We start from the raw sequence: 461,373 nt of genomic DNA on the forward strand, positions 1-461,373 counted from the left end.
CAAAGGGTTCGTCGCGGCCAACCCGGCGGTGAAAACCTTCGTGGAGCAGATGAAGTTCCCGCTCGAAGACTGGTCGAACTGGGAAGCCAGCATCAACAAGAATGGCGGAAGCACCGCCCTCGTGACCAAGATGGCCGATGAGTGGATCGGCTTGCACAAAGGTCAGTTCGAAGGCTGGGTCGAGGCCGCCCGTTCGGCAAAATGAAGTCCGGTCCTTCTCAATCCGGGCGCGCGACCGTTTCGTCGAAGCCTTTGGACCCGAGCTCATAGCCCGCTTGCAAACGCAGCCGCCCGATGTGCGGCTGCGTTTGTGCCAAAGCCGGGCAAGGACAGCAAACCGCGGCGCGAAGGCAGCGTTGACCTTGAAACCGGCGTGATCGGCCCAGGGCTTCTGTCCCGAAATCCGGATAAGGGCGCCGTTCTCCAATCGCCTGATCGGCGTCGCATGGCAGGCGCATCACGAACGATAACGACGGCTGGCTCGTTCTGAACCGGCTCGCATATTGCGGTGTGGATGCCGTTTTTGGATCAATCGAGGATGCATCCACGGGGGCAAGGATTAGATGTCAGGCCGAGAGTTTGATGACCGCCCTCGCCTTCTCGCGGCTTCGCTGGCCGCGCAGCCTCCATAGCTGAAAATCCCTCACCTGAAGGCTGATGAAGCTTCACTTCACCGCCTGCGCCCGGCAGGTCTAATCTCGCTCCACGGACAGCAAGGAGCGCAGCTTGAAACATCTCGATCTTCTCCCACCCGGCCTGATCGTCAACACCATGAAAGGCGATGTGGCGGAGCATCGTGCCGGCGCCTGGCTGAGCTGGGACGGTACGCTCGATCTCGACTGCGCCATCGTCGGCGTGCCCTATGACGGCGCTTCCGTGGTCAGGACGGGCTCGCGGCACGGCCCCGATGCGGTGCGCCAGGGCCTGATGTATTTCACCACCTATTCGAGCCGCGACCGCCGCACCATGACGGATTTCCGCGCCGCCGATATCGGCGACGTTCAGGTGGTGCTCACCGATATGGAAGGCACCTTCAAGCGCATCACGCAGACGGTCAGCACGCTGGTCTCGCGTGGGATCGTGCCGGTGATGATCGGCGGCGATCACTCGATCGCTTATCCCAATATGCGCGGCGTGATCGAGGCGATGGGCCCGGGCAAGAAGCTCGGCGTGATCCATTTCGATGCCCATCACGATCTGCGCAAGGCGCATCTGGGCGCTGAATCGAGCGGCGTGCCCTTCCGCAAGACGCTGGAGATGCCCGGCACGCTGCTGAGCGGCCCCAATCTGGTGCAGATCGGCATGGCCGAGTTCACCAACTCGCCGCAACTCGACGACTACGCCAAGGAGATGGGGGTCACCGTCGTCTCCGGCCTCGAGGTTCGCGAGCGCGGCATGGCCTCTGTGGTCGAGCAGGCGCTCGAGGTCGCCGGAAACGGCACGGACGCGATCTACGTCTCCGTCGACATCGACGTGCTGGACCTGTCGCAGGCACCTGGAACCGCAGCCCCCAACCCGTTCGGCCTTCCCGCTCACGATATCCAGTATGCGCTGCGCCGGATCGGCGCGAGCGGCAAGGTGATCGGTGCCGATCTCGTCGAGATCTCACCGCCCTTCGATCCGCGCAACATCACCGGCTCGACCGGCGCCTCGCTGATCCTGAGCCTGCTCTACGGGTTGTCGTCGAAGCCTGCTGCCGCCGCCTGAGCTGATGGCTGACGGCGCTGTCGGTCGCCGAAGCGACGAGAGCGTTTTCGAGCGATGTGGATATCGGCTCGCGTGAATAAAGCGCGTTAAAACAATGGCCTAGAGCAATTGAGTGATCCAACTTGATCGGAAACTGCTCTAGGACAAACCTAGCGCGACCGTCTCCAACTGCGCGTCCGGCAGGTGACACGCCATCATGACGCCATTGCTCAGCCGGCGCTGCGCCGGCGCTTGCGTCCGGCACAGGCTGCCGAGCTGCTGCGGGCAGCGCGAGGCGAAGGAACAGCCCTTTTCGCCGGGAGCGGCCATGGCGTTCTCGGCCAACCTGATGCGGTTGCCTGCCTGGGACCTTGCCGAACCCACGACCGGAACGGCCGACAACAGCGACGCCGTATAGGGATGATGCGGGCCGCGCAGGAGCTGGGCTGCCTCGCCCTGCTGCACGATGGCGCCACGATACATCACCGCGATCCGGTCGGAGATATGCGCGATCACACCGATATCGTGGGAGATGAACAGATAGGACAGGCCGAACTGCGCCCGCAGGTCGGAAAGCAGATTCAGCACGGCGGCCTGAACGGACACGTCGAGCGCCGAGACCGCCTCGTCGCAGACGATAAATCGCGGCCGCCCCGCAAGGGCGCGCGCAATGCCGATGCGCTGCTTCTCCCCACCCGACATCTGGTGCGGATAGCGCGTACGGTAGCTGCGCGGCAGCCGGACCAAATCCAGCAGCCGGTCGATCTCCGCGCCCGCCGCCGCCCCCTTGGCAATCCCGAACAGTTCGAGCGGACGCTTCAGGATTTCTAAGACCGTATGATGCGGGTTGAGCGCGGAATCCGGGTTCTGGAAGATGATCTGCGCCTGCTGGCAGAAATCGCTGGAGGGGTGCAGCGGAACCTCAGTGCCGCCGAATGCGAGTTGCCCCGCATCGGCCGGGACCAGACGTAAGAGCAGCCGCCCAAGCGTCGACTTGCCGCTGCCCGATTCCCCGACAAGGCCCAGAACCTCGCCGCTGCGGACTTCGATCGTCACATCGTCGACCGCGACGACACTCTTGCGCGGCGCCAGCTTCGGCCAACCGCTCCGCCAGTCGAGACTGCGCCAGAGGCCGCCATGGCCGGCGAAACGCCGGCTCATGCCGCGCGCCTCGAGCAAGGGCCGGCGCTCCGGCACGGCCACCATCGATGAGGCCTCGTTCGTCTGTTCCGGCCAGGGCAGAGCGGCTGTCTCGGCCGCCCGGTGGCAGCGCGCGCGATGATCGCCCTCGCCTGCCAAAACCTGGGGCTCGGCGCATGACGCCACCGAGAAGGGACAGCGCGGCGCGAAATTGCAGCCGGGATCGGCCACCGTCAGATCCGGCAGATTTCCCTCGATCGAGGTCAAGCGCTGCTTGGCATGGCTGATGACCGGCATGGCCGCCATCAGCCCGCGCGCATAGGGATGGCGCGGCCCCGCGAGAACCCGGGCACAGGGCCCCTGCTCCACCACGCGGCCGGCATAGAGCACCGTCAGGTCGTCGCAGATCCGGTCGACGATGCCGAGATTATGGCTGACCAACAGCAACGAGATCCCGCGCCGCGCCCGCAGCGCGTCGAGCAGATCGAGGATCTGCGCCTCGACCGTGACATCGAGTGCAGTCGTCGGCTCGTCGAGCAGCAGCAGGTCCGGCTCGCAGCCGAGCGCCTGGGCAATCACGGCGCGCTGCTTCATGCCGCCCGACAATTGATGCGGATAGGCCTTCAGCACCGAGGCGGGATCGTGGATACCGGTCTCCGCGAGAAGCCCCTCGGCTCGCTCCATTGCCTCGCGCCAGTTCATGCCGCGATGCAGGGTCAACGGCTCAGCCACCTGCATACCGATGGTCAGGGCTGGATTGAGCGCCGCCGAAGGATCCTGGAAAACGGTTCCGATCCGCCGCCCGCGCAGGGACGCGGCAACCTTCAGCAGATCCTGCCCGTCGAAGCGGGCAGCATCGGCCGTGACCGCGGCACCCTTGCCCAGCAGGCCGAGCATGGCCAGCAGCATGGACGATTTGCCGGAGCCGCTTTCGCCGACGAGGCCCATCGCGCCGCCGCGCGGGATCGCCAGCGAAACATCGTCCAGCGCCGTGACCGGGCCGTTGGCCGTGGCATAGCGCAGCGACAGGCCTTGAATATTGAGCAGGAGGTCAGCCATGACCGCGCCCCTGCATGCGAGGATCGAGCAGGTCGCGCAGGCCCTCGCCGACGAAATTGACCGCGACCAGCAGGACGCAGAGGCACAGCCCGGGCGCAAGACCGATCCAGGGTGCGCGATCGAGGAAGGGCCGGCTTTCAGCGATCATCAAGCCCCATTCGCTGGCGGGCGGCTGCGGGCCGAGACCAAGAAAGGAGAGCGCGGAACCCAGCAGGATCGCGAAGGTGATGCGCAGCGAGGTCTCGACGATGATGGTCGGCCAGACATTCGGCAGAACCTCGCGCCAGAGAATGTAGAAGGTCTTTTCCCTGCGGGCGGCAGCGGCCTCGATGAAATCCTGCGCCAGCACGCTGAGCGCCACCGAGCGCGTCAGGCGCGTCATGATCGGTACATAGACCAGCCCTACCGCGACGATGGTCTTGCCCAGCCCCGGCGAGGTCACGGCCAAAATCAGCAGCCCGACCAGGATCGGCGGCAGCGAGATCATCAGATCGATGATCCGCATGATCACATCGTCGATCCAGCCGCGATAGAAGGCCGCGATCAGCCCGAGCGGAACGCCGACGACGAGGCTGATCGCAGTCGCCCCGAAGCCCATCGCCAGCGAATAATAGCCGCCGGCCAGGATGCGCGAGAGCACATCGCGGCCGAACTCGTCGGTGCCGAACCAGTGCAGCCCGGAAGGTGGCTGCATGCGGCTGCGGACGGCGAACATGGTGGGATCGTAAGGCGCGATCCAGGGTCCGATCAGCCCGAGCAGGACGATGACGACAACGATGGCGGCTCCCACTACCAGAATGAGCGGCACATGCCGGCGGCGGCGTTTCTGCGCGACGGCCGTCATCAGTGCGCGGCCCCCAACCGGATGCGCGGGTTCAGCATGGCCGATGCGAGATCGGCGACCAACGTCGCCAGCGAATAGACCGCCGTGACGACCAGCATCCCGGCCTGCAGCAGCGGGATGTCATGGTTCTGGATGGCGTACATCAACAGGCTTCCCAGCCCCGGAAAGGAGAACACGGTTTCTGCCACGACGATGCCGCCGATCAGGATGCCGGCGTCGATGGCGAGCACGGTGATCGCCGGCAGCATGGCGTTGGGCAGCGCGTGCCGCAGCAGCACCAGCCGCTCGGGCACGCCCTTGGCGCGCGCGGCCAAGACGTAGCGGCTCTCAATCGCCTCCAGCATCGATGAGCGCACCATGCGCGAGACATGCGCCGTCAGGCCCAGCGACAGGCAGATCACCGGCAGGATCAGATGCCGCAGCCATTGCAGCAGGCCGGCATCAGCGAGCGGCGTATAGCCGGTCGCCGGAAGCCAGCCCAGCCAGACCGCGAAGACGATGATGGCGACGGTGCACCAGAAGAATTCGGGGATGGCGATCAGCGTGTACTGCATCATGGTCAGAACACGGTCGCTGAGCGAGCCACGATGGACGGCGGAATGAATGCCCAGCGCGATGCCCATGATCGCCACCAGCAGCAGGCTCATGCCGCCGAGCGCAGCCGAACGTTCGAGCGCCCCGCCGATCAGCCTGGCGACCGGCTGATCGATCGAGAGCGCCTGGCCGAACTCGCCATGCAGCACGCCCGAGAGCCAGCGCCAGTATTGCACCAGGATCGGGTCGCGCAGGCCGAGCTTCAGCTCCAGCGCCGCCACAGCGTCGGCCGTGGCGTATTCGCCCAGCACCATATGCGCGACCGAGCCGGGCAGCAGATGGATCGCCGCGAAGACCACCGCCGACATGGCGAACAGGACGACGACCATGCCCAGGATGCGGCGCGCGGCATAGACCAGCATGTCAGGCGAAGCTTGCGTTGCGCAGATCGAACCAGCGCATCGGATGGGCGGTGACGCCCTTCAGGGCGCTGCGATAGGCGCAGCCGAAATTCACCGCATAGGCGAAGAAGCCCGGCGGATTGTCGTAGAGCAGGCGCTGCAGCTGGACATAGTGCTCGCGCTGCTGGACGGGGTCGATGGCCCTTCGCGCCGCCTCCAGCGTCTTGTCGACCTCCGGATTGTTGTAGTGCCAGAGCAGATTGTTGAAGACGCCGGTCGAGTGGAGGAAGGAATAAGTCGCCGTATCGAGCGTCGGGCGCGCCAGATAGCCATCGACATAGAGCGGCGCCTTGCCGGACACCTCCGCCAGATAGCGCGCCGCCGGCACGCGCTGGATCTCGATGTCGAAGCCGCCGGGACGGGCAAGCTGCTGCAGCGTGACGCCAAGCCGTTCGCGCGTGGCGCGGCCGACCGGAATGACCAGCGGAACCTTGACGCCGTTGGGATAACCGGCCTCGCGCAACAGCTTCCGCGCCGCCGCCGGATCGGACTTGGCGATCGGCAGATCCGTTGCAAAAGCCGCGCTCGATGGTGCTATCGGGCTGTGAACCGGCGCCCCTTCGCCGAAGAGCGTCAGATCGATCACATCGCGCTTGTCCACGGCCAGATGGAAAGCCTTGCGGACACGCACATCGTTGAACGGCGCGATGGTGTTGTTCATCACGGCCGTATCCCAGGATGCAGAGGTGACGCTTTCGACCCGCAGGCTCGGGTTCTCGCGCAGCACCTTGATATCCTCAGGGTTCAGCTCCCAGACGATATCGATGTCTCCCGCCTTGAGCGCATTCAGCCGCGAGCTCATCTCGGGCATCATGCGAAGCTCGACGCCGGCGAGCTTGGGCAGGCCCTTCTCGAAATAGTCGTCGTGACGCACGAGCACGATCCGGTCGCCGGGCGTATGGCTGCGGAAGCGGAACGGGCCGGTCCCGATGGGCTGGGTCGCCATGGTCTCGATGGCGTCAGCCGGGACGATCTTGGCCTGGCGGTCGCCGAGAATGTCGACGAAGCCGGCATAGGGATATTTCAGCGTGAAGGTGACGGTCAGAGGGTCGCTCGCCTCGATCGCCTCGATCATCTCGAAGGTATTGCGGGCGATCGCGCCAGTGGCCGGGTCGACGATGCGGCGGAAGGTGGCGACCACGTCGGCGGAGGTCATTTCGCGCCCGTTGTGGAATTTGACGCCCGGCTTCAGCTTGAAGGTGCAGGACTTCAAACTGCTGTCCCAGCTCCAGCTTTCCGCCAGATCGGGGGCGATCGTCATGTCTTCCTTGATCCGGACCAGGCCGTTGAAGACGAGCACGTCATAGATGTACTCATCGGCGCTGCTGGTCATGGTGGGATCGAGCGTCCGGATCGAGCCAGCCATGGCGATACGGGCAATATTGGCCCCTTGAGCGCGGGTTGGCATGGGACCGAGCAAGGCGGCTGCGCCAGCACCCGCGACAAGGTCGCGGCGGGAGAGGGTCGTCACGGCTGTTCTCCTTCACAAATGCGGCGTGGGATGATCGTTGCAGAGCAGCTTCCGATCCCATTGGATCATCAAATTGCCCTATGTCTTTGTTTAAACGCGTTTTCTTCACGCGATCCAGTGTCCGCCTCGTTCGAAAACGCTTTACCCGGAGCAAGGCGCAGCAGCCTCACTTGACCCAGTATTTCGAGGCTTCGGGATCGAGCGCGCGTTCGACATAGGAGGCCATGACAGGCGTGTAATTCTCCCAGAGGAAGCGCAGCTGGGAGATCGCGGCCCGGTCGTAGTCGACCCGCAGATCGACCAGCGGGAAGGCCTCCTTGTGGACCACGAGCAAGGCGGCGGACTTCTCCTGCTTGAGCTCCCCACCCGCCTCATATCCGGCCTCCAGCGCCGCCATCAGCCTTTCCCCGAGATGGGCGTCGGGAAGGTTCGCGAAGGTCTCGGTCATCGCGTCGACGACGGTCGGCGTGCGGATGATGTTCCCGATCGCGACACAACCGTCGGCCTGCGAGGCGTGATGGGTCGACAGGATGCGCTTGCCATGGAACCAGGCCGTGCCACCGTGCCTGTCGATGATCGCGAGCTGCCGGTGCTCGATCTCGGGCCCGGCATCCGCGAGGGTGGCGATGACCTCCGCCGCCGTCTTGCCCTCCTCAAGCAGAGCTATGCCTCGCGGCCCCAGCCGGGGATCGGTGCAATGCTGGGTCAGAACGGCCCCGACGCCAGCTTTCGCGAAGGGGCAGCGGCTTCCCACGGCAATCGACGATGTCGTGACCGCAACACCGAACATGCCTGTTCGTCGGCACATGCCAGCAATCGAATACGTCATCGCAGCCGGCTCATCGCTCGGCGAACAGGGCTGTGTCCAGCCATTGGGGCGATCCACACAAAGCGCCGTTGATAGCTCGCTGTAGCGCCATTCTGCATTGCTTCTTCATCGAACCTTGACGACCCTCTCCGCAGCCCATTCTGCCGCCAGCAAGAACCGAGCCTCGGCCAGCGGCTTTCCGCTGAAGCAGAGTGTGACGAATGGGCAGGCGCAGCAATCGGTGCAGCTATGCTTTATGCGATGGTGCCATTTGGCCGGCGAATACCGATCTCGAACGCCCCGGCTCGCAAGCCGCTTCAAATTTTTCCAAAAGCGCGAGCTATGGCTCATTCAAGAAGTGCTGAAGCCGCGGGCTGACGAAATCGAGGAAGACTCGGACGCGCTGCGGCAACCGGGGACCGCCAAGATAGAGCGCATGGATCTCCTCCTCGTCGCCCTTGACCGCGTCTGACAGGACTTCGACCAACTGTCCGGCGGTGATATCGGCGCGGGCGTGATAGTCGCCGAGGCGTGCAAGGCCGACACCTGCGAGGGCCATGCGCCGCACCGTCTCGCCATTATTGGCGAGCAGCGTGCCATTCACCGTGCGATCGACGGTGCGGCCGCTTTCCCTAAGCGGCCAGACGGGAGCAGCGCGGCGGAAGTTGAAGCCAAGGCAGTTGTGCCGCGCGAGATCGTCGATCGTCCGGGGTGTCCCATGGCGGGCGAGATAATCCGGCGCCGCGACGATCTTGCGATGGGCGACGCCGATCCGCCGCGCCATCATGGTCGAATCCTGCAACGCCCCGACGCGGAAGGCGACATCGGTGCGGTCCAGATAAAGATCCACGATCTCATCAGACAGCGACAGATCGACGATGATGTTGGGATGCGCCTGCCAGAATGCCGGAAGCAAGGGCTCCAGGCCGAGCACGCCGAAGGCGACGGAGGCATTGACGCGAACGGTGCCGCCCGCATTCGCCCCACCCAGCGCCAAGTCACGCTCCATGTCCTCAAGCTCGGCCAGCAGCGCGAGGCTTCGTTCGTAGTAGATCTGGCCTTCTGTGGTCAGCGAGAGACGGCGTGTCGAACGCTCCAGCAGGCGCACGCCCAGGCGCGCCTCGATCCGGCCGATCAGTTTGCTGACCGTCGAGGGTGTCATGCGCAGCAGCCGCGCCGCCTCGGAAAAGCTCCCGGCTTCGACGACCCTGAGGAAGACCTGCATCTCGCCGGCGCGATTATCCATCACGGCCCTCCCATCTGTGAACCTGCTTCACAGATAATGTGGAGGGTGAGCGGATTATCAAGCGCGTCCGCGAGGCCCATCTTCCCAACATGTCAAAAATCTCCGCACTCGACCTGATCAGGACGACCGATCGGCTGACGCTCGGAATCGAGCTCCCGCTCGACAATGACTGGTCTCCAGACGGCGAGGCACGTCGCCTCGCGGACGGACGCCCGCGCGGCGTACCTGACCTCTCCGAGCAAAGCGACCTCGTCCGCAAGATCGACAGCCTGGGCTTCGCGGCGCTTTGGGTGCGCGACGTCCCCGTCTTCGATGCAGTGAACATGGGCGATGCGGGCTCCGTCTACGATGTTTTCGCCTTTCTGGGCTTTCTCGCGGGCATTACCCGCAACCTCGCGCTCGGCACCGCCGCCGTGGTCCTGCCCATCCGCCATCCGCTGATGACGGCAAAGGCCGCAGCCTCGATCGACGCCCTTTCCGGCGGGCGGTTGATCCTCGGCGTGGCGAGTGGCGACCGGCCGATCGAATATCCCTTGCTGGGAATCGACTTCGACAACCGCGGACAGGCTTTCCGCGATGCGGTCGGCTATCTCCGTGCCGCCTGGCAGGAAGGCGGCCTGCCGGTTGACGGGCAGCGCGTGGCGTCGCTCGATCTCCTGCCCCGACCGGTACAGGCGAGCATCCCGCTCATCGTCGCCGGCCGCGCCCAGCAGGACGAGGATTGGCTGCAGGCACATATGGATGGTCGCTTTGTCTATCCCGGCGATTTCGACCGGTTGACCGCGCAGGCGACCGACTGGGCGAGCAGAACGGGCGGGACGCGCCCCTTCATCAGCGCCTTCCATCTCGACCTCATCGACGATCCCAACGCCCCGATGCAGCCGATCCGCTTTGGCGCGCGAACCGGGCGCAAGGCGCTGATCGCGCATTTCCGCGCGCTTGGGCGCGCAGGTCTTGGGCGCGCAGGGGTCGACCATATCGCGATCAATCTGCGGCAGTCGGCGCGACCGCTTGGCGAGGTGATCGAGGAACTGGCGTCGGAGGTCATTCCGGCGCTCGCCGACAACAAGGCGGCACTGGCCGCGTGACAACCACAGGAGAACGACCCATGCAGATCGTAAAGGCGCACGGCGCCGAAATCCCCGCCCTCGGCTTCGGCGTGTTCCGGATGTCGGATGCTGAGGTGGAGCGCGTCGTTCCAGCTGCTCTGGAAGCCGGCTTCACCCATTTCGATACCGCCCAGATCTATGGCAACGAAGCGGCGCTCGGCCGGGCCTTGCAGACCGCCGGCGCGCGGCGGCGGGATCTCTTCCTGACCACCAAGGTCTGGGTCGACAAGTACAGCAGCGACAAATTCGTGGCGTCGGTCGACGAAAGCCTCGACAAGCTCAGGGTCGATCAGGTCGACTTGCTCCTGCTGCATTGGCCAGCCGACAAGGTCGCGATCGCCGATCAGATCGAGATGCTCAATGCCGTGCAGGCGGCCGGCAAGACCCGCTTCATCGGCGTCAGCAACCAGAATGTCGCGCAGCTCAAGGAGTCGATCTCGTCGAGCAAGGCAGCGATCGTCACCAACCAGATCGAACTGCACCCGTATCTCCAGCAAAGCGCGATGATTGATGCTGCCCGGGCGGCTGGCGTCGCGATCACCGCCTATTACGGCATGGCGGATGGTGCGGTGCCGCGCGATCCAGTGCTCCAGCGCATCGGCAAGGCCTATGGCAAGAGCGCCGCCCAGGTCGGGCTGCGCTGGTTGATCCAGCAGGGATTCATTGCGCTGTCCAAAACGGCCAAGCCCGAGCGTGTCGCCGAGAATTTCGCCGTCTTCGATTTTTCTCTCAGCGACGAGGACATGGCGGCGATCGGCAAGCTTGCTCGCCCCGATGGCCGGCTCGTCAGCCCTCCCGGCCTGGCACCAGCCTGGGACGCATGAGGAACAGGACATGACCACTGCAACGTCAAGCATCCAGCCCGAACAGGGGGATGCAGCCGGTATCAACTGGCCGCTTCTCGCCCTGGCTGTGGGCGCCTTCGGCATCGGTACGACCGAATTCGCGCCGATGGGGCTCCTCCCCGTCATCGCGGAGGGGGTGAATGTCTCGATCCCGACCGCCGGCCTGCTCGTCAGCGCTTACGCGATCGGGGTCATGATCGGCGCCCCGGTGATGACGCTGACCTTCAGTCGGTTCGGCAAACGCACCGCGCTGATGCTGCTCATGGGCATCTTCACCATCGGCAATCTCCTCTCGGCGCTGTCACCCGACTACTGGACGCTGCTGGCCGCACGCCTCGTCACCAGCCTCAATCACGGCGCCTTCTTCGGGCTCGGCTCGATCGTCGCCGCGAGCGTGGTGCCGAAGGAGAAGCAGGCCAGCGCCGTCGCAACCATGTTCATGGGATTGACCATCGCCAATATCGGCGGGGTGCCGGCGGCGACCTGGATCGGCCAGCAAATCGGCTGGCGCATGGCCTTCGCGGGCACGGCGGGATTGGGCCTCGTCGCCATCGCGGCGCTGTGGCTGGCCTTGCCGAGGGGCGAAGCCGGCACGATGCCGGATGTCAGGCGCGAACTGCGCGTCCTCACGCGCCCGGCCGTGCTGCTCGCCATGGCGACGACGGTGATGGGAGCTGGCGCCATGTTCACGCTCTACACCTATGTCGCTCCGACCTTGACCGAACTGACCGGCGCCTCAGAGGGCTTCGTCACGCTCGCCCTCGTGCTGATCGGCGTCGGCTTCACCATCGGCAACGGCGTCGGCGGACGGCTCGCCGACTGGTCGCTGGACGGCGCGACCAGGATCTTCCTGGGTGCGCTCGCGCTCATCATGCTGGCGCTGCCCTTCGTGCTGTCCAGCCATGTCGGCGCCGCGATCGGGCTGGTCGTCTGGGGCGCAGCGGCCTTCGCCATCGTGCCGCCGGTCCAGATGCGAGTGATGCAGGCGGCATCGGAAGCGCCGGGCCTGGCCTCTTCGATCAATGTCGGCGCGTTCAACCTTGGCAATGCTCTCGGCGCGGCCGTCGGTGGTGCCGTGATCAGCCTTGGCCTCGGCTATGCGGCCGTGCCGGTCGCGGGCGGGCTGCTCGCGGCGGCAGGGCTGGGCCTGGTCTGGCTCGGACGCGCTCGCCCGAAGCTAAAGGCGTGCGAAGCGTGACAGGCCGCGTTTCGAGATCGAACAGGCGAGATCGAACAGGGATGAATGAGATGTCTTTTCCGCTGGCCGGACAACGCTTCGAAGTCGATTATGGCGATCTCGTCGCCACCAACGCCTATGCCCAAGCGGGCCTCTCGCTGACCTACGAAATCACGGGCGGAGCGCTCACCGGCAACAGCGCGACCGTCGCGTTTGAATGGCGCCATCTTTTCGGCGGTACCTATGCGATCTCCTGGCAGGAGGCCGACGGTTCGACCGTCGTTCACATCGACGATTTCGAAGCAGGCCGCTCATTGGCCTTCTTCACCACTCCCGACGCTCGGTTCTTCCGCCTGGAAGGCAGCCTGAAGCCGCTGGAACCCGTCCACCAGAATTGAGGAGACGACCCCATGGATCTGCAACTCACAGGCAAGACCGCCCTCGTCACCGGCGCGACCGCCGGCATCGGACTGGCGATCGCCCGCTCACTTGCCGCGGAAGGCGCGAAGGTCGTCATTTGCGGCCGCTCACAGGTCAATCTCGATACTGCCGCCACCGCGATCGGCGGCAGCGTTCGCACCGTGCTCGCCGACCCGGCCAGCGCTGAAGGGGCAGCAGCGCTGACCGCCGCCGTGCCGGACATCGATATCCTCATCAACAATCTCGGCATCTACGAATCCAAGGCGTTCGGCGAGATCACCGACGAGGACTGGCGCCGCTTCTTCGAGATCAACGTCCTGAGTGGCGCCCGCCTCTCGCGGCATTATCTGCCGGGCATGCTTGCGCGTGATTGGGGGCGGATCATCTTCATCTCCAGCGAAAGCGCGGTCCTGGTTCCACCCAACATGATCCATTACGGCATGACCAAGACGGCGCAGCTCGCGATCTCGCGCGGGCTGGCGGCGACGACCAAGGGCACGCGTGTCACTGTCAATTCCGTGCTGCCCGGCACGACGCGCTCTGCGGGCATCGAGGATTTCCTGCGCAGTGTCGCCAGCGACCCGAACCTTCCCGCCGGCGAGATGGAGCAGGAGTACTTCGCCAAGGAGCGCCCGAGCTCGCTGATCCAGCGCATGATCGAGCCTGAGGAGGTCGCCAGCCTTGTCGCCTATCTGGCAAGCCCACTCTCGGCGGCGACGAACGGCGCCGCGCTGCGGGTCGATGGCGGCATCACGCCGACGATCATATGAGCCCCGCCATGCCCGAGCCCAGACGCCATATCGCGACACCGACCGGTTTCCTGATGGTCCTGCGTCAGAGCGACGATGTCTTCGCCCGGCTTGAAGCGTTGATGCGGGAGGAGGCAATTCCATCCGCCTTCATCAGCGGCCTGGGCTTTGCCGGCCAAGTGACCTTCGGCTTCTTCGATTACGAGAAGAAGGAATACAAGCCGAAGACGATGCATGACCTGGAGCTGACGAACCTGTCCGGGACGCTCGCCTGGAAGGACGGCAAGCCATCCATCCATGCTCATGGCACAGCCGGAGACGACAGCTTTCGCACCTTCGGCGGCCATCTGCTGGCGCTCGAAGTGGGGCGCGGTTCGCTGGAGATCAGCGTGACCGTGATCGCGACCCGCCTGGAGCGCGCGGTCGATCCCGGCATCGGTGCAAATGTGCTGCAGCTCTGAGCGATCGACCCAAGCGCTTCATGCAGGCGCGATCGGAAGATGCGCCACCTGCGCACCGACCTCGTAATAGGCCTCCTTCATGGCCCGGAAGGCTGGCATGGCGACCTCGGACACCGGCAGCGGCATGCCTTCGATATCGATCTCGCCGAGTATGAGGCGGGCGAGCTCGCGCCCGAAGACCGTACCCGGCGCGATGCCACGCCCGTTGTAGCCGTTGAAGCCGATCGCGTTCGGGCCAAAGCTGTGCAGCCTCGGCAGGTGATCCGGCGTCATGCCGATCTTGCCGTACCATTCCGTCTCGAGCTCGAATTCGCCGAGCTGCGGGAACAGCTTGCGGATATGCCGCTTGATCCAGGCGCGATGAATGCTGAGCCCGGTCCCGCGCAGTGCGCCGACGCTGCCGACGATCAGCCGCCCCTCCGCATCGAGCCTGAAGCCACTCAGGATGGTCTTGGTGTCCCAGCCCGCGCCGCCATTCGGCAGGATGGTCTTGCGCAGATTGTGGCTCAGCGGCGCGGTCGAGACATGGAAATAGGGCAGATGGACCTGCTCCTCGCGGATGGCGGAGGTTGATCCGGTCGAATACGCGTCCGTGGCCAGGATGAGCCAATCGGCGTTGACGCTGCCGCCGGCGGTCTTGACCTGCCAGGCGTCGCCAATACGGCCGAACGAGATCACCGCGCTGCCGGTGTGGATGGTGGCGCCCTCGCTCATCGCGGCGCTCGCCAGGCCGCGTGCATAGGCGAGCGGCTGGATCGTGCCGGCGCGGGGGTCGAACAGCGAGCCGGTATAGCCGGTGGCCCCGGTCCTGGACTGCGTGTCGCTGGCGCTCAGCAGTTCGACCTTGGCACCGAGCCGGCTCCACTGCGCCTGGCGCGCCTGAAGCTGCTTCAGGCCGCTGGCGCCGACTGCGCAGTGATAAGTCCCGCGATGGTCGGCCTGGCATTGCATGCCATAGCGTTCCGTCAGGGCGAAGACCTCTCGCGGTGCCTCGCCGAGCAGCCCGATCAAGCGGTTGCCATAGACCGGGCCGAGCGTCGCGATCAGGTCGTCGGGCATGACCCAGAGGCCGGCATTGACGAAACCGGAATTGCGGCCGGACGCGCCGAAGCCGATCTCGACGGCTTCGAGCACGACGACCGACCTGCCGGCCCTGGCGAGATGCAGGGCAGCCGACAGCCCGGTATAGCCCGCGCCGACGACGACCACATCGGCCGAGACGGCGCCGGTCAGAGCGGCGGTCGGCGGCGGAGGTGGCGCGGACAGCTCCCACAGCCCATGCGACCGCTTGTCATCCAGCATGTGTCTGCTCCGTTCTCATCTGACCTGACTGGGATCGCGGATTGTCGCCGTCGCATCGACCGCGATTATGCGTCTGCGAGGATCTTGGCCTCTGCGAAGATCTTGGCGCCTGCGAGGATCATGCCGTCGCTTCGTCGTCGGGATGGCCCATCTCGCAGAATTTGCCGCCGAGATATCGACCGGCCGGAGATTTCGGATCGAGAGCCGGCGCGTTGGCCTCGACCTTGGCGCGGAACGGCTCCGAACTGTCCTGCGGGTGGTAGCCGAGATGGCCGGCACCGCTGTTGTCGACGGCCTTGACCTTGTTGTCCGAGGTGCCGAACGAGATCGTGTGCCCGACGAAGGGCGCCGTCAGCGCGGCTTCGACGAGGCGCACGCAATCGGCGAAGGACAGATAGGACCAGAGCATCCGGCGGTCGACGGGTTCGGGAAAGGACGAGAAGATGCGCAGGCACGCCGTCTCGATGCCGAACTTGTCCCAATAGAGCCGGCTCAGGCTTTCGACGAAGGTCTTGCCGACGCCGTACAGGCAGTCGGGGCGAACCGGCGCATCGACCGAAATCTGGGCCCCGACCTCGTGATAGCCGATCGCATGGACCGACGACGCGTAGACGACCCGTTTGACGCCGTGTTTCCGGGCGCCTTCATAGATGTGGTAGGAGCCGCGAATGCCGGCATCGAGAATGGTCTGCCACTCCCGCTCGGTCGGCGCGCCGCCGAAATGGACGATGGCATCGCAGCCTTCGGTCGCCGCCATCGTCGCCTCCATATCCGCAAGGTCGAAGATCGCCTGCTCCTCATTGGCGGCAAGCGGGCCGAGCGGCTCGCGATCGGCGACGCGGATCGTCCTGGCCAGCGGCGCAAGGCCGGTGCGAAGCTGCGAGCCGAGACGGCCGGCCGCGCCGGTGATCAGAATTCGGTCGTAATGTGGCATTCGGTCCTCGTGTCGTCACAGGCTGACCGCCACACCATGCCAGTGCGGCAGCGATAGAGATAATCGGCATCCTTCGATCACGTCGCATTCGGACGGTTCCGTCAGAATGCAGGAAACGTGATCGATTCTAAAGTTTAGAGCATTGCTCTCATGTCGTGGCGCATCGTTATCCAGCCGAGGGCAGTTCGCCGCGCTTCAGTCCGGCTTCAACCGCCGCGATCTCGGCGTCGCCAAGCCCGTAATCGATTTTGGCGGTCTTGGCCGAGATATAGCCGAGCGCGAGGTCGCGCAGCACCTCGGCGCGGCCGCGCTCAGTGGCCGGACCGTAGCCGGCGCCGCCAGGCAGCGACAGCATGACCTTGCGGCCCTCGGGAACGACTTGGCGCCCCTTGCCGGCCATGGCCGTGCCGTCGTCGAGCCGGATCTCGGTCGCGGCGCCGTCAGCGCCGCCCAGGCGTCCGCGCGGCGGATGCTTCACGCGATCGAACATCGCCGACATGTCGAAGACATGCCCTTCGACGGCCCCAACCTCCATGAATTGACCGAGGCCGCCGCGAAAGCGGCCGGCGCCGCCGGAATCAGGCCGCAGCTCCTTGCGCCAGATGATGATCGGGCCGGCATGCTCCGTCGCTTCGATCGGCATGGTCATGACGCCGGATGGGAAGGCGGTCGTGTTCATGCCGTCGAGCGTCGGACGCGCGCCCGATCCCCCGCAGTTGAACATCAAGACCTCGGCACGCCTCGCCCCGGCCAGGCGTGCCGCCTCTGAAGCCGGCCGCAGCGAAACCTGGAAGTTGCAGAGCGGCCCTGCCCCCTCGGCCGGAACCGTCTTCGGCAGAAGCTTGTCGAGCGCGTTGTAGACCGTATCCGGGATCAGATGGCCGATGACATGGCGCAACGCGACCGGCGCCGGATGCAGGGCGTTGACGATCGTGTTGTCCGGCGCGGTGATGCGGAATGGTTCCAGCGAGGCCGCATTGTTGGGGATCTCGGGCGCGATCGCACATTTCAGCGCATAGCAGGCATAGGCCTTGGAATAGACCATCGGGCAGTTGATGCCCTTGGGGTCGACGCCGGAAGAGCCGGCGAAATCGACACAAACCTCGTCTGTGCCGATCGTGACCTTGACCCTGAGTTCGATCGGCGTGGCAAAGCCGTCGCTGAGCATGGCGCCCTCCGCCTCGCCGCGGGGCAGCGCCGCGATCCTCTCCAGCGTCGCCCGGCGCGAATTCTCGAGGATGAAATCCCCGACCTGCTCCAGCCCGTCGAGCGCGAATTCGTCGAGCATGCCGATCAGCCGGCGATGACCGACATCATTGCAGGTCGCGAGCGCGAAGATGTCGCCGACGACCTGATCGGGCTCGCGGATATTGCCGCGCACCAGCCTGACGAAGGGCTGGTCGAGCTTGCCCTGGTCGGCGAACTTCATGATCGGGATGTAGAGGCCTTCCTCATAGACGGAGTTGGCGTCCGCCCCGAAGCCGCGCCCGCCGATGTCGACGACATGAGCCGTGCAGGCGAAGAAGCCGACATGCCGACCCTGGTAGAAGGACGGCGTCACGACCGTGATGTCGTGAAGGTGCCCGGTTCCCATCCAAGGGTCGTTGGTGATGTAGATGTCGCCTTCGAGAATATTCGCAGGCCCGATCTCGCGGATGAAATGCGCGACGGCATCGGCCATGGCGTTGACATGGCCGGGCGTGCCGGTCACGGCCTGCGCCAGCATCAGCCCGGCCTGGTTGTAGACACCGGCCGAGAGATCGCCGGCTTCGCGCACCGAGGTCGAGAAGGCCGTGCGGATCAGGGCCTGGGCCTGTTCCTCGACGATCGAGATCAGGCGGTTCCACATCACCTGCAGCGAAACGGTGGATAGCTGTGTCATGGGTAGCTGTGTCTTGGATAGCTGCGTCATGGCTCAGGCCTCGACCATCTCGGCCAAGCGCGCTTTCGCAGGCTCGGATCCGTGTTTGAAGATCTCGATGCAGCCATCGCTGCGGCACGTCGCCGAACAGCCCGTCGGCACGATGATGGTGGTTTCGTCCTCGACGATGACGCAGGGCCCCGCCGCGACCCGGCCGACCGCGATCTGCGATCGCTCGAACACGCCCGCCACCATCCGAGCCCCATGGGCGGGATCGAAGACCTCGCGTTGCGAGGTCGCCGTCAGCGGCACCAGATCTCCCAGAGCCTCGGCCCTTGCCGGCACCGCTTTCGCCGTGCTCGCATTGACCGCCCAGACGGTGATCTCGATATCCAGCCCCTGGACGGTCCGGGAGAACAGCTTGGCGTATTCGGCCTCGAACAGATCGCGATAGGCGTCGATCGTCGGCGCGGCGTGGCTGACATCGATCGGGATTTCCCAGCCCTGGCCGACATAGCGCATATAGACCTTGGTCTCGACGCTGAGCGGCGCCTGCGCGTCGCAGGAGCGCACGAAGGTCGTGGCTTCGTTTTCGAGCTCCGACAGGAGACTGCGCACCGTCGACGCGTCGAATGCAGCCAGACGCATATAGACGCTGCGTGTCGCCTCGAAGCTGAAGGGCGCTCGCAGGAAGCCGATCGCCGAGCCCACGCCGGCGCCTGGCGGCACGAGCAGACGCTGGATGCCAAGCTTTTCGCAGAGCCGCCCGGCATGCAGCGGCGCTGCACCGCCAAAGGCGATCATCGTGTAGCCGGAAAGATCCTCGCCATTCTCGACCGCATGGACCCGGGCGGCATTGGCCATGTTTTCATCGACCACCTCGACGATGCCGAAGGCGGCGGTCTCGTCGCTCATCCCCAGCGGGTCGGCAATATGCGCCAGTACGGCCCGGCGCGATGCGGCGATGTCCAGCACCATGCTGCCGCCGGCAAAGGTGGCGGGGTCGATCTTGCCGAGCATCACATCGGCATCCGTCACCGCAGGCCTTGCTCCGCCGCGGCCATAGCAGGCCGGCCCCGGCTCCGACCCAGCGCTCTCCGGACCGACCCGGATCTGGCGCATCGAGTCGACCTGGGCGAGCGAGCCACCGCCGGCGCCGATCTCGACCATGTCGATGACCGGGATCGAGATCGGCATGCCGGAGCCCTTCTTGAAGCGATAGCTCCGCGCGACCTCGAAGACCCGGCTCGTTTTCGGCGTCTGGTTCTTGATCAGGCAGATCTTGGCCGTCGTCCCGCCCATGTCGAAGGACAAAACGCGGTCGAAGCCGAAGCGCGCCGCGACATCGGCGGCATAAATCGCCCCGCCCGCCGGCCCGGATTCGACGAGGCGAACAGGAAACTCAGCCGCCCCTTCCAACGACATGATCCCGCCGCCCGAATGCATCAGGAAGATCGGGCAGTCGCAGCCCTCATCGGCCAGCTTCGCCGCGAGGCTGGCGAGATAGCGCTTCATCATCGGCTTGACGTAAGAGTTCGCCACCACGGTGTTGAAGCGCTCATATTCGCGCATCTGAGGCGAAACCTCGGAGGAGATTGAGACCGCAAGTCCCGGAATGCGCTCCAGCAGAACATCGCGGACCAGCCGTTCATGCGCCGGGTCGAGATAGGAATGGATCAGCCCGACGGCGACGCTCTCATAGCCCGCTTGCGCGATCTCGTCGGCGAGGCGCACGACATCTTCGCGCAGCAGCGGGATGAGTGTCGCGCCATTGGCACCGACGCGCTCGCGCAGCGTATAGCGCCGGTTACGCGGCAGCAGGGGCTGGGGCAGCGTCAGGTTGAGGTCGTATTGCTCGAACCGGCTCTCCGTGCGCATCTCGATCACGTCGCGGAAGCCCTCCGTCGTGATCAGCGCCGTTTTCGCGCCACGGCGTTCGATCAGTGCGTTGGTGGCGAGCGTCGTGCCGTGGATGATCCGGCCAATCGCGGCGGGTGTCACGCCTGCTTTCGCGCAGACGCGGTGCATGCCCTCAATGATGGCGCGCTCGGGCGCATCATAGGTGGTCAGCACCTTGGCCGAGAAGGTCTCGCCACCGATCTCCAGCACGACGTCGGTGAAGGTGCCGCCGATATCGGCGCCGAGATTGCCAAGAGACGGTGTATCTCGGGACGATGTACTTTGGGTCGATGCAACACCGCTCACGGAAAGCCACCTTTCAATGCCTATCAGGGAGCCGAGCGATGCTGCCGAGCCATCCCAATCGGCGAAAAGATGGCTGTGATCGACAATCACGTCTAATTATTTGATTGTCTTAGGACGATAGAAAATATCTATCCTGCGACGCATCGCAGAGGCGACGCTGGCCGGGTGGGACCATGCAGATCACGCTCAAACAGATCGAAACCTTCGTCCGGCTGGCCTCGCTCAGGAATTTCCGCCGTGTCGCCGAACAGATGAACACGACCCAGCCCAATATTTCGGCGCGCATTTCGGCGCTTGAAAGGGTCCTGAACCAACGCCTGTTCGAACGCGACGCGGGTTCTGTCGTGCTCACCGATCAGGGTCAGGCCTTGCTTCCCTTGGCAGCGAAGGCGCTCGAGGCGACCGAGGCGCTGCTCCAGGCCGGCGACACGACCAGCCGGCAATCTGTCATGCGGCTTGGGGTCGCTGAAACCGTGGCCCAGACCTGGCTGCATCGCTTCCTGCGCGAGATGGCCGTGCGCTTCCCCGACGTCGTCGTCGAACTGAGCGTGGACCTCACCTTCAACCTCCAGCGCAATCTCATCGACGGCTCGCTCGACATAGCCTTCCTCAACGGGCCGGTCTCGGACCTCTCGGTCGCCAATCTGCCGCTGGGAACGGTTGCGCTGCCATGGGTCGCCGCACCCCGCTTCGCGGCAGCCCTGCCCGATCTCGCGGGAGCCGATGATCTCGCTCGGTTTCCCATCCTCACGCATGCCAGGAATACGCGGCCCTATGCGGAGGTCGTCGACTATTTCAAGCGCAACAGCAGCCGGCTCAGCCGCCCGGTCTCATCCAGCAATCTGGCGGCCTGTCTGAACATGACATTGGACGGCCTGGGCATCGCGACCTTGCCATCGCCGCTGGTGGAGCGCTTCCTCGAATCCGGCGAACTCGTCGCCCTCAACTGCGATTGGGTTCCCACGCCGATGAATTTCACCGCGTCCTATGTCACGATGCCGGCGCGGCCGATCATTGAGGCAGCGGCCAATCTCGCGACCGAGGTCGTCGACTGGAAGCCGAACGCAGCCTGACGAGCCCGATCGAGATCGCTCGCAAGATCGCTCGGCAGACAAGCTGATCAACCCGAAAGGACGAGCCCATGCCTGACGCCGCCGCCCTCGCCGAACTCGATGAACGCATCGCCATCGCCCGCGCCAACCTTGCAGAACTGATGGAGCAAGCGTCCGCCTTTTCAGGCGCTGCCGACGAAGACCGCAACGCGGACCGCATCAACGAGCGGCAGGACATACTCGACGCCCTCCTCAAGCAACGCGCGGCATTCGGGCAGTAGGCGTTTGGACAGCATGCGGGCCGATGGCGCTGAAGCCGCGATCGATGGATGGACATCGGCCGACCGCTCGCGCGCCGGCCTCTCGGATCGAGCCGTTCTGATCGAAACCGACATGCTGGCGCCGGGGCATTTTGGTCATTCCGGAGAAGCCATACGGCAGGGTCCATCGCCCTGCCGCCCGAGCAATCAAGCTCGTGCCGCCTCCCCGCGGGACGCGCATGCTCGTCACCTTCATCGTCACGTCATTTGCGCCGACGAGATTGCCGCCATGGGAGATTGGAGGACATCAGTCCGCAGCGCGAGACGCAGCTTCCGAGCCTGCGTCTCGTCGCGGTCTTTGCGATCACGGCGCAGCAGCGTGCTTAGCCATCTCCGAAATCGCCGATCACCTTCTCGAAGTCGATTCAAAGGTCAGCATTCATGACGAACGATCTGGAGCGCATTAAAGCCGAAATCGCAGACAGCTTCGACGAAGAGCTCGAGATGCAGCTCGAGGAGGACCGGCTCGACGAACTCGTCTCCGAGGGTTTGGCTCCGACGGGCGCAATGCTGGACCGCAAGGTTTATTTCCGCGAGCTGTTCCGGCTGCAGCATGAGCTCGTGCGGCTTCAGGACTGGATCCAGTATAAGAAGCTCAAGGTCGTCGTACTCTTCGAGGGACGTGACTCGGCTGGCAAGGGCGGCGTGATCAAGCGCGTCACCCAGCGGCTCAATCCGCGGATCTGCCGCGTTGTCGCCCTCCCGGCGCCCAGCGAGCGCGAGCGCCATCAATGGTACTTTCAGCGCTATGTGCAGCATTTGCCCACGGCCGGCGAAATGGTGCTGTTCGACCGCAGCTGGTACAACCGAGCCGGCGTCGAGCGCGTCATGGGCTTCTGCACCCCCGATGAACTCGACGAGTTCTTCCGCTCGGTTCCAGATTTCGAGCATATGCTCGTGCGATCCGGCATCATCCTGATCAAATACTGGTTCTCGATCACCGATGAAGAGCAGGAATTCCGCTTCCGCATGCGGATCGAGGATCCCCTGAAGCAATGGAAGCTCTCGCCCATGGATATGGAGAGCCGCGTCCACTGGGAAGACTACACCCGCGCCAAGGAGGACATGCTCGCCCGCACCCATACGGAGACGGCCCCGTGGTGGGTCGTTCAGGCCGTCGACAAGAAGCGGGCGCGGCTTAACTGCATCACCCATCTGCTCGGCCAGATCCCGTATGAGAGCGTGCCGAAATCGGACATCATCCTGCCCGAGCGCGTGCGCAATTCGGATTATTCCCGGCACCCCGTTCCGCCCGAACTTTACGTCCCGGAGCTGTACTGAAACCGCGCGGCAGGAAGGCCCCTCCTCCGGTCTCGTAAGCACCAACCCCGGTGTTCACGAGGCCGGCGGAAGCCCATTCGTCGTAACCGGCACGGTGGCGCCGGCGCCAAGCGATCTCTGCACCATGACGCTGTCGGACCATTTGCCGTAGCGATAGGCAACGCCAGGCAGAAGGCCGACCCTGGCGAAGCCGAACCTCTCGTGAAGCGCCAGCGATGCGGTGTTCTCGGCATCGATATAGCCGATCATCTGACGAAACCCCGCAGCCGCGCGAGGAATCGATCAGCGCCTGAAGCAGCGATCGCCCGATCCCCCGTCCGAGATGGTCGTGGTGGACATAGATCGAGTGCTTGACCGTGTAGCGATAGGCCGGGCGCTTGCGGAACAGCACGACATAGGCATAGCCGACGACCTCGCCACCGCGCGTCGCGACCAGATGCGGCAGCCGGCGGTTGCGCAGGTTCTTGCGCCGGTCGCGCAGGTCGTCGGGCTGGGGCGTGCCGGTATCCTCGACGCCCGCCTCGACGCCGCGCCTGATATGGCGGCGATAGATCGCCAGCATGGGCTCGACATCGCTATCGCGCGACGGCCGGATGATGACGGGGGGTTCGTTTTCCATCAGTTGCCGCAGCCTTTACCCATGGGCCTGTTCGCTGACGACATAGGTATGGAGCCGCACCCGTCCGGCTGCGTCGACCTCGCGATAGACGCCCTGGATCTCGACGTCGAAGCCGGGGAAGGCATTGAAGCTCGCCTCGAACATCTTGAGATAGTCGATCATGGGCTGGGCGCGTTCGGTCAGGCGCTCGCCGGGGACGATCGTCGCGATCCCGGGCGGGTAGACCACGAAGGGCGTCGTGGCGATGCGCCCGGCGATGGCATCGATGGGCAGGTAGTCGACATCGTTGCGTACGAGGCAGCGCGCAGCATCATGGGGCGACATGGCGATCTCCGGCAGATGTTCGGCCGCGAATTGCCTGGCCTGCAAAGCGCTGACATCGGCCTCCCGGAAGAAGCGGTGCATCTGGCCGCAGAGATCGCGCAGGCGCACGCCGGCATAGCGTGAAGGCCGGCGCCGGTAGAATTCCGGAATAGCTTCTTCCAGCAACGCATTGTCGTCATGCAGCTTCTTGAAGGCGACGAGCCCGCTGATCAGCGTGCCGGCCTTGCTGGCTTCGACGCCGGGCGTCAGCAGGAAGAGCAGCGAGTTGAGGTCGTTCTTCTCTGCGACGATCCGGTTCTCGCGCAGGAACTGGGCGACGACCGGCGCCGGGATGCCATGTTCGGCATAGCCGCCCGTGGCGCGGTCGAAGCCCGGCGTCAGCAGCGTCAGCTTGTTGGGATCGGTCATGGCGAAGCCCGGCTCCAGGCCGGAGAAACCGTGCCAGGCGGCGCCCGGAGCGAGCTGCCAATAGGAGGGTTCGCTGGCAAGCTGGTCGGTGCCGACCGTCTCCCAGGCGACGTCATGGACCGCCCCCTCGCGCGCCGCATCGGGGATCGTCACGCGGTCGGGCACGAAGGGCTCGAAGAACCAGCGCCGTTCCGGCAGGATCTCCTTCTCCTCGAATTCGCGCCGCACGGCGCGGATCTTCTTGCGCAACTCGATGCCAAGCCGGATCGTGTCGTCCCAGAGCACTTCACCGGAACGCCCCTTCATCATCTGCGCGCCGACGTCGAGCGAGGCGAAGAGCGGGTAGAAGGGCGAGGTCGAGGCATATTGCATGAAGCTCTCATTGAAGCGCCGATGCTCGACGCGGCGCTTCTGGCCGCGGATATGCCGGTCCTTCATGTGGATCTGCGAGGCCTGGGAGAAGCTCGCCAGCTGCTTATGCGTCGACTGCGTCGCGATGATGCCGGGTGAGTCCGGCCCCAGATCGGCAAGCCCCATGGCGAAGCGCCCGGCATAGAGCGGGTGGAACTTCATGAAGCCGGCCCAGGCTTCGTCGAACAGGATGTAGTCGCAGAGATGGCCAATGCGCTTCAGGATCATCTGGGCGTTGTGGATCGTGCCGTCATAGGTGCATTGCTCGACCACGGCGACGCGGAAGGGGCGCGGCTTTTGCCAGGCGTCGGGATCCTTGACCAGCGGATGCGACCGGATGCGTTCGCGCAGCGCCTCCTCATCGAAGGCGTCCCAGCGCATCGGGCCGATGAGCCCCCAGGCATTGCGGATCGTCGGCAGATAAACCGGGATGCCGCCGCCGATCATCAGCGCGCCATGATGGGCCGCTTTGTGGTTGTTGCGGTCGAACAGGACAAGATCGCCATCGGTCACCAGCGCCGCCAGCGCCACCTTGTTCGAGGTCGAGGTGCCGTTGAGGACAAAATAGGTCTTCTCCGCCCCGAAGATCTGGGCTGCCTCCTTCTGAGCCTTCAGAGCCGGGCCCTCATGGGTCAGGAGGTCGCCGAGATCGAGCACCGAATTGTCGAGGTCGTCGCGGAAGACCGCCTCGCCGAGATGCTCCATGAAGACCCGGCCGATAGGGCTGCGGCTGTAGAACACGCCGCCATTATGCCCAGGGCAGGTCCAGAGATGATTGCCTTCCTCGGCATAATCGACCAGCGCGCCGAAGAAGGGCGTCTTCAGCGTCTCGGCATATTGCTTCAGACGGCTGATCAGACTCTTGGCGATGAAGGGCGGCGTCTCCTCGGACAGGAAGATATAGCCGTCGATGAAGTCGAGCACCTCGACGGGCAAATCCTCGAAGCGCTTGCGGCGGATCAGCAGGATGATCGGGAAGTCGAGCCCGCGGCGGCGCATCAGGTTGATTAGGGCCGCCGTCTTGCCTTCGAGGCCCTTCTTGCCCCAGTCGACGACCATGCAGCCGATGGCGGCATCGGTCTGTACCGCGATCTCGGCATCTTCGAGCTTGCGGGCTTTCACGACCTCGAAGCCGGACCGCTCGATCTCATCGACGATCTGGTTGAACCTTATGCCTTCCAGATCCTCTGCGTCGAAACTCGGAGTCGCGAACAGGAAGGTGAAGCGCCTGAAATAGTCCATGTCTGCTCCGCTGGCTCAATCCGGAAGATGTCGGCGAGTTCCATGACAGTCCGGCGACTATCGTCTTCTCTTTGTGACGACGTTGATCGAGCAGATCGGGACTGCCTTGACGATCGGCGACATCGAAGGCCAGCTCCCCAAGCGAGCGCTCGAACTGAATTGTCGCGCGGCGAAATGCACGGTCTTCCTCAACCGCAGCGCGCCGGATTCGAGATGGAGCGTTCGGCGTGATGTGGCTCTTTCCGGCGCAGTCGCGCGGCATCCCTGGAGGGTGGCAGGCCGAACTGACGTGCATACTCGCGACTGAACTGATTGGGGCTTTCGTAACCGACCTCGAAAGCGATGGAGGTGACACGGCCCTCTCCGGCGATAAGAAGCGACCGCGCACGCAGCAGGCGCACATGTTTCTGATACTGTAAGGGGCTGAGCGCCGTGACCGCTTTGAAGTGACGGTGGAAGGCCGAGACGCTCAGAGCCGTCATTGCCGCCAAAGCCTCGACGCGAAGCGGCTTCGCGAAGTTTTCCCTGATCCACTGGATGGCGATACGGATCCGCGAAAGAGCGGTGTGGGGTGTCGCGATATCACGAAGCATCCAGCCGAGCGGCCCCTGCAGCACACGGAACAGAATCTCGCGCTCATAGGCTGGTGCAAGGGCCGCGATCTCGTTCGGGCGCTCCATCAACCGCAGCATGCGAACCCAGGCGTCGAGCAATTCGGGCGAGACCGGTGCCACGGAAAAGCCCGGGCTGAAGAGTTCGCCTCCGGCAGGTTTGGGCAGGTCGGCCAGCAGGTTTGCGACGATCGCCGGCTCCAGCGTCAGGCTAATCGCCAGATAGGGCTCTCCGTCGTTAGAGGGGTGCACTGAGCCGACTGCCGGCAGATCGACCGACATCACGAAATAAGTCGCCGGATCATACCGAAACGTCCGGTCACCCACTGTCATGGTCTTCGACCCCGTCAGGATCAGGTTGATCATGGGATCATAGACGGCGGCAAGCTGATGCTCAGGAATCGCGCCCTGCACCATGGCGACGCGCGCAACGCCCGTCTCGGTACGGCGGTTTTCTGCACGGGATGCCAGTTTCCTGAGTTCCTGAAGTGACGCTTCCATGGACGGCATTCTTCCACAGCGATGTGCCGCAATCAATCATGAAGCAGGAATAGGCAATATTTGAACAGAATCGTGAGAGCGGCACCAAGGCGCTGCAGCTATCCCTTGGTGATACCATCCAAGGAAAACGACATGAGCATCATGATCATCACCGGCGGCAGCCGCGGTCTCGGCGCGAGCGCAGCGGTCCAGTGCGCCAAGCGGGGCATGGGCATCATCCTGACTTACAATAGCAATCAGGATGCGGCCGCCAAGGTCGTCAGCACGATCGAAGCCGAAGGCGGCAAGGCCGTTGCGATGCAACTTGACGTCGGCAACAGTGCAACGTTCCCCTTGTTTCGAGAGGCGGTCCGCGAGACCCTCGACAAGACTTGGAACCGCGCGGACTTCGATTTCCTGGTCAACAATGCAGGCTATGGTCTCTACAATCCGATCGCGACCGTGACCGAGGATGAATTCGACGGCCTGTTCAGGGTGCATCTCAAGGGGCCGTTCTTCCTGACCCAAATACTGCTGCCGCTGATGGCGGATGGGGGACAGATTATCAACGTGGCCAGTGCTACGAGCCGAGTCGCGACCGTCGGCATCGCGCCTTATGCATCTTTCAAAGGCGGGCTCGAAGTGCTGACGCGCTACATGGCCAAGGAGTTCGGCGACCGCCGAATCCGCGCCAATTCCATCGCGCCCGGAGCCATCCGTACCGAGCTTGGTGGCGGGCTGAACGACGAATTCGAAACCATGCTCGCCGGCCAGACTGCACTCGGGCGCGTCGGTGAGCCCGACGATATCGGCTGCATGGTTGCCAGCCTGTTGTCCGACGACAATCGCTGGATCAACGCCCAGAACATTGAGGTAGCCGGGGGCTACGTCATTTGAAACGGGAGAGCCCCATGCTCGATCACATCTTTCTGACGGTGAATGACACCGATCGTTCGATCACCTTTTACGAGAAGGTGCTTCCGATCCTCGGGATCATCAGCCGGCTCGACTATGACGGCAAGGATGGCCCGGCGGGTCATCCAGACCTCAAGGGCTTTGGCGTCAATGGGCGAATGTTCTTCTGGCTGAAGCAAGGGACAGCCGCGCCCGGCGCCGCGCATATCGGCTTCGTGGCCGATTCCGAAGAGATGGTAAACACCGCCCATGCCGCCGCATTGGCTGCCGGTGCGACCGAGATCCATCCACCCGGACCGCAGCTTCACTACGATCCGCGCTACTACGCTGCCCAGGTCAGGGATCGCGACGGTTACAGCCTCGAGTTCGTCTACAAGAGCTGGCAGCATGAGAGTTGATGACATGAACGCTCATGACACCGTGCGTGCGGCCGCAGACAGGTTGATCAAGGCGACCAACGCCTTCGACATCGAATGCGCGCTGGCCCTGTTCACGTCGGATGCGATCATCGAGGACCCGTCAGTAGGCGAGAGCTTCATCGGACATGCAGGCATCCGTGATTACCTGGAGCGGTTTTTCGTCGGCTATCACACCGTGACCCGTCTGCTGTCGGTCGAGGTCCTCGGTGAAGATCATGTGCGCATGCGCGTCGATTTCACCGGCGACTTCGGGCACGAGATCGGGTTGCTGGAGATGTCCGTCAATGCCGATGGGCTGATCGTCCGCATCAACGCTGATCTCGAATGAGCCAGCCATGGGCGGGCTTGCGCCAATGTGTGATGTTGGAGAGCCCGGCCGTGCCGGATCTGCCACTCGCCGCGGATCGCCCGGCCCATCCCTAATGCCTCGATGGCTTCGGCCTTCCGGAGGGACGCGGCGAAGCGCTCGCCCTGTGAGGGCGCCGCACCGATGGCGCAGATCGCTTCCCTAACCGGCCGCCCCTGCGACAACAGAACGCCGACCTGCCTGAACGACGATCTCTCCGGGTTTGTGCTTCTTCTGCGGCATCCCTGAGGTCCTCCAAAGGCCCAAAAGGCCGACTGCGGGGAGGACCATTGTTCAGAGGGCCGGCCAGATCAGTTATCGCGGTCGTTTCGGCCCGTATGAGGCCTTCAGTTGAATTGAATGATCTTGTTCAGCGCGGGATTTGGATTCACCGCGGCACGGATTCGCGCGGCCACATTCGGCGCGACTGTTTTTAAGTAATTTGGATCTCGCATATACGTCCTAATGGCTTCCGCCATCAGTTCCGCGCGTGAATCGGCACCGAAACATCCTCTCTGTTCAGGATCGAAGCCATGATATTCAGGATACTGATATGGATCGAGAACGGCTGGATCAAGATCTGCGCCGGATTGTCTGTCTTCGTTCAACCGAGGATTATTACAATCATTGTAAACGAACCGCAGTTCATGCTGGATATTATCCTGACTTATCGCTGATATCATTTCACCCGATTCGTTGCGGCACGGCTGGCCTGCCCTGTGGTCTATGATGTGACCGAGCATATGGCCCAGAATCATGTCGCCCGACGCGGCATCACACTCATGCAAATGAGAGAGCTCTCGCCGAAAAGGGCAGTTGGGGAAGAGGTTCTCGTTCCCGGGAGCTTCAAAGAACGCCCGGATGGCTTCCCCCCGCGCATCATCGTTCGCCATGCTTTTGCTCCGCGTTGAGCACCCCTGGCGCCTGATGACTTCGTCGTTCGATCTGACGACCACATCGCTGGCCGCTCAGGAATATCGCCGGCCCTGGTGTTGACCGCAAGCGCCCGCTGGTGGGCTCCATCAACTCGTGGCTCGGTTTGGTCCATCCAGATCGGCAGCCGCCACCGCTATCATCGCCGTGTTCTTAACAGAGTACGCCCATGCCCGACATCGTTGACGCTCGTGTCGAACGGAGGCTCCGCCCAGCACGAGCCATGCCCTTGCCTCGCGAATGCGGATTAGGACGCGTCCTGGCCGCATTTTGCGGCATACGCCAAAATGATATTGCCCGACTCCGCTTTTAAACGTGAGCATGGAGAGAATTAACTTTTGTCGCCTCGGCGCGCATTCTAGAAGAATCGCATGACGCATCGCGCCTGGCGCTCGTTGCCTGTTCTGGCTTGGGAGGGTGGATTTTGCCGGGTGGTGTGTTTGGCTTTGCCGGGCCCGGCAGCAGGACGGCAACTCTTCGCCTTTCGCTCGTTGCATCGACGGTGCTGGCCCTTAGTGCCTGTTTGCCGGCCGACAAGCGGCCAGATCTGGCGATTGCGATCACGCCGCGCTATGCGGCTGCCAACGGCGGAGCCGCTTCACCCGTCAGGGCTGATTGGCCGCGCCTGTTCCGCTCGGCCGAGCTGAACCGGCTGGTTGATCGCGCGGCAGGCGATAATTTCGACATTGCCGTCGCGCTTGCCCGAATCACTCAGGCCGAAGCGCAGGCACGCATCGCGGCGGCCGCGCTCTATCCGACGCTGGATGGTTCTATAGATGGCTCGCGCAGTCTGCGGCCCGGTACATTGAGCAGCAAGCGAAGCTCGCTCAGCGAGTCGGTCGGCAACACGTTCGGCCTCGGCCTTTCAGCCAGCTACGAGATCGACTTCTGGGGCAAGAACCGCGCGACGGCCGACGCCGGCCGACTCGCCTTCGAGGCCAGCCGCTTCGATCGCGATGTCGTCGCGCTGACCACAATGTCCAGCGTCGCCGGCTCTTATTTCCAGGTTCTCGCCGCGCAGGATCGTTTGCGCATCGCCCGCGAAAATATCGCGCTCGCCGAGCGGACGCTGAACGTCATCCGTGCGCGGCTTTCCGTCGGCACGGCGACGCAACTCGACATCGCCCAGCAGGAAAGTGTTGTCGCGCAGCAGAAGGCCTCGATTCCCCCGCTCGACCGGCAATTGCGCCAGGCGCGCGTCACGCTGGCGGTGCTGGTCGGGGCATCGCCAGCCAGCGTGTCTATCAATGGAGGCAGCCTGAACGCGATCGCTGCTCCAAACGTCCGACCGGGCCTGCCAGCACAATTGCTGCTGCGCCGGCCCGATATCGCCGAGGCGGAAGCCCGTCTTGCCTCGGAAGAAGCCAAGGTCTTTGCGGCACGAGCGGCGCTGTTTCCAAATATTAGCCTGACTGGACAGGGTGGCCTGGAGAGCGCGGTGCTGAAGAACCTGCTGCGACCCGAAGCGGTTTTTGCTTCCGCCGCGGCGAGCCTTGCGCAGCCGATCCTCGACGGCGGCACTCTCAGGGCGCAGGTCGACCTACAAAAGGGCGCGGCGGACGAGTTGATCGCGTCATATCGCAAGGCGATCGTCAGCGCGTTTTCCGATGTAGAGAACGCTCTGATCGGCGTACAGGAGAATACGCGCCACGAGCGCCTCCAGGCGGAAATGGTGGTCGCCGCCAGGCGAGCCTACAGCATCATTGAACAGCGGCTGCGCGAGGGAACCATCGACATCGTGACGCTTTTGACCACCCAACAGACGCTGTTCCAGGCGCAGGATCAGCTCTCGCAGGTCAGGCTTCAGCGCATGCTCTCCTATGTCGACTTGTTCAAGGCGCTAGGCGGCGGCTGGGGCGAAGCCACCCGATCGACCATTCCGGCAATGACGGGCGACAGCCCATGAAGCGCCTCGTCGTCCTGTTATTGCTTATCGCTGCAGCTGGCGGCGGTTGGTATTATTATAATGCTGGCTGGATGCCAGGCGCCGGCGAAGGCGTGTCGACCTCGCAGCCGGGCGGAGGCGGACGCGGCAATCGTGGCGGTCGCGGCGGGCGGGCGGGCGGCAATGACGGCCCGACGCCGGTGATCGCGACGCCAGCCCGCTACGACGACGTGCCCGTCACGACAGACGCCGTCGGCACCATCCAGGCGCTGAACACCGTGACCGTACGCACACAGGTCGATGGTCGGCTGATGGAAATCCTATTCAAGGACGGGCAGGACGTCAGGAAGGGCGATGTTCTCGCCAAGATCGACGCATCCACCTATCAGGCGCAATATGATCAGGTCGTCGCCAAGAAAGCTCAAGACGAGGCCCAGCTCGCCAATGCACGGGCCGATCTCGAGCGCTACGCCAAGCTCGCCTTGACCGATTACGGCTCACGCCAGCAGGCCGATACCCAGCGCGCCCAGGTGGCGCAGTTAGAAGCACAGGTCAGAGCTGACCAAGGCGCGATCGACAACGCCAAGGCCTACCTCGATTATACCACCATCAGGGCCCCGATGGACGGCCGGCTCGGCATCCGGCAGGTCGATCAGGGCAACATCGTCCGCGCCTCGGACAGCAACGGGCTCGTCGTCATCACGCAGCTCAAGCCGATCGCCATGGTCTTCAACCTGCCCCAGCAGCAGCTGCGCGCTGTCAGCGCCGCCTTGGCACGCGGCACGGTAGAGGTAGAGGCGCTCGATGCCGACGGCACGACGATGATCGACAAGGGCGTGATCGAGGTCATCGACAATGTCGTCGACCAGACAACCGGCACGATCCGGGTCAAGGCCCGTTTCCCTAACGACAAGCTCCAGCTCTGGCCGGGCCAGTTCGTCAACGTCAAAGTGTTTGTCGACGTGCTCAAGCATGTCGTCGTCGCTCCGACCGCCGCCATCCAGCGTGGCCCCAACGGCGCCTATGTCTTCGTCGTGAACGAAGACGAGACGGTCAGCCTCACCAATGTCACGGTCGGCCAGCAGGACGAGACGACGGCCGTGATCACTAAGGGCGTCGAACCGCCGGCCAGGCTGGTGACGACAGGGTTCGCGCGCTTGACCGACAAGGCGCGCGTGCGCGTGACCACGCCGGAGGCGGCCGCCCAGCCGGTTACCATGACGGCGCCGGGGCGTCGCGGCACGCGCGAGCCTGGTCAGCGCCGCCGGAGCGATCAGCCGGGCGGCGAGACGCAGGAGACATCGGGAGCACGACCGCCAAGGCAAGAGACGCCTGGGCAAGAGACGCCTGGGAGAGAACGACCGAGACGACAGACGCCTGATGCGCCAAGGCCCGCGCAGCCGCAATGATGAGACAGCTCGAATGAGCGTTTCCGCTCCCTTCATCAGCCGGCCGATCGCGACCTCGCTGCTGGGCGTCGCGGTACTACTTTGCGGTATCCTGGGCTATCTGCGCCTGCCGGTCTCGGCGCTGCCACAGGTCGATTTCCCGACGATCCAGATCACGACGCAACTGCCGGGCGCCAATCCGGAAACCATCGCCTCCATCGTTACCGCGCCGCTGGAGCGACAGTTCGGACAGATCCCCTCGCTCTCATCGATGTCGTCGCAGAGTTCCTTCGGCCTCAGCCAGATCACGCTGCAGTTCGAACTCGACCGCGACATCGATTCCGCCGCGCAGGACGTACAATCCGCCATCAATGCGGCCGGGTCGACGCTGCCCAGGACGCTGCCCTATCCGCCGACCTATTCGAAGATCAACCCGGCGGATGCGCCAATCCTGGTGCTGGCGCTGACCTCCGACACCGTCACCTTGCGCCAGCTCAGCGATCTTGCCGATACGCTGCTCTCGCCACGCCTCAGCGAGGTGGCCGGCGTGGGGCATGTCTCGATCGAGGGCGGCGTTCGCCCCGCCATCCGCATTCAGGCCGATCTCGCACGGCTCGCCGCCTACAGCCTGGGTATGGAGGACCTGCGCACGGCGATCGTCAGCGCCAATGTCGCTGGCGCGAAAGGCGCGCTCGACGGCAACCATCAGGCCTACACGATCAGCGCCAACGACCAGATTGGCAGCGCCTCGGCCTATCGCGACATCGTCATCGCCTATCGCGGCAGCGCCCCGGTCTTCCTGCGCGATGTTGCGACGGTGCTGGAGGATCTGGAGAATACCCGTGTCGGCGGCTGGTTCCGCGGCAAGACGGCGGTGGTGCTCGACGTCATGCGCCAGCCCGGCGCCAATATCGTCACGACGGTCGACCGGGTGAAGCAGGAGATTCCGCGCTTGAAATCATCGATGCCGGCAGGCGTCGACCTCCAGGTCGTCAACGACCGCACCGAAACCATCCGCGCCTCCATCGCCGATGTGCAGTTCACGCTAGCGCTGGCGACAGCACTCGTAGTGCTCGTGGTGCTGCTCTTCCTGCGCACCGTCCGCGCCACGATCATCGCCGGAGTAGCGCTGCCGCTCTCGCTGATCGCGACCTTCGCGGTGATGTGGCTCTGCGGTTTCAGCCTCGACAATCTCTCGCTGATGGCACTGACCATCGGCACCGGCTTCGTCGTCGACGACGCCATCGTCATGATCGAGAACATCGTCCGCAACATGGAGCAGGGCAAGAAGCCGCTCCAGGCGGCCTATGACGGTGCGCGCGAGATCGGCTTCACCGTGATCTCGCTGACGGTCTCCCTGGTCGCGGTCTTCATCCCGCTGCTGTTCATGACCGGGCTGGTCGGCCGCATGTTCCGCGAATTCGCGCTGACGCTCACCATCGCGGTGGTGGTCTCGGCCGTGATCTCGCTGACGCTGACTCCGATGATGTGCGCCAAGCTGCTGCGCCACACTTCGCATGATCGCGAGAACTGGCTGATGCGGATGGCGGAGTGGCCGGTCAGCGCCATGGCGAGGGCCTATCAGGTGACGCTGGGCTGGGCGCTGAAGGTTCAGGGGCTGGTGCTGCTGATCACCTTCAGCACCTTCCTGTTGACGATCTGGATGTATGTCGAGATCCCGAAGGGCTTCCTGCCGAGCCAGGATACCGGCCTGCTCAACGTCGTGCTCGAAGCTTCACCCGACGTCTCTTTCGCCGAGATGAAGCGGTTGCAGGAGAAGACGACCAAGGCCTTCGAGCAGGATAGCGACGTGACCGGCGTCGTCTCCGTGCTCGGCATCGGCCAGGCCAACGCCACCGCCAACACCGCCCGGCTGACGGTAACGCTGCGGCCCAAGGATGATCGGCGCGACGACGCCAAGGTCATAGCCGAACGGCTGCGCGCGCTGGCGGCGGCCATTCCCGGCGTCACAGCCTATGTCCAGCCGGTGCAGGACATCCAGATCACGACCCGGCCCAGCCGCTCGCAATACCAGTACACGCTCACCGGCGCCGACCAGGACGAGGTGGCGCTGTGGGCTCGCAAGCTCGCCGACGGCTTGCGCACTGTGGGGGTCATGCGCAACGTCGCCAACGAAACGCAGGATGGCGGCTTGCGCGCCCATGTCGAGATCGACCGGGCCAAGGCCGGCCGGCTCGGCATCTCGATCCAGACGGTGGACGATACGCTGAACGACGCCTTCGGCCAGCGCCAGATCGCCACCCTCTATGAGCAGTCCAATCAGTATCGCATCATCCTGGAGGCCGCACCGCAATATCTGCGCGATCCCTCCTCGCTGTCGAAGCTCTACGTCACCGGCAACACCAACACGACCGGCCAGACCAATGCGGCGGGAAACTCCACCACCACGAACAACAGCGTCCAGGTACCGCTCAGCGCCTTCACGCGGCTGATCCGCGAGACGGCGCCGCTGTCGATCGCGCATCAGGAGCAGTTCCCGGCAGCGACCATCAGCTTCGATCTCGCGCCCTATGCCGCGCTCGGCGATGCCGTCGCGACGATCGCCGAGGTCGAGAAAACGATCGGCATGCCGAGTTCTGTATCGGGCAATTTCAGCGCCGATGCGGCCGAATTCAACAAGTCACTGGCGAGCCAGCCCTGGCTGATCCTGGCCGCAATTGTCGTGATCTATCTGGTGCTGGGCGTGCTCTATGAGAGTTATGTCCATCCCTTCACCATTCTGACGACGCTGCCTTCCGCAGGCGTGGGAGCGCTCCTGGCGCTAATCATGACGCGACAAGAGCTCTCGATCGTGGCGCTGATCGGCATCGTGCTCCTGATGGGCATCGTCAAGAAGAACGCGATCATGATGATCGACTTCGCGCTGGACGCCGAACGCAACGAGGGGCTCTCGCCCGAGGAATCGATCGTCAAAGCCTGCCATCTGCGCTTTCGGCCGATCATGATGACGACGCTTGCGGCCCTGCTCGGCGCGCTGCCGCTGGCGTTGGCGACCGGCGCCGGCAGCGAATTGCGCCAGCCGCTCGGCATCACGATCATCGGCGGCCTGATCCTCAGCCAGTTGCTCACGCTCTACACGACGCCGGTGATCTATCTGACGCTGGAGCGGCTGCGCCGGCGGTTGGGCGGCGGGCGTGACGGGGTGGTGCCCTATCCCAAGCCGGGAGCGGCGGAATGAAGGGGCTTTCGGACACGTTCATCCTGCGGCCTGTCGGCACCATGCTGATGGCGATCGGCCTGTTTCTGATCGGCGCCGTCGCCTACGTGTTCCTGCCCGTGGCGAGCCTGCCGAGCGTCGATTTCCCGACGATCCGGGTGTTCGCGAACAGGCCCGGCGCCGATCCGGCCACCATGGCCGGCAGCGTCGCAGCGCCGCTGGAGCGAAGGCTCGGCTCGATTGCCGGCGTGACCGAGATCACCTCCACCAGTTCGCTCGGCTCGAGCGTGATCGTGCTGCAGTTCGACCTGACCCGGAACACCGACAGCGCTGCCCGGGACGTGCAGGCTGCTCTGAATGCCGCAGCCACCGATCTTCCCGGCGATCTGCCGACGCTGCCGCAATTCCGCAAGGCCAACCCGAATGCAGCGCCGATCCTGATTCTCGCGCTGACATCGGACATCATGTCGCCGAGCGATATGTATGACGCTGCCGACACGGTCATCGCCCAGCGCATTTCGCAGGTCGAGGGCATCGGCGAGGTCACAGTCAACGGCGCGGAGCAACCGGCGATCCGGGTGCGGCTCGATCCGGCGCAACTTGCCGCCATGGGCCTAAGCCTCGATACGATCCGCACAGCCATCGTCAACGCCAATACGGTTTCGGCGGTCGGCTCCTTCGATGGTGAACGCCAGAGCGAGACGCTCTCGGCCAACAACCAGATCAAAGCTCCGGAGGACTACGGCAACATCGTCGTGCGCTCGGCCAAGGGCACGGTGGTGCGGCTTGCCGATGTCGCAATCGTCGAACGCGGGGTGCGCAACAGCCGGGCCGCCGGCTGGTACAATGGCAAGCCGGCGATCCTGCTGACCATGACCAAGCAGCCCGATGCCAATGTGATCGACACGGTAGACCGGGTGAAGGCGCTGCTGCCGGAGATCAAGCGCTGGGTGCCGGCAGGCATCGATTTCTCGATCATGTCCGATCGCACGGTGACGATCCGCGCCTCGATCGCCGATATCCAGCGCACGCTGCTGATCTCGATCGCGCTGGTGATGCTGGTGGTGTTCCTGTTCCTGCGCCGCACCACCTTGACGATGGCGGCGGGCATCACCGTGCCATTGTCGATCGCGGGCACCTTTGCTGCGATGTGGCTCGCCGGCTTCACGCTCGACAATTTGTCGCTGATGGCGGTTACGATCTCGGTCGGCTTCGTGGTCGACGACGCCATCGTCATGATCGAGAACATCGAACGCAATGTCGCCAAGGGGATGACGCCCCTGCGCGCGGCCCTGCTCGGCGCGGGGCAGATCGGCTTCACCGTGGTCTCGATCAGCCTGTCCCTGATCGCGGCCTTCATCCCCCTCTTCTTCATGGATGGCGTCGCCGGCCGCTTCTTCCGCGAATTCACGCTGACCCTGACCTTCGCCATCCTGGTCTCGACGGCGGTGTCGCTGAGCGTGACGCCGATGATCTGCGCGCATTTTCTCAAAGCCGAGCCTGAGGGGAGCGGCAGCCGATTCGATCGGCTCGTCGAAGGCGTATTGGCGTCGATGACGCGTTTCTATGGCCGGACATTGCAGGTGGTGCTGCGCCACAGCTGGCTGATGCTGATTGTCATGGTCGCGACGGTGGCCCTGACCGTGCAGATGTTCAGGAGTACTCCAAAAGGCTATTTCCCACAGGACGATACCGGCCTGATCGCAGGCTTCACCCAAGCTTCGACCGATGTCTCTTTTCCGGCCATGACGCAACTGCAGCAGCAGGGCGCCGCGATCGTCTCAGCCGATCCTGCCGTACTCGGCGTCGCCTCCTTCATCGGCAGTGGTGGAGCGGTCAATCAGGGGCGCTTCTTCATCAGCCTGAAGCCCGAGGGCGAGCGCAAGCTCAGCTCGGCGCAGGTGATCAACCGGATGCGCGGCCAGTTCGCCTCGCTTCCCGGTATCCGCATCTTCCTCACACCAGTGCAGGATGTCCGTGCCGGCGGCCGGCAGGGGCGTTCGCAATACCAGTTCACGCTCTGGGATCCGAACCTACCCGAGCTGGAGGAATGGGTACCCAAGGTGTTGGAGCGCCTGCGCACCCTGCCGGAGCTGGTCGATGTCGCGACGGACCGCGAGCAGGGTGGCCTGCAGGCTAATGTGGTGATCGACCGCAACAAGGCCTCGCAGCTCGGCGTCTCGATCCAAGCTATCGACAATGTTCTGTCGAACGCCTTCAGCCAGCGCCAGATCTCGACCATCTATGGCGCCCGCAACCAGTATCGCGTCGTGCTGGAGGTCTCGCCGGCGCGCAGCCGCGACCCCGGCGACATGATGGGGCTCTACGTGCCCGGCCGTAATGGCGTCCAGGTGCCGCTCGGCAGCGTGGTCCGGGTCGAGCGCGGCACCGCGCCGCTCGTTATCAACCATCAGGGGCAGTTCCCCGCGGTCACGATCACCTATGATGTGGCACTCGGCGTCGGCCTGCAGGAGGCCACGGACGCCTTGACCAATGCGGTCGCGGGACTCCACCTGCCGGCTTCGCTGCACGCCGAGTTCGCTGGCGACGCCAAGGCCTTCGCGCAGGGTGCCGGCAGCCAGGGCGTGATGATCATCATCGCGATCCTGGCGGTCTACATCATCCTGGGCGTGCTCTATGAGAGCTTGATCCACCCGATCACGATCATCTCGACGCTGCCGTCGGCGGGGCTGGGCGCGCTGATCGCGCTCAGGATCGCCGGTGCGGATCTGACGATCATCGCCTTCATCGGCATCATCCTGCTGATCGGCATCGTCAAGAAGAACGGCATCATGCTGGTCGACTTCGCGATCACCGCCGAGCGCATGCGTGGCCTGCCACCGCAGGTGTCGATCTTCGAGGCCTGCCTGGAGCGTTTCCGGCCGATCCTGATGACGACGCTGTCAGCCCTCCTCGGCGCTGTGCCGCTGGCGATCGCGACAGGGCCAGGCGCCGAGTTGCGCCGCCCGCTCGGCATCACCATCGTCGGCGGGCTGATCCTTAGCCAGGTGCTGACGCTCTACACCACGCCGATCATCTATCTCTGGATGAGCAAGCTGAAACGCAAACCGCGTGAACCGGCGGCGGTGGCAACGCCCGCAGAATGACACCCCAGAGCATTTCCGCGTTTCTCCGAATCGCGGAAATTTTATTTATTATTTTAACTCTCTACTCCCACTCGATCGTGCCGGGCGGCTTGCTGGTCACGTCGTAGACGACGCGGTTGATGCCCTTGACCTCGTTGATGATGCGGGTCGCGGTGCGGCCGAGGAAGGCCATGTCGTAGGGGTAGAAATCGGCCGTCATGCCGTCGACCGAGGTCACGGCGCGCAGTGCCAGCACGTGGTCATAGGTGCGGTAGTCGCCCATCACGCCGACGGTGCGCACTGGCAGCAGCACGGCGAAAGCCTGCCAGATCACGTCGTAGAGCCCGGCCTTGCGGATCTCGTCGAGATAGATCGCATCGGCCTTGCGCAGGATGTCGAGCTTCTCCCTGGTGATCTCGCCGGGGCAGCGGATGGCCAGGCCCGGTCCCGGGAAGGGATGGCGGCCGACGAAGGCCTCGGGCAGGCCAAGCTCGCGGCCGAGCACGCGGACCTCGTCCTTGAAGAGCTCGCGCAAGGGCTCGACGAGCTTCATCTTCATGCGCTCGGGCAGGCCGCCGACATTATGGTGCGACTTGATCGTCACCGACGGGCCGCCTGAGAACGAGACGCTCTCGATCACGTCGGGATAAAGCGTGCCTTGGGCCAGGAAATCGGCACCACCCAGCTTCTTCGCCTCCTCATCGAAGACCTCGATGAAGAGCCGGCCGATGGTCTTGCGCTTGGCTTCCGGATCGGCGCCGCATTTGGCGAGCTCGGAGAGGAAAAGCGCTTCGGCTTCGACATGAACGAGCGGGATGTTGTAGCTGTCGCGGAACAAGCGCACGACCTCTTCGGCCTCGTTCATCCGCATCAAGCCGTGGTCGACGAAGACGCAGGTGAGCTGATCGCCGATCGCCTCATGGATCAGCACCGCAGCAACCGCCGAGTCGACGCCGCCGGAGAGGCCGCAGATGACGCGGCCCTTGCCAACCTGCGCCTTGATCTTGGCGATGGTCTCGGCGCGATAGGCCGCCATGCTCCAATCCGGCACGCAGCCGCAGATGGTCACGACGAAATTGCGCAGCAACTTGCCGCCGTCGGGCGTATGCACCACCTCGGGATGGAACATGGTCGAATAGAAGCGCCGCTCCTCGTCGCTCGCCACCGCATAGGGCGCGTTCTCCGAGGTCGCCTTGACCGAGAAGCCCACTGGGAGCTGCGTGACGCGGTCGCCATGGCTCATCCAGACAGGGTAGCGACCGCCCTCCTCCCAGATACCTTCGAACAGCGCCGAGGGTGTAACGACCTTGACGTCGGCACGGCCGAATTCGGCGGCGTGGCCGCTCTCGACCTTGCCGCCGAGCTGATGCGCCATGGTCTGCTGGCCGTAGCAGATGCCGAGCACCGGCAGTCCGGTCGAGAACACCTCCTGCGGCGCGCGAGGCGAGCCCTCATCCGGCACGGAGGCCGGGCCGCCCGAGAAGATCACGCCCTTGGGCTTGAGGCGCTGGAAGGCCTCGGATGCCGACTGGAACGGCGCAATCTCGCAGTAGACGCCGATCTCGCGTACGCGACGCGCGATCAGCTGCGTCACCTGGCTGCCGAAGTCGATGATGAGAATGGAGTCGTGGATTTTTTCGCTCGTCATCGCGTTCGGTTAATGGATCGCGCGCGCGCGTGCAACGTCCTGTTGGCCTTCAAGCGATGCGTTGCGTGCAAGCCAGGTAAAATCCGTCCGTCCCGGTACGGCGCGGCGAGAGCTGCAGACCGAATTCCGTGGCGAAACGGGCGAGCAAACCAAAGTCACCCTCGGTCGAGGCCAGCACGTCGGCAAGCGGCACCGCCGCGAAACCGGCATGACGCGCAAGGAAAGCCCGGATAGCCCAGTCATTCTCGTCCGGCAGCATCGAACAGGTGATATAGGCGATGCGCCCGCCCGGCTTCACCAGCCGCGCCGCGCGCGCCAGAACCTCGGCCTGATCCTTGACGCGCTCGGCCAAAGCGCCCGGCCGCACGCGCCATTTCGCATCGGGATTGCGCCGCCAGGTGCCCGAGCCCGTGCAGGGCGCATCGACCAAGGCGAGATCGACCTCGCCCGCAAGATCGATCAGCGGCTCGTGACCGCGGCTGCGCGGAATGCGGATCTCGACATTGGTCGCGCCCGAGCGCGCCAGTCGCTCATGCAGCGGCGCAAGCCTGCGGCTGTCGAGGTCGGTTGCGAACAGACGCCCCTGGTTCGCCATAAGCGCGGCCAGCGCCAGCGTCTTGCCGCCAGCCCCGGCGCAGAGATCGATCACTGTCTGGCCCGGCTGCGCGCCAGCCAGCAAGGTGACGAGCTGCGAGCCCTCATCCTGGATCTCAAAGCCGCCGGCGAAGAAGGACGGCTCCGCCTGCAGTGACGGCCCACGCCCGTCATGGCCGGGCTGGAAGCGCAGCGCATCGGGCGACCAGGCGCCGGGTTCGGGCGAGGCATGCGCCAAATCCGCCATCAGCGCGTCGCGCGTCGACTTCAGGCGGTTGCTGCGGATGTCGATCGGCGCGCGCCCCGCCAGCGCCTGGCCTTCGCCCACCGCATCAGTACCGAAGCCCGCAACGAAAGCCGGCCACAGCCATTCCGGAACGTCGGCGCGGATCCAGTCGGGGGCGCCATCGAGCGAGAAGGTGGCGAGCCTTGCCTGCTCCTCGACATCGAGCGGCACAGGTGCATGATTCTCGCCCGAGCAGAGCAGCGCGATCTCCTCGGCGCTGAGACCGCGCAGGCCGGTAAGCATGCCGAGCACCAGCGCGCGCGGCGTCTCCGCCGCCATGGCGAAGGCCGAGGACGCCCTGCGGCGCAGCGCGTCATAAACGAGCGAGGCGATCGCGGCACGGTCCTTGGAGCCAGCGAAACGCCGCGAAAGGCCCCAATCCTTCAGCGCATCGGAGGCTGGGCGGCGGCGCTGGATGAGGTCGTCCAGCACCTCGATGGCGGCGCTGATGCGGGCGGCGGGCGTCATATTTCGGATCCGTGTCGTGCCGGCATGCGCGACACAAAATTGACGCGGTGATGGCACAATTAGTCGGCGGGGGCGAGACCGGCAATGCCGGTATTTCGTGAGGTAAGATCATGGTCCGCATAATCCCTATCACAATCCTGACTGCTTTGGCCCTGTCCCTGGCAGGCTGTATCGAGAACGACATTGCCCACACCAGCATGGGCTCGAATCCATCATTCACGAGCACGTCGAAAACCCAAGGCCAGGCGCTGGCGACACCGCTGAAGCCTTCGGCGAGCTCGCCGGATTCGACTACCCGGATGGAGAACCGGACCTTCTAGCCATCCCGGCGCGCGCAACCGGACGGAGCGCCTGCCGCCGATATGGAAACGACGGCAGGCGCTCTCCCCAAGTGCGTTTATGTTTGGTCCAAGCGTAAAACAGCTTGCTTGACGAGGCGTCAGCATCGGCGGAAAGAAGAAGCGATCCGCTCACACCGAATGGAACCGCCGATGATCCGCCTCAGCCGCCTCACCCTTGCCGCGCTCATGACGCTGGCGCTCGCCGCCTGCGCCACCACGCCGCCGCCGGATTTGACGCCGCCGGCCAAGAAGCGCCTCGACGCCAAGACGACGCTCGAGAACCGCTACTGACAAATACCGACCGAAGTGCCGCTCAGGCGTAGCCGAGCGGCACTTCGGTCGTGTCCTTGATTTCCTCCATGACGAAGCTTGCCGCGACATCGACCATGTCGATGCGGGCGATGAGGCGCTGATAGAGCCTGTCATAGGCCGCGACGTCCGGCACGCGCGCCCGCAGAATGTAGTCGACCTCGCCCGAGGTGCGATAGGCGCCGACGATCTCCGGTAGGGCCCTGACCGTATCCCGGAACGCTTCCGCCCATTTGGCGCTGTGTTGGCTCGTCCTGATCCGGATCAACACCGTCAGCCCGGCATTGACCTTCGACGCCTCGACCAGCGCGACCCGGGCGCGGATGACGCCGGCCTCCTCCAGCAGCTTGATCCTGCGCCAGCAGGCATTGCGCGAGAGATTCACCAGCGCGGCGAGATCCTCGATGCTGCGGGTCGAATCGCGCTGCAACTCACGCAGGATGGCGAGATCGAACGGATCGAGGTTCTGGCTTTGGGACGCCATCCTGAGTTTTCTCTCATAGTGGGGAGATGATCCCGATATCCTGGATTTCTTTCTGATAATTGGGAAGCACTCTTCCTGCCGTATGGGCACTCTTTGCGCAGATAGAGCAGGATGCGAAAAAGGGGGAACCGGTTTTTCGCACTGATCCTGCTCTCACTCTGAGATGAGAGCCGGAGAACGCGATGCCACAACCCAGCCTGGTCAAACTCTTCACGCAGCATCCCGAGACGGTCGGCGAGACCTATGGCGAGCATTTCGGCGTCGCCATGCGCTATTCCGGACGCATGTTCGCCGCTTCGTTCTGTGCCTTCGCCCATGCCTTCCTGCCCTTCTGCTTCGAGAAGACCGCCAGCACCATGGCGCGCCGGATGGTCGCCGACATGGATCGTCGTAGCGCCCATCCTGCAGTTCCAGTGCAGGCTGCCCCGGCCGAATAGGCCCGGCACTGCGACTTCACCGGCCTGTCACATCGCCTGATCATGGTCGCGCCAACGATAGCGCGACCAGGGACCGGACCGATGCTGAAAACGACCTTGCTCCGTGCCACGATGCTGGCCGGCCTCGCCTGCGGCGCGTTGAGCGCGCCTGACACCATGGCCCAGACAGCCACTCCGACCTTGTCGGGCCAGAAGCCGCTGATCGTCGGCCACCGTGGCGCCAGCGGCCACCGGCCCGAGCATACGCTCGAATCCTACAAGCTCGCGATCGAGATGGGCGCCGACTTCATCGAGCCCGATCTCGTGGCGACGAAGGACGGCGTACTGGTCGCCCGGCACGAGCCGATCATGAGCGGCACGACTGACGTCTCGACCAGGCCGGAATTCGCGGATCGCAAGACCACGCGCAAGATCGACGGCGTCGACACCACCGACTGGTTCGCCAGCGACTTCACGCTCGCCGAGATCAAGACCCTGCGGGCCAAGCAGGCCTTTGCCGATCGTGACCAGTCCCATAACGGCAAATACGAGATTCCGACGCTGCAGGAGATCATCGACCTCGCCAAGACCGAGAGCACACGGCTTGGGCGCGTCATCGGTATCTATCCTGAGACAAAGCATTCGATCTTCCACGCCGCGATCGGCCTGCCGCTCGAGGACCGCCTGCTCGACGCGCTCAAGGCCGCCGGCTGGACCGAGAAATCCTCACCCGTGATCATCCAGAGCTTCGAGACCGCGAATTTGAAATATCTCCGCGGCAAGACGCAGCTGCGCCTCATCCAGCTCGTCGATGCCGACGATGTCGACAAGGATGGCGGCATCGTTCTGGCCGCCCCCTCCGACAAGCCCTATGATTTCGTCGTCACCGGCGACAAGCGCAGCTTCAAGGATCTCGTGACAGCTGAAGGGCTGAAGGAGATCAAGACCTATGCCGACGGTGTCGCCCCCTGGAAGCCCTACATCCTGCCAACCAGGCAGGTCCTGGGCGATGACGGCAAGCCTCAGGATCTGAACAAGGACGGCGTGATCGACGAGCGCGACCGCGTGCTGCTGCCAGCGACCGATGTCGTCAGGAATGCCCACGCTGCCGGGCTCTTCGTCCATAGCTGGACCTTCCGCAGCGAGCCCAAGCGCCTGGCCTCGAACTACAAGGGCGATCCGGCCGCCGAGTACAAGGCATTCTTCGACCTCGGCATCGATGGGTTGTTCTCGGATTTCCCGGACGCGGCCGTGAAAGCGCGCGACGGGAAATAGGCTGCCAAACCGCGCATAAAAAAGGCCGCCCCGCATAAGCGGGACGGCCTTTCGATTCGGGTTGCGCCGAAGCTGAACTGTCGATCAGCTGCAGACGCGCTGCCTCGTCTTGATCACGCCGCGCCGCGTCTCCTCGCGCGTGACGACCGTGCGGCAGCGCTCGCGGTCGCGGAATTCGACGCGACGACGATCGTCGCGTCGATAACCGCGGTCCGAGCGGCGATCGTAACCGTCGCGGTCATCACGGCGGACTTCGCGCTCGATGACGCGCTCGCGTGGGCCGCGCGTATCGACACCGACGCCGCCGGGACCGATATTGATCGACTGGGCATAGGCGCTGCCTGTCATCACGAGAGCGGCGACAAGAGCGGGAATAAAACGGTTCATGGTGTTTCCTCCGATTGGCTGAAGAACCAACCGGGCTCTGTTTTGTTCCCAATAGCCGCCATTTGCGCACCACCCTGCCCCAAGGGCGACAATAAAATCACCAATCGAAGATCGTTCAATCGCAACAAAAAATGGCGCGCCGAAAGAATCGGCGCGCCAGCTAAGAGGTCTTGATCTGACGATGTGAAACTCAGTGCAGAATCTGGCTCAAGAAGAGCTTCGTGCGCTCATGCTGCGGGTTCTTGAAGAAGGCGTTGGGTTCGTTCATTTCGACGATCTGCCCGGCATCCATGAAAATGACCCGGTCGGCGACCTGGCGGGCGAAGCCCATTTCGTGGGTGACGCAGAGCATGGTCATGCCCTCATCGGCGAGCGAGACCATGGTGTCGAGCACCTCCTTGACCATCTCGGGATCGAGCGCCGAGGTCGGCTCGTCGAACAGCATGATCTTGGGGCTCATGCAGAGCGAGCGCGCGATGGCGACGCGCTGCTGCTGGCCGCCCGAAAGCTGGCCGGGATATTTCGCGGCCTGCTCGGGAATCTTGACGCGCTTGAGATAGTGCATCCCGATCTCCTCCGCGTCCTTCTTGGGCATCTTGCGGACCCAGATCGGCGCCAGCGTCAGATTCTCGAGGATCGTCAGATGCGGGAACAGGTTGAAGTGCTGGAACACCATGCCGACGTCGCGGCGGATCTCGTCGATCTTCTTCAGATCGTTGGTGAGCTCGGTGCCGTCGACGATGATCGAGCCCTTCTGGTGCTCTTCCAGGCGGTTGATGCAGCGGATCATCGTCGACTTGCCGGAACCCGACGGTCCGCAGATCACCAGCTTCTCGCCGCGCTCGACCTTCAGGTTGATGTCGCGCAGCACGTGGAACTCGCCGTACCACTTGTTGACGCCGACCATCTCGACCGCGGTCGGTGTGTTCAGCGAGGTCTGCTTCAGCGCCGCGGGGCGGCTCGCGGTATTCGTGTCTGCCATGGTCATGTTGGTTTGTCCCTTCAGCGCTTCTGACCGGCGGCCATCCGCTTCTCGACCGAGATCGAGTAGCGCGACATGCCCCAGCAACACAGGAAATAGAACATCGCGGCGAAGGCATAGCCTGTCGCGCGTGTGGTCGGCGTCGCCCAGGTCGGATCGACCAGGGTGGCTTCGATGGTGCGCAGGAAGTCGAAGATGCCGACGATGGTGACCAGCGTCGTATCCTTGAACAGCCCGATGAACGTATTGACGATGCCCGGAATGACGATGCGCAGCGCCTGGGGCAGAATGATCAGCCGCATCATCTGCCAATAACCCAGACCGAGCGACATCGCTCCTTCATACTGGCCCTTCGGCATCGCCTGCAGGCCGCCTCGGATGACCTCCGCCATATAGGCGGCGGCGAAGAGTGCAACGCCAACCAGCGGCCGCAGCAGTCGGTCCGGCGAATATTCCTGCGGCACGAACAGCGGCAGCATGGTGTTAGCCATGAACAGCACCGTGATCAGCGGCACGCCACGGACAAACTCGATGAAGATCACCGAGAGCAGCTGGATGATCGGCAGCTTCGAGCGGCGTCCCAGAGCCAGGATGACACCGAGCGGCAGCGAGAAGACGATGCCAACCGCCGCGATCAGGAAGGTCACCGTCATACCGCCCCAGAGCCCGGTATCGACACGCGGCAAGCCGATCGTATCGGCCAAGATCGCGATCAGGCCGAAGACGACCAGCGACAACAGGACCAGGCGCTTGGGCCGGTAGAAGCGCTTCCAGGGTGGCAGCGCCTCCTCGACGGCCAGGAAGGCGGGACCGATCCAGAAACGCGCCAGGGCCGGCACGAAGGACAGCACCAGGTAGACCACCATCAGCACAAGCGTCAGGCCGATGAGCCAGCGCAGGAAGCCTTCGGCATTGGGGCCGCCGAGCAGCAGCACATAGGCGCCGATCGGCAGCATGACGAAGAAGAAGAAGAAGCCGACCTTCTTCAGTGGCGCCCTTTCCCAGAGCAGCCAGACCACGCCGAGCGCGAACATGGCGAAGACGATGTTGACGCGCCAGCGCTGCGGCACCGGATAGGAGCCGTAGATGAAGTACTGGAAGCGGTCGCCGATATAGGCCCAGCACGCTCCGACCGGCCGGCCGATCTTGTCGGCGAGGCAAGCGTCGCGATTGGTGCCGCTCCAGACGGCATCGATGAAGTAGAACCGCACCATCTCCGGCACGCTGGTCACGACGATGTAGGCGCATAGCAGCGTCAGGATCGAATTGACCGGACCGGAGAACAGGTTGGCGCGGACCCAGGCGACAGGCCCCGCCACCGAAAGCGGCGCGGTTTCCTGAGGCAGCGTCTCCTTGCGGACGAAGGCGTAGGGTGAGTTTTCGAGCGTTGCGTCGGTCATCGTGGCGCCCTCACCGTTCCACCAGCGCCATGCGCTTGTTGTAGATATTCATGAAAAACGAGGTGACGAGCGAGATCGTGAGATAGACCGCCATGGTGATAGCGACCACCTCGACCGCCTGCCCGGTCTGGTTCAGCACCGTGCCGGTGAAGACCTGGACAAGATCGGGATAGCCGATCGCGACCGCCAGCGAGGAGTTCTTGGTCAGGTTGAGGTAGTTCGAGGTCAGGGGCGGGATGATCACCCGCATGGCCTGCGGGATGACGACGAGCTTCAAGGTCGGCCCGGCGCGCAGACCCAGCGCATTGGCAGCCTCGGTCTGCCCCTTCGAGACGGCGAGAATGCCGGCGCGCACGACCTCGGCGATGAAGCCCGCGGTGTAGGTCGTAAGACCCAGCAACAGCGCAACGAATTCCGGGAAGATCTGGATGCCGCCGCGCAGGTTGAAGCCGGCGATCTCAGGATAGACGAACGAGACCGGGCGGCCCGTGACGAGATAGACGAAGAACGGTAGCACCACGATCAAGCCGAGCGCGATCCAGCCGACGGGATACTGCTTGCCCGTTGCCTCCTGCTGCTTGCGGGCCCAGGCGCGGAAGATGATCGTGGCGACGATGCCGATCAGGAACGTCCAGACGATGAGAGAGCCGCCGGGACCGAGCTGAGGGTCAGGAAGATAGAGGCCGCGATTGTTGAGCAACGCTCCCGCCGGCAATTCGATCGACTGGCGCGGATTGGGCAGCGGCTTCAGCACCGCATTGTACCAGAAGAACAATTGCAGCAGCAGCGGCAGGTTGCGGATGACCTCGACATAGATCATCGCGAGCTTCGACAGCACCCAGTTGCTGGAGAGCCGCGCCACGCCGACGAAGAAACCGAGGAAGGTCGAGAGTACGATGCCGATCGAAGCGACCAGCAGCGTATTCAGAAGGCCGACATAGAAAGCCTGGCCATAGGTCGAGCCCGAGGCGCTGAATGGGATCAGCTTCTGGTTGACGTCGAAACCTGCGGCATTGTGCCAAAAGCCGAAGCCGGACGCGATCTTCTGCGCGCGCAGGTTGGTGATGGCGTTCGACGCAGCCGAATAGAGCAGGAAGCCGACAACGGCGAGCAGAGCCAGCTGGTAGACATAGCCCCTTATCTTGGGATCGTAGAGCAGCGAGGCCTTGCCCGGCTGAACCGTCTCGGTCGGAATGGTCGACACGTGTTACGCCCTTTTTTGTTTTGATTGCGGCAGGTGAACCGGCAGCGGACAGTACCGCCGCCGGATGTTTCCTTCTGATCTCAGACCGTTGCGCTAGAGCGATTTCCGATCCAATTGGATCGTTCAGTGGCTCTAGCCCTTTGTCTTGTCGCGTTTTCTTCACGCGAACCGGTGTCCACTTCGCTTGAAAACGCTCTAGAGCGCCTCAACGGATCGGCGGCGCGTATTGCAACCCCCCTTTGGTCCAGAGCGCGTTCTGACCACGTGCGATCTTCAGCGGCGAGCCCGCTCCGACATTCTTCTCGAAAACCTCGCCATAGTTCCCGACAAGCTTGACGATGCGATAAGCCCAATCATTGCTCAAGCCCATCGGCTCGCCGAATTTGCCCTCGGTGCCGACGAAGCGCTTGATCTCAGGGTTCTCCGATTTCAGCATCTCGTCGATATTGGCCTTGGTGATGCCGAGCTCCTCGGCGTTCAACATCGCGTTATGCGTCCATTTGACGATGTCGAGCCAGTTGTCGTCACCATGGCGAACGACGGGCCCAAGCGGCTCCTTCGAGATGATCTCGGGCAGCACGATATGGTCCGCCGGAACCTGAAGCTTCAGGCGCTCGGCGTAAAGACCCGAGGAGTCCGTGGTGAAGGCGTCACAACGGCCGGATTCATAGGCCTTGATCGTCTCGTCGCCGCCGCTGAAGGCCACGACCTCGTACTTCATCTTGTTGGCGCGGAAGAAGTCGGCGAGGTTCAGCTCGGTGGTCGTGCCTTGCGCGACGCAGACCGAGGCGCCGGCGAGCTTGAGCGCGGAATCGATGCCGAGCTTCTTGTGGACCATGAAGCCCTGGCCGTCGAAATAATTGATCCCAGCGAAATTGAGGCCAAGCGAGGTGTCGCGCGACAAGGTCCAGGTCGTGGTGCGCGAGAGCAGATCGACCTCGCCGGCCTGCAGCGCCGTGAAGCGATCCTTCGACGAGAGCGGCACGAACTTGACCTTCTGCGGGTCGTTGAAGATCGCGGCCGCCAAGGCGCGGCAAAGGTCGACGTCGATACCGGTATAATTGCCCTGCGCATCGGGCATCGCGAAACCGGCGAGCCCTGGGCTCGTGCCGCATGTGACGACGCCCCTCGCCTTGATCTGCGGAAGCAACCCTGTCTGGGCCTGGGCAAAACCCGCACCGAGAGCGAGCGATGCGAGCACCAGTGTGGTTGTGACGGTTTTTTTCATTGCGTTCCCCTGTTTTAGGTGCGGGCTTACGCCCGCACCTAAAACGCTTAGCAAGTCCCGGACCATGCGCTTTCGATGCGTAACGGACGGCGCGGGGCCGGGATCGATACGGCGCCGGCACGGAGCCGACGCCGATCGCTCGCGATGCTTCAGCGGATCGGCGGAGCGTATTGCAGCCCACCCTTGGTCCAGAGCGCGTTCTGGCCGCGCGCGATCTTCAGGAGCGAGCCGCCGCCGACGTTCCGCTCGAAGGATTCGCCGTAATTGCCGACCAGCTTGATGATCCGGTAGGCCCAGTCATTCGTCAGGCCCATCGGCTCACCGAACTTGCCCTCGGTGCCGACGAAGCGCTTGATCTCCGGATTGTCGGATTTCAGCATCTCATCGACATTGGCCTGGGTGATGCCGAGTTCCTCGGCGTTCAGCATGGCGTTATGCGTCCATTTGACGATATCGAGCCAGTTGTCGTCGCCATGGCGCACCGCCGGTCCAAGCGGCTCCTTCGAGATGATCTCGGGCAGCACGATATGGTCGGCCGGAACCGAGAGCTTCAGACGCTCGGCATAGAGGCCCGAGGCATCGGTGGTGAAGGCATCGCAGCGGCCGGATTCATAAGCCTTGATCGTCTCATCCGCGGACGCGAAGGCGACGACCTCGTACTTCATCTTGTTGGCGCGGAAGAAGTCGGCGAGGTTCAGCTCCGTCGTGGTGCCCTGTTGCGTGCAGACCGAGGCGCCAGCCAGCTTCAGCGCGGAATCGACGCCGAGCTTCTTGCGGACCATGAAGCCCTGGCCGTCATAATAGTTGATGCCCGCGAAGTTGAGGCCCAGCGAGGTGTCGCGCGACAGCGTCCAGGTGGTGTTGCGCGAGAGCAGATCGACCTCGCCCGACTGCAGCGCCGTGAAACGATCCTTCGACGAGAGCGGAATGTATTTGACTTTGCTGGTGTCGTTGAAAATGGCCGCAGCGAGGCCTTTGCAGAGATCGACGTCGAGGCCGCTCCAGACGCCCTGCGCGTCGGGGATGCCGAAGCCGGCAAGGCCGGGACCGACGCCGCAGGTGACGACACCTTTGCTCTTGATCTGACCGAGTGTGCCGGTCTGCGCTTGCGCTCCGCCGATGCAAGCCGTGGTTGCTGCCGCGACGATCGCGGCGGCGAAAAATTTATTCATGGTTGTTTCCCCTGTTGGCGGAACGGGTTCTTCCCGTTCTCGAAATGCTAGCAAGTCCCGGACCAAGCGATCCTCGCCCGGTATCCTCCCCTCCTTCCCCCACAAAATAAAGCCGTCGCGACCAAACCGCGAACGGAGCGCCGGCAGAACCGACGCTCCGCTTAGAGCATTGCGCGAAAAAGTGGGCACCGGTTTTTCGCAAGAGCAATGCTCTAAACTTTTAGAATCGATCACGTTTTTCGCATTCGGACGGAATCGTCCGAATGCGACGTGATCTAGACGATCAACGGACCGGAGGAGCGTATTGCAATCCCCCGTTGGTCCACAGCGCATTCTTTCCACGGGCAATTTTGAGCACGGAACCGGCGCCGACATTGCGCTCGAACGCCTCGCCGTAATTGCCGACCAGCTTGATGGCCCGGTAGGCCCAGTCATTGCTCAGGCCGACGCCTTCGCCGAACTTGCCCTCGACACCGAGCAGGCGCCGGATCTCGGGGTTGGTCGATTTGAGCATCTCGTCGACATTGCCCTTGGTGACGCCGAACTCCTCCGCGTTCAGCATCGCGAAATGCGTCCATTTCACCAGATTGATCCACTGCATGTCGCTGCTGCGGACGACCGGACCGAGCGGCTCCTTGGAGATGATTTCGGGGAGGACGACGGCATCCTCAGGCGCGGTCAGCTTCAAGCGCAGAGCGTAGAGCGCGGAGGAATCGTCGGTCAGCGCATCACAGCGCCCGGATTCGAAGGCCTTGATCGCCTCGTCACCCTTGTCGAAGGCAACGACCTCGTACTTGATCTTGTTGGCACGGAAGAAGTCCGCGACGTTCAACTCGGTCGTTGTGCCCTGCTGCAGGCAGATCGACGCGCCATCGAGCTTCAGGGCGGATTGGACGGCGAGCTTCTTCTGAACCAGGAAGGCCTGGCCGTCATAATAGTTCACGGTCGAGAAGCTCAAGCCGAGCGCCGTGTCGCGCCCCATCGTCCAGGTGCTCGTCCGCGACAGCAGATCGACCTCGCCTGACTGAAGCGCGGTGAAGCGGTCCTTCGACGACAGCGGAACGAACTTGACCTTGCTGGCATCGTTGAAGATCTCGGCCGCGACGGCACGGCACAGATCGACATCGAGGCCAACCCAGTTTCCTTGCGCATCCGGGATGCCGAAGCCGGCCAGGCCCGGGCTGACGCCGCAAATGAGTTCGCCGCGGTTCTTGACCGTTGCGAGCGTGGAGGTCTGGGCCTGGGCGTGTTCCACGCCAGGAAGGAATGCGGCAAGCGCGAGCGCCGCGACGAGCAATCGTTTCATGGTAGTCCCCTATCCGGAGCGGTTCATCCGCTCTCGCGTATTCTGAGCGCCCAGAGCCGCATATTCTGCGGTTTATGAGGACCTATTCGGCATGGGCGTAAGCAGCCCGGGCGCCGAACAATGTCGGCGCCCGGATTTGGTTTGATCTTAGCGAACCGGCGGGGCGTATTGCAGGCCGCCCTTGGTCCAGAGTCCATTCTGGCCGCGCGCGATCTTCAGCAGCGAGCCCTGGCCGACGTTTTTCTCGAAGGATTCGCCGTAATTGCCGACCAGCTTGACGATGCGGTAGGCCCAATCGGCGGTGAGGCCGATGCCTTCGCCGAACTTGCCCTCGACGCCGAGCAGACGCTTGATCTCGGGATTGGGCGACTTCAGCATCTCGTCGACATTGGCCTTGGTCACGCCGAGTTCCTCGGCGTTCAGCATGGCGTAGTGCACCCACTTCACCAGGTTGAACCACTGCGCGTCGGTGTTGCGGACGGACGGGCCGAGCGGCTCCTTGGAGATGATCTCGGGCAGGACCATGTGATCGTCCGGCGCCGTCAGCTTCAGGCGCTCGGCATAGAGGCCCGAGGCGTCGGTGGTGAAGGCATCGCAGCGGCCGGCGTCATAGGCCTTGACCGTCTCGTCGGAGGAGGCGAAGGCGACGACTTCGTATTTCAGGTTGTTGGCGCGGAAGAAGTCGGCCAGATTCAGCTCGGTCGTGGTGCCCTGCTGAGTGCAGACCGAGGCGCCCGAAAGCTGCAGCGCCGAGGTGACGCCGAGCTTCTTGCGGACCATGAAGCCCTGGCCGTCATAGTAGTTCACGCCGGTGAAGAGCAGGCCGAGCGCGCTGTCACGCGACATCGTCCAGGTCGAGTTGCGGACGAGCAGATCGACCTCGCCCGACTGCAGCGCGGTGAAGCGATCCTTCGCCGAAAGCGGGATGAACTTCACCTTGGCCGGGTCATTGAAGATCGCCGCGGCGACGGCACGGCAGTAATCGACATCGAGGCCGACCCAGTTGCCCTGGGCATCCGGCACACCGAAGCCGGCGAGACCGGTGTTGGAGCCGCAGTTGAGGATGTTACGCGACTTGACCTGGGCCAAGGTCGCAGGCGCCTGCGCCGAAACCGCTGTCGCGGTGACCGCGAGCCCAAGCCCTGCGATCGCGGCTGCCAAAAATTTCTTCATTACACTCTCTCCCATTGAGGTCTCCTGTCCGGCCGGGCCGGCAGGCCGTCATCGGCTTCGCCGCTTGCAGGCGTTTTGCCCGCTCTGATTGCACAGGAATTAAGCGGCGTCCCCAAAGTCGATTGCCAGAGACGCTCATGAGCGTCAAGCAACGGCCCATATCCGGCACGCCTCTTTCCCGCCCTCGCATCACATGCAAGTTTCCGGGGGTGGTCAAGCCTGACCCGGAACCAGAGAACGGCCTTGCGATTCCATCCATGAAAAAGCTGTCCCCGCCTGACTTCGCGCGCCTGCGCGAGAAGACCCGCCTCGTCCTTGCAGGCCGCGATCCGGCCGATAGCTATGGTTTCGTCAATCCCGCGATCGTGCGCGGCTCGACGGTAATCTATCCCAATATGGAGGATTTCCTCGCCCGGAAGTCGCGCTACACCTACGGCACGCAGGGCAATCCGACGATCGATGCGCTGATCGCGGCGCTGAACACCATGGAAGGCGGCGCGGGCGTCGTCGTCTGCCCCTCAGGCCTGCTCGCCTGCACCTTACCGATGCTGGCGGTGCTCTCGGCCGGCGATCACCTTCTGGTGACGGACAGCGTCTACCGGCCGACGCGCAACTTCTGCGACAAGATGCTGCCGCGCCTGGGCATCGAGGTCAGCTATTACGATCCGGCCGTCGGCGGCGATATCGCAAAGCTGTTCAAGCCGAACACCAAGGCTGTCTGGACCGAGGCGCCGGGCTCGCAGACCTTCGAGATGCAGGACATTCCGGCCATCGTGGAAGCCGCGCATGCCCGCGACGTGCTGGTGCTGATGGACAACACCTGGGCGACGCCGCTGTTCTTCGACAGCCACAAATTCGGCGTCGACATCTCGGTACAGGCCGGCACGAAATATTATGCCGGACACTCCGACGTGCTGATCGGCACCGTCTCGGCGCGCACGCCCGAGCTCTACAAGCTGGTCCGGGACTGCTGGGAGACGCTCGGCGTCATCATCGCGCCCGAGGACGCCTTCCTGACGTTGCGCGGCATCCGCACCATGCATATTCGCTTGAAGGAGCAGATGCCGGCCGGCCTCGACATGGCGCAGTGGCTGAGCGAGCGCCCGGAAGTGGCGCGGGTGCTGCACCCAGCGCTGCCGAGCGATCCCGGCCACGCGCTCTGGAAGCGCGACTTCACCGGCGCCTCCTCGCTGTTCGCGATCGAGCTGAAGCCCGTGGCGATGAAGGCTGTCGGCGCCATGCTGGACGGCCTGACCCTGTTCGGCATGGGCGCGTCCTGGGGCGGCTATGAGAGCCTCGCCCTGCCCTTCGACTGCAAGCCCTATCGCACGGCGACGACGCCAAACTTCGCGGGGCCGACGATCCGCCTGCATATCGGGCTCGAAGACATCGAGGATCTGAAGGCCGATCTCGACGCCGGCTTTGCCCGGCTGCGCGCGGCGAGCTGAGGGCCTGGCTCCGAGACCGTCGCTCTAGAGCATTTCCGCGTTTCTCCGAATCGCGGAAATGCTCTATCTCCTTGTATTATTGCATTTTCTTCACGAGAACCGGCGTCCGCTTCGCTCGAAAATGCTCTGGGTATCTGTCTCGTCAGCCCTTGGCGGCAGCCTTGCGCGCGGCGCGGTTGCGGAAGATCAGCATGAGATTGCGCACATAGATCACCACCGCCAGCGCCTGGCCCATGATGATGATGGGTTCGCGTTTGACGATGCCGTAAACCAGCGTCATCGCGCCGCCGGCCATCGAAAAATACCAGAAGGAGAGCGGCATCACGGAGTTGCCCTCGCGCTCGCTGGCGAGCCATTGCACCAGGAAACGCGCCGTGAAGAGCAATTGCGCGATGATGCCGAAAGCGAGCCAGAAGTCGAACTTCAGCACGAAGACGTCGTAGATATAGTCGGATACGGCATGGCCGATCGAGATGATCATGATTGCGTGTCCGGCACGATCTGAGGAATGCGCTTGCGCCGGCGGATCAACCACCAGACGCCGGTGAGGTCGAGGATGCCGACCCAAAGCCGGTCGAAGAAACCGTAATTCGAGACGCCGGTGAGCCGGGGCCGGTCGCGGACCTCGACATGCACGATGCCATAGCCCTCACGCGCCATCAGAGCCGGCATGAAGCGGTGCAGCGCGTCGAAATAGGGCAAGGCGAGATAGGCCTCGCGGCGGAAGCATTTCAGGCCGCAGCCGGTGTCGCGCGTGCCGTCCTTGAGGATGCGCCCGCGCACGCCGTTGGCGATGCGTGATTGCAGCTTCTTGAAACCAGTGTCCTTGCGCCCGACGCGCTGCCCCTGCACGAGCCCGGCCTGTAGACCTGCCTGCTGCAGCGCCTCCAGCATGCGCGGCAGGAAAGCCGGGTCGTTCTGGCCATCGCCATCGAGCGTCGCCACAATGGCCGAGCGGGCATGGCGTACGCCGCTGCGCACGGCCGCGCTCTGACCGCAGGACTGGGCGTGAGTGACGACGCGCAGCCAGGGCCGGCTCACTATCAGCTCCGCCAGCGCCTGCGCGGTGCCATCGCTCGAGCCGTCATTGACGAAGATCACCTCGAAACCACCGATCGTGGCGCAGGCTGTCTCGATGTCGGCCAGCAAGGGGCCGACATTGCCGACCTCGTTGCGAACGGGGACGACGACGCTGAGAATCGGCGGTGGAACTGCGGGGCTGTCGGTCAACGGAACATCATCCGGGAAAACGGCGCGCAACCTGCGTCAAGCGAGGCTGCGGGGCAAGGAACATTCATCTGGCTCACGGGCGCACGAACACCGCGATCTCGAGCCTGCGGCCGCCATTGAGATTGAAACCGTTCAGCGTGGTCAGCAGCCGCGGCGCTAGGCCGGCCTGGGAGATCGCCGTCTGGAACTCAGGCGCGAAGCGCTTCTCGACGAAGGCGATGCGGCAGCCGGGCTGGCTCAGGAAGGAGGCCGCCGCCGCGCCATCGGGCGCCATGGCGAGATCGGTTCCGGTCAGGAAGACCAGGCTCGGCTCGCGGTAGCCCGCCGTGATGACTTTGGGATCGGTGCAGCCGGCCGTGGCGACGGCCTCGGCCAGGCGCGGCGACAATTTCAGCGAACGCAGGCTCTCGACCGCGAAACCATAGACGCCGGCGCCGAGCAGCAGGCTCGCCAGCACGCAGCGCCAAAGTGCGCCTTCGAGATCACCGCGCCGGAAAGCCGCGACCACGCGCCAGGCGACGAGCAGCATCAAGGCAAGCAGCGGCAGCGCCAGATAGGGCAAGGTCTGGTCGAGCGTCCAGTTGCCGTAGAGGATCACCCCGACCAGCGCGAGCGGGACCAGGAAGACCAGCGCGGCGGTCGCCACAGCACCGCGCCGGAAGCGGTCGATGCCGCCATTGACGAGCGCCAGCAGCAGCAGAGCTGTGATGGCCGGATAGAGCGGCAGGACATAATGCGGCAGCTTGGTCGGCACCGCCTCGAAGACGATCCAGGACGGGATGATCCAGGCCAGCAGGAACAAGATCTGCGGTTCGCGCCGGCGCACCCAGGCGAAGGGGATCGCCATCGCCGCGAATGCCGCCGCCGGCCAATAGGTGCCGAAGAAGATCAGCAGGTAGAGCCCAGGCGGCCCCCAATGCTTCTCCTGGCCCTCGGAGACCTTGCCGAGCATGTCCTGGCCGACGCTCTCAGCGAAGAAGGAGCCGCCCGTCTTCATCATAATGGCAATGAACCAGGGCAGCACGACAATGAGGCAGAGCAGCAGGCCCGGCCCGAAGCGCAGCGGCTTCAGCCAGCGAACGCCGCGTTCGCTCACACAAAGCACGATCATGGCGAGGCCCCAGACCATCGGCACGATCGGCCCCTTGATCAGCAAGGCGATCGCGGTGGCGCCCCAGAAGATGAGCCAGTTCCAGCGACTTGGCACGAAGGCGAGCGAGCGTGTCCAGTCGAGCCAGGTTCGCGCCAGCGCCCCCATGGTCGCGACCGCGCAGGCGGCCAGCACGGCATCGGTCTTGGCGATGCGCGCCTCGACGCCCAGCAGCACGCAAGCAGCCATCAAAGCGCCGCCGAGCAGCGCCAATGGCGGGCTGACGAAGGCGAGCAGTGCCCAATAGGTCAGGAGCACCGCCGCCACGGCGCCGACCAGCGAGGGCACGCGATAAAGCCAGATCTGGGTCCGAGCCTGGGGCACGCCCAGCGCCTCTCCGGCCGAGACCGCTGCGCTCTGCAGCCAGTAGATGCCGACGGGCTTCTTGTGGCGCGCCTCGGCCTGGAAGCGGATGTCGACGAAATCGCCGCTCTCCAGCATCTGCTTGGAGGCTTGTGCGAAGCGCGGTTCGTCGCGGTCGAGCGGCTGGAGCGTGCTGAAGCCCGGCAGGAAGGCGGCGAGTGCCAGCAGGAACAGCAGGGCACAGGCGCGCAGATGGCTCGCTGAAGCAAAGCTCGTGATGCGATCGATCGCAGGGGTCAGCGAAACCATGGTGATCCTTGCGACCGAGGTCGCGCTCGTGACGTGCCGGTGTGCCAGCCCCTCATTCCGAGCGAAAGCCCGTAGCGGAGCCGTGCCGGGATGGCGAGCCTTTCGGGCGCGATCAAGGCGGAGCCATGCCCCGAAAGCCATGACCGGCGCGGTTTACGCCGCCTGTCGCGGCGCTGCAAGCGTTGGCCACGGACACAAGGCCCGGCTCAGGCGCGCTTCAGGAACTCGGTCTTGAGCACGAGGCCCTTCACCTTCTCGGCATTGCACTCGATCTCGCCCGGATCATCCGTCAGGCGGATGTTCTTGACCAGCGTGCCGCGCTTCAGCGTGACGGAGGTTCCCTTGACCTTGAGATCCTTGATCAAGGTGACGGAATCGCCATCCTTCAGCACCGTGCCGTTGCTGTCCTTGACGTCGCTCATGGAATGTCCCGAAACCTGACACCTTGGCGCACTGAAGGCGCAGCGCTCTCGCGCAAGACGGATGAAGTGGCGAGCCCGGCTGGATTCGAACCAGCGACCAGCAGCTTAGAAGGCTGCTGCTCTATCCATCTGAGCTACGGGCCCGTGGGCTTAGGCGCAAGCGCCCTCGCCTATCTGGAAAGCTCGCGCGCCACGTTAAAGACGCGGCGCGTGTTGATTAGTGCGTCCACTGCCCGACGCGGCTGAACTTGAAATTATCGGCATAGGCCATCGAGCGGCGCTTGGCCTCATGGGGCTGCTCGACCCGGTAGGCGATGCCGTTGCGCGTGGCGTAGGCGACGGCTTCCGCCTCGGTATCGAACCAGAGCTTGAGCTGGCTCTTCATGTCGCCCGACGAGGTCCAGCCCATCAGCGGCTCGATTTCGCGCGGACGCTCCGGCTCATATTCCAGCAGCCAGCGATCGGTCTTGGCGGTGCCGGACTGCATCGCAGTGCGGGCGGGGCGGTAAATGCGTGCGGTCATGGTCTCGCTCGGCCGTCACCAGAATTGCCCAGGCCCGCCTGTGGCGAACCGTTTCGAAACGAGGAGGCTGGTCGGGGCACCAGGATTCGAACCTGGGACCCTCTGCTCCCAAAGCAGATGCGCTACCGGGCTGCGCTATACCCCGACTGAGCCATTCCTCGCGTCGCGGTTGGCTATCACGGCGCGGGCTTGCGCCGCAAGCGAAAGCCAAGAGTCAAAAACCAAGAATCGAAGGCCAAGAATCGAAAACCCAGAATCGAAAGCCTCGAATCAAGCGATGATCACATCAGCGCGCAAACCGCTCAGCGCTTGAACAAGACGTGCTCGACTTTGTCGCCGGGCTTGATGCCGAGCTTCTCGGCGACGCCGCCATTGATCTCCAGCACCGAGAGCACCGGCTCGCCCGAGGGAATCGTGCGGGTCGAGAGCGGCTCGGTGCGCTCCGCGATGCGCGAGATCGTGCCGTTGGCGCGGATGAAGAGCATGTCGAGCGGGATATAGGTGTTCTGCATCCACATCGCGACCGGCTCGGTGCGGGCGAAATCGAACAGCATGCCGCGATCCTCGGGCATATAGTTGCGATACATCAACCCCTTGGCGCGCTGGTCGGGCGTGCGCATGACCTCGACCTGGAAGACATGGCGGGTGCCGCCGCTGACGATGACGAGCTGCTCGAGCCCGGCGGCTGGGGCCGCGGCCTGCGCCAGAGCGGGAGACGGCCCGAACGCCAGGGCGCCCCAGGCAAGGCAAACGGTAATGAAAGACAAGGCGGCCCGCATGGCTTAGTGCTCCCCGGCTGCGGCAAACGACGCCCTCTCTCGACCCAGGAGATGGCGAATTTCCGACAGATACCGGCGATCGCCCGGAATTGGTCAAGTATTTCGTCACGCACAGCCTGTCGCCCCGCTTCCCTTCGTCGCGGCGTTGCGGCAGGGTCGCGCACCCAAACGGGAGAGTTCCATGATCGCTTTGCCCCTCCAACGGCTGACGAGCTACCGCCGTGCGGCTCTCGCCGCCGTCCTCATCGCGCTCGCGCAGCAGCCGGCCTGGGCCGCCGATTTCCAGATCGACGGGCTGAAGCTCGATTTCGGCGCCGTGGTGATCGCGGTGCCCAAGATCGACGTGAAGGGCTCGGCGCTGGAGCGCGAGGCCTTCGTCTCCCTGTTCAATGGCAGTACCGGCGAAAGCGCCGTCTCCCGGATGAGCAAGCTCAACGCCGCCGAAATCAGCGCGCCGGAGCTGACCATCGAGCAGTCCATCGGCCCGCAAAAGCAGGTCACGCGCTATCGCGATGTCCGCTTTTCCGATGTGAAGGACGGCAAGATCGCTCGCGGCACCGCAGCGAGCGGCACGATTACGGCGACGCTTCCCACCAGCGGACGCCCCGCGACGCCGCCGTCCGCTGGCGGCGCGCTCGGCGACGCGGCCAAGGCCATAGCCGGCGGCGCAAGCGCCGGCCCGACGTCCATCAGCGGCCAGTTGCTTCGCACCAGCTTCGAGGCGCTCGACCTGAAGCACATGGCGCGCGTGCTGACCGAGAAGGCGCAACCGGGCGTCACTGAAGCGATGCTGCCGGTATTCGGCCGCTTCGAGCAGGACGGCTACACGCTCGACATGGGCGCTGCCGGCAAGATGTCGCTCGGCAAGACGACGGGGCGCGGTTTTGCCGCCAGGGTCGGTGACGAGCCGCTCGGCGAGGTAATCACGCGGCTCATGGCCATGTCGGAGGCTCAGGCAAAAGCCGCCAAGGAACCCGGAGCCAAGCCGCCCTCGCTGAAGAGCGAGGAAGACCGGCGCATGGGCTTGTCGCTGCTCTCGCTCTACGACAATTTCTCCTATGGCAGCGGCGAGGCGCGCGACATGGCGATGACCATCGTCACGCCGGCGACGCCCAGCGCCAAATCCGAAACCGTCGATATGAAAATCGCGCGGATCGCCTTCGGCGAGGACGCGCCGGCCAAATCGGGTTTTGCCGTCGAGGGCCTGCAATTCGCCGCCGGCGGCGCCAAGGGCCAGATCGATTCGCTGAGCCATTCCGGCTTCGCGATCGGCTCCGTCCTCAGCGAATTGAAGGCGCTGCTCGCCAAGCCCGATGCCGAGTTCGACACGATCGATTTCCGCAAGTTCATCCCGACGATCGGGACGCTGCGCCTGGACGGGCTTTCGGTCGATGTGCCGCAACCGGGCAAGCCCGGGCAGCCCGCCTCGGCGCCCTTGAAGGTCGGGTTGAAGACCTTCGAGCTGAAGGCCGGCGAACAGCTCAACGGCGTTCCCACCAGCCTGGGCCTGACGATCGACAACCTGCTGGCCCCGGTCACGGAAGCCAGCGGCAATCCGGCCGCGCGCGACCTGATCGCCATGGGCTACCGCATGCTCGACGTCTCGGCCAAGATCGACCTCGCTTGGGAGGCGGCGCGCAACGAGCTCGCCATCCGCGCGATCTCGCTCGGCGGCGCCGGCATGGGCAAGCTCGAGGCCAAGGGCACGTTGGGCAATGTCACCAAGGATCTGTTCTCGAGCGATCTCGCCTTGGCTCAGGTCGCGGCGCTGGGCGCGACCGCGCGCCTGGTCGAGGCGAAGCTGCAGAATCAAGGCCTGTTCGAGAAGCTGCTCGACAATGAGGCGCGCAAGGCCAAGCGCAAGCCCGAGGATCTGCGCCGCGAATACGCCATGATGGCGAGCCTCGGCCTTGCCGCCATCCTGGGCCCGTCCGACGCCGCCAAGACGCTGACGGCGGCGGTCTCGCGCTTCGTCGCCAAGCCCGGGACGCTTACCGTCCAGGCCAGCGCGAAGTCCGGCAGCGGGCTCGGCCTCGCCGATGTGATCACGCTCACGGATCCGACCGAGATCTTCGACAAGATCGATCTCAAAGCCAATGCCGAGTGAACAAGAGCGTTTTCAAGCGAAGCGGACACCGATTCGCGTGAAGACAACGCGTTCAAACAAGGACCTGGAGCAATTGAACGATCCAATTGGATCGAAAACCGCTCCAGGCGGCATTCTGCCGCCGGAAGACGAGGATTGGCGGCCAGGCCCGCTCGCGGCCTGGTGGGCGGGGCTGGCCCCGGCGCTGCGCGGCGCCCTACGACGCTACGTCAACCCCGACAACCAGACGCGGCAGCATCTGGCGCGGCTGATCGCCCGGCGGCCCAGCCAGATCGCCGTCGGAGCCTATACCTATGGCCGGCCGAAGCTGCGCTTTCCCGAGAGCGGCGTTCGCCTGCGCATCGGCCGCTACGGCTCGATTGCCGATGGCGTCGAAATCATGCTCGGCGGCAATCACCGGCTCGATTGGGCGACGACCTACCCTTTCCCGGCCCTGCCACGGCTCTGGCCGGAAGCAGCCGGAATCACCGGCAGCGACACCTCGCGCGGCGACGTTATCATCGGGCACGATGTCTGGCTCGGCTCGCAATGCATGGTGATGTCGGGCGTCACGATCGGCCATGGCGCGGTGGTGGCGGCGCGCGCCGTGGTGACGCGCGACGTGCCGGCCTATGCCATCGTCGCCGGCAATCCGGCGCGGGTGGTCAGGATGCGCTTCGAGGCTGAGCAGATCGCGGCGCTCTTGGCGACGCGCTGGTGGGAGCTGCCCCGCGACCAGGTCGCCGACCTGCTACCGCTCCTGATGTCAGGGCAGGTCGAAGACCTCGTGGCCGAGATCAACCGCAGAGCAGGCGGCGCTTGAGCCCGAGCGCCGGGCTCTCGACGAAGTACCAGCTCGCCGCAGCCAGGAGCAGGGTCAGCAACAAAGAAGGCGCGAGCAAAGTCAGCGCGCCGGCCGCGGGAAACAGCGCATAGAAGACCTGCTGCACGGGCCAGCCATAGAGATAGACACCATAGGAGAAATCGGCCTCGGGAGTGCTGCGCCAAGCTGTCAGGGCCGGTGCCAGAGCCAGCACAATCACGCCCCAGGCCGTGACCGAGAACAGTGCGGCCTTGTAGAGCGGCGTCCTCGCCAGCAGCGCGACGAGGATGGCAAGACCGCAAAGCCCCCACACGGATAGCGGCACGCGCTCGCGCCAGAGATAGATCACGCCCCCGGTCACGAAGATCAGCGGCAAGCGCAGCCCGGTCTCCACACCCTTGGCGCCATTGGGGGCGATGATCTCGCGCAGGATGACGGCCGCCAGCAGCAGGGCCCAGAGGCAAAGCACCCATCTGCGCCGACACAACAATCCCACCAAGCCCGCGACAAGGACGCCGAGATAGCAGAGGCATTCATATTTCAGGGTCCAGACCGTCCCCATCGGAAAGGACAGCGGGTTCTGGTCGAAGACGCCTGGTAGCGCTGCCACGCTCTTGAAGGTGGTCAGCGTGCCCCAGATGAAACGCCAGAGCCGTCCATCCGCGAAATAGGACGCCCAATCGAGGCGGGTCATCATGCTTCCGATGACGAGTGAAACGAACAGGGTGGTCGCGACCAGGCCCGGCACGATCCTGAGCAGGCGAGCCAGCCCATAATCGCGCCAGCCGCGCTGCTCATAGCTCATCGTCACCAGGAAGCCCGAAATGGCGAAGAAGCCGTTGACCGCATGCTCGCCGAGCGTGAAGCCGGTGGCGTGCATGAGCGGCTCGTTATTGAGATCGCCCGTCACCACGCTGAAAGCGTGCGAGACCACCACTGCGAGCGCCAGGACGAGGCGCAGAATCCCGAAATTATTCGAGCCGCATGCCATCCCGTCGCCAACGCAACGAAAACGCGCGGACATCATGGCCTTGCCTCCAACCCTTGCCGCACGAGCGCGCTCGCTCCGCGTAGCCAGGCCAGCGCGCCAGCGACGGAACCGGCATGGGCGAACATCTTGTCTCGATTCAAGATCACCCCGTAGCCAATTGTTTTAAAGCCGTTTTCGATGATCTTGAGCAACCCTGGAACCTGCAGGCCGTATTTGCTGGCGACATAGCGTTCCGACCAGGCGAGGTGCCAGCGGGCCGTGAGGCGGCGCTGCGGCGAGGGTGCGCTGGAGCGGCCCCGACCATGCCGGGCTTCCGCCGCATCGACATGGACAAGGCTATGGCCAGCATCGCGCATCCGCCTGCAGAGGTCGTCATCCTCATAGAACAGGAAGATCGCCGGATCGAAGCCACCCAACGCCAGGAAGGCGTCACGGCGAATCAGGAGACAGGCGCCCGAAAGGAAGGGCAGACAGGCATCCCCCTCCGGGATCACGGCCTCACCTGGATGGTTGAAGTGCGGCGGCGACAGCAGCGAGCGGGGCTGTAGGAAGACCCGGCCGGAGGGTTCGACGATGCGCGGCGCGAGCATGCCGGCATCGGGATAGCGCTCCGCTGCCGCCAGTAGCGCCGCCACCGCGCCGCGCTGCAGTTCGAGATCGGGATTGACGATCAGCACATAAGGCGTCTCGGCCGCGTTCACACCGCGATTATTGGCGCGGCCATAGCCTTCGTTCAAGGCGTTGGCGAGCACCCGGGCGCCTTGCGCTTCCGCGATGGCGCGTGTCTCGTCCTGGCTGGCATTGTCGACCACGATCGCCGGCACGCCCTCGCTCGCCAGCGCCGTCAGGCAGGCAGGCAAAACATGGGCGCTGTCATAGGCGACCACGATGGCTGTGACGGCGTCTGCGAAAGCCTGCAACATGATGGCTGTTTGGCCGCAAGGCACGGCCGCAGGCAAGCGAAAATCAGCGCCGGGCCAGGAGCGCCAGCTCGCGCTGCACAGCAAGACGCTCCATCGCCTCGCAGCGGCGCGGTGCCTTGTAGGATTTCACCGCAAGGCTCGCCGAGGTCGAGAGGAAGCGCTGACGGTCTTCGCGCGCGACGCGCGCCAGCACGCCCTGGCGGTCCACCTTGAGCCCGCAATCATAGCCGCGCGAGACCTGGGCCGCCGCGTATTCGGGCGTTCCGGGCAAGGCAGCGATGGTGCTGGTGCAGGCGGTCAGAGCGAGCAGGGACAGCCCAGCAAGGCAGGGCTTGGCGCGGCATAACTTGGCGAAAGACATCGGGCAGCCGTCGATCAGAGCGCGTCGAAGCGCCCGGCCCGGATCCGCGCCATCCGCTCCTTGAGCGCGGCGCGTTCCTCGGGCGTGCAGGCCTGCGGACGGATGTCCTGGTTGATCGTCTCCGCCTCGGAGACGGTGACATAGGCCGAGCGCGCACTGGCAATCTGGTCTGGCGTCGCGCCGCGCTCACGCTCGGAGGCGATGAAACGCTCCAGCGTGCTGGCGCGCGGGCTTCCCGCCCGGCAGGCGATCGAGCGCGAGACGAGGCTGGCCAATTCCGCACCCCTCCCCGCGCCCGGATTGGCCGAACCCTGGACGCAAGCCCCCAGCGGCAGCGCAAGCAGACAGGCGAGCGCCAGCGGGCGCGCGACGACAGAGGCGGGCATCGTGGATCAACCGTTCTTTTCGGTGAGGTTCACGCGCAGATGCGCCTCGCGCAGCTGCTTGGGCGAGGCCTCGGACGGTGCACCCATCAGCAGATCGACAGCCTGCTGGTTCATCGGGAACAGCGCGACCTCGCGCAGATTCGTCGCGCCGGCCAAAAGCATGATGATGCGGTCGATGCCCGCCGCCATGCCGCCATGGGGCGGCGCGCCGTATTGGAAGGCGCGGTACATGCCGCCAAAACGCTCGATCACCGTCTCCTCGCCATAACCCGCGATCTCGAAGGCCTTCACCATCGCCTCGGGGCGATGGTTGCGGATGCCGCCCGAGGCCAGCTCATAGCCGTTGCAGGCGATGTCGTACTGGAAGGCCTTGATCGCCAGTGGATCGTCGTTCTCTAGGGATTCCAGCCCCCCTGGGGCATCGAGAACGGGTTGTGCGAGAAATCGACCTTCTTGTCGTCCTCGTTGTACTCGTACATCGGGAAATCGACGATCCAGGCGAAGGCAAACGCGTTCTCGTCGATCAGGCCGAGTTCGGATCCGACCTTGTTGCGGGCATTGCCTGCGAATTTGTAGAACTTGTCGGGGTTGCCGGCGGCGAAGAAGGCCGCGTCGCCATCCTTCAGGCCGAGCGCGACGCGGATCGCCTCGACCCGCTCGGGGCCGATGTTGTTGGCGATCGGGCCCGCGCCCGCGCCTTCACGCCACATGATATAGCCGAGGCCCGGCTGCCCTTCCCCTTGCGCCCAGGAGTTCATCCGGTCGCAGAAGGCCCTGGAGCCACCCGCGGGAGCGGGAATCGCCCAGACCTGGTTCTTCTCATCCTCGAGGATGCGCGCGAAGACCTTGAAGGCCGAGCCGCGGAAATGCGCGGAGACATCCTGCATCACGAGCGGGTTGCGCAAATCCGGCTTGTCGGAGCCATATTTGCTGATCGCTTCGGCGTAAGGAATGCGCGGCCAGTTCTTCGTCACCGACTTGCCGCCGCCGAACTCCTCGAAGACGCCGGCGATCACCGGCTCCATCGTGGCGAAGACGTCGTCCTGCTCGACGAAGCTCATCTCGACATCGAGCTGGTAGAACTCGCCCGGCAGACGGTCGGCGCGCGGGTCCTCGTCGCGGAAGCAGGGCGCGATCTGGAAATAACGGTCGAAGCCCGCCATCATCAGGAGCTGCTTGTACTGCTGCGGCGCCTGCGGCAGCGCGTAGAATTTACCGGGGTGCAGCCGGCTCGGCACCAGGAAGTCGCGCGCGCCCTCGGGCGAGGACGCCGTCAGGATCGGCGTCTGGAACTCGGAGAAGCCGGAGGTCTTCATCCGGTTGCGCAGCGAGTCGATCACCTTCGTCCGCAACATGATGTTGTTGTGGAGCTTTTCGCGGCGCAGATCGAGGAAGCGGTACTTCAGCCGGGTATCCTCGGGATATTCGAGATCGCCGAAGACCGGCAACGGCAATTCGCCGGAAGCGCCGAGAACCTCGATGCCTGTCGCGAAGACCTCGACGGCGCCGGTTGCAAGATTGGCGTTCTCGGTGCCCGTGAAGCGCGCCTTGACCTTGCCGTCGATGCGGACGACCCATTCCGAGCGCACCGCAGCAGCGTCGGCGAAGGCCGGCGAATCCGGATCGATGACCACCTGGGTCATGCCGTAATGGTCACGCAGATCGATGAACAGCACGCCGCCATGGTCGCGGATGCGGTGGCACCAGCCGGAGAGGCGGACCTGAGCTCCGATGTCGCTCTCGCGAAGGGCGCCGCAGGTGTGGGAACGGTAACGATGCAAGGTCACGGTACTGGTCTCTTCGGAGGTCAAGGCCGTCCGCCACAGGCGCGCGCACGGTTTCGGGGGTAAGCACACGCCGCGACGCGGATTGTCAAGAACGCCCGCGACATGGCGATACTCTGTCTGCTATGAGCCGACCTCATGAGCCTCATCACAACCACCCAGGATCTGGCCGACGCCTGCGCGCGCCTGGCTACGCATCCCTTCGTCACGGTCGACACCGAGTTCCTGCGGGAGACGACCTATTACCCCAAGCTCTGCCTGGTCCAGCTCGCCTCGCCAGACGAGGCCGTGCTGGTCGACCCACTCGCGCCCGGCATCGATCTCGCGCCCTTCCTGGCGCTGATGACTGACGAGGCCGTGGTCAAGGTCTTCCATGCGGCGCGGCAGGATCTCGAGATCGTCTGGATCATCGGCAAGCTGATCCCCAAGCCGCTCTTCGACACGCAGGTCGCCGCCATGGTCTGCGGCTATGGCGACTCGGTCGGCTACGAGCAGCTCGCCAATGACCTCGCCAAGGCGCGGATCGACAAATCCTCGCGCTTCACCGACTGGTCGCGCCGCCCGCTCAGCGACGCGCAACTGGTCTATGCGGAATCCGACGTCACCCATCTGCGCGACATCTATCTCGCGCTCGACGCCGACATCAAAGCCAGCGGCCGCGAGAGTTGGGTCGCCGAGGAAATGGCGGTGCTGAATTCGCCCGGCACTTACGAGGTCAAGCCGGAGAACGCCTGGCAGCGCCTGAAGGGCCGAATCCGCAAACCCAAGGAGCTGGCGCTGCTGATGGAGCTCGCCGCCTGGCGCGAGCGCGAGGCGCAGAGCCGCGACGTGCCGCGCCAGCGCGTGCTCAAGGACGATGCGCTGATGGACATCGTGCAGCGCGCGCCCGTCTCGGTCGAGGCGCTGGCGGAGCTGCGCTCGGTGCCCAACGGCTTCGAGCGCTCGCGCGCCGGTGGCGAGGTGCTGGCGGCGGTCGCGCGCGGACTTGCGCTCGATCCCAAGACCTTGCCCCGGCTGGAGCGGGAGCGTGGCCGCGCCACGAACGGCGCCGTGCTCGATCTGCTCAAGGTACTGCTCAAGGCGGTCGCGGATGCCGAGCGCGTGGCGCCGAAGATCATCGCCTCCTCCGACGATCTGGAAGCCATCTCCTTCGACGATGAGGCCGACGTGCCGGCGCTGAAGGGCTGGCGGCGCGAGGTCTTCGGCGAGAAGGCAATCGCGCTCAAGAACGGCAATCTGGGCCTCAGGATCGTGCGCGGCCGGGTTTCCGTCGCTTAGTGACCCATTTACTCCAGCCCTCATCCTGAGGAGCCGCGAAGCGGCGTCTCGAAGGATGCTCCAGATGGTTCGGGAGCCTCCTGGAGCATCCTTCGAAACGCGGGCTACGCCCGCTCCTCAGGATGAGGGCTCGGAAGGGTGTCCAAACAGCCTCTTGGATCCCTGTGATCCGAACCTGGAACACCGCGTCAGCCGAGGCTGATCTCGTATTCGCGGCCGAGCAGCTTGGCGAGTTGCTTCAATCGGCCCGTCACGCGCTCGCTCGACAAGGCATGGAGTTCGCCGGAGAGGCGCAGGACGAGCCGGCTGTCGATACAGGCCAGCGTCGCGCGCGGCAGGATGCCAGGCATCCCGGCCGAGAGCAGATAGGCGACGCGGAAGGCGCTGGCGAGAAGCTGCGAGCGCTCCAGCAGGCGCGGCGTCAGCAACTGCCTCAAGCCGGCGGCAGCGGGAGAATCGCTCTTTGCGCCGGCATAGCGATGGAAAACCGTCAGGGCCAGGAAAGCACGGCCCGGGTGATCGACGCCGCTGAAAGCAGCATGCGCGATCACGTTGAGGCTCTGCTCGCCGCGATAATCGGGATGGGCGCGCCAGCCGATATCGGAGAGCAGGCAGGCCGCGTCCTGCAGGCGGCCGCCGGCAGGGTCGTTCGGCAAGCCCGCGCTGGCAACGAGGCGCCGCACCCACTCGATCAGATCGGCGGCATGGCGCGGTTCGCGGGCGCGCAGCTGGTTGTAGTCCTGGGCGCCGCGCAGCAGCGGATCGACCCGGCGCTCATCCTCCGGGAGCATGTCGTATAGCAGGCCCTCGCGCACACCGCTCGCCGAGATCACCACCGCGCGCGGACGGCCGCGCTTGATCAGCAGGTCGAGCACCAGCGCGCCATAGGCCAGGAGCGGCCGGCGCGCGGAGGAGACAGCGTCGATCGCTTCCAGGACAGAAGCGTCGGCGCGCTCGACCAGCCGGGCGAAATCGGCAACGTCCCGGGCCGGCACGGTGTAGCCATGCATGACACTGAGCGGGTAGCCGGACTGGCGCTGATGCAGGGTCGCGAGCGCCCGCCAGGTACCACCGACGGCGAAAAAGTCCTTGCCGCGCATCGCTGCCAATTGCGGGTGATGGTCGAGCTGTTCGCGAACGATCTTCTCGGCCAGCTTGATCTGGCCCTTCGCCTGGTCCATCAGCGCGAGGCCACCAATCGGCAGGCTGATGCCCGGTCCGACGCGATCGCCGTCGACCCCGACAAGCTCCAGCGAGCCGCCACCGAGATCGCCGGCGACGCCATGCGGCTCGGAAAAGCCGGAAATCACGCCAAGCCCCGAGAGATAGGCCTCGCGACTGCCGGAGATCAGTTCGATCGGCTGGCCGATCGCCTGCTCCGCCCTGGCGAGGAAGGCCGGACCATTGGCGGCTTCGCGCGCGGCGGCGGTCGCGATGACGCGGATCTCGCCGACCTGCATCGCCTCACAGAGAACGCGGAAGCGCAGCAGCGCCTCGAGCGCGCGATCCATCGCGTCCGTGGCGAGCCGGCCGGTGGTGGCGACCTGCCGGCCGAGCCCCGCCATCTCCTTCTCGTTGAAGACCTGGGCGGGCGAGCGCGCCAGCATCTCATAGACGACGAGGCGGACCGAATTCGAACCGATGTCGATGATGGCGATCGTCTCGCCAAGGCTCAACCGCCCCGCAACGAAGCCCATGCCGGTCATCTCAGCTTTTCTTGGCCGCCCGCTTGGGGAGGCTTCTGGGGCTGGAGTTGGAGAGGGATTTTCCACGTCCGGACAGGCTCGGATTCGTCATGAAATATTTATGGGCGTTGAACGACTCGTCGCCCGGGGCCGGGACAATGCGTTGCGAACCGCCATCGGGCAAGATCGTCCAGCTCTGTTCATTGTCGAGGAAATTGGCCTGCATGATCTGCTCGAGCAGTTGCTGGTGGACCGTCGCGTTCAGAATCGGGGTCAGCGCCTCGACGCGACGGTCGAGATTGCGCGGCATCAGATCGGCCGAGGAGATGTAGAGCTTGGCCTTGGCCGAAGGCAGGCCGTGGCCTGCCCCGAAAGCGTAGATCCGGGTGTGCTCCAGGAAGCGGCCGACGATCGACTTGACGCGGATGTTCTCGGAGAGGCCGGGAATGCCGGGCCTCAGGCAGCAGATGCCGCGTACGACGAAGTCGATCTCGACCCCCGCCTGGCTGGCATCGTAGAGCGCGTCGATGATCTCGGGATCGACCAGCGAATTGCACTTACCCCAGATCGCGCCCTTGCGGCCGGCCTTCACATGCGCGACCTCCTCGGCGATGTCGGAGAGCAGGCGCTGCTTCAGCCCCACCGGCGACACCGACATCTTCTCCAGCTCGGCCGGCTCGGCATAGCCGGTGATGAAGTTGAAGATGCGCGCGACATCCTGCGACATCACCGGGTCGGCGGTGAAGAAGGATACGTCGGTGTAGATGCGCGCCGTGATCGGGTGGTAGTTGCCGGTCGCGATATGGCAATAGGTCACGAGCTGGCCGGCCTCGCGGCGCACCACCATCGACAGCTTGGCGTGGGTCTTGAGCTCGATGAAGCCGTAAACGACCTGGACGCCGGCGCGCTCCAGATCCTTGGCCCAACGGATATTGGCCTCCTCATCGAAGCGCGCCTTGAGCTCGACCAGGGCGGTCACCGACTTGCCGGCCTCCGCCGCTTCGGCCAGAGCATGCACGATCGGCGAGTTCGACGAGGTGCGATAGAGCGTCTGCTTGATCGCGACGACGCTGGGATCGCGTGCCGCCTGCTGCAGGAACTGAACGACGACGTCGAAGCTCTCATAGGGGTGGTGGACGATCAGGTCCTTCTGGCGGATCGCGGCGAAGCAGTCGCCGGCATGCTCGCGGATGCGCTCGGGGAAGCGGGCATTGTAGGGCTTGAACTTGAGGTCGGGGCGGTCGACGCCGACGAGCTGCGAGAGCTCGTTGAGGCCGATCATGCCGGCGACATCGACGATCTCGTCGGCGTCGACCTTGAGCTCGCGCACGATCAGCTTGCGCAGATGCGCCGGCATGCCGGTCGAGACCTCGAGCCGGATGACGACGCCGCGCCGACGCAGCTTCAGCATCGTCTCGAAGACGCGCACCAGATCCTCGGCCTCTTCCTCGATGTCGAGATCGGTGTCGCGGATGACGCGGAACGAGCCGGTGCCCTTGACGTCATAGCCCGGGAAGAGCTTGCCGATGAAGAGCGAGACCGCGTCCTCCAGCGTGATGAAGCGATGCAGGCCTTCGCGCCCCAGATCCGGCAATTCGATGAAGCGGTCCATCTTGATCGGCACGCGGATCAGCGCGTCGAGCTGGCGCCCGTCGCTGATCCTCTCCAGCGCCAGCGCCAGCGTGAAGCCGAGATTGGGGATGAAGGGGAACGGATGCGCCGGGTCGATCGCCAGCGGCGTCAGCACCGGGAAGATGTAGTGGAGGAAGTAATCCTCCAGCCAGACCCGCTCCTGCTTGCCGACTTCGCTTGGGCCAAGCAGGTGAATCTTGTTCTCGTGCAGGTCGCGCTTCAACTCGATCCAGCGCGCCTGCTGGTCGTCCGTCAGAGCCGAGACCGCCTTGCCCAGTTCGGCAAGCTGCTCGGCCGGCGTCAGTCCGTCCTGGCTCTTCGTGACCACGCCGGCCTTGAGCTGTTCGCGCAGGCCCGAGACGCGGACCATGAAAAATTCATCGAGATTGGCGGCTGAGATCGAGAGGAAGCGCAGCTGCTCCAGCAGGGGGTGATTGCGGTTCGAGGCCTCTTCCATGACGCGGCGGTTGAACTGCAGCCAGGACAGCTCGCGGTTTATGAAGCGGGCGGGCAATTGCCGCAGCGGGGTATCGGCGCCGTAGGCGTCAATGGCGGGGATGTCGAGATCCATGATTTCTGCCGTTTGCGCGTTCATCTGCTTCGCTTTTGCCCCTGCCGCCGCGTGTCGCATCAATTTCGCCGCGTCAGTTCCGCCGCTTCGATCCCGTCCGCTCTTGAAGCCATCCTAGCGTGACGCTTCGATGACATTCGATCCCGGCCTTCATGTCCATCGCACCTGCCGGATCACAGTTCAGGACGCGGCCCGCTCCTTGACCAGCCCGTCCACGAACAGATCCAGCACTTTGGCCATGGTTCCGTCGATGTCCGCATCGGCGACCTGCCAACTCGGGAAATGGCCATCGACCAGCATGCGCGCGAGACCATACACCAACGCACGCGCCGCGATCTGGATCAGGTGCCGGTCGTTGCAACGCAGAAGCCCGCGTTGCGCCGCCTCCAGCAACAGGGCTTCGATCTGAGCCTGGATTTCGGCGTTCTCGCGGCCCAGCGACGGCGATCCGTCGAAATCGATCGAGCGCCGTGACGAGATGATTTCGAAATGGGTCGGATTGCGTCTGGCCCAATCGAGATAAGCCCGCCCGATAGCGCGTATGCGCAGCATCGGATCATCATCCACCTCCTGCGCCAGTGCCAGCGCGATTTCGGCCCTGAAGCGCCGCATCGCCTCCTCGGCCACCGCCGTCATCAGTGTCATCTTGTCCGGGAAGTGGCGGAACGGAGCTGCTGGTGAGACCCCGGCCAATCGCGCCGCCGCCCGGACACTCACCGCCGAGAGCCCCCCCTCCTCAGCCAGCTTGAGCGCCTGCTCGACGAGCTCCTCGCGCAAATTGCCGTGATGATAGGCCGAACCGCCCTCACCCGCCTCGCGGTCTCCGGTTCGAGTCGGTTTCACGGTGCTCATGGGTGGAAGCTAGTGCACGTTCCGGCACAGGAGGAAACCCGCCAGCGAAGGAGGAAACCCGTTCCGAAACTAGGAGAAGCGCCTTCGCATCACGATCATGTAATCATCGATTACATTTGTTGCCTAGAGCGAGCGCTGATGCAATCGTCGCTCGATAGCGGCGCACGCCCCTCACGAAACGGCATCGACATGACAACCGCGCGGAACGAGCCGAAGCCATCATATCCGGCAGGCCTGCTGGAAGGCTGGTCACTGCTTGGGCTGCTCGCATCAGGGCTCGTTTTGGGCGTGCTTGCCGCGTTTGCAACCTCGTCCAGCGGAAGCGACGGCATCCGGCTGGTCATCCGCATCACGGCGCGGACATCTCTGGTATTGTTCTGCCTCGCTTTCACGGCCTCGGCTCTGTTCCAGGCCTGTCCCGGCATCTGGACGCGCTGGCAAAGGCGGAACCGGCGCTATCTCGGACTGTCCTTCGCCCTGTCCCATGGCCTGCACGGACTTGCCATCATCGCCTTGGCCAGCACGGCCCCGGCCCTGTTCAAGCAGCTCAGCAACACCGGTACACTCATCTCAGGCGGCCTCGCCTATCTTTTCATCCTCGCCATGGCCGCAACATCGTTCGACAAAACCGCGGCCATGGTCGGCCCGCAAGCCTGGCGCTGGCTCCATCTGTGCGGGGCTTATTACATCTGGCTCAGCTTCATGGTAACCTTCGGCAAGCGCGCGGTCATGGACCCGTTCTACTGGCCTTTCATCACGGTTCTGATCGCGGCCCTGGCTCTCCGGCTTTGCTTGCGCAGGAAGCCGCTGAACGCCGCGACGGCGACGGCTGGATCATAATACCGCACTTGCGCGAGATGCCGCACTTGCGCGAGCCTTGCCGGTCCTGTTCTTGTCGCGCAGCGCCACCCATATAGCTTGCCATTCAGATCAGAGAAACGACTTGTCCCAGATCGAGACCCCTCACGACGATGGCGACATCGTCTATCCCGCCGCCATCCCCTTCGTGCTGGCGCATCTCGCCTGCCTGGGCGCGATCTGGAGCGGCGTGACCTGGACTTCGGTCTGGCTGGCGATCGGCCTGTACTGGCTGCGGATGTTTGCGGTCACGGGCGGCTATCACCGCTATTTCTCGCACCGAACCTACAAGACCAGCCGTTTCGGGCAGTTCCTGCTGGCGCTGCTGGCGCAGTCGACGGCGCAGAAGAGCGTGCTCTGGTGGGCCTCCAAGCACAGGCATCACCACCGCTACGCCGACACCGAGCATGACGTGCACTCGCCGGTGCTGACCTCCTTCGTCTATTCGCATCTCGGCTGGATCTTCGCCCGCGGCCATGACCGCTTCGATCCCTCGACGATCACGGATCTGACGAAGTTCCCGGAATTGCGCCTGCTGCATCGTTTCGAGATCGCGCCCGCCGTCGTGCTCGCCTTGATCTGCTTTGCGATCGATGGCTGGGCCGGGCTGTTCGTCGGCTTCTTCTGGTCGACGGTCTGCGTCTTCCACGCCACCTTCTGCATCAACTCCCTGGCGCATGTGCATGGCGACAAGGACTATGTCACCGGCGACGAGAGCCGCAACAATTGGTGGCTGGCGGTCATCACCATGGGCGAAGGCTGGCACAACAACCATCACGCCTATCAATACAGCGTGCGCCAGGGCTTTCGCTGGTGGCAGTGGGATCCGACCTATTACATTATCCTCGGACTCTCGAAGCTCAAGCTGGTCTGGGAACTGAGGGAGCCGCCGCAAGCGGTCGTCGAGCGCTCCCAGGCGCTACCGCCGCGTGTGATCGAGCGCTCGGCCGAGCGGCTCGCCGCCTCCGTGCCGTTGGAACGCGCCATCGCAGCCTTCTGGGAGGCCTATGCCGCGACGCCGAGCCTGTCAGATCTGCATCTGCCGACCATGACGCTGGCCGATCTGCGCTCGGCGCTGGCCGATCTGCAGCATCGCGCCGGAGATCGCCTGGTCGAAATGCAGCAGCAGGCGCATGAGGCGCTGGCGCAACTGCATCTGCCGGTCCTGCCGACGCGCGAGGAGCTGGCGGAGAAAGCGGCCGCCATGTTCGTCAAGACGCCCTCGCTCGATGCCATCGCGGCGCGCGCCCATGATCTGCTGACCGAGGCGATGCATGCCCGGCTGGTCTCGCAGCCATCGGCGGCCCCGCCGCGCGCCTGATCACTCGGCCGGGAACAGCGCAGCCAGCGCCTCGGCCGCGAGCGCGCGGGTGACGCGCCGGCCGCGTTCGAGCGAAAGCCGGTCGAGTGCATCGACCAGCGCGCGCGCTGCCGCGAAGGAGCGCTCCATCCTGAGCGCCAGCATCTCGATGATGCCGGCGTCGATGATGAGCTGCCGGTCGATGAAGAGCTTGACCAGCACCGCCCGCAACAGCGCGTCGTCGGGCGGTGCGATCGTCGCCTGTGGCGCCAGCCTCAGGCGCGACAGCAGATCGGGCACGCGCAGGCCCCAGAGGTCGGGCGCGCTGCGCGCGGTCAGCAGCAGGAAGCCGCCCTTCGCCTTCATCGCATTCATCAGGTGGAACAGCGCCGGCTCGTCGTCGACGCCCTGGTCGCAATCCTCGACCACGAGCGCGCCGCCGGAGATTAGATGCGGGACGCCGTCCTGCGTGACCTCGGCGACCGAAACCGTCCAGGCATGGGCCATCTTCGCCCAGATCGCGGCGAGATGGGTCTTGCCGGCGCCCTCGGGCCCGACGAGCCGCAGCCAGGATTCAGGCCAGTTCGGCCAGGCCTCGACCAGGCCATAGGCGGCCTCGTTGGAAGGACCGATCAGGAAATCCTCGATCCCGTGGCGGCTGTCGACCGGCAAGTCGAGCGCAAGCTGGCGGGGGCGGCTCGGCAGATCGGACATGGAGATCAGATATCCGCCCCGGTGCGCGCGCGGACCTTCGCGGCCTTGGTCGCGTCGCCGCCATGATAGATGTTGCTGGCGAGGTATTGCCTGAGCGCGAAGCGACAGAGCACGCCCATGACGGCCGCCAGCGGCACCGCCAGCAGCAGGCCGACGAAGCCGAACAGCGTGCCGAAGGCGAGAAGCGCGAACATCAGCCAGACCGGATGCACGCCGATCGAGCCACCGACGAATTTCGGCTGGAAGATGTTGCCTTCGAGGAACTGGCCCGCGGCGAAAACGGCGAGCGTCGCCAGCGGCCAGGTCCAGTCCGGCCAGAACTGGACGATGGCGACGCCGACCGCGAGCACGAGCCCCGTCAGCGAGCCGACATAAGGAATGAAGGAGAGGAAGCCGCTGATGATGCCGATCAACGCGCCGAAATTGACGCCGAGCAGGCTCAGACCCACCGCATAGAAGATACCGAGCAGCAGGCAGACCAGCGCCTGGCCGCGCAGGAAGCCGGCGATGGCGACGTCCATCTCGTTAAGCAGGCCGCGAATGGTATCGCGATGGTCGAGCGGCAGCCAGCCATCGACGGTCGCGATCATGCGGTCCCAATCGACGAGCAGGTAGAAGGCGATCACCGGCGTCAGCACCAGGAGCGAAAACACCCCGATGATGGCGGTGCCGCCGGTCCAGAGCGACTGAAGCACGCTGCCGACCCATTTGGTGCCCTCGCCGACGAGATTGCCGAGCGAACTCTGGGCCTCGGTGGCGAGCTTCGCGCCGCCAAGCCGCTCCAGCCAGGGTGCGCCGCGCTCCAGCACGAGCGCTTGAAGCTTCGCCGCGTCGGCGGGCAGACGCTGGACCAGCCCGGCCAGCTGCTGGCCGAGCAGCGGCGCGAGCAGCACCAGCGCCAGCACGAAGACCAGCAGGAAGACAAACAGGATGACGATCGTCGCCGCGAGCCGGCCCATCCCCATCCTTTCCAGCCGGTCGGCCAAGGGATCGAGCAGATAGGCCAGCGCCAGCGCCGCGACGAAGGGCAGCAGCACGTCGCGCAGCAGCACGAGCAGCAGCACGAACACGACGAGCGAGGCCAGCCAGAAGCCGATTTGACGTTGCAGGGTCATCGATCCAGGCCCCTAATGCGGGATGCGAAGAAGTGGAAACCGACCTTTCGCATGAATCCGGCTCTCACTTGTCGATCAGAAGCGGACACAAAGCTTTGTGGGTCGGTAATCATGCGCTGCACAAATGGGCGAAGCGGACGAAAGTTCCAAGAGCGCCCGAGATCACCGCCGCCCTTCCCGGCTGCCAGCAGCCTCACGCCGCCATGTGCCGCAGCCAGAAGGTGAGATAGGCGGTCATCGAGCCGAGCGTCAACAGCGCCACCAGAAGCTGGCCAAGCTGCATGGCTTGCCCCGGATCGACACCGAAGGCGCGCGAGCCCAGCACCAGCGCGGCGAAGGCGATCTGCGCGGCGGTATTGAGCTTGCTGACGATGAAGGGCGCGATCTCGACCGGCCGCTCCATCACCCAGGACAGGATCACGGCCGAGACGATCATGACGTCGCGCGACACCACCAGGATGACGAGCCAGGAGGGTATGGCCCCGACTATGGCCAGGGTGATGTAGATCGAGACGATCAGCGCCTTGTCGGCCACGGGGTCGAGATAGGCGCCGAGTTCGCTGGCCATGTCGAAGCGCTTGGCGATGAAGCCATCGACGGCGTCCGATACGCCCGCCGCCACGAAGATGATGAAGGCAAGCTGCCAGCGCGCATCGATGATCATGACGATCACGAGCGGCACCAGGATGAGGCGGCCGATGGTGATCAGGTTGGGAAGCGTCATGCGATGGGGTTCGCGCAGGCGGGGCCGTGACGCTAGAACCCGAATCGGTGGATCGGCAAGGGCGAAAGCGCTGTCCCGGCTTGCAAGCGGCGCCGCGCTTGCCTATCGCTCGCCTCAAAGCAGGATGAGGCCGCAGATCATGACAAAGCCCGGCGCGAACGGACTGACCTATGCGCAGGCAGGCGTCGACATCGACGCCGGCAACGCCATGGTCGACGCCATCAAGCCACTCGTACGCTCGACGCGCCGTCCCGGCGCCGACGCCGAGATCGGCGGCTTCGGCGGTTTGTTCGATCTCAAAGCCGCCGGCTTCAACGATCCGATCCTGGTCGCCGCCAATGACGGCGTCGGCACCAAGGTCAAGATCGCGATCGAAAGCGGGCTGCATGCGACGATCGGCATCGACCTCGTCGCGATGTGCGTCAACGACCTTGTCGTGCAAGGCGCCGAGCCGTTGCTCTTCCTCGACTACTACGCCACCGGCAAGCTCGACCCCAAGGTTGGCGTGGAGATCGTGCGCGGCATCGCCGATGGCTGCCGGCAGGCGGGTTGCGCGCTGATCGGCGGGGAGACCGCCGAGATGCCCGGCATGTATGCCGACAAGGATTACGATCTCGCGGGCTTCGCGGTCGGCGCAGCCGAGCGCGGGACGCTGCTGCCGCGTGCCGATCTCGCGGCGGGCGACATCGTCTTCGGCCTGCCCTCCTCCGGCGTGCATTCCAACGGCTACTCGCTGGTCCGCCGCATCGTTACGCTGGCCGGATTGGGTTGGGACGCGCCCGCTCCCTTCGCGCCTGGCCAGAGCCTGGCCGAGGCGCTGCTGACCCCGACGCGGATCTATGTGAAGACCCTGCTCGCGGCGTTGAAGGCGACGGACGGCATCAAGGCCCTCGCCCATATCACCGGCGGCGGTTTTCCCGACAATATCCCTCGCGTCCTGCCCGAAGGGCTCGGCGTCTCGCTCGATCTCTCGGCCATCTCAGTCCCGCCCGTCTTCGCCTGGCTTGCGACGACCGGCGGCGTCGTCGAGCGCGAGATGCTGCGCACCTTCAATTGCGGTATCGGCATGATTGTCGCCGCCGACGCCGCCAAGGCCGATGAGGTCGAGGCCGCCCTGAAGGCCGCCGGCGAACTCGCCATCCGGTTGGGCGAGGTCGTCTCGCTCGCCGCCGGCGACGAGCCCGTCAGCTATCGCGGCAAGCTCGCCCTGTGAGCACGCCGATCCTCCGCAAGCGCACCGCGGTCCTGATCTCCGGGCGCGGTTCCAACATGCAGTCGTTGGCGCAGGCCGCGCAGGCGGATGATTTTCCCGCCGAGATCGCGCTCGTGCTGTCGAACATCCCCGGCGCCGGCGGGCTCGAGCGCGCCAGCGCCTTGGGTATCGCGACCGCGACGGTGGATCACCGCGCCTTCAACAGGGATCGCGAGGCCTTCGAGCGCGCCATGGACGAGGTCCTGCGCATCAACCAGATCGAGCTGATCGCGCTCGCCGGCTTCATGCGGATCATGACGCCCTGGTTCGTCCGGCGCTGGGAAGGGCGGTTGATCAACATCCACCCTTCGCTGCTGCCGCTGTTCAAGGGCACGCATACGCACCGCCAGGCGCTTGAGGCCGGCGTCACGGAGCATGGCTGCAGCGTGCATTTCGTCGTGCCCGAGCTCGATGCCGGACCTGTGATCGCCCAGGCCAAGGTCCCCGTGCTGCCGGGAGACGACGAGGACAGCCTGAGCCAGCGCGTGCTGGCGCAGGAGCTCACGCTTTATCCGCGCGGGCTGGCCGAGGTCGCCTCGGGCCGTGTCGCGCTGGTCGAGGGCACGGTCGCGCGGCTCTGAGCCGCCTCCCGCTGCTCGCAAGCGACCCTGTCGCGCTCATCCTCCTGCTGCTGCCAGCGTCGCAACAGATCGGCGCGCCGCGCCGGGTAGCGCTCCTCGCGCAAGGTGAGGTCGGTGATGCGGTCGGTGCGGAAATGGCGGAACGCCTCGCGCAACTCGCACCAGGCGATAACGATGCGCACCCGCTCGTAGAAGGTCATGCCGATCGGCCAGATCATACGCTGCGATTCCCGCCCCGCTTCGTCGCGATAGCGGATCGAGAGCTTGCGGCCTTGCCGGATCGCGGCGCGGACGCCGGCGACATCGACCTGGTCGACCGGCTTCTCCGAGCCATAGGCGGGGGCGAACAAGGCACCATCGAGCAGGATCGGCTTGAGATGCGTCGGCAGCACGGCCGCGACCTTGCTGACCACATCCTCGGCTGCGCGCGCCAGAACAGGATCGGCCCGCTCGCTGAGCCAGCGCATGCCGACGAGAACCGCCTCGATCTCGTCGGGCGACAGCATCAGCGGCGGCAGGTCGAAGCCGGCGTCGAGGACATAGCCGATACCGGCCTCGCCCCTGACCGGCACGCCCTGGCGCATCAGCGCGGCGATGTCACGATAAACGGTGCGAACCGAGACATCGAGCTCGGCGGCGAGCGTATCGGCCGTCACGGGCCGGCGCCGCCGGCGCAGGCTCTGGATCAGATCGAGCAATCGTTCGGCGCGCTGCATGTTCTTTGTTTCCACCCGAGCTTCGTCAGGTTCAGGATGGCTCAGCCTGCTGACGAATCCTGTCAGGAGCGTGGCAGTAGCGTCCAGGCCAGCGAGAATGCCAAGAGGAAATCGCGCGATGGTCATCCGGCACGGTTTCGGGCCGGGCTTGCGCCTGTCCGATCCGAGCCCGTTCTGCATCAAGGCCGCGATCCTGCTGCGGATGTCGGGGCTACCGTTCCAGCGCGTGACCGGGAACATGCGCAGCGCGCCCAAGAGCAGGGCGCGAAAAAGTGGGCACCGGTTTTTCGCAGGAAAAATACTATAAAATATTGTAATCTATCATATTTTTCGCATTTTGGCGATTTCGTCCGCATGAGACGTGATCTAGCGATACGCCTTGCGGCGGCGACGCGGTGCTGAGCGCTTTCACGATGTCGGCGCTCAGCCCGATCTTCGACTCCGCCATCCGCGGCGTCGTCGAAACCCACCCCAGTCTCGTCGCTTATGAAGCGCGGATCAGGGCGCGTTTCTTTCTGGAAGCCGCAGCCGTCAGAGCGGCCGCTTGAGCTTGCAGGTGTCGATGAACTGCAAACCCTTCTCGCGCGCCGTGTCGTTGAAATAGCCGGTGTCGCGAAAAGCCTGGATCTCGTCCTTGGACATGGCGTTGACCGTGCCCTTGGCGTAGCAGCTGCACGGCGTATGCACCGCCTCGCGGGTCGTCTGCAGCAGCTGCGACTGGGTGTGCAGGCAGGCGTCGAAGGCGCGCAGCTGGATCATGTAGGGGGTGAGGTTCTTCGCCGTCGGATCCGGCGGCGGGAGCGGCGCGGAGCTGCTCGCGGCCAGCACGACCGAGCCCATCAGCACAGACAATCCACCGGCCAAAACGACCGCACCCATCCGCCGCATCATCATGATTTCACAAGCCCTAAGAAAACGGGCCCCTGATCGCATGATTCATGCCTCGCCCGCGCGTCGGCGATGGTTCACAGCGCCCCGCAAAGGTCAAGAGCGCGGAAGGTCACGCCCGCTTGATCCACACCTTCACGTCATGAAAAGCAGCGCCGCCGAAGGGGGCTACGGCGTCCGCTCCCGTGATCGTGTTGATGCCGCGCCCATGCCTGTGCGCCGCATTGGGCCAGATCGACTCGGCAATGACGACGCCGCGCACCAACCCCTCGAACAGTACGGCATGGAGATACACGCTGCCGCGGCTGTTGCCGACCACGACTTCGTCATCGGCGGCGATGCCAAGCTTTTCCGCGTCACCGGGATGCAGCATCAGCGTCGGCCGCCCCTCCTTCTTCTGGGAGCCCGGGGTCTCGGTGAAGGTCGAGTTCAGGAAGCTGCGCGCCGGGCTCGTCGCCAGGCGGAAGGGGTGCTCCGCATCAGCACTCTCGATGACGGCCCAGTAGTCGGGCAGCACCGGCATCTGCTCGTAAGGACCGACCGTGCCGGCATTGGCGTTGGGCACCTTCGGCCAATCCGGCTTGAAGCGGAATTTCTTGTCGCGGTAGCCGAAACCATCGAGATAATGCGCCGTGCGATAATCCGGCTGCACGTCATGGAAATCATTGGCGATCAATTCGTCGAGCGTGCCGCGCCCGCTCTCGCGCAACGTCCAGTCGACGATCTCGCGCGGCGACATCTGGAAGCCGCGATGCTGCGCACCGAGCCGCTCGGCGAGCGCACTGACGACCTCATGGTTCGAGCGGCATTCGCCCGGCGGATCGACCAGCTTGCCGCCCCACATGATGTGCTGGTGGCCGCCGCCCTGATAGATGTCGTCATGCTCCATGAACTGGGTCGCCGGCAGCACGATATCAGCCATCTGAGCCGTCTCGGTCATGAACTGCTCATGGACCACGGTGAACAGGTCGTCGCGGGCAAAGCCCTGCTTGACCAGTTCCTGCTCGGGCGCGACCGAGATCGGATTGGTGTTCTGGATGAACAGCGCCTTGACCGGCCCGCCTTGCCGCAGTGCCTCGGCATCGCCGGTCAGAACGCGGCCGATCTGCGACTGATCGAGCTGGCGAATTTTCGGATCGATGAGGTCGAGCCCCTCGATCAGGCTCTTGCGCCATTTGTAGATGCCGCTGTTGCTGTGGAAGGCGCCGCCGCCCTCATATTGCCAGGCTCCTGTAACGGTTGGCACAGACAGCGCCGCATGCATCGAGACCGCACCATTACGCTGGCGGGCAAAACCATAGCCCAGCCGGAAGAAGCTCTTCTTGCGCGTGCCGACGAGAGCCGCGAACTCTTCGATCTGCGCGACCTCGAGCCCGGTGATCGCAGCCGCCCATTCCGGCGTGCGGCCGGCGAGATGCGCCTCCAGCTCGTCTGGAGCATCGGTGTGCCGCGCCAGATAGTCGCGGTCGGCATGGCCATCACGGAAGAGGACATGCATCACCGCGCAGGCCAGCGCCGCATCCGTGCCCGGCCGCAGCACCAAGGCGAGGTCGGCCTGGGCGAGCGTGGCATTGTGATAGATGTCGATGGCGACGATCTTGGCGCCGCGCGTCTTCCGCGCCTTGACGGCGTGGTGCATCACATTGACCTGGGTGTGCACGGCATTGGTGCCCCAGATCACCACGCAATCCGACTTGGCCATCTCGCGCGGATCCGGGCCTGCGAGGCGGCCCGTGCCGGCGATGAAGCCGGTCCAGGCCATGGTGGTGCAGATCGTCGAATATTGACCGGAATAGCCCTTGGCGTGGCGCAGGCGGTTGATGCCGTCGCGCATGACGAGGCCCATTGTGCCCGCATAGTAATAGGGCCAGACGGCCTGCGCGCCGTGCTCGTGCTCGATCGCCAGGAAACGCCGCGCGATCTCGTCGAGTGCCTCGTCCCAGGATATCCGCTCGAACTGGCCCGAGCCCTTCGGGCCGGTCCTGCGCAGCGGGTGGAGCAGCCGGTCGGGATGGTGGATGCGCTCGGAATAACGCGCGACCTTGGCGCAGATCACCCCGTCCGTATAGCTCTGGCGCTTGCTGCCGCGCACACGCCCTATGCTGCGCCCATCGATGACCTCGACCTCCAGAGAACAGGCGGAGGGGCAGTCATGCGGGCAAACCGATGGCAGATGGGCGATGCGGGGGAGCTCAGTCATAACTGCTTATTAGACGAGTTTCAGAGCAGGAGAAATGGCGTGCCCACGCCGTCACCCTTTCCCAACGCGCCTCGGGTGCGGCAGATACGCGGGTGTCAACCGGCGGTTAACACTAACGAGTCAAGTTGAATGAGGTTGTGTTCGAAAAGGCGCCGCTTGCGCCGGAGTTCTCATCGATGCGTTGCGTTGTGTTCCTGGCGGGCCTGCTGGCCTGTCTCGTCCTTTCGTCCGGCCAGCGCGCTTCTGCGCAGTCGAGCGACTACACCACCCTCACCTCGCCCGAATCTGCGCAGCACTGGAATCTGACGCTGGGAGCCGGCCTGCGCTACCAGCCCGATTATTCAGGCTCCAACAACTATGTCTTCCGGCCGCGCCCGATCATCTCGCTCGGCAAGGGCGTGAAGAGCACCTGGTGGGTGGCCGAGGATGATGCTCTCTCGATCGGCTTCTTCTCCGGCAAGGGCTGGCGCATCGGCTTCTCCGGCAATCTGCTCTGGGAGCGCAAGGCCAGCACCAACCCCGCTCTGGTCGCGGTTCCCGACACGAAGTTCGGATTCGAGGCCGGCGGCTTCGCCGAGTTCTACCCGGCCTCTTGGCTGCGTGCCCGCGTCGATCTGCGGCGCGGCTTCATTGCCCATGACGCGCTGGTCGCCGAACTCAAGCTCGACGCCATCGCCAGGGTCGGCCAGTGGTCGTTCGGCGCCGGTCCGCGCATGAGCATCGTCGGCGCCGATTATCTGCGGACCTATTTCGGGTCCTATCCCGGCGTCGCCGGCACCGGCGGGCTGCTGCAGCGCTTCAATGCCGGGGTCCATTCCTATGGCGCGATCGCGCAGGCGACCTATAACTGGTCCGAGCGCCTCTCGACCACGACCTATATCGAGTACAAGCGCCTGGTCGGCGACGCAGCCAAGGCGCCGATCGTGAAAACCTATGGCTCGCGCGACTCGATCACGCTCGGCATCTCGGCAAGCTACGCCTTCGATCTCGGCTTCTGAGCGCGAACTCCGGACCCCGTGGGCCAGGACCAGGCCACGGGGTTTCATCGGCAAGGCCTACGCACTATATCCTCTAGAGACTAGAGCATCGACCCGAGAAGTGGGAACCGGTTTTCGGGGCAAGCCGATGCAGAGGATTAGGAGGTCATCGTGATGGAGCAAATGCCGATCGGCGCGCTGTCGGAGGCGACGGGCGTCAAGGTTCCGACGATCCGCTTCTACGAGGAGATCGGGCTCCTGCCCGCCCCCATTCGCACGCAGAGCAACCGCCGCAGCTATGGCGACGCTCATCTGCAGCGCCTGCGCTTCATCCGGCATGCGCGCGATCTCGGCTTCGCCGTCGACGATATCCGCGAATTGCTGGCGATGGCGGCCGAGCCGCAGGCCTCATGCGACCGCGCCGACAGCATCGCGCAACGCCATCTCGCCGATGTCGAGCGGCGCATCGCCCAGCTCCAGTCGCTGCGCGGCGAGCTCCAGCGCATGGTCGGCGAATGCCAGCACGGTCGGGTCGCCGAATGCCGGGTGATCGAATCCCTCGCCGATCACGGCCACTGCCTGCACGATCACCGCGTGGCCTGAACAAAAAAGGCGGGCTCGAGAGCCCGCCTGCACATCGTGCAATCCAGCATCATCCTGAAACTGCGCCGCTGGGCGGCTTGCCCAAGACGACCGCGTGACAAGACGACGGCGTGGATTTTGAGAGATCAGCCGACGATCTCGTTGCCGGCGAAGAACTGCGCGATCTCGATCGCGGCCGTCTCAGGCGCGTCGGAGCCGTGCACAGTGTTCTCGCCGACCGACTGAGCGAAGAGCTTGCGGATCGTGCCCTCGGCAGCATTGGCCGGGTTGGTGGCGCCCATCACGTCGCGATAGGTCGCAATCGCGTTCTCGCCTTCGAGAACCTGCACCACGACCGGGGCGGAGATCATGAACTCGACCAGCTCGCCGAAGAAGGGACGTGCCGAGTGAACCGCATAGAACGTCTCGGCCTGGGCCTTGGTCATCTGGATGCGCTTCTGCGCGACGATGCGCAGGCCGGCCTTCTCGATGACCGCGTTGACCGCGCCGGTGAGATTGCGCCGCGTCGCATCGGGCTTGAGAATGGAGAAGGTACGCTGGACAGCCATCGTTGGTTCCTTAGGGACAATCTGGGAGTGCGCGGCTTATAGCGACCGCTTTCCCGCCCCACAAGGCTCGCCGGGGCTTCGGCGGATCGCTGCGGCAATCAATGGCGCGTCAGGAAGCTGCGGGCCTCGCGCAGCGCCTCGGCGATCTCATCGCGCGTCATTTCGAGCGCCAGTTCCTGGCGATGGGCGGCGGCCCGGCCACAACCGCGCGCCTGGGCGACGTTGAACCATTTCTGCGCCGCGACGAGGTCGACCGGCTGATTGCGGCCCGCTGCGTACATCAGCCCAAGCTCGTAATAAGCCTCGGCAGATGCTTCCGTCGGGATCACCAGCGAAGCGGGGATCGCGCTCATTTCCATGCGTGCCATGACAGCCACCCTCTTGTCCTGTTGCGCCGAGCACCCGTCCAGGGCCGCGGCTGGTGACGACGAGATTTGGCCACAGCCCTTAAAGAGGCCGCTAAAAATCGCGATGAATCGAAGCTCAACGAGATGTAATCGCCGGGTTAAATCAACGAAGGATTCATGCTGGAAGCACGAAAAGCCATGTGATTTCAAAGACCTCTCGTTTGGTCAGCGTTCGCCGCGTTGACGCGATGTTCACCTTGGCGCGCGGTTGCCCGCTTCATTCTCCCGTTAAAGCAGGCTTGCTCCCGTTAAAGCAGGCTTGGAGACGGATCGTGCCTCCGATATGGTTCATATCTGAACCATGCAGCATAGCTGGTCGGATAAGGGAGGATCGACATGAACAAGCACGCAATCGCAGGCCGCCCCAAGCTTCTGGGTCTCGGGATCCTGATCGGAATGGCTGCGACGCCTGCAATGGCCCAGGATGTCACCGGCACATGGCTGCGCGATACCGGCGCCTCGCGCGTCCGCTTCGCCAAATGCGGTGAAGCGGTCTGCGGCACCATCGCCTGGCTCAAGGATCCCAACGGTCCTGCCAAGATCGGCCAGCGCATCTTCTACGACATGAAGCCGGCCGGCACCGGCAAATGGAGCGGCAGCGCCTTCAACCCCGAGGACGGCAAGACCTATTCGGGCACGATGACGCTGGCCGGCGACGCACTGACGACATCGGGCTGTGTGCTCGGCGGGCTGATCTGTCGCTCGGTAAAGTGGTCACGGGCGAACTGACGCGCGAAGCGCAGGCGGAGCTGCGGCCTCATCGTCATGGTCGGGCTTGTCCCGACCATCCACGTCTTCGCCGGTCGAGACCTGTGTTCAAGGCGTGGATGCTCGCCACAAGGGCGAGCATGACGGCTTCAAGCCTCAGCGTGCCTTCTGGCCGAACAACATCGCGTGCTCCTCGGGCGCGCGCTGCTCCGGCGGCTTGCGCAGCTCCGAAGCGACGGCAAGGCCACGCTCGACGGCCGGTCGTGCTAGCATCGTCGCGATCCAGCGCTCGACATGGGGGAACTGCTTGATGTCCTGGCCCTGGCGCTCCCAACCGCGCGCCCAACCGATGCAAGCCATATCGGCGATCGAATAGTCGCCGGTGATGTAGTCGCGACCGGCGAGGCGCTTGTTCAGGACGCCATAGAGGCGGTTCGCCTCGTTGGTATAGCGCTCGATGGCATAGGGCACCTGCTCGGGTGCATAGAGCCGGAAATGATGGGTCTGGCCGAGCATCGGACCAAAGCCGCCCATCTGCCAGAACAGCCATTCATCGACCGCGACGCGGCCGCGCTCCTCGGTGGGATAGAACTTGCCGGTCTTGCGACCGAGATATTGCAGGATCGCGCCGGATTCGAAGACCGAGATCGGCTTCCCGTCCGGCCCCTCGGGATCGACGATCGCGGGCATGCGGTTATTGGGCGAGATCGCCAGGAACTCCGGCTTGAACTGGTCGCCCTTGCCGATGTTCACGGGAATGACGGTGTAGGGCAGCCCGCACTCCTCGAGCATGATCGAGATTTTCCAGCCATTCGGGGTTGGCCAGTAATGGAGGTCGATCGGCTTGGTCTGGCTGGCGGACATGCTGAAGCTTCCTGTCGCGAGTGGCGGAGCCGCAAGATGTAGGCCTCCCGAGCGCTGCCCGGAAGTGCATCCGGCCCGCTTGGCGCGCGGCCTTGCCATGTCGTGAAAACGCGCCGCCTGGGGCAGCGCGCTCGGCCGCTACGGCTCGATCACGAATTTGAAGCCCTCATGGCTCTGGGCGAAACCGAGATTGACGTAAAAGCGATGCGCGTCGACGCGCGCCTTGTCGGAGGTCAGCTCGACGATGCCTGCCCCCTTCTCCCCAGCGAAGGCGAGCGCGTGGCGCATCATCACTGCGCCGATGCCTAGGCTGCGGCTCTCGGGCGCGACATGGACGCTTTCGATCTTGGCACGCTTGCGACCGCGCGCGACGAGCCCGGGGATCAGCGTGACCTGGAAGGTGCCGACGACCCGCCCCAACCGCTCCGCCACGAACAATGTGTTGTGAGGGCTGGCCGCGATCTCGTCGAAGGCATCGAGATAAGCTGGATGTGCGACCTCGACGGCGATCTCCTCGAGGCTCCTGGGCTGCCGCGCCGCGCCCAGCATGATCAGGGTGGCGATGCGGGGCGCGTCGGTCCGCACGGCCTTGCGGATCGTGATCTCCGCGGGATCGATGGCGCTGCGGCTCATGCTCTGGTCCTTGATCTCATCATCACTCGAAACTCGCCAGCGCCCGCATCGTTGGAACGATCACTCGGCAAAGAGCCGCTTCGCCATCAGCAGCGTGTTCGGCGTGTCCTCGCGCCCGTCGAAGCGGGCCTGGCGCTGCAGGAAAAAACCCATGCGCTCGTAGAAGGCGATGGCCGGCTCGTTCTGGCTCTCGACCTCCAAGCGCGCGACCGGGGCTTGCGGAAAGCAGGCCAGCGTCACCTGCAGCAGCGTGCGGCCGACACCGATGCCCTGATAGCTCGGGAGCACGTAGAGCCTGGTCAAAAGAGCGGCGCGGTCGCGCTCCAGCCGCGCCGAGGAGGTCGCGATGATCTCCTCGCCGACCAGGGCGACGAGAAAAGCCCCGCTGTCGCGCCCGAGCTGGGCCGAGAGGTTCTCCAGCGAATGCCAGGCATTGGTGATCTCGGCGACGCGCTGCCAGCCATAGATGCCGTCATAGGTCGCATGCCAGGTCTCGACCAACAGGCCGCGCACCGCCGGGAGGTCGGCGGGCAGCGCGTCGCGGATGATGAGACCGTCTGGCGTCACTCGATGCCCAGCTTGGCTTTCAGGATCTCGTTCAGGGCCTGCGGGTTGGCCTTGCCGCCGGACGCCTTCATCGCCTGGCCGACGAACCAGCCCAGCATGGTCGGCTTCGCCTTGACCTGCTCGACCTTGTCGGGATTGGCGGCGATCAGCTCGTCCACCGCCTTCTCGATCGCGCCGGTATCGGTGACCTGCTTCATGCCGCGGGCCTCGACGATCTCACGCGGGTCGCCACCTTCCGACCAGAGGATCTCGAACAGGTCCTTGGCGATCCGGCCCGAGATGACACCCTGGCCGATCAGCTCGACCAGCCCGCCGAGCTGGGAAGCCGAGACCGGCGAGGAGCCGACATCCTGGCCCTCCTTGTTCAGCCGGCCGAAGAGCTCGTTGATCACCCAGTTGGCAGCGGCCTTGCCGTCGCGGCCTTTCGCCACGGCCTCGAAATAGTCGGCCTGCTCGCGCTCGGCGACGAGCACCGAGGCGTCATAGGGCGAGAGGCCGTATTCCGCGATGAAGCGCGCCTTCTTCGCGTCCGGCAATTCCGGCAGAACGCTCTTCAGCTCCGCGACGAAGGCATCGTCGAATTCGAGCGGCAGCAGGTCCGGGTCCGGGAAATAGCGGTAGTCATGCGCCTCTTCCTTGGAGCGCATCGAGCGCGTCTCGCCTTTGCCGGGGTCGTAGAGCCGCGTCTCCTGGTCGATCGTGCCGCCATCCTCGATGACGCCGATCTGGCGGCGCGCCTCGACCTCGACCGCCTGGCCGATGAAGCGGATCGAGTTGACGTTCTTGATCTCGCAGCGCGTACCCAGCTCCGCTCCGGGCTTGCGGACCGAAACGTTCACGTCGGCGCGCAGATTGCCCTTCTCCATATCGCCATCGCAGGTGCCGAGATAACGCAGGATGGTGCGCAGCTTGGTGACATAGGCGCGCGCCTCTTCGGCCGAGCGCAGATCCGGCTTCGAGACGATCTCCATCAGTGCCACGCCCGAGCGGTTGAGATCGACGAAGCTCATCGTCGGATGCTGGTCATGGATCGACTTGCCGGCGTCCTGCTCCAAATGGAGGCGCTCGATGCCGACCGTGATCTGCTCGGTCGGCGACAGGTCGATGGCGATCTCGCCCTCACCGACAATCGGGCTTTTGTACTGGCTGATCTGGTAACCCTGCGGCAGATCGGGATAGAAGTAGTTCTTGCGGTCGAAGACCGAACGGTTGTTGATCTGGGCGTTGAGGCCCAAGCCGGTGCGCACGGCCTGGCGGATGCACTCGGCATTGATGACCGGCAACATGCCCGGCATGGCGGCATCGACGAGGCTGACATGCTCGTTCGGCTCGGCGCCGAACGCCGAGGAGGCGCCGGAGAAGAGTTTCGCATTGGAGGTCACCTGTGCATGGATTTCCATGCCGATCACCACTTCCCAATCGCCGGTCGCTCCCTTGATCAGCTTCTTGGGGTCGGCGGGGCGAACATGCGCGTTCATCTTGGCTCTTTCGACTTGAAAATCTCGGCTACGGGTTACGATTTCGGCGCGCGGCCGGCAAGCGGCTGTTGCCCTCCTGTCACCACTTGGCCGTATTGTGGCGTATTTGCCCTCTGTTTGCCTTAGTGTCGAGTGAACGATCTTGACAATCGTCAGTCCGATCCCCTTCTTGCAGCAAAATCCGGAAACCTTCGCTGGTTGCGCCGGTCCTGCTATCCGGAGTCCGTCCATGACATATCGCCGCGCCACGGGTTTCGGACTCGTCGTCACGTCCGCCGCGCTGACTTTCGTCGCCGCCGCGGCCCTCGCCCAGGGTGCGCCGCCGGCGCCGCCCGTGCAGGTTTCGGCTCCGCTCGCCAAGCGCGTCACCAACTGGGACGAGTATACCGGCCGCTTCGAAGCAAGCGAGCAGGTTGAAATTCGCGCCCGGGTCTCGGGCTTCCTGGATTCCCTGCATTTCCGTGACGGCGATCTCGTCAGCAAGGGCGACCTGCTCTTCACCATCGATCCGCGCCCCTACCGGCTCTCGGTCGATGTCTCGCGCGCCGATGTGGCGCGCGCCAAGGCGCAGGTCGAGCTGGCGCAGAACGAGGTCGAGCGCGCCGAGGGCCTGACCCAGAACCGCACCATCACGGCCCGCGACATCGACCAGCGCCGCGCCAACCTCAACAGCGCGATCGGCACCCTGCAGGGAGCCGAAGCCAACCTCAAGACGGCCGAGCTCAATCTCGAATGGACCCAGGTGCGCGCGCCCCTCTCGGGCCGCATCTCCAACCGGCGCGTCGACCCGGGCAATCTCGTCGCCGGCGGGCAATCGGGGGCGACGCTGCTGACCACGATCGTCGCCGTCGACCCGATCAACTTCGTCTTCGATACCTCCGAGGCCGATTATCTGCGCTATTCGCGGCTGGCTGGAAACCTGCGCAAGGTCACCAGCCGCAACGAGGGCAGCCCAGCCGAGGTGCGCCTGGCGGATGAGCGCGAGTGGAAGCGCAGGGGCAAGATCGACTTTGTCGACAACGCTCTTAACGCCCGCTCCGGCACCATCCGGGGCCGCGCCGTATTCGAGAACAAGGACCAGTTCCTGACGCCTGGCACCTTCGGGCGACTGCGCCTCTTCGCCGGCGAGGCCGATGCCTTGCTCGTGCCCGACACCGTCATCGTCTCCGACCAGGCCAGCAAGATCGTCCTGACCGTCGGCCCCGAGAACAAGGTCGTGCCCAAGCCCGTCGTGCTTGGTCAGATCAGCGATGGCCTGCGCGTCATTCGCGAGGGCCTCGCCCCCACGGACAAGGTCATCATCGGCGGCCTCGCCAACCCGATGGTGCGCCCTGGCGGGACGGTGACGCCACAGCCCGGCGAGATCAAGCCGACCGTTACGAACTGACCGTTCGCCCCCGATCTGAGCCACGGACGGCGCCTCGCCGTCCGCCCTGCCTTCCGGCCAGGAAACGCCCATGTTCCGTTTCGCGCATTTCTTCATCGACCGGCCGATCTTCGCGACCGTGCTGTCGATCCTTCTGACCATCGCGGGCGCGATCGCCCAGCGCGGTCTGCCGATCGCCGAATATCCCGAGATCGCCCCGCCGACAGTTACGATCACGGCAAGCTATCCCGGCGCCTCGGCCGAGGTCGTCGCCTCGACGGTCGCGGCCCCGATCGAGCAGGAGGTCAACGGCGTCGACGACATGCTCTATATTTCGTCGCAATCGACCGGCGACGGGCGCGTCACGATCTCAGTCGTGTTCAAGGCCGGCACCGATGTCGACCAGGCTCAGGTGCTGGTGCAGAACCGCGTCTCCGCGGCCGAGCCGCGCCTGCCGCAGGATGTGCGCACGCTCGGCCTGCAGGTCCGCAAGGCCTCGCCCGACTTCCTGATGGTCATCCACATGCTGTCGCCCGACGGCTCGCGCGACCAGCAATATGTCTCGAACTACACCACGCTCAACGTCAAGGACGTGCTGACCCGCGTCGACGGCGTCGGCGACGTCCAGGTCTTCGGTGCGCGCGACTACGCGATGCGGGTCTGGCTCGATCCTGCCAAGGTCGCGGCGCGCAACCTGACCGCCAGCGATGTCGTCTCCGCGATCCGCGCCGCCAACATCCAGGTCGCGGCGGGCGCGATCAACCAGCCACCGGCCAAGTCGGACGGCGCCTTCCAGCTGTCAGTCAACACGCTCGGACGCCTCACCAGCATCGAAGAATTCTACGACATCGTCGTGCGCTCCGACGCCGATGGCGGCACGATCCGCGTGCGAGACATCGCTCGCGTCGAACTGGGTGCGCAGGACTATCTGTCGAACTCCTATCTCGACAACAAGGAAGCGGTCGCGATCGGTGTCTTCCAGCGTCCGGGCTCGAACGCGCTGGCGGCCTCCGAATCCCTCATCAAGACGATGCAGACGCTGTCGAAGGACTTCCCCGGCGGGCTCGAATACAGGATCGTCTACAATCCGACGGAGTTCATCGCGGAATCCGTCTCCGCCGTCGTGCAGACGCTGCTCGAGGCGATCGTGCTCGTCGTCATCGTCGTGATTCTGTTCCTGCAGACCTGGCGTGCCGCGATCATCCCGATCATCGCGATCCCGGTTTCGCTGGTCGGCACCTTCCTGGTCATGAGCGCGGTCGGAATCTCGTTCAACACGATCTCGCTGCTGGCGCTCGTGCTGGCGATCGGCATCGTCGTCGACGACGCGATCGTCGTCGTCGAGAATGTCGAGCGCTATCTCGCGCAAGGGATGAGCGCCAAGGACGCTGCGCACAAGACCATGGACGAGGTCGGCGGCGCCCTGCTTGCGATCGCCCTCGTGCTTTGCGCCGTGTTCATCCCGACCGCCTTCATCACCGGCCTGCAAGGCACGTTCTACCAGCAGTTCGCGGTGACCATCGCGGCCTCGACGATGATCTCGTGCTTCGTATCGCTGACGCTGTCGCCGGCCTTGTCGGCGATCCTGCTGAAGCCGCATAGCCATGAGGAGCCGAAGGGCTTCATCGCGGCCCTCGGCGCGCCGATCCGCTGGTTCTTCAAATATTTCAACAAGGGTTTCGACTGGCTCTCGCGCGGGTATGGCGCGGTGACTTCGCGTCTCATTCGCGTCAGCGTCCTGATGCTGCTGGTCTATGCCGCCTTGATAGCGGTCGCCGGCCAGCGCCTCGTTGCAATCCCGACAGGCCTGGTGCCGCAACTCGACCGCGGCTACTTCATCGCCGTCTTCCAGCTTCCCGCAGGCTCCTCCTTGCCGCGAACGGACGCGGTCATCCGCAAGGCGACCGACATGCTGCTGTCGCGGCCCGGCGTCGCCCATGCCGTTGCATTTGCCGGCCTCGACGGCGCGACCTTCACCCTGGCGCCCAATGCCGGCGTCGCCTTCGTCACTCTCTCGGACTTCAGGGAACGAGCCAAGGCTGGCCTGACGACCCAAGGCATCCTCAACGACCTACGCACCCAGCTATTCCAGATCAACGAGGCCTTCTCCCTGGTGATCGAGCCCCCGGCCGTTCCTGGCATCGGCAATGGCGGCGGACTTAAGGGCTACGTCCAGGATCGCAGCGGGCGCGGCCTCGCCGCGCTGGAAGGCGCGACCTGGGCCGTGGCGGGAACCGCAGGGCAGTCTCCGGGCATCCAGCAGCCCTTCACCCTGTTCTCGACCAAGACGCCGCAGATCTTTGCCGATATCGACCGGACCAAGGCGGAAATGCTCGGCGTACCCGTGACCCGCGTGTTCGAGACCCTCTCGGTCTATATGGGCTCGGCTTACGTCAACGATTTCAACATCCTCGGCCGCACCTTCCGGGTGACGGCGCAAGCCGACAACCCCTACCGGCTCGACGTCCGCGACGTCGCCGCCTTGAAGACGCGCAACGCCGATGGCGAGATGGTGCCGATCGGCTCGGTCGCGACCTTCTCCAACACGACCGGCGCCTATCGCGTGCCGCGCTACAACCTCTACCCGGCGGCCGAAGTGCAGCTTTCGATGGCGCGCGGCTACTCGACAGGCCAGGGCATCGCGGCCGTGGAGGAGATCGCGCACAAGGTGCTGCCGTCCGGCTTCGGCTTCGAATGGACCGAGATCGCGCTGCAGGAGAAACTCGCCGGCAACACTGCGATCATCGCGTTTGGCCTCGCCGTCGTCTTCGTCTTCCTGCTGCTGGCGGCGCTGTACGAGAGCTGGACCTTGCCGCTCGCGGTCATCCTGATCGTGCCGATGTGTATTCTCGCGGCGATGGTCGGCGTCGGCTACAAGGGCTTCGACCGCAACGTGCTGGTCGATATCGGTCTCGTCGTGCTCGTCGGCCTCGCCGCGAAGAACGCGATCCTTATCGTCGAGTTCGCCAAGCAGGCGGAAGACGAGGGCATGAACCGGCGTGAGGCCGCGATCGCCGCGGCCAGGACCCGGCTGCGGCCGATCCTGATGACCTCGCTCGCCTTCATCCTCGGCGTGTTGCCCTTGACGATCTCGATCGGCGCCGGCGCGGAGATGCGCCAGGTGCTCGGCGTGGCGGTGTTCTCGGGCATGATCGGCGTGACCTTCTTCGGGCTGATCTTCACTCCTGCCTTCTACGTCATCGTGCGGTGGCTGGCGGAGCTCCGCGGCAAGAAGAAGAAGGCCGTTGACGCGCCTCACGCCCCACAGCCCACGCACTGACAAAAAAAGAGCCTTCCGCGCCGCGCGGAAGGCCCTTTCATTTTATGGCGTCGGTCGCGCCGAACTCTTAGGTCAGGTCGGCGTCAGGCGACCTTCCTCATAGGCAATGGTCCAGCCGATCAGCGGCCGCCACAGAGTCTCGGCCAGTTCCGGCGGAAGGCCCGCCTCCTGGGCCCTTTCCCTGACGGTCTCGACCACCTGCTCGACTCGTGCCGGAATGTTCGCCGGCAAGCCGTCGCCGCGCTTGACCACCAGCACGCGCTCAACGACATCGAGCCGCCGGCGCAGCAGCGCGACGAGCTCGACATCGATGGCGTCGATCTCCTGCCTCAGCCCCGCGAGAGCGGGCACGTCGAGAAGATCGCGGTCTCCCATCAGCCCCACCAGCGCTCGCTCACAGGGAAACGCCCGGCCGCGTCCTCGATCACCTGCCCGAGCGAGAACAGCGTCTCCTCGTCGAAAGGCCGGCCGATGAGCTGAAGGCCGAGCGGCAGCCCCTGGCTGTCCAGCCCTGCCGGCACGGCGATGCCGGGCAGGCCGGCCATGTTCACCGTCACCGTGAAGATGTCGTTGAGATACATCTCGACCGGGTCGGCCGAACCCTTCTCGCCGATGCCGAAAGCCGCCGACGGCGTCGCCGGCGTCAGCACGGCGTCGATGCCGGCCGCATAGGCCTGGTCGAAATCGCGCTTGATCAGGGTGCGGACCTTCTGGGCGCGCAGGTAATAGGCATCGTAATAGCCGGCCGAGAGCACATAGGTGCCGATCATGATGCGGCGCTTGACCTCGGCGCCGAAGCCTTCGGCGCGGGTCTTCTCATACATCTCGGCGATGTCGCGGCCCTGCTGGCGCAGGCCGTAGCGCACGCCGTCATAGCGCGCGAGATTGGACGAGGCCTCGGCCGGGGCAACGATGTAATAGGCTGGCAGGGCGTATTTCGTATGCGGCAGCGAGATCTCGACGATCTCGGCGCCAGCCGCCCTCAGCCAGTCGATGCCCTTCTGCCAGAGCGCGTCGATCTCGGAATTGAGCCCTTCGAGCCGATATTCCTTGGGAATGCCGATCTTCATGCCCTTCACGGAGCGGCCAACGGCCTTCTCATAATCCGGCACGGCCATATCGACCGAGGTCGTGTCCTTGGGATCGTGGCCCGCCATGGAGCGCAGCATCACGGCGCAGTCGCGCACCGTCTTGCCGATCGGCCCGGCCTGGTCGAGCGAGGAGGCGAAGGCGACGATGCCCCAGCGCGAGCAGCGGCCATAGGTCGGCTTGATGCCGACCGTGCCGGTGAAGGCGGCGGGCTGGCGGATCGAGCCGCCGGTATCGGTCGCGGTCGCAGCCAGGCAAAGGTCGGCCGCAACGGCCGAGGCAGAGCCGCCGGACGATCCGCCGGGAACGAGATGGGCGCCCTCGATCACACCCGTCGCCCCTGCCCCGACATCCGAGCTCAGTCCGATGTTAGAACCTTTGCGCCGCCACGGATTGACCACGGGGCCGAAGGCCGAGGTCTCGTTCGACGAGCCCATGGCGAATTCGTCGTTGTTGAGCTTGCCGAGCATGACCGCGCCGTCGCGCCAGAGCTGGCTCGACACGGTCGATTCATAGGCCGGCACGAAATTGCCGAGGATCTTCGAGCACGCCGTGGTGCGTACGCCATTGGTGGCGAACAGATCCTTGATGCCGAGCGGCAGGCCCTCAAGCGGGCCGCCCTCGCCTTTCGCAAGCTTCGCATCCGAGGCGGCTGCCTGCTTCAGGGCATGCTCGGGCGTCTCCAGCACATAGGCGTTGAGCGCGCGCGCCTTCTCGACCGAGGCGATATGGGCCTTGGTGATCTCGGTTGCGGAAAAGGTCTTCGCCTTCAGCCCATCACGGGCCTCGGTCAGGGTCAGGCGGGTGAGATCGGTCACGTGGGATATCCGTTCAGCAAACGTCAGGAGATCCCCGGGTTGCGCTTCGCGCCCCCGAGGATGATCGAATGAGCGGTCTCAGCCGCTCATTCGATCACCTTCGGCACCATGAAATAATTGTCTTCGGAGGCGGGCGCGTTGGCGACGATCGTATCGGCGATCTCGCCGTCATTCACGATGTCGGCCCGCAGCTTCATCGCCATCGGCGTCACCGAGGTCAGCGGCTCGACGCCCGCGACATCGACCTCGTTCAACTGCTCGACGAAGCCGAGGATCGCGTTGAGCTCGCCTTGCAGCTTGGGCAGATCGGCTTCCGGAACGGCAATGCGCGCGAGATGCGCGACGCGCTTGACGGTGGCGAGGTCGACCGACATGGCGGGCTCCTGAAAAATGATTTGCCCGCGCTATAGCGCGCGGGCGTCGAACACGTAAGTCAGTAATGACTGACTGATCAAAGCGAAACCGCTTCGCCCTTCTTCGGCACCAGCGCCTCGACCGCGCTGCCCTTCAATCCCGCCAGGAACGCATCGGCATTGGCGTCGATGATCGGGAAGGTGCCGTAATGGCAGGGAATCGCGAGTTTCGGCTTGACGAAGCGGGTCATGGCGAGCGCCGCGACCTTGCCGCCCATGGTGAAGCGGTCTCCGATCGGGCAGATACAGGCTTCGACGCCGTGGATCTCGGCAAGCAGCGCCATGTCGGAGAAGATGTCGGTGTCGCCCATGTGCCAGAGCGTCTTCTCACCCCTGGCCTTGATGATCGCGCCATTGGCATTGCCGACGGGCACGTTGACGCCGCCTTCGCCCATGCCGGCCGAATGATCGGCCCGCACCAGCGTCACGCTGAACGGGCCGAGATCGACGCTGCCGCCGGTGTTCATCGGCTGGAAGTTCTTCAACCCGTTCGAAGCCAGATGCATGGCGAGATCGTAGTTGGTGATGACCGTCGCGCCGGTCTTCTCGGCGATGGCGAGCGTGTCGCCAACATGGTCGCCATGGCCGTGGGTGACGACGATGTGACTCACGCCCTGCGAGATCGCCGCGATGTCGCCCTCGAAAGCCGGATTCCCGGTGAAGAAGGGATCGATCAGGATGACGGCGCCGTCGATCTCGGCGCGAAAGGCGGAATGGCCGTACCAGGTGAGTTTCATCGCGGTCTCCAGAATGCTCGCTCAATCGAGATGCGTCGTGGGGTATAGATCATTCCAATCGGGATTGGCGCGCTCTATCAGTTCGATCTTCCAGCTTCGGCGCCAATGCTTGATGCGCTTTTCCTGCGCAATGGCTTCCTCGGGTATTTCGTAATGCTCGGCGTAGACGAGGCGCAACGCTCGGTAGTGGCTGGCGAATTCTGAGCCTCGCCCTTCTCGGTGCTCCAGAATGCGACGCGACAACGAATTGGTCACGCCCACGTAAAGCGTGCCGCCTTTCTTGCTCGCGAGAAGATAGACCCACATGGTTGCATCATAATGCACTGTCGTCCCGGGCGAAGCGAAGCGTAGACCCGGGACCCATTCCGGAACGGTGCATTGCAAGAGTCGGACAGCGGCAGCCGAGTCAAAATCTGCTGATGTTCCGGAATGGGTCCCGGGTCGGCGCGGCTACGCCGCTTGCCCGGGACGACCTCGCGGTTTTTCACGTGCGGCCTCCAAGTCGACAATCCGCCGGGCTGCGTGCAGGCTTCCGCATCCCTGCCATACGGAATCAGCGCCATGACCGACGCCGCAACCCTCGCCCGCCGGATTGCCCAGGGACGCGGCGACGAGCCGGCCGACCTCGTCATCCGCGGTGCGCGGCTCCTCGACCTCGTCACGGGCGGCCTGATCGAGACCGATATCGCGCTCTGCGGCGACACCATCGTCGGCACCTGCGGCTCCTATCAGGGCAAGGCCGAGTTCGACGCGACCGGCCTCATCGCCGTGCCGGGCTTCATCGACACGCATCTGCATGTCGAATCCTCGCTGGTGACGCCGCTCGAATTCGAGCGCTGCGTGCTGCCCCATGGCGTGACGACCGCGATTTGCGATCCACATGAGATTGCCAATGTGTTGGGCGTCGAGGGCATCCGTTATTTCCTGGCCTGCGCCGAGGCGATGCGCATGGATCTGCGCGTCCAGCTCTCGAGCTGTGTGCCGGCGACCCATCTGGAGACGGCCGGCGCGCGGCTGGAAGCGCCCGATCTGGTCGCCTTGATGGACCACCCCAAGGTCATCGGGCTGGCCGAGTTCATGAATTTTCCGGGCCTGCTGCATCGCGATCCCGGCTGCCTCGCCAAGCTGGAGGCCTTTTCGCACCGCCATATCGACGGCCACGCGCCGCTTGTGCGCGGGATGGATCTCAACGGCTATCTCTCGGCCGGCATCCGCACCGACCACGAAACCACGACGGCCGACGAGGCCCGCGAAAAGCTCGCCAAGGGCATGGCCATCCTGATCCGCGAAGGCTCGGTCTCGAAGGACCTGCATGCGCTGATCCCGCTGATCAGCCGCGACGCCTCGCCCTTCCTCGCCTTCTGCACCGATGACCGCAACCCGCTCGACATCGCCGAGGAAGGCCATCTCGACTACATGATCCGCACCGCCATCGCCCATGGCGCGGATGTGCTGGCAACCTACCGCGTCGCGACGCTCTCGGCCGCGCGGAATTTCGGTCTGTTCGATCGCGGCTTCATCGGGCCGGGCAAACGCGCCGACATCGTGCTACTCGACGACCTCGCGGCCTGCCGCCCGAAGATCGTCTTCGCCGGCGGCTGGCTGGTCGAGGATGCGCTGTTTGCGGATCGCATCCCGGTTGCGCCTGTCGGGCTCGGCAGTGTCAAAAATCGGCCGCTCACGCCGGCGGATTTCAAGGCGACGGCGCGCCAAGGCGAAACACCGGTGATCGGCGTCGTGCCCGGCCGCATCATCACCGAGCGACTGAGCATGGCGCTGCCCTCACGCGACGGCGAAGCGCTACCCGATCTGGCGCAGGACGCGGTCAAGGTCACGGTGATCGAGCGCCACGGCAAATCCGGCGGCATCGCCACCGGCTTCGTCCATGGCTTCGGCATGAAGCATGGCGCCATCGCCTCGTCGGTCGGCCATGACAGCCACAATCTCTGCGTCGTCGGCGTGGACGAGGCCTCCATGGCCGCCGCTGCCAACCGATTGATCGAAATCGGCGGAGGATTCGCCGTCGCCGATGGGGGCGTCGTGACGGCCGAGCTGGCGCTGCCGGTCGCCGGGCTGATGAGCGACCGGCCTTTCGAGGTTGTCAGGCATGGCCTCGAAGATTTGCGCGCCGCCGCCAAGGCGCTCGGCGTCGTGCTGGCGGAGCCCTTCCTGCAAGTGGCCTTCCTGACGCTGCCGGTGATCCCGCATCTCAAGATCACCGATAAGGGGCTGGTCGATGTCGACAAGTTCGACTTTGTGTAACCCCGCTTGCTGCGAGCATGACTGTGTCATACATTTCTCGGGCAAGGAGTAATCGATGGCCAGAACCAGTCGCCCCATGACAGTGACACTGGGCGAGATGCAGGCAAAGGTGGAGGCGCGGGTCGAATCCGGCGCCTATGCTTCGGCGAGCGAGGTGCTACGCGCCGGCTTGCGAGCCTTGGAGCGCGAGGAACGTGAGTTCGAGGCGATCCTGAAAGCCAAGGTCGAAGAAGCGCTCGCCGATCCGCGGCCCTCAATCCCAGCCGCGCAGGTGTTTGAGGAACTTGAGGAATATCACCGCCAGCGCGTAGCGCAGCCTCGTGGGCAAGTTTGACATCGTCGTCCGGCCGGCCGCCAGGCAGGACCTCAAAGCGATCTACAATTGGATATCGGAGCGCGCGAGCCCGGCGATTGCGATTACCTATGTCCGGCGCATTCAATCGAGCTATGACGCGTTATCCGATTTCCCAGAGCGCGGAACACGTCGCGACCACCTAATGACAGGTCTGCGGACATTTGGAATCGACCGCAGAGTTACGATCGCCTTTCGGATCGATGGTTCGTCGGTCGTCATCCTTCGGATTCTTTACGGTGGTCGCGATCTTGAAGGCGCTATCGCCGGGGAAAAGGACTGAAGCGGCCACGACTAACGAAGCAATTCCTCAGCGACCTCAATCCCTTCCACCCTCGCCTTCGCACGCAGATTCAAGCGCCTGACGCCCGGCAGCCTTGTGCCGTCCTGGTCCTCGATCGCATGCGCCAGCATCCGCATGCGCTCATCGAACCAATGGCCGCCCATGGCGGAGGGGTCGATGGCGAGGATGAGCTGGCCGGTGTCGGGCGGGCCGCCCTTGTCGTCGAGGAAGGAGGAGGCCTCGAAGGCGAAATGCGCGCCGACCAGCGAGGCGGCGAGGATCTCGACCATCAGCGCCAGCGTCGCGCCCTTGGCGTCGCCCAGCGGAACCATGGTGCCGGCAAGCGCGGCGGCAGGGTCGGTCGTAGGCTTCCCGGCCGGGTCGAGCGCCCAGCCTTCGGGAATGGCCTCACCCTTTTGCTTCGCCGCCACGATCGGTCCGCGCGCGACCTTCGACAAGGCCATGTCGATGACCAGCGGGTCGCGGCCTGCGAGCGGCGCGGCAAAGGCGATCGGGTTGGTGCCGAAGACGGGTTTAGCCCCGCCCCAGGGCGCGATCGCCGCCGGCGTGTTCGCGAAAAGCAGGGCAACGAGCCCTTGCTCTGCCAATCGCTCGACATGGAGGCCTGCTGCGCCGCAATGGTTCGAACGCCGGATCGGGGCGATCGCCACACCCTGCTCGCGGGCGAGCGCCGGCAATTCGATGACGGCGAGATCGATCGCCGGATAAGCGAAGCCGTGGCAGGCATCGATCGACAGCACGCCGGGCTTGGGCTTGCGCGCGATCGGCACCGCCTGCCCATCGATCTTGCCGGATCTGAGCATGGCGAGATAGGTCGGCACGCGCGACAGCCCATGGCCTTTGAGCCCATCGGCCTCGGCCATGACGAGCGCCCAGGCGACGGAGGCCGCATTGGCGGGAGATGCGCCGGCCGTAGCGAACAGGTCCGCGAGCCTGGTTTCGGCCGCCTCGAACGACAGCTTCGTCATATCCGCCCCTCCAGTGCGGCCATGACGCGCTCGGCGACGAGACCGGAGACGCGGCCATTCGACTCGACCGTGTTGCCCGCGATATGCGGCGTCAGGATCAGATTGGGCGTGCCGGCGAAGCGCTTCCCGCCCTCGCGCAAAGGCTCCTCCTCGAAGACATCGAGCGCCGCACCGCCGAGCTTGCCACCCTTCAGCGCCGCAATCAGCGCCTCCTCGTCCATGACGCCGCCGCGCGCCGCATTGACCAGCACGGCGTCCGGCTTCATCCGGGCGAAGGCCTCCTTGCCGATCAATCCTCGCGTTTCCGGCGTCAGCGGCAAATGGATGCTGATGACGTCCGCACTGGAGAGAACCGCGTCGAGGTCGAGACGCTGGGTCCCCTGCCAGGCCGGATCGTTCTCCGGCACGTAGGGATCGTAGGCGACGACGTTCATGCCGAGCAATCGGGCGTGGTTGGCGGTGTCGCGCGCGATCGCGCCGAAGCCGACCAGGCCGAGCCGCTTGCCGGCGATCTCGCGGCCGATCAGCTTGGTCTTGGGAAATTCTCCGGCGACCATCGCGGCATTGGCGAAATAGGCACCGCGCAGCAGCACCATGGCGCTGCAGATGACGTATTCGACCACGGACAGGCTGTTGGCCCCGGTCGCCGGGAAAACCTTGATGCCGCGCGCCGTGCAGGCCTCCATGTCGATATTGTCGAGCCCGACACCGAGCCGCCCGACGACCTTGAGCGCCTTGGCCGCAGTGAGTACGGCCCCCCTTACCTGCGTCTGGTTGCGCACGATCAAGGCGGGCGATGTCGCGACCAGCGCAGCCAGTTCGCCCGGCTTGGCGAAGAGCTCGGGATCGTGATGGACCTCGTAGCGCGCGCGCAGCGTCGCGACAGCGGCTTCATCCATGAATTCGGTGATGATGATGTCTGCCATGGGATCCCGGCCGGCTCTTATTCAAAAGTTGAAAGGTAAGGTCGCCTTAAAGCCACCTTCCGCTTTTCGAAATCCCCGATCAGCCCAGCGCCAGCAGGCCGCCGGTGACGATAACCAGGATGACGAGGCTCGTACCTGTGACAAGCACGAGGTGTCGCCAGCCGAGGCGAGCCATCGCCGCCATGGAGGTGCCGAGCCCAAGTGCCGCGATGGCGATCAGCAGACCCCAGCGCGAGACCTCGAGCAAGGCGTCGCGAATAGGCAGATAGATGCTCGCCAGTGCCGGCAGCGTCGTCAGCAGGCTGTTGAGCAGGCACAGGCCGAGGAAGACGATGGCGAAGACCGGGACCGGCACCTTCGCATGCTCGGTAGGCCCGCCCTCGCGCAGCATCCACCAGCCCACGGCCAGCACCGCCGGCAGGAGCATGAACACCCGGAACAGCTTGACGATGATCGCCGCATTGGCAGCCTCGTCGGAGACCGCCTGGCCCGCGCCGACGACCTGGGCGACGTCATGGATCGTCGCGCCCAGCATGATGCCGGTCTGCATCGGCGAGAGATTGAGCCAGGCGCAGATCAAGGGATAGGCCAGCATCGCCAGGGTCGCGAAGGCGTTCATGGCGATGACGGTGAAGGCGACATCGGCCGCCTTGCCGCGGTAATCGGGCACCACGGTCGCGGTCGCGAGCGCAGCCGACGCCCCGCAGACAGCTGTCGCAACGCCGGCAAGCGCGCCGACCCCGGCTTCACGGCCGAGCCAGCGCGCCAGCAGGAAGCCGCAGATCACGGTCACGATCATCGAGGCGATGATGAGCAGCGCGGTCGAAAGCCCCAGCGCAATGATGTCGCCAAGCGCGACGCGCAGGCCCAGCAGCCCGATCGCCCAGCGCAGCAGCTTCTTGACGCAGAAGGTCATGCCCGGCTCAAAGCGGACGGTGCTGGCGAAGGGATGCAGCAGCATGCCGATCACCAGGGCGATCACGACGGCGGGGATGCCGACACGGCCACCGGCCGCAGCCTTGAGCAGCGGCTCGACCAGCACGGAGGCGACGGCGACGACGACCGAGAGCGCGATGCCGTCGAGAAGCGGGCGCCAGGCGCTCAGCGGTGAGGTTGTCGCAACGGGCAAGAACGCGGCTCCGACTCGTCTGGTCGAGATGGCTTCGGCGAAATGGCTTCGGTAAATGATTTTAGCAAAAACAGGGCCGAAGCGACGGCTCGCGTCGCCGCTGCGGCTGATAGCAGTAGCTCAGGCCGAGCGGTAGAGCTTGGTCATCGAGAATTCGCGATGCCCCAATGCCTCAGAGGCGGTCAGGCGGCCATTGGCGGTGCGCACGATGTTCTGGATCAGCGCATCGCCGGCCTGGGGAATGGTGAGGTCGCGGCGCAGGATGCCGGAGACGTCGACGTCGATATGCTCGGGCATGGTGCGCATCGTCTTCGGGTTACCGGTGATCTTGATGACCGGGACGATCGGATTACCGATGACGTTGCCCTGCCCGGTCGGGAAGGTGTGCACGACATAGCCGCCCGCTGCCATCAACGTCACGCATTCAGCCGCGGCCGATGAGGTGTCCATGTAGTAGAGGCCCGGCCCCTTCGACGGCGCCTCGGCCGGCTGCAGGATGTCGATGTATCTGCACTCGCGGCCGATCTTCTCGAGATTGCCGAGCGCCTTCTCCTCGATCGTGGTCAGGCCGCCGGCAATATTGCCCTTGGTCGGCTGTGAATCCGAAAGGTCGTCGGTCTTGTGCGCCTCGATGACGTCGTCCTGATAGGCCTTCCACATCTTGTACCAGCGCTCGCCGACCTCGGGCGTCGCCGCGCGAGCCTTGCAGAGATGCTCGGCGCCGGTGATCTCTGAGGTTTCGCCGAAGACACCATGGATGCCGCGCGGGATCCATTTGTCGTACATGTTGCCGACCGTCGGGCAGGAGGAGAGCCCTGTCGTCGTGTCGGACTCGCCGCATTTGGTCGAGACCCAGAGCTCCTCGATACCGCATTTCTCGCGCTGCAATTCGCTCGCCCATTGCACGAACTCCTTGGCGACATAGGAGGCCTTGGCGATGGTGGCGATGTCGCCATGGCCCTCGATGCCGAAGCCGACGACGGGCTTGCCGGTCTTGGCGATGCCGTCGACAACGCGCTTGGTCCAACCATCCTCGATGCCGATCACAACCACGGCAGCGACATTGGGGTTCGCGCCGGTGCCGATCAGGGTGCGGAAATGGATGTCGAGGTCCTCGCCGAACTGGAGCCGGCCATAGGCGTGCGGGATCGCCAGCGTGCCCTTGATGTTGTTGGCGACGGCCTCGCAGGCGGCGTTCGAGAGATCGTCGAGCGGCAGCAGCAGCACATGGTTGCGCACGCCGACGCGGCCATTCTCGCGACGCCAGCCCTGGAAGGCATCGAGGTTGCGACCGGTCGGACGCCGGAGCTGAGGGACCTTGAATTCGGGCGCCTCGATCTTGCGGCCCTTGATCCGGCCGAGCTTGCCCTTCACGAGATCGAAATTGGCGACGATCGACATGACGTTTCCTCTATTCGTTGTGGGCTCGACCTTGCCGGGAGCCCTTTTTCAGATTCTTTTCAGGCGCCTGCGCCGGTTTCCTCAGCGAAGAATCTCACCAGCGTTTGGCCTCACCAGCGCTTGGTCTTGGCGTTGTGGACGTGCAGATGCTCGCCCCGCTTCACATCGGCGACGGCCTTGCCGATGTCCTGGCCGTATTTCCAGATCGTATCGCCCGCCTTGATGTCCTTGAGCGCGACCTTGTGGCCGATCGGGATGTCCATCTTGGCGGTCAGGCGAAAATCGGAATTGTCATGAGTGACGACGCCGAGCATGTCCGTGCCGGCCTTGAGGCCTTCGACGACGACGACGCCGACAGTGTCCTTCTTTTCATGGACCAGGAGATGGGGCTTGCTCATTCGGGGCTCCTCCGGGAGTGACGCCAGATCGGCCCGGAAAATCGGCGCTCGACCTGAATGATGCCGAGTCTTATATAAGACATATGAGTGTGCACAAGATGGAAAATCCCCGGCGCAGCGTCGCCGACACAGCCGAGCCGCTCGGCTTCCGGCCGCTCTACCGGCAGGTCAAGGCGATCTTCGTCAGGCGGCTCGTGGATGGCGTCTGGGCGCCGGGCGAAAGTCTGCCCAGCGAAGGCCAGCTCGCCACCGAGATCGGCGTCAGCCAGGGCACGGTACGCAAGGCGCTCGACGAGCTCGCTGCCGAGAACCTGCTGGTGCGCCGCCAGGGCCGCGGCACCTTCGTCGCCGAGCATGACGAGCGGCGCATCCTGTTCCAGTTCTTCAAGCTGGTTCACGACGATGGCGAGCGCCGCTTTCCCGACAGCACCGTGCTGGGGGTGGAGGCCGGCAAGGCCGATGAAGCCGAATGCGCAGCGCTCGATCTCGACAGTGAAGCCGAAATCATCCGTATCCGCCGGCTGCGGTCACTCGATGCCGTCCCGATCATTCTGGAGACGCTAACCTTGCCGCAGCGCGTCTTTCCGGGACTGGAAGCGGGGCCGATCCCCAATAATCTCTACAGCCTGTTCGCCGCACGCTACGGCGTGACGATCGCCCATGCGCGGGAGCGCTTGAAGGCCGTGGCGCTCGACGCCGACGAGGCCAGCCTGCTCGCAGCCCCCGCCGGCACACCTGCCCTGCGGATCGACCGCATCGCCTTTTCGCTCGATGGCTCGCCGGTCGAGCGACGCCTGAGCATCTGCCTGACCAAGGAGGCCCACTACCTGTCCGACCTGCGCTGACGCGCCAGGTCCGATCGCTCGCTTTCCCACCAAGCCGCCGCAGAGCGGTTTCAAAACCGGAGGAAATGGATGCCAGCGAACACGATGAGACACCTAGATCACGTCGCATTCGGACGGAATCGTCCGAATGCGAAAAACGTGACCGATTCTAATGGCTTAGAGCATTGCTCTTGCGAAAAATCGGTACCCACTTTTTCGCGCAATGCTCTGGAGCGTTTTCGAGCGAAGTGGATACCGGTTCGCGTGAAGAAAACGCGTCAAGACAAAGGGCTAGGGCCATTGAACGATCCAATTGGATCGAAAATTGCTCTAGCGCTCGGAGGCCTGCTGGCCCTCGGGCTTGCCATGCCGGCATGGGCGCAAAGCTTTCCCAGCAAGCCGATCGCCCTGATCGTACCCTTCGCCGCCGGGGGCCCCAGCGACGTCATCGCCCGCCTGGTCGGCGACCATATGGGGCGCACGCTCGGTCAGCCGATCCTCGTCGAGAACGTCGCCGGCGCCGGCGGCACGGCTGGCGCGCGGCGCCTCGCCTCGGCGGAGCCCGATGGGCATACGCTGCTGATCCACCATCTCGCGCTTGCCGCGGCACCCGCGCTCTACGGCAATCTGAGCTATGATACACGCACGGCCTTCGCACCGGTCGGCCTGATCAATGCCGGGCCGATGGTGCTCGCAGGCAAGCTCGCCTTGCCGCCGGTCGATGCCAAGGCGTTCTTTCCCTATGCCAGGCTTCAGGCCGAGAAGCTGACGATCGCCCATGCCGGCATCGGCTCGAACGCGCATCTCTGCGCCGTGTTGCTGGGCCAGGCGCTTGGTGTGAAGTTCACCCAGGTCGCCTATCGCGGCACTGGTCCTGCGATGAATGACCTCGTTTCCGGACAGGTCGATCTGCTCTGCGACCAGTCGACCACGGCCGTGCCGCAGATCCAGGGCGACAAGATCCGCGCCTATGCCGTGACCTCGCCCCAGCGCCTCGATGTCCTGCCCAATACGCCGACGGCGCGCGAGAGCGGCACCGACCTCGAGATGACGATCTGGCACGGACTCTACGCCCCGAAAGGCACGCCCGCACCTGTGCTCGACAAGCTCAATGGCGCGCTCAGGGCAGCACTCAAGGATCCTACCCTGCTCGAGCGCTTCAAATCGGCCGGCACCCAGGTTTTCCCGGAGAGCGACTGGACCCGCGAGGCGCATGCGAAGCGCTTCAACGCGGAGATCACGAAATGGGCGGCCTCACTGCAAGCGGCCGGCATCTCGCCGCAGAATGTGAACTGAGCGGATAGAACGCGCCGCTCGCCTCGATAGGCGGCGCGTGCTACCGGCCATGGCATGTCAAGCAATGTCGTGCCGCTCGAAACCTTCCTGGACCTGCCCGACCATGCCCGATTGCTCGGGCTCGATCTCGGCACTAAGACGATCGGGCTCGCCTTGTCCGACGTCGAGCGGCAGATCGCGACGCCTCTGGAGACGATCCGCCGGGTCAAGTTCGGGCTCGATGCAGCGGCCCTGCTCAAGATCGCGCAGAGCCACGCCATCGCAGGGCTGATCATCGGCCTGCCGCTCAACATGGACGGCTCGGAAGGGCCGCGCGTTCAGTCGACGCGCGCCTTTGTGCGCAATCTGGCACCGCTCACGCCGCTGCCGGTCGCCTATTGGGACGAGCGCATGTCGACCATGGCCGTCACCCGCACCTTGCTGTTCGCCGACGCCTCACGCGCCAAGCGGGCCGAGGTCGTCGACAAGATGGCTGCCGCTTACATCCTGCAAGGCGCGCTCGACCGGTTGATGCGCATGGAACCGGACGATGCCGGACATGACGACGCCGCGACGGATGGAGCCGACGCGGCGCGTTAGAGCATTTTCGAGCGAAGTGGACACCGGTTCCCTCGCGACAAACGCGAAGCGTTTGCGCGGAGAAAATGCGATAAAACAAGGCTTTAGACGGGCTAAAAAGCCTGATTCACTGCCCGAGGAGCCCGCGCTTGATCAGCTTCTTCTCGGCTTCGCGCTGGTTCTTGATCGCGCGCTTCTGGTCCTCAAGGCTCATGCCGGCGAGAGGATTGCTGTTGCCCCGGCCTGGACCGGGGCGGGCGCCGGGACCCTGATCAGAGCCGCGCCGGCCCTGATCGTAGCCACCGCGATCATCGCGACGGTAACCATCGCGCCGGTCATAGCGGTCCCTACGCTCGTAGCCGTCCCTGCGCTCATAGCCGTTGCGCCGGTCATAATCGGGATCGCGGTCATAGCCGCGATTATACTGGGCCGAGGCCGACCCGGCTCCGCCAATGGCGGACGCCACGAGGCCAAGGCAAAGCCATATCGCCTTGCGATCGTAAGACATCGAATTCCCCCAGTCATGTCGTCAGGCCCGGCCTTTCCAGCCGGGCCCGCATTTTGTGTGTCAACGACCGCCGCGAGCCGGATCGACCGTTCCGTTACGGGAGCGATAGCGTGAGTCGTAGCCACCTTGATAGTACTGGTAGCGCGGGGCGTAGACCGGCGCCTCATAGACAGGTTCCGGCTCGTAATAGACCGGGCGGCGCGGGGCATAATAGCTGTAGCCCTCATCATAGCCGTCATAGGGATCGGCATAGGCCGGGCGGCTCGAGGCGATTGCCGCCGCGCCGAGGATGCCGAGGCCAACCGCACCAGCGACGGCCGCACCGCGCCCGCCATGCCAACCGCGACGATAGCCGCGATAATAGCTGTACTCGGCAGGAGCCGCGTCGAGCCTCTGCGCATCGACCCGCAGTCGGGCCTCGCTTGCGAAGGCAGGTGTCACGAGGGATGGCGTCACGAGCCCCGCGCCTGCGATAGCCGCAGCCGTCACGCCCGCCATGAAAGTCTTGCCCGCAATGAAAACAGTCCTCTTGGAAGCCATGATGGTATCTCCTGAGGTGGTCAGCAGCAGCATCCACAAGATGCCTGCGCCGGCTTGAACACGGCCTGAACCAATCGCGGCAGTATTGCGGCGACAGCAGGCCGCCCATTCCTCTGCGCCCTTGTCCGGGCCTCATCGCCATGACAGGAGAATGGCCCGCCTCGACGATGCTCTCGGTCTCAACAACGAGCGTCTCGGCCGCTTGTTCCGATTCCGGGCGCCGCCAGCCCGCCGCGACCGGCAGCCATCACCTGGATGCGCCCGCGACATGAGCCCGATGATCAACAGCCTCGTCGCCGTCTTCCTGGTGATCGCAACGGGCTGGGGCCTCAAGACTGCGGGCTTCGTCACGGCGGCGCATTGGAGCGGCGTCGAGCGCCTGACCTATCAGGTGCTGTTTCCCGCGGTCGTGATCCATACCCTGGCTGTCGCCGATCTGAGCCGCCTGCCTGTGCTGGCAATGGGCCTGAGCCTGATCCTGACCATACTCTGCGTCGCCGCGGCCCTTCTGTTGAGCCGCCCCCTGCTGCGGCGCCTCGGGATCGAGGGTCCGGCCTTTACCTCGATCTTCCAGGGCTCGGTGCGTTGGAACACCTTTGTGGGCCTGGCGCTTGCCTCGGGGCTCCTGGGCCGCGACGGCGCGACGATGATGGCCATCGCGGTGGCGGCTATGATCCCGCTGCTGAACGTGATGTGCGTGATCGTGCTGGCGCGCTACGCCAACGGGCAACCGATGAGCGCGGCTGCGACAGTGCGCTCGGTCGCGCTCAACCCCTTTATCTGGTCGTCGGCTCTCGGGCTGATCCTCAACCAGCTGCAGTGGCTGCTCCCGGTCGCGGTCGCGACCTATGTCGACATTCTGGGCCGCGCCGCGCTCGGCATCGGGCTGCTGGTGGTAGGGGCCGGGCTCGATCTGGGCCGCCTCGCCAGGCCCCGGCTCGCTCATGGCCTGGCCATCGCGCTCAAGCTCGTCGTCATGCCGGTGCTGGCCTGGACGCTCGCCCGGCAGCTTGGCGTCTCCGGGCCTGCCCTGACGATGACGGTGGTCGCCGCCGCCGTCCCTACCGCCACGGCCGCCTATTTCCTGGCGCGCGACCTCGGTGGCGACGCGCCGCTGATGGCCGAGATCACGACGATGCAGACCTTGCTCGCGCTCGGCACCTTGCCGCTGGCGGTGCTCGTCCTCACCTGAGCGGTCTCTACCATGTTCAGGACAGGCAGATCCAATTTTACACGCATTGATTGTGCTTTCATAAGACCACGCGGATATGGATGAGATCCAGATGTCGCGCGACATCGCGCGCATGATCACGGGAGTTCGGCCCCATGATACCGCGAGGACGAATTACCTTTCCACGCTCCGGCAGCGCCGTGCACGGCGGCGCTCGCTCCGCCTCGCCCGTCGCGATGCTCGCCGACGGGCCACAGCTCTCCGAATTGCAGCAGGCGACCGTGCTCTACATCGAGCGCATGAGCGCGGAGCTGCTCCGGATGGCTAAATCCACCGAGATGGAGACCCTCGCCTATTTCCTGGACATGGCGAGGCTCGAGGCCTCCATCCAGCTCAAGCGCGAGACCGGCGCGACCCTGATGTGAACCGGCAAGGAACAGGGCCAACCCAGGTCAATCTTTGTTAAACTATAGGTTGCAATCTTATATAATTGCACCCAATGGAGGCATAGACGTGACTGCTGCAGCCGACCCCAGCCAAGCCCTCCCTGGAAGCCAACCGCGCAAGAGCCGCGAAGCTTCGTCCGCCATGGCCGCCGCGCCAGCCGGTGCGATCGATGGCTGCGCCGCCCAGCAACGCCAGCTCCAGTTCGAGGTCTCGCGCTACATCGAATTGCTGCTCATCGAGCTCGGCACAATGGCGCGTGCCGCCGATCTGCGGCATCTGGTCTATTTCCTCGAACTGACGCGCCAGGAAGCGAGCGACCAGACCGAGCGTTGCCGCCCCGATCACTGACGGCCTCTCGTACGGCCCACACCTCAGGGCATCAGGCGCGTCAGCAAGCCGCCTGGCTGCCGCAAAACCGTGCCTGAAAGCTCCAGCTCCAGAAGCTCGCGGCTGACGTCGCGGGCGGAACGGCCGCTGGCACGAACGAGATCGTCGATCGAGATCGGCGCAGCGCCAAGCAGATCGAGCAGGTTGATGCCCTGATCGCCAGTCTGCGACGGCAAGACCTTGTCCTGCCAAGCCGTTTCCGCCGGAAATTCCGTCGTCGGCGCGGGCGTAATCCCAGGCAGATCGAGCTCGTCCCATAGCGGGTGCGGTGGAGCCTCACCCGCGCCATCCCGCATCACGGCTCCGCTGCCGCCAGGCCTCTGCTCGAACTCGACCAGCGGCAGCAGCGCCTCGATGACGTGAGCGGCTTCCGCACAAAGCGTCGCGCCCTCACGAATCAGATGGTTGCCCCCCTCGGCGCGCGGATCGAGCGGCGAACCGGGAACCGCGAAAACCTGCCGGCCTTGCTCATTGGCGAAGCGCGCCGTGATCAGCGAGCCCGATTTGCGGGCCGCTTCGACCACCACGGTTCCCAAGGACAGCCCGGAGACGAGCCGGTTGCGCCGCGGAAAATCGCGCCCGCGCGGCGCCCAGCCCATCGGCATCTCGCTGATCCCGGCCCCGGTCTCCAGAAGCCGCCGGAACAAGGGCTCATTCTGAGGCGGATAGACCTCGTCGAGACCGCCGGCCAGCACGGCGATCGTTCCGGTCTTGAGGCTCGCCTCATGGGCTGCGGTGTCGATGCCGCGCGCCAGCCCCGAGACCACGACGAAACCCGCCTCGCCCAGATCGCGCGCCAGCCTGGCTGTGAATTTCTGCCCGGCGGCGGAGGCATTGCGCGAGCCGACGAGCGCAACGCAAGGCCGCAGCAGGGCATCAGTTGCCCCGATCACTGCCAGCAAGGGCGGCGCCGAATCGATCGCCTGCAAGGGCCTCGGATAGGCCGCCTCGCCCAGGGCGATCAAACGGCCGCCCTGATGCCGCAGAGCCGCGAACTCACGCTCGGCCTCGGCCGGCGTGCAGAGCCGCAGCGTGCGGCCGGACTGCCGTGCGAGATCCGGCAGGGCTTCAAGCGCCGCGGCCGCACCGCCGAAGCGGTTCATCAAGGCGCGGAAGGTGCGCGGGCCGACGCTTTCGCTGCGGATCAGTCTCAGCCAATCCAGGCGCTGGCGATCGGTGAGGGCGACGCCAGCCATGCCCGTTCAGTCCTTCTGGCCGATCTTGCCTTCGCGGCCGCCGAGCAGCCGCGCGATGTTCTCCCGGTGCATGTACCAGAGCAGCACGGTGAGCAGCGCCATTACTGACGCCATCTGGTATTCATGCGCCCAGAACCAGAGCAGGAGCGGTGCCAGCACGCTCGCCAGCAGCGCCGAGACCGAGGAATACCGGCTGAGATAGGCGACGCTGAGCCAGATCGCGGCAAAAGTAACGGCAATCGGCCATTTCAGCCCGATCAGGATACCGAGATAGGTGGCGACGCCCTTGCCGCCGCAAAAGCGCAGCCAGACCGGGAAGAGATGGCCGAGAAAGGCTCCGAACCCTGCCAGCAGGGCGGCGCTCTTGCCGCCGACCAGATAGGCGCCGAGCAGCACCGCCGCCGTGCCCTTGAGCATATCGCCGGCCAGCGTCAGCGCCGCGAGCTTCTTGTTGCCGGTGCGCAGCACATTGGTCGCGCCGATATTGCCCGAGCCGATGCTTCGCAGATCCGGTCCGCCCGACAGGCGCGTCAGGATGATCCCGAAGGGAATCGAGCCGAGCAGATAGCCGATGGCGAGGGCCGCACAGAGAGAGGGCCATGACAAGCCCAAATTCATCCAGTCCGGCATGCCGCCCCTCTCGTCTCAGCCCGCACGCGGGAGCTTAGAGCATTGCGCGAAAAAGTGGGTACCGGTTTTTCGCAAGAGCAATGCTCTCAACTCCTGGAATCGATCAGGTTTCCCGCATTCTGATGATGCCGTCCGAATGCGGGAAACCTGATCTAGACCGCGTCGTCGTGATAGACCACCCTGCCCGCGACCAGCGTCGTGCGCACCAGCCCTTCGAGCTTGGCCTCGTCGAAAGGCGAGTTCTTGGCGCGCGATTTGAGCTTGCGCTTGTCGACGACATGGGGGGCGTCGGGATCGAACAAGGCGAGGTCAGCGGGCGCGCCCACCGCAAGCCGGCCGCCGGCCAGGCCCAGCAGACCGGCCGGCCGCGCCGAGAGCGAAGCCAGCAGCGTGGCGAGGCCGATCTGCCCGGCATGGACCATGCGCAGGGCGGCCGGCAGTAAGGTCTCGATGCCGAGCGCGCCATCGGCGGCTTCCGCAAAGGGCTGGCGCTTGGTCTCGACGTCCTGGGGATCATGATCGGACACCACGACGTCGATGACGCCCTCAGCCAGCGCCGCGACCATGGCGAGGCGCTCCTGCTCATGGCGCAAGGGCGGGGAGACCTTGCAGAAGGTGCGATAGTCCCCGACATCGTTCTCGTTCAGCGTCAGGTTGTTGATCGAGACGCCGCAGGTGACGCGCAGTCCCGATGCCTTGGCCCGGCGCACCAGCTCGACCGATTCCGCGCAGGAAATCATCGCCGCGTGGTAGCGCGAGCCGGTCGCCCGTGCGAGCCGGATGTCGCGCTCCAGCATCACGGTCTCGGCCTCGTGGGGGATGCCCGGCAGCCCCTTTCGGCTGGCGAATTCGCCCTCGTTCATGACGCCCGAACCGCGCAGATCGGGATCCTCGACATGGTTCATCAACAGCGCGTCGAAATCGCGGGCGTAGATCATCGCCCGACGCAGCAATTGCGGATTGCGGACCGCCTTGGCACCATCGCCGAACGCCACCGCGCCGGCTTCCAGCAACAGGCCGAACTCGGTGATCTCCTTGCCCAGCATGCCCTTGGTCAGGGCGGCCGACGGCAGGACGTTGACAATCGCCTTGTCGCGGGCGCGGCGCTTGATGAAGTCGATGATCGCGGGGTCGTCGATCGGCGGATCGGTATCGGGCCGGCAGACGACCGTGGTGACGCCGCCTGCGGCGGCGGCTTGCGAGCCGGTGCCAAGCGTTTCGCGGAATTCGGCCCCTGGCTCGCCGAGAAAGGCGCGCAGATCGACCAGCCCCGGCGCCAGAACCAGGCCGCCCGCATCGATCAGCTGCGTGCCTTCCGCGACGGCCGGGCGCGCGCCGCCCCAGACGACGTCCGCGATCAGGCCAGACCGGATGAGGAGCGAACCGCGCTCGTCGCGCCCCGTCGCCGGATCGACGAGCCGGGCGTTGACGATCGCGATGTCCTGAAGTTCAGCCATGGTCGGTTCCATTCCTGCCGTCACGGCTCTGCCTGCGCGCGACGGCATAAGTCCAGAAGCCCACCAGCCCCCAGAACGCCAGACATAAAACGGCACCCGCGGCGACGATGAACCAGGTCCAGCCCGAGCGAGGCTCGGCGTAGAGGAACCCGGCGGAGACGACGAGATAGAGCGCCACGAAGACGTATCGGACCCGGCGCATCAGCTTCAGCAGCAGGGCAAGGGCGAGGTCCACTGCGCTCAGCCATTCGGCAGGTGCTGGGCGAGCGCATCAAGTACGGCCATGCGGACGGCAACGCCCATCTCGACCTGTTCACGGATCAATGACTGTGCGCCGTCGGCGACCTCGGAGGAGATCTCGACGCCGCGGTTCATCGGGCCTGGATGCATCACGAGCGCGTCCGGCTGGGCTGAGTCGAGCTTGTCGCGATCGAGCCCGAAATAGCGGAAATACTCCTTTGGGGACGGCACGAACGCACCATGCATGCGTTCGAGCTGCAGGCGCAGCATCATCACGATGTCAGCGCCTTCCAACCCCTTCTTCATGTCGGTGAAGACAGCGACGCCCATGCGCTCGATGCCGGCCGGCAGCAGGGTCGAGGGGGCGATCAGGCGGACTTTCGCGCCGAGCGCGTTCAAAAGGATGATGTTGGAGCGGGCGACGCGCGAATGCAGGATGTCGCCGCAGATCGCCACCGTCAGCCCGGCGATGCGGCCCTTGTTGCGGCGGATGGTGAGCGCGTCGAGAAGCGCCTGCGTCGGGTGCTCATGGGCGCCGTCGCCGGCATTGACCACGGAGCAATCGACCTTGCGGGCCAAGAGATTGACCGCACCGGCCGCATGATGGCGCACCACCAGGATGTCGGGCCGCATCGCGTTCAGCGTCGCTGCGGTGTCGATCAGCGTCTCGCCCTTCTTCACCGAAGAGGAGGCGACCGACATGTTCATGACGTCGGCGCCGAGCCGCTTGCCGGCGAGCTCGAAGGAGGCCTGCGTCCGGGTCGAGGGCTCGAAGAACAGGTTGATCTGGGTGCGGCCGCGCAGGGTCGCCGTCTTCTTTTCGACCTGCCGGGAGAGCGCGACATAAGTGTCGGCCCTGTCCAACAGCGCCTCGATGTCCAGATGGGACAACCCCTCGATGCCGAGGAGGTGGCGGTGCGGGTAGAGCGGTGCTGGCGATGTCATTTGAAGCAGGGTGTTTAGGCGCGAGTCGTGGCCTGCGCAAGGCACGGTTGCGGCCGCGCCCGCCTTTTTCCCAAGCTGCGTCTCACGCGGCCTCTCACTCGGCCTTCAACGCATAGACATGCTCCTGCCCCGGGAACCGGCGCGCCTTGACCTCCGCGGCATAGGTTGAGACTGCCTGCCTCACCTCAGCAGCGAGATTGCCATAGGTTTTCACGAATTTCGGCACGCGCTCGGTCAAACCGAGCATGTCGTCGAGGACGAGGATCTGGCCGTCGCATGCCACGGACGCGCCGATGCCGATGGTCGGGATACCGACCTTTTCGGTGATCTCCACCGCCAGCGGTTCGGCGACAGCCTCGATCACCATCGCAAAGGCGCCCGCCTGCGCGACCGCCTCGGCATCGGCGAGAATCGCCGGCCACTCGACCTTGCTGCGGCCCTGGGCCTTGAAGCCGCCGAGCGTATTGACCGCCTGCGGCGTCAGGCCGACATGGCCCATCACCGGCACGCCGCGCTCGACCAGGAAGCGGATGGTCTGCGCCATGCGCGCGCCGCCTTCGAGCTTGACCGCGCCGCAACCGGTCTCCTTGAGGATGCGCGCGGCGTTGCGCAGGGCCTGCTCGCGGCTTTCCTCATAGCTGCCGAAAGGCATGTCGACCACAATGAGAGCCTGGCGCGTCGCGCGCATCACGGCCTGGCCATGCAGGATCATCATCTCCAGCGTCACCGGAACGGTGCTGTCGAGCCCATAGACCACCATGCCGAGCGAATCGCCGACCAGGATGAAATCAGCGACCTCGTCGACGATGCCCGCCATCGCGGCGGTATAGGCCGTCAGGGAGACGATCGGCTCGCCGGATTTGCGCGCCTGGATGTCCTGCGCGGTCCGGCGCTTGATCAAGCTGTGTACAGACACAATATCCTCCACTCATCGTCGTCGAACGCCAGCGCCCCCGGTAAGGCCTCCACCGGTCCGGTCAAAGCATAATCGGCGTTTGACAGAGAGAACGGCGTGAACCACTTTCGCGCGCCATTCCGAACCGCTATCAACGCGCCCTGCGCCAAGCTTCGCCAGGCAGGCACATAAAGTGCTTTCCCTGTGCTTTGCCCGGCCCCGTCCTTCGCCCATTGAGACTGAAACGCACCATGAAGCTCCTCGTCGTCGAGTCGCCGGCCAAGGCCAAGACGATCAACAAATATCTCGGCTCGGATTACGAGGTCATCGCCTCGTTCGGGCATATCCGCGACCTGCCCGCCAAGGACGGCTCCGTCGAGCCTGAGCAGGACTTCGCGATGAAGTGGGAGATTGAGGGGCGCGGCGCCAAGCAGGTCGCCGAGATCGTCAAGGCGCTGAAAGGCGCCGACAAGCTGATCCTCGCAACCGACCCGGACCGCGAGGGCGAGGCCATCTCCTGGCACGTGCTGGAAGCGCTGAACGCCAAGCGGGCGCTCAAGGGCATTCCCGTCGAGCGCGTCACCTTTAACGCCGTGACCAAGGACGCCGTGGAGAAGGCGCTGGCCAATCCGCGCCAGGTCGACCAGGCGCTGGTCGACGCCTATCTGGCGCGCCGGGCGCTCGACTATCTCGTCGGCTTCACCCTCTCCCCAGTGCTCTGGCGCAAATTGCCCGGCGCGCGCTCGGCCGGCCGCGTCCAGTCGGTGGCGCTGCGCATCGTCTGCGACCGCGAGCGCGAGATCGAGGCCTTCCGGGCCCGCGAATACTGGTCGCTGGTGGCCACGCTCGCCACCAGCGCAGGCGGCGTCTTCGACGCGCGGCTCGTCGGAGCCGACGGCAAGAAGATCACCCGGCTCGACATCGGCACCGGCGACGAGGCGCGCGCCTTCAAGGCGGCGCTGGAGACCGCCGCCTTCAACGTGGCGAATGTCGAGGCCAAGCCCGTCAAGCGCCACCCCTATCCGCCCTTCCAGACCTCGACCTTGCAGCAGGAGGCCTCGCGCAAGCTGGGCCTCGCCCCGGCGCGGACGATGCAACTGGCGCAGCGGCTCTATGAGGGCGTCGACATCGGCGGCGAGACGGTCGGCCTCATCACCTATATGCGAACCGACGGCGTCGACATGGACGGCTCGGCCATCACCGCCGCCCGACGCGTCATCGGCAAGGAGTTCGGCGACGCCTATGTTCCCGGCGTTCCGCGCAAATACACGGTCAAGGCCAAGAACGCGCAGGAGGCCCATGAGGCGATCCGGCCGACCGATCTCGGCCGCCTGCCCGCAATGGTGGCGCGCCATCTCGAACCCGAGCAGGCGCGGCTCTACGAGCTGATCTGGAAGCGCACCATCGCCAGCCAGATGGAATCGGCCTCACTCGAACGCACCACGGTCGACATTGCCGCCAAGGTCAGCGCGCGCAATCTGGAACTGCGCGCCACCGGCCAGGTCGTGCTCTTCGACGGCTTCCTGACGCTCTATCAGGAGAGCCGTGACGACGAGGAGGACGAGGACTCAAAGAAGCTGCCTGCGATGAAGGATGGCGAGCCGCTCGAGAAGCGCGCCATCGCGGCCGACCAGCACTTCACGGAGCCGCCGCCGCGCTATTCGGAGGCCAGCCTCGTCAAACGCATGGAAGAGCTCGGCATCGGCCGGCCTTCGACCTATGCCGCGACGCTGTCGACCCTGCGCGACCGCGAATATGTCCGCATCGATAAGAAGCGCCTCGTCCCCGAGGACAAGGGCATGCTGGTGACGGCGTTCCTGGAGAGCTTCTTCAAGCGCTATGTCGAGTTCGACTTCACGGCGAATCTCGAGGAACAGCTCGACCGGGTCTCCAACGCCGAGATCGACTGGAAGGTGCTGCTGCGCGAATTCTGGGAAGAATTCACCAAATCGATCGGCGAAACCAAGGATCTGCGCGTCACCGAGGTGCTGGAGGCACTGAACGGCGTGCTCGGCGCCCATGTTTTCCCGGCGCGCGAGGATGGCGGCGATCCGCGCTCCTGCCAGGTTTGCGGCACCGGTACGCTCTCGCTCAAGCTCGGCAAGTTCGGCGCCTTCGTCGGCTGTTCGAACTATCCGGAATGCCGCTACACCCGGCCGCTGACCGTCTCCGCGGCCGATGGCGAAGCCACGACTGAGGGCGGCCAGGGCGCGCCGGGCGTGCGCATCCTCGGCAAGGATCCGGTCACGGAGGTCGATGTCACGCTGCGGGACGGCCGCTTCGGGCCCTATATCCAGCTCGGCGAGGGTGAGAAGCCCAAGCGCTCCAGCCTGCCCAAAGGCATGAGCGCTGCCAGCGTGACGCTGGAGAAGGCCCTGGCGCTGCTGGCGCTGCCAAGGGAGGTCGCGAAGCATCCCGAGAGCGGCGAGCCAATCCTCGTCGGCATCGGCCGCTACGGGCCTTACGTCCAGCATGGCAAGACCTACGCCAATATCGACAAGGATGACGACATCCTCGAGCTCGGCGGCAACCGCGCCATCGACCTGATCGTCGCCAAGGAGAGCGGCGGCGGTGGCAGCCGTTTCGGGCGTGGCGCAGCCGTGCCGGGGCGCGACCTCGGTGAGCATCCGGGCGGCGGCAAGCTCGTCGTCCGCGCCGGCAAATACGGCCCTTACGTCAACTGGGGCAAGGTCAACGCGACCCTACCCAAGACAATGACGCAGGAGGCGATCACGCTCGAACAGGCGGTCGAACTCGTCAACGCCAAGGCCGAGGCCAGCGGCGTCAAGGGTGGCGGGAAGCCCAAAGCTGCGGCGAAGGCGAAGGCTCCGGCCAAGGCTGCCGTGAAATCCGCAGCCAAGCCGAAAGCCACTGCAAAGGCAAAGGCGCCAGCCAAGGCAGCGGCTAAACCGAAAGCCGCCGCGAAGGCCTGACCAGCCCGAGCCGTCATTCCGGGGCTTCGCGCAGCGAAGAGCCCGGAACCCAGAACCGATGCCGTTACAGTTGAAGCGCGGTCCTTCCGGCGCCTTTCTGATCATCGTCATCGGTTCTGGGTTCCGGGCTCAGGCCTGCGGCCTGCCCCGGAATGACGGCTTGGCTCCCTTGCAGAACGCTCTAGCTACCGGCTCGCCACGACGACCAGTCGCTTAACCTCGCCGCGCAGATAGGCGTGCAGGAACTTGTCGTAGTCCTTGAACGACACGCAGCCATTCGAATCGCCGTTGGGGCCGAGCAGATAGGTGTGGGTCAGGAGGCCGGCGCGGCCATGGATCGCACCGCTGCCGCCAACGGGATTGAGGCGCAGCGCCCGCACGCCATGGAACAGCGCCTCGCGCTCGGTCAGATCATAGGTATGCGGCGGCGTGACGCCCTGCATCCGGACATGGGCGAAACGGGGGTCGTCCAGCTTGTCGCCGAGGCCTGAATGCGCCTCCAAACGATCGCCATTGGGCATGTAGACCGTGCGCGCGCTGATGTCGTAGATCGCCGTCGCCTGCACTGAGCCGATCATCGGCGCCGTGCCGGGGCTGAGCCGGCGTCCGCGTGAACGGTCGACGACATCATCCTCGGGCGCTGCGTAGGCGAGAGCGGGCCCGGCCGGCTGCGGCGGCACGCCGAAGAATTTTTCGAAGAACGAACGATTGTCCGGTGCCTGCGCAGGCGCGGCCGCGACCTTGGGCCGGCGCGCCGGCTGACGCAGCACGATGGCCGGCGGCTCGCGGGTCTCCGGGGGCTTGAGCTCCGAGGGCCGTGCGATCGGCAGCGGTGCGCCGGACACGAGCCTGGGCGCTGCAGGGGTCTTGAGAATTTCCGACACGGACCCGCTCGAAGGAAGGGCGCCAGGAGCAATGCTTCCGGTCGTGTCCACGTCACGCGGGACGATGGGAGCGGAGGCCGGAACAGTTGGTTGCGACAGGATGGCCGGGGCGAGCGAAGCCGTCTGCAACGGCGTGTTGACGCGGAAACCCGCATCCAGCGGCGCACTGCGCCCCAATGTGGTGGGCGCAGGGCCGAGCTTGAATTCGGAGTTCAGGAGATCGCTGTAAACCCTTGCTGCCTCTGTTTTTTGCAGCGACGCAGCCGCCGTCCGCACAGGCCTCGCTTCATGGGTCGCCGGCCTGTCCTGCGATCCATCCATCGCCAGGAAACCAAGTGCGGTGGTGGCCGCGACGAAGGCAAGCTGGAGCAACACCTTGCGGCGCAGCCGGGCGCGGGAGCGCAACCTGACTGCACGCGGCCTGTAGCCTTGGTCCGACATCGGGGCGGCGCTCTCAACTCAACAACGCAACACGCCGCCTGCCCCAGCGAACGAAACCCAAAGCGGCCGGCTCTCCGCCGCGCTCGAACAGGAGCACGGGCCAAGACAGGCGCTGATCGTCCATGCGGGGAAGCCAGCAACTCAACTGATCTCAGTAAAATCCCGCGTGGTTAATTGCCGGTGAATCCAACGCGGCAATTTGCGACAAAAAAACGCGGCGGACCAATCCGGTCCGCCGCGCCCCATAGATTGCCGCGTTGAAACGCTTCCAGCTGCCCCCAGCCGCTCAGAGCGGCTTCAGCCCGGCCTCGATCTGCGCCCGCTTCGGCTCCAGGAAGGGCGGCAGGGCGAGCGTCTCGCCCATTGTCTTGGCCGGCTCGTCGGCTGAGAAGCCGGGCTCGTCAGTGGCGATCTCGATCAGGATGCCGTTCGGCTCGCGCAAATAAAGCGAGCGGAAATAGAAGCGGTCGACCTTGCCGCTATTGGGATAGCCGGCCGCCTTGAGCCGGTCCGCCCAGGCGTCGTAATCGGCAAAGGTCGGTGTGCGCAGCGCGAGGTGATGCACGCCGCCTGCCCCTTCGCGCGCCTGCGGCGCATCGGGTTCAACAGAGACATGCAGCTCGGCAGCCGGACCACCCTCCCCGATCTTGAAGACATGGATCTCGCCGCTGGCGTGGGCAGCATCGCGATAGGATGCGATGCGTTCCAGTCCGAGAAGCTGGGTCAGCACGACCTCGGTGCGCTCGAGCTTCGGCACCGAGATGGTAACGGGCCCGAGCCCGCGAATCTGATGCTCGGCAGGAACCGGGCTCTTCTCCCAGACGACGAAGGGGATCTCGCCGCCATCTGCGAGCAATGTCAGGCGCTGGCCTTCCGGATCCTCGAAATCGACGGCTGGGCGGCCATTGATCGCGCGAATCGCTGAAACCTCGACTCCGGCCTTGGTCAGACGCTCGCGCCACCATTCCAGCGACGCCTCATTGGCGACACGCAGGGAAGTGCGATTGATCGAATGCGTGCCGCGCCGGGCCGGTGAGGCAGGCCAGTCGAAAAAGGTCAGGTCCGATCCGGGCGAGCCCGCGCCATCGGCATAGAACAGGTGATAGGCCGAGGTGTCGTCCTGGTTCACCGTCTTCTTGACCAACCGCATGCCCAGCGTCTCGGCATAGAAGCGGCGATTGCCCGGCGCATCGGCCGAGATGGCGGTAACGTGGTGAATGCCGGTGAGCTTCATCGGGAACCTCATGATTGGGGCGCGAGGGCCGGATGGCCCGCTATCTGCGCTGGAGATAGCGCGCTCCGCCGCCAGCGGAAGCCCCCATCGCCCAATCCTAACCTTGCATACACGCAATCAACTGAGAGCAACGACTATACTAGCGCGCGTCTGCGCAAGCGGATTCTACTGCGCTACGGAGTCGTCGTAGCCGGTGGAGCGGAGATTTGCGGAGCCGTAGCCTTGTCGGCAGGCGTCGCGGGTGTCGTGCAGTCCTGCGGCTTGGCCTTGCAATCATAGACCATGGTCGGTGCGGCCGACTGTCCGGAACTCCCCGCCGACGGCAGGATCATGTTCTGGCCCTTGTCGACCTGCGAGGGATGCGTCGTCACCGGGCCGAGCCCGCTGTTGGATTGCGGTGCGACGGCCGGGGGCGATTGCGGCGGCGTGACCGTCCCCTGGGCGAACGCGGCGAGAGAGCCAGTCGCGACGGCAAGCGCGGCGACGAGCGAACGGGTGGTGGCGAGCATGTCGGTCCTTCTGGCTGGGACTGTGATGCTCAATAAACAGGCGGACGCAGGGGATGTTCCCCCGGCGCCTGGCTTCAAGCCGAGACCGCGTGGCGGCTCGGTTTGGCCTTGAGCTTCAGCGCCTCGCTGTCCTCGCGCTCGCGCGGGGTGTTGCGCATGAGCTGGTCCTTGCCGGGCTGATATTGCATGGGCTGCGCGATATCGACGCCATACCAGGCGGCGGCGCGCAGCACGAAAGAGGGATCAGCCAGATGCGGCCGGCCGAGCGCGACGAGATCGGCGCGGCCTGAAGCGATGATGGTGTTGACCTGGTCGGCCGAGGTGATGTTGCCGACGCACATGGTCGCGACGCGAGCCTCGTTGCGGATCTGATCGGAAAACGGCGTCTGGAACATGCGGCCATAGATCGGGCGGCTGTCATTGACGGTCTGCCCGGTCGAGACGTCGACGAGATCGCAGCCCTCCTCCGCGAAGGCCGTGGAGATCGCGATCATGTCCTGCGGGGTCACGCCGCCCGCCTTCCAGTCGGTCGCGGAGATGCGCACCGACATCGGCTTCTCCAGCGGCCAGGTCTCGCGCAGGGCCCGGAAGACCTCGAGCGGATAGCGCAGGCGGTTCTCGACCGAGCCGCCATACTCATCCGTCCGGTGATTGGTCAGCGGCGAGAGGAAGCTCGCCAAGAGATAGCCATGGGCGCAGTGCAGCTCCAGCATGTCGAATCCGGCGCGCTCGCCACGCTGCGCTGCCGCGACGAACTCGGCCTTCACCCGGTCCATGTCGGAACGGCTCATCTCGCCCGGAATCTGGCTCTCCGGGTAATAGGGCAAGGGCGAGGCCGAGATGATCGGCCAGGCGCCCTCCTCCAGCGGCTTGTCCATGCCGTCCCACATCAATTTGGTCGCGCCCTTGCGCCCGGCATGGCCGAGCTGGAGGCAGATTTTTGCCGCCGAATTGGCATGGACGAAGCCGACGATCCGGGCCCAGGCGGCTTCCTGCGCGTCGGTATAGAGCCCGGCGCAGCCCGGCGTGATGCGCGCATCGGCCGCCACGCAGGTCATTTCGGTGAAGATCAGCCCGGGGCCGCCAATGGCGCGCGAGCCGTAATGCATCAGGTGCCAGTCATTGGGCAGGCCATCCTGCGCCGAATACTGGCACATCGGCGAGAGCACCATACGGTTCTCGACCTGCATCTCACGCAGCTTGAGCGGCTGGAAGGCCGGCGGCACAGGCGCGCCGTCCTTGCGGGTCCGGGCGAGCGGACCAAGCTCCTGCGCGACCAGCCTGTCGATCGCCGCGACGAAGCCCGGCGCACGCAGGGCCAGATTGTCATAGGTGATCGCCTTGGAGCGCGTCATCAGGCCGAAGGCGAAGCGCAGCGGGTCGAAATCCCAGAAGCGGCGCAGCTGCTCGAACCAGACCAGCGAGACATCGGCTGCGTGCTGGGTCTTCTCGACCTCCTCGCGGCGCGTGCGCTCGAACAATGCGAGCGCTTCGGTGACGTTCAATTGCGCCTTGCCGAAGGCCTTGTGCAGCGCGATCGCGTCTTCCATGGCGAGCTTGGTGCCCGAGCCGATCGAGAAATGCGCCGTCGCCTTGGCGTCGCCGATCAGGACGACGTTCTCCGAGACCCAGTTGCGGCAGCGGATCATCGGGAAATTCCGCCAGAGCGAGCGATTGGTGACCAGCTTATGGCCCTGCAGCTCCTCGGCGAAGACGCCTTCGAGAAAGGCTGCCGATTCGGCTTCGCCCAGCTTATCGAGCCCGGCCCTGGCGAAGGTCTCGGGGTCGGTCTCCAGCACCCAGGTCGAGCGGCCGACCTCATATTGGTAGCAATGAGCGATGAAGAGCCCGAATTCGGTTTCCTTGAAGAAGAAATTGAAGGCGTCGAAGGGGCGGGTCGATCCCATCCAGGTGAAGATGTTGGGACGCAGATCGGTCTCGGGCTGGAAGCGCTCGCGCCAACCCTCGCGGATCCGGCTGTTGATGCCGTCAGCGGCGACGACGAGATCGTAATCGCGCTTCAGCGCCTCGATATCGGCGGCCTCCTCGCCAAACCGAAGCTCGACGCCGAGCTCGCGGGCGCGAGCCTGCACCAGCATGAGCAGCGAACGGCGCGAACAGCCGCAGAAACCGTTGCCGGAGACGCGGTGCACGCTCTCCTTGAAATGGATCTCGACATCGTCCCAGTATGCGAAATTGTCGCGGATCGCGGCATAGCTCGTCGCATCGGCCGCCTTGAAGGTGTCGAGCGTCTGGTCGGAGAAGACGACGCCAAAGCCGAAAGTGTCGTCGGGCTGGTTGCGCTCGAAGACCGTGACCTCGAGCTGCGGCCAGTCGCGCTTCATCAGGAGCGCGAAATAGAGCCCGGCGGGTCCGCCGCCAACGACCGCGATGCGCATCATGACCTCCGAAACATGGGCTGTAAAATTATTTTAGGTCTAAAATAATTTTATCTCAAGAGGATCATTTCATTCGCCGACTCATTCAAGCTCCAAGCATAAAATCGGACATATAAGAGCCAGGCAGCTCGGTTTTTATCGAATCCGCCAGCCTGCTTCGAATCCGATCACGGCGCTTGCAAATTCCTTTAGACCTAAAATATATTGCCCCATCAGGAGGTCGCTCGGGATGGCTCTGGCAGGACGGCATGCACTGGTGACAGGCGGCGGACGCGGCATCGGCCGTGCCATCGCAGCCGCGCTGAAACACGAGGGCGCGCGCGTCAGCATCATCGGGCGCGATGCGAAGGTTCTGCAAGAGGCGGTCGAGGCCGGCGACGCCGACGCGTTCATGTCCTGCGATATCCGCGACGAGGCAGCGACAGCCACCGCTACTGCCGCCTTGGCGCAAACCCAGCCCTTCGACATCGTCATCGCCAATGCCGGCGCGGTCGAGACCGGTCCGTTCGCGCGCAGCGATGCCGAGCGCTTCCGGCGCATGAACGAAATCAACCTGATCGGAACGGTCAACGCCTTCCACGCGGTGCTGCCCGGCATGCTGGAGCGCCGCGATGGCCGCTTGATCGCGATAGCCTCGACCGCCGGGCATCGTGGCTACGCTTATGTGTCCGCCTATGCCGCCGCCAAGCATGCCGTGATCGGCCTGGTGCGCTCGCTCGCGCTGGAAACGGCGCGCGCCGGCGTCACGGTCAACGCGATCTGCCCCGGCTACACCGATACCGACATGGTCGCAGGCGGCATCAGCGCGATCACCGCCAAGACCGGCCTCACGGATGAGCAGGCGCTGGCGCAATTGGTGAAGGATAATCCGCAGGGGCGTTTGATCGCGCCGCAGGAGATTGCCGCCGCCGTGCTCTATCTCTGCGGGCCGGCCAGCCAATCCATCACCGGACAATCGATCCTGATCAATGGCGGGGAGTTCTAGGCCATGGAAACGCCCTCCCCCAGCCTCGTGCTCGACCGCGAGACCAAGGCCAGTGAACGCCCCGGCGATCACAAGGACGAGTTGCGGCTCTGGCTCAGAATGCTGACCTGCTCGACCCTGATCGAGACCGAGATCCGCAACCGCCTGCGTGAGGAGTTCAAGACGACGCTGCCGCGCTTCGACCTGATGGCGCAGCTCGAGAAATCGACCACCGGCATGACCGTCGGCGAGGTCTCGCAGCGATTGATGGTCTCGAACGGCAATGTCACCGCCGTCGTCGCCGGGCTCCTGGCCGACGGGCTCGTCGACAAGCGCGCCGCCGCGCAGGACCGGCGCGTGCAGGTGCTGACGCTGACAGCGCAGGGGCGCAAGGCCTTCAAGGCGATGGCCGAGCGGCATGAGGGCTGGATCGCGGAGCTTTTCGCGGGGCTCGACCATGCCGAGACCACACAACTGTTCCGGCTGCTCGGCCGCACCAAAACCTCCCTGCATGCGGCCATCGCGCAGCGCGCCAACGGAGACAAGGCATGAGTCTCGCCAACGCCACGACCTTGCCGCTGGCAGGTTTCACACCGGCACATTTCGAGCTGAACGTCGCCGGCAAGGTCGCGACGGTGACGCTGAACCGGCCTGAGAAGAAGAATCCGCTGACCTTCGCAAGCTACCGCGAACTCACCGATTTCTTCCTGGCCGCGCAGAAGGAAGAGGATGTCAAGGCGATCGTCGTCACCGGCACAGGCGGCAACTTCTCCTCAGGCGGCGACGTCTTCGAGATCATCGGGCCGCTGGTCGCGATGGAGACCAAGGAGCTTTTGAAGTTCACCCGCATGACCGGGGAACTGGTCAAGGCGATGCGCGCCTGCCCGCAGCCGGTCATCGCCGCGATCGACGGCATCTGCGCCGGCGCGGGCGCGATCATGGCGATGGCGTCGGATCTGCGGCTGGGCACGGCCGAGGCCAAGATCGCCTTCCTGTTCAACCGTGTCGGCCTGGCCGGCTGCGACATGGGCGCCTGCGCGATGCTGCCGCGCATCGTCGGCCAGGGACGCGCCGCCGAATTGCTCTACACCGGCCGCGCGCTGAAGGGCGAGGAGGCCGAACGCTGGGGCTTCCTCAACCGGCTCGTGACCAAGGAGAGCCTGCTCGCTGAGGCCCAGGCCCTGGCAGCCGAGCTCGCCGACGGGCCGACCTTCGCCAACGCCATGACCAAGCGCATGCTCGAAATGGAATGGGCAATGTCGGTCGAGAGCGCGATCGAGGCAGAAGCCGTAGCGCAGGCCTTGTGCATGCAGACAGAAGATTTCGCCCGCGCCTACCACGCCTTCGCCAACAAGCAGAAGCCTGTCTTCGAGGGGAATTGAGATGGCAGGCAGCGGCATTCTCGGCCAGGCGGCCTCGGGTAATGCGAGTTTGGGCATGGCGATCCTGGGCGACACGCTCGACTGGCCCTTCTTCGAGGATCGCCATCGCCGCTTCGCCGAAACGCTTTCGGCCTGGGCCGACGCCACCCTGCCCGGCTTGCCGCATGACGATGTCGACGCCGCCTGCCGAGCCCGCGTCAAGGCGCTTGGCGAGGCGGGCTTCCTCAAGGCTGTCGTGCCGGCGGCTTTCGGCGGCCTGAGCGAGGCGCTCGACGTCCGCACGCTTTGCCTCGCCCGCGAGATCTTGGCGGCGCGCGACGGGCTCGCCGATTTCGCCTTCGCCATGCAGGGGCTCGGCACGGGGTCGATCACGCTCGCGGGCTCCCAGGCGATGAAGCAGCGCATCCTGCCCGGCATCCGCGACGGCAATCGCATCGCGGCCTTCGCATTATCGGAGAAGGAGGCCGGCTCCGACGTCGCCGCCATGGCGACGACCGCGACGCCGGACGGCAACGCGCATATCCGGATCGACGGCGAAAAGACCTGGATCTCGAATGGCGGCATCGCCGACCATTATGTCGTCTTCGCCCGCTCCGGCGAAGCGCCGGGCGCACGCGGCCTCTCGGCCTATCTGGTCGAGGCGGACACGCCGGGCCTGAGCATTGCCGAGCGCATCGACGTGATCGCGCCACACCCGCTCGCCACCTTGCGCTTCGATGCCTGCCGCATCCCGGTCGAAAACCGCATCGGCGGCCCCGGCGACGGCTTCAAGGTCGCGATGGCGACGCTCGACATCTTCCGCTCGACAGTCGGCGCGGCCGCACTCGGTTTCGCACGGCGGGCGCTGCACGAGACGGTCTCGCACGCCAATGGCCGCAAGCTGTTCGGCGGCACGCTCGGCGACCTGCAATTGTCGCAAGCCGCCATCGCCGACAGCGCGGCCGAGGTCGATGCGGCCGCACTGCTGGTCTATCGCGCCGCCTGGACCAAGGATCGCGGCGCGCCTCGCGTCACCCGCGAGGCGGCGCTCGCCAAACTCGTCGCAACAGAGAATGCCCAGCGCGTCATCGACCGTGCCGTCCAGATTCATGGCGGGCTCGGCGTGACCAAGGGCGTCAAGGTGGAGGAATTGTACCGGGAAATCAGGGCTTTGCGCATCTATGAGGGCGCTAGCGAGGTCCAGAAGGTCGTGATCGCACGCGACCTTCTCAAGATACATGCCGCTAGAGCCGGATCCGATCAGGTTACGACGCAACCTGATTAGGCAGGGGGACGAGATGACAGCAACCGGATTCGCGAAATCGGGACATGAGGACGGTTTCGCGCGGGACAACCTGCCGCCGCGCGACAGCTGGCCCGATCTCAGGCTGACAGAAGCGGGGCTGAGCTATCCGGAACGGCTCAATGTCGTCACGGAACTGCTCGACCGCCATGTCTCGGACGGGCGCGGCGGACGGACCGCGATCATCGCGGGCGATCTGCACTGGAGCTATGCCGATCTCGCCGAACAGGTGAACCGCATCGCCAATGTGCTGATACGCGACCTCGGCATGGTCGCGGGTAACCGCGTGCTGCTGCGCGCCGCCAACACGCCGATGATGGTGGCGAGCTATCTCGCCGTGCTGAAGGCCGGCGGCGTTGTGGTCGCGACCATGCCGATGCTGCGCGTGGGTGAGCTCACCTATCCGATCCGCAAGGCGAAGATTTCGCTGGCGCTGTGCGACCATCGCTTGCTCTCCGACCTGGAGGCTGCCCAGGCACAGGCCCCGGAGCTGACACGGATCGTGAGCTGGGGCGATGATACGACTGGTAGCCTCGACACGCTGATGCGCCAGCCCGGTTATGAGAGCTTCACCGCCGCCGACACGGCGAGCGACGATGTCTGCCTGATCGGCTTCACCTCCGGCACGACCGGCGAGCCCAAGGGCACGATGCATTTCCAGCGCGACATCCTGGCAATCTGCGACTGCTATGGCGCCCGCGTGCTCAAGGCTTCTCCAGATGACCGCTTCATCGGCTCGCCGCCGCTCGCCTTCACCTTCGGGCTCGGCGGGCTCGTGCTCTTCCCGATGCGGATCGGCGCGGCGATGATCCTGCCGGAGAAGGCCGGCCCGCCCGATCTGATCGACGCGATCGAGCGTCACAAGGCCTCCGTCATCTTCACCGCGCCGACGGCCTATCGCGCCATGCTCGACCGGCTCGACGGGCGCGACATCTCCAGCTTGCGCATCTGCGTCTCGGCCGGCGAGGCCCTGCCTAAGCCGACTTTCGAGGCTTGGGCTGCCAAGACCGGCCTGCCGCTGATGGACGGCATCGGCGCGACCGAGATGCTGCACATCTTCATCGCCGCACCGCGCGAGACGATCAGGCCGGGCGCGACCGGTCTCCCCGTTCCCGGCTATGAAGCCAAGATCGTCGACGAGGCCGGTCTCGACTGCCCCGACGGCACGCCCGGCCGGCTGGCGGTGCGCGGCCCGACGGGCTGCCGCTATCTCGCCGATGCGCGCCAGGCCAGATATGTGCTGGATGGCTGGAACATCACCGGCGACACTTATCTGCGCGATGCGGACGGCTATTTCTGGTACCAGGCCCGCTCCGACGACATGATCATCTCGGCCGGCTACAACATCGCCGGTCCCGAGGTCGAAATCTGCCTGCTGACGCACCCTGCCGTCGCCGAATGCGGCGTCGTCGGCGCGCCCTGCCCGGATCGGGGGCAGATCGTCAAAGCCTATGTCGTGCTGCGCGAGGGCTTCCAGGACGATGCGAACCTCGTCAAGGAGTTGCAGGAGCACGTGAAAGCGCATATCGCGCCCTATAAATACCCGCGTGCCGTCGCGTTCGTGACGGCGCTGCCCAAAACTCCGACCGGCAAGCTGCAGCGCTTCGCATTGCGCGAGATCGCGCGCGGCGAGGCCTGACCCTTCTTCGCAACACGAGCCGGAACGGCCAAACCGAGGCGACACCATGTCGAGTGCTGCAACACAACGTGCCATCCTGCCGGAGGGCTGGCCCACGCCACGCGGCTATGCGAACGGCATGGTCGCGGAGGGGCGCGTCCTGGTCACCGGCGGGCTCGTCGGCTGGGACGAGGCCGGCGTCTTCGCGCAGGGCTTCCTGCCGCAGCTTCGGCAGACGCTGGTCAACATCAAGGCCGTGGTCGAGGCCGGCGGCGGGCGGATCGAGGATATCGTCCGGCTGACCTGGTACGTCACCGACATCGCGACCTATCGCGCCAGCCTGAAGGAGATGGGCCCGGTCTATCGCGAGGTGCTCGGCCGGCATTTCCCCGCCATGGCCGTGGTGCAGGTGGTGGCGCTGGTTGAGCCGCAGGCCCTGATCGAGATCGAGGCGACCGCGGTCGTCGGCCGCTGAAGGCCTGCTCCCGTGAAGGCCTGCCCCCGTGAAGGCTTGGCCCGTGGAGGCTTGGCCCAGCGCGGCGATTATGTTTCCATTTGTTTCGATATCTGCATTGCGAAAACAATCGAAACCAAGATCTTTTCCGCAATGGCACAGGCTTAGCGATCCGGCATGAGTCGCTCCTTGACTCTGTTTGCACCGTCGACCGGCGGCAATCAGTGATGGAGACATTCTATGTCCAGCATCGGCAGCGTTGGCGGCTTTCGTCCGCCTCCGCCGAAACCACCCAGCTTCGACACGCTAGACAGCGACAGCAGCGGCTCGCTCAGCCTCGACGAATTCCAGAGCGGAGCTCCCAAGGGCACTGACAGCGCCAAGAGCGAAGCGCTTTTCAAGGCGATCGATAGCGACGGCGACGGCTCGGTTACAAAGGCGGAGTCGGATGCGTTCAAGGCCAAGGCCGAAAAAGCCGGCCAGCAGCTGCAGTCCTTCCTGTTCGGGCTTCAATCCGGCCAGACCAGCAGCGCCAGCGACAGCGCGACGAGCGACGAGACCGATACCTTCTCGCAGATCGATGCGAATTCAGACGGCAACGTCACCAAGGACGAATTCACCAAAGCCTTCTCCATGGGCACGAGTGACTCGACCAGCGCCTTGGGCGACCTCTTCGACGCGATCGACTCCAACTCCGACGGTTCGATCTCGAAGGACGAGACCAAGGCCTTCCAGGACACGCTCAAGGCTGCGGGTCCGCCGCCGCCGCCACCTCCTCCGCAGGACGCCTCCAGCGAGGATTCCGACGATCAGGACATCTTCTCGCAGCTCGATGCGAACTCCGATGGCAGCGTCGCCAAGGACGAATTCCTGAGCGCCCTGTCCTCCGACAAGACGGCTTCGAGCGATCTTCTGAGCAAGCTGTTCGATGCGATCGATTCCGACAAGAACGGATCGATCTCCAAGGACGAGCAGACCGCCTTCCAGCAGGCGCTGGACAAGCGCGGCCCTCCGCCCCAGCCCTCGGCCGCGTTCCTCAACGCCTCGCAGAGCTATGGCAACGTCTACCAGTTGGGAGCCTCGAGCTCCGCAACCAGCAGCTATTCGCAGGCGGCGTGACGCCCATCGCCTGATCAACTCCGGCCGGCAGAATGCCGGTCGGCGTCCCCTGGATATCTTCGTCTCTCAGATAGCTGCGTCTCTCAGATACCTGCGCCGTCCTGCAACGCCGAGCCTGCGCGCTCGCGCCACAGCAGCGCATGCAGCCGCCGCAACAAGGGCCGCAAAGCGAGATCCCCAAGCGCCAGCGCAGCTGATATGCCGACCCGCTCGGTTACCGCCCAGGCCGCCAGGAACAGCCCGGCGGTGCTCAATAGCCGCCAGCTCACAGCAGCCAGCCAAAAACGACGATCGGGCGTGCCGGAGCGGCCGACAGTCCTGATAATCGCCTGCCGCAGGCGCGCCAGCGGGCCGGTCGCCGCGCCGCCAGTCGAGCCTTCGCCCGCAGCCGCCTCGACGAAACCGAAAGCAACCGTCTCATTGCTGATCCGGTCGATCAGGATGAAACCGCCAAGCTCGCGATTCTCCTGGTAAGGCAGGGCTATGACGGGCTTGTCGAGCTTCAAGGTGACGAAGCCGATGCCGTTCATGCGCAGGCTCTGGGCCGGCACCGGACGGAAGCCCTCGATATCGATGCTGTGATGCAGCACTTCCAGCGTCGCATTGGCGCTTTGCGTCGCAAGCTTGAGCAGGAACTGGCCGCCCTCCAGCAAAGCCCGCTCGCCGGTCCAGAGCAGGCGCGCCTTCACTTCGCGGCTGACCGGCACAGACGAGGACGCGGCGACGATGACATCACCGCGCGAGATGTCGACATCGTCTTCCAGCGTCACGGTCACGGCCTGGCCGACGGCGGCGTTGCTGGCCTCGCCTGCCGCGCCGATCAAACGAGCGATGCGGCTCGCGCGCCCCGAGGGCAGGACGGTCACGGCGTCGCCGATGCGCGCGCGACCGCGCACGGCCAGGCCGGCATAGCCGCGGAAATCGAGATCGGGTCGATTGACCCATTGCACTGGCAGCACGAAGCCCTCTTCGCTTTGCCGCTCCGGCGCGACCGCGATGGTTTCGAGCAAGGGCAGCAGCGCCGGGCCATCATGCCAGGGCATGGCGGGCGAGCGACGCATCACATTCTCGCCGTCGCGCGCCGAGACCGGGATGAAGCGGACCGAGGCGAAGCCCAGCGACTTCGTCGCCTCGCGATAATCCTCGACGATGCGGCGGAAGACGGTCTCGTCATAGCCGACGAGGTCCATCTTGTTGACCGCGACCACGACATGGCGGACCCCGACCAGCGAGACGATGAAGGAGTGCCGCCGCGTCTGCGGCAGCAGGCCTTTGCGCGCATCGATCAGGATGATGGCGAGATCGGCGGTCGAGGCGCCTGTCGCCATGTTGCGGGTATATTGCTCGTGGCCGGGCGTGTCGGCGACGATGAAGCTGCGCTTCTCCGTGGCGAAATAGCGATAGGCGACGTCGATGGTGATGCCCTGCTCGCGTTCGGCCGACAGACCGTCGACGAGCAAGGCGAAATCGGGCTGGGTCCCTTGCGTGCCGAATTTGCGGGAATCGGCGTCGAGCGTGTCGAGCTGATCGTCCAGTACGGCACCGGCCTCGTAGAGCATCCGGCCGATCAGCGTCGACTTGCCGTCATCGACCGAACCGCAGGTGATGAAGCGCAGCAAGGAATGCTGGCCTGAGGCCTCGAGCCCGGTCGAGTCATTGGCAGGAACCTGCCGGGAAGCCGGGCCCGAGGACCGCTTCTCCTTGGCCAGCGCGGTCATCAGAAATAGCCTTCCTGCTTCTTCTGCTCCATCGAGCCCGCGCCGTCATGGTCGATGACGCGGCCTTGCCGCTCCGACGAGCGCGAGGAGCGCATCTCGGCGATGATCTCGGTCAGGCTCGCCGCTTCGCTCTCGACCGCTCCCGTCAGCGGGTAGCAGCCGAGCGTGCGGAAGCGGACCATGCGGCTCTCGACGACCTCGCCGGGCAGGAGTTCCATGCGCTCGTCATCGCGCATGATCCAGGCGCCGTCGCGCTTCACCACCGGGCGCGGAGCGGCAAAGTAAAGCGGCACGACCGGGATATTCTCGAGCGCGATATAGTCCCAGACGTCGCGCTCGGTCCAATTGGAGAGCGGAAACACGCGAAAACTCTCGCCCTTGTGCTTGCGGGTGTTGAACAATTGCCAGGGCTCGGGGCGCTGGTTCTTCGGGTCCCAGCGATGCTCGGGCGAGCGCAGGGAGAAGACGCGCTCCTTGGCGCGGCTCTTCTCCTCGTCGCGCCGGGCGCCGCCGAAGGCCGCGTCGAATTTGTGCAGGTCGAGCGCCTGTTTCAGGCCTTGCGTCTTCATCACATCGGTATGGATGCGCGAGCCCGAGGCGAAGGGGCCGATGCCGGCCTTCACGCCCTCCTGGTTGATATGCACGATGAGATCGAGCCCGAGCCGGGCAGCGGTCTCGTCGCGGAAGGCGATCATCTCGCGGAACTTCCAGGTCGTATCGACATGGAGCAGCGGGAAAGGCGGCTTGGCCGGATAGAACGCCTTCATGGCGAGATGCAGCAGGACAGCTGAATCCTTGCCGATCGAATAGAGCAGCACCGGCTTGTCGCAGGTCGCCACGACCTCGCGAATGATGAAGATCGCCTCGGCTTCGAGCTTCTGGAGATGGCTGAGCTGGATCATGCGCCGGCTCCCAGCGAAGTGGGCTTCGCCCGCGTCAATTTCCCGTCCGGACCGACATGGAGCCCGCATTCCTTGGCCGCATCGTCCTCCCACCACCAGCGCCCGGCCCGCTCGGGCTCGCCAGGGCGGATGGCGCGCGTGCAGGGTTGGCAACCGATCGAGACAAAACCCTTCTCGTGCAGCGGGTTCAGCGGAACGCCATTCGCCTTGGCGAAGGCGAGCGTTCTGTCGCGCGACCAGTCGAGCAACGGGCTGAGCTTGATCAGCCCCCGCGCCGCATCGGCCTCGGCGAATTGAACGCTGCCGCGCGCGGCCGACTGATCGGCGCGCAATCCGGTGATCCAGATATCGGCGCCGGCCAGCGCCCGTCCGAGCGGCTCCACCTTGCGAATGTCGCAGCAAGCCTTGCGCGCCTCGCGCGAGGTGTAGAAGCCGTCGAGGCGATATTCTCTGACAAACCCTTCGACCGCGTCATGGCGCGGATAGAACGGCAGGATCCGGACGCCGAAATGCGCCTCGGTCTCTTTCCAGAGCGCGTGGACCTCCGGAAACAGCCGATCGGTGTCGAGCGTCACGATCTCGACGGGCAGTGCGGCATCGATGATGAAATGGGTGAGAACCTGGTCCTCCAGGCCGAAACTGGTCGTGAAGACGAGGCGACCATGCGCGGCTGCCGCGGCGCCGACGAGTCGGGCAGCGACATCCGCCGCACCGAACGCCTCGTTCAAGGCCTGGGCCCGCTGCTCCGGCGTCGTGCCAGCAGTTTGGGCGTCCGAAGCGGTGATCTGACCGGGTAGGCCCAGCGCATTCAAGAGATCGGCGGACATCGGTTTTCGCTAGGTGAAGCGTTCGGTAAATCGAACGCTTCACCTAGTCCCGAAGTCCTGAATGATCAATTCACAGGCAGTAGCGTGGTTTTTCTTATTTCACTTCAAAAGGAGAAAAACCTTCCGCAGCAAGGCAAACGGCCCGTTTCCGCTGCGGAATAACGGGCGCTCACGCCCGTGAGCGGGCTCAGATGCTGCGCGTGGCCCCGCCATCGATGCGGATCTTGGCGCCGGTGACATAGCTCGCCCGCGTGCTGGCCAGAAAGGCAACGACATCGGCGAATTCCTGCGCCGTGCCGTAACGCCCGACGGGAATTGTCGCGCGCGAGGCCTTTGCCGCCTCGTCGGGCGTGATGCCGGTGCGGTCGGCGGCGGCCTTGTCGAGCTGGTCGACGCGCTCGGTATGGATGCGCCCGGGCAGGACGACATTCACCGTGACGCCTTGCGCGGCGACTTCCGCCGAGAGTGTCTTCGACCAGCCGATCACCGCCGAACGGATGCCGTTCGACAGCGCCAGGCGCGGGATCGGCTGTTCCACGCCGGACGAGGCGATGGTGATGATGCGGCCGAAGCCGCGACCGGTCATGCCAGGCAGCAGGCCCTGCGCGAGGTGGAAGAGGTTGGCCGCCATCCCCTCGAAATGCTTCAGCCAGTCATCGCGCTTGGCCTCGCGCGCCTCGGCCGGCGGAGGGCCGCCCGAATTGCCGATCAGGATGTCGACGCCCCCAGTGCCATTGAGCTCACCAAGAAACGCGTCGACGGCGGTGATATCCGACAGATCGAGGCTCGCGGCGGAGATGCGCCCGCGCACCTCTTCGGGACATTCGGCGATCCAGGCGTTGGTCGCCGCGACGTTGCGCGCGGCGGCGATCACCGTTGCACCCTCCGTCGCGAGCGCCCGGGCGATGGCTGCGCCGAGGCCGCGGCTCGCGCCCAGCACCAGCGCGCGCTTGTCGTGAAGGCCGAGATCCATGATGTGCTCCGTCCGGTTTCCTGGGCGTGCGAGTCCGCACGCGGTCGGCTCGCTGATAGCCGCTCGGCCTCGCCAAGGGAATGGCCGCCTTCGCCGGGGCAGACAGGACGAGGACGCGTTGCGCGGGCGCGTGCTAGGTTGGAGACGGCATCGCCTTTCGACCAGATTGACAGATGGCATCGGCCAGCGGAAAATTGTGCGAATTCAAAATAATAGTGCGGTAATCGCACGTTTTGGGAGGGGTATCATGCCGAAATCGACAACCGCATTATCGCGCCGCGCCTTGCTGGCCCTGGGCGGCACGGCCCTCGTGCTGGCCTCGGCGCCGGCACAGGCGCAGGCACAACAGACCGTCAAGATCGGCCTGATCCTGCCGATGACCGGCCCCTTCGCCGGCGCGATCGGCCGGCAGATCGAGGCCGCGGCGAAGCTCTACATCGCCCAGAATGGCGCGAGCGTCGCGGGCAAGACGATCGAACTGATCGTCAAGGACGATACCGGCACGCCCGACGTCACCCGCCGCATCGCGCAGGAGCTGCTGGTCAACGACAAGGTCTCCTTCCTGGCCGGTTTCGGGCTGACCCCGCTCGCCTTTGCGGTCGCGCCGCTGGCGACGCAGTCGAAGACGCCGCAGATCGTCATGGCAGCCGGCACCTCCTCGATCACCGAACAATCCCCCTTCATCGTGCGAACCTCCTTCACCTTGCCGCAGGTGACGATCGGCATCGCCGACTGGGCCTCCAAGAACGGCATCAAGAAGGCGATGACGCTGGTCGCCGATTACGGCCCGGGCCTTGACGCCGAGAAGGCCTTCAAGGAGCGGCTGACGGCAGCCGGCGGCGAGATCACCGGCGAGATTCGAATCCCGCTGCGCAATCCTGATTTCTCCCCCTTCCTGCAGCGCGTCACGGACGCCAAACCCGATGCGCTCTTCGTCTTCGTGCCGTCGGGCCTCGGCGTGCAGTTCATGAAGCAATTCGTCGAGCGCGGCCTGGACAAGTCCGGCATTCGGCTGATCGCCACCGGCGACGTCACCGATGACGAGTCGCTCGACAGCATGGGCGACGTCACGCTCGGTCTCGTCACCACGCATCACTATTCGGCGGCCCATCCCTCGCCCGAGAACAAGGCCTTCGTCGAGGCCTTCCGCAAGGCCGCTAATGTGCGGCCCAATTTCATGGCGGTGGGCGGCTGGGACGGCATGCACCTGATCTATCAGGCGCTGAAGAAGACCAATGGCGACACCGACGGCACCAAGCTGGTCGAGGCGATGAAGGGCATGAGCTGGGTCAGCCCGCGCGGGCCGATCTCGATCGACCCCAAGACGCGCGACATCATCCAGAACGTCTATGTCCGCAAGGTCGAGAAGGTGAATGGCGAGCTCTACAATGTTGAATTCTCGACCTTCGAGGCCGTGCCGGACCCGGTGAAGGCAGCCAAGTGAGGCACTGATCATCAAGACCGCAACCGTCATTGCGGGCGAAGCGAAGCAATCCAGAGCGGCCGTGCTCGGCCTCCCCCTGGATGGCTTCGTCGCTGCGCTCCTCGCAATGACGATCTAGAACTGCCCACGCCAACCCGAGAGCGGAGCCCACCTTGCTGACCATCCTGTTCGACGGGATCGCCTATGGCATGCTGCTCTTCGTGCTGGCGGCGGGGCTGGCCGTGACGCTGGGCTTGATGAACTTCGTCAACCTGGCGCATGGCGCCTTCGCCATGGCCGGCGGCTACGCCACCGTCATCCTGATGAACCGCTTCGGTGTGCCGTTCCTGCTTAGCCTGCCGCTCGCCTTCCTGTTCAGCGCACTCTTGGGCTTCATCTTCGAGCGCCTGCTCTATCGGCACATGTATGAGCGCAGCCATCTCGACCAGGTGCTGTTTTCGATCGGTCTGGTTTTCATGTCGATCGCCGCGACCGACTATCTGATGGGCTCGCAGCAGCAGAACATCCATCTGCCGGCCTATCTGCAGGGCCGCATCTTCATCGGCGGGGTCGGCATCGGCATCTACCGGCTCTTCATCGTGATACTCTGCGGCCTGATGGCGCTTGGCCTGCAATGGATGCTGGCGAAGACGCGCTTCGGCAGCCAATTGCGCGCCGCCGTCGACGACCGGCGCGCGGCGCGCGGGCTCGGCATCCCGGTGGTCAAGGTCTTCGCCATCACCTTCGCCTTCGGGTCTGGGCTGGCGGGGCTGGGCGGCGCGCTCGGCGCCGAGATCGTCGGGCTCGATCCGACCTTCCCGCTCAAATTCATGCTCTACTTTCTGATCGTGGTTACGGTTGGCGGCACCTCGAGCCTGACCGGGCCGCTGCTGGCGGCGCTCCTGCTCGGTGTCGCCGATGTGATGGGCAAATATCTCGTGCCGCAGCTTGGAGCCTTCATCATCTATGCGATCATGCTCGCGGTCCTGATGCTCAGGCCGCAGGGCCTGTTCGCGCGTGGGCGCTGAGATGCTCAGCAAACTTCCAAGCACCCCACCACTGGGGGCGCAAGCGCCCTCGCCCGCCGCCTTCCTGCAAGCGAAGGCAGCCTGGCGCTGGCCGGAAATCCTGTTCTGGATCAGCGCTTTCGGATTGATTCTTCTGTTTCCGAATCGTCATCTCCTGCTCAACGAAATCGCGATCCTGGGGCTGTTCGCGCTCTCGCTCGACCTGATCTTGGGCTATGCCGGCATCGTCTCGCTCGGACATGCCGCCTTCTTCGGCGTCGGGGCCTATGCGGCGGGGTTGCTGGCCAAGCACGGCGTGTCCGAGCCGGTGACCGGGCTCCTGCTGTCCGGAGCGGCGGCCGGCCTCGTCGGCTTCCTCGCCAGCTTCATGATCCTGCGCGGCACGGATCTGACCCGGCTGATGGTGACGCTCGGCGTCGCCCTGATCTTCCACGAACTCGCCAACCGGCTCGACTGGATCACCGGCGGCGCGGACGGCTTGCTCGGCATCTCGGTCGGCCCGATCCTGGGCCGCTTCGATTTCGATTTCGCCGGCACCACAGCCTATACCTACAGCCTGACCGCGACATTCCTGCTCTTCCTGCTGGCAAGGCGGATCGTGCATTCACCTTTCGGCCTGTCTCTGAAGGCACTCAAGGACAACCGCCTGCGCGCGGCGACGATCGGCATCGCGCCGAACCGGCGCATCGTCGCGATCTACACATTGGCCGCCGTCTATGCCGGCATGGCTGGCGCCCTGCTCACCCAGACGACGCAGTTCGTCTCGCTGGAGGTGCTCGATTTCGCGCGCTCGGCCGATGCGCTGCTGGTGCTCGTCATCGGCGGCTCCGGCTATCTCTATGGCGGGCTGATCGGCGCGATCGCCTTCAAGCTGATGAAGGACACGCTCTCGGCGATGACGCCGGCCTATTGGATCTTCTGGATGGGCTTCATCCTGGTGATCCTCGTGCTGATCGGTCGCGACCGCATGATGGCCACGCTGGCCAGGCCTTTCGCCCCGCTGCTCAGGCTGCTGGGAGCGCGCCGGCCATGACGCTCGCGCTCCAGACCCTTGGCCTGAGCAAGTCCTTCGGCGGCTTCAAAGCCAATTCGGAGATTTCGCTCAGCGTCGCCAAGGGCGCGCGCCATGCGCTGATCGGCCCCAACGGCGCCGGCAAGACCACCTTCATCAACCTGCTCACGGGCGTGTTGCCGGCGACATCGGGCGCAGTCCGGCTGCTGGACGAGGATGTGACGCGCGTCAGCCAGCAAGGCCGCGTCAAGCGCGGCATGGCGCGGACCTACCAGATCAACCAGCTTTTCGCCGATCTCACGCCGATCGAGACTGTCGGCCTCGCCATCGCCGAGCGCGAGGGCGCTGGTGCGCGCTGGTGGAGCCGCGTCGGCCAGAACAGCGCGGTCGTCGACGAGGCTGAGGCGCTGCTCACGCGCATGAAGCTCGGTGAGGTGATGATGTGGCGCACCGCGACACTGCCCTATGGCAAGCAGCGGCTGCTCGAGATCGCACTCGCCATGGCCTGCAAGCCGAAACTGCTCCTGCTCGACGAGCCGGCGGCCGGCGTGCCTGAGGATGAACGCCACGACGTGCTCGACAGTGTCGAGGCGCTGCCGCAGGACGTCACCGTCCTGCTGATCGAACACGACATGGAGCTGGTCTTCTCCTTCGCCGACCGGATCTCGGTCCTGGTCCAGGGCCAGCTCTTCGCGGAAGGCGGCGTCGATGAGATTTCGACCGACCCGCGCGTCAAGGCCGTCTATCTCGGGGAAGACGCGCATGTCTGAGCCGCTAGGCCTCTCCCACTCCCAAGCAAGCCTCCCCCAAGCCATCCCCGGCCTGCTCGAAATCGACGACCTCGTCGCCGGCTATCGCGAGGCGATCGTCATCAACGGGCTGTCACTGCGGCTCGCGGACGGCAAGGCGCTGGCGCTGCTGGGGCGCAACGGCACCGGCAAGACCACGCTGATCGACACGATCATGGGGTTGACCCGCCATGTCTCGGGCCGCATCCGCTTCAAGGGCGAGGACATCACCCATTTGCCTCCCGAGAAGCGCGCGGCGATCGGCATCGGCTGGGTTCCGCAGGAGCGCAACATCTTCCGCTCGCTCACGGTCGAGGAGAACCTGACCGTCGTTCAACGCGGCACGGCCTGGACGGTCGCCCGCGCCTATGAATTGTTCCCGCGCCTCGGCGAGCGCCGCCGCAATCTCGGCAACCAGCTCTCGGGCGGCGAACAGCAGATGCTGGCGGTCGCGCGCGCCTTGATGCTCGATCCCGCCTTGCTGCTGCTCGACGAGCCGCTGGAGGGGCTCGCCCCGATCATCGTCGATGAATTGCTGGCTGCGATCGCCCGGCTCAACCGCGAGGACGGGCTGACCACGATCCTGGTCGAGCAGAAGGCGCGCAAGATCCTTCCCTTCACCGACGAGGCGATCATCCTTGACCGCGGCGCCATCGTCCACGCCGCGCGCTCCGAAGCGCTCCTGGCTGACGAGACCGCCATGTCCGCCCATCTCGCCGTCGCCGAACGCCCGGCCCGCTTGCGGCGCTCATCTCCATCCCACAACTAGACCTGCCCACAACTAGACCTGCCCACAACTAGACCTGCCCGCAACCAAGCCTGATCCGAGGACCAAGACCATGACGACCAGGACCAAGCCGCCCTTCCGCGCCGACATGGTCGGCAGCCTGCTGCGCACCGCCCCTCTCAAGCAGGCGCGCGAGAAGCACGCCACTGGTGCGCTTGACGACGCCGCCTTCAAGGCGATCGAGGACACTGAGATCCGCAAGCTGATCGCCAGGCAGGAGGCGACCGGCCTGAAAGGCGTCACCGATGGCGAGTTCCGCCGGGCCTATTGGCATTTCGACTTCATGGAGGAGCTCGACGGCATCGAGGCGATCACCGCCGATTCAGGCATGAACTTCAAGGGCGGCGTCGGCATCGCCAAATCGCTGCGCATCGTCGGCAAGGTCGGCTTCAGCGGCCACCCGATGATCGAGCATTTCAAGTTCCTGCGGGACAATGTCTCTCCGGGCTCGACGCCGAAGATGACCATCCCCGGCCCCAGCATGCTGCACTACCGGGGCGGCCGGAAGATGATCAATATGGGCGTCTACCCGCAGATGGAGGCGTTCTACGGCGATGTCGGCACGGCCTATAACAAGGCCGTCCACGCCTTCTACGATGCCGGCTGCCGCTATCTGCAGCTCGACGACATCTCGTTTGCCTATCTCTGCGACCCCGACCAGCGCGAGATGCTGCGGGCCCGCGGCGACGACCCCGAGCACCAGCCCGAGATCTATGCCGGCATGGTGCGGGCGGCGCTCAAGGACAAGCCGGCTGACCTCGCCGTCACCATGCATCTCTGCCGCGGCAATTTCCGTTCGACCTTCATCGCGTCCGGCGGCTACGAGCCGATCGCGGAGCTCCTGTTCAACACCATGCCGGTGGATGGCTATTTCATGGAGTGGGACAATGACCGCTCCGGCGGCTTCGAACCCTTGCGCTTCCTGCCCAAGGGCAAGCATGTCGTGCTCGGCCTGGTGACCTCGAAGACCGGCGTGCTGGAAAGCAAGGACGATCTCAAGCGCCGCATCGACGAGGCCTCGAAATTCGTCGCGCTCGACCAGCTCTGTCTGTCCCCGCAATGCGGCTTCGCCTCGACCGAGGAAGGCAATACGCTGGCCGAAGACGAGCAGTGGAGGAAGCTCGAGCTGATCGTGGAGACGGCCGGCGAGATTTGGGGCTGAGCCCCATTCGACCGGCCTCGCGCTAACCATTATGGCGGTTTCCCGGCATAATCCGCTGGTTGACCGCATCATGTGAACTGCGGTTCGCAATACGTTCACCCCCCACTGACGCAAGGACAAGCCGCCTCTGGTAGTGAGTTGTTAAGCCTGATCCAGGGAGGAGACGGGCATTCGGAGACTGGCGTGATCCGCGCCGGCATTCGGACGCGCGTATCTCGCCTCGGAATCCGGCGAAACAACACCGTCTTGCCGGACGGGCCGAGGCTTCCGCGTTGCGCTCACTACGCCCAAAGACCACACGCCGTCGCACCGCTTCGCCGCGGCTGCCGCACGTCATGTTGCCGACACCGCCGCACGCGGTCCGGCCCAGGTCCGTGCCGACTAAGTCCGTGCTGGCGAATTTGCGCCAGCGTTGCCTGGTCGGCCAGGCCATGGCGCTGGTGCTGTGGAACGCTCCGGCCTTCGCGCAGAACATGATCACGCCCGATGGGCGGACGCAGACCAATGTCTCCGTCAGCGGCGCGACCACGACGATCACCACCCAGACGGTGTCCGGCAATGCCGGCTACAACTCGTTCTCGCGCTTCGAGCAAGCGGGCGGCACGACCGTCAACATGCACCTGCCGCAGAATACCGGCGCGCTGGTCAACATCGTCCGCAACGGCCCCGTCGTCGTCAACGGCATCCTGAATTCCTACAAGAACGGCCAGATCGGCGGGCATGTCTACTTCTCGGACTCCGCCGGCTTCACGGTCGGGCCGTCCGGGGTGATCAACACCGGACAATTGACGGTCAACACGCCGACACGCGACTTCCTCGATCAGGTGATCAGCCCCAACGGCGTCGTCAATGAAACGATGGCGGCACGGCTGAGAGCCAACGACATCCCGATCTCGCCCGACGGCGCGATCTCGATCGAGGGCCGCATCAACGCCAGACGCGGCGTGACACTGTACGGCAGCTCCGTCAGCGTCGCCGGACAGATCACAGCCAATGCCGCCCCCGTCGATATCGGCGAACGCAGGCGGCGTCACCAGAACGCCTTCGCGGCCAGCGTCAACACCTCCGGCATCCGCCACGGCGGCGCGATGGTGGCGCGGCGCGGCGGCGGCATCGAGATCGTCGCGGCGGGCACGGCGAGCATTTCGGGCTCCCTGAGCGCCAATGCGACGGCGCGGCGCTCCGCCGGTTCGATCGTCGTGCGCTCCGGCCGAGGCACCACGATCACCCAGACGGCGCGGTTGAGCGCACAGGGAGCAGCGCCCTCGGCAAAGCTTGCGCAGGGCAGCGCCGCAGCAGGCCAGGCCGCCGTCAACACCGGCGATGGCGGCAAGATCTCAATCACCTCCGACGCCGCGATCTCGATTGCCGGCGGAGCACGCTTCGACGCCAGCGCGGCGCAAGGCGTCGCCGGCAAGGGCGGCGAGATCAAGGTCTTCGCCGGGACCAATCTCGATGTCGAGAATGGCGCGATCTTCAGGGGCAAGGGCGGCCTGACCGGCGATGGCGGCTTCACCGAACTCAGCGCGACGAAGACGGTCACGCTGGGCGCGGTCGATGTCGATCTCTCCTCCCGCTCAGGCAAGGCCGGCCTGCTCTATATCGACCCGACAGACCTGATCATCGGGACCGGCGGCAGCGCCAGCATGATCACCAACGGCACGGATGTGTCGTTGCAGGCCACCAACAGCATCATGATCGCCGCCGACGGCAGCATCGACACGCGCCAGTTCAACCGTTCCGCCAATGGCGGCGTGCTCTCGGCCTCCAATCCCTCGACCGGCAATTCCGGCGCAATCCTGCTGACCTCCCCCAACATCAGCGTGTTCGGCTCGCTGCTCGCCGGCGTCAGCACGGGCAGTGCCTATACTGCCGGTGACGTCACGCTCGACGCGACGACATCGGACATCCGGATCGCCGGCATGGCCAGCGCGACCTCGACCATCGACATTCACGGCACGATCACGGGACGAGACATTTTGCTGAAGGCGGATGCGACCGCCGTCGCCTCCTATGCCGATCCCTCCGCCGGGCCGCTGCTGGCGCTTGCGGCGCAGAGCGTGGGCGGCATCCTCTTTGGCCTGAACGGCGGCTATGTCGGCAGCCAGGTGCTGAGCCGCATCCGTGTCGTCGATGGCGCGACGATCGAGGCGACGCGCGACGTCACCATCACCGCCAAGGCCCGGCAGGAGGCCTCGCTGCCCGCGATCACGCTCACCGGCGGAAACCCGTTCGCGGCTGCGGTGTCGATCGGCGAGATCATGGGAACGGTCACGGCCGACGTCGCGTCGGGCGCGACGATCAAGGTCGGCCGCGACCTCACCGTCTCGGCCGAGAACGACGTCAAGCTCGCCGTCTCCGCCGTCTCAATCTCGGTCGGCACGGGCCTGGTCGCAGCAACCGTCGCCTATGGCTTCGTCGATGTCACCACCGCGGCGAAGGTCCACTCCGGCGCGACGGTCACTGCCGGCGCGGGTGCTGGGACCGGCGCGGTCAGCATCACGGCCAAGAACACCAATTCCCTTTCGACCTCGTCGACGGCCGTGGCGGCCTCAGGTGGCGTCGCCGGCATCGCCGTCGCCTATTCCGATTATAAGGCGGAGGCCGACGCGTTGCTTGGCGCCTCGCTTGGAACGAGCGCCAACAAGGTCCAGAGCGTCACGGTCGAGGCGCTTTCCGATACGACGAAGAACGCCACGAGTTCATCGGCGACGACCGGCGACAACATAATCTTCAATGCCGGGCCGGCCGGCTCGACCGTTTCGACCCTGCTGAGCAAGCTGCTGGGCAAGATGTCCGAGGGATCCTCGAGCGTTCCCATCAAGGTCGGCAGCGCCGTCACCATCGCCAGCAGCGACCTGAGCGCCAGCGCTGCGATTGCAGCGGACACGGGCGGAACCGGGCCGACGATCCAGGCCTCGGGCGACGTCGTGCTGGCGAGCCGCCAGCGCGATTTCGGCGTGCGCCTGATCGCCGACAGCTCGACCAATTCCAACTCGACGGACCCGACGGCGAGCAATCCCGAGGCGATGGTCTCGCTCTCCTTCGGCATAGCCGTCGGCAATTACAGCCACAACTCGACCGCCTCGGTGGGTTCGGGCGTGACGATCAACGCCAATCACATCGGCGTCGCCGCGCTCAGCGAGAACCCCATTTCCAACACCTGGACGAACTGGTCCGGGCTCGGCGAGGTCTTCTCGCACATCAACGGCAATCTCGGCATCGTCAACAATATCCTGACGAGCTACGCGAACGCCGCCTCCTCTTCGAACGATCTCGGGCTTGCCGGCGCGGTCGACTATTTCCGCGTCAGCAACGACACCTCGGCCTATATCGCCAGCGGCGCGACGCTGAACCAGACCACGGCGACGGGCGCCTGGTCGACGACGCTGGCCGGCAATTACCTGCAGAACTGGGCGAGCGCCGTCACCATCACCGCCGACACGGACCAGCACTCGGTCGATGTCGGCGGCAATTTCGGCTTTAAAGGCGGCGTCAATGGCGGCTCCGGCTCGGCGGTCGGCGGTTCGCTGATCGACATCGGGCGCAGCAGCAAGACCGTCGCCGCCGTCGCCGCCGGCGCGACGATCACGGCGACCGACCTCGCGGTGACCGCCAACACCTCCGACATCCTGTTCGCGATCGCGACGACGTCCGGGCGCTCGGCCGGCACGATCGCGCTCAACGGCATCGTCTCGGTCTCGGGCATCCAGAACCAGACGCTGGCCTCGATCAGCAACAAGGCGATCGTCACCGCCAATTCGATCGCGATCAAAGCCGAGCAGTCCGTCTCCGTCTTCGCGCTCAGCGGCGGCATCGTGCTCGGTGGCGGCAACGGCATCGGCGTCTCGGTGGCGGTGCTGGATGCAGGCTCGGTCACGCGCGCCTATGTCGGCGACAATTCGGACGATCTCACGGATGGCCGGCTCGCCGGCACCGCGCCGCAGGGGCTGATCACGACGAACTCGATCGCTGTCGAGGCGGCGACAACCGGCCGCATCACGGCAGCCTCCGTCGCCGCGGCGGCGGCCGACGGCGCGGTCGCCACCACCCTGCCGCCCGGCACGAGCGAGGCGATCCGGAAGATTTCCGACGCCACCAACAAGCAAACCGGCAGCGGCCCCAGCCTCTCGGCCGCCGGCGCGGCCGCCGTCGCGCTGACGACGATGGGCACCTCGGCCTGGATTGACGGCGCCAGGCTGCAGCAGAAGGACAATGCCGGACTGACCACCTCGGTCAGGGCGTTGAATTCGACGATCATCGAAGTCGGCGCCGGCGCGGCCGCCGCCAATCTCGCCAACACCTCGGGCGCAAGCGCCGCCATCGCCGGCGCCGTCGCCATCGGCATCCTCGACAACAGCACCGATGCACGCGTCAGCGGCTCGAGTCTGACCGGCGTCTACGACACCTCGGTGCAGGCGATCGCCGGAGGCCGCGCGACGATCGTCGGCGTCAGTCTCGCGGTCTCAGCCGGCGGCAACGGAGCAGCTGCGATCTCAGCCGCGGTCGGGCTCGTGACCAACCGCGTTTCGGCCTCGATCACCGATTCCGCCCTCAGTGCGATCTCCGGCCTGACGGTCTCGCGGCTCGCCAGCGTCAACGCCTACCAGACCACCGATATCGGCATCGGTGGCGGTTCGGCCTATCTCGGCGCCCAGTCCGGAATCGGGCTGTCGCTGAGCTATGCCGAAATCGGCGACCCGAGCGGGCAAGACGCTGTCAGCGCGATCATCCGCAACTCCAGTTTCGTCAATCTCAGCGGCCTGAATGTCGTCGCCTCGAATTCGAGCCGGATCGTCTCCGGCGCCGCCACCGTCGGCCTCGGCGGCAACGGCCTGTCGGGCGCCTTCGTCTTCAACAAGGTCACGCCGACGACGCGGGCCGAGATCACGGGCACGGCCGGAGCGCCGCCGACGATCACGGTCGGCGGCGACGTCGTCGTCACCGCCGACAGCAGCCGTGACGCGACCTTCGACGCCATCATCTCCGGCCGCCAGACCTTCTCACAGGCCGATGCGGCGCAGGTCGAATTCGACGGCTCCGTCGCCAATGGCGGCGATCCGAACCCGAACGGGGCCGCGATCGTCGCCATCACCGGCTCCGTGCAGGTCGGGCGCAACAATGTCGGCATCTCCTTCCTCAGCAACGAGGTGGCGCAGTCGCATATCGCCACGATCGACAACGTCATCCTGACCGCGACCGGCGATGTCTCGGTGCGGGCACAGGACGGCGCCAGCATCACCGGCGTCGCGGTCGGGCTCGGCGGGGCCACCGGCCAGTTCGCCGGCGTCGCCTCGGTCGCATTGCAGTCGGTCGACAACGTCGTGAGCGCCGGCATCACCGGCACGGGCACGATCATCACGGCCCGAGACGTGAAGCTGAACGGCAGCACGACAGCAACCATCCGCGGCACGGCAGGCTCGCTCGGCCTCGGCTTCGGCTCGGCCGCGCTCGGCCTCTCCGTCGTCGAGAACAGCATTGAAAACAGCGTCAGCTCGACGATCGAGGATGCGCGGCTGCGCGCCTCACGCGACCTGCTGGTCCAGAGCCAGTCGAGCGGCACGATCTCGACCTTGTCGATCGGCATCGCGATCTCGCGCCAGGTCGGGCTCGCAGGCTCGGTCGCCACCAGCAGCGTCGCGACCGACGTCGCCGCGACCGTGAAGCGCGCCGACATCATCGCCGAGAACAATGTCGGCGTGATCGCGACCAATCATGACGGCATCGCGGTCTCGGCGGGAGCACTCGGCGCGGCCGGCGGCTCGCCCAGCGTCGCCGGCGGCCTCTCGATCGTGAGCAACTCGATCGGCGGCAGCACCGTCGCCTCGATCAGTGAGAGCAGCTCCGTCGATGCGCGCGTCAACGGCACCGGGTCGCTGAGCTTCGCCAGCGGCGCGGTCGTCAGCCCGCCGAGCCTGTCCAGCCCGTCCGGCCCCTCGACCAACCTGCCCGACCTGGCGATGGCCCAGCGCAGCCTGCGCGGCCTGGCCGTGATCGCAACCTCGCAGCAGGCTGTAATGGCCAATGCCGTGACGGCAGGCATCGCGGTCTACCCGATCAGCGGCGCGGTCGGCTACGTCACCATCCGCAACTCGCTCGGCGGAACCACCTCGGCCACGATCGACGGCAGCACGATCGACACGCGATTGAACGGCGGCCAGAACCCGACTGCGATCGTGGTCGACGCCGCCAGCCATTCCTATGCCGGCAGCTATATCGTCGTCGGCGCGATCGGCGGTGCGGCCGGCGCCGGCGCCGACGCGCAGACCACGCTGAAGCGCCAGACGAGCGCCGCGCTGACGAACTCGACCACGGGCACGATCGCGACCAGCCAGGCCGGTCTCGGCGGCGTCGGCGCGGTCGAGGTCGCGGCGGTGTCCTCGCAAGCCTCGACCGGCAAGACGATCGGCTTTTCGGCCGGCGTCGCCGGCGCGGCGGCGACCGGCCTCGTCAACAGCTTCGAGGCGGTCACGACCGCGAATGTCGACCAGGGCATCCTCAACGCGGCCTCGCTGCGCGTCACCGCCGACAGCACGAACGGCTTCTACGGTGTCGCCGGCGTCGGTGCCGGCGGCGGCGTCGCGCTCGGCAGCGCCTTCGTCGTGGCGCGCAGCATGAGCACGACGCTGGCGACGATCGGCGGCGGCGCCAATGTCACGACGCTCAACCTGAACGGCCGGCTCGACGTGCTGGCGACCAGCACCAACAGCTTCACGGCGCTGGCGGCCGGTGGCTCGGCGGCGGGCCTGGTCGGCATCGCCGGCATGGTCAACCTGATCGACGTCGCCAACACCACCCGCGCCGGGCTCTATGGCGTCGCCTCGACGCAGCGGCCGACGCCGATCCAGAACCTAGCCGGCCAGAGCATCGACGGCTCGCTCAACGTGATCGCACGCGAGACCACGACGATCACGCCGGAGACGGGCGTGGCGGCCATCGGCGGTGCCGGCATCGGCCTCGGTTCCGCGACCAATGTCGCCAGCCTCGACTCAAGCGTGCTCGCAGACCTCTCCGGCAGCACAATCTCGACGACCGGCGCGGTCGTGGTCCAGGCGGTGAGCGACCGCAGCGTCGATGCCAACGCCTTCACCATCGGCCAGGGCGGCTCGATCGGGCTCGGCGCGGCCGTCAACGTCATCTCGGTCGGCACGGGCGCTCCCGCCGGCGCAGATCTCAATATCAACGGCGACGGCACGCTCTCGCGCATCAACCAGCTCACCGCCGTCGATCCCGGCTTCCTACTGAGCACCAGCGGGCTTGCGACCTATCGCACCCTGCGCGGCGCCTACGCCTCGGGCGCGACCGACGACCAGCTGCGCACCACGGCCAATGCCGAATATCTGGCGCTCATCCAGAACGGCACGGTCGTCAACGGTGTGCTGACCCTGACCGCCAGCGGCGTCCAGGCGCTGCGCTCCAACGCCGCCATCGCGCTCTTCCTGCCGACCGCGACCGACAGCCAAGTCCGCGACTATGCGGCGGCGCGCTACACCGCGCTGAAGGCCGCCAATCTGCAATATGTCATCGGCGACGCCGGGCTGAACTCGTATCGGCAGGTTCTCGAGGTCACGACGCCCAACCTCACCGACGCGCAAGTCAAGATCGCCGCCAACGACGCCTTCGCCACACTGCTGGCCAACGGCGTCCCGGTGAACGGGCTTTATTCGCTGCGTGGGTCGGGCCAGGCCGTCTACCAGGCCGCCGCCGACGCCGCGCTCGGCCGGACGGCGACCTTCAGCGAAGTGAGCAGCTACGCCGCCTCGCAATATGCCTGGTTCACCAGCAACCGCGCCCGCACGGCGACGCCGAGCGCCATCAGCGCCACGGCCCTGCTCGATTCGACCGGCGCCCAGACCGGCGCGACCGCGCTCGGCGGGTCGATCACGGCCAGCTCGGTCTCTGTCACCTCGACCTCGAAAACCTCGACCGAGAACACCGCGCTCGGCATCGGCGTCGGCGGCGTCGGCGTCGGCGCGGCACTCGGCTACACCACGGTCGCCGACAATGTCAGCGCCAAGCTCGACCAGGCGACGGTGACGACGGGCTCGATCACGGTCAATGCCTCGGCCATCGATGGCGCCGGAGGCGTGGCGTCCAAGGTCGACGTCACGGCCGGCGCGGGCTCGGGCACGGCTTCCGCCGGCGCGGCGGTGGCGCAGGGCGCAGTCTCGAACACGCTCACCGCAAGGCTCGGCGGTACGCTCACGGTCACCGGCGCGACGACGGTCAGCGCGACGACGACGCAAGGCTCGCGCGCCGACGCGCTCGGCGCGGCGGCGGCGGGCGGCGGCGCGCTCGGCATCTCGATCGCCAATAGCAGCCTCGACGGCACGGCGACCTCGAACGTCGCGGCCAACACCACGCTCTCAGGCGGAACATCGCTCACTGTCGATGCCAGCAGCGCCGGCATCTCCTATGCCTCAGCGACCGCCGGCGCGGGCGGCTTGCTGGTCGCCGGCACGGGCGCCGATGCGCGCGCCAGCGATTCCTCGCGCGTCGAGGCCCATCTCGGCGACAACGCCAGCGTCAGTGTCGGAACCGGGGCGATCCGCGTGACCGCAACCGCGACGCCCGACGCCAAGGCCGCCGCCTATGGCGTCTCGGTGACGGGCGGGCTCGCCGTAGGCGCGGCGATCTCGCGCGCCACCACCAACCAGACCGTGATCGCGGCGATGGATGGCGGAGCCGCCGCCCAGCGCGCGCTCACCGCCGGCAGCCTCTCGATCCTGGCGACCAGCACGATCTTCGGCACGCCCGTGACCTCGATCGGCGGCTCGCCCGGCGCGACCAGCGATTTCAGCCGTGGCGGCACGGGTGCGGCGGCCTGGTCCTTCGCCGGCTCAGGAGCCTACTTCGCCAGCGCCGTCGGTTCCGATGCGCGCGCAGTCAACACCTCGACGGTTACCGCTTCGGCCGGCAACAATGTCCGGCTGCCAGCCGGCATCGTCGCGATCAACGCGACCAACACGACGCGCCAGATCGCCTCGGCGACCGGCTTCTCGATCGCCGGCAAATACTCGATCGGCGCCGTGCTGGCCAATGCGAGCTCGACGGCTACGACGAGCGCGACGCTGGGCAACGACGCCCGCCTGCTGGGCAACAGCGCGACGAGCTTCAGCCTGATTGCAACCGGCAGCGACACGCAGATCGCCAACGCCATGTCGGGCAGCGGCGGACTGGTCTCCGGCGCCGGCGCCTCAGCCGATACCGCCAATACCGCCACGGTCACGACCAGCATCGGCGCGCGCACGCAGATCGGCGCCAACACCATCCTGATCAACGCAGCTCACACTGATTCCTACGCCAATCTGGTCGACGCAACGCAAGCCGCAGCGCTCGGCGCGAGCGCCTCGCTCGCCAGCCACGACGCGACCTCGAACGTGCTGGTCGATATCGGCAACAGCGTCATCTTCAGCGCGCTCGGCAACGGTACGAAGGGCTGCTACGTCACCACCTGCCTCCAGGGTATCGAGCTGGAAAGCCGCAACATCTTCACGCAGCTTGCGCTCGGCGACACGATCAGCGCCGGCGCGGGCGGCGGCATCAACGGCGTCGGCGCGAAATCGACGATCGATATCGACGGCACCTCGAAGGTCTTGGTCGGCAACGACGCCAACTTCGCCAGCGGCGTCAACGCGGTCAATTCACCCGGCCCGATCTCGATCCAAGCGATCACCGAGTTGACCGCCAACGACACGGTGACGCTGACCACCGGCGGCCTGCTCCAGGGCGCCGGCGTCACCTCGCAGTACCGGGCCCGCAATGTCGACAACGAGGTCACGCTGGGCACGGGCGTCACGCTGACCTCGGCAGGCACGATCAATATCGGCACCTACACCACCGCGACGGTCAAGACGAACGCGCTCGTCACCACCTATGGTCTCGCCGCCGTCGGCGTCGCCGAGGCCGATACCGACATTATCACCAACCAGACCATCACGATCGGCGCCAACAGCACGCTGACGGGCCTCGACAACGTCAACGTCACGGCCGGACGCGACGCTTCGGGCCTGTTCATGACCTCGATCCTCGGCGACGCCACGGCGATCGGCTATGTGCGCGGGCTGATCGCGGTGCCCGACGCCGATGCCTCGACCGACCTGCAGAACCGCGCCCGGCTCAACGTCAACACCGGCGCGGCCCTGCTCAGCGCCCAGAACGTCACGCTCGGAGCCTATAACGGCACGGTGACGCCCAACGCCGACGGCGCCGGCCACGGCTTCCAGCTTTATTTCATTCCGGTGACGCAACGCGACGAGAGCCCGGGCGCTTCGGCCACCTCGACCGTCGTCATAAACGGTCGCGCCGTCGGCGGCGTGTTCCACGAGCAGGAGATCATCATCGGCTGCGGCACGGGCGGCCTCTCGATCTGCGACCTCAACGCGACGCCGACGGTTTATGTGAAGGCCGGCGGCGCGCCGGTCACCGTCACTCGCGACGACGCGTTCGATGCGGTGGCCTATGTCCGCGCCAACTACACCACGACCAACGGCACGATCGACGACACGGCCGTTGCCGACACGCTGGTCGGCGGCATCGCCCCAGGGCTGGTCAGGGCCTACCGGATCAGCCAGCTCTACGCCGCGGGCGGCAACGTCTTCGTCAATGGCGACACCATACAGGGCAATGGCACGCTCACCGCCAATGGCGGGCCGACGATCAAGGTCGTCAACAACAGCGCGGCCTACCTCATCCTTGATGGCGGCGCCTATATCCCAGACCTCACGACCGGCCAGATCCTGTTCACCGGCGCGGCGCAGGGCCAGAACGGGCTCGCCCAGACCGCGGTCAACGCCAACGCCCAGGCCAGCATCACCATCGACAACGCCTATACACGCAGCGACATCGGCAATTTCGGCCCGGCGCTGCTGATCGCCGACGACGTCACCAATCTCGGCGGGCTGGTCTCGATCAACAACACCAAGGGGTCCTTCGGCTTCTCGGGCCAGCGCATCGACTCGCTGCAGTTCAACGTCACGGTGCCCGAGGGCGCGGTCGCGATCTCGTCGAACGGCCCCAACGGCATGTATAATGCCGGCGGCTCGCCGCAGGCGGAATGGGACTACGCGATCTCCTACCCCGGCGGCAGGCCGGGCACGCCGCAGGGCCAGTACACCATCAACGACACGGTCAATGCCGCGGCCAACGCCTCGACGGGCGGCAGCAGCGACCCGAGCGCTTATCTCTACGGCGTGCAGACCGACGGACCCGACCGCCGCACCAGCATCGTCTATTACGGCAACTGCATCGGCCGCGTCGGCGATGTCGGCTACAACTGCGTCGGCGGCTACCGCTTCAGCTCCAACGACATCTTCTTCGCCCAGATCCCGACCGTGCCGCTCTACCGCGAGAGCTACGGCACCGCCCTGGCTGGCGGCAGCTCGCAGATCTACGGCGCGCAGGTCGCGATCAAGGCGTCGGTGATCAACATCAACGCCTCGATCGAGGCCGGCCGGGCGACGAACCAGTCGGTCGTGCTCGACAGCGGACTGGGGGCCGCGATCCAGGGCTTCCGCGGAAACTACGAGACGTTCAGCCAATATTCCGTTCAGAACCCCGTCATCGACGTCAGCCAGTATTTCATAACGAGCAGTCACGTCTCGACGCTGAACAGCGGCGACCGGCCGATCAAGGTCTTCTACGACTACCGGACGAACCAGCTCTCCGTCTCGGACGTCAACGCCTCCTCGGGCGGCGGCTCGGTGCTGCTCGACGGCCAGATCATCAGCACCAACACGCTCGGCAGCATCAAGATCAATGGCGGCTTCGGCCATGTCGACATCGTCAACAATTCGGGGCTCGAGCTCGTCACCAACCGGATCAACACCGGCACGGCCGCCGGCGCCAACGCCAGCACGAGCAAAATCACGATCGTCGACCGGCTCAAGGCGGCGAGCGCGAACACCACGGTCTATGTCTACACGCCGGGCTCCGGCATCGCCAAATACGTCACCTCCAACGGGACGCAGCCGATCCTGACCGGTGCCAACGCCACGGCGCCTGTGCAGCTCATCGCCGGCGATTCCACACGCTACAATCCAGTCGCCGGCACGCGCTACGAGTGGACGCAACAGGCACTCCTGGTGAAGGACGGGCTGGTCGTCAACAACCGCGACGCCCAGGGCGTCTGGCGCTACGCGTCGGGCTCGGCGAACAACCCGTGGGAATTCGTCAGCTCGCCGACGCCGGGTCAGGCCGGCCTGAGCGAGTGGGTGCGCAGCGCCCAGACGGGCGGCTCGACGACGCCGCAGGGGCGCATCGTCAGCGACACGAGTGCGGTCGACATTCCGTTCCAGGAGCGGATCTATGGCGGCCACACCAGCGTGATCAACGCCCAGCAGACCTATGGCGACTGCAATGGCGGCACTCCGAGCATCTGCTCGGAGAATTTCCGCGGCACGCCGGGCAGCACGGCCAACAGCTTCTGGAACTACAACTACGTGACCGCCGCCTATGTGCAGGTCACCGCCTCGGTGAAGGCCGATTACGACTTCGGAATCAGCTTCCAGGGCAATGCCAGCGGCCAGCTCAACATCACCTCGAACCAGTCGATCCGCCTGCAGGGCAACATCAACAACCCGACCGGTGCCGCCTTCATCACCGCGACCGCCGGCAGCATCACGCAGGCGCCACAGACCAATATTCTGAGCCAGAACCTGACCATCAGCGCGCGCGACGCGCTCGGCTCCACCGCCGCGCCGATCAATGTCGCGCTGACCGAGGGCGGCATCATCGCGGCCTATTCCGGCGCCGGCGGCATCAACCTGAACATCGATTCCAACGCCAAGGTCTGGCGCTTCAACGCCGATCTCGATGCGGCTTCCGGCCGCTATGGCGACATCAACATCCGCGCCACCGGCGGCCTCGAGGTCTCGCAGTACGCTCCTGCGAACTTCACTCATGTGCTGGGCAACAACATCAGCATCACCAGCGTCAACGGCGCGGTCGGCGGCATCAATACCCCGCTGCGCATGCAGGCCATGGCGACGACACTGGCCAATGGCAGCCAGAGCGGCGGCGTGGTCAACATCTCGGCGCAGGGCGACATCGGCGTCCAGCAGCTCTCGGGCGATCTGCGCGCCGGGCTGATCTCCAGCACCGGTGGGAATGTCCGCGTCGATGTGGTCAGCGGCACGCTCAAATCCGCCAGCGCCCAGACGGCAGCGCAGTCGCTCTCGACCGAGCAGCTCTCGACGATCAAGAGCAAGCTCAAGCTGACCCAGGCCGATGGGGCCGACGCCGCCGCGCTTGCCAGCGTCGCGAGCTTCGAGCGCAACGTCACCCAGACCTACACGCTCTATTCCAGCCTGATCCGCAACGGCAGCGTCAGCAACGGCGTCTTCACGCTCGACGCCGCTGCGACCGCGCTCTACCAGCCGCTCGCCGACGCCGCCGGAATGACCGTCACGGCCTATGTCGCCGACCGCTATGCGAACTACGCGAGCGTGTTCGAGAAGGCCTATGGCGCGAACTGGAACACGCAGGCGCGCTTCCAGGAGAGCACGCTCGAAAGCAATTTCAGCTTCACCACCGCCTCGCCTGGCGCCGTCAGCGGGCTCGCCTCCTCCATCACCGCCAACGCCGTCTGGCAAACCGGCCAGCTTGTCGCCGCGATCGACCAGGCGGCGCTCCAGCCGGCATCGGGCGTCGTCGGCAACGGCACGGCGATCATCGTCGGCCGCGACGTGACCCTGAACATCGGCGGCAGCATCGGCTCGCTGGCACCCGACGTCACCATCGGGCTCGACGCCATCCGCAACGGCACATTGAGCACCAGCCAGCTCCAGACGCTCGCGGTGGCGACCACGCCGGGCTCGGTCAAGCTGTTCGGCACGAACGCCGGCGGCCAGCGCGTCGCCGTTTCCGACATCAACACCGTGCCCAACGGCGTGACGCTGACCTCGGTCGACATCAGCCAGACCGCGCCGCTCTTCATCAGCGCGACCGGCACATTCTCCGGCTCGGCCCAGGGCGACATCTATGTCCAGGCGACGACCGGCGCGCAGTCGGGCGGCGGCTCACTCAACCTCGGACGCGTCACCGCCACCGGCGCGATCAACCTGCAGGCGCCGCAGGGGATCACCGTCGCGACCGCGCCGAACAGCACGACACCGCTCAACGCGGTCCAGATTCAGGCCGGAACCGACCTGGTCCTGACCGGAGCCGGCGGCGGCATCGGCTCGGCGGCGAGGCCGCTGACCTACCAGATCGGCGGGCGGCTGGTCTCGGCCTCGGCCGGCGCGGGCGACGCCTATCTCGTCGCCGCAGCCGGCAACGCCCAGATCGGCCGCATCTTCGCCTCCGGTACGGCCTCGCTCACCGCAGCCAGCGGCTCAATCCAGAGCTATCTGCCGGGCGTCGCGATCTCGGCTTCCAACATCGTGCTCAACGCGACCGGCAATGTCGGCAGCGGCGTCACGCCATTTGCGATCCAGGCCGCCGGCGATGGCGAGGTCTCCGGCCAGATCGGCGGCTCGGCCACGCTCTCGACACCGACGCTCGCCAGCCAATCCGCCGTCGCGCTGCGGATCGGCGCGCTGTCGGCCGCTGGTGGACTCTCGCTCGCAGCCGATGCCGAGGTGCGGATCCTGCGCAGCCTGTCGGCGACCACCGGGCCGCTCTCCATCACCGCCGGCTCGATCAGCATGGCAGCAGGCGCGACCGCGCAATCCGGAGGGCGGATCACCCTCGCCTCGCTCAGCGATGTGATGCTCGGGCGGGTCACGAGCACGCTCATCGCCCCCGCCGGCACGGCCTCCATCGCCGTTTCGGCCGCGGGGACCATCTCCGGCAATGGCGACAGCGTCGTCAATCTCGGCGCGGGCCAGGCCGGCGGCGTGATCGCGCTCAATGCCGGCAGCGGCATCGGCAGCAGCCTGGTGCCAGTGAGCTTCGACACGCCGAGCCTGTCGGCGCGCAGCCTGCAAGGCGGCGTCTATCTCAAGACCGCCACGACGACGCGTGTCACGGCGCTGACCGCCGATACCGGCCCCGCCAGCCTGCTCGCGACAGGCAACCTCACTGTCGATGCCCTGACGAGCGGTGGCGCTGCAAGCGTGATCTCGACCGCCGGGATGCTGACGATCGGCACCCTCACCGCGGGCGGAGCCACAACCCTGAGCGCTGCGAATGCGCTCGGCGCGACATCGGCAACGACGACGACAGGCGATCTCACGCTGGTATCGACGTCCGGCGGCATCAACGCCACCACCTTGCATGCGGCTGGCGCGGCCACGCTCACCGCTCCCGGCGCGATCAGCGTCGCGACGCTGACCAGTGGCAGCGGCACGAATGCGACATCGTCGGCCGGGACACTCGGCATCACCACGCTGACCGCGGGAGGAGCAACCACGCTCGCCGCCTCCGGCACTGTTACGCTTGGGTCGGCGCGGACCACCGCCGGGGATCTCTCCGTCTTCTCGACAATCGCCGGTATCACGGCCGCCACGCTCGATGCGGCGCGAAACGCGACGCTGACCGCAGCCGGCCTGATTTCGGTCACGACCTCGCTCTCCAGCGGAGGCACGGCCTCCGTCACCTCGTCCGGCGGGGCGCTGAACCTCGCGGCTGCGACATCGGGAGCAGCAGCGACACTCAGCGGCGCAACGGCTGTCACGCTGGGAACGGTGCGGACCATCGCGGGCGACCTCTCGGTAGCCTCCACGACAGCCGGCATCACCGCGACCACGCTCAATGCTGCCGGCGCGGCCACACTCACCGCCTCAGGCGCGATCGGCGTCACGACATTGACCAGCGGCAGCGGCACGAGTGCGACCTCTTCGAGCAGCACGCTTGACGTCACGACGCTCACGGCCGGCGGAACCACGACACTCGCAGCCTCCGGCGCGGTCACGCTCGGCTCTGCGCGGACGACGACGGGCGACCTCTCGGTCTCCTCCACCACCGCCGGCATCACCGCCACCACGCTCGATGCCGATGGGGCTGTCACCCTCACCGCTCCCGGCGCCATCACCGTTGCGACACTGACCAGCGGCAGCGGCACGACCGCGACCTCATCGGGCGGGGCGCTCGATACCACCACGCTTACGGCTGGCGGGACGGCGACGCTTGCGGCCTTCAGCGCCGTCACGCTCGGCTCGGCGCAGACGACGACCGGAGATATCCTGGCCTCCTCGACGAATGCCGGGATCACGGCCGCTACGCTCAATGCGGCAGGAAAAGCGGCCCTGACCGCCGCCGGGGCGATCTCGGTCACGACCTCGCTGACCACTGGCGGCACGGCGTCCGTCACCTCGTCGGGCGGATCGCTCGACCTCGTAGCCGTGACATCCGGCGGATCCGCCACGCTCAGCGGCGCGACCGCCGTCACACTCGGATCGGCACGGACCACCGCTGGTGATCTGTCCGTCTCCTCGACCACTGCCGGCATCGCCGCGACCACGCTGGATGCAGCCGGAGCAGCCAGCCTCACTGCTCCCGGCGCGATCAGCGTCACGACGCTGACCAGCGGCGGCGGCACGAGCGCGACCTCGTCGGGCGGAACGCTCGACATCACGACCTTGACGGCAGATGCGACGACCGCCCTGTCGGCCTCGGGCGCCGTAACCCTCGGCTCCATTCAGATCACGACCGGCGATCTTTCCGTCTCCTCCACGACCGCGGGAATCACGGCCGCAACGCTCGGTGTGGCTCGCAACGCGACGCTGACCGCCGCTGGGGCGATCTCGATCACGACGTCGCTGACCACCGGCGGCACAGCGTCCGTCACCTCGTCGGGCGGATCGCTCAACCTCGCGGCGCTGACATCCGGCGGATCCGCCTCGCTCGGCGGCGCGACGGCCGTCACGCTGGGAACCATCCGGACGACGGCGGGTGACCTCTCCGTCTCCTCGGCAACAGCCGGGATCGCCGCAACCACGCTGAACGCTGCCGGCGCAGCCGCCCTGGCCGCCCCAGGAGCCATCACTGTCGCCACGTTGACCAGCGGCAGCGGCATGAGCGCAACCTCGTCGGGCGGAGCGCTTGGAATTACAACGCTTACAGCCGGCGGAACCGCGACGCTCGCGAGCTTGGGCGCTGTCACGCTCGGCTCGGCTCAGACGACCGTCGGGGATCTCTTCATCTCTTCGACGAACGCCGGAATTGCCGCCGCCACGCTCAATGCTGCCCGCAATGCAACGCTGACCGCCACTGGGGCGATCACGGTCTCGACATCGTTCACCACCGGAGGCACGGCGTCCATCACCTCGACCGGCGGGGCGCTCGACCTCGCGGCGCTGACATCGGGCGGCACAGCGGCGCTCAGCGGCGCGACGACCGTCACCTTGGGAACCGCCCGGACGACAGCCGGCAATCTGTCCATCGCCTCGACCAACGGCACCATCGCCGCGACCATGCTGGATGCGGCTGGTGCGGCGACCCTTACCGCCCCAGGCGCGATCAGCGTCACGACGCTGACCAGCGGCGGTGGCACGAGTGCAGCTTCGTCGGGCGCGACACTCAGCGTCACCACGCTTACGGCCGGGGGCGCGACGACGCTCGCCGCCTCCAACACTGTCACGCTTGGATCGGCGCGGACAACGACCGGCGATCTGTCTGTCTCCTCGACCAATGCCGGCATTGCCGCGACCACACTGGACGCTGCCGGCGCTGCCACCCTCACCGCCCCAGGCGCGATCAGCGTCACGACACTGACCAGCGGCAATGGCACGAGCGCAACCTCTTCGGGCGGGACACTCGGGATCACCACGCTCACGGCTGGCGGAACGACCACGCTCGCGGCCTCCCGCGCTGTCACCCTCGGCTCGGCTCAGACCACCAGCGGCGATCTTTCCGTCTCCTCGACCACGGCGGGGATCACGGCAGTGACGCTCAACGCGGCGCGAAACGCTGCGCTGACCGCCGCCGGGGCGATCTCGATCACGACATCGCTGACCACTGGCGGCACGGCGTCTGTCACCTCGTCGACCGGCTCGCTCGACCTCGCAGCCGTGACATCGGGAGGCGCAGCCACGCTCAGCGCCGCGACTGCCGTCACGCTGGGAACGGTGCAGACGACCGCCGGCGATCTTGCCGTGTCCTCGTCCAATGCCGGCATCTCGGCTGCGACACTGGTTTCGGCCGCCGGGCTGGATCTGGCCGCCTTCGGCGACATTGCTGGCACGACGCTGACAAGCGGCGACCAGGCCAGCATCCATTCGGCAACGGGCAAGCTGACGATCGCGACACTGAACGCAGGCGCGACCGCGACCTTGCAGGCCGCCGGCGCCATTGCGCTGGGAACGGCAACCACGACGGCGGGAGACCTCCTCGCGACATCGACGGGCGGCCGCCTGACCGCCACGACCATCCAAGCCTTCGGCTCGACAGTCCTGAGCGCCGCCACGCTGCAGATCGACACGGTCACGAGCGGCGGCGACGCCACGGCCACCACTCACATCGGCTCCATGGAAATCGGCTCGCTGACCAGCGGCGGCGTCGCGCATTTGGATGCAGCGGGTGCGCTCACGCTCTCGAACCTGAACAGCGGCAGCGCGGCCACGCTCTCGTCGCAAAGCGCGACGATCGACCTGGCGACCGCGACGACAGGCGATACCGCCAGGCTCTCCGCCGCTGGAGCGATCAGCCTGGGCACGCTCACAACGCGGGCCGGCGATATCGTCGCGACCTCGCTCGCTGCCGGCATCACGGCGACCTCGCTGGAGGCGGCAGGCGCGATCGCGCTCGATGCGTCCGGCGCGATCATCGTCGGGACGGCGAGCAGCGGAAGCGGGACGAGCGCTTCGACGCGCGCCGGATTGACGATCGGCACGCTCGCGACCGGCGGCGACGCCACGCTCACCGCTACGAACATGCTAACCCTCACCAGCGTGACGAGTGCGGGCAACCTATCGCTGCGCTCGACGGCAGACGGCATCACCGCGCAGACCCTCCGCGCCAACGGCCGCGCCGATCTCGTGGCGGCCAGGACCGTGACGATCAACGACCTGCGCAGCGGCGGCGGGACCGCCATCTCCGGCGATGTCATCGCCCTCGCCTCGCTCACTGCGGGCGAAAGCACGAGCCTGAACGGCCGCGGCGCGGTCACGCTCGGCAGCGTCCTGACGCAATCGGGCGATCTCTCCGTCGCATCCGAATTCGGCGCGATCCACGCCGGGACGCTCGATGCCTCCGGCGCGCTCCTGCTGCAGGCGCCCGGCGCCATCGCCGTCGGCATCGCACGCAGCGGCGGCTCCGTCACCGCAACGTCCTCGGGCGCGGGCATCGATATCCAGACGCTTGTCGCTCACGACGACGTAACGCTCACGGCAGCGGAGGCCTTGCGTTTTGAAAGCCTGACGGCCGGCGGGTCGCTCGTGCTGAATTCGACCCGCGCCGGCGTCACCATCACGACCGCGCAAGCGGGTGAGAGCATCGCCATCGCTGGGCAGGCGATCCGGTTCGGCGCACTCGACGCCGGCCGCTCCGCCAGCCTCGCCAGCGCCGGCGATATCGACGGCGACAGCATCGTCGCCACCGATGCGCTCGTCGCGCGGGCCGGCCTCGGCGGCAGCGGTTCGATCCGGCTCGGTGTCGGCGCGGCGCGCAACGCGCAATTCTCCGCGCCCGACGATGTCCGCCTCAGCCGCTTCGGCGCGGGCGACAGCATCACCATCCTGGGAACGGACATCGTCTCCAGCATCGTGCAATTGCCCGGCGGCTCGGGCACGCCGCTCGTGCTCGATATCGCAGGTCTGCGGGAACGGACGGCGAGGTCCGCCGCTCTTACGATCGACGCATTGCGCTTCCGCGCCAACCGGATAGAAGTTACAGATGCGGTCATAACGACGAGCGCCAGCCGCTTCGACCTCGTCTCCAATTTCATTCCGGGAGCTCTGCGCTTGACCACACCCGGAATGACCGTCCTGGCCAATAATCGCAGCATCGCTCCGGTTCGCGGTTTCGATGTGCAGCTCTACCAGAAGGACCGGACCTTCTTCATCTCCGTCAACGGCAATCAATTGTCGTCGAACGCCTATGTCGTGCGCTTCGACAGCAATATCGCGAATGTCGATACTGCGGATGGCGTCTCGCTGGTGCGCGACATGGCCCGGCTCAGCGTCGTCGCGCCGACGGGACCGAGCTTCGGCGAGATCGCGCGCGGTTTCGTACTGGGCGCTGACGGCCGCTGGCGCAGCACCGATCCCGAGACGACCGCCAGCCTCGGAGACGGCAGTGGTCCACGGGTGAATCTCGGCCAGTTCGGAAACGGCGGGGCCCAGCCTTGACGCGATATCCTTGCGGGCCGCGCCGGCGCGAAGCCGGCCGCGCTTTCGCTCCCCTCCTGGCCGCCTTGCTTGGGCTGGGGCTTCCCAGCCTTGCATTGGCGCAGATCGTGCCCCGCACGATCGAGACAGAAGCCGAGCGCCAGCGCCTTGAGATCGAACGCCAGACGGCCCCGCCGCGCCAAAGCGGCCCCGGTGTCGTGGCGCCGCCGCCCCTGCCGAAGCTGAGTTTCCCCGCGGGCGGGACGACGATCGTTCTGAAGCGCATCGACTTCGACAAATCCACCTTCCTGAGCGCGGCAGAGCTCGATGCTTTGCGCGCCCGCTATCTCGGCCGCAAGGTCGATCTGGCGGAGATCGGGAAGCTCGTCCAGGAGGTCAACGATCTCTACGCCGAGAAGGGGCAGGTCACGGCCAGCGCCATCCTGCCGCCGCAGAAGCTCGATGGCGGCGTGCTCAAGGTCGGGCTCATCGAGGGCCGCGTCAGCAAGGTCAGCGTCACCGGCGCGGTTCAAACCTGGCCGTGGTATCTCGAGTCGCAGGTGCCTGTCGCGCCGCAGAGCGTGGTCGATACGCCGACGCTGAACCGCCAGGTCTCGATCTTCAACCGCCTCAACGAGGTGCAGTTGCGGGCTCAGCTGCGGGCCGGCGGCGAGTTCGGCCTGACCGATATCGAATTGGCCGCGACCGAGCCACCGCGCAACCTCGCCCAGATCTCCTATGACAACCAGGCGGTGAAATCGACCGGCCGCTATCAGGGCGTGCTGTTCCTGAAGCATCACGGCCTGCTCGGCCTCGACGACAGGCTGATCTTCTACGGCTCTCGTTCGCGCGGCAGCATCCTCGGCAGCGGCAGCTACAGCATTCCGATCTCTCCCTTCGGCACGCGGCTGGGCATCAGCTATACGCGCTCGGCCTTCCATATCGTCACCGGGGCGATCAAGGAGTTGCGGCCCGAGGGCATCTCGGAAAGCCGCGCGCTCAACCTCTCGCAGCCTATTTTCGCAACCGATGCGGTACTGTTGCAGGCCGTCGCGAGCATCGGCAGCGGGATCAGCAGCAGCAAGCAGATCGACATCACGACGGCGCATAGCAGCAACACCAAGGCATCCGGCGGCCTTTCGCTCACCGTGACGCTGCCGGGCTTCATGCATACGACCTCTCCGACGCTCTCCCGGATCGATTTCGAAGACAAGATCGGCCAGGCCAAGCGCAATCTGACGCTCTGGACCGGAAACACCTCGACGATCCTGCGCCTGAACGACGATATCTACGCGTCGCTGGTGGGCGCGTGGCAATATACGAATGACAAGCAGCTTCCCGGCGACCAGATCTTCCAGATCGGCGGCCCGACCACGGTGCGCGGCTATCCGATCGGCGCCGCCTTCGGCGATTCAGGCTTTTACGGCCAGGCCGAGCTGCATTACGCGCTGCCCGAGCCGCTAAAGACCCTCGACGCCTTCGTCTTCCTCGATCACGGCATCACCTACGGGACAGTGCCTGCAAGCATGCGCGCGACCTCCGTCGGCGCCGGCCTCGCCTGGCGGCCGACCGATTGGGCAACGCTGGAGGGCGGCATCGCGCGCCCGCTGGAGCGGGTCTCGGTGGCGCAGCGCGATCACGAGCTCTACTTCCGACTAACCTTGCGAAAAAACATCTAAATCAGTAACTTAGATCGTGACAACGGAAACGCCGCCGGCGTCACGCTCCAAGGCCGTCACGAGAACCCGTCCCGTCTCTCCAGGATTAAGAGCCGCACCATGGCGCCATTGCCCCTCTTCTATACGAGCATCGTCGTACTCGATCGCAACATCCACCGCGACGCGCGGATCGCTCCGGCGGAGCGGGGTTACGCCTTCGCAGCCGGCAGCCATGTCGTGCCGGCGCTGATGGCGGAGTTCGTGCTCGGCTGCCGCGACATGCCGATCCTGTTCCTGGAAGAGGCCGGCAGCGTCTCGCCCTTGTTCATGGTCGGGATGCGCAGCGGCGAGAACGATTTCGTCGAGGCCAGCGGGCGCTGGAACGGCGTGCATGCGCCGGCCTATCTGCGCCGCTATCCGTTCATCGGCGGCGAGGTTTCGCAGGAGCAGCAGGTGATCTGCCTCGATGGCGGCTATGCCGGCCTGCAGGGCGAGGCTGGCGAGCGCCTTTTCAACGAGGCCGGCGAGCCGGGCGAGATGCTGCAGCGCGCCGTCACCTTCGTCGGCGAATATGCCGATGCGGCCAAGGCGACAGGCGTCTTCACCGCCGAGCTGAAAGCGCTCGACCTGTTCCAGACGGTCAACGTCGATATCCGCTCGCCCACAGGCGTGAGTTCGAGCTTCAGCGGCTTCCTCGCCGTCAGCGAGGAGCGCTTCAACGCCTTGCCCGACGACGTTCTGGCCGATCTACGCCGCAAGGGTTATCTCGCGCCGATCTACGCCCATCTGATCAGCCTGGGGAATTTCGGCGCGCTCGGCGATCGCGCGGGTGCTCGCGCCACGGCTGCGGCCGCAGCCTGACGGCTAGGGCAGGATGCGAAAAAGTGGGAACCGGTTTTTCGCAATCGATCCTGCTCTAACTCCTTGATGAGAGACGGATTCAGATTTCAGACGGGATCACGAAGTGACCCCGTCTGAAATCATCCGGCTCTAGCGCCTCAGGCCGCCGGAGCCAGCACGTCCTCGGCCAGGACACAGCGCACCACGCGCCCCTCGCCCAACGTCACGACCGGCGGCAAGGCGGCGCGGCAGCGCTCCTGGACGTGCTTGCAGCGCGGCGCGAAGGAGCAGGAGGATGGCGCCTCATTCAGGGCCGGCGGCGCGCCGGGAATAGCCTCCAGCCGCTCGCCCTTCCTGGCACCGTGCAAGTTCGCCGCGAGCAAGCCCTTGGTATAGGGGTGCTGCGGATCGCGGATCAGTTCGCGCACCGTGCCGGTCTCGACGATCTGACCGGCATACATCACCGCGAGCCGGTCCGAAACCTCGACCGCGACGCCGATATCGTGGGTGACGAAGAGCATGCCCATGTTGAGGTCGCGCTGGAGCTGGCGCAGCAACAGCAGGATCTGGATCTGCACGGTGGCGTCGAGCGCCGTCGTCGGCTCGTCGGCCAGCAGCAGCTTCGGCCGCGCGGCAAGCGCGAGTGCGATCATGGCGCGCTGGCGCATGCCGCCCGACATCTCATGCGGATAAGCCTTGAGCCGCCGCTCCGGTGATGGAATGCGGACGAGCTCGAGCAGTTCGAGCGCGCGCGCCATCGCGGCTTTCCGGCCGATCTTCTCATGCCGGACGATCGCCTCGGCGATCTGCTCGCCGACCGTATAGACCGGGTCCAGCGCCAGCGCCGGATCCTGGAAGATCATCGAGGTGACGCGGCCACGATAATCCGAGAGATCCTGCGGGTTCAGCGCCAGCACGTCGCGGCCATCGACCCGGACGCTGCCGCCGATATCGGTACGGCTCTCGGGCAGGAGCCGCAGCAGCGTCTTCAGCGTGACGCTCTTGCCGGAACCCGACTCGCCTAGAATGCCGAGCACCTTGCCGTGCTCCAGCGTCAGCGAGACGCCGTTGACCGCGTGGACGGTCTGGGCGCCGCGAAAGCGCACCGTGACGTTCTGCATTTCGACGAGGGGCTGGCTCATGCCGCGGCCTCCAGGCTGGGCGCGCGGCTGTGGCCTGAGCCCGCGACCTCCATGTGGCAGGCCGCCTGTCGTGCCCCCTCCCCAGTGCGCGCCAGAACCGGCTTGACCTTGGCGCAGACGGTCTGGGCCTGCGGGCAGCGCGGATGGAAGCGGCAGCCTTCGGGCGGGTTGATCGGGTTGGGAGGATCGCCGGCAAGCGGCGCTTCCATCGTCCGGTTGTCCGGGTCCATGGAGGGCATCGCCGAGAGCAGCGCGCGGGTATAGGGGTGGCGCGGATCGTCATAGAGTTCGTCGACCGGGCCGATCTCGACCACCTCGCCGAGATACATCACCATGACGCGGTCGCTGATGAAGCGGACGACGTTGAGGTCGTGCGAGATGAAGATATAGGTCAGGCCGAATTCCTGGCGCAGATCCATCAGCAGGTTCAGCACCTGCGCCTCGACCGATTTGTCGAGCGCCGAAACAGCCTCGTCGAGGATGACGAGGCGCGGGCCCAGTGCGAGCGCGCGCGCGATGTTGACGCGCTGGCGCTGCCCGCCGGACAGCTCATGCGGGTAGCGCGCGGCAAAGCGGGCTGGATCGAGCCCGACGCGAACCAGGAGATCGCGAGCGCGCAGGATCGCGGCCTGCTTCGAGACGCCATGCACCGTCGGCCCGAAGGCGATCGAATCCTCGATGGTCAGGCGCGGATTGAGCGAGGCGTAGCTGTCCTGGAAGACCATCTGGGCCTGGCGACGATATTCCTTCAGGCTGAGCGAGAGCCCGCCAACGATCTCGCCGTCGAACAGCATCTCGCCCTTGTCCTGCGCGATGAGCTGCATCACCACCCGCGCCGTCGTCGACTTGCCGCAGCCGGATTCGCCGACGACGCCGAGCGTCTCGCCCTTGAGCACTGCGAAATCGACGCCATCGACGGCGCGCACCACCGCGCCGCGGCCGAGCGGGAAATGCTTGGTCAGGGTGCGCGCTTCGAGCAGCGGGGTTCCGGCGCCGCCGCGGTCGCGTTCGTCCAGGGTCGGGTTCTCAGCCATGATCAGCCCTTCACATCCATCGCCGAGCGCAAGCCGTCCGAGAGCAGGTTGAACGAGATCGAGGTGATGAAGATCGCCGCGCCCGGCAGGGCCGCGACCCAGGGCTGGACATAGATCGCGGTGCGCAGCGTGTTCAGCATCAGCCCCCATTCCGGCGTCGGCGGCTTGGTGCCAAGCCCCAGGAATGACAGGCCCGAGGCCAGGATCATCGAGACCGAGATCAGGCTGGTCGCATAGACGAAGATCGGGCCCAGCACATTGCCGAGCACATGCACGCGGATGATCGTGAAGGCCCCGGCTCCGCTGGCGCGCGCGGCCTCGACATAATCCATGCCGCGCACCTGTGTCGTCACGCTCTCGGCGATACGCGCGATCGGCGGGATGAAGACGATGGTCAGCGACAGCAGCGAATTGGCGATGCCGGCTCCCATAGCGCCCGAAAGCGCGATCGCCAGCAGCACCGAGGGGAAGGCGTAGAACACATCGACCGTGCGCATGGTGATGGTGTTGAACTTGCCGCCGAAGAAGCCGGCGGCGACGCCAATCAGCGAGCCGAAGACAAAGGCGATGAAGACCGGCACCACACCCATGAAGAGCGAGAGCCTGGCGCCAAAGATCAATCGCGAGAGCATGTCGCGGCCAAGCTCGTCGGCACCGAGCGGATAACCCGGCGTGCCGATCGGGCGCAGCCGCCGCAGCATCGAGGAGCGCGTCGGATCGGCGGGCGCGATATAGTCGGCGAAGACCGCCATCAGGATGATCAGCAGGACGACGATGCCGGCGCCGACCGCGACCTTGTCGGTCTTGAAGCGCTTGAAGACGCCGGCCCAATAGCCCGGCGATTTGGCGAGCGGGGTTACGACGGGAGCGGCGGCCTCGGTGAGCGTGGTCATCTCAGCGCCTCCGCACGCGCGGATCGAGCAGCCCTTGCAGGATGTCGACGAGCAGGTTCAGGCCCACGAAGAACATCGCGAGCACCAGGATCGTGCCCTGCAGCAGCGGCAGATCGCGCTGGAAGATCGCATTGCCGAGCAGGAAGCCGGTGCCTGGCCAGGAGAACACGGTCTCGATCAGGATCGAGCCGCCGAGCAGGTAGCCAAGCTGGAGCCCCATCACGGCGAGCGCCGTGGGGGCTGCATTCTTCACGACATGCTTGAACACGCCGAAATCCATCAGCCCCTTGGCGCGAAGGGCCGGGACGAATTCCTGGTTCAGGATGTCGGCAACCAGGGCGCGCACGGTGCGGGCGATGATGCCCATCGGGATCACCGACATCGTGATGGCGGGCAGGATCATGTAGCTGACATGCTCCCAGTCCCATTTCCAGGCAGCCGAGCCGCCCGGCCCCGCCCCACCCGGCGGCAGCCAGCCGAGCTGCACCGAAAACACGATCACCATCACCATGCCGAGCCAGTAATGCGGCACGGAGACGCCGAGCACCGCCAGCATCGAGGCGAATTTGTCGAGGAAGGAGCCGCGGAAATACCCCGCGACGAAGCCGAAGAACGAGCCGAGCAGGAAGCCGATCACCGTCGCCAGCACCGCGATCAACAGCGTGTTGCCGACCGCGCGCCAGACCTCGGCCGCCACCGGGCGGCCCGTCGCGATCGAGGTGCCGAGATCACCCTGCAGCGCCTTCAGCAACCAGAGGCCGAACTGGATCGGCAGCGGCCGGTCGAAACCGTAGATCTTACGCAACTCGTCCTGCATCGCCTGCGAGGCGTCCGGCGGCAGCACCGCAGTCAGCGGATCGCCGGGCGCGATATGCACGAGCAGGAAGCAGAACACGCTGACGCCGAACGCGACCGGAAGCACATAGAGGATACGCTTGGCGAGATAGCTCAGCATGATGTCGGCTCAAGCGTCATCCTGGCCGAAGTGAAGCGGAGCGCCGGGATCCATCGTAGGGCGCTACGCTTTACGATGGATCCCGGGACGACCTGCGGTCGCCCAGGATGACGTGGCGTGGTTGACATCACCTGCACCAAGAGAAGCCTCACTTCGTCATCGAGATCGGCGAGAAGTCCTGGAACCAGTTCTGGGCCTGAATGAAGCCCTTCACCTTGGGGCTCAAGGCACGCGGGTTGACGTCATGCGTCACCATCAGGAACAGCGCCTCATCGACATATTTCTCATGGATCTTCTGCAGCACCTTGGTCTGCTCAGCCGGGTCGAAGGTGTTGCGGACCTGCTCGAAGAGCTTGTCCATCTCGGGGTCGCAGTAATACCCCCAATTGGTGCCCGCCGGCGGCTGCAAATTGCACTGCAGATGCCGAATCAGGCCGGTGAAGGGATCCTGGATGAAGTATGTGTAGTTCATGCCCGTCGCCTGGCGCGACGATTCATGCTTGGCGCCAGCGCGCCAGATGTTGATCAGCGTATTCCATTCGACGACCTCGAAATCGATCTTGATTCCGACCTCGGCGAGGTTCTGCTGGACGAACTCGTTCATCGGCAGCGGCTGCATCTGGCCGGAGCCGGAGGGCGCGATCAGGATCTTGGTCTGCACCGGCTTGGCCGGCGAATAACCGGCCTCGGCGAGCAGCTTCTTGGCGGCCTCGGGATCGTATTTCAGCTTGAAGGTGGGATTGCCGAACCATTGATGGCCAGGCGGATAGAAACCCTCGGCCGGGATCATCATGCCGCCGAGCAATTCCTTCAGCCCCTCGCGGTCGACGGCCAGATTGGCCGCCTTGCGGATGCGGATATCGTTCCAGGGCGAACCTTCGGCGCGGGAGAGATGCCAGGTCCAGTTATGCGGATAGGCATTGGTGACGATCTGGAAACCGGCGCTCTTGAGCGAGGGCACGAGATCGGGCGACGGCGCCTCGATCCAGTCGACCTGCCCCGCCCTCAGGGCGGCGGCGCGGGCATTGGGCTCCGGCAGCGGCAGCAGCACGAGCTTGTCGAGCTTGGGCACGCGCGCCTTGTCCCAATAGCCGGGGAACGGCGAGAGCTCGGCGCGCTCGCGCGGCTGGAAGGCGGTGAGCTGCCAGGGGCCGGTGCCCGAAGGCGTCTTGGCGAAGGCATCCCAGCTCTTGCCGAGTTTCTCCCACTGCGCCGGCGAGGACATCATGATCCAGGCGATCTGATAGGGCAGTGTCGCGTCCGGCGTCTTGGTGACGATCTCGACCTTGTATTTGTCGATCACCTTGTAGGTGCCGACGGCCGGGATACGCGAGCGCCCCTGCGCAGCCTGGCGCTGGTCGAATTGCGGGGCATCGTTCTTCAGGAGCTTGTCGAGGTTCCAGACGACGGCGTCCGCGGTGAACTCCGAGCCGTCATGGAACTTCGCGCCTTCGCGCAGCACGAAGATCCATTTCGTCTTGTCGGTAGCATCGACGGCCCAGCTCGTGGCGAGGCCGGGCACGAGATCGGAGGCCTTGTCGGCCCGGCTCAGATCCCAGTTGATCAGCCCATCATAGACCGTATAGCCCATGAAGCGCATGCCCTCGCCGCCCTGGTCGGTCTGGCCGGTGGTCAGCGGGATGTCGGAGGCCGTCATGCCGATCCGCAACGTGCCCTGGGCGGAAGCCGACTGCGCCGCGAGCAGGAGCCCAGCGGCAAAAGACAAGGCGAGAGCGGAACGGATCATCGGCTAACTCCGAAATGGATGATTTCGAAGAAGCCTGAGCAAAGGCTGTGCCAGTGCGGCGCAGCGGAGCAACCCCATGCGCCGCCCTGATCTTTGCCGACGCAACCGTCATGCAAAGATGCGTCTAAAAAATAGGCAGCCAGATCTGCTGTTAAAATAGGCAGGAGCGAGCCTAATGGAAATCCCGCGATTTCGGCAGGATGCGGACATTGCGCGGATGGCGGCCGCGCGGGATCTGCGGAGGCAGGAGTTCGTCGGTCAGCGTCGAGGCGCGCTCAGTGCGATGCGTGTCCGAGAGGCTCAGAAGGTCGGCGGTGCGGTCGACCACACGCTGCGCCATCAGATGCGTCACGCCCTCCGGGCTCTTCTGCACCCGGCCCTCGACCAGCAGCAGCCGCGCGCCCATGACCTCGCGGCGAAAGCGCTCGAACAGCCGCGCCCAGAGCACGACATTGGTGATGCCGGTCTCATCCTCCAGCGTGATGAAGACTGCATTGCCCTTGCCCGGACGCTGGCGCACCAGCACGACCCCTGCGGTGCGTGCCCAGGCGGCGTCCGGCTTCGCCTCCGTCTGCGCACAGCTCAACACGCCCTCCCGCCTGAAGAGCGGCCGCAGCATGCCCATCGGATGGCCCTTCAGCGAGAGGCGCGCCGTCTGGTAGTCGGCGACGATGTGCTCGGGCAACGGCATGACGGGCAGCGCCATGGCGGGCTCTTCGCCCAGCTCATGCGCCTGCGCCGCCGCAAACAGTGGAAGCGCCTCATCATCGGGCAAGCGGCGCACGGCCCAGAGCGCCTCGCGCCGGTCAAGCCCGAGCGAACGGAAGGCGTCGGCATCGGCGAGCAGGCGCATGGCGCGCGCGGGCAACCTGGCGCGGCGGGCGAGGCTTTCGACGTCGAGGTACCCCTCGCCGCGAGCATCGGCGATGGCGTGGCCCCATTCCTCCTTGAAGCTGTCAATCTGGCGGAAGCCGAGGCGAAGGGCGAAGGGGCGGCCCTGACCAACAACCGCGCCGTCATCCCGGGCGGAGCGCAGCGTAGACCCGGGATCCATTCCTGAACCTTTCCGATCATCGCTCAGGAATGGATCCCGGGTCTCCCTCCGGTCGCCCGGGATGACGGCCGCTCTTTCTTCAAACGGGCGATCAGGTTCAACCGCATTGTCCCAGCCACTGAAATTCACATCGATGGCGCGCGCCTCCACGCCACCATTCTCCTGCGCCTCGCGGACGATCTGCGCCGGCGCATAAAAGCCCATCGGCTGCGAATTCAGCAGCGCGCAGGCGAAGATCGCGGGGTGGTGGCATTTCAGCCAGGAGGAAATGTAGACCAGCTTGGCGAAGGAGGCGGCGTGGCTCTCGGGAAAGCCATAGCTGCCGAAGCCCCTGATCTGATCGAAACAGCGCTGGGCGAAATCACGCTCATAGCCGCGCGCGACCATGCGCCCAACCATCATCTCCTCGAACTGGCCGATCGTGCCGAGATTGCGGAAGGTCGCCATGGCGCGGCGCAGCCGGTTGGCTTCGGGATCGGTGAATTTCGCCGCCACCATGGCAAGCTTCATCGCCTGCTCCTGAAAGAGTGGCACACCACAGGTCTTATCGAGCACTTCGACGAGTTCGTCGGGCAGGCCATGTTCGGGCGACGGTGAAGGATAGACCACCTCCTCCAGCCCAGCCCGCCGCTTGAGATAGGGGTGGACCATGTTGCCCTGGATCGGTCCCGGCCGGACGATCGCGACCTGGATGACGAGATCGTAGAAGATGCGCGGCCTGAGGCGCGGCAGCATGTTCATCTGCGCCCGGCTCTCGACCTGGAAGACGCCGAGCGATTTGCCCTCGCAGAGCATGTCGTAGGTGCCTTCGTCGTCATTGGGGACATCGGCCAGCCCCAAATCCTTGCCCTCATGCTCGCGCAGCAGGTCGAAGGCCTTTCGGATGCAGGTCAGCATGCCGAGCGCCAGCACATCGACCTTCATCAGGAGCAGCGCGTCGATATCGTCCTTGTCCCATTCGATGAAGGTACGATCCTCCATCGCGGCATTGCCGATCGGCACCATCTCGTCGAGGCGGCCGCGCGCCAGCACGAAACCCCCGACATGCTGCGAGAGATGGCGCGGGAAGCCGAGCAGCCTGAGCGCGAAGCCGACCGCGCGCAGGATCGTCGGATTCGTCGGGTCGAGCCCAGCCTGGCGGACATGGTTGTCGCCGATCTCTGTGCCCCAGCTGCCCCATTGCGTGTCGGCGAGCCGGGCGGTGACGTCCTCGGTCAGGCCCAGCGCCTTGCCGACATCGCGAATGGCGCTGCGTGGACGGTAATGGATCACGGTCGCGGCGATGCCGGCGCGGTGGCGGCCGTATTTCTCATAGATCCACTGGATCACCTCCTCGCGCCGCTCATGCTCGAAATCGACGTCGATATCGGGCGGCTCACGACGCTCCTCGGAGATGAAACGGGCGAAGAGCACGTCGTTTTCGGCCGGGTCGACCGCCGTGATGCCAAGCACATAGCAGACGGCGGAATTGGCGGCTGAGCCTCTGCCCTGGCAGAGGATGCCCTCGCTGTCGGCGAATTCGACGATGTCTCGAATGGTCAGGAAATAGCGGGCGTATTCGAGCTTCTCGATCAAGACGAGTTCCTGAGCGAGCAGCGCCTGCACCTTCGCGGGCACGCCGTCGGGATAACGCATCTGCGAGCGCTTGCGGACCAGCTCCGTAAGCCAGCCTTGCGCGGTCCAGCCCGGCGGCACCGGCTCGTCGGGGTATTCGTATTTCAGCTCTCGGAGGTCGAATTCGATGCGGCCGAGCAGATGGCCGGTCTCCGCGATCGCATCGGGCGCATCGCGGAAAAGCCGCGCCATCTCCTGCCCGGCCTTGAGATGACGCTCGGCATTGGCCTCGAGCAGGCGGCCCGCCTGGTCGATGGCGACGCCCTCGCGGATGCAGGTCAGCAGATCCTGCAGGTCGCGCTGCTCGGGGGCGTCGTAGAGCACGTCATTGGTGGCCAATAGCGGCGTGCGGGTCGCAGCCGCAATCGACTTCAGCCGGGCGAGGCGGCGGCGATCGTCGCCCTTGCGATGCATGCTGGCCGCCAGCCAGACCGCGCCGGGCGCGGCCTCGGCCAGGCGGGCGAGAAGCGCAGGCAGATCGTCATGGCGCTTGTCCGGCATGACGATGAGCAGCAGGTCGCGCGCATCCGAGAGCAGATCGTCGAGATGCAGGATGCAGACACCCTTCCGCGCCCTCAGATTACCCTGGCTGAGCAGGCGGCAGAGCCTTCCCCAGCCGGCGCGATTGGCGGGGTAGACGACGATGTCGGGCGTGCCATCAGTGAAGACGAGCCGGCTGCCGACCGCGAGCTTGAAGTCCCGGGCCATGCTCTGGAGCTGCGGTCCGGTGAAAGGCAGATCGGCGAAGGCCGGGTTCTCGACCCAGATGAATTCGCCCGGACTGCCGCCTTCGCGGATCTTCTCGGGCTCCGGCAAACCATGCTCGCGCAGATAGGCAAGGGCGCTGAAGGCCCGCACCACGCCCGCGACCGTGTTGCGGTCGGCGATGCCGATGCCGGCATGGCCGAGCAGCAGGGCGCTCAGCACCAGATTGGGGCCGGGCGAGGCGCCGCGCAGGAAGGAAAAGTTCGTTGCGGCAACGAGTTCGGCGTAAGTGCTCAGAGGTCGATTCATGCCAGGATCCTCACGCGAAAAGCCCGTGCAGGAACCAGCGCGGCATCTCGTTTTCGCGCTCATAGAGCCCGGCGCGGAAGAGCCAGAAGCGGCGCCCTTGCGCGTCCTCGACGCGGTAATAGTCGCGCGCCGGCTCGGCTGGCCCGTCGCGCCACCATTCCGGTGCGATGCGCTCGGGCCCCTCGGCGCGGGCGATCTCATGCAGCACGCGCCGCCAGCGAAAGCGCAAGGGCGGCCCGTCCGGCACCTCGGCCAAGGTCTCGATCGGCTGCGGCGGCTCGAAGAGCTGGAGCGGGCGCGTCGGCGGCTCATTGGGTTCGGGCGTGGGCCAGGCGATCAGTGACGCGGGGGTGGCGACCGGAACCGCCCTCGCCTCACGGCGCGGATCATGCGTGTCCCGCGCGGCAAAACGCAGCACACGGCCGCGGCCGAAACGGGTGACCAGACGGTCGAGGAGCTCAGCCACCGCCTCGTCCTCGACGGCGCGCCCGTCCAGGCTGGGCTGATGCGTGTTCAGGGGCTCGCAGACCGGGATGGCGAGGCGGATCACGTCGAAGCCGAAGCCCGGGTCAAGCGGGTCCGCCAGCGTGTCGATGCGTTCGCGGTAGAGCCTGAGGATGGCGTCAGCGTCACGCGAGGGACGGCCGGTCTCGATGTTCAACCGCCTGACCGCGCCATCCGTGCGGAAGAGGCTGACCTCGAAGGCCCGCCCGCCCTCGCCGCGCTCTTCCAACAGGCGGGCAGCCTCCGCGATCAGCTGCGTCACCACCGCCTCCAGCCCCTGCATATCCAGCAGAGGCTCGGCGAAATGCCGCTCGACCATGCAAGCGGGCGGCGGGCGCAGCGGCGTGATCCGGACATCCTCCCGGCCCAGCGTGCGCCTGAGCCGGATCGCCAGATCCTCGCCGAAACGGGCGGACAGGGCCATGGAGGGCCGCTCGGCCAGGTCAGCTACCGATTTCAGCCCGGCCCGGGACAAGGCGATGACGGTCTCGGCGCCGATCTCCAGGGCCGCGACCGGCAACGGGCGGATCATGGCCTCGTCCTCGCCCGGCGGCACGATGCCGCCCGCGCCGAAGCGGGAGAGCGCATGCGCCGCCTCCGGCGTCCCGGCGATCGCGCTGCGCTGATTGAGCCCGCCCGCCCGCAACCGCTCGGCGATCATGGCCCGAAGCGCCGCCTCGCCGCCGAAGAGATGGGCGCAGCCGGTGATGTCGAGCAGCAGGCCATGAGGCGGGTCGAGCGCGACCAGCGGCGTGAAACGGTCGCAGAAGGCGGCCAGCCGCTCAATCAGGCGCTGATCGGCCTGCGGCTCAGCCTCGGCCACGACGACGTCTGGAATCCGGGCGCGCGCATCCGCGAGCGTCAGCCCACGCGTGAGTCCGAGCCGGACGGCGCTCTGGTCGCAATCGACAAGGCGAAGGGCGTTACGCACCGTCTCGACCACCACCAGCGGCGGCTCACACCGCCCGCCGGAAGCCGGCGCCCCGCGTTCCCTCCGCAGCCGGTCCGTCGGCAGGAAAGGGAACCAGAGGGCGAGATAGCGGCGCGGCATCCTGTGCTCTCCCCTGGTTGCCGGCTCTCTCGTGGAAGGCAGCTCTCTCGTGGAAGGATTGTCGGTCACGGTCCCACTCCACACGCCACTCACGCTCACCCAGGCCGCCGCGATCGCGCAGCAGCCTGAGGCTGAAAGCCGGATCGCCCGGCGCATTGGCCTCCAGGGCTCGCGACGGCAAAGCGCGCACCAGCCAACGGGTTCGGGCGGCGCTGGCGTCCTGCCGCGCGCTCGCACGCAGCAGCACCGTCGTGACGCCGGACGCCTCCGCCGCCAGCGCCAATCGCCGGCTCGCAGTCAGGTCGAACAGGCGCGGCTCGCCCCAGGGCTCGATCAGCACCGCCCCCAGCGCCGAACAACGCGCGGCCTCCGCCCCTGCCCGCAGCACGTCCTGCGCATCGCGCGCTCGCACCAGAAGGATGCGCGACGGGTCGAGACCGAGCTCGGCCAGCCCAGGCGGATGCAAACGCCCGGTCTCGGCATCGAGAACATCCTGCCTGACCCAGAGGATCGGGCGCAGATGCGCCGCCCGGATCGTCAACCCCACGGCGAAACCCGTCGCCGCAGCGAGGTCCGCCGTTCCCGGCGCGTAAACCTCATGCAGCGCCGCGCGCGCGATGCCTCCGCCCAGCGGCTCATCAAGAGCGGGCGCGCCGAAGCTCACACGCCCGACCGCAGCCGGCGCGGTGCGCAGCGTCGCTTCGGCAAGGCTGCGCCGCAGATCGGCCAAAGCGAGAGGGGCGGGTTTCGGGTTCATCGGAGCAATTGTTCTCTCTTTGTTCTTGTATAGAACGGGCTCGCCCCGAAGGCGAGTCGCTTGAATCGGAGACCGCGTTGGAAGGCGCCCGTCCCCGCCATATTTTCGCCCGCCAAGTTTTTCGCCGGCCATGTTTTTCGGCTTTGCCCTGGCACAGGCCCGCAGACTCTGCCCCCAACGCGCCGCGGCACATAAACTGCAATCAGAGCCATTCGGAGCCATCATGCTGTTTTCCCGAATGATGGCCGGACCGGCCGATCGCGTGGCCGCCTTTCCCGATAGGCCGAGACCGATGCCCACCGACAGCGCCTTCGATCTGATCTTCCGCCAGGCCAATCTCGGCGGCCATGACGGCCCGGTCGATATCGGCATCAGCTCAGGCCGCATCGCCGCCATCGCGCAGCGGATCGTCGCGGACGCTCCCGAGATCGTCATCGACGGTCGTGCGGTGCTGCCGGGCTTCGTCGACAGCCATGTCCATCTCGACAAGGCCTGCCTGCTCGGCCGCTGCGGACATATTCGTGGCGGCCTGAAGGAGGCGATCGGCGCGGTCTCCGCGATGAAGCGTGGTTTCACCGTCGAAGACGTTCATGCGCGCGGCGCGCAGGTGCTGGAGAAGGCAATCACTAAGGGCACGACGCGGATGCGCACTCATCTGGAGGTCGATCCACGCGCGGGCCTGCGCAGCTTCGAGGCGATCAAGGCGCTGAAGCGCGATTATGCCTGGGGGCTCGACCTCTCTATCTGTGTCTTTCCCCAGGAGGGGCTGACCAATGATCCCGGCACGGAGGAGCTATTGGTCGAGGCCCTGCGGGACGGCGCGGATGTGCTGGGCGGCTGCCCCTATACCGACAGCGACCCGCATCTGCAGATCGAGCGGCTGTTCTGCCTGGCCGAACGCTTCGATCTCGATCTCGATTTCCACCTCGATTTCGATCTCGACCCGTCCTGGATGCATCTCGACGAGGTCTGCCGCCAGGCGCTGCGGCGCGGTTACCGGAACCGCGTCGCCATCGGCCATGTCACGAAACTCTCAGTGCTGCCGCCCGATGCCTTCGCAAGGGCGGCCGAACGCCTGGCCGAGGCCGGCATCGCGGTGACAGTTCTGCCGGCGACCGATCTCTATCTGATGGGCCGGGAGGTGACACATAATGTGCCGCGCGGGCTGACCCCGGCACATCGCCTGCTCGCCCATGGCGTCACCTGCTCGATCGCCACCAACAATGTGCTGAACCCCTTCACGCCCTTTGGCGACTGTTCGCTGCTGCGGATGGCGAATCTCTACGCCAATGCCGCCCAGATCGGGCCGGACGGTTTTGGCGACTGCATCGATCTCGTCACGACGCTGCCGGCACGATTGATGCGGCTCGATGATTACGGCATCGCGGTCGGCAACCCCGCCGACCTGATCGTACTGGATTCAAGGACTGCTACCGACGCGCTCGCCGAGATCGCCGAGCCCGTGCTGGGCTTCAAGAAGGGCAGGCAGAGCTTTTCGCGCCCGGCGGCGAGCTTGAACAAACCTTAGACCCGAGCGTCTTTCCTCGGAAACTCAGCCGTCATCCCGGGCTTGACCCGGGATCCATCGGAGGCCTCCGGAGCTCTATGATGGATCCCGGATCTCCGCGGAGTTTATCCTTGGGCCGATCGAAGATCGGACCCGGGGGCTGCGTCCGGGATGACGGGCGCGTTTCGGAGAAAACTCGACAAGCTCCAAGCGCTTCCCCTCCCCATCATTGCTTGGGCGCAAGCGAGTTCGGGTTGAAGGCCCCACCGAAGGGCGAGGGATTGTTCGACGAAGGCGGCGCGGCGGGAGGCGCGGGCTGGGCAGGCGGCGCCAGCGAATTTGGATTGAACGCGCCGCCGAAGGGCGACGGGTTGTTCGATGGCGCCTGGGCGGGCGCCTGCGCCGGGGCCTGCTGCTGGATGCGGTTGCGCTGCTCCTGCATCAGCCTTTCCTGCACTTGCTGCTTCTCCTGCAGGATCGCGGCGCGGCAAACATTCGCGTCGACGCGGCTTGCCGACCAGACGATGAAGCCCGTCACGCCGAGGAGCAAAACGAGGACCGCGCCCGGATGCGTCAGCAGGCGCGAGAGCGGGTTGGCGTAGAGCCGGGACTGGCCGGCCTTGCCGCTGCGCAGAAGCTCCTGGCGGCGGGTATGGGCCTCGCTGACCATCGCGCCGATCAGCGTCACCGCGATGATGATGACGGCAAGCGCCGAGAGAGGGGTCGGTGCCGAGCCTGACCTTCGAGGCGAGCGCCGTGGTGAAGGTGTTGCCCGACAGGATGGTGAAGACGGTAGTGTTGTAGTTCTCAAACGAGGCCAGGAAGGTGATGAAGGCGGCCGAGCCCAGCGCCGGCTTCATGAAGGGCAGCAGGATCTTGCGGAAGGCCTGGCCCGGCGTCGCGCCGAGATCGAGCGCGGCCTCCGTCAGCGTCGGGTCGAAGCGCTGAAGCCGGGCGTTGAGGACCAGCATAGCATAGGAGGCGATGAAGGCGACCTGCCCGAGCAGCGTCAGGAAGAAACCGTTGTAGAAGACCGTATCGTAGCTGGCGCCCACCCCGCGCCCAACAAAACTCCAGAAGACGATGGTCGAGATGCCGAGCACGACGCCGGGGATCAGGATCGGTGTGATCAGCACCGCATAGAGCCCGGCCCGCAGGCGCGGGCCGATATCGGCAAGCGCGAGCGCGCCCGCCAGCCCGAACGGCACCGCGATCGCGACCACAGCGATGCCGATCGCGAGGCTGGTCCACAGCCCGCTCATCAACCGCTCATTGCGCACCAGCACGCCGAACCAGTCGGTGGTGAAGCACTCCCAGGGCACCACCCTGGGGAAGGCAGAGGAGTTGAAAGCCGTGATCACCATGATGATCAGCGGACCGAACAGGAACAGGAAGAACAACAGCGCGTAGCTGAACGCGAAGAGGCCGCCGCCCATGCCGCGAGTGGTCATCGCCCGATCGCCCCGATCGAGACCTTGAAGACGCGCATCATCAGGAAGACGAAGGCGAGGCAGATGACGAGCAGGATGGTGGCGTAGGCGGAACCGCGCTGCCAGTCGCCGGCGTCATTGAACCATTGGTAGATGATCTGGGTGAACCAGAGGTTCGACGGGCCACCGAGGATCTGCGGAGCCGCCAGCGCACCCGCCGTCAGCATGAAGACCATGGTCGCGCCGGATGCGATGCCGGGCTTGGCGACCGGCAGCACCACGCGCCAATGCACCCGCCACCAGCTCGCGCCCATGTCGCGCGCCGCCTCGATCTGGTTGCGATCGAGCGTCTCGACCGCGTTGTAGATCGAGAACACCATCAGCAGGGTGTAGGTGTAGGCAAGCCCGGCATAGAGCGCGACATCGGCGCGGATGAAGTCGATCGGGCTCGACCACAGGCCCAGCGCCTGGCCGATGCCGTTGATGACGCCGGTCGCGCCGAACAGGATGCGGAAGGCGAAGGCGCGCAGGATGTCGTTGATCCAGAAGGGCACGATCAGGCCGATGACCATCATCCGCGCCGCGACGCCGGTGGCGGAATGGGCGAGGATGAAGGCGATCGGATAGCAGATGACGATGTCGAGCACGGTGACGATGACGGCGGCGATCAAGGTCTTGACCAGCACGCCGATGTCGAGCGTGTTCAGCGCGCCATTGCCGAACAGGAAATAGCTGTAGTTCTTCAAGGTGTAGACATCGGCCGGCCCACCGATCTCGGGGCGCGGCAGGTTGTGGCGCAGCGAGACGTCGAACATCGCCAGCTGCGGCAGCACGATCAGGACCAGCACCCAGAACAGCACCGCCCCGCCGATGAAGACCGCGACGCCCAGGCCGTGCCGCTCAGTGATGGTGCTCCAGAGTTGACGAAGCGCTGCCATGGCCTCAACCGCTCCGCGACGGATCGACGGGAAGAACGGTCGCATGCTCGGGGCGAAACCAGACGCTGGCCGCGCCGTCAGCTGCGGGCGCCGGCCCTGAGGCATCGGCATTCATGCGGTAAAGCCTGAGATCGAGCCCGTTGGCGCTGAGGTAGAGCGTGCGGATCGAGCCCTCGAACTCCTCGTTGACGCGCCTGGCGGTGATCGCATTCGTCGCGGGGGCCGCATCGGCAAGGGCGAGCTGTTCGGGCCTGACGAACAAGGTGCAGAGCTCGCCGGCCTGATAGTCGCGCCCGCCCGCCGACTGCCCGGTGAGCGGGCCGAGCGCTGTGTCGAGCGTCACCAATGCGCCTTGCTGGCCAATGACGGCGCCTGGAATCGCGTTGGTCTCGCCGACGAAGGAGGCGACGAAGGGGGTTTTGGGCCGGTTGTAGATCGTCTGCGGATCGCCGACCTGCTCGACCACGCCGGCATTCATCACCGCGACCTGATCCGACATGGTCAGGGCCTCGCCCTGGTCATGGGTGATGTAGATGAAGGTCAGGCCGACGCGCCGCTGGATGGCGCGCAATTCGGTGCGCATATGCTGGCGCAGCTTGAGGTCGAGCGCCGAGAGCGGCTCGTCGAGCAGCAGGATGTCGGGCTCGGCTGCAAGCGCGCGGGCGATCGCGACACGCTGGCGCTGCCCGCCCGAGAGTTCGTGCACCTTCTTGTCGCCGGTGCCGGGCAGCGCGATCATCTCGAGCAGTTCATCAGCGCGCTTGCGACGGTCTTTGCGCCCGACGCCACGCACCTCGAGCGGAAAGGCGATGTTCTCGGCGACCGAAAGCAGCGGAAAGAGTGCAAGATTCTGGAAGATCAGCGCGGTCGGCCGCTTGTTGGGGCCGACATTCCTCATATCCTTGCCGCCGATCAGCACGCGGCCCTCGCTCGGCTGGACGAAGCCCGAGATGCAGCGCAGCAATGTCGTCTTGCCGCAGCCCGACGGCCCGAGGAACGAGAAGAACTCACCGCCCTTGATCGAAAGATGGGCGTTCTCGACGGCCCTGTAGTTTCCGAAGCGGATCGATACGTGTTCGAGGACGACGTCCCTGGTGTTCATGCTGGTCCTGGATCGGAGGAGGCTTCGGACGGAGCGGCCTATTCGCCTGGCAAAATCACTGGTGTTTCATCACGCCGTCATCCCGGACAAGCGGCGAAGCCGCGCCGATCCGGGATCCATTCCTGAACTGTTCCAGAATGGATCCCGGCTCTCCGCGGAGTTTATCCTTGGGCCGATCGAAGATCGGGCCCGAGGGCTCCGGCCGGGATGACGGCGCAGTGATGGCAAAGGAAGTGCCTCAGGCGCTCATGAACTTGTTGGTGAATTCCGAGCGCTGGGACGCATACCAGGGCGCCTCGGCCGGCCAGGGGTTCAGCTTGGCCAGCGAGTCGCCGGGATAGGCGTCGGCGAAGTTCTTGGCGTAGACATCGCCGCCGAACTTGTCGGCGCCGACGACCGGCGAGTTGTAGCCATGGGTCTTGATCGCCTCGCCGGCGAGCTTGGCGTCGTAGCAGGCATCGATGAAGGCGTAGATCTGATCGATGTTCTTGGCGCCGATCGGCAGGGAGAGCCCGTCGACCCAGGCCATGGCGCCCTCGACCGGCGCGCGGTACATCACCGGCTCGCCGGCGGTCTTGAGCGCGATCGGAGGCCCATCCCAGGTCTGGCCGACGATGACGCCCTCGTTGAGCAGGCCGTTCTTCTGGGCGTCGGCATCGTTCCAGACCAGCTTGATGTTCTTCTTCTTCTTGATCGCGACCTCGGTCAGCTTGGTCCAGACCTCCGTCATCTTTTCGGGCGTCTTGTACGCCTCCCAGACCGAGCCCGGCGCCAGTTCGCCGCGACGCTCCATGCCGAGACCCAGGCCCAGGATCATCGAATGGCCGCGCCCCATCGTCTTGCCGGCATTGGCGTCGTCCCAGACGTCGTAATAGCTCGGCGCGGTGCCGGCGGGCGTGAACTTGTCGGTGCGCCAGGAGACGCCTTCGGTGCCCCAGATATGCGGCAGCCAATGGCTGCCCTTGCCGGCGAAGTTCCAATGCGTCTCGCCCAGCGCCATGGCCGGGTTCACCTTGTCGATCGCGACCTTCTTCATGTCGAAGGGCATCAAGAGGCCGAGATCCTTCCAGAGCGGGCTGCGGTTGACGGTCGGGGTGACGATGTCGAAGCCCTGCCCGTTCGACGCCTTCATCTTGTTGAGGATGTCGTCATTCGAGCCGATGCCGGTGAAATTGACCTTGATGCCGGTCTTCTCGGTGAAGCCCTTGACGAAGCTCTCGGGCAGATAGTCCGACCACATCATGATGTTGATCTCGCCCGAGGAAGCGAGCGCGCTGCGGCTGATGAGCGCCGGCATGGCGACGCCGGCCATGGCAGCGAGCTTAAGGACGTCACGGCGGGCGAAGGTGGTTCCAGGCTTCTCGGGCGTTCCAGGCTTCTTGGACATCGTGATCCCCTGTGATTGCGTTGGCTGTGTCTGCTTCTGATCGGAAGCCGGCTTCAAACCGGCGCGCCCCTGGATTGTTATGGGGGAGAGGCAAGCAAGATTAGAGCCACAGGTCGAATTCCATGGGTCCAGCTTCTCCTGCCATGGGCATGCCGCGCGATTGCGACAAGCCGGCGACACTGCGCCGAAACTTCAGGCGTCGAAAGATTTGAAGACCGGACCGCGACCGGAGAGATGCGTATAGGCCAGCGTCTGGTCGAGATGCCGCGCCCTCAGCGCGAGCAGCTTCTCCGCATAATGCAGCCTGACAGCGAGATGGGCCGGGTCCGACGCGAGATCGCGCGTCTCGGCGGGGTCGCGCTTCAGGTCGAAGAGCAGCGGCGGCAAGCCAGCGAAATGGACATATTTATAGGCCTCGTCGCGAATGACGGAGAGGTTGCAGGCGTTGGAGCCGAGGCCAAAATGGCGCTCCGCCACACCGGTCTCGATGTCGCGGAAATCGAATTCCCAGAAGGCCGCGTCGCGCCAGGAGGCCGGCGCCCGCCCCGCCAGGAACGGCAGCAGCGAGCGCCCGTCCTGATGGTTCAAGGGTGCTTGATCGAGCCGCTCGGCCAATGTCGGCATGATGTCGGCAGCCGAGGTGAACTGCTCGATCCTGCGGCCGGCATGCACGCCCTGGGCCGGATCGCGGATCACCAGCGGGATATGGTAGCTGCCTTCAAAGAAGCCGCCCTTGCCGAGCAGCCAGTGATCGCCGGCCATCTCGCCATGGTCGGAGCAGAAGATGATGATGGTGCGCTCCCATTCGCCACTCGCCTGCAGTCCCCGCCATATCCGGCCGAGCTGGGCGTCGACCTCGGCGATCATGCCGAAATAGGTGGCGCGCAGCGTGGCGAGTTCCCCGGCGTTCCAGTCCTGGACGCGTCCGCTCGCGCCCTGAACGAAGCCGGATTGCGTGTTCTGCGCGATCTGGAAGGCCAGATAAGAGTGAAGCGCCGCCTCGGTCGCACGGTCTGGCGCACGGACGAATTCCGGCCCGTCCTGCGCGGTGAACATCGTATTGTAGGGCGCCGGCACGACGAAGGGCGGATGCGGCCTCAGGAAGGAGAGATGCGCGAACCAGGGCGCATCCTGCTCGGAGCGCCAGCGCAGGAAGGCATCGGTCAGATAGGCGGTCTGGGTTTCGTCCCGGCCATAGGCCGGAGGCGCGTTGCCGAGCGTACCGCCCTGCCCTGTCGGCGCATGCACGCCGCGATCGGTCGCGCTCTCATGCCCACGCGAGCGGAGCCAGGACAGCCAGGGCTTTTCGTGTTCCGGCAGCAATTCACGCACGGAAAAGCCCGGCAGCACGCCCTCATAGGTCGTCAGATGCGGGTCGCCCGGCGGCAAGGTCCGGGGATCAAGCGAGACGTCGGTGTAACCGAACAGCGTCGGGTCATAGCCCGCCCGCCGGCCAAGCCTGGCGAGGTTGTCGAAGCGATCATCCAATGGCGAACCATTGCGGCAGACGCGATGGTTCATCTGGTAAAGGCCGGTATAGAGCGCCGCCCGCGCCGGCGAGCAAGGCGCCGCTCCCGCGTAATGACGCGCGAACAGCACGCCCTCGGCTGCCAGCGCATCGATATTCGGCGTCCGCACGCTGGGATGGCCGACAGCCGAGAGGCAGTCGCCGCGCCATTGGTCGGCGGTGATCAGAAGGACGTTGGGCCTCATGCCGTCGCCATCTCTCAGCGGTCGTCCTCCAGCCGGTCGATCAGGGCCGGCAGCTCGGCGACAGTGCCGATGACATAGTCCGCACCGGCCGCGATCAGCTTGGCGGCAACGCGTTCATGCAGCGCCTGCCGCTCGGCGGGGCTGAGCGCTGCAAGTTCGTCCGGCGTCAGGCCGGCCTCATTGCCCGACAGAGTCAACCCGACCGTGACGCAGCCCGCCTCGACGCCCTCGGCAATGCCGGGCTCGGTATCGTCGACCTTGATCACGGCCGAGGCGGGATGGACCATCAAATCGAGGAAGCATTTATACATGCCGATCGCGGTCGGCCGTCCCAACGGCAGATCATCGGCGCAGACGAGATTGTCGGGCGCATAGCCCTGCGCGGCTGCCAGCGGCAGCACGCGCTGCATGATCGAACGGGTATAGCCCGTGGTCGAGCCGATCTTCATGCCCTTGGCGCGGATATGATTGACGGTTTCGAGCGCACCGGGCACCAGCGTGCAGTAATTGCTCACCACCTCCTCATTGAGGGGGACGAAGAGCTTGTAGACGGCGTCGATCGCGGCCTCGTCCGGCAATGCGCCCTGCGCGGCCCGCCAGCCTTCGGCGATATGGGGTTCCGCCAGCATCGCGGCGATATGCAAGCGCTTGGGCAGGCCCATCGGCTTGCGGGCATCGGGGATCGTCACCGCGACGCCGAATTTGGCGAAGGTGTCGACGAAAGCCCCCATCGGCGCAAATGAGCCGAAATCGATCATGGTGCCGGCCCAATCGAACACCACCGCCTTGAATTTGCTCATGCCGAGATCATCCTTGCCGCCCATAGAGTTCGTCGATGGTTTCCTCGCCGATCCCGAAGGCCGTCGAGGCGCCGCAGCCGCTGGTGACGACGACGATACGGACGGAATCGGACGGCTTGTCGGTGAAGCGCCAACGGCCATCGGCCGAGGCATAGGTGCCGATCCAGCGCTCGACGACCTCCCGGCCCGGTAGGTCGAGCACCGCGTCGAACTCGTCGAGGATCAGGCGATCGACGCTTTCGGACCCGAAGGGGTCGGGCGTCGCGGCATAATGATGGCTGTCGCCGACGACCAGCGAGCCGTCGGCCGATTGGGTCACGATCAGGTGGACGCCGTTTTCGCGATGGGCCGCCATCTCGGCGTCGAGCCGCCGCATCAACGGCTCGGCCTCCGGCAATTCGGCATAGCCGAGATAGCGGCCGAGCCCGAGATCGGACATGACCGCGGTCCCCAGGGCAACGGATGTGGCAGGCCTGACGCGCATCATCTGCAGCTTGCAACGGGTCACGCCATAGGCTGCGATCCGCTCCGGGAACAGCGCCGTGAACTCGTCGCCGGGGCAGACAATCACGGCCTCGGCCTCGATGACGCCGCCATCGGCGGTGATCAGGCGCGGGGCCTCGACCGCGACGACGCTCGTGCCCCAGCGAAATTCGACGCCATGGCGCTCAGTAAGGAAGCGCGCGACCAGCGGCACCGCCTGGCGCGATTCCACGCGCACCTCATGGGGGCTGTACAAGGCGAAGCGCGTCGCCTCGGGCCTCAGGCAAGGCACATGCGAAAGCGCCTGTCCGGCGCTGAGGCGTTCGCAGCCCTCCCCCATCTCGCTCGCCAGGAAGGCCTCGATCACGGCCTCCGATTCCGGCAAGCGAGCGGCCAGGACGAGCCCGCGCTGGAGGATGTCGATGCCGGCCGCATCCGCGATCTCGACCCAGATTTCGCGGGCGCGCCGGGCAAGGCTCCAGCAATCGCCGGCGCCCTGCCCCGTCACCGTGACGAAGCCGAAATTGCGCACCGAGGCGCCATTGGCCTGCGCGTCGCGATCGATCACGACAACACGCTTGCCGCGCTTCGCGGCCGCGAGCGCATGGCCGAGTCCGACGATGCCGGCACCGACGATGGCGAGATCGAAGGTCGTCATCAGGCTTCCCGATGAACCTGGAAGCCGGCGAAGGACTGGCTTACCGGCATGATCTCGAGGCTATTGACGTTCACATGCGCGGGCTGCGTCGCGATCCAGAAGATCGTCTCGGCGATGTCGTGCGGCTGCAATGCGTTGGCTCCGCCATAAAGCGCGTCATAGGCCTTCTGGTCGCCGCCATTGCGCACCAGTGTGAACTCGCTCTCGCATAGGCCGGGCTCAATCGAGGTCACGCGCACGCCCTTGCCATGCAGGTCGGAGCGCAGCCCGAGCGAGAACTGCTGCACGAAGGCTTTCGTGGCGCCATAGACGTTGCCGCCGGAATAGGGCCAGTTCGCCGCGACCGAGGCGATGTTGACGATCGCGCCCTTGCGCTCGATCAACCCCGGCAGCAGGTGATGCGTCAGCGTCACGAGACCGGTGACATTGGTGCCGATCATCGTCTTCCAGTCGGAGAGCGCGGATTGCGGAGCCGGCTTGGTTCCGAGCGCGAGGCCGGCATTGTTGACCAGCACGTCGATGCCCTTGAAACCTTCGGGCAGGGCCGCGAGCGCCACCAGCATCGCCGCCTCGTCGGTGATGTCGAAGGCGGCGCCGTGGAAGGCCTCGCCGAGTTCGGCCTTCAGCGCGTCCAGCCGTTCAGCGCGCCGGCCCGTGCCGATGACCTGCCAGCCGGCCTGAACGAAGCGGCGCGCGGTCGCCGCCCCGAAGCCCGCCGTCGCACCCGAAATCAGAATCGTCTTGGCCATCGCCGTCCTCATGCGCCTTTTAAAACTTACGCAGCTTTGCAGGAGCAACGCCCCCCGTGACAAGGCGATGACCTCGCGCCTTCGACGCTGGACCTAACGAATGTCGCGCCTGGCTCTACGATCGGCCCGGCCCGCGCGCCTAAAGCAGCACGACCCAGAGGCGAACGCATTCAGGAGAGCGCGATGGACCAGCAGCCCCTCAACATGGACCATCACTGGCTCCCCTTCACCAACAACAAGCTGTTCCATGCCGAGCCGCAGCTCTTCGCCAAGGCCTCGGGCGTGCGCTACTGGACGCCGGAGGGCCGCGAGATCCTCGACGGCGCGTCGGGGTTGTTCTGCTGCGCCGCCGGCCATGGCCGGCGCGAAATCGCCGAAGCCGTGCACGCGCAATTGCTGGAGCTCGACTATTCCCCGCATTTCCAGCGCGCCGCGCCGATCTCCTTCGAGCTGGCCGAGCGGCTCTCCGGCATCCTGCCGAAGGGCCTCGACCGGGTGTTCTTCGGCTCGTCGGGCTCGGAAGCCGTCGACACCGCGATGAAGATCTGCCTCGCCTATCACCGCGCCAAGGGCGAGGCGCAGCGCACGCGCTTCGTCTCGCGCGCCTGGGGCTATCACGGCGTCAATCTCGGCGGCACCTCGCTTGCCGGCATGGTCGGCAACCGCCGCGAATTCTCCAGCGTGACCTGCGATGTCGTGCATATGCGCCATACCTGGAGCGACGAGCAGCGCTTCACGCGCGGCCAGCCCGATGACGGCGCCTGGCTCGCCGACGATCTCGAAGAGCTCTGCAAGACCTATGGCGGAGAGACGATCGCGGCCGTCTTCGTCGAGCCGATCGCCGGCTCGATCGGCACCATCGTGCCGCCGAAAGGCTATCTCCAGCGCCTGCGCGCCATTGCCGACAAGCATGGCATCCTGCTGGTCTTCGACGAGGTCATCACCGGCTTCGGCCGTACCGGGGCCGCCTTCGCCTCGCAGGAGTTCGGCGTGACGCCCGACGTGCTGACCATGGCCAAGGCGCTGACCAATGGCGCGATCCCGATGAGCGCGGTCGCGGTCAAGACCGAGATCCAGCAGGCCGTGATCGGCTCGATCAAGGCCGACCGGCCCGAACTGATGCATGGCTACACCTATTCCGCCCATCCGGTGGCCTGCGCGGCTGCGCTCGCCTCGCTGAACATCTACCGTGATGACGGCCTGTTCGCGCGCGGCCAGGCGATGTCCGATACCTTCCTCGACGCCGTCTTCAGCCTGCGCAACCTGGCCCAGGTCCATGATCTGCGCGGCTACGGCATGATCTCGGGCATCCAGCTCACGCCCGGCAAGGCGCCCGGCGAAAAGGGCTCGCTCGTGCAGCGCCTGCTGTTCAAGGAAGGACTGCATGTGAAGGCGACCGGCGACGCGCTGATCTTCGCGCCGGCGCTGGTCACGACCGAGGACGAGATCGGCGCGATGACCGACATCCTGCGCAAGGTGCTGGGACGCAGCGAGCTGATGGCGGCTTGAGGATAGCGGCTTGGCGCGGCGGCCTCAGAGCCGCCGCCCGCCATCCCTCACCAACCCGTCCAGCGCTTTCGCCAATTGCGCAATCCCCGGCGCAATCCTGTCCTGCGCGATCGCGCCATAACCCATGCGGATGCGGTTTCCGGGCCGGTTCTCGCGCAGATAATGCACGTCGCCCGCCTCGATCAGCACGCCGAGCTGCGCGGCGCGCTGCTGGAGATCCTGCGCCCTGACGCCGCGCGGCAGCGTCAGCCAGAGGCCCGAGCCGCCTGTCGTCATGGTGACGTCGCAGCCCGGCAATTGCCGGTCGATCTCGCGCAGCATCAGCCCCCATCTGGCGGCGAGCTCCTTGCGCTGGCGGCGGATATGCGCGTCGTAATGGCCCTCGGCCAGGAACAGCGCCATCGCGCGCTGGTCGAGCGCCGAGGGGTGGCGATACATCAAGCGCCGCAGCGCCCGCAATTCGCTGATCAAAGCCGGCGCGGCGACGATGAAGCCGAGCCGCAGGCCCGGGAAGAGCGGCTTCGACAGGCTGCCGACATGCAGCACGCGCCCTGATGTATCGAAGCTCTTCAGCGAGGCGCGCTGTGCACCGACGAAATTGAGCTCGTGCTCATAGTCATCCTCGACGATCAGGAAATCATGCCGCTCGGCCGCCGCGACCAGCGACAGCCGGCGCTCCATGCTCATCGTCACATTGGTCGGCGACTGGTGCCCGGGCGTGACATAGACGAGATCGGCGCCGGCCAGCGCCTCACTGATGCGCATGCCGTTGGCGTCGACCGGATGCGGCTCAAGCGTTGCACCCAGCGCCAGGAACATGTTGCGGGCATCGACATAGCCCGGCTCCTCGATGGCGACGCGCGTGCCTGTCCCACAGAGCAGCATGGCGATGAGGAAAAGCGCGTTCTGCGCCCCGACCGTGACGAGGATGCTGCTGGAATCGGCCCTGAAGCCGCGCTGCGGCAGCATGCGGCGCGTGATCTGCTCGATCAGGATCGGATCGTCATTATCGATCAGATCGCCCATCCAGTCATGGCTGTGGCGGACTGTGCCTGCGAGCCTGACACAGTCACGCCAGCGGCTGAGCGAGATCTTGTCCGGGCTAAGCTGGCCGTAGACGAAGGGGTAGGGAAATTCGCGCCAGTTCGCCGGCTTGACGATATTGGCCTGTTCGACAAGCGGGCGGCGCAGGCGGCGGGCGAAATCCACCGGCTCGTCCGAGCGGGGCAGCGCCCTGCGCGCATGCTCGTCGACGGGTACGTTGAGTTGCTCGCGCAGATAACGGTCGTTGACGAAATAGCCGCGCCGATTGACCGCCTTGAGGTAACCGTCCTCGGCCAGCCGCTCATAGACCAGCGTGATCGTGTTGCGGGAGACGTTGAGCTTCCGGGCGAGGATACGGGAAGCCGGCAAGGGCTCGTGCAATGGCAGGCCGCCCGCCAGGATCGCGGCGACGAGCCGCTCCTGGATCTGACTCTGCAGCCCCTTCTGCGGATCAAGCGGGCTCGTCAGGACAAATTGCAGCATGGCTCACTGGGGAAAAAGACCCTGCCGCCAAGCACGAAACATGCCGCCCATCTGCGCAGGACGCATTCGACGCTGGCTTTGCCGGCGTGCCACTATGCCGGCACGCCCAACCAGAGAGACGCTGATGTCCACGCCTGTATCGACACGCACGCCGCCTTACCGCACCCAGAACTGGACCCTGACCAAGCCGGCGGCGAAAGGCCGCCACGGCATCGTCGTGTCGCAGAACCGCGAGGCGGCCGAGGCCGGCGCCGCAATCCTGGAGGCCGGCGGCAATGCAGCCGATGCGGCGGTCGCGGCCTGCTTCGCGCTGGCGGCGGTGGAACCCTGGAATAGCGGGCTCGGCGGCATCGGCTTCGCGCTGGTGCTGAAGGCCAACGAGACGCGGGCGCAGGTCGTCGATTTCGGCCCCGTCGCACCGCGCCGCGCCGACCCGGCCGACTACCCCCTGACCGGCGAGATGAAGAAGGACCTTTTCACCTGGCCGGAGGTGGTGGGCGATGTGAACATTCACGGCCCGCTCTCCTTCTGCATCCCTTCCTCGGTCGCGGGCTACGCCAAGCTGAAGGAGGCCTTCGGTACCGCGCTGCCAGTCGCGGATCTGCTGGCGCCGGCGATCGCGCTCGCCAAGCGCGGCCTCGCCCAGGACTGGTACACGACGCTCAAGGTCTCATCCTCGGCCTCGGTGCTGCGGCTCTATGAGGAGAGTGCGCGCATCTATCTGCCCGGGGGCCTGCCGCCGGTGCCGCCCTATCAGGGCATGCCGGGCTTCTTCCGACTCGGCAATCTCGCATCGACGCTGGAGCGCCTGGCCGAGGCGGGGCTGGATGATTTCTACCATGGCGAACTGGCAACCCGGCTCGCCGCCGACATCAAGGCGCTGGGCGGCGTGGTCGATGCGGAGGACCTCGCCAACTGCAAGGCGGTCTTGCGTGAGGCCCCGGTGATCGACTGGCGCGGCACACATCTCCTGCACACCGCCGGCGGCCTGACGGCCGCACCGACGCTACAGGCCGTGGTCGAGGGCATGGCGGACAGCGCCCCCTCCTCGGAAGGCCCCGACGCCGCCTGGTTCGCGACGCTGTCGCGGGTGATGCGCCAGGCCTATGCGAGCCGGCTCGAAGGGCTGGGCGCGGCGAAGGCCGCGACCGAACCCGGCGACACCTGCACGACGCATCTCACCGTCGTCGACGGCGAGGGCAATCTCGTTTCGGTGACGACGACGCTGCTCTCCTCGATGGGCAGCCGCGTCGTGCTGCCCGGCACCGGCGTGCTGATGAACAACGGCATGATGTGGTTCGATCCGCGCCCCGGCAGCGCCAATGCGATCGCGCCCGGCGCCAGGCCGCTCTGCAACATGTGCCCGGTCATCGTGACGCCGAAGGATGGCAGCTGGCCGCGCCTGGCTGCAGGCTCCTCGGGCGGCCGGCGGATTCTTGCCAGCGTCTACCAGATGCTGGCCTGGACGCTGGATTGCGGCATGGAGATCACTGAAGCCGCCCATACCCCGCGCATCGACGTATCCGGCCCCGATTCGACCAGCGCCGATTACCGCCTGCCCGACCAGACGCTGGCGGCGCTGGAGGCGGCCGGCCCGCTCTCCGTGGTGGAGCACGGCGTGCTGCCGATCAACTTCGCCTGCCCCAACATCATCCGCGTCGACAAGGACGGCGCGGAAGGCTGCAGCGACGTGATCTCGCCCTGGTCGGCGGCCGTGGCGGCGAAACACTGAGGGCTCGGGAGTTGGGGCCCTGAGAGCCCTCTGTCTGGAAATCTTCTGAGCCCTCATCCTTCGAGACGCCGCTGCGCGGCTCCTCAGGATGAGGGCTGGAGTTTTCCAACGGGCTCCGAGACCTAAAATCTCGATCGTCCCGGACGGCGAGTAACCGCCCGGGACGATATTGGCGCTTCCGCGCCGCTCACACCCGCTTCAGCCCCCAGGGGTAAGGCGCCGAGCCCGGCAGCATGCCGGTCAGGTTCTTGCGATAGGCGGTCTTGATGACGAACTGGCCGAGCGGGATGGTGGCGCATTCCTCCAGCGCCAGCCGGCCGAGCGTGACCGCGACCTGCTTCTGCTTGGCTTCATCAGGCGCGTAGAGCCATTCCTCGGCCAGTTCCTCGGCCCTGGCATTGGTCCACCAGCCGAACCAGCCCTTCTCGCCAGGACCGCGAACGAGATTTGACAGGGCCGGATTCCCCCAGCCGACCGCCGCGCCGGTGGTGTGGAAGATGCTCCAGCCGCCCTTCTCGACCGGCTCGCGGCTATTGCGGCGCTGGATCACCGTGCCCCAGTCGCTCGCCGCGAACTCGACATTCATGCCGAGCTGCTTGAGCAACTCGTAGGTGACGTCGCCAAGCGGGCCGATATCGGGGAAATCGGTCGGGTTGATGATGATGACCTTCTCGCCGTTATAGCCGGACTCCTTCAGCGCCGCCTTGGCCTTGTCGAGGCTCTGCGGCATCAGATCCTCGAGCTCGCCGGTGTAATAGGGCGTGCCGCGCCACCACAGGTTCCGGCAGACCTGCCAGGTGGTGGTGTCATCGCCCTGGCTGGCGCGCATATAATCTTCCTGGTTGACCGCGAGGCGGACGGCGGCGCGCACCTTGGGATTGTTGAAGGGCGGCTGGAGATGGTTCAGCCGCATGATCGAGCCGCGGCCGTTCTTGTCGATGACCTCGCGGGTGATGTCGGGGCTTTTCGCGAGCAGGGGCTGAAGATCGGCGAGCGGGCGCTCCCACCAGTCGATCTCGCCCTTGGTCAGCGCTGAGGCAGCGGTCGCCGGATCGGGCAGGATCGGCCACTCGATCCGCTTGAAATGCGCGATCTTGCCGCCGGCATTGCGACTTGGCGGCTCAGCTCGCGGCTTGTAGGCCTCGTTCTTCTCATAGACGACGCGGCTGCCGGAGACATATTCGCTGGCGACGAACTTGTAGGGGCCCGAGCCGACCATCTCGGTGACCTGCTTGGTCGCGTCGGTCTTGGCCAGGCGTTCGGGCATGATGAAGGGCGGGTTGTCGGCCTTGGCCATGCAATCGAGCATCATCGGGAAGGGCCGGGTCAGCTTGATCTCTAGGGTGCGCTCATCCGGCGCGCCCCAGGCCTCGACCGCCTTGAGCAGCAACTGGCCGTAAGGATCGCGCTGGCCCCAGCGCTTCAGGCTCTCGATGCAGTCGGCGGGCCGGACCGGCTGGCCGTCATGGAAGGCGAGGCCTTCGCGCAGCTTGATCTTCCAGACCTTGCCATCGGCCGAAACCTCATGCCCCTCAGCCATTTGCGGCTGCGGCTTCAGGTCGAGATCGCCGCCATAAAGCGTGTCGTAGACGTAGTAGCCGTGATTGTTGGTGACGGTCGCGGTCGTCCAGATCGGATCGAGCGAGGTGAGGTTCGCCTGCGGCGCCATCTTGAGCACGGTCGGGCTCGACGATTGAGCCAAGGCCTCGCGGGCCAGCGTTGGAGCAAACAGGGCAGCGGCTGCCGTGCCCTGCAGGAACTGACGGCGCTTCATATGGTCTCTCCCCTTTTATGGTCGGCCTTCGATGAAAACACTACGTCATTCCGGGCCTTGCCGCAGGCTTGAGCCCAAAATCCAGAACCTGGAGCGATTTCGAGCGAACCGGTGTCCACTTCGCTCGAAAACACTCCGGTCGAAGCCGAGGACATTCGGGCTGTCCTCGAGCTTCGGCGCCGCCTTCAATCTGGCGATGTCAGGTGTGAGGCGCGCGGCCCATGGATCGCCGGCCAAGAGTGACTCGAGTGCCGCAGCGACAGCAAGCACTTTGGCGTCGCGCGGGCCGACGATCTGCGGGAAAGACAGGCCGTTGCGGTCGCGCCCGACCGGCTGCGACATCGCGGGAATGGTCGACGTTTGAGCAGGATGCGAAAAAGTGGGAACCGGTTTTTCGCATTGATCCTGCTCTCACTCTTTGGATGAGTGACGGCATAGGCCATGGCGAGCCAGTGGACATAAGTCCGGGTCGGCCTGCCGCCGATCAACCTCGCCTGCCCGAACATCATCCGCGTCGACAAGGGCGGCGTGGAAGCCCGCAGCGACATGATCTCGCCCCGGTCTACGGCGGCAACGGCTAAATAGTGAGGGCTCGGGGCTTGGAGCCCCGAGCCCAAAATCTCGACCGTCTCGGACCGCTAGCGACAGCCCGGGATGATGCTAGCGCTTACGCGCCGATCAGACGCGCTTCAGGCCCCAGGGATAAGGTGCCGAGCCCTTGAGCATGCCGGTCAGGTTCTTGCGATAGGCCGTCCGGATCATGAACCTGCCAAGCGGCACCGTCGCGGTCTCCTCGAGCGCGAGGCGGCCGAGCTGGGCGGCGGCCTTCTTCTGCATGGCTTCGTCCGGCGCGTAGAGCCACTCCTCCGCCAGCGCCTCGGCCTTGGCGCTGTCATACCAGCCGAACCAGCCCTTCGCCCCCTGCCCACGTACCAGGAAGGATTGCGCCGGGCTGGCCCAGGCCATGGTCGAGCCCGTGGTGTGGAAGATGCTCCAGCCGCCCTTCTCGACCGGCTCGCGGCTGTTGCGACGCTGGATCACCGTGCCCCAGTCGCTCGCCACGAACTCGACATTCATGCCGAGCTGCTTGAGCAGTTCGGCCGTCACGTCTCCTAGCGGCCCGATATCGGGGAAGTCGGTCGGGTTGATGATGACGACCTTCTCGCCGTTGTAGCCGGACTCCTTCAGCGCCACCTTGGCCTTTTCCAGGCTCTGCGGCATCAGGTCCTCATGCTCGCCGTCGTAATAGGGCGTGCCGCGCCACCAGAGATTGCGCGAGGTCTGCCAGAGCGAGGTGTCGTCGCCCTGGGCGGCGCGCATATAGTCTTCCTGGTTCACCGCCATGCGCACGGCGGCACGCACCTTGGGATTGTTGAAGGGCGGCTGAAGGTGGTTCATGCGCATGATCGCGCCGCGCCCGGCCTCGTCCGTGACCTCGCGGATGACCTCCGGAACCTTCGCCAGCATCGGCTGGAGATCGGAGAGCGGGCGCTCCCACCAGTCGATCTCGCCCTTGATCAATGCGTTCGCCGCCGTCGCCGGATCGGGCAGGATCTGCCATTCGATCCGCTTGAAATTCGCGACCTTGCCGCCAGCGCCACGGCTCGGCGGCTCGCTGCGGGGCTTATAAGCCTCGAACTTCTCGTAGACGACCTTGCTCCCCGAGACGAATTCGCCCGGCACGAAGCGGTAAGGCCCGGAGCCGACCATTTCGGTGACCTGCTTGTTCGCATCGGTCACAGCCAGGCGCTCCGGCATGATGAAGAGGGGCGAATCCGCCTTGGCGAGCAGGTCGAGCATCATCGGGAAAGGCCGCGTCAGCTTGATCTCGAAGCTGCGCTCGTCGAGTGCCGTCATGCTCTCGACCACCTTGGCCAGAAGCTGGCCGTAGGGGTCGCGTTGCACCCAGCGCTTCAGGCTCTGGATGCAGTCGGCCGGTTTCACCGGCGTGCCGTCATGGAAGACGAGGCCTTCGCGCAGCTTGATCCTCCAGACCTTGCCGTCGGCCGAAACCTCATGCGCCTCAGCCATTTGCGGCTGGGGCTTCATGTCGAGGTCGTGGCTGTAGAGCGTGTCGTAAACGTAGTAGCCGTGATTATTGGTCACGGTCGCCGTCGTCCAGATCGGATCCAGCGCCGTCAGATTGGCCTGCGGCGCGAATTTCAGGACCGTCCCCGCCTGCGCGAAGGCGCGCCCTGTCATGGCCGGCCCGGCCAGTGTCAGGGCGGTCGCCCCCTTCAGGAATGTACGACGCTTCATTACGGTACCCCTCATTATGATTTTGTAGCTCTGTGGATTTGCGCCGGCATACGCCGGCTTTGCTTGATCGAAGCCCAATAGCCTCAATCGAAACCCAAATCTTAATCGAACCCCAGGAAGCCTGGGCTGTTGCTCAGCTTCGGCGCGGCCGTCAGTTTGGCGATGTCGGGCACCGGACGCGCCGTCAGCGTATCGCCCGCCAGGGCCGCCTCGAGCGCAGCCGCCACCGCCAGCACCTTGGCGTCGCCGCCGCGGGGGCCGACGATCTGCAGGCCAAAAGGCATGCCGTTGCGGTCGAGCCCGACCGGCAGCGAAATCGCGGGATGTCCGACATTGGTCACGGCATAGGCCATGGCGAGCCAGTGGAAATAGGTCCGGGTCGGCGTGCCGTCGATCTCGGCCGGGTAGAGCTCCGACCAGGGACGCGGGCTCAAGGTGACGGCCGGCGAAAGGATGACGTCGTAATCCTCGAAGAAGCCCTGCCAGTTCTTGTAGAGCACGGTCTGCTGCTTCAGTGCGCGAGTGACGTCGAGCGCGCTGTAGCGCAGCCCCTCCTCGACATTGGCGCGGACATTGGGGCCGACAAGCTCGGGCGTGTCGCGGACGCGCTCATACATGCCGGCGAGGAAGGCAACCGAGCGCAGCACCTCGAAGGTCTCGTCGGCGCCCGTGCAATCGGGCGTCGCCGCCTCGACCTGGGCGAAGAGATGGCTGAAAGCACCGGTCTTCGCCGCGAAGACTTCGCGGATATGGCGCTCGGTCGGTGCGAAACCGAAATCCGGTGTCAGCGCGACCTTGAGCGAGGAAAGATCGATCGTTCCAGGCCTGGCGAAATCCTCAGGGCGGCGCACTGTCCTGCCATGGATCGTCGTGGCCAGCGGATCGGCCGCGTCGTCAGAGACCATGGTCGAGAGCAGCAGGCACAGATCGGGCACGGTGCGCGCCATCGGCCCGAGCACGCTCAACGGATTCCAGCCCAGTGGCCGCTTCTCGCTCGGCACCAGCCCCGGCGAAGGCCTGAAGCCGACGATGCCGTTATAGGCGGCCGGGTTGCGCAGCGAGCCGCCAGTGTCGGAGCCTGTCGCGATCGGCACCATGTTCGTCGCCAGCGCGACGCCCGAGCCGCCCGAGGAGCCGGCGGCACATTTGGAGGGGTCGAAGGGGTTGCCGGTCGCGCCGTAGACGGCGTTGCGGGTGTTGGCGCCAGCGCCCCATTCCGGCGTGTTGGTCTTGCCCAGAACGATCGCGCCGGCCTTGCGGGTGTTGGCGACGATCAACTGGTCTTCGGTCGGCACATGGTTCGCGAAGAGCGGACTGCCATAGGTGGTGCGCAGGCCGGCGACGTTCTCGAGATCCTTCACGCCGAGCGGCAGCCCGTGCAGCGCGCCGAGCCGGTCGCCGCGCATCGTCGCCTCATCGGCGAGCTTCGCCGCCTTGCGCGCCCGCTCATCGTCACGCGCCACCATGGCGTTGACGGCCGGGTCCACTGCATCGATGCGGGCGATACAGCTTTCGAGCAATTCGCTCGCCGACAGCTTCTTGGTTCCGATCAAGGCGCGAGCCTCTACGGCGCTGAGTTCACAGGGTTCAGTCAAGGGAAGGACCTCTCGTCGACGACGGGCCGCGCAGGCAAGAGCCGTGCCTTGGATAGCTATGCCTCGGGGCGGCAACTATGACCTGCGAATCTCCGGCATGTCGCCCCCTGACGTTAGATGCCCCATGCATACCGCGCATGCTCTTGCCCCGGCTTCTTGCCCCCGCTTCTTGCATGGTGCCTCCCGCGGATCAGACGCTGACCCGCGGGCGATCCGACGGAGACAAATCGACATGGCACTGAACCAGCACGTCAGACTCGCGGTCGATATCGGCGGCACCTTCACGGATGTCGTGCTGGAGACCGAGGCCGGGCGGATGACGCGCAAGGTGCTGACGACGCCGTCGCGGCCGGAGGAAGGCGTGCTCGGCGGCATGCGATTGATCCTCTCGGATGCGCGGATGCACATGTCCGACATCGACGTCTTCGTCCATGGCACCACCTTGGCGACCAACGCCATCATCGAGCGCCGCGGCGCGAAAACCGCCCTGATCGCGACCGAGGGGTTTCGCGACATCATCGAGATCGGCACGGAAAGCCGCTACGACCAGTATGATCTCTCGATCGAGAAGCCGCGCCCGCTGGTGCAGCGCGCCCTGCGCTTCACGCTACCCGAGCGCGTCGATGTGCACGGCAAAGTCCGCCTGCCACTGGATGAGGCGGCGGTCGCCGCGCTCGTGCCGAAACTGAAGGCGGCCGGTGTCGAGAGCGTCGCCGTCGCCTTCCTGCATTCCTATGCCAATGCCGAGCATGAGCGCCGCACCGGCGCGCTGCTGAAAGCTGCGATGCCCGAACTCGGCATCACGCTCTCCAGCGAGGTCTGCCCGGAGGTGCGCGAATATGAACGCACCTCGACGGCCATCGCCAATGCCTATGTCCAGCCGCTGATGGCGGGTTATCTCGCCCGCATGGCCGAGGGGCTGGCGCAGGAGCAGTTCCGTGGCGCGATCTATCTCGTGACCTCGGGCGGCGGCCTGACCTCGATCGAGACCGCGCAACGCTTCCCGGTGCGCCTCGTCGAATCCGGGCCCGCGGGCGGGGCGATCTTCGCCGCCTTGACCGCAGCCCAGCTCGGCGAAAGCAAGGTGCTCTCCTTCGACATGGGCGGCACCACGGCAAAGATCTGCCTGATCGAGAAATTCGAACCGCAATCCTCGCGCATCTTCGAGGTCGACCGCGCCGCCCGCTTCCTCAAGGGCTCAGGGCTCCCGGTGCGTATTCCGGTGATCGAGATGGTCGAGATCGGCGCCGGCGGCGGCTCGATCGCGCGGATCGATGCGTTGAAGCGCGTCACGGTCGGCCCCGAAAGCGCCTCCTCCGAGCCCGGCCCCGCCTGCTATGGACGCGGCGGCGTGCATCCCGCCGTCACCGACGCCGATGTCGTGCTCGGCATGATCGATCCAGCCTCCTTCGCCGGCGGCACCATCCCGCTCGATCCGGACTTGTCGCGCAAGGCGCTCCTGGCCGATATCGGCGAGCCGCTCGGGCTCGATGCCGAAACGGCCGCCTATGCCGTGCATGAAATGGTCTGCGAGAACATGGCGAGCGCAGCCCGCGTACATGCGGTCGAGCGCGGCGCGGTCGTCGGCGACCACACGCTGATCGCCTTCGGCGGTGCGGCTCCCCTGCATGCCGCGCGCGTCGCGGAGAAGATCGGCGTCAAGCGCGTCATCGTGCCGCCCAATGCCGGTGTCGGCTCGGCTGTCGGCTTCCTCGCCGCGCCGGTCTCCTATGAACTGGTCCGAAGCCGCCATGTCAGGCTCGATGCCTTCGACGGGGTGCTGGTCTCGGATCTTCTCTCGGAGATGGAACTGGAAGCCCGCGCTTTGGTCGAGCCCGGCGCGCGCGGCGAACCCGTGATCGCGCGGCGAGTCGCCTTCATGCGCTATGTCGGCCAGGGCCATGAGATCACCGTGACGCTGCCCTCCGGCGTGCTGGGCGAGCAGGACATCCCGGCGCTGCGAAGCGCTTTCGAGGCCGATTACGCCGCCCTGTTCGCACGGCCGATTCCCGGAGCCGCGATCGAAATCCTGAGCTGGTCGGTTCTGGTCACGACGCTGCCCCCGAAGCCTGAAGTGGCGCCGCGTGTCGCGAGTTCGGCTGCGCCAGAGCCCTCCGGCAGCCGCGCCTTCCATGACGGCAAGGCGGGCGCCAGCATCATGGTCCCGCTCTATCGGCGCGAGACGATGATACCGGGCGCTTCGATCGCCGGCCCCGCCATCATCGCCGAGGACGAGACCTCGACCTTCGTCTCGATGAGCTTCGACGCGCATATCGACGCCATCGGCTGCATCGTGATGGACCGCAAGGTTCTCGACCGCCAGATTCTGGACCGCGAAGCCGCGTGAGGAGAGATCAAATGAGCCAGACCGACAAGATCAGCCTGATCGATCTCCAGATCATGTGGAACCGCCTGATCGCGGTGGTGGAGGAACAGGGCCAGATCCTGATGCGCACCGCGTTTTCGCCGATCGTGCGCGAATGCGGCGACATCTCCGCCGGCGTCTTCGACCTGCAGGGCCGGATGCTGGCCCAGGGCGTCACCGGCACGCCGGGTCACGTCAACTCCATGGCGGAATCGGTGAAGCACTTCATCCGCCATTTCCCGATCGAGACGATGAAGGAAGGCGACGCCTACATCACCAACGATCCCTGGATGGGCACCGGCCATCTCAACGATTTCGTGGTAACGACGCCCGCCTTCAGGAACGGCAAGCCGGTCGCGCTGTTCTCCTGCACCAGCCATCTGATGGATATCGGCGGCATCGGCTTCGGGCCCGACGCCACCGACGTCTTCATGGAGGGGCTCTATCTGCCGATGCTGAAACTGATCGACGCCGGCAAGGTCGACCAGAACGTCATGGCGATCATCCGCGCCAATACGCGCCAGCCCGTCGATACCGAAGGCGACACCTATTCGCTCGCCGCCTGCAACGACATGGGCGCAAAACGCCTGGTCGAGATGATGGACGAGTTCGGCATCGAGACGCTCGACGAGCTCGCCGACCATATCTGCGAGCGCTCACGCGAAGCCGTGCTTGCCGAGATCGCCAAGCTGCCGAAAGGCAGCTGGCGCAACGAGATGGTGGTCGACGGTTATGACGTGCCGGTCACGCTCGCCGCCGAGCTGACGATCTCGGATGACGGCATCCATGTCGATTTCACCGGCACCTCGCCGCAGGCGCAGCGCGGCATCAACGTGCCGCATTCCTATACCACCGCCTATACGGTCTTCGGGCTGGGCTGCGTCGTCGCCGCCCAAATCCCCAACAACGCCGGCTCATTGGGCCCGCTGACTGTTTCCGCGCCATCAGGCTCGATCCTGAACGCGCCCAAGCCGGCAGCCGTGTCCTCGCGCCATGTCATCGGCCAGATGCTGCCCGACGTCGTCTTCGGCTGCCTGCGCCAGGTCATTCCGGAGCGCGTGCCGGCCGAGGGCACCTCCTGTCTGTGGAATCTGAACGTGCGCGGCCGGACACATGCCGGCGCGCAGGGCAATTACGGTTTCGCCATGGCCGTCACGAGCAATGGTGGCACCGGCGCGCGCTTCGACAAGGACGGGCTCTCCGCCACTGCCTATCCCAGTGGCGTGCGCGGCACACCCGTCGAGAACGCCGAGACGCAGACGCCCCTGATCTTCTGGAAGAAGGAGTTGCGCCCCGACAGCGGCGGCAATGGCCGCACGCGCGGCGGCCACGGCCAGATCATCGAGATCGAGAGCGGGGTCGACGCCTCCTTCGAGATCCTGGCCGCCTTCGACCGTATCGACCATCCGCCGCGCGGACGCGATGGCGGCGGCAACGGCGCGGCCGGCTATGTCGGGCTCAAATCCGGCAGGAAGCTCAAGGGCAAGGGCTTTCAGGAGATTCCGGCGGGAGACCGGCTGGTCGTCCTGACCCCGGGCGGCGCCGGCATCGGCAACCCCGCTGAGCGCGACCCGGCCTTGCTCCGCCGCGACATCGAGGAAGAGCTGGTCAGCGCCAGCTAGAGCATCGGCTTCTTCCGAGAACCGGATTCCACCTTTCGGGCCGATGCTCTAGCCCGCCACCTCGGCCCCTGGTTGGCCGGGGATTTGCTTTCTCCCCCACCGACACACGACTTCACCGGAAGGGCTTACGGATCATGGCGGACCATCGCATCGCGCGGCGCGCGTTTCTGCTGGGAATGGGGTTGCTCGGCATGCTGGCCCAGCCTGCTGCCGCACAAACCCAGCTCGACCTCTCGACCGTCTGGCCCGAAAGCAATTTCCACACGCAAAACGCCATGCGCTACGCCGAAGAGGTCAAGAAGGCGACGAATGGCGGCGTCGACATCCTGGTCAAGGCCGGCGGCCAGCTCGGCTTCAAGGGACCCGAGCATCTGCGCGCCGTGCGCGACGGCATCGTGCCGATGGCCGATATCCTCAACATCCAGCAGGTCGGCGACGAGCCCTTCATGGGCGTGGAAAGCGTGCCCTTCCTCGTCGGCACGCCCGAGGAACTCAAGGTCCTGCACAAATATGTGCGGCCCGAATACGACAAGATCGCCGAGCGCAACAACCAGAAGATCCTCTTCATCGTGCCCTGGCCGACGCAATATCTGCAGCTCAAGGCCAAGGCGACCACGGTCGAGATGCTGAAGAACATCAAGATCCGCGTGCCCGACAAGAACGCCGTCGACATGCTCAACGCGGTCGGCATGTCGCCGGTCCTGATCCCCTGGGGCGAGACCGTGCCGGCGCTGGCCTCGGGCGTGGTCTCGGGCGTCTCGACCTCGGCGGTGTCAGGCGTCGACGGCAAGTTCTGGGAGTTCCTGAAATATGTGCTGCCGACCAACCATGTCTGGTCGTCCGAGATGGTCACCATCAATCTCGACAGCTGGAAGAAGCTGAAGCCCGAGGAGCGCAAGGCGATGGAGGAGATCGCCATCAAGCTCGAGCCCGATTTCTGGGCGGCCTCGGTCAAGGCCGATACCGACAGCCTGAAGCGCCTGACCGAGGGCGGCATGGAGATCGTCCCGGTGCCGGCGCCGATGATGGCCGATCTGCGCGCCAAGACCGCGCCGCTGCTCGACGCCTTCCTCAAGCGCGTTCCCGCCGCCGACAAGCCGGTGAAGGCCTATCTCACCGAGATGAAGCGCGGCTCGTGACCAACGCCTCTCCCTCCGAACCACCAAGGTTTGCCGAACCGCCAAGGTTTGCCGAACCGCAAGCGGTCGCCGTTCCGGCGGCCCTGCGCGCCGTGCTCGACGGGATCGACCGTCTCAGCCGCCTTGACGGCTGGATCGGCGGCGGCTGCCTGCTGGCGCTGACATTGCTCATGCTGTGCGAGATCGGCACCCGCTTCCTGTCGAACTTCCTGCCCTTCTTCCCAGCCTCCATCCCGGTGGCGTGGGAGTATTCCTCCTATCTGATGGCGGCCTCCTTCACATTTGGGGCCGCCATGACGCTGCGCGCGGGAGGCCATGTCCGCGTCACCCTGCTGATCGGCAAGGCCCCGCCGGCCTTGCGGCGGCCGCTGGAGGTCCTGGCGGCGCTGCTCGGCTTCGCCTTCATGAGCTTCCTGACCTACGCGATGGTGCGCTTCGCCTGGGGCTCGTTCAGCCGGGGCCAGACCTCGGTCTCGAGCGACACGCCGGTCTGGTTTCCCCAGGCCGTGGTGACCTTCGGCATGCTGCTTTTGACGCTGCAGTACCTTGCGCGCGTCATCCAGGCAGCTCTTGGCCTGCCGCTGGAAGATCATTCGATGAAGGCCGCGTCCCCCGCGGACTGAGCAGCGCCTCACCACAGCGCCCTTCCCCTACTCAAGGACCGGTGCTCCGGTCGGGATCACACCCATGTCCATCGAAGTCATCGTCATGTTCGCGATCCTGTTCGGCCTCCTGGCCTGCGGGTTGTGGATCGGTCTGACGCTCGCGCTGACCGGCACGGTGCTGCTCTTCCTGTTCCGTTCGATGCCGCTCGACCGGCTCTTGCCGCAATATGCCTGGAACATCCTGACGACGCAGGAACTGCTGGCGCTGCCGCTCTTCATCCTGATGGGCGAGTTGCTGTTCCGCACCCATCTGTCGCGCTCCTTGTTCAAGGGGCTCGCGCCCTGGGCCGGCCTGCTGCCCGGGCGCTTGCTGCATGTGAACATCTTCGGCTGCACGATCTTCGCGGCGATCTCCGGCTCCTCGGCTGCGACCACCCAGGTTGTCGGGCGCATCGCGCTCACCGAACTGCTCAAGCGCGGCTACTCCAAGGACATCGCCATCGGCTCGCTGGCGGGCGCCGGCACGCTCGGCTTCCTGATCCCGCCCTCCAACATCATGATCATCTATGGCGTGCTCGGTGACGTCTCGATCCTGAAGCTGTTCACCGCCGGCTTCATCCCGGGCTTCCTGCTCGCCGGCACCTTCATGGCCTGGGTGATGATCCACACCACGCTGCGCGGCGACCTCGTGCCGCAAGCCGAAAACGATCTGCGCAATCTGAGCTGGCGCGAGCGCTTTTCCGCTCTGCGCGATCTGGCCCCTGCGCTGTTCCTGATCCTGTGCGTGCTCGGCTCGATGTATGGCGGCATCGCGACGCCGTCCGAAGCGGCGGCTGTCGGCGTGCTCGGCGCGGCGCTCGTCACCGCCTTCCAGGGCTCACTGAATTTCGAGGCGATCAAGGGCATCCTGATCGGCTCGGTGATCACCTGCTCGATGATCGCGCTGATCGTGCTGGGCGCCTCGATCCTGGGCAATGCCGCTGCCTTCCTTGGCATTCCCCAGGCGGTCGCCGCCTTCGTCAAGGGGCTGAATCTCACGCCCTTCATGCTGATCGTCGTGCTGATCGCCTTCTATATCGTGCTCGGCTGCTTCCTCGACGGCTTCTCGATGATCGTGATGACGCTGCCGATCGTGCTGCCGATCGTGAAGCAGGCCGGGTTCGACCCGATCTGGTTCGGCGTCTTCATGGTGCTGGTGGTGGAGATGGCGCAGATCACGCCGCCGGTCGGGTTCAACCTGTTCGTGATCCAGGGCCTGACCGGGGACGGCCTCGGCTACATCGCCAAGGTGACCTTCCCCTATCTGGTCATCCTGGTCCTGTTCACCCTGCTTTTGACGGTCTATCCCGAGATCGTGCTGTGGCTGCCGAAAGTGCTGGCGGGGTAGGTTCCTCCCCGCCGGGCGGCCTTTCGCTTCAATCGATCGCGATCATCACGTCGGACGCCTTGACCACGGCATAGGCCTGCTGCCCGACAGCGAGCTTGAGCTGCTCCACCGCCGCATTGGTGATCGCCGAGGTCACGATGGTGCCACCGACGTCGAGGCGGACATGAGCGGTCGTCGCGCCCTTGGTGATTTCGATGATCGTGCCTTTGAGCTGGTTGCGGGCGCTGATCTTCACGGGTTTTCTCCTGAAACGATGGGCCGCTCGACCCTGGAATAGGGTGGCAGACCGAGCCCAGCGCAATTGTTGGGCTCGACCTGTTGCGGCAGCCGTTATATTCAACCAAACAGAACGAAGGCAAATGCGACAAGGGTGAACGCAGATGACGACGAACCGCCGATTTGTGATGGGTTTCACGGCCGCGCTGCTGCTCGGCTTCGGCTCCAGCCTCGCCACCGCGCAGGCCCAGACCAAGGAACTCGTCATCTTCGCGGCCGCGAGCCTGAAGAACGCGCTCGACGAGGCGACAGCAGCCTGGGTGAAGGAAACCGGTAAGCCGGCTCCAAAAATTTCCTATGCGGCCAGCAATGCGCTCGCCAAGCAGCTCGAACAGGGCGCCCCGGCCGATCTCTTCCTCTCGGCCGATCTCGATTGGATGGACTATGCGGCGAGCAAGAACCTGATCAAGCCGGAGACGCGGATCAGCCTGCTGGCCAACCGGATCGTGCTGGTCGCCCCCTCGGATTCGACGGCACAGGTCGCCCTGACAGCCGGTGTCGATCTGAGCGCCGCACTCGGCTCGGGGCGCCTCGCCATGGGCAATGTCGATTCCGTGCCAGCCGGCAAATACGGCAAGGCGGCGCTGGAGAAGCTCGGCGGTTGGGACAAGGTCAAGGACAAGATCGCGCAGGCGGACAATGTCCGCGCTGCCCTGCTCCTGGTGTCGCGGGGCGAGGCGCCGCTCGGCATCGTCTACGCCACCGATGCCGCCGCCGACCCCAAGGTCAAGGTCGCGGCGGTCTTCCCGGAGGATTCGCACCCGCCGATCATCTATCCCGTCGCGGTGACGAAGGATGCGACCAATCCTGACGCGCAAGGCTTCCTGACCTATCTGCGCGGCGCCGGGCCGAAGGCCGCCTTCGAACGCCAAGGCTTCACCGTGCTGAACAGGCCCGCCAACGCCTCGTGAGCGACTGGTTGTCTCCCGAGGAATGGACGGCGGTCCGCCTGAGCCTGGTCGTCGCGACGACCGCCATGCTCGCAAGCCTGCCGCTCGGGCTTTGCGTCGCCTTCCTGCTCGCGCGCGGTCGCTTCTGGGGCAAATCGCTGCTCGATGCCGCCGTCCACCTGCCGTTGATCATGCCGCCCGTCGTGACCGGCTACCTCCTGCTGATCGGCTTTGGCCGGCGCGGGCCGATCGGGCAGTTCCTCTATGATTATTTCGGCATCGTGCTCTCCTTCCGCTGGACGGGCGCGGTGCTGGCCGCCGCGGTCATGGGCTTTCCCCTGATGGTACGCGCCATCCGCCTCTCGATCGAGGCGGTCGACCGCAAGCTGGAGGACGCAGCCGGCACGCTCGGCGCCAGCCCCGCCTGGGTCTTTCTCGTCGTCACGCTGCCGCTTTGCCTACCCGGCATCGTCGTCGGCATGATCTTGTGCTTCGCCAAGGCGATGGGCGAATTCGGCGCGACCATCACCTTCGTCTCCAACATCCCCGGGGAGACGCAGACCTTGCCCTCGGCGATCTACACCTTCACCCAGGTGCCCGGCGGCGAGGCCGGCGCGACGCGCCTCACGCTGATCTCGATCGGGATCTCGGTCACGGCATTGTTCGTCTCGGAATGGATGGCGCGCTTCGTCGGACGCAGGATCGCGGTCGAATGAGCCCGCTCCTCGAGATCGCGATCGAACACCATCTGGGCCAGTTCAAGCTCGACGCCGACTTCACCTCCAATGGGCGCCTGACGGCGCTGTTCGGACGGTCGGGCTCCGGCAAGACCTCGCTCGTCAACGTCATCGGCGGCCTCATCCGCCCGGCGCGCGGGCGCGTCCTCGTCGATGGTGAGGTGCTGGTCGATACCAAGCACGGCGTGTTCGTGCCCAAGCACCGAAGGCGGATCGGTTATGTCTTCCAGGAGGCGCGGCTCTTCCCCCATCTGACGGTGCGCCAGAACCTGCTGTTCGGGCGCTGGTTCGCGCCGCGCGAAGGGCGCGACAGCATCGCCTTTGAGACCGTGCTGGACCTGCTCGGGATCGGCCACCTGCTCGAACGCAGGCCGGCCGGCCTGTCGGGCGGCGAGAAGCAGCGCATCGCGATCGGCCGCGCCTTGCTGGCCAACCCCCGTCTCCTCTTGATGGACGAGCCGCTGGCCTCGCTCGACGAGGCCCGCAAGGCGGAAGTCCTGCCCTATATCGAGCGGCTGCGCGACGAGATCGGTATCCCCATCGTCTATGTCTCGCATTCTGTCGCGGAAGTGGCGCGGCTGGCGACGACGCTGGTCGTGGTCGATCAGGGCGCCGTCAAGGCCTGCGGCCCGACGGCGGAGGTGATGTCGCGATTGGACGTCGCCGGCTTGTCGGGTGCGGCCGAGGCCGGCTCCATCCTGGAAGCGGAGATCGTCGGTCACGATACCGAGTACCATCTGACCAGCCTGAGAACTCGGGCCGGCCTGTTGCAGGTTTCGCGCAGCGCCTTGCCGATCGGCGGGCATGTCCGGGTTCGCATTCTCGCCAGCGACGTCCTGATCAGCCTGACGCTGCCGACCGGCGTGAGCGCGCTCAACATCCTGCCGGGCACGATCGCCGAAATCGGTGGCAGGCGCGGAGGCGCTGCAATCGAGCTGGTCATCGACTGCAATGGCGAGAGCCTGCTGGCGCGCCTGACTGCGAAATCCGTGGCGGCCCTGGCGCTGAGGCAAGGCAGTCAGGTCTATGCGGTGATCAAGAGCGTTTCTGTCGAGACGAGTTGAGGCTCTGCCCCGCCGCGAAGCATCTGGCGCAGCCCGGGCTATGTTCACGGCGATATAGGGCTAGCCTCCTTCCTGAATGACGGAGTCGGCGCGGTTCGATCGGAAGCTGTCGGTGCGGTCCGGCAAAAACCTGTTTAGAACGGGTGGAAGCAACAGGACGCCAACATGCCCGAAACCGCCCGGCAAAAACCCTCCGCCCTGATCAGTATCAGGATCGACCTCGTGCCGATCGGCCGGCTCGGGCCGGGCAAGGTCGAGCTCTTGGAGGCGATCGAGGCATCGGGTTCGATCTCGGGCGCCGGACGCGCCATGGCGATGTCCTATCGCCGGGCCTGGCTGCTGGTGGACAATCTCAACCGGATGTTTCGCCAGCCGCTCGTCGAGGCCGCGCCCGGCGGCGCCAAGGGCGGCGGTGCGCATCTGACGCCGATGGGCCGCGAGATCGTGGCGCATTACCGGGCCATCGAAAGCAAGGCCATGAAGGCGGCCGCCCTGCATATCGACGCCCTTCGGGATGCGGCAGCCGAGCCGACCTCCTGATGTCCGCATTGGCTGTAGAGCCGGTCCCTCGGCTGGCCGGGTGGCAAAGCCGTTGCATCCAGCCCCACAGGGGCCGTGACATGGCCACGCATGACGTAGAGGCGAGAACGTACCGATATGAATGACGGCCTGATCGCCTCGGACACCATGCGCATGGTTCCCGCGCCCGATGACCCGCGCTCGTTGCGGCGGCGCGAGGATCAGCGCTTTCTCACCGGCACGGGCCGTTATCTCGACGATCATCCCGTTCCGGGCGAACTCTTCGCCGCCATGGTGCGCTCGCCCCATGCCCATGCCCGCATCCTCTCGATCGATAGCGCGGCAGCCGCCGAGATGCCCGGCGTGCGGGGCATCTACACCGCCGGTGATCTCGATGGGCTTCACCCCCTGCCCTGCTACATCGTGGTCAAGACCGTCGATCCGTTGATCGTGCCACCGCGTTTTCCATTGGCGCGCGAGCGGGTGCGCCATGTCGGCGACCTCGTCGCCTTCGTCGTCGCCGAGAGCCGCGAGGCAGCGCGCGACGCCTGCGAGCAGGTCGTCGTCGATTACGACATCCTGCCCTCGGTGACGGAACTGCGCAGCGCGCTGGACCCGCAGGCCGCGCAGATCTGGCCGGAAGCGCCGGGCAACCTGGCCTTCCGCTTCGAGCGCGGCGACAGGGAGGCGGTCGCGAAAGCCTTTGCGAGCGCCGCCCATGTTGCCTCCTGCGACCTCGTCAACAACCGCATCGTGGCGGCCGCCATGGAGCCGCGCATCGCACTCGGCCGCTTCGATCCGGCGAGCGGGGTCTACAGCCTGGCGATCAGCGGCGCCTCGGTGCACGCCATCCGCCGCGAGCTGGCCGAGGGCGTCTTCGGCCTGCCGCTCGACAGGATCGAGGTCTCCTGCCCCGATGTCGGCGGTGGCTTCGGCATGAAGAACGTCACCTATCCCGAATATGCCCTGGTGCTGTGGGCGGCGCGCAAGCTCGCGCGGCCGGTGCACTGGACCGCCGACCGCCTCGACGAATTCACCAGCGGCGTGCATGGCCGCGACAACCTCACCAAGGCGCGGCTGGCGCTCGACGCCAAGGGCCATTTCCTGGCGCTGGCGGTCGAGACGCTCGGCAATCTCGGCGCCTATGTCTCCTCGCTCGGCCCGGGAAGCTCGACCAACGCGCCCTCGACCGCGATGGGCGGGCTCTATGACATCCCCGCCATGACGATGGATGTGCGCGGCGTCTTCACCAACACAGTGCCGATCGACGCCTACCGCGGCGCCGGCAAGCCGGAGGCCAACTACCTGCTGGAGCGCCTGATCGATACAGCCGCGCACCAGCTCGCGATCGATCCGGCGGAACTGCGCCGGCGCAATTTCATCCGGCGCTTTCCCCATCGCAGCGCCTTCGGCAGCGTGATCGACTGCGGCACGTTCACCGAGAATCTCGACCGGGTTCTGGCCGCGGCCGACCGCGCCGGCTTCGCCAAGCGCAAGCGCGAGGCGAAGAAGCGCGGCAAGCTGCGCGGCTTCGGCATCGGCTGCTTTCTGGAGACGTCGCGCGGCCAGCCCAATGAAGAGGCCTGGCTGAGCGTGCGGCGCGACGGGGCGATCGACATGGCGGTCGGCACGCAATCCAACGGCCAGGGCCATGAGACCAGCTTCGCGCAGGTCGCAGCGCAGCGGCTGGGATTGCCCGTCGAAACCTTCCGGCTGGTGCAGGGCGACACGGCCCTGGTGCCGCGCGGCGGCGGCCATGGCGGGGCGCGCTCCCTGCATCTGGGCGGGACGGCGCTGCTGATGGCTGCCGACGATCTGGTCGCCAGGGCGCTCCCCGTCGCGGCGCAATTGCTGCAGGTCGGGGCGGGCGAACTGGCCTTCGGCGATGGTCGCTTTCGCACCGTTGCAGGGGCCGACGGCCTGGCGAAGGAGATCGATCTCTTCACCGTTGCCCGGCATGTCGCGGAGAGCACCGGCGCGGCCTTGAGCAGCCATGGCGACAATATCTGCGACGTCATCACCTTTCCCAACGGCGCGCAGGTCGCCGAGGTCGAGATCGATCCGCAAACGGGAGCCGTGTCGCTGGAGCGCTATGTCGCCGTCGACGACTACGGCCGGCTGGTCAATCCGCTGCTGACGGAAGCCCAAGTCCATGGCGGGCTCGCGCAAGGCATCGGGCAGGCCTTGCTCGAAGAGGCGCTCTACGATCCCGATTCAGGCCAGCTGCTCAGCGCGACCTTCATGGATTACGCCATGCCGCGCGCCGACGACATTCCGTTCTTCGATCTGGAGATGGTCGAGGTGCCGACGAAAGCCAATCCGCTGGGTGCGAAAGGCTCGGGCCAGGCCGGCTGCATCGGCGCGCCCCAGACGGTGATGAACGCTGTCCTCGACGCGTTGCGCCCGCTCGGCGTGACGCATCTCGACATGCCGGCGACCCCTGCCCGCGTCTGGCGGGCGATCAGGGATGCGCAGGCGGCGGCCGGAAAGTCTTAGAAACGGCCCCCTGCGACAGAACCGAGACGATATACGCTAAGCCATCACCAGCCCGCCATCGACATGGAGCGTCTGCCCGGTGACGAAGCCGCTCCAGTCCGAGGCGAGGAAGAGGACGGGGCCGGTGATGTCCTCGGGCGTCGCGATCCGGCGCAGGGGCGTCTGGGCGATAAGGGCCTCCCGCACCTCCTCCTTGGTCGCGCGGCTGGCATCGGTCGGATAGACCAGTCCGGGCGCGACGCAATTGACCCGGATTCCCAAGGGGCCGAGCTCGGCGGCAAGGGTGCGGCTGAAGCCGATCAGAGCCGATTTCGCCGTGGTGTAGTCGTGATAGGGAATGCTCGGGCGCGCAACGAGGTCGCTCGTCATGTTGACGATGCTGCCTTTCAGTCGCTGCTTCATCAAGGGCAGCACGGCCTGGCAGATGTTGTAGGTCGCCTTCAGCGCGCCATCGAATTGCGTCTGATAGGCCGACCAGGGCGTATCCCAGAAGCGCGCCCGGTCGTCGGGATCGAAGATATAGGGCGCGAAAGCGTTGTTGACGACGGCGTCGATCTTGCCGACCTCGTCAGCGATGCGCGCCATCATCGCCTCGACCTGCGCTTGCGAAGTCACATCGGCTGCGATCGCCAGGGCCTGCCCGCCCAATGCCCGGCAGGCTTCGACGACCTGCAGCGCCGCTGCCTCATTGCTGAGATAGTTGACGACGACGAGCCCCCCTCGGCGGCGAAGGCTTTTGCCAGCGCAGCCCCGATGCCCCGGCTCGCGCCCGTGACGATGATGCTCCTGTCGCGGAAATTCATGATGCGCGCCCTATGGGATCAGGTCGGATTTGACGACCTGCCCGATATCGATCGGCCTGGCGATCAGGCCGAGCTGCCTGAAGGTATCGGCCCCCTTCTGCATCGGCTCGGGGTCGAAATGGCCCAGCCCCTTGCCGTCGGTGGTCGGCGAGACGGTGGAGAGGTTGCGCAGCTTGATGATCTCCAGGTTGAGCGCCTCGTCGCGGCCGTTGATGGCGCGGGTGACGGCGATCTTGGCAGCCTCCTCGGGCTTGGCGATCATCCAGGCGGCGCTGTCGCGATAGGCGGCGAGGAAGCGCTTCAGCAGCGGCTTCTTCGCCTCATACGTCGCCTGCGTCACCACGAAGATGTCGCTGGGCAGGTTGAGATGGTCCTTGACCTCGATGACGTCGACCTCGGGCAGGCCCTTCATCCGGCCGACCAGCAGGCCGGTATCGGTCGCGGCGGTGGCGTCGACCTGCCCCTGGATCAGCGGCGCGAAGTTCAAAAGGCCCGTGACTTCGATGGTGACGTCGCTCTCGGTCAGGCCGACCTGCTGCAGCAGCACTTGCAGGTTCTGGCGCGTGCCGCTCGACAGGCTGTAGACGCCGATGTGCTTGCCCTTCAGATCCGCAGGCCCCTTGATGCCGGCGCTCTTGGGCGCGACCACGTTGAAGACGTTCTGCGGATAGATGTTGTAGATCGCCACCAGCTTCTCGCCCTTGTCGAGGGCGAGATAGAGCGATGCCGGATCGGTGAAGGCGATGTCGGCCTTGCCGGTCAGCATGGTCTGGATGGCGGAGCCACCGCCCGTGCCCGGGACATAGTCCAGTGCGATCCCTTTCGCCTTGAAGAAACCCTTGTCGGGTTCGGCAAGCAGGTTGGTGATCTCGCTGATCGGCTGGCTCCAGCCGGCGACGGTGACCGTGTCCAGGGTTTGCGCCCGGCTGGCACAGCCCAGCAAGGCTGTGAAAGCCAACGCCAGGGCGATGCTGCGGCGAGATGGGCTGAACATGGACTATCCTTTCAGATGATGGCGAAGCAGCAGGCTCTCGAGCCAGATCGCGGCCTGGTAGAACAGCATGCCCATGAGCGTGATCACGATGAAGAGTGCGAACATCAGGCTCGAATCCATCACGCTCTGGGCGGCGATGATGGACGCGCCGAGCCCCGCCCTGCCGCCGATGAACTCGCCGACGACCGCACCGACCAGCGCCAGCACGACAGCGACGCGGACGCCCGCCATGATCACCGGCAAGGCGCTCGGCAGCTTCAGGCGCAGCAAGGTCTGGAGACGCGTCGCGCCCAGCATGCGGAACAGCTCGCGGCGCGCCGGATCGACCTGGCTCAGCCCGGTCATGGTGTTCTCCATCAGCGGGAAGAAGCAGATCAAGGCGGTGATCACGACCGTCGAGGTCATGCCGAAACCGAACCAGATGATGAAGAGCGGGCCGAGCGCGAGCTTGGGAACGACCTGGCTGGCAACGATATAGGGATGCAGCAGGCGGCGCAGGAACCCGACCTCGGCCAGTACGACCCCGGCCGCGAGCCCGACCGCGCAGCCCAAGGCGAGGCCAAGCGCCATTTCGGTCGCCGTGATCCGCAGATGCGGCAGCAGGCGCCCGCTGGCGATCTCGCTCCACAGCGTCGCCAGCACGACTGAGGGCGGCGGCACGATCAGCGCCGGCACGCCGGCAAACCGGCAATAGAGCTCCCAGCCGGCGAGCAGGACCAGCAGCAGCAAGGCCGAGGACAGGCGCGCGATCATGGCGCCAGATCCATCGCCTGCCGCAACTCGCGGCAGAGCGCGTTGAAGGCCTGGCCGTAGCGCAATTCGCGGTGGCGCGGCCGAGGCAGGTCCACCGCGATCTGATGGTGCAGACGCCCCGCCGCCATCACCGCGACGCGGTCGGCCAGATAGACGGCCTCGGTGATGTCGTGGGTCACGAACAGCACTGTCGTTCCGTGCAGGGCGCAGAGCCTCAGGAGGTCGTCCTGCAACTCCTCGCGGGTCAGCGCGTCGAGCGCAGCAAAAGGCTCGTCGAGCAGCAGCACGGCCGGTTGGGTGACCAGCGCGCGCGCAACCGCGACGCGACTTTGCTGCCCGCCCGACAATTCGCTCGGGTAGCGCTGCGCATAGCCGTCCAGCGAAACCAGTTTCAGCAGATCGAGTGCAGCCTCCCGGTCCGCTGCGCGGGGGCGGCGCTTCAGCGAGATCGGCAAGAGCACATTGTCGAGCACGCTCGCCCAGTCCAGCAAGGTCGGGGCCTGGAAGACGAAGCCGATCTGCGGACCCGGCTCACGCAAGGCGGCGCCATCGATCCTGACGATCCCCTCGTCGGGCAGGAGCAGGCCGGCAGCGAGCTTCAGCAGGGTCGTCTTGCCGCAGCCGCTGCGCCCCACCAGGCAATGGATCGCGCCGCGCGGGATCGTCCAGTCGACATGATCGACGATCGCGGGCCAGTCGCCATAGCCGTAGCTCGCCCGGTCGATGGCGACGAAGCCTTCGCTGTGCGGCTCAATCGACATAAGGCGCGAATCCGTCCGCGGCGGCTTCCGCCGCATGCTCGATCTCGGTCATGGTGACGAGGTCGAGCAGGTTGAAGCGCCCGTCATTATGCCAGCCGGCCTCGGGCGCGGTCATCGCGCCGAGCGCGCAGATGCGCGTCACGCCGACCTGCCCGAGCAGACCAGCGAGCCGGAACAGATCATCGGGTGCCGCCGCGATCCCGGCGCTTTGGAGGAAAGCCCGGAAGGGAGCGATCAGGCTGACGACATCGTCGAGCTTGTCGACGGCGACGATGGCGAGCGTCCGGTTCAGGCCACTGGGGGCCAGCGCCTGCGCGTCCTCGACATGGACGATGCTCCAGTCGTCGGAGGCGTCGCCCAGGAGGACGCGATTACTGCCGAAGGTGCGAAGCTCTTGTGCGCTACGCCAGGACGCGACACTGGTCGCCTCCTCGATCGAGAGCGCACGGCGCGGATGCTTGCGGGCGAAGCTCGCCAGTTCATGCGCGACATAGGCGGAAAATTCGCGCGGCGCGACGCGCCCGCCGCGCTCGACGAACAGCATCTGCGGGGAATAGCAGCCCTGCTGATCATAGCGCATCACGTCATAGGCGGCCTGCCGGGCGAGCGCGCCCGCCTTGCGCGTATCCAGCGCCGCACGCCCGACTATGCCGAAGCCGATCTTGTGGCCATGCGGCAGGTAACGGGCGGTGACGGGCGCGCGATCCCGGATCGCCTTCAGCGCATCATTGCCGCCATAGGCGACGATGGCGTCGGCCTCAGCCAGCCAGACGCGGTCGCCCGCCTCATCGCCGCCCTTCCACCAGACCACGGCGAGGCATTCGCCCAGGCGCGGATCGATCTCGGCCAGGATGCGGGCGAACCAGCCCGCCAGCAGCGGCTCGGCGGTGGCGACCTTGCCGATGCTCCCGGCCTTGACCAGCAGGCCCGATATCAGGCTCCAGAGCGGCAGGCCTGGAACATTGCCGGCCCAGACATGCAGCAAGAGGTCCGGCCCGAACGCCTTGGCGAAACCGCCCTTCGGCCTGGGCTGGAAATCGTCGAGGATCTGCGGATCGGCGAAATCCTCAGTCAGGAAGCGCTTGAGCTGCGGCTGCCGGAAGATCTTCAGATAGCCGGTCAGGCCGAGCCGGATCATCTCGGGATCATAGCCCGTCACGATTGGCAGCAGTCTTTCGGCCTTTTGTCGCCAGGGATCGTTTCGGTCGAGCAATCGCGCGATCGCCTGGTCGATGATCGCTGTGATCTCGGCGATGCGCAGGGTCTTGAGATAGGCGCGGGCATTGTTGCGCACGCGCGCAGCCAGGGCTGTGGCTTGCGCTTCGCTGAGCATGGGCACGCGGATCTCCGCCGCCTCGCCCCAAGCGCTGAAGTGAAGCGTCTTCCACTCCACCTCGCCGGCTGGCAAGCTAGGCAGATGCCCCGCGAACTCGGTCATCACCTCAGCCACGAGCCGCTTTCAGGAATTCCTCGACCGCCACGGAGCAGCCCTTGGAATCGGCGCCATCGACGCGGCCCAACAAACGGAAGCCGCCCGGGACGACGATGCCGGCATCCTCGGTCAGGATCGCCGAGACCGAGTTGAAATGGGCGAGATCGTGATGGACCAGCACGCCGGTCGCGCCTGCGGGCACATCCTGACCCGTCAGCGGGTTCACCACTCGGCTGCGGATCCAGTGCGGGCCCGACTTTACCGGCGGGCAGGTCTCATTGCCCCAATCGTAAAATTGGGTACTGAGCTCGGTCATGCCGTACATGTTGATGCAGCGCTCCCGGGGCACGCCGAGCGCAGCCGACAGAGCGTCGTAGAACTCGTCCGCCGCCAATTCGCGCGACTGCCCCTTGAAACCGCCGGTGTCGAGGATGCGGCTGCCCGGCGGCAGCGCAAAGCGCCGGCCCTGCCGCTGCAATTCGTCGAGCAGATGCACGAAGCTGTAGCTGGCGCCCAACAAGGCGTAAGGCTCATCGCCAGCCTCGGCTCGCGCCAGCGCCGCGAGCAGGCGCGTCGTGGCGAGGCCCGCCCCGTCGATGAAGCCTTCGCTGTCGGGCGCCCCGAACTCCCGCCGCGCCAAGGCAAGGTAATGCGCGAGCGAGGAATTCGGCATCGCCTGCTCGTCGGGGAACAGAATGCCCATGCCGATCCGGTCCGGCCCCTGCATCCTGTTCTGCCCCTGCATGAAGCGCTGCCGGAAATTCAGGATCATCGAACGGTCATAGACGGCCAGCGTCGGGTGATAGCTGCGTCCCCGCTGCCCGCCACGGGTCGTACCGCTCGTCATGAAGACGTGCTCGATCCCCTCCGTGGGGCGGCAGCTCAGCGTCAGATCCTTGAAAGCGTCGATCGGAACGGCGGGAATGTCGCGCCAGCTCCGGACGGAAAGCGGCGTCCGGCCTCTCGCCGCGGCGAAGCGGCGATAGGGCTGATTGTTTTCGAACTGGTAGGCGAAGATGCGCAGCGCCAGCCGGTCGAAATCCTCGTCCGCCGCGTCTTCCCTGTCGAAGAACTCCAGCAGGGTCGCAATGATCTGCGCTTCCGTCACGTCCATGCACACCTTCCCAGACATCAAGGCGCAATCCGGCAGGTTTCCGGTCTGCGACCCGCTGTCCGGCCAATGGCGCGAGCATGGAAAAGGGGCGGCTTGCCACCCTATGTCCCGCATCCCTACGCCGGTATGAGCCGGATCAGGTTCGGAGGGTCACCGCGTTGCTCGAAACGGGTTCGAGCCGGCGGAATCTCAGCCTCCTAGCGAGGCCCCCCTGGGAACGGGCGCACCATGACGGCGGCAGCGCGGCCATGTCAAGAATGCGACATGCCGATGGCTCGCTATCGCGGCTGACTTCAGCTCTCTTGGCTTTGAGCACGCGGCTGCGGCAAGCTGGTAATGATCGCTCCCGCCACGACGAGCAATCCAGGCAAAACGATGCTCTCGCTCAGCATCTCCTTGAAGACGACATAGCCGATGAGCGTCAGGAACGGCACGCGCAGCGTGTCGGCGGCACAGAGTTGCAGTGCAGAGCCATAACGCGACGCATTCGCCAGCGCCGTCTGCGTGACGAAACCGGCAAGCATGAGCACGCAAACCGCCGCGGAAACCCCGAGCACGTCCTCAAGATCGAAGTCGCGCGGCTGAGCCGCTCCCCCCATGTCGAGGCCGATCAAGAGCGCGCACAGATAAACCGGAAGCTGCACGGCATGCATGACGAACACGATCAGGACAACGCTCTTGCTCTCGGCCAGTCGGGCCAGCATCAAATTCGTGATCGTCAGCAGGGCGACCGCCGCGACCGGGATCAGCAGGCGCGCATCATGCGAGACGCCCTGCGAGAACAGCAGATAGGCGCTGCCAACGGCGATGAGCGACAATCCCAGGCAGGCGACGGGCCCGGGGATCAAACCCGCCACGACGAGGCCCAGCAGCGCCGCAAAGAGTGGCCCCGAGAACTCGATCGTCGCGATGAAGCCCAGGGGAAGATTGGCCAGGCTCCAGATCAACGCCAAGGACCCGATCAGATGAATCAGGCTGCGCTGGACATGATAGCCGAACTGCATCCCCGACAATTGGCGCAGGGCTGCCTTGCTCCTGAAGACGAAAAATCCGGCAAGGATGAGCGAGCCGGCGGAGCGGATCGCCGCGATCTCGACGATGCGGAAGGAGTGCGACAGATAGCGAATGGCTATCGCCACCGCGATATAGGCCAGGAAATAGGCCAGCATCCAAACCGAGAATACGATGAAACGGCGCTTCAACCAGTCCATGGAATACCCAGAAGCATTCGCTCCAGAATGGCCATCCTCACCGGCAAGGATAATTTGACCTGTCGAAAATAGCCCGCATTCGGCAGCGCGTCGCATGACACGTCGAGCTCGGAGAAACGCGGCAGGGGGTTCAGGATCAGGATGTCCGATTTCGCATCGAGGATCTTCTTGGCGGTCAGCGTGAAGGGTTCCGTCTCGATTTCCTTGTCGATAGCCTCGCTGCCCAGAGACGCATGCGCGAAGCGGCTCATGTCCTGCATCTGAATGATCAGGACGTCATGGTCCAGGGTCTCCCTGACGTCATGAACGAAGGAGACCTTGCAGCCCAGGCTCGCCAGCAACGCGATGGCTTCGCGCATGGGCGGATTGATCGGCACGCCCGGCAGGGAGCAAAGCGTGAAGCGCCGGGGCGGCGAGAGGCGCAGCATTTTCACGAAGGACAGGGCAAAGCGCGCACGCGTATCGCTCGACAGGGCAATCGACAGGTCTTTGACGTCCCCGCGCAGTTTGCGGATAGCGAAGAGATCGATCAAAGCCTGGGTCGGGTGCTCGTCGGCGCCGTTGCCGGCATTGATGACCGGCAGATAGCTCAACCGCCCGGTCTGATATGGCAGGCTCTCGGTATGCGAGCGCACCACGATCAGGTCGCTATAAGCCTCCACGGTGCGGATATGATCGTCGAGCGTTTCGCCTGTCGCGCTGCCCATCCGGCTGCGGTCGGTATCGTAGACGTCGAGCGATTGATGACCCAGGCGCAAGGCCGCGGCCTGAAAGCCCAGCCGCGTCCGTGTGCTGCGCTGGTCGAACAGGGTCGCGATCACCTTTGGCCGCCGCCTTATGAGATGAAGCCGGGCCGGCTGGTCGCCAGGCGCATCCTCTTCATTCTCTTCCGCCAGGAAGCGCTCGGCGCGCGCGAAGATATCGTCGAGATCGTCGCGCGACACGGAATCGGCGCCAAGCAGGTCCTTGCCGCTTGGATAGTTCGGCCTCTGCATGGCGCCTCGCTCCCGTTCCGGCTCTCTTACCGCGGGGACGCGCTCAAGCAACTTCCGGCCGCTTCCTCACGGCAACCGCAGCGGGCGCCGTGAGGTTCCCGACAAGGCTCATCCTGTCGGAGGCCACGCGATCCTTGATGATCGCGAGCAAAGCCTCGTCGGACATCGGTTTCGCGAGGATGTATCCTTGTATCCCATGCAAGCTGAAACCGCGCATCACGGCAAGCTGCGCTGCCGTTTCGATGCCTTCGACGATGATCGACAGCCCAAGCTTATGAGCCAGATCGGTGATCGCGGTCATCAGCGCGTTCACTTTGACCGACGAATCGATCTCATGGCTGAAGCTCTTGTCGATCTTGATGATGTCGATCGGCAGTTTGGCCAGATAACTCAGGGATGAGTATCCGGTCCCGAAATCGTCGAGCGCTATCCTGACGCCCATGGCTCGCAGCTTCTTCAAGCTCTCGATGATGTGCGGCGCATCCTCGATGAGCGTCGATTCCGTGATCTCGAGCGTCAGACGGCGCGCCGGCAGGCCCGTCTTGCGCAAAATCGCGGCGACGATCGCGACGAGGTCGTGATCGCTCTCGAACTGCCGGGCCGAGACGTTGACGCTGACACCGACATTACGCGGCCAGGCCAGGGCGGTGCGCACGGCGGTTTCGATCGCCCATGTCCCCAGGACCTTGATCAAGCCGGTGCGCTCGGCCACGGGAATGAAAGTCGTGGGGCTGACCACACCGCGCCGCGGATGATCCCAGCGCAGCAGCGCCTCGACCAGCGTGACGCTGCCGGAGCGCGGGTTGTAGATCGGCTGGTAGACGAGCTGAAATTGCCCGGCGCGGATCGCGTCCCGCAGATCGACCTCGAAAGCCAGGTGCTCATCGTGCTCGACGCTCAGCTGCGGCGTATAGACGACCAAATGGTTCCGGCCGTCCGACTTGGCCTTGTAGAGCGCAATGTCGGCGCGCTTGAGGGCCTGTTCGACAGCCAGGCCGGCCTCGGCAACGACGATGCCGACGCTGGCGGTCGCGGCGATGCTGCGCCCCTTGATCCGCCTCTGGGAGCCGATCCGCGTCAGGACACGGCGCGCGAGCTCGACCGCCTCTGTGCTCCCGCGTGACGTGACGATCATGAACTCGTCGCCGCCCATCCGCGCGGCGATATCGCCAGAGCCGAGGCAAGACGCCAGGGTCTCGCTGATCGAGAGAAGCAATGCGTCGCCCACATCATGCCCATAGGTGTCGTTGATGCTCTTGAAGTCATCGACATCGATGGAGAGGAGCGCGGTATCTTGTTTGTGTGCCAGCTGGTTCTCGATCTTGAGCAGGATCGAACGCCGGTTGTCCAAATTGGTCAGCGTGTCGCGATTGGCCAGGATCTCGAGCTCCTCCATCGTGCGATGGCGGGACACGAACATCTCGTGAATGATCTGCGTGCTGGAGAAGGTCAAAATCGTCGTCAGCGCGACCGTCAGCGCGATCAGGACATAGGCCGGCTCCAGGGTCGCAGCCAATGCCCAGGTGAAAGGGGCGCCGGAGATCAGGACCTGGATCTTCGTGATCAGGGGGCGCGAGGTGTTGCGCCCCGATATCCCCGCGAGATAGCCGATCGACTGCGCGATCGCCAGAACGGCGACCGGCTGGCTCGGATAGCGCCACAGGGCGTAGCAGCTGAATCCGGCAATGAGCGCGGCCGTTCCCCAGGCCCCAATCATCGCAAGCCGCTCGAAACGGACCGCGTCGAAGGTTGCGCCAGAGACGGCTCGAGCCCGCTCATAGAGTCTGTGGCAAGCGAACCGGAACAGTCCCAGGCAAGCCATCAGGACGGACAGGCCATAGAACACGAGATCATGGCCGGCGAGCAGGCCCGCTCCCAGCATGACGATGGTGACCGTGATCGAACCGACAAGAATAGGCCCGGGCGTGGCATAAAGCGCCGCGACCAGCTGGGCATTCATCGTATCCTGATCTTCGGGGAGCCGTGCTGCCTCAGCAACATTATTTGTGCTTCTGGACATAGGACACACTCGGCTCAGAGCCGAGTTCAACCCAGCTCGCATCATTTTGGCTCCTGTCGAAGCCTCCCGGAGAGCATCTGCCTTCAAGGTTGAATAAATCCTAAGATTCCCGCCCTCAATTCGCGGGGCATGGCTTCCAGAGAGAAGGATCACGCAGTCCGAGAGGCGCCTGATGCCGGAACGCACTCTTGCTCCCGTTCCAACTCTTGGCCCCGCTCCAACTCTTGGCCCCGTTCCGAGGGAGCCCCCGCTTTCGCTTGGGCGGGATGGGCGGGGCGCGCGAGCCCGAAATGCTCGCGCAGCGTCCGGCCGCTATAGTCCTTCCGGAACAGGCCGCGCCGGACCAGGATCGGAACGACCTGGTCGACGAACTCCTCGAACGGCCAATATGACCTCGGCTGTCGCGGCAGCACGATCCCGGCCCGTATCCGAGGCGCTGGCCGGCGATGGATAGCCGGATAACCCTGCGGCGATCGCGAGATGTTGAGCGGCGCCTTGACTTCGATCAGTACCGCGGGTCGCCTCGCCGCATCGCGAGCGCGGCTTCGGCAGAACCGCGCGACAGGCTGGCAGCCAGGCCCCCGCTCCACTAAGACTGCCCCAGGCCAGCCGCCCTGCGGCTCGCGTATTGGCCCTGCGGTTCCAAGGGGTTGTTTTCAACGCTTCAGGATCTCGGATGAACATCGATCTCAACGCGGATGTCGGCGAAAGCTTCGGTCCCTGGACCATGGGAGACGACGCAGCGATGTTCGACATCGTCACCACGGCCAATGTTGCATGCGGTTTTCATGCCGGCGATCCCGAGATCATGCGCAAGACCGCCGAACTCGCGCGCGACAAGCATGTCGCGATCGGCGCCCATCCCGGCTTTGCCGATCTGATCGGCTTCGGCCGACGTCGCCTGCCGGGCCTGACCGAGCGGGAGGTCGAGAACCTCGTCGCCTATCAGGTCGGTGCGTTCAAGGCGGTCGCAGTGCTGACCGGCTATCCGATGACCCATGTGAAGACGCATGGCGCGCTCGGCAACATCTGCAATGACGACGACGCGCTGGCGCTTGCCGTCGCACGCGGCATCAAGGCGGCCGACCCCGACGCGCTCTTCCTGGTGATGCCGGGAATGGCGACGGAGCGGGCGGCCGAAAAGCTCGGCCTGGCCTATTTCCGCGAGATCTATGCCGACCGGACCTATGACGACAGCTTCAACCTGACCGATCGCGCCAAGCCCGGCGCCGTGATCCACGATCCCGAGGAGGCGTGCCGACACGTCATGCGCATGCTCGATGCCGGCGCGGTGGTGTCGGTAACCGGCAAGACGCTCAAGGTCGGCATCGATTCGATCTGCGTGCATGGCGATAATCCCCATGCCGTCGCGCTTGCCCGCACGCTGCGCGACAGGCTTGAAGCGGCGGGCGTGACGGTGGCGCGCTACACCGCGTCCTGATCCTCAAACGCCACGTGCATCCGTCGCGCTGGTGACGCCGCCGATCAGGTTGAGCGCGAGCAGCCTTTCGCTCGTCAACGGCGCGGCCAGCGGGACGAGTGCGGAAGCAAGTCCCTCGATCATGGCCTGAAGCCGTTGCGCCGCCTCGATCGCCTGCTCGAAGGTCACGACATCGAAACGCACGGGCTCACCCGGTGGAATCTGCGCGAAGCGGCCGATATCGGCGCTGATGATGGTCGCGATCTTCGGGTAGCCGCCAGTGGTCTGGCGGTCGCGCAGCAGCACGATCGGCCGCCCGTCGCCCGGCACCTGTATCGAGCCGTCGACGATGCCGTCCGAGACGATGTTGTAGCCGCCGCGATGCGGCAGCGTCGGCCCGTCCAGGCGCACGCCCATCCGGTCGGCCTGTCCGCTGAGGCGGTAGCCGGCGCCGGTCAGGATCGCCAAGGCCTCGTCGCTGAAATGATCGTCCTGCGGACCGGGCAGGATGCGGATCGGCCCCGTCTCGCCGCCTGGAAGCTCGGGCAGGCAGTATAGCGTCGCCCCTCCCCCATGTGCCGGAATGCGAGCGCCGGCAGCGAGCGGCCCACCGCCGATGCCGGAGCGGCGGTGCATCGAATGGCTGCCCATGTCGCTCGCCATCGCGATGCCGCCCTCGACACCGAGATAGGCATAGGCTGCGCCCGGCGCGGGGCGTGCCACGACCGTGCCGCCATCGGTGACGCGCACCGCCGTGAAAGGGGCGATCTGGCGGCCCTCCACCTCCAGCGTGCAGGCCGGGCCGGCAAGCGCGATCGTGATGTCGCCCTCGGCCGTCACACGGACACCGCCGGGGCCGAGTTCCAGCGCCGCAGCGTCAGGCTCGGCCGCGACGAGCAGGTTCGCCGCTGCCAGATGGAAGCGATCCATCGCGCCCGCGGGCGAGACGCCGAAACGCTGATAGCCGAAGCGGCCGCGATCCTGGATCGAGGTCGCGGGACCGCAGGCCTTGACGATGAGCGCGCTCATGGCGCCTCGCAGCGGGCGACAGGGGCTCCGGAGGCTGCGAGTGCATCGAGCCCGGCCCATTCATCGGAAGCAATCCGCTCGAAGCGGATTTCGTCGCCCGGCGCGTAAGTGAAGACCGGATCGCGCCCCGGCATGAAGCCGCGCGCCGGCGTTCGGCCGATCATATGCCAGCCGCTCGGTCCCTCGACGGTGGAGATGGCGCCCTGGGCCCCGCCGATGGAGACCGACTGCGCCGGCGTCTTCATGCGCGGTTCGAGCCGGCGCGGGGTGGCGAGCGACGGGTCGAGCCCGCTGAGATAGGCAAAGCCCGGCATGAAGCCGATCATCGCGACGACATAGGTCGCGGCCGCATGGCGTGCGACCAACGCTTCCCCGCTGATGCCGTGGCGCGCCGCCAGATCGTCGAGGTCCATGCCGAAATCGCCGCCATAGACGACCGGCACGCGCCAGCGCCGCAGCTTGCCGCCTGCCGCGGCCGGTCTCTCGCTGAGAGTAAGAATGCGCTCCGACAAGGCCGGCACATCGGTGCGGAGAGGGTCGAGATGGATCAGGAGCGAGCGGTAGGTCGGCACAGTCTCGAGAAGGCCGGGCTGCGGCTCGGCAGCGAGCGCCGCATCGAGCGCCAGCACGCGCGCATTGACGGCAGGGTCGATCGCATCCCCGAATTCGACCGAGATGGCGGCGTCGCCGCAGCGCAGCAGGCGGGGATGGGGCAAGGTCTCGATCGTCATCCGTTTCTCGCAAAGCCTACCGGCCAAACCACGCCACGCGACATCCGGCTAAGAGCCTCGGCAATTGTCATGCACTGATGCTGCCCGGTTCAAGGCAAAACCGCATCAGGATGCGCGCAGCGACAGCGAGATCCTGAATCTCCATCGATTCCAGCGGATTGTGGCTGCCATGCGCGTTGCGGATGAAGATCATCGCGGTCGGCACGCCGTGATTGGCGAAGATCGCCGCGTCATGGCCCGCCCCGCAGGCCATCTGCGGAATAGCGAGCCCCTCCGCCTCGGCCATTCCTGTCAGGCGCATGGCGAGGCGCTCATCCATCAAGGCGGGCTCGGTGCCCGAAAGCGGCCCAAGATCGATCGAGACGCCGCGCTGCCGGGCGATCTGCGCCGCGATCTCGCGCATGAGATCAGGCGCGCGCGCCAGCAAGGCGGGCGAACGGCTGCGCAGATCGATCGAAAGGTCCACGCGCCCGGCGACCTTGCTGAAGGCGTGCTCCGCCGGGTCGGTCGCAAATTGCCCGACGGTGATGGTGAGGTCTTCGCCCTCTGCTTCCAGATCGCGCCAGAGCTCGTCGAGCCGGAGCGTGAGCTCGGCTGCGGCCAAAGCGGCGTCGCGCCGCAATGCGCGCGGCGTGGCGCCCGAATGGGCATATTCACCCCGGCAGACGACATGGCGAAACCGCGCCGAGCCCCGGATGCCGGTGACGATCGCGGCCGGCGCGCCTTGCGCCAGCAGGACAGGTCCCTGCTCGATATGCGGCTCGATGAAAGCCCCGATCTCCGCAGGGGCTAGGACGCCCTCACCCGCGCGCAAAGCGTCGAGATCCGCGCCGGCCTCTCGCATATGGACACCCAGGCTGCGATCGTCGTCGCTGCGCCTGACCTGATCGAGCTCAGCCGCCGCGAGCGCCCCGAACGCGGCACGGCTGCCTATATAGGAGGCATTGAACCAGGCGCTCTCCTCGGCCCGGATCACGACCAGAACGATGTCGCGCGGCGGCACGATCCCCGCCCGCACGATCCCGGCGATGACGGCAAGACTGGCGAGGACGCCGGCGGCGCCGTCGAAATTGCCACCATTCGGCACGGAGTCGAGATGCGAGCCGATCATGATCGCGGGCGCGCGCGTCCGGCCCCGCAAGGTCGCATAGAGGTTGAGCGCCGGATCGCGCCGGAGCGTCAAACCGAGACGCTTAGCCTCGCGCGCGATGATGTCATGGGCGATCGCCTCGCCGGGACCATAGGAGGCGCGCGTGATGCCGTCAGCGCCGCCTGTCCTCGCGCTCAGCTCATCGAACAGCCGCTCCGCGAGCGCGATATCGGGCTTAGCCAGCGGCAATGACAACTCCGATTGCAGAGCCGTCACAGGCGCGCCAGCCGCGCGACGATGCTGGCGCGCACGGCATCGAGATGGTCGCGCATCGCCTGCGCCGCCTTCTCGCCGTCGCCTTCGGCGAGCATTTTGACGATCGCGAGATGTTCGCGGCAGGTATCGGTGAAGCGTTCGGGCAGGCTGCGCAGGTCGAACATCAATGTCTGCCGGCGCAGATTGCGCACGATCGCGGCGAGCCGGGAATTGCCGGCCGCATCGGCTATGGCGCTGTGCAGCATGTCGTCGGCGCCACGGACCTCGGCGCGATCGGGCGTTTGCCCAGCTTGCGAATGGGTCAGCAGCGCCTCGAAACGTCCTCGCAGCGTCACCAGCAGCTCCGGCGCGACCTGGCCGGCGGCGATGCGAGCGGCTTCCGGCTCGAGCAGGCGGCGCACGCCGAGATTCTCGGCGAACTCCTCGATGCGCATGGTCGCGACCTGCACGCCGCGCGCACCCAGGCGAACGATCAGCCCCTCGCTTTCCAGGATCAGCAGCGCATCGCGCAGCGGCGTGCGTGACATGGCGAGCTGCTCGGCCAGCCTGCGCTCGGTGAAGAAGGCGCCGGGCTTGGCCTCCCCCGACATGATCATGTCGAGCACGGCCTCATAGGCCTGGGCGGCCAGGCTCTTCTCCGGCTCGGCGAAGGCGCCGGCGGATTCCTGTGCCTTGGCGGTTTTGCGGGAGCGGCTGGCGGTCGAGACCGCTTTCTGTGCAGGTGTGTCCAAGCTCTGTGCATTCCAGTGGTTGACGAGTGGTATACCACCTCGTAGCGTGACTGCAAGCAAGCTTCGTCTGGGATCCCTGACTATCTTGCGGCGGAGACGGATATGGCTTTTACCGGCGCCCCCACCTTGCCTTTTTCGCGTGAGGAACACCTCGAGCGCCAGGGCCGCCTGCGGCAGACGCTGAAGGCACGCGGCTTCGACGCCATGCTCGTCTTCGCCCAGGAGAGCCATTACTGGCTGACCGGCTACGACACCGGCGGCTCGGTCTTCTTCCAGTGCTCGGTGGTGACGGCGGATGAGCGCCCCATCGTCTTGTTGACGCGCCGCCCCGACCTGCTCCAGGCGCGCCAGACCTCGACAATGGAGGACATCCGGATCTGGTGGGACGCCGAGGACGCCAATCCGGCACGCGATCTCAAGGGCATCCTCGAAGAGCTTGGGCTCAAGGGCGCCAACATCGCCGTCGAGCTCAACACCCATGGCCTGACCGGCTGGAATCTCTGGCGGCTGCAGAAGACGCTCGACGGCTTCTGCAGGCTCGACAATGACGACCACCTGATCCGCAAATTGCGCCTGGTGAAGTCGCCGGCCGAGATCGACTACATGCGCCAGGCCGGCAAGCTGCTCGACACATCGTTGCAGGTGGTGATCGACACGGCCAAGCCCGGCGTGATGGATTCCTCGCTGACGGCGGCCTATCTCAAGGTCGTGCTCGAAGGTGGCGGCGACATGCCGCCCAATGCGCCCTTGTTCAATTCGGGCCAGCGCGCGGTCTATGGCCGCGGCGTCTCCATGCCGCGCCGGCTGGAGGCGATCGACCAGATCATCGTCGAGTATCCGGTCGCCTATCGCCGCTATTGCTGCAAGACCGAGTGGACGATCCTGATGGGCCGCGCCAGCGACCAGCAGAAGCACATGTACGAGACGGCGCGGACCACGATGGACCGGATGACCGAGATCGCGCGGCCCGGCACCACCCTGGGCGAGATTTTCGACGTCCATGCCGACGGCCTCGACAAGGGCGGTTTCGCGGCGCACCGTTTCGGCGCGACCGGCTACTCAGTCGGCTGCACCTGGGCGCCGACCAGCATGGACGTGCCGCCGATGATCTATTCCGGCAACCCGACCATCTGCGAACCCGGCATGACGCTGTTCTACCACGTCATGATCGGCGACAGCGACACCGGCTACGCCATGGGCGTCGGCCATACGCTGCTCGTCACCGAGGGCGCACCTGAGATCCTGACCGGCCTGCCCGACGCTCTCACCGAAGTCCTCTGAGGGGAAGACCCATGACGCAGCTTCCGATCACACGCCGCAGCGCTCTCGCGGGCCTCGCCGCAGCGACCGCCCTGCCCGAGCTCTCCCTCGCGCAAGGCGCTCCCAAGAGCGGCGGCACGCCCAAGAGCGGCGGCACGCTGAAGATCAGCCATCCGACCCGCGTCGCCTCGCTGAACGTGCTGCAGATCTCCGGCCCGGCCGAATATCTCGCCGTCGACATGCTCTATTCCGGCCTGACCCGGATGGGCCCCGACATGCGCGCGCAACCCGATCTCGCGCTCGAATGGAGCGCTGACGCCGATGCGAAGAGCTTCGTCTTCAAGCTCAGGCCGAACGTCACCTTCCATGACGGCAAGCCTTTCACCGCCGAGGACGTCGTCGCCACGATCAAGACGATCCAGGACCCCAAGAGCGCCTCGCCCGCCCGCACGGTGCTGAGCATGATCAGCGACGTCGCGGCGGTCGATCCGCTGACGGTGAAGTTCACGCTCACCTCCTCTTATGCCGACCTGCCGATCTCGCTCGCCCATGCCAATGCGCGCATCGTCTCGGCCGAGACGCTGAAAGGCCCACTGACCGCGCTCGACACCAAGGCCAACGGCACCGGCCCGTTCAAGCAGGAGAGCTTCGACAGCGCCCGCTTGCTGAAGCTGGTGAAGAACCCGGCCTATCATCAGCCCGGCAAGCCCTATCTCGACGCGGTCGAGATGCATCTCTTCCCCGATCTCGCGGCCGAGACGCAGAACTACCTTTCGGGGGCGGTCGACGCGATGCTCGAGGTGCAGCAGGCCGATTTCAAGCGCATCTCGACGGCGCCCGGCAGCGTCGGCGTGCGCACGCCGTCGGGGCGCTTCGTCAATGTCGTGATGCGGCAGGACCAGAAGCCCTTCGACGATGTCCGCGTCCGCCGGGCGATGGCGATGGCGGTCGACCGGCCGACGCTGGTCGACATCATCCTGGAAGGCTATGGCCGGCCTGCCGGCGACAATGTGATCTCGCCGGGCTATCGCTACCTGCTCGAGACCACGGCGCCGAAATACGACCCCACTGCGGCCAAAAAGCTGCTCGCGGAAGCCGGCTATCCGAATGGGCTCAAGATCCCGCTGATCTGCTCGAACCGCCCGGCGATCCGCTCGCAGGTCGGCATCGCGATCAAGGAAATGGCCAAGCCCGCCGGCTTCGACATCGACGTGCAAACCATGCCGCACGACACCTATCTCGCCAATGTCTGGATGAAGGGGCAGTTCTATATCGGCTATTGGGGCATGCAATCGACCGAGGACCAGGCCTTTACCCTGCTGTTCACGACCGACGCCGCCTTCGCCGACACCGCCTGGAACAGCAAGGAATTCGACGCACTCGTCGCCAAGGGCCGCGCCACGATCGACGACGCCGAGCGGCGCAAGATCTATGCGGAGGCCCAGGCGCTGATGGTGCGCGACGTGCCCAGCGTCATCCCCTTCTTCCAGGATGTGCTGACGGCCAACCGCTCCTATGTGAAGAACTGGGTCGGCCACCCGCTCGCGCGCTATTTCTTCGTCGAGAACGTCTGGCTCGACAAGGCGTGATGCAGCCATGAGCGCGGCGTATCTTCTCAGACGGCTCGCCGCGATCCTCATCGTTCTGCTGATCGTCTCGCTGACCGTGTTCTCGATCACGCAGATCCTGCCCGGCAATGCGGCGGTGATGATCCTGGGCGAATACGCCACGCCCGCGCAATTGCAGGCGCTGGAGCTGAAACTCGGCCTCGATCAGCCCTGGTATATCCAGTACTGGCGCTGGTTCTCCGGCATGCTGAGCGGCGACTGGGGCGTCTCGATGCGCTTGTCGCAACCGGTCGCGGCGTTGATCGGCGAAGCGTTCTGGCGCTCGGCGGCGCTTGCCCTGGCCTCGCTTGCGACCGTGACCCTGATCGCCATTCCGCTCGGCATTCTGGCGGCGCTGAAGCGCGGCACGATCGTCGATCTCGTCATCGGCCTCTTCGCCTATATCGGGACAGCGGTGCCTGAATTCGTCACGGCGACCCTGCTCCTGGTTTTCCTGGCCGGCCCTGATCGCGGTTTCCTCCCCGCCGGCGGCTTTGCGCCGTTTTCAGAAGGTATCGGCGCGGCCCTGTCGCATGTCGTCCTGCCGGCCGCGACGCTCTCGCTGATCCTGACCGCGCATATCGCCCGGCAGGTGCGCAGCGAGATGTCCGAGGTTCTGTCGAGCGACTATATCCGCGCCGCGCGCTTGAAGGGTCTCTCAGAGCGCTCCGTCGTGCTGCGCCATGCGCTGCGCAACGCGATGGCGCCGGCGGTCGCGGTGATTTCGCTCGATATCGGCTATCTGCTCGGCGGCATTCTCGTGGTCGAGGAAGTCTTCGCCTGGCCGGGGCTGGGGCGGCTCATCATCTATGCGCTGCAGAACCGCGACCTGCCGGTGATCCAGGCGGCGACGCTCGTGCTCGCCTTCACCTATGCGCTCTCCAACCTCGTCTCCGATATCGTCATCGCCAGGCTCGACCCGCGGGTGCGTTATGCGTGACCTGCTGCGACATCCGACGGGGCTCACCGGCGCCGTGCTTCTGGCGCTGATCGCCGTGATGACGATCTTCGGTCCGCTGATCGCTCCCTATGACCCGCAGCAATTCCACCCGCTGTCGCGGCTCCAGGGGCCCTCGGTCGAATACTGGCTCGGCACCGACCAGTTCGGCCGCGACATCCTCTCGCGCATTCTCAACGGCGCCCGCTCGACCATCCTGTTCGGGCTCGGCGCGACCATGGCCGGCGTTGCGGCCGGCGGCGCGATCGGCCTGATCGCGGGCGCGATCGGGGGCGCTGTCGACAGCCTGATCATGCGCCTGCTCGACGGGCTGCTCGCCGTGCCGGACCTGCTCTTCACCTTGCTGATCGTCACGGTGCTGGGCGGCGGCTCGGGCCACGCCATGCTCGCTGTCGCCATCGCCTTCATGCCCGGCCTGGCGCGCATCGCGCGCAGCACGGTGCTCTCAGTGCGCACCCGCGAATTCGTGCTGGCGGCGCAGGCGCGCGGCGAAACCCCCGCCTATGTCATCGCCTGCGAGATCATGCCCAACACCATCGCCCCGATCATCGTCGAAGCGACGATCCGGGTTTCCTTCGCGATCATGCTAGGGGCGACGCTGGGCTTCCTCGGGCTCGGCGCTCAGCCACCCTCGACCGAATGGGGCCTGATGATCGCCGAGGCGCGGCAATACATGTTCCGCAATCCGATCTGCGTTGCGGCGCCCGGCGTCGCCATCGCGCTCGCGGCGCTCGGCTTCAACCTGCTGGGAGACGCCTTGCGCGATCTCACTGACCCGCGCGGGCAGCGGTGATAGCGTGACGCAGAACACAGCCATGACCTCGGCGCGCCCCGACACCCGCCCTGCCCTGGAGGCGCGCGGTTATTCGCTGGCCTATGAGACGCGGGGCGGCCTGGTCCAGGCGCTGAAATCCATCGACATCAGCATTCCGCGCGGCAAGACGCTCGGCCTCGTCGGCGAGTCCGGTTCCGGCAAGACCTCGCTCGCCTGGGCGATCATGCGCTACCTGCCGCGCAATGCGCGCGAACTCGGCGGCGACCTGCTGCTGGCGGGCGAGAGCCTGCGCGCCACCACAAAAAGCCAGATCGCCGATATTCGCGGGGCGCGCATCGGCATGGTGTTCCAGGATCCGAGCACCTCGTTGAACCCGACGCTGACGCTCGGCGAACAGCTTGCCGAGACCCTGATCCGCCACCGCAAGATGAGCAAGGCGCAGGCCTTCAGCGAAAGCGAGGCTTTGCTCGCGCGCACCGGCATCACCCGTCCGGCTGCGATGATGAAGCGCTATCCGCACGAGGCCTCGGGCGGCGAGAAGCAGCGCGTCGTGATCGCGACCGCCTTCGCCTGCGACCCCGAATGCATCCTGTTCGACGAGCCGACGACGGCGCTGGACACCATCACCTCACGCCAGATCCTCGACATCTTCCAGAGGCTTCAGGAGGATACCGGGGTCGCCGCGCTCTATATCTCGCATGACCTCGCGCTGGTCTCGCGCATCGCCCACGACGTGGCGGTGATCCATCGCGGCGAGATCGTCGAGCGCGGCGCGACCGCGACGCTCTTCCGCAATCCGCAGCACGATTACACCCGCGCGCTGATCGCCGCCGCACCGCGCCCCGACATCAGGCTCTCCGGTCCGGCACCGGACACTGCCGCCCCGATCGTGCTTGCGACGCAAGACCTGACCGTGCGCTATGGCGGCCGCTCCCTGCTGCAAAAGCTGATGGGGCGTGGCGAGGCCGCCGTCGAAGGCGCGCGCAAGATCGATCTCGATGTCCGCGAGGGCGAGATCCTTGGCATCGTCGGCGAATCCGGTTCCGGCAAATCGACCATCGCGCGGGCCATCGCCGGCATCGCCGATTTCAACGGTACGATCACCTTTGACGACCATGTCGTCCAGGAACGCGGCGCGATCAGCCGCAGCTATCGCCGCGCGGCGCAAATCATCTTCCAGAACCCGGATGCCTCCCTCAACCCGCGTCAGCGCGTCGGCGAGATCATCGCACGCCCCTTGAAGCTCTATGGCCTCGCCAAGGGCAGCGGCATCGAGGCGCGCGTCGCGGAGTTGCTGGCGCAGGTCAGGCTGCCGGCCGATTTCGCCGGGCGTTATCCGCATCAGTTGTCGGGTGGCGAGAAGCAGCGCGTCGCGATCGCGCGCGCCTTCGCGGCCAGGCCGAAACTGGTGATCTGCGACGAGATTACCTCCTCGCTCGATGTCTCCGTGCAGGCCGCCGTGGCGCGCCTGCTCGTCGATCTCCAGGCGGAATCGAAGGCCTCATGCCTGTTCATCACGCATGATCTCAACCTCGTGCGCCAGCTCGCCCACCGCATCGCCGTGGTCTATCGCGGCGACCTCGTCGATCTGTTCGAGGCTGCCGATTTCGATGCGCAGAAGCGCCATCCCTATACGCGCGCTCTGCTCGAGGCGATGCCGCCTCCTATCCACCCTTGAGACAGGACACGGCGATGCAAGACACGGTGATGAAAGAGATCTCCGCCACCACCGGCAGCGGCCGGGCCATCACCTTGCGCTTCGAGAAGGCCGAGCACGATGCCAGGCTCGCCGCCACGCGCGCGGAGCTGAAGCGGCGCAACCTCTCGGCGCTGCTCGTCTTCGCGCAGGAGAGCCACTACTATCTCACCGGCTTCGACACGGCCGGCTATGTCTTCTTCCAGGTCGGGATCATCACCGCCGACGAGCGTCCCACGGTCCTGCTGACCCGCCGGCCCGATCTGCGCCAGGCCCAGGTCGCCTCGCTCTATGACGATGTCAGGATCTGGCTCAACGCCGAGGGCGCGCGGCCGGCCTTCGAGATGAAGGCGATCCTGGAAGAGCTCGGCCTGAAGGGTTCGCGCATCGGCGTCGAATTCGCGACCTATGGCCTGACCGGCGCCAATAGCCGCGAGGTCGAGGCGGCGCTCAGCGGCTTCGCCGAAATCGCCGATGGCTCCGACATCGTGCGCCGGCAGCGTCTGGTCAAATCCTCGGCGGAACTCTCCTATATCCGCCGCGCCGGCGAGCTCGCCGACGCAGCCGTGCTCGCCATGGCCGGAAAGGCAAGGCCCGGCGTGCTCGACAGCGTGCCGACGGCGGCCGGCGTCGCGGCGATGCTGGAGGGCGGTGGCGACATGCCCGCCGGCGGCCCGTTGGTGAATTCCGGTCCACGCGCGCTCTACGGCCGCGGCGTCGCCGGGCCGCGTATGCTGGAGGAGACCGACCAGCTCATGATCGAGCTCGGCGCCTCCTATTGCCGCTACAATGTCTGCATCGAGCATACTCTGGTGCTGGGCCCGCTCGACCCGCGCCAGCAGGCGCAGCACGAGGTCGCCTGCGAGGCGATGCGGCAGGTGCTCGACGCCGCGCGCCCCGGCCGGGAACTCGGCACGCTCGACGACATCCACCGCAAGGTGCTCGACGAGGCCGGCTTCGGCCTGGAGCGCTTCTCGGCCTGTGGCTATGCACTCGGCTGCACCTATCGCCCGACCTGGATGGACGTGCCGCCGATGATCTATTCCGGCAACCCGCTGGTGATGGAGAAAGACATGGTCTTCTTCGTCCACATCATGATCCCCGATACGCGCACGGGGCTCGCAGCCGGCGTCGGCCAGACCTTCGCCCTACGCGAGAACGGCCCACCCGAGGTCTTCAGCACGATCCCGCTCGCGCTGCTGCAGGGGTGAAGCCGGAAGGCTCTCTGCTGGCCGCACCGGCTTGCAGCCGGCGAACGTCATCGCGGCCATATCGAGAGAGCTAAAAGGTTCCATGCGTCACACGCATGGCAAGTTCTTTCATTAGCGCTCTCATTGCAATTGGTCTCAGTGCAAACTGGCCCCGCACTCAGCCATCGAGATGTTCGGCTGCAAGTGGAAGGCAGGCTCACCATGCGCTCACCTGGAATAGCCCAGCCGAACCGCAGACAGTTCCTGTCCTCGACGGCGATAGCCCTGCTGCTTGGCTCGACGGGGCGCGGCCTTGGCGAGACGATCGCGGGCAGCCCACCCTGGAAGCCTTTCGACGCCAGCCCGCCGCAGACTCTGGGCTCGGGCACTTGGTATTTCCTGACGCCCGACGAGGTCCGGACGGTGGGCGCGATCACCGAGCGCCTGATCCCGGCGGACGAATTGAGCATCAGCGGCAAGGATGCCGGCTGCGTCGAATTCATCGACCGCCAGCTCGCCGGCAGCTACGGCTCCTCCGAGCGGCTCTATATGAAGGGGCCGTTCCAGCCCGGCACGCCCGAACAGGGCGACCAGTTCCCGCTCGATCCGCGCCAGCGCTACCGGCGGGGGCTCGCCGGCCTCCAGGCGCATTGCCGCGAGACCTATCAGAGGGCCTTCGCCGATCTGCCGCCCGAGCAGCGCGACCAGGTCCTGACCCAACTCCAGACAGGTGCGATCACGCTGAAGGATGTCGACGCCAAGGCCTTCTTCGCGCTCCTCCTGCAGAACACCATGGAAGGCTTCTTCGCCGACCCGATCTATGGCGGCAACAAGGAGATGGTGTCGTGGAGGATGCTCGGCTTCCCGGGCGCGCGCTACGATTACCGCGACTACATCGACAAGCATAACCAGAAGCTCGATTTGCCCCCGCTCAGCATTGCCGGGCGGTCCGAATGGCGCGTGAAGGATTGAGCCATGGCCACGAAACTTCCCTCGACGGATGTGGTCATTGTCGGCCTCGGCTGGGCCGGATCGATCATCGCCAATGAACTGACCGACCAGGGGCTTTCGGTCGTCGCCTTCGAGCGCGGCCCCTGGCGCGAAACGGCGCGCGATTTCAACATCGCATCGGCTCCCGACGAGCTGCGCTACAGCCAGCGCCAGGAGCTGATGCTCGAGACCGCGCAGAACACCGTCACGGCCCGCAACAACCCATCCCAGACGGCGCTGCCGATGCGCAGCTGGGGCTCGTTCCACCCCGGCAATGGCACGGGCGGCGCCGGCAACCACTGGGCCGGCATCACCTTCAGGTTCCAGCCTCAGGAGTTCCGGCTCAAATCCTATCTCACCGAGAAATACGGCGAGGGCGCCATCCCGAGCGAGCTCGTCCTGCAGGATTGGGGCACGGACTGGAGCGAGATGGAGCCGTTCTATACAGCCTTCGACCGGCTCGCCGGGCTCTCCGGCCGGGCCGGCAACCTCAAGGGCCAGATCCGCGAGGGCGGCAACCCGTTCGAGGGGCCGCGCTCTGAAGAGTATCCGACCGGCCCGATGCGCCAGCCCTATGGGCCGACCCTGTTCGCCCAGGCCGCGAAGGATCTCGGCTACAAGCCCTTCCCGGTGCCCTCGGCGCTGATCTCCGAGGCCTATACGAACTCGCTCGGCATCACGATGGGGCCGTGCACCTTCTGCGGCTTCTGCACCAATTACGGCTGCGCCAACTATTCCAAGGCGAGCGCGATCACCACCGTCCTGCCGGTGCTGACACGAAAATCCAATTTCCGGGCGCAGACCAATTCCGAGGTGCTGCGGGTCACGCTCGACGCCACCGGCAAGCGCGCCACCGGCATCGTCTATATCGATACCTCCGGCAAGGAATGGGAGCAGCCGGCCGATCTCGTCATCGTCACCGCCTTCACTTTCGAGAATGTGCGCCTGATGCTGCTCTCGGGCGTCGGCACACCCTATGACCCCGAAACCCAGACGGGCACGACCGGGCGCAACTACGCCTACCAGACAGCCAACAGCGTCCAGCTCTTCTTCGACGACAAGAACTTCAACCCCTTCATCGGTGCGGGCGCGCTCGGCATGGGGATCGACGATTTCAACAACGACAATTTCGACCATTCCGGCCTGGGCTTCTTCGGCGGCGGCAGCATCCGCGTCACGCCGATCGGCGCAGCCCCGATCGGCTATCGGCCGACGCCGCCCGGCACGCCGCTCTGGGGCTCGGAATGGAAGCGCCAGACCGTCAAGAACTACCTCAGCTCCATGTCGATCGGCTGCGAGGCGTCGAGCTACACGACGCGCACCAACTACCTCTCGCTCGACCCGACCTATACCGACCGGCTCGGGCGGCCGCTGCTGCGCATCACCTTCGACTTCTCGCAGAACGACCTGAAGATGTCGCAATACTGCACCGACAAGGTCGCCGGCATCGCCAAGGCGATGAACCCGCGCCAGCAGGTTGCCCATCCCATGACCGGGCACTGGAACACCGGCCCCTACCAGTCCTCGCATGTCGTCGGCGGCTTCGTCATGGGCGCTGATCCCAAGACCAGCGCGGTCAACAAATACCTGCAGAGCTGGGACGTGCCCAACCTCTTCGTGGTCGGCGCCTCGGCCTTCCCGCAGAACCCCGGCTACAACCCGACAGGAACCGTCGGCGCGCTCGCCTTCAAGGCGGCCGACGCCATCCGCAGGCTCTATCTCAAGAACCCCGGCCCCTTGGTGAGCGCATGAGAATGCCCGTTCCCAAACGGCTCGGCGGAGCCGCGTTTGCCGCCTTCATGACCGCCGCCATCCCCGCGAGCGCCCAGGTCACCGGCGACGCCGCTTTCTCGCAGGTCGAAAAGGGGCGCTATCTTGCGAGCTTGGGCGACTGCGCCGCCTGCCATGCAACGTCTTTCGCCGGCGGCGTCGTGCTGCAGACGCCCTTCGGCAATCTCGTCGCCCCCAACATCACGCCCGATCCCGAGACCGGCGTCGGCCGTTTGTCGCTCCAGGACTTCCAGAGCGTGATGTCGAAGGGCATCGGCAAGGGCGGCTATCACCTTTACGGCGCCATGCCCTTCACCGCCTACACCAAGGTGACGGCGCAGGATAACGCGGCGATCTGGGCCTATCTGCAGACGCTGGAGCCGGTGAAGAACAAGATCGAGTCAAACCAGCTGCCGTTTCCGTTCAACATCCGCGCCAGCCTGATCGGCTGGAACCTGCTCAACTTCACGCAAGGCGAATTCAAGCCCGATCCGGCGAAATCGCCCGACTGGAACCGCGGCGCCTATATCGTCGAGGGGCTGGGCCATTGCGGCACCTGCCACACGCCCAAGAACCTGATCGGCGGCGACAAGAACAGCCAGTTCCTCGAAGGCGCGACGCTGCAGGGCTGGTTCGCGCCCAACATCACCGCCGACCCGCATAAGGGCATCGGTGCCTGGAGCGAGGACGAGATCGTCCAGTATCTGAAGACCGGCGCCAATCGCTTCGACATCGCGTCCGGCCCCATGGCCGAGGTGGTCGAGAAATCCTCGCAGCATTGGAGCGAGGCCGATCTGAAGGCCGTGGCGATCTATCTCAAGGCCGGCCGCAACGGCGAGGCCAAGGCGCCAGCGCCATTGCCCGCCAGCGACAAGCTGATGACCGCCGGACGAGCGGTCTTCGCTGATCGCTGCATGGGCTGCCATGTCTCGACCGGAGCAGGCGTGCCCAACCTGTTCCCGCGCCTGGCGCAAGCGCCGCTGGTGAATTCGGACGACCCGACGACCTTGATCCGCGTCGTCCTCGCCGGAAGCCGGGCCGGCACCACGAGAGCCGCATCGACGGGACCGGCCATGCCCTCCTTTGCCTGGAACCTCAGCGACCAGGACGTCGCCGCCGTCCTCACCTATGTCCGCAACAGCTGGGGCAACGCCGCAACACCCGTCACCGCAAAGGATGTCGCAGCATTGAGGACAAGCCTGCAGCCCTGACGAGGACAGGTCGCTGCCATCACCTGCGCCGTCATTCCGGACAAGCCGCGTCAGCGGCGGAGATCCGGAATCCATCGGAGGCCACCGAACTCTACGATGGATTCCGGGTCTGCGCTTCGCTGCGCCCGGAATGACGGCGCGTGGATGGTCAAGACAGAGCCACTAATATCAGCGGGGCATTTCAGGCCAGGCTCTCAGGATGAGGGCTGGAGTTTCCAGCCAGGCTCTCCGTCCAGGAATTCCCGCACCAGCGGCATGACCTTCATGCCGTAGAGTTCGATGCTGCGCATCAGCCGGTCATGGGGCAAGGAGCCGGCGCTGTATTTCAGCTGGAAGCGCGAAACGCCGAGCGCTTTCACCGTGTTCGCGATCTTCCGCGCCACGGTCTCGGGACTCCCCACATAAAGCGAGCCGCGATCGGCCTCCTGATCGAATTCGGCGCGATTCATCGGGCCCCAGCCACGCTCGGCACCGATCCGGTCCCGCATGCGCTTGAAGTCCGGCCAGAGCTCTTCCCGCGCCTGCGCGTCGCTGTCGGCGACATAGCCGGGCGAGTGTACGCCGATGGGCTGGACCGGCCGGCCCATCTGGCTGAAGGCGCGGTTGTAGAGCTCGACATAGGGTTTGAAGCGCAAGGGGTCGCCGCCGATGATCGCCAGCATCATCGGCAATTCGTATCGGGCCGCGCGAACCACGGATTCGGGGCTGCCGCCGACGCCGACCCAGGTCTTCAGGGTTCCCGTCTCGATCGGCGGAAAAACCCGCTGGTCGGTGAGCGAGGCGCGCGTGGTCCCGCTCCACGTCACCGCCTTCCCTGTGATGAGCTCGGCGAATAGATCGAGCTTCTCCTCGAACAGCGTCTGGTACTGGTCGAGTTCGAAGCCGAACAGCGGAAAGGACTCGGTGAAGGAGCCGCGTCCCAGGATGATTTCGGCACGCCCCTTCGCCACGGCGTCGAGTGTCGCGAAGCGCTGGAAGACCCGGACCGGGTCATCGGAAGAGAGCACGGTCACGGCGGAGCCGAGCTTGATCCGGCTGGTGCGCGCGGCGATCGCCGCGAGAACCATCTCAGGCGAGGAGACCGCGAAATCCTCGCGATGATGCTCGCCGACGCCGAAGAAATCGACGCCGACCTCGTCGGCCAGGACGCCTTCCGCGACGACATTACGAATGACCGCCGCATGGGACAGCAGGGCGCCGTCTGGCCCCGTTGTCACGTCGCCGAAGGTATCGAGGCCAAATTCGAGGGCCGGTGTCATAGCGTCATCCTTCCGCGGCGCGTTCAGTCATCCCGCGACGTGGCGCGGCCATGGCCCTAGCTAGTCACGCATGCCTTGCCGCGCCAGCAGCCTCCCGCTCTAACTCTTGATGAGAGGCGGATTCAGATTTCAGATGGGATCATTGTGTGGTCCCATCTGACATCATCCGGCCCGAGGAGATGACGATGAGCGATGGATACATGTCCGGCTTCGGCAACAGCTTCGAGACCGAGGCCCTGCCCCATGCCCTGCCGGTCGGCCGCAATTCGCCGCAGCGCGCCAATTACGGGCTCTATGCCGAACAGCTCAGCGGTTCCGCCTTCACCGCCCCGCGCGTCAACAATGAGCGCTCCTGGCTCTACCGCATCCGCCCGAGTGTGAAGCATTCCGGCCGCTACAAGAAGATCGACAAGGGCGCGATCCGCTCCGCGCCGAATGCCGGTGAGTCCGAGCTCCCTATCGGCCAGTTGCGCTGGGGGCCGGTGCCGATCCCCGATGGCGAGCGCGACTTCATCAGCGGGCTCTTCACGATCACGACGGCCGGCGATGTCGAGGCGCAAAGCGGCATGGCAGCCCATCTGCTGCTGGCGAACCGCTCGATGCGCGACAGCTATTTCTTCAATGCCGATGGCGAGTTCCTGATCGTCGCGCAGGAAGGCAGCCTGCGCTTCCATACCGAATTCGGCGTCATCGCAATTGAGCCCGGCGAGGTCTGCATCATCCCGCGCGGCGTGATCTTCCGCTGCGAACTCGGAGGCGCTACTGCGCGCGCCTATGTCTGCGAGAATTATGGCGGTGTCTTCACCCTGCCCAATCGCGGCCCGATCGGTGCCAACTGTCTCGCCAATGCGCGCGACTTCCTCACCCCCGTCGCAAGCTATGAGGACAAGGAAACGCCCAGCCACCTGACCGTGAAATGGTGCGGCGAACTCTACCGCACCGAGATCGGCCAATCGCCGCTCGACGTCGTCGCCTGGCACGGCAATTACGCGCCCTATAAATATGACCTGCGCCGCTATTCGCCGGTCGGTGCGATCTCCTTCGACCACCCCGACCCGTCGATCTTCACCGTCATGACCTCGCCCAGCGAAAGCGAGGGCACCGCCAATATCGACTTCGTCATCTTCCCCGAGCGCTGGGCGGTGGCGGAGAACACCTTCCGCCCGCCCTGGTACCACCGCAACATCATGTCGGAGTTCATGGGGTTGATCTACGGCGTCTATGACGCCAAGCCCGAAGGCTTCACGCCCGGCGGCTTCAGCCTGCACAACATGATGCTGCCGCACGGCCCCGACGCCAGCGCCTTCGAGCATGCCAGCACCGGCGAGCAGAAGCCGGTCAAGCTCACCAACACGCTGGCCTTCATGTTCGAGAGCCGTTTCCCGCAGAAGCTGACGAAGTTCGCCTCCGAGCTTGCGACCTTGCAGAGCAACTACATCGATTGCTGGGACGGGCTGAAGAAGCGTTTCGACCCGACGAAGATCACGCCGGATTGGTGAGGATCGGCACGCTGCCACCTGCCCTATGGGGATGCATCAACCGTGCACTCGTGATCTGATCTCCCGCGGCGGGCCTTGGAGGGGGAGCGATGATGACAGCCTGGTTGAGTGGCGCGCTGAGCCTGGCGCTGGGCGGCGTTCTGGTTGTCGGGCTGGTGATCTGGCCGGCCCATCGCCGCCTGCAGCGGGCGGAGTTCATTCGGAACTACAGCTGGCTGCCGGGCCTGCTCGACAAGCTCGCGGCCCATCATCATCGCAGTTTTACCCGTAAGGAGACGGCCCTCGTCGCCCAAGGCCTGCGGCAGTTCTTTCTCGCCTATCTCAACAGCGGGCAGCGTTATGTCGCCATGCCCTCTCAGGTGGCGGACGATCTGTGGCACGAGTTCATCCTCTACACCCGCGCCTATCAGGATTTCTGCCGCCAGGCTTTTGGCGGGTTTCTGCACCATACGCCGGCAGTCGCCCTGGCTGAGGGCCGCAAGCAGGACAATACCGGGCTGCGTCGCGTCTGGCTCCTGTGCTGCCGCGAGGATGGCATCAATCCCACGAACCCGTCGCGGCTGCCGCTGCTCTTCGCGCTGGACGTGAAGCTGAACATTCCCGGAGGCTATCGCTACTATCCCGATTGCGCGCAGCTGCGCCGCAACGGCGATGCCGGCTCGCAATGCGGCGGCGACTTTTCCGACAGCTCTTATGACGGCGGGACCGACGGTCTCAGCGACAGCAGTGACAGCAGCGGGTCGGATAGCGGCGGCAGCAGTGACGGCGGTGGAGGCGATGGCGGAGGTTGTGGCGGCGGTGGCGGGGATTAGCCATTCGCACAGCCGCCGTCAGGGACGCCGGCGTCGCCGCTATCGGCCACGCCGCGTGGGGCGAAACGCAAAATCCAGCCGCCGCCGCAACGTGAAAGAACCGTAATGCGCCGGTGAGATCGCCGGCATCTCGGAAGGCTTACCCTTCGAATATGGGCCGCATAGGGGTGGCCCCGCCAACGGAGAGTTCCGATGTCGGATCTTGCTGAGCCCTTCCCCAATCGGCGTCGCCGGCGCCTGTCCGCTTCGGTTGCCGCGCTGGCGCTGGTCGCCTCGGGCGCTGTCGGCGGCGCGATGATCGCCTATGTGAATCCCGCGCGCGCCGCCGCGGTCGTGACCTCGGACCTGCAGGCGCAGGCCGTGCCGTCCTTCGCCCCCATTGTGGAGCGCGTGAAGCCCGCAGTGGTCTCGGTGCGGGTCCTGATCGACAACGTGGCCGACACTGGAAGCGAGGTCTCCCACGAGCTCGACAAGTTGCCGCCTCAGCTCAAGGAGCTGTTCAAGCGCCTCGAACAGAATGGTGGCGCGCAGCATCGGCAAGCGCCCCGGCAAGGCATGGCGCAAGGCTCCGGCTTCTTCGTCTCGGCGGATGGCTATGTCGTCACCAACAACCATGTCGTCGAGCACGGCAAGGTCGTCACCGTCACCACGGAAGACGGCAAGCTGCTCGAGGCCAAGGTCATCGGCACCGATCCCAAGACGGATCTCGCGCTCCTGAAGGTGCTCGCGCCAGGCGACTACCCCTATGTCTCGCTGGCCACGGACACGCCGAAGGTCGGCGACTGGGTCGTGGCGATCGGCAACCCGTTCGGGCTCGGGGGCACCGTCACCTCCGGAATCGTCTCCGCCCGCGGCCGCGACATCGGCAACGGGCCCTATGACGATTTCCTGCAGATCGACGCCCCCATCAACAAGGGCAATTCCGGCGGGCCGACCTTCAACCTCAAAGGCGAGGTCGTCGGCGTCAACACCGCGATCTATTCGCCGTCGGGAGGCAGCGTCGGCCTGGCCTTCGCCATTCCCGCCGACACGGTCTCGACCGTCGTCGCAGCCCTTGAGCAGGGCGGCGCCGTCCAGCGTGGCTATCTCGGCGTGCAGATCCAGCCGGTGACGCGCGACATCGCCGACAGCCTCGGCCTCGACGACGCCTCGGGAGCGCTGGTCGACAGCGCCCTGCCCGGCACGCCGGCGGCGGATGCCGGGGTCAAGTCGGGCGACGTGATCACGAAGCTCAACGGCCTGCCGGTCAAGGACGATCGCGACCTGACGCGCCGTGTCGGCGCGCTGAAGCCAGGCGACAAGGCGGAGATCGCCGTTCTGCGCTCAGGCAAGGAACTCGCCCTGAACGTGGCGCTCGCTCCGCTGAAGGCCGAGAAGGTCGCTGAAGTCAGCGAGGAGCCGCATGGCGGCGCGTCGGTCCTCGGCGTCCTGCTCGCTCCGGCCAAGCCCTCGGATGCCAAGCCATCACATGCCAAGCCAGCGCATGGCGCAGCCGGGCCAGGCGTCGTGATCGCGCGCGTCGACCCCGATGGTCCTGCCGCAAGCAAGGGGCTGAGCAAGGGCGACGTGATCCTCGAAGTCGCCGGCAGGAGCGTCACTCAGCCGGCCGAGGTCAAGGCCGGCATCGCGAGCGCGGCCGAAGAGGGCAAGAAGGCAGTCCTGCTCAAGATCAAGACCGCGCAGGGCGCGCTGTTCATGGCCTTCCCGCTGCCAAAGGCCTGAGGCAACTGGAAGTCTCCAGGTGGATGTTCAACCCGGTCGGACGTCCGCCTGGAAAGCTTGTCGAATCCCCTTCGCTCGAAAACGCTCTAGCGTCTGATCTCTCCACTGAGGCGCGCAACCATCTGAGACGCTAAACTGCAGATCAGAAAATAGACCAGGGCCGCGGCGAGATACATCTCGACCAGACGCCCATTGATCTGGGACATCTTCGAGGCCGCGCCCAGCAGGTCGGTGAGCGACAGCACGTAGACCAGCGACGTGTCCTGGAACAGGATGATGGTCTGCGTCAGCAGGATCGGGCTCACCGCGCGCACGACCTGCGGCATGATGATGAGGCGATAGGTCCTGATCGCGCCGAGCGACAAAGCGCGCGCTGCCTCATATTGTCCCTTGGGAATCGTGCGAAGGCCCGAGCGGATGATCTCGCAGTAATAGGCCGCCTCGAACAAGCCGAAGGTGACGAAGGCGGTCATGGTCGCGCCGATCGGCACCGGGCGGCCGCCGCCGCTCAGATGGCCGATCACGATCGGCATCAGGAAGAAGAACCAGAACAGCACCATGATCAGCGGAACCGATCGCATCAGCGCGACATAGCCACGTGCGAACTGGGCGATCGCCGGCAGTTCCAGGTGCTGCGCAAACGCCAGCAGCGTGCCGAAGACCATGCCGATGACGAAGGCCGCGAGCGTCAGCGCGAGTGAGAACTGCAAACCCTGCCAGAGATACGGCGCGGCCTGCCAGACAACCGAGAAGTCGAGCGCGTTCACGAACGGTTTCCTGCGGGAATGGCCGCTTCGGAGGGGTGCATGACACCGGTATCAAGGGGTGGCGTGCGTGGCCGGCGCGGCGCGGCCGGTTGAAGGCCCGGTATCTTCAGCCGGGCGTCGATGACGCTCATCAACTGATAGGCGGCCAACGCCAGAGCCAGATAGATAAGCGTCGCCCAAGCGAAGGCGGAGAAGGTCTGGAACGTCGCCTCGCTGATCTGGCGAGCTTGCGCTGTCAGTTCGATGACGCCGATCGTCAGCGCCACAGAGGTGTTTTTGTAGATGCCCATGACCTCGCTGGTCAGGCTCGGAACGATCATGCGCAGCGCCTGCGGCATGATCACGAGCCGGTAGACCTGGTTGGGCTTCAGGCCCAGCGCGGCGGCGGCCTCGCTCTGGCCGCGCGGCAGCGCCTCGATGCCCGCCCGGATCTGCTCGGCGACCCGCGCGCCCGTGTAGAAGCTGAGGCAGATCAAGGCCGGGATGAAGGCGCCCCAGGGCGGCGGTATCTGCTTGAGCCAGTCGCCGGCCGTTGCCGGCAGCATCTCGGGCAGGACGAAATACCAGAGAAAGAGCTGTACGAGCAGGGGCGTGTTGCGGAAGATCTCGACATAGAGCCGCGCGGCGAACGAGGCGACCCCGCGCGGCCTGGTGCGGTTGATGCCGACCAAAATCCCAATCGCGAAAGCAAGCCACCAGCCGAAGAAGGCAAGCGCCAGCGTCCAGCCCAGTCCGGAGAGAAGCCAGACCAGGTAAAGCGCGCCATCGGGTCCTCGCTCGAAGAGAAGTTCGAACACGGCAGCCCCCTAACGATTTCGATCAGACAGCCGGCATGGCGTTCCAGGCTCAGGGCGTGAGCGCGTCGCTGGGGGAGGAGATGCGCGCCTTCAAGGCGGCGCTCATCTCCAAAGCGAGGTTCTGGCCGTTGGGCGGGATCGGCGACGTGAACCATTTGGCGTAGAGCCTGGCGAACTCGCCCGATGCCATCGTCTCTTTGATCGCCCCGTCGACCACTGCCTTGAATTCCGGATCGCCCTTGGGGAGCATCAGGCCGTAATAATCGTTGCCGCCATACTGATCCGGCAGGAAGGCAAGCGCCTTCGGATCGGGAGCAGCCGCTGCCAGCCCCGCCTGCAGGATCTTGTCCTCGAACCAGGCCGCTGCACGTCCGGTGCGCAGCATCAGCAGCGATTCCGCTTGCTCCTTGGCCTGGATGAAGACGAGGTCGAGACCCGCCTCCTTGCTGATCTTCTGCGCCAGCGCCAGGTTGAGCGAGCCTTGCGTCACGACGACCGTCTTGCCCTTGAGCCCGGCCGCGCCTGTGAGGCCGGAGGCCGTCGTCGTCAGCCAGCTCGGCTGGCTGGCAAAGGTCGCCACCGAGAATGCCACCTGCTTCTGGCGGTCGGCGGTGTTGGTCGTGCTGCCGCATTCGACGTCGATGGTGCCGTTCTGGATCAACGGGATGCGGTTGGAGGCGTTGACTGCCGTATAGGCGACCTTGAGGGCGGGCAAATTCAACTGCGACCTGACCTTCTCGGCGACGGCAGCACACAGGTCCATCGAGAGCCCGACCGGTTTCTGCTCGGCGCCGAGATAGGCGAAGGGAACGGAGGATTCGCGATAGCCCAGCGTCAGCGCTCCGCTCGACCGGATCTTGTCGAGCGTCGGGCTCGCGGCTTGAGTCGAGGACGCTGCCGCCAGGCACGCCGCCGCAGCCAGTGCGGACAGAATTGCGTGTTTCGTCGTCATTGAGATCACCCCTTTTGTCATCGATGGATCGACGTTTTTGGTCTCGCTTCCGAGACGTTTTGCGGCCGCTTGCCGGGGCTCCACTCGGCAAGCGGTCGCGGCCGTCAGGCCGCCTTGGCGGCGGCGAGTTCGTCGCGGCTTTCGCGCAGGGCCTTTTCGAGGATGTCGACGGCCTGATCGATCTCGCCGGTGGAGACCGTCAGCGGCGGAGCGATCCGCCAGACCGAGCCGCGCTCGGGTCGGCGCCGGATGTTCATGCTCAGCCCGTTCTCGAGGCACTTCTGCGTCGTCAGCGCCCCGAGCGCATGAGCGGGCTTGCGCGAGGCGCGGTCGGTGACCAGCTCGACGCCCAGCAGCAGGCCGAGACCGCGCACGTCGCCGATCTCTTCGTAGCGTTGCTGCATCTCCTCGAAGCGGCTGCGCAGATATCCGCCCATCTCCTTCGAGCGTGCCACCAGCTTCTCTTTCTGGATCACGTCGAGCACGGCGAGCCCCACCTCGGCCGCCAGCGGGTCGGAGACGTGACTGGTGTAGAAGGCGAACTTCTTGGAGTGGATGTCGTCCTCGATCTTGGCCGTGGTCGCGACCGCGGCGATCGGCAGGCCGCCGCCGAGCGTCTTCGACATCGTCATGATGTCGGGCACCACGTCGAAATATTCGGAGCCGGTCTTCGTGCCGATGCGCCCAAAGGCTGTCTGGGCCTCGTCGAAGATCAGCAGCATGCCGCGGTCGTCTGCCGCCTTGCGCAGCGCCTGCATGAAGGATTTCGGCGGCACCAGCACGCCCCCGGCGCTGATCACGGGCTCGACGATGATCGCGGCGCCTCGGCCGGCCGACTGCATGTCGAACATCTTCAGCGCGAGGTCGAGATTGGCGAGAGCAGCCTCCTCCTCGGTCGCCCCTTGGATATAGGGCCGATAGGCATTGGGCTCGGGGATCACGAAGACGCCCGGCGCGGGAACGCCGTAGCCCTTGCGGTCGCTCGCCATCGAGACCGAGCTCGCCCCTCCGGTGATGCCGTGCCAGGAGCCTCCGAGCGCCAGGATCTCGTAGCCGTCCGTGTACATCTTGGCCATGCGCAGGGCGACTTCAGTCGCCTCCGAGCCGGTGTTGATGAAGATCGAACGCTTGATGTCACCCGGCAACCAGTCGCGCGCGAGGGTCTGGGCGAGTTCGGCTACGACCTCCGGGATCATGCCGCTGAAGAAGTGGAACGCCTTCTCGCCGGCGCGATGCACAGCCTCGACGATGGCGGGGTGGTTGTGGCCGATCGTGGCGCACATCTGCCCGGAGGTGAAATCGAGATAGTCGCGGCCGTTCGAATCCTTGACGATCGTGCCCTTGGCGGAAGTGAACAAAGCCGGGAAGACGTCGCCGCCATAGCGGACCAGGAATTCCTTCGATGCGTCCAGAAGCGTCTCGGTCATGATCTCGTCCTTCGCCCTGCCGACGCGCCGCTTCATGGCCCACCAACCGGCGCACGCGCCCGTAGATCGGCCGCGCGGAGCAGCGCGTTCAAGCTTGTCTTGTCCTGTCGGATGGCAAACGCCGCTTTGTCGTGCTTGGCTCACGATTTGCGTTACGTTGCCTGCCGGTAAGGATGTCGAGAGAAAGCCATGGGAGCCAACGCGAAAAACTCAGCAGCCGGTGAATTGCATTCAGCAGCAGGCGCGAAGCGGCCCCGGCTGCCACCGCTCAAGTCGCTGCTCGCCTTCGAGGCGGCATCCCGGCATGGCAGCTTCTCCCAAGGCGCCGAGGAACTCGGGGTCACGCCGTCGGCGGTGAGCCATCAGATCCAGGTTCTGGAAGATTTCCTCGGCGTGAAGCTCTTCCAGCGCCATGCCGGCCGCGCGACGTTGACAGCGGAGGGTCGGGTTTACAGCCGGGAGCTGGAGCATGCCTTCAGATCCATCGCCGAGGCCACCAAACTGGTCGCCCCCCAGTCGCAACAGGACCATCTCGTCATCGCGTCGGGACCGAGTTTTGCAGCCAAATGGCTCCAGCCCCGACTCTCAGACTTCCAGAACGCTCATCCCGATGTAAGGGTCAGGCTCTCGACCTTGTCGACTGCGGATGATCTCGATGCCACCCGCTTCGACATCGCTATTGCTTACGCATTGCCCCGGACGACCAGGCATGAGGTCCGGCCCTTGCTGGTAGAGCGTCTGCGTCCCTTATGCAGCCCGGCGCTGGCAGATGCATTAGGCCTTCAGACGCTGCGAGACCTTAGCCGGGCAACCTTGATCCACTCGACCAATGCCGTGACCTGGACCGACTATCTTCGACAGCTTGGTCTCTCCGACTTACGCCCGGCCAACGAGTTCTGGCTGGACCGGTCGAGCATGGCCATCGACGCGGCGGTCAGCAGCCAAGGTATCGTTCTGGAGGGCGAAATTCTGGTCGAACAGGAATTGCGCGACGGCACGCTCATCGCACCATTCGACGATGAGACCTGCAGCATCGTGGCGACATCGTATTATCTCGTGCGCCCAAAGGGCTTCAGGAGCGGCAATCAGATCACCGCATTCGAGAAATGGCTCCAGTCCGCCTTGGACGATGCGAACCTCGCGAAGCAGCGCTCAGCTTTCGATGCGTAGAGTTGCCGGCGTACGGCATCCCCCATCACCGGCCCGTCATGCTGTTTGCCAGCCGATAGGAGCTTCGCACAGCTTCCCTAGAGCAATTTCCGATCCAGTTGAATCATTCAATTGCTCTAGGTCTTTGTTTTAACGCGTTTTCTTCATGCGAACCGGCCTCCCTTTCGCTCGAAAACGCTCTCAGTGTTTAGGCCGCGCGGTGGAGTTCAGCCGTGGCTGCGCCCATGCTTGCTCGAGATGGTCTGTTCCGGCGTGAAGCCGAAGCAACCCATCTGGGAGAGATCCGCGGCGCCCTGGTTCTCCATCTTCTGGCAGAACACCAGCCGCGTGCAGTCATCGGCGATGTTGGTCCAGCCTTGTCCGGGAATGCCCGAGGGCATCTTGTAGGCGCAAGCCGCTTCCCAGGGCGCGCTGGCTTGTGCCGGCGTCATGAAGGACAAGGCGGCGAAACCTGCGACAATGATGAAATTACGCATGACGTTACCTCCAAAAAAGCGGAACGCCTCAAGGGTTGCGCAATCTCGGCAGCGATCGCTATCTCCGACCGAAGCCGCAGCGCCTTTGCGTTCCTTACCCTAAGAGATGGGCTGCGTTCACGGCGTTTCAATTCCCTAAGCGCGACGAAAATGCATGCCGGAACAATCACTTCCGCCACCAGTTCACATATGGATCATAACAAGTCGGCCAGGCCACCGCTCGCGCCGCGGTTTGAGGCCATGGCGCTCAGAACCGTCTCGGCGCGGCTGGCTTTGGAGCCTGCGTCCAACCACCGCCCAGGGCCTGGAACAGGCTCGTCGCCGCCTGGAAGCGCGTCAGGCGAACTTGCGCCAAGTTGTCCTCGGCTGAGAAGAAAGTCTGCTGGACCTGAAGCACGCTGACGAGGTTGACGGTGCCGCCACGCAGTTGCGCCTCCGCCACCTCGAAGGCCCGGCGGGAACTCGCGACAACCTCGCCCTGCAAACGCTCCTGCAAGCTCGTCTGCTGAAGCGCGACGAGGGCCTTCTCGACATCGGTGAAGGCCGACAGAACCGCCTTGCGATAGGCTTGGAGATTTTCGAGCTGGGCTCCTTGCGCCTGCTCCAACTGGCTCTTCAGCAGATTGCCGTCGAGGATCGGCTGGGTCAGGCTCGCGGCGAGGGTGTAGTACCATGCGCCGGGCCCGAACAAGGACGACAAAGCCTTGCTCTGGAAGCCGGTGTCGGCCGTCAGCTGGATCTGCGGAAAGAAGGCGGCGCGCGCCGACTCGACGCTGAAATTGGAGCCTGCAAGCTGCGCCTCCGCCTGCATGACGTCAGGCCGCTGCCGCAAGAGCTCCGAGGGAATGCCCGGCGTGACGCGCGGAACCGCGAGCCTGGCGAGGCTTCCGCCATTCACCGTGAACTTCGCCGGCGCCCGGGCGACCAGCAAGGCAAGCGTGGCGCTGTTCTGGCGCACTATGATCTCCAGCGGAGGAATCGAGGCGCGCTGGGTCGCGACCAAGGTCTCCTGCTGCGACACTTCGAGCTGCGATGCGGTGCCCGCTGTGAATTGCTGCCTGATCAGGGTGAGGATGCGTTCGGCCGAGGCTGCGTTGCGGCGCGCGATGCGCAGGCGGTCCTGCGCGGTCAGGAGCTCGAAATACGTGTTGGCGACGGTCGCGGTCGCGGTCAGCGCCACGACGTCGCGGTTATATCTCGCGGCCGTCGCGCTCTCCTCCGCCGCATAGAGCGTCGCGCGGTTCTTGCCCCAGAAATCGATCATGTAGCTCGCCGTGAGGCCAGCGTTGAACTGCGAGGTCGAGCGCGAGCTTGCGCTGCTGCTCGACGATGTTGCCGTGCGCAGACGCTCTGCCGTCCCAGTCCCCGTCAGCGAAGGCAGCAGGGGAGCGCCCGCAATGCCGGCCTGCGCATCAGCCTGGAGGATCTGGGCCACGGCCACGGCGATATCGAGATTGGCGGCCTGCGCGCTTTCGATCAGGCGCGTCAGTTCCGTTGAGCGAAAGCCGCGCCACCAGTCGAGCGCCGGCACGGCGCTATCGGGCGCGCGCGGCGCGGCGCGATAGCCTGCCGGCACCTCGAGATTGGCGTCGGGACGCTCGGTCCCGAGAATGCAGCCGGACAGTCCCATCCCGATCAGGGCGAGCGCGGCCAACGGCGCGAGGCGAGGCATAACACCGATCTTCGGAACGGAAGCAGCCGGCCCGAACGCAACACCATCACGCATTCCGCACCTCGCCCGCACTTGCGTCCGCCGCACCAGAATGCCGCTCACGGCCGCAAGGTTCGGGTTCGATCATCGTCTTCGTATAGCATCTGGCCAGTCGCAAGCAGCCCTCTTGCCACCCTCGCAAGTCTTGTTGTCCCTGCAAATCTTGTTGTCCCTGCAAGTCTTGCCATCCCTGGAAGAAAGGCCCGCTCATGAGGCAGCTCCGGGGGAAGCCGGCGTTTTGCCGCCGTTTTTCACGCGCTCGCACCAGGCGCGGAATCTGTCGGCGTAGAGATAGATCACCGGCGTCGTATAGAGCGTCAGGACCTGGCTCAGGATGAGGCCGCCGACGATCGCGATGCCGAGCGGCTGCCGGAGCTCGCTGCCCTCCCCCAGGCCGATTGCGAGCGGCAAGGCTCCGAGCATCGCCGCCATGGTCGTCATCATGATCGGCCGGAAGCGCAGCAGGCAGGCTTCATGGATCGCGTCGAAAGCGGACAGGCCGCGGGTGCGCTGCGCGTCGAGCGCGAAGTCGATCATCATGATCGCGTTCTTCTTGACGATGCCGATCAGCAGGATGACGCCGATGAGCGCCATGATGCTGAACTCCGTGTTGAACGCCATCAATGCGAGCAAGGCGCCCACGCCGGCCGACGGCAAGGTCGAAAGGATTGTCAGCGGGTGGACATAGCTTTCATAGAGCACGCCGAGCACCAGATAGATCGTGATCAGGGCGGCGAGGATGAGATAGGGCTGGTTGCTCAACGAGGCCTGGAAGGCCTGGGCCGTGCCCTGGAAGCTGCCGCGGATCGTGGCGGGCACGCCGATGCGGTTCATCGTCGTCTCGATCGTCTCGACCGCCGCGCTCAGCGAGACGTCAGGCGGCAGGTTGAACGAGATCGTGCTGGCGACGAACAGGCCCTGATGGTTGACCGACAAGGGGGTCGAGCCCTGCTCGAACCGCGCCAGCGTCGATAGCGGCACCATGGTTTCGCTGGAGGTGCTGACGGCCGACCCGCTCGAGGCGGTGCTGCGCCCGGTCTGGCCGATGGAATTGGTCGCAAGGTTGCGGGCGGCATTGGCGCTGGCCGAGTTCACTGAGGCCGACTGCCCCGCCGCCGCCACCGTTCCCGAGACCGCATTGGTCGCCAGCGAACCACCGACCGACCCGCCCGAGGTGCTGATATAGACGTTCTTCAGCGTCTCCGGATTCTGCCAGAAGCGCGGCGCGACCTCCATGATCACATGATACTGGTTGCGCGCGACGAAGATCGTCGAAACCTGGCGCTGGCCGAAGGCGTCATAGAGCGTGTTGTTGATCTGGCTCATCGAGATGCCCAGGCGGGCAGCCGTGTCGCGATCGACGACCAGGTTGGATTGGAGCCCCTTGTTCTGCTGGTCGCTGTTGACGTCGGCGAGGTTGGGCTGCCCCTGCAGTGCGGCCGTGATCTTCGGCGCCCATTCATAGAGCTCTTCGAGGGTCGAGCCCTGCAGCGTGTATTGATATTGCGCGTTGCCGGCGCGGCCGCCGACGCGGATGTCCTGCACGGCCTGCAGGAACAAGGTCGCGCCTGGCACAGCCGAGAGCTCCCGCCGCAGACGGGCGATGACCTGATCGGCCGAGATCTTGCGCTCGGCCATGGGCTTCAGCGACATGAAGACATTGCCGGAATTGGTCTGCCCGCCACCGGTGAAGCCCACAGTGGTATCGACCGCCGGATCCTGCCGGACGATGGCGACGAACTGCGCGAGCTTCTGCTGCATGAGCTGGAAGGAGATGCTCTGGTCGGCCTGGATCGCGCCGACGATCCGCCCGGTGTCCTGCTGCGGAAAGAAGCCTTTCGGGATGATGTCGTAGAGATAGACGTTCAGGCCCACGACCGAGGCGAAGATCAGCATGATCGAGCGGGGATGGCGCAGCGCCAAAGCGAGGCTGCTCCGGTAGCCGTCGAGCATCCATTCGAAGACCCGTTCGCTGCCACGATAGAGCCGCCCATGGCGCTCGCCGGTCTGCTTGCGGAGCAGCACCGCGCACATCATCGGCGTCGTCGCCAGCGAGATCGCCAGCGAGATCATGATCGCCAGCGAGGTCGTCATCGCGAATTCGCGGAACAGGCGTCCGACGATGCCGCCCATCAGCAGGATGGGGATGAAGACGGCGACGAGCGACAGGCTCATCGACAGGACGGTGAAGCCGACCTCCTGGGCGCCCTTGAGGGCGGCGTCGCGCGGCGCCATGCCGTCCTCGATATGGCGCGTGATGTTCTCCAGCACCACGATGCAGTCGTCGACGACGAAGCCGGTCGCGACCGTAAGCGCCATCAGCGACAAATTGTTGAGGCTGTAGCCCATCAGATACATCGCGGCGAATGTCGCGATCAGCGACACCGAGACGGCCACGATCGGAACCAGCGTCGCGCGCCAGTCGCGCAGGAAGAGGAAGACCACCGCGATGACGAGCAGGATCGCGATCACCAGGGTTCGCTCGACATCGTGCAAGGAGGCGCGGATCGTGGTCGATCGGTCGACTGCCGGTTCGATGTCGATCGCCGGCGAGACGGAGGCACGCAAGGTCGGCAGCAGCGCCTTCACACGGTCGACCACGCCGATGATGTTCGCATTCGGCTGCCTGAACAGGATGACGAGAACGCTGGGCTTGCCATTGGCGAGGCCCGAATTGCGCAGGTTCTCGACGGAATCCACCACCTCGCCGACATCCGAGAGGCGCACCGGCGCACCGTTGCGATAGGCGATCGTCAATGATCTGTACTGCGCCGCCTTCTCCGCCTGATCGCTGGCATAGATCTGATAGCGCCGGTCGCCCACATCGATCGCGCCCTTCGGGCTATGGGCATTGGCGCTGGCGATCGCGGCGCGGACATCCTCCAGGCCGATGCCGTATTTGTAGAGCGCCTGGGGGATGAGCTCGACGCGCACCGCCGGCAACGAGCCGCCGCCGACGACAGCCTCGCCGATGCCTTCGACCTGCGACAATTTCTGCGCCAGCACGGTCGATGCAGCGTCGTAGAGCGCGCCGCGCGTCAGCGTGTCCGAGGTCAGGGTGAGAATGAGGATCGGGGCATCGGCCGGATTGACCTTGCGATAGGTCGGATTGGACCTCAGGCTCGTCGGCAGGTCGGCGCGGGCAGCGTTGATCGCGGCCTGCACGTCGCGCGCCGCGCCGTTGATGTCGCGGTTGAGCCCGAATTGCAGGGTGATGCGCGCCGATCCGACGCTGCTCGACGAGGTCATCTCCGAGACGTCGGCGATCTGCCCGAGATGGCGCTCGAGCGGGCTGGCGACCGTCGTCGCGACATCCTGCGGGCTGCCGCCGGGCAAAGACGCCTGCACCGAGATCGTCGGGAAATCGACCTCCGGCAACGGCGAGACCGGAAGCTGGAAGAACGCGACTGCGCCCGCTGCGGCCAGCCAGAAGGTCAGCAGCGTCGTGGCGACGGGGCGGCGGATGAAGACGCTGGACAGGCTCATCGCCTAGCTCGTCTCTCGTGCCGGGCTGATTCCGGGCTCGCGCCCGGCAAAACGCACCGCGAGGCGGTCGAACCAGAGATAGATCACCGGCGTCGTGAACAGGGTCAGGACCTGGCTGACGAGCAGACCGCCGACGATGGAGATGCCGAGCGGATGCCTGAGCTCCGAGCCGGCTCCGGTTCCCAGCATCAGCGGCAGCGCGCCCAGCACCGCCGCCATCGTGGTCATCAGGATCGGCCGGAAGCGCAGCAGACAGGCCTGGTAGATCGCCTCGCGCGGCGTCTTGCCCTCGTTCCGCTCGGCGTCGAGCGCGAAGTCGATCATCATGATCGCGTTCTTCTTGACGATGCCGATCAGCAGGATGATGCCGATGATCGCGACGATGGTGAGCTCCTGCCCGGCCGCCATCAGCGCCAGGAGCGCGCCGATGCCCGCCGATGGCAGGGTCGAAAGGATCGTCAGCGGGTGGATGAAGCTCTCATAGAGGATGCCCAGAACGATATAGACCGTCACGATCGCCGCCAGGATCAGCCAGATCTGGTTCGAGAGCGAGGACTGGAAAGCCTGGGCGGCGCCCTGGAAGGTGCTGACCACGCTTTCGGGCAGGCCGATCTCGGCCTCCGCCTGCTTGATCGCGGTCACGGCCTCGCCGAGCGAGGCGCCCGGCGCCAGGTTGAACGAGACGGTGGCGGAGGGGAACTGGCCGAGATGCGAGACCTGGAGCGGCGCCGTGCCCTCGCGGATCCTTGCAACCACATCGAGCGGCACCGGCCCTCCCCCGACCGAGGACGGCAGATGGATCGCCGAGAGCGAGCGCAGCGACTTCTGGAGCTGCGGATCGGCCTCGAGGATGACGCGGTACTGGTTCGAGTTGGTGAAGATCGTCGAGACGATGCGCTGTCCGAAGGAGTCGTAGAGCGCGTTGTCGATCGTCGCCGGCGTGATGCCGAAGCGCGCCGCCTGGTCGCGGTCGATATCGACGAAGACGGCAAGCCCGCGGGCCGAGATGTCGCTCGCGACATCGGCCAATTGCGGAAGCTCCTTCAGCCTGTCGACCAGTTTGGGCGTCCATTCCGCAAGCTGGTCGGCGCTCGCATCCTGCAGGATGAATTGATACTGCATCCGGCTGACGGTGCCCTCGACAGTCAGGTCCTGCACCGGCTGCATGTAAAGCGTGATGCCGGGAAGAGAGGCGGTACGCTCCTGCAGGCGCTGCATCACCGCGGCGATGCTGGATGTCCGCTCCTCATGCGGCTTCAGATTGATCAGGATGCGGCCGCTGTTGAGCGTGCTGTTGGTTCCGTCCACGCCGATGAAGGAGGACAGGCTCTCGACATCGGGATCCTTCAGGATCTCGCTCGCCAGCGCCTGCTGCCGCTTGGCCATCGCGGCATAGGACACCGATTGCGGCGCCTCCGAGATCGCCTGGATGACGCCTGTATCCTGCAGCGGGAAGAAGCCTTTCGGGATGACCACATAGAGCAGGCCCGTCAGCCCGAAGGTCGCCAGGGCCACCAGCAGGACCAGTGTCTGGCGATCGAGCACCCAGTTCAGCATGCGGGCATAGACCGCGATGATGCCGTCGAAGGCTTCGCGGCTCCAGCGCTGGAAGCCGTTCTCATGGGTCTCGGTCGCTGCCTTCAGCAGCTTCGCGCAGGCCATTGGCACCAGGGTCAGCGAAACCACGGCGGAAATCAGGATCGTCACGGCAAGCGTGATCGCGAACTCCCGGAACAGCCGGCCGACGACATCGCCCATGAACAGCAGCGGGATCAGCACGGCGATCAGCGACACCGTCAGCGAGATGATGGTGAAGCCGATCTGCTCCGAACCGTGCAAGGCGGCGTGAAGCGGCGTCTCGCCCTCCTCAATGTAGCGCGAGATGTTCTCGATCACGACGATGGCGTCGTCGACGACGAAGCCGGTCGAGATGGTCAGCGCCATGAAGGTCAGGTTGTTCAGGCTGAAGCCGAACATGTACATCACGCCCAGCGTGCCGACGAGCGACAGCGGAACCGACAGGCTCGGGATCAAGGTCGCGCGCGTGCTGCGCAGGAAGACGAAGATCACCAGCACGACGAGGACCACCGCCAGCGTCAATTCGTATTCCACGTCCCGCACCGAGGCGCGGATGGTGACGGTGCGGTCGGTGAGCACGGCCATGTCGATCGCGGCCGGCAGCGACGCCTTGAGCTGCGGCAGGAGCGCCTTGATGCCCTCCACGACCGAGATGACATTGGCCCCGGGCTGCCGCTGGATGTTCAGGATGACGGCCGGCGACGCATTCATCCAGGCGCCGAGCTTGTCGTTTTCCGAGCCGTCGACGACCTCGCCGATGTCGCTGAGCCGGACGGCCGCCCCGTTCTTGTAGGCGACGATCAGTGATCTGTAGCCATTGGCTGTGCGAATCTGGTCGTTGGCGTTGATCGTCGAGGCGCGCAAGGGCCCGTCGAAGCTGCCCTTGGGCGTGTTGACATTGGCGGTCCCGAGCGTGCTGCGCAGATCGTCGATGTTCAGGCCATAGGCGGCGAGCTTGCGGATATCGGCGCGGATGCGCACCGCCGGCCGCTGCCCGCCGCTGATGCTGACCAGCCCGACGCCCGGAAGCTGGGAGATCTTCTGCGCCAGCCGCGTATCGGCGAAATCCTGCACCTGCGTCAGCGGCATCGTCGCCGAGGTCAACCCCAGGGTCAGGATCGGCGCATCGGCCGGGTTGACCTTGGCGTAGATCGGCGGCGCCGGCAGGTCGGATGGCAGCAGGTTGCCGGCGGCGTTGATGGCGGCCTGGACCTCCTGCTCCGCGACATCGAGCGTGATGTTGAGCCCGAACTGCAAGGTGATGACGGATGCGCCGCCGGAGCTGACCGAGCTCATCTGGTTGAGGTTCGGCATCTGGCCGAACTGGACCTCGAGTGGCGCCGTGACCGAAGAGGTCATCACATCGGGGCTCGCGCCCGGATAGAAGGTCTGGACCTGGATGGTCGGGTAGTCGACTTCAGGCAGGGCCGCGACCGGCAGGAAGCGGAAGGCCAGGATGCCCGACAGCATGATCGCGACCATCAGCAATGTGGTCGCGACCGGCCGCAGGATGAAGGGCCGCGACGGGCTCATGGCTGACGGCCGCCATTCTGCCGCCGCCTGCCGCTCGCCGGTTGTTCTGGCTGCGCCGGGCTCGCGCCGCTTTCCGAACGCACGCTGATCTTCGCGCCGTCGCGCAGCTTGTCGGCGCCGTCGATGACGATGGCGTCGCCCGGGTTCAGCCCCGAACGAACCTCGACATGCTCGCCATCGCTGATCCCGAGCTCGACCTTGCGGACGGAGACGGTCGCGTCGGCATTGACGAGATAGACGAAGGTTCCCGGCACCCCGCGCTGCACGCCGGCCGTCGGCATCAGCGTGACGTCCTTATGCGTGTCGACCAGCAGGCGGATATTCACGAACTGGTTCGGGTAGAGCGTCCTCGCCTCATTTCCGAATTGCGCGCGCAGCTTGATCGTTCCGGTGGTGGAATCGATCTGGCTGTCGAAGGTCTGCAGGACGCCCTCGGCGACCTTCTTGGCGCCGGCGCGGTCAAAAGCCGTGACCGGTAGCGTAGCGCCGCTCCTCAACCGCGCCGAGATCGCCTGCAGATTATCCTCCGGCATCGTGAAGAGGACGCTGATCGGCGCCAGTTGCGTGATCACCACCAGGCCGTTGGTGTCCCCAGGGGTGACGTAGTTGCCCTGATCGACCTGACGCAGGCCGACGCGGCCATCCGCCGGCGCGACGATCCGGCAATATTGCAGGTTGACCTCGGCCGCGTTGACCTGGGCGCGGTCGGCCGCGACCGTTCCCTCATATTGGGCGACCAGTGCGGTCTGGGTATCGAGCGTCTGGCGCGAGACGGCGTTCTGCGCGGACAAGCCCTGATAGCGCGCCATATCGACCTGCGCGCCCTTGAGCAGGGCTTCGTCGCGCGCCAACTGCCCCTTCATCTGCGCCAGGACCGCCTCATAGGGGCGCGTGTCGATCTCGGCGAGCAGATCGCCCTTCTTGACGTCCTGCCCTTCCTTGAAATCGATCCGGACCAGTTGCCCGCTGATCTGCGAGCGGACCGAGACGGTCGCAAGCGAGGTGACGGTTCCCAGCGCGTCGAGATTGATCGCGATATCGCCCTTCCTAACGATTTCCGGCACGATCGACATCGGCACGGCGGTGCGACCACCGCGCGCCGGCGGGGGCGCCTCGGCTTGTCGCCGGCTCCACCAGAGAGCGCCGCCGGCAACGAGCAGGAGGACGAGCCAGATGACAGGCGAGCGCAGGCGCGATCTCCGCACGGGCACTGCGGGCGTCTCGCTATCCGAGGGCAGCTTCGGGAACACAGGCTTCTGGTTCATCGGCGTACCGTCACCATTCGGATCTCCACTGCGACGATACACCTATTGGGCAAACGCCGTGCGGCTATCCCCATTGCTAACGCCGGCCTCCAGCCGACTCGGCACACGCCAACCTAGCCACAGATGTGGCTTTTTCCCGTCCTATTCATTTCCTGTCTTATCCACGCGCCACCATGGAATACCGTCAAGACCGGCCGATCTCCTCCCGATCGTCCCTACACACCGAAATCCGCCGCCCCAAGAATCCACCGCCCCATGCGAGGTGCCCCCGATGACGACGCGAGAGCCCATCCTTCACCCCGTGCGGATCAGCGATCTGCGACCGACCCAGATGACGGTCGGTCTGCGCGAGGTCGAGGCCAAGCGCCGGCTCTGGCGCGAGAAGCACGGCGTGCATGCGCAGGAATTCCTGGGCAGGCACATGATTCCGGTGCTCAAGGGCCCCAAGGAGCGCTTCTACATCCTCGACCATCATCACCTGACGCGCGCGCTCGACGAGGAAGGCGTCGAGGAGGTGCTCGTCAATGTGGTGTCCGATCTGTCGAGCCTGACCAGGCAGAGCTTCTGGACGGTCTGCGAGCACCGCGCCTGGACCCATCCCTACGACACCGAGGGCGTGCGCCGCAGCGTCGAGGACATCCCCAAGCGGGTCTCCGATCTCAAGGACGACCCCTACCGCTCGCTCGCCGGAGAGCTCCGGCGCGCCGGCGGCTTCGCCAAGGATGTGACGCCGTTCTCCGAGTTCCTGTGGGCCGACTTCCTGCGGCGGCGCATCCCGCGCAAGCGAGTCGTGAGCGCATTCGAAGCGGCTGTGGTCAAGGCGCTCGACCTCGCAAGGAGCCAGGAGGCGAATTATCTGCCGGGATGGTGCGGTCCCATAGAGGGCTAGATCATTGTTTTGACGCGTTTTCTCCGCGCAAACGCTTCGCGTTTGTCGCGAGGGAACCGGTATCCACTTCGCTCGAAAACGTTCTAGCCATCAGCGCGAGGCGACACTGCGATGAGGCAATCCAATACAGCTCTCGATTGGCTCGGACACAGGCTGGCCGGCGTGCTGCTGCGCGAGACGCCAGGCCAGGAACTCTTCATCCCGTCGGATCCCGATGCGCTGCGGCGCACGCTGCGGCCGGGCGATGTCGTACTGGTCGCCGGCTCCAGCATGATCGCGACGGCGGTCAAATACCTGACGCATTCGACCTGGTCGCATGCCGCGCTTTATGTCGGGGACGTGCTTGGCGCGCCCGATGACAGCAGCGAGCGCCACAGCTTGATTGAAGTCGTCCTCGATGCGGGTTGCAGGTCGATTGCGCTCTCGAGCCTGGCGCGGTTCCACACCCGCATCTGCCGGCCGGTGGGGCTGACCGATAGCGATCGCGACGCGCTGATCAACTTCATGATCTCGCGCCTCGGCATCCGCTACGACATGCGCAACATCGTCGACCTTGCCCGCTATCTGCTGCCGATGCCGCCAGTCCCCTCGCGCTGGCGGCGGCGCATGATCGCGCTCGGATCGGGAGAGCCGACCCGGGCGATCTGCTCGACCCTGCTCGCAGAGGCGTTCGGGCGCATCGGCTACCCCATCCTGCCGCGCATCGAGCAGGGCGCAGCGGTCAAGCGCGGCATCAGCAGCTGGCGCCGTCAGGAACTGCTGCATATCCGGCATCACAGCCTCTACGCGCCCGCCGACTTCGACATCTCGCCCTATTTCGAGATCGTCAAGCCGACCCTCATGGAGGGCTTCAACTACAAGGGGCTGACCTGGGCGGATGGGCCTTGAAGCGGGAAGCGCGTCAGCAAAGCTGTGCGGCCTACGCTTTCAGCAACGCTTCCTCGGCAACGACGTGGGCGACGAAATCCATGACCGCGCGCACTGGCCTCGAATTGCGCAGGTCGTGGTGGACGATGAGCCAGATATCGCGCGAGAAGGACGGCGCGTTCTTATCGACCCTGACGAGATCGGAATCGGCCTCGCCGAGGAAGCGGGGCAGACCGGCGACGCCGACCCCAGCCCGCGCGGCGATCAGGTGCTCGCTGATATAGTTCAATTCGCAAACAATCGGGCGATCGCTCGCAATGCCGAGCAGCCATTGCTGTTGAGGCATGTCGGTGAAGGCCTCGTCGAAGGCGATGAATTGCCAACGCTCAGGCGCAGCGAGATGGCTGTATGAGCGGTGGGCATAGAGGCCGAAAGGCATCGTGCCAATTTTTCGCGTAACGCTGCCAGCCTCGTCGGGGCGCACCAGCCGAATGGCGACATCCGCCTCCCGACGGCTCAGCGAAACTTGCTCACCTTGCGCCGCGAGCGACAGCCGGATGTCCGGATGCTCGTCACGGAAGCGCGTGAGGTGGCGAGCCAGCAGTGGCGCGACAAGGACGGGAGGCGCGCTGACCGCGACGCGACCGGCGAGCGGCGCATGCGCAGCCTTCGCCAGCCGGGCGATGCCGTCTGCGCCTGCCTCCATCGTGAGGGCGCGCTCCCGCACGGCTTCACCGATAGCCGTCAGACGGCAGGCCCGCGGCAGCCGGTCGACCAGACGGACGTCGAGCGCCGTTTCGAGCGCTGCGAGCCGCCGGCTCACTGTCGCATGATCAACCTTCAGCTTGCGGGCCGCTCCTGAGAGCGTGCCGCACTCGGCCACAGCCAGAAAGTGGCGGATATCTTCCCAGTCGGTCATCTGTGCGAATTCCCAAGGATGACTCGCAGATATACCGAATTTTTGCAGAGAGCGCGCGGGCCTAGCTTGGGTACCGAAACCGGCCTGCCATCCATGGTGGTCAGATGACGCCGATGGCAGAGCCGACACGGTATCCAGGAGAACGAAACATCATGCCAGGCCAACGTTTCGGAGTCGGCATCGTGGGCTTGCAGCCAGGCCGGAGCTGGGCTGCAAGATCCCATGTGCCTGCGTTGCGCGCGCTCTCGGACAGCTTCGAGATCATAGGCGTCGCCAATTCGAGCAGGGCGAGCGCCGAAGCGGCCGTTGCCGAGACCGGGCTTTCCCACGCCTTCGACACTGTCGCGGAGCTGATCGCGGCGCCGGAGGTCGACATCGTGACCGTCGCCGTAAAGGTGCCCCCTCACTTCGAGATCGTGAAAGCGGCCATCGCAGCGGGCAAACACGTCTATTGCGAATGGCCGCTCGGCAATGGCCTGGCCGAGGCAGAGGAGATGGCCGCACTGGCGGAAGCAAAAGGCATCCTGGGTGTCGTCGGTACACAGGCGCCGTTTGCGCCGGAAATCGCATATCTGAAGCAGCTTATCGCGGACGGCTTCGTCGGAGAGGTGCTGTCGACCACGATTGTCGCATGGGGCGGCGCCCTGCAGGGCGGAGGCAGCATTCCCGACAGGAAAACCTATGGCTATCTGCTGGATCGCAGCAATGGCGCCACCATGCTGACGATCCCGGTGGGCCATACGCTGGCAGCGCTTACGAGTGTGCTCGGATCCGTCACGGAGGTTTCGGCGGCGCTGGCGACGCGGCGCCCAACCGCGCTTGTGGTCGACACTGGCGAGATCATGCCCGTATCCGCCCCTGACCAAGTCCTCATCTCCGCAATGCTGAGCGGTGGCGTGCCGGTCTCGCTGCATTATCGTGGTGGCGAGCCGCGCGACGGCGATGGCCTGTTCTGGGAGATCAACGGAACAAAGGGCGACATCCGGGTCTCTGGCCCGTCCGGTCACACGCAGATGGTGCAGCTTTCCCTCAAAGGGATCAGGGGCGAGGAGACGGCATTCCGGCCTATCGAGGTGCCAACCTCATATCGCGCCGGCTGGCCGGACGATGTCGAGCCGAGCAATGTCGCTCGTGTCTATGCCGGCATGGCTCATGATCTGCGGCACGGCACGCGCACGACACCGCGTTTTGACGATGCTGTGGCCGTGCATCGCGTCATTGCGGCGATTGAGAGAGCCGCCGAGAGCGGAAGGCGGGTAACGCTCTAGATGTGGAGCCTCAACAGGTTGTCCTCGTCGAGAGCGAGTCTGCTGATTGGGGTTTTGGCCTGGATACCGCCATGTGGTCGATGCCAATTGTAGTGGTGGAGCCAGCGCGGCAGCTCTTCGGTTCGTCGGTCTGAGTGGTCATAGGGCCTGGCATAGGCCCATTCGCGCAGAGCGGTCTGGATGAAGCGCTCGGCCTTGCCGTTGGTCTTGGGCGTGTAGGGCTTGGTCCTGATGTGTCGCAGGCCGAGATCGCGGCAGGCGTCGCGGAAAGCGAAGGCTTTGTAGCATGAGCCGTTGTCGGTCATGACGCGGGTGACGGTGACGCCGAGGCGTTCGTAATAGGCCACCGCCGCCCTGAGGAAGGCGACGGCACTGAGCGCCTTCTCGTCCGGCTTCATCTCGACGAAGGCGAGCCGCGAGGCATCGTCGATGCAGACATGGGCGAACTCCCAGCCGAGACCTTCGCCGCGCCCGCGCCGGTTGCTCTGGCGGGTTCGGTCCCCGGTGATGCGGTGGCCGACACCGTCGATGCGGCCGAGCTTCTTGATGTCGATGTGGATCAACTCGCCGGGATGGGCGCGCTCGTAACGGCGCACCGGCTCGGCCGGCTCGAGGTCGCGCATCCGGCTCAATCGCGCCCGCCGCAGGATCCGGCTCACCGTCGCCGGCGAGACGCCGACCTGCCGGGCAATGGCCTGACCGCTCAGGCGCTGGCGCCGCAGCGCGATGATCTGCTCAATCTTGTCGTCAGGCGTCGGACGATGCAGACGGTGGGGCCGCGACGAGCGGTCGGCCAGACCCGCTACGCCCCCGGCGGCGAAACGTTCGATCCATTTATGGACGGTCTTCAGGCTGACGCCGACGCAGACCGCGATCTCGGCGGGCCTGCGCCCATCGGCCGCCATCCGCGTAATCCGCTCTCGACCCAGCCGCGTCAGACGGGCATTCTTGTGGATGTTCATCCGGTTCCTCCCCGAGGGATACTGAAGCTTCGCAACCTCAGCTTCCTCGCTCGGGACCGGATGGACAACCTATTGAGAGCTCACATCTAGACTGTCCCTGCGCAGCGCCGGCATGGTGCTTCGAAGGCATGAGCCTTCGCGCCGGCCCATTACGGCGGGGGCGAAAACGCCCCCGCCGCGGGATGAGCCTTCTCAGGCCGCCTCGAAGCCGACGGTGCCCTTGATCTCGAGGAACTCCTCGAGGCCGAAGCCGGCATATTCGCGGCCATTGCCGGACTGCTTGTAGCCGCCGAAGGGCGCGCCCGCGTCCCAGGCCGGGTAGTTGATGTAGACATTGCCGCTGCGCATCTTGGCGGCGACCTTGCGGGCGCGATCGAGCGAGCCGGACTGGACATAAGAGGCCAGCCCGTAAGGCGTGTCGTTCGCCCGCTCGATCACCTCATCCTCGCTGCCATAGGGCAGGATCGAGAGCACGGGGCCGAAGATCTCCTCGCGCGCGATCGCCATCTCGTCGGTGACGCCGCCGAACACGGTCGGGCGGACATAGTAGCCGCGGTTCAGCCCTTCCGGACGCCCCGTTCCACCGGTGACCAGCGTCGCGCCTTCCTTGATGCCAGCCTCGATCAGGCGCTGGATCTTCTCGTACTGCACCTCGCTGACGACGGGACCGAGGAAGACGCCGTCCGCCGACGGCGCGCCGACCTTGAGCGGCTCGGCGACCTGCTTGGCGATGGCGAGCGCCTCCTCATGCAGCTTCTCCGGTACGAACATCCGGGTCGGTGCATTGCAGGACTGGCCGGAGTTGCGCATGACGCTTTCGACGCCGAGCTTCACCGATTTCTGCAGATCGGCATCGTCCAGGATGATGTTGGCCGATTTGCCGCCGAGCTCCTGATGCACGCGCTTGACCGTATCGGCCGCGGCCTTGGCGACAAGGATGCCGGCGCGGGTCGAACCGGTGAAGGAGACCATGTCGACGCCCGGATGACGCGAGATCGCCTCGCCGACCGTCGGCCCGTCGCCGTTGACGAGGTTGAACACGCCCTTCGGCACGCCGGCCTCATGCATCGCCTCCGCGAAGATGATGGCGTTGATCGGGGCGATCTCACTGGGCTTCAGCACCATGGTGCAGCCGGCGGCAAGAGCCGGCGCGACCTTGCACATGATCTGGTTCAGCGGCCAGTTCCACGGCGTGATCATGCCGACGACGCCGATCGGCTCCTTTGCGATCAGGGTCGTGCCGCGCAGCTCCTCGAATTCGAAGGTCTCCAGCGTCTCGATCATCTTCGCCAGATGGGCGGTGCCCATGGCGGCCTGCGCCCGGTGGGCCAGCTCCTTCGGCGCGCCCATCTCACGCGAGAGCGCGTCGGCGATATCCGCATAACGGGCCTTATAGGCCTCGGCCAGACGGCGCATCAGCGCCAGGCGCTCGGCACGCGAGGTCGCGGCGAAGGCCGGGAAGGCGGCGCGGGCTGCAGCGACCGCCTTGTCGACATCGGCTTGCTCGCCGAGCGCGATCGTGGCGAAGGCCTCCTCCGTCGAAGGGTCGATCACGTCGAGCGTCTTGTTGCCCGAGGGCGCCACCCACTGACCATCGATGTAGAATTGCAAGGCGTGCGACATGATGCGTTCTCCGAAGGCTGATCTCAGCAGGTGATTATTCCCGACCGCCCGGATCCGCCCGCGCCGGCAATGATTGCAGGCGGGCGGGACAGGCGACCGGTCGGTCTGGTCTCGACAGCTTGGCGTTCCTCACGACCAAACGATGGCGCGCGGTTCGATCCCGCCCGCCGAAGCGACGAGGATCGGTCCGTGATCTGTCCGCACGCGCTTCGCGCTGTGTTCCGACAGTCATAACGATAGGCGGATGCCGGATGGTTGTCACGGCCGGATCGGCCCGGATTCAGGCATGGCCCCATGCCGCCATGTCAGGGCGCGATCGGAGCGCTCGCCGAGAGATAGATCGCGGCGATGGCTTCGATGCCGGCCTGATCGGCCGCGTCGAACCGGGCCGGATGCGGGCTGTCGAGGTCGATCACCCCGATCACCTCACCGTCGCGGAGCAAGGTCACGACCAGTTCCGAGCGGGAGGCCGCATCGCAGGCGATATGGCCGGGGAAGGCATGGACATCCTCGACCAGCATCGACTGCCGGCGCTCGACCGCAGCACCGCAGACGCCGCGCCCGACCGGAATGCGCACGCAGGCCGGCTTGCCCTGGAACGGCCCGAGCACGAGCTCGCCGTCGCGCATGATGTAGAAGCCGGCCCAGTTGAGGCCCGGCATCATCTGGAACAGCAGCGCCGAGGTGTTGGCGGCGTTGGCGATCGCATCGCCCTCCCCCACTAGGAGAGCCTCGAGCTGCTGCGACAATTCGCGATAGAATTCCGCCTTGTCGTCCGTCGCGATCGCGAGCGCTTCAAACATCGCCATTCCTCATCAGGGGGCCTGCCTAATCAAGATATCCTGGATGCCGGCATCCATCCGGCCCCTCCTAACATGTCGTGCACCGCTGCGACCATCGGTCCCGCGCACCGCATGGACATCTCCCAAGGGCATCTCCCATGGGCAGGAATCGGGTGGAGGACGGTGCCCTCAGTCCCTATCTCCAGGACCAGCAATCGGACCCGACAGGAGACAGCCATGCGCGACATCATCCGCTTTGCCTGGGGCAAAAGCACCCTGGGCGACTGTCTGGTCGCGACTTCAACCAAGGGCCTGGTCGCCTTCGAGTTCGCCAGCCAGCGCCCGGCCATGGAGGCGGCGCTGCATGCGCGCTTCCCGGACGCTGAGATCGACAGCGACGCAAGCGGCCTAGCTGAGCTCGCCGGCACGATAGCGCAATTGGTCAAGCAGCCCGGCCTCGCCCCGGACATCCCGCTCGATCTGCGCGGAACGCCCTATGAGATCAATGTCTGGCAGATGCTCCGGGATATCCCGGTCGGCGAGACTACCCATTACGGCGCCTTGGCCGCGCGGCTGGGCACGCGCGATGCCCGCGACGTCACCAAGGCGATCGCCGCCAACCCGATTGCGATCCTGGTGCCCTGTCACCGAGTCCTCAGGAAGGACGGCTCGATCTCGGGATATCGCTGGGGCGTGTACCGCAAGAAGGCGCTGCTGCAGCGCGAGAGAGACGCGGTCGCGAGATCAACGACGTTGCCGCGGGACGCGGATCACAGCCTTCGGCCAGCTGCCTGAATTATGCGGATCGGGGGGCATTCGCACCCTCGCCTCCTGCGCCCCAAGCCCGGTCGGCTCGTATCTGTGTTGGTGTATGCGCAGGGTTGGTTCATGCGCAGGACGCCGCCATAGCCGCACGCGAAAATCCTGGCGGTCACAGGGTGGGGACGGCGGCAATCGCCAGGGTCATGCCGCGTTGACATAATCTATAACTTCAATAGACAATATCGATATCTGGTTTGTGGCCCGGCTGGGCCCGATGCGGGAGATCGAGATGTCGAGGTTGATCCGGGCCCTGATGGTGACGGCGGCGCTCGCGGTGGCGGGTCATGCCGGAGCGCAGCAGAAGGACACGCCCGCCTATGGCGGCACGCTGAGCGCGATCGTTCATCCCGAGCCGCCGATCCTGTCGCCACTCCTGAACACGGCGACGCCGATCGTCCTCGTCGCCACCAAGATCAATGACGGGCTCGTCGACTATGCCAGCGACGGGACCATCGTTCCCAAGCTCGCCGAGAGCTGGGATTTCTCGAAGGACGGGCTGACGCTCGCCTTCAAGCTGCGCAAGGGCGTGACCTGGCATGACGGCAAGCCCTTCACCGCGGCGGATGTGAAGTTCTCGATCGAGGAAGGCCTGCTGAAATACTCCTCCACCGGCAAGCGCATCTTCAAGACGCTCGCCAAGGTCGAGACGCCAGACGACTACACGGTGGTGCTGACGCTCTCGCAGCCGACCCCGGTGATCTACCGCAACCTCAATTCCCAGGCGCTCTGGCTGCTGCCGAAGCATCTCTATGAAGGCACGGATATCCGCTCCAATCCGTGGAACGCCAAGCCGATCGGCACCGGGCCCTTTCGCTTCACCGAATATGTCCGCGGCAGCCATATCGCGCTCGATCGCAACCCGAACTACTGGGAGGCCGGCAAGCCCTATCTCGACCGGATCGTCTTCAAGGTGATCCCGGATGCGGCCGGACGCGCCGCCGCCTTCGAGACCGGCGCGGTCCAGTTCGGCCAGCAGCATCCGATTACCTTCGCCGATGCGGAACGCCTGAAGAAGACCGGCAAGTTCATCGTCGATACGCGCGGCTACGAGTTTTCGCCGACCTGGTTCTGGCTGGAGCCGAACCATAGGAACCAGTACCTGCAGCATCTCAAGGTGCGCCAGGCGATTGCCCATGCGATCGATCGCGGCCTGCTGCTGAAGACCGTCTGGGGCGGCTATGGCAAGCCCGCGGTCAGCCCGATCCCCTCCGCGCTCAAGCCGTTCCACCTGGGTGAGGGGCTGCAGCAATATCCGTTCGACCCCAAGAAGGCCGAGCAGCTACTCGACGAGGCCGGCTTCCCCCGCAAGGCCGACGGCTTCCGCTTCAAGCTGACCCATGACTTCATCCCCTATGGCGACGATTATCGCCGCACCGGCGAGTTCGTGCGCCAGGCGCTGCGCCGCGTTGGCATCGACGTGACGCTCGGCAGCCAGGACCTCACCACCTGGCTGAAGAGCGTCTTCACCGACTATAATTTCGACCTGATCAGCTCCTGGGGTGGCTCCGGCGCCGATCCGCAAATGGGCATCGAGACGCGCTTCTGGTCGAAGGCGCGCCAGCCCGGCACGGCCTGGACCGTCGTCTCCGAATACAAGAACGACGAGCTCGACGCGGCGCTGGAAGATGCGCAGACGCAGGTCGACCCGCAGAAGCGCGTCGAGGACTACAACACGCTCCAGCGCATCGTGCAGCGCGACCTCCCCCTCATCCCGCTTTTCGAGGTCGATTGGTTCTCCGTCTATGATAGCCGGCTCCGCGGCCTGACCGACACGCCCAACCAGCGGGCGGACAATTTCGCCGGCGTCTATTTCGCGTCCGAGTGAGCCGTCGAGGCCAGGAATCTACGCATCGGGAATCCACGCATGTTGCCCTATCTCGCGCGGCGCCTGCTGCTGGCAGTGCCATTGATCCTCGGGATCATCGCCTTCAATTTCTTCCTGCTCCAGCTGGCGCCCGGCGATCTCGCCGACGTGCTGGCGAGTGAACAGGGCGGCGCCGCCGCCGATGCCGGCTATGTCGCCGAACTGCGCAAGGCCTTCGGGCTCGACCTGCCGGTGCTGGCCCAGCTCGGCGTCTATCTCAAGAACGTCCTGACGCTGGATTTCGGCTTCTCCCATCGCTACGGCGTGCCGGTTGCGACCCTGATCACCGAGCGCCTGGGCGGCACGCTCTTGTTGGCGCTGACGAGCCTTGTGCTTGCCGTCGCGATCGGCACGGCGCTTGGGCTACTCGCTTCGCGCCGGCCCGGAGGGATCGTCGACAGCCTGGTCTCGGTCCTGTCGACGGTCGCCTATTCAGCCCCGCTCTTCTGGGTCGGGCTGATGCTGGTCGTGCTCTTCGGCGTCCATCTGCAATGGCTGCCGACAGGCGGCTTCCAGGAGGTGACGCAGGTTCCGCTGCGGGGGCTCGTCCTCTGGGGCGACCGCCTGCGCCATCTCGTTTTGCCCGCGACGACGCTGGCGCTGTTCTTCGTCGCGATCTATGCCCGCATGACCCGCGCCTCGATGATCGAGGCGATGAGCCAGGACTATATCCGCACGGCCCGCGCCAAAGGCCTGAGCGAAGGGCGCATCGCGCTTCGGCACGGCTTCCGCAACGCGCTCCTGCCACTCGTCACCATGGTCGGCCTCCAGGCAGGCTCCCTGCTCGGCGGCTCGGTCGTCGTCGAGACGGTGTTCGCCTGGCCCGGCATGGGCCGGCTCGCCTTCGAGGCGGTCAGCAACCGCGACCTCAACCTGCTGCTCTCGATCATGCTGCTCAGCTCCTTTGTCGTGGTGGCCGTCAACCTGACGGTCGACCTGCTCTATGCCTGGCTCGACCCGCGCATCGCGGTGAGCGCATGAGCCGGCCCTCGGTGCTGCGCACGCTGCTCTCCTCGCCTGCCGGCATCGTGGGCAGCCTGGTCGTGATCGGCGTGCTGGCGGCCGCCGTGACGGCGCCGCTGCTCTTCCCCGGCGACCCCTTCGACATGGTCGCCGCGCCCTTCACCTGGCCGGCGACCGACCGCGACTATCCGCTCGGCACCGATCTGATGGGGCGCGATATCGCGGCCGGCCTGTTCCACGGCGCCTCCGTCTCACTGATGGTGGGAGCGATCGCCGCCGCCATCGCGCTTGGCATCGGCGTCTCGCTTGGCGCCATCGCCGGCTATTACGGCGGCTGGATCGACGATGTCGTGATGCGGGTGACCGAGCTCTTCCAGACCATGCCGGCCTTCCTGCTGGCGATCGTACTCGTCGCGGTGCTCAACCCGTCGATCTTCACCATCATCCTGGCGCTCGGCGTCACGGCCTGGCCCGGCATCGCCCGCCTGACGCGGGCCGAGGTGATGACGCTGCGAGACCGTGATTTCGTCCAGGCATTGGTCGCCATGGGGATGCGGGACTGGCGCATCCTGGTGGTTCACATCATCCCCAACGCCATGACGCCCGTCATCGTGGCGGCCTCGATCCTGGTCGCGACAGCGATCCTCTCGGAGGCGGGCCTGTCCTTCCTCGGCCTCGGCGACCCCAACCATGTCAGCTGGGGCACGATGATCGGGGCCGGCCGCGATGCCCTGCGCACGGCCTGGTATCAGACCGCCATTCCCGGCCTCGCAATCATGGTCACGGTGCTCGCCCTGAACCTGCTCGGCGACGCCCTGAACCAGGCCCTCAACCCGAGGCTCAGGCGGTGACGGCCCGCCGCACAGCCTCAGCCCCCGTTTCGCAACCCCGCGAAGGACATCCGATGACCGAGCCCTTGAGCCTTGTTTCCACACATCCGGGCAAAGCCGTGCCCGGCGACTTTGAGGCGGCCGCCGCGCTGTTCCGGCCGATCTTCGCCCGGATCGCCGAAGGCGCCGTCGCGCGCGAACATGAGCGTCGCCTGCCTTTCGAGGAGGTCGCCTGGCTGAAGCAGCAGCGTTTCGGCGCCTTGCGCATTCCCGTAGAATTCGGCGGCTATGGGCTCGACCATGCCGGTTTCCTGCGCCTGCTGATCGAACTCGCCGCCGCCGATTCCAATGTCGCGCATCTGTTCCGCGGCCATATCGCCATCGTCGAGGACAGGCTCAGCGACGCCGATCCGCAGTCGCGTGCGATCTGGCTCGGCCGCTTCGGCCAGGGCGACATCATCGGCAACGCCTCGACCGAGCCCGACGGCGCCATTCTGGACAAGCGCTCGACCAGGCTCCACCAGGTCGATGGGCAGTGGCAGCTGAACGGCACGAAGTTCTACACCACCGGCAGCATCTTCGCCGACTGGATCGACGTCTCGGCCCGCCGCAGTGACGAGGCCCATGTCTCGGCGCTGGCCGCGCGCCACCACCCCGGCATCACAATCAGCGACGATTGGGACGGTTTCGGCCAGAAGCTGACCGGCACCGGCACCGGCGTCTTCGCCAATGTCCCGGTCGAGCCGCATGCGATCAGGACACGCGAGGAGCGCGCGCCCTATCTCACCGCGATCTACCAGGTCGTGCTGCTCGCGACGCTTGCCGGCATCGCCCGCGCCATCGTCACCGACACCGCAGCCCAGTTGCGCGCCCGGACGCGCGTCTACAGCCATGGCAACAGCGACCTCGCCAAGGACGATCCGCAATTGAAGCAGGTCGTCGGCGAGCTTGGCGCGGCCGCCTATGCCGCAGAGGCGCTGGTTCTGGCGACTGCGCCGGGCTTCGCCGCCGCGCAAGCCGCGACGGTGGGGGCCGATCGCGAAGCGGCGGTCGCTGCCGCCCAGGCGCTGGAGATCGAGGTCAACCAGGCGCAGGTCGCGATCGCCGACATCGTGCTGCGCTCCGCCTCGCGGCTGTTCGATGCGCTCGGCGCCTCGGCGGTGCGCCACGAAACCGCGCTCGACCGGCACTGGCGCAATGCCCGCACCATTCTCTCGCACAACCCCCTCGTCTACCGCGCCCGCATCGTCGGCGACTATCTCGTCAACGGAAAGCTGCCCGACCGCGTCTGGAGCGTCGGCATCGCCGAGCGCCCCATCAAGGAAGCCGCCGAATGAGCCAGGCCCGCAAGCAGATCCGGCTTAACGCGTTCGACATGAACTGCGTCGGGCATATTTCGCATGGCATGTGGACGCATCCACGCGACCGCTCGGCCCATTACACCGACATCGCCTATTGGCAGCATCTGGCGCGCACGCTGGAGCGTGGCCTGTTCGACGGGCTCTTCATCGCCGACATCATCGGCCTCTACGACGTCTATAAGGGCGGGCCGGAGACGGCGCTGATCACCGGGGCGCAGACGCCGCTGAACGACCCGATCCTGCTCGCCCCGATCATGGCAGCGGTGACGGAGCATCTCGGCTTCGGCATCACCGTCAACCTGACCTATGAACAGCCCTATCTGTTCGCGCGACGCTTCTCGACGCTCGACCACCTGACCAAGGGCCGGATTGGCTGGAACATCGTCACCGGCTATCTCGACAGCGCCGCGCGCGGCCTCGGCCAGGACAAGCTCCAGAACCATGACGGGCGCTACGACGTCGCCGACGAGTTCATGGAGGTGGTCTACAAGCTCTGGGAAGGAAGCTGGGAGGATGACGCGGTGCTGCGCGACCGCGAGCGCCGGATCTTCACCGATCCCTCCAAGGTCCACCGCATCAGCCATCGCGGCCCGCATTATCAGGTCGACGGCATCCATCTCAGCGAGCCCTCGCCGCAGCGCACGCCCCTGCTCTACCAGGCGGGCTCCTCCGATCGCGGCCGGCGCTTCGCCGGCGAGCATGCCGAATGCGTCTTCGTCAACGGCCCGAGCCGGGCGATCACGCGCTCCGTGGTCGAGGACATCCGCCGCAAGGCAGTGGCGGCTGGGCGCAGGCCCGACGACGTCAAGGCCTTCGTCGGCGTGACCGTGATCGTCGCCCCGACCGAGGCCGAGGCGCAGGACCTCTTCGCCGAATATCGCGAGCACGCCAGCGCGGACGGTGGCCTCGCCCATTTCTCGGCCTCGGTCGGGCTGGATTTCGCGGCTTACGACCCCGACGAGCCGATCAGCTTCGTCAAGAACGACGCCAACAACTCCGCGCTGGAAGCGATCACCAAGCGCAGCCCAGACAAGGTCTGGACGGTGCGCGCATTGCGCGAGCAGATGAAGCTCGGCAGCCGCAACCAGCCGATCGTCGGTAGCCCGTCCCAGGTCGCCGACCAGCTCGCCGCCTGGGTCGAGGAGGCCGATGTCGACGGCTTCAACCTGACCCGCACGGTCACGCCCGAAAGCGTCGAGGCCTTCGTCGACCTCGTGGTCCCGGAGCTGCAAGATCGAGGGCTCTACAAGACAGCCTATGAGGAGGGGCCGCTGCGGCAGAAGCTGTTTGGGGCGCCGCGCCTGCCCGACCGTCACCGCGCGGCCCAATTCCGCCGGAGCTGGCCCGCCGCCGCAGAGTGAGGGCTGCCTAGATTCTCGGCAGTTCTTCCCCCTGCCGCCGCGATCGGAACAGGCTTCTCCCAGGCACGCCTTCGGCGCGCCCAGTGTCCCACCAACCCATCGGAATTTGCCAACACGTTTCGTTGACCCGCCACGCCCCGCCCCCGATGATCGGAGGACATAGGGAACAACCGCCATGACAGTCCTCATCGTGCCCGGCCTCTACAATTCGGAGCCGGCACACTGGCAAAGCCGCTGGGAAACCGAGCTCGACCATGTCGAGCGTGTCGAGCAGCGCGATTGGGACGCGCCCGATCTCGACGAATGGATCGCGGCGCTTCGCGGCCATGTCGCGCGGCGCCCGGGCGCGATCCTCGTCGGCCACAGCCTCGGCGCGACGCTGATCGCCCATCTCGCCGCGCGCCATCCGGAACTGGCGATCGGCGGCGCGCTTCTGGTCGCCCCCGCCGATCCGGAACTGCGGATCTCACGCATTCGCGGCATCGCCTCGTTCGGGCCGCTGCCCGACGAGCCCTTCAGCTTCCCGGCCATCGTCGTCGCCAGCCGGACCGACCCCTATATGGCGCAGGACCGCGCCCATGTGATCGCCAATATGTGGGAGGCCGCCTTCGTCGATGCCGGCGACGCAGGCCATATCAACGTCGCCAGCGGCCATGGCGGCTGGCCCGAGGGCCTGCGGCTCCTCGACCAGTTGCTGGTGCGCCGGCGCGCCTTGCAGGCGACGAGCGCCCTCAACACGACGCTGGCCTCGCGAAGCCATTAGGCTGGGTGGCTGGCCACAGAACCATCATAGGGCGTCATTCTCGGGCTTGGCCCGAGAATCTGATGACCAGAGCGCGCTGGTTTACGAGATGGTCGGGTCAAGCCCGACCATGACGCGCTTCGGATCCCGGGACGACCTTCGGTCGCCCAGGATGACGCAGTGGTTCCGAGCACAGCTGACGCGCCCTAATAGCCGCGCTGTCGATCGATCAGGCCGATCGGATCCTTGCCGGCTCGCAGTAAATCGAGATTCCTCAGGATGACCTCCACTGAGGTGCCCGGCTGCGCCGAGCTCGCGATATGCGGCGTCAGCAGGATGCGCGGATGCGTCCACATCGGGTGATCGGGCGGCAGCGGCTCGGGGTCGGTGACGTCGAGCACCGCGCCGGAAATCTGCCCGCTATCCAGGGCCGCCAGCAAGGCGTCCTGATCGAGATGCCCGCCGCGCCCGACATTCACGAGCATGGCGCCGCGCGGCAGCTTGGCGAAGAGCTCGCTATTCAGGATGCCCTGGGTCTCCGCCGTCAATGGCAGGAGGCAGACCAGGATATCGCTGCGACCGAGGAAAGCATCGAACTCACCCTCCCCGGAAAAGGTCTCGATGCCTTCGATCTCATGCCGCGACCGGCTCCAGCCGGCGACCTTGAAGCCGGCATAAGCCAGTTTCTTGCACGCCAGACTGCCGAGCTGGCCAAGCCCGAGTACGCCTACGCGCCTTGTCCCCGCCGTCGCCGATGACAGCGGGTTCCAGAGCCCGCGCTGCTGCTGGTCCATATGGGTCAGGACATCGCAATGCAGGGACAGCACCGCCGTCGTGACGAACTCGGACATGATCTGCGGCACGCTCGGGTCGAGCATCCTGACGACCTTGACGTTTGGCGGCACCAGATCGAGGTTCAACTGGTCGACGCCGGCGCCGACCGAGAACAGCACTTCGAGATTGGGGTAGCCGGTCGCGATGTCGTCGGGCGGCAGCCAGACCGCCATGTATTTGACCAGCGCGGGATCGCCGACATCCGGCCAGATCCGGAACGGCAGATCGGGCTCGCGCTCCTCGAAGACGGCCTTCCAGTGATTGCCGCGCACAGCTTCGGACTTGTACAGAAAGATCATAGTTTTCCTCGCGCTACGGTGTGTTCCTAGCGTCCCGGAAAGGCTCTGTCTTGTATGCAATGATGGTCCGGGACCGGTCTTACGAAAAGGCCCCCCTCTCCAGCGGCAGCTTCAGCAGCGGCGCAGATCGGCCAGGCTGCGCGCGCCGAGCATGCCCATCGTCACATTGAGTTCATGGGTCAGGAGATCGAGGACGCGCTCTGCCCCATCAGCACCCCCGATCGCGACACCATAGAGCGTCGCGCGGCCGATCAGGACGCCGCTTGCGCCCAGCGCAAGGAAGCGGGCGATGTCGGCGCCACGGCGCACGCCGCTATCGGCGAGGATCTCCATACGGCCCCCGATCGCCGCGACGATGGCGGGCAGGACCTCGGTCGGACCGGGCGCGCAGTCGAGATTGCGCGCGCCATGGTTCGAGACCACGATCGCATCGACGCCATGCGAGAGCGCGGTCAACGCATCGTCGACGCGCAAGATGCCCTTGAGGATGAGCTTGCCCTTCCAGCGCTGGCGCAGCAGGCGGACATCCTCCCAGGTCACGTCGGTGGCGAGCGTCAGCTCGTCGGAGAGCGAGGTCCGGCCGAGCTTGGTGCGGAATTCCTCGGGATAATGCGCATAGGTCGGCACGCCCGTGGCGAGCAGCGAACGCAGCATCACCGAGGCCGTCCAACGCGGATGCAGCATCAGGTCGATGCCGGCGCGCGCTGAGGCCTTGAGCGGAATGCCAAAACCGTTGCGCAGATTATATTCGCGGTTGGGCCCGACGGCAGTATCGACCGTCAGCACCAGCGTTTCCGCCCCTGCCGCCCAGGCGCGGTCGATGAGCGCCAGCGTGCGCTGCCGGTTCTTCCAGACATAGAGCTGGAACCAGAGCTTTGCGCCCGATTCCGCAGCGATGCGCTCGACCGAGGTGATCGACTGGGTCGAGACACAGAAAGGGATGCCGGCGCGCGCCGCAGCCTTGGCGAGCGCGATCTCGCCATCATGCCAGACCAGCCCTGCCATGGCCGTGGGCGCGATCACCAGCGGAAGCGGCTGCGATTGGCCGAGAATTTCCGCCTCGAGTGAGCGCTGCGACACGTCGACCAGCACCGAGGGCGCGAGCCGGATCGCATCGAGCTGTCGACGGTTGCCGGAGATCGAGAGCTCGTCCTCGCTGCCGCGGTCGATATATTCGAACAAGCCGCGTGGCAGGCGGCGCTTGGCGGCCCGGCGCACGTCTTCGACATTCAGAATATGGGCGAAGGCGGGCTTGGTCATCGCGGCAATCTCAGGCCTATGCCCGCAATGCGCGCCCTGGCGACGACCAGATGCGCGAGCGCGAGATCGGCCAGGGCAAAGCCACGGAAGCAGAAAAAGGAGCGGCACCCGGCAGCCGTCGGATGCGGCGCATCAGCGAGCCCGACGAGATCGTGCTGAAAGCGGACGGTCGTCACCGGCTGGCCATCGACATCATAGGGCGCGCTCGACTGGGCGAGGCTGTCGGTCACGAGCACATCGAAGGCAGGCAGCGTTTCAGGACGCCAGCTGCGGCCGATATCGACCGCCGAGGCGAAGGCGACCGGCTTCATCCTATTGGCATCGAGGAAGGGCCGCAGCCCCGGCGCGCCGGGCACCATCGAGATCACGATGTCGCTTTGTGCGAGCAGCAGATCCGCATCATCGACCACCACCGCGGTGAGGCCACGCCGGGAGGCGGCTTCGGCGAGGCTCTCGGCCGAGGCGCGGCTACGGCTGAACAGCAGCGCGGAGGTCAGGCTCGGAAAGAGATCGAGGAACGCCGCGAGATGAGCGTGCGCCTGCAGCCCACAGCCGACGAATCCGATCGTGCGCGGCGCCGGCGGAGCGAGCCTGGATGCCGCAGCCACCGACAAGGCAGCGGTGCGGATCAGCGTGATCTCGTCACCGTCGAGCACCGCGATCGGCGCGCCACTCGCATAATCGCTGACGCAGATCAGCGCATTGATGCCCGGCACCGGACTCTTGGGTGGCACGGGCGCCATCGACACCCATTTCAGCGTGGCGATGGACTGCGCCTGGGAGGCGGCCGTCATCGCCTGAAAACCATGGCCGGGGCCGAGGCCGAGCGCGCTCTTCGGCAAGCTCTGGTTCAGCCCGGCGGCATGGTCGCGGAAGGCTTGCAATACGGCCTCGCGCGCCTCGCCGGGAGGGATGGCAAGCGCCTGGACATCGCCGCGCGAGAGATAGAGCAGCTCATTGCTCATCAGCCGAACCTCTTTGCCGAATAAGGAGACGGATCGAAAGGCGGGGCCCGCCCGTCGATCAGCGCCGCGACCAGCTTCGCCGTGGCCGGAGCCTGGATCAGCCCGGTATGGGCATGGCCGAAGGCGTGGACCACATCGCGGCATGCAGAGGCCGCTCCGATACAGGGCAGCCCGTCCGGCGTCGAGGGGCGATGGCCCATCCAGCGGTCGATCTCGGCGCGCCCGAATTGCTCGGCGAGCGCGGGGAACATAGAGCGGGCGAAGCCGAGCAGGATATCGGCGCGGCGCCAATCCGGCGGCGTCGAGACGGCCGCGAGTTCGACCTGCCCGGCGAGCCTCAGGCCCTGCGGCGTGGAGACCACGCCCATCTTGCCGTCGGACGGCATCAGCCCGGCGGCGAGCTCCACACCCGGATCTGGGATCACGACATGATAGCCGCGCTCCGAGATCAAAGGCACGGCGTCGCCGGCCTGGCGGGCGAGATCGCGCGAACCGATGCCGGCTGCGATCACGGCGCGGTCGCAGGCGACGGGACCGCAATCGGTCTCGACAGCGCTCAAGCGGCCACTGGTGATGCTGAAGCCTGTCGCGCGGGCGGTGACGCGCGTCGCTCCACGGTGCAGCGCCAATTCGGCCAGGGCCCGGCAATAGGCCCCGGGATCGGCGACCTGGCCGCCATCGTCGAGTCTTGCGCCGAAGCGATACGCTGCCCCGAGCTGCGGCAGCAGATGGCGCAGTTCATCTTCTTCGATCAGCGAGAAGCGCACGCCAAGCGCTGCGCGCATCTCCCATTCCAGGGCTTCCGCCAGGAACTCGGTGCGATCGCGATAGACGAAGATCAGCCCCTCCCTGCGGATCAGCTCCGGCACGCCGGCCTCCTGCGCCAAGGCGGCGTGGTCCGTGACCGTATCCTTGCAGAGCGGGTAGCGGGCGGCGACGCAGGCCTCGATCCGCGCCCAGCTGCGCCCGGCGAGGATGAAGCGCAGGAGCCAGCCGGCGATCCCGGGCAGATTACGCCAGCGGATCACGAAGGGGCCGGTCGGGTCGAGCAGGAAGCCCGGGATCTTGCGCCAGAGGCCGGGAACGGAGATCGGCATGATCGAGGCCGGGCTGAGCCAGGTGCCGTTGCCATAGGACGCCGCCTGCCGGCCGCCCGGCTCGTCGGGTTCGATCAGAACAACCCTGTGCCCGCAGCGCTGGACCTCCAGCGCCGTGCAGAGGCCGACGATACCGGCGCCGATAACGGCGACGGTCTGGGAGGTCTCGCGCGCCATCGCCCCCTGATCCGCTCAGCCGCGATTGTGGAAATGGCTGAGGAAGGCGCGGGTCGCGTCCTGCACCGGGTTCTCGATGACCTCGCGCGCCGGCCCCTCCTCGACGATCACGCCGTCGCGCATGAAGATGACGCGGTCGGCGACCTCGCGCGCAAAACCCATCTCATGGGTGACGATGATCATGGTCATGCCCTCGGCGGCGAGATCGCGCATCACGCCCAGGACCTCTCCGACGAGCTCGGGGTCGAGCGCCGAGGTCGCCTCGTCGAACAGCATCACCTCCGGCTCCATGGCGAGTGCGCGGGCAATCGCGACGCGCTGCTTCTGGCCGCCCGAGAGCTTGTTGGGGAAGGCATCGACCTTGTCGCTCAGGCCGACCTTGGCAAGCAGCCGGCGCGCCAGCGCCTGTGCCTCCGCCTTTGGCATGTTCTTCACCGAGAGCGGCCCCTCCATGACGTTCTGGAGGACGCTCATATGCGGGAACAGGTTGAAGTGCTGGAACACCATGCCGGTGTTGGAGCGGAAGCGGGCCTGCTCGCGCACGCCCGGGAGCTTCGAGCTGTCGCCGAAAGAGAAGCTGCTCTCGCCGATCCGGATCTTGCCGCCTTCGGGGATCACCAGCAGGTTCAGGCAGCGCAGCAGCGTCGACTTGCCCGAGCCGGAGGGGCCGATCAGCGCGACCACTGCGCCCGGCTCGACGGTGAGGTTGATGTCGCGCAGCACGGTCAGGGAGCCGAAGCTCTTGCGCAGGCCGGAGACCTCGATCTTGGGGTTCATCGTCCTGGCCTTAGTTGCTGTGCGCGAGTTGCTTTTCCGCGCGCTTGACGATCGCCGTCAGCGGCAGAAGCACGACGACATAGATAGCTGCGATCAGGGTGTAGGTCTCGAGCGCGCGATAGGTGTCCATCGCCACGATCTGGCCCTGATAGAGCAGATCCGGCACTGCCAGCACCGAGACCAGCGAGGTGTTCTTGAACTGGATGATCGACTGGTTCATCAGCGGCGGGATCATGCGCTTGATCGCCTGAGGCAGCACGATGCGGCGCATCACGCGGGCCGGCGTCATCCCGAGCGCGAGGCCCGCTTCGCTCTGGCCCGGCTCGATCGAGACGATGCCGCCGCGGATCACCTCAGCGTAGAACGATCCGCCATAGAGCGAGAGGGTCACGATCGCGGCGGGAAGCGCGTCGAGCTTAATGCCGGTCATGATCGGCAGGGCATAGTAGAACCACAGCAGCAGCACGAGCAGCGGCGTCAGCCGGAACATCTCGATATAGGCCCAGGAGAGCCAGCGCAGCACCGGCGAGCGCGAGATCTGGGCGATGCCTGCGACGAGCCCGACGGCCATGCCGAGGATGACGATCGCGATTGTCAATCCAATGGTCACCGCCGTCCCGGTCAGGAACAGCCAGCGATAGCCCCAGACGATGTCGAAATGCCACTGATACATTCTGTCCCTCCTCCGGGAGGTTATTGGCGCCGCGGCCTCAGTCAGGCAGAGACCGCGGCGCAAAGGCTCCGGGCCTGAGCCCGGAGCCGATGGTCGGAAGGCCTCAGAATGTGACGCCCGGAGGGATGTCGTCGAGCGACAGATCGACCTTGGCGAGGCTGGCTACGACCGCCTCGCGCACGATGCCGAGGCCGCGCGAATAGGTGATCCAGATCGAGACGAAATCGCGCCAGGTCTTGTCGGACTCGCGGCGGAAGCCGGCATTGGAGGTTGAGCCGAACAGAGGCTGCGGCACCACGACCTTGCCGAGCCCAGTGTCGCGCTTCACCGCACGGACGCCACCCATCCAGAAGATGCACTGGGCGTCGACACGGCCGCTGCGCAGGGCCAGCGTCGCCTCGTCGATCGACTTGAAGCGCACGATCTGCGCCTTGGGACAAAGCCGGCCGGCAACCTGGTCATGGGCGGAGCCGACATCGACCGAGATCTTGACCTTGGGGTCGTTGAGCTCGGCCCAAGTCTTGGGCTCGAAGCCCGGGCGCGCGATCACGACCAGCGCGCTGTCATAGACCGTGCCGGAGAAATCGATCGCCATGGCGCGCTTAGGCGTCGGGTTCAGGCCGAACATGATGTCGATCTTGTCGGCCTGCAGGTCGAGGATCGCATTGCCCCAGGTCGTCTCGACCAATTCGAGCTGCACGTCCATATCGGCAGCGAGCGCCGAGCCGATGTCGTAGAACTGGCCGGCCCATTTGCCCGTCGCCTGGTCCTTCATGAACCAGGGCGCGCCGGCAGCGACCGCGCCGAGGCGCAGCTTCTTGGTGGCGAGGATGCGGTCGAAGGTGTTCTGCGACGCGCTCTGGGCGCTGGCGCTGCTGGATGCCAGCGACAGCGCGGTGGCTGCCACGGCGCCGGCCCCGATCAGGCCGGCGAGATCCCTGCGTGCAATCATGTCGATTCTCCCGATAGTTGAAAACAAGCCTCGTAACCGATGAGGCAGGCACCCGCTTGCGTTGGCGGGCCTCCGTCCTGCGCCCCCCTCATCGAAGGCGACAGCGGATCGTCCCCCGGCTTCCTCACACGGCCTTCGCCGTGAGGAGGACGCCGGGGTTCATCAGATTCTGCGGGTCGAACAACGCCTTGACCCGCCCCATCAATTCGTAGCGGAGCGGATCGGCGAGACGCTCCAACTCCTCGGTGAGCTTGCGGCCGACACCGTGCTCGGCGCTGAAGGTGCCCTCGAAAACCGCGGCCGCATCATGGATCGCCCGCTCGACCTCGAGCGCGAAGGCATCCTCATCCTCCAGGCTGTTCCAGAATTCGCGCTGGAACATCAGGATGTAATGCACATTGCCGTCGCCGAGATGGCAGACGACCTGCGTCACCGCCTGCGGAAAGCGCTCGGCGGCGACCTTGTCGGCGGCAGCGATGAAGGCGGCCGCGTCCGAGGTCCGCACCGCAACGTCATGGACGATGCCGATGCCTTCCTTCTTGTTCGCCTCCGAGACGGAATGGCGGACATGCCAGAAATCGGCGGCCTGCTGTTCGGACACGGCCACGATCGCGTCGATGATGCCGCCGCTCTCCAGCGCGGCGCCCAGCACCTCTTCCAGGATCGCATTCAGCGCGGTCGTGGCGTCCTCGCTGCCGAGTTCGATGAGCAGCGACCAGGCCGGGATCTCGGCGAAGGGAATGCGCACCCGCTCCTCATGCCGGCGCACCAGCTCGAACTGCGAGGCCGAGACCAGCTCAAAAGCCTGGATGTAGGATCCGGCACGACCCTGCAGCGCCGTCAGCAGCGAAACCGCCGCCGCCGGATCAGCGACCGAAACCCAGGCATGGGCCGTGTTCGGCGTCTGGGGATGGAGCCTGAGCGCCGCCCCGGTGATGATGCCGAGCGTGCCTTCCGCGCCGATGAAGAGATGGCGCAGCATATAGCCGGTATTGTCCTTGCGCAGCCCCGCAAGGTCGGTGAGCACGCGCCCGTCGGCGAGCACGATCTCGAGCCCGGCGACGAGATCGCGCATCGGCCCGTAGCGGACAACGCCGGTCCCGCCGGCATTGGTCGAGATCAGGCCGCCGATCTGGGCGCTGCCTTCGCTGCCGAGATGCAGCGGAAACTGGCGCCCTGCCCTCACGGCCGCCTCATGCAGATCCCCGAGGACGACGCCGGCATCGACGGTGGCGATCCCCGTCGCCTGATCGAGCGCGCGGATGCGGTTGAGCCGGCGCAGCGAGAGCACGACTCCGATCTTGCCGGGCCGGTCGCTCTCCGGCACCGCGCCGAAGCACAAGCCTGTGTTGCCGCCGACGGGAAAGACGGGTTGCCCCTCAGTGGCGCAGAGCGCGACCACCGCGGAAACCTCCGCCGTCGTCGCCGGGGACACCACGCAAAGCGCCTGGCCGCGCCGACGCTGGCGCCAATCGGTGAGCCAGGGCTCCATCTCACCGGGATCGGTGATCAGGCCCTTGTCTCCGACGATGGCGCGCAACTGCTCGAGCACGACAGGGCCCTTCCAGGATCAGGCGAGGTTGACGGCTTTGGCGCCTTGCGCGGCGACCTTTAGCTTCGCCAGCGTCTCCGGGCTCGGGCCCAGCAGCGGCAGGCGCACACCGCCGACAGGCATGCCGGCAAGCTCCATATAGGTCTTCAGCGGGCCGGGATTGGTCTCGATATAGATCGCGTCGGTGACCGGATCGATCTTGTCCTGAAGCTTGAGGGCCTCCTTGAGCTTGCCCTCCCGGGCGAGCTCGAAGATCTCGATCCAGATCTTCGGATAGATCGTGGCGGAGGCGAGGACACCGCCTTTGGCACCGAGCGCGATATGGGTGGCGAAGAGCGGCTCCTCGCCGCTCAGGATCGCGATCTTGTCGCCAGCATATTTCACCGTGCGGATGAAGTCCGGCATGTCATAGGAGGAGTACTTCATGCCGATGATCGAGCGGTCCTCGGCCATGGCCTGGACCGTGTCGGCGAAGGCCGCGACCGTGGTGCGGCGCGGGATCTGGTAGAGCATCACCGGCAGGTCGAGCGCATCGCGGTAGCGGCGGAAATAGGCGCGCATGCCTTCTTGCGTGCCGGGGGCGTAGTAAGGCGTCACGGTCATCACCGCGGCGGCGCCGGCGGCGGCAAAGTCGCGCCCGGCTTCCAGCGCGTCCTCGAAGCCGGTCGAGAGCACGCCGGGGATGACCGGCTTGCCGTCAGCCGCCTCGACGCAGGCCGCGACGATGTCGCGGCGCTCGCTGCGGGAAAAGGCAGGATACTCGCCGGTGCCGCCGATCGGCACGATGCCCTGGGCACCGGCGGCGAGCTGGAAGCGAACGAGCGCCTGCAACCCTTTGATATCGACGGCCCCGTCCTGCGTCAGCGGGGTGACGATCGCGGTGTAGAGGCCGCTCAAATGATCTTGCGTGAGTGTCATCCGACTTAAATCCTTGCGCCTAGCTCTGCCGCCTTCGCATCCGGAACCGGCGCCGTGCCGGCCCCGGAAAAGTTTTGCCGGCGCGCTGTCGGAAACGCAGCCTCATCGACGATCCGGCGGCTGTCAATATGAAAATAGAAAAATGTCTTATACGACATTTTATGTCGAAAGCGGGCAGACAGCGCGCTTCCCTTGGCCTAAGCTGGCGACTATGAGGTGCTCTCACTGGTTGCACTGGATCGCGAGGGAGAAGCAGCATGCCGGAAATCTCGCTGGCTGAACGGGGCGATGCCGTTCGCGAAGCGACCGAGTATGGCGAGCGCGATTCCGCCCGGACCGGGGATGACCTCAGATCCGCGGTCGATATCGGCGCCCACCTGCTGAAGCTGCGCAAGAGCCGGGGACTGACGCTCCAGGAGGTCAGCACGCTGACCGGTGTCTCGGCATCGGCGTTCTCGAAGATCGAACGCAACGAATTGTCGCCGACGATCTCGACCATGCAGAGGATCGCGCAGGGGCTCGGCGTCGAACTCGTCACCCTGCTGACCGATCAGGACAACAGCGTTGGCGCCTTTGGCGGCCGGCGCAGCATCAGCCGCGCCGGCGCGGGCAGCCGGCATACGACCGGCACCTGCAACAATGTGCTGCTTTGCGCCGATTTGAAGAACAAGCGTGCCACCCCGATCCTGACCACGGTGACGGCGCGCTCCCCCGACGAATACCCGGCCTGGGCCAAGTCGGAAGCGGAGATCTTCGTGATGGTGCAGGAAGGCACGCTCGTCGTGCACAGCCGCCTCTACGAGCCGCTGGAACTGAACAAGGGCGACTCGGTCTATTACGACGCCACGACCGAGCACACCTGGACCTCGAAGGGCCCCACCAATGCGGTGGTGCTCTGGGTTCTCGTCGACCTCTGAAGGTGAGCGTGCGGTGCGGTTTCCTCCGCGCCCGCTCCCGGCCAGCCTCGACCGCACTGCCGCGTTTGCGCCGGCATGCGGCTGGTGCGCGCCCGCCATCCCATCGCCGCACGCGAAAAATCCTATTCGCCTGCGCGCCGCCAGTGGAAGCTGGGGGATAGGCTCTGGAGGTTTCAATGGGTTATCGGGTCGGCGTCGATATCGGCGGATCATTCACGGATTTCGCGCTGTTCGACGAGAATACGCAGAGCCTCAAGACGCTGAAGGTGTTCTCGCGGCCAGATGAGCCGGGCGCGGAGGTGCTCGAAGGCGTCAGGCTCGTCGGCGAGCGCTACGGCATCAAGCCCGGCGACATCACCTATTTCACCCATGGCACGACCGTGGGCATCAACACGGTGATCCAGCGCAAGGGGCTCAAGCTTGCCCTGTTCACCACCGAGCATTTCCGGGATGTGCTGGAGGTGGCCCGCCTCAAGATCCCGAACATGTACAACCTGCTCTCGAAGCGGCCGGAGCCGCTGATCCCGCGCGACCGCGTCTTCGGCGTCGTGGGCCGCATGAAGGCTGATGGGAGCGAGGAAACCGCGCTCGACGAGGCGAGCGTCGCCCGCGCCGTGGCCGGCGCCCGGGCGGCAGGCGCTGAGGGCATCGTCGTCTCGCTGCTGCACTCCTACCGCAATGCCGGCCATGAGCGCGCCGTCAAGGCGCTCGTCGAGCGCTTGGCACCCGAGATCCCGGTGTTCCTCTCCAGCGAAACCTGGCCGATCATCCGCGAATATGAGCGCACCATCACGGCGGCGATCGGCGCCTATGTGCAGCCGCGCGTCGCGCATTATCTCGGCTCGCTGCAGGCAGCGCTGAAGAACGCCGGCGTCACGGTCGATCCGCGCCTGACCAAGTCGAATGGCGGCGTGATGACCGCCGAGCAGGGCAAGAGCGAGTGCGTGCAGATGATCCTGTCCGGCACGGCCTCGGGCGTGATCGGCGCGGCTTATGTCGCGGAAGTCTGCGGCATCAAGCACTGCATGAGCCTCGACATCGGCGGCACCTCGGCGGATGTCGCGATCATCATCGACGGCCAGCCGCAATATGGCGTCGGCGAGCAGATCGGCGAGTTCCAGATCCACATCCCGTCCGTTTCAGTGAGCTCGATCGGCGAAGGCGGCGGCTCGATCGCCTGGGTCGATGCGCAAGGCGTGCTCAAGGTCGGGCCCGAAAGCGCCGGCTCACGACCGGGACCGGCCTGCTATGGCCGCGGCGGCACGCGCGCCACCATCACTGACGCTTTTGCCGCGCTCGGCCTCGTCGGCCTTTCGGAGATCGGCTATTCCGCCGTGACGATCGACCGCGACAAGGCCCGCGCGGTTGTCGGCGAGCTCGCCGAAAAGCTCGGCCGCAGCATCGAGGAGACGGCGGAGGCGATCATCCGCATCGCCGTCTCCGGGATGTATTCGGATGTCAGCGCGCTGGTCTCGCGTTTCGGGATCGACCCGCGCGATTTCTCCTGCCTCGCCTTCGGCGGGGCTGGCCCGATGATGGCCTGTTTCCTTGCCCGCGAGCTCAACATGCGCGAGACGGTGGTGCCGCCGACACCGGGCGTGCTCTCGGCGTTGGGCGGCCTGATCGCCGACATCAAGAGCGACTTCATCAAGACGCTCTATGCCGATCTCGCCCCGGCCACCGGCGCGACCATCCGCGACGAGTTCGAAGCCCTGAAGACGAAGGCGCTCGCCTGGCTGCATGTCGACCAGGGCTATGCCGGCGAGCACAAGCTGACCTATTCGGCCGAGATGCGCTATCGCGGCCAGTCCTTCGAGATCGACACGCCGCTCCCGCCCATAGCCGTCGCGGCTGGAGACACGAAAGCCCTCGCGGCCGCCTTCCATGCCGAGCATGAGCGCGTCTACGGCCATGCCGACCCGACGGCCGCCGTTCAGGTGATCTCGCTGCGCCTCGTGATCTCAGGCAAGACCACCAAGCCGGAGTTTCGCCGCGTTGAGGCCGTCTCCGAACCGGCAACGCCGCTCAGCCATGCCGAGGCCTGGCTCGACGGCGCCTATCGCTCGATCGCGGTGTTCAACCGCAACGACCTCAAGCCCGGCCAGCGCTTCGCCGGTCCCGCCGTCATAACCCAGGACGACTGCACCACGATCGTGCCGCCCGGCCTGACTGTGCGCGTCGATGAATACGCCAACCTTCGCATCGTTTCGGAGATCGCACCGTGAAGCTCGACAACACCACGCTGCAGGTTCTCGCCAATTATTGCGCGGCGGCCGCCGAGAGCATGGGCTGGACGCTGATGCGCACGGCCTATTCGACCTTCGTGAAGGAGACGGAGGATTTTTCCTGCCAGGTCCTGACCCGGGACGGGCTGACCGTCGCCTCGCCCAAGACTTTTGGGGCGACCTGGTACACCGGCCTGGACTATGGCGGCGTGATCTCGCTCTTCGACTATGAAGAGGGCGATATCTACGTCACCAGCGACCCCTATTCCGGCAATGTCGCGACGCATACGCCCGACCTGCACATGTGGAAGCCGGTCTTCCGCGACGGCGAGATCGTCGCCTTTGTCGGCAACCACATCCATAACACCGATGTCGGCGGCGCCGTGCCGGCGACGCTCTCGCGCACCCTGACCGAGATCCAGCAGGAGGGCCTGCGGATTCCGCCGATGCGTCTGATGCGCGGCGGCGTGCTGAACCAGGACCTGCTCGCCATCATCGCCCATAATGTGCGCCTGCCCGAGCAGAACTGGGGGGATCTCAACGCCCAGATCGCCTGCATCAATGTCGGCGAGCGCAAGATCCACGAGATCCTCGACCGTTTCGGCAAGGAGGACTTCATCACCGGGCTCGAGCAGTTGCTCGACTATGCCGAGAGCCAGGCGCGCGCCGTGATCGCGCAGATTCCCGATGGCGAGTATTTCTTCGCCGACTATGCCGACGAGGACCAGACGGGCGGCTATCCCGTGCGCGTCGCGGTGACGCTCAAGGTCCATGGCGACACGCTGACGGTCGATTTCACCGGCAGCGATCCCCAGCTTGTCTCCTCGCTCAACATGCCCACGGGCGGCAAGGAGCGCCATTCGCTGGTGACGGTCGGCACGGTCTATGCGCTCTACTGCCTGGACCCGACGATGATGCTGAATGCCGGGCTGATGCGCCCGACGCGGGCCGTCCTGCCCGAGGGCACGGTGGTGAACGCGGTCAAGCCGGCGGCTGTGGGCATGCGCAGCCTGCTCTGCAACCTGGCGCAGACGGTCACCATCGGCGCCTTCTGCCGCGCCGTGCCGGAGCGGCTGCCGGCCTCGCCGGGCAGCGCCGTCAGCATCATGAACGTCAAGACCAGCACCAAATCCGGCCAGCCGATCATGGCCTCGATCGGCCCGGTCGGCGGCGGCGCCGGCGGCAGCGCCTTCGGGGACGGGGCCGAAGGCAGCGGCGCCAACCTCTCCTTCCTGAAGAACACGCCTGTCGAGATCAGCGAGGCGGAAATCCCGATCAAGATCCGCCGCTACGGGCTGGTGCCGGATTCCGGCGGCCCCGGCCGTCGCCGTGGTGGCACCGGGCTGGAGATGGAGTTCCAGCTCGATGCACCGCAATCCCTGGTGACCGCGCGTAACCGCGACCGCTCGGTCTTCTCGGCCTGGGGACTGGTCGGCGGCCGTTCAGGCGCCGTCTCGCGCTTCATCAAGAATCCCGGCACGGCGAAGGCGGTCGACCTTGGCTCGCAGGATATCGTCCCCTGCGATCCCGGCGACATCATCCTGATCCAGGGGCCGGGCGCGGGCGGCTACGGCTCGCCGCTGGAACGCCCGGTGGCCGAGGTCCTGACCGATGTGAAGCGTGGGCTGGTCTCGGCCGAGCGGGCGCGCCTCGACTACGGTGTCGTCATCGGCCCGGACTTCGCGCTCGATGACGCCGCCACCGTCACGCTCCGCGCGCAAATGGTTGGAGAGGCCGACAGCGCGGAATTCGGCTACGGGCCAGGCCGCATCGCCTTCGAGAAGGTCTGGACGCGCGGACGCTACGCGGCGCTCACCCGCATCCTCGCTCAGGTGCCGGTGACCTGGCGCTATTTCGTCAAGCACCAGATCTTCCACGTCATCAAGAACCCGCCCGCGGAGGGCGGGCAAGGCGCAGCCGATGTCTACCGCGCCTATGAGGATGTCGTGGTGCGCTTCACGGATCTGCCGCGCGTGGCGCCCGAGGATGCGCGCGCGTGATGCCGGCAACTTGCGCCTGATGGATTTACCGGGGCGAGCCCCTCGCCCCGACCAAGCTCAGGCCACGGAGGCGCTTTCGCGCTCCGGCAGGCTGCGCGCCGAGAAATCGCAGCACTCCTGCGCGATGGCGGCCACCCGGGCTGCGAGCGGCGACAAGTCCCGGGCGCGATGCACCGCAAAATAGCGGATCGGCGGAATTGCGGGTTCCGTCCTGATCACGCGCAGAAGACCGCTCCTGATCTCGGGCGCGAAATAGCTCGCGGTCAGGAAGGTGACGCCCAGCCCCGAGGCCGCGAGCCCGGCGAGCACGTTCAGGCTGTTGCATTGGACGACACGGTTGATCTGCAGGCCGTTCGCCAGCGCCCAGTCGAGCACCAGCCGCTGCAGGCCCGAGCCCTGCGTCTGGCTCAGGATCGGATATTTTGCCATCTCGCCCAGTGGGATGCAGTCCTCGGCCGGGCCGAAGCCCGGCGCCGAGACCCATTCGAGCTGGACAGCCTGCAACGGCACCGCCGTCAGATCGGGCGTCTGCTGCGGATCGAGCCCGATCACGAGATCGAGTTCGTTCGTGGTCAATTTGCCGAACAGGTCGATGCTCGCGGCCACCTCCGGCACCGGAACGAGGTTCGGATAGTCGCGCTTCATCGCGACGACAAGCTTCGGCAGCCAGGTCAGCGCGACGAGCTCGGTGGCGCCGAAGCGGAAGGGGCCCGAGAAGCTCGCCGGGCCGCTGGCCGCTTCACGGAAGCGCAGCTCCAGCGCCAGCATCTGCGCCGCGATCGGCAGGCTCGCCTCACCGGCCCGGGTCAAGCGCAAGGCATGGCTCGCACGGTCGAACAGCGGCCCGTTGGTGACGGCTTCGAGCTCCAGGATCCGTTTCGAGATCGTGGATTGAGCGAGGTTGAGGCGCTGGGCTGCTTCGGTGAAACCGCCCAGCGTGGCAGTCCAATAGAACGCCTCGAGCTGCTTCAGGCTGGCTGGCATGGCAGGGCCTTAGAAAAAAGGGACCTCGAAATCGCGCGCGACCGCCGCTCCCCTGCTATGAAGAAAAGCGATCGCTTCCGCGAATAATATTCGCTTTCTGTCATTATTGCGACGTCACATATTGGTTGTCGTCGAAACCATTTTTCTGACGCAGGTTCAAAACCATGCCGCTGATCGGCCACCGCACCAACCCGAGCCCCCCGCCGTTCCGGCTGCCATTCTCGATGCCTTTCGCGGCGCTGCCGTCGCGGTCATTTCCGACAATATGAACCGGCTGCACGGCACCAAGAGCCTCAAGCCCTATCATCGCTCGGGCCATCTGGTCGGCACCGCGGTGACGGTGAAGACGCGGCCCGGCGACAACCAGGCCCTGCACAGGGCCTATGAATTCCTGCGCCCCGGCGATGTGCTGGTCGTCGATGGCGGCGGCGACGAGATCCAGGCGCTGGTCGGCGAGATCATGATGAGCCGCGCCAAGGCCATGGGCGTCGCCGGCTTCGTCATCGACGGCGCGATCCGCGATGTCGCGGCCTTCGTCGAGGCCGGTTTCCCCTGCTATGCCCGCAGCGTCACCCATCGCGGCCCCTACAAGACGGGGCCGGGCGAGATCAACGTGCCGGTCGCAATCGACGGCATGGTGGTGATGCCGGGCGATGTGGTGGTCGGCGATGCGGACGGTATCGTGACCTTCGACCGCACTGATGCCGAGGAATTGCTAGCGCTGGTGCGCAAGCAGGAGGCGCGCGAAGCCGGCGCGCTCACCGACATCGCCGAGGGTCGCCTCGACAAGCCCTATACCGGGATCATCGAAAAGGCCGCGTCATGACCGTCTCCGCCATCCCGCTCTCGGCGCGCGTCCAGCGCATCAAGCCTTCGCCCAGCATGGTCGCGCGGATGCGCGCCCAGGAGTTGCGGGCGCAGGGCCGCGACATCATCGATCTCACCACCGGCGAACCCGATTTCGACACGCCCCTCCACATCCAGCAGGCGGCGATCGCCGCGATGGCGGCCGGAGAGACCCGCTATGCGCCGGTCAACGGCACGCTGCGTCTGCGCAAGGCGATCGCCGCGAAGTTCGAGCGCGAGAACGGCGTCAGCTACCCGCTCGACCAGATCGTCGTCGGCAGCGGCGCCAAGCAGATCATTTTCAACGCGCTCGCAGCGACACTGGGCGAAGGCGACGAGGTCATCGTGCCCGCGCCCTATTGGGTGTCCTATCCCGACATGGTGCTGGCCTGCGACGGCACGCCGGTGATCGTGGCCTGCGGCGAAAACTCCGGCTTCAAGCTGACGCCGGAGGCGCTTGAGGCCGCGATCACGCCGAAGACGCGCTGGCTCCTGCTGAACACGCCCTCGAACCCGACAGGCGCCTTCTATTCGGCCGCCGAGATGACGGCGCTGACCGAGGTGCTGCTGCGCCATCCGCATATGGCGCTGATGACCGACGACATCTACGAGGATATCCGCTTCGATGGCGGCGAGCCGGTCTGCCCCGTGGCGATCGCGCCGGGGCTGCGCGAGCGCACGCTCCTGGTCAACGGCGTCTCCAAGACCTACGCCATGACCGGCTTCCGCATCGGCTATGGCGCCGGCCCGAAAGCGCTGGTGACGGCGATGAACGTCATCCAATCGCAGACCACCTCGGCGGCGGCGGCCCCGAGCATGGCAGCGGCCGCAGCCGCGCTCGAGGGCGACCAAAGCTTCGTCGGTGAAGCCCGCCTCGCCTATCGGGCCCGCCGCGACCGGGCGGTCGAATTGCTCAACGCGATCGACGGCATCACCTGCCTCACGCCCGACGGCGCCTTCTATGTCTACCCGTCCTGCGCCGGATTGATCGGCAGGAAGACGGCTGAGGGCCATGAACTGAAGAGCGATCTCGATGTCGCGCTCTATTTCCTGGAAGAGGCCGGCGTCGCCATGCTCGACGGTTCGGCCTATGGGCTATCGCCTTATCTGCGCCTGTCGATCGCCACATCTCTCGACGCGATCGAGGAGGCCTGCGCGCGGATGAAGCGCGCCAGCGACGCATTGCAACGATCATAAAAACAGGGGACTAGACCATGAAGCTGCTTTCGATCCCGGGCGTTGCCGCCCTTGCCACCCTTGCCGCCCTTCTCGCCGGCACCGCTACGACCGCGGCCAAGGCCGACCAGCTCGCCGACATCAAGGCGCGCGGAAAGCTGATCTGCGGCACGCTCGGTACGGCCGAACCCTTCTCCTTCCAGCACCCGCAGACGCGCCAAATCGTCGGCTACGATGTCGATATCTGCCAGAAGGTCGCGGATTCGCTCGGCGTGACGCTCGAACTGAAGCCGATCGCGGTGGAGGCCCGCATTCCCGAGCTGACGCAGGGCCGCGTCGATATTCTCGCCGCCAATCTCGGCTATACGCCTGAGCGCGCCCAGCAGATCGACTTCTCCTATTCCTATTTCGTCAGCCAGCAGAAGCTGATGGTCACCAAGGAATCGGGCATCACCACGCTCGACAAGCTCGCCGGCAAGAAGGTCACGGCGCTGAAGGGCTCCTCCTCCGAGCAGGGCGTGCGCCGCCTGATCCCGACGGCGGAGACGGTCACCTTCCAGGACACCTCCTCGGCCTATCTCGCGCTGATCCAGGACAAGGTCGATGCCTTCTGCGCCTCCGAATTGATCCTGGTGAAGCTGCGCCAGCAGAGCCAGGCCAAGACGCCGATGGTGGTGATCGAGAAGTCGCTCTTCGTCGAGCCCTGGGGTCTGGGCCTGCGCCGCGGCGAAACCGCCTTCAAGGACCAGGTCAACGGCGTCCTGACGAAGCTCGCCAGCTCCGGCGAGATCGACACGGTCTTCTCGAAATGGCTGGGCGCCGGCACCGCCTTCGACATCAAACGCGATTTCCCGGTCGAAGAGATCAAGGGCTGAGGGCCTGAGAGACTGTTCGGAAACTCCCTGAGCCTTCATCCTGAGGAGCGGGCGTAAGCCCGCGTCTCGAAGGATGCTCCAGGAGCCTTCCGGAACCATCTGGAGCATCCTTCGAGACGCCGCTTACGCGGCTCCTCAGGATGAGGGCTCTAATTTCCAAACGGGCTCTAAGCTCGACGGCCGGGGGGCGGCGCGCGATGGGATATGTCTTCGACCTGCGTGGCGTGCTCAGCGGCCAGTATCTCGACTGGTTCGTGATCGGCGTCGCCACCACGCTCGCCCTGACCTGCGTCGCCTGGTGCCTTGCCATGGCTATGGGGATCATCCTGACCCTGATCAGGATGATCCCGCTGCCGCCGCTCGGCTGGTTCGTCGCGCTCTATGTCGAGTATCACCGCAACGTGCCTCTCCTGGTGCAGATCCTCATCTGGTATTTCGGCGTCCCCTCGCTGCTGCCGCGCCCGGCTCGGCAATGGATCAACGCCCATCACGGCGAGTTCCTGCTGGCGGCGATCGCACTCGGCCTCGCCTCGGCTGCCTATATCGCCGAGGATATTCGCAGCGGCATCCGCTCGATCCCCAAGGCGCAATATGAGGCGGCGCGCTCGATCGGCTTCGGCTATCTCGGCGCCATGGGCTATGTCGTGCTGCCGCAGGCGATGCGGATCGCGATCCCGCCCCTGATCAACCAGACCCTGCTGCTGTTCAAGAACACCAGCCTCGCCATGGCGATCGGCGTCGGCGAACTGACCTACCGCACGCGTGAGGTCGAGAGCTACACCTTCAAGACTTTTGAGGCCTTCGCGGTCGCCACCGTGATCTATCTCCTGATCTCCTTCGGCATCATGGCGCTGGGATCCTATTCGGATCGCCGCCTCAAGCTCGAGACGCGCTGATGCTGGAGATCCTTGAGAACAACTGGCTGCTCTTCCTCGTCGGCCAATACCCGCATGGGCCAATCGGCGGCCTGACCATGACGCTGTTCATGGCGGCAACCGCGCTTGCCCTGTGCTTTCCCTTCGCCATCGCGCTGGCGCTGGCCCGGCTCAGCCCCTATCGCTGGCTGCGCCTGCCGGCCACCGCGATCGTGCACGCGGTGCGCGGCCTGCCGCTGATCATGTTCATCTTCTGGACCTATTTCGTCTCGCCGCTGGTGATCGGGCGCGCGGTCGGCGGGGTCGAGACGCTCATCATCGCGCTGGTGGTCTATGAGGCGGCCTATCTCTCGGAGATCATCCGCGCCGGCATCGAGGGCCTGCCTGCGGGACAGGTCGAGGCCGCCAAATCGCTCGGCCTGCGCTATTGGCCGACCACCTTCAAGGTCGTGCTGCCGCAGGCGCTGCACAACATGCTGCCGAGCATGGTCAGCCAGTTCGTCTCGACCATCAAGGAAACTTCGCTCGGCTACGTCATCAGCGCCCATGAGGTGACCTTCGCCGCGAGCCAGGTGAACAATGTGCTGCTGACCCAGCCCTTCGAGGTCTACGGCATCCTGGCCCTGACCTATTTCGTGCTGTGCTTCGCCTTGACCTCGCTCGCCCGCTTCATCGAGCGGCGCACCTCGTCTGGGCGCGGCGGGGCGCCCGGCGTCATCGTCGCGGCATGAGGCAAACCATGATCCGGTTCGAGAATGTCGATAAATGGTTCGGGCCGATGCAGGCGCTCACTGGTGTCTCCGGCGAGGTCGGCCGCGGCGAGGTCAAGGTGCTGGTCGGCCCCTCCGGCTCCGGCAAATCGACCCTGATCCGCACGGTGACGCGGCTGGAAACGATCCAGGGCGGCCGCGTCCTGGTCGACGGCACCGACATCGCCTCCCGCGGCGTCGACATCAATCGCTTGCGCCAGCGCGTCGGCTTCGTCTTCCAGGCCTACAACCTGTTCCCGCATCTCTCCGCGATCGGCAACATCACGCTAGGCCTGACCAAATTGCGCGGGATGGGCAAGGCGGAAGCGCGCGAACGGGGCCTGGCCGAACTCGCCCGCGTCGGCCTGGCCGAGAAGGCCGAGGAGATGCCGGGCCGGCTGTCGGGCGGCCAGCGCCAGCGCGTCGCCATCGCCCGCTCGCTCGCCATGGATCCGCGGGTCATGCTGTTCGACGAGCCGACCTCGGCGCTCGATCCGGAAATGGTCGGCGAAGTCCTCGCCGCCATGAAGCAGCTCGCCGCCAGCGGCATGACCATGATCTGCGTCACCCACGAGATGGGTTTTGCCCGCGAGGTCGCCGACGAGATCTGGTTCATGGAGCGCGGCGCGGTGCTCGAGCGCGGCAAGCCGGCCGAACTCACCGGCACATCGGCGCATTCCCGCCTCCAGGCCTTTCTCGCCTCCACCAGCCATGGCGGCAGCGCGGCGTGACGACGACCGATTGCGGCTGGATGGACTGGCGATCCTTCAGCTGCGGCAACGGAATGTTGAAGACAGGATTGGCGTGGGGTTAGGATCGGTCTCTTGATGCCATAGACAAAAAAGGGGGAAGTGCCGTGCAGCGCCTGACCGCCAAGGATTTTCCGCAAGAGCTGCTTGAGCTCTACGATTTTTATGCTCACGGAAAAATTACCAAGCGCGAATTCTTAGATCGCGCCGGCAAATTCACCGTGGGCAGCATGACGGCCGCCTCAATTCTGGCCTCGATGAGCCCCGACTACGCGCTTGCGCAACAAATCTCGTTCACCGATCCCGATATCGTCGCTAGCTATATCACTTACCCCTCTCCGAAGGGGCATGGCGATGTGCGAGGCTACTGGGTGGCCCCGACGAAAGCCACCAGCCGCGTCCCCGCGGTGGTGGTCGTGCACGAGAACCGTGGCTTGAACCCTTATATCGAGGATGTCGCCCGCCGGGTCGCAAAGGCCGGCTTCATTGCCCTTGCTCCGGACGGGTTGAGCTCCGTCGGCGGCTATCCCGGCAATGACGACAAGGGCCGCCAGCTGCAGCAGCAGGTCAGTCCGGAGAAGCTGATGAACGACTTCTTCGCAGCCATCGAATTCCTGGTGAAGAGCGATCAAACCACCGGTAAGGTCGGCATCACGGGCTTCTGCTATGGTGGTGGCGTGGCCAATGCGGCCGCCGTCGCTTATCCGGAGCTTGGCGCCGCTGTGCCGTTCTATGGTCGCCAGCCCCGCGCCGAGGATGTGGCACGCATCAAGGCACCTCTCCTGATCCATTATGGTGAGTTGGACACCGGCATCAATGCGGGCTGGCCAGCCTATGAAACGGCACTGAAGGCGGGCGGCAAGACCTATGAAGCGTACATCTATCCCGGCGCCAATCACGGCTTCCACAACGACTCGACCCCGCGCTATGACGAGACGAACGCCAAGTTGGCCTGGGACCGGACGATAGGCTGGTTCAAGCGCTACCTTATCTGAGCGGGAGGCCGGCTCCATCTCGCATGAGCCCTTCGACAGCAGCTGCCCGGCACGGAAATCATGAGCGCCTGAGGTAAGACGGCGAGATCTGGTTCATGGAAAAGCTGCTAGCGTCCCGCTCTTGGAGCGCCGATATCCAGATACGCCGGTGATCGACGGCTCCAAGATTGACTGCCCAAGAGTAAAACATGACCACGCCGGACATCACCCGCATCCCCAACAAGACGCTTCCCAGCAAGTCGGCCGTAGCGGTCTACCATCTACCGGGCGGAGGCGGCTTCCTCTGGGCGGTCGCGACCTCGCCTGACCGCAGGCAGGACATCAAGGCGCAAACGCTGGGCACGCAGGGCGTCCTCGAGATCTATCTCAGGGATGCCGGCCTCGACCGCACGCGCATCGTCAAGGCGGAGATCGTGGTGACCGATCACGACAACAAGCCGGCCTTCGACGAAGCCTGGTCGAGCTGGATGCCAGCCGGTTCCGGGCCCGTGCGCTCCTTCGTGCAGTCGGTGATGCCCGAAGGCGACCTGATCGAGATCATCATCACCGCCGCCCTGCTCCCGCCCACCGCGGAGCAGCAGGCAGGATGAGATGAGGACGACGGTTCTTGTCGATCAGGACTCGTCGAGCTGGATTGCCGATCAGGCGGCGCGACCTGGTGCCTGTTCAGACGGCGTGCCGTCCTTGATGGCGCCTTTGATCTGGTCCCGCAGTTCAGGCGTGTCCTGATGCCCGTGCACGGCGACGGCGTGCTGCACAGCCACCTCCAGGAGTTCGCCCTCGGTATCGGCGGTAATCGCGACCGAGCACTTCATCTCGCTCGGGAATTCGCGGCAGTCGATGAACTTGCGTCCCACGGCATCCTCCTCAATTGGAAGATATCAAGCCCCCTTCCATCACATCGAATGGAAGCGGCTTGATTCACGCTACGCTTACGCAGCGGAATTGACAATTGATGACAACAACAGGTGCTGCTCAGTTCGCCGCAGATCAAGCGCAACTGCTAGTTGCGTAAGCATTCGCTTCAGGCGCAGCCAAGGCATTCTTGCACCGTGAGCACGCGGCGCTAGCCGTTGCGGAGTTCGTCTCGCTATATCCGGACATCGAAACTGTTCATGACAGATCGTGTCGTCCCGCCGATAGGCGTCAAACCCGAAAACGCGCGACAAGCCTGGGCCGCGTGGATCACAAGGCGGGCGACCAGCCCAGGTTTGGGGCGACCGTTTCCGCGAAGTCGGCCAGGAGCCGCGTGTTCTCGGCCAGGCTGAAGGCGGGTGGCAGGAAGAGCACGATCTCGTCCGCCGCGGCGAGGCCGGGATCGTTGCGCACGGCCTCGGTTACCTGGTCGCGGGTGCCCTGGAAGACCGGAGAAATCTGGACACCGGGCGGCTGGTTCGCAGGCGCGGCCGGCTTGAGGGCGCCCTTGGGACGAGACGCGCCGATGCCTTGGGTTCGACGCTCGAGGTCGTAGGCGGCATATCTCTCCCGGAGTTCGGCGGTGGTGCCGACCAGGATCGAGGCGGCGACAGCGACCGGCGGCGGCGGGGTGCCCCATCTCTCGCGCCAGGCCGTCCGGTAGGCATTGATGCTGCGGGCCTGATACGCTCCGAAGGCCTCGCCCTCGGCGTGATCGTGCTGCACGGTCCCGCAGATGAGCCCGATTCCGAGCTCGGCAGCCTGCAGCGCGGAACCCAGGCTGGCCGAACCCTGCCGGATCCGGGACCGCAGGGTCGGGCTGTGCGGCGTGACGCGCAGCTCGGTGCCCTCCGGGGCGCCCTGCCCCGGCCCGGCGACGGTGTGGAGAACCTCACCCGAGATCGCCGCCAGGAAGCGCGCCTGACGGCGCTTGGCCTCCGTCCGGGCATCGGTGTCCGCCGCGCCGAAGACAGCGTCGAAGGCGGCATTGGCGCCGGTCGAGATGGCGAGCTCCAGCCGACCGCCGATCAGCAGGTCGGTCGTGCCGGCAGCCTCGGCGAGCAGGATCGGATCCTGGTAGCGCATCGGGATCACCGCGGAGCCCAGCGTGATGTGTCTCGTGTGCTGACCGGCCGCGGCGAAGAACGGCAGCGGAGAGGACAGGTAGTGGTCGAAATGTCGCTGATACGCCCAGCCCGATTGATAGCCGAGCCGCTCGGCCGCCTTGAACAACTCGATCCCTTCGATCAGCCCCTGCGCCGGCCCGGCGTCATCGTTGAACGACACCCGAGTGTTGAAGCCGAGCCGCTGTTTCCGGCGGAATGGCGCGGGCGGCTCGCTGGCGAGTGCGGTCATGGTCATGCCGCCCTTTCCTCGGGGACGATCGACCGGGCGCGCAGGCTCGGCGCGGCGCCGATGCCAGATGGGATCGAGTCCAGGAGCGACACGGTATAGGGGTGCTGCGGGTTGTCGAAGATGTCGCTGACGGTCCCATGTTCGACGATGCGCCCGCGGTGCATCACCGAGACGGTGTGGGCGACTTGGCGCACCAGTGCGAGATCGTGGGAGACGAAGACATAGGTCAGGCCCAGGCCGGCCTGCAGCGAGAGCAGCACCTCGACGATATCGGCCTGGACGCTGACGTCGAGCGCGGAAGTCGGCTCGTCGAGCACGATCACGTCCGGTTTGAGGACCAACGACCGGGCAATGGCGACGCGCTGCCTTTGCCCACCCGACAGGGCGTCCGGCTTGCGCGACAGGAGATGCTCGCCCAGTCCGACGCTGGCCAATGCCTCGCGGACCCGCTCCGTCCGCTCCTGGCGGGTTCCGATCCCGAAACGGTCGAGCGGCTCGCGTATCAGCGCCTCGACTTTCCAGGTCGGGTCGAGCGAGCTGAACGGGTTCTGGTAGACGAGCTGCAGGTGGCGGCGCATCGCGCGCAGCGCTTCATGCGAGCGGCCGCTGACCCGTTCGCCGGCGACCGAAATGCCGCCACTATCCGGCTCCTCCAGCCCCAGAAGCAGCCGGATCGTCGTGGTCTTGCCCGAGCCCGACTCGCCGACGAGCGCGTGGGAGGTGCCAGGCGCCACTGCGAAAGACACGCCATCGACGGCCGTGAGCACTTGACCATCAACCGTGAAGGTCTTGGTAACGTCGCTGACCTCGATCTTCGGCGCCTCCGCGGCGCTGGCCGCACCGCGACGGAAACCGATATCGCGTAGCTCGGCGTATCGATCCGGGTTGAGGGCCGGAACATCGGCGCGCAGCTTCCTCGCATAGGCCGAGGCGGGCGAAGAAAACACGGCCGCGGTGTTGCCGGCCTCCTGAACGAGCCCGTCCTTGAGCACCACCAGCGAGTTCGCCCGCTCCGCCGCGATCGCCAGGTCGTGGGTGATGAGGAGCAGGCTGATGTCGAGCTCTTGCTGCAGCCGCGAGAGCAGGTCGAGGATCCGCTTCTGGATGGTGACGTCGAGCGCCGATGTCGGCTCGTCGGCGACGAGCAGCAATGGGCGAGGCAGGACCGCCAGGCCGATCAGGACGCGTTGAAGCATGCCGCCGGACAGCTGGTGCGGATAGGAGTCGTAAACACGCTGCGGGTTGTCCAGCCCGACCTGGGCCAGCGTATCCAAGATGATCCCCTTGCGGACCGACGCGTTCGGCTCATCCAGAAGCGCAGCCGCCTCCTGGGCCTGGGCGCCGATCGTTCGGACCGGATTGAGCGCACTGGCGGGGTCCTGGGGAACGAATCCGGCGGCTCGGCCTCGCAGCGGCCGGAACCGACGCTCGGACAATGCCAGCACATCATGTCCGTCGAACCGGACGCTGCCGGCGGCGTGTCCTCCCTCGGGAAGGAGCCGCAGCACGGCGCGTGCGATGGTCGATTTGCCCGATCCGGACTCCCCGATGAGGGCGAGACTCTCGCCGCGCCCCAGCTCGAACCCGACATTCGTGACCACCTGGTGCGATCGATAGGATACCGACAGACCAGAGACCTGGAGCAATGGGGCCGGTCGCAGCGGCCTCGGTTCGGGGGTTTCGGCGCGAATGACGGAGCCGGTCAGTCGGTCTTGCGGAGCCATCGGCTGATCCTGTTCACGGAGAGGACGGTCGCGATCGTGACGAAGGCGGGCGCGTACACCAGCCACGGCCATTTGAGGTAATCCTTGCCGATCGAGATCAGCAGGCCCCAATCCGAGGCCGGCGGCGGGTCGCCGTAGCCGAGGAAGGCAAGGCTGGCGATCACCAGGATCGACAGGCCGAACTGCAGCACCGCGAGCGACAGCACCGAGCGCGAGGCGTTCGGCAGCACGTGCCGCAGCACGATGTGCCAACGCGAGCCGCCCGAGAGGAACGACGCCTCGACGAAGGTCGCCTGCCGGGTCTTGATCACCTCCGCGCGCATGACACGGGCGAAAACGGCCACCGCCGAGACGCCGGTCGCGATGGCCGCGTTAGTGGTGTCGAAGCCGATCGCGGTGACGACGATGACGGCAAGCAGAAAGTGGGGGATCGCCAGCAGCACGTCGACAAAGCGGGCGAGCACGATATCGACCCAGCCGCCGAGGAAGCCGGCCAGCAGTCCGATGAGACCGCCGGCGACGACCCCTATGACGACGGCGATGAGCGCGCTCGTGACCGAGGACGCCGCTCCGTAGACGACCCGGGTGTAGAGGTCGCGCCCCAGTTGATCGGTACCGAACCAGTGCCTGGCGCTCGGGCCCAGCAGCTTCTCGGCGGGAACACCGATGGTCGGGTCATGGCTCGTGAACAGGTTTGGCACGAGCGACCAGGCGATCACGAGCGCGATGACCACGAAGGCGAGCGCCACGGTGGGTGGCATCCGCAACGCCGCCAGCCGGTTGACGGTTCCCAGACGTGAGGCGGAGACGGTGGAGGCGATCGTCATGATGCCACCGCTTGGGAAACGCCGGAGCCTTCATCGGCGCTGGTCGGGCGGAATTTGGACGCGCCGAGGAGTTTCACGCGGGGATCGAGCAGCGGATAGACAAGATCGGCGGCGAGGTTGATCAGCACGAACACCACCGCAGTGAGCGAAACGATCGCCTGGAGGACGGGAAGATCTTGGGTGCTCACCGATCGCTGCACGAGACTGCCGACGCCCGTGCGTCCGAAGACCGTTTCGGTGATCAGAGAGCCGCCGAGGAGCTCCCCCACTGTGAGCGCGAGGACGGTGACGACCGGCAGCGAGGACGGCTTGAGCAGGTGCTTGGTGAAGAGCCGCATCTGTCCGAGGCCGCGGCCGCGTGCGACGGCCGCGTATTCCTGTCTCGACTCGTTGTCCAGGTTGGCGATCAGCACCTCCGCGATCTGCGCGGAGACCGGGATGCCGAGCGCGATCCCCGCGAAAACGGTGGCCCACAGGCTATTGGGCTCGAGCACTCGGAAAAGGCCGAGCTGGAAGCCGAAGGCATGAATTAGCACCAGCCCGATCACGAAGTTGGGCACCGATAGCGACAATGACGGCAGCCCCCGAAGCAAGCCTTGGCCGAACCGCTTGGGAACGAACTGCGTGCCGTAGGCGATCACCATCGCAAGCAGTAAAGCAACGACGAGGCCCGTTCCGGCCAGGACCAGGGTCGAAGGGAGCACCTCGGCGATGAGCGTCGTCACCGGCCGGCTGGACCTCATCGATAGGCCCAGATCCCCGACCACGAAATGCGACAGCGAGGTCCACAGCTGGATGATGATCGGCTTGTCCAGCCCCTGGGCTGCGATGATCTCCTGGATCTCGCTCTCGCTGAACCCGTTCTGGGGATCGCGCAGGACGCTGGTGATCGGGTCGCCCGGGAGGATGCTGACGACGACGAAGGTGAAGACGTAAGCCAGCAGGATCACGACGACGGCTTGGATGAGGCGCTTTGCGGCATAGGACAGATATGGGTTGCCCCGGGCGGCCGGCGTCCTCGCTATACTTGGTTGCACTGCGGCCTACTTTCGCTTCGTGGCCGTGTAGTAGCTGGCATAGGCGATGCCGTTATAGATCTCGCCCTTCAGCTTGGGGGACTGCACGTAGATGCGCTGGACGATCTGCGTCTTGGGGATGAAGTAGCCCTGCTCCAGGACGTATCTCTGCAATTCGTTGAGCAGCGGGTCGCGGATCTCGGTCGAGCCGGCGCTGGCGATCTTGTCGCGCAGTTCGTTCAGCGTCTTGTCGCTCTCTCCGAGCGCGAACCAGTTCTCACCGTTATTGGCATCCGTGAGGATGCTGGCCACCGTGCCCGCGTCGATGAAGCTGCGCGTCACCTCGTATCCCGGGACGCCCGGGCCGCCGAACCTGACCTTTTCTCCATACGTCACGACGTCGTAAGCGCGGATGAAAACCTTCCAGCCGATCTTGGCGAGTTGCTGGGCGATCAGCTCGTCGACCGATTTCGACGTCGCGAGGTAAGGATTGGAATGCAGCGTCAGCGAAAGCTGCTTGCCGTCCTTCCTGCGGACGCCGTCCGAGCCTCTGACCCAACCCGCCTCGTCGAGGAGCTTTTCGGCCTTCCTGGGATCGTAAGCCAGCAGCTTGCTGTGGTCGGTCGCTCCGGGGACGTTGCTCTGGACGAAGGACGTCGCCAGCTTCCAATCGGGCGTGTAGACGGTATCGATGATTTCCTGGCGGTTGATGCCCGCCTGGAGGGCCTGGCGTACCTTGACGTCGTTATAGGGCTCCAGCTTGGTGTTGATTGCCAAGCCGTTGACGAAACCGAGATAGCGTGGCGTCGCGACGGGGAATCCCGCGTTCTTGAGAGACTGGAGCTCCTGCGGCGAGGCGTTGTAGGCGACATCCGCCTGGCCGGACTGGACCGCGGCGACCCGCAGGGACGGCTCGGAAACCAGTTTGTAGGTGATCGTGTCGAGGAATGCCGGCCCGGTATGGCCGACCGCCGGCGGCCCCCAATTATAGTCCTTCCGCTTGACCAGCTTGACGAAGTCGCCCTCCTTCCAGGACTGGACAAGATACGGGCCGCTGCCCGACGTCTTGCCAAGGTCGGCTTGCTCGGCGGCCGGCCTGGCGATTGTCTTCGGCGATACGAGGATCGAGCCGTGGTAGCCAAGCGTCGGGATGAAGCCGAGGGTCGGCGCCTTGAAGGAGACCTTCACCGTCGTGGCATCGACCGCAGCCGAGCGCTCATAGGTCTTCGGGAAGAGACCGATCGGGTTGATGCCGTCCTGCCGGCGGCCGGCATACCAGATGTCGAGGTTGGCGACGACGGCCGACGCGTCGAGCGGAGTGCCGTCGGAGAAGGTCACCCCCGACTTGAGGCGAAGAATGAATTCGGTGGCCTGCTCGTTCTGCTCCCAGCTCTCCGCGAGCCATGGGCTGACCTTGCCGTCGGCGTCGACATAGACGAGCTTGTCGGTGACGTGGCCCCAGATATGGCCCTGGAAGCTCGAGATCGCGCTGTTGTTCGGGATCCAGGTATTGCCGAGCGAGTCGATCAGGAAGCTGATGTCGCCGCCATTGCGTGGATCGCCGGCAGTCTGGGCGAGAGCCGTGACCGCCGTGGTCAACAGCGCGGCGGTCGCCACCGCGGGAACCGCCATCAAAAGACGACGCCGGGAAAGCGCCAACAGGGAAAGGCGTTCGGTCATGAGGAGACCCTGACGGTTTGGGGTGCGTCTTGTTTGGGTGAAAGCAAGGCTTGTTTGGGTGAAACCAGGGCTTGTTGGGGTGAAAGCGAGGCCTGCCGGCTGCCGGCGATCTCGATGCCGCCCGGAACGCCCGCGATAGGCTCGCGCCCATTCCTCTCCGCCGCGGCGGATGCTCCGGCCCGGGCGGAAAAGGCAGCCCGGCCGAGCAGCGAGACCACGGTATCCTCCTGCGGGGCGTGGACGAGGACCGACTGGATGTCGCGGAAATGCCGTTCCAGGCTGCCATCGGCGCTCAAGCCCGGATTCCCGAGCGCGGTCATCGCGATCTGCGTGGCTCGCAGCAATTGCCGTCCTGCCAGCAAGCGGGCGCGCATGAGCCTCTCTGGTTCGTCGGCGGCGTGATCGACCGCATCGAGAATGAGTTGGCGAGCGCCTCCGACCAGCAGATCGATCTCGCCGGCAAGCGCGACAAAGCGCTCGGTGCGGGAAATCGGAAAGCCAAGATTGGTGGGGACACGGCCTTCGGCAAAGGCCAGGAAAGCCTCCTGCGCAGCCTCGGCAACACCGAGATAGATCGCCGTAAGGATCAACGCGCCTTGCGCATGAGCGCGATTGTCCTGCTCGGCGATATCAGTTCCCGTCAGGCCGATGACGTCGTCGCGACCGACCTCCACCTCGTTGAATTCGACGTCATGTGAGGCAGACGCCCGCATGCCGAGGCTTTTCCAGTTCTCGATGACGCGGATTCCCGGCGCGCCGGCAGGGACGACGAACGTTCCAACCCGCTGCGGCTGTTCGTCCGTGCTCGCCCAGACGAGAAAATAGGAGAGCCCCTGGGAGCCGGTGACGAAGCGCTTTCTGCCGCTGATCGACCAGCCGCGGGCGGTACGGCGTGCGCGTGTCTGCGGCAGGCCGCCGCGCGCCGGCGAACCGAGCTCAGGCTCTCCCCGCGCGGCATTAAGGAGGATGGGCTTTTCCTTCGCCTCGGCCAGCACGCGGAGATAAAGCGCTTCCGGCCAATTGCCGCGCTGAGCCTGATTCCGATGTGTGTTCAGCGTCATCAGGCTGATGAGTGCGACAGATGGATCGCCGCGGCCGAGCGCGGCCACGATGCGGACCAGCTCCCCGACGCCGATGTCGCGTCCGCCGTATCGGGAGGCGACCGACAATTCCAGCAATCCGGCGTCATGAACCGCCTGGACGCCTTCCCAGGGAAAGGCGTAGGCGGCATCCGCGGCAGGCGCCGCGGCGGCGAGCCGTTCGACCACGCCGGCGAGATCGATACCGGCAACGCGCAACGCGGCCCGGTCGTGGTGATCAGGCATAAGCACGCTCTCCGACGCCACGGCGATCGAGCTCGGCCCTGACGAGCGGCAGCACATAGCGGCCGTAATCGATGGCATCGTTGAGATTGTCGTAGCCGCGGATCGAGATCAGGTCCGCGCCGAGATCGACGTAGTCCAGAATGGAGTCCGCGATCGTCTGAGGTGAACCGACCAGCGCGGTGGACGCGCCGCGCGCATTGGTGGCCGTCACCGTCGGATACCACAGCGCCCGATCCTGCACCTCGCCGCGCGCGGCGATTTCGAGAAGACGCTGGGAGCCGACATTCTGTGGCGCACCATTGGACAGCGGCCGCGTCGGCGAGCCTTTGGCATAATTGGCCTTGAGCTTCTCCAGCACCCGGTGCGCCTTCGCCCAGGCGAGATCGTCGGTTTCGGCGATGATCGGCCGGAAGGTCACCCATATGCGCGGGCGGTCCTTGCGACCCGCTTTCGCCGCTTCCGCGTAGACGCGATCGATCTGCTCCTTCGTTTCCTTGAGCGGCTCACCCCAGAGACCGAAGATGTCGGCGAGCGAGCCACCCACCCGGTACGCCTCGTCGGATGATCCGCCGACCGAAATCGGAATGGTTCCGTTCAAGGGCAGAACCGCGTTGCTGAAGCCCTTGAACTGGTAATATTTCCCGTCGAAGTCGAAGGGCTCGGACGATTGCCAGGCCCGCCGCAAAATGCGGATGTATTCCTCGGTTCGCTCGTAGCGCTCTTCCTTGGTCAGGAAGTCCCCCTCGCGCGCCTGCTCGGCGGCATCCCCTCCGGCGATGAAGTGAACGACGACACGGCCGCCGCTCAGCTGGTCCAGCGTGGCAAGGGCCTTGGCCGCGACGGTGGGATAAACCGTGTTCGGACGAAGGGCGACGATCGGTCGAATGGATTTCGTGTGGGCGATGACGGTCGCCGCCAGCGTGAACGGATCGAACGAGGAGGAGTGATAAGGCAGCAAGGTGTAGTTGAAGCCCGCATCATCCAGCGTCTGCGCGTAGCGCTTGAAATAGGCGGGATCGATGGGTGCGCCGGGTTTCGGGTCGAGATCGGTCGAGTCGTTTGCAAAGCTGAGACTGATGAATTCCACGGTCACGATTACGGCCCTGTTCGCCAAAGGGATCATGACGAACAGGCTAGGGAGATTGCTCGATACGAGGAAGACTAGTTGTTCTTTTTTCTAGTAGAATTATGGATTATTTTGTCCAATTTTCGCGCCGGGCGACCTGACTTTTCCGTTATCCGAAATGCCGGTTGAAAACCTGCCGAGGGGATCCACGCCGCTTGATGGATTGCGCGTGGTCGGTCAGTTCCGGTTCAACGCGCCGGGCGAGGAAACGAACCTCGTCCGCGCCTTCCCCGGCGCGTTGCCGGGCGTGTCCTGATGCTTGCGCGGGCCCGAAGCTGCCGCGATGGCGATGCCGAGGCGCGCGAAGCCGGCCGCAGGATGGCGGGCGGCAGCCCCCTCACCTGGCTCGCGACCAGCCGGCCACGTCCCACAACTCGCTGTCCCAGGGATTCATCGAAACCCCGTTGAGGGACTTGGCCGCGCCCGAGATATTGCCGCGATGCACGAGCGGGATCACCGTGTAGGACTGCACCAGCATGTCGTTCATCTTGCGCGCGAGCTCGGCTCGCGCGGTGATCCCATCCGTCTTCCGCAAGGCCTGCGACACGGCATCGTAATCCTGCGAGCAGTAGCGCGGCATGTTGCTGCCCTGCCATTGCGTGACCGGAGACGGGATCGCCGCGCAGGTCCATTTGTTCAGATAGGACTCCTGGTCGAGGCCCTTCGAATTGTCGGTGTACATCTCGACATCGGCGTAGAACTTCTGCCGCGTGTCCGGGTTGCCGGCATCGCCGCCGAAAAAGACCGAGCCGCTGACATTGCGAAGATCGACGCTGACGCCGAGAACCTTCCAGTATTCCTTCAGCATGGCCTGGGTGTCCTGCCGCACCCCGCTGGTCGAGGTCAGGAAGGACAGCTTCAACTTCTGTCCGCCCTTTTCGCGGATGCCGTCAGGGCCGGGCTTCCATCCTGCCTCCTCCAGCAAGGCCTTGGCGGCCGCGGCATTGGGCGTCAGGCAGCCATCATTGGCCGTCGAGACATATTGTGCGGGCGCCGGCACGACATTGCAGCTCGCTTTGCCCTGATCGCCATAGAGAACCTCCGCGATCTCGGCTCGGTCGATGGCAAGGGACAGCGCCTTGCGCACGCGGATGTCGCTCAGGATCTTGTTCGGGCCGCCCGCCACGGTCGAGCGCTTGTCACCCAGATCCGATCCGGGATCGGTCAGATTCAGGAACAGGTATTCGACCATCGAGCCGAAGGCCGTCACCGGCCGCGCCTTGCCCGCCGAGGTCAGTTTCGCCAGGACGTCGGGCGCCAGCTGCAGGTTCCAGGCGTAGTCCGTTTCGCCCGTCTCGAAGACCGCCCGCGCGGCCGACATCGCGTCGCCCCCGCCCTTGATCGTCACGCCCGAGAAATGCGGCTTGTCGGCTTCGCGATAGGCCGGGTTCATCGCGTAGACGACGACGTCGTTCGGCTTGAAGTCCTTGACCTTGTAAGGGCCGGTGCCGATCGGCGCGAAATTCTGCGCGGTGCAGGAGGCGATCTTGGCGCCCATGCAATCCTTGAACTGCGCTTCCTGCAGGATCGGCGTGGTCGAGCTGACGAAGGGCACATAGGGATAGGGCGTCGGCTGCGCGAACCGAATCTCGATGGTCAGATCGTCCTTGGCCACCACCTCCTTGATCCCGTCGAAGGCGTTCGAGGCCGCGCAGCCCGCCCCGGTGGCGGTGCAGTATGTCCAGGTGAAGACCACGTCCTTCGCGGTGAAGGCGCTGCCGTCGGACCATGTGACGCCGGGACGCAGCTTCCAGGTGATCATCGTCATGTCGGCCAGGATGCCGCCATTCTCCTTCGTCGGGATCTCGGCCGCCAGCAGCGGCACCAGCGTGCCCTGCGGATCGAACCGCGCGAGAGGCTCGACCACCAGGGCCGCGGCATCGACCTCCTTGCCGATCCCCGACAGATAGGGGTTCAGCGTGGACGCGGCCTGCCAGTAGAAGATCTTCAGATCCCCATCCGAACCCCGCTCCGCCTGCGCAGCGAACGGCAGCAGCGCAAACGCGGCCGTGGTCAGGAATTTGGCCGTGGTCAAGAACTTCGCGGTGGTCAAGAACTTGGCCATGCTCATTCCATTCGCTCCTGTGGCCGGCCCCCGTTCGCCTGCTGAGCTCCCGGTGGGGACATTCCGACGCGCGTTGATTGTTGTAACATACTGTGCAAGGCGCTTGATTTGAGTCAATATGTAATAAAGAATACAGGAATGGCCGCACCGCCCCTTTTCGACAGAATTCGCAGCGAAGCCCGGTCGACGGCCGAGCGGAAGGTCGCCTCGGTCCTGCTCGAAGGCTACCCGACACGCGCGCTTGCGACGGTCGAGGTGCTGGCGAAACAGGCCTCGGTCAGCGCGCCGACGGTGCTGCGCTTCCTCACCAAGATCGGCTTCTCGCGCTTCGCCGATTTCCAGGCCGCGGCGATCGCCGATGTCGAGCGCCAGCTCGGCTCGCCGCTGAACAATATCCGCTCGGAAGCACCGGCTGAGGCACCCCACCATATCTACCAGCGCACCCTGCTGATGCAGGCCGAGGCGCTGCAGGTCGCAGCCGCCCAGGCGATGCCGGCGGAATTCGATGCGATCATCGACCTGCTGGTGTCGCCGCGGGCGACGATCAAACTGCTGGGCGGGCGCTACAGCCAGAACCTCGCGCAGCGGCTGGCGACGCAGCTTAGCCAGCTGCGGCCCGGCGTCGTCTTCACCCCCCTCACCCTGGGCTTCGCCTATGACACGCTTGTCGATGCCGGGCCGCAGGACGTCTTCGTGATCTTCGACTACCGCCGCTACCAGAGCGAGCTCCTGACCTTCGCGCGCGGCGTACGGCAAAGCGGCGCGCGCCTTTGCCTGTTCACCGACACCTGGCGTTCGCCCATCGCGGAACATGCCGATGCGGTGCTGACCTCGCCCGACGCCTCGACCTCGCCCTTCGGCTCGCGCGTCGTCGTCACCGCCCAGATCGAGGCGATCGTCGCCGCAATCAGCCTGCGCTGCCGCGATTCGAGCCGCGACCGGCTCGCCCGGATCGAGGAGCTGCGCAGCCTCGGCGCGACCGAGCCGTCCAAGGAGAGCTGACCTCCCGTGAATGCTGACCTCCTATGAATGCTGGCCTGCCATGAATGCCAATCCGCCGATCGTGCTGAACCCGGACGGTCGCTTGCCCGGGGTGATCGCGGTCGATCATGCCGGCCGCTCGGTCCCGCCCGGGCTCGGTGAGCTCGGACTCGCCCCGGCCTGGCGCGACAGCCATTATTTCTGCGATCTGGGCGTGGCGGAACTCGCCCATGAGCTTGCTGCACGGATCGACGTGCCGATCGTGCTCTGCGACGTCAGCCGCCTCGTGATCGACGTCAATCGGTGGGTCGATGATCCCCGCTCGATCGCCACCGCGCTCGAAGGCACGCCGATCCCAGCGAATGCCGCCTTGCCCCCGGCCGAAAGAGAGGCCCGGCAGGAGGCCGTCTTCTGGCCCTATCACAACCTGCTGGGGGCGATCTGGGAGCGCCAGACCGCGCGCCATCCGCGCCCCTTCTTCTTCGCGCTGCATAGCTGCACCCGCGTCTTCGACGGCCAGCATCGCCCCTGGGACGGCGGAACGCTCTGGCATGACGACGACACCCTGTCGCGCCACCTGCTTGACCATCTCGGCAAGGAAGACGGCCTCGTCCTGGGTGACAACCAGCCCTATTCCGGCCGCAACGGTGTCTTCACGGTCGACTGGCACAGCTATGGCTCGGGCCTGCCGGCCTGCGGTTTCGAGGTGACGAACGACCTTCTGGAAACCGGACGCGACCGCGCGCGTTGGGCCAGCCGTCTGGCCGGTGCGCTGACGGCCGCCATCGACGATGGAGTTGCCGCGTGACCCCGTTTTCGGCCGAGCCCCCCTACGCGCTGACCGCCGTCGCCGCGCCAGTGACCGAGCGCCTCGCCGGCACGCGCGATGTCGATATGCTCCTGGTCGGCGGCGGCTATGGGGGCCTGCTGACCGCGATCGAACTGGCCGAGGCCGGGGCCCGCGTCGCGGTGATCGAGGCGCGCGATATCGGCGCCGGCGGGTCCGGGCGCAATCACGGCCAGTGCATCCCAGTGTTTGCCTATCTCGATCCCGCGACGCTGCCCGAGAAAGGCGTCGGGCTCCTCACTGACGCCGGAGCCCGGGTCTTCGAGCGGATCGCGCGCCACGGCCTGCGCTGCGAGGCGGTCCAGAAGGGCACGCTCAGCGCGGCCTATAACGAGCGGACGCTGGCGACGACCCGGGCGGCGCAGGCGAAATACGCAGGCTATGGCAAGACCGAGCGCTACCTCGACGCCGAGGAGGTCACCGCGCTGACCGGCACGCGCGCCTTCCTGGGAGGCTGGGTCCACCGCGAGGGCGGCCATCTCAATCCGCTCGGCTATGCCCGCGAACTGGCGCGGCTTGCGCTTTCGCTCGGTGTCGAGGTCTTCACCCAGAGCCCGATGACGGGTTTCGCGCGCCGCGATGGTCGCTGGTGCATCCGCACCCCCGATGGCGAAATCCGCGCCAAGACCGTCGGCCTGACGACCGACGCCTATTCCACGGCCGCTATCCCCGGCGCGGTGACGCAGGGCTTCTTCCCGCTGACGAGCTATGCGGTCGCAAGCCGCCCGCTGACGACTGAGCAACGCGCAAGCGTCATGCCGTCGGGCATGAATTTCGGCGATACCCATCACGACCCGATGTTCTTCCGCATCGACGCCTCCGGGCGGATCGTCACGGGCGGCCTGCAGGAACCCGGTCGCGGCAGCCGCTTCGACTATACCGCTGCCTTCATGACCCGCCGCCTGTCGCGCATCTGGCCTGTAATTGAGGGGCTGGACTGGGAATTCATGTGGACCGGCACCGTCAGCATGGCGCTCGACCAGACGCCCTCGATCCAGCGCCTCGACGACGGGCTCTGGGCGCTTTCGGGCTGGTCCGGCCGGGGCGTGCCGACCTCGGCCGCGCTGGCCTGCGCCTTCGCTCGCACCCTCGAGGATCCCGCAGCGGGGCTCGCCTGGTGGCCCCAGCGGCAACCGCCGCGGGTCATCGCCCGCGCGCTGCTGGGGCGGATGGTGCAGTTGTGCCGCGGCCCGTTCAACCAGCTGCGTGACCGGATGGAGGGCTGAAGGCTCTCCCCCGACGCGGCCCGGCCCAGAGGCCTTTTGGAAACTCCTGAGCCCTCATCCAGAGAGGCTGCCCGACAATGATCTCTTTATTTTCAAAGGCCTGGCCCTCGGCAACAACCGCGCCGTCATTCCGGACGCAGCGAAGCGGAGCTCCGGAATCCATCGTAGAGTTCGGTGGCCTCCGATGGATTCCGGATCTGCGCCGCTGACGCGGCTTGTCCGGAATGACGGCGAGGGTGATGGTAGGCGATCGAAGGCCCTTGATATCGCTCGTTTCATGTCAGGCCAGCCTCTCAGGATGAGGGCTGGAGGCGTCGAAACGATCCTTCAGCGCCCACGGATCCGCGGATCCATCGCGTCGCGCAATCCGTCGCCGATGTAATTGACCGAAAGCACCGTCAGCGAGATCGCGATGCCAGGCAGGATCGCCCGCATCGGATAGAGCTGAATCTGATCGACCGCGTCGTAAAGCAGTCGCCCCCAGGTTGGGAAATCCGGTGGGAAGCCGAGCCCGAGGAAGGACAGCGAGCTTTCGGTCATGATCGCGCTCGCGATCCCGAGCGTGGCCGAAACCAGGATCGGCGACAGCACATTGGGCAGGATGTGGCGCAGGATCATCTTAGCCCGCTGCGTGCCGATCGACCGGGCGGCAAGGATGAATTCGCGTTCCTTCAGGCTCAGAACCTCGCCTCGCACGAGGCGCGCCGTGTGCATCCAGCTGGTTCCACCGATGGAGGTGACGATCAGCAGGAATATCCCCGTCTCGGCACCGAGCCATTGCGACAGCGGCTCGCGGAACAGCATCGACATGACGAGGAGCAGCGGCAGCAGCGGCAGCGCCAGGAACAGATCGGTCAAGCGCATCAGGACCCCGTCGAGCCCGCGCAGGAACCCCGCACAGACCCCCACCAGCGTGCCCAGCAGCAGCGCCAGCCCCATCGCCGTCAGCCCGACCGTCAGCGAGACCCGACCGCCCGCGATCAATCGCGCCAGCATGTCGCGCCCGAGCTGGTCGGTGCCAAGCGGGTGCTCCAGCGACGGGCCCTTGTTGCGCAGCCGCATCGCCAGCGCGGTCGGGTCGAGCTGCCACAGCCAGGGTCCGGCGATGACCGCCAGCAGGATCGCCCCCAGGATCACCACGCCGATCACCGCGCCGCGATGGCTGCGGAACCGGCGCCAGACATCGCGCGTCTGACTCGAGCGCCGGCGGGCAGCGGGCGCGACAGCCTCAGTCATAGTGGATCCCCGCTCAGTCATAGCGGATCCTCGGATCCAGAACGCCGTACAGGATATCTGCGACCAGGTTGAACAGCACGATCAGCACCGCGAAGATGAAGGTCAGGGTTTGCACCATCGGCACGTCATTCGCCTGGATCGACGAGATCAGCAGCTCGCCGATGCCATTCACCTTGAAGACCTGCTCGGTGATGATGGCGCCGCCGAAGATCTGCGGCACGCCCATCGCGATGACGGTCACGACCGGGATCATCGAGTTTCTGAGCACATGGACCAGCACCACGACCCTTTCGCTCAGGCCGTTGGCGCGGGCGGTGCGGACATAGTCCTGCCGCAGGTTGTCGAGCATCGAGGCCCGCATGAACCGGCTGATCTGGCTGGCATTGTAGAGCGCCAGCACCATCACCGGCAGAACCATCTGGCGCAATTGCATCAGGAAGCTGTTCCAGTCGGTGACCTTCAGCGTCGTATCGTAGAGCGAGGGAAACCAGTGCAGCTCGACCGAGAAGATCACGATCAGCACGACCCCGGTGAAGAAGGTCGGCACCGAGAAGCCGATCATCGAGAGGAAGGTGCCGAGCTGGTCGAACCAGCTATGTTGCCGATAGGCCGAGAGGATGCCGATCGGCAGCGCAATCGCGATCCCCACAACATAAGCCAGGCCCACGACCCACAGCGTCTGCGGCAGGCGCAGCGCGATGATATCGGCGACGGGCGCGCGCGACTGCCACGAGATCACGCGCTGGCTGTACCCTGCCAGGTTCAGCCCGAAGACCGTGTCGAGGACATGCAGCGGCTCGATCCAGAAGAACTGCTTGAGCCACAGCAGGTAGCGCAGCATCAAGGGATCGCCGAGGCCGAGCGACTGGCGCATCTTCTCCTTCACCTCGGGCGGAATCGTAAGTGGCAACTGCGCCATCGGATCGCCGGGCGCGAGGCCAAGAAGCAGGAAGATGACCAGGCTGATCAGCAGGAGCGTCGGGATCGCCACCAGCAGTCGGCGCAGCGTGTATTGGAACATCTGGAGGCTCAGCCGCGCATGCGGCAGGCGCAGTCGCCGGCAGCGCCGCATATGAGGTTCTGATCCATCCCGAAGGCACCTGTCCCGATCGCCAGAATATGTAAAATATATTGCAAGCACGCCACATCGCAGTCAATATGTAACAAATAGTACTTTTTTCGAGACAGGTCCGCACCCCGCCGGATGCTCTGCTCCGGCTGCGGCGTCGCCTGCCATTAGGATGGCCGGGCCCGTCCCGGGGAGGTTTGATGTTCGATACGTCCCATGCTCCGCAAGCATCCGGCCTGACGGCGCCCAGCCCACTCGTTTCGATCGCGGGCCTGCGCGTCGCGTTCGAGACCGATTCCGGCCCCGTCCTCGGCGTGCGCGACGTCAGCTTCGACATCGCGCCTGGGGAATGCGTCTGCGTGGTCGGCGAATCCGGTTCGGGCAAGTCGGTCTCGGCGCTGTCGCTGATGCGGCTCGTCGAATTCGGCGGCGGCCGGATCGCTGGAGGGGAGTTGCGCTTTCGGCAGGCCGACGGGTGCGTGATCGACCTCGCCCAAACCGACCAGGCCACGATGCGTGCGATCCGTGGCGGCCAGATCGGCATGGTCTTCCAGGAGCCGATGACGGCGCTGAATCCCGTCTTCACGATCGGGCGCCAGCTGGTCGAGGTGATCCTGACGCATCGGCGCATCCCGGCAGCCGCTGCGCGCGCCCGCGCGCTCGACCTGCTGACGCAGATGCAGATCAGCGAACCCGAGCGCCGCCTGAAGCAATATCCGCATGAATTATCGGGCGGCATGCGCCAGCGCGTGGTGATCGCCATGGCGATGGCCTGCGAGCCACGCCTGCTGATCTGCGACGAGCCGACGACCGCGCTCGACGTGACGATCCAGGCCGAGATCCTCGCCTTGATCGACAGGTTGAAGCGCGAGACCGGAACGGCGGTGCTGTTCATCACCCATGATATGGCCGTGGTCGCGCAGATGGCCGACCGGGTCGTGGTGATGTATCGCGGCGACAAGGTCGAGGATGGTCCGGTCGAGGCGATCTTCTCCGACCCGCAACACCCTTATACGCGCGCGCTACTGGCCGCCGTGCCCAGGCTGGGCGAGATGCGCGGCACGACCTGCCCGGCACCGATGCGTGGCATCGCGACTGGCGACGCCCCCCGCGCGGCGGCCGCTCCCGCCATCGCGACCGCTGCGGGGACGGAAGCTGCGCCGCTTCTCGAGGTGCGCCACCTGTGCACCCGCTTCCCCGTCCAGAAGGGGCTGCTGCGCCGGACCATCGCCAATGTCCACGCGGTCGAGGATGTGAGCTTCACCATCGATCGCGGCCAGACGCTCAGCCTCGTCGGCGAGTCCGGCTGCGGCAAGTCGACCTGCGGCCGCTCGATCCTGCGGCTCATCCAACCCTTGTCGGGCGAGGTGGTGCTGGACGGGCAGGACGTTCTGGTCCAGCCGGCGCAGGGGATGCACGCGCTGCGCCGCAAGATGCAGATGATCTTCCAGGATCCCTATGCGAGCCTCGACCCGCGGATGCGCCTGTTCGACCAGGTGGCGGAGCCCCTGCTCAATTACGACCGGCTCTCGGGACAGGCCCTGCAGCGACGCGTGGCGGAGCTGTTCGACCGTGTGCGCCTGCCCGCCGGCTTCATCGAGCTTTACCCGCACGAGCTTTCGGGCGGCCAGCGTCAGCGCATCGCCATCGCCCGTGCGCTTGCGCTCAACCCGAAGCTGATCATCGCCGACGAGGCGGTATCGGCGCTGGATGTCTCGGTGCAGGCGCAGGTGCTGAACCTGCTCATGGAGCTGCAGGCGGATCTGGGAATTTCGTGCCTGTTCATCAGCCACGACATGTCCGTCGTCGAGCGGATCAGCCATCGCGTCGCGGTGATGTATCTCGGCCGGATCGTCGAGATCGGCCCGCGCGCCGCAATCTTCGAGACCCCGCAGCACCCCTATACAAGGGCGCTTCTGTCGGCGGTTCCGATCGCCGATCCGACGCGACGGGCGACGCGCAGCGTGACCGGCCACCCGGTCCTAAGTTCGCCCATCCATCCCGCCGATCACGTTCCCGCGCCGTCGCGATATACCGAAGTCGCGCCTGACCATCTGGTGCTCGACCCGACGCAATAGGCGCTTGGAGCGTTTTCGAGCGAAGTAAGGCCGGTTCGCGTGAAGAATGAGCCGTCCTACGACATGATCCGCAGGCACTCGACGATAAGCTATCTCAGCCCAGTCGCGTTCGAAAAGAAGGTCGCAATAGCTCAACTCACCGTCCACGGAACCGGCAGCAGGCCAGGTATCAGTTTTCGGCGTGATAGACCTTCGAGACGATCGCCCAGCGTCCGCCCGCCTTGGCGAGACAGAGGTCGTTGACATAAGTCCGCGGCGGGAACGCATCGCGTACCCGCGCATGGGCGGTATCGCCAGATGTCACCGTCAGTTCCAGCACCTCGGCCAGTTGCGCCGCCCCGCTATCGGCAGGCGCCGCCCGGCCGCGGCAACGCTCCATGTAGGGCTCATAGTCGATGGTCGTCACCTTGCCGGCCGTCACCGTGAAGAGCCTCGCCTCGGGATGGAAGGCGCGGGCGAACTGATCCATCCGCCCATAGTAAAGCCCGTCGAAATAGTCCGTGAGCACCGCGCGGATCGCGGCCTCATCCGCCGCTGCGTCGATCGCCTTGGTCATCGCAAGTCTCCTCGTCAGCGCAAGTTTCCTGGTCAGCCCGCTTTGCGTTCGTATTCGGCATCGGCGACCAGCAGGGCCTCGTCCAGCGCATCGAGGATCTGGTCCATATCACTGTCCGAAACGATCAACGGCGGAGCCAGGAAGAGCGAGGTCTCTTCGCCCGAGGTTCCAATGACGACCCCGAGATCGAAGGCCTTCGTCGAGACCCGCGAGGCCAGCGGGACGTCGGCCGTATCGGCGCGCCAGTCTTTCCAGTGCGGGCCATGCAGCTCGATGGTCCAGTGCATGCCGCGACCGTCGATGCGCGACACGGAGGGGTGCTTCTGCGCGATCCTCAGCAGGCGCTGGCCGATGCGGCCTCCGAGTTCCGCGGCGCGGGCGAGCAGCTTGTCACGCTCGAGTACGCGCAGATAAGTGCGCACCCCCGCCATGGCGATGGGGTGGCCGCGGAAGGTCGAATAGGCCTGCCAGGCGCCGCCACCCAGCCGCTCGACCATCTCCTTCGACAGGATGACGGCACCGATCGGCGAAGCTCCACCGGCCAGCGCCTTGCCCATGGTCACGATGTCCGGCCGGGTCTGGCCTCCCTGGAAGGCAAACCAGCGGCCGGAGCGGCCGGCCCCGGTCACCACCTCGTCGGCGATCCACAGCGAGCCCGCGGACTTTGCGGAATTGGCCACCATGTCCTGATAGGCGCCGTCGTGATAGATGCCGCCCTGGCTGTAGTCGATGATCGTGGCAGCGGTCCCGTCGAGCTTGGCGCGGATTTCGTCGGGGCTCTCAGCGGCCAGGTCGTAGACGCGCTCCCCCCAGAGCGAGCCCATCGGCGCCGCGATGACCCTGACCTGGGTCGTCGGCGCGGTCGGCAGGACGCCACCTGTCAGACGGGAAATCCCGCCATGCCAATGCGGCTGCACCGTCACGTCTCGGGACAGGCCGGTGAGCCCGTGATAGGAGCGCTCGCGCGTAGCGATCGGCGCGCGGCCCGTCACCGCCTGGGCCAGCGATAGGGCAAGATCGTTGATCTCGCTGCCCGAGAGCCCGAAGCGCACCGCACCGATCCACTCCTTCTCATCGGCGAAGGCGGTGTCGATCAGCTCCTCGGCCGCGAGCTCGCGGTCGCGATAGGCCCAGCCCTCGCTGACGGCGGGATGGCCCGCCGCGCTCCGGACGGCTTCAACCATATCGGGATGGGCATGGCCGAGCACACCTGCCGTGTTCGACCCGTCGAGCACGAAGCGGCCGTCCGACAATTCGAACCAGGCGCCCTTGCCTCCCACCACTTCGACGACGGTGTCCGAGCCTGCATTGAGCCCTGTGCTGAGCAGTCGCTTCATCCACGCAATCCTTTCAACTGATCCGCTTGCCTTCCAACTGATCCGCTTGTCGCCGACGGGCCTCAGCCTGCCGCCGCCTGTTCCAGAATGTCGCGATCGGCCGCCTCGACAGCAGCCAGACGCCGCTCGTCTTCGGCCGCCAGCGGGCCGAGGCCGCCTGTCGCAATGAACCGCAGAACGCCACCCTGCTCGGCCGGGAAACCCGCCTCGACCGATGCGACATTCGCCGCTGCGGCGGAAAGCACCGCGCTCGCCCGCAATTGCCCGAGTGCGGCGCGCGCCTGCGCCTCTGGTGAGGGACCCGTCTCTCGCAGACGCTCAGTGAAGGCTGCACTCCAGGCCGGGTCGGCTGGGCGACGGCGCAGCGTGTTGCGATCCACGAACCGGAGCCCGATCAGGGCCCGCGCGGCGGGCGAGGTCGCGCAGCGGGCGAAGAGCTCGGATTCGATCGCCGCCCCATCGTCGAACACCGCAGAGGCAATGGCGCCGATCGCATCGAGCGCAAGACGCGCAGCCTGCGTGTCGGCGATCGGCCCGTCATGGCGCTCGCAATCCGGCGGCCGATGCCCGGGACGGTCCCAGGGCGCAACCGGCGCGGGGTTTGCGGCAATGAACGCCATCGCTCGTTCGACGAGCGCGGCGCGATCGGGCGCAAGCCCGTCGATCAAGCCCTCGGCCATGGCAGCCGACGGCGTCTGCAGAAGCCCCTGCGCGATCAGCCTCCCTGCGGCCCGTGCGCCGAGCCAATGCGGCAGACGCTGAAGCCCGCCGCCGCCGGGCACGAGCCCCAGGGCCACCTCCGGCAGGCCGAGCCGGATCGCGTCTCCCGGCAGGCTAAAGCGCGCATGGCAGGCAAGCGCGAGCTCCCAGCCTCCGCCCGCCGCCGTGCCCTCGATCAGCGCCACGACCGGACAGCCCAGCTTCTCGACGCGGCGAAACAGCGCCTTCAGGCGTTGGCTGTCGGCGAAGCTGTCATCACCGCCGCGACCGGCCTCGCCCATCATTTCGGCGATGTCGCCACCTGTACCGAAGGACGCCTTGGCGGAGAGAAGGATCAGTCCGCGCGGCATGGCATGGGTTGCGCCGATCCGGTCGAGCAGCGCGCCGAACGCGTCCTTGAACTGCGCCGTGGTGCGGTTGGCCCGTCCGGACGGGTCGTCCAGCGTGACCAGCAGGACGCCGTTTTCTTCGGCCAGGCGAAGATAGTCGCTCATGGCGCCCTACCCTGCCGGCAGGGCGGATTCGGCCGGGATCGGATCAGCTTCGACATCGGTGCGACAGGACAGGGCACGGGTAGCCCGAGACGGGGCTGGTTCGGCTGACAGTGTGCCGACACATTCCGATTTGCGCAATCATTTTCCGAAATTAGAAAATCTTGGCAACTCGACAGCCGCGCCCGATGCCGCCCCGGAATCGATCTCCGCGTTCCGCCACCAGGAGCTAAGCGCCGCGCAGCACACGCGAGAGTTTTTGCCCCGCATTGATAAGGGCCGTCTCGATGGCGGCTGGCTTGACCTGCCCGAAGCGTTCCTTCAGCCCGAAGACCGCCACCGCATAGGGCTCGCCCGTCTGCGGATCGCGGATCGCCGTCGCATAGGACAGGATGCCCGGGTCGAATTCGTTGTCGCAGATTGCGATGTGGCGGGCGCGGGCCGTGGCGATATCGGCGCGGATCGCCGCCTCGTCGGTCCGTGTCGCTGGCGTATAGGCGTGGCGCTTCAGCATCAGGTAACGAGCGATGAAAGGCTCGTCCTGCAGCGCCAGCAGGATCTTGCCCGACGCCGCCGCATAAAGCGGCATGTCGCGCCCGGGCTGAGCATAGGCCTGGCCGCTGACATCGGGCAGAGCGGTCTCCACGAGCTGGACATGGCTGCCGTCGAGCCGCGCCAGAAACGCCGTCTCGCCGAACCGCTCGGCCAGCTCGCACAAGATCGGCTCGGCGAGGACAGCAACGTCCCGGCCCTGCGACAGGCGGCCTGCGAGCCGATGCATTCGCTGGCCGATGACGAAGGTCTTGCCCGAGGCCTTCTGGACGAGACCCAGAGCAGTGAGCGAGGCGAGCTGGCGATGCGCCGTGGTGACGCCGAGCCCGGCGGCCGCTGCGATCTCGGTCAAGGTCATGGCTTCGGGAGCGGCGGCGAGAATCTCGACGATTCTGAAGGCCCGGCCCAGCGGCGTTTCGTCCTGATCCTCCAACGCGCCCCACTCCGGCATGTTTCCGAAATTCGGAAAAGCCGTAGGCGCGGCCGTCCGCCCTGTCAATCGTCGGCGGGCGCTGCAGGCTCATGCGCGGTCGGGCCGATTCAGCAGGAAGACGACATGCTCACCGGTTACCACCTCGGTTCCATCAGCCTTGAGCAGCGTTCCCCGCTCGGTCGCGAGCCCGCGGCCCGGCGTCCTGGTCGCGCGTTTCGAGACGAGTTCGAGGCGCAGACGGACCCGCTCGCCGGGATAGAGCGGAGCCAGGAAACGGACATCGGTCCAGGACAGGGAGGCCGTCACCGAGCGGTCGAAGACGCCGATCTGCGCCTTCAACCCCTCGACCAGCGCCAGTGAGAAGAGCCCGTGGCAGATGCGCCCTAGAAACCCGGCGGCGCGCGCGAAATCCTCGTCCATATGGACGGGGTGATTTTCCCCGGTCAGCGCCGCCCAGCGATCGATGTCCGCAACGGTGATCAGCCGCTCGGGCGAGGTGAGCACGGCGCCGGACTCGAAATCCTCGAACCAGATCTGGTCGGTCATGCGCGTGTCTCCTCGCCGGCCGCCTCTTCCTCCTGCAGCTTACGCCAGTCGATCTTGTTCGAACCGGTGCGGGGCAGCGCGTCCCGGAACTCGACGAAGCGCGGCAGTTTGTAGGCGGCCATGACGGTGCGGGCGAACGCGATGACATCCTCCTCGCTGACCTTGCCACGCGCCTCCTTGCGCAGGGTGACGAAGGCTTTGACGCTCTCGCCGCGCCTTGGGTCGTTCACCGCGATGACCGCGCATTCCTGGATGTCGCCATGGCGGTAAAGCAGCATCTCGCATTCGGCGGGCCAGACCTTGTAGCCCGCGACATTGATCATCCGCTTCAGCCGGTCCGACAGGAAATAATAGTCCTCGGCGTCGCGCCACCCCATGTCGCCCGTGCGCAGCCAGCGCCGCCCGCCGATCTCGACGAATATGTCCTGATCGGCTTGCGGGTTGCGCCAATAGCCCTGCATGATCTGCGGACCGGAGATCAGGATCTCCCCGACCTCGCCCACCGGCAGCTCCGTGACGCCGCCGGGTTCGACGACCATCGACAGCGTCTCGAAGACGGGAATACCGAGGCATTGCGGCTTCGGGTGGCGCACCGGGTTGATATGCGTGGCTGAAAGCGTCTCCGAAAGCCCGTAGCCCTCGCAGAAGCGCAGACCGTAGCGGGCCTGCAATTGCTCGGCGAGCGCCGAGGGCATGGAGGATCCACCACCGGTCAGTACCGTGATCCTGTCGAAGGCGCGGTCGTCGAACGAATCCGAGGCCATCACATCGACGATCATCGTCGGCGCCGCGCTCCAGAAGGTCACACCGTGACGAAGGAAGAGCGGCGAGATCAGGTCGCGGTTCCAGCGGGTCATCAGCACCAGCGTCGCGCCGGCCGAGAGACCCGACGACATCGATGCCTGCATGCCCGCGACATGGAAGAGCGGCATGAAGGCCGTCATCACGCTGTCTGGCGTGATCCCGTACCATTTCGCCTGGAGAGACCCCGTGAAGACCAGGGAGCGATGCGGATGGCGGCAGGCCTTGGGCCGTCCGGTCGTGCCAGAGGTGTAGGGCATCACCGCGAGGTCATCGAGCGTGCCGGTCATCGGGCCTGCATTGCGCGTCTCGGCGATGGCTGCGGTCCAGGGCGTGAACCCGGGCGGCAGATCGGTTCGCGGACGCAACATCACCTCGGGCAGCGGATCGTTGCAGCGCGCCGGCAACGCATCGGCGTAGCGGGCGACGATGGCATGGTCGAGAAGGTGGGGCATCAGCGGCGCGAAGCGGTCGAGCAGCTCGTCGCCGAGAATGGCGGTGCGCGCGCCGCTGTCGGTGAGATAATGCTCGATCTCGACGCTCGTGTTCATCGGATTGACCGGCACCACGACCGCATCGGCTCGCAAGATCGCCTGGAAGGCGATGATGTAATGCGGCGAATTCTGCAGATCGACCAGCACGCGGTCGCCTTTGCGCACGCCGCAGACATGGCGCAGATGGCCGGCCAGCGCCTCGGCCTGCGCCAGCACCTCGCCATAGGCGATCATCGCTCCGTAATAGAGGATGGCCGGATGCGAAGGATCGCGCGCCGCCGAACGGGCGAGCATGCCGAAGGCGTTGCCTTCGGGCAGGGGCAGATGGAAGTCGAACTCCTCCGGCCAACGCGACGAACGTGAACGAAGCGGCTGCTCGGGCATGGTTCAGTCTCGGATCGCGCGGGATTGCAGCAGATTGGCGGCTGCATGGCTCAGCACCTCGGCGGCCGCCGCGATCGGCGGCCAGTCCGTATGCTCGTCGGGCGCGTGGCTGACGCCGCCGCGCGACGGCACGAACAGCATGCCTGCCGGCAGATGCCGCCCCACCACGCCGGCGTCATGATTGGCGCCCGAGAGCAGGCGGCAAGAGGCGTGTCCGCAGTCGACTGCTGCCGCCTCGAACGCAGCGATCAGCGTCGCGCTCATCGCAACCGGCGCCGAGGCGTAGGCCTGCTTGACCGAGACACTTGTCCTGGTCGCAACCGCCGCGTCGTCGGCGAGAGCGGCGACCCTGCCGGCCAGCCTGTCCAGCCTGCCGTTATCGGCATCGCGGATCTCCAGCGACAGGCGCGCCTCGCCGGGAACGACGTTGCCCTGGTTTGGGGTGATGCGCACGATGCCGATGGTGCCGCGCGCGCCCTCGCCTTCGCTGTGGATCATCTCATTGAACGCGACGGCAAAGCGGGCTGCGGCCTGAAACGCATCACGCCGTCCGTCCATCGGCACGGTGCCGGCATGGCCTGCAACGCCGGTAAAGCGCAAAGACAGCCGGCGCTGTCCGGCGATGGCGGTGACGACGCCGAGCGGCAGTCCGGCAGCCTCGAGCACAGGCCCCTGTTCGATATGGACTTCGAGCCAGGCGGCGATGCCCGAGAGGTCGCGTGCCGCAGCGCGTGGCCCGTCCGGGCGATACCCGACCGCAGCCATGGCATCGGCCAGCAAGACTCCCTCGCCGTCGCGCAGCCGTTCCAAGCCCGCCTCGTCCAGCTCCCCCGTCATCGCCCGCGATCCCGTGAACGGGCCGAACCGTCCCTCCTCATCGCGGAACGCGATGATCTCAAGCGGCCTGGGGCCGGGCGCGATCCGCCTTGCGGCCTCGAGCGCGACCAGCACACCGAGCGCCCCGTCATAGAGCCCGCCATTGCGCACCGTATCGAGATGAGAGCCCATTGCGATCGCCGGCAGATCCTCGCTGCCCTCGCGGCGGGCGATGCTGTTGCCGAAGGCGTCCTGCCGGACAGACAGCCCCGCCGCCCGGGCGCGGTCGGCGAACCAGTCATGTGCCGCCTGTTCCTGCGGACTCCAGCCGGGGCGCGACCAGCCGCCCGCGGGATCGCGGCCGATGCCAGCCAGCGCCTCGAAATCGGCGCGGAGCGCTACGTCTGGTCCCGTCATGGCAGATCGGGACGCCGAGGCGCGGCGCGGGCGACGAAGCGTCCCTGGCCGAGCGTGCCGAGAAAGCGGCCATTCTCGACCGCGATTTGCCCGCGATAGATCGTGTGCGTGGCCCAGCCGGTGAGCGACATGCCCTCATAGGGATTGTAGCCGACATCGCCGTAATCGGTGGCGGCCCCAATGGTGCGGCGCGCCTGCGGATCGATGATCGCCAGATCGGCATCGAAGCCAGGCGCGATGCGGCCCTTCTTCTCGAATCCGAAGATCTCGGCTGGCCAGGTCGAGAAGACCTCGGCCAAACGCGACAGGGAGATCCGGCCTTCGGCGACACCCAGCGTATAGAGCACAGGCAGCCGCGCCTCGATGCCGGTGCAGCCATTGGCGACGGTGGCGAAAGAGGCCGCGCCCATCGCCTTGGCGGCCGCCGAATAGCTGACCTCGTCCGAGGTCACGGCCGAGAGCACGCCCGATCGAAGCGCGTCCCACAGCTCCTGCTGGTTGTCCTTGGAGCGGAGCGGTGGGCTCAGGATGAATTCGTGCCCGTTGGGGCGCTCCAGGGCGGTTTCGTCGAGTGCCAGGAAATGCGTGCAGGTCTCGGCCGTGACCTTGACGCCGCTCCGGCGCGCAGCCTCGACCAGTGGGAGCGCGCCCGCAGCGACCAGATGCAGGATATGGACCGGGCAGCCAGTGTCCTGCGAGAACAGGATCGCGCGCGAGATCGCCTCGATTTCGGTCACGGGCGGACGCGTGCGGGCGTGCCAGATTGGCGCCGTATGCCCCGCAGCCACGGCTTGCGCGCGCAGCCGTTCGATGATGCCGGCGTTCTCGGCGTGGAGGACGAGCATCAAATCGTCCCGGGCGGCCTGACCCATCAGCGCGTGGAGCGCGCCGTCCTCGACCTTCAGCCCGTCATCCTCATAGATCATGTAGACCTTGAGCGATGTCACGCCTTCCGCGCGCAGCGCGGCGAGTTCGCCCAGGCTCTCGGCCGTCACGTCGGTGATGATCTGATGCAGCCCGTAGTCGAGCGGAACGACCGGGTCGGCCTGGCTGCGACGGTGCCGGAAGCCCTTGAGAATCGAACCGCCACGCCGCTGGAGCGCGAAGTCGACGATGGCGGTGGTGCCGCCCCGCAGCGCCGCGATGCCGCCAGAGCCGAAATCATAGACGCTGCGCTGGCCCATGAAGCCGACCATCAGGTGGACATGCGGATCGACGCCGCCGGGCAGCACGATGCGCCCCGCCGCCTCGACGACACGCTCCGCCTTGGCCGTGCCGGATGCCTCGATCCCCACGATGGTTTCGCCCCGGATGACGACATCCGCCTCGCTGGGGCCTTCCGGCAGGACGACCGTTCCGCCGCGGATTACCAGATCGTTCATGCGCGCCTCATCATGGAATTGCCGCCAGCGCCTGGTCGAGATCGGCAATCAAATCCTGCGGATCCTCGATTCCGACCGAAATCCGCACGAGACCCGGCGCAATCCCCATGGCGAGCCGGCGCTCGGTCGGGACGGAGTGGTGCGAGGTGTTACCGGGCTGGGAGATCAGGCTCTCGACGCCTCCCAGACTGGCCCCGATGCCGAACAGCCGCGTGCAGTCCACCACCGTCCGCGCAGCGACGCCATCGGCGAGTTCGAAGGACATCAGGCCGCCGAAGCCGGTCATCTGGCGGCAGGCCAGCGCGTGGTCGGGATGGCTCGCCAGCCCGGGATAATGCACCCGCAGCACCTTTGGATGGGAGGCGAGGAACGCCGCCACCGCTTCGCCGCCCCTGTTGTGCTGGGCCATGCGCAACGGATAGGTCGCCATGCCGCGCAGCAGGAGCCAGGCCGGATGCGGATCGAGAATAGCGCCCGAGGCCTGCTGCAGCGTCCGCAGCCTGCGCGTCAATTCGCGGGACCCGACGACCGCGCCGGCGATGATGTCGCCATGGCCGTTGAGATATTTCGACGCCGAATGCACCACCAGATCGGCGCCCTGAGCCAGGGGGGTCTGGTTCAACGGGCCACCGAGCGTGCCGTCGACCACCAGCCTGGCTCCATGCTTGCGCGCGAGGCCGGCCATGGCCGCCAGATCGACGATGCGCAGCAAAGGGTTCGTCGGCGTCTCCGTGTAGATCACCGTCGTGGCCGGCGACAGGCAGGAAGCGACGTCCTCGGCCGCCCCCGAGGCCGCCAGGCGCACGCTCACGCCCTGCCGCGGCAGCACCTCGGTGAAATAGCGCAGCGTGCCGCCGTAAAGATCGGGCGTCGCAACCAGTTCGTCGCCCGCCGCCAGCAGCGGCGCCAGCGCTCCGGCGACTGCCGCCATGCCGGAGGAGAACAGCACCGCCGATTCCGCGCCTTCGAGCGAAGCCAGCCGCTGCTCGGCGGCCAGCACCGTCGGGTTGCGGATGCGGCTGTAGACATAACCCCGGACCGAGCCGTCGTTCAGCCCTTCAAGGGTCGCGGTATCGGGCGCAACAAAGGTCGCCGACGCATAGAGCGGCGGGACCGCCGCGCCCTGATGCGAGGCGGGCTCATGGCCGGCATGAACCGCGCGGGTCGCGATCCGGTCCGCCACGCCGCTCATCTCGTCAGCTCGCGCGAGATGATGATGCGCAGGATCTCCGAAGTGCCGCCGCCGATCTCGGCCAGTTTCGCGTCGCGGTAGTGACGCTGCATGTCGTATTCCATCAGATAACCCCAGCCGCCCATCACCCGCATGCCGTTCAGCGCGGCGCGGACATAGGTCTCGGACGAATAGAGGTTCGCCGTCGCGCTCTGCTTGTTGTTGGGAATGCCGCGATCGACGAGGTTGGCCGAGCGGTAGAGCAGCAGGCGCGCCGCCTCGATCTCCATATCCATGTCCGCGAGCTTGGCGCGGGTGAGCTGGAAGCTCGAGATCTTCTGGCCGAACTGTTCACGTTCGTTGCTGTAGGCGATGGATTTTTCGAGCACGGACTGCGCCGCGCCGACATTCACCGCCGACAGGCAGCAGCGCTCATAGTCGAGCGTCTTGATCGTGTTCGTCCAGCCGTCGTTGACCTGCCCGATGATCGCGTCCTTCGGCAGGCGCACATCGGTGAGGAAAATCTCGTTCAGGTCCATCGGCTTCAAGCCGAGCTTCTTCAGCTTTTTGATCTCGACCCCCGGGGTCTTCGGGTCGAGCAGGAACATGGTGATGCCCTTGTGCTTGGGCGCCTCGGCATCGGACCGCGCCATCAGCAGGATGTAATCCGCCTCCTGTGCGCAGGAGCAGAACATCTTCTGCCCGTTGATGACCCATTCGTCGCCGGTCAGCACGGCCCGCGTGCGCAGGGACGCCGCATCCGACCCGGAATTGGGCTCCGACAGCGAAAAGGCGAAGCGGATCTCCCCCCTTGCCAGACGCGGTAACAGGTTACGCTTCTGCTCTTCGGTGCCGAAATGGGTGATGGCGTCGGTGGCGATCACGACGGTCGTGTAGAAGATGTTGGCACCGCTTTCGAAATGCCGCGCGAACTCTTCAAGGAACACCGCCAGATCGGTGCAGCTCCCGCCCATGCCGCCATATTCTTCTGGAATCGGCAGGCCGAGCCAGCCCTCCTTCGCAAGCTTGTCGTAAAGCTCGAAGGGGAAGCGCTCCTCCTCGTCGCAGGCGCGGACATACTCGATCGGGCATTCCTTGGTCAGGAAGGCGCGAAGCTGATCGCGCATCAGCGCCTGCGAGTCGGAGAGTTCGAAATCCATCTCAGCGTCCTTTCCAGACCGGGGCGCGTTTCTCGGCGAAGGCGCGGGCGCCTTCGTGGAAGTCGTCGGAACCGCGCATCCGGCCGCGCGCCGGCAGGCCCGAATAAAGCGTCTCCCAAGCCTGCCGGTCGCTCTTGCCCTCGACATGTTCGAGCACTTCCAGATAGGCGGCGACCGCCAGCGGAGCCGAGGCGCAGATTCGCGCGGCGATCTCGCGGGCGGCGTCCATCAGCTGCTCGCGCGGGACGATGCGATTGACGAAACCCAGGCGGAGGCCTTCTTCCGCGGTCAGCCGCCGCCCGGTCAGCAGGAGCTCGGAGGCGATATTGTGCGGCAGGCGGCGATGGGCGCGCCATAGCGCTCCGGCCTCCGGGATGAAGCCGCGTTGCAGCTCGGGCAGGCCGAATTCGCTGTCTGGTGCGCAGAGCACGATCTGCGCACCCAGGGCGAATTCGAAGCCGCCGCCGACCGCCAGGCCGTTGACCGCGCAGATCACCGGCTTGCGCTGGTCGTTGCGGCGCAGCCCCATGAAGCCATAAGCGCCGAAATCCTCTCCGGTCTCGCCCTTGGCGACGGATTTCAGATCCCAGCCCGCGCAGAAGATCCGCTCGCCGGTCGCGGTGACGATGGCGCAGCGCAGATCGGCATCATCCTCCAGCCGCTGGATCGCGGCGGTGAGATCGCGGCTGAACTTCTGGTTCACCGCGTGTGCCGGCAGATGATCGAAGGTGATCTCCATCACCGGCCCGCGGATCTCGACCTTGATCCGATCGTCGTGGAGACCGGCCGGGCTCACGCCGCGAACTCCCGCAGGACATCCTTCGAGATGATATCGCGATGGATTTCCGAGGTGCCTTCCCAGATCCGCTCGACCCGCGCATCGCGCCAGAAGCGTTCCAGCGGCATCTCCCGCGCCACGCCCATGCCGCCCATGACCTGGAGCGCGTTGTCGGTGACCCGGCCGACCATCTCGGACCCGAAGAGGTTGACCTGCGAAGCCTCGCGCTGGGTGATGGTACCGGCGTCCATTTTCGTGGCACCATCCAGCACCATCAGTTTCGCCGCATGGATTTCCATCGCCATGTCGGCAAATTTGAAGGCCGTTCCCTGAAAGCGCCCGATTGGTTGGCCGAAGGCCTCGCGCGTGTTGGCATATCCGGCAGCGATCTCCATCGCCCGCTCCGCCAGCCCGACGCAATTTGCCGCCAGCATCACCCGGCCCGAGAAAATCCAGGCCTTGGCGATGCCGAAACCGTCTCCCTCGGCCCCGAGGATGTTCTTCGCCGGTACCCGGACGTCGCTAAACGAGATGATGCAGCTCTTCATCCCCCGGTTCGACAGGACGTCGAGCGGCACGACCTCGATGCCGGGCGTGGCCTTGTCGATCAGGAAGCAGGTGATGCGCTTCCTGGGGCCCTTCGGCGTCTCGTCGATGCCAGTCACGGCGAAGGTGATGATGAAGTCGGCGCGCATCGCCATGGTGATGAACTGCTTGGTGCCGTTGACGATGAAATCGTCCCCGTCGCGCGTTGCGCGGGTGGAGATCGCACGCGCATCCGATCCGGCGCCCGGCTCGGTCAGCGCGAAGCATTCCCAGCGTTCGCCCGTGATCACCGGCTTCAGATAGGTCTCGATCTGGTCGCCCGTGCAAGCTTTCAGGATTGGGGCCGGCCGGTTGCAGATCACCGATAGCGCCCGACTAGTGCGACCAAACTCGATCTCGGCCGCCGCGCGCTGCATGGCGCCGAGGCCAGCGCCGCCGTGCTCCTCGGGCATGTTGATCGCATACCATCCGGCCGCGATGGCCTTCCTGCGGATCTCGTCGAACAGCTCGTCGGGCACCGCGTCGAGCTTATCGACCAGCGCCTCGTGAGGCTGCAGCTCGGCTTCGACGAAGGCGCGCAGCCCCTCGGAAATCATGCGCTGGTCGTCTGTCAGGGCCAAGCTCATCCGGGAAGGTCCTCGTTTCTGCCGGAGAAGACGACCAGCAGCCGCCCCGCTCCGGCGGTGTACGACGCTGATCGATGTTTTATTATGTGAACCATGATTTTGTATTTTGACGACCCTGTCAAGAAGTGTGATGCTCGTTTCCGACCGGCTCTGCGCCGGCATGGACCCAGATGATGCAGAGGAGCGGCGACGATGCCGTCGACAATATCCAAGGGGTACAAGGCCCTGCTGGACGAGGCGCTTGCAGAGATCACGACGATCGCTGCGAGCGATGCGATCGCGCTTCTGGGCAGCCCCGACCATGTCTTCGTCGACCTGCGCGATCCGCGCGAGCTGAAGCGCGAGGGCAAAATTCCAGCTGCATTCTCCTGCACGCGGGGCATGCTTGAATTCTGGATCGACCCGGAATCGCCCTACGCCAAGCCGATCTTCCAGGAGGACAAGACCTTCGTCTTCTATTGCGCATCGGCATGGCGCTCGGCGCTTGCGACGAAAACGGCGCAGGATATGGGCCTTGCCCCGGTGATGCATGTCGAAGGCGGCTTCACGGCCTGGAAGAAGGCCGGCGGCCCGGTCGAGATGCAAGAACAGGCGGGCTCGTAGAGCCTAGCGCTGGAGCAGGCTTCTCGCGAAAGACCGGCTCCCGCCTTCTCGCATCCTGCTCCGGCGCAGTGGTCTTGTTGCAATTCCGGGACCGATCGGAGAAGGAAATTCCGCCGGCCTGCGAGTCTGCTGCGAAGGCCCGCGCCCTTTTCGGGAGATATCTGTGTCGACCACCGTCGAAAAGGCCCTGAGGGTTCTGGAATTGCTCTCGATGCACGGCTTGCCGGTCCGGCTCGCCGATCTTTCGCGCGAACTGGAAATGAACAAGTCCACCACCTACAGGCTGCTCGAGAAGATGGGGCAGCTCGGCTATGTGCGGCAGGACGAAGACAGCCGCTACATGCTGACCACGCGCATGTGGGCGATCGGGGTGCGGGCTTTCCGCAATTTCGATCTGAGGGCATGGGCCAAACGTCATCTCGAGGAGCTGACACAGGAGACGGGGGAGACTGCGGTGCTGGCCGTCCTCGAAGGCCTCGAGGTCATGATCATCGACAAGCGCGAATCCGCCCAGGCGGTCCAGACCCTCTCCCCGCTCGGCAGCCGATCGGCGCTGCATGTCTCGTCGCTCGGCAAGGCGATGCTGATGGTCGAAGCGGAGCGCCTGCTGCCGCAGATGAAGCGGCTCCAGAAGTTCACCGATCGAACGATCACCACGATGGCGGCGCTCAAGGCGGAGATCGAGCGCGCCCGGGCGCTGGGCTTCGCCGAGGCCTATGACGAATTCGCCATCGGCGTGAGCGGTGTTTCGGCCCCCGTCACCGGGGTCGACGGCAGCCTGCTGGGCACGATCGGAATCTCGTTGCCCACGAGCCGCCGCGAGCCGGAACGGCTGGACGTCATGCGCGCGGCGGTCAGGTCCCATGCCGAACGCCTGTCGAAGGCGCTCGGCGGCATCGGCTGATCCCAGAGCATTTTCGAGCGAAGTGGACGCCGGTTCGCGCGAAGACAATGCGATAAAACAAGGAGGTAGAGCAGGATGCTAAAAAGTGGGAACCGGTTTTTCGCGTCGATCCTGCTCTAACTCTTTGATGAGAGACGGATTCAGATGTCAGATCGGACCACTTGGTGATCTGATCTGACATCATCCGGCTCTAGCGGAAAGCGACCTTCTCGCGGCCCTTCAGCCCCAACATCGCCCGCGCTTCATCGGGCGATGCGATCTCCACCGTCAGCCCCTCGACGATGCCGCGGATCATCGTCACCTGTTCGGCGTTGGACTGCGCCATGCGTCCGCGCCCGGCATAGAGGCTGTCTTCGAGGCCGACGCGGACATTGCCGCCCATCGTGGCGGCCATCGTGCCCATGTTCATCTGATGGCGTCCGCCGGCCAGCACCGACCAGCGATAGTCCTTGCCGAACAGGCGGTCGGCGGTTTCCTTCATGAACATCAGGTTCTCGGGGCCGGGGCCGATGCCGCCCAGCGTACCGATGATGAGCTGGACGAACATCGGCAGCTTCACGAACCCCCGATCGAGCATATGGGCGAGGTTGTAGAGATGGCCGACGTCGTAGCACTCGAACTCGAAGCGCGTGCCCCCATCGCCCAGGCGCGTCATGATCGATTCGATGTCGGCGAAGGTGTTGCGGAAGATCGCGCCGCGGGAGGCCTCCAGATAGTCCTCCTCCCAGTCATTGACCCATTTGCCGCGATACTTCTCGATCATCATGTAGGTGCCGAAATTCATCGAACCCATATTGCAGGAGCAGAGCTCCGGCGAGGCGGCGAGCGGCGCCGACAGCCGCTCCTCGATGGTCATGTAGGTCGATCCGCCAGTGGTCATGTTCAGGACCGCATCGGTCTGCGCGCTGATGCGGCGCAGGATGTCCATCCAGATCGCGATGTCGCCCGTGGGACGCTGCGTCTGCGGATCGCGGGCGTGCAAATGCAGGATCGCCGCGCCGGCGCGGGCCGCACCGATGGCCTGCTCGACGATGGCGTCGGGCGTCACCGGCAGATAGGGCGACATGGTGGGGGTGTGGGTGGCGCCGGTGACGGCGCAGCTGATGATCGTCTTGTCGGCCATTGGGCTCACTCCGTGTATTCCAGACCGCCGCAGATGCTGAGAACCTGCCCCGAGACCGGCCGCCCGGCCTTCGAGGTCAGATAGATGACGAGCGCGGCGATCTCGTCGGGCTCGACCATGGTCTTCATCGACACCGCCTTGAGCGCGAGCGCGGCCATGTCGTCGTAGCTGATGCCCTTGGTCGCGGCGCGATCGGTGAAGACGCGGCGGATGCGGTCGCCCGCCACCACGCCCGGCGCGATGGCGTTGACGCGGATCTGTTCGGGCCCGAGCTCGACCGACAACGACCGCGCCATGGCGATCACCGCCGCTTTCGACGCCGCATAGGGCGCGCGCAGCGGGAAGGCGTATTTGCCGGCGACCGAGGCCATGCAGACCATGCTCGCGCCGCCATGCGCGGCCGCGGCGATCTTCAGATGCGGGATCGCCGCGCGCGCCACATAAAACTGGCCATGGACGTTGACGTCGAAGGTCCTTTTCCAGGCCGCTACATCCAGTTCGTGCAGCGGCGCGGCCGGGCCGGCGATGCCGGCATTGTTCACGAGGATGTCGAGCCCGCCCATCGCGGCCGTCGCCTCGGCGACGAAGGCATCCACGGCGTCGATATCGGAGACGTCGCAGCGACGGGAAGCGAACCCCTCCTTCTCGGTTGCGGCGAGCATGTCGTCGACGATGTCGCAGACCCAGACCGCCGACCCCTTGTCCCGGAAGGCCCGGGCGATTTCCAGCCCGATCCCCGATGCGCCCGCCGTGACGATGACCCGCTGGCGGGCCCAATAGTCGCTGTCGCTCATATCCGTCATTCCCTCCTTTATGTTCAGCCGCCGGAGACGACGGCGAGCCCGCCGTCCAGAACCGGCTTGTCGCGCCCCTGCGCGAAAGCGCGAAAATAGAACTGTCCGGGTTCGCGCCAGAGCTGGAAGACCAGCGTCTCACCGGGAAAGACCGGCCCGGTGAACCGCGCCGCGAAGCGGGACAGACGCTCGGGCTCGCCCCTGGCGCAACGTTTCAGAATCGCGAGGCAGGCAGTGCCGAAGGTCGCCGCGCCGTGAAGGATCGGCGCAGGAAATCCAGCCGATCGGGCAAATTCCGGGTCGACATGCAGCAGGTTGCGGTCGCCCAGCAGGCGAAACAGCGCCGACTGATTGGCGGCGGTCGCGACCTCGAAGGTCTCGTCGGCCGGCCGGGCGGGAACCGTGATCGTCTCGGGCTCGGCTCCCCGGTTGCCGCCGAAGCCGCCGGCGCCGCGCACGAAGAGGCTGGACAGGCTGGTCGCCACCAGACTGCCATTCTGGAAGATGCGCATCTGCTGATGGATGATTCCGCCGCGCCCCTCGCCCTTGTCGCCGAGCCCGACAATGGCCGTCTCGACCTCCGCGCATCCCGACGGCGCGAAGGGAGCGTCAAAGCGGATGTCGAGGCCACCATGCACGACGAGTGCGACCGGGACCTGCGCCACCTCGAGCCAGTCGTCGGAGAAACCGAGGATCTGCGCGAAGCTCGGAACGACCTTCTGGTCGCGCTCGAGGATGAACGGCAGATCCGCGACCGGGTCGGCCGCGCAGGCCAGCGCGTAGAGCAATGTCTGGCGGTCGTCATAGGCAAATGAGCGGGCGGGAACGGCCAGCGACAAAAGGCGGTCGGCGTCGAGAATCATCGGCGGCTCCTTATGGCTCACGGGAGTGCCCGCATCCGAAGCAGGATGGAGAGTCGGCACTATTATTGCAACAGCACTTCAACATGTGAAACACTTTTTCTCCATACGCCGTATCTTCAACCCCTCTCTTCGCTTGACAGAACCGCCGCTGTGCAAAACGATCTTTCGCATTCTAAAACGCTCCGTACCCGCTCCGCACGACAGAGACAGGCGGACAGAGAAGGACCCGCATGCATTTGGAGTCATCCCGGCGACGATCTCCCGCTGCACGTCCTGGCTGCCGCGGCAGGGGCATCCATGCCTCGCGCCACGCTGTCGGGAGTTCGCAATTGACATGACCAAGGCTCGCCGAGATATTGCTGAAATCGGAAGTTATTTCCGATTTACGGAATTTCAGGAGAGCTGACGGTGGCAGGCTGGAGACTGGGCATCGATATTGGCGGGACCTTCACCGACGTGATCGCGGTGCCCCCGCCCGCGACCGCGGGACGGCGCCGTTCGGCCAAAGTGCCAAGCCAGCCGCAGGAACCCGTCAGGGCCATCGTCGATGCGATCTCCGCGGTCGGATTGACCTGGCCGGAGGTCGAGGAGATCGTTCACGGCACGACGATCGTCACCAACGACATCGTCGAGACGCGGCTGCGCCCTTGTGCGCTGATCGCCACCGCGGGGTTTTCCGACACGATCGAGATCGCCCGAGGCTCTCGCCGGCATCTGTACAGGATGGAGATGCCGCCGCGGCCGGCGCCGCTGGTGCCCGCCGAGTTGCGCTTCGAGGTCGATGAGCGGCTCGACCATGAAGGCCGCATCGTGCGGCCCCTCAGCGATGCCGACATTGCCCGCGTCGTCTCACAGGTGAAGGCGAGCGGCGTCGACACGGTCGCGGTCTGCCTGATGCATGCGTTTCGCAATCCCGAGCATGAACGCCGCCTCGGCGTCGCCCTGCGCGAAGCCCTGCCGCATGTCTCGCTATCGCATGAGGTCAGCCCCGAATGCCGCGAATTCGAGCGGATGAACACCACGGTGCTGAACGCCATGATGATGGCGAAGATCAAGCACCATCTCGGCCTGATCGCCGAGCGGCAGCCCCACGGCTCGCGGCTTCACCTGATGCACTCGGCCTCGGGCATGGCCGCGCCGGCGCTGATCGCCGAGCGGCCGCTGATGCTGGCCATGTCGGGTCCGGCGGCCGGTGTCGCAGCCTCTTGCGAGATCGCGGCAAAGCTCGGCATCTCTCACGCCATCACCTTCGACATGGGCGGGACGACGACCGATGTCTGCCTGGTCGTCGACGGGCGGGCGCAGATCGCGGTCAACCGCGATCTCGGCGGCCAGCGCATTCGCATGCCCATGGTCGCCGTGGATTCGATCGGCGCGGGCGGCGGATCGATCGCGCGGCTGATCTCGGGAGCCCTCACCGTCGGCCCCGAAAGCGCCGGCGCACGGCCGGGCCCCGCCTGCTACGGCACGGGCGGCACGCAACCCACCGTCTCGGATGCCGATGCCGTTCTTGGCAACCTCAACCCGGCGCGCACGCTGGGCGGCTCGATCACGCTGTCGGTGGAGCGGGCCGAAGGCGCCATCCGCCCGCTCGCCGAGGCGATGGAATTCAGCGTGGCCGAGGCCGCAGCCGGCATCACCCGGGTCGTGCACGCCAACATGGCCCGCGCGCTGCGCCGGGCGACAGTTGAGCGCGGGCTCGATTTGCGCCAGTTCGACATGATCGCCTTCGGCGGCGCAGGGCCGATGCATGCGGTCGAAGTCGCGCGGCTCTGCGGCATCGGCCGCATCGTGGTGCCGGCCTTCTCGTCGGGCTTTTCGGCGTTGGGCTGCGTCGAGGCGGTGATGAGCTATTCGCGCCAGATGACGCTGGGCATGAAATCCGGCGACTGGGACCAGGCGGCGCTCGACCGGACTGTGGCCGCACAGGTCGAGGATTTGTCGTCGGCGCTGATCGCAGCGGGGCATCGAGCCGCGACGCTCGCCATCACCATGACCGCCGGCATCCGCTATAGCGGGCAGAGCTACGAGACGCAGATCGACGCGCCGGCGCTGGACAGGCCCGATACGCTCGGCCAGCAGTTCGATGCGGCGCACCGCGCGCTCTATGGCTATGCGACCGGCGAGCCCTGGGAGCTCTCCTCGCTTCGCATCGAGGTATCCGCGCCGACGGAGTCCAAGGCCCCGGCGGATGCCCCCATCACCGGAGAGGACGCACCACCAGGCCGGCGCCGCGTGACCTTCGAAACGGGCGAGACCTTCGACGTCGCGGTGCTGGCGCGCGCCTCCATGGTTCCCGGCGAGACGATCCAGGGGCCGCTGATCGTCGAGGACGAATGGTCGACAATCGTCGTTCCGCCCTCGGACCGTATCGCGGCCGATGCCGCGGGACATCTGACGATCGAGGTGGCGCTGTGACGGTCGCGAAGACACTCATCCCTCCAGCCGCGATCGACCCCGTCTCGCTCGAGGTCATCCGCAATGCACTGACCGCCATCGCCGAGGAGATGTCGATGGTGGTCATGCGCGCCGCCCGCTCGCCGCTCCTGCGCGAGGCCGGCGACCACTCCTCTGCACTGACCGACAGTGCGGGCTTCCTGGTGGCGCAGGGCGCCGACGTGCCCGTGCATCTCGGTGTGCTCAGCTTCACGGTGCGCGAGTTCCTGGCCCGCGTTCCTGCGGAGCGGCTCATGCCGGGGGACGTCTGGATCGTCAACCTGCCGGAGGTCGGCGGCAACCACCTTCCCGACGTCAAGCTGATCCGCCCCGTCTTCCGCGACGGTGTCCTCTACGCCTTCGCCGTCAGCCTCGCCCATTGGGCCGATGTCGGCGGTGCCATGCCCGGCAGCTATTTTGCCGACGCCCGCGACGCCTGGGCCGAAGGGCTGCGGATCCCGCCGACCCGTCTCGTCGCGGACGACGCGATGGATGAGGAAAAGCTCGCGCTCATTCTCGCCAATGTGCGCGGCCCTCAGGAGCGCAAAGGCGACATCCTCGCCCAGATCTCGGCCACGATGGTCGCCGCGCGCAGGCTCGACGAGCTGGCGGCGAAACATGGAGCCGCCTGGATCGGGACCGCCTTCGCGTCGATCCACGACCGCGCCGAGCGCCAGATGGCAGAGGCGATCGGCGCGATCCCCAACGGCGTCTATGCCGGCGAGGACTGGATGGACGATGACGGCCATGACGGCCCGCCCGTGCCGATCCGCGTTACCGTCACGATCCGCGACGCGACGGCCACCTTCGACTTCTCCGCCTGCGCTGATGCGGTGTCCGGGCCGATCAACACCACGAAATTCATCGCGGGCGCGGCCGTCTTCTATGTAATGAAGGCGCTCTACGGCCCCGATATCCAGCCGTCAGGCGGATGCTACCGCCCGCTCGACGTCGTCACGCGCCAGGGGTCGATCGCCGATGCCCCCTATGACCGGCCCGTGGTCGGCGGCAATCACGAAACCTGCCAGCGGATGGCGGACGCGATCTTCAACGCGCTGATCCCGGTTGCGGCGGCCAAGCTCAGCGCAGGCGGGCCGACGACCGCCGGGCTCGTGATCTTCGGCAGCCGAACGGATCTCGGCTGGAGCACGCTCTACGAGGTCCATCCCGGCGGCGAAGGCGCGCGCATCGACCGGCACGGCATGGCCTCGAGCCGCGTGCACCTCGCCAATGTAATGAACACGCCGGCCGAGGTGATCGAGGCCGAATATCCGATCATCGTCGCGTATCAGAAGATCCGCCGCGGCTCGGGCGGCGCTGGGCGGCACAAGGGCGGCGACGGCATCGTCCGCGGCTACAAGATGAGCGGCGACGAGACCACCGTGACCACCATGTTCGAACGCGCCGTCGTGCCGCCCTATGGACTCGCGGGCGGCGAGGCGGGCGCCGTCTTCGGCGCGCGGCTCGTGCGCGCAGACGGCAGCGAGACGGCGTTGCGCGGCAAGCAGAACATCCGCATCGGCAAGGGCGACCTCGTCGAGGTGACGAGTTGCGGCGGCGGCGGCTACGGCATCCCGGACGAGGCGACAGAGTCGAGCCTCGCCGCGGAATAGCGATACCAAACGACCATAACAAACGGGAACGGGAAAGGATGACACAAATGCGCAGGCGTGACTTTCTAAGTAGCGGCCTCATCGCAGGCGGCGCGGCGGCTTTCGGCCTTTCCTTCCAGCCGCGGCTGGCGCGGGCGGCGAGCAAGGGCGCGGTCATCCGCGTCCTGGCCGAAGGCGCTCCCAATACCTTCGATCCCGCCGGGACCGGCTACAACATACCCTCGGCAAACATCACCTGGAACGTCTATGACCGGCTGATCACCTTCGGGCAGAAGCCGCTGGCCGGACCTGGCCAGCAGGGCGCCTTCATCTACGACTATGACAAGCTGGTGCCCCAGGCGGCCGAAAGCTGGACCATTTCGGCCGACGGCACGACCTTCACCTTCAAGCTGCGCAAGGATGCGAAATTCCACGACGGCACGCCGGTCACAGCCGCCGACGTCAAATGGTCTCTCGACCGCGCGGTCAACGTCACGACCGCAAAAAACCAGATGGCGACCGGCTCGATGACCGATCCGGGCCAGTTCACGGTCATCGACGACATGACGATCGAGATCAAGGTTCCCAAGGCCGACCGCTTCACCCTGCCTAATCTGGCGCTGCTCTTCCCAGCGATCTTCAATTCCAAGGTCGCCAAGCAGAACGCCACGGCCACCGACCCCTGGGCCTCCGACTGGCTGAAAACCAACATCGCCGGCGGCGGGCCCTTCAAGCTCGGAGCCTACCAGCCAGGCCAGCAATTCGTGCTCGAGCCCTTTGCAGACTGGAAGAACGGGGACCGGACGCCAGACGACCGCATCGTCTACCAGATCGTTCCGCAGGGATCGTCGCGGCGTCTGGCAGCCGAGCGGGGCGAGGCCGACCTGGTACGCGACCTGCCGGGCCGCGATATCAAGGATCTGCTCGACGCCGGCAAGGTGCGTGTGCTCGGCATCGCCAATCCGGCAACCGTCACCTACATCGCAATGAACAACGGCATGGCGCCCTTCGACAATCTCAAGGTCCGTCAGGCCATCGCATGGTCGGTGCCTTACAAGGACATGTTCGAGGCCGTGTTGTACGAGCGCGGTGCGCCGATGTTCGGCGGTCCCGCCGACGTCACGTCGACGCAATGGCCCTCGCCTCTGCCCTATACGCAGGACCTCGTCAAAGCCAAGGCCTTGCTGGTCGAGGCGGGCTTCCCCAACGGGTTCGAGACGACGTTCTCGATCGACGCCGACGACACGACGGTCGGCGAGCCGGTCGCGATCCTGATGCAGGAGGCCCTGCGCAAGATCGGTATCAAGGTCACGATCAACAAGGTGCCCGCCGGCCAGATGGGGACGCTTCAGACCGAGAAGAAGCTGCCTTTGTTCATCGCCAATGCCGGCGCCTGGCTGGCCAGCCCGGACTACTTCTTCCGGATATTCTACCAGGGCGCAACGCGCTGGAACTTCGGCTCCTATGCTAATCCCGAGATGGTGCAGATCGTCGCCGATGCGCGCTGGGAGACCGACCAGGCGAAATACGACGCTCTGGTGACCCGGATGATCCAGCTGGCACGGACCGAGGTGCCGGTGATCCCGCTGTGGTCGGCCTTCCAGGACACGGTGATCTCGCCTGCGACTTCAGGCTACACCTACATGTTCCACCGCTCGCTCGAGCTGCGCCACCTCGATAAGTGACGCAAGCAACCCAGCCGACCGGCGCGCGGAAACGCCCGCCGGTCGGTCTTCGCCATATCGCCCGGAAGAGATGACGACCCATGCGCTATCCGCTCGTCCGAGCCATACTGGGCCGCATTTGGAGCGCGCTTCCGGTGCTGTTCGGCGTGCTCGTCGTCACCTTCCTGCTCATTCGCGCGCTGCCGGGCGACCCGGCCGTGCAATATGCGACCAGCCCCACGGCGAGCCGCGTCGAGATCGAGGCGATCCGCCGCGAGCTCGGCCTCGACCGGTCTCTGGCCGAGCAGTTCCTGCTCTATCTGGGCCAGCTCGCGCACGGCAATTTCGGCTACTCGCTGCAATCGGGCCAGCCGGTTCTCAAGGATTTCGCGGTCCGCCTGCCTGCGACCATCGAGCTCGCGATCATGGCCTTCGTCCTGTCGATCGTCGTCTCGCTGCCGCTGGGCGTCGCAGCGGCGATCTTCCGGAACTCCTGGTTCGATCAGCTCTGCCGGGTGCTGTCGTCCTTTGCCGCGGCCATGCCGGTCTTCTTCTTCGGCCTGCTGCTGATCTATTTCTTCTATTTCCGCTGGGGTCTGGCGCCGGAGCCGATCGGCCGCTGGCCGGCCATGATCATCCCGCCCGACCCGGTCACGGGTTTCGCGACGATCGACTCACTCTTCGCCGGAGACGCCGAGGCGTTCTGGAGCGCACTGGCCAAGATGCTGTTGCCTGCGACCTCGATGGCGATCTTCGCGGTCGCCCCCCTGTTGCGGATGATGCGCGGCGCGATGATCGACGCGCTGGACAGCGACTATGTGCTGGCCGCCCGGGCCTTCGGATTGTCGCGCTCGCGGGTGATCCTGCGCTATGCGCTGCCCAATGCGCTGCTTCCGGTGCTCGCGACCATGGGGATGGTCCTGTCGACGATGCTCGGGGCCAATGTGATGATCGAGAAGCTGTTCGCCTGGCCGGGCATCGGCGCCTATGCGGTGAACTCGCTGATCTCGATCGACTATGCGCCGGTCCAGGCCTTCGTCCTGATCGTCGCGGTGCTGTTTGTGCTGATGACGCTGGTCATCGACATCATCTCGGCGGCGATCGATCCGCGCTACAAGCTGAAGGGCTGAGGCGATGGCGCTGCTTGCCGATATTCGCTTCGTTCTCAGGCGGAACTTCGTCACCACCGTAGCGGGCGTGCTGATCGTCATTCTGCTCGCCATCGCGCTGATCGGGCCCCATGTGGTGCCGCACGACCCGCTCGCCACCAATCTGCGCGACGTGCTGCGGCCGCCCTCGGGGACCTACTGGTTCGGCACCGACCATCTCGGCCGCGACATCTTCAGCCGGGTCGTCACCGCAGCCCAGCTCGACTTCGCCATCGCGACCGTCGCCGTGGCGCTCTCAGCGGTCATCGGCAGTGCCATCGGGGCTTTTGCCGGCTATGTCGGCGGCTGGCCCGACAAGCTTTTGTCGCGCATCGTCGACGTGATGATGGCGTTTCCGCTCTTCGTCGCCGCGATGGCGCTGGTCGCGGTCCTGGGCAACTCGGTCGAGGCCATCGTCCTGGCGACCGCGATCATCAACCTGCCATTCTATTTCCGCCTGATGCGCGCCGAGATCGCCAAGCGCAGCGACGCCGGCTATGTCGAGGCGGCGCTGGTCAACGGCAACGGGCTCGGACGCATTCTGTTCCGCTTTCTCATCCCCAACGCCCTGCCCCCGGTGATCGTGCAGATTTCGCTCAATCTCGGCTGGGCGATCCTGAACACGGCCGGGCTCGCCTTCATCGGGCTCGGCGTCACGCCGCCGACGCCGGAATGGGGCATCATGATCCAGGAAGGCTCGGCGATGATGGTGTCGGGCCAGTGGTGGGTGGTCGTCTTCCCCGGGGCGGCGCTGGCGCTGTCGGTGTTCTGCTTCTCGCTGCTCGGCGATGGCATCCGCGACATCATGGATCCGAGGCGGCGCAGCTGATGGCGACCTTGCTGGAGATCGATACGCTGCATCTGGGCTTCGAGGGGGCGAACGGCCTGACCGCGGCGCTGCGCGGCGTCAGCCTGTCGCTCGCACGCGGCGAATGCGTCGCGCTGGTGGGCCAGTCCGGATCGGGAAAATCGGTGACGGGCCTGACGATCCTGCGCCTCCTGGGAGCCAATGCGCGGATATCGCAAGGTGCGATCCGGCTCGACGGCGAAGACCTGCTCGCATTGTCTGAAGCACGGATGCGCACGGTCCGCGGCGGCCGGATCGCGATGATCTTCCAGAACGCCAAGGCCTCGCTGAACCCGATCCGGCGGGTCGGCGACACATTGGTCGACATCGTGCGCGCCCATGACCGGACCGGCCTGTCGCGCAAGGCGGCGCTCGCAAAGGTGATCGGCATCATGGATGCGATCGGCATCGCGCTGCCGGAGGAGCGGGCGCGCGCCTTCCCGTCCGAGCTGTCGGGCGGCATGTGCCAGCGCATCGGCATCGCGGTCGCGCTGGCCTGCGAGCCCGAGCTGATCATTGCCGACGAGCCGACCTCCGCGCTGGACGTGACCACGCAGAAACTCGTGATGGAGACGTTGATCCGCACCTGCCGGGGCCGGGGCGTCGCAGTGCTGTTCATCACGCACGACCTCGCGCTCGCCTCGGAATATTGCGACCGGGCGCTGGTGATGAATGCGGGCCGGATCGTCGAGGAGGGTCCAGCAACGCGTGTCTTCACCGCGCCCGAGCATCCCTATACGCGGGCGCTGCTCGATGCCCTTCCCTACGGCAAGACCGACGCATCCGAATTGCGGCCGATGGAATGGGAAGACCCGGATACAGCCGGCGAAGGAGCGCGCACATGATCGAACGCCCGCTCCTCGAACTGCGCAGCGTCAGCAAGTTCTATCCCATGGCCGGCGGCCCTGTCGTGGCCGTCGACGAGGTCAGCTTCGATGTCCGCCCGGGGGAGATTCTCGGCATCGTCGGCGAAAGCGGCTCGGGCAAGACGACCGTATCGCGCATCGCCGCCCGACTGATCACCAACAATGAAGGGCGGATCTTCTTCGACGGCCACGACGTCACGCATCTGTCGGGCCGAGCATTTGCGGGGAACCCGCTCAGGCGCGATCTTCAGATGGTTTTCCAGGACCCGCTGGCGAGCCTCAACCCGCGCTTCCGCGCGGGGCGCGCCATCGCCGACCCGGTGCGTCGGCTAGGTGCTCCCGACGAGCGCGCGGCCGAGACACGGCTGGTGGGCGAGGCCGCGACCCTCGCGGGCCTGCCCGAACGGCTGCTGACGAGCTATCCTCACCAGCTTTCCGGCGGTCAACGCGCTCGGGTCGATATCGCCCGCGCCATTGTGCTGAAGCCGAAGCTTATTATCCTCGATGAGCCCACCTCGGCACTCGACGCTTCACTCCAGGCCCATGTGATCCGCACGCTGCTGGACCTCCGGCGCGAACTCGGCTGCGCTTTCATCTTCGTCAGCCACGATTTGAATCTCGTCAGGCTGATCTCGGATCGCATTCTGGTCATGCACCGCGGCAAGGTGGTGGAATCCGGCCCGGCGCGAACCGTGTTCGAGGATCCGCAGGCCGACTACACGCGCCAGCTGATCGCGGCCATTCCAACCCTCGGGCGCTCGCGGACGCAGGCGAGCTGACGCCAGCCCTTGCCGACAGCCGGCGCCGACCGCAGCCGTCGATCATCCGCGTCGGCGGACTGACCGAAGCGATCAAGATTGGCCAAGCCGCCGAAACCTATTTCGATAGGCGTCACGCCTCACAATCCGCATGGGCCGATCGCAATCACAGCTTCGGTCACATTGGCAGCGGTCCTGACGAACTTTGTCATTCTCGAATCGTATGAGAACGCTAATCCGCCCTCGCGAAACCAGTTCGTAAAGGACGGCCCGCTGATCAAGGGCAATTTTTATCCGGTTTCGGATATACTTGGACTGGGCATTGAGATTGATGAATCCAAATTGGGAGATCTGTCTTCCGACACCGAACGGCTCATTGCCTAAGAGCTCGTCCAAAGCAGGCCGAGCCGTTGTGGCCCTGGGTCGATCGAGCTTCAACGAGCCTCGTTGTCTCCGGCGGCAATGGCGTCGAACGGGACGCGGCCTGACTCGATTATCTGAGGCTGATCGAACCGCTGACACCCCATCCGAACCGACTGGGCCGACATGGTATCTGACGTGAGCACGCCTCGCCGCCCAAGCACCACCGATCTGCGCCGTTTCCTGGATCTCGAGCAGCAGCGCGATTGGATGCAAGGCAAGACGACCCTGCGCGACGCCGATGAGCGCTCGGAGTCGCTGGAACTGCGTCTCAAATACGTCGCGCGGTTCGAGAAACTGCTGCGCCGGCCTCAGGCAGAAGAGGTCCTGGACATTCTCCGCCGATACGGCCGCAACTGCATCCCGATCCCGAGCCGGACCGAGCGGCATTACTGGTCGGTTTCCTGTCTGCCGTCGACGCCGGGCAAGGCGCTCATTCGCGTCAATGCGAGCTGGATGGAGCTTTTCTCGCTCTATGCGGATGGCGAGGGCATCCGCGGGCTATTTCTGGTGCATCTTTCCGATTTCACCAGCGACCATTCGCTCGATCACGGCCAGGTGGATGACGCTTTCCTTGAGCGCTGCGTGACGACACCCGAAGACGTCAGCTATATCTTCCCCCGCGGCGAGGACATTTTTGGCATCAAGATCCGCGGCCTCTCCTCGATCGGTAAATTCCTCGCGGCGCGCCGTTCGTTGCAGGCCATCCGGGCATTCAACCTGACGCATATGAACCGGGGTCGGAACGCCTACCAGGCGAGCCACTGCTACAGCCTGGCTGACCACATGTTGAGCAGTCGCGCGGGCTGAGCGGAAACAGTTCGAATCTCTGTTTGTGAAATGGCGCGCCGTTCAGGAAAAACTGCGAACACCGACCCGTTTGCAGTACCGCTATAATCTCTCCAGTCGGATCAAGATCGCACCGCCCGTGCGCTTTCCGGCTCGGACGACGGCCGGGCTTGCGACCCACAGCCGACATTGGCAGCGCCCGGTTTCGGGCAAGCGTCGTTGAGCGGCTGGAACAACGCACTGCGCCCGATCAGCAAAGCTCGCACCGATGCGCCCTCCCCTGTCGGTACGGCACCGAATTGACGCCTCCAATCGTGGACAGGCGAGCTCAGCAGCGATCTTGCATCCACGCCGTCAAGATATTGTGTCGCTAGACGATACTTTTAATTGTATTGCAATCCATAGCGCTGCGTCATAGCTTTTCCCCGGATTGAGCGCGGTGAGGGGCAAATTGGCGGTCAGCAAGGATCCTTCTGTCTCCATTGGGAGCGAGAACGCCGCGCAGGCGAATTCGCTTTTCGTGACCTCGCTCGAGCGCGGCTTTGCCGTGCTTGAAGCAGTCGGCAACGAGCGGCGCGATGTCGGGGTGACGGAGATCGCGGCGAAGACAGGGCTCGACAAGAGCGCCGCGCAGCGCTTCGCCTTCACGCTGCAGGCCCTTGGCTATCTCGAAAAGAACCCGGCGACGCGGCGATTCAGACTGTCGCGGCGCGTGCTCGGGCTGGCGCATGCCTATCTGCGCACCGATCCGCTGGTCGAGCTGGCGACACCTTATCTCGCCGATCTCAGGCAATTCTGCCAGAAGCGAGTCGATCTGAGCCTGCTGGACGGCTTCGATATCGTCTATGTCGTCCGGCTCCAGAGCCAGCGCGAGGCCTTCGGCGCCACGGTGATCGGACGCCGCATTCCGGCATTCTGCTCCTCGGGCGGTCGGGCGATGCTGTCGCTGCTGCCGGAGGACGAGACGCGCGCGCTGGTCGAGCGCAGCCCGCGCAAGCCGCTGACGCCGCATACCATCACCGATGTCGAGGCTGTGATGGCGCAGATCGCGCGGGCCAGGCAGGACGGCTTCGCCGTCTGCGTACAGGAAGCCCTGATGGGCGAGATCGTGGTCGCCGCGCCGGTCGTCGACATGCAGGGCCGGCCGCGCGGCGCCGTTCACATCGCCATGGCCCTCGCCGACCATGACGAGAACGAGGTCCGGACCAAATTCGCGCCCATGGCGGTTGCCGCCGCCCGTCTGATCTCCGGCGGAGGGTACTGAGCTTGCTGCCCTATCCGCAGACGCAATACGCCGCCAGCCGGAGCGATGACGCCCAGTGGCCCGTCCTCGACGGCGACTGCGAGGCCGAGACCTGCGTGATCGGCGGGGGATTGGCCGGCCTGGCGACGGCGCTGGGCCTTGCCGAGCGTGGACGATCGGTCGTGCTGCTTGAGGCCAACCGCATGGGCTGGGGCGCGTCGGGCCGCAATGGCGGCTTCGCCAGCGCTGGCTATCCGCTGTCGATGCGGGATCTCGCCGCGCAGCGCGGGCTATCCGACGCCGCGGCACTCTGGCGCCTGAGCGCGGAAGCGCTCTCGGTCGTCAGCCGCCGCGCGGAAGCGCTCGGCCCCGACACCTTGCAAGGCCACGGCGCCTTGCGCTGCCGCATCGCCTGGCAGCCCGAGACGCTGCGTGAGCATGTCGGCTGGATGAACGAGCATTTCGCGGCAGGCATTGTCCATCTGCCGCCAAGGGAGCTCCGCGCTTTGCTGGCGACGGATGCCTATGCCGACGGTTTCCTCAATCCGGCTTCCCTTCAGATCCAGCCCCTCAATCTGGCGCGCGGGATGGCGCATGCCGCTGCAGCAGCGGGCGCGCGACTTCACGAGGGGTCGGAGGTCGTCGCGATCGAGGCCGCCGGCGCTGCGCGCAAGGTCGTCACGCGGTCAGGCTCGGTCATGGCTCGCCATGTCGTGCTGGCCGGTGGCGCGCATCTGGGAATGCTGCATAGCGGCCTGGGGCTCGCCACGGTGCCGGTCGCATCCTTCGTCGTCGCCACCAAGCCAGCATCCGAGCAGCTGCGTGCCGCCATCCGCACGGGCTTTGCGGTGTCCGACACGCGTGTCGCGACGGATTACTATCGCGTGCTGCCCGATGGCCGTCTGCTCTGGGGCGGCAGGGCCAATGCCTTCGAATATGCACCCGGGACACTGCGCGACCTTTTGAAGCGCGACATTGCGCGAATCTATCCGCAACTGGCCGATCTGGAGATCGAAAGCGCCTGGTCTGGGCTGATGCCGATTGCCCGGCACAGAATGCCTGTCATCGGGCCTCTGGCGGAGGGCCTCTGGGCCGCCGCCTGCTTCGGTGGGCTCGGCCTCGTCAACACCACGCTCGCGGGCGAGTTGATCGCATCGGCCATTGCCGAGGGCGACGACCGCCATCGCCATTTCGCGCCGTTCGGGCTGCCTTTCGCCGGCGGCACCTACGGCCGCGCCGCGTTCCAATTCATCTACTGGCGCCATCAGCTCGAGGATTGGTTCAAGCGCCCTCGCGCTCGCAAGGCGGGAGGCCAGCCGTGACCGAAGGCCCAGCATGAACGACACCATCGTCGCCATCTCCGATGTCTCGAAGCGGTATTCAGGCGCGGCCCAGCCGGCACTGGCCGGCGTCTCGCTCGACATTCGCCGCAACGAGTTCTTCACGCTGCTAGGCCCGTCGGGCTGTGGCAAGACCACGCTGCTGCGGCTGATCGCAGGGTTCGGCATGCCCGATTCCGGGCAAATCAGCCTGGACGGCAAGCTCTTGGGCCAGACCCCGCCAAATCTGCGGCCGATCAACACCGTCTTCCAGAGCTATGCGCTTTTTCCGCATATGAGCGTGGCGGAGAATGTCGGCTTCGGGCTCGAAATGCTCGGGCGGCCGCGCGAGACCGTCAGGTCCCGCGTCGCGGAGATGCTGCGTCTCGTTCGCCTCGAGGGGATGGGCGAGCGCCGTCCGGCCCAACTCTCCGGGGGCCAGCAGCAGCGCGTCGCGCTGGCGCGCGCCTTGGCGCCGGCGCCCAAGGTGCTGCTGCTCGACGAGCCGTTGTCTGCCCTCGATCTCAAGTTGCGGCGCGAGATGCAGATCGAACTTAAGCGGCTCCAAACCGAAACGGGCATCACCTTCGTGTTCGTGACGCACGACCAGGAAGAGGCGCTCGCGATGTCCGACCGCCTGGCGGTGATGCGCGACGGCGTGGTCATGCAGGTCGGCTCGCCGGAAAACCTCTATGACAGGCCAGCCAATCTCTTCGTCGCCGAGTTCATCGGCGAGGCTAATTTCTGGAATGCGACCTGTCTCGAGCGCAGCGGCGCAGGCGGGCGCTTCGCGATCGGCACAAGCGAGGCCGTCATGCACGTCGCCGAGGCGCAAGGGCTGACTGAGGGGGCAAAGGCCGTGTTGGTCGTCCGGCCCGAGCGCATCACGCTTGGCGCGGCCGAGCCCGGCCTGTTGCACGGTACCGTGGAGACGGCGGTCTATCGCGGCAGCGACCTCGTCGTGCATGCCGCGCTTGCGGGCGGGGGCGAATTGCGGGCGCGCCTGCCCGGCAGCATCGCGGCAGCGGGGCTGATCGGCACCGCCACGGGGTTCGCCTTTCCCGCCGACGCAGTGCGGGTCTTCCCGGCATGAGTACGGTCCGGACCTCTCCTGGGCTGCTGGCGGCGCCGGCTGCGCTCTTCCTGATCGTGTTCATGCTCGTGCCGGTCGGCCTGATGCTTTATGTCTCGACGCTCGAGCGCGGCGCCTTCGGAGGCGTCAATTGGGGCCGGCACACGGCCATCGCTTATGAGAAGCTGCTGTTCGAGCGAGATCTGGCGGGACAGATCACCTTCAACAGCGACTATATCGCGATCATCCTGCGCTCGTTCCGGCTTGCGGCCATCACCACGGCAGTCACGCTGGCGCTGGGTGTCCCGACGGCTCTCTACATGGCGAGCCTGCCGCCGCGCCGCGCGGCCTTGATGCTGTTCCTCGTGACCGTCCCATTCTGGACGAACCTGCTCGTCCGGAATTTTGCGTGGATCCTGATCCTGCGCAATGGCGGCCCGCTCGACAGCGCGCTCGCGACGACCGGCCTCCTCACGCCACCGCTCGACATCCTTTACACGCCGCTCGCGACGGGAATCGGCCTGACCTATTCCTTCCTGCCCTTCATGATCTTGCCGATCTACGTCGCACTCGAGCGCATCGACCGGCGCCTGATCGAGGCAGCCTTCGACCTCGGCGCTGATCGCTGGCGCGTGCTCTCGCGCGTGGTCCTGCCGCTGGCGGCGCCCGGCATCGCCGCTGGCGCCATCCTCGTCTTCGTGCCCTGCCTGGGAGCCTATGTCAGCCCTGAGCTGCTGGGCGGCGGCAAGTCGCTGATGATCGGAAACCTGATCCAGGCCCAGTTCGGCGCCTCGCGCAACTGGCCGTTCGGGGCCGCGCTGGCGCTCGTTCTCCTGTTGGTTCTCCTGATTGCGCTGGCTCTGCTGGCCAGCGTGAGGCGGCGGGAGCGGCTTGCATCATGAACGAGGCCAGGCACCCTCTCCGCCTTCCCGGCACAGCAGTCCTCGCCGCGCTCGCGATGCTCTTCCTCTACGTGCCGATCATCGTGCTCGTGGTGCTCTCGTTCAATGCGAGCGACATGACGACGATCTGGACCGGCTTCAGCCTGCACTGGTACGCCCAGGCGCTCGGCAACGACACAATGCTCGTCGCCATCGGCAATTCGCTGACGGTGGCGGCGGTCGCGACCATCCTTGCCACCGCCGCCGCGACGTCGGCTGCGCTCGGCATCGCGCGTTCGGGCGGCCGCGCCCGCACGGCTGTCGAGGGGCTGCTCGGCCTGCCTCTGCTCGTTCCCGAAATCGTCACCGCCGTCGCGCTGCTGATGCTCTTCGTGCTCGTAGGGGTGAGGCTGGGGCTGATGTCGGTCATTCTCGCGCATACGGTCTTCTGCATCCCGTTCGCCTATTATCCGATCCGTTCGCGCCTGGCTGCACTGGACCCCGCACTCGGGGAAGCGGCGAGCGATCTCTACGCGCCCGCATGGCGGCGTTTCCTGCGCATCGAGCTGCCCTTGCTCGCTCCGGGCATCTTTGCCGGCGCGCTGCTCGCCTTCATCAGCTCGCTCGGCGATTTCGTCATCACCTATTTCGTCGCCGGTCCCGGCGCCACGACGCTGCCCGTCTACATCTACGGGATGATCCGCACCGGCATCACACCGGAGGTCAATGCGCTGTCGACGCTCCTGCTGCTGGCTTCGGTCGCGGTCGTCGCCATCGTCTTCCGAAGTGGAACCACGCCTGCCAACCAAACAAGGGGAGAGAAGACTTCATGACGATAACCACCCGATTCCGCGCGGTTCTCGCGGCGCTCGCGCTCGCGGCCACGCCCGCCGCCGCGCTCGCCCAGTCGAAGCAGCTCCTGCTCTACAGCTGGGCCAATTACGTGCCGCCCGATCTGATCAAGCGCTTCGAGGCGGAGACCGGTATCAAGGTCAGCCTCGACGTCTATGACAGCAACGACACGATGCTCGCCAAGCTGCAGGCCGGCGGTGGCGGTTACGACATCGTCGTTCCCAGCAATTCCATCCTGGCGACGATGATCAAATCCGGTCTCCTGCTGAAGGTCGATGCGGCAAAAATGTCGAATTTCGGCAATGTCGCCGCACCTCACGATCGGCCCGCCACCGACCCAGGCCGCGAGTATTCGGTGCCGTATCTCTGGGGCTCGACCGGATTCACTTATGATTCCGCCAAGGTGCCGGGCGGCAAGCTGACCGAGAGCTGGAAGGAATTCTTCGAGCCGCGGCCCGAGCTCTCTGGTCAGATCGCCGTGCTCAACGATCAGGGCGAGGTCTACAGCGCGGCCGCACTCTATCTCGGGCTCGACACCTGCAGCGAAGACCCCGCGGACGGGCAGAAGATCCTGACGCTGCTTGAAAAGCAGAAGCCGCATGTCAAGATCTATTCCTCGACCGGCACGATCGACCGCGTCGCGGCCGGCGAAGTCATCATGCACCAGCAGTGGAACGGAGCGTCGCACCGTTCGCGTGCCAAGCTCCCGACCGCCGTCTTCGTCTACCCGACGGAGGGGATGAATCTCTGGGGCGACAATTTTGCCGTTCCCAAGGGAGCGTCCAACCCCGAGAGCGCCAAGATCTTCCTGAACTGGATGATGGTCCCGAAGAACGCCGCCGAGGCCTCGAATTTCAGCGGCTACAACAATGCCATCAAGGGCGCGGAGGAGCTGCTCAGAGCAGACCTCCGCGACAATCCGGCGATCAACCCGCCGGAAGCCTTGAAGACGCGGTTCAGGCCGGTCAAGGATTGCTCGCTCAAGGCACGCGAGATCCGCGATGGAGTCTGGACGCGGCTGCGCCGCTAACTTCGGAAGGCAGACGTCCTTCGGGGCCTGCCTTCTGCTTTCACAAGCGCTTTTCCGCTACGGGTCTCAGGGCTACAGACCCGTTCACCGCCTCAGGCTGCCATAGGTCCTCCTGAAGGTCCCCGGCCGTGCCCGACAACCTGCCGGCTCACGTGGCGTGCCTGATCGGGCCTTCGCGAGTCTGGTCCAAACAGAGTTGATGGGGGGACACAAATGCGGGGGCATCGCGGGGGGACGCCCTCGATTTTCGATCGCTAATTTTCATTGATTTTCAATTAGTTAGACCACTCACAGTTGAGTGGCGCGCCATTCAGGATAAAACTGCGAACACCTATGTTATTGAAATTGATAAATAATTTTTCTGTGCCAAGGCGCGATTAGTCGGTGGTTCATCGTAACCTTATCTTTGAACGCGTTCGCGAATCTGGTCGATGGCGGACAGGTTGATCAGGGCTTCGACCTAAAGCAGAACCTTGGCTGGCGCGGTCTGGTCGAATTCGGCCGGAAGCGGGCATCGCGTCACCGCAGAACACCCAAAGTGCTTGCACTGTTCGCTCGGCATCAGCCTTTTGCCGATCGAGGCTCAGTACTCCGGCAAACCTGCCGCGAGAAGTGCTTTCGCAAGCAGCGCGGCCGCGGCCAACAAGACTGGGCTTGCGTTTTTGATGGGCAGGAGGACATTTCCCAGGTTCGAGCCCGGCCGCAACGCCATGCCTTGATCCATGGCTGCTCTCGCTTCAGCCGGCCGTCCCAGGCCTATATAGGCGGCAGACAGCAGCATGTGGCTGCGTCCCGTCGCCGGGGTGATGGCGATGGACTTTTTCAGCCATGGCAAGGCGTCTTCGCTGCGACCCATCAACAGATAGGTCCTCCCCACATTGAGCTTCCATGTCCAGCGCGAGACTTGCGGCGTGTCGTAACTGTCGGCCCGCTTGAACGAGGACAGCGCCTCCTCGAAGCGGCCCGCCTGGAGCTGGGCGATACCGATATGCGTCAGCGCGGGTGCGTGCCAAGGATTCAAGGCCAACGCCCTGGCGCAGACAACAAGGCTCTCGGTGAATTCATTGGTGGCGCTGAGGAGCCGGCAAGAGGCGTCGAGGACGGGGATGCTGGTCGGTTTGATCCGCAAGGCGCGTTTCAGGATCGATCCCGCGTGGGCCTCGGCGGCGGCGCTCTCTGTCGGGTCGTACCAGATCATCTGAACGCCGCGCATCTGAAGGGCTGCCAGAGCGATGGCGAGATCGACATTGTCGGGATCCTCGGCCAGCGCCTTTTCCAGCATCGCCTGCGACGTCGCAAAGCGCTCTCGCGACGTGTGGATGATGGACGCGGTGGCCTGCTCGATCACGACCTTGGCGCCGCCGGCCGATGGACGACCCTCGGGCGTGGCTGGTCGCGGATCGGCATTGACGAGCGCATTGATGCGCATCGCCAGCGGATAACCGACGCCCGCCACGAGCCGGGACTGCTGCAACGCCAGATCGGCCTCGTCGATGACCACCGAGACCGGCGCGGTCCAGACGATCTCCCCGGTCGCCGTCCGGGTCATGCGCGCCTGCGCCTCCCAGGACCGTTCGGTTTTGCGGAGCTCGCCGGTCACGATGAAGTCCGCCTGCTGCGATGTCTGCGGCGCCACGACGCTGATGGTGTCGATCTGCGCCAACCCGTCCGCGAGGCGGGTCGTCATGATCGCCGCCATCGCCTTGTCCTCGTCGCCGGCTGCGACCGGCATCACCGCGATCGATGGCGGCCGCCCCGCCATGAGGAACCCCGGAGCGAGCATCATCATGATGATGGCGAGGGCGAGGATGCAGCCGAGCCCGGCGGTCGCGACGGCAGCGCGGCGGCGGCGCACGAAGCGGCGCCATGACGAGGCGGGCACGAGCGCAGGGCCGGTTTGCGTCGCGCTGCGCAGCGCAGGGTGCGCAGCCTGCGCTACGCGCGTGGCAGGCTCGGCCGAGACCTCGGCCTCGAACAGATACCCGCTGCCGGAGACGACCCGGATCACCTCGCGTCGATCGTCGCCGAGCGCGCTCCTGATCTCCCGGATGCATTGAAACAGGTTGTCTTCGCCGACATGGACGTTGGGCCAGACGGCGTCCATCAGCTCCCGCTTGCTGAGCACGCGCCCGGGATTGGTCGCGAAGAGGACCAGCATGGCCAGGGTTTTGGGGCGCAGCTTAACGGCTTCGCCGGCGGGTCCACGCAACGTGGCGCGCCGTCGGTCCAGTTCAAACCCGGCAAACCGCAGCAGCATGCCTTCGATCACCCCGATTGTTTCATAGAGCGGCCCCTCGCCCAGAGGTCCGCTGAAATGGGAATACCAGAAAACTTTCAGAAAATGTGCAGCCGCCTTTCAGGACGAGGCGATTGGCGAAACCGTATCTTCGTGTGCGTGACGGCGTCCGAATCCAGATGACGCGAGACCGGCAGGAATCCGCAGGCCGTGGCCTTGATGCCGGCCTGAACCGGGGAAGCGAAACGATCGACCCATGGCGATGGAAGCCGACCAGGTTTTGGCGCATCCTGCCCTTGGCACCTGCGTCCGCAGGCAGGCAGCGGCGCTGATGCAGCTCCATCAGGCCAGCCCCCGCCTGGCGTCGCCCTTCGCGACGCAGCAGCGCTGGCTGATGTCGCAGGCCGCGCTGGCGCAATATTTCCGCAACGAAGCCGCGGCGGCCGGCAGCGGCCTGTTGGCACAACGGGTCGTCGACATCGCCCTGCGTCGCGGCCTCGCCAGCCGCAACACCGCGGCGGCCTTCATCAGCGAGATGCTCAAATACGACATTGTCCGCCACATCGCAGGCAGCGCGGGCAAACGGGCGCGGCCGTTCGAGCCGTCGCCTCGGACGCTTGTCATGCTGCTGCACTGGCTCGCTCTCCATCTGGCGACCCTGGACGCGCTCGATGGCGGGCAGCGGTCGGCCGCGCTGGCCGCCCAGCCGGCGCTTCTGCCCATGATCCAACCGCTGATCGCCGATGGCCTGCTGGCCTCGCGAGAGGTTCGCAAGCCGAGCCGGACGTTTTCGCTGTTCACCTGGGTCAATGACGGGGGCGTCGTGATGGACCGCCTGATCGCCGGTTGCAGGCCGCAAGAGGACGAGACCCAAGACGACGAGACCAGAGTGGGCGACAGCGACGCCGTTCTGGGCCGCGTGACGACCGACGTCACCGCGGTATCGGCTCTCGCGCTCCGCCTGAACCTGTCGCGCACCCAGCTCGGACGCAAGCTCGCCGCCGCCGAGGCGATGGGCAGCCTCGGCTGGAGCGGACGGCGGGGCCGCTCGCCGCTTTGGGTCTCCGATGGCTTTCGGCACGAATATCACAGGGCGCAGTCCGTGAAGCTGGCGATCATCGATGCAGCCTTCGAGGCCTGCTTCGAGGGCGAGCACGACCTCGTTATCAGCGATGCGGTATCGGCGTGAATCCCGCAATCGGCGGCGATGTGACCATTTTTGGGGGTCGGCCGGTTTCGGCCGCCCGAATGCTATGCCGCTCGAAACCGGCTCGCTATCACGGCCCTGTCGGCGCCGGTCGTGCGCCGTCGACTCGTCGCAATGCGACGCTGGAGCGTCCATGATCCGCCGCTTCCCCGCCCCGGGACCTTTCGTTCGTCGTATCGGCCTCGTCCTGGTGACGGGCGTCACGCTTTCTGCTTCCTCGGTCCTGGCCCAGCAGGCCGGCAGCAGGCCTCCGGCGGCAGCATCTGCACCGTCGGCAGTTCCCGCTGCCGTCTCGTCCGAGCCGGGCGCGACGACGGCGAGCTTCGGCGACTGGACGCTGCGGTGCCAGCGCCTGGACGTCGACGGCAAGGCGGCGCGCGTCTGCGAGGTCGGCCAGACCATCCAGCTCCAGGGCCAGGCCGCGCCGATCGCGCAGGTCGCGATCGGCCAGCTCAAGCCCGCCGACCCGCTGCGGCTGACGGCGGTGCTGCCGGTCGGCGTCTCCTTTCCCGGCAGCGTGCAGATCGCCTCCGACGAAAAGGACGTCAAAACCCTCGACCTGCCGTGGCGGCGCTGCCTGCCGAGCGGCTGCTTTGCGGACGCCGCCCCCGACGACGACACGCTCAGGCGCTGGCGCGGCGCGAGCCAGGCCGGCCGCATCGTCTTCAAGGATGCGGCGGCGCGCGAGCTGGCGATCCCGTTGTCGTTTCGGGGCCTCGGCCAGGCGCTCGATGCGCTCGCGAAGGAGCGGGTCTGACGCATGAGCACGTCGCAGCGGCCAGGGTCCCTGACGACGCCAAGATCCTGTCGCGCCGGCGGCGCCGGCGCGGCGTTCACCGGCTCGCTGGCTCGCTGGCTCGCTGGCTCGCTGGCTCGCTGGCTCGCTGGCTCGCTGGCGAGTCAAAATTCTTGGTTCCGGTCCGGACGCAAGAGCCAATCAAAAAGACGTTGAGTAACGGGCGTGGCGGCCGCGCGTGGCGCGCGGGCCAAATCGCTGAGAAGTCAGGGGCGAACACGATGACGGGCAATTGCAGCAATCCAACCAGCAGATGTCGGGCCCTCGTGGCCGACGCCTCAGCGGTGGCGCTGCTCGCGGGCTTCGCGCTCGCGGCGCTTGCCGGGACGGCAGCGGCGCAGGACGCGACATGGCTGCTTAATCCCGCCACGGGCGATTTCAACACCGGCGGCAACTGGACTCCAGCGACCGTGCCGACCGGCACCGCATCCTTTGGAGTGTCCAACACTATCAACCTGACATTCTCGGCCCCGACCACCACGATCGGCAGATGGACTTTCGATGCGGGAGCATCGAACTACACGTTTACCAACAATGCGCAAACGCTTGACTTCGTCGGCGCTGGCATCGTCGTCAATGGCGGTGGGCTCAGCATCACGAACAACGGGCCGCTGCAATTCCTCAACAGCAGCAGCGCCGGCGGCGCCGGGATCACGAACAACAACCTGATCGAGTTCTTCAACAACAGCAGCGCCGGCAGCGCTGCGATCACGAACGGCAATACCATTCGGTTCCGCGACAGCAGCAGTGCCGGCGGGGCAACCATCACGAACAACAGCACGCTGGAATTCCGCAACACCAGCAGCGCCGGCGGCGCCGGGATTACGAACAGTTCGAATCTTCAGTTCTTCAACACCGCCAGCGCTGGCAACGCCACGATCGTAAACAACGACTTCGTGGGTTTCAACGACGCCAGCAGCGCCGGCAGCGCCGCGATCACGAACAATTCCGGCCTGTGGTTCCGCGACACCAGCAGCGCCGGTAGCGCCGCGATCACGAACGTCGCTAGTGTGGAATTTTTTGCGAACAGCACCGCCGGCAGCGCCACGATCGTAAACAACAACGGCGTGGGTTTCAACGACACCAGCAGCGCCGGCAGCGCCGCGATCACGAACTTCGCCAGCCTCTTGTTCCGCGACACCAGCAGCGCCGGCAGCGCCGCGATCACGAACAACGGTTTTGCGCAGTTTGTTGGCGGCAGCACCGCTCTTACCGCCACGATCGCAAACTTCAACACCGTGCTGTTCCTCGACAACGCCAGCGCCGGCAGCGCCACGATCACGAACACTGGTGCCGGTTCCCTGGAATTCTACACTACTAGCAGCGCTGGCAGCGCGAACATCGCCAATAGCGGGTTCCTGCGCTTTTCCGGCGCGAGTAGCGCCGGCACGGCGACGATCGTCAACAACAGCGTCCTGCGCTTCGAGAACGGCTCGACCGCCGGAAGCGCCACCATCACGACGAATGCGAACGGCTCGACGGCGTTCCTCGACGCCACCACCGGCGGCACGGCGCGGTTCATCCTGGAAGGCAACGGCGAACTCGACATTTCCGGCAGAGCCGGCGGCGTCAGCATCGGTTCGCTGGAGGGTACGGGCGGGCTCGTGCGCGTCGGCGGCGAGACGCTCACGGTCGGCACACGCAACACCAACGGCAGCTTCGGCGGCGTCATCCGCGACGACGGGCTTGCCGGCGGCTTGACCAAGGTCGGCACGGGCACGCTGACGCTGACGGGGACGAGCACCTATACCGGCCCGACGCAGGTCGACGGGGGCCGGCTCATCGTCGACGGCTCGCTCGCCTCGCCGGTGACGATCGGCGCGAACGGCACCTTCGGCGGCTCGGGCACGATCCCGCAACTCACCATCAACGGCACCGTCTCGCCGGGCAATTCGCCGGGCACGCTGACCGTCAACGGCAACGTCGTCTTCGGGCCGGGCGGCGTCTACGTCGCCGAGATCGAGGGTGCGCAGGCCGACCGCATCAACGCCACCGGCACGGCGCAACTGGCCGGCACGCTGCGCCTCGTGCCGCTGGGCGGGACGTATCTGTTCAACACGCCTTACACACTGCTTCGCGCGCAGGGCGGACGCACTGGCACGTTCGGCATTGTGCAGACGCAAGGCTCGTTTGGCGCCGGCATCACGTCGCAGGTCGCCTATACCGGCGCCGACGTGAACCTGACGCTCGCGCCGGCTCCGCTCGCGCCGATCGTCGCGCTCGGCCCGCTCGGCATCGGCAGCCCGCGCAACCCGGCCGCCGTGGCTGCCGGCTTCGACGCCGCGCTCGCGGCGGGCGCGAACCTCGACGCCTTCTTTCCGCTCTACAATCAGTCGGCGGCGAACCTGCCCGGGGCGCTCAACACCTTCTCGGGCGAAGTGCATACGTCGGCCGCCGCCATGGGCTTCGACGTGTCGGGGCGCTTCCTTTCGACCATGCTCGACCCGTTCGCGCTCGGTCGGCGCGGGCAAGCGGGGAGCTCGATGGGCGCGTCCTCCTTCTATGCCGCCGAGCAATACGCGAAGGCGCCCGGTCCGCTTGACCGTATCGGCCGCACCTCGCTCGACGTCGCCGCACCCGATCCGCGCAATTCTGTCTGGGGCAGCGTCTTCGGCGCGACCGGCCATGTCGATGGCAGCGCGGGCGCCGGCTCGGCTAGGCGCGACAGCGACCATGCCGGCGTCGCCGTCGGCGCCGACTGGCGCTTCGATCCCAATGCCGCCATCGGCTTCGCGGTCTCGGGCGCCAAGGCCAATGCCTCGCTCGCCGGTGGCCGGGGCTCGGCCGAGGCCGACGCCTTCCAGGCCGGCCTCTACGGCATGGCGCGCGCCGGCGCATTCTCCTTCGGGGCCTCGGCCGCCTATAGCTGGCTCGACGTCGAGGCGCGCCGCACCGTGCCGGTGCTGGGCTTCCAGCCGCTTTCGGCCAAGTATGGCGCCCACGGCTTCGGCGTGCGCGCCGAGGCCGCCTGGGAGGCGCTGCGGTTTGGCGGCATGACGCTCTCGCCGACCGCCGCGATCCAGGCGCAGTCGATCCGCACCGACGCCTTCCGCGAGACCGCCGCCCCCGGCGCGGCCGCGGGCGTCGCCGCGCTCGCCGTGAACGGACGCACGTCGAATGCTTTGCGCACCGAGTTGGGCCTGCGGCTCAACGCCGACTTCCGCGCCGGCGCGACCTACCTGACCGCGTTCGGCAGCGTCGCCTGGGCGCATTATCTCGAGCGAGACATGACGATGTCGGCCTCGATCGCGGCGCTGCCGGCTGCGAGTTTCGTCGTGGAGGGCGCGCGCCGCGACCGCGACGCGGCGCTCGTCGGCCTCGGCCTCGACATTCGCCTGACGCCCGCCGTCAGCATCACGGCGCGGGCCGACGGTGCCTTCTCCGCCAACTCCGGCGAGATCGGCGGCTCGGCGGCCTTGCGCGTCCGGTTCTGACCACCAGGGCAATCGCTTGAATGTCATGAGTTTGGCTGAGCGATTGCGTTGAAGAGGTAATCATCGTCCCAACCGAGCGTTTTGCGGCGGGTCTTGATGCTGGCTTTGTCGTTGATTTGCTTGATGATGTTGATGCTGGCGTGTCGGATGGCGGCCATGTTTGCGGGTCCGTTTTGAGATCGCAGGCGCATCAGGTCATCGTGGAAGACGACGTCCATGACCCAGTGGAGTCGGTTTTCGACACCCAGTGGGCGCGCACGGCGTGGGCATTGGGATGCAGAGAGTGTTGCCGAGGAGAGGTAGTAGCGCCTGGCCAGCGAAACCTGGCCGGCGCGCTCGACGGTTGCCTCGACCATTCCGATCATGGCCAGCGCGGCAAAGCGCGATTCTCCGGGAAAGCGTTGGTCGGAAGCGAGCCATGAGACGTCGTGGCTGACGCGATGGCGGCGGGTCTTGATGCGGCCATGGCCTCCCTCGGTGGCATCGTGGGTGTCGAAGGCGCTTATCGGCGCTCGCTCGAAGAACACCGCTTACTGTAGGAGTGGCTGGCGGCGAGATTGAGCGGGCTAGCTCCTGTCGACTTGGCCGAGCTGAGACTGCTGTCCAGAGTTGTCCAGCAGGCTGCGTCAGTGCGCGAAAATCAATCAGGCGGGATCAGATCGAGGGTGAATTCGAGGTGCTGCTGCGCTCACGCCAGCCGACGCCGGTCCTGTTGGATCTCGTCAGTGCGATGATGAAGAACGCCTGGGATCAACGCCGGCAACAGGTGGCGGATGTGATTCTGAGCCTCCGGAAGGAACTCAGGGATATCGATACCCAGACCGACAAGCTTCTGGAGCGGATTATCGAATCCGACAGCCCTGCGGTGACGTCGGCCTATGAGAAAAAAATCGTCCAGCTCGAACAGCGCAAGCTGCTCCTGAGCGAGAGGATCGAACAGAGCGAGCGGCCAACGGTTGGCTATCGCGAAATGTTCGAACTCGCCATGGGCTTTCTCTCAAGCTACTGGAAAATATGGAGTTCTGGTCAGTTCAAACTGCGCCGAATGGTCCTAAGCTTAGCGTTTGTCGAGCGTATCGCCTACAGCCAGGAGGACGGGTTTTCGAACTCGAAAATATCGTTGCCGTTCAATATCTTAAAGGAGATTTGTATGCAGAAAAAGATGATGGCGCGACCTACGGGAGTCGAACCCGTCTCCCCAGCGTGAAAGGCTGGTGTCCTAACCGATAGACGAAGGTCGCGGGCCTCTGAATCGACGGCTGCCCGTCGAGAAGCGGGGCGAGGTATAGTGGCAGGGCGCGCCCTCTGCAAGCGCCAGTTTGACGATATCCGGGGAAAGTCCGGAGTGGCCCGCCGCCACCGGCCTTCCCCTCAAAACGATAGCAATCAGCCCAAGCGCGCCATGTCGAGGACGCGCAGCTCGGCGCTCTCACGGCCGCCCCAGCGGTTCAGCGTCAGCGTCGCGGCAAGATGGACGCTCTCGCCACGCGCCGCCAGCAGGGCGCGTCCCAGCGGCTCCTGCGCCACGCGGAAGGCGATGCCGCCCACGGTCGCGCCGTCGCCGCTCTTGAGCTTGATGCGGACATGGCCGCCGCTGCCGATCTCGACAGCCTCGACCAGGCGATGCGAGGGGAAGACGAAAACCGGCTCGGGACTGCCTGCGCCAAAGGGCCCTGCCTTGTCGATCTCGGCGAGCAGGCGCGGATTGGCGCCGCCCGCGCTCAGCGCCGCATCGATCAGCAGCGCCTCGGCCTCACCGGCCGCCGCGACCTGCATCGCCAGCCGCTCGGCCAGGAAAGCCTGGAAAGCGGAAGCCTGCCCGGCAGCCAGCGTCACGCCGGCCGCCATGGCGTGGCCGCCGCCCTTGACCGCGAGCCCGGCCTCGACCGCCTCGCGCACGGCACGGCCGAGATCGACACCGGCGACCGAACGGCCCGACCCAGTCGCGCCGCCCTCCCCGTTCAAGGCGAGCGCGAAGGCCGGGCGCCGGAAGCGCTCCTTCAGCCTTGCTGCGACGAGGCCGACGATGCCGGGATGCCAATCGGCAGAGGCCGCCATCAGCACGGGCTGGTCGGGCAGGCTCATCAGCGCATGATCGGCCTGCGCGGTGGCTTCCAGCACCGCCTGCCGCTCGATCTCCTGACGTTCCTGGTTCAATCGGTTGAGTTCGGTCGCGATGCTGCGCGCCTCGATCTCGTCTTCGGTCAGCAAGAGCCTCGCCCCCAGCGCCGCATCGCCGATGCGGCCACCGGCATTGATGCGCGGGCCGAGCAGAAAGCCGAGATGCCAGGGCTGCACCGGGCCATCCAGCCCTGCGACATCCATCAGCGCGGCCAGTCCCGGCCGCGTCCGCCCCCGCAAGATGGCGATGCCCTGGCGCACGAAAGCGCGGTTGAGACCCTTGAGCGGCACGACATCGGCCACCGTCGCCAACGCCACGAGATCCAGCGCCGCCAGCAGATCGGGCTCGCCCTCCGCCCTGCCCGCCCAGAAGCCCTGCCGCCGCAGCGTCCGGCTGAGGGCCACGAGCGTCAGGAAGACGACGCCTGCCGCGCAGAGATGGCCGAGCCCGGAGAGATCGTCCTGCCGGTTGGGATTGACCAGGGCGGCGACGGGCGGAAGCAGCTCGGGCGCCTGATGGTGGTCGAGGACGACGACATCGAGCCCGAGCCTTTGCGCCTCGGCCAGCGGCTCATGGCTGGTCGTGCCGCAATCGACCGTGACCAATAGCGTCGCGCCTTCGCCTGCCAGTGTGCGGATGGCGTCGCTGTTGGGACCATAGCCCTCGATCAAGCGGTCGGGGATATGGATGCGCGGCTGCGCGCCAGCCTGGCGCAGGAAGCCCGCGAGCAGGGCCGCCGAGCAGGCGCCGTCGACATCGTAATCGCCGAAGATCGCAACCTTCTCGCGCCGCTGCGCCGCCTCGGCGAGACGGGCGGCGGCAGCTTCCATATCGGTCAATGTCGCGGGATCGGGCAGGAGATCGCGCAGGCGGGGCTCGAGGAAGCCCAAGGCCTCATTGGGCTCGACGCCGCGCCCGGCGAGCAGGCGCGACAAGGTATCGGGAATGCCTTCGAGCTGCGCCAGGGCCTCGGCGCGACCGAGCCCCGCAGCGTCCAGCCTGTCGCGCCAGGGCCGGCCGAGCACGGAGTGGGACACGCCAAGGAAAAGGCGCTGGGGAATGAGACTCATGATCTAAGGGGGTCGCGCAGGCGCGTGCATTCGTCAACCGCTACCTGCCTTGCCGGGCTTTAGGGGATCGCCATACTGCGTGGCAAGCAGCCGGGAAAGGGCAGCAGGAATGGGGCAGGACGCGGACGTCATCATCGTTGGGGCCGGTCTCTCCGGGCTCGTGGCTGCGACAGAGCTCACCGACGCCGGCCGGAAGGTCATCCTGCTCGATCAGGAGCCCGAGCAATCGCTGGGTGGGCAGGCCTTCTGGTCGCTCGGCGGATTGTTCATGGTCGACACGCCCGAGCAGCGCCGCCTGCGCATTCGCGATTCGCGCGAACTCGCCGCGCAAGACTGGTTCGGCTCAGCGGGGTTCGACCGCTCCGAGGACGATTGGCCGCGCAGATGGGCGCAGGCCTATCTCGACTTCGCCTCTGGGGAGAAGCGCGCCTGGCTGCATGGGATGGGCATGCGCTGGTTTCCTGTCGTCGGCTGGGCCGAGCGCGGCGGCTACCTCGCCAGCGGCCACGGCAACTCGGTGCCGCGCTTCCACGTCACCTGGGGCACCGGGCCCGGCGTGCTGGAGCCGTTCCTGCGTCGGCTGAAAGAGGCGCAGACCCGCGGCTTGATCGAGCTTCGCTTTCGCCACCGCGTCACTGCGCTTACCCGCGGCGCCGGCGCGGTCGACGGCGTCGAAGGCGAGATCCTGGAGGCGAGCACGGTCGAGCGTGGAGCGAAGAGCTCACGCGATGTGGTCGGGGCTTTCGCGCTCAAGGCGCAGGCCGTGATCGTCACCTCCGGCGGCATCGGCGGCAATCACGATCTCGTCCGGGCGAGCTGGCCGCAGCGCTTGGGCGCTCCGCCCCGGCGCCTGCTCTCAGGCGTGCCCGACCATGTCGACGGCGCGATGCTGGCCATCGCGGAGGCGGCCGGCGGCCGCCTGATCAATGGCGACCGGATGTGGCACTATGTCGAGGGCATCGCCAATTGGGCGCCGATCTGGCCGCTCCATGGCATCCGCATCCTGCCCGGCCCCTCCTCGCTCTGGTTCGATGCACGCGGCAACCGCCTGCCGGTGCCACTGTTTCCCGGTTTCGACACGCTCGGCACGCTCGAGCACATCATGAAGACGGGCTACGATTATTCCTGGTTCGTGCTGAACCGCAGCATCATCGCCAAGGAATTCGCGCTCTCGGGCTCCGAGCAGAATCCCGATTTGACCGGGAAGAGCTGGCGCCAGGTGCTGGGACGAGCGGGCGGCGGCGTACCGGCGCCCGTCCAGGCCTTCATGGACAAGGGCGAGGATTTCATCGTCGAGAGCGATTTTTCCCGGCTGGTCGCGCGCATGAATGCGCTTGCCGGCGAAGCGCTGATCGACGAGGCGCAGCTTCGGGCCGAGATCGAAGCGCGCGACCGCGCGCTCGACAACCCCTTCGGCAAGGATCTGCAGGTCACGGCACTGCGCGGCGCCCGCGCCTATCTCGGCGACCGCCTGATCCGGACAGCCAAACCGCATCGCATCCTCGACCCGGCGCATGGTCCGCTGATCGCCGTCAGGCTCAATATCCTGACCCGCAAATCATTGGGCGGCCTGATGACGGATTTGTCCTCGCGCGTGCTGGATGGGACGGGCGAGCCGGTGCCCGGGCTCTATGCGGCCGGAGAAGCCGCCGGCTTCGGCGGCGGCGGCCTGCATGGCTATCGTGCGCTCGAAGGCACCTTCCTCGGCGGCTGCCTGTTCTCCGGCCGGACCGCCGGGCGCGCCGCAGCGAAGGCGGTGGGATAGGCGCGGCTTACTTGCCCTGCCAGTGCGGCGCGCGCTTGCCGAGGAAGGCTTCCATGCCCTCGCGGAAATCGGCGCTCATATAGCACATCAGGACGAGGTCATCGCCCTGCGGGTGGCCATTGGCCTTGGCGATGCGGCGCAGCGCTTCCTTGGTCGCGCGCATCGTCAAGGGCGCATGGCCTGCGATCGTGGTCGCCAGTTCGCGCATCCGGACGAGGAGCGCGGCATGGTCCGGGACGAGCTCGTTATAGAGCCCGATGCGCTGCCCCTCCTCGGCTTCGATCAGGCGCGCGGTGAAGACGATATCCTTGACGCGGGCGGGGCCGAGCAGCGTCGCCAGCCTGGCGTAGTTGCTCATCGACAGACAATTGCCGAGCGTGCGCGCCACCGGAAAGCCGAAGCGGGCCGATTGCGTCGCGATCCGGATGTCGCAGGCGCAGGCGATGCTGGCGCCGCCACCCGTGACCGCGCCGGAGATCGCAGCGATGGTCGGAATCGGGCAGCTTTCAATCGCCGTGATGATGCGGTCGATCCGGCTCTCATAGGCCAGCGCATCGTCTGGCGTATTGAAGGCGCGAAACTGCGTGATGTCGGTGCCGGCGGCGAAAGCCTTTTCGCCGGCGCCGGTGAAGACGAGCACTTTCGGGTCGCCATGGCCGGGAAGATCGCCGCAGATCGCGGCGAGGCGCTCATACATCGCGAAGGTCAGCGCATTGCGGGCCTGGGGGCGGTTGAGCGTGATCGTGCCGATGCCGTCCGCGACGGTGTAGAGAATCTCGTCGTCCATGCTAACTCCTTCAGATCGCGCCACTATCCTTCAAACGCGTGATCGCCGCTTCGTCATAGCCGAGCTCGCCCAGGATCTCGGCATTGTGCTCGCCGGCTTCGGGCGTCGGCGTCTGCACGGAAGCCGGCGTGCGCGACAAGCCGACAGGCTCGCCGATGACGCGGATATCGCCGAGCACAGGATGCGAAACCGGCTGCGCAATGCCCAGATGCCGGACCTGCGGGTCGTCGAACATCGCATCGACCGCATAGATCGGCCCCGCCGGCACGGCCGCCGCCTCAAAAGCAGCCAGCCAATGGGCGCTGTCCTGCGTGGTCAGGATCGCCTCGATCAGCGCGCGCAATTCGGGCCGCGCTTTGAACCGCTTCTCCATATTGTCGTAGCGCGGATCGCTTGCGAGGTCGGGGCGGTCGATCGCCCCGCAGAAGGAGCGCCAATGCCCTTCCGCGCCGACGCCGATATTGATGTGGCCGTCGCGCGTCGCATAGACGCCCATCGGCGTCGAATAGGGATGGTCGTTGCCGGCCTGCGGCGGCACCTGGCCTTCGACCAGGAAGCGCGCCGCCTGGAAATCCATCATCGCGATCTGGGCTCCGAGCAGCGAGGTCTGGACCCATTGGCCCTTGCCGGAGACCGCGCGCTCCTGCAGCGCCACCAGCGCGCCGATCGCGCCATAAAGCCCGGCGGCGGAATCGGCGACTGCGATGCCGGCGCGCACCGGGCCCTGGCCAGGCAGCCCCGTCACCGACATCATTCCGCCCATGCCCTGGGCGATCTGGTCGAAGCCCGCGCGCGTCCGGTAAGGCCCGCTCTGGCCGAAGCCCGAGATCGAGACCAGGATCAGGCGCGGATTGAGCGCGTGCAGCGTCTCGAAATCGAGGCCGAGCCGCTCCTTCACATCGGGCCGGAAGTTCTCGACCAGGAGATCGGCGCTCTCGATCAGCTTGCGCAGGACTGCCGCGCCGCCTTCCGTCTTCAGATTGAGCGTCAGCGAGCGCTTGTTGCGATGCAGGTTCTGCATGTCATAGCCATGCCGCGGCCCGCTCATGTTCTCGTTGGGGTCGAAGCCCGGCGGGCTCTCGACCTTGATCACATCGGCGCCGAAATCCGCGAAGACCCGCACGCAGGTCGGCCCCGCCCGGACGCGCGAGAGATCGAGCACGCGGAGGCGGTTGAGCGCGGAGGACGGCGACGGGCGCGGCATGGCTCTCCACAGCAACTTGCCGATTCAGTTAGATCGTCAAGTTGCTCTATCCTTTTGTTTTAACGCGTTTTCCTTACGCGAACCGGTATCCACTTCGTTCGCAAACGCGCTGGGTTGGATGAGGCTCTCGCCTCCCAGGCTCAATCCAGCTTGAACTTCGCGAAGTCGCGGTGCTCGCCATAGATCCGGCGCACGGTGCCGGTGATCGAGCGATAGACGATCGTCTCGGTCTCGATGACGTCCTTGCCGAACCTGACGCCCTTCAGCATGCCGCCATTGGTGACGCCGGTGGCGCAGACGATGGTATCGCCCGAGGCCATCTCCTCCATGCTGTATTTCCGGTTCGGATCGGTGATGCCCATGGTGAGGGCACGGGCGCGCTTCTCCTCGGTGTCGAGGATGAGGCGGCCCTGCATCTGGCCGCCGACGCAACGCAGCGCAGCTGCCGCCAGCACGCCCTCGGGCGCGCCACCGATGCCGAGATAGAGGTCGATGCCGGTCTTGTCCGGCTCGGTGCAGTAGATCACGCCGGCGACGTCGCCATCGGTGATCAGGCGGATCGAGCAGCCGGTTTTGCGGACCTCCTCGATCAGCTTGGCATGGCGCGGGCGGTCCATGATCAGGGTCGAGATCTCGCTCGGCTTGACGCCCTTGGCCTTGGCCAGCGCATGGATGTTGTCGGTCGCGGAGGCGTCGAGATCGACCACGCCGCGGGCATAGCCCGGGCCGATCGCGATCTTGTTCATGTAGACGTCAGGCGCGTTGAGCAGCTTGCCGGCCTCGGCCATCGCCATCACGGCGATGGAATCGGGCATGTCCTTGGCGCAGAGCGTCGTGCCCTCGAGCGGATCGACGGCGATGTGGACCTTGGGGCCCTGCCTGGTGCCGACCTTCTCGCCGATGAAGAGCATCGGCGCCTCGTCGCGCTCGCCCTCGCCGATGACGATCTCGCCGTCGATCGGCAGGCGGTTGAGCTCGCGGCGCATGGCGTCGACCGCCGCCTGATCCGCCGCCTTCTCATTGCCGTGACCGCGGAGCCTCGCGGCCGAAACCGCAGCGCGCTCGGTGACGCGGACCAGCTCCATCGAGAGATAGCGCTCGATGATCTGGTTCGGGGAAATACGGAGATCTTCGGACATGGATGGCTCCCTATGGGCAGTCGGCAATCGGCAGCGGGCAGTCGGTCTGGCTATTGCCAACTGCCGATTGCCTACTCCCGCTCTATACGGATGACTTGCGGCGGTTCCGCGATATGGCCGTCGGCAGAAACCTTCTCCAGCGCCGCCCGGATCGCGGATTCGCTGGTGGCATAAGTGATGAGCACGACCGGAACCGGCGCGCCGGAACGCCCGGAGGGGTCGCGCGCAGCTGCGCTCTCCGAACGGCGCTGGACGATGCTTTCGAGCGAGATGTCGGCTTCAGCCATGCGGGTCGCGATCGCAGCCGCCGCTCCGGGATGGTCGAGCACGGCAAGGCGGACGTAATAGCCGCCCTCATGCCGCTGCATCGGCGCGCGGGTCGGCGTTTCCAACCGCGCCACAGGCAGGCCGAAAGGCAGGCCCGCCGTGCCGCGCGCGACATCGGCGATATCGGCGACGACGGCCGAGGCCGTCGGGTCGCCGCCAGCGCCAGGACCGACCAGGGTGATCTCGCGAACCGCATCGGCGTCGATGGTGACGGCGTTGGTCACGCCCATCACCTGCGCGATGGCCGAGGATTTCGGCACCATGGTCGGGTGCACGCGCTGTTCGATACCGGTCTTGGTCCTCTCGGCGACGCCGAGCAGCTTGATCCGGTAGCCGAGCTCATCGGCCATCTTCAGGTCGAGCGGAGCGATCGAGGAAATGCCTTCGACATGAATCGCTTCGGCGTCGATCTTCGTCCCGAATGCGAGGCTGGTCAGGATGGCGAGCTTATGGGCGGTGTCGTAGCCTTCGACATCGAAGGTCGGGTCGGCTTCGGCATAGCCCAGGCGCTGGGCGTCGGCGAGGCAGGCCTCGAAGGTCAGCCCCTCCCTCTCCATGCGCGAGAGGATGTAGTTGCAGGTGCCGTTCAGGATGCCATAGAGCCGCGTGACATTGTTGCCCGACAAAGCCTCGCGCAGCGTCTTCACCACCGGGATGCCGCCAGCCGACGAGGCCTCGAAGGCCAGCGCCACGCCCTGCTCCTCGGCGAGCGTCGCCAGCGCCACGCCATGATGGGCGAGCAGCGCCTTGTTGGCCGTGACGACCGATTTGCCGGAGGCGAGCGCGGCCTCGACGGCTTCCTTCGCCACCCCTTCCGAGCCGCCGACGAGCTCGACCAGGCAGTCGATCTCCGAGGATTTCGCCAGCGCGACGGGATCGTCGAACCAGGTCAGGCCGGCAAGATCGACGCCGCGATCCCGGGTTCGGTCGCGCGCCGAGACGGCGGTGACGCGAATGGCGCGGCCGCAGCGGGCGGCGAGCGCATTCTCCTGCCGGCGCAGGATGCGCAGCACGGAGGCTCCAACGGTGCCAAGCCCGGCAAGGCCGATGCGAAGCGGCGAAGATTGTGGCGAGGGAGGCGCGAGGGTCATGTGGCGCGGGGTCGCATGAGGGGAGGCGCGAGTCAACGGCGCAGGGCGGGATGATCGGCCATTCACGCCGGCTCGAACGACTTGACCATGAAGATGCTCAACGGGTCGTTGGCGTAGGAGCCGAACGGTCCGCACTCCCTGAATCCGATGCGCCGGTAGAGACCCAAGGCCTCATGCGACTTGACGCCCGTCTCCAGGAAGATCTGCCGGACACCGTCCTGCGCGGCCGCAGCCTCAATCGCCTGGACGAGCCGGAGGCCAACGCCCTGCCCTCTCGCAGCCGGATCGACGAACAGGCGCTTGATTTCGGCCGAGCCATCCGGGAAGACGGCATAGCCGCCGCATCCCAACGCCTTGCCATCCGCCCTTGCGACGAAAAACCGAATATTATCCGCCAGCAGCGCGGTCAGAGGCGACCCGAACCTGCTCTCCGAGGGATAGAGCGCCGAGGAGCGCTCATCAGCCTGCTTGAGAAAATCAACGACGCTCGGCTGATCCGGGCTTTCTTGCTGAACCACGATCGTCAAAGGAGGTTCTCCGCACAAAGGTGCTCACTTGGGCGCTCACTCGGGCGCTCACTCGAAGCGGCAGACCACCTCGGCTGCAATCCGCTTCACCTTCTTATCGGCGAAGCTCAGATGGATCCGCAGCAGGTTGTTGCCGAAGGCCGTGGCCTTGATCGTCCGCAGCGCCTCCACCGAGGCGCCGTCCCAGGCGGTCGAGTTCTCGATCATGGGGCTCCAGAACCAGGGCTTCGGCGGCACGATGGTCACGCTCTCCAGAACCTGCTCGGCCTGCGCCTGTTCAGTGCCCAGGGGAATGTAGCGGGAGACGATCTCGGTGGCATCCCGGCCGCAATCGCGCGCGATCGTTGCGGCCAGCACATCGGCGACCAGCGGCGAATCCGTCTGGGGCAGTCGCCCGCGCGAATAATCATAGGTGGCGACGAGGCAGATCAACGCGAACAGGCCGAAGCCGATGCCGATCAGACGGCCTTTTGAGAACATCTCGCGTGCCTCGGTCCAAGTCCGGACGAGAATGTCCGCGACCAAGGGGTTCCCATGTTTGGGCGGCGCGGTCCAGTCTTTACGGTCCTTCTGGCACCCTCCGCGTCATCCCGGACGCAACCCCCGGGTCCGATCTTCGATCGGTCCAAGGATAAACTCCGCGGAGATCCGAGGTCCATCGTAGAGTTCAGCGCCCTTCGATGGATCCCCGGTCAAGCCCGGGATCACGCAGTGGATGGTATTAGCGTTGCACCCGGATTGGCTTCCGCCCTCACCCCGCCTTAGGCATCTGGATGACGTTGTGCAGCGTCTGATCCGCCGTCTTGAGGAAGCGGCCGATATTGCGGGCCGCCTGGCGGATGCGCTGTTCGTTCTCGACGATGGCGATGCGGACGAAATCGTCGCCATGCTCGCCAAAGCCGATGCCCGGCGCGACCGCGACCTCGGCCTTCTCGATCAGGAGCTTCGAGAACTCCAGCGAGCCGAGATGGCGGAACTTCTCCGGGATCGGCACCCAGGCGAACATCGAGGCCTGCGGCACGGGCACTTCCCAACCGGCCTTGCCGAAACTCTCGACCAGCGCGTCGCGACGCTTGCGGTAGATCTCGCGCATCTCGCGGATGCAGTCGTCGGGTCCGTTCAGGGCAGCCGCCGCGGCAACCTGGATCGGCGTATAGGCGCCATAGTCGAGATAGGATTTGACGCGTGCGAGCGCAGCCAGCAGCCGCTCGTTGCCGACGGCAAAGCCCATGCGCCAACCGGCCATGGAAAATGTCTTCGACATCGAGGTGAACTCTACCGCCACATCCATCGCGCCCGGCACCTGCAGCATCGAGGGCGGCGGATTGTTGTCGTCGAAATAGACCTCGGCATAAGCAAGGTCGGAGAGCAGGATCAGCTCGTGCTTCTTCGCGAAGGCGACGAGATCGCGGTAGAAATCGAGCGAGGCGGTGAAGGCCGTTGGATTCGCAGGATAGCAGGTGACGAGCGCGATCGGCTTCGGCACGGAATGGATGATCGCCCGCTCCAGCGCCGGGAAGAACGCCGGCGTCGGCTCGGCCGGCACCGAGCGGATGACGCCGCCCGCCATCAGGAACCCGAAGGCGTGAATCGGATAGCTCGGATTGGGCACCAGCACGACATCGCCCGGGCCGGTGATGGCCTGCGCCATATTGGCGAAGCCTTCCTTGGAGCCGAGCGTCGCGACGACCTGCGTATCCGGATTCAGCGTCACGCCGAAGCGCCGCTCGTAATAATGCGCCTGAGCGCGCCTGAGGCCGCCGATGCCCTTGGAGGCCGAATAGCGGTCGGTGCGCGGCTTACCGGCTGTTTCGACCAGCTTCTCGATGACATGCCTGGGGGCCGGCAAATCGGGATTGCCCATGCCGAGATCGACGATGTCGACGCCCTTGGCGCGTTCGGCTGCCTTGATCTTGTTGACCTGCTCGAAGACGTAGGGCGGCAAGCGCTTGATGCGGTGAAAATCGGCCATATCGAACAGATCCCTCGCCAGGACGGCGGACTTATGATGTGCGCAAGTCATAATCCTTGCGCCAAGGGTGCTTAGCACCGCATCTTCGGTCAGGGCAGCCCTAAAAACGCAAGAATCGATCGAGCGCCAGGGAAAGGCCGGTTTCCCCGGCCTGTACCGGCTCAGTTCGTCGGCAGCGCCGCAGCGGGAGCCGGCGCCGGCAAGGCCTTGCCGAGCGAGACGGCCTGGGAACCTGCCGCATCATTGGAAATTCGCCTGGCCTCGAGCTGACTCTCGATCTGCTTGAACTCGGCGCGCCGCTTGCAAGGGTCGGTCGGCTTCAGATCAGGCACCGGAGCCGTGAAACGGGCGGCCTGCCCCGTCGGCGTATAGGCCGGCGGCGGGGTCGGGCCTGCACATAAAGGATTGACGGCGATCGTCTTGTTGATCGGGATATAGGCCGGATCGACAGGGCGGGTCTGCTGCACGAAGCTCTTCGACTCTTGCGGAGTCGTGGCGATTCCGGCGACTTCGGCGACCGACTTGACCGGTCCCTCGCCCGCGCAGCCAGCCAGCGACAGGGCGAGCAGAGACGGCCCCAGCAGCATGATCATCGATTTCATCATGGGCGGATCGAAGAGCATGAGCGGTTCCGGCGCAATGTCGATTTTTGTTTGTCAATCATATCGGCTACGTCCTTAATGGGACCAAAATGGGGAGTGTTAAGCTGCCCCGCAGAATAAAGCGACGGGAGAAGACGCACCATGAATCGGCCAAAGGACGACAAGCCGAGACTGGACGCCGGTTCGCCCGATGCCGCGCCAGAGACCCTAGCGCCCGACTTCGATCAATTCACGCAGAATATGGGCCGCCTGGTCGAGGAATACGGCAAGGTCACCGCCGCCTATCTGAAGCCGATCGAGCGCGGCGAGGCCAAGGCGGCCGCAACCGAAGAGGTCAGCGAGATGGTCAAGACGCTTGGCCGAGTCGCCGAGCGCTGGGTCAGCGACCCCCGCAAGATCATCGAGGCGCAGGCCTCGATCACCGCCGATTTCCTCAGCCTGTGGAGCGCCACGCTGAAGCGCGTCAGCGGTGAGACGGCCGAGCCCGTGGCCCAGCCCGACAAGCGCGACGCGCGCTTCAACGACCCCGACTGGTCGGCGCATCCGATGTTCGATTTCGTCAAGCAGGCCTATCTCATCGGCTCACGCTGGGCCGAGGACATGGTCGAGCGCACCGAGGACATCGACCCGCATACGCGCGAGAAGGCGCGTTTCTACGTCAAGCAGATCGCCGGCGCGCTCTCGCCCTCGAACTTCGTGGCGACCAATCCGGAATTGCTGCGCGAGACGCTGCGGCAGAACGGCGACAATCTCGTGCGCGGCATGAAGATGCTGGCCGAGGACATCGAGGCCGGCAAGGGCGAGCTCAAGATCCGCCAGTCGGACGCGCATGCCTTCGAGGTCGGCGTCAACATCGCCACCACGCCGGGCAAGGTGATCTTCCGCAACGAGATCATAGAGTTGCTCCAGTACGCGCCTGCAACCGAGCAGGTGCTGAAGCGGCCGCTGCTGATCGTGCCGCCCTGGATCAACAAGTTCTACATCCTCGACCTCAACGCCGAGAAGAGCTTCATCCGCTGGTGCGTATCGCAGGGGCTGACGGTCTTCTGCATCTCCTGGGTCAATCCCGACGAGCGCCACGCTGCCAAGGATTTCGAGAGCTATATGCGCGAGGGCGTTTTTGCTGCGCTGGACGCCATCGAACAGGCGACGGGCGAGAAGCGCGTCAGCACGATCGGCTACTGCGTCGGCGGCACGCTGCTCGGCGTCGCCCTGGCCTATATGGCGGCCACCCGGGACAAGCGCATCGACAGCGCCACCTTCTTCACGACGCAGGTGGATTTCTCCAAGGCCGGCGAACTATCCGTCTTCGTCGACGAGGACCAGATTCGCGCAGTCGAGGAGAAGATGGCCAAGAGCGGCTATCTCGACGGCTCGCGCATGGCCGGCGCCTTCAACATGCTGCGGCCCAACGACCTGATCTGGTCCTATGCGATCAACAACTATCTCAAGGGCAAGGCCCCGACCCCCTTCGACCTGCTCTACTGGAACGCCGATTCGACCCGGATGCCGGCCGCCAACCACTCCTTCTACCTGCGCAGCTGCTATCTCGAGAACAAGCTCTCAAAGGGCGAGATGCGCATCGGCGGCAAGACGCTCGACCTGAAGAAGGTGACGATCCCGATTTATAACCTGGCCGCGCGCGAGGACCATATCGCCCCGGCGCCGTCGGTCTTCCTCGGCTCGCAATGCTTCGGCGGCCCGGTCGACTACGTCGTGGCGGGTTCGGGCCATATCGCCGGCGTGGTCAACCCGCCCGCCAAGGTCAAGTACCAGTACTGGACCGGCGGCAAGGCGCAAGGACGCTACGAGGACTGGATCGCAGCGGCCACCGAGCATCCCGGCTCCTGGTGGCCGCACTGGTTCGCCTGGCTCGAGGCGCAGGCGCCAAAGCGCGTCCCGGCGCGCCAGCCCGGCGACGGCGAGCTGCCGGCGCTGGAGGATGCGCCCGGCAGCTATGTGAAGATGAAGGCATAACGCCCTCACCCGAGCGACATCACATCCATCTGCTCAAGAGCCACCATCTCCTGCTCCGTCAGGACGAGCTCGCAGGCAGCGACGTTCTGTTCGAGATGCGTCAGGGATGACGTACCGGGGATCAGGATCGTGGCCGGTGATTTCCGCAGCAGCCACGCCAATGCGACCTGCCCCGACGTCGCGCGCCTACGCACTGAGATCTGTTCCACCGCCGCCGACTTGGCCAATGTGCCGGCTCCGAGCGGGTAGAAGGCGATGAAGCCGATCCCGTGCCGCTCGCAATATTCCAGAACGTCGTGGTGGCGGCGATCGGCCAGATTGTAGCGGTTTTGCACGGTTGCGATCTCGACGACTGATCGCGCTCGCTCGATCTGCTCAATTCCGACCTCGGACAGGCCGATATGGCGAATCTTGCCTTCACTCCGCAGGGCGAGGAACGCGGCCATCGTGTCCTCGATCGGGATCGCCGGATCGACTCGATGCAGCTGGTAGAGATCGATGCACTCGAGGCCCAGATCGCGCAGGCTGCCCTCGACGGCCCGGCGGATATGCGCGGCGCTGCCATTCATGGAGATGCCCGGACTGTCCGGCCTCGCCGGGCCGCTGCGAACGATCCCGCCTTTCGTGCCGATCACCAGCCCCGGCTTGTAGGGAGCCAGCGTGTCTCTGATCAGTCGTTCATTGTCGCCGGGGCCATAGACGTCGGCCGTGTCGATGAAATCGATCCCCAGTTCGACCGCGCGACGGAGAACCACGGCCGCTTCAGCCGGGTTCTCCGGCGGCCCCCAGACACCGGGTCCGGTCAGGCGCATTGCGCCAAATCCCATACGGTGCACCGGCAGATCGCCGCCAATCCGAAAAATCTCGTTCGTCATCTCGTCACCTCTGCACCTGCCGAGGCAGATGCTGTAAGTGTGGACCACACTCCATGGTCAAGAGACGGATCGTGCTGATCTCCGAATTCGCGCGGGCAACCGGACTGACAACCGACACGGTGCGCTTCTACGTCCGCCTCGGGCTTTTGCGCCCCGGTGCGGGCACAAAGGGCGGTCGCCATCCCTATCAAATCTTCAGCGAAAGCGACCTGAGGGCAGCCGAGCGCATTCGCCTGTCCCAGGCGGCCGGGCTCTCTCTCAAGGAGATCGCAATATTGGGCGCCGAGCGACGTGCCGGGCGCATGACCTCCGAGCGGAGGATCGAAGTCGTCAGTGCGCAGATCGACAAGCTCGAGGCCAAGGCTGCGGAGTTGAAAGCGATGGCCGACTATTTGAGAGCCAAGCGCACATGGCTCGTCAGCGGCGAACAAGGCGCGGAGCCGACCTAGAACGGTTTCCGATCCAGTTGGATCGTTCAGCGGCTCGTGTTGCCTGTTTTAACGCGTTTTCTCCGCGCAAACGCTTCGCGTTTGTCGCGAGGGAACCGGTCTCCACTCCGCTCGAAAACGCCCTAGGTGTTTTCGCCGGCGCATATCGCTTTTCGCCGGAGCGAATAAGGTTGTGACCACGATGCCCTAACGCTTAACAACGGGCCGAGGTTTCCCATGCGCTTTGCCCTGCTCACGCTCATTGCGGTCTTGCTCGCCTGTCCGGTGCAGGCTGCCGACCCCGTGCTGGCGCCCAGCGGCACGCTGCGCGTTGGATATATCGGTACGAACGTCGCGCAGGCTCGCCTCGACCCGGCAACCGGCACAATTTCGGGGGTGATCGCCGACATCACGCGCGAGCTCGGCCGTCGGGCAGACGTGCCGGTCAGCATCACGCCCCTCCCGACGGCCGCCGCCGTGCTTGATGCGGTCCGAAGCGGCCAGGTCGACATCGGATTTGTCGCTCCGAACCCGGCACGCGCTGGCATTGCGCTGTACTCCCGGACGTACATGCTGGTGCAGCAGAGCGCGCTTGTGAGTGCAGATTCCCCGCTCCGGTCCGTGAAGGAGCTTGACCGACCCACTCAGGTGATCGGGGTGAACACCGATGACAGTGTCGGCGTCTGGCTGAAAGGGCGGCTGATCGCAGCGAAGCTGCGAGAGACGCCCGACTATGCGTTGCGAGATGCTGTCCAGTGGCTTCGGAACGGGGACGTGATTGCCTTCGCGGGCGGGCGACAGCGGCTCGCCAGCGCGACGCGCGGCGTTCCCGGCCTGCGCATGCTCGACGACAATTTTTACGGTGTGCCGCAAGCCGTGGCGGTGCCAATCGATCATCAGGACCGGCTTCAGCTGATCAACGCGGCCCTCAGTGAGATGCGCTCAAGCGGCTTTCTGGCGGGCTCCGTCGCGCGCAGCGGCATCGATGGTCTTGCGGTTGCTCCAGCCGATACGCAGGAGCCATGACCATGGGTAGCCGGAAGGGCTAGAGCAGGATGCGAAAAAGTGGGAACCGGTTTTTCGCAATCGATCCTGCTCTAACTCTTTGATGAGAGACGGATTCAGATTTCAGACGGCATCACAAAGTGACCCCGTCTGAAATCATCCGGCTCTAGGAGCTGGGGACATTTCGTATCCGGGCTGCCGTTATGAGCGCGGCCCATCCGCAGAGAGCCTTCACAGCCCCGCGCTCCCCCAAGCTCACAACAAAAAAAGCCGGCCCGAAGGCCGGCTTTTCCTTTGCGCGGGAGTTCCGCTCAGTTCTTGCGGACGACCGGGCGCAGCGGGACCGTCTCGGCCGGGTCGTCCCAGCGATAGGTCAGGCCGACCGAGGCAATGTGGATGAAGGGCTTGGCCTCGGCGGTGTAGAACACCGCAGCCTGCTGCGGATGCGTGCCGTTATAGTTCACGCTCGCCTTCTTCACATCGATATAGGTGTAGCCGAGATCGAGCTTCAGCTTGTCGGTGACCTGATAGCTCAGACCGGCCGAGAGCCAGAGGCGATCATTGTCGGCGATGAAGATCGTGCGGTTGCGGTCGTTCACGGCCGAGAGCTCGTAGCCGACACCGGCGCGCAGCGTCAGCGCGCTGTTGTACTTGTATTCCGCGCCCAGCGAGAAATACCAGGCATCGTCATACTGGAAGTTCAGGCTCGTGACCGGCAAGCCGTTCGCCTTGGCGACGATCGGAATGTTGCGGAAACGGCTCCAATTCGTCCATTCCACGCCGGCATGGACCTGCCACTGATCGTTGATCACCTGCGACACGCCCAGCACGACCGAATCGGGCAGGTTGAGGTTGGCCTTGACCGGAATGACCGCGAGCGGCGTGCGGAAGGTGCCCTCGAGCGTCTGGCGCACCTCGGAGCGATAGGCCAGGCCGATCGAGGTTCCCTGGAACGGCGTCAGGGTGAAACCGAAGCGATAGCCGAAATCGATCGTATCGCCTTCGATGATCACCGGCGCCGCCGTCGGGCCGACGCCCGAGGCCTGCTTCAGCGCGGCATTGAAATACTGGACCTGCAGCGCGGCGCCGACCGAGAGCCAGTCGTTCACCTTGTAGCCGACGGTCGGCGAGACGTTGATCGTCTGCACCTTGGCCGAGCGGCCATAGACCTGGCCGGCATTGACCTGATTATCGGGCTTGGAACGCAGGCCATAGGGCGCACCGGTGGTCACGCCGACCCAGAAGCGGTCAGTGAGCTGCCAGGCGCTGTAGGAGGCCGGGATGAAGGCGCCGTCGCCGCCGAGATTGCCGGTGCCGTTCTGGATCGGGTTCAGCGGGCCGAGCGGCGAGCCCAGGCGCGTGGCGGCGGTCGGCTGGTAATCGGCATTCGCGTTGAGATAGGTGAAGTTCCAGTTGCTGTTGCGGCCGGGGAACATGGTGATCGTGGCCGGGTTCCAGGCCATCGAACCCATGCCGATACCGCCCGAGGCGGCGCCGGCATAGGCCATGCCGAGCCCTTCGGCGCTCTGGCCGCTGCGGATCGCGAAAGAACTGGCGGAGGCGGAGCCGGCCGCGAGAAGAGCAGCGGCCGAAACGGTTGCCGCGGCGATGAGGCGAACGGTGCTCTTCATCCTAATCCATCCCTTTGATTGAATCTTTCGAGGTCGAGGCGCCTCGCTGACACCACCATGACGCGAGGCCGGTTTCGCCGCAATCCCGCCGCAAGCGCCCTGAAAACGCCGCAACTTCGCTTGTTTCCGAAACGGCATGCCGGAAAACCGCCAAAAACCTGCCGATTTCTCGTATCGTCGCGAAGCAGCACGGCCAAAACGATCGTTTACATGCGAACTATCGTCGATTTCGACGTACCCGGCTAAAAACCATGCAGGGCGGCCCGATTGCCGGGCATGTTGCTTTCGCGGGATACGTTGCATCGGCGCAACAATCCTATGGCTATCCAGACGCAGCCGCGTCATGCGCGGGAACTCACTTGTCATTGCGCGCCCCATCCGCTCAGGTGCGCGCCACCCGAATTAGATCGATTGAAACAGGGGGAAACACCATGAAACTGCTGCGATACGGCGCTTTTGGCCAGGAAAAACCCGCCCTTCTCGACGCCAAGGGCGGCTTGCGCGACCTCTCCGGCGTGATTTCAGATTTTGCCGGCAAGACGCTCGGCTCGGCCTCGCTCGCCAAGATCAAGGCGCTCGATCCCGAATCGCTGCCGCTCGTCCAGGGCTCGCCGCGAATCGGCGCCTGCGTCGGCGACGTGCATAATTTCATCGCCGTCGGCCTCAACTTCGCCGATCACGCCGCCGAGACCGGCGCCGCGATCCCCAAGGAGCCGATCCTGTTCAACAAGGCGCCGAACTGCATCGTCGGCCCCTATGACGACGTGATGATCCCGAAGGCCTCGGTTAAGACCGACTGGGAGGTCGAGCTCGCCATCGTCATCGGCGATGGCGGTTCCTATATCGACGAAAAGGACGCCATGGCCGCGATCGCCGGCTTCTGTGTCTGCAACGACGTCTCGGAGCGCGAATTCCAGGCCGAGCGCGGCGGGCAATGGGCCAAGGGCAAGGGCTGCCCGACCTTCGGGCCGCTCGGCCCCTGGCTGGTGACGCCAGACGAGATCACTGACGTGCAGAATCTCGGCATGTGGCTCGAAGTCGATGGCGAGCGCGTCCAGAACGGTTCGACCAAGACGATGATCTTCGGCGCCGCCTATCTGGTGCATTACATCAGCCAGTTCATGCGCCTGGATGCCGGCGACGTCATCACCACCGGCACGCCCCCGGGCGTCGGCCTCGGCTTCAAGCCGCCGCGCTTCCTGAAGGGCGGCGAGGTCGTCACGCTCGGCATCGATGGGCTGGGCACGCAGAAGCAGAACTTCGTGCCGTTCAAGGCTTCCTGAGAGCTTTCAAAAAAAGCGCCACCATGACCGCTTGACCCGGTCATGGTGGCGAAGATCCAACCGGCAAACGGCCCTCATCTGCCATGAGAGCCAGCCGGAAGCGGCTCGCCGGAGTGACGGCGCCCGAACTGCAGCCGACCGGCCGCGTATGTTTCCAGAGATTTCACGCCGTCGCGATCGGCGCACCCCCCAAATGGGGGCATAGCGGTTTATCCTGCCATCTCGGCAGTCAGCCGAGCTTCGCGGCGCCCTGAAGCATGCCGACGAGGTCCGACTGGCGGCGAACCCCCGTCTTGGCGAGGACGCGCTTGAGCGTCGTGCGCGCGGTCCCCTCCGTCACGCCCAGTCGCTGCGCCGCCTGGCGGGGCGCATGCCCGGCGGCGATCATCGCCGCGAGCTTCGCCTCCGCCGGCGTCAGGTCGAACAGCCCCTCGATGAGATCGGCGCCCAGAATGCGATGAGGCAGAACCGGCGTCGCGACCAGGATCGCGCTCGCCAGCGTGAACACGTCGCGCGCCCTGCCTGTCACCGGCGAGAGATGCACGACGATGGGCGGGTGCCCCTGCCCTGCCGGAATCGCGATCGAACGCACCGCCACGTCATGAGCCTGATAGGCGAGCGCCGCCATGGCCGTCTCCAGCATGCGGTCGGCGGCGGCGTCGACGATCCCGAGCCGTGCCGGCCGGTCGCGGAAGACCGCCGGCATCAGCGCGCTCAGCAGGCTGTTGATGCTGAGGATGCGCCCGCCCGGCCCCAACACGGCGCCAGGCAAGCCCATCATTTCGAGCGCCTGGGCAGCAGCCCTCGCCCGCTCCAACCCGAGACGCCGCGCCAGCAGGCCGGCGCGGGCGAAATGCGGCCGCAAGCGGTTGAGCGAGGCGACCGCCTCGGGCTCCACCGTGCCTTCGTCGAAGCCGCGCTCGCAATGGACGACGATCACATCGCCCGAGGGACAGGTAATCGCCGTCGCCGCGGCCGAGCCATAGCCCGAAGGGATCAGCATCTCCTGATAGAGCGGCTCGGTGGCGATCTCGTCGGGCGTGAACACATCCGTGTCGGTGATGAAGCCGGCATGTCGACAGGCAAGAAGCCGCAAACTGCGCTGGTTCACCGGCACGGGCAGGCGCAGCATGATGTCGTTATAGGTATTCTCGAAGGCAGCGCTCGACGCCGTCAGGCGCGCCTCTCCCTCCAGTATCGTGCCGAACAGCGCCTCGCGGCAACCAGCGACCTCTGCCGTCGCCCGCAAGACCTCCGGCCATCCCTCCGAGACGATGGCCGCCTCATAGATGCGGTCGATCAGTTGGTTTTCGTCGATCAGCTGGTTGTCCTGGGACCCGACCGTCGGCAAGAGCTCATCCTTTCGCAGCGCCTTCGCGGCGCGCATCTGCCGCTATTGTACGATGCACGCCGGAAACAGCCTTGCGCTGGAACAAGCGCCTCTTCACGTTTCCGTGAAGGCCGGATGTCAGCCCTCAGCGAGCCCCAGCATCAGCCGGATGTTCTGCACCGCCGCCCCCGACGCGCCCTTGCCGAGGTTGTCGAGCTTGGCGACCAGCACCGCTTGCCCCAGCGCGTCATCGCCGAAGACGCGCAGTTCGAGCCGGTTGGTGTCGTTGAGCGATTCCGGCTCCAGCTTGCCGCCAGCCTGGGCGCTCGGCACGACGCTGACATAGGTCGAACCGGCATAGTGCGCAGCCAGTGCAGCTTCGAGCGCCGCGGTCGTCGGCTTGCCCGGCAGCATGTCGAGATGCAGCGGAATCGAGACCAGCATGCCCTGCCGGAAATTCCCGACCGAGGGCACGAAGATCGGACGCCGCGTCAGGCGCGAATAGAGCTGCAATTCCGGCAGGTGCTTGTGATGGAGGCCAAGCCCATAGAGTTCGAAGGCCGGAGCAGCACCGGCCTCATAGGCCTCGATCATGCTCTTGCCGCCGCCGGAATAGCCCGACACCGCATTGACGGTAATGGGATGGTCCTGCGCCAGCAGGCCGGCATCGACCAGCGGCCGCAACAAAGCGATCGCGCCGGTCGGATAGCAGCCGGGATTGGAGACGCGGTTGGCGTTGGCGATCTTCTCCGCATGGCCCGGCGCCATCTCGGCAAAACCATAGACCCAGTCCGGCGCGACGCGATGGGCCGTCGCCGCATCGACGATCTTGGGCGCATCGCCGCCGAGTTCGTCAGCCAGCGCGACCGATTCCCGTGCCGCATCATCGGGCAGGCAGAGCACGACGAGATCGACGCCCGCCATCATCTCCTTGCGCGCGGCGGGATCCTTGCGCTTGTCGGCAGCGATGCTCTTGACCACGACCTCGGGCAGGGCCGCGAGCCGGTCGCGGATGCCGAGCCCCGTGGTGCCGGCCTCGCCGTCGATGAAGATGGATTTCAGGTTCTGGCTCATCTGGACCCCCGATGGGTGCGAAAGCAGGTTGTTTCGTCGGCTTCAGGCATAAAAAAACCGCGCTCATGGCGCGGTCGCGGACAATCGGACTAACAGCCGAGCGTCATCGCGGTCGCGCAGGGGCGGCCATGGTCGGGCGACGTCGGATCAGGTTCGTGATCATAGGGAGGGATATGATGGAGGGAGGCCGTGCTGTCAATCTCGACGCGGGCCGACGCCCCACCGTCATGGTCGGGCTTGTCCCGACCATCCACGTCTTCGTCCGGCAAGCTTCGTGTTCAAGACGTGGATGCTCGGCACAAGGCCGAGCATGACGAGAGGACTTATTTCAATGATCTGAATCGGTTGCACCGCAGCGCTGCCAAACCGATTCAACCCGCCTCACCCCATCTTCTTCAACGCCAGCGCCTGGATGTAATGCTGCGCCACGGCCGCGCCGGCGATCGCGGTCGCATCGGCATGGTCGTAAGGCGGCGAGACCTCGACCACGTCCATGCCGCGGAAATCGAGGTCGCGGATGCCCCAGACCATGCCCAGCCCCTGCGCCGAGGAGAGCCCGCCCGCCACTGGCGTGCCGGTGCCCGGCGCGAAGGCGGGGTCGAGCCCGTCAATGTCGAAGGTCAGATAGGCCGGGCCCTGCCCCACCCGCTGCCTGATGCGCGCGACGACGCCGTCCACGCCCAGCGCCTGCGCGGCATAGCCGTCGATGACCGCGATACCACAATCGCGCGGCGCGACGGTGCGGATGCCGATCTGGATCGAGCGCTCGACATCGATCAGCCCCTCGCGCACCGCCTCGAGCACGAAGGTGCCGTGGCTGATCGCGCCGACGCCGTCATCCCAGGTGTCCTGATGCGCATCGAACTGCACCAGAGCGAGCTTGCCATGGCGGGCGACATGGGCGCGCAGCAGCGGCAAGGTGATGAAATGGTCGCCGCCGAGCGTAACGAGATGGGCACCGCTGGCGATGATCTTTGCCGCCCCCTCCTCGATCGCCTTGGCGCAGCCCTGGAGATCGCTACGCGGCAGCAGGCAATCGCCGTAATCGACGGCCGAGAGATGCTCGAACGGATCGATCCGCGAGGGATATTGCGCGTCGCCGTCGAAGATCGCGCTGACGCGGCGCAGGGCTTGCGGGCCAAAGCGCGTACCGGGTCGGTTCGAGACGGCAAGGTCGAAGGGCACGCCCCAGATCACGAGGTCGCAGCCGGAGACGTCCTTGCTGTAGCGGCGGCGCATGAAGGAGAGCGCGCCTGCATAGGTCGGGTCATGCGCGGCCCCTCGCCTGTCGCCGGTGAAGGCGTGGTCGATCGTCGGGGTGTCGGCGGGTTCGGTCATGTCAGCGATCTCGAAAGGGCTCAGCGGCGCGGGCCGGCAAGCCAGACATAGAGGCACCAGGGCAGGATCAGCGCGAGTGCGGAAAGCACCAGCCGCAGCGTCGTCCAGGCGACGGGATAGTCCAGCGCCCGGCCATTGAGCTCCGGCACGCCATGGATCATCCCGAGCGCGATGGCCGGCGCCAAGAAGATCACCAGCGCGCTGCCGATGCGCCGGCCGCGCGATGCATCCTCACGCGACAGCGCGAGCAGTGCGGGCGCGGCGATCATGCCGAAAGCGATCAGGACGAGCAGGACGCGCATGGAGTTCCGGAGCGGCGGGTCGAGTTCTAGGATGTAACACGCCCCGCTTGCGGCTCCAGTCGCTGCGGCGGGGCTGCGCAGCCGAATCTGTCGTTTCCGGAGGATTTTCCGGTGGGCGAACCGCCCGCGCTTCGAGATCGACGCTCCGCCAGCGCAGGTGTAGAACCACCTCGCCCTCTCCCCGGATCATCTTCATGCCTCACGACGCTTACCCCGACAGCCTGATCCGCGACATCCTCAAGAGCGTGAAGCGCATCGCTCTGGTCGGAGCCTCCGGCAACGAGGCGCGGCCGAGCTGGATCGTGACGAAATACCTGCTCGATCGCGACTATGACGTCATTCCCGTCAATCCCGGCCTTGCCGGCCAGACCCTGCTCGGCAAGACCGTCTACGGCTCGCTCAAGGATATCCCCGGCGCGATCGACATGGTCGAGATCTTCCGCAATTCGGAAGCCGCCGGACCGATCACCGACGAGGCGCTGACGCTCGATCCTCTGCCCAAGGTCATCTGGATGCAGCTTTCGGTGCGCAATGACGAGGCTGCGGCGCGGGCAGAGGCCAAGGGCGTCACCGTGATCATGAATCGCTGCCCCAAGATCGAATATGGCCGGCTCTCCGGCGAGATCGGCTGGCAAGGCATCAATTCGCGGATTCTCTCCTCGAAGAAGCCGGTGCTCGCCGGCAAGGGTTTTCAGAAGCTGACGATCCATCGGCCGGGGACGTGATAAGCACCTGACCGTCATTGCGAGCACCCGGGTCTTGCCTTCGGCAAGCCCGAGTACAGGCTCCGCGAAGCAATCCAGGAGACATCGCTCGACGGCCCCTGGATTGCGTCGTCGCTGCGCTCCTCGCAATGACGACATGAGGAGGCGATGCGATGCGCGAGCTCTCCACCACCTGCTGCATCGCCGGCGGCGGCCTGGCCGGGATGATGCTCGGCTTCCTGCTGGCGCGGGCCGGCGTCGATGTCGTCGTGCTGGAAAAGCATGCCGACTTCCTGCGCGATTTCCGCGGCGACACCATCCACCCCTCGACGCTGCAAGTGATGCACGAGCTCGGCCTGCTCGAGGATTTCCTCAAGCTGCCGCACACCAAGACCCGCGAGCTCGCCATTCGCTTCGGCAACGAGACGATCCAGTTCGTCGATTTCTCGCATCTGCCGGTCGTGGCTCCCTATGTCGCGATGATGCCGCAATGGGATTTCCTCGACTTCCTGGCCGATAGGGGTCGCGAGCAGCCGCGTTTCACCTTGCTGATGAATGCAAAGGCCGAGGGGCTGATCGAGGAGGGCGGCCGGGTCGTCGGCCTCACCGGCACGGCCGAAGACGGCCCGCTCAGCATCCGCGCCGATCTCGTCGTCGCAGCCGATGGACGCCGCTCCGACATCCGGGCGGCGTCCGGCCTGAAGAACCTAGATATCGGCGCGCCGATGGACGTGCTCTGGTTCAGGCTGCCGCGCGAAGCGGGCGACCCCGGCCAGACCGGCGGCCAGGTCGCCAATGGCCGCCTGCTCGTCACACTCGACCGGGGCGACTACTGGCAATGCGCCTTCGTCATTCCCAAAGGCCGGTTCGACGGCCTGCGCGCGGCCGGGCTCCAGGCCTTCCGCGCGGGCATCGTCACGCTCGCGCCCTGGTTCGCCAACCGGATCGACGTCATCGCCGACTGGGACGAGATCAAGCTGCTGACGGTCGCCGTCGACCGGCTCGAGCGCTGGTGGCGCCCCGACCTCATCTGCATCGGCGACGCGGCGCATGCGATGTCGCCGATCGGCGGCGTTGGGGTCAATCTCGCGGTGCAGGACGCGGTCGCGGCGGCCAATCGCCTCGCCGCGCCCTTGCGCGAGAAGCGGCTCGCAGACGCCGATCTCGCAGCCGTGCAGGAGCGCCGGGAGTTCCCGGCCAGGGCGACGCAACGCATCCAGGTCCTGGCGCAAAACCGCATCATCTCACCGCTCCTGGCGCGCGCCGACAGCGATGAGCCGCTCGGCCCGCCCTTCCTGGTCAGGCTGTTCGATTGGTTCCCGATCCTGCGCCGCATCCCGGCGCACATCGTCGGCCTCGGCATCAGGCCGGAGCATATCGGCCCGGAACTGGCGCCGCGGAGCGACCGCCAAGGTTTGATCTGAGCGGAATACCGCGTCCGCCGGCCGGACATCACGCCGCGAACCGAGAGCGCCCCCGTTGCGCACGATCACAAGTTGCGCAACATGGCGACGTCAATGTCAGCCGCCTTCGCGGTGCAACGTTCGGATGAGACTATGATGCCGCCGCGCCGGTCGTTCCTCGTCAGCGTCGCGCTCGTCGCCACCATCGTTTCGGTCTGGTTCGCCCCGGCCTCGGCGCGCGATCTCAAGATCAATATGGATCCAAGCGGAGCCGGCTTCACGATCGAAGGCTGGGCCATGCAGACCAGCAATACCGGCACGATTTTCCATCAATGCCAGCAGGATATCTGCGGGCGCGGCTCGACGGTGAGCCTCCGCAAGCAGGCGTCGGGCACGTTCACAGTCGCCACCCTGCGCCAGAATGAGCAGCGGATCTCGGCGCTCCTGTCCGAGCGGCTGCAAGGCAAGATCGCCCGCATCGATATCACGCCTGTCAGGGATCGAAGCGACAAGGTCTTCCGAATGGCCGAGCTTACGCGGACGATTGTCCCCGCGCCGGGCGCCGAAATCGGCATGCAGCAATACTGGAAATCCGGCTTCGCCTCGACATCGACCGGCGGCTATTCGCTGGCAAGTTCGGCCAGCAGCCGCAAGCTCGCCGACGCGAATTTCGCGACCTTTCAGCTGCCGATCCTGCTTATGCTCAAACTTCAATCCGGCAGGAGTGCCGGCGAATGAGCCGGCCGGCAAGCATCAGAGGCGACCGCACGAACCGACGCCTTGACGCATGCTCGACACGTTCGATAAAAAGAACAAAATTGCCGCTATAGAAAATCAAACATCAGGAAGCACGCCATGACCGACCGCGCACCGGGTTTCCACACGCTTGCCATCCATGCGGGCGCGGCCCCTGACGCAGCCACCGGCGCGCGCGCCACGCCGATCTACCAGACCACCAGCTTCGTCTTCGACGATGTCGACCACGCCGCCTCGCTGTTCGGCCTGCAGGCCTTTGGCAATATCTACAGCCGCATCGGCAACCCGACCAATGCGGTGCTGGAGGAGCGCGTGGCCGCGCTCGAAGGCGGCACGGCGGCACTCGCGGTCGCCTCGGGCCACGCCGCCGAGTTCCTCTGCTTCCACGCGCTGATGCAGCCTGGCGACGAGTTCGTCGCCGCCAAGAAGCTCTATGGCGGCTCGATCAACCAGTTCAACCACTCCTACAAGAACTTCGGCTGGGGCGTGATCTGGGCCGATTCCGACGATCTTGAGAGCTTTGCCGCCGCGGTGACGCCCAAGACCAAGGCGATCTTCATCGAATCGATCGCCAATCCCGGCGGCGTCGTGGTCGACATCGCCGGCATCGCGGCCATCGCGAAGAAGCACAACATCCCGCTCATCGTCGACAACACGATGGCGAGCCCCTATCTGATCCGCCCCTTTGAGCATGGCGCCGACATCGTCGTGCACTCCGCCACCAAGTTCCTGGGCGGGCACGGTAATTCCGTCGGCGGCATCATCGTCGATGGCGGCTCGTTCAACTGGGTCGGCGACGACCGCTACCCGATGCTGTCCAAGCCCAGACCTGAATATAACGGCATGGTGCTGGGCGAGACCTTCGGCAATTTCGCCTTCGCCATCGCCACCCGCGTGCTCGGCCTGCGCGACATGGGCCCGGCGCTCTCCCCCTTCAACGCCTTCCTGATCCTGACCGGCATCGAGACCCTGCCGCTGCGCATGCAGCGCCATTGCGAGAACGCGCTGGCCGTCGCCAAACATCTGTCGAGCCATCCGGCTGTGGAATGGGTCAGCTATGCCAGCCTGCCCGGCAGCACGTATTACGAGCTCGCCCAGCGCTATTCGCCCAAGGGCGGCGGCGCGGTCATGACGATCGGCCTCAAGGGCGGCTACGAGGCCGGCGTCAAGCTGGTCACCGACCTCAAGCTGTTCTCGCATCTCGCCAATATCGGCGACACCCGCTCGCTGGTGATCCACCCGGCCTCGACCACCCACCGCCAGCTCACGGACGCGCAGAAGACGGCCTCGGGCGCCGGACCGGAGGTAGTGCGGCTCTCGATCGGGCTGGAGGATGTCGTCGATCTGATCGACGATCTCGATCAGGCGCTGGCGTAGGGCGCGGCAACCCTTCTCCCCCACCAAGATCGGGCTTGCCCGATCTTGGCAAAGCTCATGCCCATGTCGGAAACATCCGACATGGGTGGGAGAAGGTGTCTGCGAAGCAGACGGATGAGGGAAGGGTCGCGCAAGCGGCCCTTTTTCTTGTCTCGGGTTGAGGCTCTTCCCTCATCCGTCAGCGCTTCGCGCTGCCACCTTCTCCCCCGAGGATTCCTCTGCGAAACGCGGCTGAGGACTGATATTTTGACGGCGGATTGTTCGCCTGTGACGGGCGGTCTTCAGCGGTTGGCTTGGAGAGCTCGCAGTCGACCTGGTTCAGCCGCCTGCGATGATGGTGGCGCGCCGGAGATTGTAGACGGTTGCGAAGGCAATCAGGTCTGCGGTGTTGGCGACGAACGAGTGGCATCGCGTCCGGGCTTTGCCATAGAGGCGCTTCATGGCGCTGAAGACAGCTTCGACGGGAGCGCGGCGGCGCGCGATCAGGGCGTTGCGGCGCTGCAGCCAGCGCGGCAGGACAGCGATGTGCTTGTGCCGGCGATGCATGATCCGGTCCTTGATGCCCAAGGCCTTCAGGGCGGCGCGCTGGGCCTTGCTCTCATAGCCGCGATCGGCATAGACGGCGGCCTCGTCGCCGCTGACGAGCCCTGGGGCCATCTCGACGTCCTGTATCCGCGCCGAGGTCACGAGCGCCGTGCGGATCAGGCCCGAGCCCTCGTCGACGCCGACATGCAGCTTGTAGCCGAAATGGGCCTTGCCGTTCTTCTTGCCCCAGTCGGCGCCGGGTTCACGGGGGTGGCCCTTGCCCAGCCCGGCTTCGCGTGACGGGGCAGCATGCGTCGCCTGAACGATTGTGGCGTCGAGCAATGTGCCCTTCTTCAGGATCAGACCCTTGGCCGAGAGCTGCGCGCCGATCTCGGCAAAGCAGGCCTCGAGCACGCCCGCCTGCGCTGCCGCCAGCCGAAAGCGGCACAAGGTCGTCTCGTCGGGCGTGCCGCCATCGAGCGCAAACCCGCAGAAACGTCGAAACGACAGCCGGTCCAGCAGCGCCTCCTCCAGGCCGGGATCCGACAAATCGTAAAGCGCCTGCAGATAGAGCGCCTTGAGCATCGCAAGCGGCGCGTAAGGCGGCCTGCCCGTCTCAGCCTGGCGCAGCTTGCCGGCCAAGGGCGCCAGCCGATCCCACGCGATCAGCCCATCGATCTTCGCAAGCTTCGCGTTCGCACCCAGGCGTGGGTCCAAAAACGCCTCAGCCAAAGACATCTGATCCGACATGCCGATCACCCCGCCGCACCCGAGCGAAGTGAATCAGCAATCAAACCTCAACGCCAGGGCCCTTTCGCAGAGAAATCCCCGAGGGGAGAAGGGAACTGCGTCCGCGTCAGATGCACCACGCCCATCGCCAGCACGGTGAAGCCGAGCGCCTGATGCGCCAGCCCCGCCCATAACGGCACGACCAGCAGCAGGGTCACGATGCCGAGCGCCGACTGTGCCAGGACGAGGCCCGTGATCGCGGTCGCGCGCTTGGCCGCGCCCGAACCCGGCATGACGCGGCGCAGCCAGAGCATGTGCCAGAGCGCGACCGCGAGCAGGAGATAGGCGCCGAGGCGGTGGTTGAACTGCACCAAGGCGACATTGTCGACGAAGTTCTCCCAGAACGGGCTCTGCGCGAACAGCATCGAGGCCGGCGGCACGAGCGCACCGTCCATCAACGGCCAGGTATTGAGGGTAAAGCCCGCCCGCGCCCCCGCCACGAGCCCGCCGAGCGCGATTTGCAGGAAGAGCAGCGCCAGGAGCAGCCAGGCGACGGCCCTGCCCCGCGCCGGCTCGATGCGCCGCGGCGGTGTCAGTGCCGTCGCGAAGGCGATGACCGAGGCGAAGAACAGCCCGGCGAAGGTGAGATGCAGCGTCAGTTTCACCGGCGCGACGGCGACCATGCCGGGCTCTAGCCCCGAGGCGACCATGATCCAGCCGATCGCGCCCTGCAGACCGAGCAGCAGGCCCATGCCGAACAGGGTGAGCGTCCGCCGCCAGGGCAGCAGGCGGCGCAGCGCCACGACCAGGAAACCGACGAGATAGACCAGGCCAATGAAGCGGCCGAGCTGGCGGTGGCCCCATTCCCACCAATAGATGAACTTGAATTCGCCGATCGCCATGCCCGCATTGAGAAGCTGGTATTGCGGGCTGGCGCGATATTTCTCGAACTCGGCCGCCCAGGCGGCGTCCGATAGCGGCGGCAATGCGCCGGTGATCGGCTTCCATTCGGTGATCGAGAGGCCCGAGCCCGTCAACCGCGTCGCGCCGCCGACGATGACCATGACGAAGACGAGCGCGGCGACGATCCAGAGCCAGCGGCGGATGCCGGCATGGCTTGTGTCGCTGCGGGTCTGCGAAACGGTCTGGTCCAGGGCGATCGTCACGGAAGCTGCGCCTTCGCTCATCAATGCCGCGCTTCACAATCAGGCGCGCGGGTGACAGATAGACCCGCAAGATAGACCCGACAACGCCCGCATTGCCGCAGCCGACGGCTCGCAGGGCCGGAGACGAAGCATGACCCAGAGCCACCGCAAACTGATCGGCACCGTCGCGATCCTCGTCTTCGTCTGCGTCTACGCGCTCGTCGCCATGGCGCTGGCGCAGGGCCGCATCACCGAGGCGCCGAAGCTTGTGCAGACGATCGCCTATATCGCGCTCGGCCTCGCCTGGATCCTGCCGCTGCTGCCACTGATCCGCTGGATGGAGCGCAAGGACGAGAGGTGAAGCCGTCTTCCCTTCTCCCGCCAGGGGAGAAGGGAAAACCAGCTACCCCACATTCACCCGCCGCCCCCGGTTCCAAAGCAGAAACGGCAGGCCAGAGAGCAGCGCCCGCACCGCCTCCTCGCTCTGATGCAAACCGTTGAGCGAGACGCGCGGCAAGGCGTGGAGGTGGCGCGCATGCGCGTCGAAGAGATGGCCCGGCCGCGTCGTCACGGCACTGGCGAACCCGGCCTTCGCCGCCATCTTGAATTCGCGGGGCCCCGCCGAACCGGGATCGCCGACCGGATAGGCGAAATGGCGGATCGGGATGCTAAGCTCCGCCTCCAGGCGCGCCTTGCTCTCGACGATTTCGCTACGAGCGATCTCAGCCTCGTGTTTCGCCAGCATCGGGTGACTGAGCGTATGGGCGCCGATCGTCACACCGGGCGCGCCCGAGACGGCGCGCAACGTCTCCCAGGGCAGGCATTCACGCTCGACAAGCGCAACCGGGTCGATTCCGGCCTGCTGCGCCAGGGTGGAAATCGCAGAGAGCAGAATCGCTTCCGGCTGTTTGCGCAGACGCCAGTAGAGCGCGGTGAAGGCGTGCAGTTTCTCGGCATCGGTTTCGGTGCGAGCGGCAAAGCCGCCATCGGGCAGCTCCACCGCGATGCGCGGCAGGGTCCGGATCGCCTCCTCCAGCTCCAGCCACCAGAGCCGCGCCGTGCGGTCGGCGAAGCCCGGCGTCACGAACAGCGTCCAGGGCGCCTCATGCTTCGCCAGCACTGGCCAGGCATGGTCGAGATTATCGCGATAGCCGTCATCGAAGCTCAACGCGACGAAGAAGCGGCTCTGCCTGTTGCTGGTCAGGCGCGTGACCGCCTCGTCGAGCGAGACGATGTCATAACCCTGCGCCCTGATCAGCGTCAGGGTCAGGTCGAGAAACTCCGGCGTGATCTCCAGCAGGCGGTTGGGTTGGAATCCCGCCGTGGAAGCCGGCCGGATATGGTGCAAGGTCAGGATCACGCCCGCGCCTTGCGCAAGGCCCCTGCCCCAGCGGTCGGCGCGGGTCAGCGCGATCGCCTTGAACACGGCCGAGAAGGCTTTGTGGCGCAGATTCATCGCTTATTCATCGCTTATCCGTGGCAACCGCTCGGTAACGCTGTTCACCGATCTCGCGGCCAGCTCACGCGAGCTTGACCGGTCTGTTCACAATAGCGGGTTAAAAGGGCGCATCATTTGCCCGCAGAGGCCGCCTGAGCATGTCCGCACTCGCCGAACGCCCTTCGGCCCTGTCCCTCACGGAGAGCAGCAGCGCCACCGGTGCCCGGCCCTGGCGCTCGCTCGCGATCGCCTCCGACATCGCCGCGATCGAGGCCGATTGGCGCGCGCTGGAGGGCCATGCGCTGGTGACGCCCTATCAGGCCTATGGCTGGGTGCAGCCCTTCACCGCGACGGTCGGTACGGCGCATGGCATGGATTTCCGCTATGCCGTGCTGCGCGACGCGCTGGCCCAGGCCATCGCGATCCTGCCGCTGGTCATCACGCGCCGCAACGGCATCCGCTTTGCCGAATTCATCGGCGGCAAGCACGCCAATTATCATATGGGCCTCTACGCGCCCGATTTCGCCGCCGCGCTCGATGCCGGGACGACGCGCCGGATGCTCGACGAGATCGGGGTGGCGATCGGCGGGCTCGACGCTTTCGTCTTCGTCAACCAGCCGACGCTGTGGCAAGGCGTGGCGAACCCGACAGCCCTGCTCGCGGCCGGGCCGAGCCCGAGCGGCGCCTATAAGCTCGCGCTCACGCCGGGCGATTCCGACGGTGCACTGCGGCGCGCCATGAGCAGCCACGCGCATAAGAAGCTCAAGAACAAGCGCAACCGCTTCGCCAGCTTCGGCGCGTCGCGCTTGGTCAAGGCGGAGAGCGAGGTTGAGATCGCCAGCGTGATCGACGCCTTCCTGATCCAGAAGGCCGCGCGTTTCAGGGCCATGGGCGTGCCCGATCCTTTCGCGGATCCAGCGATGCGCTCCTTCCTGCAGCGCGCCGCCGCGACCGGAGGCGCCGTTCAGCCTGCGCTCGAACTCTACTCGCTCGATGTCGAGGGCTGTTCGGTCGCGACCTATGTCGGCGCGGTGCAGGGCCAGCGCTTCTCCGGGATGGCAACCTCCTTCGACATGGACAGCGAGATCGCCAAGACCAGCCCCGGCGAGATCCTGCTGGTCGATCTGATCAAGCTGAAAGGCAATGCCGGCATCAGCGTCTTCGATCTCGGCGTCGGCGAGGCACGCTACAAGACGACGATCTGCGACGATCGCGACGAACTGGTCGATACCTTCCTGCCGCTCACAGTGAAGGGACGCGCCTTCGCCAGCGTGGCCCGGGCCAAGCGCGCGCTCAAGCGCCGGGTCAAGAGTTCGCCGGTGCTGCTGAAACTGGCGCAACGCGCCTCGGGCTGGCTGAACCGGGGCCGCAGCGCGAGCGAGGAATAGGCTTAAATCATGCTGTCTCGGCTCGGAACTACGCCGTCATTCCGGGGCGCCCCGTAGGGGCGAGCCCGGAACCCAGAACCGCAGATGGTGACGACATAAGCGCGGCCGATGACGACGCCCGATTCCCAGCTCCATCGGTTCTGGGTTCCGGGCTCGATCCTTCGGATCGCCCCGGAATGACGGCGTGGTTCCAACCGGGCTCCAAACCTCAGGCCGGCTCCTCGTCATGCTGGCGCATCATCGCCATCGCGCCGGCGAAGCTCACGGGCGCATCGAGCACGAGCGCGACCGGCGCCTTCGTCAGATCCGAGAGGCGATAGGCGGCCTCGACCGCGTGGCCGTTACCGACCTGCCCGGCCATGACGAGCCCGCCCTGGGCGCGCCCGGCGATCGGCGCCAGAACGGCGCTGTCATCACTTGAGGCAGCCGCCACCAGCACCCAGTCATAGGTCTCGCAGAGCGCGTCGAGAGCGACCTCGACGAGGTCGGGCGCAGCCAGCACCGCGTCGCGGCCGGCATGGCCGGGCCCGATGCGATGCAGCCGCGAGCCCTCGGCGCGCGTGATGATGTCGGAGAACAGCGCCTCTCCGGCGAGCAGTTCCGAGAAGCCGGGCTGGCTGAGATCCCCGTCGACAACCAGATCGACGATGATGCAGCGGCAGCGCTGGGACAAAAGTTCGGCCAGGTCGCGCGCCGTTGTGGCGCCGTCGCCACCGCCATCCAGCACCACGACCATGGGAGCCATGCCGCGCGGCGGCTCGTCGATCCGCTCGGCGAGATCGGCCAGCGTGTCTTCCGGCCGCTCGAGGTCGAGCGTGACCTGGCCGAGCCGGCCGGTATGGGTGAGCAGACCCGCGACGCGCTCGCGGCGCGGGTCGGTGCGAGCGGTCGTGCCGCCGCCGACCCAACCCGGAGCGCGCTGCGGCTTGCCGGACGGCGCATCGGCCTGCCCGTTGAGCAATTCGCGCGAGGCGACTGCGGCCAGGGCGATCATGAAGGTCGCCAGCGTCGCCACGACCATGGTCGGAATCTTCTTGGGGAAGGACGGCTCGGTCGGCTCCACGGCGCGCGAAATGATGCGGGCATCGGCCGGGGCGGCGTTCTGGGTGTCGCGCGCCATCGCCTCGCGGTAGCGCTGCATATACTGTTCGAGCTGGTCGCGCAGCGTGCGGGCCTCGCGCTCCAAAGCGCGCAGCTGCACCTCGCTGTCATTGGCGGTTGAAGCGCTCTTCTTCTGGCCGTCGAGGGCGGCGGTGAAGCTCTCGACACGCTGGCCGGCGATCTTGGCCTCGTTCTCCAGGGTGCGCACCGCACGCTCGGAGGCAGCACGGAGCTGACCCTCGAGATCGGCGAGCTGGGCGTTCAACTCCTTGATCCGCGGATGCTCGGAGAGAAGATTGCGCGATTCGAGCGCGATCTGGGCGCGCAGATTGACGCGCTGCTCGATCAGGCGGCGCACCAGTTCGTTATTGGCGACATCGGGGATTTCGAAGGTGCGGCCCTGCTTGATCGCATCGCGGATCAGGCCGGCCTTGGCCTGCGCCTCGGCCTGCTGGCTGCGGGCGGCGGAAAGCTGAGCCGAGAGGTCGGTGAGCTGCTGGGAGGTGATCGTGGTATTGTTGGCGCCAACCAGCAAGCCATTGCGCGAGCGGTATTCCTCGACCTTGGCCTCGGCCTCGGCGAGGCGTTTGCGCAAGGGCTCGATCGTAGTCGAGAGCCAGGAGGAGGCGCTGCGCGCCGTATCCTGCTTCGCCGCCTCCTGCGTCTCCAGATAGGTGCTGGCAATGGTGTTGGCGCCCTTGGCCGCGAGCTCGGGATCACGCGAGGTGAACTCGACCGAGACGATGCGCGAACGACCGACGGGATAGACCAGCAAGCGGTCATAATATTTCTCGAGGACGCGCTCCTCCGGCGAACGATCGGCCGGATGGCCGCCGACCCCGATCATCACGCCGATTTTCTTCAGCGCACTCAGCGCGCCTGCGCCCGCGTCGAACTCGGAATTGCCGACGAGGCCGATGCGCTTGATCGCCTCGCGCGCCAGATCACGCGACATGATGACCTGGACCTGGCTCTGCACGCCTTCGCTGTCGAATTGCTGCCCGGAGCTTTCGCCGGCGCCCTGCCCCGGCCGCGTATAGAAGCTGTCGCGGTTTTCCAGAAGGATGCGCGCCTCGCCGGTGTAGCGGGCGGGGACGAGGTTGACCGCGACGAAGGACAAACCGAGTGCCGCCACGGTCGGAGCGATGATCCAGAGCTTGCGACGCTTGATCGCCGTCCACAGCGCCGCCAGATCGAGCATGTCGCCACGCGCCTCGCCGGCGTCACGCGCACGGCTCTCGGCTCGTGCCTGGCTCTCGGTTCGCGCAGGGCTTTCGGCTCGCATTTGGCTCTCGGCCTGAGCTGTCATGACGCTTCCCTTCACGGATAACTCGCGGCGCTCGGGAGAGAACGCGACCATCATCAAAGCTCAGTAAGGTTAGTGCCGAGTTAAAGCCGGCAACGGACAGCCAGATCTTGTTCATCATCAGGTTTTCTTAACCATATCGGCCTAGTCCTGATTTCAGTTTCCGCATGGATATCGCCCGCGATGAGTCGCCATCTCGCCCCTCTCGTTCTGGCCGTCGCCATGACCGCGACCGCTTGCGCACCACGCCATGTCGACGCCGATTACGCCGTCGCCCAGCCGAGCGGCCCTTATCGGCTCGCCAGCGGCGACCGCCTGCGCATCATCGTCTTCGGGCAGGACAATCTCTCGAACATCTACGCGGTCGACGGTGCAGGCCGCATCTCGATGCCGCTGATCGACACGATCGATGCGCAAGGGCACACCACCCAGCAGTTGGAAAAGGCGATCGAGGGCCGGCTGCGGCGCGGTTACCTGCGCGAACCCAAGGTTTCGGTCGAGGTCGACACTTATCGCCCGTTCTTCGTCCTGGGCGAAGTCACCAATTCCGGCCAATTTCCTTACGTCAACGGCATGACGGTGCAGACGGCGGTCGCAATCGCCGGCGGTTTCACGCCGCGCGGGCAGCGCTCCTCGGCCGAAGTGACGCGGCAGGTCGACGGTCAATTGGTGACCGCGACGGTGCCGATCACCTACGCCGTCCAGCCCGGCGACACGATCGTCATCAAGGAACGCTGGTTCTGATCCGTCCGGAGCGCTTCCGATGACGGACAGCCCGCAGGCGCAGCCGCTGCGCATTCTCCATGTCTTCCGCGCGCCGCTCGGCGGCCTGTTCCGGCATGTGCTCGATCTCGCGCGCGGCCAGGTCGAGCGCGGCCACCATGTCGGCATCTTCTGCGACGCCACCACGGGCGGCACCCGCGCCGACGAGATCTTCCGCGAGCTCTCGCCCCAGCTTTCGCTCGGCGTGACCCGTGTGCCGATGTCGCGCTATCCGAGCCTGACCGACGCGAAGGCGCAGATGAGCGAGATCTCGGTCCGCAAGGCGCTGAGGCCCGACATCGTCCATTGCCACGGCTCGAAGGGCGGCGTGTATGGGCGCATTCCCGCCCTTTTCAGCCCGGGCCGGAGCTATGCCACGGCCTATACGCCCCATGGCGGCAGCTTCAACTACAAGCCCGGCGGGGCCGAGCATAAGATCTACATGGCCGTCGAGCGATTGCTCGAGGGCGCGACCGACATGTTCCTGTTCGAGAGCCGCTTCATCGCCGGGCGCTTCGAGGCTTATGTCGGGCACATGCCGCGAACCGACCACCGCATCGTGCTGAACGGCATCTCCGAGGCCGAGTTCGAGCCGATCGACCATTCCCAGGCGGCGTTCGATCTCCTCTATCTCGGTGAATTGCGCTCGGCCAAGGGTGTCGACACGCTGATCGACGCGCTCGCTTTGCTGAAGAGCCGGGACGCGCTGACGCCGCGCATCCTGATCGTCGGCTCGGGGCCAGACGAGGCCGAACTGCGCAAGATGACGATCGATCGCGGCATCGCGGAGCAATGCGTCTTCGAGCCGCCGGGACCGATCCGCAGGGCGCTTTCGAAGGCCCGTGTGATGGTGATCCCGTCGCGGGCGGAATCGCTGCCCTATGTCATCCTGGAGGCGGCGGCGGCGGCCCAGCCCTTGATCTCGACCGATGTCGGCGGCATCAACGAGATCTACGGCCCGCGCCACAGGCATCGGTTGATACAGACCAACGATCCCGTGATCCTCACAGAGGCCATCCGTTCGATCCTGGCGACGCCCGACGCCGAGCGCCAGGCGCAAGCCGCAGACCTCGCCGAGCATGTCCGCCAGAACTTCCGCCTCGACGCCATGATCGATGGCGTCATCGCCGCCTATCGCGACGCGATCGCCGCCCGCGTCACAAAAGCTTGAGCGCCACGACGCCGGCGATGACGAGCGCGATCCCAGCCCAGCCGGAGGGGCGGATGCGCTGGCCGAAGGCGAGCATGCCGACGATCGCGGTGATCACCAGCCCGGCGCCACCCCAGACGGCGTAGGCGACGGACAGGTCCATGCCCTTGATCGCCTGAGCCAAAGCAGCAAAGGCGCCGACTACCAGCAGGATGCCGACGCCGCCGGTGAGCCAGCGCTTCATGCCGTCGGAGAGCTTGAGCAGATACGTGCCCGAGACCTCGAGCAGGACCGCCAGCATCAGCCAGGCGATGGCGAGGCCTTGCGGCAGAAGGGGGGCGGTCATGCCAGCCTCCCCTCATACTCCTCCGCCTCACCGCCGACGCCGCGCTCGAGCAGTACGATACCGGCGATGATGGCGCAGAGCGCCACGATCCGCGTCGGCGTGAGATGCTCGCCAAAGAGCAGATGGCCGGTGGCGGCGATGCCGACGATGCCGAGCCCCTCCCAGACAGCATAGGCAACCGCCAGCGGAATGACGCGCAGCGCCACGCTGAGCAGGGTGAAGGACAGGCCGATCAGGATGAGCGGCAGGAGGGTGACCATGAACGGCGCCGAGACGACCGACTTCAACGCGGCCGTCGCGACGATCTCGACGGCGATGGCCGCGAGCAGAACCAACCAATGAAAAGACATGTTGCACACGGGCGAAGCCGGCGCTGGACGCCGCGGGGGCGACGCAAGGCAGCTAGGCAAAAGTTCGAGTTTTGAAAGACGGTATCCGGATTGAAAGCCTTCGGCGGGAACACCGCGAAAGCAGCACAGCGGCATCGCGACAACGGCCAAAAGCCGCTCTCATAATCCGCGCAGAAATGTGCTTCTCAGACACTCATCGCGGTCAGATATGCCCGTAACGTTGCTTTTTGTCAACTTGAAACAACTTTTATGCAGCAAAATACGCCAAAAATAGCAGCCAAAAACCTAGATTAATACCTTGATGGGCCAAGCGAAAATCGCCCTTTTCGATTTCGCGTTTTTGTGAGGCCCAAAACAGCCGGAACGGAGCTCGCCGACGCGGCGTTTCCAGTCAATTTCCTTGCGAATCCTCCGCAAGAACGACGGGTCCGGTTAAGCCTTCCGTGAACATTTTGCGCTAGACGCAAGGTAAGAAGACCGGAAGCCTCGGCTTGCCGGCCGGACCGGGATGGCATGTCATGGGCGCTTTCGATGTTCGCGATCTGATCAAGGTCGACGCGGCCGCGGCCGCGACATCCGAGATGTTCGGTCCCTCCAAGAGCGGCGCGACGCGCGCCTTCCACCCCCTGGCCGAGCGCATTGCCGCGATGCCGGTCAAGCCGACGCTCTCGCCGGTGATGATCGAGGGCTTTGTCCGTCTCTTCGACGTGCTGGCCGTCGTTTGCGTGGGCGGGTTGGTCTATTGGTTTTATGTGGCGGGCAATATCGACAACGCCCTGCCCTACCAGGTCACGATTCCGGCGCTGGCGATCGGGGCACTCGCCTCCTTCCAAGCGCTGCAGCTCTACCATGTCGGCGCGCTCAGAAATTTCGTCGCCATGGCGGTCAGGCTGGTGACCGGCTGGACGACCTTGTTCATGATCGCGCTGGCGGCCTTCTTCTTCCTCAAGATCGGCGACCAGGTCTCACGCATCTGGCTGGTCGGGTTCTATGCCGGCGGCCTTGCGGCGCTGCTCGGCGAGCGGCTGGTGGTGACGCTGAGCGTGCGCCAGCTCACGCGCTCGGGCCGGCTGGAACGGCGTACCGCGATCGTCGGCGGCGGCGAGGCGGGCGAGGCCTTGATCCGCGCGCTGGAAGCGCAGCGCGACACCGGCTTGCGCGTCTGCGGCGTCTTCGACGACCGTAATGACGACCGTTCGCCCGATCTCGTCGCCGGCTACCCCAAGCTCGGCACGATCGATGATCTCGTCGAGTTCGCGCGCCGTACCAAGCTCGACCTGGTGATCTTCACCCTGCCGATCTCGGCCGAGGCGCGGCTTCTCACCATGCTGCGCAAGCTCTGGGTGCTGCCGATCGACATCCGCCTCTCCGCGCATATGTCGAAGCTCCGGTTCCGGCCGCGCTCCTATTCCTATATCGGCGCCGTGCCCGTGCTCGACGTGTTCGACCGGCCGATCGCCGACTGGGACATCGTCGTCAAATTCGTCTTCGACAAGATCGTCGGCACGCTCGCCCTGATCGCGCTCTCGCCGCTGATGCTCGCGACCGCGATCGCGATCAAGCTCGATTCGAAGGGGCCGATCCTGTTCAAGCAGAAGCGCTACGGCTTCAACAACGAATTGATCGAAGTCCTGAAATTTCGCTCGCTCTACCATGAGATGAGCGATTTCGCTGCCGCCAAGCAGGTCACCAAGGACGATCCGCGCGTCACCCGCGTCGGCCGTTTCATCCGCAAGACCTCGATCGACGAGTTGCCGCAGCTCCTCAACGTCGTCCTGAAGGGCGATCTCTCGCTGGTGGGGCCGCGCCCGCATGCGATCCACGCCACCGCCTCGAACCGCGCCTATGAGCAGGTCGTCGACGGCTACTTCGCCCGCCACAAGGTCAAGCCCGGCATCACCGGCTGGGCCCAGGTCAATGGCTGGCGCGGCGAGACCGACACCGAGGACAAGATCCAGCGCCGCGTCGAACACGACCTCTACTACATCGAGAATTGGTCGGTGCTGCTCGACCTCTACATCCTGGTGAAGACGCCGCTCTCGCTGCTGACCAAGAACGAGAACGCCTATTGAGCGCGCTCGCCGATCGCTCTGGGACTGCTGCTGGCCGTAGCGGCTTGCGGATTTCCTATGCCGCGATCAAGCGCGGCGTGCTCTGGCTGCTGACTGCGTCGAGCGGCTTTGCGCTGATCGAGCCCTCGCCCTACGAAGTGATTTTCCTGCTGGCGGTCTTCGCCTTCGCCCTGACAGGCATCCGCTTCTCGCAGAAGCTGCTGCCTCTGCTGGGCCTGCTGCTGCTCTACAATATCGGCGGCGCGTTCTCGCTCATTCCCTGGATGGACGAGCCGACCTCGGTCCGCTTCACGGCAGTCTCGGTCTATCTGATGATCACCGCGATCTTCCTGGCCGCGATCATGGCCGACGATACCATCGCCCGGCTGGAGACGCTGCGGCGCGGCTATCTCTTTGCCGCCTGGTGCGCCGGGCTTGCCGGCACTCTCGGCTATTTCAACATCGCCGGCCTTGGCGACGTCTTCGCGCTCTATGGCCGCGCCTCGGGCACGTTCAAGGATCCCAACGTGCTCGGCCCCTTCCTGGTGCTGCCGATCATCTTCGCCCTGCAACATGTCTTGATCGGACGGCTCGGGCTCATGCGCGGCTTCCTGGTCATGAGCGTGCCGCTTCTCGCTCTGTTCCTGTCGTTCTCGCGCGGTGCCTGGGGCAATCTCGCCGCCTCGGCGGTGCTGATGGTGCTTTTGAACTTCCTGACTTCGCCCAGTGCCTCGCGGCGCATGCGCATCGTCGTCCTGACAGCCGCCGCGCTCGCCCTGGTGGTGATAGCGTTGCTGATCGCGCTGTCCTTCGAGAACATCCGCAGCGTCTTCGAGGTCCGCGCCAGCCTGGACCAGAGCTACGACCAGGGCGTCACCGGGCGTTTCGGCAGCCAGTTGCGCTCGATCCCGCTGCTCTTGGGTGAGCCCAACGGCTTTGGTCCGCTGCGGTTCCGCTGGATCTTCCCGGAGGATCCCCACAACGTCTACATCAACGCCTTCGCCTCCTATGGCTGGCTCGGCGGCTGCGCCTGGCTCGCCCTGATGGTGGCAACCTGCTATGTCGGCTGGGCGCTCGTGTTCAGGCGTACCCCTTGGCAGAACCACGCCATCGCACTCTGGTCGGTGCTGTTCATCACGATCCTGCAAGGCGTGCAGATCGACACAGACCACTGGCGCCATCTCTATCTGATGCTCGGGCTGATCTGGGGGCTGGCCGCGCTGCCGACGCCGAGCGCGAAGGTATCGAACCCGAGCGCAACGACGCGCCGCATTGCCTGATCGCCGGTCGGATTTTATGCTACCGTGCTTGGAGCAGAGCCGGGAGCAGCCACGATGCAGACCGCCGAGAAAATCAGCATCACCATGACGCCGGAAATGATGCGCGAGGTCCGCGCCAGTGTCGAGGCAGGCGAATATGCTTCGACCAGCGAAGCATTGCGGGACGCAGTGCGCGTCTGGCAGCGGGAGCGCGCCGAGCACGCCGAGCGCCTAGCCTCAATCAAAGCCCGTATCGAACGGTCACGCGACGATCTCCGACCGAGCCTCAGTGCAGATCAGGTCCGCGAGCGCATCGCCGCACTGCATGCCGGGACGATGAAGGCTCATCGGGATGAAGCCGTATAAGGTCATCCTGCGCGAGGACGCTGCAAGCGATCTCGCAGACATCTATCGCTGGATTCATCAGGCGAGCCTCAGCCCGTCGATTGCCGAACGCTATGTCCAGCGGATCATCGCCTTCTGCGAGAAGATCGGCACGATGCCGCATGGCGGCAGACGGCGTGACGACCTCGTTTCGGGCTTGAGAACCTTCCCATTCGAGAAGCGAGCGGTCATTGCCTATTTCATCGAAGGAGAAATGGTCCTGATCACCAATGTCTTCCATAGCGGCCGCGACTATGAGGCGCTCTATCGCGGCGAGCCGGAAACCGAAGTCTAAGGAAAGCGGCAGGTTTTGCCCCGCTCAGATCCGGTCCTTGCGCACCACGACATAGGCGTAGGTCGTCACGAAATCCCAACCGGTCTTCGCCGCCAGCGCGTTGAAGACATGGTCGGCCTGCTTCAGCCCGGGCATGCGGTCGAAATAGCCGTGCCCCCAGAAGCGCTGGATATGGACATCGCTGAAGCCGGCACGGTTCAGCATCGGCCCGAGCTGACGCTTGCTGCCGCGGCACCAGTCGTAGAAGGCCGGGAATTTCGGATCGCCGCCGCCATCGCGCCGCGCCGGGTAGAGTGCATGCACGATCGCGCGCGAGAGCTTCTCGGGCAGGATGTGGTTGATCGCGAAGACCGGCGCCCACAGCGTCGGGAAGAAGGCGAGCGCGACGCCGCCCGGCGCCAGCAGGTCATGGATGTTGGTCCAGGCGCGCTCGACGTCATGGACATGCTCGAAGACCATGCGCGAGACCATGAGGTCATAGCCGCCGCGCACGACATCCGGCTCGGAGAGATCGCCGGCGATGTCGAATCGCGCCGTCCTGAGCCCGGCCGGCGTCAGCGCCAACTCGCCCGCATCGATATCGTTGACGATGAGGTCGATGCCGTGGCGCGCCGCCTCGGCGGTCGAGAACAGCGGATCGCGCCCGCCGCCGATCTCGCAGACGCGGCGCAGGCCGAACTGCCTGGAGAGATCGAGAATCGTCGATTCGTAATGGTCCCAGGCCCATTGTGAATGCCAGTCCGGGGCGAGATCGCGGAAGAAGGTCTCGATCGAGCCCAGCGGTTTCGCAGGGGTCGGCACGGAGACCTTGCTCCGCTCCACTGTGGCAGTCGCCAGTGACATGGTCATCTCCGCCTGAAGGACCCCCGTCCCACGGATACGATGCGCAAACAGGCCCCGGACCGCAACCAAAGCCTTAATCGAAGGTTAACAACGCCCGGCCGGCCATGTGCCGCTCCGGGGCGATCAAAGGCTCCTGTCACGGAGTCACCGACAATGTGTCGAAGCGCATTGCATCCACGGCAACGCGACACTATAAGCCGAGCCGTCGGAGCGTAGCGCAGCCCGGTTAGCGCACTTGTCTGGGGGACAAGGGGTCGGAGGTTCGAATCCTCTCGCTCCGACCATTTTTCTCTACTGTCGATGAGATCTCAGCCGGCCGCCGCCCTGCGCGCCGTCGGCCAGCCCGCCTCCCCGGCGGCAAATCCCCAAGATTCGCGACAGAGAGGCCGGCACGATTGCGCTGGGCGCTTCTGCTACCGCGACTCGCTCATCTTGGCTCTGAAACGCACCGTCATTCCGGGCGCGCCGTAGAGCTGAGCCTGCCCCCATGAACACGACGCTGCTCCAGTTCGTCATGCTCGCCCTTGTGGCGAGCATCCACGTCTTGAATACAGGCCTCGACGGGCGAAGACGTGGATGGTCGGGACAAGCCCGACCATGACGGATGACGCGGTGTTCATAGGGCCGGGCGCCACGCTTCGCGTAGCCGCGGAATGATGGGATGGTTCAGAAAGCACCGGGAAACGATTAAACGCATCCGGATCGCTCCCTACGGCATAATGACGTTGATTTTGCGCTCGGCCTGGGCGCTCAGGGAGGCTGGCGTGCTGGCGAACTCGGGCACGATCTTGAATTTCGGCATCGCCCTGCCGGAAAATTCGGTCAGGAGCTTGATGCGTTCGCGATCCCGGCTCGACACCAGCCGCGTTCCCTGCAGATCGTCGAAATCCGCCAATCGCCGCGTGTTCCTGCCGCCGGCATAGACCAGCACCTTGTTCGACAGGACGACGATATCGCCCCGGCGCAGCGTCGGGTCGGTGAGATACCAGTCGGGATTGCTGACGGGGTCGATCGAGACCTGCAGATAGCGCTTGGACTCGCCGTCGCTCTCCATCGAGACGCGCGGGATTTTCGGTTTCGGCTTACTCGTCGGCCGGATCGTCATTTCCAGCGGCGCGCTCTCCTGCCGCTGCGGAGCTGGAACGCCGAACAGCATTTCGAGCAAGCCGGCCTGCGCCTGCGACGCCGTGAGTGCAGACAAGACCGAAACCAGGCCAATCAACAGAGACCGAGCACGCAACTGCATTGAACGGACACCGAGGTTGCTTGAATCTGGAACGCTTCACCTAGCGCCTGCTTGAAAGCGCGAGGTAAACACTCATATCGAACCTGATCAGCCGGCGCCAGTCGTCCCGGCGTGATTGGTTAAACTAAATGCATATTTCGCGGTACGTCTTGAGCAAATGCTCGCGGAATAGACAAACACCGAGCCTTCAACCGCCGATTTCCAGCGCTGTCATGCTTAATCCACCTCCCGCGACCCGAGGCGCGCCAACCGACTGCGGCGCGCCCTCAGCGGCCTCCGGCGTTGAATCTGTTCGCCCGGCGGCCTTGGCCGGCAAGTTATCCACAAGCCCGGCTAATCTTCCTTGCAATCGCTCCGGCTCTATCCCAACGTCAGCGTGGTCGCGTTGCCGGTGATGTACTCATGCATGCTTTCTCGCGTTCGGTGGAAAATCAGGTCTCGAGTCAGAGCGCCATCCTGCTGCGGACGCTTGTCGTGATCGTCTTCGCCATGGTCATCATCCTGCCATTGCTCGATTGATCGTCCGGAGCCTTGATCGTCCGGAGCCTTGATCGTCTGGAGCCTTGCCGAGCAGGCCGATAATCCCGGCTCGTATCCGCCCCATTTCACGCGTAGGCTGCCTCTGACGGACGCGGCGTGACATAGGGGAAGAAACAATGGCAGGGGAAGATCGCGGACCACGCACCTGGCACGATGTGAACAGCGTCCAGGAAGCACCACGCGAAAAGCAGAAGTCGAGCGGGCGGATCGCGGCCGAGGAGGCCGCCTCCCGTAAGAAGATCGAGGCGTTGAAGGCACTCAGGCTGGCGAAGCAGGCGGCCGAGCCGCCCGCTCCTCCCGTCGTGAAGGCCAAGCCCGCCAAGCGCAAGGCTACCGCCGCGGCGTAAGCACCCACACTGGATCAGGCTAGAGGCCCTAACAGCCTCCTGAGATTCAGGCCTGATCCAGCCAACCGCGCAGCAGGCCGACATCGCCTTGCGACAGGCCATGGCCCGTCGGCAGGATACGATGGTCGACCAGCGCGCCGCCTGCGGACAGCGTTTGCGCCAGGCGTTCGGCATCCTCGGCTGGAATGATCGGGTCGAGCGCGCCCGACAGGATCAGAACCCGCTTGCCGGCGAGATCGGCTTTGGGCGGCTTCCGGAAGGGCGACATCGCGCGAACCAGTGCAGCTCCGGCCAGAACCTCCGGGTGCAGCAGCAGCAGGCTGGCTGCGATATTGGCGCCGTTGGAGAAGCCGAGCGCGACCGGCGCCGGCAGATCGTAGCGCTTGCGGGATTCCGCGACGAAATCCGCCAGCTCATGCGTGCGCGCGGTGAGGTCGGCCTCGTCGAAGACGCCCTCCGCCAAACGCCGGAAGAAGCGCGGCATCGCCCCTTCCAAAACCTTGCCGCGCGGCGAGAGCAGGCTCGCACCGGGTGCCACCATGCGCCCGAGCGGCAGCAGGTCGCGCTCATTGCCACCTGTGCCATGGAGCAGCAGCAGCGGCGGGCGCGAGGCTTCCGTGCCCGGCTCGAAGACGTGAATGAAATCCGTGGTCGCGACAGCGTCCATCATGGTTCTCCTGTTCATAGGCGGCATGTTGTCAGCCGAATTGCCTGCCCGGCTCGAAAGCCAGGCAGGGCGGCGCGATCTCAGCCGAGTTCCGGCAGCAGCGCCTCGATCCGCGCCCGCTGCGCCTCGAGCCCGGCAGGGAGCTTCAGCGCCTGGCCGAGCGTCGCCGTCGACTCATCGACGGCAAAGCCTGGAGCATCGGTCGCGATCTCGAAGAGAACGCGGCCGGGCTCGCGGAAGTAGACGGAGCGGAAATAGTTCCGGTCCCTCTGCTCGGTCGCGCGGATGCCGTGGTTTTCCGCAAGACGGCGCACCATTGTCTGCTGCGCTGCATCGTCGGCGGCGCGGAAGGCGACATGGTGGACCGAGCCCGCGCCCTGTCGGGCCGGCAGGAAGCCGCCGGCGACGCGCAGATCGACGATAGTACCGAGTCCTGCAGTACCAAGAGCCGCACCCTCCGCCCGATAGCGGATCAGCGTGTCCTCGCGCCCAATCTCCTTGAACCCGAGCACGTCACTCAGGATCGCAGCGGTGGGCTCGGCGTCTTCGAGCAGCAGGCTGACGCTATGGAAACCGCGGATCGCCTGCTCGGCTGGGACATCGCCGCCGTCCCAGGCCGCCTCACGCTCGATACCCGGCAGGCCGACCAGTGCCAGCCGCATCCCGTCGGGATCGCGGAAGGCCAGCACGCTCTCACCGAAGCGCTTCACCGGCACATCATGGGGCACACCGTGTTCGATGAAGCGATGCGCCCAATAGCCGATCGCGCCTTCGGGAACCCGGAACACCGTCTCCTGCGTCTCACCGACGCCAAGCCGGCCGGGCGCGGCATGCTCCCAGGGAAAGAAGGTCAGGATCGTGCCAGTCGCCCCGGCGACATCGCCGTAATAGAGGTGATAGGTGCCGGGATCGTCGAAATTGACGGTCTTCTTGACCAGACGCAGGCCGAGCACCCGACCATAGAAGTCGAGATTGCGACGCGCCGGGCCGGAAATCGCGGTGACGTGGTGGATGCCGTTGATCTGCATGATGACTACTCCTCCCAAACCGGGCTGAGGAGCGGATGCTCCGTTGGCTCCAAAGATTGGTCGGGCGAGCTCAAAGCGCTAGAGCGGTTACATTGCGCCATTGCAATGTCGATCTTGGTATCTCACAATTTGCATTGCGCTTCGGTCAGATCAATCTTTTGGACAGAGGCCAGCCCGGCCCCATCGGAGATTGCCCCCATGATCGACAACCGCCTCGCTCCCTATGGCGCTCTCGGCCTGCGCGTCGCGCTCGGCCTGATGTTCATTGCCCACGCTTATCTCAAGCTCGTGATCTTCACTCCCGCAGGCTTCGCCGGCTTTCTCAGTCAGGTCGGCCTGCCTGCCATCCTCGCCTGGCCGATCATGCTGGCCGAGCTTCTCGGCGGCCTCGCCATCCTGACCGGCTTCTATGGCCGCTATGTCTCGATCCTGCTGCTGCCGGTCCTGCTCGGCGCCCTGATGGTCCATGCCCCCAATGGCTGGGTCTTCAACGCCCCCAATGGCGGTTGGGAATATCCTGCCTTCCTGGCGCTGGCCGCGCTGGCCCATGGCCTGATCGGCGATGGCGCGCTGGCCCTAAAGCCTGCCCAACTGAGCTGGAACGGCGCGACCGCCACGGCCTGAGCGACGTTCAAGACTTCGAACCCACGGCCCTTCGCCGTCATCCCAGAGGTTGTTATGGACTATGGGGATGATTTGACGCTGGCGATTTTGCGCGAATGCCAGGAGTTCGAGGACGCAAGCCTTCCGGCTTGCTACGAAGAACGACGCCGCAGTCGCGCAAAAGCGCCGCGCCCTTCGGGTGAGGTGAAAACGGCGGAGCTGCAGCGTCACATCGCTTGCCGATACCGATGGTATCAGCTGCGCAATGCTCCTCCCATCTCCGTCGTTTTGACCTCATCAAATCATCCCCATAGTCCATAACAACCTCTAGCCCCGTCGCCTTGATGGCGGCGAAGCCATGCCCGAGAGTGCGCGCATGAACACGACCGCCAAGAATACGACCGCGAAGAACACAACCGCAAAGACGCTGGCCTGGGACGACTTTCGATTGATCAAGGCGATCGCGGACACGCGCGCGCTGCCGGCCGCCGCCACGGTGCTCGGATTGAACCATTCGACGGTGTTCCGCCGGCTCGGCCAGATCGAGGAGGCGCTCGGCCTCAAGCTGTTCGAGCGCCATCGCAGCGGCTATGTCGCGACGCCCGCTGGCGACGAGATGGCAACGCTCGCCGAACGTGTCGACGAGGACATCACCGCCTTTGCGCGCCGCCTCGCCGGGCAGGAGATCAAGCCCGCCGGCGAATTGCGCGTCACCACCAACGACACGCTGCTGGTCGATCTGCTGACGCCGGTCTTCGCCGCCTTCCTCGGGCAGTGCCCCGATATCCGGCTCGACATCCTGCTTGGCAACCAGGCGCTGAACCTGTCCAAGCGCGACGCGGATGTGGCGATCCGTGCGACCGACAACCCGCCCGAGACTCTCGTCGGCCGGCGCGCGGCCCGCATCGCCTGGGCGCTCTATGGCCGCATCGCCGATTTCCCGGAAGCCGCCGATATCGCAATCGAGAGCCTGTGGGCCCGCAACTGGATCTCGCTCGGCGATCAGTTCACGGCGCTGAAGGCTGTGCGCTATCTGAACCAGCATGTCGCGCCGGAGCGCATCGTCTACAAGGTCAACACCGTTCTGGGCCTGGCGGAGGCGGTCGAGGCGGGTATCGGCATCGGCTTCGTGCCCTGCTTCATCGCCGATACGAGACCGGGGCTGACGCGGCTGGCGGCGCCCGACCCGGGCTTTGCCGCCGATCTCTGGCTCCTGACCCATCCCGACCTGCGGCACTCGCCCAGGGTCAGGCTGTTCATGGACTTCATCGCCGGTGAGCTCGGCCGGATGAAGCCGCTGATCGAGGGCGACAAGGCGATCTCGCCCCGGCAAGGTTGAGGCCGGGCGGGGTTGACGCGGACGCTGGAGCCGTTTCCGATCCAATTGGATCGTTCAACAGCTCCAACTTGTTGTTTTGACGCGTTTCCTTCACGCGAACCGGTGTCCACTTCGCTCGAAAACGCTCTAAATCAAACAAATAACGCTCGCGACGGCATCCCGTCGCGAGCGTTCGAATGGCCGATGAGCCGGCGCCGTGATCAGGCTGCGGCCCTGCGATTTACGCCCCCTTCGGCAAGCATGGAGAGTTTGCCGTCGGCGGCGAATTCCTCATCGAGATTCTGCTGCAGCAAAGCCGCGCAATCCTGGCGACCGAGCTGTTTTGCCCATGCCGTCAGCGTGCCGTAGCGCGTGATCTCGTAATGCTCCACGGCCTGGGCTGCCGCGATGATCGCAGCGTCGAGCACCGGCCCGTTTTCGACATCGCCGGTGAGCTCGTCGGCTTCCTCGATGATGCCGTCGATGGCGGGGCAGTTGATGGCCTTGGCCTCCGCCCCGTGCTGCTTGAACACCTGCTCCAGCCGCGCGATATGCCCCTCGGTTTCCCTGCGATGGGTCTCCAAGCCCAGCTTGAGTGCCGGATCAGTCGCCTTCGCGATCATTTTCGGCAGGGATTTGTAGATCGTCTTTTCAGCATAGTAGATATCCTGGAGCTGATGGATAAAAAGATCATCCATCGTTTTGATATCCTTGGAAAACAAGCCCATTGAACTCTCCTGTCGCTGGATGTTGCTGTGACAGGCCGGCAAAGCCGGGCGGCGATGCGCTTCCCCAGTCTAGGAACGTGCCCGGACGGCGACTGTTCCAACCGAAGCGCTATTCGCCGGAGGAGAACATGATTTTGTCAGCCGGGCTCACGCCTGATGAACTTGGCGGGAACCACGCCGTCATTCCGGGGCAGGCCGCAGGCCTGAGCCCGGAACCCAGAACCCGGAATCCAGAACGGATGCGCTCGATTGTTGAGGCTCGCCATGCGAGCACGTTACAGAGAGCCCGCATCGGCTCTGGGTTCCGGGCTCTTCGCTAACGCCAAGCCCCGGAATGACGGCGGTGGTTCAAAATCAAGTCGTCACGCTCTATGATCCCGCCATGGACATGATCATCCCTCTCCTGATCGGCATGACCTTGATCTGGCTGATCGGACGCGGCACGCCCTGGAACGCCAAGCTCGTGACCTTGGCCGTGACGCTCCTCATCATCGTGCTGATCGTCGCGCTGGAGCGTGGCGGCTATTGGCCCCAGGCCTTCCACAGGCGCTGAGCCTTCCACAGGCGCTGATGCGGCCATCAACGCCTGTGCGCTTGCCGGCCCAGGCCGCGCCCGTTTAGGAGACGAGCTTCAGGCCGACGATGCCCGCGACGATCAGGCCGATGCAGGCAAGGCGCAGGGCACCCGCCGGCTCGCCCAGAAGGAGGATGCCAAGCACGGCAGTGCCGATCGTGCCGACGCCGGTCCAGATCGCATAGGCCGTGCCGAGCGGCAGGCTCTTCAGCGCAAGCCCGAGCAGGCCCAAACTCACCACCATGCTGGCAAGCGTGAGCACGCTGGGGACCAGCCGCGTGAAGCCTTGCGTGTATTTGAGACCGATCGCCCAGCCGACCTCGAACAGGCCCGCGACGAAGAGATAGAGCCAAGCCACAACGGCGCTCCTTTTCAGAAGGGGCGAGGTCGTCCACGCCTGGTGATGGGAGAGGCTTTCGCCGAGGTCGTCCTCTTGAGCGACCTATTCAGCGCCATGCGCTCCCGCAAGCTCCCGCCGCGGAATGGCGGACAGACCCGCGCGGCATGGCGCGCGCCTCAGGCGCCGTCGGGAACAGGCTGAGGCGCCAGGGCGCTGTGCAGGATGCGTTTGCATTCGCCGAGCTCGGCCAGGACCGCGGCGAGCAGCGTCAGATCGTCGAGGCCTTCGGGCGGGACCGGGCGCGAATGCTGGGGCGCGAAGTTCTGGGGCGCGAAATCCTGATGCGGCTCGCCCTCCTGCGGGTAGGCGGTCGCGGCATGGGCCGCCCCGGCATCGGCCTGCATCACGGCAGCTGGCACGGATGCCCTCTCCGGCCCTGGCGGGCCGACCGGCGCGCCGCGGCCGATCGCCTGGACATGGCGCGGCCCCTGCTCCTTGAGGATGCGCTGCAGCCCCTTGATGGTGTAGCCCTCGCCGTAGAGCAGGCGGCGAATGCCCTTCAGCAGCGCGACGTCGTCGGGACGATAATAGCGCCGCCCGCCGCCGCGCTTGAGCGGCTTGATCTGCGTGAAGCGCGTTTCCCAGAAACGCAGCACATGTTGGGGAATATCGAGGTCTTCTGCGACCTCGCTGATCGTCCGGAAGGCATCTGCGCTCTTGGTGTCCATGTCGGCCTCATCGCCGGTGTGGAACTCCAGGCTCACTCGTCTTCGCCCTCACCCAACTGTCCGTTGATGCGCGCCTTCATCACATTCGAAGGCTTGAACACCATGACACGACGCGGCTCGATCGGGACTTCGACTCCCGTCTTCGGATTACGCCCGATTCGCTCGCCCTTGTCTCGCACGACGAAGGATCCGAATGAGGATAACTTCACGTTCTCGCCGCGCGCGACCGCGTCACAGATTTCGTCCAGCACCGCCTCGACGAGCTTCGACGACTCTGTCCGCGACAGACCGATCTTCTGATAGACAGCCTCGCACAGATCGGCGCGAGTTACCGTTTGCCCCGCCATTCATATCCTCCAAGGCGTTATGTCGGCCAGCGGGTTTGCCGCCTGCCCTTCGCCAATATGGACGACGGACGCTAGGCGTCCCGGCTGCGCCGGTCAATCCTAGAACACCCGCCAACTCACCCAAAACTTGGGAATTTGCTAGAAAAAACAAGCAGAACCGTCATAATTCGACGGATTTCCTGCGCCGCGCTTCACCACCGGATCAAGGCCGACCCCCAGGTGAAACCGCCGCCCATGGCCTCGATCAGGACGAGCTGTCCGCGCTTGATGCGGCCATCGTGATGCGCTTCGGCAAGCGCCAGCGGAATCGAGGCCGCCGAGGTGTTGCCATGCCGGTCGACGGTGACGACGACGCGCTCATGGCCGATGCCGAGCTTGTGGGCGGTGGCGTCGATGATGCGACGATTGGCCTGATGCGGCACGAACCAGTCGATATCGGCGCCAGTCAGCCCCGTCTCCTCGAAGGTGTGCCGGACCGTCTCCGCCAGATTGACGACGGCGTGGCGGAAGACCTCCTTGCCCTCCATGCGCAGGAAGCCGACGGTCTTGGTCGAGCCCGCGCCGCCATCGACATAGAGCTTGTCCTTGTAGCGGCCATCCGAGCGGATATGGGTCGCCAGCACGCCGCGATCGGCGAGCGTGCCCTCGCCCGGGCCTGCCTTCAGCACGACCGCGCCGGCGCCGTCGCCGAAGAGAACGCAGGTGGTGCGGTCCTCCCAGTCGAGGATGCGCGAGAAGGTCTCCGCACCGATGACGAGCGCAGCCTTCGCGGCGCCCGTGGTCAGGAACTTGTCGGCCGTCGCGAGCGCGAAGACGAAGCCCGAGCAGACAGCCTGGAGATCGAAGGCGACGCCGCCATTGATGCCGAGCGCGGCCTGGATCTGCGTCGCGGTCGCGGGAAAGGTGTGATCGGGCGTCGCGGTCGCGACGATGATCAGATCGATCTCGGAGGCGTCCATGCCGGCGTCGGCAAGCGCGGCCTGTGCCGCCTTCAGGCCCAGAACCGAGGTCGCCTCGTCATCGGCCGCGACATGGCGCTGGCGGATGCCGGTGCGCTGCACGATCCACTCATCGGTCGTGTCGACGCGCTGCGCCAGCTCGGCGTTGGTGACGATGCGTTCCGGCAGATAGGAGCCGCAGCCGCACAGTATGGAGCGCAGAATGGACAAGAAAGCTGTTCCCTATTCGGCGGTGGCGGCCTGCTGCGCCGCCGCCTCCGGCCGCGCAGTCGCGCCCACCATCTCGCGGACCTTAGCCATCAGGTTCTCGCGAGCCATTTCATAGCCCAGTTCGGCCGCGCTGGCGAAGCCGATGGCGTCGGTGCCGCCATGGCTCTTGATGACGATGCCCTCGAGCCCCAGGAAGACACCGCCATTGACCTTGCGCGGATCCATCTTGTCTCTGAGCGCGGCGAAGGCGCTGCGCGCAAAGAGATAGCCGATCTTGGCCATCAGCGAATGGCTCATCGCCGCGCGCAGATAGGAGGCGATCTGGCGCGCGGTGCCCTCGGCCGTCTTCAGCGCGATATTGCCGGTGAAGCCCTCGGTCACCACGACATCGACCGTACCCTTGCCGAGGTCGTCGCCCTCGACGAAGCCGTGATAGGCCAGATGCGGCAGGTTGCTCTCGCGCAGGATGCGGCCGGCTTCCTTCACCGCCTCGACGCCCTTGATCTCCTCGACGCCGACATTGAGCAGGCCGACCGTCGGGCGGTCGATATCGAAGACGACGCGGGCCATGGCCGCGCCCATGACCGCGAGATCGACGAGGTGGCGGGCATCGGCGCCGATCGTGGCGCCGACATCGAGCACGACGCTCTCGCCGCGCACGGTCGGCCACAGGCATGCGATCGCCGGGCGGTCGACCTGCGGCATCGACTTCAGGCAGAATTTCGACATCGCCATCAGCGCGCCGGTGTTGCCGGCCGAGATGGTGACATCGGCCTCGCCGGTCTTGGTCGCGTCGATGGCACGCCACATCGAGGATTTGTAGCGGCCATAGCGCAGTGCCTGGCTCGGCTTGTCGTCCATCTTCACCGATACATCGGTGTGGTGGAAGGTGGTGACCGCCTTGAGCTTGGCATGTGCGTCGAGCAACGGCATGACCTGTGCCTCGTCGCCGAAGATCACGAAGCGCGCATCGGGACGCCGCTCCAACGTCAGGGCAGCGCCGGGAATGACCACGGATGGACCGTGGTCTCCGCCCATCGCATCGAGCGCGATTGTAACCGGACGTGTCATGAGGTGATGGCGGATCCTGGGAGCGGCCGCCCTTCTTCTGGAGGCAGCGCGTTGCGGGCGGGACAATAGCGACTTGAGCCGCTGCCGCAAGCCGCCGCGATCAAAGCGAGCGCTCCCAATTTTTACGGCTGATAGCAGACAGCCGTTGGACAAGCGGACCCACCACCGAACCGATTGCATACACCAACACGGCGCTTAGAGCAAACATCACATAAATATTATTAAGCCATGGAAACGAATTCAAAATAATATCAATCGTACCCGAGAACGTCATAAGCATAATCATCGGCGCTCCCGACAATTGTCCAAATATATATTGCCCTTTGACGTCAGATGCTGTTTGAGAAACGATCAAAAGCCAACCACCAACAATGGCGTAAACGACCATAAATAGAAGCCCTGCTCGACTAAACCTCACGGCAAGCTTCCAGTCTCGACACGTTCATTCGCTCCGTTTCAGCTTGGCCAGTACCGCGAAAGGCGATTCGAGGCCGGGACCGGCCGGCGTCGCGTCGAAACTCACGCCGGGCTTGCGCGGATAGGGATCGAGCGCCAGCGCCAGGAACTCCAGTGTGACCGCACCCAGATCGATGACGCCGTCGACGATAGGCTCCGGCGGGTCGGCCTCGTTCAGCCTGACCTCGATATCGATCTTGTCTTCATCGCCGGCATCGCCGCGCCTTCCGGCGATCCGCGCCTCGTCCTCGGGGGCGAAATCGAGCTTCATCGGAACCTTGATCTCGACCGGGAAGGACTCGAGCGTAACCACGCAGATCTGGTGCGCCTTCGCCTGGATCGCACCCTCGAGTTTGACCTTCTCGCCATTGCGCGAAAGCGTGTAGTGCGCCTCCAGCGCCTCCAGCGAAGCCAGACCGAGTTCGGCCGCGATGCGAGGCAGCGCCTGCGCTGGCGCGGAGACGGTGACGTTGCCGGGGCGCAGCTTGATGCCCTCGACGCGGACGGGATGGCTCAGGGGCAAAATCTTCTCCGGATCAGGCGACATGGCTGCGCTCAAGCTGCGCCAGGGCTGGGAACAGCTCGGGCTCGTTCAGGATCGCTTCAAGCGTGCGGGCCGCCAGCCCTGCCTGCGCCTGCCTCATATAGTCCGCCAGGATGGCGGCGCCCTCGCCTGGGCTCGCATTGCGGCGCAGCGCCTCGGTCAGCGCCTCCGGCTCCGCCGAGACCAGCGCCGCCTCATAGGCCTTGATCCGGCCGAAGAAGCTCTGGGCGATCTTCTTCATCCGCTTGGGTACCGCGATATCGCTGATGCCGCCATTGCGGAAACCGAGTTCGAGATAGGAAAAGCAGGCATCGACGAAATCCTGCGCCAGATCGGCGGCCGGCGCCGGCAATTCGCGCAGGCGGCGCAGCACCAGGAAGATGTGCAGCGTCAGCGATTCGAAGCGCCCCTCGAATGTGTCGGGAATGCCGCCTTCGATATAGAAAGCCGGCCGCCGCGACGCCTCGGCGACGCGCGCGAACAAGGCGTTCACCGGTGCGAGCCGGGCTTCACGCTTGCCGAATAGGCCGAACATTACGCAGCCATCTCCTTGCGAAGGCCCTAAGCGGGTCCATGCCTTGCCAAAGCGTCCTTGCCTTGCCAAAGCCATGCTCGGGCGTTACGCCAAGCCTTACCCATTTGACAAGCGGCTTGGGCCCTTCGCCCTTGACGCCACGGCCTGGATTTGAGTCCCAATGACCCTCACCAATCGCCGCGCGGCCCTGCTCGGCATCCTTGCGACAACATCCCTGGCATTGGCGGGCTGCGGCCCGGACGCCGGCGGCTTCATGCTCCCGACCTCTGCGGGCATCAACGAGGAATACACGCGCGGCTTCGTCATGGATGACGCGCTTATCGCCCAGATCAAACCGGGCATGGACGTACAGGCCGTGCTGACGGCGCTCGGCACGCCGTCGACCACCTCCACGGTCGGCAACCGGACCTTCTACTACATCAGCCAGACGGTGCGCCGGCGCTTCCAGTTCCAGGATCTGAGCGTAATCGACCAGAAGGTGCTGGTGATCTATTTCAACAAGGCCTTCAAGGTCGAGCGCATCGCCAATTACGGCCTGCAGGACGGCGTGCCCTTCGACTTCATCAGCCGCACCACCCCGACCGGCGGCGAGGAACAGAGCTTCCTGCGCAACCTCTTCAAGGGCGTCACCAAGTTCACGCCATTCGGTGCGTGACCGTCCAAACGGTCTGACGAAACACAAAACCCGCGGCCCTCGCCGCGGGTTTTTCTTTGAGCGCGGGCTCGCTGTGCTCAGGCGCGAACCGCCGGCTTTCGCTCGGGCAGCGTCATCGCGGCGACGCCGAGCACGACCAGGGCAAGCCCCGCCCAAGCTGTCGGGCTCAAGCTCTCGCCCAGGAACAGGATGCCGATGGCGACCCCGATCGGCACGCGCAGATAGGACACGGCCGTGGTCCCGACCGCGCCAAGTGTCCGGATCAGGCGGAAATAGATCGCGAAGGCGAGAGCCGTCGAGAACACCGCAAGCGCAAGCAGCGCCATGAGCGAATCCTGGGAAGGCGCCAGCGTCCAGGGCCGGTCGATGACGAGCGCGAAGGGCAGCAGCACGGCTGCGCCCATCAACATCGAACCGGCCGCCGGCAGGAGCGGGTCCATGCCGCCGAAATTCCGGCCAAACAGCGCGGCGCAGGCATAACACACGGTCGCCAGCACGATCGCCAGTTGCGGCACGGCGGCGCTGCCCAACCCGGCAAAGGCCTGAACGCCGACGATCAGGCTGATCCCGGCCACGCCCGCCAGCACGCCCAGCGCCTTGCGCGCATCCGGACGCTTGCCCGGCGCCAGCGCCAGCCCGATCAGGAAGACGAAGACGGGCGTGGTTCCGTTCAGGATCGAGGCGAGGCCGGCATCGACGCTGCGCTCGGCCCAGGCGATCAGCGTGAAGGGCACGACGCTGTTGAGGCAGGCCTGCACCAGGAAACGCCGCCAGCTCGCGACATCGCGCGGCAGCTTCACACCCCGCCAGCGGATGATGGCGAGCAGGATCGCACCGGCAATCAGCGTGCGCGCCGCGATCAGGGTCAAGGGCGGGATCGTCTCCACGCCGATCTTGATGAAGCTGTAGGAGCCGCCCCAGAGCGTGGCGAGAACCAGCAGCAAGGCGAGCTCGGTGGCGCGGCTCACCTCGGCAGCAGGGGTGGTCAGGGCTTGTGTCGTCATGGCTCTCTCCTTGGTTGGAGGGACCATGTCACAGCCGACATCCCAGAACTTGCAGGAACGCTACGGTTAGGACCGTAGCTTCGCAGATTGATTCAGCCAGGCGAGGCTTTGATTCAACTCTTTAATCCAAGCATTTGATATATTGATCATATTGTCGTCGCGCACCAATTGCTTACAGGCTCTCATCGATCCTTTCGAGGTCTCGCGCGGCATGGAGCACACGCAGGATTTCGAGGTTTGTCTCTCCAATCCGATAGAAGATCAGATAATCCCGATGAGGCGCACGCCGAATGCCGCGGGCGGCATGACGCGGCAAGAGCGGATATCGTTCGGGTTGCGAAACCAGCTTTGCGCAAAATTGCTCAAGCACTGTCACAAAGCGCAACGCTTCTCGCCGACTGTCGCGAGCTATGTAGTCGCCGATCTCCTGAAGGTCCCGGCGCGCCGTCGGCGTGAACGCAAGCTTCACTCGGGTTTGCCGATCTCATCGCTGTAACGGGCGCGCAGTTCGGCAAAGACATCGTCGCCCGCAATCACCTGGCCGGTATCCGCCTCGGCCAAGCCGGCCTCAAGCGCCAGATCGAGTGCCATCAGGCGCTTCTCGCGCTCCTCGACGAGGCGCACGCCTTCCCGCAGTACTTCGCTCTTTGAATTGTACCGCCCCGAGGCGACGAGCGTCTCGACGATACCCTCAAGGCGCTGTCCCAGTTCCGCACTGACGGCCATGAAATCCTCCGATGCTTGCCCACATCCATATCTATTATTGCCTCCGGGTCCGTGCAAGCGCCTCCCCCTTTGAGTCCAGTCGGACAATGAAAAACCCCGCGGATCGCTCCGCGGGGTCGATCTCGTTGCGCTACACGCAGCCGCTCAGGAATGCGCCAGGATCGCCAGCAGCAGGAGCGCGATGATGTTGGTGATTTTGATCGCCGGGTTCACGGCGGGGCCCGCCGTGTCCTTGTAGGGGTCGCCGACAGTGTCGCCGGTCACCGAGGCCTTGTGCGCCTCGGAGCCCTTCATGTGGCGCACGCCGTCCTTGTCGACGAAACCGTCCTCGAAGGACTTCTTGGCGTTGTCCCAGGCTCCACCGCCCGAGGTCATCGAGATGGCGACGAAAATGCCGGTGACGATGACGCCCATCAGCATGGCGCCCACAGTCGCGAAGGCGTGGTTCTTGCCGGCAATGGCGTTGATCGCGAAGAAGGTCACGATCGGCGCGAGCACCGGCAGCAGCGAGGGCACGATCATCTCCTTGATCGCAGCCTTGGTCAGCAGATCGACGGCCCGCGCATAATCGGGCCGCTCGGTGCCGTCCATGATGCCGGGCTTCTCCTTGAACTGACGCCGGACCTCCTCCACGACCGAGCCGGCGGCGCGGCCGACCGCTGTCATGCCCATGCCGGCGAAGAGGAAGGGGATCAGGCCGCCGAGCAGCAGGCCGACGACGACATAGGGGTTCGACAGCGAGAAATCGACGGTGACGCCCTTGAAGTACTGGAACGTCGTCGAGCCCGCCTTGTTGGCCTCTCCGATGAAGAAGTTGAGGTCGGAGGTGTAGGCGGCAAACAGCACCAGCGCGCCGAGGCCCGCCGAGCCGATCGCATAGCCCTTGGTGATCGCCTTGGTGGTGTTGCCGACAGCGTCGAGCGCGTCGGTGGAGTGGCGCACCTCCTTGGGCAGGCCCGCCATTTCGGCGATGCCGCCGGCGTTGTCGGTGACGGGGCCGAAGGCGTCGAGCGCCACGACCACGCCCGCCAGGGCCAGCATGGCGGTGGTGGCGATGGCGATGCCGAACAGGCCGGCCAAGCCATAGGCGACGATGATGCCGGCGACGATCACGATGGTCGGCAGCGCAGTCGATTCCAGCGAGACCGCAAGGCCCTGGATGACGTTGGTGCCGTGGCCGGTGACCGAGGCCTGTGCGATCGAGACGACAGGGCGCTTGCCGGTGCCGGTGTAGTATTCGGTGATGACGACGATGAGCAGCGTCACTGCCAGGCCGACCAGCGCGCAGGCGAAGAGGCCGCCCGAGGTGAAGGTCACGCCCTGCGTGGTCGTGAACACGGCCGAGAAGCCGCCGAACATCAGGTAGTTGACCGCCGCGATCGCGCCGATCGAGAGCACGCCGGCGGCGATGAAGCCCTTGTAGAGCGCGCCCATGATCGACTGGTTGGCGCCGAGCTTGACGAAGAAGGTGCCGATGATCGAGGTGACGATGCAGGACGCGCCGATCGCCATCGGGTAGAGCATCATGGTGCCCAGCGTCGCCTGTCCCGCGAAGAAGATCGCAGCCAGCACCATGGTGGCGACCAGCGTCACCGCATAGGTCTCGAACAGGTCTGCCGCCATGCCGGCGCAGTCGCCGACATTGTCGCCGACATTGTCGGCAATGGTGGCGGGGTTGCGCGGATCGTCCTCAGGGATTCCGGCCTCGACCTTGCCGACGAGGTCAGCGCCGACATCAGCACCCTTGGTGAAGATGCCACCGCCGAGGCGGGCGAAGATCGAGATCAGCGAGGCGCCGAAACCGAGCGCGACGAGCGAGTCGATGACGGTGCGGCTCGATGGTGTGAAGCCGAGGAACGAGGTCAGGACGCCGTAATAGACCGCAACGCCGAGCAGCGCGAGGCCAGCCACCAGCATGCCGGTGACAGCGCCCGCCTTGAAGGCAACGTCGAGGCCGTCGCCCAGCGACTGCATCGCCGCCTGCGCCGTGCGGACATTGGCCCGGACGGAGACGTTCATGCCGATGAAGCCGGCGAGGCCCGAAAGCACCGCGCCGATCAGGAAGCCGATCGCGACCCATTGCCCGAGCAGGTAGGCCAGCGCCGCGAAGAGCACGACGCCAACGAGCGCAATGGTCATGTATTGGCGCTTGAGATAGGCCTGCGCGCCCTCGGCGACCGCGGCGGAAATCTCCTGCATGCGCTGGTTGCCGGCGTCGCGCTTCATGACGTCGCCATAGGCCCAGACGCCATATGCGATCGACAGCGCACTTAAGACTATGATTGTAAGCAGAGCTGACATTGGTTTCCTGACCTTGAGCTTCTCGACCCGCGGAGAGGCTTTGCGCTCCCCTTAACGTTCTTGGACGCCTGACTCATGGAAATGCGGGCCCGAGAAAATCGCGCCCGCATGCGCCTCGTCAGTGTCAGCCGAATTTGTGCCAAGTTTCGAACAGAATCGCAAACACGGCGATAGGACTTTCGCCGTGTAAACACGCAGCTACGGAGCAAAGCTTCAATGGCTCGCCAAACGACGTTGTGTTAGGATGTGTACCTCCAGGTACAGGCGGCCCAGATGAGCAGCACGACCATGACGATCCGCCTCCCCAAGGAGGTGAAGGATGGCCTCGGAAGGATCGCCGCAGCGACGCGCCGGACGAACTCCTATCTCGCGGCCGAGGCGATCGAAGCCTATGTCGCCCGCGAGAGCGCGATCATCGACGGCGTGCGTGACGGTCTGGCCGACATGCAGGCGGGCCGGGTGGTGTCGCATGACGAGGCCATCGCTCGCCTCGAGAAAACGATAGCGGCGGTGGAACGGATCAAGGCGTGAGCCGAGGCGTCGAGTGGTCCGCCAGCGGTCTCGACGATCTCGACGCGACGATCGGCTTCATTGCGCGGGACAATCCGCATGCGGCCCGCCGCGTGGCGGCGGCCATCGACAGCGCCGTGCGGAAGCTGGCAGAGATGCCGACGGGACGCCCCGGGCGCGTTGGCGTCACCTATGAGCGGAAAATCCCTCGCCTGCTTTATACGATCGCATATGCGATCCCCGAGACCTCGCGCCTCGTCATCCTGCGCGTGATCCACAATGCCCGCGATTGGCCTGAAGAGAGCTGGCCAGCGGAATAAAGCCGCGATCGCCGCTACAGCGCGACGTCGCGATTGACGTTCTTGTAGAGCAGATAGCAGGCGTCGCCGAAGCCAGCCGGGTAGAATTGCTGCGGGCAGTAACCGCCCATCCAGATGAAATCCTGCGCCCAGATCTCGTGCCACTCCGTACCGAGGAAATACAGCCCCTGCCCTTCCAGCATGTAGAGCCCGTGCTCCATCACATGGGTTTCGACATCGGGGAAGCATGTGCCCGGCTTGAACCACATCAGGTTCATCTCGAAATCGAAGCGCATGTCGCCATAGGGCAGCAGGAACTGGAAGCCGCGCCCCTCGAGCCCGGTATGGTTGGTGACCGGCACGGCGTCGCGATGCGAGATGATCGGCTCCGGCGCCGGCAGGTCGATCGCTTCATAGCGCTTGCGCAAGGCCAGCACGCGGGCCGGCTCCGGCCCCTCATTGCGCATGGAGAAGGCAACCCCGGCCGGGACATAGGCGAAGCCGCCTGACGTCAAGGCCTGGGCGGGGCCGCCAGCGACCGCAAAACCCACCTGCCCGGACAGGACATAGTAGAAATGCTGGATACCGTCCTCGCGGAAGGGCTGGCGCGTGCCGCCGCCGGGCTCGATCTCCAGCACATATTGCGCGAAGCGCGCGCCCATGACCGGGGCGGTCAGGATGCGGCCGATGGTGCGCTCGAACTGCGGCAGGCGGCTGACCAGCACGCCCTCGGGCGGCATGAAGGCATAGTTTGGGCGGACCACGCCGCGATTATGGCCGATCGCTCCGGGAGGGATATGCCCGGCGGCGACGGGGAACTGGTGGGGACGCATCATTCTTCTCCAAATCGATAGCCGTCGCGCAGCTGCAAGGATCAGACCGGCAAAGATCGGACCGGCAAGGATCAGACCGGCACCAGATCAGGCCGGCACAGCCCGGCGCGACAGCCCCTGCCAGGCGACCAGCACCAGTGCGATCGCGACCGGCGGGAAGACGAGCCAGTTGACGCTATCCCAGCCGCCGGCGTTGAGCAGGCCGCCCGACGAGAAGGAGGCGATGGCGACCGAGCCGAAGACCAGGAAGTCATTGGCAGCCTGGACCTTCACCCGCTCCTCCGGCCGGTAGCAATCGGTGACCAGTGCAGTCGCGCCGATGAAGCCGAAATTCCAGCCGAGACCGAGCAGGACCAGCGCGCCCCAGAAATGCGCGACACTCAGGCCGGTAAGCCCGACGATGGCGGCCAGCGCCGTCAGCAGGAGCCCGATCGCCGTGATCTTCTCCTTGCCGAAACGCGCGATCAGCCTGCCGGTGAAGAAGCTCGGCCCGAACATCGAGAGCACATGCCACTGGATGCCGAGTGCGGCATCGCCGACCGAGTGGCCGCAGGCAACCATGGCAAGCGGCGCCGCCGTCATGACGAAGCTCATCAGGCCGTAGGCGACGAGCGCGGCCGTGACGGAAGCGATGAAGCGTGGCTGGCGCATGATCTCGCCGAGCGGGCGGCCACCGGTCTTGGCGGCAGCGGCGACCGGCGGCGCGCGCAGCCGCATCACCACCAGCATGGCGAGCAGCGCCAGACAGCCTTGCGCCAGGAAGCTCGCGGCGAAAGGCGCTGATGGCGTCAGATCGCGCGTCCAATAGACCGATTGCGGGCCGATGACGCCCGCTGCGATGCCGCCGACCATCACCCAGGAGATGGCGCGCGGCTTGAAGCTCTCGCTCGCCGTATCGGCGGCGGCGAAGCGGTAGCTCTGGACGAAGGCGCCGTAGAGACCGCAGGTGAAGGTGCCGAGGCAGAACAGCCAGAACAGGCGCTCGGTCGCCCCTGCGGCCGCAATGCTTCCCCCTGCCGCCCCGATCAGCGTGCCGATGAGATAGCCGCCGCGCCGGCCAAGCCGGCGCATCAGCATGGCGGCTGGAATGACCCCGGTGGCGATGCCGAGCTGCAGCAGGCTGACCGGTACGGTGGCGAAGGTCTTGTCGGCGACGAGGCTTGCCCCGACGATGCCGCCCAGCGAAATCACGATCGCCGGATTGGCGCCACCGAGCGCCTGCGCGCAGGCAAGCACAAGGGTATTGCGCTTGGCGAGAGCGTCGCCGTCACTGAGGGGAACGTGCTGGTTCATCGATGCGCCGCCCTAGCCGGAGCGGCGCTTGACGGCCGCCTTTTAAAAATGAGCGAAGGAGCCCTGCGCGAAGCTTCGCGCCCTGCCCGTTTCGCGATAATTCACTGCGCCTTCGTCGCCCGTCACCCGACCGATCGCGGCGAGCGTGACGCCCGCAACCTCCGCCGCAGCGATCAGGGAAAGATATTCTCTTTCAGATGCCGTGCAGAGAATTTCGTAATCGTCCCCGCCCGTCCACGCCAGTTCCGCCAGAGCGGGATCGGCCATGATCGCGGCGCGGGCCGCAGCCGAGAGCGGGACCCTGTCTAGATCGATCTCGGCGCCTGCTTTCGAGGCTCTGAGCAGCTTGGCGAGATCGCCGACGAGCCCGTCTGACACATCCATCGCCGCCGAAGCATGGAGCTGCAGCGCAGCCGCCAGCGCCAGCCGCGGTCGCGGATGCAGATAGCGGTCGGCAAGGAAACGGCGATCATCCTCGCTGAGGCGGGCAACCCAGCCGGGCTTGGCGGGACCATGGACTTTCAGCCCGAGCGCCCCGTCGCCGATCGTGCCGGAGACCAGGATGACGTCGCCAGGCTTGGCGCCCGAGCGCGGCACCATCCGCCCGGCCGGGACGCCGCCGAAGGCGGTGATCGAGAGGATCAAAGGTCCAGGCGTCGAGACCGTGTCGCCGCCGATGAGTGGGCACGCTCCCTCGCCCGCGATCCGCGCGAGCCCCTGTGCGAAGTCGGCGAGCCAGGCTTCGGTCCAGCCATGCGGCAAGGCCAGGCTCAGTACGAAACCTTCGGGCCTGGCGCCCTTGGCTGCAAGGTCGGACAGGTTCACGGCAAGCGCCTTGCGCGCGACCGAGGCCGCGGGATCGTCGGCGAAGAAATGCACACCGGCGACCAGCGCGTCGGTCGTCACCACCGTCTGATAGCCGTGCGCCGGCCTGAGCAATCCGGCATCATCGACGAGGCCGAGCCCGCCCGCTCCCGCGATGGGGGCGAAATAGCGGGCGATCAACTCGAATTCGCCGGGGCGTTCAGGAGCGCCGGCCATTGCGGGCTCAGGCCGTGGCCGCGTCGAATTCGTCGGCGCGGAAGTCGCGGGCCATCTTGTCGAGCACGGCGTTGATCATGCCGATCTCCTCGCCCTCATAGAAGGCGCGCGCGACCGCGACATATTCCGAAATCACGGCGCGCGCCGGCACATCCTTGCGGAAGGCGAGCTCATAGGCGCCGGCGCGCAGCACGGCGCGCACCACCGCCTCGACGCGCTTCAGCGGCCAGCCGGAGGCGAGCACGTCGTCGACCGAGCGATCGACCAGGCGCTGCTCGCGGACCACGCCGCCGAGCAGATCGCGGAAGAAAGCGAGCTCGGCCTTGGGCAGTTCGATCTCCTCGACCTCCTTGCCGATCCAGAAGGCCTCGAATTCGGCCATGGCCTCGATCACGCCGCGCCCGCCGATCTCCATCTCGTAGAGCGCCTGCACGACGGAAAGCCGCGCGCCTCGTCGCATCTCGGCCCGGCTCATTTGGATTGCTCCGCCAGGGAGCGTTTGTAGCGCAGCACTGCGAGCGCCGCTTCTGCCGCGCCGCCGCCCTTGTCCATCTCGGAGCGGTTGGCGCGCGCCCAGGCCTGCGCCTCGTTCTCGACGGTCAGGATGCCGTTGCCGAGCGGCAGGGCGAAGGCCACGGAGATGTCCATCAAGGCGCGCGAGCTTTCGCCGGCGACGATGTCGTAATGGCCGGTCTCGCCGCGAATGACGGTGCCCAGCGCCACGACCGCCTCATAGGGGTCGACGGCCTCATCAGCAGCGCGCAGGCCGATGATGATGGCGGACGGAATTTCGAGCGCGCCCGGCACGGTGACGACGTCGACGCGGCAATCGGCCTTGTCGAGCACGGCAAGGGCGCCTTCGAGCAATTCGTCGGCGAGCTTGTCGTAGAAACGCGCCTCGATCACGAGCACGCGCGCGCCGTCCAGCGAGACGGCAGGAGTTGCGGCCTTGTCGGCCGAGATTTGCCGGGGTCCGGCCATGGTTCTTGATCCTCTTGACGGCGAAGAGCGCCTGGCGCGAAAAGCCCAAAGCACTCACAGCCCTCAACCCGAGGAGCCGTTTCGTCAGAAATGGCGTCCCGAAGGATGGTCCAGTGCGTACTGGAGCACCCTTCGAGACGCCGCTGCGCGGCTCCTCAGGATGAGGGCTGTGTTGAGACCGGCTCTTAGCCCTGCGGGCGCGCCTCTGCAAGCCGCGCGGCGTAGCGCGCCATCAGATCGACCTCGAGATGGATGGGATCGCCCGCCTTGCGCTGCCCCCAGGTGGTGACACTGAAGGAGTGCGGAATCAGCAGCACGGTGAAGACATCGTCCTCGACGCTGTTGACGGTGAGCGAAGTGCCGTCGAGGCAGATCGAGCCCTTGGTCGCGATGAAGGCGGCGAGCCCTTGCGGCGCGCGGATATGGAAACGTGCGGTCGCGCCCCATTGTTCGTCGGGATCGGCCTCGATCGGATCGATCTTCAGGATCGTGGCGACGCCATCGACATGGCCAGTGACGAGATGGCCTCCGAGCTCGTCGCCGACCTTGAGCGAGCGCTCGAGATTGATCCGGGTGCCGGGCGCCCAGTCGCCCACCAGCGTCTTGGACAGCGTCTCCGCCGCCGCCTCGACCTGGAAGATGCAGCCGGGCTCGCCGTCGCCGCGCGGCCGCAGGCCCGTGACTGTCAGGCAGACGCCGGCGCAGGCGATCGAGGCGCCGATCTCGATGCCGGCTGCGTCATAGGGGCTGGCGATGGCAAGCCGTTTCAGGCTGGGCCCCTTGGCCTCAGCTTCCACGACGGTGCCGATGGCGGTGACGATGCCGGTGAACATCAGAAAACCCTCGTGAAATGCTCGAAATGGTCGTGGCCGATCAGGCCGCTATCGGCAAGGCGATAGAGATCGGGATCAGCCAGCATAGCCGCAAGGCCTGGACGCACGGCAATGATGCCGGGGTGGCCCAGCGATTTCGGAGAGGTCGAAACAATGACCTCATCGGCGAATCCGGCAAGGGCGAGTTTCTCGCCAATGGTCGGCCCACCCTCGGAAAAGACGCGGTTGATGCCGCGCGTTCCCAGCAGTTGGAGCATCTCGGTCAGATCGAGATGACCGTCAGCACCGGCCGAGACGCGCATGACCTCGACGCCGGCCGCGACCAGCGCCCTCTCACGCGCGATGGGAGCGGCCTCCGTCGCCACGACCCAGACCGGCACCTCGCCCACTGTGGCGACGAGCTGGGACGACAGCGGCAGCCGCAACTGCGAATCCAGCACGACCCTGATCGGCGAGCGTCCGGCCATGCCGGGCAGGCGCACGGTCAGCAGCGGATCGTCGACGAGCACCGAGCCGATGCCGAGCATGATCGCGTCGTAATGCGCCCGCTGGAGATGGACCCAGGCCGACGCCGCAGGACAGGATACGGCAATGCGCACCCCCTCCGCCCCGCCAGCATAGCCATCCCTGGTACGGGCGACCTTGAACGTCACCATGGGGCGTCCCTGCGTCACCCGCAGCACGTAGCCGCGATGGGTCCGTTGAGCCTGCGCCTCCAGCACGCCCGTGGTGACGCTGATGCCCGCAGTCCGCAGCAATGCAAAACCGAGCCCGCGAAAACGTGGATTGGGATCGGCCATGGCCGCCACGACACGCTTCACGCCGGCCAGGATCGAGCGCTCGACGCAAGGCGTCGCGGCGCGGATGGTGCGATGCGAACAGGGCTCGAGCGTGACATAGAGCGTGCCGCCGGCCGCGGCGTTCGGTCCGGCGCGGTCGAAGGCGTTCGCCTCGCCGTGTGGCCGGCCACCGGGCTGGGTGTGGCCGCGGGCCACGATCACGGGGCCATCCGCGCTATCCTGCGTGACGATGGCGCCGACGCAAGGATTGGTTGCTGTTGTGCCTTGCCCGCGCGCGCCGAAATCCAGCGCCTGGCGCATGAAGGCGCGGTCGATCGCGGCCTGGTCAGTCATCGTTGCGGGCAGGCGGCGGCGCGCTCGCGCCGTCCTCGTCATCGGCATTGAGCTGGCCCAGGATCTCCTCGAAATCGCGGGCTTCGCGGAAATTGCGATAGACCGAGGCGAAGCGGACATAGGCGACGTCGTCGAGCGATTTCAGCCCTTCCATCACCAGTTCGCCGACGGTCGAGCTCGGGATTTCGCCCTCGCCCGAGCTTTCGAGCTGGCGCACGATGCCGTTGACCATGCGCTCGATCCGCTCCGGCGCGACCGGGCGCTTGCGCAGCGCGACCTCGATCGAGGTCTGCAATTTGTCGCGGTCGAAGGCGGTGCGCCGGCCCGAGCGCTTGACCACGACGAGCTCGCGCAATTGCACGCGCTCGAAGGTGGTGAAGCGCCCGCCGCAATCGGGACAAACGCGACGACGGCGAATCGAGGCGTGGTCGTCGGTTGGACGGGAGTCCTTCACCTGCGTGTCGAGAGAGCCGCAATAGGGACAGCGCATGGCGGCCTCTTTCTTTCGTCAGTCCTAGAGCACGCGCCGATCAGGTTGCTGCAACCTGATCGGATAATGCGTTCTCTATCAAATAATGAGAGCCGGATCCGATCAGGTCGACCCGACCTGATCGGATCCGGCTCTAGCGCTGCCTCAATAGATCGGGAAGCGCGCCGTCAGCTCATGCGCCTTGGCCTTGACGGCCTCTTCAACCGCGCCGTTGCCGGCTTCGCCATTCGCCGCAAGCCCGTCCAGTACCTCGGCGATCAGCTCGCCGACCTTCTTGAACTCGGCGACGCCGAAGCCGCGCGAGGTCGCAGCCGGCGTGCCCAGGCGGATGCCCGAGGTGACCATCGGCTTCTCCGGATCGAAGGGGATGCCGTTCTTGTTGCAGGTGATGTGGGCGCGGCCGAGAGCGGCCTCGGCCGCCTTGCCGGTGACCTTCTTGGAGCGCAGATCGACCAGCATCAGATGGTTGTCGGTGCCGCCGGTGACGAGGTCGAAGCCCTTGCTCTTCAGCGTCTCCGCCAGCGCCTTTGCGTTGGCTACGACGGCGCGGGCATAGATCTTGAACTCGGGCTGCAGCGCCTCCTGGAAGGAGACCGCCTTGGCGGCGATGACATGCATCAAAGGTCCGCCCTGGATGCCGGGGAAGACGGCCGAGTTGATCTTCTTGGCGATCGCCTCGTCATTGGTCAGCACCATGCCGCCGCGCGGGCCGCGCAGGGTCTTGTGCGTGGTGGTGGTGACGACATGGGCGTGCGGAAATGGCGAGGGATGCGCGCCACCCGCGACCAGTCCGGCGAAATGCGCGATATCGACCATGAAATAGGCGCCGACCTTGTCGGCGATCTCACGGAAGCGGGCGAAGTCCCAGTGCCGGGCATAGGCCGAGCCGCCGGCGACGATCAGCTTCGGCTTGTTCTCGACGGCGAGGCGCTCCATCGCATCATAGTCGATGGTCTGGTCGACGACGCAGACGCCATAGGGCACAACTTTGAACCACTTGCCGGACTGGTTGACCGGGGCGCCGTGGGTCAGGTGACCGCCGGCGGCGAGGTCGAGGCCCATGAAGGTGTCGCCGGGCTGCATCAGCGCCATGAACACGGCCTGGTTGGCCTGGCTACCGGAGTTCGGCTGGACATTGGCGAACCCGCAGTCGAACAGCCGGCAGGCGCGCTCGATCGCAAGCTTCTCGGCGATGTCGACGAACTGGCAGCCGCCATAATAGCGCCGGCCGACATAGCCCTCGGCATACTTATTGGTCATCACCGAGCCCTGCGCCTCCAGCACGGCGCGCGAGACGATGTTCTCGGAGGCGATCAGCTCGATCTCGTCGCGCTGGCGACCGAGCTCGAGCTCGATGGCACGGGCGATCTCGGGGTCGCTATCGGCAAGCGAGGCAGCGAAGAAGGAGTTCGAGAAATGCTTGTCGCTCGCGGCTTCGGTCATATCCGGCTCCTGCTGTAAAAGGTGGCCGCGCACGGCCCGGTCCCGTTGCCGCGTCCCGTATCATGGGGTGGAAATCTGTCCAAGCGATAGATGGTGCGGCTAACAGGATGGCCCATCGCCGCGCTCTGGGATGTCAGCGTCGCCGCGCCGGCTTCAGACCTTTCCCGGCCTCCCCAAGAGAAGGATGGGTGACGAGCGTCCCCCGCGAGGCCGACTTCAGGAGCCCACGGAAGGTTGGGCATTCCAGATGCGTCGGCGCGGGGCAGTCAGCGATATGGCGCAGCATGTCGCGCAGAGCGCTGAGATCGACGATCTGGCGCTGCAATTCGTCCGCCTTTGCGTGAAACCGGGCCCGGGGAAGATCGGGCCGGCCGTCCTGTCCGAACAGGCCCGCGATCTCGACCAGCGAGAAGCCCGCCGCCTTGCCGAGACCGATGAGCGACAATTTCAGGAGCACGTCGGCATCGAATTGCCGGCGCAATCCGCGCCGTCCGAGCGAATCGATCAGGCCGATCTCCTCGTAATAGCGCAGCGTCGAGGCCGACACGCCCGAGCGTTGGGCCACCTCCCCGATATCCAGAATCGGCATGCTTGACCTCAAGTTGACTTGAACTTGTAGACTCACCCGAACGCTGGATTTCAGCAAGAGGGAAAAGCCATGCAGGAACTTCGCGCCACGCAAGAACTTCGCGCCACGCAAGATTTTCGTGCCACGCCGCCGCACCCGATCTGGCGGGACCGGCGCACTGTTGCGCTACTGATGGCGGCATCGCTCACCACGATGGCCAACGCCACGATCAGCCCGGCCCTGCCCGGGCTCGAGCGATTGTTCTCGGGCGATCCGAACGCCGCGATGCTGACGCGGCTGCTGGTGCCGGCGCCGGCGCTCAGCGTCGCCCTCTGCGCGCCGCTCGCCGGGCTGGTGGCCGACCGGTTCGGACGACGCGCGATGCTGCTCTCCGGCACGATCCTTTTCGTGATCGCCGGATGCGCCGGCCTCGTCCTGCCCGATCTCCCGACGATCTTCGCCAGCCGCCTCGTGCTCGGCATCGCGGTCGCCTTGATCATGACCGCGCAAACCGCCCTGGTCGGGGACTATTTCACCGGAAAGGACCGCAGCGCACTGACAAGCCTGCAGATTTCGGCGCGCAATTTCGGCGGCCTTATCTTCATCTCGCTTGCAGGCTGGGGCGCGACGCTCTCGCCGCGCCTGCCCTTCGCCATCTATGGCCTCGCCGCCGCCTTCCTGCCGCTGATGTGGATCGCGATCGTCGATCCGCCCCGATCAGCGCACTCCCGCGGCGCCAAGCCGGCGGACAGCGCCGCGGGACACCCGCCCTGGCGCGCGCGCCTCGCTTTGCTGGTTCTCTTGCAGGCGCTGACCAACATGATCTTCTTCGTCATGCCGACCCAATTGTCGTTCCTCCTGGAGGAGCGAGGCTATAACAGCGCGGCCATGACCGGCGCGGCACTGGGCGTCCTGATGCTGTCGGGCGGCGGTTTTGCCCTGCTCTACCCGCGAATCCAGCGCGCGATCGGCCATCTCGGCATTTTTGCCATGGGCTACGTCGCGATGGCGCTCGGCTTCCTGCTGCTCCCCTTTGCCACGACGGCCTCCACCTTCGCGGCAACCGCGGCGATCGGCACAGGCTACGCTCTGGTCTCGCCCTGCTTCATCGCGCTGACGCTGGGTCTCGCGCCGCTCCGGCGCAGAGGGCTGGCAGGGGGACTGCTGACCACCTCCGTCTTCATAGGCCAGTTCTGCTCGCCGCTCCTGGGCACGCCGCTGATCGCACGCTACGGCTTTGACGGGCTGTTCCACGGCACCGCCCTGCTCCTCATGGCGATGGCGGTCGCGGCGGGAGCGGTTGGCGTGCTGAGCTGGCTGAACCTGCGCTCGGCTCTCACATCGAAGCGGATGCCGGTCTCGCCGCGATCGTCATTGCCATGAGGAGCGTGGTCGACGATCGGCCGGCACGCGGTGAGCCTTTGCCGTGGCCGAGGCACTCTCCAAGCGCGGTGCGGGGTGACATGAGCGCGCGCACCCTTCAGAAAGGCGGACGCCGCAGCTGAGGAGCCGCACGATCGTGACCCCGGATACAGCCAACAGCTCTTCCGCGCCCGCCCGGCGCTCCCCGCTGAGCGCCTTTCTCGCCAGCGAAGCGGCAGGCGGTGTCCTGCTGATGGGGGTGGCGGCGCTTGCCCTCGTCATCGCGAACTCACCGGCCGCGCCCGCTTATTTCGGGGTGCTCTCCGCCTATGTCGGGGGCTTGAGCGTGCTGCACTGGGTCAATGACGCGCTGATGGCCGTGTTCTTCCTGCTCGTCGGGCTGGAGATCAAGCGCGAGTTCCTGGAGGGGCAGCTCTCCTCCTGGTCGCGCAGGGCCCTGCCCGGCATCGCAGCGCTGGGCGGCATGGTCGTCCCGGCGCTGATCTATCTCGCTTTGACGCGCGGCGATGCGGTCGCGATGCGCGGCTGGGCCATTCCCGCCGCGACCGACATTGCCTTCGCGCTCGGCGTCCTGGCCTTGCTCGGCCCGCGCGTGCCGGTCTCGCTCAAGATATTCCTGACGGCGCTGGCGATCCTCGACGATCTCGGCGCGGTCGCGATCATCGCGCTGTTCTACACCAGCGATCTGTCGCTGCCGATGCTGGGGCTCGCGGCTCTGTGCATCGCCGGGCTCATCGTCCTCAACCGCCTGAACGTGACGCGCCTGCCGGTCTATCTGGCCATCGGCGCCCTGCTCTGGTTCTTCGTGCTGAAGTCGGGCATCCACGCCACGCTCGCCGGCGTCGCCCTGGCCTTGACCATCCCGATCGGCGACGGCTCAGACAGCGACGAACCCGAGCATTCGCCGCTGCATAGGCTCGAGCACGGCCTGCACCCTTGGGTGTCCTATCTGATCGTGCCGATCTTCGGCTTCGCCAATGCCGGCGTTTCCTTCGCAGGGATGACGCCGGCGAGCGCGCTGGCCCCAGTGCCGCTGGGCATCGCGCTCGGCCTCTTCATCGGCAAGCAGATCGGCGTCTTCGGCTTCGCCTGGGCCGCGGTGAAGGCCGGGCTCGGAGCGATGCCGGCCAAGGCGAATTTCGCGCAGCTCTACGGCGTCGCCCTGCTCTGCGGCATCGGCTTCACCATGAGCCTGTTCATCGGGGCACTGGCCTTCCCCGGCAACCCCGAACTCGGCGACGCCACCAAGATCGGCGTGCTGCTCGGCTCGGTCATCTCGGCGCTGGCGGGAGCCTTCGTGCTCAAGCTCGCAGGGCAGCGTAAGGCCACCATCTAGGCCATGCTTCATTGGCGCGGAAACGTGCCGTCACTCCGAACCAAGACTATAGGCCCGCACAAACCGGCAGCGCCTTACGAACAAAAAGGCCCCGGACTGTTCGGTCCGGGGCCTTGCAGATGAGGAAAGGCGATATCTCGGGCGCTGTGACCTTCAGATATCCTGGCCTCAGATGTCCTTGTCGCCGCTAAGCAGGGCCACGGGGGCCGGTGCGAGACCATCCTTGTTGTAGATGTCGTCGCGGAACTGCACGCCGCCATCGGGCGTCGCCCAGGCGGTGACATAGACCCAGTAGCACGGCACCGGGGTGCTAATGCGCGCATTGATGCGCTCGCCCGATGCGATCGTGGCGTCGATCTTGGCGCGGTCCCAGCCGGGGGTGTCCTTGAGCAGCCAGGCGACATAGTCGCGGACGTTCTGGACGCGCATGCAGCCGGAGGAAACGAAGCGAAAATCGTCGCCGAAGATGCCCTTCGCCGGCGTGTCGTGCATGTAGACGCCATAGGGGCTTGGAATGTTGATGCGGACGACGCCGAGCGAATTGAAGTCGCCGCCGGGGTCTTGCCGGAAGGTGTAGCGCGTCGCCTCGTCGGAGTTCCAGTTGACCTGCGAGGGCTGAATCTCACCATTGGGGCCGATGATGCGGATCCGGCTCTCGGCCAGATAGCCTGGCTCCTTGCGCATCTTCGGGATCAGATCCTTGCGGATGATCGAAGCCGGCACGGTCCAGGTCGGGTTGAAGTTGACCTCGGGGATCTTGGTCTGCAGCAGCGGCGACTGCCGGTCGATCTTGCCGACGCCCGCGGCATGGCGGGTCGCGACCACGCCGTTCTCGACCGTCTCGACCAGAGCGGCCGGGATATTGGCCACGACATAGCGGTTGCCGAGATTACCCGACCAGGTGCGCAGCCGGACCACATTGGTCTCCAGCTGGCGGATGCGCCGGTCGATCGGCACGTTGAGCGCCGCCACCGTGGCGCGGTTGATGGCGCCGGTGGTCGAGAGGCCGACCCGGGCCTGGAAGTTGCGCACGCCGGCCTCGACATAGGAGTCATAGACGTTGCTGGTGCCGGCATTGGCGTCGAGATCGCCGGTGATCACCAGGCGCTGCCGCAGTGCGACGACGCCGGGACCGCTCGAGCCGACGCTCATCTTGTCGCTAAGCTGGAGCATCGGCCAGCCGCCGCGGGACGCGAGATCGCGATAGGCGACGATCGCAGCCTCAGTCGCCTGCAGCGATTCCGGCGAGAGCATCGGGGTATGGGATCGGGCAACCGCGTTGCGCGCCCCGGAATCATAGCTCTGACGCCATTCCGCCTGCTGGGCGAACGCTGGCAAGGCTGCGGTTGTCGCAGCGCCCGAAAGCAACGCGAGCACGGTCTCGCGGCGGGTCAGGCTCAAATTCGACATCGTATCCCTCATCCTCATCACGGCCCGGACCAACGCTGGGCACAGCGCAAGCGCAGCACAGAAGCCGCCCGCCATTAGCGAGCGCCGGTTCTATGAACTACGCTCTCTTACCACGGTTAACGTCTTGTGATGAGCGAGGCATTTTTAGGGCATGGCCACATTCAGCGCCATGCATGACCAGTATTCGGCGAAGAGGATCAGGCGCCGTGGCCCCAGTGCAACAGATTTGGCATGCACCCGGGCAGCTCCGGCACGATCGAGACCGGAGCGGTAGAGGCGCTCGGGCGCGGAAACGGCTCACGAAGAGCCGGTTGGCCGCGTTTTTCAGAGCTTGTAGCGGATCTGGTCGGTCCAGAAGCGCTCCAGCCGGAGCAGCGCGTTGTTCATGCGCTCGAAGTCGTCCGAGGCGATGCCGCCGATCTGCTCGACCGTCTGAACATGCTTGTCGTAGACGCCCTTCACGAGATTGTGCACTTCCGTGCCCTTCTCGGTGAGGCTGATCCGGACCGAGCGCCGGTCGATCCGCGAGCGGGCATGGTGCAGGTAGCCCAGCTCGACCAGCTTCTTGACGTTGTAGGAGACGTTCGAACCGAGATAGTAGCCGCGCGTCCTGAGTTCGCTGGCGCTCAGCTCGGCATCGCCGATATTGTAGAGCAGCAGTGCCTGGACGCTGTTGACGTCATCACGGTTGCGGCGCTCGAACTCATCCTTGATGACGTCGAGCAGGCGGCGATGCAGCCGCTCCACCAGGGTGAGGGACTCAAGGTAGAGAGGCTTCACCTTGAGATCAACATCGCCGGCCACGGCAACAGCCGCAGTCTTTACGCTCGCTTTCATGGTATATCTCGCCTGTTGTCTATCGGCCGGGATTTTTCTCCCGGTCCGCTTCTGAAGAACACCATAGGCAGCGCGAATGAAAACGAGTTTAAATATCAGGATGAATCAGAGATTTAGCCGTTTCGGTGAATCCAAAGTGAAGCCAGAAACGCTTAAGCTAAAGCGTTTGTTACCATGACTCGACGGAGTCGATCCGTTGGCCAGGCATCGGCCCGACAAGTGGGAACCGGTTTTCGGGGCAAGTCGATGCAGGATCGCCGACGCGCGGGCTCAGGAGTTCTCGTTCTCGGCGAGCCAGGTCGCCAGGAAATAGGCCAGGACCAGCGCGACATAGGTGCCGATCATCGGCGGCGTCATCGGCAAGAGCCGCGGGAAGAAGAAGCCGAGCAGGAGCTGGCTGATCGCCGCCAGCAGCCAGAGCACGCCACCCCATGTGCTGGTCAGCCAGAGGCCGACGGCGGCGACGAGATCGATCACCGCGAAATAGACGATGATCGCCTGGAAGCTGAGCAGCCTCGCCTCGAACGGCGTGTCCTCGATGCCCACGCCGAAGATCACGGCCCAGGCGAGCAACCCCTTGGCCATCCAGGCCACCGAGAGCAGGCGCAGGAGCCAGACGAGCACGAGCCGCCAGCGCGTCGCCCGGGCGCGCACGCCGCCCCCCGACGCCGCTTGCGCGCCGAGCATCGGCTCGCCATCGCCGCCCAAACCCATCCTCAGGATTCCAGCGCAAGTTCGTCCGCGCCGAGCGGCGCGAAATAGGCCTCGATCGCAGAGGGCGAGACCGCCTCCAGCGAAGCCGGCTCCCAGACCGGCGCATGGTCCTTGTCGACAACGACCGCGCGCACGCCTTCATAGAAGTCATGGCCGCGCACGATCCGCGAGACGATGCGGAACTCGGTCTGCATCGCCTGGGCGAAATCGAGATCAGGCCCGCGCCGCATCTGCTCGAAGGCGAGCGCGATGCTGGTCGGCGATTTGGTGGCGAGCGTCTGCTGGACCTTGGCGGCGAATGCGCTGCCGCCCTCAGTGGCGGCAGTTAGCTTCGCGCGGATCGCGGCGAGATCCGGGGCGCCGAAGCAGTCGGCGATGATCGCCCGGTCAGCCGCGAGCTTGGCCGGCCCCGGATCGGAGGCGAAGCCGGCGAGAATCTCATCGAGCGCGCCTGGCTTCGTCAGCGCATCCGCCAGTTCGGCCATCCCTGCGCTCGGCACGGCGTGGGTGGCAAGGCCGAGCGCCAGCGCATCGGCCGCGCCGACGCGATCGCCCGTCAGCGCCAGATAGATGCCGCTGGCGCCCAGCAGTCGCGGCAGCGCATAGGTCGCCCCGACATCGGGGAAGAAGCCGATGCCGACCTCCGGCATGGCGAAGAGATAGCGTTCGCCGGCGATGCGATGGCTGCCATGCAGCGAGATGCCGACACCGCCGCCCATGACGATGCCGTCGATCAGCGAGACATAGGGCTTCGGATAACTCTTGATGCGGGCGTTGAGGATGTACTCCTCGCGCCAGAAGGTCAGCATCTCGGCATGGCGCCCTTCACGGCCGAGGTCGTGCAGATGCCTGATATCGCCGCCGGCGGAGAAGGCCTTCTCGCTGGCGCTCGTCACCACGACGCGCGTCACCTGCGGATCGCGCTCCCAGGCATCGAGTGCATGAGCGAGCTTGCGCACCATGCCAAGGCTCAGCGCGTTCAGCGCCTTGGGGCGATTGAGGACGACGACGCCGGCCGCGCCGCGCACCTCGCAGATGATCTCGGCGTCCTGCGACATGCGGCAGTCATCCCTTGCGCGTTTCGCGGCCCTTGCACGTTTCGCGGCGGTTCTGGGCTGCGCCGGGCGGGCTTGTCAACGCGCAGCCGCGCCCGGCGCATCCAGGCCTTGCGACCACCGCCCTGTTTTGGAACCGTTCCGATGTGCTAAAGTCGGTGAAATCCAACATCCCGCGATCGGCGGGGCGGAGAGAACTTCCATGGCATTTCGGGTTGTGCAGCCGTTTCCCGCCCCGCAGGCGCGGCAGGACGAGGCGTCCGCGCAAAGGATCGACTCGCTTGGGCTGACGCGGCGCATGCGGCGCAACCGCAAGGCGGATTGGTCGCGCCGGCTGGTGCGCGAGAGCGTGCTGACCACCAACGACCTGATCTGGCCGCTGTTCCTGATCGATTCGTCGCAGGCGCGCAGCGCGATCGCCTGGATGCCGGGTGTCGACCGACTCAATATCGAAGAGGCGGTGCGCCAGGCCGCTCACGCGGCAAGCCTCGGCATTCCCGCGATCGCGCCCTTCCCCTTCGTCGAGAAGAGCCTGCGCGACGCGACCGCGACCGAGGCGCTGAACACGCGCAATCTGATGTGCCGCGCCGTGCGCGCGATCAAGGCCGAGGTGCCGCAGATCGGCATCATCTGCGACGCGGCGCTCGACCCCTACACCTCCCATGGCCATGACGGCGTGATGGAGGGCGAGAGGATCCTGAACGACGCCAGCGTCCACATCCTGACGCAGCAGGCGCTTGCCCTGGCCGATGCCGGCGCCGATGTGATCGCGCCCTCCGACATGATGGATGGACGCGTCGCCGCCATCCGCGCCGCGCTCGACACCTCCGGCCATGAGGAGGTGCAAATCATGTCCTACGCGGCGAAATACGCCTCGGCCTATTACGGGCCGTTCCGCGACGCAATCGGCACCAACGCCACATTGATTGGCGACAAGCGCACCTATCAGATGGACCCGGCCAATTCCGACGAGGCGATCGCCGAAGTCGCGCTCGATCTCGAAGAAGGCGCCGACATGGTGATGATCAAGCCGGGCCTGCCCTATCTCGACATCATCGCACGGGTGAAGGACCATTTTCGCGTGCCGACCTTCGCCTACCAGGTGTCGGGCGAGTACGCGATGATCATGGCCGCTTCCCTGAATGGCTGGCTCGATGGCGACAGGGCGATGCTGGAGAGCCTGACGGCCTTCAAGCGCGCAGGCGCCGACGGGGTGCTGACCTATTTCGCGCCGCGGGTGGCGGAGATCCTGAAGGCCGGCGGCTGAGCGGGCGGAGGGTGTCATCCCGCACGCGCCGCGGCACGCAGTGCTGCTGCGCAGATGCGGGACCGCGTGGCGGGAAGGTGGCCAGTTCTGCTGGCGGTCCCGTGTCTGCATCGCGGGACTTCGCGCCGCAATGCGCACGGGATGACACCGGCAGTTAGCCCGCGCTAGCGTAGCGCGACATGCGCCCTTTCCTCCCGCCGATTCTGCTCGTCCCGATTCTGCTCGTCCTGGCCCTTGCTGGCTGCAGCGAGAGCTTCGACACAGATCAGCAGCGGCTCTGCCGTGAGGCAATTCCGCCGCTGAACCCGCCTGGCACGGAGATCGCGATCGACGGGACTGCCGCAGGCCCGCGCGCCAACGCGCTGCGCATCCTCTACCGGGCTCAGACCGGGAGCGGTGCCGCACGGCGGCGCAGCATCGACTGTCTCTTCGCCGGCGAAGGCGCGGGCCTCCAGCGCGGCGCCCTGATCGGCATCGCCTCCGACGGCCGGCCGATGAGCGACGCCAGCTTCTACCTGCTGCGGCGCTTCTATCTCGAGGATCGCGCCGAGCCGCCTGTCGACCCCGGAGCGCCACGCACGGAGGATCTGCCGGAGATCCCACCCGCTCTGGCCTATGGCCTGCAGCAGGGGCTGAGCGCCCTGCCCTCGGCCGCGATCTACACGCTGCTCGCCTCGGCCTATGCGCTGATCTACGGGCTGACCGGGCGCATCATCCTGAGCTTCGGCGAGTTCGCGGCACTGGGCGCGTTGGCGAGCGTGGTCGGCGTCGCGCTGATCCTCTCGCTGTCGTTGTCGACGCCGGCCTCCGGGCTCGCCATCGCCTTTGCGGTCGCGATCGCCGTCTGCGCCTTTCATGGCTTCGCCATGGGGCGCTTCATTCTGCGCCCGCTCGCGCGCGCCACGGGCCAGCAGATGCTGATCGCCACGATCGGGCTTGCCATCGCGCTGTCGGAGTATCTGCGGCTCGCGCAAGGCCCGGAATTGCGCTGGCTGCCGCCGGTCTTCAACGAACCCTGGTCGCTGGCCAAAGCGGGCAGCTTCATCGTCACGATGACGCCGCTGGGCCTCGTCCTGGCCGTGATCGGCCTGGCGGCCGCGCTTGGCCTCGTGCTGTTGATCAGGCTCTCCGCCTATGGCCGGGCCTGGCGGGCGGTCTCGGACGACGCCCGCACGGCTGCCCTGTTCGGGGTCGATGCGCAAGCCATCCACGACAAGGCGTTGATCCTGGCCTGCGCCGCCTGCGGCATCGCCGGTGTGACCGTGACCGCCGTCTATGGCGGCATGGGTTTTGCCGGCGGTTTCACCCTGGGGCTGAAGGCGCTGGTCGCCGCCATTCTCGGCGGTATCGGCTCGGTCGCGGGCGCGGCGGCCGGCGGAATTTGCATCGCGATCTTCGAGGTGGTCTGGTCCTCGACCATGCCGCTCGAACAACGCGACATCGCGGTCTACGCCCTGCTCGCCGTCGTGCTGGTCCTGCGCCCCGGCGGTTTTTTCGGCGACAGCGCGCTGGCGCCACGACATGTCTGAACGGAACACGCGCATGACCCTGCAGGCAAAGCCGAACGAGCCCTTCGCGATCACGCCCGAGGATATAGAGGCTGCGGCAAGGCGCATCCAGGGCCATGTCCTGCGCACACCGCTGGTGCCGGCGCCGCGCCTCTCCGAACTCACCGGCGCGACCATCCTGGTCAAGCACGAGAACATGCAGGCGACCGCCTCCTTCAAGGAGCGCGGCGCGGTCAACAAGTTGCTCAGCCTCGACGAGGACGAGACCGCGCGCGGCGTCATTGCCATGTCGGCGGGCAACCATGCCCAGGCGGTGGCCTATCACGCCCGCCGCTTCGGCATCCCGGCAACGATCGTGATGCCCGAGACGACGCCGCTGGTGAAGGTCGAGAACACCCGCTCGCATGGCGCCCGCGTCGTGCTCTTCGGCGAAACGCTCTACGAATCCGCGCAGAAGGCGCGCGAACTGGCGAATGCCGAGGGGCTCGTCTTCGTCCACCCCTATGACGACCCAGCGGTGATGGCAGGCCAGGGCACGATCGCCCAGGAGATGCTCGACGACGACCCCGATCTCGACGTGCTGATCATCCCGCTCGGCGGCGGCGGGCTGATGGCGGGCAATGCGGTGGCCGCCAAGGCGCTGAAACCCGAGATCGAACTGATCGGCGTGGAAGCGGCGCTCTACCCCTCCTTCTTCAACGCCGTGAACGCCGAGGATCTGGCGATCGGCGGCGCGACATTGGCCGAGGGCATCGCAGTCAAGACGGTGGGCGTGCAGACGCTGCCGATCGTCTCCAGCCTGGTTTCCGACATCGTCCTGGTCGGCGAGGATCTGATCGAGCGTGCCGTCAACGCCTATGCCTGCCTCCAGCACACGCTGGCCGAGGGCGCGGGCGCGGCGGGCCTCGCCGCCATGCTGAAGGAGCCGCAGCGCTATGCCGGCCGCAAGGTCGGGCTCGTACTTTGCGGCGGCAATATCGACACCCGCCTGCTGGCGGCGATCATGGTGCGCGAATTGGAGCGCGAGGACCGCATCGTCGCCTTCCGCCTCACCACCAGCGACCGGCCGGGCCTGCTCGGCAAGGTCGCAAGCCTGCTCGGCGATCAGGGCGCCAACATCCTGGAGGTCAGCCATGGCCGGCTCTTCCTCGACGTTCCCGCCAAGGGCGTGAGCCTCGACGTCACTGTGGAGACGCGCGGAGCCGCGCATTCGCAGGCGATCGAAGCGATGCTGCGCGCCAACGGCTTCGCGCCGCATCGGGTTTTGCCGCGTGGTCTTGCGGAACCGGGACGCTGATCAAACATTGTGGGGAACGGCGCGGTTTTTTTGTTTCCCCCTGGCGCCCCAAGCAGCCTGGCGCCCAAAGCAGGACGACCCTTTCGATGAGCGACCCGCGCTACGGCCAATCCCCGATCACGCCGATCGATCCGCGCCCATTCCAGGACGTCAGCGGCGTGCTGAGCTCGCGGCTCTTCGCCTGGATCGGCGATATCATCATCCTGTTCTTCCTGGGCTGGCTGATCATCGTGCTGCTCGGGATCCTGGGCATCGTCACCTTCGGCGCGACCTGGCTCCTGATCCCGATTGCGACGGTTGCAACCGCACTCGGCTATGCCGCGCTGACGATCGGCGGCCCACGCCAGGCGACCTGGGGCATGCGCATGGCGGGCCTCAAGGTCGAGACCGCCAATGGCGGGCGGCCTGATGGCGTGACTGCGGCGGTGCATGCGCTGCTGTTTTATGTCGCGGCCGGAACGGTCGCGCTGTGGCTGCTCGATATCGGCTGCGGCTTCGTGCGCGCCGACCGGCGCTTCGGGCATGACCTGCTGACGGGGCTGGTCGTCGTGCGCGGCTGAGCTGTGGATGGCGCAAGCTGAGGGGCGAAATCGCTTCGCGGCCGCTCCCGCGCATGCTCTCGTGTCGTCGTTTCGCACGGGGCTTACATCGGCATGGCGCAGTTCGTCGCGGCGATCGATCGCCTTATCCAGGCCAGCGTCGATGCGGCGCGCTGGCTGGCGCTGCCCCTGGTCGCGATCCTGTTCCTGCAATGGCCGCTGCGCGATCTGGTGAAAGCCTGGTCGCGCGAGGCCAATGATCTCGGGCAGTGCCTGTTTGCGCTCTATGTCGCGGTGGCCGTGACCGCAGCGACGCGCGCGGGCCGGCATCTCGCGGCCGATACGCTGGCACATCACTTCGCGCCCAGAACGCGCGCATGCCTTGGCCGCGCGCTGGGGCTGCTCGCCCTGGCGCCCTGGGCCGTCTTCATCCTGGTAACCGGCTTTTCCGCGCTCCTTGGCACGCTGGCGCAGCTCGAAGCTTTTCCCGACACCAGCAATCCCGGCTATTTCCTGGTCAAGGCCTCCGCCTCGCTGCTGGCCCTGCTGGTCCTGCTTCAAGCCATCGCCGACATCCTGCGCGGCGATGCCCCGGCCAGTGGGGCGCAAGAGCCGTGACGCCCATCCTCGGCCTGCTCATGCTGCTCGGCGTCGCGCTCGGCGCCGTCGCCACCGGCCTGCCCGTCTGGGGCATCCTGATCGGCGTCGCCAATCTGGGCGCGGCCCTGGCCATGCTGACGGGCGCAATCGAGCCCGGCATCTTCTTTGCCCTGCCCAATCGTGTCGTCGGCCTGCTCGAATCCGACCTGCTCCAGGCCTTGCCGCTCTTCGCCGCGATGGGTGCGTTGCTCAACCGACTGCCGCTGACCGACACGCTGTTTCGCGCGGGCCTCGGCCTGTCGGGCGGCCGGCCCAGCGGCGCCCCGGCGGCAGCGCTCATGCTTGGCGCCGTGCTGGGGCCGATGAACGGCTCGGTCAGCGCGAATGCGATCGCGCTCACCCGCTCGGTCGAGCCGGGGCTGACGCGCCGCCATGTCAGGCCGGCGGACCGGATCGCGCTGATCGCGGTGGCAAGCACGCTGGGCGTGCTGGTGCCGCCCTCGCTTGTGCTCATCCTGCTCGGCGACGCGATGATGACCGCCCACACCATCGCGCTGAACAGCACGGGCCGCATCGCGCGGATCGTCAACACGCAGGACGTGTTCCGCGGCGCGATGCTGCCGGCCGCGCTGTTCCTCGCCGCCTGCCTCGTCATCGCGACGGTTCGCAGCCTGCGGACGCGGGGCACGAGCACGCTGCGCGAGCGCCTGAGCCTGCGCGACTGGATCACCGCAGGCGCGACGCTCTGCTTCATCGCGACGCTGCTCGCCGGCGTCGCCAGCGGCGCCTTCTACGCGGTCGAGGCAGCGGCGATGGGCGCGGTCGGGCTCTGCCTTGCCGGCTGGCTCGGCGGCGGGCTGGACGGCGCGCGCCTGCGCGGCGCGCTCGACGACACCATCGCCATGACGGGCGCGCTGCTCGCCCTGCTGATCGCCGCCACGACCTTCACGCTCGTCTTCCGCATCCTCGGCAGCGACAAGCTGATCGCCTCCTGGATGAGCGCCGCCCCGGGTGGGACGCTCGGAATCGTGCTGCTCGGGCTTGGCATCATCGCGCTCGCCGCCTTCGTGCTCGACGCCTTCGAGATCATCTTCGTACTGATCCCGATCATCATGCCGCCGATGCTGATGCGGGCCGACGACGCCGTCTGGGTCGCGGTCTTGACCCTGCTCGTGCTGCAGACGAGCTTTCTGCTGCCGCCGCTCGGCTATGCGCTGATGATGACGCGCAGCGCCGCCAGCGCCCGCGCGCCGCTCGGAGCGATAGCGAAAAGCCTCGCGCCCTTCCTGGTCGCGCAGATGTTGCTCGTCGCGGCCGTCATCGCCTGGCCCGCGCTGACGCATCCGGGCGGGGCCAGCCAGGCTATCGCCGCGCAGCCGACCGCTTCGGAGGCCGATATCCAGCAGCGCTTCCAGCAGATGATGCCGCCGCCGCTCGAGATGCCGGATCTGGGCCCGCCCAAGCTTTGAGTTGAAACGCTCCGCAGCTTGGTCGAAAGGCTTGGTCGAAAGGCTTGGCCAAAAGGCTTGGGCCCAGCCATCGCCGTTCGCGTGACGTTGCCATTTCCACCAAGCAGGAACATGATCTAGACTTCGCGGTCATCAGCAGCAGGTTCGAAGGTTCGAGACGTGACGCGCCCGTTGCGGGATGCCCCGCAATTTTACCTGACGTCGCCAACCACGTGCCCCTATTTGCCGGGGCGCGAAGAGCGCAAGGTGTTCACGCATCTCGTGGGCGCGCGTGCGCGCGACCTCAACGACGTGCTGAGCCAAGGCGGCTTTCGGCGCTCGCAGAGCATCGCCTATCGCCCGGCCTGCGAGACCTGCCGGGCCTGCGTCTCGGTGCGGGTCTGCGTCGACGACTTCCGGCCGTCGCGCGGCTTCCGCAAGGTGGTGTCGCGCAACAGCGACCTGATCGGCCAGGTGCTGCCGCCGCAGCCGCGCTCCGAGCACTATTCGCTGTTCCGCTCCTATCTCGACGAACGCCACCCCGAGGGCGGCATGGCGACGATGTCGGCGCTCGATTTCGCGATGATGGTCGAGGACAGCCATGTCGAGACATCGCTGATCGAGTACCGTCGGCGCGGTCCCGATAGCGGCTTCACCGGTCGCGGCCAGGGCGATCTCTTCGCGATGGCGCTGACCGACACGCTGAGCGACGGGCTCTCGATGGTCTATTCGGTGTTCGACCCCAATCTGGAGGCGCGTTCGCTCGGCACCTTCATGGTGCTCGATCATATCGAGCGCGCCCGCAAGCTCGGCCTTCCCTATGTCTATCTCGGCTATTGGGTCGAGGGCTCGCCCAAGATGGCCTACAAGGCCCGTTTCCTGCCCCAGGAACGCCTGTCTCCCTTGGGCTGGGAACGTGTCGACTAGAGCAATTTCCGATCCAACCGGATCGGAAATTGCTCCTGCTCTTTGCTTTAACGCGCTTTCTTCACGCGAACCGGCATCCACTTCGCTCGAAAGCGCTTTGCCCTAGCTAAACCGATTGAAACGCATTCGCGCCGCGCGAAAAACGCGCTTGCGGCAGCCCTGCCCTGCCCGCACTCTGACGCCAACCGGTCCGGGCGACACATTCGTCGCATGCAGAGACCAGCGCGGAGGAATTATGAGCGAAGACCTGACCCTGCGGCTCGAGCGCTGCTACACCGGCATCATCCATGACGTGATGCGCGCCATGGGACTGACCGATTTCACCTTGCCGCCGGAGCTGCGCCCGCTCCTGCCCGGAACCAAGCTGGCGGGCCCCGCCTTCACTGTCGAAGGCAAGACCGGCGAGTTCGACGCGCATGAGACCCTGCTCGGCTGGACCGGCCTGCTCTCGGCCGCCAGGCCCGGCCATGTCTGGGTCTGCCAGCCCAACACCGAGGAGGTTGCGCTGATGGGCGAACTCTCGGCCGAGACGCTGAAGAACAAGGGCGTGCGCGGCTGCGTCATCGACGGCCTCTCGCGCGACACCGAATTCATGATCGAGATGGGCTTCCAGGCCTATTTCAAGGCCTATACGCCGCGCGACATCGTCGGATTCTGGCTGCCCAAGACGATCGACGAACCGATCAAGATCGGCACCGTCTGGATCCGGCCGGGCGACTACATCCTCGGCGACCGCGACGGCGTGGTGCGGATTCCCATCGAGGTGATCGAGGAGGTTCTGGACAAGTCCGAAGCCGCGATCTCGACCGAGAACAAGGTCCGCACCGCAATCCTGGCCGGCACCGACCCGCAAGCCGCTTATCTGCAGTTCGGCAAATTCTGATGCAGATCCAGATCAGCAAGAACCTGCACGATCCGCGCCTGATCCTGCTCGACCCGCGCGACAACGTCTTCGTCGCGCGGATGCGGCTGCCCGCCGGCGAGGCGATCGAGACCGGCGCAGGCAAGGCAGCCCTCGACCGCGACATCCCGCTCGCCCACAAGATCGCGCGGCAGGCGATCGCGCCCGGCGAGAAGATCCTGAAATATGGCGCGCCGATCGGCGTCGCAACGGTCGCGATCGCCGCGGGTTGCCATGTCCATGTCCAGAACATGAAGAGCGACTACACGCCGACCTACCATCTGGAAGACGAGCGCAAGGAAGACGAACACAAGACGGGGATGAACGCATGACCGAGCTTGCCGGCTATCTGCGCTCAGACGGGCGCAAGGGCATCCGCAACACCGTCGCGGTCGCCTATCTCGTCGAATGCGCCCACCATGTCGCCCGTGAGATCGCCCTGCCCTGGCGCGAGAACGACGTCCATGTCATCGGCTTTCCCGGCTGCTATCCCAATGCCTATGCCGAAAAGATGATGGAGCGGCTCTGCACCCACCCCAATGTCGGGGCGGTGCTGATGGTCTCGCTCGGCTGCGAGAGCTTCAACAAATATGCGCTGGAGCGCGTCGTCGCGGCCTCGGGCCGGCCGGTGAAGACGATCATCATCCAGGGCACCGGCGGCACCCGCGCCTCGATCAAAGAGGGGCGCGCCTGGGTCGAGGCGCAGCGCACCGTGCTCGACCAGCAGGAAACGGTGCCGATGGCGGTGTCCGAGCTCATTATCGGCACGGTTTGCGGCGGCTCCGACGGCACCTCCGGCATTACCGGAAACCCGGCTGCGGGGCGCGCCTTCGATCAGCTCATCACCGAGGGCGCTGCCTGCATTTTTGAGGAAACCGGCGAATTGATCGGCTGCGAGCACATCATGGCGGCGCGCGCGATCACGCCCGAGCTCGGCCGGATCCTGGAGCAGTCCGTCGCCAAGGCGGCGCGCTATTACGCGACGCTGGGCTATGGCTCCTTCGCCGCCGGCAATGCCGAGGGTGGGCTCTCGACCATCGAGGAGAAATCGATGGGCGCCTATGCCAAGTCGGGGGTATCCGCCATTTCCGGCCTGCTCAAGCCCGGCGACATCCCGCCGCGCGGCGGACTCTACCTGCTCGATGTCGTGCCCGATGGCGAGGTGCGCTTCGGCTTCCCCAACATCAACGACAATGCCGAGATCGCGGAGCTGATCGCCTGCGGCGCGCATTGCGTGCTGTTCGTGACGGGACGCGGCTCGGTCGTCGGCTCGGCGATTTCGCCCGTCGTGAAGATCTGCGCCAATCCCGAGACCTATCGGCGCATGCAAGACGACATGGATGTCGATGCCGGCCGCATTCTCGAGGGACGCGCCGGGCTCGATCAGGTCGGCACGGAAATCCGCGATCTCGTGGTCTCATTGGGCCAGGGCGCGCGGACCAAGTCCGAGGAACTCGGGCATCAGGAATTCATCCTGACCTATAAGAGCTTCGAGCCATTGGGCCCGTCCTGCCTGCCGACCGGCTGACAGCGCCCGCCAGCGGGATGGACCACCACCCCGACAGGTTTTGTTCACGCCAATATGGGGCAATTGTTGCGCGGTGGGCGCCTTGAGCCACAATGAGGCAAGCTTCGCGCAAGCTTGGCATGCTCTGGTAACGGCTTGGGGGCGTCATGCTGGACTCCTTGTACAAACTTGCTAGCGAGACCTCGGCGGAGTCGCGCCGTCGCCTGCTCCACGTGGTCACGAAGCTGTTTTTCTACGATCCTGACCCGACGGTGACGTCGAAATATCACTATGGCGAGATCGCGCTCTCGTCGCTGGGGCACATCAACCGGCGAGCACGCCAGACCTATGCGGACGAGGTTGCGGCGGAACCGAACCTGCCACGCAGCGTCGCCAATGCCCTGGCCGGCGATCCCGACAGCGAGGTTGCGCGCCTCGTCCTGCGGCTTTCGCCAGTCCTGACCGATCGCGACCTCGCCGCCATCGCCCTGAACCAATCGCAGGAGCATCTCACCGCGATCGCCGAACGTGCGCGCTTGTCGGAAAAGGTGACCGATATCCTGGTCGAGCGTGGCGATAATGGCGTGCTGAAGACGGTCGGCGGCAATGAGGGCGCGCAATTCTCCGACAACGGCTTCGACCACCTGCTGGAGCGCGGCCGCGAGGAGCGGGAGATCCACCGGACGGTCGCAGTCCGCTCGGATCTCACCGAGGAGCGAGCCGAGCGCGTGATGCGCATCCTTGCCGAGCTCGGCGGTGAAGACGGCGGCAATGCCGATGCGAAGGACGAGGCCGGCGCCATCGCCCAGCAGGCTCGCCAGCAGCGGCTCGAGGTGACCGGCCTTCTGACGGATCTGGCGGCGAAGACACGCCTGCTGGACGACGTTCTGCTCATGCTCGCAGAGGAAGATCGCGCCTATCATCTCGCCCAGGTCATCGCTCGGGAGGCCGAGATCGCGGTCGAGCATGCGCTTCGAACCCTGTTGCGCCGGGACACCAACGGCATTGCCTTGGCCTGCCGCGCGCTGGATGTCGGCTATCCCGCCTTTGCGGCGATCCTGGCCCTGCGGGCGAGACGGTTGATGTTCGCCAATAAGCGCATCGAGGATGATCTGCGTCACTACGCCCAGATCGATTCGGCCGCGGCCGAGCGCGGCATGCGCTTCACCCGCATGAAGGCCAAGCTCTCGGGGGACGCGCCGGGCAAGACGATCGAGCTTCAAACCGATACCCGGCGCCGGCCCTAGAGGTTGCTATGGACTATGGGGGCGATTTGATGAGGTCAAAACGCCGGAGATGGGAGGAGCATTGCGCAGACGATACCGTTGGTATCGGCAAGCGATGCGACGCTGCAGCTCCGCCGTTTTCACCTCACCCGTAGGGCGCGGCGCTTTTGCGCGACTGCGGCGTCGTTCTTCGTAGCAAACCGAAAGGTTTGCGTCCTCGAACTTCTGGCATTCGCGCAAAATCGCCAGCGTCAAATCATCCCCATAGTCCATAGCAACCTCTAAGGTTCGTTCAAGCGCCTGTCTCATCGCGCAGGCTGTCGCCCGGATTGGCGATTGACCAAACGGATGACCCGCCTTAGCCGGTGGATATGGGCGGGATGATCGACAGGATCAGGCTGGGACGCGGCGCGGTTGCGCTGGTCCTGGCCTATGCGCTCATCCTGCAAGGCGTGCTCTATGCGATCGGGACGGGTCTTGCCGCCTCGCCCGCCAACACGCTGACGCATGTTCTTTGCACGCCGGGCGTCACGGTCACGCAGGACATCCCCGGCAACCCGGCTCCAACGCCCGATTGCTGCGTCATGGGCTGCGCCTCGATCGCGGGCGCACTGCCTGCGCCCGATGCCATCGCCCTGCCCGCACGCAGCAACCGCTTCGCCGCGGTGGAGGCGGCAGAGCGCTGCCAGAGCGCGCCGTTGCGCGCAGCGCTCCTCTACCCCCTGGGCGCACGCGCCCCACCCGTCCTGAGCTGAACCCGCCCGTTCTTCTCCAGCTCAGGACCCTTTCCATGACCACCGTTTCCACGGCGGAGGCCGCGCCCATGCGCGCCGCCGACCGCGCCGCATCCTTCTATCGCGCCGTCTGGCGCTGGCATTTCTATGCCGGGCTGATGACGCTTCCCTTCCTCATCCTGCTCGCGGTGACCGGGGGGCTCTACCTGTTCCACCAGGATCTCGACAGGCTGATCCATCGCGATCTGAAGCAGGTCGAGCGGCGCGCGGAGGCGCCGCGCAAACCGAGCAAGATCGTCGCCAGCGCGCTCGCAGCGGCCCCAGGGCGAGCGGTGAAATATGTCCCGCCTGAAACCGACCGCGCCTCAGCCGAAGTGACGATCCGCGATGCCACGGGAGCGCGACAGGTCGCCTATGTCGACCCATACGACGCCCGCGTTCTCGGCATGCTCAGTGACCGGGGGACGGTGATGTGGGTGGTGCGGCAGCTGCACAGCCTGGCCTATTTCGGGCCGGTCGCGAATGGTGTGATCGAGATCGTCGGCGGCTGGTCGATCCTGCTGGTCGCGACCGGCATCTATCTGTGGTGGCCGCGCAAAGGTGGCGGCGGCGTGGTCACGGTGCGGGGACAACCGCGCCAGCGCGTGTTCTGGCGCGATCTCCATGCCGTGACTGGCATCTTCGCCGGAGTCTTCATCCTGTTCCTGGCGCTGTCAGGCATGCCCTGGTCCGTGCTCTGGGGCGCCAAGGTCAATGAATGGGCCAATGGCAACAATTTCGGCTATCCGGCCGGCGTGCGCGTCGCGGTGCCGATGTCGGACGATCACCTGCATCAGCATGGCCCGACCGCCTGGTCGCTCGAACAGGCAAAGATGCCGGAATCGGGCACAAATCCCGGGCAGGCGATCGGCCTCGACGCCGCCATTGCGCGCTTCGATGCACTCGGCCTCGCGCCCGGATATGCCGCGAACCTGCCCTCAGGCCCCAAGGGCGTCTATACCGGCTCGGTTTACCCCAACGACCTGTCGCGCCAGCGCGTGGTCCATCTCGACCAGTATAGCGGCGAGCCGTTGATCGATATGGGCTACGCCGATTACGGCCCCTTCGGCAAAACATTGGAATGGGGCATCAACGTCCATATGGGCCAGGAATTCGGGTTGGCGAACCAGCTCCTGATGCTCGCCGCCTGCGTAGCCATCATCCTGCTGTCGGTCTCGGCCGGCGTGATGTGGTGGAAGCGCCGCCCGGCCGGGCGCCTCGGCGTGCCGCCATTGCCGGCCCGCCCGGGAACGCTCTATGGCGTCTTCGCCATCCTGGCGGTCGGCGGCCTGATCTTCCCGCTTGTCGGCGCGTCGCTGATCGTGATGCTGACCCTCGATCGCCTGCTTTCGAGAAAATCACCAACTTAAGGTTGTAAAATAGCTCATCTCGCGATCTTTTCGCGAGATGAGCCCGCAAATCGCACGAAAAACTCATCGATTCCGCAGCGATGCTCGGGAAACGCGCGGTCGGCTTAAGAGTAAAGCAAGTGCTGGCGCGGCATTTTACCAGCACGTCAATCACCCTGAGGGCTCGATGCTGCGTTTCCTGACCCAGATGCCGGCCGACATGTCGTCGGATTCGCGCCGGCAACTGCTGAACGCCGTCACGGACCTGTTCTTGACCGACGACGAGCCCAGCGAACTCGCCAAGGAGCATTACGGCAAGATCGCGCTGCACGCGCTGCCCCGCCTCGAAAACGACGGCCGCAAGGACTATGCCGAGCAGGTCGCGGAATTGGAGAGCCTGCCGCGCGAGGTCGCGACCTCGCTGGCCGGCGACCCCGACAGCGAGGTCGCGCGCCTCGTGCTGAAGCTTTCGCCGGTGCTGACCGACGCCGATCTCGCCGCCATCGCCGTCAGCCAGTCGCAGCGCCATCTCGCCGCCATCGCCGAACGCAGCCGGCTGTCCGAGAGCGTCACCGACATCCTGGTCGAGCGTGGCGACCGGGTCGTGCTCGAAACCGTCAGCGGCAATGAAGGCGCCAATCTCTCCGACAAGGGCTTCGAGCGGCTGATCGAGCGCGGCGGCAGCGATGCCGGAATCGGCCTTGCCCTCTCGACGCGCTCCAATCTGAGCCCGAGCCGGGCCGACCGCGTGATGCGCATCGTCGAGGAGCTCAGCGACGAGAACGGGCTCTGGTCGAAGCCCAATGACGAGGCCGTGACGCTCGCGCGGCAGGCGCGCCAGCACCGGCTGGAAGTGAAGCTGCTGCTGGTCGATCTCGCCGCCGGCAAGCGTGCGCTCGACGATGTCGTCACCATGCTCGCCGAAGAGGACCGCGCCTATCACCTGGCGCAGATCTTCGCGCAGGCCGGCGAGATCAGCATCGAGCAATCCCTGCGAATCCTGATGCAGCGCGACGTCAGCGGCATCGCCGTGCTGTGCCGCGCCCTGAATCTCGGCGCCCCCGCTTTTGAGGCGATCCTGACCTTGCGCGCACTACGCCTGATCTTCGCCAGGAAGGCCGCCGAAGACGATCTGAAGAGCTATATGAAGCTCGATTCAGCGACGGCGGAGCGCACGCTGCGCTTCCTCAAGCTCAAGCTGAAGCTGGCCTGAGCCGCAGCCGGCAGGCGACCCGCCACAAAACCGCGACAATCGCCGCCCTTTCTGGTAGACGTTCCACGGTTGGCCGCGAGGATACCTTCGACGTGAGATGTTCGCTTCTCTCCGGCGCGTTATGCGCGGTCGCCTTGAGCGCGGCGAGCGCTCAGGCGCAGGTCTTCCTGCCCTTCAACACTTTCGACGCCCTGCCCTCCTTCGCCTGGTCGGAGCCGACGCTCGCGCCCGGCGGCGTGAAGTGGGAGGGCAACTATGCCCGCATCTCCAGCGGTTTCCAGGTGACGAGCTCGAAGCGGCTCGGCACCTCGGCCGGCCCGACCTTCGGGCTCGAGGCCGGGACGATGCGTCGCGACGGAAATTTCGTCTATGGCATCGTCGGCGCGCTGCAATACATGCCCGCGATCGGCGGCTACGGCACGCCGAGCTTCGGCAATGTCGCCTATACCCGCGACTTCGCCGGTGCCTTCCAGATCAAGGCCGGCGTGCTCGCGACGCCCGATGTCCTGCTCTACACCAAGGTCGGCATGTCGGCAGCCAACGAGACGCTGCGCTTCGGAGGCTCGCCCTGGTCGGCCCCGTTCTCGCGCTCGGATATCGCGGTCAGGCCCGAGGCCTATGTCGGTGCCGAATGGGCGGTGACGAACAATCTGACGCTCGGACTCGAAGTCGGCGTCGTCGGACAGGCGATCCGCTGAAGCGGCTGCCAATCTGATTCAGGTCGCTTGGGATTTGAATCAAGAACAGCAGGCAAGTCCTTGAGCGAAGGCGTCATTCTCGGGCTTGACCCGAGAATCCCCGGCAAGAGATTCTCGGGTCAAGCCCGAGAATGACGGAGTGGCCTACCCCCCGAACTTGTTGTTCTTGGCGAAGCCTTTCGGTGGCAGGCGGCCGGATTCGCCGCGGTGGCCGAGCCATTCCATCAGCTCGCTCTGCGCTACCGTCCAGGTCCGGCCCGAGGTGTCGCGCCAGGTCAAGCCGTCCGCCAGCTTGAAGACCTTGGCGTCGGAAACGCCGCCATCCTTGTAGCGCTGCAGGCGCACGCCCTTGCCGCGCGCCATCTCGGCCACTTCCGAAATCGGGAAGCAGTTGAGCTTGCGGTTCTCGCCGATGATCGCGACGTGGTCACCCTCCGCCGGCACGGCGAGCAGGGCGGACACCGGCGTCTCGACGTTGAGCACCTGGCGGCCCTTGCGGGTGTTGGCCACGACATCGTCGGTCGAGGCGATGAAGCCGCGCCCATCCGTCGTCACCATCAGGAGCTTCAACCCCGGCCGATACGGGAAGGCCGAGACGATCTCGGCGGTCTCCTCCAGCTCGATCATCAGGCGAATCGGATCGCCGAAGCCGCGCCCGCCAGGAAGCTTGGAAGCCTCCAGCGTGAAGACCTTGCCGTTTGAGGTCAGCACCAGGAGCTTGGCCGTCGTCTCCGTGAAGAACGCCGTCTTCAGCCCGTCATCACCCTTGAAGGTCAGCGTCGACTGATCCTGGACATGGCCCTTCAGCGCCCGGATCCAGCCCTTCTTCGAGATCACCACCGTCACCGGCTCGCGCTCGACCATGGCCTGGGTCAGGTCGACATCGGTCGTGTCGGGCATGTCGGCGAAGGAGGTGCGGCGCTTTCCGATCGCGGTCTCGGGGCCGAAGAGCTTCTTCACCTCGCGGATATCGTGCTGGATGAGCTTCCACTGGACCGGCTCCGATCCCAGCAGCTCCTCGATCTGGCCCTTCTCCTTGGTCAATTCGTCGAGCTCGGTCTTGAGCTGCATCTCCTCCAGCTTGCGCAGCGAACGCAGCCGGGTGTCGAGAATCGCGTTGGCCTGGAGCTCGGAGAGCTCGAAGAAGCGCATCAGCTCGACCTTGGGCTCATCCTCCTCGCGGATGATCTTGATGACGCGATCGAGGTCGAGATAGACGATCAGGAGGCCGCGCAGGATCTCCAGCCGCTTGTCGATCTGGCCGAGCCGGAAGCGCGAGCGGCGCAGCAGCACCTCGCGGCGATGGTCGAGCCAGGCGCGCAGGGTCTCGTTGAGGCCGAGCACGCGCGGCACCAGGCCGCCGGTCAGCACGTTCATGTTCATCGAGATGCGCGCCTCCAGCTCCGAGAGCCGGAAGAGCGATTCCATCATCAGATTGGGATCGACATTGCGGGCGCGCGGCTCGATGACGACGCGGATGTCCTCGGCCGACTCGTCGCGCAGATCCGCGACCAATGGCAGCTTCTTGTCGTTGAGCAGCTCGGCGATCTTCTCGATCAGCCGGCCCTTCTGGACCATGTAGGGGATCTCGGTGACGACGACTTGCCAGGCGCCGCGCTCCAGATCCTCCTTGACCCAGCGCGCCCGGGTGCGGAAGGCGCCGCGCCCGGTGCGATAAGTCTCGGCCATCGAGGCCCGGGTCTCGACGATGATGCCGCCAGTGGGAAAATCAGGCCCCTGCACGAAGGTCATCAACTGCTCGGAGGTCGTGTCCGGGTGCTGGATCAGATAGAGCGCCGCGTCGCAGAGTTCGGCGGCGTTATGCGGCGGGATCGAGGTCGCCATGCCGACCGCGATGCCTTGCGAACCATTGGCGAGCAGGTTCGGGAAGGCGGCGGGGAGGACGATGGGCTCCTCGTCCTCCCCGTTGTAAGTCTCGCGGAAGTCGACCGCGTCCTCCTCGATACCGTCGAGCAGGAGGCGCGCGACCTCGGTCATGCGCGCTTCGGTGTAGCGATAGGCGGCGGCGTTATCGCCGTCGATATTGCCGAAATTGCCCTGCCCATCGACGAGCGGGTAGCGCTGGGCGAAATCCTGGGCGAGGCGCACCAGCGCGTCATAGACCGACTGGTCGCCATGCGGGTGGAACTTACCGATGACGTCGCCGACGATGCGGGCGCATTTCTTGTGGACCTGGCCGGGGTCGAGCCGGAGCAGCCGCATGGCGTGCAGGATGCGGCGATGGACCGGCTTCAGGCCGTCGCGCACATCCGGCAGGGCGCGCTGCGTGATGGTGGAGAGCGCATAGGCGAGATAGCGCTCTTCCAGCGCCGTCTTCAGATCGATGCGCTCGGATTCGTCCTCCGGCGGCGGCTCGACAGGCTTGCCCATGGGAATACCTTACCAACTCTCAGTGCGATCCACTCCACAGCCCTCATCCTGAGAAGCCGCGCAAGCGGCGTCTCGAAGGATGTTCCAGAAGGCGCTGGCTGGAGCATCCTTCGAGACGCACTCCTGCGGAGTGCTCCTCAGGATGAGGGCTGAGGGAAACGGCGCGAATCACTTCGCATGACGATGCCGGCTGCGTATAGCTTTCGCCAAGCGGACAAGCCCGCAAACACGGAAAAATCAGTGGATTTTCGTCGCCAGCTCGACCAGTCGCGCCCGCTCGGCCGGCTCAGTCAGGCCACGCGGCTCGTAGAGATGGCGGCGCAGGAAGAAGCCGGTCAGCGCGAAGCCCGCCGCGATGTCGGCCGCAGTCGGCGCGCGAGCGCCCTGCCCCTCCCAGAGGAAGGCTGGAAGCGCGAGCAGGCGATCGCGATAGGGCTCGGCCGCACGGCTGCTGACCGCCTTGCCGGATTTCGGCGAGACATGGCTGAGATCATCCATCGCCCCCGTCACCGCGCAGCGGGTGAGATCGAGGCCGAAGCCCAGCTCCGACAACATCGCCACCTCGAAACGCACCACCAGCGCCGGCGCCAGGCGTGGTTCGTCGAGATGCTGGATCAGGACGGCAAGCCCCTCATGCAGCGCCGGATGGGGATCGCGCTCCGGCAGCAGGCGCAGCAGCGCCGCGACCGTCGCCAGCCCATAGAGCGCGACCGGCGCCTCGATCAAGCGCGCCGCATGTGATTTCAGCAGTTCGACCTTGTACTCGCCGAGATGTTCGTCAAGCCGCGCCCGCCAGGTCAGCGAGACGGCGTTGCCGGGCTGGAGCGAGGCCTGCACCTTCGACGAGCGGCCGCCGCGCACGAGGCCGAGATGGCGGCCATGCGCGAGCGTCATCACCTCCAGGATCACGGAGCTTTCGCCATGCTGGCGCTGCCCGATGATCGTGCCTTCGTCGGTCCATTCCATCGGCGCAGTTAGAGCAGGATGCGCGAGAGTTTCCAGCATTTCCGTAGGCAGCCCTGGCCATGACTGGAGCCTGCACCTTGCGCCTCGCGCTCGACACCATCGCCGCGACGCATGCCCGGCCAATTGCCCGACGTCGGCACCTCAGGCATTGCGGATGCTCTCACTCTTTGGATGAGAGCCGTCACAAGCCTGAGGACCGGCCATGGATCTCGATCTCGCTTCACGAACCGCTCTCGTCACCGGGGCAAGCTCGGGCATCGGCGCCGGCATCGCCCGCGTGCTCGCCGGGGAAGGCGCCCATGTCACTGTCACGGCGCGGCGTGGCGAGCTTCTGGAAAGACTCATGCAGGAGATCACGGCTGCCGGCGGGCGGCCTCCGGCGATCGTGCTCGGCGACATCACGGATGCCGGCGATGTCGCCCGCATCGCCAGCGAGGCGACGGCAGCACTCGGCCGGATCGACATCCTGGTCAACAGCGCCGGGGGCTCGAGGCCGATCTCGACCGATGCCGCTGATGCCGCCTGGGACGAGGCCTTCGCCCTCAACTTCACTGCCGCGCGCCGCTTGACCGAGGCCGTGCTGCCGGCGATGCGGGCGAGGAAATGGGGCCGGATCGTCAATATCAGCGGCTCGATGGAGCCGCGCAGCCTGAACGCGGCGAGCGCGGCCAAGGCCGCGCTGCATCTCTGGGCGAAGGGGCTGTCCTGCGATGTCGCCGCCGAGGGCGTCACCATCAACACGATCCCGCCCGGCCGGATCAACAGCGAGCAAATCCTCAACAAGCTGCACCCCACGGAGGAAGGCCGCCAGGCCTTCATCGCCCGCAACATCCCGGCCGGCTATTTCGGCGAGCCCGAGGATATCGGGCATCTCGTGGCCTTCCTGGCCTCGCCGCAGGCGCGCTACATCACCGGCGCCGTCATCCCCGTCGATGGCGGCATGCACTTCTTCGCGCATTGAGGCTTGGCCGCCCCCTCAGCGCGCTCCGGCCGCATAGCGCTCCGCCGGGTGGGCGTTTGGAAAGTTCGGGATCATGGCGCGGCGCGCCGCGTCATAGGCATTCCACTGCTCGACATCGGGAAGCGGCGGAATCGTGATCGTCTCGCGCCGATCGAAGCCGATCAGGGCGGCATCGACGAGATCGTCCACATTCATCACGCCCGAGAGCTGGTTGACGTCGCGGCCTGAACGCTCCCAGATTTCCGTGCGCGTCGCAGCCGGCAACACCGCCTGCACATAGATGCCGCGCTGGCCGAGTTCGGCCGTCAGCGCCTGCGACATGGCGATGACGAAGGCTTTCGTCGCACCATAGACGCCAAGCGGCATCTCGGGAGCGAGGCCGACGACCGAGGCGATGTTGATGATGGCGCCGCCGCCACGCGCAAGCATGCCAGGGATCACGGCCGCCGTCAGGCGCGTCACGGCTGTGACGTTAAGGCGGATCAACCCTTCGAACCTGTCAGGGTCGGCCTGCTCGAAACTGCCTTGGCCGGCCGCGCCGGCATTGTTGACCAAAAGGCCGATGGACGCGTCCTCGCGCAACCGCGCCTCGACCGCCCGCAGCTGTTCGGCATCGGTCAGGTCGGCCGGCACGACATCGATCTCGACGCCGGTCTCAGCCCTGAGGCGGGTGGCCAGAGCACTGAGCCGATCCTTGTCGCGCGCCACCAGGACGAGAGCGTGGCCGCGGCGAGCGAGCCGGTCGGCATAGACGGCACCGATGCCGGTCGAGGCGCCGGTGATGAGGGCGGTTGGACGATGGTCGGACATGAGCGTGGCTCCTGGGCCTGGCTGCGAAGACGAGCCTTGATGTGGGTCGCCTCCAATCTCATTTCAATGATGATCATCATCATTATTGAGTTTTGATGATCGCCATCAGCTATGGTGTCAAGCGACGAGGAGGACCGGACATGAAGATCAGCCGCGACAAGCTGGTGGAGAACAGGCGCAGGATTCTCGATGCGGCCGCGCGGCTGTTTCGCGAGCGCGGCTTCGAAGCGGTCACCGTCGCGGAGGTGATGAAGGCCGCCGAGCTGACGCATGGCGCCTTCTACAACCACTTCGAATCCAAGGACGACCTGATCGCCAAGGCCTTCGCGCATGTCCTGCTGCCGGCGCCGGAAAACGACCGCTTCGCGGAGATGGAGTTCGCGGAGTTCGCACGGTCCTATCTGAGCGCGGCACATCGCGATGATCGCGGCAGCGGCTGCATGTTCGGCGCGCTGGGCACCGAGGCCGCGCGCTGCAACGACGAGACGCGCCAGGTCATGACCGAGGCCGTACGAAAGCAGATAGACCGGTTCTCGACGACGGCACCGGGCGAAACCGCGCAGGAGCGGCGCCGAGCCGCCATGGCGCGCTGGTCGGCGATGGTTGGCGCGGTGATCCTGGCGCGGACGGTCGACGACCCCGCGCTTTCAGACGAATTGCTCTCAGCGACGCTGGACGCTGTCGAGGCCTGACGGGCGGTTGCCGGCCGTCATTGCGAGCGCAGCGAAGCAATCCAGGGGGCGTAGAGCGAGACCTCTGGATTGCTTCAAGCTGATCGAAAACGCTCTACCCGACCACGCGCTCGACCCGGCTGATCACCCGCTTCTCGCGCAATTCGCTGATGATGGCGCTGAGATGCTTCAGGTCCCAGACCGTCAGATCGATCGTCACATCGGTGAAGTCCGGGTTCGGGCGCACCATCGAAACCGCGTCGATATTGCCGTCATGCTCGGCGATCGTCGTGGTGATCTGGGCGAGCGAGCCGGGCTCGTTGATCGAGTTCAGCTTGATGCGGGCCGGAAAGCGCTGCGGCGCCTTGTCGTCGAGATCCCAGCGCACATCGAGCCAGCGCTCGGGCTCGTTATCGAAGGCGGCGAGCGCGGTCGACTGGATCGGGTAGATCGTCACCCCCTCGCCCGGCGTCAGGATGCCGACGATGCGGTCTCCCGGCACGGCGCCACCATCGGGCGCGAAACGCACCGGCAGATCGCCGCCGAGCCCGCGGATCGGGATGGCGGTGCTGTCGGCGTCTGGCGCCTCGCCCGGCAGCTTGAATTTGAGGTTATCGCCCTTGCGCAGCTCGAACCAGCCCTTGCCGTTGCCTGTGGTAGCGCCGGCCGATTTCGCCTCGGGCGCGCCGCGCTTTTCGAGCTCGAGATCGGGATAGACCGCCTTGACCACGTCGCCGGAATACATCTCGCCACGCCCGACGGCCGCCAGCACGTCGTCGACCGCGGTGCGGGCAAGCCGCTTCAGCGAGGCTTTCAGCTTGTCGTCGGAGAACGGCCGCTCGGCGCGAGTGAAGGCACGCTCCAGGATCTGGCGGCCAAGCCCGGCATATTGCCGGCGCACGGCCGCGCGCGTGGCGCGGCGGATGGCGGCGCGCGCCTTGCCGGTGACGACGAGCGATTCCCAGGCGGCCGGCGGCGCCTGCCCCTCGGCGCGGGTGATCTCGACCTCGTCGCCGTTCTGCAGCTCGGTCAGGAGCGGGGCGATGCGGCCATTGATCTTGGCGCCGACCGCGCTGTTGCCGACATCGGTATGGACGGCATAGGCGAAATCGATCGGCGTCGCGCCACGCGGCAACGCGATCAGGCGGCCCTTGGGCGTGAAGCAGAAGACCTGATCGTGGAAGAGCTCGAGCTTGGTGTGCTCGAGGAATTCCTCCGGGCTGTCGCCCTCGGCCAGCAGATCGACCGTGCGCCGGAGCCATTGATAGGCCCGGCTCTCATCGGCGAACTGGGTCAGTTCAGTGGTGCGGCCGTCCTTGTAATGCGCATGCGCGGCGATGCCGAACTCGGCGATGCGATCCATCGTGTCGGTGCGGATCTGCAGTTCGACGCGGCTGTGGCCCGGCCCGACCACGGTGGTGTGGATCGAGCGGTAGTCGTTCTGCTTGGGCGTCGAGATGTAGTCCTTGTAGCGGCCGGGCACCATCGGCCAGGTCATGTGGACGATGCCGAGCACGCGGTAGCAATCCTCCGCCGAATCCACGATCACGCGAAAGCCGAAAATGTCGGAGAGCTGCTCGAAGGAGACGGATTTGCGCTCCATCTTCTTCCAGATCGAATAGGGCCGCTTGCGCCGCCCCGAGACCTGCGCCTGGATGCCGCGTGCGGCGAGCTTCTCCTTCAGATCCTTCTCGATGATGCCGATGACCTTGCCCTCGCGCTCGGTCACCTCCTCCAGCCGCTTGGTGACGGTGGCGTGCGCCTCGGGCTTGATGTGGCGGAAAGCCAGCTCCTCGAGCTCCTCGCGCAGCTCCTGCATGCCCATGCGCCCAGCGAGCGGAGCGTAGATCTCGGCGGTTTCCTCGGCGATGCGCAGGCGCTTCTCGGGCGCGACGAAATGCAAGGTGCGCATGTTGTGGAGCCGGTCGGCGAGCTTGACCAGCAGCACGCGGACATCGTCGACGATGGCGAGCAGGAGCTTGCGGAAATTCTCGCCTTGCGCGGCTTTCTTGGAGACGAGGTCGAGCTTCTTGATTTTGGTCAGCCCATCCACCAGCCGGCGGATGTCGGGGCCGAACATGCTCTCGATCTCTTCGAGCGTGGCGGCGGTATCCTCGACCGTGTCGTGCAGGACGGCTGCGACGATGGTCGCATCATCGAGCTTGAGATCGGTCAGGAGGGCCGCAACTTCGAGCGGATGGGCGAAGAACGGGTCGCCCGAGGCGCGTTTCTGCGTGCCATGCGCCCGCATGGCGTAGACATAGGCCCGGTTGAGCAGGTCTTCGTCGGTATTGGGGTTGTAGCTCCTGACCCGGTCAACGAGCTCGTATTGCCGCATCATGCCCATGCGGGCCCTCTATATCTGCTTAGCCAGACGGCCTGCCTGCTTCCCATTCGATCAATCAATATCGGCGCGGGCGGGGAAGGCGGCAAGGCGGATTCCTGTGTGGCGGGCATGAAAAAGCCCGGCAAGGCCGGGCTTTAGCAAACGCAATGAAGATTTTGCGTGACGATCAGTCCTCGTCGTCGGCGCTCTCGGTCGGCGGCACGAGCCCGTCGAGGCCGCGCAGCAGGTCGTCCTCGCTCATGCGGTCGAACTGGACCTCGGAATCAGGCGCCGAGGCGTTCGGCACCGAGTGCGTGAGCAGCGGCACGGTCTCGGCCTCCGGCTCATCGACCTCGACATGCTTCTGGAGCGAGTGGATCAGGTCTTCCTTCAGATCCTCGGGCTTCAGCTTCTCGTCGGCGATCTCGCGCAGCGCGACGACCGGGTTCTTGTCGTTGTCGCGCGGAACCAGGATCGACGATCCCGACTGGATCATCCGGGCGCGGTGGCTGGCGAGCAGCACCAGCTCGAAGCGGTTGTCGACCTTGTCGATGCAGTCTTCAACGGTTACGCGAGCCATGGCGCGGCTCCTTCTGATCTTAGCGATGCAGGGGAAGATGATGTGGCCCGGCCATACAGCCAATGCGGGCCAATTGCAAGATTTTGCTAAAGCAGGATCGATGCGAAAAAGTGGGAACCGGTTTTTCGCATCGATCCTGCTCTCACTTTTAGATGCGAGACGGATTCAGATGTCAGATGGGATCACTGTGTGATTCCATCTGACATCATCCGGCTCTAGCGCCGCCCGTCCGGCTCTCGCCTCAGCCGCCGCGCATCCGCCTGACCATGTCGTCGAGGCTGGGCTCGCGCGCATCGGCGCCGAGCGCATGCCCGCCCGCCATCGCCGGCAATTCGTGCTTGTCGAGCCGGGCGAAGCGCAGCCGCATCGTCGTGGCGACGCCTTCGCCGAAGGCGATCGCTTCGCGGTTGCCGATCGAGGACAGGAAGTTGATCGTGCTCGCCGAAGCGTCCGAGATCGCCGAGCGGATGATCTGCTGGTCGCGCTCGTTCGACAGGCGCATTGCGAAGATCGTCGAGCATTGCGACAGAATTGTCGGATCGAGCTCGCCGGGCCGCTGCGTCACGACGCCGAGATAGCAGCCATATTTGCGGCCTTCCTTGGCGATGCGGGCGATAGCCTGGCGTGTCGGCGCGAAGCCGAGCGCCGGGTCGGACGGCACATAGCGATGCGCCTCCTCGCACAAAACGAGGACTTCATAGGCGCCATGGCTCGCCACCGCGAGGTCGAAGGCCAGACGCGACAGCACCGAGGCGACGGCATTGACGACCTCGGACGGCAGGCCGGCAAGCTGGAAGGCGGTGATCGGCCGCCCGTAATGCGGCACGCGGAAGATCTGGCTGACGATCGGCGCCATGGTCTCGATCATGTTGGCGCGGGCGAACATGAAACGGTAGCGCGGATCCTTGTGGAGCGCCTCGAGGCGCACCCTCAGCGAGCGCAGCGATGCCCGCGACCAGCGCAATTCATGCAGGCCGATCAATTCGTCGATGACCGTGAAGGCATCCTTCATCCGGTAAGGGGTCGGCGCGTCGAGCGTGGTGCCCGTCGCCTCCCCCGGGTCGCGCGGGCCACCCATGTCGAGCGGGCGCTTGAGCAGCGATGTGCCGAGATCACGTGCGATATCCAGCGCCGTGGGCGCGCGGTAGCGTTCGCGCGCCGTGGCGATGACCTCGCGCAGGATGTCGCCTTCCTCATCGAGTTGCGGGCGGCCGCGGAAGACCACGTCGCCGAGCTCTTCCAGCCTGAACATCCAGAACGGCAGATCGAGCCCCTCGCTGTCGATCGTCAGCGCCTTGTCGGGAAAGGCATGGGCGTATTCGTTATGCGGATCGAGGATCAGCACGCGCAGGCGCGGACGGGCGGCCACCGCCTTGCGCAGCAGCAGGGAGACCGCGCTCGACTTGCCGACGCCGGTCGTGCCGAGGACGGCGAAATGGCGCGACAGCATGTCCTCGATGCAAACCGTCGCGGGGATGCTCGAATCCTGCGTTAGATGGCCGATGGACACGCCCGAGCGCGCGCCGAGATCGTGGACCAAAGCGAGATCGCCCGCGCGGATGCGATGGGCGATGGCACCGATCGGCGGATAGCTGCTGATGCCGCTCTGGAAGCGCGGCGCCTCGCCATCGATGTCCGAGACTTCGCCCAAGAGCTCGACCTGCACATGAATGGCGTTGTCGGAGGTCTCATCCCAGACCGTCTTGACCGCCGACATCTCGTAGACGAGCCCGACGGTGCGGGTATGCCCCAGGCTGATCGAGATCATCTTGCCGATCGTCCAGGAATCGGGCCCGACCGCGCTGTCTCCGGAAACCATGCTTGCGATCGTCGCGCGCGAGCCGTCGCAGGACACGACGCGGCCCAATGCGCGATCGGGCGGCTGGTTGGCGTCGCGCCGGTCGACCGCGACATCGGTTCCGAATTGTACGGTCTTTACTGCAAGCTGCACGCCCACGGCTGCCTTTTCGCTGGTCTGATCAAGTTCGGACCGTAATCCCGGCCCTTTACGATTGCCTTTAACGGGCAATGGCGCGCGAGCTGCGCTTGCGGACGCGGTTACCAAATCGCCAACAAGAGCAGCGGCATCGGACTCATCAGCGAAACTGGCCGCGCCGATCACATTCCTTGCCTTGAGCCCCGGGCCCCTCGCGTCTATGCACGCGCGATAAGAGCGAGGGACGGTGATGACGACGAACCGACTGCGGCTGGGCGTGAACATCGATCACGTCGCGACGGTGCGCAATGCCCGCGGCGGCGCCCTGCCCGATCCGGTGCGCGCCGCGCATCTGGCCATCGCCGCCGGAGCCGACGGGATCACCGCGCATCTGCGCGAGGATCGCCGCCATATCCGCGATGCCGACATCGAACGGCTGATGGCCGAGTTGACCAAACCGTTGAATTTCGAGATGGCGGCGACCGACGAGATGGTCGCGCTGGCGGAACGCCTGAAGCCGCATGCAGCCTGTCTCGTGCCGGAGAAACGCGAGGAGCGCACCACCGAGGGCGGGCTCGACGTGGTCGGCCAGCGCGCCGCGCTGACCCCGCAGATCGCTCGCCTCAAGGCGGCGGGCTGCAGCGTCTCGCTCTTCATCGAGGCCGACGAGGCGCCGATCGCGATGGCCGCCGAGCTCGGTGCGCCGGTCGTCGAGCTGCATACCGGCAGCTGGTGCCATGCCGTCCAGGACGGCAAGACGGCCAAGGCGGAAGCCGAGTTCCAGCGCCTCGCCAAGGGGGCGGCCCTTGCCGCGACGCTCGGGCTCGAAGTCCATGCCGGGCATGGGCTCGACTACGAGACGGCCCGCCTTCTTGCCGGCGTGCCGGGCTTCGTCGAATTCAACATCGGCCATTTCCTCATCGGCGAAGCGATCTTCATCGGCTTCGAACAGGCGATCGCGCGGATGCTGCAGGCGATGGACCAGGGTCGCGCCGGGATCTGAGCAAGACGACGCCCCGACAGAAAGCGCCCTGACATCTTTCGGGGCTTGAGAAAGCGAAAACGATGACCGATCGGGACCGGCACAGCCTCACGATCATTCCGCCGAGCCATCCCTTGCGCGGTCGCGTCGCCCCGCCTGGTTCGAAGTCGATCACGAATCGCGCCTTGCTGCTGGCTGCCCTGGCGAAGGGAACCAGCCATCTCACAGGCGCGCTCAAGAGCGACGATACGCGCTACATGGCCGAAGCCTTGCGCGCCATGGGGGTCACGATCGCGGAGCCCGACGAGACCAGCTTCACCGTGACCGGAGACGGCCGCTTGCGGGAGCCTGCCGCGCCGCTCTTCCTCGGCAATGCCGGCACCGCGACGCGTTTTCTGGCAGCGGCCGCGGCCCTGGTCGACGGGCGGGTCGTGATCGACGGCGACGAGCATATGCGCAAGCGGCCGATCAAGCCGCTCCTGACCGCGCTGCGCTCGCTGGGCATCGACGCGACCTCCGAGACCGGCTGTCCGCCTGTCACGATTCGCGGCACGGGCGGTTTCGAGGCTGGTCGCGTCGAGATCGATGGCGGCCTTTCCAGCCAGTATGTCT

At 65.7% G+C, this 461,373-nt stretch carries 398 protein-coding genes, 4 tRNA genes, 3 pseudogenes and 1 riboswitch (2 of these 406 only partly in view); of the genes and pseudogenes, 179 read left to right on the forward strand and 226 right to left on the reverse strand.

Translation table 11 applies throughout. The features are described from left to right. Together proX and RMR04_RS15430 are read left to right on the forward strand one after the other, a co-directional pair. Positions 1 to 205, forward strand: the 3' portion of a protein-coding gene (gene proX / locus RMR04_RS15425) for a glycine betaine/L-proline ABC transporter substrate-binding protein ProX (RefSeq protein WP_311915472.1). The gene continues 836 nt to the left of window position 1, outside the view; 205 of the gene's 1,041 nt are visible here — the last part of the coding sequence; its start codon lies beyond the left edge, outside the window; it ends in the stop codon at positions 203 to 205. 521 nt (positions 206 to 726) lie between these two features. Next, the gene (locus tag RMR04_RS15430; protein ID WP_311915473.1) at positions 727 to 1,707 is read left to right on the forward strand and encodes an agmatinase family protein; all 981 of its coding nucleotides are present in this window, start codon (positions 727 to 729) and stop codon (positions 1,705 to 1,707) included. 138 nt (positions 1,708 to 1,845) lie between these two features. On the opposite strand, the gene RMR04_RS15435 is transcribed toward RMR04_RS15430, so the two are convergent. From RMR04_RS15435 to RMR04_RS15460, 6 genes are all read right to left on the reverse strand, one after another. Then, positions 1,846 to 3,885: a dipeptide ABC transporter ATP-binding protein gene (locus RMR04_RS15435; protein WP_311915474.1), complete on the reverse strand. Its 2,040-nt coding sequence runs from the start codon at positions 3,883 to 3,885 to the stop codon at positions 1,846 to 1,848. Beyond that, positions 3,878 to 4,729: an ABC transporter permease gene (locus RMR04_RS15440; protein WP_311915475.1), complete on the reverse strand. Its 852-nt coding sequence runs from the start codon at positions 4,727 to 4,729 to the stop codon at positions 3,878 to 3,880. Before RMR04_RS15440 ends, RMR04_RS15435 begins: the two co-directional genes overlap by 8 nt. Next, positions 4,729 to 5,685: an ABC transporter permease gene (locus RMR04_RS15445; RefSeq protein ID WP_311915477.1), complete on the reverse strand. Its 957-nt coding sequence runs from the start codon at positions 5,683 to 5,685 to the stop codon at positions 4,729 to 4,731. Before RMR04_RS15445 ends, RMR04_RS15440 begins: the two co-directional genes overlap by 1 nt. A gap of 1 nt (position 5,686) precedes the next feature. After that, positions 5,687 to 7,195: an ABC transporter substrate-binding protein gene (locus RMR04_RS15450; RefSeq protein WP_311915478.1), complete on the reverse strand. Its 1,509-nt coding sequence runs from the start codon at positions 7,193 to 7,195 to the stop codon at positions 5,687 to 5,689. A gap of 166 nt (positions 7,196 to 7,361) precedes the next feature. Next, the gene (locus tag RMR04_RS15455) at positions 7,362 to 7,985 is read right to left on the reverse strand and encodes a DUF1028 domain-containing protein (protein ID WP_311915479.1); all 624 of its coding nucleotides are present in this window, start codon (positions 7,983 to 7,985) and stop codon (positions 7,362 to 7,364) included. A 358-nt stretch (positions 7,986 to 8,343) separates the two neighbouring features. Then, positions 8,344 to 9,249: a LysR substrate-binding domain-containing protein gene (locus RMR04_RS15460; RefSeq protein ID WP_311915480.1), complete on the reverse strand. Its 906-nt coding sequence runs from the start codon at positions 9,247 to 9,249 to the stop codon at positions 8,344 to 8,346. Positions 9,250 to 9,338: 89 nt separating this feature from the next. On the opposite strand from RMR04_RS15460, the gene RMR04_RS15465 reads away from it, so the two are divergent. The 6 genes from RMR04_RS15465 to RMR04_RS15490 are packed head-to-tail and all read left to right on the forward strand — an operon-like array spanning position 9,339 to position 14,010. Then, positions 9,339 to 10,337: a TIGR03571 family LLM class oxidoreductase gene (locus RMR04_RS15465; RefSeq protein ID WP_311915482.1), complete on the forward strand. Its 999-nt coding sequence runs from the start codon at positions 9,339 to 9,341 to the stop codon at positions 10,335 to 10,337. 20 nt (positions 10,338 to 10,357) lie between these two features. Continuing rightward, a complete protein-coding gene (locus RMR04_RS15470; RefSeq protein WP_311915483.1) occupies positions 10,358 to 11,182 on the forward strand; it encodes an aldo/keto reductase in 825 nt (274 codons plus the stop codon). Positions 11,183 to 11,192: 10 nt separating this feature from the next. Beyond that, on the forward strand, positions 11,193 to 12,401 hold the full coding sequence (locus RMR04_RS15475) for an MFS transporter (protein WP_311915484.1): 1,209 nt from the start codon (positions 11,193 to 11,195) through the stop codon (positions 12,399 to 12,401). 50 nt (positions 12,402 to 12,451) lie between these two features. Beyond that, positions 12,452 to 12,778, forward strand: coding sequence for a MoaF-related domain-containing protein (locus RMR04_RS15480; RefSeq protein ID WP_311915485.1), 327 nt, complete (start codon positions 12,452 to 12,454; stop codon positions 12,776 to 12,778). 12 nt (positions 12,779 to 12,790) lie between these two features. Further along, positions 12,791 to 13,570, forward strand: a complete 780-nt coding sequence (locus RMR04_RS15485; protein ID WP_311915486.1) for an SDR family NAD(P)-dependent oxidoreductase — start codon at positions 12,791 to 12,793, stop codon at positions 13,568 to 13,570. A gap of 8 nt (positions 13,571 to 13,578) precedes the next feature. Beyond that, positions 13,579 to 14,010 carry a PPC domain-containing DNA-binding protein gene (locus RMR04_RS15490; protein WP_311915488.1) on the forward strand — a complete coding sequence of 144 codons (432 nt, stop codon included), beginning with the start codon at positions 13,579 to 13,581 and terminating at the stop codon, positions 14,008 to 14,010. Between the two features lie 18 nt (positions 14,011 to 14,028). Here RMR04_RS15490 and RMR04_RS15495 read toward each other — a convergent pair whose 3' ends face one another. The 4 genes from RMR04_RS15495 to RMR04_RS15510 form a co-directional block, all read right to left on the reverse strand. Beyond that, positions 14,029 to 15,312 carry an NAD(P)/FAD-dependent oxidoreductase gene (locus RMR04_RS15495; protein ID WP_311915489.1) on the reverse strand — a complete coding sequence of 428 codons (1,284 nt, stop codon included), beginning with the start codon at positions 15,310 to 15,312 and terminating at the stop codon, positions 14,029 to 14,031. 118 nt (positions 15,313 to 15,430) lie between these two features. Then, positions 15,431 to 16,246: an NAD-dependent epimerase/dehydratase family protein gene (locus tag RMR04_RS15500; protein ID WP_311915490.1), complete on the reverse strand. Its 816-nt coding sequence runs from the start codon at positions 16,244 to 16,246 to the stop codon at positions 15,431 to 15,433. Positions 16,247 to 16,412: 166 nt separating this feature from the next. After that, positions 16,413 to 18,128, reverse strand: coding sequence for a hydantoinase B/oxoprolinase family protein (locus RMR04_RS15505; protein ID WP_311915491.1), 1,716 nt, complete (start codon positions 18,126 to 18,128; stop codon positions 16,413 to 16,415). Positions 18,129 to 18,161: 33 nt separating this feature from the next. Then, complete coding sequence (locus RMR04_RS15510; protein ID WP_311915492.1) at positions 18,162 to 20,312, reverse strand: hydantoinase/oxoprolinase family protein; 2,151 nt, start codon at positions 20,310 to 20,312, stop codon at positions 18,162 to 18,164. A 173-nt stretch (positions 20,313 to 20,485) separates the two neighbouring features. On the opposite strand from RMR04_RS15510, the gene RMR04_RS15515 reads away from it, so the two are divergent. The 3 genes from RMR04_RS15515 (at position 20,486) to ppk2 (ending at position 22,965) form a co-directional block, all read left to right on the forward strand. Beyond that, a complete protein-coding gene (locus RMR04_RS15515; RefSeq protein ID WP_311915493.1) occupies positions 20,486 to 21,385 on the forward strand; it encodes a LysR family transcriptional regulator in 900 nt (299 codons plus the stop codon). Positions 21,386 to 21,453: 68 nt separating this feature from the next. Beyond that, a complete protein-coding gene (locus RMR04_RS15520; RefSeq protein ID WP_311915494.1) occupies positions 21,454 to 21,645 on the forward strand; it encodes a hypothetical protein in 192 nt (63 codons plus the stop codon). Positions 21,646 to 22,065: 420 nt separating this feature from the next. Then, positions 22,066 to 22,965, forward strand: coding sequence for a polyphosphate kinase 2 (gene ppk2 / locus RMR04_RS15525; RefSeq protein WP_311915495.1), 900 nt, complete (start codon positions 22,066 to 22,068; stop codon positions 22,963 to 22,965). 54 nt (positions 22,966 to 23,019) lie between these two features. Here the strand turns inward: ppk2 and RMR04_RS15530 are convergent. From RMR04_RS15530 to RMR04_RS15540, 3 genes and pseudogenes are all read right to left on the reverse strand, one after another. Continuing rightward, positions 23,020 to 23,584, reverse strand: a pseudogene (locus RMR04_RS15530) (GNAT family N-acetyltransferase). Between the two features lie 15 nt (positions 23,585 to 23,599). After that, positions 23,600 to 25,969, reverse strand: a complete 2,370-nt coding sequence (locus tag RMR04_RS15535; protein WP_311915496.1) for an Orn/Lys/Arg family decarboxylase — start codon at positions 25,967 to 25,969, stop codon at positions 23,600 to 23,602. A gap of 188 nt (positions 25,970 to 26,157) precedes the next feature. After that, positions 26,158 to 27,081, reverse strand: a complete 924-nt coding sequence (locus tag RMR04_RS15540; protein WP_311915497.1) for an AraC family transcriptional regulator — start codon at positions 27,079 to 27,081, stop codon at positions 26,158 to 26,160. 132 nt (positions 27,082 to 27,213) lie between these two features. Between RMR04_RS15540 and RMR04_RS15545 the strand changes: the two genes are divergently transcribed. Genes RMR04_RS15545 through RMR04_RS15555 form a run of 3 tightly spaced genes read left to right on the forward strand, consistent with a single transcriptional unit; the run spans position 27,214 to position 28,722 of the window. Continuing rightward, the gene (locus RMR04_RS15545) at positions 27,214 to 27,957 is read left to right on the forward strand and encodes an SDR family NAD(P)-dependent oxidoreductase (RefSeq protein ID WP_311915498.1); all 744 of its coding nucleotides are present in this window, start codon (positions 27,214 to 27,216) and stop codon (positions 27,955 to 27,957) included. A gap of 14 nt (positions 27,958 to 27,971) precedes the next feature. Further along, on the forward strand, positions 27,972 to 28,373 hold the full coding sequence (locus RMR04_RS15550; protein WP_311915499.1) for a VOC family protein: 402 nt from the start codon (positions 27,972 to 27,974) through the stop codon (positions 28,371 to 28,373). Between the two features lie 43 nt (positions 28,374 to 28,416). After that, a complete protein-coding gene (locus RMR04_RS15555) occupies positions 28,417 to 28,722 on the forward strand; it encodes a nuclear transport factor 2 family protein (protein ID WP_311915500.1) in 306 nt (101 codons plus the stop codon). A gap of 365 nt (positions 28,723 to 29,087) precedes the next feature. Here RMR04_RS15555 and RMR04_RS15560 read toward each other — a convergent pair whose 3' ends face one another. Then, the gene (locus RMR04_RS15560) at positions 29,088 to 29,633 is read right to left on the reverse strand and encodes a hypothetical protein (RefSeq protein ID WP_311915501.1); all 546 of its coding nucleotides are present in this window, start codon (positions 29,631 to 29,633) and stop codon (positions 29,088 to 29,090) included. A 464-nt stretch (positions 29,634 to 30,097) separates the two neighbouring features. Between RMR04_RS15560 and RMR04_RS15565 the strand changes: the two genes are divergently transcribed. The 4 genes from RMR04_RS15565 to RMR04_RS15580 are packed head-to-tail and all read left to right on the forward strand — an operon-like array spanning position 30,098 to position 39,231. Further along, positions 30,098 to 31,579, forward strand: a complete 1,482-nt coding sequence (locus RMR04_RS15565) for an efflux transporter outer membrane subunit (RefSeq protein WP_311915502.1) — start codon at positions 30,098 to 30,100, stop codon at positions 31,577 to 31,579. Then, on the forward strand, positions 31,576 to 32,967 hold the full coding sequence (locus RMR04_RS15570) for an efflux RND transporter periplasmic adaptor subunit (protein WP_311915504.1): 1,392 nt from the start codon (positions 31,576 to 31,578) through the stop codon (positions 32,965 to 32,967). Before RMR04_RS15565 ends, RMR04_RS15570 begins: the two co-directional genes overlap by 4 nt. Positions 32,968 to 32,980: 13 nt before the next feature. Beyond that, a complete protein-coding gene (locus RMR04_RS15575) occupies positions 32,981 to 36,145 on the forward strand; it encodes an efflux RND transporter permease subunit (RefSeq protein ID WP_311915505.1) in 3,165 nt (1,054 codons plus the stop codon). Next, on the forward strand, positions 36,142 to 39,231 hold the full coding sequence (locus RMR04_RS15580; RefSeq protein WP_311915506.1) for an efflux RND transporter permease subunit: 3,090 nt from the start codon (positions 36,142 to 36,144) through the stop codon (positions 39,229 to 39,231). The genes RMR04_RS15575 and RMR04_RS15580 overlap by 4 nt, the downstream gene beginning before the upstream one ends. 61 nt (positions 39,232 to 39,292) lie before the next feature. Here the strand turns inward: RMR04_RS15580 and guaA are convergent, their stop codons facing one another. Further along, positions 39,293 to 40,858 (reverse strand): glutamine-hydrolyzing GMP synthase, encoded by a 1,566-nt coding sequence (gene guaA, locus RMR04_RS15585; protein WP_311915507.1) that lies wholly within the window; start codon positions 40,856 to 40,858, stop codon positions 39,293 to 39,295. A 49-nt stretch (positions 40,859 to 40,907) separates the two neighbouring features. Continuing rightward, entirely contained in the window at positions 40,908 to 42,206 is a 1,299-nt protein-coding gene (locus tag RMR04_RS15590) for an RsmB/NOP family class I SAM-dependent RNA methyltransferase (protein ID WP_311915508.1), read from the reverse strand. Positions 42,207 to 42,697: 491 nt separating this feature from the next. On the opposite strand from RMR04_RS15590, the gene RMR04_RS15595 reads away from it, so the two are divergent. Continuing rightward, a complete protein-coding gene (locus RMR04_RS15595) occupies positions 42,698 to 42,838 on the forward strand; it encodes a hypothetical protein (RefSeq protein ID WP_175525400.1) in 141 nt (46 codons plus the stop codon). Between the two features lie 22 nt (positions 42,839 to 42,860). Here RMR04_RS15595 and RMR04_RS15600 read toward each other — a convergent pair whose 3' ends face one another. After that, on the reverse strand, positions 42,861 to 43,340 hold the full coding sequence (locus tag RMR04_RS15600) for an Lrp/AsnC family transcriptional regulator (RefSeq protein WP_311915509.1): 480 nt from the start codon (positions 43,338 to 43,340) through the stop codon (positions 42,861 to 42,863). A 182-nt stretch (positions 43,341 to 43,522) separates the two neighbouring features. Here RMR04_RS15600 and RMR04_RS15605 point away from each other — a divergent pair, with 182 nt between their 5' ends. Together RMR04_RS15605 and RMR04_RS15610 are read left to right on the forward strand one after the other, a co-directional pair. Continuing rightward, complete coding sequence (locus RMR04_RS15605) at positions 43,523 to 43,777, forward strand: DUF6356 family protein (RefSeq protein ID WP_311915510.1); 255 nt, start codon at positions 43,523 to 43,525, stop codon at positions 43,775 to 43,777. An 81-nt stretch (positions 43,778 to 43,858) separates the two neighbouring features. Then, positions 43,859 to 45,031, forward strand: a complete 1,173-nt coding sequence (locus RMR04_RS15610; RefSeq protein WP_311915511.1) for a glycerophosphodiester phosphodiesterase — start codon at positions 43,859 to 43,861, stop codon at positions 45,029 to 45,031. 84 nt (positions 45,032 to 45,115) lie between these two features. Here the strand turns inward: RMR04_RS15610 and RMR04_RS15615 are convergent, their stop codons facing one another. The 8 genes from RMR04_RS15615 to RMR04_RS15650 all read right to left on the reverse strand — a co-directional run bounded on the left by RMR04_RS15615 (position 45,116) and on the right by RMR04_RS15650 (position 53,883). After that, on the reverse strand, positions 45,116 to 45,418 hold the full coding sequence (locus tag RMR04_RS15615) for a hypothetical protein (protein WP_311915512.1): 303 nt from the start codon (positions 45,416 to 45,418) through the stop codon (positions 45,116 to 45,118). Positions 45,419 to 45,608: 190 nt separating this feature from the next. Beyond that, the gene (locus RMR04_RS15620; RefSeq protein ID WP_311915855.1) at positions 45,609 to 46,400 is read right to left on the reverse strand and encodes an amino acid ABC transporter ATP-binding protein; all 792 of its coding nucleotides are present in this window, start codon (positions 46,398 to 46,400) and stop codon (positions 45,609 to 45,611) included. Between the two features lie 20 nt (positions 46,401 to 46,420). After that, on the reverse strand, positions 46,421 to 47,800 hold the full coding sequence (locus tag RMR04_RS15625; RefSeq protein ID WP_311915513.1) for an amino acid ABC transporter permease: 1,380 nt from the start codon (positions 47,798 to 47,800) through the stop codon (positions 46,421 to 46,423). A gap of 10 nt (positions 47,801 to 47,810) precedes the next feature. After that, a complete protein-coding gene (locus RMR04_RS15630) occupies positions 47,811 to 49,004 on the reverse strand; it encodes an amino acid ABC transporter permease (protein WP_311915514.1) in 1,194 nt (397 codons plus the stop codon). A gap of 205 nt (positions 49,005 to 49,209) precedes the next feature. Then, positions 49,210 to 50,232 carry a transporter substrate-binding domain-containing protein gene (locus tag RMR04_RS15635; RefSeq protein WP_311915515.1) on the reverse strand — a complete coding sequence of 341 codons (1,023 nt, stop codon included), beginning with the start codon at positions 50,230 to 50,232 and terminating at the stop codon, positions 49,210 to 49,212. Positions 50,233 to 50,381: 149 nt separating this feature from the next. Next, complete coding sequence (locus RMR04_RS15640) at positions 50,382 to 51,404, reverse strand: amino acid ABC transporter substrate-binding protein (RefSeq protein ID WP_311915516.1); 1,023 nt, start codon at positions 51,402 to 51,404, stop codon at positions 50,382 to 50,384. 283 nt (positions 51,405 to 51,687) lie between these two features. Then, positions 51,688 to 52,710: an amino acid ABC transporter substrate-binding protein gene (locus RMR04_RS15645; protein ID WP_311915518.1), complete on the reverse strand. Its 1,023-nt coding sequence runs from the start codon at positions 52,708 to 52,710 to the stop codon at positions 51,688 to 51,690. Positions 52,711 to 52,857: 147 nt separating this feature from the next. After that, positions 52,858 to 53,883, reverse strand: coding sequence for an amino acid ABC transporter substrate-binding protein (locus tag RMR04_RS15650; RefSeq protein ID WP_311915519.1), 1,026 nt, complete (start codon positions 53,881 to 53,883; stop codon positions 52,858 to 52,860). A 257-nt stretch (positions 53,884 to 54,140) separates the two neighbouring features. Here RMR04_RS15650 and metC point away from each other — a divergent pair, with 257 nt between their 5' ends. After that, entirely contained in the window at positions 54,141 to 55,331 is a 1,191-nt protein-coding gene (gene metC / locus RMR04_RS15655; protein ID WP_311915520.1) for a cystathionine beta-lyase, read from the forward strand. Between the two features lie 142 nt (positions 55,332 to 55,473). On the opposite strand, the gene RMR04_RS15660 is transcribed toward metC, so the two are convergent. From RMR04_RS15660 to RMR04_RS15695, 8 genes are all read right to left on the reverse strand, one after another. Continuing rightward, a complete protein-coding gene (locus RMR04_RS15660) occupies positions 55,474 to 55,812 on the reverse strand; it encodes a lipid-A-disaccharide synthase N-terminal domain-containing protein (protein WP_311915521.1) in 339 nt (112 codons plus the stop codon). Next, the gene (locus RMR04_RS15665) at positions 55,809 to 56,561 is read right to left on the reverse strand and encodes a glycosyltransferase family 2 protein (protein ID WP_311915522.1); all 753 of its coding nucleotides are present in this window, start codon (positions 56,559 to 56,561) and stop codon (positions 55,809 to 55,811) included. The genes RMR04_RS15660 and RMR04_RS15665 overlap by 4 nt, the downstream gene beginning before the upstream one ends. Before the next feature lie 73 nt (positions 56,562 to 56,634). Further along, entirely contained in the window at positions 56,635 to 58,323 is a 1,689-nt protein-coding gene (locus RMR04_RS15670) for an ArnT family glycosyltransferase (RefSeq protein ID WP_311915523.1), read from the reverse strand. 206 nt (positions 58,324 to 58,529) lie between these two features. Continuing rightward, complete coding sequence (locus RMR04_RS15675) at positions 58,530 to 58,745, reverse strand: alkylphosphonate utilization protein (RefSeq protein ID WP_069691336.1); 216 nt, start codon at positions 58,743 to 58,745, stop codon at positions 58,530 to 58,532. Between the two features lie 67 nt (positions 58,746 to 58,812). Next, positions 58,813 to 58,889, reverse strand: a tRNA-Arg gene (locus tag RMR04_RS15680). 73 nt (positions 58,890 to 58,962) lie between these two features. Beyond that, positions 58,963 to 59,268: an ETC complex I subunit gene (locus RMR04_RS15685; protein ID WP_103720561.1), complete on the reverse strand. Its 306-nt coding sequence runs from the start codon at positions 59,266 to 59,268 to the stop codon at positions 58,963 to 58,965. A 68-nt stretch (positions 59,269 to 59,336) separates the two neighbouring features. After that, positions 59,337 to 59,413: transfer RNA gene (locus RMR04_RS15690), tRNA-Pro, on the reverse strand. Positions 59,414 to 59,570: 157 nt separating this feature from the next. Next, positions 59,571 to 60,047: a DUF192 domain-containing protein gene (locus tag RMR04_RS15695; protein WP_311915525.1), complete on the reverse strand. Its 477-nt coding sequence runs from the start codon at positions 60,045 to 60,047 to the stop codon at positions 59,571 to 59,573. 181 nt (positions 60,048 to 60,228) lie between these two features. On the opposite strand from RMR04_RS15695, the gene RMR04_RS15700 reads away from it, so the two are divergent. Continuing rightward, positions 60,229 to 62,154 (forward strand): hypothetical protein, encoded by a 1,926-nt coding sequence (locus RMR04_RS15700; RefSeq protein ID WP_311915526.1) that lies wholly within the window; start codon positions 60,229 to 60,231, stop codon positions 62,152 to 62,154. A 184-nt stretch (positions 62,155 to 62,338) separates the two neighbouring features. Next, complete coding sequence (locus tag RMR04_RS15705; RefSeq protein WP_311915856.1) at positions 62,339 to 62,956, forward strand: CatB-related O-acetyltransferase; 618 nt, start codon at positions 62,339 to 62,341, stop codon at positions 62,954 to 62,956. On the opposite strand, the gene RMR04_RS15710 is transcribed toward RMR04_RS15705, so the two are convergent. The 5 genes and pseudogenes from RMR04_RS15710 to aspS form a co-directional block, all read right to left on the reverse strand. After that, positions 62,931 to 63,947, reverse strand: coding sequence for an acyltransferase family protein (locus tag RMR04_RS15710; RefSeq protein ID WP_311915527.1), 1,017 nt, complete (start codon positions 63,945 to 63,947; stop codon positions 62,931 to 62,933). The genes RMR04_RS15705 and RMR04_RS15710 overlap by 26 nt on opposite strands. A gap of 32 nt (positions 63,948 to 63,979) precedes the next feature. Continuing rightward, positions 63,980 to 64,870: a glycosyltransferase family 2 protein gene (locus RMR04_RS15715; protein WP_311915528.1), complete on the reverse strand. Its 891-nt coding sequence runs from the start codon at positions 64,868 to 64,870 to the stop codon at positions 63,980 to 63,982. Between the two features lie 43 nt (positions 64,871 to 64,913). Continuing rightward, on the reverse strand, positions 64,914 to 65,231 hold the full coding sequence (locus RMR04_RS15720) for a hypothetical protein (protein ID WP_311915529.1): 318 nt from the start codon (positions 65,229 to 65,231) through the stop codon (positions 64,914 to 64,916). Between the two features lie 14 nt (positions 65,232 to 65,245). After that, a complete protein-coding gene (locus tag RMR04_RS15725) occupies positions 65,246 to 65,617 on the reverse strand; it encodes a hypothetical protein (protein ID WP_311915530.1) in 372 nt (123 codons plus the stop codon). Positions 65,618 to 65,623: 6 nt separating this feature from the next. Beyond that, positions 65,624 to 67,398 (reverse strand): annotated as a pseudogene (aspS, locus tag RMR04_RS15730) (aspartate--tRNA ligase). A gap of 141 nt (positions 67,399 to 67,539) precedes the next feature. Here aspS and rnd point away from each other — a divergent pair. Beyond that, positions 67,540 to 68,679: a ribonuclease D gene (rnd, locus tag RMR04_RS15735; RefSeq protein ID WP_311915531.1), complete on the forward strand. Its 1,140-nt coding sequence runs from the start codon at positions 67,540 to 67,542 to the stop codon at positions 68,677 to 68,679. A 188-nt stretch (positions 68,680 to 68,867) separates the two neighbouring features. On the opposite strand, the gene ppx is transcribed toward rnd, so the two are convergent. The 3 genes from ppx to RMR04_RS15750 all read right to left on the reverse strand — a co-directional run bounded on the left by ppx (position 68,868) and on the right by RMR04_RS15750 (position 73,419). Further along, a complete protein-coding gene (gene ppx, locus RMR04_RS15740) occupies positions 68,868 to 70,385 on the reverse strand; it encodes an exopolyphosphatase (RefSeq protein ID WP_311915532.1) in 1,518 nt (505 codons plus the stop codon). A gap of 1 nt (position 70,386) precedes the next feature. Beyond that, complete coding sequence (locus tag RMR04_RS15745; protein ID WP_311915533.1) at positions 70,387 to 72,591, reverse strand: RNA degradosome polyphosphate kinase; 2,205 nt, start codon at positions 72,589 to 72,591, stop codon at positions 70,387 to 70,389. Positions 72,592 to 72,747: 156 nt separating this feature from the next. Further along, positions 72,748 to 73,419 carry a TetR/AcrR family transcriptional regulator gene (locus tag RMR04_RS15750; RefSeq protein WP_311915534.1) on the reverse strand — a complete coding sequence of 224 codons (672 nt, stop codon included), beginning with the start codon at positions 73,417 to 73,419 and terminating at the stop codon, positions 72,748 to 72,750. A 189-nt stretch (positions 73,420 to 73,608) separates the two neighbouring features. Here RMR04_RS15750 and RMR04_RS15755 point away from each other — a divergent pair, with 189 nt between their 5' ends. Next, positions 73,609 to 74,259 carry a hypothetical protein gene (locus RMR04_RS15755; protein WP_311915535.1) on the forward strand — a complete coding sequence of 217 codons (651 nt, stop codon included), beginning with the start codon at positions 73,609 to 73,611 and terminating at the stop codon, positions 74,257 to 74,259. Positions 74,260 to 74,362: 103 nt separating this feature from the next. Beyond that, the gene (locus tag RMR04_RS15760; protein WP_311915536.1) at positions 74,363 to 75,598 is read left to right on the forward strand and encodes an acyl-CoA desaturase; all 1,236 of its coding nucleotides are present in this window, start codon (positions 74,363 to 74,365) and stop codon (positions 75,596 to 75,598) included. Here RMR04_RS15760 and RMR04_RS15765 read toward each other — a convergent pair whose 3' ends face one another. The 3 genes from RMR04_RS15765 to RMR04_RS15775 form a co-directional block, all read right to left on the reverse strand. Beyond that, positions 75,599 to 76,291, reverse strand: a complete 693-nt coding sequence (locus RMR04_RS15765) for a P-loop NTPase family protein (protein ID WP_311915538.1) — start codon at positions 76,289 to 76,291, stop codon at positions 75,599 to 75,601. 5 nt (positions 76,292 to 76,296) lie between these two features. Beyond that, positions 76,297 to 77,406 (reverse strand): AI-2E family transporter, encoded by a 1,110-nt coding sequence (locus RMR04_RS15770; protein ID WP_311915539.1) that lies wholly within the window; start codon positions 77,404 to 77,406, stop codon positions 76,297 to 76,299. Between the two features lie 193 nt (positions 77,407 to 77,599). Continuing rightward, positions 77,600 to 78,130: a CDP-alcohol phosphatidyltransferase family protein gene (locus RMR04_RS15775; RefSeq protein ID WP_311915540.1), complete on the reverse strand. Its 531-nt coding sequence runs from the start codon at positions 78,128 to 78,130 to the stop codon at positions 77,600 to 77,602. Positions 78,131 to 78,269: 139 nt separating this feature from the next. Here RMR04_RS15775 and purM point away from each other — a divergent pair, with 139 nt between their 5' ends. After that, positions 78,270 to 79,343 carry a phosphoribosylformylglycinamidine cyclo-ligase gene (purM, locus tag RMR04_RS15780; RefSeq protein ID WP_311915541.1) on the forward strand — a complete coding sequence of 358 codons (1,074 nt, stop codon included), beginning with the start codon at positions 78,270 to 78,272 and terminating at the stop codon, positions 79,341 to 79,343. Continuing rightward, entirely contained in the window at positions 79,340 to 79,963 is a 624-nt protein-coding gene (purN, locus tag RMR04_RS15785) for a phosphoribosylglycinamide formyltransferase (RefSeq protein ID WP_311915542.1), read from the forward strand. Before purM ends, purN begins: the two co-directional genes overlap by 4 nt. On the opposite strand, the gene RMR04_RS15790 is transcribed toward purN, so the two are convergent. Then, the gene (locus tag RMR04_RS15790; RefSeq protein ID WP_311915543.1) at positions 79,891 to 80,679 is read right to left on the reverse strand and encodes a helix-turn-helix transcriptional regulator; all 789 of its coding nucleotides are present in this window, start codon (positions 80,677 to 80,679) and stop codon (positions 79,891 to 79,893) included. The two genes, purN and RMR04_RS15790, sit on opposite strands and share 73 nt — an antisense overlap. Positions 80,680 to 81,092: 413 nt before the next feature. Between RMR04_RS15790 and RMR04_RS15795 the strand changes: the two genes are divergently transcribed. Next, positions 81,093 to 81,227, forward strand: coding sequence for a hypothetical protein (locus RMR04_RS15795; RefSeq protein ID WP_311915544.1), 135 nt, complete (start codon positions 81,093 to 81,095; stop codon positions 81,225 to 81,227). Here RMR04_RS15795 and RMR04_RS15800 read toward each other — a convergent pair. Both RMR04_RS15800 and RMR04_RS15805 read right to left on the reverse strand, forming a co-directional pair. After that, positions 81,211 to 81,558: a hypothetical protein gene (locus RMR04_RS15800; RefSeq protein ID WP_311915545.1), complete on the reverse strand. Its 348-nt coding sequence runs from the start codon at positions 81,556 to 81,558 to the stop codon at positions 81,211 to 81,213. The genes RMR04_RS15795 and RMR04_RS15800 overlap by 17 nt on opposite strands. A gap of 121 nt (positions 81,559 to 81,679) precedes the next feature. After that, complete coding sequence (locus RMR04_RS15805) at positions 81,680 to 83,767, reverse strand: molybdopterin-containing oxidoreductase family protein (protein ID WP_311915546.1); 2,088 nt, start codon at positions 83,765 to 83,767, stop codon at positions 81,680 to 81,682. A gap of 176 nt (positions 83,768 to 83,943) precedes the next feature. On the opposite strand from RMR04_RS15805, the gene RMR04_RS15810 reads away from it, so the two are divergent. Next, positions 83,944 to 84,765, forward strand: coding sequence for a MipA/OmpV family protein (locus tag RMR04_RS15810; protein ID WP_311915547.1), 822 nt, complete (start codon positions 83,944 to 83,946; stop codon positions 84,763 to 84,765). Between the two features lie 153 nt (positions 84,766 to 84,918). Next, the gene (locus tag RMR04_RS15815; RefSeq protein WP_092165058.1) at positions 84,919 to 85,347 is read left to right on the forward strand and encodes a MerR family transcriptional regulator; all 429 of its coding nucleotides are present in this window, start codon (positions 84,919 to 84,921) and stop codon (positions 85,345 to 85,347) included. A gap of 125 nt (positions 85,348 to 85,472) precedes the next feature. On the opposite strand, the gene ndk is transcribed toward RMR04_RS15815, so the two are convergent. Both ndk and RMR04_RS15825 read right to left on the reverse strand, forming a co-directional pair. Further along, positions 85,473 to 85,895 (reverse strand): nucleoside-diphosphate kinase, encoded by a 423-nt coding sequence (gene ndk, locus RMR04_RS15820; protein ID WP_310154174.1) that lies wholly within the window; start codon positions 85,893 to 85,895, stop codon positions 85,473 to 85,475. A 98-nt stretch (positions 85,896 to 85,993) separates the two neighbouring features. Then, entirely contained in the window at positions 85,994 to 86,263 is a 270-nt protein-coding gene (locus RMR04_RS15825; protein WP_311915548.1) for an SEL1-like repeat protein, read from the reverse strand. Positions 86,264 to 86,698: 435 nt separating this feature from the next. Here RMR04_RS15825 and RMR04_RS15830 point away from each other — a divergent pair, with 435 nt between their 5' ends. Further along, positions 86,699 to 87,031 carry a DUF2147 domain-containing protein gene (locus RMR04_RS15830; RefSeq protein WP_410492266.1) on the forward strand — a complete coding sequence of 111 codons (333 nt, stop codon included), beginning with the start codon at positions 86,699 to 86,701 and terminating at the stop codon, positions 87,029 to 87,031. Positions 87,032 to 87,166: 135 nt separating this feature from the next. On the opposite strand, the gene RMR04_RS15835 is transcribed toward RMR04_RS15830, so the two are convergent. The 4 genes from RMR04_RS15835 to gatB all read right to left on the reverse strand — a co-directional run bounded on the left by RMR04_RS15835 (position 87,167) and on the right by gatB (position 90,552). Then, entirely contained in the window at positions 87,167 to 87,874 is a 708-nt protein-coding gene (locus RMR04_RS15835; RefSeq protein WP_311915550.1) for a glutathione S-transferase N-terminal domain-containing protein, read from the reverse strand. Positions 87,875 to 88,012: 138 nt separating this feature from the next. After that, a complete protein-coding gene (locus RMR04_RS15840; protein WP_311915551.1) occupies positions 88,013 to 88,507 on the reverse strand; it encodes a GNAT family N-acetyltransferase in 495 nt (164 codons plus the stop codon). 60 nt (positions 88,508 to 88,567) lie between these two features. Continuing rightward, entirely contained in the window at positions 88,568 to 89,074 is a 507-nt protein-coding gene (locus tag RMR04_RS15845) for a GNAT family N-acetyltransferase (protein WP_311915552.1), read from the reverse strand. Further along, the gene (gene gatB, locus RMR04_RS15850; RefSeq protein ID WP_311915553.1) at positions 89,071 to 90,552 is read right to left on the reverse strand and encodes an Asp-tRNA(Asn)/Glu-tRNA(Gln) amidotransferase subunit GatB; all 1,482 of its coding nucleotides are present in this window, start codon (positions 90,550 to 90,552) and stop codon (positions 89,071 to 89,073) included. The genes RMR04_RS15845 and gatB overlap by 4 nt, the downstream gene beginning before the upstream one ends. 229 nt (positions 90,553 to 90,781) lie before the next feature. Here gatB and RMR04_RS15855 point away from each other — a divergent pair, with 229 nt between their 5' ends. Together RMR04_RS15855 and RMR04_RS15860 are read left to right on the forward strand one after the other, a co-directional pair. Further along, positions 90,782 to 91,939, forward strand: coding sequence for an efflux RND transporter periplasmic adaptor subunit (locus tag RMR04_RS15855; RefSeq protein WP_311915555.1), 1,158 nt, complete (start codon positions 90,782 to 90,784; stop codon positions 91,937 to 91,939). A 70-nt stretch (positions 91,940 to 92,009) separates the two neighbouring features. Continuing rightward, positions 92,010 to 95,198 carry an efflux RND transporter permease subunit gene (locus tag RMR04_RS15860; protein WP_311915556.1) on the forward strand — a complete coding sequence of 1,063 codons (3,189 nt, stop codon included), beginning with the start codon at positions 92,010 to 92,012 and terminating at the stop codon, positions 95,196 to 95,198. A gap of 72 nt (positions 95,199 to 95,270) precedes the next feature. On the opposite strand, the gene RMR04_RS15865 is transcribed toward RMR04_RS15860, so the two are convergent. The 5 genes from RMR04_RS15865 to RMR04_RS15885 form a co-directional block, all read right to left on the reverse strand. After that, positions 95,271 to 95,573, reverse strand: a complete 303-nt coding sequence (locus tag RMR04_RS15865; protein WP_311915558.1) for a chorismate mutase — start codon at positions 95,571 to 95,573, stop codon at positions 95,271 to 95,273. Further along, entirely contained in the window at positions 95,573 to 97,105 is a 1,533-nt protein-coding gene (gene gatA / locus RMR04_RS15870; protein ID WP_311915559.1) for an Asp-tRNA(Asn)/Glu-tRNA(Gln) amidotransferase subunit GatA, read from the reverse strand. Before gatA ends, RMR04_RS15865 begins: the two co-directional genes overlap by 1 nt. Before the next feature lie 86 nt (positions 97,106 to 97,191). Continuing rightward, positions 97,192 to 97,479 (reverse strand): Asp-tRNA(Asn)/Glu-tRNA(Gln) amidotransferase subunit GatC, encoded by a 288-nt coding sequence (gatC, locus tag RMR04_RS15875; RefSeq protein ID WP_311915561.1) that lies wholly within the window; start codon positions 97,477 to 97,479, stop codon positions 97,192 to 97,194. Positions 97,480 to 97,556: 77 nt separating this feature from the next. After that, a complete protein-coding gene (locus RMR04_RS15880; RefSeq protein WP_311915562.1) occupies positions 97,557 to 98,255 on the reverse strand; it encodes a metal-dependent hydrolase in 699 nt (232 codons plus the stop codon). Between the two features lie 21 nt (positions 98,256 to 98,276). Beyond that, on the reverse strand, positions 98,277 to 98,561 hold the full coding sequence (locus tag RMR04_RS15885; protein WP_311915563.1) for a GIY-YIG nuclease family protein: 285 nt from the start codon (positions 98,559 to 98,561) through the stop codon (positions 98,277 to 98,279). A gap of 255 nt (positions 98,562 to 98,816) precedes the next feature. Here RMR04_RS15885 and ade point away from each other — a divergent pair, with 255 nt between their 5' ends. From ade to RMR04_RS15900, 3 genes are all read left to right on the forward strand, one after another. Then, entirely contained in the window at positions 98,817 to 100,517 is a 1,701-nt protein-coding gene (ade, locus tag RMR04_RS15890; protein WP_311915565.1) for an adenine deaminase, read from the forward strand. A gap of 76 nt (positions 100,518 to 100,593) precedes the next feature. Further along, positions 100,594 to 100,851, forward strand: coding sequence for a type II toxin-antitoxin system ParD family antitoxin (locus RMR04_RS15895; RefSeq protein ID WP_311915566.1), 258 nt, complete (start codon positions 100,594 to 100,596; stop codon positions 100,849 to 100,851). After that, positions 100,838 to 101,152: a type II toxin-antitoxin system RelE/ParE family toxin gene (locus RMR04_RS15900; RefSeq protein WP_311915567.1), complete on the forward strand. Its 315-nt coding sequence runs from the start codon at positions 100,838 to 100,840 to the stop codon at positions 101,150 to 101,152. The genes RMR04_RS15895 and RMR04_RS15900 overlap by 14 nt, the downstream gene beginning before the upstream one ends. 11 nt (positions 101,153 to 101,163) lie before the next feature. Here the strand turns inward: RMR04_RS15900 and RMR04_RS15905 are convergent, their stop codons facing one another. The 5 genes from RMR04_RS15905 to RMR04_RS15925 all read right to left on the reverse strand — a co-directional run bounded on the left by RMR04_RS15905 (position 101,164) and on the right by RMR04_RS15925 (position 105,995). After that, positions 101,164 to 102,141 carry an Ldh family oxidoreductase gene (locus RMR04_RS15905; protein ID WP_311915568.1) on the reverse strand — a complete coding sequence of 326 codons (978 nt, stop codon included), beginning with the start codon at positions 102,139 to 102,141 and terminating at the stop codon, positions 101,164 to 101,166. Further along, on the reverse strand, positions 102,138 to 103,067 hold the full coding sequence (locus RMR04_RS15910) for a hydroxyacid dehydrogenase (RefSeq protein ID WP_311915569.1): 930 nt from the start codon (positions 103,065 to 103,067) through the stop codon (positions 102,138 to 102,140). The genes RMR04_RS15905 and RMR04_RS15910 overlap by 4 nt, the downstream gene beginning before the upstream one ends. A 79-nt stretch (positions 103,068 to 103,146) precedes the next feature. Next, positions 103,147 to 104,196 carry a YeiH family protein gene (locus tag RMR04_RS15915; protein WP_311915570.1) on the reverse strand — a complete coding sequence of 350 codons (1,050 nt, stop codon included), beginning with the start codon at positions 104,194 to 104,196 and terminating at the stop codon, positions 103,147 to 103,149. Between the two features lie 120 nt (positions 104,197 to 104,316). Then, positions 104,317 to 105,597, reverse strand: coding sequence for a UxaA family hydrolase (locus RMR04_RS15920; RefSeq protein WP_311915571.1), 1,281 nt, complete (start codon positions 105,595 to 105,597; stop codon positions 104,317 to 104,319). 110 nt (positions 105,598 to 105,707) lie between these two features. Continuing rightward, complete coding sequence (locus RMR04_RS15925; RefSeq protein ID WP_069691299.1) at positions 105,708 to 105,995, reverse strand: UxaA family hydrolase; 288 nt, start codon at positions 105,993 to 105,995, stop codon at positions 105,708 to 105,710. Between the two features lie 98 nt (positions 105,996 to 106,093). On the opposite strand from RMR04_RS15925, the gene RMR04_RS15930 reads away from it, so the two are divergent. From RMR04_RS15930 to ruvX, 3 genes are all read left to right on the forward strand, one after another. After that, a complete protein-coding gene (locus tag RMR04_RS15930) occupies positions 106,094 to 106,840 on the forward strand; it encodes a GntR family transcriptional regulator (protein ID WP_311915572.1) in 747 nt (248 codons plus the stop codon). A 345-nt stretch (positions 106,841 to 107,185) separates the two neighbouring features. Beyond that, positions 107,186 to 108,115 carry a tripartite tricarboxylate transporter substrate-binding protein gene (locus RMR04_RS15935; protein WP_311915573.1) on the forward strand — a complete coding sequence of 310 codons (930 nt, stop codon included), beginning with the start codon at positions 107,186 to 107,188 and terminating at the stop codon, positions 108,113 to 108,115. 54 nt (positions 108,116 to 108,169) lie between these two features. Next, complete coding sequence (ruvX, locus tag RMR04_RS15940) at positions 108,170 to 108,694, forward strand: Holliday junction resolvase RuvX (protein WP_311915574.1); 525 nt, start codon at positions 108,170 to 108,172, stop codon at positions 108,692 to 108,694. 106 nt (positions 108,695 to 108,800) lie between these two features. On the opposite strand, the gene RMR04_RS15945 is transcribed toward ruvX, so the two are convergent. Together RMR04_RS15945 and RMR04_RS15950 are read right to left on the reverse strand one after the other, a co-directional pair. Continuing rightward, positions 108,801 to 109,181 carry a hypothetical protein gene (locus RMR04_RS15945; protein WP_311915575.1) on the reverse strand — a complete coding sequence of 127 codons (381 nt, stop codon included), beginning with the start codon at positions 109,179 to 109,181 and terminating at the stop codon, positions 108,801 to 108,803. 60 nt (positions 109,182 to 109,241) lie between these two features. Then, positions 109,242 to 109,721: a hypothetical protein gene (locus RMR04_RS15950; protein WP_311915577.1), complete on the reverse strand. Its 480-nt coding sequence runs from the start codon at positions 109,719 to 109,721 to the stop codon at positions 109,242 to 109,244. 268 nt (positions 109,722 to 109,989) lie between these two features. Between RMR04_RS15950 and RMR04_RS15955 the strand changes: the two genes are divergently transcribed. The 3 genes from RMR04_RS15955 to RMR04_RS15965 all read left to right on the forward strand — a co-directional run bounded on the left by RMR04_RS15955 (position 109,990) and on the right by RMR04_RS15965 (position 111,687). Continuing rightward, a complete protein-coding gene (locus RMR04_RS15955) occupies positions 109,990 to 110,913 on the forward strand; it encodes an AEC family transporter (protein WP_311915578.1) in 924 nt (307 codons plus the stop codon). A 134-nt stretch (positions 110,914 to 111,047) separates the two neighbouring features. Further along, positions 111,048 to 111,317: a hypothetical protein gene (locus RMR04_RS15960; protein ID WP_311915580.1), complete on the forward strand. Its 270-nt coding sequence runs from the start codon at positions 111,048 to 111,050 to the stop codon at positions 111,315 to 111,317. A 163-nt stretch (positions 111,318 to 111,480) separates the two neighbouring features. After that, a complete protein-coding gene (locus RMR04_RS15965; RefSeq protein WP_311915582.1) occupies positions 111,481 to 111,687 on the forward strand; it encodes a hypothetical protein in 207 nt (68 codons plus the stop codon). A 23-nt stretch (positions 111,688 to 111,710) separates the two neighbouring features. Here the strand turns inward: RMR04_RS15965 and dprA are convergent, their stop codons facing one another. The 6 genes from dprA to panB all read right to left on the reverse strand — a co-directional run bounded on the left by dprA (position 111,711) and on the right by panB (position 117,110). Continuing rightward, positions 111,711 to 112,922, reverse strand: coding sequence for a DNA-processing protein DprA (gene dprA, locus RMR04_RS15970; RefSeq protein ID WP_311915583.1), 1,212 nt, complete (start codon positions 112,920 to 112,922; stop codon positions 111,711 to 111,713). 6 nt (positions 112,923 to 112,928) lie between these two features. Continuing rightward, entirely contained in the window at positions 112,929 to 113,552 is a 624-nt protein-coding gene (gene plsY, locus RMR04_RS15975) for a glycerol-3-phosphate 1-O-acyltransferase PlsY (protein ID WP_311915584.1), read from the reverse strand. A gap of 152 nt (positions 113,553 to 113,704) precedes the next feature. Beyond that, positions 113,705 to 115,009 (reverse strand): dihydroorotase, encoded by a 1,305-nt coding sequence (gene pyrC / locus RMR04_RS15980; protein ID WP_311915585.1) that lies wholly within the window; start codon positions 115,007 to 115,009, stop codon positions 113,705 to 113,707. Beyond that, a complete protein-coding gene (locus RMR04_RS15985) occupies positions 115,002 to 115,244 on the reverse strand; it encodes a hypothetical protein (RefSeq protein WP_311915586.1) in 243 nt (80 codons plus the stop codon). Before RMR04_RS15985 ends, pyrC begins: the two co-directional genes overlap by 8 nt. 5 nt (positions 115,245 to 115,249) lie before the next feature. Continuing rightward, entirely contained in the window at positions 115,250 to 116,194 is a 945-nt protein-coding gene (locus RMR04_RS15990; RefSeq protein WP_311915588.1) for an aspartate carbamoyltransferase catalytic subunit, read from the reverse strand. 94 nt (positions 116,195 to 116,288) lie between these two features. Next, on the reverse strand, positions 116,289 to 117,110 hold the full coding sequence (gene panB / locus RMR04_RS15995; RefSeq protein ID WP_311915589.1) for a 3-methyl-2-oxobutanoate hydroxymethyltransferase: 822 nt from the start codon (positions 117,108 to 117,110) through the stop codon (positions 116,289 to 116,291). Between the two features lie 230 nt (positions 117,111 to 117,340). Here panB and topA point away from each other — a divergent pair, with 230 nt between their 5' ends. Continuing rightward, positions 117,341 to 120,022, forward strand: coding sequence for a type I DNA topoisomerase (gene topA / locus RMR04_RS16000; protein WP_311915590.1), 2,682 nt, complete (start codon positions 117,341 to 117,343; stop codon positions 120,020 to 120,022). A gap of 185 nt (positions 120,023 to 120,207) precedes the next feature. Here topA and RMR04_RS16005 read toward each other — a convergent pair whose 3' ends face one another. The 4 genes from RMR04_RS16005 to RMR04_RS16020 form a co-directional block, all read right to left on the reverse strand. After that, the gene (locus RMR04_RS16005; RefSeq protein WP_410492251.1) at positions 120,208 to 120,906 is read right to left on the reverse strand and encodes a DUF2778 domain-containing protein; all 699 of its coding nucleotides are present in this window, start codon (positions 120,904 to 120,906) and stop codon (positions 120,208 to 120,210) included. A 727-nt stretch (positions 120,907 to 121,633) separates the two neighbouring features. Beyond that, entirely contained in the window at positions 121,634 to 122,581 is a 948-nt protein-coding gene (locus RMR04_RS16010) for a ring-cleaving dioxygenase (RefSeq protein WP_311915591.1), read from the reverse strand. A gap of 173 nt (positions 122,582 to 122,754) precedes the next feature. Then, positions 122,755 to 123,090: a hypothetical protein gene (locus RMR04_RS16015; protein ID WP_311915592.1), complete on the reverse strand. Its 336-nt coding sequence runs from the start codon at positions 123,088 to 123,090 to the stop codon at positions 122,755 to 122,757. Between the two features lie 74 nt (positions 123,091 to 123,164). Then, positions 123,165 to 125,489, reverse strand: a complete 2,325-nt coding sequence (locus RMR04_RS16020; RefSeq protein WP_311915593.1) for a bifunctional salicylyl-CoA 5-hydroxylase/oxidoreductase — start codon at positions 125,487 to 125,489, stop codon at positions 123,165 to 123,167. Between the two features lie 229 nt (positions 125,490 to 125,718). Between RMR04_RS16020 and RMR04_RS16025 the strand changes: the two genes are divergently transcribed. The 7 genes from RMR04_RS16025 to RMR04_RS16055 all read left to right on the forward strand — a co-directional run bounded on the left by RMR04_RS16025 (position 125,719) and on the right by RMR04_RS16055 (position 132,308). Further along, on the forward strand, positions 125,719 to 126,474 hold the full coding sequence (locus tag RMR04_RS16025; protein WP_311915594.1) for an SDR family NAD(P)-dependent oxidoreductase: 756 nt from the start codon (positions 125,719 to 125,721) through the stop codon (positions 126,472 to 126,474). A 3-nt stretch (positions 126,475 to 126,477) separates the two neighbouring features. After that, the gene (locus RMR04_RS16030; protein WP_311915595.1) at positions 126,478 to 127,005 is read left to right on the forward strand and encodes a MarR family winged helix-turn-helix transcriptional regulator; all 528 of its coding nucleotides are present in this window, start codon (positions 126,478 to 126,480) and stop codon (positions 127,003 to 127,005) included. Next, entirely contained in the window at positions 127,002 to 127,835 is an 834-nt protein-coding gene (locus tag RMR04_RS16035) for an enoyl-CoA hydratase family protein (protein ID WP_311915596.1), read from the forward strand. Before RMR04_RS16030 ends, RMR04_RS16035 begins: the two co-directional genes overlap by 4 nt. Before the next feature lie 55 nt (positions 127,836 to 127,890). Beyond that, positions 127,891 to 129,099 (forward strand): acyl-CoA dehydrogenase family protein, encoded by a 1,209-nt coding sequence (locus RMR04_RS16040; RefSeq protein ID WP_311915857.1) that lies wholly within the window; start codon positions 127,891 to 127,893, stop codon positions 129,097 to 129,099. A 13-nt stretch (positions 129,100 to 129,112) separates the two neighbouring features. Next, entirely contained in the window at positions 129,113 to 130,756 is a 1,644-nt protein-coding gene (locus RMR04_RS16045) for a benzoate-CoA ligase family protein (RefSeq protein WP_311915597.1), read from the forward strand. Positions 130,757 to 130,802: 46 nt separating this feature from the next. Beyond that, entirely contained in the window at positions 130,803 to 131,210 is a 408-nt protein-coding gene (locus RMR04_RS16050) for a RidA family protein (RefSeq protein ID WP_311915599.1), read from the forward strand. Between the two features lie 219 nt (positions 131,211 to 131,429). Then, a complete protein-coding gene (locus RMR04_RS16055) occupies positions 131,430 to 132,308 on the forward strand; it encodes an EF-hand domain-containing protein (protein WP_311915600.1) in 879 nt (292 codons plus the stop codon). Positions 132,309 to 132,391: 83 nt separating this feature from the next. On the opposite strand, the gene cysN is transcribed toward RMR04_RS16055, so the two are convergent. The 4 genes from cysN to RMR04_RS16075 form a co-directional block, all read right to left on the reverse strand. Further along, the gene (gene cysN / locus RMR04_RS16060) at positions 132,392 to 134,026 is read right to left on the reverse strand and encodes a sulfate adenylyltransferase subunit CysN (RefSeq protein WP_311915602.1); all 1,635 of its coding nucleotides are present in this window, start codon (positions 134,024 to 134,026) and stop codon (positions 132,392 to 132,394) included. Continuing rightward, positions 134,026 to 134,928: a sulfate adenylyltransferase subunit CysD gene (cysD, locus tag RMR04_RS16065; protein ID WP_311915603.1), complete on the reverse strand. Its 903-nt coding sequence runs from the start codon at positions 134,926 to 134,928 to the stop codon at positions 134,026 to 134,028. Before cysD ends, cysN begins: the two co-directional genes overlap by 1 nt. Beyond that, the gene (locus RMR04_RS16070) at positions 134,925 to 135,755 is read right to left on the reverse strand and encodes a phosphoadenylyl-sulfate reductase (RefSeq protein ID WP_311915604.1); all 831 of its coding nucleotides are present in this window, start codon (positions 135,753 to 135,755) and stop codon (positions 134,925 to 134,927) included. The genes cysD and RMR04_RS16070 overlap by 4 nt, the downstream gene beginning before the upstream one ends. 187 nt (positions 135,756 to 135,942) lie before the next feature. Then, a complete protein-coding gene (locus RMR04_RS16075) occupies positions 135,943 to 136,728 on the reverse strand; it encodes an SDR family oxidoreductase (protein ID WP_311915606.1) in 786 nt (261 codons plus the stop codon). 247 nt (positions 136,729 to 136,975) lie between these two features. On the opposite strand from RMR04_RS16075, the gene RMR04_RS16080 reads away from it, so the two are divergent. The 9 genes from RMR04_RS16080 (at position 136,976) to RMR04_RS16120 (ending at position 165,654) form a co-directional block, all read left to right on the forward strand. After that, positions 136,976 to 138,172 (forward strand): ABC transporter substrate-binding protein, encoded by a 1,197-nt coding sequence (locus tag RMR04_RS16080; RefSeq protein WP_311915607.1) that lies wholly within the window; start codon positions 136,976 to 136,978, stop codon positions 138,170 to 138,172. Between the two features lie 152 nt (positions 138,173 to 138,324). Then, entirely contained in the window at positions 138,325 to 139,179 is an 855-nt protein-coding gene (locus RMR04_RS16085; protein WP_311915608.1) for a branched-chain amino acid ABC transporter permease, read from the forward strand. Position 139,180: 1 nt separating this feature from the next. Further along, complete coding sequence (locus RMR04_RS16090) at positions 139,181 to 140,212, forward strand: branched-chain amino acid ABC transporter permease (protein WP_311915609.1); 1,032 nt, start codon at positions 139,181 to 139,183, stop codon at positions 140,210 to 140,212. Beyond that, positions 140,209 to 140,961 (forward strand): ABC transporter ATP-binding protein, encoded by a 753-nt coding sequence (locus tag RMR04_RS16095; protein WP_311915611.1) that lies wholly within the window; start codon positions 140,209 to 140,211, stop codon positions 140,959 to 140,961. Before RMR04_RS16090 ends, RMR04_RS16095 begins: the two co-directional genes overlap by 4 nt. Before the next feature lie 43 nt (positions 140,962 to 141,004). Beyond that, positions 141,005 to 141,748, forward strand: a complete 744-nt coding sequence (locus RMR04_RS16100; RefSeq protein ID WP_311915859.1) for an ABC transporter ATP-binding protein — start codon at positions 141,005 to 141,007, stop codon at positions 141,746 to 141,748. Between the two features lie 70 nt (positions 141,749 to 141,818). Continuing rightward, positions 141,819 to 142,928 carry a 5-methyltetrahydropteroyltriglutamate--homocysteine S-methyltransferase gene (locus RMR04_RS16105; RefSeq protein WP_311915612.1) on the forward strand — a complete coding sequence of 370 codons (1,110 nt, stop codon included), beginning with the start codon at positions 141,819 to 141,821 and terminating at the stop codon, positions 142,926 to 142,928. Between the two features lie 374 nt (positions 142,929 to 143,302). Next, complete coding sequence (locus RMR04_RS16110; RefSeq protein WP_311915613.1) at positions 143,303 to 163,156, forward strand: leukotoxin LktA family filamentous adhesin; 19,854 nt, start codon at positions 143,303 to 143,305, stop codon at positions 163,154 to 163,156. Next, the gene (locus RMR04_RS16115) at positions 163,153 to 164,814 is read left to right on the forward strand and encodes a ShlB/FhaC/HecB family hemolysin secretion/activation protein (RefSeq protein WP_311915614.1); all 1,662 of its coding nucleotides are present in this window, start codon (positions 163,153 to 163,155) and stop codon (positions 164,812 to 164,814) included. The genes RMR04_RS16110 and RMR04_RS16115 overlap by 4 nt, the downstream gene beginning before the upstream one ends. Positions 164,815 to 164,913: 99 nt before the next feature. Beyond that, on the forward strand, positions 164,914 to 165,654 hold the full coding sequence (locus RMR04_RS16120) for a SapC family protein (protein WP_311915615.1): 741 nt from the start codon (positions 164,914 to 164,916) through the stop codon (positions 165,652 to 165,654). A gap of 137 nt (positions 165,655 to 165,791) precedes the next feature. Here the strand turns inward: RMR04_RS16120 and RMR04_RS16125 are convergent, their stop codons facing one another. From RMR04_RS16125 to RMR04_RS16160, 8 genes are all read right to left on the reverse strand, one after another. Beyond that, positions 165,792 to 166,775 (reverse strand): ABC transporter ATP-binding protein, encoded by a 984-nt coding sequence (locus tag RMR04_RS16125; RefSeq protein WP_311915616.1) that lies wholly within the window; start codon positions 166,773 to 166,775, stop codon positions 165,792 to 165,794. Then, on the reverse strand, positions 166,772 to 167,809 hold the full coding sequence (locus RMR04_RS16130; protein ID WP_311915618.1) for an ABC transporter ATP-binding protein: 1,038 nt from the start codon (positions 167,807 to 167,809) through the stop codon (positions 166,772 to 166,774). The genes RMR04_RS16125 and RMR04_RS16130 overlap by 4 nt, the downstream gene beginning before the upstream one ends. 2 nt (positions 167,810 to 167,811) lie before the next feature. Continuing rightward, the gene (locus tag RMR04_RS16135) at positions 167,812 to 168,702 is read right to left on the reverse strand and encodes an ABC transporter permease (protein ID WP_311915619.1); all 891 of its coding nucleotides are present in this window, start codon (positions 168,700 to 168,702) and stop codon (positions 167,812 to 167,814) included. A 1-nt stretch (position 168,703) separates the two neighbouring features. Then, positions 168,704 to 169,657 (reverse strand): ABC transporter permease, encoded by a 954-nt coding sequence (locus tag RMR04_RS16140; RefSeq protein WP_311915620.1) that lies wholly within the window; start codon positions 169,655 to 169,657, stop codon positions 168,704 to 168,706. Between the two features lie 148 nt (positions 169,658 to 169,805). Continuing rightward, on the reverse strand, positions 169,806 to 171,404 hold the full coding sequence (locus RMR04_RS16145) for an ABC transporter substrate-binding protein (RefSeq protein WP_311915621.1): 1,599 nt from the start codon (positions 171,402 to 171,404) through the stop codon (positions 169,806 to 169,808). Between the two features lie 172 nt (positions 171,405 to 171,576). After that, entirely contained in the window at positions 171,577 to 175,086 is a 3,510-nt protein-coding gene (locus RMR04_RS16150; RefSeq protein WP_311915622.1) for an error-prone DNA polymerase, read from the reverse strand. Positions 175,087 to 175,096: 10 nt separating this feature from the next. Next, entirely contained in the window at positions 175,097 to 176,641 is a 1,545-nt protein-coding gene (locus RMR04_RS16155) for a Y-family DNA polymerase (protein WP_311915624.1), read from the reverse strand. Then, complete coding sequence (locus RMR04_RS16160; protein ID WP_311915625.1) at positions 176,547 to 177,398, reverse strand: ImuA family protein; 852 nt, start codon at positions 177,396 to 177,398, stop codon at positions 176,547 to 176,549. The genes RMR04_RS16155 and RMR04_RS16160 overlap by 95 nt, the downstream gene beginning before the upstream one ends. Positions 177,399 to 177,690: 292 nt before the next feature. Between RMR04_RS16160 and RMR04_RS16165 the strand changes: the two genes are divergently transcribed. Next, positions 177,691 to 178,926 (forward strand): amidohydrolase family protein, encoded by a 1,236-nt coding sequence (locus RMR04_RS16165; RefSeq protein ID WP_311915626.1) that lies wholly within the window; start codon positions 177,691 to 177,693, stop codon positions 178,924 to 178,926. 104 nt (positions 178,927 to 179,030) lie between these two features. Here the strand turns inward: RMR04_RS16165 and RMR04_RS16170 are convergent, their stop codons facing one another. From RMR04_RS16170 to RMR04_RS16205, 8 genes are all read right to left on the reverse strand, one after another. After that, a complete protein-coding gene (locus tag RMR04_RS16170) occupies positions 179,031 to 180,356 on the reverse strand; it encodes an ABC transporter permease (RefSeq protein ID WP_311915627.1) in 1,326 nt (441 codons plus the stop codon). Next, a complete protein-coding gene (locus tag RMR04_RS16175; RefSeq protein WP_311915628.1) occupies positions 180,353 to 181,273 on the reverse strand; it encodes an ABC transporter permease in 921 nt (306 codons plus the stop codon). The genes RMR04_RS16170 and RMR04_RS16175 overlap by 4 nt, the downstream gene beginning before the upstream one ends. A 4-nt stretch (positions 181,274 to 181,277) precedes the next feature. Then, positions 181,278 to 182,375 (reverse strand): ABC transporter ATP-binding protein, encoded by a 1,098-nt coding sequence (locus tag RMR04_RS16180; protein WP_311915629.1) that lies wholly within the window; start codon positions 182,373 to 182,375, stop codon positions 181,278 to 181,280. A gap of 238 nt (positions 182,376 to 182,613) precedes the next feature. Next, on the reverse strand, positions 182,614 to 183,762 hold the full coding sequence (locus tag RMR04_RS16185; protein WP_311915630.1) for an extracellular solute-binding protein: 1,149 nt from the start codon (positions 183,760 to 183,762) through the stop codon (positions 182,614 to 182,616). 192 nt (positions 183,763 to 183,954) lie between these two features. Then, positions 183,955 to 185,475 carry an alkaline phosphatase family protein gene (locus tag RMR04_RS16190; RefSeq protein WP_311915631.1) on the reverse strand — a complete coding sequence of 507 codons (1,521 nt, stop codon included), beginning with the start codon at positions 185,473 to 185,475 and terminating at the stop codon, positions 183,955 to 183,957. Between the two features lie 14 nt (positions 185,476 to 185,489). Then, positions 185,490 to 186,275, reverse strand: coding sequence for a phosphonoacetaldehyde hydrolase (gene phnX, locus RMR04_RS16195; protein WP_311915633.1), 786 nt, complete (start codon positions 186,273 to 186,275; stop codon positions 185,490 to 185,492). 7 nt (positions 186,276 to 186,282) lie between these two features. Beyond that, positions 186,283 to 187,416: a TIGR03364 family FAD-dependent oxidoreductase gene (locus RMR04_RS16200; protein ID WP_311915634.1), complete on the reverse strand. Its 1,134-nt coding sequence runs from the start codon at positions 187,414 to 187,416 to the stop codon at positions 186,283 to 186,285. Next, a complete protein-coding gene (locus tag RMR04_RS16205; protein WP_311915635.1) occupies positions 187,416 to 188,165 on the reverse strand; it encodes an SDR family NAD(P)-dependent oxidoreductase in 750 nt (249 codons plus the stop codon). Before RMR04_RS16205 ends, RMR04_RS16200 begins: the two co-directional genes overlap by 1 nt. Before the next feature lie 183 nt (positions 188,166 to 188,348). Here RMR04_RS16205 and RMR04_RS16210 point away from each other — a divergent pair, with 183 nt between their 5' ends. Then, positions 188,349 to 189,674 carry an omega-aminotransferase AptA gene (locus RMR04_RS16210; protein ID WP_311915636.1) on the forward strand — a complete coding sequence of 442 codons (1,326 nt, stop codon included), beginning with the start codon at positions 188,349 to 188,351 and terminating at the stop codon, positions 189,672 to 189,674. A 24-nt stretch (positions 189,675 to 189,698) separates the two neighbouring features. Here RMR04_RS16210 and RMR04_RS16215 read toward each other — a convergent pair whose 3' ends face one another. After that, positions 189,699 to 191,201 carry an aminotransferase-like domain-containing protein gene (locus RMR04_RS16215; RefSeq protein WP_311915637.1) on the reverse strand — a complete coding sequence of 501 codons (1,503 nt, stop codon included), beginning with the start codon at positions 191,199 to 191,201 and terminating at the stop codon, positions 189,699 to 189,701. Positions 191,202 to 191,325: 124 nt separating this feature from the next. Here RMR04_RS16215 and RMR04_RS16220 point away from each other — a divergent pair, with 124 nt between their 5' ends. Next, positions 191,326 to 192,933 (forward strand): gamma-glutamyltransferase, encoded by a 1,608-nt coding sequence (locus RMR04_RS16220; protein ID WP_311915638.1) that lies wholly within the window; start codon positions 191,326 to 191,328, stop codon positions 192,931 to 192,933. Between the two features lie 187 nt (positions 192,934 to 193,120). Here the strand turns inward: RMR04_RS16220 and RMR04_RS16225 are convergent, their stop codons facing one another. The 4 genes from RMR04_RS16225 to RMR04_RS16240 all read right to left on the reverse strand — a co-directional run bounded on the left by RMR04_RS16225 (position 193,121) and on the right by RMR04_RS16240 (position 198,561). After that, positions 193,121 to 194,707 (reverse strand): ABC transporter substrate-binding protein, encoded by a 1,587-nt coding sequence (locus RMR04_RS16225; RefSeq protein WP_311915639.1) that lies wholly within the window; start codon positions 194,705 to 194,707, stop codon positions 193,121 to 193,123. Positions 194,708 to 194,752: 45 nt separating this feature from the next. Then, a complete protein-coding gene (locus RMR04_RS16230) occupies positions 194,753 to 195,049 on the reverse strand; it encodes a hypothetical protein (RefSeq protein WP_311915640.1) in 297 nt (98 codons plus the stop codon). A gap of 336 nt (positions 195,050 to 195,385) precedes the next feature. Continuing rightward, a complete protein-coding gene (locus tag RMR04_RS16235; RefSeq protein ID WP_311915641.1) occupies positions 195,386 to 196,966 on the reverse strand; it encodes an ABC transporter substrate-binding protein in 1,581 nt (526 codons plus the stop codon). Between the two features lie 101 nt (positions 196,967 to 197,067). After that, positions 197,068 to 198,561 (reverse strand): amidase, encoded by a 1,494-nt coding sequence (locus tag RMR04_RS16240; protein ID WP_311915642.1) that lies wholly within the window; start codon positions 198,559 to 198,561, stop codon positions 197,068 to 197,070. A 232-nt stretch (positions 198,562 to 198,793) separates the two neighbouring features. Here RMR04_RS16240 and RMR04_RS16245 point away from each other — a divergent pair, with 232 nt between their 5' ends. From RMR04_RS16245 to RMR04_RS16265, 5 genes are all read left to right on the forward strand, one after another. After that, positions 198,794 to 200,908, forward strand: a complete 2,115-nt coding sequence (locus tag RMR04_RS16245) for a hydantoinase/oxoprolinase family protein (protein WP_311915643.1) — start codon at positions 198,794 to 198,796, stop codon at positions 200,906 to 200,908. 11 nt (positions 200,909 to 200,919) lie between these two features. Next, positions 200,920 to 202,548, forward strand: a complete 1,629-nt coding sequence (locus RMR04_RS16250; RefSeq protein WP_311915644.1) for a hydantoinase B/oxoprolinase family protein — start codon at positions 200,920 to 200,922, stop codon at positions 202,546 to 202,548. A gap of 134 nt (positions 202,549 to 202,682) precedes the next feature. Continuing rightward, on the forward strand, positions 202,683 to 203,687 hold the full coding sequence (locus tag RMR04_RS16255) for a TRAP transporter substrate-binding protein (RefSeq protein WP_410492252.1): 1,005 nt from the start codon (positions 202,683 to 202,685) through the stop codon (positions 203,685 to 203,687). 83 nt (positions 203,688 to 203,770) lie between these two features. Continuing rightward, complete coding sequence (locus tag RMR04_RS16260) at positions 203,771 to 204,310, forward strand: TRAP transporter small permease subunit (RefSeq protein ID WP_311915861.1); 540 nt, start codon at positions 203,771 to 203,773, stop codon at positions 204,308 to 204,310. 64 nt (positions 204,311 to 204,374) lie between these two features. Continuing rightward, positions 204,375 to 205,679 carry a TRAP transporter large permease gene (locus RMR04_RS16265; RefSeq protein WP_311915645.1) on the forward strand — a complete coding sequence of 435 codons (1,305 nt, stop codon included), beginning with the start codon at positions 204,375 to 204,377 and terminating at the stop codon, positions 205,677 to 205,679. A gap of 28 nt (positions 205,680 to 205,707) precedes the next feature. On the opposite strand, the gene RMR04_RS16270 is transcribed toward RMR04_RS16265, so the two are convergent. Continuing rightward, complete coding sequence (locus RMR04_RS16270) at positions 205,708 to 205,914, reverse strand: TOBE domain-containing protein (RefSeq protein WP_311915646.1); 207 nt, start codon at positions 205,912 to 205,914, stop codon at positions 205,708 to 205,710. Positions 205,915 to 206,059: 145 nt separating this feature from the next. Between RMR04_RS16270 and modA the strand changes: the two genes are divergently transcribed. The 5 genes from modA (at position 206,060) to RMR04_RS16295 (ending at position 211,661) form a co-directional block, all read left to right on the forward strand. Then, positions 206,060 to 206,866, forward strand: a complete 807-nt coding sequence (gene modA, locus RMR04_RS16275) for a molybdate ABC transporter substrate-binding protein (protein WP_311915647.1) — start codon at positions 206,060 to 206,062, stop codon at positions 206,864 to 206,866. Then, positions 206,863 to 207,561, forward strand: a complete 699-nt coding sequence (gene modB, locus RMR04_RS16280; RefSeq protein ID WP_311915648.1) for a molybdate ABC transporter permease subunit — start codon at positions 206,863 to 206,865, stop codon at positions 207,559 to 207,561. Before modA ends, modB begins: the two co-directional genes overlap by 4 nt. Next, positions 207,558 to 208,646, forward strand: a complete 1,089-nt coding sequence (gene modC, locus RMR04_RS16285) for a molybdenum ABC transporter ATP-binding protein (RefSeq protein WP_311915650.1) — start codon at positions 207,558 to 207,560, stop codon at positions 208,644 to 208,646. Before modB ends, modC begins: the two co-directional genes overlap by 4 nt. Before the next feature lie 165 nt (positions 208,647 to 208,811). Beyond that, positions 208,812 to 209,186: a winged helix-turn-helix domain-containing protein gene (locus RMR04_RS16290; protein ID WP_092164910.1), complete on the forward strand. Its 375-nt coding sequence runs from the start codon at positions 208,812 to 208,814 to the stop codon at positions 209,184 to 209,186. Between the two features lie 117 nt (positions 209,187 to 209,303). Further along, a complete protein-coding gene (locus RMR04_RS16295; RefSeq protein ID WP_311915652.1) occupies positions 209,304 to 211,661 on the forward strand; it encodes a xanthine dehydrogenase family protein molybdopterin-binding subunit in 2,358 nt (785 codons plus the stop codon). A gap of 36 nt (positions 211,662 to 211,697) precedes the next feature. Here RMR04_RS16295 and RMR04_RS16300 read toward each other — a convergent pair. The 9 genes and pseudogenes from RMR04_RS16300 to RMR04_RS16340 form a co-directional block, all read right to left on the reverse strand. Then, positions 211,698 to 212,339: pseudogene (locus RMR04_RS16300) on the reverse strand (SDR family oxidoreductase); the annotation flags it as partial. Positions 212,340 to 212,474: 135 nt separating this feature from the next. Continuing rightward, positions 212,475 to 213,458 (reverse strand): ABC transporter substrate-binding protein, encoded by a 984-nt coding sequence (locus RMR04_RS16305; RefSeq protein WP_311915653.1) that lies wholly within the window; start codon positions 213,456 to 213,458, stop codon positions 212,475 to 212,477. A gap of 3 nt (positions 213,459 to 213,461) precedes the next feature. After that, entirely contained in the window at positions 213,462 to 214,211 is a 750-nt protein-coding gene (locus tag RMR04_RS16310; RefSeq protein WP_311915654.1) for an ABC transporter permease, read from the reverse strand. Beyond that, positions 214,208 to 214,972 (reverse strand): ABC transporter ATP-binding protein, encoded by a 765-nt coding sequence (locus RMR04_RS16315; RefSeq protein ID WP_311915655.1) that lies wholly within the window; start codon positions 214,970 to 214,972, stop codon positions 214,208 to 214,210. The genes RMR04_RS16310 and RMR04_RS16315 overlap by 4 nt, the downstream gene beginning before the upstream one ends. Further along, positions 214,962 to 216,410 (reverse strand): acyl-CoA reductase, encoded by a 1,449-nt coding sequence (locus RMR04_RS16320; protein ID WP_311915656.1) that lies wholly within the window; start codon positions 216,408 to 216,410, stop codon positions 214,962 to 214,964. Before RMR04_RS16320 ends, RMR04_RS16315 begins: the two co-directional genes overlap by 11 nt. A 4-nt stretch (positions 216,411 to 216,414) precedes the next feature. Beyond that, positions 216,415 to 217,518: a LuxE/PaaK family acyltransferase gene (locus tag RMR04_RS16325; RefSeq protein WP_311915658.1), complete on the reverse strand. Its 1,104-nt coding sequence runs from the start codon at positions 217,516 to 217,518 to the stop codon at positions 216,415 to 216,417. 96 nt (positions 217,519 to 217,614) lie between these two features. After that, positions 217,615 to 217,741, reverse strand: a riboswitch (TPP riboswitch). A gap of 70 nt (positions 217,742 to 217,811) precedes the next feature. Further along, complete coding sequence (locus RMR04_RS16330) at positions 217,812 to 218,729, reverse strand: DMT family transporter (RefSeq protein WP_311915659.1); 918 nt, start codon at positions 218,727 to 218,729, stop codon at positions 217,812 to 217,814. Continuing rightward, positions 218,717 to 219,724, reverse strand: coding sequence for an aspartate/ornithine carbamoyltransferase family protein (locus RMR04_RS16335; RefSeq protein WP_311915660.1), 1,008 nt, complete (start codon positions 219,722 to 219,724; stop codon positions 218,717 to 218,719). The genes RMR04_RS16330 and RMR04_RS16335 overlap by 13 nt, the downstream gene beginning before the upstream one ends. A gap of 43 nt (positions 219,725 to 219,767) precedes the next feature. Beyond that, the gene (locus RMR04_RS16340) at positions 219,768 to 221,684 is read right to left on the reverse strand and encodes a putative bifunctional diguanylate cyclase/phosphodiesterase (RefSeq protein WP_311915661.1); all 1,917 of its coding nucleotides are present in this window, start codon (positions 221,682 to 221,684) and stop codon (positions 219,768 to 219,770) included. A gap of 736 nt (positions 221,685 to 222,420) precedes the next feature. Here RMR04_RS16340 and RMR04_RS16345 point away from each other — a divergent pair. Beyond that, positions 222,421 to 223,185 carry a LamB/YcsF family protein gene (locus tag RMR04_RS16345; protein ID WP_311915663.1) on the forward strand — a complete coding sequence of 255 codons (765 nt, stop codon included), beginning with the start codon at positions 222,421 to 222,423 and terminating at the stop codon, positions 223,183 to 223,185. Between the two features lie 3 nt (positions 223,186 to 223,188). Here the strand turns inward: RMR04_RS16345 and RMR04_RS16350 are convergent, their stop codons facing one another. The 4 genes from RMR04_RS16350 to RMR04_RS16365 form a co-directional block, all read right to left on the reverse strand. Next, positions 223,189 to 224,193, reverse strand: coding sequence for a 5-oxoprolinase subunit C family protein (locus RMR04_RS16350; RefSeq protein WP_311915664.1), 1,005 nt, complete (start codon positions 224,191 to 224,193; stop codon positions 223,189 to 223,191). Next, positions 224,190 to 224,924, reverse strand: a complete 735-nt coding sequence (gene pxpB / locus RMR04_RS16355; protein ID WP_311915665.1) for a 5-oxoprolinase subunit PxpB — start codon at positions 224,922 to 224,924, stop codon at positions 224,190 to 224,192. The genes RMR04_RS16350 and pxpB overlap by 4 nt, the downstream gene beginning before the upstream one ends. A gap of 67 nt (positions 224,925 to 224,991) precedes the next feature. Then, the gene (locus tag RMR04_RS16360; RefSeq protein ID WP_311915666.1) at positions 224,992 to 226,263 is read right to left on the reverse strand and encodes a Zn-dependent hydrolase; all 1,272 of its coding nucleotides are present in this window, start codon (positions 226,261 to 226,263) and stop codon (positions 224,992 to 224,994) included. A gap of 23 nt (positions 226,264 to 226,286) precedes the next feature. Further along, the gene (locus RMR04_RS16365) at positions 226,287 to 227,021 is read right to left on the reverse strand and encodes a GntR family transcriptional regulator (RefSeq protein WP_311915667.1); all 735 of its coding nucleotides are present in this window, start codon (positions 227,019 to 227,021) and stop codon (positions 226,287 to 226,289) included. Between the two features lie 102 nt (positions 227,022 to 227,123). Between RMR04_RS16365 and RMR04_RS16370 the strand changes: the two genes are divergently transcribed. The 9 genes from RMR04_RS16370 to RMR04_RS16410 all read left to right on the forward strand — a co-directional run bounded on the left by RMR04_RS16370 (position 227,124) and on the right by RMR04_RS16410 (position 238,478). Next, complete coding sequence (locus RMR04_RS16370; RefSeq protein ID WP_311915668.1) at positions 227,124 to 228,302, forward strand: M24 family metallopeptidase; 1,179 nt, start codon at positions 227,124 to 227,126, stop codon at positions 228,300 to 228,302. Between the two features lie 11 nt (positions 228,303 to 228,313). Next, positions 228,314 to 229,870: an ABC transporter substrate-binding protein gene (locus tag RMR04_RS16375; RefSeq protein WP_311915669.1), complete on the forward strand. Its 1,557-nt coding sequence runs from the start codon at positions 228,314 to 228,316 to the stop codon at positions 229,868 to 229,870. A 7-nt stretch (positions 229,871 to 229,877) separates the two neighbouring features. After that, on the forward strand, positions 229,878 to 230,828 hold the full coding sequence (locus RMR04_RS16380) for an ABC transporter permease (RefSeq protein WP_311915670.1): 951 nt from the start codon (positions 229,878 to 229,880) through the stop codon (positions 230,826 to 230,828). Next, on the forward strand, positions 230,821 to 231,639 hold the full coding sequence (locus RMR04_RS16385) for an ABC transporter permease (RefSeq protein ID WP_311915671.1): 819 nt from the start codon (positions 230,821 to 230,823) through the stop codon (positions 231,637 to 231,639). Before RMR04_RS16380 ends, RMR04_RS16385 begins: the two co-directional genes overlap by 8 nt. A gap of 22 nt (positions 231,640 to 231,661) precedes the next feature. After that, positions 231,662 to 233,299: a dipeptide ABC transporter ATP-binding protein gene (locus tag RMR04_RS16390; RefSeq protein ID WP_410492267.1), complete on the forward strand. Its 1,638-nt coding sequence runs from the start codon at positions 231,662 to 231,664 to the stop codon at positions 233,297 to 233,299. A gap of 29 nt (positions 233,300 to 233,328) precedes the next feature. Further along, on the forward strand, positions 233,329 to 234,528 hold the full coding sequence (locus RMR04_RS16395) for a M24 family metallopeptidase (protein ID WP_311915673.1): 1,200 nt from the start codon (positions 233,329 to 233,331) through the stop codon (positions 234,526 to 234,528). 201 nt (positions 234,529 to 234,729) lie between these two features. After that, on the forward strand, positions 234,730 to 235,479 hold the full coding sequence (locus RMR04_RS16400) for a gluconate 2-dehydrogenase subunit 3 family protein (protein WP_311915674.1): 750 nt from the start codon (positions 234,730 to 234,732) through the stop codon (positions 235,477 to 235,479). Positions 235,480 to 235,482: 3 nt separating this feature from the next. Next, the gene (locus RMR04_RS16405; protein WP_311915675.1) at positions 235,483 to 237,249 is read left to right on the forward strand and encodes a GMC family oxidoreductase; all 1,767 of its coding nucleotides are present in this window, start codon (positions 235,483 to 235,485) and stop codon (positions 237,247 to 237,249) included. A 2-nt stretch (positions 237,250 to 237,251) separates the two neighbouring features. Continuing rightward, positions 237,252 to 238,478, forward strand: a complete 1,227-nt coding sequence (locus RMR04_RS16410) for a cytochrome c (protein ID WP_311915677.1) — start codon at positions 237,252 to 237,254, stop codon at positions 238,476 to 238,478. A gap of 194 nt (positions 238,479 to 238,672) precedes the next feature. Here RMR04_RS16410 and RMR04_RS16415 read toward each other — a convergent pair whose 3' ends face one another. Further along, on the reverse strand, positions 238,673 to 239,737 hold the full coding sequence (locus RMR04_RS16415) for an LLM class flavin-dependent oxidoreductase (protein WP_311915678.1): 1,065 nt from the start codon (positions 239,735 to 239,737) through the stop codon (positions 238,673 to 238,675). Between the two features lie 185 nt (positions 239,738 to 239,922). On the opposite strand from RMR04_RS16415, the gene hmgA reads away from it, so the two are divergent. The 3 genes from hmgA to RMR04_RS16430 all read left to right on the forward strand — a co-directional run bounded on the left by hmgA (position 239,923) and on the right by RMR04_RS16430 (position 243,770). Then, entirely contained in the window at positions 239,923 to 241,236 is a 1,314-nt protein-coding gene (gene hmgA / locus RMR04_RS16420; RefSeq protein WP_311915680.1) for a homogentisate 1,2-dioxygenase, read from the forward strand. 92 nt (positions 241,237 to 241,328) lie between these two features. Continuing rightward, a complete protein-coding gene (locus RMR04_RS16425; RefSeq protein WP_311915681.1) occupies positions 241,329 to 242,048 on the forward strand; it encodes a glycine-rich domain-containing protein in 720 nt (239 codons plus the stop codon). Positions 242,049 to 242,240: 192 nt separating this feature from the next. Next, positions 242,241 to 243,770: a Do family serine endopeptidase gene (locus RMR04_RS16430; RefSeq protein ID WP_311915682.1), complete on the forward strand. Its 1,530-nt coding sequence runs from the start codon at positions 242,241 to 242,243 to the stop codon at positions 243,768 to 243,770. A gap of 86 nt (positions 243,771 to 243,856) precedes the next feature. On the opposite strand, the gene RMR04_RS16435 is transcribed toward RMR04_RS16430, so the two are convergent. The 4 genes from RMR04_RS16435 to RMR04_RS16450 all read right to left on the reverse strand — a co-directional run bounded on the left by RMR04_RS16435 (position 243,857) and on the right by RMR04_RS16450 (position 247,713). Continuing rightward, a complete protein-coding gene (locus RMR04_RS16435; protein WP_311915683.1) occupies positions 243,857 to 244,537 on the reverse strand; it encodes an amino acid ABC transporter permease in 681 nt (226 codons plus the stop codon). Then, positions 244,534 to 245,334: an amino acid ABC transporter permease gene (locus RMR04_RS16440; protein ID WP_311915684.1), complete on the reverse strand. Its 801-nt coding sequence runs from the start codon at positions 245,332 to 245,334 to the stop codon at positions 244,534 to 244,536. Before RMR04_RS16440 ends, RMR04_RS16435 begins: the two co-directional genes overlap by 4 nt. A 49-nt stretch (positions 245,335 to 245,383) precedes the next feature. Beyond that, positions 245,384 to 246,286: an amino acid ABC transporter substrate-binding protein gene (locus RMR04_RS16445; protein WP_311915685.1), complete on the reverse strand. Its 903-nt coding sequence runs from the start codon at positions 246,284 to 246,286 to the stop codon at positions 245,384 to 245,386. A gap of 104 nt (positions 246,287 to 246,390) precedes the next feature. Further along, positions 246,391 to 247,713 carry an aspartate aminotransferase family protein gene (locus RMR04_RS16450; RefSeq protein WP_311915686.1) on the reverse strand — a complete coding sequence of 441 codons (1,323 nt, stop codon included), beginning with the start codon at positions 247,711 to 247,713 and terminating at the stop codon, positions 246,391 to 246,393. A gap of 189 nt (positions 247,714 to 247,902) precedes the next feature. Between RMR04_RS16450 and gcvA the strand changes: the two genes are divergently transcribed. Further along, positions 247,903 to 248,883, forward strand: coding sequence for a transcriptional regulator GcvA (gcvA, locus tag RMR04_RS16455; protein ID WP_311915687.1), 981 nt, complete (start codon positions 247,903 to 247,905; stop codon positions 248,881 to 248,883). Positions 248,884 to 249,089: 206 nt separating this feature from the next. Here gcvA and RMR04_RS16460 read toward each other — a convergent pair whose 3' ends face one another. The 5 genes from RMR04_RS16460 to RMR04_RS16480 all read right to left on the reverse strand — a co-directional run bounded on the left by RMR04_RS16460 (position 249,090) and on the right by RMR04_RS16480 (position 258,932). Further along, positions 249,090 to 249,359, reverse strand: a complete 270-nt coding sequence (locus RMR04_RS16460; RefSeq protein ID WP_311915688.1) for a hypothetical protein — start codon at positions 249,357 to 249,359, stop codon at positions 249,090 to 249,092. Between the two features lie 247 nt (positions 249,360 to 249,606). Further along, the gene (locus tag RMR04_RS16465) at positions 249,607 to 251,031 is read right to left on the reverse strand and encodes an efflux transporter outer membrane subunit (RefSeq protein ID WP_311915689.1); all 1,425 of its coding nucleotides are present in this window, start codon (positions 251,029 to 251,031) and stop codon (positions 249,607 to 249,609) included. A 246-nt stretch (positions 251,032 to 251,277) separates the two neighbouring features. Beyond that, complete coding sequence (locus RMR04_RS16470) at positions 251,278 to 254,556, reverse strand: efflux RND transporter permease subunit (RefSeq protein ID WP_311915690.1); 3,279 nt, start codon at positions 254,554 to 254,556, stop codon at positions 251,278 to 251,280. Between the two features lie 3 nt (positions 254,557 to 254,559). Next, positions 254,560 to 257,667: an MdtB/MuxB family multidrug efflux RND transporter permease subunit gene (locus RMR04_RS16475; RefSeq protein WP_311915691.1), complete on the reverse strand. Its 3,108-nt coding sequence runs from the start codon at positions 257,665 to 257,667 to the stop codon at positions 254,560 to 254,562. After that, positions 257,664 to 258,932 carry an MdtA/MuxA family multidrug efflux RND transporter periplasmic adaptor subunit gene (locus RMR04_RS16480; protein ID WP_311915692.1) on the reverse strand — a complete coding sequence of 423 codons (1,269 nt, stop codon included), beginning with the start codon at positions 258,930 to 258,932 and terminating at the stop codon, positions 257,664 to 257,666. The genes RMR04_RS16475 and RMR04_RS16480 overlap by 4 nt, the downstream gene beginning before the upstream one ends. 271 nt (positions 258,933 to 259,203) lie before the next feature. Here RMR04_RS16480 and RMR04_RS16485 point away from each other — a divergent pair, with 271 nt between their 5' ends. Further along, entirely contained in the window at positions 259,204 to 259,821 is a 618-nt protein-coding gene (locus RMR04_RS16485; RefSeq protein ID WP_311915693.1) for a ParB-like protein, read from the forward strand. A 111-nt stretch (positions 259,822 to 259,932) separates the two neighbouring features. Beyond that, positions 259,933 to 260,709 (forward strand): C40 family peptidase, encoded by a 777-nt coding sequence (locus RMR04_RS16490; protein ID WP_311915694.1) that lies wholly within the window; start codon positions 259,933 to 259,935, stop codon positions 260,707 to 260,709. 31 nt (positions 260,710 to 260,740) lie between these two features. Here RMR04_RS16490 and RMR04_RS16495 read toward each other — a convergent pair whose 3' ends face one another. Further along, on the reverse strand, positions 260,741 to 261,607 hold the full coding sequence (locus tag RMR04_RS16495) for a LysR family transcriptional regulator (protein WP_311915862.1): 867 nt from the start codon (positions 261,605 to 261,607) through the stop codon (positions 260,741 to 260,743). A gap of 113 nt (positions 261,608 to 261,720) precedes the next feature. Here RMR04_RS16495 and RMR04_RS16500 point away from each other — a divergent pair, with 113 nt between their 5' ends. After that, the gene (locus tag RMR04_RS16500; protein ID WP_311915696.1) at positions 261,721 to 262,875 is read left to right on the forward strand and encodes a Gfo/Idh/MocA family protein; all 1,155 of its coding nucleotides are present in this window, start codon (positions 261,721 to 261,723) and stop codon (positions 262,873 to 262,875) included. Here RMR04_RS16500 and RMR04_RS16505 read toward each other — a convergent pair. From RMR04_RS16505 to RMR04_RS16515, 3 genes are all read right to left on the reverse strand, one after another. Continuing rightward, positions 262,872 to 263,837, reverse strand: a complete 966-nt coding sequence (locus RMR04_RS16505) for an IS481 family transposase (RefSeq protein ID WP_311915697.1) — start codon at positions 263,835 to 263,837, stop codon at positions 262,872 to 262,874. The two genes, RMR04_RS16500 and RMR04_RS16505, sit on opposite strands and share 4 nt — an antisense overlap. 192 nt (positions 263,838 to 264,029) lie before the next feature. Continuing rightward, positions 264,030 to 265,460, reverse strand: coding sequence for an aldehyde dehydrogenase family protein (locus RMR04_RS16510; RefSeq protein ID WP_311915698.1), 1,431 nt, complete (start codon positions 265,458 to 265,460; stop codon positions 264,030 to 264,032). Between the two features lie 305 nt (positions 265,461 to 265,765). Beyond that, on the reverse strand, positions 265,766 to 266,263 hold the full coding sequence (locus tag RMR04_RS16515) for a GAF domain-containing protein (RefSeq protein WP_311915699.1): 498 nt from the start codon (positions 266,261 to 266,263) through the stop codon (positions 265,766 to 265,768). Positions 266,264 to 266,479: 216 nt separating this feature from the next. Between RMR04_RS16515 and RMR04_RS16520 the strand changes: the two genes are divergently transcribed. The 7 genes from RMR04_RS16520 to RMR04_RS16550 all read left to right on the forward strand — a co-directional run bounded on the left by RMR04_RS16520 (position 266,480) and on the right by RMR04_RS16550 (position 274,206). Further along, entirely contained in the window at positions 266,480 to 267,037 is a 558-nt protein-coding gene (locus RMR04_RS16520) for a methylated-DNA--[protein]-cysteine S-methyltransferase (protein ID WP_311915700.1), read from the forward strand. A gap of 256 nt (positions 267,038 to 267,293) precedes the next feature. Then, positions 267,294 to 268,889, forward strand: a complete 1,596-nt coding sequence (locus tag RMR04_RS16525; RefSeq protein WP_311915701.1) for an ABC transporter substrate-binding protein — start codon at positions 267,294 to 267,296, stop codon at positions 268,887 to 268,889. A gap of 39 nt (positions 268,890 to 268,928) precedes the next feature. Continuing rightward, positions 268,929 to 269,909 carry an ABC transporter permease gene (locus tag RMR04_RS16530; protein WP_311915702.1) on the forward strand — a complete coding sequence of 327 codons (981 nt, stop codon included), beginning with the start codon at positions 268,929 to 268,931 and terminating at the stop codon, positions 269,907 to 269,909. Next, a complete protein-coding gene (locus RMR04_RS16535; protein WP_311915703.1) occupies positions 269,906 to 270,742 on the forward strand; it encodes an ABC transporter permease in 837 nt (278 codons plus the stop codon). Before RMR04_RS16530 ends, RMR04_RS16535 begins: the two co-directional genes overlap by 4 nt. A gap of 53 nt (positions 270,743 to 270,795) precedes the next feature. After that, positions 270,796 to 272,058, forward strand: a complete 1,263-nt coding sequence (locus RMR04_RS16540) for an acyl-CoA dehydrogenase family protein (protein ID WP_311915704.1) — start codon at positions 270,796 to 270,798, stop codon at positions 272,056 to 272,058. Then, entirely contained in the window at positions 272,055 to 273,443 is a 1,389-nt protein-coding gene (locus RMR04_RS16545) for an LLM class flavin-dependent oxidoreductase (RefSeq protein ID WP_311915705.1), read from the forward strand. The genes RMR04_RS16540 and RMR04_RS16545 overlap by 4 nt, the downstream gene beginning before the upstream one ends. Before the next feature lie 175 nt (positions 273,444 to 273,618). After that, a complete protein-coding gene (locus RMR04_RS16550) occupies positions 273,619 to 274,206 on the forward strand; it encodes an RBBP9/YdeN family alpha/beta hydrolase (protein ID WP_311915706.1) in 588 nt (195 codons plus the stop codon). A gap of 185 nt (positions 274,207 to 274,391) precedes the next feature. Here the strand turns inward: RMR04_RS16550 and RMR04_RS16555 are convergent, their stop codons facing one another. From RMR04_RS16555 to dapA, 9 genes are all read right to left on the reverse strand, one after another. Beyond that, complete coding sequence (locus RMR04_RS16555; RefSeq protein ID WP_311915707.1) at positions 274,392 to 275,318, reverse strand: 2-hydroxyacid dehydrogenase; 927 nt, start codon at positions 275,316 to 275,318, stop codon at positions 274,392 to 274,394. 111 nt (positions 275,319 to 275,429) lie between these two features. Continuing rightward, positions 275,430 to 276,578 (reverse strand): alpha-hydroxy acid oxidase, encoded by a 1,149-nt coding sequence (locus tag RMR04_RS16560; protein ID WP_311915708.1) that lies wholly within the window; start codon positions 276,576 to 276,578, stop codon positions 275,430 to 275,432. Next, positions 276,575 to 277,543 carry a hypothetical protein gene (locus tag RMR04_RS16565; RefSeq protein WP_311915709.1) on the reverse strand — a complete coding sequence of 323 codons (969 nt, stop codon included), beginning with the start codon at positions 277,541 to 277,543 and terminating at the stop codon, positions 276,575 to 276,577. The genes RMR04_RS16560 and RMR04_RS16565 overlap by 4 nt, the downstream gene beginning before the upstream one ends. After that, on the reverse strand, positions 277,543 to 278,817 hold the full coding sequence (locus RMR04_RS16570; protein WP_311915710.1) for an NAD(P)/FAD-dependent oxidoreductase: 1,275 nt from the start codon (positions 278,815 to 278,817) through the stop codon (positions 277,543 to 277,545). Before RMR04_RS16570 ends, RMR04_RS16565 begins: the two co-directional genes overlap by 1 nt. A gap of 15 nt (positions 278,818 to 278,832) precedes the next feature. Next, a complete protein-coding gene (locus tag RMR04_RS16575; protein WP_311915711.1) occupies positions 278,833 to 279,594 on the reverse strand; it encodes an amino acid ABC transporter ATP-binding protein in 762 nt (253 codons plus the stop codon). A 10-nt stretch (positions 279,595 to 279,604) separates the two neighbouring features. After that, the gene (locus RMR04_RS16580) at positions 279,605 to 280,267 is read right to left on the reverse strand and encodes an amino acid ABC transporter permease (protein ID WP_311915712.1); all 663 of its coding nucleotides are present in this window, start codon (positions 280,265 to 280,267) and stop codon (positions 279,605 to 279,607) included. Positions 280,268 to 280,370: 103 nt separating this feature from the next. Further along, positions 280,371 to 281,219 carry a transporter substrate-binding domain-containing protein gene (locus RMR04_RS16585; RefSeq protein WP_311915713.1) on the reverse strand — a complete coding sequence of 283 codons (849 nt, stop codon included), beginning with the start codon at positions 281,217 to 281,219 and terminating at the stop codon, positions 280,371 to 280,373. 124 nt (positions 281,220 to 281,343) lie between these two features. Further along, positions 281,344 to 282,771, reverse strand: coding sequence for an FAD-binding oxidoreductase (locus RMR04_RS16590; RefSeq protein ID WP_311915714.1), 1,428 nt, complete (start codon positions 282,769 to 282,771; stop codon positions 281,344 to 281,346). Positions 282,772 to 282,789: 18 nt separating this feature from the next. Beyond that, on the reverse strand, positions 282,790 to 283,689 hold the full coding sequence (gene dapA, locus RMR04_RS16595) for a 4-hydroxy-tetrahydrodipicolinate synthase (RefSeq protein ID WP_310150937.1): 900 nt from the start codon (positions 283,687 to 283,689) through the stop codon (positions 282,790 to 282,792). Between the two features lie 257 nt (positions 283,690 to 283,946). Between dapA and RMR04_RS16600 the strand changes: the two genes are divergently transcribed. The 3 genes from RMR04_RS16600 to RMR04_RS16610 all read left to right on the forward strand — a co-directional run bounded on the left by RMR04_RS16600 (position 283,947) and on the right by RMR04_RS16610 (position 288,831). Next, positions 283,947 to 284,606 (forward strand): helix-turn-helix domain-containing protein, encoded by a 660-nt coding sequence (locus RMR04_RS16600; RefSeq protein ID WP_069691201.1) that lies wholly within the window; start codon positions 283,947 to 283,949, stop codon positions 284,604 to 284,606. Between the two features lie 176 nt (positions 284,607 to 284,782). After that, entirely contained in the window at positions 284,783 to 286,831 is a 2,049-nt protein-coding gene (locus RMR04_RS16605) for a hydantoinase/oxoprolinase family protein (protein ID WP_311915717.1), read from the forward strand. Further along, positions 286,828 to 288,831: a hydantoinase B/oxoprolinase family protein gene (locus tag RMR04_RS16610; RefSeq protein ID WP_311915718.1), complete on the forward strand. Its 2,004-nt coding sequence runs from the start codon at positions 286,828 to 286,830 to the stop codon at positions 288,829 to 288,831. Before RMR04_RS16605 ends, RMR04_RS16610 begins: the two co-directional genes overlap by 4 nt. Positions 288,832 to 288,888: 57 nt before the next feature. Here the strand turns inward: RMR04_RS16610 and RMR04_RS16615 are convergent, their stop codons facing one another. Beyond that, the gene (locus tag RMR04_RS16615) at positions 288,889 to 289,815 is read right to left on the reverse strand and encodes a LysR family transcriptional regulator (protein WP_311915719.1); all 927 of its coding nucleotides are present in this window, start codon (positions 289,813 to 289,815) and stop codon (positions 288,889 to 288,891) included. Positions 289,816 to 289,918: 103 nt separating this feature from the next. Then, a complete protein-coding gene (locus RMR04_RS16620) occupies positions 289,919 to 290,095 on the reverse strand; it encodes a hypothetical protein (protein ID WP_311916081.1) in 177 nt (58 codons plus the stop codon). Here RMR04_RS16620 and RMR04_RS16625 point away from each other — a divergent pair. From RMR04_RS16625 to RMR04_RS16660, 8 genes are all read left to right on the forward strand, one after another. Then, positions 290,033 to 290,641 (forward strand): RraA family protein, encoded by a 609-nt coding sequence (locus RMR04_RS16625; protein WP_311915863.1) that lies wholly within the window; start codon positions 290,033 to 290,035, stop codon positions 290,639 to 290,641. The genes RMR04_RS16620 and RMR04_RS16625 overlap by 63 nt on opposite strands. Next, complete coding sequence (locus tag RMR04_RS16630) at positions 290,638 to 291,858, forward strand: aspartate transaminase (RefSeq protein WP_311915720.1); 1,221 nt, start codon at positions 290,638 to 290,640, stop codon at positions 291,856 to 291,858. The genes RMR04_RS16625 and RMR04_RS16630 overlap by 4 nt, the downstream gene beginning before the upstream one ends. A 17-nt stretch (positions 291,859 to 291,875) precedes the next feature. Continuing rightward, entirely contained in the window at positions 291,876 to 292,712 is an 837-nt protein-coding gene (locus RMR04_RS16635) for an ABC transporter substrate-binding protein (protein WP_311915721.1), read from the forward strand. 197 nt (positions 292,713 to 292,909) lie between these two features. Then, on the forward strand, positions 292,910 to 293,608 hold the full coding sequence (locus RMR04_RS16640) for an amino acid ABC transporter permease (protein WP_092164765.1): 699 nt from the start codon (positions 292,910 to 292,912) through the stop codon (positions 293,606 to 293,608). Beyond that, the gene (locus tag RMR04_RS16645) at positions 293,608 to 294,318 is read left to right on the forward strand and encodes an amino acid ABC transporter permease (RefSeq protein ID WP_311915722.1); all 711 of its coding nucleotides are present in this window, start codon (positions 293,608 to 293,610) and stop codon (positions 294,316 to 294,318) included. Before RMR04_RS16640 ends, RMR04_RS16645 begins: the two co-directional genes overlap by 1 nt. Positions 294,319 to 294,326: 8 nt before the next feature. Continuing rightward, positions 294,327 to 295,067, forward strand: a complete 741-nt coding sequence (locus tag RMR04_RS16650) for an amino acid ABC transporter ATP-binding protein (protein WP_311915723.1) — start codon at positions 294,327 to 294,329, stop codon at positions 295,065 to 295,067. A 125-nt stretch (positions 295,068 to 295,192) separates the two neighbouring features. Continuing rightward, a complete protein-coding gene (gene yghX, locus RMR04_RS16655) occupies positions 295,193 to 296,080 on the forward strand; it encodes a YghX family hydrolase (protein ID WP_311915724.1) in 888 nt (295 codons plus the stop codon). Between the two features lie 188 nt (positions 296,081 to 296,268). Then, on the forward strand, positions 296,269 to 296,670 hold the full coding sequence (locus RMR04_RS16660; protein ID WP_311915725.1) for a Rid family hydrolase: 402 nt from the start codon (positions 296,269 to 296,271) through the stop codon (positions 296,668 to 296,670). 51 nt (positions 296,671 to 296,721) lie between these two features. Here the strand turns inward: RMR04_RS16660 and RMR04_RS16665 are convergent, their stop codons facing one another. The 9 genes from RMR04_RS16665 to RMR04_RS16705 all read right to left on the reverse strand — a co-directional run bounded on the left by RMR04_RS16665 (position 296,722) and on the right by RMR04_RS16705 (position 308,114). Then, positions 296,722 to 296,937 carry a DUF1059 domain-containing protein gene (locus tag RMR04_RS16665; RefSeq protein ID WP_311915727.1) on the reverse strand — a complete coding sequence of 72 codons (216 nt, stop codon included), beginning with the start codon at positions 296,935 to 296,937 and terminating at the stop codon, positions 296,722 to 296,724. A 328-nt stretch (positions 296,938 to 297,265) separates the two neighbouring features. Beyond that, positions 297,266 to 298,357, reverse strand: a complete 1,092-nt coding sequence (locus tag RMR04_RS16670; protein WP_311915728.1) for an LLM class flavin-dependent oxidoreductase — start codon at positions 298,355 to 298,357, stop codon at positions 297,266 to 297,268. Next, positions 298,354 to 300,075 carry a dipeptide ABC transporter ATP-binding protein gene (locus tag RMR04_RS16675; RefSeq protein WP_311915729.1) on the reverse strand — a complete coding sequence of 574 codons (1,722 nt, stop codon included), beginning with the start codon at positions 300,073 to 300,075 and terminating at the stop codon, positions 298,354 to 298,356. The genes RMR04_RS16670 and RMR04_RS16675 overlap by 4 nt, the downstream gene beginning before the upstream one ends. Beyond that, a complete protein-coding gene (locus tag RMR04_RS16680; RefSeq protein WP_311915730.1) occupies positions 300,054 to 300,902 on the reverse strand; it encodes an ABC transporter permease in 849 nt (282 codons plus the stop codon). The genes RMR04_RS16675 and RMR04_RS16680 overlap by 22 nt, the downstream gene beginning before the upstream one ends. Then, positions 300,899 to 301,927, reverse strand: coding sequence for an ABC transporter permease (locus RMR04_RS16685; protein ID WP_311915864.1), 1,029 nt, complete (start codon positions 301,925 to 301,927; stop codon positions 300,899 to 300,901). Before RMR04_RS16685 ends, RMR04_RS16680 begins: the two co-directional genes overlap by 4 nt. An 18-nt stretch (positions 301,928 to 301,945) precedes the next feature. After that, entirely contained in the window at positions 301,946 to 303,598 is a 1,653-nt protein-coding gene (locus RMR04_RS16690) for an ABC transporter substrate-binding protein (protein WP_311915731.1), read from the reverse strand. Further along, positions 303,595 to 304,923: an acyl-CoA dehydrogenase family protein gene (locus RMR04_RS16695; RefSeq protein WP_311915732.1), complete on the reverse strand. Its 1,329-nt coding sequence runs from the start codon at positions 304,921 to 304,923 to the stop codon at positions 303,595 to 303,597. Before RMR04_RS16695 ends, RMR04_RS16690 begins: the two co-directional genes overlap by 4 nt. Continuing rightward, entirely contained in the window at positions 304,916 to 306,016 is a 1,101-nt protein-coding gene (locus RMR04_RS16700) for an LLM class flavin-dependent oxidoreductase (RefSeq protein WP_311915733.1), read from the reverse strand. Before RMR04_RS16700 ends, RMR04_RS16695 begins: the two co-directional genes overlap by 8 nt. Before the next feature lie 370 nt (positions 306,017 to 306,386). Continuing rightward, positions 306,387 to 308,114 (reverse strand): peptide ABC transporter substrate-binding protein, encoded by a 1,728-nt coding sequence (locus RMR04_RS16705; RefSeq protein WP_410492268.1) that lies wholly within the window; start codon positions 308,112 to 308,114, stop codon positions 306,387 to 306,389. Positions 308,115 to 308,252: 138 nt separating this feature from the next. Here RMR04_RS16705 and RMR04_RS16710 point away from each other — a divergent pair, with 138 nt between their 5' ends. From RMR04_RS16710 to RMR04_RS16720, 3 genes are read left to right on the forward strand one after another with little or no spacing between them, the layout of a single operon-like run. Then, positions 308,253 to 309,116: a MurR/RpiR family transcriptional regulator gene (locus RMR04_RS16710; protein WP_311915736.1), complete on the forward strand. Its 864-nt coding sequence runs from the start codon at positions 308,253 to 308,255 to the stop codon at positions 309,114 to 309,116. Between the two features lie 10 nt (positions 309,117 to 309,126). Further along, entirely contained in the window at positions 309,127 to 309,903 is a 777-nt protein-coding gene (locus RMR04_RS16715; RefSeq protein ID WP_311915737.1) for an N-formylglutamate amidohydrolase, read from the forward strand. Beyond that, positions 309,900 to 311,168, forward strand: coding sequence for an NAD(P)/FAD-dependent oxidoreductase (locus RMR04_RS16720; protein WP_311915738.1), 1,269 nt, complete (start codon positions 309,900 to 309,902; stop codon positions 311,166 to 311,168). The genes RMR04_RS16715 and RMR04_RS16720 overlap by 4 nt, the downstream gene beginning before the upstream one ends. A gap of 327 nt (positions 311,169 to 311,495) precedes the next feature. Here the strand turns inward: RMR04_RS16720 and RMR04_RS16725 are convergent, their stop codons facing one another. Both RMR04_RS16725 and RMR04_RS16730 read right to left on the reverse strand, forming a co-directional pair. Beyond that, positions 311,496 to 312,404 carry an ABC transporter permease gene (locus RMR04_RS16725; RefSeq protein WP_311915739.1) on the reverse strand — a complete coding sequence of 303 codons (909 nt, stop codon included), beginning with the start codon at positions 312,402 to 312,404 and terminating at the stop codon, positions 311,496 to 311,498. 13 nt (positions 312,405 to 312,417) lie between these two features. Continuing rightward, positions 312,418 to 313,425, reverse strand: coding sequence for an ABC transporter permease (locus RMR04_RS16730; RefSeq protein WP_311915740.1), 1,008 nt, complete (start codon positions 313,423 to 313,425; stop codon positions 312,418 to 312,420). A gap of 248 nt (positions 313,426 to 313,673) precedes the next feature. Between RMR04_RS16730 and RMR04_RS16735 the strand changes: the two genes are divergently transcribed. Continuing rightward, a complete protein-coding gene (locus RMR04_RS16735; protein WP_311915741.1) occupies positions 313,674 to 315,551 on the forward strand; it encodes an ABC transporter ATP-binding protein in 1,878 nt (625 codons plus the stop codon). 169 nt (positions 315,552 to 315,720) lie between these two features. Here RMR04_RS16735 and RMR04_RS16740 read toward each other — a convergent pair whose 3' ends face one another. From RMR04_RS16740 to RMR04_RS16795, 12 genes are all read right to left on the reverse strand, one after another. Continuing rightward, positions 315,721 to 316,107, reverse strand: a complete 387-nt coding sequence (locus RMR04_RS16740) for a nuclear transport factor 2 family protein (RefSeq protein WP_311915742.1) — start codon at positions 316,105 to 316,107, stop codon at positions 315,721 to 315,723. Between the two features lie 32 nt (positions 316,108 to 316,139). Continuing rightward, positions 316,140 to 317,444 carry a class-III pyridoxal-phosphate-dependent aminotransferase gene (locus RMR04_RS16745; RefSeq protein WP_311915743.1) on the reverse strand — a complete coding sequence of 435 codons (1,305 nt, stop codon included), beginning with the start codon at positions 317,442 to 317,444 and terminating at the stop codon, positions 316,140 to 316,142. Between the two features lie 62 nt (positions 317,445 to 317,506). Then, positions 317,507 to 318,658, reverse strand: coding sequence for an enoyl-CoA hydratase/isomerase family protein (locus RMR04_RS16750; RefSeq protein ID WP_311915745.1), 1,152 nt, complete (start codon positions 318,656 to 318,658; stop codon positions 317,507 to 317,509). A 226-nt stretch (positions 318,659 to 318,884) separates the two neighbouring features. After that, complete coding sequence (locus tag RMR04_RS16755; RefSeq protein WP_311915746.1) at positions 318,885 to 319,658, reverse strand: IclR family transcriptional regulator; 774 nt, start codon at positions 319,656 to 319,658, stop codon at positions 318,885 to 318,887. A 69-nt stretch (positions 319,659 to 319,727) separates the two neighbouring features. Further along, complete coding sequence (locus RMR04_RS16760) at positions 319,728 to 320,186, reverse strand: MaoC family dehydratase (RefSeq protein ID WP_311915747.1); 459 nt, start codon at positions 320,184 to 320,186, stop codon at positions 319,728 to 319,730. Next, positions 320,183 to 321,865 (reverse strand): long-chain-fatty-acid--CoA ligase, encoded by a 1,683-nt coding sequence (locus RMR04_RS16765; RefSeq protein WP_311909470.1) that lies wholly within the window; start codon positions 321,863 to 321,865, stop codon positions 320,183 to 320,185. Before RMR04_RS16765 ends, RMR04_RS16760 begins: the two co-directional genes overlap by 4 nt. Positions 321,866 to 321,868: 3 nt before the next feature. After that, positions 321,869 to 323,098 carry a Zn-dependent hydrolase gene (locus RMR04_RS16770; RefSeq protein ID WP_311909471.1) on the reverse strand — a complete coding sequence of 410 codons (1,230 nt, stop codon included), beginning with the start codon at positions 323,096 to 323,098 and terminating at the stop codon, positions 321,869 to 321,871. Next, entirely contained in the window at positions 323,095 to 324,480 is a 1,386-nt protein-coding gene (hydA, locus tag RMR04_RS16775) for a dihydropyrimidinase (RefSeq protein WP_311909472.1), read from the reverse strand. Before hydA ends, RMR04_RS16770 begins: the two co-directional genes overlap by 4 nt. Positions 324,481 to 324,490: 10 nt before the next feature. Continuing rightward, a complete protein-coding gene (locus RMR04_RS16780; protein ID WP_311909473.1) occupies positions 324,491 to 325,672 on the reverse strand; it encodes a trans-sulfuration enzyme family protein in 1,182 nt (393 codons plus the stop codon). Then, positions 325,669 to 326,811, reverse strand: coding sequence for an acyl-CoA dehydrogenase family protein (locus tag RMR04_RS16785; RefSeq protein WP_311909474.1), 1,143 nt, complete (start codon positions 326,809 to 326,811; stop codon positions 325,669 to 325,671). The genes RMR04_RS16780 and RMR04_RS16785 overlap by 4 nt, the downstream gene beginning before the upstream one ends. Position 326,812: 1 nt before the next feature. Further along, positions 326,813 to 327,607, reverse strand: coding sequence for an enoyl-CoA hydratase-related protein (locus RMR04_RS16790; protein WP_311909475.1), 795 nt, complete (start codon positions 327,605 to 327,607; stop codon positions 326,813 to 326,815). Continuing rightward, positions 327,604 to 328,761: an acyl-CoA dehydrogenase family protein gene (locus RMR04_RS16795; RefSeq protein ID WP_311909476.1), complete on the reverse strand. Its 1,158-nt coding sequence runs from the start codon at positions 328,759 to 328,761 to the stop codon at positions 327,604 to 327,606. The genes RMR04_RS16790 and RMR04_RS16795 overlap by 4 nt, the downstream gene beginning before the upstream one ends. 192 nt (positions 328,762 to 328,953) lie before the next feature. Between RMR04_RS16795 and RMR04_RS16800 the strand changes: the two genes are divergently transcribed. Beyond that, positions 328,954 to 329,364 carry a rhodanese-like domain-containing protein gene (locus RMR04_RS16800; RefSeq protein WP_311909477.1) on the forward strand — a complete coding sequence of 137 codons (411 nt, stop codon included), beginning with the start codon at positions 328,954 to 328,956 and terminating at the stop codon, positions 329,362 to 329,364. A gap of 163 nt (positions 329,365 to 329,527) precedes the next feature. After that, positions 329,528 to 330,268 carry an IclR family transcriptional regulator gene (locus RMR04_RS16805; protein WP_311909478.1) on the forward strand — a complete coding sequence of 247 codons (741 nt, stop codon included), beginning with the start codon at positions 329,528 to 329,530 and terminating at the stop codon, positions 330,266 to 330,268. 190 nt (positions 330,269 to 330,458) lie between these two features. Here RMR04_RS16805 and RMR04_RS16810 read toward each other — a convergent pair whose 3' ends face one another. From RMR04_RS16810 to RMR04_RS16820, 3 genes are read right to left on the reverse strand one after another with little or no spacing between them, the layout of a single operon-like run. Further along, complete coding sequence (locus RMR04_RS16810) at positions 330,459 to 331,391, reverse strand: 3,5-dioxohexanoate:acetyl-CoA acetone transferase (RefSeq protein WP_311909479.1); 933 nt, start codon at positions 331,389 to 331,391, stop codon at positions 330,459 to 330,461. Between the two features lie 5 nt (positions 331,392 to 331,396). Beyond that, the gene (locus tag RMR04_RS16815) at positions 331,397 to 332,185 is read right to left on the reverse strand and encodes an SDR family oxidoreductase (protein WP_311909480.1); all 789 of its coding nucleotides are present in this window, start codon (positions 332,183 to 332,185) and stop codon (positions 331,397 to 331,399) included. A gap of 23 nt (positions 332,186 to 332,208) precedes the next feature. Continuing rightward, entirely contained in the window at positions 332,209 to 333,048 is an 840-nt protein-coding gene (locus RMR04_RS16820; protein ID WP_311909481.1) for a MaoC/PaaZ C-terminal domain-containing protein, read from the reverse strand. Positions 333,049 to 333,456: 408 nt separating this feature from the next. Here RMR04_RS16820 and RMR04_RS16825 point away from each other — a divergent pair, with 408 nt between their 5' ends. From RMR04_RS16825 to RMR04_RS16895, 15 genes are all read left to right on the forward strand, one after another. Beyond that, positions 333,457 to 335,466, forward strand: coding sequence for a hydantoinase/oxoprolinase family protein (locus RMR04_RS16825; RefSeq protein ID WP_311909482.1), 2,010 nt, complete (start codon positions 333,457 to 333,459; stop codon positions 335,464 to 335,466). Beyond that, positions 335,463 to 337,097 carry a hydantoinase B/oxoprolinase family protein gene (locus RMR04_RS16830; protein WP_311909483.1) on the forward strand — a complete coding sequence of 545 codons (1,635 nt, stop codon included), beginning with the start codon at positions 335,463 to 335,465 and terminating at the stop codon, positions 337,095 to 337,097. Before RMR04_RS16825 ends, RMR04_RS16830 begins: the two co-directional genes overlap by 4 nt. A 47-nt stretch (positions 337,098 to 337,144) precedes the next feature. Beyond that, a complete protein-coding gene (locus tag RMR04_RS16835; protein WP_311909484.1) occupies positions 337,145 to 338,761 on the forward strand; it encodes an ABC transporter substrate-binding protein in 1,617 nt (538 codons plus the stop codon). Positions 338,762 to 338,841: 80 nt separating this feature from the next. Then, positions 338,842 to 339,870 (forward strand): ABC transporter permease, encoded by a 1,029-nt coding sequence (locus RMR04_RS16840; RefSeq protein WP_311909485.1) that lies wholly within the window; start codon positions 338,842 to 338,844, stop codon positions 339,868 to 339,870. 4 nt (positions 339,871 to 339,874) lie between these two features. Beyond that, complete coding sequence (locus RMR04_RS16845) at positions 339,875 to 340,717, forward strand: ABC transporter permease (RefSeq protein ID WP_311909486.1); 843 nt, start codon at positions 339,875 to 339,877, stop codon at positions 340,715 to 340,717. Continuing rightward, entirely contained in the window at positions 340,717 to 341,580 is an 864-nt protein-coding gene (locus RMR04_RS16850; protein WP_311909487.1) for an ABC transporter ATP-binding protein, read from the forward strand. Before RMR04_RS16845 ends, RMR04_RS16850 begins: the two co-directional genes overlap by 1 nt. Then, complete coding sequence (locus RMR04_RS16855) at positions 341,577 to 342,380, forward strand: ABC transporter ATP-binding protein (RefSeq protein ID WP_311909488.1); 804 nt, start codon at positions 341,577 to 341,579, stop codon at positions 342,378 to 342,380. The genes RMR04_RS16850 and RMR04_RS16855 overlap by 4 nt, the downstream gene beginning before the upstream one ends. Before the next feature lie 78 nt (positions 342,381 to 342,458). After that, positions 342,459 to 342,743, forward strand: coding sequence for an enolase C-terminal domain-like protein (locus RMR04_RS16860; RefSeq protein WP_311909489.1), 285 nt, complete (start codon positions 342,459 to 342,461; stop codon positions 342,741 to 342,743). 162 nt (positions 342,744 to 342,905) lie between these two features. Then, positions 342,906 to 343,589 carry a hypothetical protein gene (locus tag RMR04_RS16865; RefSeq protein ID WP_311909490.1) on the forward strand — a complete coding sequence of 228 codons (684 nt, stop codon included), beginning with the start codon at positions 342,906 to 342,908 and terminating at the stop codon, positions 343,587 to 343,589. A 418-nt stretch (positions 343,590 to 344,007) separates the two neighbouring features. Next, on the forward strand, positions 344,008 to 344,832 hold the full coding sequence (locus RMR04_RS16870) for an IclR family transcriptional regulator (protein ID WP_311909491.1): 825 nt from the start codon (positions 344,008 to 344,010) through the stop codon (positions 344,830 to 344,832). 2 nt (positions 344,833 to 344,834) lie between these two features. Further along, the gene (locus RMR04_RS16875) at positions 344,835 to 346,133 is read left to right on the forward strand and encodes an NAD(P)/FAD-dependent oxidoreductase (RefSeq protein ID WP_311909492.1); all 1,299 of its coding nucleotides are present in this window, start codon (positions 344,835 to 344,837) and stop codon (positions 346,131 to 346,133) included. A 13-nt stretch (positions 346,134 to 346,146) separates the two neighbouring features. Continuing rightward, a complete protein-coding gene (locus tag RMR04_RS16880) occupies positions 346,147 to 347,223 on the forward strand; it encodes an ABC transporter ATP-binding protein (protein WP_311909493.1) in 1,077 nt (358 codons plus the stop codon). Next, entirely contained in the window at positions 347,220 to 348,104 is an 885-nt protein-coding gene (locus RMR04_RS16885; RefSeq protein ID WP_311909494.1) for an ABC transporter permease, read from the forward strand. The genes RMR04_RS16880 and RMR04_RS16885 overlap by 4 nt, the downstream gene beginning before the upstream one ends. Beyond that, positions 348,101 to 348,916 (forward strand): ABC transporter permease, encoded by an 816-nt coding sequence (locus RMR04_RS16890; protein WP_311909495.1) that lies wholly within the window; start codon positions 348,101 to 348,103, stop codon positions 348,914 to 348,916. Before RMR04_RS16885 ends, RMR04_RS16890 begins: the two co-directional genes overlap by 4 nt. Then, positions 348,913 to 349,965: an extracellular solute-binding protein gene (locus RMR04_RS16895; protein WP_311909496.1), complete on the forward strand. Its 1,053-nt coding sequence runs from the start codon at positions 348,913 to 348,915 to the stop codon at positions 349,963 to 349,965. Before RMR04_RS16890 ends, RMR04_RS16895 begins: the two co-directional genes overlap by 4 nt. 583 nt (positions 349,966 to 350,548) lie before the next feature. On the opposite strand, the gene RMR04_RS16900 is transcribed toward RMR04_RS16895, so the two are convergent. Then, positions 350,549 to 352,123: a winged helix-turn-helix domain-containing protein gene (locus RMR04_RS16900; RefSeq protein ID WP_311909497.1), complete on the reverse strand. Its 1,575-nt coding sequence runs from the start codon at positions 352,121 to 352,123 to the stop codon at positions 350,549 to 350,551. 334 nt (positions 352,124 to 352,457) lie between these two features. Between RMR04_RS16900 and RMR04_RS16905 the strand changes: the two genes are divergently transcribed. The 3 genes from RMR04_RS16905 (at position 352,458) to RMR04_RS16915 (ending at position 357,638) form a co-directional block, all read left to right on the forward strand. Beyond that, entirely contained in the window at positions 352,458 to 353,390 is a 933-nt protein-coding gene (locus tag RMR04_RS16905; protein WP_311909498.1) for a hypothetical protein, read from the forward strand. A 151-nt stretch (positions 353,391 to 353,541) separates the two neighbouring features. Further along, complete coding sequence (locus tag RMR04_RS16910; RefSeq protein ID WP_311909499.1) at positions 353,542 to 354,165, forward strand: invasion associated locus B family protein; 624 nt, start codon at positions 353,542 to 353,544, stop codon at positions 354,163 to 354,165. A gap of 305 nt (positions 354,166 to 354,470) precedes the next feature. After that, positions 354,471 to 357,638: an autotransporter outer membrane beta-barrel domain-containing protein gene (locus tag RMR04_RS16915; protein WP_311909500.1), complete on the forward strand. Its 3,168-nt coding sequence runs from the start codon at positions 354,471 to 354,473 to the stop codon at positions 357,636 to 357,638. Positions 357,639 to 357,661: 23 nt separating this feature from the next. Here RMR04_RS16915 and RMR04_RS16920 read toward each other — a convergent pair whose 3' ends face one another. The 3 genes from RMR04_RS16920 to recJ form a co-directional block, all read right to left on the reverse strand. Beyond that, positions 357,662 to 358,165 carry an ISAs1 family transposase gene (locus RMR04_RS16920; protein WP_311909501.1) on the reverse strand — a complete coding sequence of 168 codons (504 nt, stop codon included), beginning with the start codon at positions 358,163 to 358,165 and terminating at the stop codon, positions 357,662 to 357,664. Positions 358,166 to 358,804: 639 nt separating this feature from the next. After that, positions 358,805 to 358,879 (reverse strand) — tRNA-Glu (locus tag RMR04_RS16925). Positions 358,880 to 359,024: 145 nt separating this feature from the next. Then, on the reverse strand, positions 359,025 to 360,830 hold the full coding sequence (gene recJ, locus RMR04_RS16930; RefSeq protein WP_311909502.1) for a single-stranded-DNA-specific exonuclease RecJ: 1,806 nt from the start codon (positions 360,828 to 360,830) through the stop codon (positions 359,025 to 359,027). A 109-nt stretch (positions 360,831 to 360,939) separates the two neighbouring features. Here recJ and RMR04_RS16935 point away from each other — a divergent pair, with 109 nt between their 5' ends. Beyond that, positions 360,940 to 362,595: an FAD-binding dehydrogenase gene (locus RMR04_RS16935; RefSeq protein WP_311909503.1), complete on the forward strand. Its 1,656-nt coding sequence runs from the start codon at positions 360,940 to 360,942 to the stop codon at positions 362,593 to 362,595. A 7-nt stretch (positions 362,596 to 362,602) separates the two neighbouring features. Here RMR04_RS16935 and RMR04_RS16940 read toward each other — a convergent pair whose 3' ends face one another. From RMR04_RS16940 to RMR04_RS16975, 8 genes are all read right to left on the reverse strand, one after another. After that, positions 362,603 to 363,382, reverse strand: a complete 780-nt coding sequence (locus tag RMR04_RS16940; protein WP_311909504.1) for an enoyl-CoA hydratase/isomerase family protein — start codon at positions 363,380 to 363,382, stop codon at positions 362,603 to 362,605. A gap of 10 nt (positions 363,383 to 363,392) precedes the next feature. Then, on the reverse strand, positions 363,393 to 364,586 hold the full coding sequence (locus RMR04_RS16945; RefSeq protein WP_311909505.1) for a CaiB/BaiF CoA transferase family protein: 1,194 nt from the start codon (positions 364,584 to 364,586) through the stop codon (positions 363,393 to 363,395). A 140-nt stretch (positions 364,587 to 364,726) separates the two neighbouring features. After that, complete coding sequence (gene glpX, locus RMR04_RS16950; RefSeq protein ID WP_310151096.1) at positions 364,727 to 365,725, reverse strand: class II fructose-bisphosphatase; 999 nt, start codon at positions 365,723 to 365,725, stop codon at positions 364,727 to 364,729. Positions 365,726 to 365,796: 71 nt separating this feature from the next. Next, positions 365,797 to 367,143, reverse strand: coding sequence for a homoserine dehydrogenase (locus RMR04_RS16955; protein WP_311909506.1), 1,347 nt, complete (start codon positions 367,141 to 367,143; stop codon positions 365,797 to 365,799). Positions 367,144 to 367,205: 62 nt separating this feature from the next. After that, positions 367,206 to 367,661 carry a GNAT family N-acetyltransferase gene (locus RMR04_RS16960; RefSeq protein ID WP_311915865.1) on the reverse strand — a complete coding sequence of 152 codons (456 nt, stop codon included), beginning with the start codon at positions 367,659 to 367,661 and terminating at the stop codon, positions 367,206 to 367,208. Positions 367,662 to 367,718: 57 nt separating this feature from the next. Beyond that, entirely contained in the window at positions 367,719 to 368,150 is a 432-nt protein-coding gene (locus RMR04_RS16965; protein WP_311909507.1) for a hypothetical protein, read from the reverse strand. Between the two features lie 271 nt (positions 368,151 to 368,421). Beyond that, positions 368,422 to 369,642, reverse strand: coding sequence for an LL-diaminopimelate aminotransferase (locus tag RMR04_RS16970; protein ID WP_311909508.1), 1,221 nt, complete (start codon positions 369,640 to 369,642; stop codon positions 368,422 to 368,424). 161 nt (positions 369,643 to 369,803) lie between these two features. Next, complete coding sequence (locus RMR04_RS16975) at positions 369,804 to 370,265, reverse strand: hypothetical protein (RefSeq protein WP_311909509.1); 462 nt, start codon at positions 370,263 to 370,265, stop codon at positions 369,804 to 369,806. A 219-nt stretch (positions 370,266 to 370,484) separates the two neighbouring features. On the opposite strand from RMR04_RS16975, the gene phaC reads away from it, so the two are divergent. Next, positions 370,485 to 372,221 (forward strand): class I poly(R)-hydroxyalkanoic acid synthase, encoded by a 1,737-nt coding sequence (gene phaC / locus RMR04_RS16980; RefSeq protein WP_311915866.1) that lies wholly within the window; start codon positions 370,485 to 370,487, stop codon positions 372,219 to 372,221. Positions 372,222 to 372,226: 5 nt separating this feature from the next. On the opposite strand, the gene RMR04_RS16985 is transcribed toward phaC, so the two are convergent. After that, positions 372,227 to 373,096 (reverse strand): aldo/keto reductase, encoded by an 870-nt coding sequence (locus RMR04_RS16985; RefSeq protein ID WP_311909510.1) that lies wholly within the window; start codon positions 373,094 to 373,096, stop codon positions 372,227 to 372,229. A 53-nt stretch (positions 373,097 to 373,149) separates the two neighbouring features. Between RMR04_RS16985 and RMR04_RS16990 the strand changes: the two genes are divergently transcribed. Then, positions 373,150 to 373,545: a MerR family transcriptional regulator gene (locus tag RMR04_RS16990; protein ID WP_311909511.1), complete on the forward strand. Its 396-nt coding sequence runs from the start codon at positions 373,150 to 373,152 to the stop codon at positions 373,543 to 373,545. A 216-nt stretch (positions 373,546 to 373,761) separates the two neighbouring features. Beyond that, the gene (locus RMR04_RS16995) at positions 373,762 to 374,550 is read left to right on the forward strand and encodes a transporter substrate-binding domain-containing protein (protein ID WP_311909512.1); all 789 of its coding nucleotides are present in this window, start codon (positions 373,762 to 373,764) and stop codon (positions 374,548 to 374,550) included. Between the two features lie 290 nt (positions 374,551 to 374,840). On the opposite strand, the gene RMR04_RS17000 is transcribed toward RMR04_RS16995, so the two are convergent. Continuing rightward, positions 374,841 to 376,160 (reverse strand): OmpP1/FadL family transporter, encoded by a 1,320-nt coding sequence (locus tag RMR04_RS17000; protein WP_311909513.1) that lies wholly within the window; start codon positions 376,158 to 376,160, stop codon positions 374,841 to 374,843. A 431-nt stretch (positions 376,161 to 376,591) separates the two neighbouring features. Between RMR04_RS17000 and RMR04_RS17005 the strand changes: the two genes are divergently transcribed. After that, positions 376,592 to 377,443 (forward strand): fumarylacetoacetate hydrolase family protein, encoded by an 852-nt coding sequence (locus tag RMR04_RS17005; RefSeq protein WP_311909514.1) that lies wholly within the window; start codon positions 376,592 to 376,594, stop codon positions 377,441 to 377,443. 229 nt (positions 377,444 to 377,672) lie between these two features. Here RMR04_RS17005 and RMR04_RS17010 read toward each other — a convergent pair whose 3' ends face one another. The 4 genes from RMR04_RS17010 to RMR04_RS17025 form a co-directional block, all read right to left on the reverse strand. Beyond that, the gene (locus RMR04_RS17010; RefSeq protein WP_311909515.1) at positions 377,673 to 378,794 is read right to left on the reverse strand and encodes a helix-turn-helix transcriptional regulator; all 1,122 of its coding nucleotides are present in this window, start codon (positions 378,792 to 378,794) and stop codon (positions 377,673 to 377,675) included. 117 nt (positions 378,795 to 378,911) lie between these two features. Continuing rightward, complete coding sequence (argC, locus tag RMR04_RS17015; protein ID WP_311909516.1) at positions 378,912 to 379,847, reverse strand: N-acetyl-gamma-glutamyl-phosphate reductase; 936 nt, start codon at positions 379,845 to 379,847, stop codon at positions 378,912 to 378,914. Between the two features lie 381 nt (positions 379,848 to 380,228). Further along, positions 380,229 to 381,185, reverse strand: coding sequence for an agmatinase (gene speB, locus RMR04_RS17020; RefSeq protein ID WP_311909517.1), 957 nt, complete (start codon positions 381,183 to 381,185; stop codon positions 380,229 to 380,231). Positions 381,186 to 381,205: 20 nt separating this feature from the next. Next, positions 381,206 to 381,487, reverse strand: coding sequence for a hypothetical protein (locus RMR04_RS17025; protein WP_311909518.1), 282 nt, complete (start codon positions 381,485 to 381,487; stop codon positions 381,206 to 381,208). Between the two features lie 194 nt (positions 381,488 to 381,681). On the opposite strand from RMR04_RS17025, the gene RMR04_RS17030 reads away from it, so the two are divergent. The 4 genes from RMR04_RS17030 to RMR04_RS17045 all read left to right on the forward strand — a co-directional run bounded on the left by RMR04_RS17030 (position 381,682) and on the right by RMR04_RS17045 (position 385,727). Continuing rightward, positions 381,682 to 382,212 (forward strand): CoA-binding protein, encoded by a 531-nt coding sequence (locus tag RMR04_RS17030; RefSeq protein WP_311909519.1) that lies wholly within the window; start codon positions 381,682 to 381,684, stop codon positions 382,210 to 382,212. A gap of 152 nt (positions 382,213 to 382,364) precedes the next feature. Continuing rightward, complete coding sequence (locus tag RMR04_RS17035) at positions 382,365 to 383,615, forward strand: FAD-dependent oxidoreductase (protein ID WP_311909520.1); 1,251 nt, start codon at positions 382,365 to 382,367, stop codon at positions 383,613 to 383,615. Positions 383,616 to 383,750: 135 nt separating this feature from the next. Beyond that, on the forward strand, positions 383,751 to 384,332 hold the full coding sequence (locus RMR04_RS17040; RefSeq protein WP_311909521.1) for a hypothetical protein: 582 nt from the start codon (positions 383,751 to 383,753) through the stop codon (positions 384,330 to 384,332). A 117-nt stretch (positions 384,333 to 384,449) separates the two neighbouring features. Beyond that, positions 384,450 to 385,727, forward strand: coding sequence for an O-acetylhomoserine aminocarboxypropyltransferase (locus RMR04_RS17045; RefSeq protein WP_311909522.1), 1,278 nt, complete (start codon positions 384,450 to 384,452; stop codon positions 385,725 to 385,727). Between the two features lie 318 nt (positions 385,728 to 386,045). Here the strand turns inward: RMR04_RS17045 and RMR04_RS17050 are convergent, their stop codons facing one another. Further along, a complete protein-coding gene (locus RMR04_RS17050) occupies positions 386,046 to 386,969 on the reverse strand; it encodes an IS5 family transposase (RefSeq protein WP_311909523.1) in 924 nt (307 codons plus the stop codon). A gap of 80 nt (positions 386,970 to 387,049) precedes the next feature. Continuing rightward, a complete protein-coding gene (locus RMR04_RS17055; protein WP_311909524.1) occupies positions 387,050 to 388,168 on the reverse strand; it encodes a COX15/CtaA family protein in 1,119 nt (372 codons plus the stop codon). Positions 388,169 to 388,277: 109 nt separating this feature from the next. Between RMR04_RS17055 and RMR04_RS17060 the strand changes: the two genes are divergently transcribed. Further along, positions 388,278 to 388,487, forward strand: coding sequence for a DUF2842 domain-containing protein (locus RMR04_RS17060; RefSeq protein ID WP_311909525.1), 210 nt, complete (start codon positions 388,278 to 388,280; stop codon positions 388,485 to 388,487). Positions 388,488 to 388,529: 42 nt separating this feature from the next. Here RMR04_RS17060 and RMR04_RS17065 read toward each other — a convergent pair whose 3' ends face one another. Then, entirely contained in the window at positions 388,530 to 389,582 is a 1,053-nt protein-coding gene (locus tag RMR04_RS17065) for a polysaccharide deacetylase family protein (RefSeq protein ID WP_311909526.1), read from the reverse strand. A 140-nt stretch (positions 389,583 to 389,722) separates the two neighbouring features. Here RMR04_RS17065 and RMR04_RS17070 point away from each other — a divergent pair, with 140 nt between their 5' ends. Continuing rightward, complete coding sequence (locus RMR04_RS17070; protein WP_311909527.1) at positions 389,723 to 390,952, forward strand: GNAT family N-acetyltransferase; 1,230 nt, start codon at positions 389,723 to 389,725, stop codon at positions 390,950 to 390,952. Between the two features lie 208 nt (positions 390,953 to 391,160). Here the strand turns inward: RMR04_RS17070 and RMR04_RS17075 are convergent, their stop codons facing one another. Next, positions 391,161 to 393,362, reverse strand: a complete 2,202-nt coding sequence (locus RMR04_RS17075) for a GumC family protein (protein WP_311909528.1) — start codon at positions 393,360 to 393,362, stop codon at positions 391,161 to 391,163. A gap of 180 nt (positions 393,363 to 393,542) precedes the next feature. Between RMR04_RS17075 and RMR04_RS17080 the strand changes: the two genes are divergently transcribed. Together RMR04_RS17080 and RMR04_RS17085 are read left to right on the forward strand one after the other, a co-directional pair. Continuing rightward, complete coding sequence (locus RMR04_RS17080) at positions 393,543 to 394,103, forward strand: polysaccharide biosynthesis/export family protein (RefSeq protein WP_311909529.1); 561 nt, start codon at positions 393,543 to 393,545, stop codon at positions 394,101 to 394,103. Between the two features lie 19 nt (positions 394,104 to 394,122). After that, a complete protein-coding gene (locus tag RMR04_RS17085) occupies positions 394,123 to 395,292 on the forward strand; it encodes a glycosyltransferase (RefSeq protein WP_311909530.1) in 1,170 nt (389 codons plus the stop codon). On the opposite strand, the gene mdtI is transcribed toward RMR04_RS17085, so the two are convergent. Together mdtI and RMR04_RS17095 are read right to left on the reverse strand one after the other, a co-directional pair. After that, a complete protein-coding gene (gene mdtI, locus RMR04_RS17090) occupies positions 395,279 to 395,617 on the reverse strand; it encodes a multidrug/spermidine efflux SMR transporter subunit MdtI (RefSeq protein WP_311909531.1) in 339 nt (112 codons plus the stop codon). The two genes, RMR04_RS17085 and mdtI, sit on opposite strands and share 14 nt — an antisense overlap. Next, complete coding sequence (locus RMR04_RS17095; RefSeq protein WP_311909532.1) at positions 395,614 to 395,967, reverse strand: DMT family transporter; 354 nt, start codon at positions 395,965 to 395,967, stop codon at positions 395,614 to 395,616. The genes mdtI and RMR04_RS17095 overlap by 4 nt, the downstream gene beginning before the upstream one ends. 518 nt (positions 395,968 to 396,485) lie before the next feature. Between RMR04_RS17095 and RMR04_RS17100 the strand changes: the two genes are divergently transcribed. From RMR04_RS17100 to RMR04_RS17115, 4 genes are read left to right on the forward strand one after another with little or no spacing between them, the layout of a single operon-like run. Further along, positions 396,486 to 398,039 (forward strand): undecaprenyl-phosphate glucose phosphotransferase, encoded by a 1,554-nt coding sequence (locus tag RMR04_RS17100; RefSeq protein ID WP_311909533.1) that lies wholly within the window; start codon positions 396,486 to 396,488, stop codon positions 398,037 to 398,039. After that, entirely contained in the window at positions 398,036 to 399,298 is a 1,263-nt protein-coding gene (locus RMR04_RS17105; protein ID WP_311909534.1) for an O-antigen ligase family protein, read from the forward strand. The genes RMR04_RS17100 and RMR04_RS17105 overlap by 4 nt, the downstream gene beginning before the upstream one ends. A gap of 54 nt (positions 399,299 to 399,352) precedes the next feature. Then, entirely contained in the window at positions 399,353 to 399,643 is a 291-nt protein-coding gene (locus tag RMR04_RS17110) for a ribbon-helix-helix domain-containing protein (RefSeq protein WP_311909535.1), read from the forward strand. Continuing rightward, the gene (locus RMR04_RS17115; RefSeq protein WP_311909536.1) at positions 399,630 to 399,956 is read left to right on the forward strand and encodes a type II toxin-antitoxin system RelE/ParE family toxin; all 327 of its coding nucleotides are present in this window, start codon (positions 399,630 to 399,632) and stop codon (positions 399,954 to 399,956) included. The genes RMR04_RS17110 and RMR04_RS17115 overlap by 14 nt, the downstream gene beginning before the upstream one ends. A gap of 24 nt (positions 399,957 to 399,980) precedes the next feature. Here the strand turns inward: RMR04_RS17115 and RMR04_RS17120 are convergent, their stop codons facing one another. Continuing rightward, positions 399,981 to 400,799 carry a class I SAM-dependent methyltransferase gene (locus RMR04_RS17120; RefSeq protein WP_311909537.1) on the reverse strand — a complete coding sequence of 273 codons (819 nt, stop codon included), beginning with the start codon at positions 400,797 to 400,799 and terminating at the stop codon, positions 399,981 to 399,983. A 206-nt stretch (positions 400,800 to 401,005) separates the two neighbouring features. Here RMR04_RS17120 and RMR04_RS17125 point away from each other — a divergent pair. Continuing rightward, positions 401,006 to 401,083 (forward strand) — tRNA-Pro (locus tag RMR04_RS17125). Between the two features lie 425 nt (positions 401,084 to 401,508). On the opposite strand, the gene RMR04_RS17130 is transcribed toward RMR04_RS17125, so the two are convergent. Beyond that, positions 401,509 to 402,000: a hypothetical protein gene (locus RMR04_RS17130; protein ID WP_311909538.1), complete on the reverse strand. Its 492-nt coding sequence runs from the start codon at positions 401,998 to 402,000 to the stop codon at positions 401,509 to 401,511. Positions 402,001 to 402,701: 701 nt separating this feature from the next. Here RMR04_RS17130 and RMR04_RS17135 point away from each other — a divergent pair. Continuing rightward, positions 402,702 to 402,932: a hypothetical protein gene (locus RMR04_RS17135; protein WP_311909539.1), complete on the forward strand. Its 231-nt coding sequence runs from the start codon at positions 402,702 to 402,704 to the stop codon at positions 402,930 to 402,932. A 46-nt stretch (positions 402,933 to 402,978) separates the two neighbouring features. On the opposite strand, the gene RMR04_RS17140 is transcribed toward RMR04_RS17135, so the two are convergent. Both RMR04_RS17140 and RMR04_RS17145 read right to left on the reverse strand, forming a co-directional pair. Then, on the reverse strand, positions 402,979 to 403,599 hold the full coding sequence (locus RMR04_RS17140) for an alpha/beta hydrolase (RefSeq protein ID WP_311909540.1): 621 nt from the start codon (positions 403,597 to 403,599) through the stop codon (positions 402,979 to 402,981). An 80-nt stretch (positions 403,600 to 403,679) separates the two neighbouring features. Next, entirely contained in the window at positions 403,680 to 404,627 is a 948-nt protein-coding gene (locus RMR04_RS17145) for a ring-cleaving dioxygenase (RefSeq protein WP_311909541.1), read from the reverse strand. Positions 404,628 to 404,825: 198 nt separating this feature from the next. Here RMR04_RS17145 and RMR04_RS17150 point away from each other — a divergent pair, with 198 nt between their 5' ends. Both RMR04_RS17150 and RMR04_RS17155 read left to right on the forward strand, forming a co-directional pair. After that, complete coding sequence (locus tag RMR04_RS17150) at positions 404,826 to 405,251, forward strand: DoxX family protein (RefSeq protein ID WP_311909542.1); 426 nt, start codon at positions 404,826 to 404,828, stop codon at positions 405,249 to 405,251. A gap of 355 nt (positions 405,252 to 405,606) precedes the next feature. After that, entirely contained in the window at positions 405,607 to 406,569 is a 963-nt protein-coding gene (locus tag RMR04_RS17155; protein ID WP_311909543.1) for a LysR family transcriptional regulator, read from the forward strand. Positions 406,570 to 406,769: 200 nt separating this feature from the next. On the opposite strand, the gene RMR04_RS17160 is transcribed toward RMR04_RS17155, so the two are convergent. Then, positions 406,770 to 407,276 carry a YciE/YciF ferroxidase family protein gene (locus tag RMR04_RS17160; protein WP_311909544.1) on the reverse strand — a complete coding sequence of 169 codons (507 nt, stop codon included), beginning with the start codon at positions 407,274 to 407,276 and terminating at the stop codon, positions 406,770 to 406,772. Positions 407,277 to 407,619: 343 nt separating this feature from the next. Between RMR04_RS17160 and RMR04_RS17165 the strand changes: the two genes are divergently transcribed. After that, positions 407,620 to 407,829, forward strand: coding sequence for a hypothetical protein (locus RMR04_RS17165; protein WP_311909545.1), 210 nt, complete (start codon positions 407,620 to 407,622; stop codon positions 407,827 to 407,829). Between the two features lie 64 nt (positions 407,830 to 407,893). Here RMR04_RS17165 and sugE read toward each other — a convergent pair whose 3' ends face one another. The 8 genes from sugE to RMR04_RS17205 form a co-directional block, all read right to left on the reverse strand. Then, positions 407,894 to 408,208 (reverse strand): quaternary ammonium compound efflux SMR transporter SugE, encoded by a 315-nt coding sequence (sugE, locus tag RMR04_RS17170; protein WP_311909546.1) that lies wholly within the window; start codon positions 408,206 to 408,208, stop codon positions 407,894 to 407,896. Between the two features lie 158 nt (positions 408,209 to 408,366). Further along, the gene (locus RMR04_RS17175) at positions 408,367 to 408,918 is read right to left on the reverse strand and encodes a MerR family transcriptional regulator (protein WP_311915867.1); all 552 of its coding nucleotides are present in this window, start codon (positions 408,916 to 408,918) and stop codon (positions 408,367 to 408,369) included. Between the two features lie 32 nt (positions 408,919 to 408,950). Next, positions 408,951 to 409,265, reverse strand: a complete 315-nt coding sequence (locus tag RMR04_RS17180; RefSeq protein WP_069691132.1) for an integration host factor subunit alpha — start codon at positions 409,263 to 409,265, stop codon at positions 408,951 to 408,953. Between the two features lie 191 nt (positions 409,266 to 409,456). After that, positions 409,457 to 410,434 carry a beta-ketoacyl-ACP synthase III gene (locus tag RMR04_RS17185; protein ID WP_311909547.1) on the reverse strand — a complete coding sequence of 326 codons (978 nt, stop codon included), beginning with the start codon at positions 410,432 to 410,434 and terminating at the stop codon, positions 409,457 to 409,459. 12 nt (positions 410,435 to 410,446) lie between these two features. After that, a complete protein-coding gene (gene plsX / locus RMR04_RS17190; RefSeq protein WP_311909548.1) occupies positions 410,447 to 411,505 on the reverse strand; it encodes a phosphate acyltransferase PlsX in 1,059 nt (352 codons plus the stop codon). Between the two features lie 100 nt (positions 411,506 to 411,605). Continuing rightward, positions 411,606 to 411,893 (reverse strand): hypothetical protein, encoded by a 288-nt coding sequence (locus tag RMR04_RS17195; protein WP_311909550.1) that lies wholly within the window; start codon positions 411,891 to 411,893, stop codon positions 411,606 to 411,608. Positions 411,894 to 411,947: 54 nt separating this feature from the next. After that, positions 411,948 to 412,508 (reverse strand): YceD family protein, encoded by a 561-nt coding sequence (locus RMR04_RS17200; protein ID WP_311909551.1) that lies wholly within the window; start codon positions 412,506 to 412,508, stop codon positions 411,948 to 411,950. Continuing rightward, complete coding sequence (locus tag RMR04_RS17205; RefSeq protein WP_311909552.1) at positions 412,498 to 413,040, reverse strand: ubiquinol-cytochrome C chaperone family protein; 543 nt, start codon at positions 413,038 to 413,040, stop codon at positions 412,498 to 412,500. Before RMR04_RS17205 ends, RMR04_RS17200 begins: the two co-directional genes overlap by 11 nt. A 160-nt stretch (positions 413,041 to 413,200) precedes the next feature. Here RMR04_RS17205 and RMR04_RS17210 point away from each other — a divergent pair, with 160 nt between their 5' ends. Then, positions 413,201 to 413,695, forward strand: a complete 495-nt coding sequence (locus tag RMR04_RS17210; protein ID WP_311909553.1) for an outer membrane protein assembly factor BamE — start codon at positions 413,201 to 413,203, stop codon at positions 413,693 to 413,695. A gap of 77 nt (positions 413,696 to 413,772) precedes the next feature. On the opposite strand, the gene RMR04_RS17215 is transcribed toward RMR04_RS17210, so the two are convergent. From RMR04_RS17215 to RMR04_RS17230, 4 genes are all read right to left on the reverse strand, one after another. Further along, positions 413,773 to 414,699 carry a DMT family transporter gene (locus RMR04_RS17215; protein ID WP_311909554.1) on the reverse strand — a complete coding sequence of 309 codons (927 nt, stop codon included), beginning with the start codon at positions 414,697 to 414,699 and terminating at the stop codon, positions 413,773 to 413,775. A gap of 172 nt (positions 414,700 to 414,871) precedes the next feature. Continuing rightward, positions 414,872 to 415,168 carry a type II toxin-antitoxin system RelE/ParE family toxin gene (locus tag RMR04_RS17220; protein ID WP_311909555.1) on the reverse strand — a complete coding sequence of 99 codons (297 nt, stop codon included), beginning with the start codon at positions 415,166 to 415,168 and terminating at the stop codon, positions 414,872 to 414,874. Continuing rightward, positions 415,165 to 415,425, reverse strand: a complete 261-nt coding sequence (locus tag RMR04_RS17225; RefSeq protein ID WP_311909556.1) for a type II toxin-antitoxin system ParD family antitoxin — start codon at positions 415,423 to 415,425, stop codon at positions 415,165 to 415,167. Before RMR04_RS17225 ends, RMR04_RS17220 begins: the two co-directional genes overlap by 4 nt. A 144-nt stretch (positions 415,426 to 415,569) precedes the next feature. Beyond that, the gene (locus RMR04_RS17230) at positions 415,570 to 417,726 is read right to left on the reverse strand and encodes a sodium-translocating pyrophosphatase (protein WP_311909557.1); all 2,157 of its coding nucleotides are present in this window, start codon (positions 417,724 to 417,726) and stop codon (positions 415,570 to 415,572) included. A 273-nt stretch (positions 417,727 to 417,999) separates the two neighbouring features. Between RMR04_RS17230 and RMR04_RS17235 the strand changes: the two genes are divergently transcribed. Further along, the gene (locus RMR04_RS17235; protein WP_311909558.1) at positions 418,000 to 418,257 is read left to right on the forward strand and encodes a CopG family ribbon-helix-helix protein; all 258 of its coding nucleotides are present in this window, start codon (positions 418,000 to 418,002) and stop codon (positions 418,255 to 418,257) included. Continuing rightward, positions 418,254 to 418,556, forward strand: coding sequence for a type II toxin-antitoxin system RelE/ParE family toxin (locus RMR04_RS17240; protein WP_311909559.1), 303 nt, complete (start codon positions 418,254 to 418,256; stop codon positions 418,554 to 418,556). Before RMR04_RS17235 ends, RMR04_RS17240 begins: the two co-directional genes overlap by 4 nt. Before the next feature lie 14 nt (positions 418,557 to 418,570). Here the strand turns inward: RMR04_RS17240 and allE are convergent, their stop codons facing one another. From allE to RMR04_RS17290, 10 genes are all read right to left on the reverse strand, one after another. Then, complete coding sequence (allE, locus tag RMR04_RS17245) at positions 418,571 to 419,368, reverse strand: (S)-ureidoglycine aminohydrolase (RefSeq protein WP_311909560.1); 798 nt, start codon at positions 419,366 to 419,368, stop codon at positions 418,571 to 418,573. 87 nt (positions 419,369 to 419,455) lie between these two features. Further along, on the reverse strand, positions 419,456 to 420,661 hold the full coding sequence (locus RMR04_RS17250; protein ID WP_311909561.1) for an MFS transporter: 1,206 nt from the start codon (positions 420,659 to 420,661) through the stop codon (positions 419,456 to 419,458). A gap of 42 nt (positions 420,662 to 420,703) precedes the next feature. Continuing rightward, positions 420,704 to 421,702: a thiamine-phosphate kinase gene (gene thiL, locus RMR04_RS17255; RefSeq protein WP_311909562.1), complete on the reverse strand. Its 999-nt coding sequence runs from the start codon at positions 421,700 to 421,702 to the stop codon at positions 420,704 to 420,706. A 7-nt stretch (positions 421,703 to 421,709) separates the two neighbouring features. After that, complete coding sequence (nusB, locus tag RMR04_RS17260; protein WP_311909563.1) at positions 421,710 to 422,177, reverse strand: transcription antitermination factor NusB; 468 nt, start codon at positions 422,175 to 422,177, stop codon at positions 421,710 to 421,712. After that, entirely contained in the window at positions 422,174 to 422,683 is a 510-nt protein-coding gene (gene ribH / locus RMR04_RS17265) for a 6,7-dimethyl-8-ribityllumazine synthase (RefSeq protein ID WP_092164617.1), read from the reverse strand. The genes nusB and ribH overlap by 4 nt, the downstream gene beginning before the upstream one ends. 185 nt (positions 422,684 to 422,868) lie before the next feature. After that, positions 422,869 to 423,516 (reverse strand): riboflavin synthase, encoded by a 648-nt coding sequence (locus RMR04_RS17270; protein ID WP_311909564.1) that lies wholly within the window; start codon positions 423,514 to 423,516, stop codon positions 422,869 to 422,871. Further along, positions 423,516 to 424,649 (reverse strand): bifunctional diaminohydroxyphosphoribosylaminopyrimidine deaminase/5-amino-6-(5-phosphoribosylamino)uracil reductase RibD, encoded by a 1,134-nt coding sequence (ribD, locus tag RMR04_RS17275; RefSeq protein ID WP_311909565.1) that lies wholly within the window; start codon positions 424,647 to 424,649, stop codon positions 423,516 to 423,518. The genes RMR04_RS17270 and ribD overlap by 1 nt, the downstream gene beginning before the upstream one ends. After that, on the reverse strand, positions 424,642 to 425,139 hold the full coding sequence (gene nrdR / locus RMR04_RS17280; RefSeq protein ID WP_311909566.1) for a transcriptional regulator NrdR: 498 nt from the start codon (positions 425,137 to 425,139) through the stop codon (positions 424,642 to 424,644). The genes ribD and nrdR overlap by 8 nt, the downstream gene beginning before the upstream one ends. Before the next feature lie 144 nt (positions 425,140 to 425,283). Beyond that, on the reverse strand, positions 425,284 to 426,582 hold the full coding sequence (glyA, locus tag RMR04_RS17285; RefSeq protein ID WP_311909567.1) for a serine hydroxymethyltransferase: 1,299 nt from the start codon (positions 426,580 to 426,582) through the stop codon (positions 425,284 to 425,286). A 133-nt stretch (positions 426,583 to 426,715) separates the two neighbouring features. After that, complete coding sequence (locus tag RMR04_RS17290) at positions 426,716 to 427,171, reverse strand: helix-turn-helix domain-containing protein (protein ID WP_311915868.1); 456 nt, start codon at positions 427,169 to 427,171, stop codon at positions 426,716 to 426,718. A gap of 69 nt (positions 427,172 to 427,240) precedes the next feature. Here RMR04_RS17290 and RMR04_RS17295 point away from each other — a divergent pair, with 69 nt between their 5' ends. Next, entirely contained in the window at positions 427,241 to 428,533 is a 1,293-nt protein-coding gene (locus tag RMR04_RS17295; RefSeq protein WP_311909568.1) for an MFS transporter, read from the forward strand. Between the two features lie 136 nt (positions 428,534 to 428,669). Continuing rightward, positions 428,670 to 429,869: a Na+/H+ antiporter NhaA gene (gene nhaA, locus RMR04_RS17300; protein ID WP_311909569.1), complete on the forward strand. Its 1,200-nt coding sequence runs from the start codon at positions 428,670 to 428,672 to the stop codon at positions 429,867 to 429,869. Between the two features lie 168 nt (positions 429,870 to 430,037). Here the strand turns inward: nhaA and RMR04_RS17305 are convergent, their stop codons facing one another. The 4 genes from RMR04_RS17305 to RMR04_RS17320 all read right to left on the reverse strand — a co-directional run bounded on the left by RMR04_RS17305 (position 430,038) and on the right by RMR04_RS17320 (position 433,888). After that, positions 430,038 to 431,279, reverse strand: a complete 1,242-nt coding sequence (locus RMR04_RS17305; protein WP_311909570.1) for a L,D-transpeptidase family protein — start codon at positions 431,277 to 431,279, stop codon at positions 430,038 to 430,040. Between the two features lie 324 nt (positions 431,280 to 431,603). Continuing rightward, positions 431,604 to 432,116 (reverse strand): transcriptional regulator LdtR, encoded by a 513-nt coding sequence (gene ldtR / locus RMR04_RS17310; RefSeq protein WP_310151290.1) that lies wholly within the window; start codon positions 432,114 to 432,116, stop codon positions 431,604 to 431,606. 270 nt (positions 432,117 to 432,386) lie between these two features. Further along, positions 432,387 to 432,830: a DUF6163 family protein gene (locus RMR04_RS17315; protein WP_311909571.1), complete on the reverse strand. Its 444-nt coding sequence runs from the start codon at positions 432,828 to 432,830 to the stop codon at positions 432,387 to 432,389. A gap of 2 nt (positions 432,831 to 432,832) precedes the next feature. Beyond that, a complete protein-coding gene (locus tag RMR04_RS17320) occupies positions 432,833 to 433,888 on the reverse strand; it encodes an enoyl-CoA hydratase/isomerase family protein (RefSeq protein WP_311909572.1) in 1,056 nt (351 codons plus the stop codon). A 199-nt stretch (positions 433,889 to 434,087) separates the two neighbouring features. Between RMR04_RS17320 and hemB the strand changes: the two genes are divergently transcribed. The 15 genes from hemB (at position 434,088) to RMR04_RS17395 (ending at position 449,138) form a co-directional block, all read left to right on the forward strand. Then, positions 434,088 to 435,152 carry a porphobilinogen synthase gene (gene hemB, locus RMR04_RS17325; RefSeq protein ID WP_410492130.1) on the forward strand — a complete coding sequence of 355 codons (1,065 nt, stop codon included), beginning with the start codon at positions 434,088 to 434,090 and terminating at the stop codon, positions 435,150 to 435,152. Positions 435,153 to 435,331: 179 nt separating this feature from the next. Beyond that, entirely contained in the window at positions 435,332 to 436,681 is a 1,350-nt protein-coding gene (locus tag RMR04_RS17330; protein WP_311909573.1) for a branched-chain amino acid ABC transporter permease, read from the forward strand. Positions 436,682 to 436,694: 13 nt separating this feature from the next. Then, positions 436,695 to 437,957 carry a threonine ammonia-lyase gene (locus RMR04_RS17335; protein ID WP_311909574.1) on the forward strand — a complete coding sequence of 421 codons (1,263 nt, stop codon included), beginning with the start codon at positions 436,695 to 436,697 and terminating at the stop codon, positions 437,955 to 437,957. Between the two features lie 86 nt (positions 437,958 to 438,043). Continuing rightward, positions 438,044 to 438,517, forward strand: a complete 474-nt coding sequence (locus tag RMR04_RS17340; RefSeq protein WP_311909575.1) for an RDD family protein — start codon at positions 438,044 to 438,046, stop codon at positions 438,515 to 438,517. 93 nt (positions 438,518 to 438,610) lie between these two features. Then, complete coding sequence (locus RMR04_RS17345; RefSeq protein ID WP_311909576.1) at positions 438,611 to 439,114, forward strand: TRAP transporter small permease subunit; 504 nt, start codon at positions 438,611 to 438,613, stop codon at positions 439,112 to 439,114. Beyond that, positions 439,111 to 440,565: a TRAP transporter large permease subunit gene (locus RMR04_RS17350; RefSeq protein WP_311909577.1), complete on the forward strand. Its 1,455-nt coding sequence runs from the start codon at positions 439,111 to 439,113 to the stop codon at positions 440,563 to 440,565. The genes RMR04_RS17345 and RMR04_RS17350 overlap by 4 nt, the downstream gene beginning before the upstream one ends. 159 nt (positions 440,566 to 440,724) lie before the next feature. Further along, positions 440,725 to 441,471 carry an arginyltransferase gene (locus tag RMR04_RS17355; RefSeq protein ID WP_311909578.1) on the forward strand — a complete coding sequence of 249 codons (747 nt, stop codon included), beginning with the start codon at positions 440,725 to 440,727 and terminating at the stop codon, positions 441,469 to 441,471. A 235-nt stretch (positions 441,472 to 441,706) separates the two neighbouring features. Then, entirely contained in the window at positions 441,707 to 442,354 is a 648-nt protein-coding gene (locus RMR04_RS17360; RefSeq protein ID WP_069691101.1) for an RraA family protein, read from the forward strand. After that, positions 442,354 to 442,704: a UxaA family hydrolase gene (locus tag RMR04_RS17365; protein ID WP_311909579.1), complete on the forward strand. Its 351-nt coding sequence runs from the start codon at positions 442,354 to 442,356 to the stop codon at positions 442,702 to 442,704. The genes RMR04_RS17360 and RMR04_RS17365 overlap by 1 nt, the downstream gene beginning before the upstream one ends. Beyond that, positions 442,701 to 443,900 (forward strand): UxaA family hydrolase, encoded by a 1,200-nt coding sequence (locus RMR04_RS17370; protein WP_311909580.1) that lies wholly within the window; start codon positions 442,701 to 442,703, stop codon positions 443,898 to 443,900. Before RMR04_RS17365 ends, RMR04_RS17370 begins: the two co-directional genes overlap by 4 nt. 146 nt (positions 443,901 to 444,046) lie before the next feature. After that, positions 444,047 to 445,126, forward strand: a complete 1,080-nt coding sequence (locus RMR04_RS17375) for a DUF2336 domain-containing protein (protein ID WP_311909581.1) — start codon at positions 444,047 to 444,049, stop codon at positions 445,124 to 445,126. A gap of 359 nt (positions 445,127 to 445,485) precedes the next feature. Next, positions 445,486 to 445,860 carry a hypothetical protein gene (locus tag RMR04_RS17380; RefSeq protein ID WP_311909582.1) on the forward strand — a complete coding sequence of 125 codons (375 nt, stop codon included), beginning with the start codon at positions 445,486 to 445,488 and terminating at the stop codon, positions 445,858 to 445,860. Positions 445,861 to 445,895: 35 nt separating this feature from the next. Beyond that, positions 445,896 to 447,248: a PepSY-associated TM helix domain-containing protein gene (locus RMR04_RS17385; RefSeq protein WP_311909583.1), complete on the forward strand. Its 1,353-nt coding sequence runs from the start codon at positions 445,896 to 445,898 to the stop codon at positions 447,246 to 447,248. 166 nt (positions 447,249 to 447,414) lie between these two features. Continuing rightward, positions 447,415 to 448,440: a DUF2336 domain-containing protein gene (locus tag RMR04_RS17390; protein ID WP_311909584.1), complete on the forward strand. Its 1,026-nt coding sequence runs from the start codon at positions 447,415 to 447,417 to the stop codon at positions 448,438 to 448,440. 92 nt (positions 448,441 to 448,532) lie between these two features. After that, positions 448,533 to 449,138, forward strand: a complete 606-nt coding sequence (locus RMR04_RS17395; protein WP_311909585.1) for an outer membrane protein — start codon at positions 448,533 to 448,535, stop codon at positions 449,136 to 449,138. Between the two features lie 144 nt (positions 449,139 to 449,282). Here RMR04_RS17395 and parC read toward each other — a convergent pair whose 3' ends face one another. Further along, on the reverse strand, positions 449,283 to 451,529 hold the full coding sequence (gene parC, locus RMR04_RS17400; RefSeq protein WP_311909586.1) for a DNA topoisomerase IV subunit A: 2,247 nt from the start codon (positions 451,527 to 451,529) through the stop codon (positions 449,283 to 449,285). Between the two features lie 237 nt (positions 451,530 to 451,766). After that, complete coding sequence (gene recO, locus RMR04_RS17405) at positions 451,767 to 452,495, reverse strand: DNA repair protein RecO (RefSeq protein WP_311909587.1); 729 nt, start codon at positions 452,493 to 452,495, stop codon at positions 451,767 to 451,769. A 202-nt stretch (positions 452,496 to 452,697) separates the two neighbouring features. Between recO and RMR04_RS17410 the strand changes: the two genes are divergently transcribed. Further along, on the forward strand, positions 452,698 to 453,456 hold the full coding sequence (locus RMR04_RS17410; RefSeq protein WP_311909589.1) for an SDR family oxidoreductase: 759 nt from the start codon (positions 452,698 to 452,700) through the stop codon (positions 453,454 to 453,456). Between the two features lie 15 nt (positions 453,457 to 453,471). Here the strand turns inward: RMR04_RS17410 and RMR04_RS17415 are convergent, their stop codons facing one another. Then, complete coding sequence (locus tag RMR04_RS17415; RefSeq protein WP_311909590.1) at positions 453,472 to 454,266, reverse strand: SDR family NAD(P)-dependent oxidoreductase; 795 nt, start codon at positions 454,264 to 454,266, stop codon at positions 453,472 to 453,474. A gap of 140 nt (positions 454,267 to 454,406) precedes the next feature. Here RMR04_RS17415 and RMR04_RS17420 point away from each other — a divergent pair, with 140 nt between their 5' ends. Beyond that, positions 454,407 to 454,958, forward strand: coding sequence for a TetR/AcrR family transcriptional regulator (locus RMR04_RS17420; RefSeq protein WP_311909592.1), 552 nt, complete (start codon positions 454,407 to 454,409; stop codon positions 454,956 to 454,958). A gap of 94 nt (positions 454,959 to 455,052) precedes the next feature. Here the strand turns inward: RMR04_RS17420 and RMR04_RS17425 are convergent, their stop codons facing one another. The 3 genes from RMR04_RS17425 to RMR04_RS17435 form a co-directional block, all read right to left on the reverse strand. Then, complete coding sequence (locus RMR04_RS17425; protein ID WP_311915870.1) at positions 455,053 to 457,278, reverse strand: RelA/SpoT family protein; 2,226 nt, start codon at positions 457,276 to 457,278, stop codon at positions 455,053 to 455,055. Positions 457,279 to 457,450: 172 nt separating this feature from the next. After that, positions 457,451 to 457,843, reverse strand: a complete 393-nt coding sequence (gene rpoZ / locus RMR04_RS17430) for a DNA-directed RNA polymerase subunit omega (protein WP_311909593.1) — start codon at positions 457,841 to 457,843, stop codon at positions 457,451 to 457,453. A 241-nt stretch (positions 457,844 to 458,084) separates the two neighbouring features. Further along, on the reverse strand, positions 458,085 to 459,794 hold the full coding sequence (locus tag RMR04_RS17435) for an ATP-binding protein (RefSeq protein ID WP_311909595.1): 1,710 nt from the start codon (positions 459,792 to 459,794) through the stop codon (positions 458,085 to 458,087). Positions 459,795 to 460,029: 235 nt separating this feature from the next. Here RMR04_RS17435 and RMR04_RS17440 point away from each other — a divergent pair, with 235 nt between their 5' ends. Together RMR04_RS17440 and RMR04_RS17445 are read left to right on the forward strand one after the other, a co-directional pair. Further along, positions 460,030 to 460,782, forward strand: coding sequence for a pyridoxine 5'-phosphate synthase (locus RMR04_RS17440; protein ID WP_311909596.1), 753 nt, complete (start codon positions 460,030 to 460,032; stop codon positions 460,780 to 460,782). A gap of 62 nt (positions 460,783 to 460,844) precedes the next feature. Further along, positions 460,845 to 461,373 carry the 5' portion of a 3-phosphoshikimate 1-carboxyvinyltransferase gene (locus RMR04_RS17445; RefSeq protein WP_311909598.1) on the forward strand. Its footprint extends 734 nt past the window's final position, so the window shows 529 of its 1,263 coding nt (coding positions 1-529); it begins with the start codon at positions 460,845 to 460,847; its stop codon lies beyond the right edge, outside the window.

It is taken from the genome of Bosea sp. 685 (assembly GCF_031884435.1).
In the GTDB taxonomy this organism is placed as follows: domain Bacteria; phylum Pseudomonadota; class Alphaproteobacteria; order Rhizobiales; family Beijerinckiaceae; genus Allobosea.

Coding starts and splice junctions, on each gene's coding strand:
- RMR04_RS16510 (WP_311915698.1), bottom strand. CDS start 265,460: ATGTCGCACGCCTTGCAATTCTACATCGATGGTCAGTGGGTGGCGCCC.
- RMR04_RS16540 (WP_311915704.1), top strand. CDS start 270,796: ATGACCGAGCCCTTGAGCCTTGTTTCCACACATCCGGGCAAAGCCGTG.
- RMR04_RS16050 (WP_311915599.1), top strand. CDS start 130,803: ATGTCGAGTGCTGCAACACAACGTGCCATCCTGCCGGAGGGCTGGCCC.
- RMR04_RS15700 (WP_311915526.1), top strand. CDS start 60,229: ATGATCGCTTTGCCCCTCCAACGGCTGACGAGCTACCGCCGTGCGGCT.
- RMR04_RS15790 (WP_311915543.1), bottom strand. CDS start 80,679: ATGCAGCGCGCCGAACGATTGCTCGATCTGATCCAGAGCCTGCGCCGG.
- RMR04_RS16940 (WP_311909504.1), bottom strand. CDS start 363,382: ATGGACGACGAGATTCTCTACACCGTCGCGGACGGCATCGGCACGATC.
- RMR04_RS16505 (WP_311915697.1), bottom strand. CDS start 263,837: ATGAACATCCACAAGAATGCCCGTCTGACGCGGCTGGGTCGAGAGCGG.
- RMR04_RS15620 (WP_311915855.1), bottom strand. CDS start 46,400: ATGGCAGACACGAATACCGCGAGCCGCCCCGCGGCGCTGAAGCAGACC.
- RMR04_RS16220 (WP_311915638.1), top strand. CDS start 191,326: ATGTCCACGCCTGTATCGACACGCACGCCGCCTTACCGCACCCAGAAC.
- RMR04_RS15910 (WP_311915569.1), bottom strand. CDS start 103,067: ATGGCAGACATCATCATCACCGAATTCATGGATGAAGCCGCTGTCGCG.
- hemB (WP_410492130.1), top strand. CDS start 434,088: ATGGCATTTCGGGTTGTGCAGCCGTTTCCCGCCCCGCAGGCGCGGCAG.
- RMR04_RS15955 (WP_311915578.1), top strand. CDS start 109,990: ATGAGCCCGATGATCAACAGCCTCGTCGCCGTCTTCCTGGTGATCGCA.
- RMR04_RS16660 (WP_311915725.1), top strand. CDS start 296,269: ATGACCACGCCGGACATCACCCGCATCCCCAACAAGACGCTTCCCAGC.
- RMR04_RS16840 (WP_311909485.1), top strand. CDS start 338,842: ATGCGCTATCCGCTCGTCCGAGCCATACTGGGCCGCATTTGGAGCGCG.
- RMR04_RS16350 (WP_311915664.1), bottom strand. CDS start 224,193: ATGAGCGCGCTCATCGTCAAGGCCTGCGGTCCCGCGACCTCGATCCAG.
- RMR04_RS16965 (WP_311909507.1), bottom strand. CDS start 368,150: ATGTTCTCAAAAGGCCGTCTGATCGGCATCGGCTTCGGCCTGTTCGCG.
- RMR04_RS15720 (WP_311915529.1), bottom strand. CDS start 65,231: ATGTCTTTCGCCAAGTTATGCCGCGCCAAGCCCTGCCTTGCTGGGCTG.
- RMR04_RS16635 (WP_311915721.1), top strand. CDS start 291,876: ATGAAGCTGCTTTCGATCCCGGGCGTTGCCGCCCTTGCCACCCTTGCC.
- RMR04_RS17335 (WP_311909574.1), top strand. CDS start 436,695: ATGACCCTGCAGGCAAAGCCGAACGAGCCCTTCGCGATCACGCCCGAG.
- RMR04_RS15590 (WP_311915508.1), bottom strand. CDS start 42,206: ATGACGCCCGCCGCCCGCATCAGCGCCGCCATCGAGGTGCTGGACGAC.
- RMR04_RS17420 (WP_311909592.1), top strand. CDS start 454,407: ATGAAGATCAGCCGCGACAAGCTGGTGGAGAACAGGCGCAGGATTCTC.
- RMR04_RS16465 (WP_311915689.1), bottom strand. CDS start 251,031: ATGCCTCGCCTCGCGCCGTTGGCCGCGCTCGCCCTGATCGGGATGGGA.
- plsY (WP_311915584.1), bottom strand. CDS start 113,552: ATGCCGGACTGGATGAATTTGGGCTTGTCATGGCCCTCTCTCTGTGCG.
- RMR04_RS17110 (WP_311909535.1), top strand. CDS start 399,353: ATGCAGACCGCCGAGAAAATCAGCATCACCATGACGCCGGAAATGATG.
- RMR04_RS17075 (WP_311909528.1), bottom strand. CDS start 393,362: ATGACAGCTCAGGCCGAGAGCCAAATGCGAGCCGAAAGCCCTGCGCGA.
- phaC (WP_311915866.1), top strand. CDS start 370,485: ATGGGCCGCCTGGTCGAGGAATACGGCAAGGTCACCGCCGCCTATCTG.
- RMR04_RS16470 (WP_311915690.1), bottom strand. CDS start 254,556: ATGAGCCTGTCCAGCGTCTTCATCCGCCGCCCCGTCGCCACGACGCTG.
- RMR04_RS16405 (WP_311915675.1), top strand. CDS start 235,483: ATGGCCACGAAACTTCCCTCGACGGATGTGGTCATTGTCGGCCTCGGC.
- RMR04_RS16140 (WP_311915620.1), bottom strand. CDS start 169,657: ATGCTGAGCTATCTCGCCAAGCGTATCCTCTATGTGCTTCCGGTCGCG.
- RMR04_RS17115 (WP_311909536.1), top strand. CDS start 399,630: ATGAAGCCGTATAAGGTCATCCTGCGCGAGGACGCTGCAAGCGATCTC.
- RMR04_RS15460 (WP_311915480.1), bottom strand. CDS start 9,249: ATGGATAATCGCGCCGGCGAGATGCAGGTCTTCCTCAGGGTCGTCGAA.
- RMR04_RS17230 (WP_311909557.1), bottom strand. CDS start 417,726: ATGTCAGCTCTGCTTACAATCATAGTCTTAAGTGCGCTGTCGATCGCA.
- RMR04_RS17295 (WP_311909568.1), top strand. CDS start 427,241: ATGCAGGAACTTCGCGCCACGCAAGAACTTCGCGCCACGCAAGATTTT.
- RMR04_RS16380 (WP_311915670.1), top strand. CDS start 229,878: ATGAGCGCGGCGTATCTTCTCAGACGGCTCGCCGCGATCCTCATCGTT.
- RMR04_RS16910 (WP_311909499.1), top strand. CDS start 353,542: ATGATCCGCCGCTTCCCCGCCCCGGGACCTTTCGTTCGTCGTATCGGC.
- RMR04_RS16410 (WP_311915677.1), top strand. CDS start 237,252: ATGCCCGTTCCCAAACGGCTCGGCGGAGCCGCGTTTGCCGCCTTCATG.
- RMR04_RS16580 (WP_311915712.1), bottom strand. CDS start 280,267: ATGTATCAGTGGCATTTCGACATCGTCTGGGGCTATCGCTGGCTGTTC.
- RMR04_RS16105 (WP_311915612.1), top strand. CDS start 141,819: ATGACGACCAGGACCAAGCCGCCCTTCCGCGCCGACATGGTCGGCAGC.
- RMR04_RS16070 (WP_311915604.1), bottom strand. CDS start 135,755: ATGTCCGCCGATCTCTTGAATGCGCTGGGCCTACCCGGTCAGATCACC.
- RMR04_RS16705 (WP_410492268.1), bottom strand. CDS start 308,114: ATGGCCAAGTTCTTGACCACCGCGAAGTTCTTGACCACGGCCAAATTC.
- RMR04_RS15825 (WP_311915548.1), bottom strand. CDS start 86,263: ATGGCACGCATGGAAATGAGCGCGATCCCCGCTTCGCTGGTGATCCCG.
- RMR04_RS15580 (WP_311915506.1), top strand. CDS start 36,142: ATGAAGGGGCTTTCGGACACGTTCATCCTGCGGCCTGTCGGCACCATG.
- RMR04_RS16855 (WP_311909488.1), top strand. CDS start 341,577: ATGATCGAACGCCCGCTCCTCGAACTGCGCAGCGTCAGCAAGTTCTAT.
- RMR04_RS16500 (WP_311915696.1), top strand. CDS start 261,721: ATGGCAGAGCCGACACGGTATCCAGGAGAACGAAACATCATGCCAGGC.
- RMR04_RS17085 (WP_311909530.1), top strand. CDS start 394,123: ATGACGGACAGCCCGCAGGCGCAGCCGCTGCGCATTCTCCATGTCTTC.
- RMR04_RS15745 (WP_311915533.1), bottom strand. CDS start 72,591: ATGAACGCGCAAACGGCAGAAATCATGGATCTCGACATCCCCGCCATT.
- RMR04_RS15810 (WP_311915547.1), top strand. CDS start 83,944: ATGCGTTGCGTTGTGTTCCTGGCGGGCCTGCTGGCCTGTCTCGTCCTT.
- ade (WP_311915565.1), top strand. CDS start 98,817: ATGACCGACGCCGCAACCCTCGCCCGCCGGATTGCCCAGGGACGCGGC.
- RMR04_RS15615 (WP_311915512.1), bottom strand. CDS start 45,418: ATGAACCGTTTTATTCCCGCTCTTGTCGCCGCTCTCGTGATGACAGGC.
- RMR04_RS15895 (WP_311915566.1), top strand. CDS start 100,594: ATGACAGTGACACTGGGCGAGATGCAGGCAAAGGTGGAGGCGCGGGTC.
- RMR04_RS16530 (WP_311915702.1), top strand. CDS start 268,929: ATGTTGCCCTATCTCGCGCGGCGCCTGCTGCTGGCAGTGCCATTGATC.
- RMR04_RS17070 (WP_311909527.1), top strand. CDS start 389,723: ATGTCCGCACTCGCCGAACGCCCTTCGGCCCTGTCCCTCACGGAGAGC.
- RMR04_RS16935 (WP_311909503.1), top strand. CDS start 360,940: ATGGGGCAGGACGCGGACGTCATCATCGTTGGGGCCGGTCTCTCCGGG.
- parC (WP_311909586.1), bottom strand. CDS start 451,529: ATGGGCAAGCCTGTCGAGCCGCCGCCGGAGGACGAATCCGAGCGCATC.
- RMR04_RS16215 (WP_311915637.1), bottom strand. CDS start 191,201: ATGCTGCAATTTGTCCTGACGAGCCCGCTTGATCCGCAGAAGGGGCTG.
- rnd (WP_311915531.1), top strand. CDS start 67,540: ATGAGCCTCATCACAACCACCCAGGATCTGGCCGACGCCTGCGCGCGC.
- RMR04_RS17210 (WP_311909553.1), top strand. CDS start 413,201: ATGACCCTCACCAATCGCCGCGCGGCCCTGCTCGGCATCCTTGCGACA.
- RMR04_RS16850 (WP_311909487.1), top strand. CDS start 340,717: ATGGCGACCTTGCTGGAGATCGATACGCTGCATCTGGGCTTCGAGGGG.
- RMR04_RS15500 (WP_311915490.1), bottom strand. CDS start 16,246: ATGCCACATTACGACCGAATTCTGATCACCGGCGCGGCCGGCCGTCTC.
- RMR04_RS15880 (WP_311915562.1), bottom strand. CDS start 98,255: ATGAAACTCACCTGGTACGGCCATTCCGCCTTTCGCGCCGAGATCGAC.
- ppk2 (WP_311915495.1), top strand. CDS start 22,066: ATGACGAACGATCTGGAGCGCATTAAAGCCGAAATCGCAGACAGCTTC.
- RMR04_RS16020 (WP_311915593.1), bottom strand. CDS start 125,489: ATGCGCATCGCGGTCGTTGGCGGCGGACCCGCCGGGCTCTATTTCGCG.
- RMR04_RS15750 (WP_311915534.1), bottom strand. CDS start 73,419: ATGAGCACCGTGAAACCGACTCGAACCGGAGACCGCGAGGCGGGTGAG.
- RMR04_RS16015 (WP_311915592.1), bottom strand. CDS start 123,090: ATGCTCGCCACCACCCGTTCGCTCGTCGCCGCGCTTGCCGTCGCGACT.
- RMR04_RS16640 (WP_092164765.1), top strand. CDS start 292,910: ATGGGATATGTCTTCGACCTGCGTGGCGTGCTCAGCGGCCAGTATCTC.
- RMR04_RS17380 (WP_311909582.1), top strand. CDS start 445,486: ATGATCGACAGGATCAGGCTGGGACGCGGCGCGGTTGCGCTGGTCCTG.
- RMR04_RS16810 (WP_311909479.1), bottom strand. CDS start 331,391: ATGGCCGACAAGACGATCATCAGCTGCGCCGTCACCGGCGCCACCCAC.
- RMR04_RS16715 (WP_311915737.1), top strand. CDS start 309,127: ATGCTGACCTCCTATGAATGCTGGCCTGCCATGAATGCCAATCCGCCG.
- RMR04_RS15445 (WP_311915477.1), bottom strand. CDS start 5,685: ATGCTGGTCTATGCCGCGCGCCGCATCCTGGGCATGGTCGTCGTCCTG.
- RMR04_RS17140 (WP_311909540.1), bottom strand. CDS start 403,599: ATGGACGCTGTCGCGACCACGGATTTCATTCACGTCTTCGAGCCGGGC.
- RMR04_RS15855 (WP_311915555.1), top strand. CDS start 90,782: ATGACATATCGCCGCGCCACGGGTTTCGGACTCGTCGTCACGTCCGCC.
- RMR04_RS16750 (WP_311915745.1), bottom strand. CDS start 318,658: ATGAGCGACTATCTTCGCCTGGCCGAAGAAAACGGCGTCCTGCTGGTC.
- RMR04_RS15945 (WP_311915575.1), bottom strand. CDS start 109,181: ATGTCTTACGATCGCAAGGCGATATGGCTTTGCCTTGGCCTCGTGGCG.
- RMR04_RS16145 (WP_311915621.1), bottom strand. CDS start 171,404: ATGATCCGTTCCGCTCTCGCCTTGTCTTTTGCCGCTGGGCTCCTGCTC.
- RMR04_RS17305 (WP_311909570.1), bottom strand. CDS start 431,279: ATGTCGAATTTGAGCCTGACCCGCCGCGAGACCGTGCTCGCGTTGCTT.
- RMR04_RS17345 (WP_311909576.1), top strand. CDS start 438,611: ATGGCGCAGTTCGTCGCGGCGATCGATCGCCTTATCCAGGCCAGCGTC.
- RMR04_RS16095 (WP_311915611.1), top strand. CDS start 140,209: ATGACGCTCGCGCTCCAGACCCTTGGCCTGAGCAAGTCCTTCGGCGGC.
- RMR04_RS16615 (WP_311915719.1), bottom strand. CDS start 289,815: ATGCCAGCCAGCCTGAAGCAGCTCGAGGCGTTCTATTGGACTGCCACG.
- RMR04_RS17225 (WP_311909556.1), bottom strand. CDS start 415,425: ATGGCCGTCAGTGCGGAACTGGGACAGCGCCTTGAGGGTATCGTCGAG.
- RMR04_RS15930 (WP_311915572.1), top strand. CDS start 106,094: ATGGAAAATCCCCGGCGCAGCGTCGCCGACACAGCCGAGCCGCTCGGC.
- RMR04_RS17250 (WP_311909561.1), bottom strand. CDS start 420,661: ATGAACCAGCACGTTCCCCTCAGTGACGGCGACGCTCTCGCCAAGCGC.
- RMR04_RS16675 (WP_311915729.1), bottom strand. CDS start 300,075: ATGGCTCCGCAAGACCGACTGACCGGCTCCGTCATTCGCGCCGAAACC.
- RMR04_RS15775 (WP_311915540.1), bottom strand. CDS start 78,130: ATGACGCTTCCCAACCTGATCACCATCGGCCGCCTCATCCTGGTGCCG.
- RMR04_RS15455 (WP_311915479.1), bottom strand. CDS start 7,985: ATGTTCGGTGTTGCGGTCACGACATCGTCGATTGCCGTGGGAAGCCGC.
- ldtR (WP_310151290.1), bottom strand. CDS start 432,116: ATGAAAGCGAGCGTAAAGACTGCGGCTGTTGCCGTGGCCGGCGATGTT.
- RMR04_RS16385 (WP_311915671.1), top strand. CDS start 230,821: ATGCGTGACCTGCTGCGACATCCGACGGGGCTCACCGGCGCCGTGCTT.
- RMR04_RS17290 (WP_311915868.1), bottom strand. CDS start 427,171: ATGCCGATTCTGGATATCGGGGAGGTGGCCCAACGCTCGGGCGTGTCG.
- RMR04_RS15515 (WP_311915493.1), top strand. CDS start 20,486: ATGCAGATCACGCTCAAACAGATCGAAACCTTCGTCCGGCTGGCCTCG.
- RMR04_RS15650 (WP_311915519.1), bottom strand. CDS start 53,883: ATGAAGAAATTTTTGGCAGCCGCGATCGCAGGGCTTGGGCTCGCGGTC.
- RMR04_RS15440 (WP_311915475.1), bottom strand. CDS start 4,729: ATGACGGCCGTCGCGCAGAAACGCCGCCGCCGGCATGTGCCGCTCATT.
- RMR04_RS16045 (WP_311915597.1), top strand. CDS start 129,113: ATGACAGCAACCGGATTCGCGAAATCGGGACATGAGGACGGTTTCGCG.
- RMR04_RS15800 (WP_311915545.1), bottom strand. CDS start 81,558: ATGGGTGCGGTCGTTTTGGCCGGTGGATTGTCTGTGCTGATGGGCTCG.
- RMR04_RS15645 (WP_311915518.1), bottom strand. CDS start 52,710: ATGAAACGATTGCTCGTCGCGGCGCTCGCGCTTGCCGCATTCCTTCCT.
- RMR04_RS16255 (WP_410492252.1), top strand. CDS start 202,683: ATGGCGGACCATCGCATCGCGCGGCGCGCGTTTCTGCTGGGAATGGGG.
- hydA (WP_311909472.1), bottom strand. CDS start 324,480: ATGAACGATCTGGTAATCCGCGGCGGAACGGTCGTCCTGCCGGAAGGC.
- RMR04_RS16520 (WP_311915700.1), top strand. CDS start 266,480: ATGCGCGACATCATCCGCTTTGCCTGGGGCAAAAGCACCCTGGGCGAC.
- RMR04_RS16445 (WP_311915685.1), bottom strand. CDS start 246,286: ATGACGACGAAACACGCAATTCTGTCCGCACTGGCTGCGGCGGCGTGC.
- RMR04_RS17120 (WP_311909537.1), bottom strand. CDS start 400,799: ATGTCACTGGCGACTGCCACAGTGGAGCGGAGCAAGGTCTCCGTGCCG.
- RMR04_RS16835 (WP_311909484.1), top strand. CDS start 337,145: ATGCGCAGGCGTGACTTTCTAAGTAGCGGCCTCATCGCAGGCGGCGCG.
- RMR04_RS15575 (WP_311915505.1), top strand. CDS start 32,981: ATGAGCGTTTCCGCTCCCTTCATCAGCCGGCCGATCGCGACCTCGCTG.
- RMR04_RS16485 (WP_311915693.1), top strand. CDS start 259,204: ATGACGACGCGAGAGCCCATCCTTCACCCCGTGCGGATCAGCGATCTG.
- RMR04_RS15640 (WP_311915516.1), bottom strand. CDS start 51,404: ATGAATAAATTTTTCGCCGCCGCGATCGTCGCGGCAGCAACCACGGCT.
- RMR04_RS15560 (WP_311915501.1), bottom strand. CDS start 29,633: ATGGCGAACGATGATGCGCGGGGGGAAGCCATCCGGGCGTTCTTTGAA.
- RMR04_RS15770 (WP_311915539.1), bottom strand. CDS start 77,406: ATGACCCTGCAACGTCAAATCGGCTTCTGGCTGGCCTCGCTCGTCGTG.
- RMR04_RS16135 (WP_311915619.1), bottom strand. CDS start 168,702: ATGACCACGCTCACCGAGGCCGCCGCTCCCGTCGTAACCCCGCTCGCC.
- RMR04_RS16820 (WP_311909481.1), bottom strand. CDS start 333,048: ATGATTCTCGACGCCGACCGCCTTTTGTCGCTGGCCGTTCCCGCCCGC.
- RMR04_RS16030 (WP_311915595.1), top strand. CDS start 126,478: ATGGAAACGCCCTCCCCCAGCCTCGTGCTCGACCGCGAGACCAAGGCC.
- RMR04_RS15960 (WP_311915580.1), top strand. CDS start 111,048: ATGATACCGCGAGGACGAATTACCTTTCCACGCTCCGGCAGCGCCGTG.
- RMR04_RS15625 (WP_311915513.1), bottom strand. CDS start 47,800: ATGACCGACGCAACGCTCGAAAACTCACCCTACGCCTTCGTCCGCAAG.
- RMR04_RS16400 (WP_311915674.1), top strand. CDS start 234,730: ATGCGCTCACCTGGAATAGCCCAGCCGAACCGCAGACAGTTCCTGTCC.
- RMR04_RS16075 (WP_311915606.1), bottom strand. CDS start 136,728: ATGGATCTCGGCCTTCACGACAAGCGCGCGCTGGTGCTGGGCGCGAGC.
- RMR04_RS16755 (WP_311915746.1), bottom strand. CDS start 319,658: ATGCCGGAGTGGGGCGCGTTGGAGGATCAGGACGAAACGCCGCTGGGC.
- mdtI (WP_311909531.1), bottom strand. CDS start 395,617: ATGACCGCCCCCCTTCTGCCGCAAGGCCTCGCCATCGCCTGGCTGATG.
- RMR04_RS16600 (WP_069691201.1), top strand. CDS start 283,947: ATGCCGGAAATCTCGCTGGCTGAACGGGGCGATGCCGTTCGCGAAGCG.
- RMR04_RS17060 (WP_311909525.1), top strand. CDS start 388,278: ATGACCCAGAGCCACCGCAAACTGATCGGCACCGTCGCGATCCTCGTC.
- RMR04_RS16080 (WP_311915607.1), top strand. CDS start 136,976: ATGCCGAAATCGACAACCGCATTATCGCGCCGCGCCTTGCTGGCCCTG.
- RMR04_RS15660 (WP_311915521.1), bottom strand. CDS start 55,812: ATGATCATCTCGATCGGCCATGCCGTATCCGACTATATCTACGACGTC.
- RMR04_RS16545 (WP_311915705.1), top strand. CDS start 272,055: ATGAGCCAGGCCCGCAAGCAGATCCGGCTTAACGCGTTCGACATGAAC.
- RMR04_RS16370 (WP_311915668.1), top strand. CDS start 227,124: ATGGCTTTTACCGGCGCCCCCACCTTGCCTTTTTCGCGTGAGGAACAC.
- RMR04_RS16690 (WP_311915731.1), bottom strand. CDS start 303,598: ATGACCGAACGCCTTTCCCTGTTGGCGCTTTCCCGGCGTCGTCTTTTG.
- RMR04_RS17145 (WP_311909541.1), bottom strand. CDS start 404,627: ATGCAGATCAACGGCATCCACCACGTCACCGCGATTTCCGGCCCGGCG.
- RMR04_RS16150 (WP_311915622.1), bottom strand. CDS start 175,086: ATGAATCGACCTCTGAGCACTTACGCCGAACTCGTTGCCGCAACGAAC.
- RMR04_RS16490 (WP_311915694.1), top strand. CDS start 259,933: ATGAGGCAATCCAATACAGCTCTCGATTGGCTCGGACACAGGCTGGCC.
- RMR04_RS17175 (WP_311915867.1), bottom strand. CDS start 408,918: ATGGACACCAAGAGCGCAGATGCCTTCCGGACGATCAGCGAGGTCGCA.
- RMR04_RS16335 (WP_311915660.1), bottom strand. CDS start 219,724: ATGCAGAGGCCGAACTATCCAAGCGGCAAGGACCTGCTTGGCGCCGAT.
- ruvX (WP_311915574.1), top strand. CDS start 108,170: ATGTCAAGCAATGTCGTGCCGCTCGAAACCTTCCTGGACCTGCCCGAC.
- RMR04_RS16605 (WP_311915717.1), top strand. CDS start 284,783: ATGGGTTATCGGGTCGGCGTCGATATCGGCGGATCATTCACGGATTTC.
- RMR04_RS15535 (WP_311915496.1), bottom strand. CDS start 25,969: ATGGACTATTTCAGGCGCTTCACCTTCCTGTTCGCGACTCCGAGTTTC.
- RMR04_RS16295 (WP_311915652.1), top strand. CDS start 209,304: ATGAATGACGGCCTGATCGCCTCGGACACCATGCGCATGGTTCCCGCG.
- RMR04_RS15950 (WP_311915577.1), bottom strand. CDS start 109,721: ATGGCTTCCAAGAGGACTGTTTTCATTGCGGGCAAGACTTTCATGGCG.
- RMR04_RS15840 (WP_311915551.1), bottom strand. CDS start 88,507: ATGAGCCGCAGCGCCATCGATCCCGCGGAGATCACGATCCGCAAGGCC.
- RMR04_RS15605 (WP_311915510.1), top strand. CDS start 43,523: ATGCCACAACCCAGCCTGGTCAAACTCTTCACGCAGCATCCCGAGACG.
- RMR04_RS16970 (WP_311909508.1), bottom strand. CDS start 369,642: ATGGCCGATTTTCACCGCATCAAGCGCTTGCCGCCCTACGTCTTCGAG.
- RMR04_RS15505 (WP_311915491.1), bottom strand. CDS start 18,128: ATGACACAGCTATCCACCGTTTCGCTGCAGGTGATGTGGAACCGCCTG.
- RMR04_RS16290 (WP_092164910.1), top strand. CDS start 208,812: ATGCCCGAAACCGCCCGGCAAAAACCCTCCGCCCTGATCAGTATCAGG.
- RMR04_RS15805 (WP_311915546.1), bottom strand. CDS start 83,767: ATGACTGAGCTCCCCCGCATCGCCCATCTGCCATCGGTTTGCCCGCAT.
- RMR04_RS16895 (WP_311909496.1), top strand. CDS start 348,913: ATGACGATAACCACCCGATTCCGCGCGGTTCTCGCGGCGCTCGCGCTC.
- RMR04_RS15815 (WP_092165058.1), top strand. CDS start 84,919: ATGGAGCAAATGCCGATCGGCGCGCTGTCGGAGGCGACGGGCGTCAAG.
- RMR04_RS15540 (WP_311915497.1), bottom strand. CDS start 27,081: ATGGAAGCGTCACTTCAGGAACTCAGGAAACTGGCATCCCGTGCAGAA.
- plsX (WP_311909548.1), bottom strand. CDS start 411,505: ATGACACGTCCGGTTACAATCGCGCTCGATGCGATGGGCGGAGACCAC.
- RMR04_RS16905 (WP_311909498.1), top strand. CDS start 352,458: ATGGCGATGGAAGCCGACCAGGTTTTGGCGCATCCTGCCCTTGGCACC.
- RMR04_RS16945 (WP_311909505.1), bottom strand. CDS start 364,586: ATGCCGCGCCCGTCGCCGTCCTCCGCGCTCAACCGCCTCCGCGTGCTC.
- RMR04_RS17155 (WP_311909543.1), top strand. CDS start 405,607: ATGAACACGACCGCCAAGAATACGACCGCGAAGAACACAACCGCAAAG.
- RMR04_RS16040 (WP_311915857.1), top strand. CDS start 127,891: ATGGCGATCCTGGGCGACACGCTCGACTGGCCCTTCTTCGAGGATCGC.
- RMR04_RS16550 (WP_311915706.1), top strand. CDS start 273,619: ATGACAGTCCTCATCGTGCCCGGCCTCTACAATTCGGAGCCGGCACAC.
- RMR04_RS17065 (WP_311909526.1), bottom strand. CDS start 389,582: ATGAATCTGCGCCACAAAGCCTTCTCGGCCGTGTTCAAGGCGATCGCG.
- nusB (WP_311909563.1), bottom strand. CDS start 422,177: ATGAGCCGGGCCGAGATGCGACGAGGCGCGCGGCTTTCCGTCGTGCAG.
- ndk (WP_310154174.1), bottom strand. CDS start 85,895: ATGGCTGTCCAGCGTACCTTCTCCATTCTCAAGCCCGATGCGACGCGG.
- RMR04_RS17360 (WP_069691101.1), top strand. CDS start 441,707: ATGAGCGAAGACCTGACCCTGCGGCTCGAGCGCTGCTACACCGGCATC.
- ribH (WP_092164617.1), bottom strand. CDS start 422,683: ATGGCCGGACCCCGGCAAATCTCGGCCGACAAGGCCGCAACTCCTGCC.
- RMR04_RS16975 (WP_311909509.1), bottom strand. CDS start 370,265: ATGCTCTTCGATCCGCCCATGATGAAATCGATGATCATGCTGCTGGGG.
- RMR04_RS17370 (WP_311909580.1), top strand. CDS start 442,701: ATGACCGAGCTTGCCGGCTATCTGCGCTCAGACGGGCGCAAGGGCATC.
- RMR04_RS15885 (WP_311915563.1), bottom strand. CDS start 98,561: ATGTGGGTCTATCTTCTCGCGAGCAAGAAAGGCGGCACGCTTTACGTG.
- guaA (WP_311915507.1), bottom strand. CDS start 40,858: ATGACGAGCGAAAAAATCCACGACTCCATTCTCATCATCGACTTCGGC.
- RMR04_RS16670 (WP_311915728.1), bottom strand. CDS start 298,357: ATGACCATGACCGCACTCGCCAGCGAGCCGCCCGCGCCATTCCGCCGG.
- RMR04_RS15725 (WP_311915530.1), bottom strand. CDS start 65,617: ATGCCCGCCTCTGTCGTCGCGCGCCCGCTGGCGCTCGCCTGTCTGCTT.
- RMR04_RS17320 (WP_311909572.1), bottom strand. CDS start 433,888: ATGTCGCAGGACGCCGAGATCATCTGCGAGGTGCGCGGCGCGGCCGGC.
- RMR04_RS16185 (WP_311915630.1), bottom strand. CDS start 183,762: ATGTCCAAGAAGCCTGGAACGCCCGAGAAGCCTGGAACCACCTTCGCC.
- RMR04_RS16710 (WP_311915736.1), top strand. CDS start 308,253: ATGGCCGCACCGCCCCTTTTCGACAGAATTCGCAGCGAAGCCCGGTCG.
- RMR04_RS15480 (WP_311915485.1), top strand. CDS start 12,452: ATGTCTTTTCCGCTGGCCGGACAACGCTTCGAAGTCGATTATGGCGAT.
- RMR04_RS15595 (WP_175525400.1), top strand. CDS start 42,698: ATGATCCGCCTCAGCCGCCTCACCCTTGCCGCGCTCATGACGCTGGCG.
- RMR04_RS15755 (WP_311915535.1), top strand. CDS start 73,609: ATGACAACCGCGCGGAACGAGCCGAAGCCATCATATCCGGCAGGCCTG.
- speB (WP_311909517.1), bottom strand. CDS start 381,185: ATGACCGAACCCGCCGACACCCCGACGATCGACCACGCCTTCACCGGC.
- RMR04_RS17340 (WP_311909575.1), top strand. CDS start 438,044: ATGAGCGACCCGCGCTACGGCCAATCCCCGATCACGCCGATCGATCCG.
- RMR04_RS15435 (WP_311915474.1), bottom strand. CDS start 3,885: ATGGCTGACCTCCTGCTCAATATTCAAGGCCTGTCGCTGCGCTATGCC.
- RMR04_RS15675 (WP_069691336.1), bottom strand. CDS start 58,745: ATGAGCGACGTCAAGGACAGCAACGGCACGGTGCTGAAGGATGGCGAT.
- RMR04_RS15520 (WP_311915494.1), top strand. CDS start 21,454: ATGCCTGACGCCGCCGCCCTCGCCGAACTCGATGAACGCATCGCCATC.
- RMR04_RS17055 (WP_311909524.1), bottom strand. CDS start 388,168: ATGAGCGAAGGCGCAGCTTCCGTGACGATCGCCCTGGACCAGACCGTT.
- RMR04_RS16390 (WP_410492267.1), top strand. CDS start 231,662: ATGACCTCGGCGCGCCCCGACACCCGCCCTGCCCTGGAGGCGCGCGGT.
- RMR04_RS16995 (WP_311909512.1), top strand. CDS start 373,762: ATGCGCTTTGCCCTGCTCACGCTCATTGCGGTCTTGCTCGCCTGTCCG.
- RMR04_RS17100 (WP_311909533.1), top strand. CDS start 396,486: ATGGGCGCTTTCGATGTTCGCGATCTGATCAAGGTCGACGCGGCCGCG.
- nrdR (WP_311909566.1), bottom strand. CDS start 425,139: ATGCGCTGTCCCTATTGCGGCTCTCTCGACACGCAGGTGAAGGACTCC.
- RMR04_RS16760 (WP_311915747.1), bottom strand. CDS start 320,186: ATGACCGACCAGATCTGGTTCGAGGATTTCGAGTCCGGCGCCGTGCTC.
- RMR04_RS17045 (WP_311909522.1), top strand. CDS start 384,450: ATGACCGACCGCGCACCGGGTTTCCACACGCTTGCCATCCATGCGGGC.
- RMR04_RS17095 (WP_311909532.1), bottom strand. CDS start 395,967: ATGTCTTTTCATTGGTTGGTTCTGCTCGCGGCCATCGCCGTCGAGATC.
- RMR04_RS17150 (WP_311909542.1), top strand. CDS start 404,826: ATGATCGACAACCGCCTCGCTCCCTATGGCGCTCTCGGCCTGCGCGTC.
- gatB (WP_311915553.1), bottom strand. CDS start 90,552: ATGAACGCGCATGTTCGCCCCGCCGACCCCAAGAAGCTGATCAAGGGA.
- RMR04_RS16170 (WP_311915627.1), bottom strand. CDS start 180,356: ATGACCACTCGCGGCATGGGCGGCGGCCTCTTCGCGTTCAGCTACGCG.
- RMR04_RS17410 (WP_311909589.1), top strand. CDS start 452,698: ATGGATCTCGATCTCGCTTCACGAACCGCTCTCGTCACCGGGGCAAGC.
- RMR04_RS15470 (WP_311915483.1), top strand. CDS start 10,358: ATGCAGATCGTAAAGGCGCACGGCGCCGAAATCCCCGCCCTCGGCTTC.
- RMR04_RS16330 (WP_311915659.1), bottom strand. CDS start 218,729: ATGGACTGGTTGAAGCGCCGTTTCATCGTATTCTCGGTTTGGATGCTG.
- RMR04_RS16480 (WP_311915692.1), bottom strand. CDS start 258,932: ATGAACCAGAAGCCTGTGTTCCCGAAGCTGCCCTCGGATAGCGAGACG.
- RMR04_RS17315 (WP_311909571.1), bottom strand. CDS start 432,830: ATGGGTTTGGGCGGCGATGGCGAGCCGATGCTCGGCGCGCAAGCGGCG.
- topA (WP_311915590.1), top strand. CDS start 117,341: ATGAAGCTCCTCGTCGTCGAGTCGCCGGCCAAGGCCAAGACGATCAAC.
- RMR04_RS15600 (WP_311915509.1), bottom strand. CDS start 43,340: ATGGCGTCCCAAAGCCAGAACCTCGATCCGTTCGATCTCGCCATCCTG.
- RMR04_RS16425 (WP_311915681.1), top strand. CDS start 241,329: ATGACAGCCTGGTTGAGTGGCGCGCTGAGCCTGGCGCTGGGCGGCGTT.
- argC (WP_311909516.1), bottom strand. CDS start 379,847: ATGAGCCAGAACCTGAAATCCATCTTCATCGACGGCGAGGCCGGCACC.
- RMR04_RS17035 (WP_311909520.1), top strand. CDS start 382,365: ATGCGCGAGCTCTCCACCACCTGCTGCATCGCCGGCGGCGGCCTGGCC.
- RMR04_RS17440 (WP_311909596.1), top strand. CDS start 460,030: ATGACGACGAACCGACTGCGGCTGGGCGTGAACATCGATCACGTCGCG.
- RMR04_RS16155 (WP_311915624.1), bottom strand. CDS start 176,641: ATGCCGCGCCGCTATCTCGCCCTCTGGTTCCCTTTCCTGCCGACGGAC.
- RMR04_RS16130 (WP_311915618.1), bottom strand. CDS start 167,809: ATGGCTGAGAACCCGACCCTGGACGAACGCGACCGCGGCGGCGCCGGA.
- RMR04_RS15545 (WP_311915498.1), top strand. CDS start 27,214: ATGAGCATCATGATCATCACCGGCGGCAGCCGCGGTCTCGGCGCGAGC.
- RMR04_RS16475 (WP_311915691.1), bottom strand. CDS start 257,667: ATGAGCCCGTCGCGGCCCTTCATCCTGCGGCCGGTCGCGACCACATTG.
- RMR04_RS16250 (WP_311915644.1), top strand. CDS start 200,920: ATGAGCCAGACCGACAAGATCAGCCTGATCGATCTCCAGATCATGTGG.
- RMR04_RS16955 (WP_311909506.1), bottom strand. CDS start 367,143: ATGACCCTCGCGCCTCCCTCGCCACAATCTTCGCCGCTTCGCATCGGC.
- purM (WP_311915541.1), top strand. CDS start 78,270: ATGACAAAGCCCGGCGCGAACGGACTGACCTATGCGCAGGCAGGCGTC.
- RMR04_RS16225 (WP_311915639.1), bottom strand. CDS start 194,707: ATGAAGCGCCGTCAGTTCCTGCAGGGCACGGCAGCCGCTGCCCTGTTT.
- RMR04_RS16880 (WP_311909493.1), top strand. CDS start 346,147: ATGAACGACACCATCGTCGCCATCTCCGATGTCTCGAAGCGGTATTCA.
- glpX (WP_310151096.1), bottom strand. CDS start 365,725: ATGTCCGAAGATCTCCGTATTTCCCCGAACCAGATCATCGAGCGCTAT.
- RMR04_RS16265 (WP_311915645.1), top strand. CDS start 204,375: ATGTCCATCGAAGTCATCGTCATGTTCGCGATCCTGTTCGGCCTCCTG.
- pxpB (WP_311915665.1), bottom strand. CDS start 224,924: ATGACGATCGAGACCTTGCCCCATCCCCGCCTGCTGCGCTGCGGCGAC.
- RMR04_RS16570 (WP_311915710.1), bottom strand. CDS start 278,817: ATGGCGCGCGAGACCTCCCAGACCGTCGCCGTTATCGGCGCCGGTATC.
- RMR04_RS16415 (WP_311915678.1), bottom strand. CDS start 239,737: ATGACACCGGCCCTCGAATTTGGCCTCGATACCTTCGGCGACGTGACA.
- RMR04_RS17135 (WP_311909539.1), top strand. CDS start 402,702: ATGGCAGGGGAAGATCGCGGACCACGCACCTGGCACGATGTGAACAGC.
- RMR04_RS17200 (WP_311909551.1), bottom strand. CDS start 412,508: ATGTCGCCTGATCCGGAGAAGATTTTGCCCCTGAGCCATCCCGTCCGC.
- RMR04_RS15710 (WP_311915527.1), bottom strand. CDS start 63,947: ATGGCATGCGGCTCGAATAATTTCGGGATTCTGCGCCTCGTCCTGGCG.
- RMR04_RS16495 (WP_311915862.1), bottom strand. CDS start 261,607: ATGACCGACTGGGAAGATATCCGCCACTTTCTGGCTGTGGCCGAGTGC.
- RMR04_RS15865 (WP_311915558.1), bottom strand. CDS start 95,573: ATGGGAGACCGCGATCTTCTCGACGTGCCCGCTCTCGCGGGGCTGAGG.
- RMR04_RS15475 (WP_311915484.1), top strand. CDS start 11,193: ATGACCACTGCAACGTCAAGCATCCAGCCCGAACAGGGGGATGCAGCC.
- RMR04_RS17025 (WP_311909518.1), bottom strand. CDS start 381,487: ATGCGCGTCCTGCTCGTCCTGATCGCTTTCGGCATGATCGCCGCGCCC.
- RMR04_RS16340 (WP_311915661.1), bottom strand. CDS start 221,684: ATGAATGCCCAGCTGGTCGCGGCGCTTTATGCCACGCCCGGGCCTATT.
- RMR04_RS16845 (WP_311909486.1), top strand. CDS start 339,875: ATGGCGCTGCTTGCCGATATTCGCTTCGTTCTCAGGCGGAACTTCGTC.
- RMR04_RS15765 (WP_311915538.1), bottom strand. CDS start 76,291: ATGTCCGATCTGCCGAGCCGCCCCCGCCAGCTTGCGCTCGACTTGCCG.
- RMR04_RS16320 (WP_311915656.1), bottom strand. CDS start 216,410: ATGACCGAGTTCGCGGGGCATCTGCCTAGCTTGCCAGCCGGCGAGGTG.
- RMR04_RS16375 (WP_311915669.1), top strand. CDS start 228,314: ATGACGCAGCTTCCGATCACACGCCGCAGCGCTCTCGCGGGCCTCGCC.
- RMR04_RS15465 (WP_311915482.1), top strand. CDS start 9,339: ATGTCAAAAATCTCCGCACTCGACCTGATCAGGACGACCGATCGGCTG.
- RMR04_RS16735 (WP_311915741.1), top strand. CDS start 313,674: ATGTTCGATACGTCCCATGCTCCGCAAGCATCCGGCCTGACGGCGCCC.
- RMR04_RS15685 (WP_103720561.1), bottom strand. CDS start 59,268: ATGACCGCACGCATTTACCGCCCCGCCCGCACTGCGATGCAGTCCGGC.
- RMR04_RS16990 (WP_311909511.1), top strand. CDS start 373,150: ATGGTCAAGAGACGGATCGTGCTGATCTCCGAATTCGCGCGGGCAACC.
- RMR04_RS16985 (WP_311909510.1), bottom strand. CDS start 373,096: ATGACGAACGAGATTTTTCGGATTGGCGGCGATCTGCCGGTGCACCGT.
- RMR04_RS16460 (WP_311915688.1), bottom strand. CDS start 249,359: ATGCGTAATTTCATCATTGTCGCAGGTTTCGCCGCCTTGTCCTTCATG.
- dapA (WP_310150937.1), bottom strand. CDS start 283,689: ATGACACTCACGCAAGATCATTTGAGCGGCCTCTACACCGCGATCGTC.
- RMR04_RS16245 (WP_311915643.1), top strand. CDS start 198,794: ATGGCACTGAACCAGCACGTCAGACTCGCGGTCGATATCGGCGGCACC.
- RMR04_RS17005 (WP_311909514.1), top strand. CDS start 376,592: ATGAAACTGCTGCGATACGGCGCTTTTGGCCAGGAAAAACCCGCCCTT.
- RMR04_RS17425 (WP_311915870.1), bottom strand. CDS start 457,278: ATGATGCGGCAATACGAGCTCGTTGACCGGGTCAGGAGCTACAACCCC.
- RMR04_RS16815 (WP_311909480.1), bottom strand. CDS start 332,185: ATGAGCGACAGCGACTATTGGGCCCGCCAGCGGGTCATCGTCACGGCG.
- RMR04_RS16125 (WP_311915616.1), bottom strand. CDS start 166,775: ATGAGCCAGCCCCTCGTCGAAATGCAGAACGTCACGGTGCGCTTTCGC.
- RMR04_RS16175 (WP_311915628.1), bottom strand. CDS start 181,273: ATGGCAGCGCTTCGTCAACTCTGGAGCACCATCACTGAGCGGCACGGC.
- glyA (WP_311909567.1), bottom strand. CDS start 426,582: ATGACCGAAGCCGCGAGCGACAAGCATTTCTCGAACTCCTTCTTCGCT.
- RMR04_RS17205 (WP_311909552.1), bottom strand. CDS start 413,040: ATGTTCGGCCTATTCGGCAAGCGTGAAGCCCGGCTCGCACCGGTGAAC.
- RMR04_RS16190 (WP_311915631.1), bottom strand. CDS start 185,475: ATGAGGCCCAACGTCCTTCTGATCACCGCCGACCAATGGCGCGGCGAC.
- recJ (WP_311909502.1), bottom strand. CDS start 360,830: ATGAGTCTCATTCCCCAGCGCCTTTTCCTTGGCGTGTCCCACTCCGTG.
- RMR04_RS16010 (WP_311915591.1), bottom strand. CDS start 122,581: ATGAAGCTCACCGGCATTCACCACGTTACCGCCATCTCGGCCGATGCG.
- RMR04_RS15860 (WP_311915556.1), top strand. CDS start 92,010: ATGTTCCGTTTCGCGCATTTCTTCATCGACCGGCCGATCTTCGCGACC.
- RMR04_RS17215 (WP_311909554.1), bottom strand. CDS start 414,699: ATGACGACACAAGCCCTGACCACCCCTGCTGCCGAGGTGAGCCGCGCC.
- RMR04_RS15925 (WP_069691299.1), bottom strand. CDS start 105,995: ATGAGCAAGCCCCATCTCCTGGTCCATGAAAAGAAGGACACTGTCGGC.
- RMR04_RS16515 (WP_311915699.1), bottom strand. CDS start 266,263: ATGTTTGAAGCGCTCGCGATCGCGACGGACGACAAGGCGGAATTCTAT.
- dprA (WP_311915583.1), bottom strand. CDS start 112,922: ATGGCTGGCGTCGCCCTCACCGATCGCCAGCGCCTGGATTGGCTGAGA.
- thiL (WP_311909562.1), bottom strand. CDS start 421,702: ATGGCCGGCGCTCCTGAACGCCCCGGCGAATTCGAGTTGATCGCCCGC.
- RMR04_RS15495 (WP_311915489.1), bottom strand. CDS start 15,312: ATGCTGGATGACAAGCGGTCGCATGGGCTGTGGGAGCTGTCCGCGCCA.
- RMR04_RS16430 (WP_311915682.1), top strand. CDS start 242,241: ATGTCGGATCTTGCTGAGCCCTTCCCCAATCGGCGTCGCCGGCGCCTG.
- RMR04_RS16055 (WP_311915600.1), top strand. CDS start 131,430: ATGTCCAGCATCGGCAGCGTTGGCGGCTTTCGTCCGCCTCCGCCGAAA.
- RMR04_RS16025 (WP_311915594.1), top strand. CDS start 125,719: ATGGCTCTGGCAGGACGGCATGCACTGGTGACAGGCGGCGGACGCGGC.
- RMR04_RS17030 (WP_311909519.1), top strand. CDS start 381,682: ATGCCTCACGACGCTTACCCCGACAGCCTGATCCGCGACATCCTCAAG.
- metC (WP_311915520.1), top strand. CDS start 54,141: ATGAAAAAGCTGTCCCCGCCTGACTTCGCGCGCCTGCGCGAGAAGACC.
- RMR04_RS15965 (WP_311915582.1), top strand. CDS start 111,481: ATGGCCGCCGCGCCAGCCGGTGCGATCGATGGCTGCGCCGCCCAGCAA.
- modC (WP_311915650.1), top strand. CDS start 207,558: ATGAGCCCGCTCCTCGAGATCGCGATCGAACACCATCTGGGCCAGTTC.
- RMR04_RS16345 (WP_311915663.1), top strand. CDS start 222,421: ATGAACATCGATCTCAACGCGGATGTCGGCGAAAGCTTCGGTCCCTGG.
- RMR04_RS16795 (WP_311909476.1), bottom strand. CDS start 328,761: ATGAGCTTGGCCCTGACAGACGACCAGCGCATGATTTCCGAGGGGCTG.
- RMR04_RS16890 (WP_311909495.1), top strand. CDS start 348,101: ATGAACGAGGCCAGGCACCCTCTCCGCCTTCCCGGCACAGCAGTCCTC.
- phnX (WP_311915633.1), bottom strand. CDS start 186,275: ATGAGCAAATTCAAGGCGGTGGTGTTCGATTGGGCCGGCACCATGATC.
- RMR04_RS15485 (WP_311915486.1), top strand. CDS start 12,791: ATGGATCTGCAACTCACAGGCAAGACCGCCCTCGTCACCGGCGCGACC.
- RMR04_RS15990 (WP_311915588.1), bottom strand. CDS start 116,194: ATGACATCGCCAGCACCGCTCTACCCGCACCGCCACCTCCTCGGCATC.
- RMR04_RS16535 (WP_311915703.1), top strand. CDS start 269,906: ATGAGCCGGCCCTCGGTGCTGCGCACGCTGCTCTCCTCGCCTGCCGGC.
- RMR04_RS17195 (WP_311909550.1), bottom strand. CDS start 411,893: ATGGTCGTTTACGCCATTGTTGGTGGTTGGCTTTTGATCGTTTCTCAA.
- RMR04_RS15670 (WP_311915523.1), bottom strand. CDS start 58,323: ATGGTTTCGCTGACCCCTGCGATCGATCGCATCACGAGCTTTGCTTCA.
- RMR04_RS17000 (WP_311909513.1), bottom strand. CDS start 376,160: ATGAAGAGCACCGTTCGCCTCATCGCCGCGGCAACCGTTTCGGCCGCT.
- RMR04_RS15905 (WP_311915568.1), bottom strand. CDS start 102,141: ATGACGAAGCTGTCGTTCGAGGCGGCCGAAACCAGGCTCGCGGACCTG.
- hmgA (WP_311915680.1), top strand. CDS start 239,923: ATGAGCGATGGATACATGTCCGGCTTCGGCAACAGCTTCGAGACCGAG.
- RMR04_RS16525 (WP_311915701.1), top strand. CDS start 267,294: ATGTCGAGGTTGATCCGGGCCCTGATGGTGACGGCGGCGCTCGCGGTG.
- RMR04_RS17080 (WP_311909529.1), top strand. CDS start 393,543: ATGAGTCGCCATCTCGCCCCTCTCGTTCTGGCCGTCGCCATGACCGCG.
- RMR04_RS16900 (WP_311909497.1), bottom strand. CDS start 352,123: ATGCTGGTCCTCTTCGCGACCAATCCCGGGCGCGTGCTCAGCAAGCGG.
- RMR04_RS16645 (WP_311915722.1), top strand. CDS start 293,608: ATGCTGGAGATCCTTGAGAACAACTGGCTGCTCTTCCTCGTCGGCCAA.
- RMR04_RS16725 (WP_311915739.1), bottom strand. CDS start 312,404: ATGACTGAGGCTGTCGCGCCCGCTGCCCGCCGGCGCTCGAGTCAGACG.
- RMR04_RS17180 (WP_069691132.1), bottom strand. CDS start 409,265: ATGGCGGGGCAAACGGTAACTCGCGCCGATCTGTGCGAGGCTGTCTAT.
- RMR04_RS17375 (WP_311909581.1), top strand. CDS start 444,047: ATGCTGGACTCCTTGTACAAACTTGCTAGCGAGACCTCGGCGGAGTCG.
- RMR04_RS15695 (WP_311915525.1), bottom strand. CDS start 60,047: ATGCGGGCCGCCTTGTCTTTCATTACCGTTTGCCTTGCCTGGGGCGCC.
- RMR04_RS16315 (WP_311915655.1), bottom strand. CDS start 214,972: ATGTCGATTGAGCCGCACAGCGAAGGCTTCGTCGCCATCGACCGGGCG.
- ribD (WP_311909565.1), bottom strand. CDS start 424,649: ATGACTGACCAGGCCGCGATCGACCGCGCCTTCATGCGCCAGGCGCTG.
- RMR04_RS17040 (WP_311909521.1), top strand. CDS start 383,751: ATGCCGCCGCGCCGGTCGTTCCTCGTCAGCGTCGCGCTCGTCGCCACC.
- RMR04_RS17270 (WP_311909564.1), bottom strand. CDS start 423,516: ATGTTCACCGGCATCGTCACCGCCATCGGCACCGTCGTGGAAGCTGAG.
- RMR04_RS16210 (WP_311915636.1), top strand. CDS start 188,349: ATGGACCAGCAGCCCCTCAACATGGACCATCACTGGCTCCCCTTCACC.
- RMR04_RS16325 (WP_311915658.1), bottom strand. CDS start 217,518: ATGGACGTGACGGAAGCGCAGATCATTGCGACCCTGCTGGAGTTCTTC.
- RMR04_RS17415 (WP_311909590.1), bottom strand. CDS start 454,266: ATGTCCGACCATCGTCCAACCGCCCTCATCACCGGCGCCTCGACCGGC.
- RMR04_RS16780 (WP_311909473.1), bottom strand. CDS start 325,672: ATGAGCGGCGTGGCGGACCGGATCGCGACCCGCGCGGTTCATGCCGGC.
- RMR04_RS16785 (WP_311909474.1), bottom strand. CDS start 326,811: ATGGATTTCGAACTCTCCGACTCGCAGGCGCTGATGCGCGATCAGCTT.
- RMR04_RS15610 (WP_311915511.1), top strand. CDS start 43,859: ATGCTGAAAACGACCTTGCTCCGTGCCACGATGCTGGCCGGCCTCGCC.
- RMR04_RS16310 (WP_311915654.1), bottom strand. CDS start 214,211: ATGATCGCGCGCCTGTCCTCGGCCTTGCTGCTGCTGGTCCTGCTCGCC.
- RMR04_RS17160 (WP_311909544.1), bottom strand. CDS start 407,276: ATGGGCTTGTTTTCCAAGGATATCAAAACGATGGATGATCTTTTTATC.
- ppx (WP_311915532.1), bottom strand. CDS start 70,385: ATGACCGGCATGGGCTTCGTTGCGGGGCGGTTGAGCCTTGGCGAGACG.
- RMR04_RS16575 (WP_311915711.1), bottom strand. CDS start 279,594: ATGAACCCCAAGATCGAGGTCTCCGGCCTGCGCAAGAGCTTCGGCTCC.
- RMR04_RS16885 (WP_311909494.1), top strand. CDS start 347,220: ATGAGTACGGTCCGGACCTCTCCTGGGCTGCTGGCGGCGCCGGCTGCG.
- RMR04_RS16090 (WP_311915609.1), top strand. CDS start 139,181: ATGCTCAGCAAACTTCCAAGCACCCCACCACTGGGGGCGCAAGCGCCC.
- RMR04_RS16865 (WP_311909490.1), top strand. CDS start 342,906: ATGGTATCTGACGTGAGCACGCCTCGCCGCCCAAGCACCACCGATCTG.
- RMR04_RS16205 (WP_311915635.1), bottom strand. CDS start 188,165: ATGGCCAAGACGATTCTGATTTCGGGTGCGACGGCGGGCTTCGGGGCG.
- RMR04_RS16585 (WP_311915713.1), bottom strand. CDS start 281,219: ATGATTGCACGCAGGGATCTCGCCGGCCTGATCGGGGCCGGCGCCGTG.
- RMR04_RS15490 (WP_311915488.1), top strand. CDS start 13,579: ATGCCCGAGCCCAGACGCCATATCGCGACACCGACCGGTTTCCTGATG.
- RMR04_RS16740 (WP_311915742.1), bottom strand. CDS start 316,107: ATGACCAAGGCGATCGACGCAGCGGCGGATGAGGCCGCGATCCGCGCG.
- RMR04_RS16560 (WP_311915708.1), bottom strand. CDS start 276,578: ATGACCAAGCCCGCCTTCGCCCATATTCTGAATGTCGAAGACGTGCGC.
- RMR04_RS16230 (WP_311915640.1), bottom strand. CDS start 195,049: ATGTCGCAGCCGGTCGGGCGCGACCGCAACGGCCTGTCTTTCCCGCAG.
- RMR04_RS16555 (WP_311915707.1), bottom strand. CDS start 275,318: ATGATCTTTCTGTACAAGTCCGAAGCTGTGCGCGGCAATCACTGGAAG.
- RMR04_RS16770 (WP_311909471.1), bottom strand. CDS start 323,098: ATGACGGGACCAGACGTAGCGCTCCGCGCCGATTTCGAGGCGCTGGCT.
- RMR04_RS16200 (WP_311915634.1), bottom strand. CDS start 187,416: ATGACGACCTTCGATCTCGCCATCGTCGGTGCCGGCATCGTCGGACTC.
- RMR04_RS17365 (WP_311909579.1), top strand. CDS start 442,354: ATGCAGATCCAGATCAGCAAGAACCTGCACGATCCGCGCCTGATCCTG.
- RMR04_RS16680 (WP_311915730.1), bottom strand. CDS start 300,902: ATGACGATCGCCTCCACCGTCTCCGCCTCACGTCTGGGAACCGTCAAC.
- RMR04_RS16765 (WP_311909470.1), bottom strand. CDS start 321,865: ATGCCCGAGCAGCCGCTTCGTTCACGTTCGTCGCGTTGGCCGGAGGAG.
- RMR04_RS16160 (WP_311915625.1), bottom strand. CDS start 177,398: ATGAACCCGAAACCCGCCCCTCTCGCTTTGGCCGATCTGCGGCGCAGC.
- RMR04_RS16235 (WP_311915641.1), bottom strand. CDS start 196,966: ATGAAGCGTCGTACATTCCTGAAGGGGGCGACCGCCCTGACACTGGCC.
- cysD (WP_311915603.1), bottom strand. CDS start 134,928: ATGATCCAGCTCAGCCATCTCCAGAAGCTCGAAGCCGAGGCGATCTTC.
- cysN (WP_311915602.1), bottom strand. CDS start 134,026: ATGACCGCGCTGGCCAAGGAGAAGCGGTCCTCGGGCCCGGCTTCCCGG.
- RMR04_RS16800 (WP_311909477.1), top strand. CDS start 328,954: ATGCCGTCGACAATATCCAAGGGGTACAAGGCCCTGCTGGACGAGGCG.
- RMR04_RS16630 (WP_311915720.1), top strand. CDS start 290,638: ATGACCGTCTCCGCCATCCCGCTCTCGGCGCGCGTCCAGCGCATCAAG.
- RMR04_RS16035 (WP_311915596.1), top strand. CDS start 127,002: ATGAGTCTCGCCAACGCCACGACCTTGCCGCTGGCAGGTTTCACACCG.
- RMR04_RS15795 (WP_311915544.1), top strand. CDS start 81,093: ATGTCGGCGCTCAGCCCGATCTTCGACTCCGCCATCCGCGGCGTCGTC.
- gatC (WP_311915561.1), bottom strand. CDS start 97,479: ATGTCGGTCGACCTCGCCACCGTCAAGCGCGTCGCGCATCTCGCGCGC.
- RMR04_RS16745 (WP_311915743.1), bottom strand. CDS start 317,444: ATGAAGCGACTGCTCAGCACAGGGCTCAATGCAGGCTCGGACACCGTC.
- allE (WP_311909560.1), bottom strand. CDS start 419,368: ATGCGTCCCCACCAGTTCCCCGTCGCCGCCGGGCATATCCCTCCCGGA.
- RMR04_RS16120 (WP_311915615.1), top strand. CDS start 164,914: ATGGCGCCATTGCCCCTCTTCTATACGAGCATCGTCGTACTCGATCGC.
- RMR04_RS16180 (WP_311915629.1), bottom strand. CDS start 182,375: ATGAACACCAGGGACGTCGTCCTCGAACACGTATCGATCCGCTTCGGA.
- RMR04_RS16395 (WP_311915673.1), top strand. CDS start 233,329: ATGAAAGAGATCTCCGCCACCACCGGCAGCGGCCGGGCCATCACCTTG.
- modA (WP_311915647.1), top strand. CDS start 206,060: ATGACGACGAACCGCCGATTTGTGATGGGTTTCACGGCCGCGCTGCTG.
- RMR04_RS17330 (WP_311909573.1), top strand. CDS start 435,332: ATGCGCCCTTTCCTCCCGCCGATTCTGCTCGTCCCGATTCTGCTCGTC.
- RMR04_RS16730 (WP_311915740.1), bottom strand. CDS start 313,425: ATGTTCCAATACACGCTGCGCCGACTGCTGGTGGCGATCCCGACGCTC.
- RMR04_RS16650 (WP_311915723.1), top strand. CDS start 294,327: ATGATCCGGTTCGAGAATGTCGATAAATGGTTCGGGCCGATGCAGGCG.
- rpoZ (WP_311909593.1), bottom strand. CDS start 457,843: ATGGCTCGCGTAACCGTTGAAGACTGCATCGACAAGGTCGACAACCGC.
- RMR04_RS16565 (WP_311915709.1), bottom strand. CDS start 277,543: ATGAGCAATGAGCTGCTCTATCTCTCGCGCGGCGATGTCCAGGCGCTT.
- RMR04_RS16695 (WP_311915732.1), bottom strand. CDS start 304,923: ATGCCTGATCACCACGACCGGGCCGCGTTGCGCGTTGCCGGTATCGAT.
- RMR04_RS15550 (WP_311915499.1), top strand. CDS start 27,972: ATGCTCGATCACATCTTTCTGACGGTGAATGACACCGATCGTTCGATC.
- RMR04_RS17235 (WP_311909558.1), top strand. CDS start 418,000: ATGAGCAGCACGACCATGACGATCCGCCTCCCCAAGGAGGTGAAGGAT.
- RMR04_RS15570 (WP_311915504.1), top strand. CDS start 31,576: ATGAAGCGCCTCGTCGTCCTGTTATTGCTTATCGCTGCAGCTGGCGGC.
- RMR04_RS15830 (WP_410492266.1), top strand. CDS start 86,699: ATGGCTGCGACGCCTGCAATGGCCCAGGATGTCACCGGCACATGGCTG.
- RMR04_RS16165 (WP_311915626.1), top strand. CDS start 177,691: ATGCCCACCGACAGCGCCTTCGATCTGATCTTCCGCCAGGCCAATCTC.
- RMR04_RS15835 (WP_311915550.1), bottom strand. CDS start 87,874: ATGTCCGCCAGCCAGACCAAGCCGATCGACCTCCATTACTGGCCAACC.
- RMR04_RS17385 (WP_311909583.1), top strand. CDS start 445,896: ATGACCACCGTTTCCACGGCGGAGGCCGCGCCCATGCGCGCCGCCGAC.
- RMR04_RS15635 (WP_311915515.1), bottom strand. CDS start 50,232: ATGAAAAAAACCGTCACAACCACACTGGTGCTCGCATCGCTCGCTCTC.
- RMR04_RS15935 (WP_311915573.1), top strand. CDS start 107,186: ATGCCGGCATGGGCGCAAAGCTTTCCCAGCAAGCCGATCGCCCTGATC.
- RMR04_RS16450 (WP_311915686.1), bottom strand. CDS start 247,713: ATGACCGAGACGCTTCTGGACGCATCGAAGGAATTCCTGGTCCGCTAT.
- RMR04_RS16305 (WP_311915653.1), bottom strand. CDS start 213,458: ATGTTCAGCCCATCTCGCCGCAGCATCGCCCTGGCGTTGGCTTTCACA.
- pyrC (WP_311915585.1), bottom strand. CDS start 115,009: ATGGCTGAACTTCAGGACATCGCGATCGTCAACGCCCGGCTCGTCGAT.
- gcvA (WP_311915687.1), top strand. CDS start 247,903: ATGGGAGCCAACGCGAAAAACTCAGCAGCCGGTGAATTGCATTCAGCA.
- RMR04_RS17390 (WP_311909584.1), top strand. CDS start 447,415: ATGCTGCGTTTCCTGACCCAGATGCCGGCCGACATGTCGTCGGATTCG.
- RMR04_RS15715 (WP_311915528.1), bottom strand. CDS start 64,870: ATGTTGCAGGCTTTCGCAGACGCCGTCACAGCCATCGTGGTCGCCTAT.
- RMR04_RS15920 (WP_311915571.1), bottom strand. CDS start 105,597: ATGTCGATCGTCGCCAATTTCGATCTCGTGAAGGGCAAGCTCGGCCGG.
- recO (WP_311909587.1), bottom strand. CDS start 452,495: ATGGAATGGACCGACGAAGGCACGATCATCGGGCAGCGCCAGCATGGC.